The following is a 456705-nucleotide window of genomic DNA, read 5'->3' on the forward strand; positions in this document are numbered from 1 at the left end:
ATTGCTGGTGCCGGTGGCGCTGCTGTTCGACCCGCGCGACGCCGTCGAAGACTTGCAGGGCGCGTTGCGCAGCCGCGTCATGCTCTGGACGGGAGCGACCGGCGAATACTGGCGCAGCATCGACCCGGATCCGGCAACGGGAAGGCGGGTCATCTCCGTCGGGTTTTGGAGTGAGAGAGACACGTCAGGGCAGGTCCCCCATCGGCGCCGGCATCACAGCGCATGGCCGTCGTATGAAGTTCTCATTGAGCGCGCTGGACGGCACCCATGAAATCTGCCACGGAATTCGGCTCATTCTTCCCGCTCGACCCCGCCGTCCCCCTGGGCGGTGAGGCCTGGCTGCGCCCGGGCGACCTGCTGACCGGCACCGGCCGCGATGCGCTGCGCGCGATGGTGGCGCACGGGCGCTCGCACGGATGGCGGCGGCTCTATGCGCCCAGCTACTACTGCCATGCGGTGCTGGACGACATCGCCCGCGACATCGACGTGCGCATGTATCCGCATGCTCCGTTCGGCGGCCCGGCGCAGCTTGCGCTGGGCGACGACGAGGCCGCGATCGTTCCGGAATACTTTGGCCTGCAGGCCGAGGTGGAGGTGCAGGGCGGCAGCGTCCTGCTCGACCGCTCCCACGACCTGCTCGCCACCTGGTCCTACGCGCGGGCGCCGGACTATGTGTTTGCGTCGCTGCGCAAGACCCTGCCGGTGCCCGACGGGGGACTGGTGCGGCCGCCGCCCGGGCAGCCGTTTGCACGTTCGCTTGCGCCCACGCCGGCACATGTGCGCGCCGCCGCCAGCATGGCCGCAGCCATGGCGATGAAGGCGGCGTACCTGGCCGGCGCGCAGGTCGCCAAGGCGGCCTACCTGGCGCTGGCCGCCGAGGCCGAGGGCAATCTGCGCAGCGATGCCGAAATCTCCGGGCCATCGGCGCTGACGCGCGTGCTGGCGCCGGCCGTCGATCTTGGCTGGATGCGGCAGCGGCGGCAGGAGAACCTGGCGCTGCTGGCCCGCTGTTTCGCCGGCCCGCACGCCGCCCTGCCCGCCGGCATGCAATGGCGGGAAACGCCGGCCTTTGGCATCCTGCTGTGCGCCGATGCGCCGCAGCGCGAGCGCGTCCGGCAACGGCTGATCGGCGCGGATGTCTATCCGGCGGTGCTCTGGCCCATGACCTGGCCCGGCGTTCCCGAGGACAACCACCGCCTGTGCGGGCGCATACTGGTCCTTCATGCCGACTACCGCTACGGCCTGCACGACATCGGGCGCCTCGGCGAGATCATCTTGCAGATCGCCGCCAGCATTGCCGCAAATCCCGATACTTCCGACGAGGACCGACGATGATGAAGATCAATCTGCTGGAGACATCCAGCGCCGAGTGGCTCGACGTGCTGCAGCGTTGCCGGCACGACAGCCACCATATGCCGGGATGGCTGCGGGCGGCGCAACATGAAGGCAGTGGCAAGGCGTTTGCCATCCACGTCATGGATGACGGCCATGAACTGTTCGTGCCGCTGCTGAACCGCGACATCAACGGCAAGGACTGGGATGCAAGCTCGCCCTACGGGTTTGCCGGCCCGCTCGTCAGCGACGACGCGCCGGACGCGTTCATTGACACCGCCTTGTCCGAGGCCCTGGAACTGCTGCGCGGGCGCGGCTGTGTTTCATGCTTCATCCGGCTGAATCCGATTGTCAACGCGCCATGGCGCAGCGCCGTCGGCACGCTGATCGATCATGGCATGACGATCTCGATCGACCTCTCCAAGAGCGAGGCCGAGCATTGGCACGACACCTCGCACGGGCACAGGCTGGAGATCTCCAAGGCCATGCGCGCGGGGGTCACGGTGCGGCTGGACGAGACGCTGGAAACGCTGCCGCATTTCATCCGTCTCTACAACGCGTCGATGGACCGGCTGCGTGCTTCCGACTACTACTTCTTCGACGACGCTTACCACTACACCCTGGCCCGGGAGCTCGGCGACCGGCTGCGGCTGTTCGTGGCGGAGGAGGATGGCGTCATCATCGGCGGGGCGACCGTCACGGTGTCTGACGGCACCGGCATTCTGCAGGGCCACTTGATGGGTATCGACGCACGCTACCGGCACCGTCAGCCCAGCAAGATCATGCTGCACGCTATCCGGCAGTGGGGACGGGAGCAGGGCCACCGCTATTACCACCTCGGCGGTGGCCTCGGCGGCTCGGCCGAGGATTCGCTGTTCCGCTTCAAGCGCGGGTTTTCGCCGGACACCCATGTATTCCGCACGCAGCGGGTGGTAGTGGATCCCGGCAAGTACCTGGCGCTGTGCGACGGCACGCCCTCGGTGCTTGAGGATCTGAGCGGATACTTCCCTGCCTATCGACGGTAGGCCCGGCAGGGCCGGGGCACGGATGACGAACGACAGCCGCCCTTTGAGGCGGCTGTCGTGTCTGGCAAGCAGCGCTCGGGGGATGGCGAATCAGAGCTTGCCCGGGCTCGAGAGCGACACCGGCTTCGCTTCGCTGGCCAGCTCGGGCTGGCCCAGCGCGTGGGCCGCGACCCGGCGCAGCACGACCTGGCGCGGCACCCCGGCGTCGTCCGGCGTGTCCTGGATGGCCTGGCCGCTTTCGGCGGGCACGGCGGCAGGCACCGGCTTGCGGCTGGCGTCGTCGAGCGAGGTATACGGGGCGTATTCCGGCACGATCGCCTGCACCATCGTCTGGATCTTCAGTTCGTCGCGGGCGTCGCAGGCCGCGTAGAGCCGGGTCAGCATCTCCCGCAGCTCCGCCTCCTCCAGGCTTGGCTCCTGGGAGCACATGATGCGTTCGTGGTCGCTGGGCGTGACATTGCCGCCGATCAGCAGCTCCTCGTAGAGCTTCTCGCCCGGGCGCAGGCCGACGAACTTGACCTCGATGTCCCCGTTCGGGTTCTTGGGGGTGCGCTCCACCAGCCCGGCCATCTCGATCATGGTCCGGGCCAGATCCACGATCCGCACCGGCTGCCCCATGTCCAGCACGAACACCTCGCCGCCGCGGGCCATCGCGCCCGCCTGGATCACCAGCTGCGAGGCTTCGGGGATCAGCATGAAGAAGCGGATGACATCGGGGTGTGTGATCGTGATCGGCCCGCCCGCTTCAATCTGGCTGCGAAACAGGGGAACCACGGAGCCGGAAGACCCCAGCACATTGCCGAAGCGGACCATCGCGAAGACCGTGCGGGTGCCGGGCCGTGCCGCCGCGGCCTGGAAGATCAGCTCCGCGATGCGCTTGCTCGCGCCCATCACGTTGGTGGGGCGGACGGCCTTGTCGGTCGAGATCAGCACACAGGTCTGCACGCCGAAGCGGTCAGCCATGTTGGCGATGGTGAGCGAGCCCAGTACGTTGTTGCGAATGCCCTCGGGCATGTTGCTCTCGACCAGGGGCACGTGCTTGTAGGCCGCGGCGTGATAGATGGTATCGACCTGCTGGCCCTGCATGGCGGCGGCCACGGCATTGGCGTCGCACACCGAGCCGATGCGCGCCAGCAATGGCACCCCGGGGAAGTTCCGGCGCAGGTCCTGCTCCACCATGTACAGCGCCCATTCGGAATGGTCGAACAGGATCAGCTTGCGCGGCTGCTGCGTGGCAACCTGGCGGCACAGCTCGCTGCCGATGGAGCCGCCCGCGCCGGTCACCATGACGACCTTGCGGTGCGTGCACTTGGCGAACAGCGCCTCGCGCGGCGGCACGGCTGGCCGGCCAAGCAGGTCCTCGACCTTGACCTCGCGGATCGACTGCATGGTGATCTTGCGGTCCACCAGCTCGAGCAGCGTGGGCAGGGTGCGCACGCTCACGGCGTATCGATGCAGCTTGTCCAGGATGCGCTTGCGCCGGTCCGGCGACAGCGAAGGCACCGCCAGCACCACTTCGTCGATGCCCAGCCGCTGCAGCTGCTCCCGCATGCGCGAGGTATGGAACACCGGCAGGTCGGTGAAGGTGTGGTTGTCCAGCGAAAGGTCGTCGTCGAAGAAGCACACGGCCTCATGGTCGACGCTGGCGCGCATGGCGTTGGCGAGCTGGAAGCCGGCCTCGCCGGCGCCAAAGATGCCCACGCGCCGGGTCGGGCGCCCGCGGGCGCTGCGCCACAGCTCAGTGCGCCGCAGCATGGCGCGGATCAGGAAGCGCGAGATCACGACGTAGGCGAAGGCGATGAACCAGTAGATCAGCAGGCCGGCGCGCGGCAGCCGGCTGTCATTCATGAGAAAGGACACGGCGTAGGTCAGCCCGACCATGGCTGCCATGCTGATGCCGGCGGCCCACAGCACCTTGAGGTCGATGTAGCGCAGCACGGTCCGGTACAGGCCGCTGAACGAAAACACCGGGATCGTGCACGCCGCGATGAACAGCGGCGGCAGCAGGCCGTACTGGACGATCAGCTCCTGATTGCCGGAGCGCAGCAGCAGGGCCAGCGCGAAGCACAGGGGCAGGGCCAGCAGGTCGACCGTCATCATCAGCACGATCTTCTGGCGGCGCGAAAGGGATAGCAGGCGCAGGGAGCGCGGGGCTGTCATGCCCGGAACTCCTGCAACACCACCGCTGCCATTGTCACTGCTACCCGCATGGCCCACAGGCTCTGGCTGGCGGGAACCGCTCGATGCATCCATATCGGTGTGTCCATTGCACGGCTCTTCTGCCCGGAAGGCGCCGGCGTCAGCCTGCGACTGGCTGTGATGCCATGGGTCGCCGTGGGTTCACGCATCACCGTGTGCCGGCGTGAATCCGCTTTCCTGCAAAGCTATCGTTTCTGCGTGGTGTGGCGCAATCGGGCTACGTGCGCTGCCGAACGTGGAATGGCGATGGGCCAGGGCACGCAGAAACGGGTACGCATGCCATTGCCGCCAGCTGGTGTCGTCATCGATCGCGCCATGGCAGGCTGGCGCAGAGGGAGCACGGGGAAAGGGCGTTATTGCCGCGGCGCAGGCGCTGCAATGCGGGTACGTGCGTTGCAGCACAGGCGCTGGCGAGGGAGCGCAGAAATGGGTACGCTCCCCGGGCCTGCGTGGCGGTCAGTCGCGCGGCAGTGGCGCGCTGAGGCCGGTCCCTGACCCCTGGCGCCCGGCTGGTCGCGGGCCGCGTAGCAGCTGCCACAGGCAAGTCGCCGTGTCATAGAAGGTGCCGGCGCCGCGCAGGCCGGCTGCGCGCAGGTGGTGCGCAAGGTCGTGCGGCAGGGCCAACAGCAGGAACAATGCCGTCTTCAGCGGGTGCTCCGGGCCATGGTCATAGCGCCGGCAGGCCACATACAGCCGTGAGGCGTCGCTGGCGGGGCACGGCCGGTCGGCCGACACCGATGGCAGGCGCTGGTTGACTGCGCTCGGGACCATCTCAATGCGGTAGCCGAATTCCTGCACCGCGCGTGCGGCCAGTTCCAGGTCGTCGTAGCCGACGGCAAGGTGCTCGTCGAACGACAGGTTCTCGAACAGCTCGCGCGGGAACACCGCGCTGTGCAACAGCACCGAGCACAGGCGCTCGCCGCGGCGGTAGTCCAGTGTCGGGTAGCCCAGGAACGCCGGCTTGCGCGGAGCGCCGCGCCGCCCCTGGCAGACCTCGGTCCCGGTCAGGATGAGCGGCGTCGCGCAGCCGGCGGTGGCCCGCCGGAGATGGTCGTCGGCTACGGACTCGGTCATCTGCTGCAGGAAGGTTGCGCCCAGCAGGGTCTGGTCATCCAGGAACAGTACGTGCGAGCCGGTGGCCGCGCGCAGGGCGCGGTTGCGGTTGGCGGCCCTGGAGCGGCGCGGGCCTTCCAGGTAGGTGATGTCCGGATAGTCCCGGCGCATCATCTCGCGCGTGTCGTAGCCGCTGCTGTCGTCGGTGACGATGAGCTGGTGCGGCGGCATGGTGGAATCAGCGACCGATTGCAGCGTGTGCCGCAGCTGCTCGGGATGGTCGCACGTGGAGATGCACACCGAAACGGTGGGCAGGAAAGAGCTTGCCGGCATGGTGACCCCTCCAATGTTCGGCAGATGGCAGACGCCTGCGCCGGCCCGTCTGGTGCGGGCGCGGCGCAGGGTCCTGAATTACAGCACCGGGCTGGCGGCCTGGAACGCGGCGTCGCTGGTGCGGGATGCAACCACCGGGCGCGCGTTGCTGCCGCGCGTGAGGCGTTCATCGCCGCTGACCCACTCGAGCGTCGCGCCACGCTGCAGGGCGGCATAGACGGCCTCGCCCTTGTTGCGTACCTTCAGGCGCTGGTACAGCGTGCAGGCGTGGCTCTTGACCGTGGCCACCGAGATATTGAGCATGCGGCTGACGGTCTTGATCGGGTAGCCGCGTGCCAGCAGCACCAGCACCTCGTACTGGCGCGGCGTGATCTTCAGCATTTCGGCTTCGTCGTAGCTGGGCTCTTCCTCGACCAGCGGCGCTGGGCTGGTGGAAGCCGGGGCCGACAGCGGCTGCCCCGGCCGCAGGCAGGTGAGGTCGCGCACCGCCACGGTGGTGCGCGCGGCTCCGGGCGTGCCGGCGCATGCCACCAGCGACAGTTGCTCGCCTGTGAGCGCGTGCGCAGGGTTCAGCGGCAGCGGCGCGGCCGAGGCCAGCGACTGCACCGCCGGCATGGCCGAGCGCGACGCCGACGGCATGGAGCCGGTCTCGGCCGAGAACAGCAGCCCCTGCACGCCTGACACCGCCAGCCGGATGGCCGCCTCGATCACCGCAAGCGAAGCGGATTTCGGCAGGCAGCCGCATACGCCGCGTGCGCTGTCCGCGTTGGGCACATGCAATGGCAAGATGTCCGCCAGGATCAGGATGCGGTGCGGCGACAGGGCTTCGCGGGCCTGTTCGAGTTGCGGCCAGCCAGACCCCACATCGGCGGGCATGCCGAATACCAGCAGGTCGGCATTGTGGTGCCGGGAATCCAGCCTGGCGATGTCCGCAGGCGCAATGGCGGCAACCTGGGCGGACTCCTGGATGTTCTCGAGCATCTGCAGCAGCCCGAGCCGGAGCAGTGGATGCTCCTCGATCAGCAACGCATTCATTGTCTTCACTCCCCGTTACTCGGGAGCGGACTGCGGGGCGCTTTGCGTATGGAGGGGCATTGCAGGACAGCAGTCACCCGCGGCGACTGGCTGCTTGTCTGACCCCCATGCTTCCATGCTCCCGCAGTCCCGTTCTTCTGGATGGAACTTGTCGGCGGCTGGAAGGTTGACCCGAACCCGGACCCGAAAGATTCTCGCTCCTAAATCGGCTTAAATTCATCTTATGGGCTGGTTGAATGGAATGCAAGCAGGCCGGTCTGGGACGAGTAGGGGTGGGAATGAAAGGACATACATAATCCTTTCAAAAATCACCCAAATGCGCCGGTCCAGGTTCCGCAAACGCCGCGCTGGCGCGGGGTCCAGGAGGTTTCATGGATGTGACATCCGGATTTAATTTGGTTGCAGCACTGAAACAGATAGCATTATTGACACCCCTCGTAAGTAGTGTTCTTAACCCCATCGTGGGGTATCGGTAATATATCTGCGGCGGATTGCTCCAATCATGAAACGCCGCTTTCATATGTGTTTTCGAAATAGGCCTGCCTGATTTTCAGGCAGGTCGGGCGCATGGCCTAATGCTTCTGGATGAGAGACGTCTCCCACCTCGGGATGAGCCCTGCGGCGTCGGCTGCACCGGCCTGCACCGGGCTTGCCACCGCCTGCCGGGAGGGCAGGGCGGCGGGCCCGGGGCCGGCCGGCAGGTCCGCCCGCGGAGGCGTCAGCGGGCCCAGTGGCCGGGGCGCATGACCCAGCCGTGCGGGCCGCGCACCCAGCGCTCGGGCACATAGCGGTAGCCTGGACGCTGCGCCTGCCAGTAGCCGCCACGCCAGTCGTAGCGCCCGCCGGTGGCGGCCCAGTGGCCCGGCACCCAGACCTGGCCGCGGCGCGCGGCGGGGTGCGGTTCATAGCGCGGCGGCGGGGGCGGATGGCCATAGCCGTGGGCGACCACCACCGGCTGGGCCTCGGCGGGGGCGGTCAGTCCGAAGACGCCGCCCGTGGCGAGGACGGCTGCGGCAAGCAGGAGCTGGCGTTTCATGTGGATTCTCCTTGGGGCGGTTGGAAGTGGCTGGATCGATCAATAGCGGTCGTAATGGTGGTAGCGCGGCGGCGGCCCGCCGCGCGGTGGCACTACGATGCAGGCGGACAGCAGTGCGGCCGTGGTGGACAGCAGCACCACCAGCGAGAGGGCGCGTTTCATATGGACTCCTGGCGGGTTCGCGTTGGACACGGCTTCAATGTAGCGAGCCGGCCCCGCACTGCGCGCTTGCACTTGTAAGGCTGTCTCACATGGGCTTGTCCCGCTGGCGCAGGCCTGCGCCGAGCGCGCGGCATCCCGGAAGCCCTTGCGTATCAAGGCATTGCGCGCATGGCGGCAGGCCCATGGCGTGGTGTTCGCGTGCCGGGTCGGAGGTAATGTGACGTTACACCGGAAATAATTCTCGCAAGGCAATGGGCCCCGGCGCGGGCGTTGCACGCTTTGTGGGCGGCCTGGCTGGGCACGCAGAAACGGGTACGCCGCGATGGTGCGCGATGCCTCGGCATGGCCCGGTGAAGGGCGTACTGGTAGCGTCACGGCGCCATCGTGGTGCCGTCACGGGACTTCAGGCGCGCATTTCAGTGGGGCGGAAATGGCATGAAGCTTGCGCCATGGGCTATACCAGTCGGAAGTGGCCTCGTGTGCTTGAAGGAGGCGTCATGCCGGTCATGCTCATCGTGCTTGCCCTGCAATGGCTGCAGGGGTTGTCGCCGCCCGCCGCGGCGTTGTTCGCGCTGCCTCAGGAGATGGCGCCCGTGGACGCCGCGGCCATCATCGAACCCGCGCTGACACGCTGACATGGGCTGACGCCGGGGTGGTATGACCACCCTGCCGCCGTGGCAGTCCGAGTGGTTCCATCCAACCTACCACTGTCATGGAGTCAGCATGAACCGCAGCGACGTCACCGACCTCATCATCGAAGCCAAGGTCACCCGCGGCATTACCTGGGCGCAGGTGGCCGAGCGCGTCGGCCGCAGCAAGGAATGGACAACCGCGGCGTGCCTGGGCCAGATGGCATTCGACGCCGCCGGCGCGCGCGCGGTGATGGAGGCGTTCGGGCTGCCGCCCGAGGCCGAGCCCTGGCTGCGCGAGGTGCCGTACAAGGGCTCGCTGCCGACGCAGGTGCCGGCCGATCCGCTGATCTACCGCTTCTACGAACTCATCAGCGTGTACGGCACCACGTTCAAGGCGCTGATCCATGAAGAGTTTGGCGACGGCATCATGAGCGCGATCGACTTCCGCATGGACCTGCAGCGCGAGCCCGATCCCAACGGGGACCGGGTGCGCATCGAGATGTCGGGCAAGTTCCTGCCCTACAAGACTTACTGAGGGGCGACTGCGCGCACGGGCGGCAGCGCAAAGGACACGTCATAGCGCGCCGGGTCCAGGCGCATGGTCAGCACGCCCACCAGCGCGGCGCAGGCCAGGTGGTACCACCAGCCGGCGGCGAAGTCGCCGGTGCGTTCGTGCAGCATGGCGGTGATCCAGGGCGCCAGCGACGCCAGCAGGAAGCCGCCGCCCTGCATCAGGGCGCTCAGCGCGCCGGCGCTGTCGGGGTCCGGCAGGTGGTCCAGCGCCACCACCAGGTACAAGGCAAAGCAGCCGCCCAGGCCGGCGCCGCCGATCACGGCCCACGCGTGCGGCGCGGCGTCGGGCCACAGCGCCAGTCCGCCGAAGCCCGCCACCTGCATGGCCAGCGCCAGCGCCATCCAGGCGCGGCGGTCCAGGCTGCGTGCGGCCAGCACCGGCAGCAGCAGTGCCGCGGCGGCCTGCGCCACCGCCATCAGCGCCACCAGCGACCCGCTCGCCGAAGCGCTCCAGCCGTGGTCCTGGTAGAACGGCGCAAGCCACGCCACCAGCGACGCATAGCCGCCGTTCATGACGCCAAAGCAAGCCATCAGCAGCCAGGTGCGCGGACGCCGCAACAGCGCGCGAGTTGCCCCCGCCGGGCGGCTTGCCGGTACCCCGGGGCCGCGCGCCGCGGCGCGCGGCAGCGCCACCCAGGCCAGCGCCAAGGCTGCCAGCGCGGGCATGGCCCACAGCGCCAGCGCATCGCGCCAGCTGCCGGCCAGCGCCGTCACGTAGGGCGACAGCTGCGCGCCGAGCGCGCCGCCGCCCATCAGTGCGGCGGAGTACAGCCCCATCACCGGCGCCACGCGCCCCGGGAATTCCTGCTTGACCAGGCCCGGGCAGGCGGCCTGCACCACGGCCACGCCCAGCCCGCACAGCGCGGCCGAGGCGATCAGCCAGGTGCCGTCCGCCACGCCCAGCCGCAGCGCACAGCCGGCACCCAGCAAGGCCAGCGCGCCCAGCACCGCAGCGCGCGCACCCAGCCGTTCGCGGATGGCCGGCCCGAAGAAGGCGCCCACGCCCATCAGCAGCATCGGCAGCAAGGTCAGCCAGGCCATGCCCTGGTAGCTGAGGCCGGTGCCGGTGCGGATGGCCGGGGCCAGCGGCCCCACCGCGGTCAGGAACGGCCGCAGGTTCAGGCCGATGCCGGCGACCGCGGCCAGCACCAGCCAGCGCGGGGTGGTGCGGATGTTGCGGACCGCGCTGCCGTTGGCGCCGCGCGCGCCCTCAGCCACGGGGCGCGCGCGGGCCGTAGAGCTGCGCCGCAGAGAGATCGACCGGCACCCGCGTGAGCGGCAGTGGCGGCGAGTTCAGCGACAGGCGCAGCGCCTGGTAGGCGGCGTCGCTCGACATGCCGTAGGGCGCCGCATCTTGGTTGTCGAAGGCGTAGTAGACCGCCTGCACGCCGGCCATGGTCATCGCCGCCAGACACATCGGGCAGGGGTGGCCGCTGGCGTAGATCACGCTGCCGCGCAGGTCGGGACGGCCCAGCTTGCGTGCGGCGGCGCGCACCGCCTCCATCTCGGCATGGGTGGTGGGGTCGTGGCTGTGGACGATGTCGTTGACGCCGGTGGCGACGGCCTCGCCGTCGAGCACCAGCACCGCGCCGAAGGGGCGCGCGCCACGGTCACGGTTGGCCGCTGCAAGGCGAATCGCCTCGCGCATGAATTCCTGGTGAGTGGTCATGGTTGGCAAAGAAGTGAGTGCATGCTCTCGAACAGGGCGGCATGGGTCTTTGAGGGGCGTTCCCGGCGGCTGCAGGGCGCGGGCCGGGGCAGCGTGCCAACTGTACGCGGGGGCTTGGTAATTGGGAAATTAAATGATGAAATCGCCGGCAGTGGAAAAATCAATGGATAAACCGGCCATGCACGACCCTCGCCTCGATCCCGTGCTGCTGCAGAGCTTTGTCGCGGTGGCGGAAAGCGGCAGTTTTACCCGCGCCGCGCAGCGCGTGCACCTGACCCAGTCTACGGTCAGCCAGCAGGTGCGCCGGCTGGAAGACCAGCTCGGCTGCGTGCTGCTGGACCGCGGCGGCCGCTATGTCACCACCACGCCCGAGGGCGAGCGCCTGCTGGGCTACGCGCGCCGCCTCCAGCAGCTGATGGCCGAGGCGGTGGGGCAGCTGCGCCAGAGCGCTGGCCAGGGCGAGATCCGCATCGGCGTGCCCGAGGACTTTGCTGCGCGGCCGCTGACGCCGGTGCTGGCCGGGTTTGCCGATGACTGGCCGGGCATGCGGCTGGAGGTGACCAGCGGCATGAGCCATGAGCTGTGGCAGCGCTTCCAGGACCGGGAACTGGACTTGGTGCTGGTCAAGCAGCGGGTTGGGCAGGCGCCGGGGCTGGCCAGCTGGCCCGAGCCCCTGTGCTGGTTCGACAGCCGCGGCCGCCCGGCGGTGGCGCGCGACCCGGTACCGCTGGTGGCGTTTCCGGTGGGCGGGCTGTACCGCGGCGAGATGACGCACGCGCTCGACGCCGGCGGACGGCGCTGGCGCGTGGCTTTTGTCAGTGCCAGCCTGGCCAGCATCCTGGCCGCGGTGGCCGACGGCCTGGGCGTGACGCTGCTGCCGCGGCGCCTGGCCACGGCCCAGCACCAGGTGCTGGAGGACGACGGCTGGCCCGCCGCGGTGCCCGACGTCGAGCTCAGCCTGCACGCGCAGCCGGATCTGCCGGCCGCGGCGCGCGACATGGCCGCACGGCTGGCCGCGCTATGCGAGACCGTGATGGGACCGGGCGAGCCGCCCGCGGATCAGCCGAAGAACTCGTTGTAGTAGCGGGTGCAGGTGCCGGCCGGGCGGAAGGTGTAGGGCAGCTCGGCCATCGCCGCGGCTTCCAGCGAGCCGAACGGGATGTCGGGCGCGGCCAGGGGGCCGGCTTCGGGGGCGGATTGGTGGTCGGGGCGCGCAAGCTGGGCGCGGGGGTTGGATGGCGAAGTCATGTCAGGCTCATTCTCAAGGGCCGGGCACTGCACCCGGAAATTGCGGATCGGCGTTGTCAACGCGTGCAGCCATCCTAATGCTGCAGCGCGGCGCAGTCAGCCACCCCAGCCTGAACACACTGTTGCGCAATCGGGCCCAATCGGGGCGACTTGCCCGGCGTTGCCCGCGCCTGGGTGCCGCCGGCGACTTGTGCCAACGCCTTGCGCAGCAGGGTCTATATTTGGCTGAGGGTTGCCTGCGCCGCTTGCCTTGCGGCCAGCGCGGCCCGAGTGCCGCCGACCTTTCGGAGCGTGCCATGTCGATGCCACCATGCTTTGCCGATCGCCGCGAGGCTGGCCTGTACCTGGGCCGCCGCCTGGCTGAGCTGGGTTTCGGCGCCGCACAACTGGGCCAGCCCGCGCTGGTGCTGGCGCTGCCGCGCGGCGGGGTGCCGGTCGCGTTCGAGGTGGTGCGCGCGCTCGACGCGCAGCTGGATGTGCTGCTGGTGCGCAAGATCGGCGCTGCCGGCTATCCCGAGCTGGCGCTGGGCGCGGTGGTGGAGGGCGATGCCGGCGGCGGCGGCCCGCACACGGTGGTCAATAACGATCCCTGGGCGCGGCGCGCCGTGGAAAGCGGCAGCTTCGATGCCGAGCGCGGCCGCCAGCTCGACGAGATCGCGCGGCGCCAGCAGCGCTATCGCGGCGGTGCGCCGGTGCCGGCGCGCGCCGGGCGCACGGTGATCGTGGTCGATGACGGCGTGGCCACCGGCGCCACCATGCGCGCCGCGCTTGAAAGCGTGCGCATGGCCGGGGCGGCGCGCGTGGTGGCGGCCACGCCGGTGGGGTCGGGGGAGGGGCTGGCCAGCCTGTCGGCCGCGGCCGACGAGGTGATCTGCCTGAACACGCCACCCAGTTTCGGCGCGGTTGGCGCGTTCTACCTGGATTTCTCCCAGACCAGCGACGAAGAGGCGCTGGCCCTGCTGCGCGCGGCGGCGGCGCCGCCTGCGCGCTGAGGTTCGCTCAGCCCTGGTCCGCCTGGCCCTTGCCCAGGCGCGCCTTCAGGTGCGGCACCAGCCCGCCGGCGGCCAGGATCGCGCGCAGGAAGTCAGGGATGGGCTCGCACGCGACCAGGCTGCCGTCGTCCAGGCGCAGTTGTGCCGACGCCAACTCCAGCACCGCGTGCGCGCCGTCGGCCAGGCGGCTGGTGTCGGCGCAGACCAGCACCGGCAGGCCCAGGTTGATGGCATTGCGATAGAACAGCCCGCCGAAGGACTGCGCCACCACGGCGCCCACGCCCAGTTCGCGCAGTGCCTGGGGCGCCTGCTCGCGCGAGGAGCCGATGCCGAAGTTGGCACCCGCCACCAGCACGTCGCCGGCGCGCACGCTGCCGGGAAACTCCGGGCGCAGCGAGGCCAGGCAATGCCGGGCCAGCACCGGCAGTGGCGATTTCATCAGCACGGCGGGGGCCATGGCATCGGTGTCGATGTTGTCGCCGAAGCGCCAGAGGCGGCCAGCGGGGGCGGGGGCGATAGCAGAGGTCATGCAAGAAGTCTGTCCCGCCAGGCGGGCACGAAGTCAGGCCCGCAGCGTTACTCCAGCAGGGTGCGGGGATCGGTAATGCGGCCGGTGACGGCGCTGGCGGCCACGGTCATCGGCGAGCCCAGCCACACGGCGCTGCCGACGTCGCCCATGCGCCCGGAGAAATTGCGCGCCGTCGACGCAATCGCGCGGCTGCCCGCCGGGAAGCGCGCCGCGCCATAGCCGGCGCAGGCGCCGCAGGCGTTGGGAAGCAACGTGGCGCCGGCGTCAGTCAGGATGCCAAGCGTGCCCTCCTGCTCGGCCAGCAGCTGGTCGCGGCGCGAGGCCGGCGCCACCTGCAGGGTCACGCCCGCGGCCACGTGGCGCCCGCGCAGCACGCGCGCGGCCATGCGCAGGTCTTCCAGTTTGGCGCCGGTGCAGGCACCCAGGTAGGCGATCTGCACGGGCTCGCCGGCGGCCTGGCCTACCGGCGCGCTGTTGGCCGGGGAGTGCGGCGCCGCCACCTGCGGCACCAGTGCCGCGGCGTCGAAGCGGTGGGTGGCCAGCACCGGCGCGTCGGGGTCGGTGCGCCAGTGGGCCAGGTCGATCGCGGCCAGCGTCTGTGCCGGCACGCCGGCCTCGGCCAGCCAGCCGAGCGTGACCGCATCGGGCGCCACCAGGCCGGTCTGCGCGCCGAGCTCGGCGCTCATATTGGCCAGCGTCATGCGCTCCTGCATCGGCAGCGCGGCGACGGCGCTGCCGGTGTACTCCAGCGCCTCGTAGCGGCCGCCGCCCATGCCGAGCGTGGCGCACAGGAACAGCATCATGTCCTTGGCGCAGACGCCCGGTGCAAGCTGGCCGTCCCATTGCAGCCGGATGGTATGGGGCACGCGCAGCCAGATCTCGCCGCTGGCCAGCACGCCGGCCATCTCGGTCGCGCCCACGCCGAACATATAGGCGCCGAAGGCGCCGCCGGTGGGGCTGTGGCTGTCGCCGCCAACAATCAGGCGGCCCGGCAGCACATGGCCGCGCTCGGGCAGCACCACATGGCAGATGCCTTCGGCGTCGATGAAGTGGGCGCCGGACTGGCGCGTCCAGTCGCGCGTGAACCGCAGGATCGACTCGGCCTGGGCATCGCCGCCCGGCACGAAATGGTCGGTCACCACCACGTAGCGCGACGGGTCCCACACGCCGGTGCCAAGCTCCTGCAATAGCGGCGCCACGCGGCGCGGGCCGCTGGAGTCGTGCGACATCGCCAGGTCGACCCGGCAGATCACCACCGTGCCGATCTCTGCATGCGCCAGCCCGGCGGCGCGCGCCACCAGCTTCTGCGCCAGCGTGGCGGGGGTGTGGCTCATTCCGGCGAGGCTCCCGAGTACTTGACCACGGCGGCCCAGCGCTTGACGTCCTGCTTCACGAATGCGGCGAAGGCTTCGGGCGTCGTGCCCATCGGCTGCGCGCCGTCGTTCTCCAGGCGCTTGCGCACCGCAGGTGTTTCCAGCCCCTTGCGCGCGGCCTGGTACAGCGCCTGGGTGACGTCGTGCGGCATGCCGGCCGGACCGAACAGGCCGAACCATGCGCTCGACTCGAATCCCTTCACGGTGGCGCCGATCGGCGCCGCGCCCGGGAACTGCGGCAGCGGCGCGGGGCTGGTCACCCCCAGCACCTTGAGCTTGCCCGCGCGCACGTGCGGCAGCACGTTGATGGTGCTGGCGAACATCAGGTCGCACTGGCCCGCCAGCACGTCGGTGAGCGCGGGCGCGGTGCCCTTGTACGGAATATTGACGATGTAGGTGCCGGTCATCATCTTGAACATGTCGCCAGCCATGTGCAGCGACGAGCCCACCGAGCCGATGGCAAAGTTCAGCTTGCCCGGTTCGGAACGCGCCAGGCGGATCAGCTCGGGCACGTTGCTGGCCGCCAGCTTCGGCGTGGCCACCAGCACGCTCGGCACGGTGGCCACCAGCGTGATCGGGGTGAAGTCCTGCACCGGGTCGAACGGCAGCTTCTTGTACAGCGTGGCGTTGATGGTGTGGCTGGTGAAGCTCATCAGCAGTGTGCTGCCGTCCGGCGCGCTCTTGGCGACCAGGTCGGCGGCGATATTGCCGCCGGCGCCGGGGCGGTTCTCGACCACCACCGGCTGGCCCAGCTCCTGGGACATTTCCTGGGCGATGGTGCGCGCCAGCGTGTCGGTGGTGCCGCCGGCGGGCGCGCCCACCAGGATCCGGATCGGCTTGCCGCCTGCCACCTGAGGATGCCCCTGGGCGGCGGCGGACAGCGGCAGGGCCAGCGCGCACGCGGCCAGGCTGGCCATGGCCAGGCGCTGCACCGCGGCGCGGCGGGGGATCGAAGGCGAACGGGTCGGGCTGGACGGGACCAGGCGGAACACTGGCATGGCAACGGCTCCTCGCTTGATGTGATCAGAGATGCGCAGTATCGCCCATCCCTGGCAGCGCCGCCCGCGGGAAATCGGCGGCGGTCCGCGGGGTCAGTCGCGCAGGCCCGGGCGGGTTTCGCTTTCCACCCAGACGTTGGCGCTGTCCACGCCGGCCGGCGACAACTCCATCCGGTATTCATAGCGGTCCGGGCGGTACTGGCCGAGCAGCAGTTGCACCGGGCGCCCGGCCGCGTCCTTGACCACGCGGCGCACCGCCAGCAGCGCGCCGCCTACGGGCACGTCAAGCAGCGGCGCCACCACCACGTCGGCCAGGCGCGCTGACAGCACCTGGGTGGCACGGCCCAGCTTCACGCCGCCGGCCTCCAGCAGGCGCAGCACCGGCCGCTCTTCCAGGGACTGGCGCGTGATCGGCCGGCCCAGGTCGGCGGGCAGGTAGACCGTGATATGCGACAGCGGCCGGTTGCGGTAGTGGCGCACGCGCACGATCTTCACCACCGGATCGCCCGGCTCGATCTGCAGCGATTCGGCCACATCGGGCGTGGCATGGACTTCGTCGATCGAGATCACCTTCACCGACGTCTTCTGGCCCATGTCGATGATGTTGTCGAGCAGGCTGGTGCCGCGTTCCTCGCCGGCCGCCGCCGCCGGGCGTACCGGATGCGGATTGACGAAGGTGCCAAGCCCGCGGTGGCGGCGCACCAGTCCCTCCTGCACCAGGCGGTCGAACACGCGCCGCATGGTCACGCGCGAGGCGTGGAACTGCTTGGCCAGGTCGATCTCGCCCGGCAAGGGGCCCTGGCCGAAGCGGCCTTCCACGATCTGCTGGCGCAATACGACGTAAATCTGGTGATACAGGGGAACGACGGCTTCACTCATGGTTTCCCTTGCGGAGAGATGACAAGTCTGTAATGCCTCTAATGTACTTTAAATCAGACATAGAGCCTAGCATGGATAGCCGCAGTGGCGCTTGCGGAACAACGTCGCCGGCGCAGTGTTGCGGTGACGCATCCCGTCTCCGCCAAGGCCCCTTGGCTGATTGCGCCAGTGCGGGTGAAGTCGGTTCGGCGCTGCTGCATGCGTTGCTGGGCGGACCAGGCCGGCGCGGCGGACCGGGCTTGTGCCGGGCGGCGAGGACATGACATCGGGGCTGCTGCTGCAATGTGGGATGCCTGACACGGGCGGCGGTGACGGCACCCTCGGCGTCGTGTTTCAGTCCCGATACGTACGGTCGCGCCTCGGGCAAATCCTGACTGCCTGCATAAGGCACTGAAAAATAAGGCGTTTTCTGACCACTCCGGCCCCCCCTCAGGTGGGCTGGGAGTGGCCGTGTCACAGCAGTGTGACATGTCGTCTGCCGTGCACAGCGACGAGGGCGCTAGCGATCGCGCAAGTCAGCGGAAAGTTCCCGTTAGAGTGCCGGGCAGGCCTTGTAATACAAGGAGTTGGCGCCGCAGGCGGCGCGGCTGGCACCGATTATGCGCAGGGGGAGTCTGGTTTGGCAGGGTGCCGGACCTAACCTCCAGCCGTCGTTCGGCACGAGCGCCGGCCGGAGGCTGAGCCGCTGTACATCTTCCTGGGAGCTTCGTATGAATAAGACCTTACTGGCATCGGCGATTGCGCTGGCATTTGGCGCTGGCCAAGCCTTGGCGAACCCGACCAACAACGCCGACGATAGCGGGACCACTAATACCCAAAACGCGACCGCGACTTCCACGCAGAGCGGCAGTGGCGCCGCAGCCAACGAAAACTCGACTGCTGTGCAGGCCAATGACAGCAGCACCACCACGAAAACCAGTACCCGGACCTCAACCCGGACCAGCACAAATACCAACTCCAAGAACCGCACAGATCAGGATATGCGCGGTTATGGCAATGCGGCCGCAGCCAATGGCAGCACGGCTACCGCCAACTTCTCCAACGCGTTCAACACCAGCAAGGCGCTGGCGATCAGCAAGCTGGAGGGCTATGTATCCGGTAACACCATCGCAGCGATGGGCAACCGTGCCGGCAACTGGGGTGACGCCAATGGCGGCCTCGGTGGCAAGGGCGGCAGGGGCATTGGCGGCGTAGGCAACGGCGGCAACGGCGGCAACGGCGGCAACGGCGGCAACGGCGGTAGCGGCGGCAGCGCCACCAACGGCAGCGCCACCAACGGCGCAGCCACCAACTATGGCGCACGCGCGGGTAGCGGCGGCGACGGCGGCAAGGCGGTTGGCTGGGCTGGCGATGGCGGAAACGCCAAGTCGTATGGCGGCGACGCGCTCAGCGCGGCGGCCACCCGGGGCGGCAGCGGCGGCGACGCTATTGGCGCGGGCGGACGCGCACTGAGCGCTTCACTTGGCGCCGGCGGTCGCGGCGGCAGCGCACTCGGTGCCAGCCTTGGCCTGGGCGGCGCTGCGGGCTCGGCAGGTGGGTCCAGCGGCAACGGTGGCGCGGGTAACGACACGGTCGGCGCGGGCGGCGCAGCCGGTGCGGCGACTGCCGCCGGTTCTGCTGGCGCGGGCACGGGGACTGGCGGTGCGGGCGGCGCCGGAACGTCGTCGGCTAGCGCAACCGGCGGTGCCGGCTCCGGTACCGGCGGCGCGGGTGGCGCAGGCGGCACAGGGACCTCGACGGCCGCGGGTGGCGCATCCACCAGCACGGGCGGCGCTGGCGGCACGCAAGCGAGCGTTGGCGGTGCGGGCGGCGCAGGTGGTGCGGCCACGAACGGCAGCGCTTCGAGCTCGGCGACCAACGGTAGCGCCACGGCTGGCAATGGTGCGACGGGTGCTGTCGGTGCAACCGGTGGCGCTGGCGGCGTTGGCAACGGCGGCACCGGCAACGGTGCAGTCGGCGGCGCTGGCGGCGCAGGCGGAACTGTCGCGGTTTCTGCCGGCTCGTTCAGCCTGTCCAACGTGATGACCAGCGTCGGCCAGACCGCCGCGGGCATCATGGTCGCCAACCAGAATCTTGGTGCAGCTTCGCTGGTTCAACAGAGCGTCAACGTCCAGGCCAACCTGAGCGTCGGCCGCTAAGACGTGAGCCGGGCCGGCCGGCCAGCCATATCCAGCCTCTGGCGGATGGGCGGGCCGGTCGGTGCCGGTGCAAGTCTTCAAGCCGACGGGGGGCATCCCGGCGAGCGATTCGCGCTGGGATGCCTGCCTGGCACAACCTGTAAGTTCCGCTGCGACTGGCTGGATGGGGCTGGGCGCGGCGGGCATGGAGGAGACGCATCATGCAACCGATCCACACTGCTGTCACGGCGCTGACGGCAGCATTTCTGGCCTGGCCGTTCATGCAGGCTCAGGCAGGACCACTGGCGGGCGATGCCGCCGTGCCAGCGCCTGTCGCTGCGGTGGCCCCAGCGGCGAGCAATCCTTTTGGCACGGCCGCGGTAGCTGTCGCGAGCGACAAGCTTGATGACGTGCGCGGTGGTGCGGAAGTGGTTGTCAACGACATGCGGCTGCATGGCACGGTGGCGGACAACGCCGCGGTCCATACGCTGTCCGGCACCAACATGATCACGGAGGGCGCCTTCGCGAATGCTGCGGGCATCCCGACGGCCATCCAGAACTCGGGCAACAACGTGTTGATCCAGAACGCCACCATAGTCAACGTCCAGTTCAAGTGATGAAGATGCTTCAAAGACTGCTGCGGGCGCTGCCCTTTGTCCTGGCCCTGGGTGGTACCCCGCCGGCACTGGCTGACCGGATCAGCATCTACGGGCCTGTCGGCGAGTACTACAGCGTGCCGGTGACCAGCCTGCGCGAAGCACGCTTCAAGACAACGATCCGTCAGCAATACGATTTCAGCTGCGGCTCGGCCGCGGTGGCAACCCTGCTGACCTACCAGTACGGCCAACCGGTCAGCGAGGAACTGGTCTTTGCCAACATGTTCGTCAATGGCGACCAGGCCAAGATCCGGCAGGAGGGATTCTCCCTGCTGGATATGAAGCGCTATCTGGCGTCGCAGGGGTTCCTTGCCGACGGGTATGAACTGCCCCTGTCGAAGCTCGAGGAAACAAAGATACCCGCGATCGTGCTGATCGCCGAGAACGGCTACCACCATTTCGTGGTGGTGAAAGGGGTCCGCGGCGATCGCGTGCTGATCGGCGATCCGGCGCGCGGCACGCGCTCCATCTCGCGCGAACACTTCGAGAGCATCTGGGAAAGCCAGTTGCTGTTCGTGATCCATAACCGGACCGAGCAGGCCCGGTTCAACCTGGCGGCCGACTGGCGCGTAGCGCCATCGGGCCCTTACTGGATGGGAGTCAACCGGGACAGCCTGTTCTTCACCGTCATGCCAAAGCATGGCGCCAGCGATTTCTGAGGAACACATCATGTTCGAGACATCCGCCCCGAATACCACCGCTTGCCGCAGCAGGGGAGCCGGTACGGCGACTGCAGCGGTCCTGTTCGGCGCCGGCATGGCATGTGCCACCGCCGCGCAGGCGAGCGAGCAGCCGCTGTCGGACGCCCTTGACGCGGCCGCGGTTCCTGCACAGACTGTATTGGACACGCAAGAGAACAAGCAAGACCAAACACTGGCTGCCGCTACCCAGGGCAGCATGGCCGGCTGGAAACCGGTCTCGGAAGACAAGCTGGATGAAATGCGCGGCGGCTTCGACGCCGGCGGACTGCAGGTTTCGTTCGGAATCGAACGCGCGGTGTACGTCAATGGCGCCCTGGTGGTGGCCACCAGCATTAACATACCGGACATTGCGCGCATCACCAGCGACCAGGCCGCGAAGCTGGCTTCTGCGCTTGCGCCGGCCATTGTGAGCAATACGTATGCTGACGTGAACAGCGCGATGGCGGGCAACCCGGCCACGGCGGGCGTTCAGCTAGGCAGCAATGGCAGCAGCAGCGCAGGTGCCGCGGGAACGGCCACGGCGGTGGCATCGAACGGAGCATCGGCAAGCAGCGCCGGTGCGGCCGGCCTGCCGTCAACCGCGGTGACAACGCCAACCGGCCAGGTCGTTACCAACGGGCTGCTGGCGGTAATCCAGAACGGCGCGGGCAATTCCGCGGCGGTGGCCAATGGGACGTCGCCGATGACCGTAATCCAGAACACCTTGAACAATCAGAGTATCCGGAGCCTGATGACAATCGACACGAGTGTGAATACGCTCCAGGCATTCCGGTCACAGGTCGCCAACGCAACGCTGAACAACGTGCTGCTGCGAGCCGCCAGCATGAGGTAGGAGTAGCCGTAACCGTAGCTTTGATGCGCAGGAGGTAGCGCGCGCCTGCAAGGTCCAGTCTGCCGTCCCGGGGGAGGAAGACGTCATGAAGAAGCGGTCGATGCAGGGCATCCGCAGCGCGGGGTGCTCGACGTTGCTGTTGCTTGGAGGCCTGGCGCACGCCCAGACCACACTCGACGCGGGGCCACCCGCCGCCGGGCTGGAGTCCTTGCAGAACCAGCTGGCCGAGCAGGCCAGCCAGCTCGACGCCATGAAGCGCGCGCTCGCTGAGCAGGAAGCGTTGATCCGTGAGCTGCGCAGCGTGATCGGGCCGGAGGTGCTGTCCCGCAAGCGCGGCGGCGCCGGGCCCGGCGTCACGCCGATGGATAACGCCACCAACGCCGCGGCCGCCGCGGCCGGCGCCAGCGCAACGCAGGGCGTGCCCAACGCGGTCACGTCGCCGCAGGCGACCCAGGGTGACCAGCCGCCGCAGATGGTGGTGCAGCCGGGGCAGCCGCAGCAGGGCGAGTCGACGTACCAGCAGGTGGTCGCGGACGAGCCCGTGGGCAAGCCGCCCGAGCGCGATACGCGCCCGCCCGAAATCGCGCCGATCACGGAACAGCCGGGCGTGCTGACGGCGCAGGGCAAGCTCGTGATCGAGCCCGGCTTCCAGTACGGCTATTCGTCGAACAACCGCGTGGCGCTGGTCGGCTATTCGATCATCCCGGCCCTCCTCATCGGCCTGATCGATGTGCGTGAGGTCAAGACCTCGACTTACATCCCATCGGTTGCGTTCCGCTACGGCATCACCAAGCGGCTGGAGATCGAAGCCAAGGTACCCTATGTGCATAGCTCCGGTTCCACCGTCAGCCGCGAAGTGTTCACCGGTACCGCAGTCGACCGCGTGTTCAATGCCAGCGGCAGCGGCATTGGCGATGTCGAGGCGACGGTGCGCTACCAGCTCAACTATGGCAGCGAGAAGCTCCCCTACTTCATCGGCTGGCTGCGCTACAAGTCGAATACCGGCAAGGACCCGTTTGAAGTCGTCACCGACTGCGTGACGCGCTGCGTGGGCAATGCCACCGGCACCGGGTTGCCGCTGGGGCTGCCAACCGGCACCGGCTTCCAGGCGATCCAGCCCGGCGTCACCTGGCTGCTGCCGACCGATCCGGCCGTGTTCTTCGGCACCTTCAGCTATCTGCACAACTTCGCGCGCGACAACGTGAGCCGCACCGTGCTGAACGGCGAGAAGGAACCGCTGGGCAAGATCGCGCCGGGGGACATCTTCGAGTTCAGTTTCGGCATGGGCCTGGCGCTGAACGAGCGCGCCTCGTTCAGTATTGGCTATGACCAGAGCATCATCTGGCCCACCAAGCAGAACGGCCAGACCGTGCCGGGTTCGGTGCGCGTGACGCAGGGCACCCTGCTGGTGGGCTACTCGTACCGCTTCAGCAACCGCTACACTCTGAACCTTTCAGTGGGTGCGGGGCTGACGCGCGACACCCCCGACCTGCAGGTAAATGTGCGCCTGCCGATCACTTTCTGACGCGCTTCTCTGCGCATTTCCGCGCGACGTGACGCGTGCCCCGCATATGCGGGGCACGCGTGCGCATCACATCCGCGGCCAGGGTGCGCAGGTACGGAAACGCGCCTTGCGCTGGCCCCTTGAACGGCGTACAAAGAAATATCCCCGCGCCGCCAGCGGTACTTTCTTACCAGGTTCAAACTCACCGGTGGTGCGGCCTGAAAAAGGAGAGAGACATGCGCAAACGCATCTTCTGGTTGTTGCCCGACCTGGCGAGTGCCCGTCGCACCATGGACGACCTGCTACTTGCCCGCCTCGAGAACAGCCACATCCACTTCGTGGCGCGCGACGGCTCCGACATGACGGGCCTGCATGAAGCCAACCTGTTCCAGACCTCCGACATCGTGCATGCCGCCGAGATGGGCCTGATGGTGGGCGGCGGCGTGGGCGTCGTGGCCGGCGTGGTGGTGGCGATGTTCCCGATTGTCAGCGACACCCCGCAGTGGGGCCTCGTCGGCGTGCTGGCGGTGCTGGGCGCGGTATTTGGCGCATGGGCCTCGAGCATGATTGGCAGCTCGGCACCCAACAGCCGGCTGCGTGCATTCGAGAAGGACATCGAGGCCGGCAAGATCCTGCTGATGGTCGACGTTCCGCGCAGCCGTGTCGAGGAAATCGAAACCCTGCTCGCGAACGCGCATCCGGAAGCCAGCTTTGCGGGGTTGGACCCGGCTGTACCGGCTTTCCCCTGAGCCATCGGCTTATCGCCGCTGGTTGTTGTTCAGCGCTGTCGCATCTCTTTCCGCGCGCCCTTGTGGCGCGCCCTGACGCGCATCCTTTCGCGCGCCCCGGCTCACACCGGAACTGCCTGCGCGGTTCCGGTGTGATGCTGCTGCAACACTCCGATCTTTCCCGGTTTGCCCCCATGAGACGCATGCGGTAACTTGCGTGACGGCACACGGCCGTGCATGCCGTGCCGCAATAAAACGATGAAGTCAGCCGGACAGGCGCAGGGGGTCGAGACAATGAAAGCGAAATGGATCGCGTGCGGCATGCTGGCCGCCACGCTGGGATGGGCCGCGCAGACGGCCCTGGCGGAAACGGGCGTGACCCGCAATACCATCCGCATCGGCCAGTCGGCCGGCATCACCGGTCCGGTGGCCGGTTCGGTCAAGGAGCAGATCGCCGGCGCACAGGTGTACCTGCGCACCATCAACGCCAGCGGCGGCGTGGCCGGGCGGCGCATCGAGCTGGTGACCCACGATGACGGCTTCGATGCCAAGCGCACGCCCGACAATGTGCGCAAGCTGATCGACGAGGACAAGGTGTTCGCGCTCTTCATGGTGCGCGGCACGCCGCAGAACGAAAGCATCCTGCCCATCATCGCCGCGCAGAAGGTGCCGCTGGTGGCGCCGCTGACCGGCGCCATCACGCTGCACCGGCCGGTGAACCGCTACGTGTTCAACGTGCGCGCCAAGTACCAGGACGAGGTGGCGCGTGCGATCAACCACCTGGCCACATCGGGCATGAGCCGCATCGGCATCTTCTACGCCAACGACGGCTTTGGCCGGGACGTGCTGGAAGGCTACAGTGCCGCGCTGCAGGCGCGCGGCGTGCAGCCGGCGGCGACTGCAAGCTTTGCCCGGCCCATGGGCGATATCACCCAGAGCGTGGCCGCCATGAACAAGGCCAACCCGCAGGCGGTATTGGTGATCGGCTCGGGCTCGGAGGCGGCGCGCATCATCCGCGAGCTGCGCCGCGCCGGCAGCGAGGCACAGTTCGTCACGCTGTCCAACAACGCGGCCGATTCCTTTATCCGTGAACTGGGCGCCGATGCGCGCGGGCTGATCATCACGCAGGTGGTGCCGGGCACCAACTCCAGCCAGATGACGCTGGCCAGCGAATACCGCAGCCTGGCCAAGCAGCAGGGCGTGGAGCCGTCGAACGCCGGCATGGAGGGTTTCATGTCGGCCAAGGTGCTGGTCGAAGGGCTGCGCCGCGCCGGCCCCGACCTGACGCGCGAGCGCCTGGTCACGGCGCTGGAAGGCATGCGCGACTACGACCTTGGCGGCATCCTGATCAGCTACAGCGCCGAGCGCCATACCGGCTCGTCGTTCGTGGAAATGTCGATCGTCTCGTCCACCGGCAAGCTGATCCGCTGAATCCCGCAGGCAGGGGGCTGCGGTATAGTCCCCCGCATGGCTACTCCTACCCCCTCCCCCGATTCCCGTACCCCGTTCTCGCTGCACGGCCGCGTGGCGCTGGTGACCGGCGGCGCGCAGGGCCTGGGCCTGGCGATTGCCGCCGGGCTGGCCGATGCCGGTGCCCATGTGCTGGTGGTGGCGCGCAATGCGCAGCGCGTGCAAGCGGCCGTCGCGGCGCTGGCCGCGCGCGGCGGCAGCGCCGAGGCGCTGGTGCTCGATATCACCGATGAAGCCGCCGTGGCGGCCGCGTTCGACCGCATCGACGCCGCCCATGGCCGGCTCGACATCCTCGTCAACAACGCCGGCGCGCGCAACCGCAGCACCATGGCACAGCTCGATGCCGGCGACCTGCGCGCCATGCTCGAGACTAACCTGGTGGCGCCCTACACGCTGTGCCGGCTCGCCGCGCAGCGCATGCGCCGCGGCGACTACGGGCGCATCGTCAATGTGAGCTCGATCGCGGGCCAGGTCGCGCGCGCCGGCGACGTGCTCTACCCTGCCACCAAGGGCGCCCTGGACGCGCTCACGCGCGCCATGGCGGCCGACCTGGGGCGGCACGGCGTCACCGTCAACGCGATCGCCCCGGGCTACTTCGCCACCGAGCCCAACCAGGCCATGGTCGAGGACGAGGGCGTGGCCGAGTGGCTGCGCCAGCGCACCTCGCTGGGCCGCTGGGGCCAGCCAGAGGAAGTGGCGGGGGCGGTGGTATTCCTGGCGTCGCCGGCCGCATCCTATGTCACCGGGCAGGTGCTGGCCGTCGACGGCGGCTATCTCGGGCACTTCTGAGGGCGCCGCCGGCAGCAAAGCGTACCCAATTCTGCGTGCCGCTTTTGCCGGGTTTTCAGCGCCGCGCGGGCGGCTTGCCGCCGCGGTAGAACGCCTGCAGGCAGTCGATCATCGCGGCTGCCGCGGCCGAGTCGCCGCGGTCCTTGAGCCGCACCAGGCAAATATCGCGCACCAGCGACGGCAGCTGCAGCGGCCGGATCGCCAGCCCCTCGCGCCGGAACTGAAACAGCGCCAGTGACGGCACGGCGCTCACGCCCAGCCCCGCCTGCACCAGCGCCGCCACCGTCGCTAGGTGCTCCACCTCCATCACGCTGGTCAGGCGCAACGGATGCAGCGCGGCGTCCAGGTGCTGGCGCACGCTGGTCGTGCGCGACAGCTGGATAAACGGCAGGCCCGCCAGCATCTCCGGCGTGATGCGGCGCTTGCGTGCCAGTGGGTGGTCCGCCGGGCACACCAGGTGGAAGGTGTCGCGCACCAGTGGCTCCACGCGCAGGTCGTCGTCCTGGGCCGGCGCCGGGGCCAGCGCAAAGTCGGCGCGGCCCTGGCGGACCAGTTCGATGCAGCCGTCGGCGAGCTGGTCGAACAGTTCCAGCGCGATGCCCGGATACAGCGCGCGGAACTGCGCCAGCAGCGGCGGCAAGTCGCCGGCGGCCAGCGATGGCAGCGCCGCGATCGACACGCGCCCCTTGCGCCGCTCGGCGTGCGCGCGCAGGTCCTCGAACGCGGTTTCGAAATCGGCCAGCAGCCGGCGCGCGGTCTGCTCGAAGCGCACGCCGTCGCTGCTCAGCTCCACGTGCCGCGTGGTGCGTTCGAACAGCCGGCTGCCGGCCTGTTCCTCCAGCGTCTGCACCAGCGCGCTGAAGGCCGACTGCGACAGGTGGCAAGCACGCGCCGCGCGCGTGAAATTGCGGTAGGTGGCCAGCGCCACGAAGGCGCGCAGGTGCTTGACCGAGAGGTTCATGGGGCCCTGACGGATTTATCCAGCAAGTCGATAGATTAATCCAAATAATCCGTTTTTTGGCTGGACGTCCCCGCTCTAGAATGGGATCGAGTCCACCAACAACCTGCCCCCACCATGACTGCTCCCTTGCTGATCGGCTCCGGCGCCGGCTTCTCCGGCGACCGCACCGATGCCGCGCTGCCGGTGGTGCGCACGCTGATTGCCTGCGGCCAGCCGGCCGCGCTGATCTTCGAGACCCTGGCCGAACGCACGCTGGCGCTGGCGCAGCTGGCGCGGCGCAACGATCCCGCGCAGGGCTACGAGCCGCTGCTCGATGCGCTGCTGGTGCCGGTGCTGGGCCTGTGCCTGCAACACCGCATTCCCATCGTCGGCAATTTCGGAGCCGCCAACCCGCGCGCTGCGGCGCGGCGCGTGCTGCAGCTGGCGCAGGAACTGGGCCTGCCCGCGCCGCGCGTTGCAGTCGTTGAGGGCGATGACCTGTCCGACGATGCGGGGCGCGCGCGCTTGCACGGCATTCTTGGCGATGCCTTTGAGGCCGATCGCTTCGTCTGCGCCAATGCCTATATCGGCGCGCAAGGCATCGCCGAGGCGATCGCTGCCGGTGCCCAGGTGGTGGTGTGCGGGCGGGTGGCCGATCCGGCGCTGGCCGTGGGGCCGGCGATGGCGCACTTCGGCTGGTCGTGGGATGACTGGGACCGCCTGGCCGCCGCCACCATGGCCGGCCACCTGCTGGAATGCGGGGCGCAGGTCACCGGCGGCTACTTTGCCGATCCCGGCATGAAGGACGTACCCGATGTGCATGCACTGGGCTTCCCGATCGCGCAGCTCGATGCCGACGGCGGCATCGAGATCTTCAAGGCCGCCAATACCGGCGGCTGCGTGGACCTGCGCACGGTCAAGGAGCAGCTGCTGTATGAGGTCCACGACCCGGCCGCCTACCTGACGCCGGACGTGGTGGCCGACATAGGCGCCGTCACCGTGGCGCAGCTGGGTCCGGACCGGGTGGCGGTGCGCAATGTGCGCGGCCATCCCCGTCCGGCGCAGCTCAAGGCCAATGTGTTCAGCCACGGCGGCTGGCTGGCCGAGGGCGAGATCTCGTACGCCGGCCCCAATGCCGCCGCCCGCGCGCGGCTGGCCGCCGACATCCTGTGCCGGCGCATGCAGCTGCTGGGCCATGACGCGCCCATCCGCTTCGACCTGATCGGCGTGCTCAGCGTGCTGGCCGACGATGGCGGCGCGATGTTCGCCCAGCGCCAGCCTCATGAGCAAGCGGCGCAGGACGTGCGCCTGCGCGCTGCGCTGGCGCACGACGACCTGGCGGTGGCGCAGGCCCTGCAGCGCGAGGTCAATGCGCTCTATACCTGCGGCCCGGCCGGCGGCGGCGGCGTGCGCACCGCGCAGCGCGCGCGCCTGAATGCCGTGTCGTGCCTGGTGCCGCGCGAGGCCGTGACGGCCACGCATAGTTTCATCGCCTGAGGAGGTCCGACCATGACTGACACTGCTGCGCTCTACCAGTTCGCCCACGGCCGCACCGGCGACAAGGGCAACCGTTCCAACATCAGCGTGATCGCCTACGACGCGCGCAACTACGACCACCTGGTCACGCACGTGACCGAAGACGCCGTGCGCGCGCTGTTCCGCGAGCGCCGGCCCACGTCCGTCACGCGCTACCTGGTGCCATCGCTGCAGGCGATGAACTTCGTCCTCGACGGCGTGCTCGATGGCGGCGTCAACGACGCGCTCAACCTCGACACGCACGGCAAGGCACTGTCGTTCCGACTGCTGCAGCTTGAGATCCCTGTGCCGCCGCGGCTCGCGTCCGGGCGCCGCGGATAGCCACTGATCCATCGCTTCACACCGACAACAAGTTCTACAGGAGACCACGATGTACCCATTTCTCAAGCCACTGGCCGTTGCCGCGCTGGCGCTGATCCTGCCCGCGGGGCTGGCCTGGGCCGAGTTCCCGGACAAGCCGATCCGCTTCGTGGTGCCGTTCGCGGCCGGCAGCGCCACCGACCAGCTGGCGCGCGCCATCGGCCAGGCCATCACCGTGGACAGCAAGGCCACCGTGGTGGTCGACAACAAGCCGGGCGCCAACGGCTTCATCGCCGCATCGGACGTGGCCAAGGCCGCGCCGGACGGCTACACCGTGCTGATCAGCACCAACACCACGCATGCGGCCAACGAGCACCTGTTCAAGAAGCTGCCCTACGACCCGGTCAAGGACTACGCGCCGATCACCACGCTGGGCCGCGGCGGCCAGATCATGGTGGTCAACCCGCAGGTGCCGGCCAAGACCGTGGGCGAGTTCATCGCGCTGGCAAAACAGCAGCCGGGCAAGCTCAGCTTCGGCAGCGGCAGCTCGTCGTCGCGCATTGCCGGCGAGCTGTTCCAGCAGATGGCGCATGTGGAGTTGCTGCACGTGCCGTACAAGAGCAACCCGCTGGCCATCACCGACCTGCTCGGCAACCAGATCCAGATGATGATCACCGACACGGCCACCGGCCTGCCGCAGGTCAAGAGCGGCAAGCTGCGCGCGCTGGGGGTGTCGGGCAAGACGCGCTCGCCGCTGGCGCCGGACGTGCCGACCATCGACGAAGCCGGCGTCAAGGGCTATGAGATGAGCTACTGGTTCGCGGCCTATGCGCCCGCCGGCACGCCGCAGCCGGTGGTGGCGAAGCTCAATGCGATGATGGTCAAGGCCGCGCGCGGCGATACCGCGGCCGGTTTCTACAAGTCGACCGGCACGGAGGTGTTCACCAGCACGCCCGCGGAGCTGGCGAAGTTCCAGTTGCAGGAGTCCGGCAAGTGGGGGCGCATCATCAAGGCGGCGAATATCCAGCCAGAGTGAACGCAGGGCAGCGCAAGCTCCCATGCATGGAAAACGGGGCCAAACGGCCCCGTTTTTTACGCAGAAGTAGGTACGCTTTGGTGCTTGCGGCCTTGATGGACAAGGGCCGGCTAAGATATGCCTGGCAGCGCGGCCTTGCCGCTCCGGCCTACTCCTCGACAACACCAACCAGAACAGGAACAGGATATGAAGCAGCAGTCCGTGGTGTGCCATGCAACCTTACGTCCGGGCCGTCGCCCGGTGCTGCGCCAGGCCGTATTGCGTGCCGCCATCGCCGTCACCATCGGGGCCGCCGTGCTTCCCGCCATTGCCACTGCGCAGACCACCACGCCGCCGGCCCAGCAGAAGACCCAGGTGCCGGGCTACTACCGCATGATGGTCGGCCAGCTCGAGGTCACGGCGCTCTATGACGGCTACATCGACCTGGACCCGAAGATCCTCAAGTACACCAGCGCGCGCGAGGTGCAGAGCCTGCTGGCGCGGATGTTCGTCGAATCGACGCCGGGCATGCAGACCGCGGTCAACGCCTACCTGATCCATACCGGCAGCCACCTGGTGCTGGTCGATACGGGCGCGGCAGCCTGCTTCGGGCCCACCCTCGGGCGCATCGGCGAAAACCTGCGCGCGGCGGGCTACGCGCCGGAACAGATCGACACCGTGCTGCTGACCCACCTGCACGGCGACCACGCCTGCGGCCTGGCCACGGACGGCAAGGCGGCGTTCCCGAACGCAACCGTCTATGTCGACAAGGCCGATGCCGACTACTGGCTCAGCGAAGCCAATGCCGCCGCCGCGCCGAAGGAGGCGCAGGGCCTGTTCGCCATGGCGCGCGCCGCGGTCGCGCCGTACCAGGCGGCGCAGCGCTTCCGCCCCTTCAGCGGCGGCGCCGGTGTCGAGCCCGTTCCCGGTGTGCGCGCGGTGCCGGCCAATGGCCATACTCCGGGCCACAGTGGCTACCTGTTCACCTCGGGCAAGGACAGCCTGCTGCTGTGGGGCGACATCGTGCACAGCCATGCGGTGCAGTTCCGCCGCCCGCAGGTGGCGATCGAGTTTGACGTGGACAGCCACCAGGCCGTGATCACGCGCCAGCGCATCCTGGCCGATGCCGCCAAGGGCCGGCTGTGGGTGGGGGGCGCGCATATGCCCTTCCCGGGCCTTGGCCATGTGCGCCGCGATGTGGCCGGATATGCGTGGGTGCCGGCGGAATTCGGGCCGATCCGCAACGACCGCTAGCCGACCACGCCGGGCCGTCGCTTTTTCGCCTAGAGTCATCCCAGCGGCCCGTATGACGTACGGGACGGATGGTCGTGTCCACTGCGGAGGATTTGCGATGAACGCCAGGGCATCCCGCTTCGATCCTGCCCGCCGCCGCTGGCTTGGCGCCGGCGCCGCGGCCCTGGTGCTGGCCGCGCCCCTGCCACGCGCCGCGTGCGCCCAGCCTGGCCCGGCGGCCGGCCGCGAGGCTGCCGCGCAGCGCATCGGCGTGATCGGCTCGGGCCGCACCGGCGGCACCGTGGGCGGGCTGTGGGTCAAGGCCGGACACCCGGTCCTGTTCTCGTCGCGGCACCCGGAGGCACTCAAGCCGCTGGTCGAAGAATTGGGTACGCTGGCGCGCGCCGGCACCGTGGCCGAAGCCATTGCGTTCTCTAACGTGCTGTTCCTGGCCACGCCCTACGGCGCGCTGCCGCAGCTCAGCCGCGACCATGCCGAGGCCTGGCGGGGCAAGATCGTGCTTGATGCCACCAACGCCTACGAGCACCGCGACGGCCCGATCACCGAGGAGGCCAGGCGTGACGGCATCGGCATCACCACCGCGCGCTACCTGCGCGGCGCGCGCGTGGTGCGGGCCTTCAACTTCATGGGGGCGGCGCAGTTTGCCAGCGAGCATCACCGGGCGGGCGGCCTGGTGGCGGTGCCCATCGCCGGCGACGACAAGGCCGCGCTCGACGTGGCCGCGCAACTGGTGCGCGATGCGGGATTTGAACCGGTGGTGGTGGGGCCGCTGGCCAGCGCGGATCGCTTCGCACCGGGCGGGCCGCTGTTCCGGCAGGTGGGTACGGCCGAGGAGTTCCGGCGCAAGATGGGCGCACGCTGACGCTGCGCCCGGGGGTGCTGGCGGATCAGGGCCGGCGCCGCTCCATTGCCACCATCGACGGCGTGAAGCCGAGCTGGCCGAAGAATGCGGCTTCGGAGGAACGCGCCGCGCGCAGCATCCAGGTGATGTCGGGGTCGTTGCCCACGATGTGCCGCACCAGGGCGCGGCCGATGCCGCGCCGGCGGTGGCTGGGCGCGACGGCAACCATCGACAGGAAGCCGTCGCAGACGTCGTCGCACAGCGCGCGGGCAAAACCGACGATCTCGCCGTGCTCCACCGCCACGACCACGCGTTGGGAGTTGGCCACCAGCCGTGCGAATTTCTCCGGGCCGCCCACCCGGTGGGCCCAGCCGTTGGCGATCAGTAGTTGTCTGGCTGCCTCGATGTCGTCGGGCAACAGGTTACGGATTTCCATCGGCGGCTCTCCCAGTAAAGCGTGTACGGCCCCTCGCCGCCCCTTGCCACGAGGGGCGCCGCGAGTCGAGAACAGCACGGGAACCCGTGCCGCGCAATTGGCGGAGTGTAGCGAGCGGGCGCGGGCGCGTCAATTTGGCTTCCGGCGGGGTCGGGTGCTGCTCACGCCAGCGCGCCGGCGCGGTATCATGGCCTCCATGAACGCCCCCGTCTTTTCCTCCGCACATCCGGCCGACCAGCTTGCCGAGTTCACCGACGCGGATGCGGCGATCGCGCGCATCCGCGACATCTACGAAGCTTCGGTGGGCGCCGTGCGCGCGCGCTTCGACGCCTTCGCCAGCGGCAAGCCGCTGCCCTCGGCCGCGCATGCGTGCTATCCGTACCTGGGCATCTCGGTCAACATCGAGACCATGGTCACCGACAGCCGGCCGTCATGGGGCACCGTGGCCTACCCGGGGGTGTATGGCACCACCGTGACCCGCCCCGACCTGCTGGCGGACTACTACCGCGACCAGATCGAGCGGCTGATGCGCTATCACCGCGTGCCGGTGGTGGTAGGGCTGAGCCGGCGCCCGATCCCGCTGCCGTTCGTGATCGAGGCTTCGACCACCGACATCAGCTACACCCAGGCGCGCGAGCTGGAGGCATCGTTCGTGCTGCCCGAGCTGAGCCGCATCGACGACGGCATCGCCAACGGCACCTATGAGCCGATCCCGGGCGAGGCCTGGCCGCTGTCGCTGTTCCCGGCCGAGCGCGTGGACCTGGCCCTGCAGCGGCTGTACCACTACACCGGCACGGCACCGCAGCATTTCCAGCGCTTCGTGCTGTTCACCAACTACCAGCGCTATGTCGACGAGTTTGTCGAGCTGGGCCGGGGCCTGATGGCCAGCAGCGACGGCGGCGGCTACACCCGCTTTGTCGAGCCCGGCGACGTGATGCAGGAACTGGGCGGCGCGGAACCCGACGACGCCTCACGCCCGCGCGCGCTGCCGCAGATGCCGGCCTATCACCTGGTGCGCGAAGACAAGCTGGGGGTGACGCTGGTCAATATCGGCGTGGGCCCGTCCAACGCCAAGACCATGACCGACCACCTAGCCGTGCTGCGCCCGCATTGCTGGCTGATGGTGGGCCACTGCGGCGGCCTGCGCCGCTCGCAGCAGCTGGGCGACTACGTGTTGGCGCACGCCTATGTGCGCGACGACCACGTGCTCGACCACGACCTGCCGCCGTGGGTGCCGGTGCCGCCGATCGCCGAGATCCAGGTGGCCCTGCAGGAGGCCGTGGCGCGCGTGACCGGGCTGTCCGGCAACGAGATGAAGACCCGCATGCGTACCGGCACGGTGGTCTCGACCGATGACCGCAACTGGGAACTGAAGTCCAAGTCGCTGTATGCGCGCTTCAACCAGTCGCGCGCGATTGCCATCGATATGGAAAGCGCGGCGGTGGCGGCCAATGGCTTCCGGCTGCGCGTGCCCTATGGCACGTTGCTATGCGTGTCGGACAAGCCGCTGCATGGCGAGCTCAAGCTGCGCGGCATGGCCAACGCCTTCTATCGCCAGCGCGTCAGCCAGCATATGACCATCGGGCTGGAGGCGATCCGCATCCTGCGTGAGAACGGGGTGGAGCAGCTGCATTCGCGCAAGCTGCGCAGCTTTGATGAGCCGGCGTTCCGGTAGGTCCGCATCCTCGCTCATCCGGAAAAGCAAAAGGCCGGCGCCTGATTGGCGCCGGCCTTTTGCATGGCACTGCAGGATCAGAAGCGATACCCCACACCCATGCTGAACAGCCACGGATCCAGGTTCACCTTGGACACCTTGACATCGCCGGCCTTCACATCGCTCGACAGCCAGATCTTCTTGATGTCGGCGTTCAGGAACCAGTTCTTGGTCAGCTTGTAGTCCATGCCGATCTGCAGCGCGGGACCGACGCTCCAGCTATCGAGCTGCAGCGCGTTGTTGGCAATGTTCTCGCCCCAGATGCGGGTGAAGTTCAGGCCCGCGCCGATATACGGGCGGAAGGTGCCGTTGGGAATGAAGTGGTACTGCACCAGCAGCGTCGGCGGCAGATGCTTGAAGGTGCCGACCTTGTTGCCGTCCAGGTAGACGTTCTGCTTCTGCGGCACGGTCAGCACCAGTTCGGCGGCGATGTTCGGCGTGAAGAAGTAGGTGACGTCGAACTCGGGAATCCACTTGTTGTTGACCGTAATGCGGTCCGACGGGCCGACGCCGCCGACGGGGTCGGAGCTCTTGGCCATGTCGAGATAGGTGCCGCGCAGGCGCACCATCCAGTTGCCCTGGGCATCGTCCGCGGCGGCGGCAGGGGTGGCAAAGGCGCCCAGCATGGCGCAGGCGGCGATGGCGGAACAGGTGACCCGGGTGCGAAGAGAGAGTGTTTTCATGAGGTTCTGCTTGGTCTGGTATCAAATCCGGATCCAGTTTGGCCGAGCAGGCCGGGCTGGGCTTTGACCCAAAACAAGTAGCGGGGAACGGGGCTGGCTGGGTCGCGCAGGCGCTACAGCGAGGAAGGCGCCACGGTGCCCAGTTGCGCCGACGCTTCTAAACACATGCGGAATTATTCGTGGCGCGGTGCGATGCTGCCCCTTACGCTGTGCGAAAGATCCGAGCACGCCAGCAGCGTGTGCGGATCGGCACCGAGCATGTCGTGGGCGTCCGCAAGGGCGTCTTTCCGGGTGTGCCCCGTGGGGGCGGGGCACACCGGTTTTCTTGCGGCGGCTTGCGGTGTCAGGCCTCGGCGGCCTCTGCTGACTGCGAGGCTTGCGCCACGCCAAAGCCGGCCTGCAGGTGCCGGTTCACGCCCGAGATCACCGCGCGCAGCGAGGCCGTGACCAGATTGGCGTCGATGCCGGCGCCGAACCCTGTCGGCGAATCGCCCACGCGCACTTCCACATAGCAGGCCGCGCGCGCATCGGCGCCGGCGGTCATTGCATGCTCGTGGTAGTCCATCACGCGTACCGGCAAGTCCAGCGCATTGACGAAGGCATCGATGGGCCCGTTGCCGGTGCCGCGCACGCTGCGCTGCTTGCCGTCGCGCACCATCTGCACTTCGATCTCCGTGGCGCCGCCGCTGTCAGACACCAGCTGGTGCGATACATAGCGCAGGGGTGTCTGCTGCGCGAGGTACTCGCGTTGGAACAAACCATAAAGATCATCGGCACTTGCCTCAAGCCCGGTGTCGTCGGTCATGGCCTGCACTGCGCGGCTGAATTCGATCTGCAGGCGGCGCGGCATGTAGATGCCATGCACCTGCTCCAGCAGGTAGGCCATGCCGCCCTTGCCGGACTGGCTGTTGACGCGGATCACTGCGTCATAGCTGCGGCCGAGATCGGCCGGGTCGATCGGCAGGTAGGGCACTTCCCAGATGCTGTCCGGCTGCTGCTGCGCAAAGCCCTTGCGGATCGCATCCTGGTGCGAGCCCGAGAACGCGGTGAACACCAGGTCGCCCACATACGGGTGGCGCGGATGCACCGGCAGCTGGTTGCAGTGCTCCACGCACTGGCGCACCGCGTCGATATCGGAGAAGTCCAGTCCGGGCGCCACGCCCTGCGTATAGAGGTTGAGCGCCAGCGTCACCAGGTCGACATTGCCGGTGCGCTCGCCGTTGCCGAACAGGCAGCCTTCGACGCGGTCCGCGCCTGCCATCAGCGCCAGTTCCGCGGCGGCCACCGCGGTGCCACGGTCGTTGTGCGGGTGCACTGACAGCGCGATGTGTTCGCGCCGTGCCAGGCGGCGGTGCATCCATTCGATCTGGTCGGCGAACACGTTGGGCGTGCTGCATTCGACTGTGGTCGGCAGGTTCAGGATCATCGGCCGGCCCGGGCCGGCCTGCCAGGCGGCAGAGACGGCGTCGCTGACTTCCAGCGAGAAGTCGAGCTCGGCCAGGCTGAAAGTCTCGGGTGAATACTCATAGGTCCATGCCGTCCCGGGCATGGCATCGGTCAGCGCCTTGATCAGGCGCGTGCCCGAGACCGCGACTTCCTTGATCTCTTCACGCGAGGCATTGAAGACAATGCGCCGCCAGGCCGGTGCGATCGGGTTGTACAGGTGCACCGTGGCCCGCGCTGCGCCGCGCACGGACTGGACGGTGCGGCGGATCAGGTCTTCGCGCGATTGCGTCAGCACCACGATGTTGACGTCGTCGGGGATGCGCTGCTCTTCGATCAGCATGCGCACGAAGTCGAAATCGGTCTGCGAGGCGGCGGGGAATGCGACTTCGATTTCCTTCAGGCCGATCTTCACCAGTTGCTCGAAGAAGCGCAGCTTGCGCGCCGGGTTCATCGGCTCGATCAGGGCCTGGTTGCCGTCGCGCAGGTCGGTGCTCATCCAGCGCGGTGCGCGCGTGATGGTGCGGCCGGGCCAGGTGCGGTCAGGGATGTCGACGGTAGCGGCGGGCTGGTACTTGGGGGCGGGATTGCTGAGCATACGGGGTCTCCTTCCTCGCTAAGGGAAGCAAAAAAAAGAAAAACGGGAAAAGGGTGGCGAAAGGCTGCCGAACTGCCACGGGGCACTAGGCCCGGCAACCGATCGATAGGCTTAGCAGTAGCGAGGAAGCGCGCAGGGCGCGGCCCGATGCCTGGGCAGCCAGCACGCGAGCGCGGGCAGCGATGCGGGACGCATCGGCAGCCTGGCTGAGTGTGCTGGTGTAACGGTTCATCGTGCCTGGAGGAGGAGGGCGGGGAGCCGCTCGTGGTTGGTGCGCATCCGGCAGGCGCCGGATGGCCTGCAAAGGTTAGTCGACAAGGCCGGCCCCGGTCAAGCGTGGGAGCGCGCCGGGTGCGGGCGTGGCCCGATCGGGGGACTGCCATGCGCGGGTTGCGCCAAACGGCTGGGTCCGGCTTGCGGGCGGAACCCTGCCGGTCTTATTTGCCTCGCCCGAATGGCGGTGCCGCTGCGCTGAAAGGATGAACCACGCGCATGCTCTGTGCGCCGCACCTCAGTCCTCTGGCCGGTATTGCGCTGGCACCTTTGTGCCTAGGCTGGTAGCGCGGGAAAAAACACACGACTGGGGGGAACATCATGAGACTGAGAACGTGGGCATCCTGGCTGGCAGGCGCTGCCATGACCTTGCTGCTGGCAGCGTGCGGCGGTGGCGGCGGCGGTTCGGGCACGCCCACCACGCCAAACGCAGGCGGCACCACGCCGCTGACCTATACGGTGAAGATGAGCGTGACCTCCGGCGAGGTCGGCGTCGGCCGCACGATCACCATCAGCGCGCTGGCGGTGGACAGCAACGGCATCGACGTGTCCGGCAACACCACCTTCAACTGGACCAGTACCGACAGCGGCATTGCCACCGTGGAGCCGAGTGCCACCACGCCGGGCAGCGCCGTGGTCAAGGGCATTGCAACCGGGACGACCACCGTCCAGGTGGTGGCGAGCGTCAAGGGCGCCGACAACACCACGGTGCAGCTGCCCGCGCAATCCGCCACCATCACCGTGGTGCCGGCCTCGGCGCTGAGCTTCAGCCTGTCGATCCCGAACAGCAGCCTGTCGATGAGCGACGGGCAGACGCTGCCGGTCAAGGTATCGCTGGTCGACAGCAATGGCGCCGATGTGTCCGCCAGCGTCAACAGCTGGGCATGGTCCAGCAGCGGCACCGCGCTCCAGGTCACGGCCAGCCAGAACAGCGCCACGCTGAAGGCGAGCAACAGCTCACCCACCGCCGTGGCCACGGCCAGTGTCTCGGTGTCGGTGACCGCGCCGGACGGGCATGCCATTGCCGGGGTGATCGCGGTGACGGTGCAGAAGAACGGCGCTGCCGCCTATCGCGTGGTGACGACCAAGGGCGGCCGCGAGGTGAATGCGCTGCAGGTCTTCAGCAACCGTCCGGAAACCTTCACCTCGCGTGTGCTGCGCCACGATGGCCAGGACGTGACCGCGGACTTCGACGGCGCCTGGACCTACAATGCGACCTCCGCCACGCTGTCCGCATCGGAAGCGGCGGGTACGCATGACGCCACGGTGAGCACCAGCCTGGCCAGCGACAAGGGCCCGGTCCAGAGCAGCCTGACGGTGACCGCAGTCAGCACCAGGCTGGGCGAGCGCCGCAGCGCCACGCTGACGGTGACCGAGAACCCGGTCTGGGCGCTGGTTGGCGACAACCAGGATCCAATGACGCTGCTGCTGATGCCGCCGACGACGGTCGAGGTGACCGCACGCATGAAGCACCTGGGTGATGACGCGCAGTACACCGCGTGCAACAACTGGGCTTGGGACAAGACCGGTCCGGTGACACTGAGCCCAAGCATGGTCATGCTGCCGAACCAGGTGCGCGCCGCCGGCACCGCGGCTGGCGACTTCACCATTACCGCGACCTGCACTGCGGCCGCCGACAATACGCCGCTGAAGCTGGTCTTCTACGGTACGGTCAAGTAAGCAGCAGGTTCCCGCGCCTGACGAAACGCCCTCCATCCGGAGGGCGTTTCGTTTTGGGGCACACCAGCGGCCGTCGGGAGGGAAGCCGTCAAAGCGTACCCGTTTCTGCGTGACTGGCGCCGAGCGTTCCAGGCGCTGCCGGGGCCTGCCGACAAAGGCGTCCGGACAAGGCTGGGCCTGCCTTTGCGGGACGTGCCCGAGATGCGTGCCAGGCCAGCCAGTGCGCAAAGCGTACCCGTTTCTGCGTGCCCACGGCGCAAGCCTTTCCAGGCGGGTTCTCTCTCCGCCAGGCCGTCAACAGGCGAGCGCAAACCGCTGCTTCCGCGCCGGGCGGAAGCAGCGGGCGTACCCGTTTCTGCGTGGATATGTAGAGGGGGAAAGCGCGCCGCTCAGCGCTTGCGCACGAAGCGAACCACCTGTTCGGCAGTCTGGCCCTGCGCGCCGGAGGTGGTGTTGGCGGTGTTGGATCCGCAGGTATTGCAGCCGCCGTCGTCGCAGCCGCTGGCACAGCCCGCGGCGGCCTGCGGGGCCAGCCAGCGCGCCAGCCGGGCGCGCCAGCCGGCGGCGGCGCTGCCGCCCAGGCGCGCGGCGAGTGCCGCCTTGACGCGCTCGCGCGTGCGCGGCGCGTAGCGCGCGATCACCTGCACCGCGCACGCCAGCACGATCAGCGGGACCAGCAGCGTTTCGATGGCGTGGTAGAGGGACATGGCGGCGTGGTGCCTCAGCTGAACATCAGCGCGACGCGGTAGGTCACGAAGGCCGCCAGGTAAGCCAGCCCGGTCAGGTAGGCCGCCGACAGCGCCATTACCTTCCACGAGTCGGTCTCGCGCCGGATCACTGCCAGCGTGGAGATGCACTGCGGTGCGAACACGTACCAGGCCAGCAGCGACAGCGCGGTGGCCAGCGACCATTGCGCGGAGATCATCGGCGCCAGCTGCGTGGCCACGGCCTCTTCGCTGCCCGACAGCGCATAGACGGTTGCCAGCGCGCCCACGGCCACCTCGCGCGCGGCCAGGCCCGGCACGAGCGCGATGCAGATCTGCCAGTTGAAGCCCACCGGTGCGAACACCTTCTGCAGCGCATGGCCGATCATGCCGGCAAAGCTGTAGTCGATGGCCGGCGCGGTCGCGCCCACGGGCGCGGACGGGAAGGTCGACAGGAACCACAGCAGCACCGTCAGCGCCAGGATCACCTTGCCCACCCGCGACAGGAAGATGCGGGCACGCTCCCACAGGCCGATGGCCACGTCGCGCGGATTGGGGATGCGGTACGACGGCAGCTCCATCAGCAGCGGATGGTCGGTGCGGTCGCGGCGGAAGAACTTGAGCGCGTAGGCCACCACCAGCGCGCTGACGATGCCCGCCACGTACAGCGCGAACAGCACCAGCCCCTGCAGGTTGAACAGGCCCATCACGGTGCGTTCGGGGATGAAGGCGCCGATCAGCAGCGCATACACCGGCAGCCGTGCCGAGCAGGTCATCAGCGGCGCCACCAGGATGGTGGTGAGCCGGTCGCGCGGGTCCTGGATGGTGCGGGTGGCCATGATGCCGGGGATGGCGCAGGCAAAGCTGGACAGCAGCGGGATGAACGAGCGCCCCGACAGCCCCGCGCCCATCATCAGGCGGTCCAGCAGGAAGGCCGCGCGCGGCAGGTAGCCGGATTCCTCCAGCGTCAGGATGAACAGAAACAGGATCAGGATCTGCGGCAGGAACACCACTACGCTGCCCAGGCCAGCGATCAGGCCGTCGACCAGCAGGCTCTTGAGCATGCCGTCGGGCAGGTGGGCACCCAGCATCTCGCCGGCCCAGTGCACGCCGCCCTCGATGCCGTCCATCAATGGCTGGGCCCAGGAGAACACGGCCTGGAACATCAGGAACAGCAGCACCGCCAGCAGCAGCAGGCCGATCACCGGATGCAGCACGATGCGGTCGAGGCGGTCATCCAGCGCGGCGGTGCGCGCCGGCATGCTCACCGCGGCCGCCAGCAGGCGGTTGACCTCGGCATGCACGTCAATGTCGTTGGCGGGTTCCGGCGTGGCCGGCGGGGCCGGCGGCAGGGTGTCGTCGAGCAGGCTGACCAGCGCCGCGGCACCGTCGTGCTTCACCGCCACGGTGCTGACCACCGGTACGCCGAGCGCGGCCGACAGCTTGTCGCGGTCGATCCGGATGCCGCGCCGCGCGGCGGCGTCGCTCATATTGAGCACCACCACCATGGGCAGGCCCAGGCGGCGCAGTTCCAGCACGAAGCGCAGGTGCAGGCGCAGGTTGGTCGCATCGACCACCGACACCAGCAGGTCCGGGCGCTGCTCGCCGGCGCGCATGCCCAGGCAGACATCGCGCGTGATGGCTTCATCGAGGCTGGCTGCGTGCAGGCTGTAGGCGCCCGGCAGATCCAGGATGCGCACCTGGCGCCCGGCCGGCGACACGAAGTAGCCTTCCTTGCGCTCGACGGTCACGCCCGCATAGTTGGCCACCTTCTGGCGGCTGCCGGTCAGGCGGTTGAACAGTGCGGTCTTGCCGCAATTGGGATTGCCGACCAGCGCAATGCGCAGGGCAGAAGTGGAAGGAGCTGCAGACATAATCCGGGGGAAGGCTCAGGCAGTCCGTTTTGCGGACGGTTTGGCGGTCTGGTCGCCGCCCTGCGTGGCGGGGGCGATGCTGGTGACCGAGGCGCTGGCGACCTCTACGCCGATGCGCGACGCTTCCGAGCGGCGCAGCGCAAAGCGGGTGAAGCCTACCTGCGCCACCAGCGGGTCCATGCCGAAGGGGCCGTAGGCGATGATCTGCACGGCTTCACCGGGGACGAAGCCCAGTTCGCGCAGGCGGCGCGCGACCGGGTCTCCCGGGGTGGCGTCGTCCACCGATTGCACAACGGCGGGCGTGCGCCGTGGAAGTTCAGACAACCGCATCATGCTTCCAGTCCGTGGCGCGGTCTGCCGCCAAGCGGCCAGCGCGACTACGCCGGGGTGTGTAAATGAAAATCGTTTTCATTGTATCGCAAATTAGGCATGACGTTGCCCCCTCAAAGGGCGGGGCACGCCGGCCTGCTGCCGCGTCATTGCGCCGCAGGAGGCAAATGATAACCGCTCGGGATGGGGGTGACGGGGGGTGCGCGGGCGGGTAATGCTGCCCAGGTAACGTTTCTTTCGCCTACCGTCATCCCCGCGCGAGCGGGGCCGCGGGCGGCCCGGCTGAAGTGTAGAACGCCGCGCATGAATTCAACCCGATGCAGCGCAGTTCGGCTTTGCGAAGCCGAATGCAACCAGCTTCATGCAGCGCCGATCAATTACTACATTTGCGTTATTGGATGCCGTAAGCGGGCAGGGTTAAGCTCCAAGCACGCTGAACACCCCGTTCCACGCGTACTTCACAAGCCATCGGTCTATCGGCCGGTGGCTTTTTCTTTGTGGCTGCCCTGCGCGGCGGCTGTCATCTCCCGCACCATGCCGACAAAGTGATCGCGCGCAGGATGGTCCGGCGCCGTCTTCCACGCGCAGTAGACCTCCGAGCGCACCGCCGCGTCTGCCAGCGGCCGGAACGCGGCTCCGGCCATGCCGGAGCGCGCCAGCGCCGCGGGCACCACCGCCACGCCCATCCCCTGCGACACCAGCGACACCACCGACAGCCAGTGCCGGACTTCATGCCGGATCTGCGGATAGAAGCCCTGCGCCGCGCACATGTCGAAGATGCGGCTGTAGTAGTCCGGCGAGGCCTTGCGCGAGAACAGCACGAACGGCTCGCCGCGCAATGCCGCCAGCGGCAACTCCGGGAGCGCGGCCAGCGCATGGTCGGCCGGCAGGCAGCAGACAAAGGGTTCGCTGTGCACCAGCGTCGCCTGCAGCGTGTCCGGCACGCGGCCGGTGTGGATAAAGGCGGCGTCGAGCTCGTCGTGCAGCAGCGCGTCGATCTGCTCCTGTGAGTTGAGCTCGGTCAGCGCCACCTGAATGCCGGGATAGGCCGCCTGGAACCCGCGCAGCGTCTGCGGCAGCCCGCGATACAGCATCGAGCCGACAAAGCCCACCCGCAGCCGCCCGACTGCGCCCGCTTCGATCTCGCGTGCCAGCACCCGCGCCGCCTCGGCCTGCGCCAGCAGCGCCATGGCCGATTCGCGGAAGGCCCGCCCGGCCGCGGTCAGTCGCACCCCGCGGCTGTCGCGGTCGAACAGCCGGGCCCCGACCGAGGCCTCCAGCTGCTGGATATTGAGCGACAGCGGCGGCTGGGAAATGGCAAGCCGGCGCGCGGCCCGGCCGAAGTGCAGTTCCTCGGCCAGCACGAGGAAGTAACGCAGGTGGCGGAATTCCATGGCGATACAGAAATTATATGGATCAAGCCAATTTTAGAATTAGACGCGAATCTTTGGGGTTCCAATAATGGAGGCCAAAGGGGCCGCAAGCCGGCACCAGCCAATTCCAGGAGACCAGCCATGCCGTCCAGCGCCGTGCGCGACACCACACTTCAAGCCCACTCCACCGCACCGGCCGCTGCCCACCCGGTACCCGACCGCCAGGGCGGCAGCCTGTTTGCCGCCGACCCGGACCTGCGCGCGCTGCTGCCGCTCTACCTGCCGCCCGACCTGTTCAACCACCTGCTGCCGCACCTGGAGCGCATGGGTGCGCTGGCCGGCGGCGTGCTCGACGAACTGGCCGGCGTGGCCGACCGCCATCCCCCGGAACTCACCTACCGCACCCGCGCGGGCGTCGATGCGCAGCGCATCGACAAGCATCCGGCCTATGTGGAGATGGAGCGCGTGGCCTTTGCCGAATTTGGCCTCGCGGCGGCGTCGCACCGCGGCGGCGTGCTGGGCTGGGACAAGCCCATGCCGCCAGCAGCTAAGTACGCACTCACATATCTGTTTGTGCAAGCCGAGTTCGGCCTGTGCTGCCCGCTGTCGATGACCGATTCGCTGACGCGCACGCTGCGCAAGTTCGGCGACCCGGCGCTGGTCGAGCGCTTCCTGCCCAACCTGACCACCCAGGTCTTTGACGATCTCTACCAGGGCGCGATGTTCATGACCGAGCAGGGTGCCGGCTCCGACGTCGCCGCCACCGCCACCCGCGCGGTGCGCGACGCTTCGGCCGAGGGCGGCTGGCGCCTGCAGGGCGACAAGTGGTTCTGCTCCAACCCCGATGCCACGCTGGCGATGGTGCTGGCCCGCGTGGAGGATGAGGCCGGCAACGCCGTGCCGGGCCACAAGGGCGTGTCGCTGTTCCTGCTGCCGCGCAAGCTGGCCGATGGCAGCGACAACCACTACCGCATCATCCGCCTGAAGGACAAGCTGGGCACGCGCTCGATGGCCAGCGGCGAGATCCGGCTGGAAGGCGCGCATGCCTGGCTGGTCGGCGAACCCGGCCGCGGCTTCGTGCAGATGGCTGACATGATCAATAACTCGCGCCTGTCCAACGGCGTGCGCGCCGCCGGCCTGATGCGCCGCGCGCTGACCGAGGGCCTGTTCATCGCGCGCGAGCGCCAGGCCTTCGGCAAGCGCCTGCAGGACATGCCGCTGATGCGCCGCCAGCTGCTCAAGCTGACCCTGCCCACCGAGCAGGCGCGCACCATGGTGTTCCAGACCGCCGAAGCACTGCGCCGCGCCGATGCCGGCGAGGCCGACGCCTACCCGCTGATGCGCATCCTGACGCCGCTGATCAAGTTCCGCGCCTGCCGCGACGCGCGCAAGGTCACCGGCGACGCCATGGAGATCCGCGGCGGCTGCGGCTATATCGAGGAATGGAGCGATCCGCGCCTGGTGCGCGATGCCCATCTCGGCTCGATCTGGGAAGGCACCAGCAATATCGTCGCGCTTGACGTGCTGCGCGCGGTCCGCCGTGAAGGCGCGCTGCCGGTGCTGCAGGCACACCTGGCCGGCCTGCTGGCCGATACGCCGATGCATGCGGCGGCGCGTGCCGTGTTCGAAGGCGCCATCGCCGCAGCGGCGAAGCTGGCCGCGCAAGCCGCTGAGGCCGGCGCCGACGGCGAACTGCTGGCGCGCCAGGCGGCTTCGGCGCTGTACCACGTCACCAGCGCGGTGGCGATGGCCTGGGAGGCCGGGCGTATCGGCTCGGTGCGCCGCATGCGGCTGGCGCAGCTGGTGCTGCGCCATCGCGTGCTGCCGCAGGATCCGCTTGCAGCCCAGGCCGAGCCCGAGTGGCTGGCCGAGACCGTCGCGCCGGCTGACGGCACCGTGCATGCCGCTGGCGCGGTCGACCAGGTCAACGTGTTCTGACCGGATCCACGTCCGGCAACCATCCCCCGCAACACCATCCCGCCACCAGCGGGAGACGTCCTATACCCAGGAGACAACGCCATGAAACTCTGGCACCGCGTAGCGGCCATCGCCGCCTGCTCGCTCTGTATCGCCCCCGCCTTCGCGCAGAAGGACTTTCCGTCCAAGCCGATCATGATGGTCGTCACCTACCCGCCGGGCGGCCCTACCGATGCCATGGCGCGCACGCTTGCCGCCGCGCTCAAGACCAGCCTGGGCCAGCCGGTGGTGGTGGAGAACCGCGCCGGCGCCGGCGGCAATATCGGCGCCGAGGTGGTGGCGCGCGCCGAGCCCGACGGCTACACGCTGATGTTCGGCACCTCCGCGCCGCTGGCGATCAATGTGAGCCTGTACCGCAAGATCAACTACGACCCGGTCAAGAGCTTCGCGCCGGTGATCCAGATCGGCCAGCTGCCCAATGTGCTGGTGGTCAACCCGTCCGTGCCGGCGAAGAACGTCACGGAGCTGATCGCCTATGGCAAGGCGCACCCGGGCAAGCTGACCTATGCCTCGTCCGGCAACGGCGCGTCGTCGCACTTGGCCGGGGTGCTGTTCAACAACGTCACCGGCACCGACTTCCAGCACATCCCGTACAAGGGCACCGGCCCCGCACTGAACGACCTGCTGGGCGGGCAGGTCAGCATGACCTTCACCGACGTGCTCACCGCGATGCCCTTCATCAAGAGCGGCAAGGTGCGCGCGCTGGGCGTCACCACCAAGGCGCGCTCGCAGGCGCTGCCGGATGTGCCGACCGTGGCCGAGCAGGGCGTGCCAGGCTTCGATGTATCGGTGTTCTTCGGCGTGGTCGCACCCGCCGGCACGCCGCCCGAAGTGATCGGCAAGCTCAACCGTGCCTTTGCCGATGCGCTCAAGCAGCCCGAGGTGCGCAAGACCCTGCAGGCGCAGGGCCTGGAGTTCGCGCCGTCGACCACGCCCGAGCAGCTTGGCGGCTTCGTCAAGGCCGAGGTCGGCAAGTGGCGCGCCGTGGTGCAGAAGTCCGGCGCCCAGCTTGACTGAACCGCACAGGAAAACCAGCCATGACCCAAACCAGCCCCGGCGCGCTCGCCGGCATCCACGTGGTCGACCTGTCGCGCATCCTGGGCGGCCCATACTGCGGCCAGATCCTGGGCGACCACGGCGCCGACGTGCTCAAGATCGAACCGCCGCAAGGCGACGACACCCGCACCTGGGGGCCGCCGTTCAAGGACGGCGTGGCGTCTTACTACTTCGGCCTGAACCGCAACAAGCGCGTGATGCGGCTGGACCTGACCGCCGAAGCGGATCGTGAGGTCCTGCTTGTGCTGCTGGCCGAGGCTGACGTGCTGGTCGAGAACTTCAAGACCGGCACCATGGAGAAGTGGGGGCTGGGCTACGACACGTTGTCCGCGCGCTTCCCTCGGCTGGTCCATTGCCGCGTATCCGGCTTCGGCGCCGATGGCCCGCTGGGCGGCCTGCCCGGCTACGACGCCGCCATCCAGGCCATGTCCGGCATCATGAGCATCAACGGCGAGGCCGATGGCGATCCGCTGCGCGTGGGTTTGCCGGTGGTGGACATGGTGACCGGCCTGAACGCCGTGATCGGCGTGCTGCTGGCACTGCAGGAGCGCGCGCACAGCGGGCGCGGCCAGTTCGTCGAGGCCGCGCTCTATGACTCCGGCCTGTCGCTGCTGCATCCGCATGCGGCCAACTGGTTCATGAGCGGCAAGACGCCGCAGCGCACCGGCAATGCGCATCCCAACATCTACCCGTACGACACGGTGGCGACCGCCACGGACCCGATCTTCCTGGCGGTGGGCAACGACCGGCAGTTCCGCATCCTGTGCGAGCACCTGCGGCTGCCTGCGCTGGCCGATGACGAGCGCTATGGCACGGCGGGCGCGCGCTCGGTGAACCGCGTGGCGCTGAAGGCGGAGCTGGAAGCCAGGCTGCGCGAGTTCGATGGCAAGGTGCTGGCCGACGAACTGGTGGCAGCAGGCGTGCCCTGCGCGCCGGTGCTGTCCGTGGCCGATGCCTTGCAGCATCCGCATACGCAGCACCGCGAGATGGTGGTGGAGATGGAAGGTGGCTACCAGGGGCTGGGTGCGCCGGTCAAGCTGAGCCGGACGCCGGCGACATACAGGTATGCGCCGCTCACCGAAGGGGACGAGTTCCTGGATTAGACGCGACGTTGCCGCGCGGCAAACGAGAAAGGCGGCCATATGGCCGCCTTTCTTTATGGATTCCGGCTAGCCCATCACCCCGGAATCATCCCCGGCAACAGGTAAGCCTGCACCACCGTCATGATGCCGATGATCACGGCAAACAGCAGGCTGTGCCTGACCGTGAAGCGGAACAGCTCCGACTCCTTGCCCACCAGCCCGGTCGCCGCGCAGGCCACGGCGATCGATTGCGGCGAGATCATCTTGGCCGTGACGCCGCCGGTGGTGTTGGCGGCGACCAGCAGCGTGTCCGACACGCCGATCTGATGCGCCGTGGTGTTCTGCAGCGCGCAGAACAGCGCGTTGGACGAAGTGTCAGAACCAGTCAGGAACACCCCCAGCCAGCCCAGGAACGGCGAGAAGAACGGGAACGCCGCGCCGGTGCCGGCCAGCAGCAGCGCCAGTGTCGACGACATGCCGGAGTAGTTGGCGACAAAGGCGAACGCCAGCACCAGGCCGATTGACAGCACCGGGCGCGCCAGTTCCACCAGGGTCTCGGCAAAGGTAGCCAGCAGCATGCGCGGCTTCATGCGCAGCAGCACCGCCGAGATCAGCGCGGTCAGCAGGATGGCGGTGCCGACGGCGGAGAGCAGGTCGAGCTTCAGCACCGCGTCATAGGCCTTGGGCGTGGCCACGATCGGCGCGGCCTTGATTACCATCTGGTCCAGCCCCGGGATCTTGAACTTCAGCACCGTGCCCGCCAGCGCGCCGTTGGCTGCGAACAGCGCCTTGAACGGCTGCAGGCTCCACACGGTGACGATGGCGGTCAGGATGCCGAACGGCGCCCACGCGCGCAGCGTCTGCGCCAGGGTGTAGGGCGACGCCTTGCGCCCGGACATCGCGCCGCCGAAGCCGCCGCCGAAGCCGGCCAGCGCGACGGTGCCGCCGCTGACATTGCCACCGGCGCGCTGCGACGCGCCGCGCGGCTGCCATACCTTCAGGAACGCGGCCAGCGACACCAGGCTGACCAGCGCCGAAGTGATGTCCGGCAGTTCGGGCCCGATATGGTTGGACGTGAAGTACTGCGTCACGGCAAAGCTGCCGCCGCACACCAGCGCCGCCGGCCACGTTTCGCGCACGCCTTTGGCGCCGTCCATCATGAACACCAGCCAGAACGGCACCAGCAGCGACAACAGCGGCAGCTGGCGGCCGGCCATCGCGCCGATATGGAAGGGATCGATGCCCGTCACCTGCCCGGCCACGATGATGGGGATCCCCATCGCGCCAAACGCCACCGGCGCGGTATTGGCGATCAGGCACAGGCCCGCCGCATACAGCGGGTTGAAGCCCAGGCCCACCAGCAGCGCCGCGGTGATCGCCACCGGCGCGCCGAAGCCCGCGGCGCCTTCCAGGAAGGCGCCGAAGGCAAAGCCGATCAGCAGCATCTGCAGGCGCTGGTCGTCGGTGATCGACAGCACCGAGGCGCGGATCACGTCGAACTGGCCGGTCTTGACCACGATCTTGTAGAGGAACACCGCGGTCACGATGATCCATGCAATCGGCCACAGCCCATAGGCAAAGCCGAAGCCGGCCGAGGCCAGCGCCTGCTGCGCGGGCATGCCGTAGGCGAAGATCGCCACGGCCAGCGCCAATAGCAGCGTCACGGCCGCGGCGACATGGCCCTTCATGCGCCAGACGGCCAGCGCAATGAAGAAGAACAGGATGGGAATGGCTGCCGCCAGCGACGACAGCCACAGGCTGCCCAGCGGCGTATAGAGTTGGGTCCAGGGTTGCACGGTTAGTCTCCTGCTTTGGTGGTGTTTCGGGAAATCTTTGTTTTGTTTGCAAGCACTGCGTGAAGGCCTACTCCGGCTGTCCCTTCTCCTTCAGCAAATCCGCCAGGCTCTTCGCCGCCGGCTTCAGCGGCGTGCGGTGCTGCGTCCAGCCCATCTGCTTCGACGGCGTCAGCGCGCGCAGCCGCGTGGCGGCCCAGCGGAACAGCCGGTACGTCGCCGGGTGCGAATACGCGCCGCTCCAGAAGCGCCACACCAGGTGCTCGCCGCGGCTGTACTTCGCGCCCTGGCCGCGCAGCGGGTTGGCGACCTGCTCTTCCGGATCGCGGTTGGCCTCGGTGCGCAGGCGCACCAGCAGTTGCGGGATCGGGATGCGTACCGGGCATACCTCGCCGCAGGCGCCGCACAGGCTCGACGCGGTGGCCAGGTCGGCGGTGGCGTCCAGCCCCAGCAGGTGTGGCGAGATGATCTTGCCGATGGGGCCGGGATAGGTCGTGCCGTAGGCGTGGCCGCCGATGCGCGTGTAGACCGGGCAGTGGTTCATGCACGCGCCGCAGCGGATGCATTGCAGCGTGGCGCGCAGCTGCGTGTCGGCATAGGCCTGGGTGCGGCCGTTGTCGAGCAGCACCAGGTGGACCTCGCGCGGGCCATCGCGCTCGCCCGCGCGGCGCGGCCCTGAGATCAGGTTGAAGTAGGTGGTGATGGCCTGCCCGGTGGCCGAGCGCGTCAGCAGCGTGGACAGCGGCACGATGTGCTCCAGCCGGGCCACGACCTTCTCCATGCCCATGATGGCGATATGCACGTCGGGCACGGTGGTGGAAAGCCGGCCATTGCCCTCGTTCTCCACCAGCCACAGCGTGCCGGTGTCGGCGGCGGCGAAGTTCACGCCGGACAGGCCGATATCCGCTTCGACAAAGGCTTGGCGCAGCGCACGGCGGCCGGTCTGGATCAGCGCGTCGACATCCTCGGTATAGGGCGTGTCGGGGATATGCGCCTGGAATAGCTGCGCGATATCGCCCTTGGTCTTGTGGATCGCCGGCATCACGATATGCGAGGGCTTCTCGCCGGCCAGCTGGACGATGTACTCGCCCATGTCCGACTCGATGCAGTCCACGCCGCGCTCGGCCAGGTAATGGTTCAGCTCGATTTCCTCGCTGGCCATCGACTTGCCCTTGATCACGCGCTGCGCCTGCTTCGATGCCGCGATGCGGTGGATGATCGCGTTGGCTTCGTCGGCGTTCTCGGCCCAGTGCACCTGCACGCCGGCGGCGGTGAGCTTTGCCTCCAGCTGCACCAGCAGGTCCGGCAGGTTGGCCAGCGCGTGCTGGCGCACCGCCTCGCCCAGGTCGCGCAGGCGTTCCAGCTCATCCGCGTCGGGGAACTGCGCCAGGCGCTTGCCCTGCAGGAAGTCCATCGCGCCGCGGAAGCTCTGGCGCAGCTTGGGATCGTCCAGCGCCTCGCGGGCGCGTGCCTTGAAGTCCTGCGGCGGCACAAAATTGAGTGTGTGCTGGCTCATTGCCCGGCCTCCGCAGTGTCGGTCTCGATGATGACCCACAGCCGGCGCGGACCATGCGCGCCGTAGGCCAGCGTCTGCTGGATGTCGGAGGTCTTGGACGGGCCGGAGATCAGCACCAGGTTGGTCGGCATGCCGTCGGACCAGCGTTCGGTGCGCGCGGCCATATGCAGGTCGGTGTGCAGCGTCGAGGCGCGCACCAGCGCGACATGCAGCGGCGGCACCAGCGACACCGTGCGTGGCGAGCCCGCATCGGGCGCGACCACCAGCGTGCCGGTGGCGGCAATGCCGGAGCGCGCCACGGTGAAGCCGGCATCGATGGTGTCGAACAGCTCCGCCTTCCAGGCTTCGATCGGGCGGTCGTAGCCGATGGCTTCGATATGGGCCGGCAGGGCGGCCGCCAGCGCGGCACCGGCCTGGCTGGCGGGATCAAGCAGCAGGCGCTTCACGCCGGCATTGGCCAGCTCGGTGGCCAGCAATGCCGGCCAGGCCGCCTCGCTGGCGCACCAGACCTCGGCATGCAGGCCTTGCAGTGCCGCCAGCATCGCGCCGGTCAGTTCGCCAATGGCGGGCGCGCCGTGGCGGCGTGCCTCGAAATGGCCGTCGATGCGGCGGTCGAGTTCCGCGGTGCCTGGGGAAGGTGCAGGCGCGGCAGCGCGCAGCCGGCCGAGCATGCGTTCGCGGGCGCCGGGCGTGCTCATGCGGCACCTCCGGTACGGCGCCACAGGAAGGTGGCCAGGTGCTCCACCTGCAGCGGGGCGTGGTCATGCGCCGCGGTATGGCCGATATTGAGCAGGCAGCCGCAGTCGGCCGAGACCAGCCGGTCGCAGCCGGTGGCGCAGGCCGAGGCCACCTTGTCGCGCACCATGGCGCCGGAGATATCGGGATGCTTGAGCGAGAAGGTGCCGCCAAAGCCGCAGCATTCTGACTCGCGTTCATGCTCCACGCGGGTCACGCCCGGCAGCGCGTCGACCAGGGCCACGCCGTGCTGGCGCGTACCCATTTCTCGACGGGCGCCGCACGAGGTATGCAGCACGATGCGCTCCTGCGGCTGGCCCGCCGGTGCGGCATCGCCAAAATCCAGCTTCAGCACATGGAGCAGGAACTCGCCCAGTTCATAGATGCGTCCGGCCAGTTCCAGTGCCTTGGGGCCGGCCACCGGATCGTCGGCAAAGAGCTGCGGCCAGTGGTGGCGCATCATGCCCGCGCACGAGCCCGACGGCACGATCACCGGCCAGGGCTGGCTGAACAGGTCGAGCTGGGCGCGCGCCACCGCACGGGCCGCGTCGGGGTTGCCGCTGCTGTAGGCGGGCTGGCCGCAGCAACTCTGGCCGCGCGGGAAGTGCACGGTGAGCCCTTCGCGTTCAAGCAGCCGCACGGCGTCGAGGCCGGCCTGCGGCACGAACATGTCGACCAGGCAGGTGGCAAACAGGTAGGCCTGCGCGGGGGCAGGGCCGGTGGGGTACTGACGATCCTTCATGTCTCGCTCCGGACGTGCTGGGGTCGCACGTTTCGGCGCATAATTCCCGCTTCTGCGCGGCGGTACAAATTGGTTGGACCAATCTGCCCGGCGACCCGCGCAAGCTCAGGAGCGAGGACATACGGCATGACGGCAGCGGCAGCAAGGCACGGGCGCACCCGCGGACGCGTGGAGTCGGTCATGCGCCGGATCGAGACCGCGCTGCTCGACGGCACCTGGCCGCCCGGCACGCGGCTGCCGGCCGAGCGGGTGCTGGCCGGGCAATACGAGGTGGCGCGCAACACCGTGCGCGAGGCGATCCAGCGCCTGGCCGCGCGCGGCCTGCTGCAGAGCCGGCGCGGTGCTGGGGTCTACGCCACCGACCAGCTGCGCGCCGGCATTGCCTCGCCCTGGGGCCAGCTGGTGGCCGACCACCCCGCGCTGCGCGACGACATCCTGGAGTTCCGCCGCGTGCTGGAGGGCGCGACCGCGTATTTTGCGGCGCTGCGCGCGGATGCCGCTGACGTGAAACGGATCCGCGCCCTGATGGCCGAGCTGGAACGCGCGCGTGCCGCCGACGACAAGCAGGCAGAGGCCGATGCCGATGCGCAGTTGCATGACGCCATCGCCCAGGCCTCGCACAACACCATGTTCCTGCACCTGCATACCAGCGTGATCGGCATGCTGCGCGAGCACATCACCATCAACGGCACCGGCCTGCGCGAACAGGACGACGGCGCCTCAGACCTTCTGTTGCTGCAGCACCGCACGCTGTGCGATGCGATTTGCGCGCGCCGCCCGGAAGAGGCGCGCACCGCCATGCAGACCCATATCGACTTCGTGCGCAGCCGGGTGGAGCAGGACGGCGCCTGAATCAGGTATTGGTCCTACCAACGCTGCGGCATGCCGGCCGCGGCACTCAGATCAGCCCGGCGCCGGCAAGCTCCCGCTTCAGGTAGGCGTAGAAGATCGGTCCGGCGATCACGCCCGGGATGCCGAACAGCGTTTCCATCAGCAGCATCACCGTCAGCAGTTCCCACGCCGCGGCCTGGATGCGCGCACCGATGATGCGTGCGTTCAGGAAGTACTCCAGCTTGTGGATCACCACCAGGAACACCAGCGACGCCACCGCGATCGGCAACGACACCGACAGCGAGGCCACCACGATGGCGGTGTTGGAAATCAGGTTGCCCAGCACCGGCAGCAGCCCGGCCACGAAAGTGATCACCAGCAGCGTCTTGGTCAGCGGCAGGTGCACGCCAAAGAGCGGCAGCACCAGCAGCAGGTAGATCGCCGTCAGCACGGTGTTGATGGTCGAGATCTGGATCTGCGCGAAGATGAACTGCGAGAACGCCTGCTGCAGCGTGCGTGCGCGCGCCACCAGCGCCGCGGCCAGCGGCCGGCGGTTGGGCCGCACCACCGCGCGGTACAGCGCCACCATCGCGCCGATCACCAGCCCGATCAGGATATGCACCAGCGTGCGCAGCACCTCGGCACCCAGCTTCTGCGCCATCGCGGCATGCTCGCGCAGCGTCTCGATCAGCGTGTTGGCCAGCTCGTCCACGCCGTTGGGCAGCGCATCGCTGAGCCACGGCGGCATCTGCCCACGCGAGCGGTCGATGATGTCGGCCACATGGTTGAGCAGCCCGTCCAGGGTATTGCCCTCGCCACTGACAAAGCGCACCAGCAGCCAGCCCGCCAGCGTCAGCGCCAGCAGGATCAGCGCCGACAGGATGGCCACGGCCAGGGCGTCGTGGCGCTGGTTCAGGCGCTTCAGGCGCGGCGCCAGCACGTCCACCAGCGAGTACAGCAGCAGCCCGGACAGCAATGCCGCCACCAGGTTGGCGTGGAGCACGGTCCAGAGCGCCAGGGCGGTCAGCAGGTAAGCGACGGTGCCGACGCTGTACCACGCGGCCGGCAGCAGGCGCGGGGTGGTGGTCGGGTCGGGGTCTTTCATCGGGGTCTCCGGCATGCAATTTGCTCAAATTTATTCTGAATTCTCGCCGATCCAGATGTTGTTCCTGAGTCAGGCCATGTGCGCTGAGGCGATGTTGGCATCACGGCACACGCAAAGGCTGTCTATATTAGGGGGAATCGTGCCCGGCAAGGCGCCTGGCGCACCGCTGTCATCGTTTTCCCCAGAGCCCAGGAACGGAGCGCATGGCCTACACCCACACCATCGGCACCCACCGCCACGTCTTTGCCGACCTGCGCACGCTGCTGGCCCGGGCCAGCCCTGCGCGCTCCGGCGACGCGCTGGCGGGCGTTGCCGCGGCCAGCGAGCAGGAGCGGATGGCCGCGCGGCTGGCGCTGGCAGAGGTGCCGCTCAAGCAGTTCCTGACCGAGGCGCTGGTGCCGTATGAGGACGACGAGGTCACGCGCCTGATCCTGGACCGGCACGATGGCGCGGCCTTTGCCGCCATCGGCGCCACCACCGTGGGCGACCTGCGCAACTGGCTGCTGCTGCATGAGACCGACAGCGCCACGCTGGCGCGGGTGGCGCCGGGGATCACCCCGGAGATGGCCGCCGCGGTCAGCAAGCTGATGCGCAACCAGGACCTGGTGGCGGTGGCGCGCAAGTGCCAGGTGGTGACGCGATTTCGCAGCACGGTGGGGCTGCCGGGCCGGCTCTCGGTGCGGCTGCAGCCCAACCACCCGACTGACGATCCCAAGGGCATTGCCGCGTCGATCATCGACGGGCTGCTCTATGGCTGCGGCGATGCCACCATCGGCGTCAACCCGGCTTCGGACAACCTGGGTGCCATCGTCTCGCTGCTGCGCATGATCGATGAGCTGCGCAGCCGCTTCGACATCCCCACGCAATCCTGCGTGCTGACCCATGTCACCAACACGCTGCGCGCGATCGGGCAGGGCGCGCCGGTGGACCTGGTGTTCCAGTCGGTGGCCGGCAGCGAGCGCGCCAATGCGGCCTTTGGCATCAGCCTGTCGCTGCTGGCCGAGGCGCACGATGCCGCGCAGGCGCTCGCGCGCGGCACCGTTGGCGACAACCTGATGTACTTTGAGACCGGGCAGGGCAGCGCGCTGTCGGCCAATGCGCACCACGGCGTCGACCAGCAGACCATGGAGGCGCGCGCCTACGCGGTGGCGCGCGCGTTCTCGCCGCTGCTGGTCAATACGGTGGTGGGCTTTATCGGTCCCGAATACCTGTACGATGGCAAGCAGATCATCCGTGCCGGGCTGGAAGACCACTTCTGCGGCAAGTTGATGGGGGTGCCGATGGGCTGCGACGTCTGCTACACCAACCATGCCGAGGCCGACCAGGACGACATGGACACGCTGCTGACGCTGTTCGGCGTGGCCGGCATCAATTTCATCATGGGCGTGCCCGGCGCCGACGACATCATGCTGAACTACCAGAGCACCTCGTTCCACGATGCGCTGTACCTGCGCGAGGTGCTGGGGCTGCGCCCCGCGCCGGAGTTCGAGGCCTGGCTGCAGCGCATGGGCATTGCCGATGCCAGCGGCAGGCTGCTCGAGCCCGCCGCGCGCCAGCCGCTGCTGCAGATGGCCCACAGCCTGTAAGGTGCAGCCGATGACGGCCAGACGCCCGCCTCCCGCCGCTCCTGCCAACGCCGATGCCGATGCCGACCCGTGGCAACGCCTGCGCCAGTTCACGCGCGCGCGCGTAGCGCTGGGCCGTACCGGCCACAGCCAGACCACCGATGCGGTGCTGGCCTTCGGGCTGGCCCATGCGCAGGCGCGCGATGCGGTGCACCTGCCGCTGGACGTGGGCGCGGTCACCGCGGCGCTGGATGCGGCGGGGGTACAGAACCTCGCCGTGCACAGCGCGGCGCCGGACCGCGCGCACTACCTGCGGCGCCCCGACCTGGGCCGGCGCCTGGACGATGCCAGCCGCGCGCGGCTGGCCGCGGCACGGCCGGGCGACGCGCCCGATGTGGTGTTCGTGGTTGCCGACGGCCTGTCCGCGCTGGCCACGCAGACGCACGCGCTGCCGTTGCTCGATGCCACCCGCGCGCGCTTGCCGCAGACATGGCGCATCGGCCCGGTGGTGGTGGCCGAGCAGTCGCGCGTGGCGCTGGGCGACGAGATCGGCGAGCTGCTTGGCGCACGCCAGGTGGTGATGCTGATCGGCGAACGGCCCGGCCTGAGCTCGCCCGACAGCCTTGGCATCTACCTGACCCATGCGCCGCGCACGGGCCGCACCGATGCCGAGCGCAACTGCATCTCCAACGTGCGCCCCGAAGGCCTGCCGTATGCGCAGGCCGCCGACCGGCTCGCCTTCCTGCTGCGCGGCGCGGCGGCATTGGGCCGCTCGGGCGTGGACCTGAAGGACGACAGCGTGCCGGCGTTGCCTGAAGGCTGAAGCGTCTGCATCCCCCACCCGCCAGCATGCAAAACGGCCACCGCGCGGGTTCGCAACCCGCGTGGTGGCCGTTCAGTGGCCAATAAAAAGCGCCGCTTACATCATGCGGCGCGAAAACTGCCCGTGCCCAGCGTCCGACATCAGCCGCGAGAACTGTTCGCCGCTCATGTGCACCAGTTCCTGGTGGTCGCCGCCTTCGAAATACACGTCGGGCTGCGCCATCAGGCTGTCGTCCACATAGGTCTGCATGCCGTAGGCCATCGCCACCGGCGGGATCGCGCCGAGGTCGCAATCCTTGAAGATCTCGCGGATCTCGTCCTCATGCGCCAGTACCAGGTTGCGCCCGGTCTGTTCGCAGATGGCGGCCATGTGCAGATGGTGGCTTGAAGGAATCACGGCGGCGACATAGCCGCGGTCATCCTCCAGCAACAGCGTCTTGGCCAGCCGGTCCCCGGGAACATGCGCGGCCTCGGCAGTGGCCATGCTGCTGAGGGTGTAGGGGTGGCGGATGATGTCGTACTGGGTGTTCTTGCTGCTCAGGCAGCTTGCAAGCGTGCTAGCCAGGGCCATGGTAGCTCCTCAGGTGCGGATGCGCCGACGGTTATCCTTGTGCTCCTACTATAGTCCGTGGCGCCGCTGCCGAAGGCGACGCGCCCAGGGTCTGTTCCCCCATGGGAACAGACCCTAGCGGTGCAGGCGCGGCCACACTAGCGGTGCAGGCGCGGCCACACTGCCTGCAGCTCGGTCTTCAGGAAGTTCAGCAGATAGCGCGTGGCCAGCGTCTGGTAGCGGTTGGGCATGGTCAGCATATAGAGCTTGCTGCCGAACACGCTGATGCGGTAGTCACAGAGCAGCGGCACCAGCGCGCCGCTGTCCAGTTCGGCGCCGATCGCATAGATCGGGAGAATGCCGATCCCCAGGCCTGCCAGCACCGACTCCTTCAGGAAAGCAAAGTTTTCCGAGGTCAGCGTCGGTTCGAGCACCACCTGCTCGCGGGTTTCGTTCGCGTCATGGCCTTCATCGGCATCCAGCCGCGTGCCCGATGCCTTGAGTTTCTGGCCCACCGGCGACGCGCACACCATCGCATGTCCTTGCAGCCCGGTGAGTGTTTTCGGCGCAGGATGCGCGGCGAGATACCCCGGCGACGCGCACACGATCCAGTCGACTTCGCCAATCTCCGTGGCGACCACCGAATCGGGCGGGGTGGAGATAATGCGCAGCGCCACGTCCACGTCCTCGGACACCAGGTTGTGCACGCGGTTGTCGAACATGACGTCAAGCGTGATGTCGGGATAGCGCTGCTTGAACAGCACCAGCAGCGGCGACAGTAGCGTATGCCCCAGCCCTGTGGGCACCGAGAGCCGCACATGGCCCTGCAGGCTCTTGCCCATATTGCTGATCAGCGCATTGGCGGCCGCTACTTCGCCCAGGATGTTGCGGCCGTGCTCGTACAGGCCGGCGCCGACCGGGGTCGGCTCGACATGGCGCGTGGTCCGGCGCAGCAGCTGCACGCCCAGCTCTTCTTCGAGCGCCTTGAGCCGGTAGCTCACATTGGCGCGCGTCATCTTGAGCTTGCGCGCGGCCGCGCTCAGGTTGCCCGCATCGACGATGTCGACGAACAGGCGCAGGGCGTTCAGGTCCATGGGGTGATCAATGAAAGACGGGGGCAATTGCGGCCCCCGTATATTGCCATGCTCGTGGCGGCGTCCCGCGGCATTGCACCGCGGGGTGCGCATCAATGCTCGTGATGCAGGTATTTGGCCTGGCGCGGCAGGCGCAGGCTGACGAAGAAGGCAATCACCATCATCGCCGTCACATACCAGTAGAACGCGGTCTCGTGGCCGAGCGTCTTCATGCCCAGCGCCACGTATTCGGCGGAGCCGCCGAAGATCGCGTTGGCGATGGCATAGGCCAGGCCCACGCCCAGCGCGCGCACCTCGGGCGGGAACATCTCGGCCTTCACGATGCCGCTGATCGAGGTGTAGAAGCTGACGATGGCCAGCGCCACGGCGATCAGCACAAAGGCAAGCTCGGGGCTGCTGACCGTGCCCAGCGCGGTCAGGATCGGCACCGTGCAGAGCGCACCCAGCGCGCCGAACAGCAGCATGTTGGTGCGCCGGCCGATGCGGTCGGACAGCGCGCCGAACACCGGCTGCATGCACATGTACAGGAACAGGCATCCCGTCATCACATAGCTGGCGGTCTTGATCGACATGCCGGCGGTGTTGACCAGGTACTTCTGCATATACGTGGTGAAGGTGTAGAAGATCAGCGAGCCGCCCGCGGTATAGCCGAGCACCGTGAAGAAGGCGGCCTTGTGGTTGCGGAGCAGCGCGGCCACGCTGCCGGCTTCCTTGCTGCCGCGGGTGGCTGCCGACGAGGTCTCGTGCAGCGTGCGGCGCAGGAACAGCGCCACCACCGCGGTGACCGCGCCGACCACGAACGGGATGCGCCAGCCCCAGGCCTTCAGTTCGGCCTCGTCCAGCAGTTGCTGCAGGATCACCACCACCAGCACCGCCAGCAACTGGCCGCCGATCAGCGTCACATACTGGAACGACGAGAAGAAGCCGCGCCGGCCGCGCAGCGCCACCTCGCTCATATAGGTGGCGGTGGTGCCGTATTCGCCGCCGACCGACAGGCCCTGGATCAGGCGCGCGAGCAGCAGCAGCGCCGGCGCCCAGTTGCCGATGCTGGCATAGGTGGGCAGGCAGGCGATCAGCAGCGAGCCGGCGCACATCATGATCACCGAGATCAGCATCGAGTTCTTGCGGCCGTGGCGGTCGGCGATGGTGCCGAACAGCCAGCCGCCGATGGGCCGCATCAGGAAGCCGGCGGCAAACACGCCGGCGGTGTTCAGCAGTTGCGCGGTGGGATCGGACTTGGGGAAGAATGACGGCGCAAAGTAGATCGCGCAGAAGGCGTAGACGTAGAAGTCGAACCATTCGACCAGGTTGCCCGACGAGGCGGCGACGATGGCGTAGATGCGCTTGCGCACCTCTTCGCGGCTCGGGGCAGCCGTCTGGGCTAGGGTAGCGGGGAGATCGGTCATGTTGTTGTCTTGCAGTCAGGGCGGCGCAGGGCAGCCGCGGGTCAGGTCGCGCTGCGCAGTGCTGGCGGCAGATGCCGGAAACATGGCGGCCGCAGGCCACCGGAACGGTGGGCGGCAAGGGGGAACACGGGGAAGGCCGGGCGGGAGCCCGTCGGTCTGGGGCGTGAACTGGCGCGCACTGCGGCGCATTTGCCATCGAAGCGTAGCCCGATCCGCCGGACCTGCACACCCCTTGGGTGTGCTGCGGTGCAGCATAGGCCTGCCGGTCGACGCAGCCATCAGGGTTTGCGGGCGATTGTCCACGTGGCTGGACACTGAATCCGGCTGCGGCCCGTCTGGCGCCCGGCCGCAACAGGGTGTTGCGTGCGCTGCGGCTTGCACTGTGCGCGGGTCTGGGCAATGATGCGAGCCGGACCCTCAACTGGCCTACTGCGCCCCCCGTTTGCCATGCACCGCTCGTTGCGTCGATGGCTGTGCCTGCCGTTGCTCTTTGCCGCCGCCAGCGCCCCTGCCCAGGACCTGGTCGAATGCAAGCGGATCGAGCACGACCAACTGATCACAGCCTCGCAGGAAACGCTGCTGTTCCTGCGCTGCCGCGCGCGCCGGGTCGCGTATGAAGCGCCGCGCCTGAAGGGCGTTTCGCAGCGCGTAAAGGACGACCTGGTCTTCGCCTGCCTGGACCAGGCCGACGCCGTGGAGCACCAGCTGCGCGTGCGCCACGGCTACTCGCGCGAGGCGCTGGCGCGCCTGCGCTGCGAACTGTGAGGGCCGACGCCGGGGGGCTGAATTCCGGCCGGCGCGGACGGTCTGCTCAGGCAAAGCCGCCATTGACGCGCACCACCTGAGCATTGACCCACGCCCCATCCGGCCCGGCCAGGAACGACACCGCCGCGGCAATGTCCTCGGGCGTGCCCAGCCGCTCCAGTGGCGCCACTTTGGACAGCTGCGCCACCTGCGCTTCCGATTTGCCATCGAGGAACAGTTCGGTCGCGACCGGCCCCGGCGCTACCGCATTGACGGTGATGCCGCGCCCGCGCAGTTCGCTGGCCAGGACCCGCACCAGCCCTTCCACGCCTGCCTTGGCGGCGATATAGGGACCATATCCGGGGAAGGAGCGCGCGATCACGCTGGTCGACAGCGCAATGATGCGTCCGCCTTCGCCCAGCCGCGCGGCGGCTTCGCCCAGCACCAGGAAAGCGCCGCGCAGGTTGGTGGCGATGGTCTGGTCGAAGGCGTCCAGGCTGGCCGGCGCAACCGGCGCCATCTGCATGATGCCGGCGCTGTTGACGACCACGTCGAGCCGGCCGAACGCCTGCTGCGCGGCATCGAACAGCCGTGCCACGTCTGACGCCTGCGCCACATCGCCCTGGATAGCGATGGCATTCACGCCGCTCTCGCGCGCCGCCGCCACCGTCGCTTCGGCCCGGGCGGCGTTGCCGGCGTAGCCAATGGCTACGTCGAAGCCGTCGGCGGCCAGCCGCAACGCGATGGCGCGGCCGATGCCGCGGGAGGCGCCGGTGACGAGCGCGGCGCGGCGGGAGATGGCTGGGGTAGAGGTCATGGCAGTTTCCTTGGGAGCGAATGGAAGATGACCTCATGATGGATGTTGGCTGTCTTTGGATAAATTCGCGAAAAGTAGTTTGATTAGCCAGAATTTCTTAACAATATCGGGCGTGCCGCATGCGCCGCACCGCATTGCACATCCCGGAAATCCCGCGCTGGCGTTGCAGGCTCCGCCTGCGCCGCTCCCAGGCATGCGTTAAGATTCTTCCTTTCCAGCCGTCTTTGGCGCTGCATCCTGCCGCTGTATCCCGCGTTTCGCCATGAGCAACCTGAACCAGCAATCCATCCTCTCCGTCCATCACTGGACCGACACCCTTTTCAGCTTCACCTGCACGCGCGACCCTGGTTTTCGCTTTGAAAATGGCCAGTTCGCCATGGTCGGGCTGGAAGTGAACGGCCGCCCGCTGCTGCGCGCCTACAGCATCGCCAGCGCCAACTATGAGGAAACGCTGGAATTCTTCAGCATCAAGGTGCCCGATGGCCCGCTGACCTCGCGCCTGCAGCACCTGCGCGAGGGCGACCAGATCTTCGTCGGCAAGAAGCCGACCGGCACGCTGCTGGTGGACAACCTGCTGCCCGGCAAGACGCTGTGGCTGCTGGCCACCGGCACCGGCCTGGCGCCGTTCCTGTCGATCATCCGCGATCCGGAGGTCTACGAGCGCTACGACAAGGTCGTGCTGACCCACACCTGCCGCTTCGTTGAAGAGCTGGCCTATCGCGAGCTGATCCAGGAACACCTGCCGCAGCACGAGCACCTGGGCGATCTGGTGCGCGAAAAGCTGGTGTACTTCCCGACCGTGACGCGCGAAGAGTTCGACAACCGCGGCCGCATCACCGACCTGATCGCCTCGGGCGAGCTGTTCGAGCGACTGGGCGTGGAGCCGTTCTCGCTGGAGAACGACCGCATCATGCTGTGCGGCAGCCCGGACATGCTCAAGGACGTCCGCGGCATCCTGGAAGCGCGCGGATTCGCCGAAGGCAATATGAGCCATCCCGGCCATTTCGTGCTGGAAAAGGCCTTCGTCGGCTAAGGCCGGCCTGCCCCGGCGCGGCTCGTTCCGTGCCGGGGCGCACCCTTGCTGTACCCCCCGGCTATACCTCCCGCGTCATCCCCTTCAGGTCGATCCACTCGGCAAACTGCGCCTCGGTGACATGCCCCGACGCGATCGCCGCCTCGCGCAGCGACAGGTTGCGCTTGACCGCCAGCTTGGCGATCTCTGCGGCCTTGTCGTAGCCGATATGCGGATTGAGCGCCGTCACCGGCATCAGCGAACGCTCCAGCAGTTCGGCGATGCGCTCGCGGTCGGCCTCGACGCCTTCGACCATATGCTCGGCAAAGCTCGACGCGGCCCCCGCCAGCAGGCTCACCGACTGCAGCAGGCTGTAGATGATCACCGGCTTGTAGGCGTTCAGCTCCAGCGTGCCCAGCCCGTTGGCCAGCGTCACCGTGGTGTGGTTGCCGATCACGCGGCAGCACACCATCGCCAGCGCCTCGGCCTGGGTCGGGTTGACCTTGCCCGGCATGATCGATGAGCCCGGCTCGTTGGCCGGCAGCACCAGCTCGGCAAAGCCGGCACGCGGGCCTGAGCCCAGCAGCATGAAGTCGCGCGCGATCTTCAGGAACGACGAGGCCGTGGTGCTGAGCGCGCCGGACAGGTCGGCCAGCGCATCGTGCGAGGCCTGCAGCGCATAGCGGTTGGGCGCGGGCTCGAACGGCAGGCCGGTGTAGTCGGCCAGCGCCCGCGCGAAGGCCGCGGCGAAGCCGTGCGGGGCGTTCAGGCCGGTGCCCACCGCGGTGCCGCCCTGTGCCACCGGCATCGCGCGCAGCATGGCCTGCTGCAGGCGCGACTGCGCATCGGCCACTTGCGTCATGTAGCCCGAGAACTCCTGCCCCAGCGTCAGCGGCACAGCATCCTGCAGGTGGGTGCGGCCGACCTTGACGATATCGGCAAAGGCTTCCACCTTGCGCGCGAAGGTCTGCTGCAGCTGCTCCAGTGCCGGCAGCAGTTCCTGCTGGATCGCGCGCGTGGCGGCGATATGCATCGCGGTGGGGAAGCTGTCATTGGAAGACTGGCTGGCGTTGACGTGGTCGTTGGGGTGCACCGGCGTCTTGCTGCCGACCTTGCCGCCCAGCAACTGAATCGCGCGGTTCGCGATGACCTCGTTCAGGTTCATGTTGGTCTGCGTACCGGACCCGGTCTGCCAGACCGACAGCGGGAACTCATCGGGCCAGCGGCCTTCGATGACTTCGGTCGCGGCCTGTTCGATCGCGTGCGCCAGTTCGGGCTTGAGCACGCCAAGCTCGCCGTTGGCGCGCGCCGCGCAAAGTTTCAGGATGGCGAAGGCCTCGATCAGTGCCGGCGGCATCTTCTCGTTGCCGATGCGGAAGTTCTGGCGCGAGCGCTCGGTCTGCGCCCCCCACAGGTGATCGGCGGGCACGGGCACGTCGCCCAGGCTGTCTTTCTCGATGCGGGTGGCGGAGGTGGACGGGGCAGACATGGGCAGACTCCTATGCAAGGCAGCGGACGGTTGGGCCGGGTGGCCTGGTGCAGTCCATTAGAATACCGCTTCACCGCGGCCGGCGCCCAGGCGCCCGCCGCCTTGCCTTGCCCTTAGCGACATCCCTCGGCCGCATGCTCATCGCCCAGCTCAAGTCCTTCTTCATGGTGGCCCGCATCGGCAGCGTCACGCAGGCCGCCAAGCGCCTGGGCCTGTCGCAGCCCACCATCACCGCGCAGATCCGCGCGCTGGAAGAAGCCTACGGGGTCGAGCTGTTCCACCGCGGCGGGCGCCGCCTGGCGCTGTCAGACGCGGGGCTGGCATTGCTGCCGCGCGTCGAGGCGCTGGTGCAGCAGGAAACCGAGATCGATTTCTTCCTGCGCCATTCGGGCGACCTGCGCACCGGCAGCCTGCGCGTGGGTGCGACCGCGCCCTACTATGTGCTGGAGCTGATCCGCAGCTTCAGCGAGCGCTTTCCCGCCATCGATGTCAGCGTGGTGACCGGCAATTCGCAGGAAGTGCTGGAAGCGCTGCAGGAATACCGCGTCGATATCGCCACCTCGTCGCAGCGGGTGGACGATGCGCGCCTGTCGCGCGTGCTGCTGGGCGTGGATCCGCTGATGCTGGTGGTGCACCGCACCCATGCGCTGGCCGGGCACACCGAAGTGGCCGTCAGTGCGCTGGCAGGCTGCCGCCTGCTGATGCGCGAACTCGGGTCGACCACGCGCATCGCCACCGAAGACATGCTGGCGCAGGCGCGCGTGAGCCCCGCGGCGCAGATGGAGATCGGCAGCCGGGAGTCGATCCGCGAGGCGGTGATACGCAACCTGGGCGTATCGGTGATTGCCCGGCACGAGGTGCCGAGCCATCCGGACCTGCGCGTGCTGGGCTTCACCGATGCCTCGCCCTGCCTGCACGAGTATCTCTATTGCCTGCGCGAGCGGCGTGGCGCCAGGCTGATCGATGCCTTCGTCGCGCTGGCCGAACCGCCGCAGGGGCAGCAGGAATCGGGCTGGGACCGCTAAGCCGTCATCTTCAGGCACTGCTCCATGCAGGCTGCGCAGGCGCGGGCGCAATCCTGGCAGTGCTCGTTGTCATGGTGCTCGCATTCCTCCTTGCACCACTTGCAGACTTCGGCGCAGTCTTCACACACCAGCGGCGCGAACTCGCTGTTGCGCAGCATGTAGGACGCGGCCAGCTGGGCGATGCCGGCGCAATCCATGTCCAGCGCGATGCAGCGCGCCATCTTGCGCACGTCCTGTTCTTCCAGGCAGGCCGCGGCGCACTTGAGTGCGGCAGCGGCTGCGGCATTGCAGGCGGCAATGCAGTCGGCGTAGCGGGCGGCGTTTTCCTGCACGGTGGGTCGGATCATGGAACGTCCTCCTTCGGGGGTAGGTGGATGAGACCAGCATGCCCACGGTGCCGGAAGCGGCGCATCCGCACGCGCACGGGGCATCGTTATCCACAATAGCAGGCGCTGGCGGTTCCTGTCGGCCCGGTATTTGCTGCGTCGCGCTGGTTACAATGCCATCTGAGCGCAGCAGATCGGCGACGGCGCGCACGCAACGCGGCCGTCACCTGCGACAATGGCCGGGCACCACCAGCACGCATTGCGCATCTAACAGGCACGGTCCCGCCGCACTGGCGGGGCCGATGCAAACACACACCGGCAGCACGGGGAAGGAAGGCACATCATGGGCGAGGCAAAACGGCGGGGTACCCCCGAGGAGCGTGCGGCACAGGCACGCGCAAAGATTGAGGCCTTGCGCCCCGCCCAGCTGGTCTGCGGGCACTGCAAGACCGCGTTCGCGCAATTCGACGCGCTCGACGTGCCGGGCCTGCCCGGCATCGATGCCGTGTTCGGCGGCGAATGCCCCGGCTGCGGCAACGACGTGGTGGTGTTCAAGGGCGCGCCCGATGCGGTGGCCCAGGCCATGATCGCGTGGGAGAAGATGCTGGGCGCCGATGCGCAGCTGGGCTACCAGTCCAGCGACGGCCGCCACGTACCGTTCGAGCCCGAGGGGGCCGGCGGCGCGGCGTCGGACAAGCCCGGCGGCACCATCCACTGAGCCCTCGGCCGGGGCTGCCTACTGCGCGCTGAGCTCGCCCGCCAGTTCCGGCGGGCCGATCTCATAGCGCCCGCGGCCCGCGCCCTTGGCGCGGTATAGCAGCACGTCCGCCAGGCGCATCAGTTCGCGGTCCTGCGCCGGACCGCCGTTGTAGAGCGCCACGCCGATGCTGACGTCCACGTCGGCGGACACGCCCTCGAAGTCGAAGGGCTCGTCCATTGCCTGCAGGATGGCCTGCGCCACGCGGCGTGCCGCGGCGGGCCGGGTCATGTCTTCGAGCACCACCGCGAACTCGTCGCCACCCAGCCGGGCGACGGTGTCGCGCTCGCGCACGCAGCGGCGCACGCGCTGGGCAAAGGTCTGCAGCAGCTGGTCGCCGGCGGCGTGGCCGTGAATATCGTTGACGGCCTTGAAGCGGTCCATGTCCAGGTACAGCAGGGCCATCAGCGTGCCATGCTCGCGGCTGCGCACCATCGCCGCGTGCAGCTGGCCCTCGAAAGCGCTGCGGTTCATCAGCTGCGTCAGGTGGTCGGTGCGCGACATGCGCGCTAGGCGCTGCGTCTCCAGCTTGCGCTGCGTGATGTCCTGCACGTGGATATGCACGCCCACCACCTCGCTGCCGTCGGCGCTCCATTCCGGGCGCAGGCTGCTCTCCATGCAGTGGTATTCGGGGTCGCTGTCTTCGGTTTCGAAGGTCACCGCAGTGCCCGCCAGCGCGCGCTGCATGAATGGCTGCACGCGCGCGTAGCGGGCCTCGCCCAGGATCTCGCGCACGTGCCTGCCGCGCAGTTCCTCCGGCTTCAGGCCGAAGACACGCTCGTAGGCCTGGTTGTTGAACACATAGCGCTCATCGGTGTCGATAAAGGCCAGCAGCGATGGCAGCGTGTCGGTCACCGCGCGCAGGCGCCGTTCGCTGCGGTCCAGCGCCTGGCGGCGCTCGCGCACGTCGCGCATCAGCTTGATGAAGGCGCGCGTCACGTCGCCGATCTCGTCGCGCTGCTGCCGTGTCGGCAGCCGCTCGAACGCGGACAGGTCGTTGGCGCTGGCCTGCACCACCTTGTGCAGGCGCGCCAGCGGCGCCAGCTGGCGCCGCACAGCCAGCCAGATCAGCAGGGCCACCGCCGCCATGGCCACCCCGGCCATGCTCAGGAAGCGCTGCTGCATCTGGTGCAGCGGTGCGTAGGCCTCGCGCGCGGGCAGCAGCGCCACCAGTTCCCAGCCGGTGCTCGACATCAGGTAGCGTGCGATCACCGGCCGCGCCGGCGTGAGGAATTCCAGCGGCGCGGGGCTGTCATCCTCGCCGCAGGTATCGGCCACGGCCTGCGCCGGCTGGCGCGCCTGCGCGGGATCGGGATGGCGGATGTAGACCGGCTCGGGGCCGGCCGACACCAGGCAGTAGTAGCCGGTGGTGCCGAGGCGGTTGTGCAGGATCTCGACCAGGAAGTTGGCGCTGGACAGGTCCAGCCAGCCGCCCACCAGGCCGACGAAGGCCTGGTTCGGCGCCAGCACCGGCACCGCCACCATCACCCCCATCTGGCCGTTGGTGCGCGAGCGGATGGGCGGCGACACCACGGGCGCGAGCGAGCGGGCGGCCTCGCGGAAATAGCTGCGGTCGCCAATGTCCGCCCCGCTGCCGCGGTTACTGACGATGTTGCCCTGCATGTCGGCGACCAGCAGCGCGTTGAACGCGGCCGGCACCGGGATCGCTGCGGACAGCGCATCCAGCGCCCGCTCGCGCACCGCGGCGGCTTGCGCGCCATGCGCCTGCGCCAGCAGGCCGCTGAGTTGCGCAGCCTGGTGCGAGAGCAGCACGATGCGGTCGCTCATGGCGGTGTCGAGCTGGCTGGCGGTCAGCTTGACGACGGAGTCCTGCTGGACTTGCAGCGCATCGTGCAGGTCGCGGTGGGCATCGTACAGGGCGGTCAGTACGATGCCGGTGCCGAACACCGCGGCCAGCACGGTGGTGATGATCGCAATGCGCGCTTTCAGCGTGGGTGTGTAGACGGGCATGTAGGGCGCAGTTGGGGCGTTAGTGTCCTGTTCCGCAGATACCTTGCCATGAAATCGCCCAGTTGCCCGCCATGCGTCGTTGCTCGTCGTTGCCATAGCTACTGCTATGGCGCCTCCTCGCGCCTAGCCTGACAGTCAACTGGACGATTACATTTTGGCAAGTTATCTACGGAACAGGACACTAGTGGCGCGGACTGTCGCGTACTTGGAGGGGGCATCTCCGGTGGAACCCTACCATACCCCGCCGTGGTGGGGCATGCGGTCTTTCCCCCGAACGGGTTCATCCCCGGCGGGGGTGTGCGGGCTGCCTGTGCCACGGTATAGTCCCCCGTTAATGCGAAGGCAAGTCCACGCAGACGGCATGCCCCTGCTGCATGCCGGAACCGATCGACCATGAGACTGACTTCGCTTTCCCCTGCCTTGTTGTCATTGCTGGTCGCGGCCAGCGGCGCGCTGTTGACGGCAGGGGCATGGCTGCAGGCGGAGCGGCTCGAGCGCCGCGAGGCGCAGCAGCATTTCGACGCACTGCTGGGACAGGCCGGCAGCGTGCTGCGCGAGCGCATGCTGGAGAACGAACGCCTGCTGCGCGGCGTGGCCGCCGTGCTGAGCGCCAACTCGGACACCTCGCGCGCGCAGTGGCGCGACTATCTCTATACCGCCCAGCTCGACGACCTGCCCGCCGGCACCCAGTCGATCGGCTACGCGCCGCTCACGCCGTTGCAGCGGGTGCCGCGGCTGGTGCAGGCCGCCCGTGCCGACGGCCTTGCCGACTACGACATTCATCCCGGCGGCACGCGCGACCTGTACGCACCCATCTTCTATATCGAACCGCTGGACGGGCGCAACACGCGCGCCGCCGGCTTTGACATGCTGTCCGAGCCGACGCGCCGGGCGACGCTGGAAGCCGCCCGCGACAGCGGCGAACCGCGGCTCACGCCCGGCCTGGCACTGGTCCGCGAAGCCGAGGCGGCGCAGCGCCAGCACGGCGCGCTGATATTCCTGCCGGTCTACGCCGGGGAGGCGGCGGTCAGCACGGTGGCGCAGCGGCGCCACGCGGTGCTCGGCTATGTCTACGTGTCGCTGCGCCTGGGCGACCTGATGCGCGCGGTCGGAGCCCCGGCCGCGGCGGAACTGGAACTGTCGCTGTATGAGGGCTCCCCGGCCGCTCCCGGGCCGATGCTGTCCGGCGGGCCGACCGAGGGCGAGCGCCGTGAGGACGGCAGTGCCGCGCTGCTGCAGGGCGAGCGCCAGCTCCAGTATGGCGGCGTCACCTGGACGCTGCGCGGCGCCACGCGCCCCGCCTTCGAAGCCGCACATGGCCCGCGGCAGGCGTACCTGGTGCTGGCCGCGGGCACGCTGGCCACGCTGCTGCTGGCGTGGCTCACCCATGCACTGGCATGCCGGGGCCGCGCCGCGCGCCAGCGCGAAGCGCAGGCCGTCCATGCCTGGGAAGATGACAACGCCATGCTGCAGGCGTGCATGGCACAGTCGGCCGACGGCTTCCTGCTGGCCGATGCCCAGGGCGTGGTGGTGCGCGCGAGCGAGCGGGCGGGGCAACTGTTCGGCGCCGATCCGGCGGCACTGGCCGGGCGCAGCCTGGACACCCTGGTACCCGGCGCCACCGGCGTAGTCCCCAGCGGCGCTGCGGCCGGGGTCGAGGCCCACCGTGAACTGGCGGGCGTGCGCGCAGACGGCAGCCGCTTCGCGCTGCGCGCCGGCGCCGCGCGCCTGCCTGTGGCCGACGGCGGCACCGCGCACTGGCTGTGGGCGGTCACGGACCTGGAGCCGGAACGGCGCGCCCAGCAGGCCGCCGCGGTGCAGGCCGCGCGCTATGCCGGGCTGCTCGACCATGCCGCCTTCTGCGTGATCACCTTCGATGAGGACGGGCTGATCACCGGCATCAACGCGGCTGGCCAGCGCATGCTCTGGTACAACACCGCGGAGCTGGTCGGGCACATGCACATGACCGGCCTGCATATTGCCGACGAACTGGCCGACCATGCTCGCATGCTCAGTGGCGAACTGGGCGAGCCGGTGCCGCCGGGGCTGCCCGCCCTGGTGGCCAAGGCACGGCTTGGCCTGACCGACGAGCGCGAATGGACCTGGGTGCGCAAGGGCGGCTCGCGCATGCCGGTGCAACTGGCGGTGTTCGCCTTGCCGGCGCCCATCGAGGCTGCGGCCGCCGACGCCGCGCCAGCCGGTCCCGCCGATGGTGCCGAGCCCCGGTCCGCGCCGTCGCCTGGCTACCAGGCCATCGGCTACGATCTGACCGAGCGCCTGCGCGTCGACGAGTACATCCGCCACCTGGCGCTGCACGACCCGCTGACCGGCCTGCCCAACCGCGCCGAGCTGAGCGAGCGCGCGCAGGCGTTGCTGCTGCACGCGCGCAGCCACGGCGAGCGCGTGGCCCTGCTGCTCCTCGACCTGGACCATTTCAAGCACATCAACGACTCGCTCGGCCACCCGGTTGGCGACGACGTGCTGCGCACCATGGCCGACCGCCTCAAGGGCACGGTACGACAGGGCGACCTGGTGGCGCGCATGGGCGGCGATGAATTCGGCGTGGTGCTGGGCGGCCTGCGCCACGACAGCGAAGCCGAGCTGATTGCCGCCAAGATCCAGGTGCGCGTCAATGAAGAACTGCAGGCCGGCGGCCAGCGCCTGCGCGTGACGCCGTCAATCGGCATGGCGATCTTCCCGGACGATGGCGATAGCCTGACCGAGCTGCTCAAGGCCGCCGACTCGGCCGTCTACGCGGCCAAGCACGACGGCCGCGCGCAGTTGCGCCGCTTTGCCAGCGCCATGGCCGAGGCCTCGTTGGCGCGCTTCACCATCGAAGGGCTGCTGCGGCGCGCGCTCGCCCGCGATGAGTTCCGGCTGCGCTACCAGCCGATCGTCGATGCCGCGACGCTGGCCATCACCGGCGTCGAGGCGCTGATTACCTGGAACACCCCGGAACGCGGCGCCATGCAGCCGGCCGAGTTCATCCCCATCGCCGAGCAGAGCGGCCTGGTGGCGCCGCTGGGCGAATGGACCCTGGCCACCGCCTGCCGCGAAATCCAGGCGCTGCGCCAGGCGCTGGGCAGCGAGATCGAGGTCGCGGTCAATATCTCGCCGCTGCAGCTGCGCCAGGCCAACTTCCCCGATACCGTGGCGCACTGCCTGCAGCAGGCCGGCCTGCCGCCGCAGGGGCTGGTGATCGAGGTCACCGAAGGCATCCTGGTCGACGGCGGCGAGACCACCATCGAGACCTTCCGCCGGTTGCGCGAGCTGGGTGTGGGGCTGTCGATCGACGACTTCGGCACCGGCTACTCCGGGCTCAATTACCTGACCCGGCTGCCGATCAGCCGCCTCAAGATCGACAAGTCCTTTGTCGACGACGTGGCCACGCCCGGCCACGACCAGGCGGTGGCCGCGGCGATCATCGCACTGGGTCACCAGCTGCACCTCAAGGTGATTGCCGAAGGGGTGGAGACGGCGGCGCAGTTCGAGTTCCTGCGGGCGCAGGGGTGCGACGGGCTGCAGGGGTTCCTGTTCAGCCAGGCGGTACCGCACGAGGTGCTGCGGGAGATCCTGGAAAAGGGGATTCGGGCGCCGACCCCCACGTCTGCGGGCGCCACTGCGCTGCGCGAGTCATAATCGCCCAGGGGCACCATTCCTAACTTGCCGGCGGGCCCCCCGGTGCCGCTGCCCCATCTCAAATCCCCCGATACTTCCATCGAAATACTTTGCCGATCTGCCACACGGCTGGCATCTGCGCTGCCTATGATGGCGACCGATTCCATTGAGATTGCGGAGATTCGGTCATGCAGGCAGGCAAGTCCGGGGAGGGCCGGGCGTTCCTGGCGGTGGAGCAGGTCAGCAAGCGCTTTGGCAGCTTCATGGCGCTGGACGGCGTGTCGCTGTCGGTCGGGCAGGGCGAGCTGCTGTGCCTGCTGGGCCCGTCCGGCTGCGGCAAGACCACGCTGCTGCGCATCATCGCGGGACTTGAGCGCGAGGACGCAGGACGCATCCATGCCGGCGCGCGTGAACTGACCGGGTTGCCGCCGCAGGCACGCGACTACGGCATCCTGTTCCAGTCCTATGCGCTGTTTCCCAACCTGACCGTGGCGCAGAACGTGGCCTATGGCCTGCACGGGCGCGGCATGGGACGCACGCACCGCGACGCGCGCGTGGCCGAGATGCTCGGCCTGGTCGGCCTGGCCGGCAGCGAGCGCAAGTTTCCGGGCCAGCTCTCCGGTGGTCAGCAGCAGCGCGTGGCGATGGCCCGTGCGCTGGCGCCGGCGCCTTCGCTGCTGTTGCTGGATGAGCCGATGTCGGCGCTCGACGCGCGCGTGCGCGAACACCTGCGGCTGGAGCTGCGCCAGCTGCAGCGCCGCCTGAACATCACCACCGTGATGGTCACCCACGACCAGGAAGAGGCCATGACCATGGCCGACCGCATTGCCGTGATGGACGGCGGGCGCATCGTGCAGGCCGGCACCCCCGCCGAGATCTATGAGCAGCCGGCGTCGGCCTTTGTCGCCGGCTTTGTCGGGCAGGCCAACTGGCTGCCGGGGCGCAGCGCGCAGGCCGGGCGCTTCACCGTTGGCGAGGGCAGCCAGGCCGTCGATTTCCTGGTCAACACGCCGCAGCCTGCGGCATCCGCCGGCCGGCTGTGCTGCCGCCCGGAAGCGGTGCGGCTGGACCCGGATCCCGCCGAGTCCAACCGGCTGCTGGCGCGCGTGGTCGACCAGACCTACCTTGGCAACCGCTACCGGCTGGCGCTGGAAGCGGACCGACTGCCAGGGCTGACCCTGTTTGCCGACGTGGCGCGCGAGGCGCGGCACCGGCTGCCCGACGCCGGCGGCCACAAGTTCTGGATTGCGCTGCCCGCGCAGGCGTTGCGGGTGTTTGCATGATGCGCGCCGCAGCCACGGTCGAGTCGCACCCGGGCACGCAGGCCGCCTCCTCGCGCGGCACCGGCCTGGCCTCCCGGCTGGCGCACGGTGCCCCGGCCGCGATGAAGTGGATCTGGCTGGCCGGGCTGGCCGTCGGCTTGCTGCTGCCGTTGCTGGCGCTGTTCCGCCAGGCCTGGTTCGATGCGGCGGGCCAATGGGCGCTGGGCGCGCGCATGGCGGCGCTGGTGACCAGCCCCAACTTCCTGCCGATGCTCGGCCGCAGCGTGGCGGTGTCGCTGGCGGTGGTGGCGCTGGTGGTGCCGCTGGCATTTGGCTTTGCCTATGCGCTGCAGCGTTCCTGCATCGCACTGCGGCCGCTGTGGCGCGGCATTGCGCTGCTGCCGCTGTTTGCGCCGTCGCTGCTGCCGGCGATCGCGCTGGTCTACCTGTTCGGCAACCAGGGCATTTTTCGCGGCGCCTTCGGGCAGGGCGGCATCTATGGCTTCTGGGGCATCGTGCTGGGCGAGGCCTTCTACACCTTCCCGCATGCGCTGATGGTGCTGGTGGCGACGCTGTCGCTGGCCGATGCGCGCCTCTATGAAGCGGCGCGCGCGATGGGCGCCAGCCCGTGGCGCACCTTCTACACGGTCACGCTACCGGGCGCGCGCCAGGGCCTGTTCGCCGCCGCCTGCCTGGTGCTGACGCTCGTGATCACGGACTTTGGCGTACCCAAGGTGGTGGGCGGCGGTTACCCGGTGCTGGCGCTGGAAGCATACAAGTCCGTGGTCGGGCAGCAGCAGTTTGACCGTGGCGCGCTCATCGGCATGCTGCTGCTGGCGCCCGCGCTGCTGACCTTTGCGGTGGACATGGCAATGCAGCAGCGCCAGCGCACGCAGATGGGCAGCCGCGCGCAGGTGTATGTGCCGGCGCCCGAGCGCGGCCGCGAGGGCGCGTGCCTGCTGCTGGTGGCGCTGGTCAGTGCCGCGCTGCTGGCAGTGATCGCCACCGCGGTGGGCGCGTCGCTGGTCAAGCTGTGGCCGTACAACCTGGGCCTGACGCTGGCGCATTACGACTTCGACAACATGGACGGCGGCGGCTGGCTGGCCTACCGCAACAGCCTGAAGCTGTCGGCGCTGACCGCGCTGGCGGGCACGGCGGCGATCTTCCTGGGCGCCTGGCTGACGCTGCGCACGCGCGGCCCGGCCTGGCTGCACGGGGTGCTGCGCGCGAGTTTCCTGTTGCCGATGGCGGTGCCGGGGCTGGTGCTGGGCCTGGGCTATGTGTTCTTCTTCAACGCGCCCGGCAATCCGCTGCACGCGCTGTACGGCACCATGGCGCTGCTGGTGCTGTGCAACGTGGCGCACTGCTACACCACCGGCCACCTGACCGCGGCCGCGGCGCTGCGCCAGCTCGATAACGAGTTCGAGGCCGCGGCGCTGTCGCTCGGGGTGGCGCCGCTGGTGACATGCTGGCGCGTGACCGTGCCGGTGTGCCTGCCGGCACTGCTTGATATCTTCCGCTACCTCTTCGTGTCGTCGATGACCACGGTCTCGGCGGTGATCTTCCTGTACAGCCCCGACACCGTGCTGGCCGCGATCTCGGTGCTGAACATGGACGATGCCGGCGACACCGCGCCCGCTGCCGCGATGTCGACGCTGATCCTGCTGACCTCGGTGCTGGCGGCCTTGCTGCTGCACGCGGTCTCGGCCGGCTGGCTGCGCCGCGCGCAACGCTGGCGCGCCGGCTGACCCTTGCCCGATTCGCCGTACCCCTGCATTCCGGAACACTCACCGAACCCAAGGAGAAACCATGTCCCGCATCACCAACCTTGTCACGGCGCTTGCCGCCGCGGCCGCCCTGCCGATGCTGGCGGGCAACGCCAGCGCCGCCACCGTGCTGACGGTCTATACCGCGCTCGAAGCCGACCAGATCGCCGCCTACAAGGCCGCGTTCGAGAAGGTGCATCCCGATATCGAAATCAAGTGGGTGCGCGACTCCACCGGCATCGTCACCGCCAAGCTGCTCGCGGAAAAAGCCGCGCCGCGCGCCGACGCGGTGTGGGGCCTGGCCGGCTCCAGCCTGGCCATCCTGGACAAGGAAGGCATGCTCGACCCGTATGCGCCGAAGAACCTGGCCGCAATCGATGCCAAGTACCGCAGCCCGGCCAACCCGCCGGCATGGGTCGGCATGGACGTGTGGGGCGCGGCGATCTGCTTCAACACCGTGGAGGCGCAGAAGCAGGGCCTGCCCAAGCCGACCTCGTGGGCCGACCTGACCAAGCCGATCTACGCGGGCAAGGTGGTGATGCCGCACCCGGCCTCGTCGGGCACGGGCTTCCTCGATGTCAGCGCCTGGCTGCAGATGATGGGCGAGCAGAAGGGCTGGCAGTACATGGATGGCCTGCACAAGAACATCGGCCTGTACACGCACTCGGGCTCCAAGCCGTGCAAGATGGCCGCGCAGGGCGAGTTCCCGATCGGCATTGCGTTCGAGTACCGTGCCATGAAGTCGAAGAAGGAAGGCGCGCCGATCGATATCGTGCTGCCGAGCGAAGGCCTGGGCTGGGACATCGAGGCCACCGCCATCGTCAAGGGCAGCAAGAACCTGGACGCCGCGCGCAAGCTGGCTGACTTCTCGGCCTCGCGCGAAGCGATGGCGCTGTATGAGAAAAACTTTGCCGTGCTGGCCGTGCCCGGCATTGCCAAGCCCGACGCGCTGCTGCCCGCCGACTACGAGAAGCGCCTGATCAAGAACGACTTCCGCTGGGCGAGCGACAACCGCGACCGCATCCTGGCTGAATGGAGCAAGCGCTACGAAGGGAAGGCGGAGAAGAAGTAAGGCACAAGGCGCGCCTGGCGGCGAGGGGATGGCCCGCAGAAACGGGTACGCCCCCCGCGCCGCGGCGGCCGCCCTGGCCGGATCAGGCCAGGCGCGGCACTTCGTCGGTGGCCGGCTGGCCGGCGTGCAGGCGGCGGTAGAGATCGTCGATGCGCTTGCGGCTGGCCTGCAGTTCTTCGCGGCCGCGCTCGGTCAGCAGGTAGACCCGGCCGATGCCGTCGCGCAGCACGCTTTCCAGATAGCCTTCCATTTGCAGGGCGCGCAGCAACGGGCGCACTGAGCCGATATCGACCTGGAAGCCGTATTCCAGCAACATGTCGGCAAGCATGGCCACCGTAGCCGGGACTTCGAGCGCAAATTGCAGGACGTAGACGCGGGCCAGCAGGCCCAGGAACTGTCGTTTCATGTGGACTGGCAACGCGGCAGACGCCGCGCCGGTTGACGCAGGCGCCGTCCGGAACCCGGGGTTTGCAGGCGTTGTGACGCCGGCGGCGCGGCAGCCTGCCATTCTGTTGGACTGGCAGTGCGCGATGCGCCGGGCAAGGCGCATTTTACCCGTTCGGGCAAAAAAGAAGCCGCCAGGAGCCCTGGCGGCTTGTCGGGAATGCGTCGGAGGGGTCAATTAACTCTGGCGCAGACCAGAGTTTAATTTAATCGAAGGCGGCTTGTCACGCGTCGGTAACAGCGCCCCCTCCAGCGTGGGGTGATGATGAAAGGCTTTGATAAGAAAAGTGACGAGTTCGCGCGACATTGTGCCGAGAACGGCGCTCAAACATGTCGTAGATTCGTCAACATCACTTAAATTCCTAGGCAGAAAGCGGGTCGCCATCGTGGCAACGGCGGGCACAGGTCCGAATCCGGCTTGCGGTATGCGCTGCACAGGCGTCCAATCGCGGCAACCCTCAACCTGCGTCGGCTTGCACGGCGCCTCCTGGTTCCCCCGATGAAGCCCGCCGATCTCGCCCGCTTGCTTGCCCTGGCCGCCATCTGGGGCGCCAGTTTCCTGTTTATCCGCATCGGCGCGCCGGTGCTGGGACCGATGCCGACCGCCTTCGCCCGGGTGCTGATCGGCGCGCTCACGCTGGCGGCATGCCTGCCGCTGCTGAAGCTGCGCTGGGATATGCAGGGCAAATGGCCGGCGGTGCTGGCGCTGGGCGTGGTCAATTCCGGTATCCCGTTTGTCATGTACGCCGTCGCCGCGCTGTGGCTGCCGGCCGGCTATTCGGCCGTGTTCAATGCCATGACCCCGCTGATGGGCGTGCTGATCGGCGCGCTGGCGTTTTCCGAACGGCTCACGCGCGCCAAGGCCGCGGGCGTGCTGCTGGGCGTGGCGGGCGTCGCGGTGCTGACCCGCACCGGACCGGTGGCGTTCTCGGCGGACGTGCTGCTGGGCGCGCTGGCCTGCCTGCTGGCCACCGCCTGCTACGGCCTGTCCGGCTTTCTCGCGCGGCGCTGGATCACGCAGCGCGGCGGGCTGGACAGCCGGCTGGTCGCCGCCGGCAGCATGGTCGGCGCCACCGTGTTCCTGCTGCCCTTCTGCCTCGCCGCGCTGTGGCGCCACAATACGCTGCCCGCTGCCGGCACCGGCGTGTGGGCGGCCATGCTGGGGCTGGGCGTGTTGTGCACGGCGCTGGCCTACATCCTGTATTACCGCCTGATTGCCGACCTGGGCCCGGTGCGCTCGCTGAGCGTCACCTTCCTGATCCCGCCGTTCGGCATCATCTGGGGCGCGCTGTTCCTGGGCGAGGCACTATCGTGGGCGCACGCGGCGGGTGGCGCGCTGATCGGGGTGGCGGTGTGGCTGGTGTTGCGGCCGGTGGCGGGGGTGGAGACGCCCGTGCAGGCGCGGCCGGTGGCAGGACGTTGAGGTCGTAACGCTCCGAAACTTGGGCCCGGTAACGGTGCCCGTGGCGTATAGTCATCCTCGTCGGGATATAGTCGGGCCCATGAAGATCCAGACAATCTTCGGCGCGGATGGCCAACCTGCATTCGTCGTGATCCCTTACGCCGACTATCTCTCGCAACATGCGCGCGCAAGCGAGCTGATTCCATATCCGGTCGTGCGCCGCGTGCTGGCCGATGACGTGCCGCCACTGCGCGCCTGGCGCGAGCATCTTGGCCTGACCCAGGCAGACGTCGCAGTGCGCCTCGGCATTTCACAGCCCGCCTATGCGCAGCAGGAGAACAGCACCCGCCTGCGCAAGACCTCGCGTGAGCGCATTGCCGCCGCACTCGGCATCACTGCCGCGCAACTCGATATCTGAGCCAGGACGCCAGGCCGCGGGTTCAGGCCTGTGCCGTCGTGCCCGCCGCCACGTTGTACTGCTCGCGCACCATCACCACCACGCGGCGTGCCTGGCGCAGGTGACGCACGGCGTCGGCTTCGCTGCGTTCGGGGAAGTCGACTTCGGCGCTCCAGTTGCAGCCGGTGTGGTCGGGCCGGTGCACGCAGACCGCGCGCAGCTGGCAGTCGTGGCAGCCGGGCTCCTGCCGCAGGCACAGGTTGATCAGGCGTTTGAGTTCGGACAGGGGCTTCTTCAGGCGCTCCATGGATGGCTCCGTCAGGTGCGCGGCGCGCTTACGCCCGGGCGGGCAGCCCCGGCGTGGGTTCGGCCTCGGTGGCGCCGGCCCGGCATTGCGGGCAGACACCGTACAGCACCAGCATGTGCTCGCGCAAAACAAAGGCGTTGTCGGCGGCTACCTGGCGCTGGCGCTGCTCGATGCTTTCGTCGCGGAATTCCTCCACGCGGCCGCAGGCAACGCAGATCAGGTGGTCATGATGGCCGCCTTCGTTGAGTTCGAACACGGCGTGGTCGGACTCGAAGCTGTGCCGCAGCAGGATGTCGGCCTGCACCAGCTGGTTGAGCACGCGATACACCGTGGACAGTCCCGCGTCCTCGTCCTGCGTCAGCAGGATGCGGTAGACGTCTTCGGCGCTCAGGTGGCGCCGGGCGCTGGTGCGGAACACTTCAAGGATCCGCATGCGCGGCGACGTGGCCTTCAGGCCGGCGCGCTTGAGATGGATCGGCTTTCTGCTCTCGAATGACATGGCGGAAGGCATTGGCATGCGGCTGGCGCCCCGCGGGCAGGGCGGCGCCCGGCCCGGCGCCGCGCACGGGCGGCGTCGATGGCTTGGCGGGATTTCAGGCTGAAGCGCCAGGGACGGACCAGCGCTGGTGCTCCCGGCCCTGGCGGCGCGCCGTGCCTGCACGACGCGCGGAATAAAAAGGTGGCCTGGCTTGTCACCGGAAGACGCGATCGGGAAAGCGGGGTCTGGTTGCTTTCCCGATCTTCCGAAGACTGGCTACTGCCAAACGCTCCGCGTGACGGAGCGGTCCCCACAAAAGTCGGTGTCGAATGCCGCCGCAGCGGCATCCGGAAATCCTGTTCCTGCCAGCTTCGGTTGCTGCCGCGTGCCGCGGCGCGCCGGACCTGGCCGGTCTGCCTGTCGGGCGGTGCGCCGTGCGTCAGGCAGTGATCGAATGGTAAATGGGAATCGATCTCATTACAAGAGAATTTTACCGGGCAGCCTCTTTTTTTGAGGGTGGTCTGGTGGCTGCAGGGGGCGATCCGGCGGCGGTAGCTGGCTTCGACCTGATGACGCTGGCGCTGGCCTGGTCGCTCCATGTTGCTGCCGACGGCGGGCCACTGGGAACGGTGTCGTGGCTTGGCACGCTGACCGCCAGCGCGTTTGCCGTGGCGCTGGGCCGTTCCTATGCGCCACGCGCGGTGCAGCGCCTGCTGCCCGGCGTGGCGGGTATCGGCCTGGCCGCGCAGGTCGCGCGCTGGTTGCTCGCAACCTGGGTGTAGCCCCTGCGTAGCCTTACAGCGGCGGGGACACCCAGTACGGGTCGCGGCCGTAGTACTCGTGCAGCGACTTGCCCCACTGGGGATCGGCCATGCTCGGCCAGCTGTCCTTGTTGAAGCCCGGTGCGGATTTGAGCCGGTCTGCCGTCACGGCAATCCGGAAGCATTTCTCGTCGGTGTCCATGACCAGTGCATTCCATGGGATGGCGTGCAGTGTGTCGCCGATGCCGAGAAAGCCGCCGGTGGTCAGCACCGCGTAGGCGATGCGGCCGTGCGGTACATCCAGCATGATCTCGGAAATCTTGCCGACGTGTTCGCCGTCGGATGAATAGGCCTTGGTGCCGTCAAGGCTCGATGCCGCCATCACTTCAGGGCCCGGGCCTTCGCCCACGCCTGAACCGATGATGGCCGCGCCTTCACGGGTGGGAGGTTGGTTCGGCATGCTGTGCTCCTTGTCGCAAGACGTTGGAATGCATGGCCTGCGCAATGACCATGCCTGCGCCGTTTGTGGCGCCGTGCGCATGGAGCTGAAGTCGCCAGCTGCCGCCGTGGTAATTCTTTCGTGTGGCATGGAAAAAAGGCGCGTCAGCGTGGCGCTGCGCGCCTTCCTGCAGCGGTTCCCGGCGGAGCCTAGAAGCGATGCCGCATGCCAAGCATGACGCCCACGCGCGTGGTGCTGTCCACGCCCGCGGCGGGCGGCGCGCCCTGCTGGAACATCAGCCCGCCCCCCAGCGTGGTGCCGCGCGCCAGGCTGCCAGGCTGCTCGCCGGCGGTCTTCATGTAGACCACGCTGTTGTTAATCCGGTAGTCCTGGAAGAAGAAGTCACCGCCGATATACAGCGGCTCGGACCAGGCGCTGGTTTACCTGCATTGCGCAAACGCCCCCGGAAAGTGCGTCATCGACCGCAGCGAGGTGGCGCGATCAGTTGCCCGCAGCCGTGGCCGGCGCATCGCGCGACAGGCCCAGGATCCAGTTGCGGAAGGCCGCCAGCGCTTCGGATTCGGGCCGGCCCTCCGGATAGGCAAAGTAGTAGCCCTGCTGCTCGTCCAGCATGCCCGCCAGCGGGATCACCAGCTGGCCGGTCTGCAGCTCGCGCTCGATCAGCAGGCGCGGCGCCAGGCCGATGCCGAGCCCGGCCGCGGCGGCGGCCGTCATCATCGTGAACAGTTCATAGCGCGGCCCGCGCGAGGCGGCCAGGTCATAGGCCCAGCCCTGTGCCGCGTACCAGTCGCGCCAGGCGTTGGCGCGCGTGCTCAGGTGCAGGTGTCGGCAGCGCGCCAGGCTGGCGGCGCCGGTCACGGGGTGCCCGGCCAGGAAGGCGGGACTGCACACCGGCACCATGCCCCCTTCGCGGAAGATCACGCCGCCGCGCGTGCCGGGCCAGAACTGGTCGCCGAAGTAGATCGCCGCGTCATAGGCGCATTCCTGGAACGAAAACGGCTGCGAGCGCGCCGACAGGTTGACCGTCACATTGGGATGGCGCCGCGCAAAGTCCGGCAGGCGCGGGATCAGCCATTGGGTGGCAAAGGTGGGCACCACCGCCAGCTCCAGCGTGTAGCCCATGGCCCGGCCGGTGGTGATTTCCAGCGTGTCGCGCTGCAGGTGGTCCAGGTGCCGGCGGATGCGCGCGGCGTATTCGCGCCCGGTATCGGTCAGCTCCAGGCGCCGGCGCACGCGCGTGAACAGCGCCACGCCCAGGCGCTGCTCCAGCTGCGCCACCTGCCGCCCCACCGCGCTGTGCGTCAGCGCCAGCTCTGCCGCGGCGCGGGTAAAGCTGCCTAGCCGTGCCGAAGCCTCGAAGGCCTGCAGCGCGCCCAGGTTGGGGATGTCGTTTCTCATGGGACTGCGAGGGAAGGAAGGCTGACAGTATAAACAGCGGCGCCAGGCCGCACCGCTACCGCGGTCGTGCGCCGCACGCACAACGTTGTGCGCAATGCGCGCTTGTGCGCGCCATGGGGGCGCCCCTATCCTGCCTCGCGGATCGTCGCCAGCCCGGCTGCCATCCAGTGCTCACCTGTTTGCGCCCATGACCTCCAAACTCTCCACGCTCCTTACCGCCAACGTCGGCGCCGCCCGCGCCGCGCAACTGCTCGCGCTGGTCACCTTGCCCGCGGATCTGCCGCAGGCCCCGCAGGGCCGTGCCAGCCGCGCGGAAATTGCCCAGGCCCTGAACATGGTGCTGTTCGGCGGCATCCTCGAGCGCGTGCCGAGCGGCCGCGCCTACACCGACGATGTCGCCGCTGCCGGCGGCAAGGTCACCTTCGACCATGGCGCGCTGCGCACGGTCAAGTGGCGCGACAACGGCGCGCTGCCCGAAGGCGAGGCCGCCTTCACCCGCATCCTGCGCCCGCTCGGCTACGTGCTCAACGGCACCTATCCGCTGGACCGCATCGGCATGACCGGCCGCTCATACGCGCATGCCGACGCGCCCGAGGACATCGCCCAGTTCTTCCTCAGCGAATTCCATCCGGAACGCTTCAGCGAAGCCTTCCGCGCCGCCGTCAGCCGCGTCACCGGCACCTCCGCAGACCCGCTCACGCCGCGCGCGCAGACCCTGCTGTGGCAGCTGGAGCGCGACGGCGCGCTGGACCTGGCCGACGGCGCCGAGCTGGTCGGCCTGCTGGTGCCATGCTTCGAGCGCCAGCACGCCACGCCGAGCCTGGCCGACTATGAAACCCTGCTGAGTGAATCGGCGGAGATGGCCTGGGTCGCCACCGAAGGCAACGCCTTCAACCATGCCACCGACCGCGTCGACGACGTGTTCGCGCTGGCCGAGCAGCAGAAGCAGCTGGGCCGGCCGATGAAGGACAAGGTGGAAGTCTCGCGCAGCGGGCGCGTCAAACAGACCGCGTTCCGCGCGGATACGGTGCGCCGCAACTTCGTCGGCGCGCAGGGCGAGACGGTGGAGCGGGACGTGCCGGGGTCGTTCTACGAGTTCATCACGCGAGACCGCTTTGCCGAAGAAGCGGCCGCGCCGCAGCGTTATGACCTGGGGTTTGATGCGGGCAATGCGCAGGGGATCTTCAAGATGACGGCGGCGGCCTGCTGAGGTGATGAGGGGGGAGGGCGCGGGCGCGTGGATGCGCCGGCCCTCTCCCCCGGCCCCTCTCCCGCAAGCGGGCGAGGGGAGCACACCCTTGTTACCCCGCCCGCTTCGTCGAAATCACCGCCTCAGCCACATTGGCCGGCGCCTCGGCATAGTGCTTGAACTCCATCGTGTACGTCGCGCGTCCCTGCGTCAGCGAGCGCAGCGTGGTGGAGTAACCGAACATGGTTGCCAGAGGCACCTCGGCGCGCACGATCTTGCCGCCGCCACCGGCGATGTCTTCCATACCGTGCACCATGCCGCGGCGTGACGACAAATCGCCCATCACGTTGCCAGTGAATTCCTCAGGCGTTTCCACCTCGACGGCCATCATCGGCTCCAGCAGGATGGGCCTGGCCCGGCGCATGCCTTCCTTGAACGCCATCGAGCCGGCCATGCGGAATGCGTTCTCGTTCGAGTCGACGTCGTGGTAGGAGCCGAACACCAGCGTGGCCTTGATGTCGACTACCGGGTAGCCGGCCAGCACGCCTGACTGCAGGGTCTCGCGGATGCCCTTGTCCACCGCGGGGATGAACTCGCGCGGGACCACGCCGCCCTTGATGGCATCGACGAACTCATAGCCGCCGCCGTGCGGCATCGGCTCGAGGTTGAGCACCACGTGGCCGTACTGGCCGCGTCCGCCCGATTGCTTGATGAACTTGCCTTCCACGTCCTTGACCGGCTGGCGGATGGTCTCGCGGTAGGCCACCTGGGGCTTGCCGACCGAGGCCTCCACGCCGAACTCGCGCCGCATGCGGTCGACCAGGATTTCCAGGTGCAACTCGCCCATGCCGGAGATGATGGTCTGGCCGGATTCCTCGTCCGTAGTCACGCGGAAGGACGGGTCTTCCTGCGCAAGGCGGTTCAGCGCAATGCCCATCTTTTCCTGGTCGGCCTTGGTCCTCGGCTCGACGGCCTGCGAGATCACCGGTTCCGGGAAGCTCATGCGCTCCAGGATGATGACCTTGTCGGGGTCGCACAGGGTGTCGCCGGTGGTCGCTTCCTTCAGGCCGACGGCCGCGGCGATGTCGCCGGCGCGCACTTCCTTGATCTCCTGGCGCACGTTGGCGTGCATCTGCAGGATGCGGCCCAGGCGCTCGCGCTTGGCCTTGACCGGGTTGTAGACGGTGTCGCCGGATTTGACCACGCCGGAATAGACGCGGAAGAAGATCAGCTGGCCGACAAAGGGGTCGGTCATGATCTTGAACGCCAGCGCTGCAAACGGCTCGTCGTCGCTGGGATGGCGCTCGGCCTCGCGGTCGTCTTCGGTGTGGCCCAGGATGGCCGGCACGTCGGCGGGCGAGGGCAGGTAGTCGATGACGGCGTCCAGCATGCTCTGCACGCCCTTGTTCTTGAAGGCGCTGCCGCACAGCATCGGCACGATCTCGTTGGCGATGGTGCGCTTGCGCAGGCCGCGCTTGATCTGCTCCTCGGTCAGCGGCTCGCCCGACAGGTACTGGTGGAGCAGCGTCTCGTCGGCCTCGGCGGCGGCTTCGACCATCTTGTCGCGCCATTCCTGCGCGGTGGCCAGCAGGTCCGCCGGAATGTCCTGGTATTCGAAGCGCACGCCCTGGCTGGCATCGTCCCAGACGATGGCCTTCATCTTGACCAGGTCGACCACGCCCTGGAAATGGTCCTCGGCGCCCAGCGGGATCTGGATCGGCACGGCGCGGCCCTTGAGGCGGTCGGCGATCTGCGTCTGCACGCGGAAGAAGTCGGCACCGACGCGGTCCATCTTGTTGACGAAGGCAATGCGCGGCACCGCGTACTTGTTGGCCTGGCGCCAGACCGTCTCGGACTGCGGCTGCACGCCGCCGACAGCGTCATAGACCATGCAGGCGCCGTCGAGCACGCGCATGGAACGCTCGACTTCGATGGTGAAGTCGACGTGTCCCGGCGTATCGATGATGTTGATGCGGTGTTCGGGGTAGTTGCCGGCCATGCCCTTCCAGAAGGCAGTGGTGGCGGCCGACGTGATGGTGATGCCGCGCTCCTGCTCCTGCTCCATCCAGTCCATGGTGGCAGCGCCATCGTGCACTTCGCCCAGCTTGTGGTTGACGCCCGTGTAGAACAGGATCCGTTCGGTCGTCGTGGTCTTGCCGGCGTCGATATGCGCGCTGATGCCGATATTGCGGTAGCGCTCGATGGGGGTCTTGCGAGGCACAGTGTTCTCCATGGATGAAACACGCTGGAATAGAGTAGCACCACTGGCCGTTTGCCGTTGTCCCTGCCGTGCGCAGGGGCACACCGCCGCAGCCCGGTGCTCCGGCATGAGCGTGTGTCTGAGGCGGGCCTAGGATTCGGCTTCATGCGAAACCGATTTCTCCCATCCTGCCAGCGTCCGCGGCTCCCTATACTGGCGCAGCATCGCGCCCCGCGTGTTCATCGCCCTGCCATCCCATGGCCGGTCAGGATGCGCCCGGTTGCCGATGCATTCCCGGACTACGAAGCCACGCATGACAACCATCCTGATCGTTGACGACCATCCGGCGATGCGGCTGGTGCTCAGGCACCACCTGTTGCAGCTGCTTGGCGTAGACGAGGTGATCGAAGCAGACAACGGACAGTGCGCCATCGAGTTGGTGCGCGCGCGCATGCCGGACCTCGTGCTGCTCGACCTGGACATCCCGCGCTCCAGCGGGCTGGATGTGGCGCCACGCCTGCGCGCGATCCATCCGCAGGTGCGCATTCTGGTGGTGACGGCGCTGGACCCGGCGGTGTTCATCAGTCGGTCATGGCAGGCCGGTGCGCAGGGCTTCGTCAGCAAGACCCAGGACATCAAGGAAATCCTGCGTGCGGTCGAGGCGGTGCTGGCGGGCTATACCGTGTTCCCGGTGCTCAACCGCGGCGGCGCGCCGCGCCAGGCCATGTCGGCGGACGAGGAGATCCTGCGGCGCCTCTCCGACAAGGAACTGGTGGTGCTGCAGATGCTGGCGCGCGGCATGTCCTACAAGGCCATCAGCGCCAGCCTCTTCATCAGCAACAAGACCGTCAGCAGCTACAAGGCACGCATCATGGGCAAGCTGCAGGTCTCGTCCCTGGTGGAGCTGGTGGATTTTGCGCGGCGCTGCCGGCTGACGCCCTGAGCCCGGTCATTCTCATTAGACATCGTATGACTTGGCGGGGCGACACCCACCCAGGTGCGTGCGCGCCGGTCAGCCTTGGGCGGCGGCCGTCCCTGAGGCCTTGCGCAGCCGTTCGCGGCTGTTGGTCAGGTGCATGCGCATGGCGGCCTTGGCCCCGTCGGGGTCGCGGCGCTCGATCGCGTCGTAGATGTTCTCGTGCTCGATGCTGACGCGCTCCAGGTACTGCTCGCGCTCGGGCGTGCTGACCTGCAGGCGGCTGCGCGGGATCACCATGGTGCCCAGGTGGCCCATGATGTCCGTGAAGTAGCGGTTGCCGGTGGCGCGCGCGATCGCCAGGTGGAAGGCAAAGTCGCTCTCCACGGCGTCGTTGCCGGCGCCGGCGCTGCGCTTGAGCTCATCCAGCGCCTGGCGCATGGCGGCCAGCTGCGCGTCGGTGCGGCGCGATGCGGCCAGGCCCGCGGCCTCGGCTTCAAGGCTGACGCGGAATTCCAGCATCGCCATCACATCCATGGCCGTGCCCAGCGCGTCCGGCCCGATGCGGAAGGGCGAAGGCGCCTCGGCCGCGCGCGCCAGCACGAAGGTGCCGATGCCGTGGCGGGTCTCCACTAGGCCGCTGGCCTGCAGCCGCGACAGTGCCTCGCGCACCACGGTGCGGCTGACCCCCATCGACGCCATGATCTCCGACTCGGTCGGCAGCTTGTTGCCGGGCTTGAGCTGGCCCTGGCGGATCTCTTCGCCAAGGGCCTGCACCACTTCCTCGGCAAGCGTGCGGCCGCGGCGGCGCAGCGGCGCTTGCGGCGCAGGAACGGGCGGAACGGACTGGGCGGGGGTGGAGTTCGGCATGGTGGATACGGGCGGGGTTTCCCGGACTTGACCGGTTCGAGATGGCCTCATTATACTGGGTTATCAGTCATACGATGACAGATAACATACGCGACACGATGGTCGGGGTGAACGATACTGCGCCCGCCATCAGAAATGCCGGAGACAACCCAGAGATGACCCCAACCGCCGCCCCCATGGCGTCCGCCCACACCCCGGTCGTAACCGAACTGACCGTGGTGCCCGTGGCCGGGCATGACAGCATGCTGATGAACCTGTCCGGCGCCCATGGCCCGTACTTCACGCGCAATATCGTGATCGTGCGCGACAGCGCCGGCCAAACCGGCGTGGGCGAGGTCCCGGGCGGCGAGGGCATCCGCCAGACGCTGGAAGACGCGCGGCCGCTGCTGGTGGGCCAGCCCATCGGCCAGTACCAGGCCATCCTGAACCGCGTGCGCGCGGCATTCGCCAGCCGCGATGCCGGCGGCCGCGGCCTGCAGACCTTTGACCTGCGCATCACCATCCATGCGGTGACGGCACTGGAGGCGGCCCTGCTCGACCTGCTCGGCCAGCACCTGGAGGTGCCCGTGGCCGCGCTGCTCGGCGAAGGCCAGCAGCGCGACGCGGTGGAGATGCTGGGTTACCTCTTCTATATCGGCGACCGCCAGCGCACCACGCTGGACTACCGCACCGAGCCCGATGCCGACAACGCGTGGTTCCGCCTGCGCAATGAAGTGGCGATGACCCCCGCGGGCGTGGTGCGCCTGGCCGAAGCCGCTTATGAGCGCTACGGCTTCAACGACTTCAAGCTCAAGGGCGGCGTGCTGAGCGGCGACGAAGAGATGGAAGCGATCCTGGCGCTGGCCGAACGCTTCCCGAAGGCGCGCATCACGCTGGACCCAAACGGCGCCTGGTCGCTGGCAGAAGCCGTGCGCCTGTGCCGCGACAAGCGCGGCGTGCTGGCCTATGCCGAAGACCCGTGCGGTGCCGAAGACGGCTACTCCGGGCGCGAGATCATGGCCGAGTTCCGCACTGCCACCGGCCTGCCCACCGCCACCAACATGATCGCCACTGACTGGCGCCAGATGGGGCATGCGGTGCGGCTGCAGTCGGTCGACATCCCGCTGGCCGACCCGCACTTCTGGACCATGCAGGGCTCGGTGCGCGTGGCGCAGATGTGCGCGGAGTGGGGCCTGACCTGGGGCTCGCACTCGAACAACCACTTCGATATCTCGCTGGCGATGTTCACCCACGTGGCCGCCGCCGCACCGGGGCGCGTCACCGCCATCGACACGCACTGGATCTGGCAGGACGGCGAGAACCTGACCCGCAACCCGCTGCAGATCGAAGGCGGCCTGGTGCAGGTGCCCAAGACGCCGGGCCTGGGCGTGGAGCTCGACATGGATGCCCTGGCGCGCGCGCACGCGCTGTACCAGCGCAAGGGCCTGGGCGCACGCGACGATGCCGCGGCGATGCAGTTCCTGATCCCGGGCTGGAAGTTCAACAACAAGGCGCCCTGCATGGTGCGCTGACGCGGTACCGGCAATGACGCCAACCGGCCGTTGCCGTTATCGGGACGGCCGGGCTCATCTGATAAAGACACACTGCAGGAGACAACGATGTACACGTTCCAACGCCAGCCCGCCCTGCGCCTGCACCACTGGCTGCGCGCCTTTGCGCTCGGCTCTGTCGTCACGGTGGCGGCCCTGACCGTCAGCGCCGCCGCCTACGCCGCGCCACAGGACTGGCCGCAACGCCCGGTATCGGTCGTGGTGCCGTTCCCGCCGGGCGGCTCCAGCGACGCCATCGCGCGCATGCTGACCGTGCCGCTCAATGAAAAGCTGGGCCAGCCCTTCGTCATCGACAACCGCCCCGGCGCGACCGGCGCCATCGGCGCCACCTTCGTCAAGCGCGCGCCGGCGGACGGCTACACCATGATGGTGGCGTCGATCGGCGTGTATGCGGTGAACCCGTTCCTGCAGAAGAACCTGGCCTATGACCCGGCCAGGGATTTCGACCTGCTGACGGTGGCGGTGCGCGCGCCCAACGTGCTGGTGGCCAATCCGCAGTTCCCGGCCAACACGCTGCAGGAACTGGTGGCCTACATGAAGAAGAACCCGGGCAAGGTCAGCTTTGCCTCGTCCGGCGCGGGCTCGTCCGATCACCTGACCGCGGCGCTGTTCTGGCAGAAGAGCGCCACCGACGGCCTGCACGTGCCCTACAAGGGCGGCGGCCCGGCCATCTCCGACCTGCTTGCCGGCCAGGTCGACGTGTCGTTCCAGAACGTCAACGCCGTGCTGCAGCACATCCGCACCGGCAAGCTCAAGGCCATGGCGGTGACCTCCGACAAGCGCTCGCCGGTGCTGCCCAATGTGCCGACCATGGCCGAGGCCGGCGTGAAGGATGTGGAGGTGTACTCCTGGCAGGGCGTGGCCGCGCCGCGCGGCCTGCCGCCCGAGGTGAAGAGCCGCCTGCACGGCGCGCTGGTGTCGTCGCTGAACGACCCGAAGATGCGCCAGAAGCTGTCCGAGAACGGCTTCGAGGTGGTGGCCAACACGCCTGAGCAGTTCAGCCAGTTCGAGGCGCAGGAGCTGCAGCGCTGGAAGACCGTGATCGAGAAGGGCAAGATCGCGCTGGACTGAAGCCATCCCACTGAACCCGGACACTGCAGCACCGACCGCGCCGGCCATGCACGCATAGCGTGCCGCGCCGGCGCGCGCGTCATCGACAGGAGACAACAGCATGACCCAGGGACGCCGCACCTTCCTCAAGCAATCCTCCGCACTGGCCGCCGGCCTGGCCGCCGGCCCGCTCGCGGGCCTGTCATCGGCGGCGCACGCCGCGCAAGACTGGCCCACCCGCCCGATCCGCCTGGTGGTGCCATACACCGCCGGCGGCTCGTCGGACATCATCGCGCGCCTGATTAGCAAGCAGCTGGGCGAAGCGCTGGGCCAGTCAGTGGTGGTGGACAACCGCCCCGGCGCCAACGGCAACGTCGGCGCGGCACTGGTCGCGCAGGCCACCGACAACCACACGCTGATGCTGTGCGATATCGGCGCGCTGGCGATCAGCCCGTCGGTCTATACCAAGCTGACCTTCAATATCGCCAAGGACCTCAAGCCGGTGTCGATGCTGGCCTACTCGCCGCACCTGCTGGTGGTGCATCCGTCGGTGCAGGCGGCCAGCGTGAAGGAACTGGTGGCGCTGTCGCAGCGCAGCCAGCTCAACTTCGCCGTGACCGCCATCGGCAGCGCGCCGCACCTGGCCGGCGTGGCGGTGGAGCAGGCCACCGGCGCCAAGTGGCAATACGTACCCTACAAAGGCGGCTCGCAGGCCATTGCCGATACCGTGGGCGGCAGCGCCCAGGTGCTGATGAACGGCATGCTGGCCACGCTGCCGCACGTGCAGTCGGGCAAGCTAAAGCTGATCGCCCAGTCCAAGCGCACGCGCATGCCGCTGCTGCAGAACGTGCCGACCATCGCCGAGCAGGGCGTGCCGAATTTCGAATCCGGAACGTGGCAGGGGGTGATGGCCCCGGCCAGCATGTCCGATGCGATGGTGGCGCGCATCAGCGGCGAGTTGATCCGCATCATCCGCGCGCCGGATCTGCGCGCGCAGCTGGTGGCCCAGGGGGCGGAGGTGGTGACGATGACGCCGGGGGAGACTGGGAAGTTCTTTGTTGCCGAGCAGACGCGATGGGCGGGGGTGGTGAAGCAGGCGGGGATCAAGCTGGAGGCTTGAGTGGGAGCTAGCGGACCGCAGCAGGTTCTTCACAGATTTGCGGGTGTGGCTGGTTTTGGCTTGGTGCCATGCGCTCGGGTGTCGCTCTTGACTAGCGTGGGCTGTTTCGCCGGCGTAGCCGGCGAGTCACTTTTTGTCCGAGCGACAAAAAGTAACCAAAAAACGCGTCGCCTATGCGGCTGGCAATCAATTCCACGGCGTTGGTGGTTCGCACGGTGGTGCTTGCCGTTTGGGCGTGGTTGCTCGTTCGACCCTGCTACGCCATGTGAGTCAGGGATAGTGCCTGCGTTAGCCCACTATTGAACGATCCCCATGCGGGGCGTAGGCCGCCTGCTGCAAACGGCATCGCGGGGACGCCTACGGCTGCTGCGCGGGCTCAAAATGCGCTGACGGTCATCGGGCGCTTGCGCGAAGCGCAGCCCACGCGGGCCTGTCAGTTTTTTTGTGTGCAGGGCAGTTAAAGGCTCATCGTCATTTCGACCGGTGAGCCAGCATTATCTCAACGATGTGGATGGGTGAAGCGCTCCTCGTAGAGGATTGCAAACTGGTTCATGGCAGCCTTCCAGTCATGCGTTGAACTGCCCCACTTCCCGGTGATGTTGCGCAGGGCCAGCCACAGCAGCTTGGTCGCCGCTTCATCGCTGGGGAAGTGACCCCGCGTCTTGATGATCTTGCGCAGTTGGGCGTTGACGCTCTCGATCGCGTTGGTCGTGTAGATGATCTTGCGGATCGCCGGCGGGAACGTAAAGAACGGGATCACCTGGTCCCACGCGCGACGCCAGGACGCGGCGATCGGGGTGTACCGCTTGCCCCATTCCCCTTGCTCGAAGGCCGCCAGCTCGGCCAGCGCAGCCTCCACGGTGGGCGCGGTGTACACGGGCTTGAGCGCCGCAGCCACGGCCCGGCGCTCCTTCCAACTGGCGTACTCCAAACTGTTCCGGATCAGATGCACGATGCAGGTCTGCAGCGTGGTGTTCGGGAACACCGCGGCCAGGGCCTGTTCCATGCCCTTAAGACCATCGGTCACCGCGATCAGTATGTCCCGGGTGCCACGGGTCTTCAGGTCGTTGAACACCTTCATCCAGAACTTGGCACCTTCGGTGGTCTCGATCCACAGGCCCAGGATGTCGCGCGTGCCGTCCGGCAGCACGCCCAAGGCCAGGTAGACGGCCTTGTTGCGCACCACGCCGTCCTCACGCATCTTGACCCGCAGCGCGTCGAAGAACACGACCGGATACATCACCTCAAGCGGGCGGGCCTGCCAGGCAGTGACTTCGTCCATCACTGCATCGGTCACCGAGCTGATGAACTCGGGCGAGACCTCGGTGCCGTACTGTTCGGCCAGAAACGCCTGGATCTCGCGCACGGTCATGCCACGGGCGTACATGGCGATGATCTTGTCGTCGAACCCGGTGAAGCGCCGTTCGTGCTTGGGAATCAGGATCGGATCGAAGCTGCCATCGCGGTCGCGCGGGATGTCCACCCTCAGCGGGCCATCCTCGGTCAGGACGGTCTTGGCGCTCTTGCCGTTGCGCTGGTTGGCCGTGCCGGCCGGGCGCTCCGCGCCCGGCTGGTAGCCCAGGTGATGGCCGAGCTCGGCGCCCAAGGCGCGCTCGATCAGGGCCTTCTTGAACGCCATCGAGGCGTCCTGAACCGCCTCGGCGGTCATGGGGCCCTTCACGAAATGGGCGATCAGGTCCTCGGGAATGGCCGGCAGCTCACGGTCTGCGGCTTGGCTGGTTTTCGTCTTGCGTGGCATACATGCTCCTTATCGACATGTTATGCCCTAAACACAAAATTTCTGACAGGTCCGCCCACGCCCGCCAAGAACAACACCCGACCGCATGGCGGCCAATCCAAAGCAGCCCCGTTCGCCAAGGGCTCCCCTAATCTAGCGAAGTCCCCAATAAGAAAAGGCCCCGCGTACTGCGGGGCCTGCGGGATTAACCCTTCACCGCTTCCGGCAACAACGCCTGCGGCAAGTTCTGATAACAAACCGGCCGCAAGAACCGGTCAATCGCCGTCGCCCCCACTGAAGTCGAACGCGCATCCGAAGTCGCCGGGAACGGCCCGCCATGCACCATCGCATAGGCAACCTCAACCCCAGTCGGATAGCCATTGCACAGCACCCGCCCGGCTTTGCGTTCCAGCACCGGCAGCAGGCGCCGCGCGGCCGCCTGGTCGGCATCGTCGAGCTGCATCGTCGCCGTCAGCTGGCCCTCAAGCTGCCGCGCCACCGTCAGCATCTCGTCGAGATCGCGGCACACCACCAGCACCGTCGACGGCCCGAACACCTCGGCCTGCATCCGGTGATCCGCCATGAACTGCGCCGCGGTGGTCTCGAACATCACCGGCCGCGCCTGGTTGGCCCCGTTGCCGTCGACGCCGTCGCCAATGCGTTGCAGACCGTCGAGCGACGACAGCTGCGCCACGCCTTGCTCAAAGGCGGCATGGATGCCGGGCGTCAGCATGGTCGCTGCCGGCTTGCCTTGCAGCGCGCCGAGCGCCGCTGCGCGGAACTTGTCGAGCGCGGGGCCTTCAATGCCGATCACCAGCCCGGGGTTGGTACAGAACTGGCCGACGCCCATCACCAGCGAATCCACCAGCTGGCGGCCGATTTCCTCGCCGCGTGCATCGAGTGCCGCCGGCAGCAGGAACACCGGATTGATGCTGCTCATCTCCGCATACACCGGAATCGGCTGCGGGCGGCGCTGGGCAGCCTGCATCAGCGCCAGGCCGCCGGCGCGCGAGCCGGTGAAGCCCACCGCCTGGATTGCCGGATGCGAGACCAGTGCCGTGCCGATGGCATTGCCCGCCCCGACCAGCAGCGAGAACACGCCTTCGGGCAGGCCCGCGTCCTGCACGGCCTTCTGGATCACGCGTCCCACCAGTTCCGACGTGCCCAGGTGCGCCGGGTGTGCCTTGACCACGACCGGGCAGCCCGCGGCCAGTGCCGAGGCGGTGTCGCCGCCGGCCACGGAGAAGGCCAGCGGGAAGTTGCTGGCGCCGAACACCGCCACCGGGCCGATGGCGATGCACTGCATGCGCAGGTCCGGGCGCGGCGGGTTGCGCTCGGGCAGCGCGGCGTCGAAGGTGGCCTGCTGCCAGCGGCCTTCGCGCAGCACGGTGGCGAACAGGCGCAGCTGGCCGGCGGTGCGGCCGCGCTCGCCCTGCAGGCGCGCGATCGGCAGCGCGCTTTCCATATGGGCGCGTTCGGTCAGCGTGTCGCCCAGCGCTTCGATGCCGGTGGCGATGGCTTCGAGCAAGGCCGCGCGCTGCTCTGGCGTGGTGTTGCGGTAGGTGTCGAAAGCGGCTTCAGCCAGCGCACAGGCGCGCTCGACCTCGGCCTGGCCGCCGCCATGGAAGTCAGGGCCCAGGGCTTCGCCGGTGGTGGGATTGATGGCCTGCAGCAGGGCTTCGGTGCCGCGCACGGCTTGCGCGCCGATCAGCATGTCGCCGGTGATGTGCATGGAAGGATTCCTTGTCAGCGTTTGAATGGGAAAGCCGGCCGGAGGGCATATGCCCCGCGGCCGGCCTGTCGCTATGCAGTGCGAGGACGGGCTTACGTTGGCGATTACTGCGGGCCGAGCTTGTTGATCAGCGTGCCCAGCATCTCCATCTCCTCGCCGGTCAGGTCGGTCAGCGGCGCGCGTACCGGGCCGCCGTCGCGGCCGACCAGGCGGGCGCCGGCCTTGACGATGCTCACGGCATAGCCGGCCTTGCGGTTGCGGATGGCCAGGTAGGGCAGGAAGAAGTTGTCGAGCAGGCGGCCCACGGTGTCGTGGTCATCCGCGGCGATGGCGCGGTAGAAGTCCATCGCGGTCTTGGGGATGAAGTTGAACACGGCCGACGAATACACCGGCACGCCCAGCGCCTTGTAGGCCGCGGCATAGACCTCGGCCGTGGGCAGACCGCCGAGGTAAGAGAAGCGGTCGCCCAGCTTGCGGCGGATGCTGACCATGGCCTCGATGTCGCCCACGCCGTCCTTGAAGCCGACCAGGTTGGGGCAGCGCTCGGCCAGGCGTGCCAGCTGCGTCGCATCCAGCTTCGAGTTGGCGCGGTTGTAGACGATCACGCCGATGTCCACCGACTTGCAGACCTGCTCCACGTGCGCGGCAATGCCGTCCTGGCTGGCTTCAGTCAGGTAGTGCGGCAGCAGCAGCACGCCGGCCGCGCCCAGGCGCTGGGCTTCCTGCGCGTAGGCGATGGCGGTGCGGGTCGGGCCGCCGGCGCCGGCCAGGATCGGCACCATGCCGGCGCAGGTGCGCACAGCCGTGTCGACCACGGCCGAGTAGTCCTGCGGCGTCAGCGAGAAGAACTCGCCGGTGCCGCCCGCAGCGAACAGCGCGGTGGCGCCGTAAGGGGCCAGCCACTCCAGCCGCGCGGCGTAGGCGTGCGGCGCGAAGTCGCCCTGGGCGTCGAAGTCGGTGATGGGGAAGGACAGCAGGCCTTCAGAGACGATTTTCTTGAGTTCGTTGGGTGCGAGCATCGCGGCAATCCTGAGCGGGCCAGTGGCCCCGGGTGGCAGTGGCGGCTGACTGCGACGGCGCAGGTCATCCGAGTTATCAGTCATCGTACGACAAGGTTTTAGCGAAGGCAATAGAGCAGGCGATCATTCGGGGTTAACCGGGATGGGGCCGGCGTTTCCGCTGGAGAGCCTTGCGGGCGCCAAAAAAACGACAGGAACGCGCAGTCAGGGGCACTTCATGCCTGCGATGGCGGCGGTCGTACTGTGGTGAGGCCCGGTGAGGCTGGAATGTGATGTTGTAGGACAACGTAGGTCAGGCGGCTCCCTGCCGGCGCGCCGTCCACTCAGGAAATTTGAAACACCGATGCAAAGCTGCCGGTGCACGGGTCCCCGGCGACTGGCACACTGGCAACCTGGACTGACGGGGAGAACATGGTGGGAGAGTTACAGGCCTTGCTGGAGAATCACGGGCTGATGCTGGTGTTCCTGAACGTGCTGGTCGAGCAGGCCGGGCTGCCGGTGCCCGCGTACCCGATGCTGTTCGTCGCCGGCGCGCTGGGCGTGCAGGACACCGGGCCGTCGATCGGCGCGGTGCTGGCGGCGGTGATCTTTGCCTGCCTGATTGCCGATACCGGCTGGTACTTCGCCGGACGCCGGCTGGGGCAGCCGATGCTGCGCACGATCTGCCGGGTATCGATTTCGCAGGACTCGTGCATCCGCCAGACCCAATCGCTCTATCTGCGCGTGGGGCCGCGCTCGCTGGTGATTGCCAAGCTGCTGCCCGGTGCCGGGGCCTTGTCCACCGCGATGGCGGGCATGACGGGCACGCCGTTGCCGGTGTTCCTCTTCTATGACGCCATCGGCGCGCTGGTCTGGGCTGGCAGCGCCTTGCTGATCGGCGTGGTGTTCAGTGATTTCATCGATGCCATCCTGGAGGCGTTCAGCGCCTACGGGCATATGGCCGTGGTGGGGCTGTTGGTGGCGTTCGCGCTGTTCCTGGCGTGGCGCTGGTGGCGCCGCCTCCGGCTGCTGCGCCGCACGCGGCGCGTGCCGCGCATGACGGTGGATGAGCTGGAAGCGCGCCGGCTCGCCGGCAGCCTGCCGGTGGTGATCGACGTGCGCGCCCACGGCGACACGCCGATGGAGCGCATCCCCGGCTCGGTGGTGCTCGACATGCAGGGCGCGCTGGACAGCCTGGACGCGCTGGGCGTGCCGCACGCCGGGGCCGACATCGTGGTCTATTGCGCCTGCCCCAATGAACTGTCCGCCGCGCTGCTGGCCGAGCGCCTGCGCGTGGCCGGCTACCCGAAGACCTGGGCCCTGGCCGGCGGCTTCGACGAATGGAAGCGGCGCCACGGCGGCACCGCGCCGACCGAGGCGGCCAACCAGCCAGGGCCGGCCGAAGCCGCCTGAACCTGCCAGGCCGTCGGCGCTGCGCTCAGCGCTTGCCCGCGGTCTGGAAGACCGACAGGTCCGGGTAGACCGCGCGGATCTTATCCCACTCGGCGGCATTGAAGAACTGGCACTTGCCGGCGCCGAAGCGCTTGGACACCTCCACGCAGAAGCGCACGGCTTCAGCGATGTCGATTTCATGGTTGGCCGAGGTCGCGCTGCCCGACACCACCGACTGCGCCGTCACCGCCACGCCGACCACCGGCGCCTGGGTGGCCACGTGCGGCTGCATGATGCTGTTGAAGTGGTACAGGCCGTTGTGGTACGGCGTGATGTCCTGCTGCGAGATCGGGAAGGTCACCGCCGGGCAGCCGGTGGTGGACTCCATGGTCGCCACCAGGTCTGGCGCCACGCGCAGGATGTAGCCCTGCATCGCCGTCGGCGAAATCGCAAAGCCGCGGTGCTTGATGATGCTGTTGCCCTTGGAGGCATCGATCGACAGGATCGCGTCCATCTCGGGCAGCACCTGGTAGTCGTTCATGGTGTCGGACGAGACCGGCATGCCCATGAACGGCACCGGGTCGTGCGGCTGCATCGAGACATTGGTCGACAGGTGCGTGGTCACGATCACGTCGCCCACCAAGTGGTCGCCGCGCGCCTTCATCTGCGCCAGCTTGAGCGCCACCGCCAGGCAGCCGATCGGACCGTCGGCGTCAGACACCAGCCCCACCAGTTCCGGGCGCGCGCCGATCGCGCCGTTGCGGCCGATCACGCCCAGCGTCGGCGCACTGCCGCCGCTACGCTTGCCCGTGGCGCCGGGGATCACGATGGTGATGAAGTCGGTGGTGTTGGCAGTGTTCTCGGGCGGGGCGTTGTGGACCGTGGTCACTTCCACGCTCACGCCGGCGCCGGCATAGGGCACGAACAGTTCGCTGACGACCGCACCGTTGGCGTGCGGGCTGTCCAGGGCTTCATGAATGACCAGCGTCTGCTGCAGGGCCATGGCTTTCTCCAAATGATGTGCCCTGCCCGCGCGGCGCGGGCAGGGCGTCTACAAAAAGTCAGAACTGGTGGCGCAGGCCGACCATCATCGTGGTCTGGCTGTCGCGCCCGTCCAGCGGCTTGCCGCTGCCGCCGGTCCAGCTGGTGGTGTTGTTGCCGAACAGGCCCGACCAGTCACCGTGCACACGGTCGTAGGCCAGCGCCAGGTAGGCATCGGTGCGCTTGCTGAAGGCGTAGTCGGCGACTGCGTAGGCAGTGGTGCGGTTGCCGCTGAAGCCGTCGGCGCGGGTGCGGTTGTGCATCACGCTGCCGATCAGCGTGACGTTGCCGGTGACCGGGTAGCTCGCGCCCAGCGTGAAGAAGTCGTCGTGGCGGCTGCCGCCGAAGACCGAGCTGATGGCGGCGCGGTTGGTCGGCGTGGCGGCGGTGGACATGCTGGTGATCGTGGCCGTGTCGGTGCCGCCCTTGGAAGAATCGAAGCCCGCGTCGCGGTCGCTGTGGATGTAGTTGGCGAACAGGCTGGCGCGGCCCACCGCGGCCTTCAGGCCGGCCAGGTAGATGCTCGCGGCGCGGCTCTGGCTGTCGCGGGTCTGCTGGAAGTCGCCCACTGCGGCGATGGGGCCGGCGGCGTACCTCACGCCGAACGACATCGACGAGGTCGCGCGGGTGTTGCCCGCGGTTTCGCCCAGCGCGTATTCGGCGATCACCGAAACCGGGCCGAAGTTGCCGGTGTAGCTGACGGCGTTGTCGTAGCGCTGGCCGGTCAGGTAGACCATCCACGCATTGGACGGCGCCGCGCCCACGCCGAGCGGGTCGACGTAGTACAGCATGGTGTTGGCGGTGGTGTACTGCCGGCCCAGCGCCAGCTCGCCCCACTGGTTGCCGATCTTCACATACGCCTGGCGCCCGAACAGCTGCCCCTGCTGGTCCAGCTTGCCGGTGTCGGCCAGCAGGCCGTTTTCCAGCACGAAGCCGGCCTTCAGGCCGCCGCCCAGGTCTTCAATGCCGCGCAGGCCGAAGCGGCTGCCCGACAGGAAACCTTCGCCACCTTGCTGCAGCCCGATCTGGGCATCGCCCGCCGGGTTCGAATGGGACTGGTAGGTCAGCGCGGTGTCAATCACGCCGTACAGCGTCACCCCGGACTGGGCCATCGCGGCGGCCGGTAGGCCCAGCAGCAACGGCAGTGCCAGGCGGCCCGCGTGGCGAGTGGTGTGGCTCATCTTGTTTTCTCCTCCAGAAGGCAAAGGGGGGCCCGCGCGGGCGGCACGGCGCGGCCCGCGAGGCGGCTTTCTCTTTGTTGTGCCCGGGACCGGCCCGGGTCAGTGCGTCAGCGGATCAGGGCAGTGCCGCCGGCTCAGGCAGCAAAGCCCGGCCAGTCCGGCATCCCGGCCGGACCGGTGATCTGCGACAGCGGGAACGTCTCGCCTTCGCGAATCGTTTCGGCCTTGCCTTCGGCCGGGAACCACAGCGCATGGCGCTCGCCCAGCACAGTGCCGCGCGTGCCGTCCGAGAACAGTGCCGAACCCTCCGGCAGCGCAAACACCTGCTCCGGCGCGTTGATGTGCAGGAACTCGGCCAGGCGCTCTTCGCGGCTTTCGCCGTTGTGGCCGGCGGGCTTGCCGCTGATGAAGTGCGGGTTGATCTGGAACGGCACCAGCCCCAGCGCGCGCAGCGACGGCGGCTGCACGATGGGCATGTCGTTGGTGGTGCGGATGGTCGGGCAGGCGGCGTTGCTGCCGGCGCTCCAGCCGACGTACGGCATGCCCGCGCGCACCCTGGCGCGGATCGCGTCGACGATGCCGGCGTCGTACATGCGCTTGAGCAGCGCAAAGGTGTTGCCGCCGCCGACCGCGATGGCCTCGGCCTGCTCTACGGCGCGCAGCGGATCGGCGCTGTGGTGGATCGATTCCAGCGCGTAGCCCAGCGTCTCGAACACCGGCTTGACCATGCCTTCATAGGTGTCGAAGCTGAACGTCACGCCGGCGAACGGAACGAACAGCACCTTGCGCGGCTCGCGCCTGAGCAGCGTGTGGATCTGCTCGCCGGCGTGCTCGAGGTAGCCGTGGTTGTCCTTGCGCGAGCTGCTCATCAGAAGGATGCGTTGGGTCATGTCTTGGTTTCCGTCAGGAGAGTCTGGTGAATTTCAATGCGGGATCAGGCGATCGCGGCGCGGATCAGCGCGGCCACGCGGTCGATCTCTTCATGCGTGTTGAAGTAATGCAGCGAGACGCGGGCCATGGTGGACACGCCGTAGCGCGCCAGGATGGCGTCGGCCATGAAGTTGCCGGCTTCGATGATGCATTGCTGCGCTTCCAGCGCTGCGACGATGCGCGCCGGGTCCACGCCGCGCACATTGAACGGCACGATGCCGATGCGGTTGGCCAAGTCGGCCGGACCGTACAGGTCGAAGCCCGGGATCGACGCGAACTTTGCCACCGCATACCCGGTCAGGTCGCGCACGCGCGCTTCGATGGCGTCGATGCCGATGGCGGCGGCGTAGTCGATGGCGGTGCCCATGCCGAGGATCGCCGGCACGATCGGGCAGCCAGCCTCGAAGCGCCTGGCACCAGCCACCAGCGACAGCGCGCCGGTGGCGCGGTCATAGGCGCCGTTCCACCAGCCCACCAGGGCGGGCTCGACCTGCTCGATCAGCGCGCGGCGCACATACAGGAAGCCCGAGCCCTCGGTCGCGCGCAGCGCCTTGCGGCCGCAGCCAGCCAGGAAATCGCAGCCCAGCTCGGCCACATCCGAGCGCAGCATGCCCACGCTCTGCGCCGCATTGACCAGCGACAGCACGCCGTGGCGGCGCGCCACCGCGCAGATCTGCTTGGCCGGCTGCACCGCACCCGTCGAATTGGGCAGGTGCGAGAAGGTGAGCAGGCGCGTGCGCGGGGTCACGGCGCCCTCGAACGCCTCGGGCGAAAGCAGCCCTTCGGCATTGGCCGCGACGATCTTCACGACGATGCCGTGCGATTGCTCCAGCCGGCGCCAGGGCAGCAGGTTGCTCAGCATCTCGGTGTCGGCCACCAGCACTTCGTCACCGGCCTCCCAGGCGATGCCGCGCGCGACGATCGAGATGCTCTCCGTGGCGTTCTTGGTGAAGGCGACTTCGTCGGCGGCGCAGTTGAGCAGCCCGGCCAGCTTGCCGCGCACCGCTTCCACGCGCGTATAGGTCTCTTTGCGGAAGGCTGGCAGGTAGATGCCGACATGGCCGGTATCGAGCAGGTAGCTGCGCACGGTATCGAGCACCGCGTCGGGCGGCAACGAGGCCGCGGCGGTGTCGAGATAGATGGTGGAGGCCGTCAGCGGGGTGTCGGCGCGGATGGCCTGGATGGCTTGGATATCCATGGAACGTCTCGGGTAATGACAGGCGGGACGCGGCGGCCGCGCCCCGAGGTAAGACTCAGTTGCGCACTTACTTGCGCAGCTTGGTGACGGAGCCGAAGAAGCTGAACAGCGCGTCGCCGGCAATCACGCCGCCGGCGAAGGCGCTCATCTCGGCCACGTGCTTGTCGCCGCGCAGGCGCTGCAGCACGAAGCGGATCGCCAGGCCGGCCAGCACGGCCCAGCCGGCCAGCGGAGAGGCAATCAGCATGCCGGTGGAGAGCAGGATGCCAAGCTGGCGCCTGGAGCCGCCGATCAGCTGCAGCAGCGCGCCGGGGATGGCCCAGATCACCAGGTTGCGGGCAATTTCCGCCGACGAGCCCGCCTTGATCGAAGCCGCGTAGACGCGGTCCACCGGCGGGATCATGTTCTGCGCGAAGAAGGTGCGGTGGAACACCAGCACCACCACCGCGGCCACGGCAAAGCCGATCATCGCGGCCAGGAACTGCTGCTTGCGCCCGGCCAACTCGGCCTCCATGTCGCGGCCTTCGCCACGCAGCAGGTAGCCGGTCTTGAGGTCGTAGCCCATGTCGGCAAAGGCCGGGCCGGTGGCGGCGGAGAAGCCCACCAGCACCGCCAGCGCCGTCGGCGGGAAGCCGATCAGGATGCCGATGGTCAGCGTGATCAGCGCCACCGCGAAGGCCGGGAACCAGCCCGAATGCATTGCCGCGATGCCGACGATCAGCTCATGCGCATAGGCGGCAAAGGCGGCATACAGCACGAACACCACCAGCATGCCCAGCGACATGTCAGAGACATGGCCGGCCAGCACCGAGATCAGCAGCGCAATCGCCAGGTAGATCAGGAAGCCGCCCGACAGGATGCGGCTCGCGCGCGAGGCCGGGACTTCGATGGTGCGTGCGTCAGCGGTCGGGGCGTAGCGCGCGCGGCGGATTTCATTGGCGACCTGGAACAGCGCGACGATGCCGGCGCCGATCATCAGGCCGTGCGGGATATAGGCCTTGGCGATGTCGATGCCGGTCAGCGCCACCGAATAGCCACGCACCAGCAGGCCGATGCCGAACATGGTCAGTGCCGCCAGGTTGCCCAGGAAGGCCGCGCCGAACGCGGACATCGGCACGCCCAGCCAGGCGCCGCCCACACCCACGGCAATGCCCAGGCCCAGGAACGCGGCCTTGCGTCCGCCGCGGTCGCCGGCCCAGATGGCCTCTGCCGTGGCGATGCCGGCCGGCCAAGTGCCGGTGGCGGGGAAGATCCTGCTGCCGAACAGGAAGTACAGCATCGCGCCGTCGACGAACATGGCGATCACCGCGCCGATCAGCATCGGCGTGGCCAGCTCCGGCATGCCCATCGCGTATGGCACGCCGATCGGGATCATCAGCGAGTTGGCGGCGCCGAAGGTGGCCGACGAGATTGCCGTCTGCACCAGGTTCTGCCGCTCCAGCACGCGGAAGCGCCGCGTGATCTCCAGCGGGATGCGCGAGAACACGATCGCGATCAGCGCGCCGATGATCGAGGTGTTGGCCGAGATCCCCAGCGACACGATCAGCTGCATCCCGATCATGGCGCCGAATACCGACAGCCCCACGGAGACCAGCAGCAGCAAGGGCTCCATGAAGCGTGTCCGTGTTGCAGGCTGCGCCGCCATCGGCGCGTTCAGTTGTGTTGGCATGGTCATGTTGTCCACCGCTCCCCGTAGTGTTGTCTGGTTTTGTCTGTTGTGTGTGATGCCTTGCGTGCGCTCAGCGCATGAAACCCGCCACCGGTCCGATGGTGTTGCGCGTGGTGCGCAGCGCCTCCAGCAAGCGCGGCACCGCCTCAGGCGTCAGGCGCTGCAGCGGGCCGGCGATGGCCAGCGATCCCACCACCGCCTGGGTGTCGCGGTGGCGCAGCGGCAGCGCCAGCCCGGCCACCGTGGCGGCGGATTCCTCGCAGGTGTAGGCCCAGCCGTCGGCGCGGATCTGATCCAGCCGTGCTTCCAGTTCTGGCGCGTCGCCCGCTACCTGGCGCCGGAACGCTTCCGGCTGGAATGCCAGGATGGCCTTGGCGTGCGCGCCCGCGTCCAGCGCGAAGCGCTGGCCCACTTCGATCGAAAAGCGCAGCTGGTGCTGGCTCTGGGCGATATCCGTGCACAAGCCCTCGCCACCGTCCAGCCACGACAGGAACACGGTCTCGCCGCATTCGCGCGCCAGCGCTTCCAGCGCGGGCTGCACCACCTCGGCCGGCGAAAGTGTCTTGCGAATCACTTGTCCCAGCTCGAACCAGCGCAACCCTAGGCCGTAGCGGCCAAGCGCGTCCTGCACCAGGAAGCCATTGCCGGCAAAGGTCGCCAGCACGCGATGCACCACGGCGTGGTGCACGCCGCTGTGGCGCGCCAGTTCGCGCACGCCCCAGCTGGGCTGGCGGGCGGTGAAATGGGTCAACAGCGCCAGGGCGCCGTCCAGGGTCTTGAGCATGGTGAGTGGTTGCGTCAACTGCTTGTGTCTCTATATAAGAGACACCGTCTCTGATACAGAGAAATGCTAGGCTTCGGCCAGGCTCTCAACAATCAGGGTTAACGCGGGGCCGGCTGGCCGCGCCGGGCGAATGCCGGCGCCGGCAACGGCGGAGCGCCGCCGCCTATACTTGGCGCAGACCGACTGCTACCGGGAGGGCGCGCATGGCCGCGGAACACCACGGAACCGGCGGATCTGGCGACGAGGCCACCCGCATCGCCCAGCGCCGCCGCCAGCTCGGCATTGCGCCGCGCGCCGACGATGGCCAGCGCAACTGGGCCCTGGCGCTGTCCGGCGGCGGCATCCGCAGCGCCACCTTCTGCCTGGGCGTGATGCAGGCAATGGCGGGCACCGCGATGCCCGCCAAGGCGGCAGCGCCGGCCCCCGCGCCGGAGGCCGCGACGCCGGCGGCCGCCACCGCCGCCGCGGCGCAGACCGTGCCGGGCCTGGCCTCGCTGCTGGCGCAGTTCGACTACCTGTCCACCGTCAGCGGCGGCGGCTACCTCGGCGCCTTCTTCGTCAGCCTGTTCGTGCCCGGCCGCCTGCACCGCGGCGCAGGCCCGGTCCAGGCCGCCACCGACGCCTATCACACGCTGCAATGCGAGCCGCCGGGGCGCATCCATACCTCGGTGTCCTACGCCGCCGACCCCGGCCGCGGCGCGGTCGCATGGCTGCGCGAGAACGGCCGCTACCTGTCGCCCACCGGCGCCGGCGACAACCTCTATGCCGCCGCGCTGGTGGTGCGCAACTGGCTGGCCATGCATTTCGTGATCGGCAGCGCGCTGCTGATGCTGCTGGCTGCGCTGGCGCTCGGGCAACACATTGCGGTGGGGGTTTCCTACGGGTTGGGGCGCCATGAGATGGACCTGCTGCACGACGCGCGGCAGGCCTACAACCAGGGCGAATGCGCGATCTGGTGGAGCACGCTGCTGTGGCTGCCGCTGGCCACCGCGCTGGCTGGCGCGGTGCCGCCCGGGCTGGCCTACTGGCTGATCTACCCGCGCGCCAACGATCCGCAGGCGACGGCCCGCTTCCTGAGCCCCGCGCCGCTGCTTGCCACGCTGCTGGGCCTAATGCTGCTGGCCGCGGCGCGCTGGTCGGAATGGCTCGGTTCGGGGCTGGTCATCGGCAAGCTCTTTGCCGCGCTGGGCGTGCTGACGTTGCTGGGCGTGCTGTGGTGCCTGGCGCTGCTGCAGGGCGAGCCGCGCACCGTGGCCGCCTACCGCGTGCGTGCCACGCGCGCACTGCGTGGCGCGCTGACGCTGACCCTGTGGCTGGCGGCGCTGGGCATTGCCGACACCATCGCACGCACTGCTTACCTGTTTGCCCACCAGGCCCACCACCAGTGGGGCGCGGCGCTGCCCGCAACCGTGCTGGGCGTGCTGGTCTGGCTCGTGCGCTACGGTTCGCGCTGGCGCGATGCCGGCCGCCAGGGCAGCACCGACACGCCATGGCGCGCGCTGTGTGCCCGGCTGCCGGTATCGCTGCTGGCGGGCGCGGTGGCGGCCGTGCTGGCCCTGCTGTTGTTCGTGCTGTGGTCGTGGCTGGTGCTGTGGGTGCGCTGGGACGGGCGCGAGCCGGTCGACTGGCTGGTGTTCGGCAACGCCTATACCGGCCCGGCGCTGGCCATGCTGACCGTGGTGAGCCTGGCGCTGGCGCTGGTGGTGGGGCGCTTCGCGGGCTTCCTGAACCTGTCGACGCTGCAGCCGTTCTATGCGGCGCGGCTCACCCGCGCGTACCTGGGGGCGTCCAACGGTGAGCGCTTTGCGCCGCCCGATCCGACGACCGACCAGGACGGCAGCCAGGGCGCCCGCTTCAGCGTGGCCGAGCCCGTGCCCGGCGACCAGCTCAGCCTGAACACCTACTACGATCCGCGCGTGCTGGCGCCGCTGCACCTGATCAACGTCACGCTGAATCTCACCGTCGACCCGGCCGAGCAACTGGTGCAGCGCGACCGCAAGGGCAAGCCGCTGTGCCTGGCGCCCGGCCCCTGCGTGGCGCAGTCCGGCGTGGCGGCGGCGATCCCGCCGGACGCCTACGCGCGCTTTACCATCGACGGCCGGGGTTGCTGCCCCGACGTTTCATGGCCGTCGTCGGGCAAACTGGCCGAATCGCGCACGGTGGGAGATTGGATGGCGATCTCGGGCGCGGCCGTCTCCACCAGGCTGGGGCGCGCGACCACGCTGGGCACATCCATGCTGCTTGGCCTGGCGAACCTGCGGCTGGGCATATGGTGGCCGTCGTATCCGGCCAGCCACGCACGCGAAGGCGGGCGCCGGGGCCGCGCCAGGCGCCATCCGGAACGCGCCACGCATCCGTGGCTGGCCGCGGGCATCGCGCTGTTCCGCACGCAGTACTACCTGGGCTGCGAACTGAGCGCGCGCTTCCATGGCACGCGGCGCGGCTGGCAATTTCTGTCCGATGGCGGGCATTTCGACAACACCGGCGTGTACGAGTTGCTGCGCCCGGGCCGCGATGTCTCGCTGATCGTGCTGTGTGATTGCGGGGGCGACCCCGACTACCGCTTCGGCGACCTGGCCAACCTGATCCGGCTGGCGCGCATCGACCATGGGCTGGAGATCGTGGTCGATACCGAGGCTGCCACCACGCACCCGGTGCTGAGCCGGGTCTTCGGCGTACCGGATGATTTCATGCCGGGCGCGCCGACCGGCGACAAATGCGCGGTGCTGCTCAACGTCTTTCGCACCGGCCCGGAGTGCGGGGCGCCACGCGCACGCACCTGCCGCATCGTGCTGCTCAAGCCGCGGCTGGTGTCATGGGCGCCGGCCGACGTGCGCCACTACGGCGCGACCCATCCCGCGTTTCCGCAGGAGGCCACCGGCGACCAGTTCTTCGATGAGGCGCAATGGGAGAGCTATCGCGCGCTGGGCCATGCGATCGGCCAGCGCGTGCTGGGCGGGGCCGTGGGCAAGGCCCTGCTGGTGTGAGGAGACTGCGCGTCAGCGCACGAAGCCGATGACGTCTTCCAGCCGGCCGCTGGCATCGCGCAGCGCCTCCAGCAGGCGCGGTACCGCGGCTTCGTCCAGCCGCTGCTGCGGCCCGGCGATGGCGACCGAGCCCACCACCGCACTGCGGTCGCGCGACCACAGCGGCAACGCTAGGCCGGCCACGCTGGCGGCGGCTTCCTCGCGCGTATGGGCCCAGCCGCGCTCGCGCACCTCGGCCAGCTGCTGCTCGATGCGCTCGCGGTCCAGCGTCGTGTGGGGGGCCATGCGCGCCAGCCCCTGGCGGTAGACCTCATCGCGAAAGGCATCGTCCTGGAAGGCCAGCATGGCCTTGGCATGCGCGCCCGCATAGAGCGGGAAGCGCTCGCCCAGCTCGATCGAAAAGCGCAGCTGGTGCTGGCTCTGCACCAGTCCCACGCACAGGCCCTCATGGCCATCGAGCCAGGACAGGAACACGGTCTCGCCGCTTTGCGCGGCGAGCTTTTCCAGCACCGGGCGCACGATCTCGTCGGGCGAGAAGCTCTTGCGCACCACCTGTCCCAGCTCGAACAACCGCAGTCCCAGCGAATACTTGCCGGTGGCCGCGTCCTGCACCAGGAAGCCGTTGGCGGCAAACGTGGCCAGCACGCGGTGTACCACCGCGTAGTGCACGCCGCTGTGCTTGGCCAGCTCGCGCACGCCCCAGGTCGGCTGGCGCACGGTGAAGTGGGTCAGCAGCGCCAGCGCACCGTCCAGTGTCTTGAGTGTCATCGCTTGTTCCTTCGCATCGGGCTGCATGGTACGGGCAAGCGCGGCGCGACTCAATCTTTCGTGCCCCGACTATACCCACGCCGCCCGAAGGGCCGCGATCAGGCCCCCAGCACGATCGCGCCGGGGTCACTAAGATAGCGAGCCATATGCATTGCCCGCGTGCGGCACCAGCCGCCCGCCATCCACCACATGAATCACGACTCTATCCCCAACGGCGCAGGCGTCGCCTGGTCCGTGCTGGACCTGGCCCCCATCCCTGAAGGCAGCGATGCCGGCCAGGCCATGCGCAACTCGCTCGACCTGGCCCGCCATGCGGAGCAGTTGGGCTACCACCGCTACTGGCTGGCCGAGCATCACAATATGCCCGGCATTGCCAGTGCCGCCACCGCCGTGCTGATCGGCTATGTCGCCAACGGCACCAGGACCATCCGCGTGGGTTCGGGCGGCGTGATGCTGCCCAACCATTCGCCGCTGGTGATCGCCGAGCAGTTCGGCACGCTGGCCTCGCTCTACCCGGGCCGCATCGACCTGGGCCTGGGCCGCGCGCCCGGCACCGACCAGGCCACCGCGCGCGCCTTGCGCCGCCACCTGTCGGCCGACAGCGCCGATACCTTCCCGCAGGATGTGGAAGAACTGCAGGCCTATTTCGAAGACGTGCGCCCCGGCCAGCGCCTGCGCGCGGTGCCCGGCGCCGGGCTCAAGGTGCCGATCTGGTTGTTGGGTTCGAGCCTGTTCAGCGCGCAGCTGGCCGCGGCGATGGGCCTGCCGTTCGCCTTTGCCTCGCACTTTGCGCCGGGCTTCATGCGCCAGGCGGTGGACCTGTACCGACGCACCTTCCGGCCCTCCGAAGCGCTGGACCGGCCTTATGTGATGCTGGGCCTGAACGTGTTTGCGGCCGAGACCGGCGACCAGGCGCGCCGCCTGTTCAGCTCGCTGCAGCAGCAGTTCCTGGCGCTGGTGCGCGGCACTCCGGGGCAGCTGCGCGCGCCGGTGGATGATATCGAATCACTGTGGACCGAGAGCGAGGCCGACCATATCCGCCGCTCGCTGGCGTGCTCCGTGGTGGGCGATCCCGACGCCGTGCGTGCCGGCATGCAGCGTTTTGTCGATGACCTGCGCCCGGACGAGCTGATGCTGGCCGGGCAGATCCATGACCACCAGGCGCGCCTGCGCTCGTTCGCCATCGCCGCCGATGCGGCGCGCAGCCTGAAGACCTCATCAGCGCTCTGAGCGCCTGCGATGCTCCGGTATGGCGTGCGCCGCACTTGCGGCGTGCGCCCGTGAGCGCGTCTCCCCTAATCCTGTTTGCGCACCGCCGATCCGCTCGGATACATTAGAAGGTCCGAGACACAGAGAGGCACGGCTCCCGCAGCACGCGCCCGACAGTCCGCCCGGTCCACCACCCCATTCATCACCCATGGGGCCGACGGCAGCGACGACAGGAGACAACGATGGACCTGCGGCAACGCGAGCACATCGAGACGGTGGTCCAGGCCACCACATACCTTGCCCCGCCGGCCGTGCTTGCGGACCGGATCGCGCACGACGCCATCATCCAGAACTCATGGCGCCGCTGCGTGCACCAGTACGGCCTGGATCCGTCGCGCATGCAGGAGGCGCGCATCCTGCCGCAGCCGCGCCTGCGCGAACACCAGGAACGTATCGACGACTTCGCGCGCATCGCGCGCCACGGCCTGCAAAGCCTGTATGGGCAGGTGGCGGGCCTGGGCTATGTGGTGCTGCTGACCGATGCGCAGGGCGTGACCGTCGACTATATCGGCGAGGCCCGCAGCGATGCCGCGCTGCGCCACGCGGGCCTGTACCTGGGCGCCGAGTGGAGCGAGAGCGGCGCCGGCACCTGCGCGGTCGGCACCGCCCTGGCCACGGGCCAGGCGCTGACGGTGCACCAGGCCGACCATTTCGACGCCACCCATATCCCGCTGACCTGCACCGCCGCGCCGCTGTTCGACACGCACGGCAACCTGCATGCCATCCTCGACATCTCCGCGCTGACCTCGCCGCAGGCCAAGGACAGCCAGGGGCTGGCGCTGCAGATGGTGCGCATCTACGCCGCGCATATCGAGAACGCCAACTTCCTGCGCGCGCACCGCCGCGACTGGATCCTGAAGCTGAACGTGGCGCCGGAGTTCGTCGACGTCAATCCCGAATACCTGCTGGCGCTGGACGAGGCGGGCCGCATCGTCGGCCACAACCACCGCGCCAGGCTGATGCTGGAAGGCGAGCTGGGTGGTGCACCGGGCGCCACCGTGCTGGGCCAGCGGTTCGAGACGCTGTTCGACGCGCGCCTGGAAGACCTGGGCCATTACGTCTATTCGCGCCCGAGCGAGCAGCGCCTGGTGGCGCTGACCCGCAGCGGCGGCCTGCTGTACCTGAGCGTGCTGCCGCCCGCGCTGCGCTGGCAGGCGTCGCCCGCCGAAACGCAGGTGGAGATGCCGGATGCGCTGGCAGCACTGACCGGCGGCGATGCCGCGCTGCAGCAGCAGTTGCAGCGCGCGGCGCGCCTGGTCGATTCGCCCATCAACCTGCTGATCCACGGCGAGACCGGCAGCGGCAAGGAGTTCCTGGCCAAGGCGCTGCATCTTGCCAGCGCGCGCCGCGGCGGGCCGTTCGTAGCGGTGAACTGCGCGGCGATCCCTGAAACCTTGATTGAAAGCGAATTGTTCGGCCACCTGCCCAACAGCTTCTCCGGCGCAGGCCCGCGCGGCAAGCGCGGCCTGATCCAGGAGGCCGACGGCGGCACGCTGTTCCTGGACGAGATCGGCGACATGCCGCGCGAGCTGCAGTCGCGGCTGCTGCGCGTGCTGGCCGAGGGCGAAGTGCTGCCTGTCGGCGCCGCGCGGCCGGTGCCGGTGCGGCTGCGGGTCATCTCCGCCACGCACCACAGCCTGGAGCAACTGGTGGCCGACGGGCGCTTCCGCGAGGACCTGTACTACCGCCTCAACGGCGCGCGCTTTACGCTGCCGCCGCTGCGTGCGCGCACCGACCTGGACTGGCTGGTCCGCAAGCTGCTGCAGGAAGGGGGCGCAGAAGGCGGCGAGATCACGCTGTCGCCCGCAGCACGCGAGCGGCTGCACCGCCACCGCTGGCCCGGCAACCTGCGCGAACTGCGCAACGTGCTGGAGTACGCGCGCGCGGTCTGCGCCGACGGCTATATCGATGTGCCGGACCTGCCTGACAGCCTGGCGGGACCCGCTCCGTCCGCCGCCCTGCCGCAGCCAGGGCCCGCCCAGTCACCCGCTGCCGCGCCGTTCGATCCGCACCAGTTGCCGCCGGAAGGCATGCTGCTGATGCAATACCTGCGCGCCTCCGGCTGGAACCTGAGCGCGGTCGCGCGGCAGATCGGCGTCAGCCGCATGACGCTGTACCGCCGCATGGAGCGCTACGGCATCCAGTCGCCCAACCGGCGCGACGGCGGCCCAGAGCCCACCGACGCATAAGCCGGCAGGCAGCACGGCGCACGCGCGCCATCCCTGCGATACGGTTGTCCATCCCCTGTACACCTGCGCTGTGACACCTGTCACAGCGCAGCGTCGCTTTTGCCCTTCCGCCTCGGGGTAATCCCTCGGATCCGACCCCGCTGATACCCCTGTTTCCCCGGTTTTCACTGCCTGCGCGCACTGGCACGGCCATTGCAAATACGCTTGGCAAGACAACGACAACAGGAGACAGGCAATGGGGCACGCAGCAGGCGCCAGCGCGCAGATCGCGCCAGTGGTCGGCATCATCGCCAACCCGATTTCCGCGCGCGACATCCGCCGCGTGATCGCCAACGCCAACAGCCTGCAGCTGGCCGACCGCGTCAATATCGTGCTGCGCCTGCTGGCCGCGCTGGCGTCCTGCGGCGTGGAGCGCGTGCTGATGATGCCCGACCGCGAAGGCCTGCGCGTCATGCTGGCGCGGCACCTGGCACGCCGGCAGGGGCCGGACTCGGGGCTGCCCGCGGTCGACTACCTTGACATGCCGGTCACCGCGCGCGTTGACGACACCCTGCGCGCCGCGCGCTGCATGGCCGATGCGGGCGTGGCCGCCATCATCGTGCTGGGCGGCGACGGCACCCACCGCGCGGTGGTGCGCGAGTGCGGCGCGGTGCCGATCGCGGGCCTGTCGACCGGCACCAACAATGCCTACCCCGAAATGCGCGAACCCACCATCATCGGGCTGGCCACCGGCCTCTATGCCACGGGCCGCATTCCCCCTGCGCAGGCGCTGGCGTCGAACAAGCGGCTCGACATCGTCATCCGCGACGGCAACGGCGGCTTTCGCCGCGATATTGCGCTGGTGGATGCGGTGATCTCGCACGAGCACTTCATCGGCGCGCGCGCCTTGTGGAAGACCGACACGCTTGCCGCCGTCTACGTGTCCTTTGCCGACCCCGAGGCCATCGGCCTGTCATCCATCGCCGGGCTGCTGGAGCCGGTGGGCCGGCGCGAAGAGGGCGGCCTCGCGATCGAGCTGGCCGCCCCCGGCGAAGGCGAATTCGACCTGTGCGCGCCGATCGCACCCGGCCTGATGTGCACCGTGCCGGTGGCCGGCTGGCAGCGGCTCGAACACGGCCGGCCCCATCGCGTGCGCCAGCGCAGCGGCATTGTCGCGCTGGACGGCGAGCGCGAACTGGCCTTCGGGCCGGACGACGAAGTCACCGTCACCCTGCATGACCACGCCTTTCGCAGCATCGACGTCGCGGCCTGCATGCGCCATGCCGCGCGCCACCACCTGATGCGCCGCCTGCCGCGGCACGCCGCGGCGGGATGACGCGCGGGCACCGCGTCCGCCCGCTTTTCCCCTTTCTTGAAGTGCAACACCTGAAAACGAAGGAGACAGACATGACAGCCAGAGCTTCTCAAGATTCCGCCGCGCTGCCGCTCGATAAGGAGACGTTGCTGACGGTGTACCGGAAGATGCGCACCATCCGCGATTTTGAAGAACGCCTGCACGTGGACTTCGGGCGCGGCGACATCCCGGGCTTCGTCCACCTGTACGCGGGCGAGGAAGCCGCGGGCGTCGGCATCCTGCACCACCTGAACGATGGCGACCGCATCGCCAGCACGCACCGCGGCCACGGCCACTGCATCGCCAAGGGCGTCGATCCGGTGGCGATGATGAAGGAGATCTACGGCAAGAAGGGCGGCTCGTGCAATGGCAAGGGCGGCTCGATGCATATCGCCGACCTGTCCAAGGGCATGATGGGCGCCAACGGCATCCTGGGCGCGGGCGCGCCGCTGATCTGCGGCGCCGCGCTGGCTGCCAAGTTCCGCGGCAAGGGCGAGGTCGGCATCACCTTCTGCGGCGACGGCGCCTCCAACCAGGGCACCTTCCTGGAGAGCCTGAACCTGGCCGCGGTGTGGAACCTGCCGGTGATCTTCGTGATCGAGAACAACGGCTATGCCGAATCGACCTCGCGCGATTACGGCACCGCGGTGGACAGCTACGTGGACCGCGCCGCCGGCTTCGGCATCCCGGGCGTGACGGTGGACGGCACCGATTTCTTCGCCGTCCATGAAGCGGCCGGCGAAGTGATCCGGCGCGCGCGCGAAGGCGGTGGGCCGTCGCTGCTCGAATGCAAGATGGTCCGCTTCTACGGCCACTTCGAGGGCGATGCGCAAACCTACCGCGCCGCAGGCGAACTCGACGATATCCGCGCCAACAAGGATTGCCTGAAGCTGTTTGGCCGCGCCGTGACCCAGGCCGGCGTGGTCGCGCGCGAAGAACTCGACGCCATCGACCGCGAGGTCGCCGCGCTGATCGAGCATGCCGTGCAGGAGGCCAAGGCCGCACCGCAGCCCGGGCCCGAAGACCTGCTCACCGACGTCTACGTCAGCTACTGATCCGCCACGCGCTAACTCAATATCAGGAGACAAACCATGGCTCGCAAACTGAGCATCAAGCTGGCGATCAACGAGGCGATCGACCAGGAAATGACCCGCGACCCCAGCGTCATCATGCTGGGCGAAGACATTGTCGGCGGCGCCGGCGCGGACGGCGAGAAGGACGCCTGGGGCGGCGTGCTGGGCGTGACCAAGGGCCTGTACGCCAAGCACGGCGACCGGCTGCTGGACACGCCGCTGTCTGAATCCGCTTACGTGGGCGCCGCCATCGGCGCCGCGGCCTGCGGCATGCGCCCGATCGCCGAGCTGATGTTTATCGACTTCATGGGCGTTTGCTTCGACCAGATCTTCAACCAGGCGGCCAAGTTCCGCTACATGTTCGGCGGCAAGGCCGAGACCCCGGTGGTGATCCGCGCGATGGTCGGCGCGGGCTTTCGCGCGGCCGCGCAGCACAGCCAGATGCTGACGCCGCTGTTCACTCATATCCCCGGACTGAAGGTGGTGTGCCCGTCCACGCCGTACGACACCAAGGGCCTGCTGATCCAGGCGATCCGCGACAACGACCCGGTGATCTTCTGCGAGCACAAGAACCTATACGGCCTGGAGGGCGAGGTGCCCGAAGGCGCCTACGCGATTCCGTTCGGCGAGGCCAATATCGTGCGCGACGGCAAGGATGTGTCGATTGTCACCTACGGGATGATGGTGCATCGCTCGCTCGAAGCGGCCGCCACGCTGGCCAAGGAGGGCATCGAGGCGGAAGTGATCGACCTGCGCACGCTCTCGCCGCTGGACATGGACACCGTGCTGGAATCGGTCGAGAACACCGGCCGCCTGGTGGTCGTGGACGAGGCCAGCCCGCGCTGCAATATCGCCACCGATATCTCCGCGCAGGTCGCGCAGCAGGCCTTCGGCGCGCTCAAGGCCGGCATCGAGATGGTGTGCCCGCCGCATACGCCGGTGCCGTTCTCGCCGACGCTGGAGGACCTGTACATCCCCAGCGCCGCGCAGATCGTGGCCGCCGCGCGCAAGACCATGAAGGGAGGCAAGCACTGATGGCAACCGCAATTTCCCCCACGATTATCCCGATCGTGATGCCCAAGTGGGGCCTGTCGATGAAAGAAGGCACGGTCAATGCGTGGCTGGTCGACGAAGGCACCGAGATTACCGTGGGCCTGCCGATCCTCGACGTGGAAACCGACAAGATCGCCAATGCGGTGGAGGCGCCCGACGCGGGAACGCTGCGCCGCAAGGTGGCGCAGGCCGGCGACGTGCTGCCGGTGAAGGCGCTGCTGGGCGTGCTGGCACCTGCGGAGGTGAGCGATGCGCAAATCGATGACTATGTCGCGGCTTATGAAACGCCGGCGGACGATGCTGGCGAAGAAGAAGCCGCTGCCGCGTACCAGTTTGCCGACGTCGACGGCATCCGGGTCCGCTATGCCCGCAAGGGTGGCGGCGCCGAAACCGTGCTCTTCATCCACGGATTTGGCGGAGACCTGGACAACTGGCTGTTCAACCTCGATCCCCTGGCCGACGCGTACACCGTGGTGGCGCTCGACCTGCCCGGCCACGGACAGTCGTCGCCGCGGCTCGCGGGCACGACGCTGGCGCAGATGGCCGGCTTTGTAGCGCGCTTCATGGACGAGACCGGGATCGAGGCGGCGCATGTGGTCGGCCATTCGATGGGCGGCGGCGTGGCGGCGCAACTGGCTGTGGATGCACCGCAGCGGGTGCTGTCGGTGGCGCTGGTGTCGCCGGTGGGCTTTGGCGACGCCGTCAACAGCGGCTATACCGAAGGCTTCGTCAGTGCTCAGTCCCGGCGTGAGCTCAAGCCCGTGGTCGAGCTGCTGTTCGCCGACGCGGGGCTGGTCAGCCGCCAGATGCTGGACGACCTGTTGCGCTACAAGCGGCTGGACGGCGTCACCGAGGCGCTGACGGCGCTGGGGCAGGGGCTCTTCGGCGGCGGCCGCCAGAGCGAGCAGCCTGGCCAGCGGCTGGCCGGCAGCGGCAAGCGCGTGCTGGTGGTGTGGGGCGGTCAGGACCAGATCATCCCGGCCGCGCACGCTGAAGCCGCGCCGGCGGGAGCAACCGTCAAGGTCTTTGCCGATGCTGGCCACATGAGCCAGATGGAGAAGGCCAATGACTTCAACGCGCTGCTGAAAAAGCATCTGGCCGGCTGATGCCGCGCGCGGATGGCGCCGCCCCAGGGCGCCATCCGCTCGGCCAGTTCGCCTTGTTCGAATTCAAGACAGGACACCTCATGACCACAGACCTGAAGACCCGCCTGACCGAGATCAACAAGCAATTCGGTGCGCTCGGCCAGGCCCAGCCCGCCGCCATGAGCGCCTTCCAGGGCGTGATGAAGGCCGCCACGCAGGACGGCAGCCTGCCGGCCGCCGTCAAGGAACTGATTGCCGTCGCACTGGCGGTGCAGAAGGGCTGCGACGACTGCGTGCTGTTCCACACCAGTCAGGCGCTGCGCCATCGCGCCACGCGCGAGCAGCTGGCCGAAGTGCTGGCCATCAATATCGAGATGGGCGGCGGACCCGGCGCCATGTATGCGTCGAAGGCGCTGGCGTACTTCGATGCGCTCAACGTCTAGCCTTGCTAGACTCGGCACGTTGCCATCCGGAGGCTGGTGCCATCCCATGCCGTTTGAATTTGTCGATGCGGCCCATGCCGGGCAGGCGGGCAGCGACCCGCTGCAGGATGAGCTGGCCTTGCTGGATCTCGCGGCACAGGGCCGGCAGGTGGCGCAGCTGTGGGAGGCGCCGCTGTCGCTGGTGGTGCCGCGCACCTACCTGCGCCATGCCGCGCTGGAAACCGCGCGCGCCGACTTCGCGCAGCAAGGGTGCCCGGTGTTCCTGCGCATGTCGGGCGGCGGGCTGGTGCCGCAGGGCCCCGGCATCCTCAACCTGAGCCTGGCCTACGCAGTGGGACAGCCGCCGGGTGCGCGCAGCGACGCGGTCTACCTGCACTTGTGCGAGGTCATCGGCGATGCGCTGCAAGCGCTGGGCGTCGACACGCACTGGCAGGCCGTGGCCGGCTCCTTCTGCGACGGCCGCTTCAACCTGGCCTGGGGCCCGCCCGAAGCCGCGCGCAAGATCGCCGGCACGGCGCAGTACTGGCGGCGCGCACCCGCGGCCATGCAAGCGCCCGACGGGCAGCGCCACCTGGTGCTGGCCCATGCGGTGCTGCTGGTCAGCGCCGACCCTGTGCAGATCAACGCGCGCGCCAACGCGTTCGAAGCGGCCATCGACAGCGGCCGGCGCTATGACGCGGGCAAGGTCGTCAGCGTGCGCGAGGCATTGTTGGCCGGCGGCCGCGCGGTCGATGACGACGGCGCGCTGATGGCGCAGGTATCGGATGCGCTGCGGCGAAGCGTCGGGCAGACGCCGCCGCCGGCGTAGCCACTTGAAGCGGGAGACGCCAATTGGCGACCCCAAAAAAATCGCGGCCCACGCGGGGCCGCTAAAAATCGGGAATGCGAGGCGTGTCAGATGCCTCAGGAGACGTTATCGACACAGTGTGGACCACCGAGACCCCACTTCGGTGGGGTCTATCGAGTACAATCATGGAGGCGAGTGACCGCTTACGCGATCAGGTAGGCGGAGTGCGGGTCCGGCCGGATGGCAGTGCGCAGCTTGCGCACGCTGGCTTCCAGTTCGGCATGGGCGGCATCGAGCCAGGCGACGCGATGGCGCACCGGGTCCTTGGCCGACAGATCGCTGGCGGCGATCTCGCGCAGGAAGTAGCGCACCATGCTGCCGGCGCGCGCCGGCACTGGCATCATCCCCAGCAGTTGAGACTTCGCCAGCAGCCGGCGGCTGACTGCATGCCGCAGTCCTGCCCAGGCGGTACGGCCCAGCGCGATGTACAGCGCATCCGTGCGCATCTGCCGCACGGCGCCCAGGAACTGCGCTTCGAATACCTCGCGCAGCATCGGTGTCTCCAGCAGTTCTTCCAGTGGCCCGTCGAACGCCAGACCGCGCCGCGTGGTGGCATGCGGCAGCAAGGCAAGCGGTTGCAGGCGCTCGAACCCGTCATTCCACAATGCCGCGGCGTGCGGCAGGCCGACCAGTTCGGGCACCCGGAAGTGGTCGAGCATGCGGATCAGGTTGGGCCGCACCAGCTTGCCGCCCAGCTCGACGCGCCGCTTGTTCTCGCGCTGAATCACGCGGCCGGGTGCATGGGCGCGCATCAGTTCCTCGGTGACGGCGGCGGCCAGCCGCACATGGGCGTGGCCGGGCGTGGTGCTGACCAGCACCAGGGGTGCCTGGGTGTTCAGGTATTCGCAGGGCACGTAGTGCATGGCGTAGGTGCTGTCCTGTGCCACCACAACCGGTTTGGCGATCACGCCGACTGCGCCCGCAAGCCGAACCTGCGCGCAATACGCTTCGATGAAGTTGGTCAAGGAATCCCCCCGCTCGCTTCGATGTATCGGCGCTTTCTATTGGCGCCTTCTACTTGTTCTGCTTTCCGTTCATGGTAAGCCTGCGGTGCAGGGCAGATAAAGCGCGCGGCGCCGGTTTGACCGGAATCCGACGAAACCTTGGTGGGCCAGCCAACATACCGGAGCAGGATGCCCCTCGAACGGGTGGGGCACGCGCGTGGTTCACGGCAGGTACGGTATCGCACCGCGTGCGTCAGGACGATGACATCAGACGGGAGGGAATCAGCCGGAACGGGACGGCCGCGGGCGGCGGATCGCCGGAAAGAAAAGACCGGACACGTGCGTGTCCGGTGAACCCATTTGCTGACTCAGGTAGTGTCACAGCCCGAGAGCTACAAATGATAACGATTATCATTTGAGCTGACAATAGCAAAGGGCGCGATCTTGCCGGTGGGGTCAGGCAATCGAAGTCTGGATGGAAAACTGTCCCGACAAGGTTTTGTGCACCGGGCAGCGGTTCGCCACGCGGAGTAGGTCATCCAGGATCTGGGGCGTGAGCTCACCGCTGACCTTGACCTCGCGGTTCATGGTGTAGGTCCCGTTGGCCTCTTCATGAGCGACCGATACATGGACTCCGGTGATCGCGTAGCCCTTGCGTTTGGCGTACAGCTGCAAAGTCAGCGTGGTGCAGGCGGCCAGGGCCGAATCCAGCAGGTCATGCGGGTTCGGGTATTGGGTGTCGCCGCCGGCAGATGCATCCAGGTCGGCCCGCCACTCGGCAGTCCCGTTGGTCAGGTGGCAGATGCTGTTGCCCTGGCTTGGTTGCCAGGTCGCTTGGATAGTCATCAAACGTCCCCATCTATAAGAGAGCGGCCCGGTGGGCCGGAACAGCCATTCTATAAGCAGCGCCGGGCGAGGGCTGAAGTGGCTTGAAATGCCTTTTTTGGGCGAGTTGGCTTTTTTTCAAAGAACCTCTTGCCAACCCCGCTGCGGTCACTTAATATTCGCCCCCTCGCAACACAACGCAGCGCTGCAAAGCAGACGCAGCAAGGGTTTGCGGGGTCGACCGGGTAGGTTGGCGCAGCGAAGTTAGCGCGCCGGCCGCAGCGAAAAAAGTTGCTGAAACGGTTGACGAAACGAAGAAAGCTCTGCATAATCTCGTTTCTCTGCTGCAGACAACGCAGCAGCGCTGAACGGCAAAGCCGGCAGCGAAGTTCTTTAACAACCAAACAACCGATAAGTGTGGGCGCTGGGTAGCGGACGCCGCTGTCTTCGGACAGTGTTGCTTCACAAGTTATACAGTGCTCGCACAGCAAAACGTGACTGGGTCTTCGGATCTGGTCAGTCAGTTTTCTGAGAGTGAGCGACCGCTCGAAAGAGCGAGGGAGCCGCGAGGCTTCCACACAGAGATTGAACTGAAGAGTTTGATCCTGGCTCAGATTGAACGCTGGCGGCATGCCTTACACATGCAAGTCGAACGGCAGCACGGGCTTCGGCCTGGTGGCGAGTGGCGAACGGGTGAGTAATACATCGGAACGTGCCCTGTAGTGGGGGATAACTAGTCGAAAGATTAGCTAATACCGCATACGACCTGAGGGTGAAAGCGGGGGACCGCAAGGCCTCGCGCTACAGGAGCGGCCGATGTCTGATTAGCTAGTTGGTGGGGTAAAAGCCTACCAAGGCGACGATCAGTAGCTGGTCTGAGAGGACGATCAGCCACACTGGGACTGAGACACGGCCCAGACTCCTACGGGAGGCAGCAGTGGGGAATTTTGGACAATGGGGGCAACCCTGATCCAGCAATGCCGCGTGTGTGAAGAAGGCCTTCGGGTTGTAAAGCACTTTTGTCCGGAAAGAAATGGCTCTGGTTAATACCCGGGGTCGATGACGGTACCGGAAGAATAAGCACCGGCTAACTACGTGCCAGCAGCCGCGGTAATACGTAGGGTGCGAGCGTTAATCGGAATTACTGGGCGTAAAGCGTGCGCAGGCGGTTTTGTAAGACAGGCGTGAAATCCCCGAGCTCAACTTGGGAATGGCGCTTGTGACTGCAAGGCTAGAGTATGTCAGAGGGGGGTAGAATTCCACGTGTAGCAGTGAAATGCGTAGAGATGTGGAGGAATACCGATGGCGAAGGCAGCCCCCTGGGACGTCACTGACGCTCATGCACGAAAGCGTGGGGAGCAAACAGGATTAGATACCCTGGTAGTCCACGCCCTAAACGATGTCAACTAGTTGTTGGGGATTCATTTCTTCAGTAACGTAGCTAACGCGTGAAGTTGACCGCCTGGGGAGTACGGTCGCAAGATTAAAACTCAAAGGAATTGACGGGGACCCGCACAAGCGGTGGATGATGTGGATTAATTCGATGCAACGCGAAAAACCTTACCTACCCTTGACATGCCACTAACGAAGCAGAGATGCATTAGGTGCCCGAAAGGGAAAGTGGACACAGGTGCTGCATGGCTGTCGTCAGCTCGTGTCGTGAGATGTTGGGTTAAGTCCCGCAACGAGCGCAACCCTTGTCTCTAGTTGCTACGAAAGGGCACTCTAGAGAGACTGCCGGTGACAAACCGGAGGAAGGTGGGGATGACGTCAAGTCCTCATGGCCCTTATGGGTAGGGCTTCACACGTCATACAATGGTGCGTACAGAGGGTTGCCAACCCGCGAGGGGGAGCTAATCCCAGAAAACGCATCGTAGTCCGGATCGTAGTCTGCAACTCGACTACGTGAAGCTGGAATCGCTAGTAATCGCGGATCAGCATGCCGCGGTGAATACGTTCCCGGGTCTTGTACACACCGCCCGTCACACCATGGGAGTGGGTTTTGCCAGAAGTAGTTAGCCTAACCGCAAGGAGGGCGATTACCACGGCAGGGTTCATGACTGGGGTGAAGTCGTAACAAGGTAGCCGTATCGGAAGGTGCGGCTGGATCACCTCCTTTCTAGAGGCTTGTGTCTCAAGCCTAGCGTTCACACTTATCGGTTTGTTTGCTGTTACAGCCAAGGGTCTGTAGCTCAGGTGGTTAGAGCACCGTCTTGATAAGGCGGGGGTCGTAGGTTCAAGTCCTACCAGACCCACCAAGTTATCCGAAGGGGGATTAGCTCAGCTGGGAGAGCACCTGCTTTGCAAGCAGGGGGTCGTCGGTTCGATCCCGTCATCCTCCACCACTACCTGGTACCTTGGATTGGTTGTCAAATGAAAGCGCTTCGCGACGCTGAGTTGCGAGTGTTTCCATTTGGCATTGCCAAGCGATCGAATGATCGGCTGTTCTTTAAAAATATGGGATGTAGTAAAGGTGTCGCGAAGCGTTGATGAGACGCTGCAGTACAAAACGCGATACCGGGTTGTGATTGTATCAACCAAAATGTATTTAAGTGATCGAAAGATGACTTGGAATACGGCACAAATGCGAGAACTCATCCTGTAGCGACTGTTTCGAGCAATCGAGACACACTCGTTATAGGGTCAAGCGAACAAGTGCATGTGGTGGATGCCTTGGCGATCACAGGCGATGAAGGACGCGGTAGCCTGCGAAAAGCTTCGGGGAGCTGGCAAACAAGCTTTGATCCGGAGATGTCCGAATGGGGAAACCCGGCCCGTATGGGTCATCCCTGACTGAATACATAGGTCAGGGAAGCGAACGCGGCGAACTGAAACATCTAAGTAGCTGCAGGAACAGAAATCAACCGAGATTCCCAAAGTAGTGGCGAACGAAATGGGAAGAGCCTTGTACTCTTTAGCAGCATTGTTAGCAGAACGGGATGGAAAGCCCGGCCATAGCAGGTGATAGCCCTGTATGCGAAAACAGCGTTGTGGAACTAGGTGTACGACAAGTAGGGCGGGACACGTGAAATCCTGTCTGAAGATGGGGGGACCATCCTCCAAGGCTAAATACTCGTGATCGACCGATAGTGAACCAGTACCGTGAGGGAAAGGCGAAAAGAACCCCGGGAGGGGAGTGAAATAGATCCTGAAACCGCATGCATACAAACAGTCGGAGCCTCGTAAGGGGTGACGGCGTACCTTTTGTATAATGGGTCAGCGACTTACATTCAGTGGCAAGCTTAACCGATTAGGGAAGGCGTAGCGAAAGCGAGTCCGAACAGGGCGTTGAGTCGCTGGGTGTAGACCCGAAACCAGATGATCTATCCATGGCCAGGTTGAAGGTGCGGTAACACGTACTGGAGGACCGAACCCACTAACGTTGAAAAGTTAGGGGATGAGCTGTGGATAGGGGTGAAAGGCTAAACAAATCTGGAAATAGCTGGTTCTCTCCGAAAACTATTTAGGTAGTGCCTCGTGTCTCACCTTCGGGGGTAGAGCACTGTCATGGTTGGGGGGTCTATTGCTGATTACCCCGCCATAGCAAACTCCGAATACCGAAGAGTGCAATCACGGGAGACAGACATCGGGTGCTAACGTCCGGTGTCAAGAGGGAAACAACCCAGACCGCCAGCTAAGGTCCCCAAATATAGCTAAGTGGGAAACGAAGTGGGAAGGCTAAAACAGTCAGGAGGTTGGCTTAGAAGCAGCCACCCTTTAAAGAAAGCGTAATAGCTCACTGATCGAGTCGTCCTGCGCGGAAGATGTAACGGGGCTAAGCTATATACCGAAGCTGCGGACGCACAGTAATGTGCGTGGTAGGAGAGCGTTCCGTAAGCCTGTGAAGGTGTCTTGTAAAGGATGCTGGAGGTATCGGAAGTGCGAATGCTGACATGAGTAGCGATAAAGGGGGTGAAAGGCCCCCTCGCCGTAAGCCCAAGGTTTCCTACGCAACGTTCATCGGCGTAGGGTGAGTCGGCCCCTAAGGCGAGGCAGAGATGCGTAGCTGATGGGAAGCAGGTTAATATTCCTGCACCGTCGTATGATGCGATGGGGGGACGGATCGCGGAAGGTTGTCCGGGTGTTGGAAGTCCCGGTCCCTGCATTGGAGAAGGCGCTCAGGCAAATCCGGGCGCGGAATTCAAGGATGTGGGGCGAGCGGCCTAGTGCTGCGAAGCAATTGGAAGTGGTTCCAAGAAAAGCCTCTAAGCTTCAGTCATACGAGACCGTACCGCAAACCGACACAGGTGGGCGAGATGAGTATTCTAAGGCGCTTGAGAGAACTCGGGAGAAGGAACTCGGCAAATTGGTACCGTAACTTCGGGATAAGGTACGCCCTGGTAGCTTGACTGGCCTGCGCCAGAAGGGTGAAGGGGTTGCAATAAAATGGTGGCTGCGACTGTTTAATAAAAACACAGCACTCTGCAAACACGAAAGTGGACGTATAGGGTGTGACGCCTGCCCGGTGCCGGAAGATTAAATGATGGGGTGCAAGCTCTTGATTGAAGTCCCGGTAAACGGCGGCCGTAACTATAACGGTCCTAAGGTAGCGAAATTCCTTGTCGGGTAAGTTCCGACCTGCACGAATGGCGTAACGATGGCCACACTGTCTCCTCCCGAGACTCAGCGAAGTTGAAGTGTTTGTGATGATGCAATCTCCCCGCGGCTAGACGGAAAGACCCCATGAACCTTTACTGTAGCTTTGCATTGGACTTTGAACCGATCTGTGTAGGATAGGTGGGAGGCTTTGAAGCGTGGACGCTAGTTCACGTGGAGCCGTCCTTGAAATACCACCCTGGTTTGTTTGAGGTTCTAACCTTGACCCGTGAATCCGGGTCGGGGACAGTGCATGGTAGGCAGTTTGACTGGGGCGGTCTCCTCCCAAAGTGTAACGGAGGAGTTCGAAGGTACGCTTGGTACGGTCGGACATCGTACCTAAAGTGCAATGGCAAAAGCGTGCTTAACTGCGAGACCGACAAGTCGAGCAGGTGCGAAAGCAGGACATAGTGATCCGGTGGTTCTGAATGGAAGGGCCATCGCTCAACGGATAAAAGGTACTCTGGGGATAACAGGCTGATACCGCCCAAGAGTTCATATCGACGGCGGTGTTTGGCACCTCGATGTCGGCTCATCTCATCCTGGGGCTGTAGCCGGTCCCAAGGGTATGGCTGTTCGCCATTTAAAGAGGTACGTGAGCTGGGTTTAAAACGTCGTGAGACAGTTTGGTCCCTATCTGCCGTGGGCGTTGGAATCTTGACGGGGGCTGCTCCTAGTACGAGAGGACCGGAGTGGACGTACCGCTGGTGTACCTGTTGTCTCGCCAGAGGCATCGCAGGGTAGCTATGTACGGAAGAGATAACCGCTGAAAGCATCTAAGCGGGAAACTCGCCTGAAGATGAGGATTCCCTGGAGGCTTGACCTCCTTGAAGGGTCGTTCGAGACCAGGACGTTGATAGGCTGGGTGTGGAAGCGCAGTAATGCGTTAAGCTAACCAGTACTAATTGCCCGTAAGGCTTGATCCTATAACCAGTGTGTTTTGCCTGGTGTGTGATCGCGACTGTGCCGAAACAGTTGACACAAGACACACAACCCCAACTACATCCCTATTCGCAGCGTTGACCTCAACCTCAGCGCTGCAACCCCTTATGCCTGGTGACCATAGCGAGCTGGAACCACCCCTTCCCATCCCGAACAGGTCCGTGAAACAGCTCCGCGCCGATGATAGTGCGGATACCCGTGTGAAAGTAGGTCATCGCCAGGCTCTTATTCCGCAGAACCCCCAGCCCCAAAAGGCTGGGGGTTTTTGCTTTGGCGCGGCGAAAATGCAATGACTCGCCGCCGCCGCACCGGCGTAATACCATTACCGCTGAAATCCCTCGCTGAATCCCCCATTACCATCCATGTCGGCTGACAGCGCCTGGTATCTCTATCTGCTCGAATGCACCGGTGATTCCATCTACACCGGAATCACGACCGATGTTGCCCGCCGCTTCGCCGAGCATCTGTCCGGAAAAGGCGCCAAATACACGCGATCGCGCAAGCCCATACGCGTCCTGGGCCAGTTGCGCTTCGAGACGAAGTCCGAAGCGTTGAAGGCGGAAATCGAGATCAAGCGCTTGAGTTCGACGCAGAAGCGCGCATTTTGCGCCCAATTGCCGGCAGCCGAGCCGGCTCAGTAGACGGCAGGGCGATCAAACAAAAAGGCCGGTATCGCCTTCGCGATACCGGCCTTTTCCATGCCTGCAGGATCAGACCACAGTCAGCGTCACATCGATATTGCCGCGCGTTGCGTTCGAGTACGGGCACACCTGGTGCGCCTGTTCGACCAGCTTTTCGGCAGCCTCGCGCTCGAAGCCCGGCAGCGAGATCTTCAGTTCGACCTGGATGCCGAAGCCTTGCGGGATCGGGCCGATGCCGACGGCGCCCTCGATGGTGGCATCGGCGGGCACGGCGATCTTCTGCTGGCCGGCAACGTAGCGCATGGCGCCCAGGAAACAAGCCGAATAGCCGGCAGCAAAGAGCTGTTCCGGATTCAGGCCGTTACCGGCGCCACCCATTTCCTTGGGCACGGCCAGTTTGGCGTCGAGCTGGCCATCGGACGTGGTGGCACGGCCGTCACGGCCGCCGGTGGCGGTGGCATGGGCGGTATAAACGACTTTTTCGAGTTTCATCTAAGGCTCCGGTTTGTTGCCCGAGAGGGCGTATCAATGCTTGCCGTCAGTCCGGCAGGCTGGAATCGGTCCGCGCTTGTTCAAGCGACGACCGCAGTGCATGCAGGCGCTGCGTCAGGGCCTGGATCTCTTCGACCGGGCACTGCGTGGCGCACAACATCTGTTCAGGAATATGCTCGGCACGCTGGCGCAACGCACGGCCGGAGTCGGTCAGGCTGACCAGCACCCGCCGTTCGTCGGCTGCGTCACGTGTGCGCGTGACCAGCCGCGCCGTTTCCAGCCGCTTCAACAGCGGCGTCAGCGTCCCCGAGTCCAGTGCCAGCCGGGCGCCGAGTTCTGAGACCGTCAGCGTTTCCGTCTCCCACAACACCAGCATCACCAAATATTGCGGATAAGTAAGTCCAAGCTCACTTAAGAGCGGCTTGTACAACTTGGTCATGGCCAGTGAGCTCGAATACAGCGCAAAGCACAGTTGGCGATCCAGCAGCAGCCAGTTTGGGGAGGGGTCGTTGTCGCGTTCCATGGCGATATATTAAACACAATTAAATTGTGCGCAATGTAAATTTACACTTTTCCAAAATGTGCTCGATACGCCCGTGCATGGCCAGTGCTGAACCTTAAGTCTGTTTTAAGTCTGGGTCGCTAGCATGACCGTGTCGCGTCGCAAAGTGTCGACGCCTGATGCACAAGGAAAGGAACCACACATGATGCGCCAGACCATTGCTCGCACGGCCGTTGGTATCGCGGCCCTTGCCGCCCTTGGCGGCGGCTATGCCTATCTGCAGAAGGAAGTCATCACGCCGGGGTACGCGGCACCTGCGCCAGCCGTCGCGCCTGCGCAGCCGGCGGCCGCCGTGGCCACGCCGACGGATTTCTCCGGCATCGTGGCACAGTACGGGCCTGCCGTGGTCAATATCAGCGTCACCGCGCGCGCCCAGCGCACCGCGGCGCAGATGCCGCCGGGCATCGATCCGGACGATCCGCTGTTCCAGTTCTTCAAGCGTTTCGGGCCTCAGTTCCAGGGTCCGCAGGGCGGCCAGCAGCAACTGGTGCGCGGACTGGGCTCGGGCTTTATCGTGAGCCCGGACGGGCTGATCCTGACCAATGCGCACGTCGTCGACGGCGCGCAGGAGGTCACCGTCAAGCTGACCGACCGCCGCGAGTTCAAGGCCAAGGTGCTCGGCAGTGATCCGCAGACCGATGTGGCCGTGATCCGCATCGACGCCAGGAACCTGCCGACCGTGCGCCTGGGCGATCCTTCGCGGGTGCGCGTGGGCGAGCCGGTGCTGGCGATCGGTTCTCCATATGGCTTCGAGAATACCGTGACCGCGGGCATCGTCAGCGCCAAGTCGCGCTCGCTGCCGGACGATACCTATGTGCCGTTCATCCAGACCGATGTTGCCGTCAATCCCGGCAACTCGGGCGGGCCGCTGTTCAACCAGCGCGGCGAGGTGGTCGGCATCAACGCGCAGATCTACAGCCAGACCGGCGGTTACCAGGGCCTGTCGTTTGCGATCCCGATCGACGTGGCCACTAAGGTGCAGCAGCAGCTGGTGGCGCATGGCAAGGTCACGCGCGGGCGCCTCGGCATCAGCGTGCAGGAGGTGAACCAGGCGCTGGCGCAATCGTTCGGGCTGCCCAAGCCTACCGGTGCGCTGGTCAACTCGGTCGAGCCCGACAGCCCGGCCGCGCGCGCTGGCCTGAAGCCCGGCGACGTCATCGTGCAGCTGGACAATGACGTGATCGACCATTCGGGCGACCTGCCCGAGCACGTGGCCGATATCAAGCCGGGCACGCAGACCTCGCTGAAGATCATCCGCAAGGGCCAGCCGATGACGCTGTCGGTGACGGTGGGCACGGCCAAGGACCGGGCCGTCGCACAGAAGGGCGGCGGCAGCGAGGCCGGTGGCCGGCTGGGGCTGGCGGTGCGCCCGCTTACGCCCGCGGAGAAGCGTGACAGCGGCATCGACGGCGGCCTGGTGGTCGAGGACGTGGCCGGTCCCGCCGCGCGCGTCGGCATCCAGCCGGGCGACGTGATCCTGTCGCTCAACGGCACGCCCATCAGCTCGGCCGAGCAGCTCAGGTCGCTGGTATCGAAATCGGGCAAGCAGGTGGCACTGCTGGTGCAGCGCGACGATGCGCGCATCTTCATTCCGCTCGACCTGGGCTGATTGCCGCGGGCACGCCAGACTGCCCGCAAGCCGTTAACTGGCAAGGCTTTGCTGCCCGCGCGGGACGTATACCCCGACGTATACCGACACGTATACGAAGAGGGTATACGGCCCGCTAAGCCTTGCCGGAGGCGGGATTCAGCGCAACGAACTGCTTACAGAAAGCGCGCCAGCAGGTATTATCTCGACTGCGATGCACGAAGCATGCGGCGGCAGCCCCCGCCGACCCTGGTTCTGCTGAATCGACAAAGAGGAAGTCTATGCAGTTGGATTTCACCCGCGCCATCACGCCGGGTACCGATAGAGCGCGGCGACTGACGTCCACGACGTCCACCGCCGGCTCCGCGCCGAAGCCCCGGCGGCGCAAGAAGGTTGTCGCCCCCCACTGGGAGCGCGGCTACCGCTCACACTTCTACCGCAACGAACGCGGCGACAAGCTTGGCGAAGTGCGCCTGTCGGAGCGCGGCGACATCCCCGTGGTCTACCACTGGGCCGCCGGCAATTACTCTGGCGCAGAAGGCTCGCTGGCCCACGCCCGTGCGCGCGTGGAAGAGACCATCGGTTTCGGCATGCGCCAGCTGTCGCTGTTCTGAGCAGGTACTTCGCCGGTGCCGCATCCGCCGGCACTGCGACCCGTCCGCGCCATCGCCTCGTGCGCGGTGCCTTCGCTTCTCCCCGAATTCCGCGTCTGTCCCGCAGTAGTTCCAGTCGTCGCACGGCTTGCGCATAGCCGCTCGCGCGGGCTTCAGGCCAGCCGCCGCTGCAGCAGCATGTACGCCGCCGCACCCAGCGCCAGCACCGCAATCAGCCGATAGATATCCTCGCAGGCAATCAGCCTGGCCTGCTGCTCGATCAGCCCGTTTAGTTGTGCGAGCGCGCCCAGGTGGGCCTGCGCCGCATCGAAGCCGCGCGCGGCCAATGCTGCCTGCATGGCAGCCATCCAGTGTTCGGTCTCGGCGGGGCGCTGGCCCACCGCGTGCAGCAGGCTGTCGTGCACCGCGAACTGGCGGTTCTGCAGCAGCACCGCACCCAGCGCCGAGGCAAACGAGCTGGCGACCTGCCGCATCAGGTTCTTGCTGCGGTAGCCATGGGCGAATTCATCGGGACTCAGCGCCCGGAACGTCAGCCCGGCAATGGGGATGATCACCAGCACGCCGAACAGCCCCTTGCCGACCAGCCCCCATGCCAGCGCCGGCGGGCCGGCGTCGGGCGGCATCTGCGAGAACCACCATGCCGTGGCGGCTATCAGCACCAGGCCGGCGACCATCAGCGGCTTCTTGCGCGTCAGGCGCGGCGCCACCTGCAGGTAGACGAAGATGCCGGCCAGGCTGACCAGCGCGGCAAAGGTGTTGAGCCAGCCGGTTGTGGCCAGCGGGATCTTCAGTGCCTGCTCGGCGTAGATCGGGAACAGGTAGCCGCTCAGGTTGCTGATCATGTAGTACACGAAGTACATCGCCAAGCCGGTCAGGTACACCGGGTGGCGCAGTGCGCGCAGGTGCAGCACCGGATCGCGGTGGTGCCACTGGTGCCACAGGAACACGGCCAGCAGCGCCAGGCCCGCGGCAGCCACCAGCGCGAGCCGCAGCGGGTGCGAGAACACGTCGAAGCGCGCCTCGGTCAGCGCCGTCTGCAAGGTCACGATGGCGGCGCCGAACAGCAGCAGCGGCCCGAGCGCGGGGCCGCTGGTATCGGCGCGCGGCTCCGCATCCGGCAGCAGCAGCCAGGCACCCAGCGTGGCCAGCGCGGCGAACGGCAGCACGCCGTAGAACACGTCCTGCCATACGCCATGGTCGATCAGCTCGGCGGCGAAGGCCGGACCCAGCGCCGACGCCGAGAAGATGCCGATCATGAAAATGCGGGTGGCGCGCGGGCGTGCCGTCGGCCCGAACAGCACGTTGACCAGGATGCGGCAGCTGGTGAACAGCGCGCCGCCGCCCACGCCCTGGATAAAGCGCGCCACCACCATCTGCGGCAGCGCATGGCTGGTCGCGGCCACGACCGTGCCCGCCATGAACAGCAGCAGCGCCCCCGTCAGGTAGTAGCGGTAGCCGAACCGGCGCGACAGCCATTGCTGCTTCAGGATCATCAGCATGCTGCCCACCGCGTAGGCCGCCTGCACCAGCGCAAAGCTGCGCGGGTCGGCGTCGAGGCCGCCGACGATATGGCTGGAGGCAAACACGAACATGATGTTCTCGAGGAACTCCACGCCGGTGGCCAGCGCCAGCAGCATCATCAGCAGGATCTGGCGCTGCCGGTGGCTCAGCCAGCGCAGCCACCGCATGCTGACGCGCAATCGCCACAGCGGCTGCCAGGGTGAGCCGGGATTCATGGCTGGAGCCCCTCCAGGGTCTGGTGCAATTGGGTCAGTGCACGCGTGGCGCTGGCCAGGCCGCCTGCGCCGAGCGGCGCCCAGGCCTCGCCGTAGGCGGCATGCACCGCCGGCGCGGCGCGCTCCAGCAGCCGGCGGCCGGCCGGGGTCAGGGTCAGCTCCAGGCTGCGCCGGTCGCTGGCCGACGCCCGCCGGCGCAGCAGCCCGCGCGCTTCCAGGCCGTCCAGCAGCCGCGTCATCTGCGTGCGCGTGGCGTCCAGCGTGGTGCCCAGCTCGGACGGCATGCTGGGCTGGTTGTCGTCGACGGCAAGCATGCTCAGGAGCAGGTACTGGCTCATGTCCAGTTCGAACGGGGCCAGCGCCTGGTCGATATGGCCGCGCAGCAGGCGCGCGGTGCGCAGCAGCAGCCTGGAGGCCAGGATCAGGTCGCGCGGGGCCTCGGGATGGCTGGCGCAGAAGCGGTCGATGCGTTGTTCGAAAGACATGGCGGGAGGCGTTGCGATCCACGCGAGCGGCGGATCGGTTGCATTCGATATAGTTACAGATGAAATTATATCAAACGAAGCTAATTCTGTCGGGGCGTGCCGGCCGATCTGGCTGGCGGGGGCCTAATGCCGCAACGCCGCGGCGATCTGGCGAATGCCTGCCCGCATCGCTGCCAGCGCCTGCGCATGGCGCGCGGCCGGCAGGTTGCCGTAGCGCAAGCCGACATAGGCGGCGCTGACGGCAGCGATTGCGTCGGCCGCGCGCGGCAGCCGTGCGCTGGCGCGCGCGGCGAAGTCTTGCGGTCCTTCGGCCTGGGCGCGCTCGCAGCCGTGGCGGGCCAGCAGGGCACAGAAGCGGGCATAGGCCGCATCGACCGGGTCTGCCGGCCCGCGGCGCCGCCACAGCGGCACCAGTGCCAGCAGGCACAGTGCGCCCAGCACGCCGGCCAGCAACTGCCCGGCGCCCACGCCGGCGCCGAGTGCCAGCAGCAGCCGCTGCTGCTGCGCATGGTCGTACTGCAGCACCCAGCGCTGCCAGGTGTAGACGACGCCTTCATAGGCCCAGCGCAGGTCCTTCAGCCATGCCGGTTGCTGCGACGGCCGCCAGTCGGCGGCTTCGCTGCCCACCACCGCATCCAGTCCCTGCTCGATGCGGCTCGGCGCGACGGCGCCTGTCGGGTCCACGCGCACCCAGCCGCGGCCGTCCAGCCAGACCTCGGCCCAGGCATGCGCATCGGACTGGCGCACCACGTAGTGGTTGCCGATGGGGTTGTACTCGCCACCCTGATACCCCGTGACCACGCGCGCGGGCACGCCGGCAGCGCGCATCAGGAAGACGAAGCTGCTGGCGTAGTGCTCGCAGAAGCCGCGCCGGGTGTCGAGCAAAAAGCTGTCGACCTGTTCGCTGCCCAGCGGCGGCGGGCTCAGCGTATAGGCGAAGGGCGCCGCCGCGAACAGCCGCAGTGCGGCCTGCACGCGCGCGGCGGGATCGGCATGGCGGTCGGCCCATTGGGCGGCCAGCGCGCGGGCGCGCGGATTGCCGTCGGGCAGGCTCAGGGCCAGCCGGCGCGTGGCGGCTGTCAGCGCTTCGGGCGCGGGGGACAGCGTGGAATGCGTGCGGTAGCGGATGCGCTGGTCCACCGGCCCGCGCACCATGAATTCGCCGTCGGGCGTGGCGGCGGCGTCCACGCCGGCGGACAGGGCCTGGCCGCGGTCCAGCGCGAACAGCCAGCGCTGCTGGCTGGGCTCGAGCGTGATGCTGATGTCGATGCCTTCCGTGTTGCCGGCGGCGGGCGCGGGCGCCAGTTGCTGCCGGCGCTGTCGCGACGGGTGCCAGGTGGTGCCGTCGTATTCCCACAGCACCAGCGCACGCCAGTACAGCGCTGCGGAGGGCAGCGGCGGGCCGGCGACCTCGGCACGCAGGGCGACTTCCGGCGAGCGGATCAGCTGCCCGACGCTGCCCGGCCGCATGGTGTCGCTGATGCCGGTGGTGCCGCGCGGCGCCGATTGCGGCAGTTGCCACAGCGGGTGCTCCAGCCGGGGGAACAGCACGAACAGCGCCAGCGCCCAGGGCAGGCCCAGCAGCGCCATGCGTCCCAGCAGCGGCCAGATCGCCAGCCGGCTGCGCGCCTCGGGGTGGTGCAGCAGCAGCCAGTTGCGCAGCACCCAGGCGCCGATTGCCAGGCTGTACAGCGCCAGCCAGAACGGCTGGTCGGACAGGTACAGCGTCAGCAGCAGGTAGAACGACAACTGCGTGACCAGCGTCGCGTCCGACAGCGCGCGGCATTCCAGCAGCTTGAGGATGACAAAGGCGCCCAGCAGCGCCACCGCGAGCTCGCGCCCCATGCCGCCGCCGTCCTGCCACACCAGCGCGCTGGCCACCAGCAGCACCATGACCGCCGTGATGCCGAGCATCCAGCGCGAGGGCAGCGGCGCCCGCCTCCGCCACAGCAGCCAGCGCCAGCCCAGCAGCAGCACCAGCAGCAGGCTGACCGCCACCGGCAGCGTGCGCGCCTGCGGCGCCAGCACCAGCGCCAGCTGGCCCAGCAGCAGTCCATGGTCGTCATGCTGCAGCGGTCGCGCGACGGGTTTCACACCCGGTCTCCGGCACGGCAGGCCGCGGGCCGTTGCGGCCATAACGCCAGCGCTTCTAGGCAGGCGCGCCGGTGGCTGGCGCCGCGCGCCGGCGGCAGTTCAACGCCGGGCAGGCGCAGGCCGATCTCGGCATCGTCACCGGCGGCCAGCAGCCACGCGCACAGGCGCGACAGCCGCGCTTCCGCTTCCATGCCGGCCGGGAGTGCGTGCCAGTCCAGCCAGCGCGCCGGCTGCTGCGGCGGATCGCCGGCGCGACTGAGCCAGCGGCCGGTGCGCGCGCTGTGCTTCCAGGCGATGCGGTGCAGCGGGTCGCCGCTGCGGTAGCGGCGCAGCTGGTCGATGCCGTCGTCGCTGCTTGCCGCGCTGGCGGTGGTGTGCACGGCGTCGCCACCGTCGGGCCGATATGCGGCAGGCGGTGGCGGGGCATCGGGCTCCGGGGCAGGATAGACCAGCGTCGACATGTCCAGGTCCGCATAGCTCCAGACCCGGAACAGCCCGAACGGAAAGCGGCTGGCGATTGCCACGCGCGGCAGCACCAGCCGGCCCCGGCGCGCTGTTGGCACGTACAGGGCGAGCATGCCGCTGGCGCTGCCCTCGAGCATCAGCATGGCGATTGCCACGTTTGGCAGCGTCGGCACGTGCGCCTCGATGCCGATGCGCGCGTCGGCATCGCGGTTGTCGATGCGCAGCTGGAACACGGCATCCTGCCCGGCATAGGCCGGCGCCGCCGGGCCCGCGGCCACGGCGAGGTCGAGCAGGTTGCGGTAGGCCAGCCACATGCAGGCCATGCCGATGCCGGCCAGCAGGAAGGTCAGCGCAAAGCCCAGGCTGATGTTGTAGTTCAGCGAAGTCAGCAGCATCGCCGCCAGCACGACCGCAAAGCCGAGGCCGCCGCGGGTGGGCAGGATATAGAGGTGGCGGCGATCCAGCAGCAGCGTGCCGCCGGTTTCGCCGGCCGGGCGCCGGCCCGCCGTGCGGCGCTGAGCCATGGCCGGCGCGCCGCGGAGCACGCTCTTGCGCGCCGCCATGGCCTTCAGGGAATGGCCACGCCGGCCTGCAGCGCGGCCAGCTCGCCGGCAACGGCCGCATGGCCGCCCGCGCCGGCGGGCAGCAGCCGGTGCGTGGCCACTGCGGTGAAGACCGCCTGCACATCTTCCGGCAGCACCATGTTGCGCTGCGCCAGCAGGGCCCAGGCGCGCGCGCAGGCCAGCAGCGCCAGCCCCGCGCGCGGCGACAGCCCCGCGGCAAAGCCGCCGTGGCTGCGCGTGGCCTGCACCAGCGCCAGCACGTAGTCCACCAGCGCCGGGCTGGCGTACACCTGTGCGGCAGCCTCCTGCAGCGCCAGCACCTGGCTGCCATCCATCACCGGAGGCAGCTCCGGCGCGCTGGCGCCGCCCAGGTACAGCACGCGCTCGAAGACGGGGTCGGGGTAGCCGAGCGACAGCCGCATGGTGAAGCGGTCCAGCTGCGATTCGGGCAAGGCATGCGTGCCGATCTGCTCCAGCGGATTCTGCGTGGCGATCACGAAAAACGGCGACGGCAGCGCGTGCGTGGTGCCGTCATGGGTCACCTGCCCCTCGGCCATGGCCTCGAGCAGCGCGCTCTGGGTCTTGGGCGGCGCGCGGTTGATTTCGTCGGCCAGCACCACCTGCGCGAACACCGGGCCGCGATGGAAGCGGAACTCGCCAGCGTCGCGGACAAAGACGGAAACCCCGATCAGGTCGGCCGGCAGCAGGTCGCTGGTGAACTGCACGCGCTGGTATTGCAGCCCAAGCGTGCGCGCCAGCGCATGGGCCAGCGTGGTCTTGCCGACGCCGGGCACGTCTTCCAGCAGCAGGTGGCCGCGTGCCAGCATGCAGGCCAGCGCCAGCCGCACCTGTTGCGGCTTGCCAAGAACGATGCGGCCCAGCTGGGCCTGGGCCTCGGACAGCGAAGCGACGATGCGTGGGCGAGCTGTCACGTTGGACCTCGGCGCAAAAGGTGGAAAAAGCGGGTGGATGCGGGGAATATCGGGTGAAGACCAGCGCATTGTAGCGGCGCGGGCGGCACGCGGCACCGTCTGTTTCCGTACGGAGACAGACGATGCCCCGGCGCTGTCTGCATGGTTATGGTGCAGCGCCTGCGCCAGATCGCGCAGGTTCTGGCATCATGAGCCTGTCGGGCCACCGCGGCCCTTCCCATTCCTCTTTCCGCTGCCTGTGCCGCGCCTGCTGCAATGACCTCGCTGGACCCCTGCGCCGACCTGCCTTCCTCCGTCCTGTCTGCCGATCCCGGCGCGCTGCCGCGCCTGGTGCAGGCCTTCCACGCCAACGGTTTCGTGATCCTGCGCGGCTTTGCCGATGAGCCGGCGTGCGCGGCGCTGGAGGCGGTGACGCGTGAGCACCTGGCGGCGGCGGTGCCGCCGGTGGAGTTCGAGGCCGACCTGGGCTATCCCGGCGCGCCGGCCGCGCGCGATGCCGCTGGCGGCGGCACGGTCAGGCGGCTGCGCCAGGCCTACGGGCGCGACGAGGTCTTCCGCCGCTGGGCCAGCGACCCGCAGCTGGTGGCGGTGGTGCAGGCGCTGCTGGGCGAGCCCGCCCGCATCACGCTGGCGCACCACAACTGCGTGATGACCAAGCATCCGCACTACGGCAGCCAGACCGGCTGGCACCGCGATACGCGCTACTGGTCGTTTGCCCGGCCGGAACTGGTGACAGTGTGGCTGGCGCTGGGCGACGAGGACGAGCGCAACGGCGTGCTGCGCGTCATCCCGGGTTCGCACCAGGCGAAGCTGGAGCCGGGCCAGCTGGACCCGGCCGAATTCCTGATCGAGGCCCACCCGGCCAGCCAGCCCCTGCTGGATGCCGCGCAGCCGCTGGCGCTGCACCGCGGCGACGTGCTCTTCTTCGACAGCCGGCTGTTCCATGCGGCTGGCCGCAATGCGTCCAACGCGGTCAAGCTGTCAGTGGCGTTTGCGTATTTCGGGGCCAGCAACCGGCCGCTGGACGGCACGCGCTCGGCCGAATTCGGCAGCGTGGAGCTGCCCGCAGCAGTCTGATCCCGGCGGCCGCGCTCAGGTGCGCAGCCCGACCAGCCCGGAAATCTTCTCCGAAGCTTCCAGCAGCGGCGGCAGGAAACGCTCCAGCATCTCCTGCGCGCTGGTGCGGTTGGCCTGGCCGCTGATATTGATGGCGGCGATGGTGTGGCCGGCGCGGTTGCGGATCGGCGCGGCCAGCGACACCAGCCCTTCTTCCAGCTCCTGGTCGTTGAGCGCCCAGCCGCGCTTGCGGATGTCGGCGACGATGGCCTTGAGCGCATCCACGTCGGTGACGGTGCGGCCGGTGCGCGCGCGCATTTCGGTGGCGCGCAGCACGCTGTCGAGCTCGGGCTCGGCCAGGCCGGCCAGCAGCACCCGCCCCATCGACGAGCAATAGGCCGGCAGGCGGCTGCCGATCGACAGGTTGATGGTCATGATCTTGCGCGCCGGCACGCGCAGCACGTAGACGATCTCGGTGCCGTCCAGCACCGAGATCGAGCAGCTTTCATGCACCTGCTGCGACAGCGTCTCCATGATCGGCTCGGCCAGGTTCCAGAACGGCATCGAGGTCAGGTAGGCGAAGCCCAGGTCCAGGATCTTGGGCGTCAGCCGGAACAGGCGGCCGTCGGCCTGCACGTAGCCCAACCCCACCAGCGTCAGCAGGATGCGGCGCGCGCCGGCGCGCGTCAGGCCGCTAGCCTGGGCGATCTCGGTCAGCGTCTGGGCCGGGTGCTGCGCGTTGAAGGCCCGGATGACCGACAGCCCGCGTGCAAAGGACTGCACATAGCTGTCGCTCGGCTTTTCGGGCGTGGCGGCGGCGGTCTGCGGTGCTTGCGGCGGGTTCTGGCGGGAATCGGCGGGACTGGCCATTTACGTAGCCCGGCGCGGTTCGCCGGATTGGCACGGAAAGGCCGAAAGGGTAGAGGAAATGCCGGGATTGCGCCAGTACCGGCCCCGGGCGCGGCCTGGCGCCCGGGGCGTGGGTTCCTTACCGGAAGCTGCGCTGCGCCAGCACGAACACCGCTGCCACCACGCACAACACGGCAAAGCCGTGCAGCATGTCCATGCCGGCCAGCAGCGTGGCCTGCCGGTCGACTTCCAGCGAGATTTTGGCCAGACTCGTTGCCGAGAGCGCATCCGGCGCCTGCAGCACCGGGTTGTAGCGCGTGATGTGCTCCACCAGGTGGGTGCGGTGCTGCGCCAGGCCGTCCTGCATGAACACGCTGGCCAGGCCGGTGCCCATCGCCGAGGCGATCTGCTTGCACACGTTCTTGAACTGGTAGGCGTGCGAGAAATCCTCGACCGGCACTTCCAGGTAGGTCATCGATGCCACCTGCACCATCAGCAGCACCGGCGTCAGCCCTTCAAGCAGCACCACCGGCACCAGCGCGTAGTCCGGCGCGCCCGGCATCAACTGGTGCGACAGCAGCATCGCCGCGCAGGCGTAGACGACAAAGCCGATGGCGATCACGCGCCGCTTGCGGAACACCAGCGCCATGCCCAGCGTGATGACGACGGCGCCGATGGTCGACACCGTGCCGCTGGTCGACAGCAGCATGCAGGTAGTGCGGAAGGTCAGCCCCAGGCCGGTCTGCGTGAGCGACGGCAGCAGGAACGACCAGGCCGACGAGAGCAGGTAGTACAGCGTGTAGAAGCCCAGCCCGTACAGGTACTGGCGCCCGGCCAGGCGCGAGAAGTCGATCCACGGGTCGGGATGGCGATACAGCCGCCAGCCGCTGAAGGCGAACAATGCCAGCCCGCACAGCGCGGCCAGCGGCATTTCCAGCGAACTGAAGAAGCGCGTATAGCGCATCTCCTGCAGCGTGTGCAGGAACACCAGCGCGCCCAGCGCGGCGGCGATGGCGGCGGGCCAGTCCAGTGTCGATACCGGCGGATGCGGGTCGCGCGGCGCGCGGGTCGGGTAGGTCAGCGCCACCGACAGCAGCACCGGCAGGGCAATGCCGGCCTGGAACAGGAACACCGCGCGCCAGCCGATATCGTCCAGGAAGATGCTGGTCAGCCAGGGCGTGATGGCCAGCATCGAGAACGCGCCGCCGCCGAAGCGCAGCATCAGCGGGCCGCGCTCGGCCGGCGTCGACACCAGCTGCACCAGGATGCGCGAGGCCGCGAACAGGCCGCCGGCACCCAGCCCCTGCACCGCCTTGCCGGTGATCAGCCCGGTGGGGCTGGCAAACTCGGCGCAGATCAGCGAGCCCAGGACAAATACCAGCAGCGACCCCATGGTGAAGCGCTTGTAGGTGATGCGGCGCGCGACCTGGTCCAGCACCATGTTCATCAGCACCGCGGTGGCCGCGTAGGCCGAGATCGCGTACAGATAATCTTCCGGCGCGGCACCGACGCCGCCCTGGATATGCTGGCTGGCCACGCCCATCATCAGCGTGGAAGAGAAGTCGATGCCGGTCACCAGCCCGAGCGTCAGGCCGAACAATGAAAGACGCCAGTGACCCATTTCCGGGTGACTGGCGAGCTGCATGCGCGGGCGCTGGGGTGTGGGGGCGGCGGGGGCTAGGGCTGCTGGAACTGCGGGGGCTGAGGCGTCCGGTCCAGCTGGGACAGGCGTTTGTTGCATCGCTCAAGCATAATGTAGGCCTGCCGTCGGGAACTACAGCTTGTCAGGGAAACATTGTCCGGTGAACGAAACAATCCAATGGAATGATTGGGAGGCGTTCTGCTGCGTGGTCGAGCAGGGGACGTTCACGGCCGCGGCGGAGCAGCTGGACTGCCCCAAGTCGCGAGTCTCGGCCGCGGTGGCGCGGCTGGAAACCGCCATCGGCGCCAAGCTGCTGGAGCGCACCACGCGGCGCATGCGCCTCACGGATGCGGGCAAGGCGGTCTACCGCGATGTTGCCCCCTTGTTTGCGCGCCTGCGCGAGATTCGCCAGGAAACGCTGGCGCGTGAAGAGCGCGTACAGGGCGTGCTGCGCATCGCCACACCCTATGAGTTCGGCGCCCAGCAGCTGGGCGGCGTGATTTGCCGCACGCTGGCGGCGCACCCGGCGCTGGATGTGGCCGTGGAAATCACCCAGGGCCTGGTCGACCCGATCCGCGACGGGTTTGACGTGGCCTTTGTCGTCGTCGATACCGACCTGCCGGACTCGGGCACGGTGGCGCGCCGTATCTACCACGTCGAACGCGGCCTGTTTGCCGCGCCGGCGCTGGCGGACAGCCTGCCGGCGCAGCTGCGCCCGGAAGACCTGGCCAATATGCCGACGCTGACCACGCCCGGCGACACCGTCTGGGAATTCACCCGCGACGGCCAGACCGTGTCCGTGCCGATCCGTCCGCGCATGCAGACCCACAACGCCGAACTGCGCGTGCAGGGTGCGCTGGCGGGGCTTGGCATCGCCCGGCTGTCGGTCATTTATTGCGAGGCCGAGATTGCGCAAGGGCGGCTGGTGCGCGTGCTGCCGGACTACCCGCTGCCGCCGCTGCGCGTGTTCGCGCTGCTGCCGGACCGGCGGCTGCAGCCGCGCAAGGTGCGGGCCTTCATGGAAGCGATCGAATCGATGATGGTGTCCGAGCTGGAGCCCAACGCGGGCCTGGACGGGGGCATGGGGGCGGAAGCAGCCGCGAGCGGGCATGCTGAGGGAGAGGCCCACCCGGCGGGTTGAGGGCGCTGGCGGGCCGCCACGGCCGGGGCCGTGGCAAGGGAAGGGGCAGGGACTCAGGCGCCGTCGGTGAAGGCGTCGCGGCGGTCGGTGACATTGGCGCCGTCAGTGAACGGGTCAGGCTTGCCAACCCGCGCGCCATCGGTGTACGGATCGGGCTGGCCGATTTTGGCGCCGTCCAGGAACGGGTCGGCCTTGCCGACGTGGGCGATGCTGCCGTCCAGGCGGGCGATGTCGGAAACGGGTTCGGAGGCGTGGGCGGCGGCCGCGGAAAACGACAGGCTGACGGCGCACAGCAGGGAAAGCGCCAGGCTGCGGCGTTGGGTGATGGTCTTCATGATGTGTGGTCCTTCTAAGGCAGGGTACGTGGCGGAAGCGCCGCGGTGCCTGTAATGTAGGACTTCACACTGGGCAGAAAAAGGGGCAATTCTCGACACACTGTCCAGGACTCTGGACAATGTGCCGAGCCGCCGGTAGGTCAGTAGTGCATGCCGAAGATGCCGGCGCCCAGCCGCGCGATCACCATCAGCAGGATCTGCGCGATCACGAACAGCACGAGCGGCGAAACATCGAAGCCGCCCAGGCGCGGCACCACGCGCTGGATCGGGCGCAGCACCGGCGCGGTCAGGTGGTCGATGGCCGGGGTGACCGGCGAATGCGGGTTGACCCACGACAGGATCGCCATCAGCAGCGTGACCCACATCACCAGGCTGATCGCCCATTTCAGCACATAGAGCAGGGCGGTCAGCAGCATGGCCGGCAGGAAGCCCAGCAAGTCGATGCCGCTGATCAGCGCGACCAGCACCAGGAACACCACCGCGGTCAGCCAGGCGCCCACCACCGTGGCCCAGTCGATGCCGCCCAGCCCGGGGATGATCCGGCGCAGCGGGCGCACCAGCCAGTCGGTGATCTGGAACACTCCCTGGGAGACCGCATTGCGCGTAGGCAGCCGCGTGAGCTGCATCCACACGCGCAGCAACAGCGCCATGCCGAACAGGGTGAAGACGGTATCCAGCAGGAAGAGAGCGATTTCCGAGAACATCGGTGCGTTTTCCGGTGACGGGTGAAGGTGTCTGCAACCGCACAGATTCTGCCATAGCCGGACGCCGGCACCATGCAACTATGCGCCGGGCACGTGACCTGGCTGACAGGATTGTGCTGGCGGCGCGGTGCGCGGCCCCTATAATTGCGTGCGCCCCGGTTGCGGGACCGGCCGCGCGCCCGTGGTCTTGCGCGTTGTGCCTGCGCTTTCATCCTCCTTTGCGCTTTTTTCGCCACCTTATGCCCAGCAAGTCCGCCCCGTCCCGGAAATCCACATCGCTTACCAAGGCGGACTTCGAGGCGCTCTCGGATTTCCGCTACCAGTTGCGGCGCTTCCTGCGGTTTTCCGAAGATGCGGCGCGCGAGGAAGGGCTGACCGTGCAGCAATACCTGCTGCTGCTGCATATCCGCGGCTGTGCCGACAAGGACTGGGCCTCGATCGGCGAGCTGGCAGAACGGCTGCAGGCCAAGCAGCACGGCGTGGTGGCGCTGGTCAACCGTTGCGAGGCGGCGGGGCTGGTCAAGCGCCGGCTCAACCCCGAGGACCGCCGCGTCGTGCAGGTGCACCTGCTGGCCAAGGGCGAGCGCTACCTGAACCGCCTGGCGATGCTGCACCGGTCCGAGCTGGAATCGCTGCGCGGCGCTTTCCGCGTGGCCCGCATCACCCAGTTCAACGACGACGGCGCCGAGCGCGGTTGAGCCCCGGCAGGCCAGCACTGCCAGCCGGTTACAGGCAGTTACCAATCACAAGTTCCGGTGACACCCGCCGGCCGCCGGCGGCCCTAGACTCGCGCGCATTCCCCAATACGCGCAGCGCGCAGGAGTCCTGACATGTCGATCCCCTTTCGTTCGGTTGTGCTTGCGGTGCTTGGCGCCGGTGCGCTGGCCGGGTGTGCCTCGCCGTACGGTTACGACAACGGCTATGGCGGAGGGTACGGCGGCAGCTACGGTGGTGGCTATAACAGCAGCGGCTACGGCAGCAGCGGCTATGGCGGCAGCACCACCATCAGCGGCTACCCGGCGCAGCAGGGCTACCCGCAGGCATCGGGCTACCCGCAGGGGTATCCGCAGCAAGGGTATCCGCAACAGGGTTACCCGCAGCAAGGCTATCCCCAGCAGGAATACCCGCAGTCTTCCTACCCGCAGCAGCCGTATCCGCAGCAGTCATATCCGGACGGCAGCTATGGCAACAACCATGGCAACCAGGCCTATGGCGTGCGCTACGGCTGGGTCGAGGCGATCGAGGTGGTGCCCGGCCAGCCGCCTTCGACCAGCGGCGCGGGCGCCGTGGTCGGGGGCATCGTGGGCGGGCTGCTGGGCCACCAGGTCGGCGGCGGCCGCGGCAATACCGTGGCCACCATCGGTGGCGCCGTGGCCGGCGCGGTGGCCGGCAACGAGGTCGAGAAGCGCACCGGATCCTCGGCCGCGGCTTACCGCGTGCGCGTGCGCACCAGCGACAACGCCTACCTGACGCTGACGCAGTCCAATGCCTACCAGATGCGCATCGGCGACCGCGTCAAGGTCGAGAACGGCGTAGCCGTGCCGTACTAAGCCTGCGTGCCGAACAGCTGCGCGTAGTCCTCGCGCAGCTGGCGCTTGAGCAGCTTGCCCGCCGTGTTGCGCGGCAGGTCCGCGACGAACACGATGCGCTTGGGCACCTTGAACGGCGCCAGCGCCTGGCGGGCATGGGCGATCAGCTCCTCCTCGGCGGCGTCTTCATGGCCGCGCTTGCGCACCACGCAGGCGGCTACCGCCTCGACCCACTTCGGGTGCGGCAGCGCGAACACCGCTGCCTCGGCCACCGCGCCGTGGGTGTACAGGCACTCTTCCACCTCGCGGCTCGATACCAGCACGCCGCCCGAGTTGATCACATCCTTGATCCGGTCCACCACGTACAGGTAGCCCTCGGCATCCATATAGCCGAGGTCGCCGGAATGGAACCAGCCGCCGGTGAAGGCTTCGGCGGTCTGTTCGGGCTTGGCCCAGTATTCCGTCAGCAGTTGCGGCGAGCGATGCACGATCTCGCCCAGCTCGCCAGGCAGCACGTCCTGCATGGTCTCGTCGACGATGCGGGTCTCGACATTCAGCACCGGCCGGCCGGCGGACGCCGGGCGCCCCGCATGCTCGTCGGGCCCCAGCACCGTGGCCAGCGGCCCGATCTCGCTCTGGCCGTAGCAGTTGTAGAAACGCAGTGCCGGCAGCTTCTGCTGCAGCTCCAGCAGCACCGGCACCGGCATGATCGAGGCCCCGTAGTAGGCCTTGGTCAGCGACCCCAGCCGCGCCGGATCGAAGTCCGCATGGCGCAGCAGCGCGATCCACACCGTGGGCGGCGCGAAGAAGCTGGTGATGCCCTCGGCGTGGATGGTGCGCAGGCAATAGCCGGCCTCGGGGCTGTCGGCGATCAGCGTGGTGCCGCCGCACAGCAGCAGCGGCATCAGGAAGACATGCATCTGCGCCGAGTGGTACAGCGGCAGCGCGGCCAGCGAGTAATCCGACGCGCGGATATCGCAGGCGGCGATGGTGCTGCCGTATTCAGCGAGCAGCGCGCGGTGGGTCAGCACGGCGCCCTTGGGCGCGGAGGTGGTGCCCGAGGTGTACAGGATTTGCGCGGGCGTGTTGTCGGTCAGCGCTTCGGACACCGGTGAAACGGGGCCGTTGGCCGCCGCCACCAGGATATCGCGCACCTTGCCGCCATGCAGCGTGCCGCTGACCTTGCAGGGCAGGCCGTCGACGCGGTCGGCCAGCGCCGGATCGGCAAAGATTGCGCTGGCGCCCGATTGCGTGACGATGTACTCGGCCTCCGCGCGCGTCATCGAGAAATTGACCGGCACATGGATCAGGCCGCTGCGCAGGCAGGCCAGCCACAGCAGCACGTAGGCGTCGGAGTTCTTGCCGAAGGCGGCCACGCGGTCGCCGGGGCGCAGGCCCCATTGCGCCAGCGCGCCCGCCACGCGGGCCGCGGCCTCATCCAGCTGGCGGTAGGTCCAGGCCCGATCGCCGAAGCGGATCGCGGTCTTGCCCGGGCTGCGCCGCACGGCGCGGGCAATGGCGTCGGGGATGGTGTTGCGCAGGGCGCGCTGCTGCTCTGGCTGCATGGTGGTCTCCATTGTTATGGTTTGGGGTCCAGCAAGTCTTGAAGCCAAGCGCCGAGGATAAAGGCTGCCGCCCGGCCATGGCAAGGCGGCAGCGGCTCTCGGGGATGAGGGACTACAGCGCTTCCGACAGGAACACCAGCGCGCGCCCATGCGCCAGCGCGGCGCTGGGCTGGTGGTAGGAGCCGCGCGCCCAGCAGTTGAAGCCGTGGTCCGCGCCCTCATAGACGAAGATCTCGCTGCCGGGTTTGCCGGTCATGGCGTCGCGCACGCCTTGCACGGCCCCTGGCGGGATATGCGCGTCGAGCGCGCCGTAGTGGAACTGCACCGGCACGCGGATGTTTGCCGCCTCCTGCAGCTGGTTCTGGATGCCGCCGCCGTAGTAGGGCACCGCGGCATCCACCAGTCCGCGCGCCGCGCTCAGGTACGACAGCAGGCCGCCGAAGCAGTAGCCCACCGCGGCCACCTTGCCGGCACCGGTGTGCTGGCGCAGCACCTGCACCGTGGCGGCGATATCGTCCAGCGCGGCCGGCACATCCACCGCCTTGCGCAGCGCCATGGCGCGCGCCATGTCGTCGCCTTCGTAGCCCAGTTGCACGCGCGGCGCCTGGCGCCAGAACACGTCTGGCGCCAGCACCGCATAGCCGTCGGCGGCGTACTGGTCCGCCACGGCGCGGATATGCTCGTTCACGCCGAAGATCTCCTGCAGCAGCACGATGCCAGGCGCGCCGGGCTGCACGCCTGCCGGCGGCAGGCTCAGGTAGGCATCGAAGCTGCCCGCGGCGGTGTCAACGCGGATCCACTGGCTGTCGGGGATGGCTGTCATGGGGAAAGGCTCCGGAAGGCTCTGAACAGGAAACCTGCAAGTTTGCCACTGCGCGCCAATTCATGCAGGGCAGGGCGCCCCGACGCTGCTGCCGTCAGTACGCGCGCGACTGCTTGTAGCGCTTGTTCCAGTTGTCGGTGTAGGCCCTGACCACGGCGGCGTCGCCGCGGATCAGCATGCCGTTCTCGGCGTTGCGCTCTTGCGCCGACTTGGTGAAGTTGAACGATCCGGTGAAGACTGCCTGGTCGTCGAACACCATCACCTTGTTGTGCGCGATCGCGGGCTTGTTGTCGATCACCACCGGCACGCCGGCGTGCTTGAGGTAGGTGGCGCTGGTATAGCGCTCGGACTGCTGGCTCTTGTCCAGGATCACGCGCACGTCCACGCCGCGCCGGTGCGCCTGTGCCACGGCCTCGGCAATCGGTGCGCTGGTGAACGAATAGGCCTGGATCAGCAGGCGATGGCGCGTGCTGCGGATGGCATTGACCAGCAGCGCCTGGCAACTCGCGCCATCGGGCACGAAGCACAGCGTGTAGCCGCTGCCATCGGCAAAGGGCCTGGCCGGCACCGGCTTCGCGTCCGGCGGCTGCGCCGGCTGGGCCGGCTTGCCGGCGCGCGTGGGAAAGTGGTTGGCGACGGCCTCGTTGAAGGTCTCGCTAATGCTGTTGGCGATGGTGTCGGTCACCTGGTCGAAGGTGGAAGCCGAGCGGGCGTGCGCCAGCAGCGCGAAGGGACTGAACGAGGTGAAGGCCGACACGGCGGCGGCCAGGCCCAGGCCCAGCACGGCCCGGCGAATGAATCTGTAGGTCACGGCGGATCTTTGCGTCGGTGAATGACAGCATGCGCGCGCCGCGCGCCGCATGCTGTCGGGGCGGGTCCGCAGCGTAGCAGCCGCATACGCCACTGGCAAAGCGTGATTGTGTAACAGGATCTGTGGCCGGCTATGCGGTGCAGCATCGGTGCGCCGCCGCTGCCCTTGGGACTATCCGCACCCGCGCCTATGATGGATGGAACCCCCGCGGGCCGCCCGCCAAGGAGAGGGATATGAGCAACCATACCTACAAGCTGGTCGAGATCGTCGGATCTTCACCCGATGGCTGCGACCAGGCCATCCAGAGCGCCATTGAAAAGGCCGGTGAAACCATCAAGAACATCGACTGGTTCGAAGTGGTGGAAACGCGCGGCCACATCACCAACGGCAAGATCGCGCACTACCAGGTCACGCTGAAGGTCGGTTTCCGCGTGACTTGAGTGCGGCGCCGCGCTTGCGCGGCGGTATCGCGCGACGGCACAGGCTGCGCTGCTTGTGCGGGTTGGTGCGCGTGCTCGCTCCAGACGCAGCCATCGGGATAAAAAAACGGCCGACGCGAGACTGCCGTCGGCCGGGTACAGGGAAACCTGGTGTCGTCAGCCCAAACGCGACCAGCTCAATCGAACTGGTACGAATAGGTCATGTTGATCCGCGGCGACCGATGGCTCGCATTGGTCGGCTTGTCACCCACCGGTTGTGCCACCGACAGGTCCAGCGTGTAGTAGCGCCGGTCCGAGAAGCGCGCGCCGATGGCCACCGACGACAGGCTGCGGTGCGACAGCGACACGCTGTTGGAGAACACGCGCGCCACGTCGGCCGACACATATGGCTGGATCGTGCGCAGGTAGGCCATGTCGGGCAGGAACAGGCGGCTGATTTCGGCCGAGGCCCCCCAGCCCTTGTCGCCCGCCACTTCGCCGGCGGGATAGCCCAGCCCGAAGAAGCGTCCGCCGAAGCTGATCTGCTCGCCCGAGGCCAGGCGGTCGCCGCTGTACTGGCCCGCCGCGGCCACGGTGAGGCCGAAGCCCGCCGGCAGGTCTTTCGACTGCGACAGCAGCAGCCGCGTGCGGAAGAAGCTCAGGTCGTTGGTATTGTTCTGGCGGCTCGCACCCAGCGCATCAAAGCCCTTGTACAGGCCCAGCGTGGCGTTGCGGCTCACGCCTTCGCCGCGCTGCGCGTAGGTCAGCTCCGCGGTGCCCACGCGCACGTTGGTGCCCAGCGTCACGCGCGTGCCGGTGGCGGTGTGGGTGTAGCGCTCGAACTGGTCGGCGCCGTAGAAGCCGCCGGTCAGCGTGAGCGAGTGTGCGTTGGACAGCAGCAGCGGATAGCTGAGTGAGCCGCCGATGCGCTTGGTGTCGTTGACGTAGCGAGGGTTGAACCCGATCGCCTCCAGCGTGGCGTTCTGCGGCACGCCGCGGTAGTGCGAGGCATTGAGCCGCGCGATCATGCCCTCGGTGCCGAGCGGCTGCGCGTAGCTGGCAGCGTAGTACTCCTCGTTGTCGCGGCCTTTGGGGAACAGCGCCGACACCGAGATCTGCTCGCCCAGCGGCGTCAGGCTGTTGGTAGTCGCGGTTGCAATCGCGCGCAGGCCCGGCGACATGTATTCGATGCCGGTGCCGAAGGTGAACGGCTTGCGCTTGACGTCGAGCACCATCTCGCAGGCGCCGTCGGTGGTGGTCGGCGGCTGCACCGTGGCCGCCACCTGCAGTCCGGGCTGCAGGGCCAGTGCATTGACGTAGTGTTCGAAACGGTCCTGGCGCAGCGGGCGGTCCTGCTGCAGCTTCTCGGCAATGGCGCGCAGCCGGCCCTCTGCCGGGCCCGCCTTGCCAGTGACCGTCACCTTGGCCACATAGCCTTCGACCACGGTGATCAGCACATCGCCGTTGGCAAAATCCTGCGCCGGCACGAAGGCGAACGAGAGCGGATAGCCACGGTCCTTGTACATCTGCGTCACCGTGCTGGCCGCTTCCAGCAGCTGTGCCACCGTGATCTCGCGATTGGCCAGCGGCTTGAACTGCGCGGCCACTTCCTCGAAAGGCAGCGTCTTCGCGCCCTCGATGCGAAAGCGCCGCGGTGTCAGGCGTGTATTGAGCAGGTCCTGCATGGCCGCCTGCGGCCGTTCGACCTGCACGGTCACGCTGCTGTCCGGCCGGGCCGGAGCGATCTTCGGGAGCGTCTGGGTCGGGTCGCCCTGGACCGGGCTGCGCGGATCGGCCTGGACCAGGCCGTGATGGAACGCGCCGACGCTGACCAGCAGCGCGGCAACGCGATGACGTGCACGCATGGTAATACCCCTGTAAGGAAATACTGCGGCTATTGACGTCGCGTGCCACTGGCGCGGGGATTGCCGCTACCCCCGGGCGCCTGCTGTCCGATGCTGCCGGCTTAGCGCGTGGCCGCTACGTTGAACCTGGTGTGCTCCGCTGCCCGCGATCAGGCGATCGCCCGGGCAGCGGCTGAGACTGGATTACTTCTGGCCGAGCGCGCCGGTCAGGCCGCCCAGCAGGCCGCCCACCAGACCGCCGATCGGGCCGGTGGCGCCGGTGGTCGAACCCTTGCTTGTGGTGCTGCCCGCGGTGGAGGTGGCGCCGCCGGTCACGGCGGCGACAACATTGGTGACGGGGGCCAGCGGGCTGGTGGTGCCCGTGCCCGCCGCGGCGCCGGAGACGCCGCCAACCACGCCATTCACCACGCCGCTGACGGCGGTGGTGACCGGTGCCAGCGGCGAACCGGTGCTGCCGCCGGTGGCACTGCCAAGGCCGCCGGTGATGGTGCTGACCAGGCTGGTGACAGGCGCCAGCGGCGAACCCGTGCCGCCGGCGCCTGCACCGCCAGTCAGCCCCCCGGCCAGCGCAGTCACCGGTGCCAGTACCGGGCTCAGCGCGCCCAGGCCGCCGCCGCTGGCGGGCCCGTTCACTGCGCCGCCCAGCGATGCCACGGTCGTGCCGGTGGCGTTCACCACGCCGCCGATGCCCGAGACCACCGGCGTGTTGGTCTGTTGCAGCTTGGTGCCGGCCGTGGCCAGCGCACCGCCCACGGTCGCCAGCAGCCCGCCGGTCGGAGCGCCCAGGCCCGTGGCCGCGCCCAGCGTCTGGGTGGCGCCGGTCAGCTGCGAAGTGATCGGCACGATCAGCTTGCTGGTGGTAGTGGTCACTTGCTCGACCGCGCCGGTCGACAGCACCGTGGTCAGCGTGCCGCCGGTGCTGGTCACCGTGTCGCCCAGCTTGTCCACCACCGTGCCCAGCGGCGAAGTCAGCGGCGCCAGCGGCGCGAGCTGGCCGGTGCCCAGCCCGCTGACAGCGGTGCCGGCGCTGGACACTCCCTTGCCGAGTTCGGTGACCACATTGCCGGTGCTGGCGACCGTGGTGCCAACCGGGTTGGTCGAATTGGGGATGCTGCCCAGGCCCGCTTGCAGGCCCGCGGCCAGCGCGCCCACGGCATCGCCGGTGGAGGCCACCACGCCGCCCAGGCCGCTTTGCGTCTGCGTCGGCACCAGCGGCAGGTTGGCGCTGCCGAGCTGGTTGCCGAGGTCGGTGACGGTGCTGCCCGTATTGCCCAGCACCGTGCCGGCATTGTTGATGACCGTGGCGGTCGGGGTCAGCGAGGTGGGCGTTTCGCCGCCGCCAGTGTTGCCGCCGTTGCCACCCGTTCCACCGGTGCCGCCGGTACCACCCGTGCCGCCGCCCGTGCCACCGGTACCGCCGCCGGCCAGGTCGGTGCTGCCGCCGGAGCCACCCATGCCGCCAGTGCCATCGGTTCCCGTAGTCTTAGTGCCGCCATTGGTGCCCGCCGTATCGCTGGTGCCCATGGAGGTCGATCCGCTGCCGCTGGCGCAGCCACCCAGGGCCAGCAAGGTTGCGAGGAGTGCCGTTACGGCGAGTTGTTGTTTGCGCATGTTCTGTTCCCTCATTCCCGTCGTTTAAATCGCTCGGCCGCGCAACGCGTTCGCTTTCTGCGTGCGGCGGTGACGGATATGGCGCAATCGGTATGCCAGCGCCGCGACGCGTCCCGGAAGGGACCCTGCGGAATTCGGGTGTGGTGCCCGCAAAGCCTTGCCGGGCGCGGTTCCCAGGGGAGTGGCGGGAACCGCTTGCGGCGCCGCCGGGGACGGGGTGTCGGGGCGGCTGCGCGTTACGCGTTACGTAACGTGTGGCGTCTGCAGGGAACAAAACAGCCGGAACGGCGGGCCATGCGGCGATGGCGACCCAGCCAGGAAAGCGCGCCGTGCCGTGCGCTGCCACCGCCCTCCCGCCACGGTCATCCGCGCCGCCGTGTTCCCGTGTTCCAGGAACACGTTACGTAGCACGTAACACGTCAGGCCCGCGCCGCAACGGCGTTTGGGCCCAGCACGTGGCTACCCCGGACCCCGGCAATCCGCGCCAGGCAAGGCTTGCAGCGCCGCGGCCGGTTCCGTGCCGGCACCGCCGGCGCCGCTGGCACGGGCCTTGCCATTTGTTGTCCAGACGCGCCGACGATCCCGCGTTCCACTGTCTTGCCGTGCCGGTTCGGAGCGGTCCGCCAGAGGAACAAAGCGGGACTCCGGGGAGGCTCGTCGGCAATCCCATGCGGCGCACATAAGACAAGACGGCCGGCAGCACCGTGGCCAACAAGACAGGAGAAGGACAATGCAAACCAAGCATCCGTCGCAGCATTCCATGACCTCACTGGCCGCGGCCGGCGTGGCCGCTATTGCCTTGCTGATGGCAGGCTGTTCGTCGAGCGGTGGCGGCAGCGGCGCCAATCCGCGGCCGAACAGCAACATCGACACGCCGGTCACGCCGGGACCGTCCGCATCGGGCGAGACCACGCCCACCGCCAAGGTGACCGAAGGCGCGGGCAATACCGTGGTGGCCACGGGCAATGCCATCAGCGAGGTCGGCAAGAGCATCCAGGAAGCGCCGCTGCCGTTGCTGCCCACCAAGGCGCGCGAAGGCGCCGGCGACGTGGTGATCAATGCCGGCAGGGCCGTTGGCTCGCTCGGCGCGGGCGTGCGCGACGGGCTGGGGCAGATGGGTTCGGTCGACAACCCGGTTGGCGTGACGGTTGCCAGCACCAGCAATGTGGTCCACGACGTGGGCGAGACGCTGATCAGCGGCGGCGACCTGGTATACGGCCTGGGCACCGAGAAGCTGGCACCACTGGCGCCGGTGACCGAGCCGGTGGGCGGCCTGGTCAGGCACGTGGGCATCGCGGTGCACGATAGCAGCGGCAAGGTGCACAGCGTGCTGTCCGAAGGCCCGGTCGCGCAGGTCACGAATTCGGTCAGCAAGGTCATCGTGCCGCTGACCAGCAAGGTCACCGACGGCACGCAGACCCTGGGCGCGGTCACGCACCTGGGCGATCCGGCCAACGGCCTGCTCTACAAGGTCGGCAATACCGCGGCTGCCGGCGGCAGCATGATCAGCAACAGCCACGCGCCGGTGGTCTCGCCGCTGGGCGGCGTGGTGACTGAGGCCGGCAAGACGGTCGCGGCCGCTGGCGCGCTCCTCAACGGCAATGGTCAGGGCGGCGGCAACCCGCTTGGTGGCCTGCTGAACAACCTGCCGCTGGCAGGCGCGGGCGGCGGGTACGGCGGCGATGGCGGCCATGGCGGCAACCCGCTCGGCGGCGTGGTGAACAACCTGCCGCTGGCCAAGGTCGCCGGCGGAGGTGAGGGCGGCTCCGCGGGCGGCGCGCTCAGTCCCGTGACCGCGCTGCTGGCGCCGGTGACCGGGCTGGTCGGCGGGCTGAAGCAGGGCGCTCAAGACAGCCAGGGTGGCAGCGGCGACGTCAAGACGCTGCAATTGCCGCTGGTGGGTGGCCTGCTGCGCTGAAATGTCTCATACCGGCTAGGTGTTTTCACGGTGCGCTGTCGCTCATCACCCCGTCGCAGCGCATCTTTTTATTTTGGCTGGCATTGCGGCCGCAATGACCGCAATGCCAGCTTGCAGGCCGGTTCCCGGCCTGCAAGCCTGTTCTTTGACAACCTGTGACCCGGGCGTGCCGGGTCGTTTCAAACGCATGTCTTAACCCCTTTGGGTCATTGCTATCACCCATAGGAGGGGTATGGTTGAGACATTCCATATCTTAAAAAGAAAACGCAGCAAGCGTGAAATGTCGATAAAAGAGCGGGCCACAGAGCACCGTGATAATCGAACGGGGGAAGCGTGATCGCGGCTTCTTAGATCACTCGGGAGTGACAACATGAAACGACTCATTGCACGCTTTATTAAAGATGAGCGCGGGGCGACGGCTATCGAGTATGGCTTGATCGTCGGGCTCGTCGCTTTGGCCATCGCAGTCGGCGCCGGCCAACTCGGCACAGAACTCAACGCCAGCTTCACCCGGCTCTCAGTCAAGGTTTCGGGATGGTTCGTCAATTGAGCAGGCCGAAACCATAAGACCGGCGTGATTTCCGCGCTCCTCTGCGCGGCGACCCTCTACACAGATCTTGCCTACCGGCGCGTTCCCAACGCCTTGCTGGCGGCCGCCGTGCTAGTCCTCGGACTTGCACTGCTCGCCGGGCAGGCCACGGAACTGCCGCTGGCCGCGCGTCTGACCGGCGCGGGGCTGGGTCTTGCCGTCACGCTGCCGGCGTACGCCCTCGGGCGCATGGCCGCAGGGGACGTCAAGTTCCTGGCGGTGGTGGGCCTGTTCACCGGCCCGCAAGGACTGGTGGTGGCATGGGTCGTCGGCAGCCTGCTCGGGCTGGTGCACGCGCTGCTGGCGCTGGCACTGGACAGCAGCGTACTGGCCGCGCTTCGGCAGCGGGCCGCGGCACGCCTGCGCGTGGCAGCCAGCACGCCGGCTACGGAGCAAGCCTTGCATCACCAGGACAGACCCATTCCAACGGCGCAGTTTTCGCGGGCGCGCGGCATTCCATATGCCGCGTACCTGGCCGTGGGCGTGCTGGTCTGGATGGCCGCGGGCCAATAGCCGGACAGGCCACGGGCAAGCAGGCTGCGTCGCCGGTCGGCGCGAAAGAACACCAAAGGACCGGGGTTTCAGATGTTGCTGCACGCAAGGGCCAACAGGGGGATCAACCGACGCCGCCACGGCGCCGGCAGCGCTGCGATCGAGTTTGCGATCGTGGCGCCGGTGCTGCTCGCCATCGTGATCGGCATCATTTACTACGGCGTGATGCTGGCGCTGCAGCAGGTGCTGACGCTGGCCGCCGAGGAAGGCGCGCGCGCTGCGCTGCGCTATCCAGCGGGCGTTTCCGGCTCAGGCCTCGCGGCCACGCAGGGCGCGCGCGTCGATGCCGCGGCAGCGATGGCGCGGGGCACGCTTCCCACCTCCATCAGGAATCTGCTGCCCCCCGGCAACGTTGCGCAGGCGGTGCCCTGCGCGCCCGGTTCCACCGATGTCTGCGTGCAGGTCACGCTGAACCTTCCCACCACCAACATCCTCCCCGCCGTGCCGATGGTCCCGATCCCCGCGATGCTGTCGGGCTCGGCCATGGTCCAGCTTTCTCCTGATATCTGAGCCGCCATGCCGCGACGCCCCCACGCCATGCTCATCCCAAGGAATCCCGCATGACCAGCAAGCAGATCCGACTCCTGGCGGGGGTGCTGCTCGGCCTGGCCCTGCTGCTTGCGCTGCTGGCGTGGCAGGTGGGCCGCCAGCCGGCCCAGGTGCCCGCGGCGTCGAATGCGGCCAGGCCGCTGCATCCGGTGGTGGTGACCACGCGCGCGGCGGAAGCAGGCAAGCCGCTTGACGCCGATGCGCTCAAGGTAGAGATGCTGCCCATCGATCCCGCCGGCGCCTACAGCGAGGTGGCACGCGTGACCGGGCAGGTGCCGCTGCTGGCACTGGGTGCCAACGTGCCGGTGCTCGAAAGCCAGTTGCTGGCCGGCCTGGCCACGCAGGTGCGGGAGGGCGAACGCGCGGTGGCCGTGTCGGTCGATGAAGTCATCGGCGTCGGCAACCAGGTGCAGCCGGGCGACTATGTCGATGTCTTCCTGGTGCTGCGCCGCGACCAGCAGGAGATCCCGGAAAGCCAGGCGCGCATGCTGCTGTCGCGCCTGCGCGTGCTGGCCTATGGCGTCGCCTCGGTCAACCGGCCGCAGAACGCCAAGCCGGAGCAGATGATGGCGCGCCAGGAAGGCGCCAAGACCGCGGTGCTGTCGGTGCCGCTGGAGCAGGTCAGCTGGCTGGCGATGGCGCAGCAGTCCGGGCGCCTGCTGCTGGCGCTGCGCAATCCGCAGGATGAAGCCATGCCCAGCGACGGCATGTTTGCCGAACCCCAGCCCGCGCTGGCCGCGCGCGCCGGCGTTCCCGCCGACGCGCCGCGCGCCGCCCCCGACAAGGCCATGGCCGGCGTGGTGCTGTCCGGCCTGGCTGCTACCACCGGTGCCTCTGCCCCCCGCGCGCCGGTGGCAGCCCCGGTGCCGCGGCCGTTGCAGGTTGCCGCGCCGCCCGCGCCAGCCCTGGCAAGACAAAGCGCAGGCGTGGAAGTGATCCGCGCGGGCAAGCGCGAGATCGAATAAGAACGTGGGCGCCGACCTTATGCATATCCAGAAGAACCAGGCCCGGAAGTACCAGGCCCGGAAGTACCCCCATTCGGCGGCCCTGCGCCGCAGGCTGATGCAGCTCGCGCTGGCCGCGATGCTGGCCACTACCGCGTGGTGCGCACTGGCGCCGCGCGCACAGGCGCAGGAAGCCGTGAACGCACGCCAGTTGCGCCTGCTGGCCGGCGCGCAGAAGGAGATCCGCAGCGCGCAGCCGGTGGAGCGCGTGGCGGTGGGCAACCCGGCGGTGGCCGATGCGCTGGTGCTGCGCACACGCGGTGCCCCCAGCGTGCTGCTGGTGGCCAAGCAACCCGGTGTGACCGACGTGATGGTGTGGACGCGCGGCGGCGCCGAGCCTCTGACTTACAACGTGCAGGTCGATGCCATCGCGCCCGATGCCGATGCCGATGGCGCGAAGCTCGGCTATTCCGCGGCCGGTACCACCATCACCGGGCAGTCGCCCGATGCCTATGCCGCGGCGCGCGCGCAGGCCGCTGCGCGCGCGGCCACCAACGGCAAGAGCGATGGCAAGCCCGGCCTGGTGGTGGACCGCTCGACCGTGCCGCTCTCCGGCACCGTGCAGGTCGACGTCAAGGTGGTGGAGATCAGCAAGACCGTGCTCAAGGAAGTCGGCATCAACTTCTTCCGCAACAACTCCGGCTTTGCCTTCGGCACGTTCTCGCCATCGACGCTGAACAAGTTCACCTTTACGCCCGGCAGCGGCGGCGCGCCGGGCAGTTTCAGTGCCGACATCGCGTCGCCGATGAGCAATGCCTTCAACCTGGTGGCCGCGTCGCTGACGCACGGCATCTTCGCCAATATCAGCCTGCTGGAGGCCAACGGTCTGGTGCGCGTGCTGGCCGAGCCCAGCCTGGTGGCGCTGTCTGGCCAGAGCGCCAGCTTCCTGGCCGGCGGCGAGATCCCGATCCCGGTGCCGCAGGCGCTGGGCACGACCACGATCCAGTTCAAGCCGTTCGGCATCGGGCTGACGGTGTCGCCCACGGTGCTGTCGGCCGACCGCATCGCGCTGAAGGTGGCACCGGAGGCAAGCGACCTCGACCCCTCGCGCGGCATCTCGATCAATGGCGCGGTGGTGCCCGCCATCGTCACGCGGCGCGCCGACACCACGGTGGAGCTGGGTGACGGCGAGAGCTTCGTGATCGGCGGGCTGGTCAGCCGCAACACCGTCAGCAACGTCAACAAGGTGCCGGTGCTGGGCGACCTGCCGGTGATCGGCGCCTTCTTCAAGAACCTGAATTTCCACCAGGAAGACCGTGAGCTGATGATCGTCGTCACGCCGCGCCTGGTGAAGCCGCTGGCCAAGGGCGCGCCGGCGGCGCAAGCGGTTGGTGCCGACGGCCGCACTAGCGGCAACCCCAATGTATGGGGCTGGTATGTGCTGGGCGAATACGCGGACCCGACTTTGCCGGGTTTCTCAAAATAGCCGCCGGCCGTGCCGGCAGGCATGGCCAACGGCTTGAGGCAGAGAGATGGACTATTTTCTGTTGCATGCAACGCAGGGCGAAGTGAAGGACTGGCTGGGCAGGGTCCTGGGCGGGCTGGGCACGCTGGTGGCTGAAGGCGGCGCCCAGGAAGCCTTTCTCGAGCGCGCGGCCCAGCTGCGCCCGGGGCTGGTGTTCCTGCATTTCTCGACGGAACTGGCCGGCGCGTCGGCGCGGCTGGGCGAGCAGCTGCTGCGGCTCTTCCCAGGCCTGCCGCTGGTCGCGGTGGGCCACGCCGACGAGCCCGGCATCATGCTGGCGGCGCTGCGCGTGGGCGTGAAGGACTTTATCGACCTGCGCGACGCGCCGGCCGATGCCGAGGCCGTGGTCAAGCGCCTGGCCGTGCCGGGCGAGCAGGTGCGCCCGGCCCAGTCGGCGCGCCAGGGCAAGATCGTGGCGCTGCTGGGCGCACGCCCCGGCGTGGGCGTGACCAGCCTGGCCGTGAACCTGGCGGCGGCGGCACGCCGCCACCTGCCGCTGAACGAAAAGACCGATGCGCGCGCCGAAGTGCTGCTGCTGGACCTGGGCCTGCCGGCGCGCGACGGCGCGCTGTACCTGAACCTAAGTCCGGGCTTCCACTTTGTCGAGGCGGTGCGCAACCTGCGCCGCTTCGACCAGGTCTTCGTGCAGACCGCGCTTACGCGCCACGGCAACGGCGTGTGCGTGCTGCCCCTGCCCGCGGCGCTGGGCGAGCTGCGCGACATCTCCTACTCCGAAGCCAGCAGCCTGCTGGAGCGGCTGCGCGCGTTCTTCGACATGCAGATCATCGACCTGGGCGGCTTCGGCAATGCCGAATTCACCGCGCAAATCTTCAAGGCCGCCGACAGCGTGGTGCTGGTAGCCGACCAGAGCGTGGGCGCGATCGTCTCGGCCGCGGAGCTGGTGCATGAACTGCGCGCGCGCGAGGTGGAGCGCGACGACCTGCACCTGCTGGTGTCGCGCTTCGATGCGCGCCTGGGCGTGGATGCCGCGCAGATCGCGCAGCGCTTGGGCGTGCAGTCGGTGGGCACGCTGCCTGACAGCCGCGCGCCGCTAGTGCTGGCCATGAACCGCGGCGCGGTGCTGGCCGACGACGATCCGCACGACCCCTATGTGCGCGCGCTGGCCGACCTGCTGGCGCGACTGGGCTACCGCGCGGCGCAGGCCAGGGAAACCAGCCTGCTGGCGCGGATGAAGGACAAACTGCCTGAGGCGCTGCGCGCGGTGCGCGTGGCACGCACTGGAAGCTGACATGACGCAAGCGATTGAATTCTCCGACAATACCCCCGCACCGTTCCCGGTCTCGCAGGAATTCCAGAACATCAAGGAAGCGGCGCACGAGCACCTGCTGACCCGCATCGAAGAGCTTGGCGCGGAGTTCGGCCGCTGGTCGCGCACCGCGATCCAGCGCTTTGTCGACCTGGAGCTAGAGAGCTTTACCCGGTTGCGCCGCATCCCCATCAACGAGGCCGAGCTGCGCCAGATTGCCGAGGCGCTGACCAAGGAGCTGGCCGGCTTCGGGCCGATCGAAGACCTGCTCAACGACCCCGCGGTGGAAGACATCCTGGTCAACGGCCACCTTGACGTCTACGTGTCGCGCCACGGCGTGCTGGAGCGCATCCCGGTGCGCTTTACCGACAGCGGCCACCTGCTGCGCATCGTGCGCCGCATCCTGGCGCCGATCGGCAGGCGGCTGGATGAGTCCAACCCGATGGTCGATGCGCGCCTGCCCGACGGCGGCCGCATCAACGTGGTGATCCCGCCGCTGGCGCTGGAAGGCCCGGTGGTGTCGATCCGCAAGTTCCGCAAGGACCCGATGACGCCTGCTGACCTGCAGGCGCTGGGCACCATGAGCCCCGAGATCTGCGACCTGCTGCAGGCCGCGGTGCAGGCGCGCTGCAATATCCTGGTGAGCGGCGGCACCAGCTCGGGCAAGACTTCGCTGCTCAACGCGCTGGCCACCTTCGTGCCGACCACCGAGCGCGTCATCACCATCGAGGACACCGCCGAGCTGGCGCTGAACCACCCGCACGTGGTGCGGCTGGAAAGCCGTCCCGGCGGCTTCGAGGGCACCGGCGTGGTGTCGATCCGCGACCTGCTGCGCAACAGCCTGCGCATGCGTCCGGACCGCATCATCGTGGGTGAAGTGCGCGGCGGCGAGGTGCTGGAAATGCTGCAGGCGATGAGCACCGGCCACGACGGCTCGATGGGCACCATCCACGCCAGCAGCCCGCGCGAATGCCTGTACCGGCTGGAGATGCTGGCCGGTTTTGCCGGCTTCCAGGGCAGCGAGGCGAGCCTGCGCCGGCAGATCGCCAACGCCATCGACTTCATCGTGCAGATCGCGCGGCTTTCCAACGGCAAGCGCCGCATCGTCTCGATCACCGAGATCACCGGGCTGGGCGACAACATCATCTCCACCCAGGAGCTGTACCGCCACGAGCCCTTCATGAACCCGGACGGCACCGAGACCGACCGCTGGCTCTCGCTCGGCCTGCTGCCGCACTCGCCCAAGCTGGCGCGCATGCGCGGACAGGGCTTCATGCTGGACGATCGCTTCGATGTCTAGCGCCACGCTGCTGCTCGCCGCCATGGCCCTGGTCATCACCGGCCTGGGCCTGCTGCTGCTGGCCAGCGCGCAGGCGCGTGCACGCCGCGAGCAGCAGCAGGCCTTCCTGCAGGCGCAGACCGAGCAGGTGCGCCTGCGCTATGCGCAGGCGCCGGATCCGGCGCTGCAAGCGCCCGCGCGCGACCTGCGCCGCCGCTGGGACGACTTTCTGCGGCGTGCCGACCTGGCGCCGACGCGACGCACCGCCATCGTCTGGATCACGCCGGTGGTGCTGTGCACGCTGGCCGGCGCCGTGGCGGGGCAATGGCTGGGCGCGGTGTCGGCCCTCATCGTGGCGCTGGCCGTGGCGGCGTTCGCGGCATGGAACCGCGTGCGCCGCCTGCACAAGAAGCTGCTGTCGCAACTGCCCGGGTTCCTGGACGGCGTGGTGCGGCTGATGACGATCGGCAGCAGCGTGCCGGCGGCGTTCCAGAACTCCATCGCCAATACCGAGGCGCCGCTGCGCCAATGCCTGGTGCAGGCCATACACCTGCAGCGCGCGGGCAAGGAGCTGGACCAGGCGGTGCTGCAGGTCGGGCGCGTGTACAAGGTCGAGGAACTGGTGCTGGTGGCTTCCGTGCTGCGCCTATCAGTGCGCTACGGCGGCCGCGCCGATGTGGTGATGGAGCGCACCGCCGCCTTTATGCGCGACCGCGAACAGGCCCAGCGCGAGCTGATGGCGCTGTCGGCCGAGACCCGGCTGTCGGCGTGGATCCTGGGGCTGCTGCCGCTGGTGGTGGCCGGCGGCCTGTTCATGCTGAACGCGGGCTACATCATGATGATGTGGAAGGACCCCACCGGCAAATCGATGCTGCTGTCGGCCCTGGCGCTGGAAATTGCCGGGGCGTTCATGCTGTACCGGCTAGCCAAGTCGATCTGAGCGGCATGCCAGCACGCAGACAAGAGCCAACATGGACCGCCTGACACTGATTTCGCTCAGCCTGCTGGTCGCCGCTTGCGGCGTGGGCGTACTGACGCTGCCGCTGTTGCGCGACTGGCGCCAGCGCCGGCTGGCGGCGCGCACCATCGACGGCGCGCTGGCCCGGCAGCGCGCGGCAGAAGCTGCCCAGGCCGCGCACGCCGCGCAGGCCGCAGCCCCCGCTGCGCCTGGCGCCCAGGCTGCGGCAAAGGCCGGTGCCGCAGCGCCGCAGGGCAGGGGCGGGGCGGCCACAGCGATTGGGGTGCAACTGGGCGCGCGCGTGGGCGAGCGCATCAGCGCTCACTGGCTGGATTCGCGCCTTGGGCGCGCGGTGGTGACGCCGGAAGACCAGCAGTTGCTGGAGCAATGCGGCTGGTACGGGCCGCAGTCGCGCATGCTGTTCGGCGTGCTGCGGCTGGGGTTGCCGTTGGCGCTGGCGCTGGCTGCCATGCTCTGGCAGGTGGGCGCGGGCGCCTTCGCCATCGTTGCGTGGGGCTTCGGCACGTTTGCGCTGGCCTACCTGGCCCCCAAGTGGCACCTGCGCCGCCGTGCCGCGGCCCGCCTGCGCATGGTCGATGACGAGCTGCCGGTGCTGATCGACATGCTGCGCCTGCTGCAGGGCGTGGGCCTGTCGATCGACCAGAGCCTGCAGGTGATCGTGGCCGAGTTCGGCAGCATGCTGCGCGTGCTGGGGCCGGAGCTGGCACGCGCGAATCAGCAGTTTGCCTCGGGACGCTCGCGCGAACAGACGCTCTTGCGCATCGGCCGGCTGTTCGACAGTGAAGACCTGAAGAGCCTGATCACGCTGCTGACGCAGGTCGACAAGCACGGCGGCGCGGTGCAGGAGCCGCTGCGCCAGTTCGGCCTGCGCATGCAGGAGGCGCGCAAATCGCGCATGAAGGACGAGATCGGCCGGCTCACGGTCAAGATGACTGCGGTGATGGTGGTAAGCCTGCTGCCGGTGCTGCTGATCCTGACCGCGGGCCCCGGCTTTCTAGGGGTGATCCGCATGCTGGCACATATGGGAGGGACGCGATGACGCGCTCAGTCGGTCCGGCGCTGGGCCGGATCTCCAAAACGGCGGCATGCCTGCTGCTGGCGGCGCTGTCCGGCTGCGCCGCCAATCAGAACGGCGCCGCGGCCATGCATGAGCAGGCGGAGGCCCAGGTGGAACTGGCCAAGCTGCGCGACAAGACCGCGCGCGCCGAATACAGCGAGCAGGCGGTCTACCTGGGCCTGATCCGCAAGATGCAGCAGGACGGACTTTACTTCGCCTCGCTGGCGCATATCGAGGTCTACGTGAAGCGCTTCGGCGCCGGCCCGGAGATCCAGGCCATGCGCGCCGATGCGCTGCGTGAGACCGGGCAGGACAAGGCTGCCACCGATGCTTACCAGCAACTTGCAGCGACGTCGCAGGGCGAACAGGCCGCGCATGCGCACCACGGGCTCGGCCTGCTGGCGGGGCGCCAGGATGACTTTGCGCGCGCCGTCACCGAGCTGCGCCAGGCCGCCGCGCTCGACCCCGTCAATCCGCGCATCTCCGGCGACCTGGGCTACGCGCTGATGCGTGCCGGCGCGCTGCAGGACGCGCGCGTGCCGGTGATGCAGGCGCTGGAACTGGACGCGCACAATCCGCGTGTGATCAGCAACGCCGTGGTGTGGCTGATGGCCGACGGCAAGCGCGCGCAGGCCAACGCCATGATGCAGAAGGCCGCACTGCCCGAAGCCACGCGCAGCGCCATCCGCAAGGAAGCCGACCGCATCGCCCGCGCCACCGCGGCGCGCGACCGCGCAGCGGCCCGTCCTGCGCCGGCAGTGCGGGCGCCATCGAAACCCGCCACGACCGCACCGGCCACCTCGGTGGCGGCCGTGGCCGCAACAGCAGGGGTTACCCCATGACCGCCATGTTCCGCATTGCCATCCCTGCGCTCTGCCTGCTGATGCTGGCGCCCGCCGCGCAGGCGCAGACCGACCGTGCCACGACCGAAGCCGCCACCACCGGCATGCCGGCAGGCAGCCCCGCACAACGCGAGATCGGCGCCGACACGCGTGCCATCCTTGCCATCCAGCGCGAAGGCACGCAGGCCGGCCCCATGCTGCCGATGCACGGCGAGCAGGCGGCGCTGGGCTATGAGCGCTACATGAACAGCTTCCGCTTCGCGCTGCCGGAGTTCTACACGGGGCAGGCCAACGCCAGCACCGCGCGCTCCGGCTCCGCTGGCCAGATGCTGGGCGGCAAATGAGCTTGCGCCAGCCGCGGCTGCGCCGGGCACCTCGATCCGCGCGCGGCGCCATCAGTGTGATGGCGGCGCTGCTGATCGCCACCGTGGCGATCGCCGCGCTGGTGTCGATCGACGTGGGGCATGTGTTCATGCGCCAGCGGCAGTTGCAGAACATGGTGGACCTGGCCGCGATGTCGGCGGCGCAGCAGCTCAAGCGGGCGGATAGCGCGGCGAATCTCAACGCCGCTGTGCTGGGTACGGTCAGAAATATCGGTGCGAAGAACGGGTATCCGTCGGGCATTGCCATGGGTTGCGGCGATGCCACCGGTGGCAGCGCGGATGCCATGACTGCCTGCCTTGGCGTGTGGGATCCGGCGAGCGGCGGGCCCAGGCATTTCAGCGCTGCCTACAATCCGGCCCAGGTGTCGCCCAATGCCGTGCGCGTTCAGGCCACGCAGACTGTGCCGATCCTGTTCGTGATCAATGGGGGGGGCGGCCGGCAACTGTTTGCGGAATCGATTGCCAGTGGCAGTCCGCCGGTGGCGGCGTTTTCGCTGGCTACTGGGTTGCTGGACGTCTCCACTGCCAACAGCATGCTGAGTGTGTTGCTGGGCAATACGGTGAGCTTGTCGTTGGTGGACTGGCAGGGACTGGTCAATACCAACGTGACGCTGGACCAGTTGCGGCTCAAAGCGGATGTCGGCACGGTGGACCAGCTGCTGAATACTTCATTGAACCTGCGTGATTTCTACGCGCTGGTGCTTGGCGCCGCTGGCCGCGACGCGCTGCTGACGACGATGCTGGGCAGCCCGCCAACCGCGCTTGGGGCCAGCGGGGCGGCGGCTACGGTGTCACTGGCCAGGCTGCTTGATCTGGGTGTGATGGCGCCTGCGGCATCGTCGGCGGTGGAGGTGGGCCTGAACGTGGCGCAGTTGCTGCTGGCCTCCGCGCAGGTGGCGCGAGGGGATACGGCAGTTGCCCTGCCGCTGAACATACCCAAGCTCCCGCTTGGCCTGGGGGGCATCAGCGCCAACATGCGCGTCATCGAGCCGCCGGTGACGGCGGCGGGTCCGGCGCGACAGCTCTCCAGCAACCCTGACACCTGGCAGACGACCGCAAGCGCGTCCCAGGTAAAACTGACCCTGATGCTCCAGATCACCGCCAATATCCTGAAACCGGTACTGGACGCCAACTTGAACGTGCCGCTCTATCTCGATGTGGCCAACGCCACCGCCGACCTGACCAAGCTGCAATGCGCGGCAAATCCTGGGGACCGCCGTGCCACGATGCACGTCAAGAGCGGTCTCGTCACGGCGTGCCTCACCGATGGCTGCACAGGTAGCGATGTGGTGCTCGGCCAGGCTAAGCTGGGGCTGTTCGACATTGCGGACGTGATTGCCACGGACGTCCCACGCTATGGCAGCACGGCTGGCCAGGAGGTCACGCTGGCACCGGGCGGGCATGCGCAAGTTGGTACTGCCGATCCGTTTGGCGGGTTGTTCTCCCAAGTGCTGGCCCTGAAGGTGCGGACCAAGCTGCTGGGGATCCTTAGCGTGCCCATCGATCTCGGCCCGCTACTCGCGCCGGTCGGGGCAGCGCTCGACGCGCTGGTCCCGCCGCTGCTCAACAGCCTCGGCATCCAGCTAGGCACCGCCGACCTCTGGGTCCACAGCATCGACTGCAACAATGCCGAACTGGTGTACTGAGCCATGATCGCGCCAAACCGCCTGATGGCAGAAATCGAATGAAGACAGACCGCTGGGCCTACGAAAACCTTGAAGTCTACGTGTGGGAAGGCAAGTACGAGATTGCCGACCGCGTCACGCGTTTCCTGGCGCCGCTGGGCGTGGACGTGATCCGCGCCGGCGCGCTCGAAGCCTTGCCCGCCGAGCCGCGCCTGAAGCCCTGCATCGCGGTGATCAGCGTGTCGGTGATTGGCGCGGCGCGCTTCTCGCTGGACTGGGAGGCCGCGCACGGCATGCCGGTGATCTGGGTGGCCGGCCCGGGCCGCGAGGCCGATCCCGGACGCTTTCCGCCGGAGTACGCGCATATCCTTGCCGATGACTTCACCGGCGCCGACCTGCGCAGCCAGATCGGCAAGCTGCTGCCGCAACTGCTGGCCACGGACGCGCCGGGCGAGCGCGAGGCCGACCTCGTGGCCGGTTCTCCGGCGATGCGCCAGCTGCTGCAGCATGTGGAAACCTTTGCCGACTTCGGCAGCAACGTGATGCTGTATGGCGAAACCGGTGCGGGCAAGGAACGCATCGCGCGCCTGTTTCATGAGCGCAACGGCACCTACGGAAAGGGGCCGTTCGTCGCGGTCAACTGCGGCGCGATCCCTGACGGCTTGTTCGAGTCGCAGTTCTTCGGCCATGCCAAGGGCGCGTTCACCGGCGCCTCATTCGCGCACCGTGGCTATTTCGAGCAGGCCAACGGCGGCACGCTGTTTCTCGATGAAATCGGTGACCTGCCGCTGTTCCAGCAGGTCAAGCTGCTGCGCGTGCTCGAAGAGAACGTGATCACCCGGCTTGGCTCGACCCTGGCGGTCAAGCTGGATTTCCGGCTGGTGGCGGCAACCAACAAGGACCTGCGCGACGCGGTGCGGCAGGGGCGCTTCCGCGCCGACCTGTTCTTCCGCCTGGCGGTGATCGAGATGCGCATCCCCAGCCTGGAAGAGCGTGGCCAGGCCGACAAGGTGGCGCTGCTGCAGTCGTTCCTGCGCCATATGCTGGGGGAATCCGGCTTCGACGCATTGCCGCCGATGCCGGACTGGCTCAAGGGCGCGGTCGGCACCGCCTATTTCACCGGCAATGTGCGCGAGCTGCGCAACCTGGCCGAGCGTGTGGGCATCACCGTTCAGCAGACCGGGCACTGGGACGAAGAGCGCATCCGGCCGCTGTTCCGCTCGCTGCATCCGGGTGCGTTCGATGGCGGCGAGCGCAACGACCTGCGTGCCGATACGGAAGAACGCCGCCGCATCCTGGCCGCGCTCGATGCCAATGGCTGGCGGCGGCAGGACACGGCGGCAAGCCTGGGCATCAGCCGCAAGGTGCTGTGGGAAAAGATGCGCAAGTACCAGATCGCCGACAGCGAGGCCGAGCCGGTGTGAGCGCGCGCATTCGCCTCACTGCAGGCGGATCTCCTTCACGTCGAAGTGCGATTCGCCAATCAGCTCCTTGTCGTACTCGCCGACCAGTTCCACCGTGGTCTGCGCATCCACCGGCTTCTGTGCCGGCCAGAGCCTGGCCTTGATTTTCACCTTCATCTGGCCGGTGCCGTCCGAGAACAGGTAGTGCTCGTGGCCGACGTTGCTGACGATCTTGCCGCGCAGCATGGCATGCTGGTCGTCCTTGCCTTCCGCCTGCAGCGCCTTGACGGTCATCGCCGGGATGGCCGACGGGCCGGTGTACTGGGCGCTGGCGCCGGTGGCGGCCAGGCCTAGGGCGAGCGTCAGGGCAGTGGCGGTCAAAATGCGTTTCATGAGCGTTCTCCGTTAGCTTCAATCTGGGGGCGACTGCATGCATGATGCACGCGTCCGCCTGAACCATTGCTGAACGGGTGGTCAGGTCGCGACGCATTATGATGCGGGTTTCGCCCTTTTCATCCACCGGATCCCGGATTGCGTTTCCTTCACACCGCCGACTGGCATCTCGGCCGGCTCTTCCATGCGCGCAGCCTGCTGGAAGACCAGGCCCATATCCTCGACCAGTTTGTCGAACTGGTCCGCACCGAACGCCCCGACGCCGTGCTGATCGCCGGCGACGTCTACGACCGCGCCGTGCCGCCGCCCGAGGCGGTGGCATTGCTCGACGACGTGCTGGGCCGCATCGTCATCGACACCGGCGTGCCGGTGGTGATGATCGCGGGCAACCACGACAGCGCGCAGCGGCTGGAATTCGGCGCGCGGCTGATGCGGGCCCAGGGCCTGCACGTGGCCGGCCGCACGCTGGCCGAGGCTGCCTGCGTGACGCTGCACGATGCCCACGGCGAGGTGCGCATCTACGCGCTGCCGTATGCGGAGCCGGCGGTGGTGCGCGATGCCATGGGCACCGACCTGCCATCGCATGAAGCCGCGCTGCGCGCGCAGCTCGATGCCATCCGCGCGGTGCATCCGCCGGGCGTGCGTGCCGTGGTGGTGGGCCACGCCTTCGTGGTGGGCGGCGCGGCAAGCGAATCGGAACGGCCGCTGTCGGTGGGCGGCAGCGGCGCGGTGGCCGCGGACCTGTTCGCCGGCTTCGACCTGGTGGCATTGGGTCACCTGCACCGGCCGCAGACGCTGGGCGGCGGGCGCGTCCACTATGCGGGCTCGCTGCTGAAGTACTCGCTGTCAGAGTGCGCGCACGACAAATCAGTGTCGAGTATCGAGCTGGGCGCGGACGGTGCCGTCACCATCACGCCAGTGGCGCTGCAGGCGCTGCGCGACGTGCGCGTGGTGGAAGGCGAACTGGCGCAAGTGCTGGCAGCGGGGGCCGATGACCCGCAACGCGATGACTATATCCATGCGCGGCTCACCGATACCGGCGCACTGCTGGACCCGATGGCCAGGCTGCGGCAGGTCTATCCCAATGCGCTCGCGATCGAGCGGACTGTGCTGGCGCGCACCGGCACGGCCTCGGAGGCCGGACGCAAGCTGCGGCAGCTGGGAACCGGCGAGCTCTTTGCCAACTTCTTCCGCGAAGTGGCGGATGCCGAGCTGGAACCGGACCAGCGTGCCGTGCTCGACCAGGTGCTGACCGGGATCGCCGCCGCGGACAGGGAGTCGGCATGAGACCGCTGCATTTGACGCTGCAGGCCTTCGGCCCCTTTGCCGCGACCGAGCAGGTTGATTTCACGCGGCTGGGCGAGCAGGCCTTCGTGCTGATCCACGGCCCCACCGGTGCGGGCAAGACCACGCTGCTCGACGCGATCTGCTTTGCGCTGTACGGCGATACCTCCGGCGGCGAGCGCAGTGCGCAGGCCATGCGCAGCGCCAACGCCGCGCCGGCGCTGCGCACCGAGGTGACGCTGGAGTTCAGCCTGGGCGCGCAGCGCTGGCGCGTGGCGCGCTCGCCCGTGCAGGAGCGGCCCAAGCAGCGCGGCGAGGGCTGGGTGACCGAGCCGGCCAGGGCGCAGCTGGACCTGCATGACGGCAACGACTGGGTCAGCAAGGCCAGCCAGCCCGCCAGGGTCAGCGATGCGGTGCGCGACTTGCTGGGCTTCGACAGTGCGCAGTTCCGCCAGGTGATCGTGCTGCCGCAGGGGCGCTTCCGTGAATTGCTGACTGCCAGCTCGCAGGCGCGCCAGGCCATTCTTGAGCGCCTGTTCCGCACCGAGCTGTACCGGCGCGTGGAAGAGCTGCTGAAGGCCGAGGCCGCCGGCATCCGCCGCGATGCCGAGCGCATCGCCATCCAGCGCGACGAAGCGCTGCGCCAAGTTGGCGTGGAATCGGCGCAGGCGCTGGCCGAGGGAATCGAGGCATTGCAGGCCGAGTTGCAGGCGCTGCAAGGGCAGGAACAGGGCGCGCGCGCCACGCTGGCCACAGCGCAGGCGGCGTTGGGTGCCGGCGAGCAGGTGGCGGCGCGATTGCAGGAACGCCAGCTGGCGCAGGCCGCGCACGCGGCGCTGCTGGCGCGCCAGCCAGCCATGGAGGATGAGCGCGCGCGCCTGCACGCCGCCCAGCGCGCTGCGCGTGTCAGGCCGGCCCTACAGGCATGGCAAGCCGCGCAGCGCGACCAGGCCGCCAGCGCCGTTGCCTTGACGCGGGCCGGCGAGCAGGCGGCCCGCGCCGCGCAACAGGCCACGCAGGCGGCTGCCGCATTGCAGGCCGAAACGGCACGCGCCGAAGCGCGCCAGTCCGCGCAGCGGCGGGTTTCGCAGCTGGCAGACATGCTGCCGCGCGCACAGCAGCTGGGTGCGCAGCTGGCCGCGCTGCAGGCGGCCGAAGCCAGGCAGGTGGCAGCCGCCACCGCGCGCGAACGCGCCGCCGCACAGCTTGCCACGCGGCAAGCCGATGCCGTTGCCGCGGAGTCCGCGCTGGCGCAAGGCCAGATTGCCGCAGCGCAGGCACAGGCCACGGCGTTGCAGCTGGCCGCATTGCAGGAACGTGCGCGGCAGCTTGACCGTCATCAGCAAGCTGCCCGGGCGCTGGATGTCGCGAACGCACAGGCGGCCACTGCCGCCGCTGCCGAACAGCTGGCCCTGCGCCAGCGAGAGCAGTGCCGCGCCGCACTGGCCGAAGCGGAAGCCGCGTGGCGCGCCGGACAGGCCGCGCGGCTGGCTGCAACCCTGGCAGCGGGCGATGCCTGCCCGGTCTGCGGCAGCACTGCGCACCCGGCACCGGCGCAGCATGTGGCGGCGCCGCTGTCGGACCAGGCCCGCCACGCCGCGCTCGAGGCCGAATCCCATGCGGTGCGCAGCGCCGGCCAGCACCAGGCGGCACAAGCCGCCATTGCCCAGGCGCGCGAGCGGCTGGACGAACTGGCGCAGGCGCTGGGCGAGGTCGGCGACGAGTCCGCCCGCAAACTGAAGGCGGAGATCACTGCGCTGGAAGCGGCATTGGCCGAAGGCCGGCAAGCAGCGGCAAGCCTTGCGCAATGCGAAGTCGCCATTGTCAGTTGCCGAACGGCGCTCGCAGCGGCGGAAGCCGCCAGCCGCGATGCCGCCGCCGCCGCCGAGGCCGCTGCCCAGGCGCTGGCCCACTGCCGTGGCGAATGGCAGGCCGCCAGCGCGCAGGTCCCTGAGGATTCACGCGACCCCGTGGCGCTGGGCGAGGCCCTGCGCCAGGCGCAGGCCATGCTCGCCGCGCTGGAACAGGCGCTGGCCGCTGCGCAGGCGGCCGAGCGCCAGGCTGCGGCGGACGCAGCAGGGGCCCAGGCCGGACTGGTTTCGGCACAGCAGGCACAGGCGCAGGCGGCCCACCGCCTGGCCGAGGCCGAATCCGCGCTTGCGCAGGCGCTCGCGCAACAAGGCTTTGCCAATGAGCCGGCCCACGCCGCCGCCTGTCTTGGCGACGATGCCATGCAGGCGCTCGACGCGACGCTGCGCGCCTTCGATACCCAACTGGCCACAGCCGCCGACCGGCGCGAACGCGCCGAGGCCGCCGCGCAAACGCTGGACGCGCCGGACCTGGACGGCCTGCGCGCAACGCGGGATGCGTCGACAGCCGCGGTGGAAGCCCTGGTCCGGCAACAGGCCGAGCGCGGCCGTTCGCGCGACACGCTGCTGCAGTGCCAGCTGCGCCTGCAGCAGCTCGATGCGCAAGGGCGCGACATCGAGGCACGCTACGCGGTGCTGGGCCGGCTGGCCGAAGTCGCCAACGGCGATAACCCGCGCCGCATGACGTTCCAGCGCTTCGTGCTGGCCACGCTGCTCGATGAGGTGCTGGAAGCCGCGTCCGCGCGTTTGCTGGCGATGAGCCGCGGCCGTTATGTGCTGCAGCGCGTGCGCGAGCAGGCCGACCAGCGCAGTGCAGGCGGACTGGATATCGAAGTGTTCGACCACGATACCGGCGCGGCGCGGCCGGCCAATACGCTGTCAGGTGGCGAGGGCTTTCTCGCGTCGTTGTCGCTGGCGCTGGGCCTGGCCGACGTGGTGCAGTCGCGCGCGGGCGGCATCCAGCTCGATACGCTGTTTGTCGACGAAGGCTTTGGCACGCTCGATCCCGAGAGCCTGGACTTCGCCATCCGTACGCTGCTGGACCTGCAGCAGGCAGGGCGGCTGGTCGGTATCATTTCGCACGTCACCGAGCTGCGTGAGCGCATCGACGTGCGGTTGGAGGTGCGCCCTGGGGTTGGCGGCAGCCGGGTACTGTTGACGGGTGTGGCGACACCCGCGTAGTGCGGCGTGACTTCCCCGTCAGGCGACGAATACCTGGCGGCAACGAATCGCCATCACTTGCGCTTCAAACGCGCGGGCGGCTGCCCGCGCCAGGCGCGCACGGCGTGACAGCGGCGGCGGGCGGGATGGCATGTCGGTGCCTGCCGGGGCAGGCACGGGGGATTGCAGTCGATCCTTGCGGGGTTTCAGTCCCCACGCCTGCTGCGTGACATGCAGGATGCGCGCAAGCGCCGCTGCATGGGGCGTGGATGTAAACGGGACGTGGACGGTGGCCATGATCGGGCTCCTCGTTCTTGTTTGTTGCCAGGCTGCCCTGCTCAGCCGGGTGGTCCGGTGGCTGCTGTGCGGGTCTTGCCTTGCCTGATTCCACAATAGCCCGCGCGGCCCCCGGGCCATATCGAGTGCGAGCCGATTGTGATGTCGGCCCCTTCCTACATACGGGGCGTGCCCGTCACCCGCGCGCGCTTATCGCACAATCTGGTTGGCCGACCGCCCGGTCGGCTTGACCGTCGTCGACGCGCAGGTGTAACCTGTTCATTCTGCGAATTCAAGTTCGTATATCGAACAAATCGGTTAACGAACAACCGGTCCACACCACAAAGGCCACACGCAGACTGCTGGACTCGTTCAAATGGGTAGCGCCCCGCCGCCCGCCGCGACGAAACTCCTTCCGGCAGGATTACCGGAGACAGCCTTTCATGCGCCGCGTCTTGCGGCCCGCTCCGGTAGCCTGGCGGATCTTCCGACCTGGAACGCAAGTGATCAACAAGCTATACGACACGGTGGAAGCGGCAGTCGCCGGCATCCACGACGGCGCCACCATCCTGATTGGCGGCTTTGGCCTTGCAGGCATGCCTGCGGAACTGATCGACGCGCTGATCGAGCAGGGCGCGCGAGACCTCACCATCGTCAACAACAACGCCGGCAACGGCGACACCGGGCTGGCCGCGCTGCTCAAGACCAAGCGCGTGCGCAAGATCGTCTGCTCGTTCCCGCGCCAGGCGGATTCGTACGTCTTCGATTCGCTCTACCACGCGGGCGAGATCGAGCTGGAACTGGTGCCCCAGGGCAACCTGGCCGAACGCATCCGCGCCGCCGGTGCCGGCATCGGCGGCTTCTTCACGCGCACCGCGTACGGCACGCCGCTGGCCGAAGGCAAGGAAACGCGCATCATCGACGGCCAGGGCTATGTGTTCGAAACCCCGATCCACGCCGACTTCGCGCTGATCAAGGCTGACACGGCCGACCGCTGGGGCAACCTTACCTACCGCAAGACCGCGCGCAACTTCGGCCCGATCATGGCGATGGCCGCCAATTGCGCCATCGTGCAGGTCAGCCGCGTGGTCGAGCTGGGCGAGATGGACCCCGAACACATCGTGACGCCGGGCCTCTTCGTCAAGCGCGTCGTCAAGGTCGCCTGAGCGCGAACACAGGAGAAACAGCATGCAACGCCTGACCCGCGATCAGATGGCCGCCCGCGTGGCCAAAGACATTCCCGAAGGTGCCGTGGTCAACCTCGGCATCGGCCTGCCGACGCTTGTCGGCAACCACCTGCCCGCAGACAAGGAAATCCTGCTGCACAGCGAGAACGGCCTGCTCGGCATGGGCTCCGCGCCCGCGCCGGGTGAGGAAGACGGCGACCTGATCAACGCCGGCAAGCAGCCGGTGACGATCAAGCCGGGCGGTTCCTACTTCCACCACGCCGATTCGTTTGCGATGATGCGTGGCGGCCACCTCGACTTCTGCGTGCTGGGCGCGTTCCAGGTATCGGAGAAGGGCGACCTGGCCAACTGGCACACCGGCGCGCCCGGCGCCATCCCCGCCGTGGGCGGCGCGATGGACCTGGCCATTGGCGCCAAGCAAGTGTTCGTGATGATGGAGCACCAGACCAAGCAGGGCGAGAGCAAGATCGTGCCGCAGTGCACCTATCCGCTGACCGGCATCGGCTGCGTGACCCGCATCTACACTGACCTTGCGACCATCGACGTGACCGCCGACGGGCTGGTCGCGCGCGACCTGGTCGAAGGGCTGAGCTTCGATGAACTGCAGCGCATTACCGGCGTTCCCCTGAAGCTGGCCGCCTGAGCGCCGGCATCACCACACACCAAAACGAGAGAGACACACCATGACCGAAGCCTTTATCTGCGACGCCATCCGCACCCCCATCGGCCGCTACGGCGGCAGCCTGTCCGCGGTGCGCCCGGACGACCTCGGCGCGGTGCCGCTGAAGGCGCTGATGGCCCGTAATCCGAACCTGGACTGGAAGGCGATCGATGACGTGATCTACGGCAACGCCAACCAGGCCGGCGAAGACAACCGCAACGTGGCGCGCATGTCGGCGCTGCTGGCTGGCCTGCCGCAAGAGGTGCCGGGTGCGACCCTCAACCGCCTGTGCGGCTCCGGCATGGACGCCACCGGCACCGCCGCGCGCGCCATCAAGGCCGGCGAAGCCACCCTGATGATCGCCGGCGGCGTGGAAAGCATGAGCCGCGCCCCGTTCGTGATGGGCAAGGCCACCAGCGCCTTCTCGCGCGATGCGCAGATCTTCGACACCACCATCGGCTGGCGCTTTATCAACCCGGCCATGCGCGCGGCCTACGGCGTGGACTCGATGCCCGAGACCGCCGAGAACGTCGCCACCGACTACAAGATCAGCCGCGAAGACCAGGACCTGATGGCCCTGCGCAGCCAGGAAAAGGCCTCGCGCGCGCAGGCCGACGGCACGCTGGCGCAGGAAATCACCCCGGTCACCATCGCCCAGAAGAAGGGCGACCCGATCGTGGTCGAGCGCGACGAGCACCCGCGCGCCACCAGCATGGAAGCGCTGGCCAAGCTGCGCGGCGTGGTCCGTCCTGACGGCACCGTGACCGCTGGCAATGCCTCGGGCGTGAACGACGGCGCCTGTGCGCTGCTGCTGGCGAGTGAAGCCGGTATCAAGCAACACGGCCTGACCCCGCGCGCCCGCATCGTCGGCATGGCCACCGCCGGCGTGGCGCCGCGCGTGATGGGCATCGGCCCGGCACCGGCGTCGCAGAAGCTGCTCAAGCAGCTGGGCATGACCATGGACCAGATCGACGTGATCGAGCTGAACGAAGCGTTCGCCGCGCAAGGCCTGGCCGTGCTGCGTGAACTGGGCGTGGCCGACGACGACAAGCGCGTCAACCCGAACGGCGGCGCGATCGCGCTGGGCCACCCGCTGGGCATGAGCGGCGCGCGCCTGGTCACCACCGCGATGTACCAGCTGCACCGCACCGGCGGCCGCTTCGCGCTGTGCACGATGTGCATTGGCGTGGGCCAGGGTATTGCGATGGTGATCGAGCGGGTCTAAGTCAAGCCAGTTGGAAAGCTGAGGGTGTACTCCCTCTCCCGCAAGCGGGAGAGGGAGCGAGTTAGCGGTAGTTCTTGGAGTGAGCAAGAGATGTCCCTTCCCGTAGCCACGCTCGTGACCGGCGGCAGTTCCGGTATCGGCCGCGCCATCTGTGAAATGCTGCTGGCCGATGGCGTGACCCAGGTGGTCAATGTCGACTATGCCGAACCGGCCTGGTCGCACCCGAACATGACTTTCTTCCAGGCCGACCTGACCGATGCCGAGGCGACCCGCGCCGTGGCCGCGCAGGTGACCTCGCGCTTCACCGTCACGCGCCTGGTGAACAACGCCGGCGCCACGCGCCCCGGCACCGCCGACACCGCCACCGTTGCCGACCTGGACTACGTGACCGGCCTGCACCTGCAAGCCACGCTGCTGCTGACGCAGGCGTGCCTGCCCGCGATGCGCGCCGCCGGTTTTGGCCGCATCGTCAACATGGCCTCGCGCGCCGCGCTGGGCAAGGCCGAGCGCGTGGTGTACTCCGCTACCAAAGCCGGCCTGATCGGCATGACCCGCACGCTGGCGATGGAGCTGGGCGGCGACGGCGTCACCGTCAACGCCGTGGCTCCGGGCCCGATCGCCACCGAGCTGTTCCGCAAGAGCAACCCCGAAGGTGCTGAACAGACCAGGCGCATCCTGGCCAGCATCACCGTTAAGCGCATGGGCACGCCGGAAGACGTTGCGCGTGCCGCGCTGTTCTTCCTGTCGCCCGACAGCGGCTTCGTCACCGGTCAGGTGCTGTACGTGTGCGGCGGCACCACGCTGGGCGTTGCGCCGGTGTAAGCACCGCGCCTCGGCATCCAGCATTTAAGCATTCAACAAGAAGAGACGTTAACCAAGCGTCACGCATGGCGGCCCCTGGCCGGGCCGCCCACCGGATGCGCGCATGTGCGCGCCATCCGTTCGGGAACGGCAATCACGCCATTCAGCACAACCTCCCGCGGTACCCAATCACCGCCGGAACGATATAGCACCGGAGCATTACCGATGAGACAAGATTCCCAGACTTCCACCACGCGCCGCCGCCTGCTTGCCGCTGGCGTGGCGCTGGCCACCACCATCGCCGGCTTTGCCGGTGCGGCCCATGCGCAGGGCGGCTACCCGACCAAGCCGATCACCCTGATCGTGCCATTCTCGGCCGGCGGCACCACCGACATCCTGGCCCGCATCGTCGGCCTGCAGCTGGGCAAGGCGCTCGGCCAGCCGGTGGTGATCGACAACCGTCCGGGCGCAGGCGGCAACATCGGCGCCTCGCTGGCGGCCAAGGCCCCGGGCGACGGCTACACGCTGTTCATGGGCACCATCGGCACGCACGCGATCAACCAGTCGCTGTACTCCAAGCTGCCGTACGACCCGGTCAAGGACTTCGCGCCGATCACGCGCGTGGCCATGGTGCCGAACCTGGTGGTGGTGAATCCCAAGGTGCCGGTCAACAACGTCAAAGAACTGATCACCTACGTCAAGGCCAACCCGGACAAGCTGTCGTACGGTTCGTCGGGCAGCGGCTCGTCGATGCACCTGTCGGGCGAGCTGTTTAACTCGATGACCGGCCTGCATATCCAGCACATCCCGTATAAGGGCAGCGCCCCGGCCGTGAACGACCTGCTGGGCAACCAGATCGGCCTGATGTTCGACAACATGCCGTCGTCCTACCCGCACGTGAAGGCCGGCAAGCTGCGCGCCATCGCCGTGACCTCGGCCAAGCGATCGCCGGCGCTGCCCAACGTGCCGACCGTGGCCGAATCGGGCGTGCCGGGCTATGAAGCCACCTCGTGGTTTGCGCTGTACGCCACCGGTGGCACGCCGCAGCCCATCGTCGACCGCCTGAACGCCGAAGTGGTGAAGATCCTGGCCATGCCGGAAGTGAAGAAGCAGATGGCCGACCAGGGCGCCGAACCCAACCCGGAAAAGCCGGCCCAGCTGGCCGCGTTCATGAAGTCGGAAACGGCCAAGTGGGCGAAGGTGGTGAAGGCTTCGGGCGCTACGGTGGATTGATTCACATCCTGGCTGCGCCAAAGAAAAGCCGGTTCCCTGTCGGGGACCGGCTTTTTGTTTATGCGTGGGCGGGGACGGCTTGTGCGGGCATGGCTGCCACTCAGTCGCTGCCAAGCTGCAGCTTGTTCTTCTGCCGCTTCTCGATCGCGGCCTTGAGCAGCGCCGCACTGCGATAGATGCCGTGTGCGAACTTGCCATACGGCAGCGTCGCAAACAACGCCATCACCACGCCAAGGTGGACCGCCAGCAGCAGCGGCATCGCCGCCGTGCCGCGCCCGGCCAGCAACCCCAGCCCGGTGGCGCTGGTCAGCAGCAGCAGCACGATAAAGCCGCGGTCCATCGGCCGCTGCCGGGCATCCCCATGCATCGGGTGCCGGCGCAGGTTCAGCCACATCAAGCCGGCCGGGCCCACCAGCAGGCCCACGCCGCCGGCGGTGCCCAGCAGCACTGGCAGGCTCATGACCGGATAGGGCGCATGCCAGCCCAGCAGATAGTGGTAGCCGGTCGCCACCACTGTCGATGCAAAGCACAGCATGAAGCCGTAGAACGTGAAATGGTGGAAGCGCCGCCGCGCCAGCGTGAAGCGGTCGCTGGCCTCGTTGCAGCCATCGCCGTGGCCGCCATCGAGGTAGGTGAGCGCCAGCACGTTCCGGGCCGCCTCTGCCACGGCGGGTGCCGATGCCGTACCGGCCGACACATCGCGCCAGAATCGGCGCACGCCCAGGCCAAGCGCAAGCACGGTAAAGGCGAACACCCCGCCGAACAGCGCCGCCAGCGTGTTGTGCGGGAATACCGCATAGAAGTTGCCGCGCGCATGCGTCTGCCACAGCTCGCCGCCCAGCGTGGCGGCCAGCACCAGGAACAACGCCAGCCCGAAGGCCAGCGCCACCGACACCGTGAGCCCGTTGCGCTGGTACAGCTTGCCCAGCGGCGCGGGCCATGCATACTCGCTATAGGTTTCCAGCCGCACCTTTGCCATCGCCTGCGGCACATTGACGCCGAAATCATGCGGCGGCGCGTACTGGCAGGCGTGGTAGCAGGCGCCGCAGTTGTGGCACAGGTTGGCCAGGTAGTTGACGTCGGCCTTGCCGAACTCCAGCCGGCGGGTCATGGCCGGGAACACCGCGCAGAAGCCTTCGCAGTAGCGGCAGGCATTGCAGATCTGCATCTGCCGGGCGACTTCGGCCTCATTGTCGGTTAACGGCAGCACGCGGATGATGCGGGGTTGCGGCGCGGACGTGGCAGCGTCCTGCCCGGCCAGTTGCGCGGCCTCGCGTGCCAGGGCCTCAAGCTTCTGCATGGACGGCTCCCGTGTTGATGCCCGCCGCCAATGCAGCCTGCGTGCCCGCGATGCGCCCGAAGGCCGTGCCGATCGACATGCCGACACCGGCGGTGTATCCCTTGCCGAGCACGTTGCCGGCCATCATTTCTCCTGCCACGAACAGATTCCCGCTTGGCTTGCCGCCAAAGTGCACCTGGGCGCAGTCGTTGACCTTGAGCCCCAGGTAAGTGAAGGTGATGCCCGGCCGCAGCGCGTAGCCGTAGAACGGCGTCTGGTCGAGCGGCCTGGCCCAATGCGTCTTGGCCGGTGCCAGGCCTTCGGTGTGGCAGTCGTCCAGCGCGGTATGGTCGAAGGTGCCGACGCGGCACGCCGCGTTGTAGTCCTGCACCGTGCGCACGAACTGCGCTTCCGGCAGCCCCAGCTTGCGTGCGAGTTCGGGCAGCGTGTCGGCCTTCTCGCCGGGAAACACCGGCGGCATGAAGCGGCCGATGGCCTGGCTGTCGATGATCGAATAGCCGATCTGCCCGGGCTGCTGCGCCACCAGCCGGCCCCAGATGGCGTAGCGCTTGGGCCAGAAGTCCTCGCCCTCGTCGTAGAAGCGCACGGCGTCGCAATTGACCACGATGCCCAGCGACACGCAATCGATGCGCGTGCAGATGCCGCCGTCGTACAGCGGCGCGCGCGCGTCGATGGCAACGCAGTGCGATTGCGACGGGTCGCCGATGGTATCGGCGCCGGCGTCGATCATGTGCCGCAGCAGCACGCCCTGGTTGAAGCGCGTGCCGCGGATCAGGAAGTTGTCGGCGGGCCATTCGCCACGTTCGTTCTGGCCCCAGGCTTCGCGCAGCCATTCGCGGTTGGATTCGAAGCCGCCCGCGGCCAGCACGCAGGTGCGCGCCGTGAAGCGCTGGCTGCCGCTGCGCGCGGCGACGAAGCGGTCGCCGTCCAGCTCGATTGTATCCACCGGGGTTTCATAGCGGACCTGCACGCCCATCGCTTCGGCGCTGCGGTAGTACGCGTTGACCAGCGCCTTGCCGCCACCCATGAAGAAGGCGTTGGTGCGCGCCACGTGCAGCGCACCCGACAGCGGCGGCTGGAAGCGCACGCCGTGCCTGCGCATCCAAGGCCGGCACGTCGATGACGCGCGGATCACCAGCCGCGCCAGGTGTTCGTCGGTGATGCCGCCGGTGACCTTGAGCAGGTCCTGCCAGTACTCTTCCTCGGGATAGGCATCGACCAGCACGTCTTGCGGCGCGTCGTGCATGCAGCGCAGGTTGCGCGTGTGCTGGGAGTTGCCGCCGCGCCAGGCGCGCGGCGCGGATTCGAGCAGCAGCACCGAGGCCCCGGCTTCGCGCGCCATCAGCGCTGCGCACAGGGCCGCGTTGCCGCCGCCAATTACCAATACGTCGACCATAGGGATTGTCTCCTTGCAGGTGCCATCTTGGCGGGCAAGGCGGGCGGGCGCCAGCAGGGGCGCGGCAAGGGGGCTTCAGTTTTCGTGAAGCCCGGCCAGGGCGACGCGGGCTCAGCGTGGGCGCAACGTGGCGCCGGGCCAGCGCCCCTCGCGCACCAGCGTGGTGGCGACGTCGGCCAGCACCACGCGCGCGGCCAGGCCCGCCGGCGACAGTTCATCGTCGGACAGGCTGACCAGCAGGTTGGGCCGCGTGGCGCCGTCGTCGGTGACCAGTATGCTGCGGTAGGGCGTGCCATGGCTGCGCGCCAGCGCCGCACCCGGCTGGATGGTGGCGCCCAGGCCACCGCGCACGGCATCCATCAGGATCGCCAGCCCGTCGATCTCCGCCACCACCTGGGGCTCGCGCTTCGCCTGGCGAAAGCAGGCGGCGACCAGCGCGCGCAGTCCATGCGAGCCGCTGGGCAGGATCAGCGGCAGCTTGCCCAGTGCCGCCACCGAGGTCTGCTCGCCGCGCGGCATGCCGGCCAGCCCCTCGGCGCCGATCACGAACAGGCGCTCATCAAGCAGCGGCAGCACGCTCCAGCGCTGTGCGGGCTCCTCGCTGAACAGCACCGCCAGGTCGATCTGGCGCGCGCTCAGCATCGTGCCGAGGTAGCCGGACAGGCTCTCCACCATGCGCAGCCGCACGTCGGGGTAGCGCTCGCGCATGGCCTGCATGAAGGGCAGCGCCAGCACCGCGGCGGTGCTGGGCGGCAGGCCCACGCTGACATGGCCCGACAGGCGCGCCTGCCGCGCGGCCAGCGCGGCATCGTCGATATGGCGCAGCGCTAGCTGGGCCTGGCGCCAGAAGGCCAGCCCGGCATCGGTGGCGACCACGCCGGTGGAGGTGCGCTGCAGCAGCCGCGTCGACAGCTCGCTCTCCAGCCGGCTGATCTGCTGGCTCAGCGCGGACGTGACCACGCCCAGCTCCAGCGCCGCCTTGCCCATGCTGCCATGCTCGATCACGCTGACGAAGTAGCGCAGTTGCCTCAGTTCCATGTCGCGTCCCCGTTGCCGCAATTTGCCCGCATGGTAGCGGAAAACCTGCCGCAGTTCACGAATCCTGAAGACCCCTTAACGCCCGCCCGATGGCGCGCTTGCCAGCGGCTGCGTAGAGTCGCACCGGTCAGAAACGGGCGGAAGCAACGCTACGCAGCCGCCATTCCATAACAACATGACTTCCCGCAAAGGAGACTGCATGACAACCGTTTCGCGCATGCGCCGCGCCGTGGTGGCCGGCCTCGCCGGTACCGCTGTGCTGGGCGCGCCCGCCGCGTTCGCCGCGGACAACTGGCCAACCAAGCCGATCACCCTGGTAGTGCCCTTCGCCAGCGGCGGCACCACTGACATCCTCGCCCGCACCATCGGCCAGAAGCTGGGCGAGGCGCTGCAGCAGCCGGTGGTGGTGGACAACCGCCCCGGCGCCGGCGGCACCCTCGGCGCGGCCAACGTGGTGCGCGCGCCGGCCGACGGCTACACCTTCCTGCTGGCCACCGTCGCCCACACCATGGCGCCGGCCATCCACAAAAGCCTGCCCTACGAGTTCACGCGCGACCTCGATCCGGTGGGCCTGGTGGCGCTGACGCCCAATGTTCTGGTGGTCAATCCTGCGATCCCGGTGAAGTCCGTGTCCGACCTGATCGCCTATATCAAGGCGCATCCCGGCAAGGTCAACTACGGCTCGGCCGGCATCGGCAGCACCGAGCACCTGTCCGGCGAGCTGTTTCGCGCGCTGACCGGCACCGACATTGCGCATGTGCCGTATAAGGGCGGCGCGCCGATGATGACCGACCTGATCGCAGGCCAGATCCAAATGGCGATCGAGACCAGCCCGTCGGCGTCGCAACACGTGCGCAGCGGCAAAGTGCGGGCGCTGGCGGTCACCACCGCGAAGCGTTCCGCCGCCTATCCCGGCGTGCCGACGCTGGCGGAAAGCGGCGTCAGGGGCTACGAAGTCACCACGTGGTTCGCGCTGATGGCGCCGCGCGGCACGCCCGCGGCGATCGAGCAGCGTGTCTCGGCGGAGCTGGGCAAGCTGCTGAAGGCGCCGGAGGTGCAGAAGCGGTTTGACGAGCAGGGCGTGACCGCCGGCGACATGACGCCAACGCAGCTTGCTGCCTTTATCCGCGCCGAGACCGACAAGTGGGCCAAGGTCGCGCGGGATTCGGGGGCGAAAGCGGAATAACGGCCTCGCTCACAGGAGCGGCGCTGGCGTTACAGAAGGAGATTGTGCAGGAGCGGCTGCGGCAGCCGACCGGCCGCCAGAACAGGGGCTGAACACCCCTTGCCGGCCAGGGTCCAATGGATGTCGCCAGCCTGAATACGGAGGAACCCACCATGCATGACCTTTCCTTCGTTCACGCTGACGCGGCCCACGTCGAGTGGCAGGTCGCGCTGGCAGACTGCCAGCGCCAGCTGGACACGCAGGATTTCCTGCGCCAGGCGAAGGCAGACAACGCGCCGCCGCTCACGCTCGGCTGGTGCTACCTGAGCGACTACTACGCGCTGGCCGCCGAGGCCATCCTTGCCGCGCTGCAGCAGAACTGGCCCGGCGTGTCCTGGGTCGGCACGGTCGGCCTGGGCGTATCCGCCAGCGGCAAGGAGTATTTCGACGAGCCGGCCATGGTGCTGATGGCGGCGCCTTTTCCGCGCGATGCCTTCCAGTTGTTTTCGGGGCGCCAGCCCTTGCCGTCGGCGTCTTCCGGCTTCGTTCCCCATACCGCGCTGGTGCATGCCGAGGGCAGTACGCCGGATGTGCAGGACCTGTTGCATGAGCTGAGCGCACGCACGGCCACCGGTTACCTGTTCGGCGGCTTGTCGTCGGCCCGCAACCGTACCTTGCATATTGCCGATGGCGTGTTTTCCGGTGGGTTGTCGGGCGTGCTGTTCGGCCCCGAAATCGAACTGGTCTCCCGCGTCACGCAGGGCTGCCAGCCGATCGGGCCGGTGCGCGCCGTGACGCGCAGCGATCACAACCTCCTGTTCGAGCTGGACGGCAAGCCGGCCCTGGATTGCATCCTGCATGACCTGGGCGTCGAGCGCGACGCCCAGGTGGAGACCATGGCGGAGGCGCTGTCCGGAACGCTGGCCGGCTTGAATTCAGCCGCCGACGATGCTCCGGTGCTGCCCGGCAGGTTCGGCTCGGACACGCTGGTGCGCCACCTGATCGGCCTGGACGTGCAGCATCGCATGCTGGCGCTGGCCGACATGGTCGAGCCCGGCATGCGGCTGGCTTTCTGCATGCGCAATGCCGACGCGGCGCGCGCGGACCTGGTGCGCGTCGCCACCGAGATTCGCACAGAGATCGAACGCGGCGGCAGCCGCGCACGTGGCGCGCTCTACATCAGTTGCTCAGGCCGGGGCGGGCCGCATTTCGGCGCGCCGCATGCCGAGTTGCAAACCGTACGCCGCGCGCTTGGCGACCTGCCGCTGGCTGGTTTCTTTGCCGGCGGCGAGATCGCAAGGGATCACCTCTATGGCTATACGGGGGTGCTGACGGTATTCACCGGCCATTGAATCAGCGAATGACAGCATCGATGTTGCGCATCTGGCGCGCAAACCAGATGCGCAACAGGCTGTTCGACGGCACCATCGGCAGCGAACACGCAATGATCCGATATACCTTGCTGCGCTGCAGCCGGGATGTCTTTGCCGGGTCCAGCCAGTCGTCGTTGCGCACCAGGAGCAGCAGGGTCTCCATGCCGATAAGGACGGGCCACAGGCAAGCCAGCCGCAGCCGGATAAAGTGCGGGGGAATGGCAAGCGTGTAGGCCATCGCCTCGTGAAAGTGGTCCAGCGTGTCGTGCACGAGTTCGAGCATCAAGGCCCGCGCGCGCAGCGAGGCGTCCGGGAGCAGGAGATCCTGCGGGCTCAAGCCATGCTGGTGCAGCATCGTCGCCGGAAGATAGCAGCGCCCGATGCGCAGGTCCTTGCCGCAGTCCCGCAGGACATTGGTCATCTGCAAGGCCTTCCCGAAGCGGACCCCGCGGCGCAGCATGGCGTCGGGCACGCGGATTGCGCCGGGCACATGGGCGGCAGTCATGCTGGTCCAGAATTCGCCGACGCATCCGGCGACCAGGTACGTGTAACGGTCAAGCGCTTCCGGTTCGCCAAGCGCGACGATGCGGCCGGCGTGTTCGTCGGGGAACGTTCGCAGGTCGAATTCCATGCCCTCGGTCAGGGTCGACACGATCTGCCGTACCGCTTGCTGGTCGTCCGGCTCCAGCTGCGCCAGCAGCGCCAGCGCGGGGCCCAGTGACTGGAGCAGGATGCGCTCATCCGACTGTTCCTGCCGGCCTGCCACCTCGGTTGCGATGCTGTCGGCCAGCGCTGAGTCTGCTGTGGCACCGTTGACCTGGTCGCGCAACGACAACAGCAGCGTCAGCCGCCGTTGTGGCGGGATCAGCGAGGTATCGGCAATCGTGTCGGCGGCGCGCGCCAGCAGATAGGCCAGGCCGACCGGATCGCGCATATGGACAGGCAGCACGCGCAGCGTCAGATAGAACGAACGCGAGACGCCTTTGAGCAGCGGACCGAGGAGGAACGCCCGGCTGGGGTCGCGCATGGCTGGTGTCCTGTTCCCTGAGAGGTTTGCGAAAGTGACATTGCCCGGGTGGCCGTCAGGCCGGGCCCGGGCATTGTACCTTCGGCGCCAGGGGCAGGCTGCAGGCCCTGGTCAGGGCGAGTCTTTGCCGAGATAACGCTCGAACCACTGCGCCGCCAGGCGAGCGACCGATTCCAGTGCGCCGGGCTCCTCGAACAAATGGGAAGCGCCGGGCACGATCACCAGCTTCTTGGTGCATGTCAGCTGGGCATAGGCCGACTCATTGCGTTCCAGCACGCTCAGATCCAGCCCGCCGATGATCAGCATGGTGGGCGCAAGCAGCTTGGCAAGGGCGTCGGGGCCCGCCAGGTCGACCCGGCCCCCGCGCGAAACGACGGCGTGTATTGGGATGGGCGACTGGCACGCGGCACGGATCGACGCGGCGCCACCAACGCTGGCGCCGAAGTAGCCGAACCGCTGTGGCACGGCTTGCTGCCGCGCCACCCAGCTGGTCGCCTGCGCCAGCCGTGTCGCCAGGAGCTCGACGTCGAAGCGGATGGCCTGCACCTGGTCTTCCTCGGGCAGGAGCAGGTCCATCAGCAGCGTTGCCATGCCGCAGCGATTGAGCTCCGCGGCCACATATCGATTGCGCGGGCTAAGCCGGGAACTGCCCGTGCCGTGCGCAAACAATACCAATGCGACTGCGCCAGGTGGCAACGTGAGTATGCCTTGCAGGTCCACGCCGCCGGCGGGGATCACAACCTCGATGGCTTCTGAATTGCTCCGCATGGCGCAGTCCTCCGACAGGTGGTGCGTTGACGTGCATCGCGTTGCAATCGCGCCCATCCAAGTCCACTATAGGGCGGGCGTGGCGGCGAGGCCAGTCGCCGTGTGCAGGTCTCCTGACGCGCGCAATCGACATCATTCCTTTGGATCAGGAGGAAACATGAAGACCCTGTTTCTCGTCCGGCATGCCAAGTCAAGTAAAGATGATCCCTCCTTGCCCGACCGTGAGCGCCCCCTGAATGACCGGGGCCGGCAAGACGCCCCGGAAATGGGCAAGCGCCTGGCCGAGCGCAAGCTGAAGCCCGACCTGCTCCTGTCGAGTCCGGCCCTGCGTGCGCTGACGACAGCGCAACTGATCGCCGACGAGCTCGGCTATGCACGCAAGGACATCGCGCTCGATGACCAGCTGTACGCCACCAGCGCGGAGGAGTTGCTGGCCGTCGTTCGTGCGCTCGACAAGAAGCTCGATTGCGTGATGCTGTTCGGTCACAACCCCGAGTTCACCGACTTCGCGCATCGCTTGTCGGACGAGATTACCGACATGCCGACCTGCGCCGTCGCCAGATTCAGCTTCGACACAAAGGCGTGGGAGGATGTCGGCGAAATCACCCCCTCGAAAGTCACGCTGGAATCGCCGAAGGAGTAATCCGATGCCGGCCGCCGTCGGCGTGACAGTGATATATCCGGCTTGACCATACGAGGCGAAGCGATAAGAATTTGTGATCGCAGGCGAAAGCCTGCCCTCACGCGTCTCTACGCTTCGTCCCACCCATGATCCCACCCGTCAGCACCCTCCACGGCCGCCTGAAAATGCAGCACCTGCGCCTGCTGCTGGCGGTGGAGGAGCGCGGTTCGCTGCGCCAGGCCGCCGAGGCGCTGACGCTGACGCAGCCCGCGGTCAGCAAGATGCTGCAGGACATGGAAGACCTGCTCGGCGTGCCGCTGTTCGAGCGCCATGCGCGCGGGCTGCGGGCCACGCGCTTCGGGCTGGCGGCCACGCGCTATGCCCGGCTGGTGTTTGCCGACATGGGCGGGCTGCGCGATGAACTGGTGGCGCTGGAGTCCGGCAAGATCGGGCGCGTGCGGGTCGGGGCGGTGATGGCGCCCACGCCGGGGCTGCTTGCCGATGTGATCCGGCGGCTCAATCGCGATCATCCGCGGCTGGAAGTGGCGGTGCACGTGGAGACCAGCGATGTGCTGATGCCGCAGCTTGAGCGCGACCAGCTCGATATCGTGCTGGGGCGCGTGCCGGATGGCTGGGACAGCAGCGGGCTGGAATTCGAGCAGCTGGGCGACGAGGGCCTGGCCATCGTGGTCGGGCCGCAGCACCCGCTGGCGCGGCGCCGCAAGCTGTCGTTCGAGGAACTGACGGGCTACCCGTGGATCATGCAGCCGCGCCCCAGCCCGATGCGCGCGCTGATCGACCGCTCGTTCGAGGATGCCGGCGTGCCGGCGCCGCCGTCGACCATCGAGACGGCGGCGGTGCTGATGACCACGTCATTGCTGGCGGACAGCGAACTGATTGCGGTGCTGCCGGAGTCGGTCGCCGCCTACTACGGCCGGCTTGGCGCGCTGGCGGTACTGCCGCTGCCCCTGCCGCGCAAGCTCGGGCCCTATGGCATCGTCACGCGGCGGGGCCGCCCGCCGACGGCATCGATGAGCCTGCTGATCGATGCGTTGCGGGCGTTGTCGAGGTGAGCCTCAGCCGGGCATGCCTTGCAGCTTGCCGTCGAGGCGCCACGCGTGGCGTTGCGGGCTGTCCGGGCGCAGCGATGCGGGCAGCAGGCCGGGCGGCATGTCCTGGTAGCTGACCGGGCGCAGGAAGCGCGCGATGGCCAGGCTGCCGACCGAGGTGCTGCGGCCGTCGGACGTAGCCGGCCAGGGTCCGCCATGCACCATCGCATGCCCGACCTCCACGCCCGTGCCGAAGCCATTGACCAGGATGCGTCCCGCCAGGCGCTCCAGCGCTGGCAGCAAGGTGCGGGCGGCGTCGTGGTCGGCATCGTCGATATGGAGGGCGGCGGTCAGCTGCCCCTCCAGGGCGTCGATGACGCGCCGCATCTCGGTGAGGTCGCGGCAGCGCACCACCAGCGAGGCGGCGCCGAAGACTTCGTGGCGCAGCGCTTCGTCGGCCAGGAAGGCACCGGCGTCGGTGGCGAACAGCGCGGCCTGTCCCTGCGCAGCCGATCCCGCCGCGCCACGCGCAACGGTCTGCACTTGCGCATGGCTGGCGAGCGTATCGACGCCGGCGCAATAGGCTCGATGGATGCCGGGCGTCAGCATGGTCGCAGCCGGCAGCACACCCAGCCGCGCAGCCGCGGCATGCAGGAAGCGATCCAGGTCATCCCCCGCAACCGCCAGCACCAGGCCAGGGTTGGTGCAGAACTGCCCCGCGCCCAGCGTCAGGGAATCAGCGAACGCCGTGCCGATGGCTTCGGCGCGATTGGCCAGTGCGTGCGGGAACAGCAACACCGGGTTGATGCTGCTCATCTCGGCAAACACGGGGATCGGCTCGGACCGTGCGGCCGCGATCGCCATCAGCGCCATGCCGCCGGCGCGTGAGCCGGTGAAGCCGACGGCCTTGATGCGCGGGTCGGCCACTAGCCCTTGCCCGACCTTCAGCCCGGCATCGAACAGCAGCGAGAAAGTGCCTTCGGGCAGGTCCATGTCGTCAACGGCCTTGCGGATGGCGCGGCCGACCAGCTCCGATGTGCCGGGGTGCGCCGGATGTGCCTTGACGACGACCGGGCAACCCGCGGCCAGGGCCGAGGCGGTATCGCCGCCGGCCACCGAGAACGCCAGCGGGAAGTTGCTGGCGCCGAATACCGCCACCGGCCCCAGCGGGATATGGCGCAGGCGCAGGTCGACGCGCGGCAGCGGCTTGCGTTCAGGTTGCGCGGGGTCGACGCGCAGTTCAAGGAAGTCGCCCTGGCGCAGCAGGCTTGCGAACATGCGCAACTGCCCCACGGTGCGGCCGCGCTCGCCTTCGATGCGGGCGCGCGGCAGGCCGGATTCGCTGGTGCAGCGTTCGATCAGGGCATCGCCCAGCGCCAGGATATTGGCAGCGATGGCCTCGAGGAAATCGGCGCGCCGCTCGGGCGCGGTCTCACGGTAGGCGTCGAATGCCTGCCACGCCAGTGCGCAGGCCCGGTCGAGCTGCGCAGCCGTGGCGCCGCCGAATGCCGGTTCGAGGGTGGCACCGGTGGCCGCGTCGATGGCGCGGATGGTGCCGTTGCCGCCGCGTTCCGCGCGGCGGCCGATCAGGAGTTCGCCTGAGAGAGTCATGCCTTGTCCTTTCAATGAGATCAGCGGGCCCAGCGCAGCACCAGCGGATCGAGCCGGCGTGCAATCTTCAGCAGCCCTTCGCGGGTGGCCGGGTGCATCGGCTGCAGCGGATGGCGCACCGCGTCCGATGCGATCACGCCGCCTGCCTGCATCAGCACCTTGCTGGTGGCCAGCCAGCCTTGCCGGTTCTCGTAGTTGATCAGCGGCAGCCACTGCTGGTAGCGCTGCGCGGCCAGTTCGGCGTCGCCGGCCTGCCAGGCATCGAGGATCTGGCGGATGCCGTCGGGGAAACCCGCGCCGGTCATGGCGCCGGTGGCGCCCGCTTCCAGGTCGGCCATCAGCGTGATGGCCTCTTCGCCGTCCCAGGGGCCGACGATGGCGTCGCCACCCAGTTCGATCAGCTCGCGCAGCTTGGCCGCGGCCTGCGGCACTTCGATCTTGAAGTACGACACATTGCCGATCTCGCGCGCCATGCGCGCCAGGAACGGCGCGCTCAGGATGGTGCCGCTGACCGGCGCGTCCTGGATCATGATGGGAATGTCGATGGCATCCGAGACCGTGGCGAAGAACTCGTAAATGCTGCGCTCAGGCACGCGGATGGTGGCGCCGTGGTAGGGCGGCATCACCATCACCATGGCAGCGCCCGCGTCCTGCGCCGCGCGGCTGCGCTCGGCGCACAGGCGCGAGCTGAAATGCGTGGTGGTGACGATCACCGGCACGCGGCCGTCCACGTGTTCCAGCACGGTCTTCATCAGCACGTTGCGCTCGTCGTCGCTCAGCACGAACTGCTCGGAGAAGTTAGCCAGGATGCAGATGCCGTGCGAACCCGCATCGATCATGAAGTCGATGCAGCGGCGCTGGCCGTCGAGGTCGAGGCCGCCTTGGGCGTCGAAGATGGTGGGCGCTACCGGGAATACGCCGCGGTAGACGTTGGGGGATGGGGTGCGGGTCATGGTCTCCTCCGGCTGCTTATGAATTGGATCGGGCCAATATACGAGCCGACCCGCGGGCTGTATATTGAAACCTTTCCATCTGGTGATCGCTTTTGCGACTCACAGACCCTTCATGAAATCCACCCTCGACACCCTGACCGGCCGGTTGCGCATGAAACAGCTGCAACTGCTGATCGCGCTGGACGAGCATTCCTCCCTGCACCAGGCTGCCGCGGCGATGGCGATGACCCAGTCGGCGGCCAGCAAGTCGCTGCAGGAACTGGAAAGCATGCTGGAAGCGCCGCTGTTCGAGCGCTCCAAGCGCGGCATGCGTCCCAATGCCTTTGGCCATTGCGTGATTCGGCACGCACGCCAGCTGGTGGCCGACCTGGGCGCCATGTGCGAGGAGGTGGCGGGCATCCGCGCGGGCAGCGGCGGGCGCGTGGCCATCGGCGTGATCATGGGCGCGGTGCCGGAGGTGCTGGTGCCGGCGCTGGCGCAGTTGCGCGAGGCGCAGCCGGAGCTGGCGCTGGAGATCATCGAGGACACCAGCCTGCGCCTGCTGGGGCTGCTCGACGACGGCCACCTCGACCTGGTGATCGGCCGCTCGCTGGTCAGTGATGAGCCGGCCCGCTACCACTACCACCCGCTTGGCGACGAGCAGGTAGCGGTCGTGGCGGGCCATGCGCATCCGGCGCCGCGCGCGCGGGCGATGGGGTTTGCCGACCTCGCGGGTTATCGCTGGATCACCTATGCCGGCCATATGCCGATGCATGCGCTGCTGCAGCGCGAGCTGGACCTGGCCGGCATGAGCTTCCCCGCCAATGCGATCTCGACCTCGTCGGCGTTGGTCACCGTTGCCATGCTGCAGGGCGACCCCGGGCTGGTGTCGCTGCTGCCGACCGGCGTGGCTGCGATGTTCGAGCGCCAGAAGATGCTGCGCATCCTGCCCGTGCGGCTGCAGTCGCGGCAGCAGACTTTTGGCATCGTGACGCGGCGCGGCGGCACCTTGTCCGCGTCGGCGCGGCAGCTCGTCGCGATCCTGAAGGCATTGCCGCGCACCGCGCAGCAGGCGGCTGCCGAGGTATAACGCCAGGTGATCGCCAGTTCAAAAAACATCAGTAGTGGTGAATCACTGATGCTCCTATAGTCTGCTCATCCGTGCCGCAGAGCCGGACAGCAAAACGACGGAGACAGCAATGAAGACATGGATCGCCGGCGCACTCGCCGGCCTGGTCACGGTGGCGGCAGTAACGGGCAATGCCTGGGCGCAGGACACACGGCCGGTGCGGCTGATGGTGGGCGCCGCGCCCGGCGGCGGCACCGACGTGATGGCGCGCATCGTCTCCGACAAGCTCGCCGCGCAGCTGAAGCAGCCCGTCGTGGTGGACAACCGCCCCGGCGCGTCCAACACCATTGCCGCGGATTTGACCGCCAAGGCGGCGCCGGACGGCAACACGCTGCTGATGGGCGTGGTGACTTCGCAAGCGATTGCCCCGCACCTGCTCAAGCTGCAGTTCGATCCGCTCAAGGACCTGGCGCCGGTGGCGCTGGTGTCGTCGGTGCCCAATGTGCTGGTGGTCAACAACCAGGTGCAGGCGCGCGACGTCAAGGCGCTGGTGGCGCAGATCCAGGCCAATCCGGACAAGTTCCGCTACAGCTCGTCCGGGGTCGGCAGCACCCAGCACCTGGCCGGCGCGTCCTTCGCGCGGCAGATCAAGGGCAAGCTGCTGCACGTGCCATACAAGAGCAGCAGCAGCGCGCTGGTGGACCTGATGGGCGGGCAGGTGGACATGAGCTTCGAGACCATGCCGTCGGTCATCAGCCATATCAAGGCCGGCAAGCTGCGCGCGCTGGCGGTCACCGCGGACCAGCGCTCGGCGCTGCTGCCCAACGTGCCCACGCTGGCTGAAGCTGGCGTGCCCGGCATCCAGATGAGTGCGTGGTACGGTGTCTATGCGCCGGCCGGCACGCCGCCCGCGACGCTGCAGAAGCTGAGCAGCGCGCTGGCCACGGTGATCAAGGACCCTGACACCGTGCGCCGGCTGGCCGATGTGGGTGCGGTGCCCGGCGCGCTGACCGCGGCGCAGTTCGATGCCTTCTCGCGTGCCGAGTATGTGCGCTATGGCAAGCTGATCGCTGAACTGGGCGTCAAGCTCGACCAATAACTACCCGGAAGTCCAATGAATTCCCGTCCAAGAATCGCCATGGTGCTGGGCGACCCCGCCGGCATCGGCCCCGAATTGATCGCCAGGCTGCTGGCCGACCCCGCGACCGCCGCGCAGGCCGAGATCCTGCTGATTGCCGACCGCGACGAATGGCGCCACGGCATGAGGATCGCAGGCGTCGAGCTGGCGCTGGCCGAGACCGATGCGCCCGCCTTTGCCGATGATGGCAAGCCGCGCCTGTACCACTGGCAGCTGCCGGAGCGCCCGGCATTTGCGCGCGGCGAAGCCAGTGCCGAGGGCGGGCGCTACAGCCTGGGCACGCTGGCGCTGGCACTGCAGCTGGCGCAAGCGGGCCAGGCCGACGCGATCCTGTTCGGGCCGCTCAACAAGAGCTCGCTGCACGCCGCCGGCATGGCGCATAGCGATGAGCTGCACTGGTTTGCCGAGCAGCTTGGCTACCACGGCAACTTCTGCGAGTTCAATGTTCTGGACGGGCTGTGGACCTCGCGCGTGACCTCGCACGTGGCGCTCAAGGACGTGCCGGCGATGATCACGCAGGAACGCGTGGGCGGCGCCATCGACCTGATCGACCACGCCCTGCGCCGCGCCGGCATGGCGCGCCCGCGTATCGCGGTGTGCGGCCTGAACCCGCACAACGGCGACAACGGCGCCTTCGGCCGCGAAGAGATCGACGTGATCGCCCCGGCGGTGGCCGCGGCGCGTGAGCGCGGCGTGGCGGCCGACGGTCCGTTCCCGGCCGACACCATCTTCCTGAAGGTGCAGGGCGGGCCGTCGCAGCGGCAGTTCGATGCCATCGTCACCATGTACCACGACCAGGGCCAGATCGGCATCAAGCTGATGGGCTTCTCGCGCGGCGTGACGGTGCAGGGCGGGCTGCCGGTGCCGATCACCACGCCCGCGCACGGCACCGCGTTCGACATCACGCAGCAGGGCCGCGCCGATCCGGGCGCCACGCTGCAGGCATTCCAGATCGCCTGCCGCATGGGTGCGCAGCGGCGCGCCGCGCCCTAGCCACCACCTTCACCACACCAAATCCAGCAAGACCGCCCCCGGTGCGGCCGGGGAGCGTTCGCGCCAACACATCGCCATCAGGAGCTGAACATGAAGATCACCAACGTCCGCGCCCGCGTCTTTGAATGGAAGGGCAAGACCGTGCCGCCGCAGGCGCATTTCTGCACCAACGCCACCGACATCCTCTTTGAGCGAGGCGACGCCATGGGCTCGTTCCGCTTCCATGGCTGGCTGGTGGTGGAAGTGGAAACCGATACCGGCCTGGTCGGCATCGGCAACTGCGCGCTGGCGCCGCGCGTGGCCAAGGAGATCGTCGACCAGTACCTCGCACCGGTGGTGATCGGCCAGGACCCGTTCGACAACGAATACCTGTGGCAGAAGATGTACCGCCGCACCCATGCGTGGGGCCGCAAGGGCATCGGTATGGCGGCAATCTCCGCAGTCGATATCGCGCTGTGGGACCTGATGGGCAAGGCGGTCGGCAAGCCCGTATTCAAGCTGCTGGGCGGGCGCACCAAGGAGAAGATCTGGTGCTACGCCTCCAAGCTCTACAACAACGACGACCGCGACGCGTTTCTGGCCGAAGCGCAGGGCTACCTCGACCAGGGCTTCACCGCGATGAAGATGCGCTTCGGCTACGGCCCCAAGGACGGCCCCGCCGGCATGCAGAAGAACATCGAGCAGGTGCGCCTGCTGCGCGAGCTGGTCGGCGACGGCGTCGACATCATGCTGGAGTGCTACATGGGCTGGACCCTGGAGTACGCGCGCCGCATGCTGCCGCGCCTGGCCGAGTTCAACCCGCGCTGGCTGGAAGAGCCGGTGATCGCCGACGATATCGAAGGCTATGCCGAGCTGAAGAAGGCGAGCCCGTTCCCGATCTCCGGCGGTGAACATGAATTCACCTCTTACGGCTTCAAGGACCTGCTGGAGCGCCGCGCGGTAGACGTGATCCAGTACGACACCAACCGCGTCGGCGGCATCACTGCGGCGCAGAAGATCAACGCCATGGCCGAGGCCTGGTCGGTGCCGGTGATCCCGCACGCCGGGCAGATGCATAACTACCACCTGACCATGGCCTCGACCGCTTCGCCGATGTCGGAGTACTTCCCGGTGCACGACGTGGAGGTGGGCAATGAGTTGTTCTACTACATCTTCAAGGGCGATCCGGCGCCGGACAACGGCTACCTGCAGCTCGACGACAACCTGCCGGGGCTGGGCCTGGAGCTGAATGAGGAATACTTCAGCCAGTTCAACATCATCGGCTAAACGCACCAGCCTACGCGGCAGCGCGGAAGATACCGCGCGCCGCTTGTCCCACCGACACCGAGGACAGGAGACACCATGACGACATCCGTCACTCCCGAGGCCGCGGCCTCGCCGCCAGCGGCCATTGCAAGCGCCGAGGCACCGAGCCGGGTGCGCTGGCGCATCTTTGCCGTGGTGTTCGTGCTGGTGGTGATGAACCTGCTCGATCGCATTTCGCTGTCGATCGCCATGCCGACCATCGGCAAGGAGTTCGGCCTGTCGCCGACGATGCAGGGGCTGGTGCTGAGCAGCTTCTTCTGGTCGTATGCGCTGCTGCAGGTGCCGGGCGGCTGGCTGATCGACCGCTTCGGGCCGCGCAAGGTCATCACCGGTTCCACCGCGCTGTGGGGCGCGTTCCAGGCGCTGGCGGCGTTTGCCACCGGCGGCATCTCGCTGATGGCGACGCGCATGGCGCTGGGTGCGGCGGAGGCGCCGCTGTTCCCGGCCGGCGCCAAACTCAATGCGCTGTGGCTGTCCTCGGGCGAACGCAGCCGTGGTGCGGTGCTGGTCGACGCGGGAAGTCCGCTCGGTGCGGCCATCGGCGGCATCGTGATTTCCTACCTGATCGTCGCGTTCGGTTCGTGGCGGACTGCGTTCTTTATCGCGGGCGCGGTGACCGTGGTGATGAGCTGGGTGTCGTGGCGCTACCTGCGTGACCAACCTTCACAGCATCCGGGCGTCAATGATGGCGAGCTTGCGCATATCCGCGCCACCGCGGGCAATGCGGCCGCTGCGGCGCAAGACAGGCGCATCGCGCCACGCTCATGGTGCGGCCTTACCATCGGCCGCGCCTGCTGGGCGATGGTGTTCTTCGGCCTGCTGACGTGGGGCCCTAACTACCTGGCGCATGCGCGCGGCTTCGACCTGAAGCAGATCGGCATGGCCATGTTCTTCATCTTCTTGTCCGGTGCGGTGGGGTCGCTCGCCAGCGGCTTCGGCGCCGACGCGCTGATGCGCCGGCTGCCGCGCGCACTGGTGCTCAAGGGCATGCTGACCGTCTCAGGGTTGGTGATCTGCGCGGTGTTCCTGCTGTTGCCGCGCATCGACGATCCGGTCGAGGCCGTGGTGCTGCTGTGCCTGGCCGCGTTCATCACCATGTGGGGCAGCCTGTACTGGAGCCTGCCGGCAATCCTGGCGCCCGCCCACCGCGTCGGCATCGTCGGTGCCACCATGAACTTAGCTGGGAGCCTCGGCGGCATCGTGGTGCCGATTCTGGTCGGGCTGATCCTGCAGCATCTGGGCAGCTACCAGACCGTGCTGCACTTCTTTGCGGGCTGCGCGGTGGTGTTCGTTGCCTGCACGCTGCTGATCGATCTTGGCAGCGGCAAACTAAACAAGGAGCTGCGGTGAACGCATCCACGCGCTACGACGGCCCCATCGTCGACGCCCACCACCATTTCTGGGATCCGGTCACGAACTATCATCCGTGGCTGTCCGACCCCGGCCTGATCCCGTTCCGCTACGGCGATTACAGCGCGCTGAAGCGCCGCTACTACCCGGCGGACTACTTTGCCGATGCGGGCGGGCATGACGTGCGCAAGACCGTCTACGTCGAAACGGAATGGGATCCATGCGATCCGATCGGTGAGACCGCGTTCATCTCGCGCGTGGCCGCCGAACACGGCACGCCGCATGCGGTGGTGGCGCAGGCGTGGTTGCATCACGATGACGCGGCCGACGTGCTGGCGCGGCAGGCGGAATTTCCACTGGTTCGCAGCGTGCGGCACAAGCCGGGCGGCGCCCCCGATGCGCTGTCGGCAGCGCGCATGCCAAGCCTGATGGAAGACGAGCGCTGGCGCCGCGGCTTTGCCGAACTCGGGCGCCATGGGCTGCATTTCGACCTGCAGGTGCCGTGGTGGCATGCGCAGGAAGCGGTGCGGCTGGCGCGAGATTTCCCGGCGACGACGATCATCCTCAACCACGCGGGCCTGCCTGCGGATCGCAGCCCTGCAGCGCTTGCTGCATGGGAAGACGCGATGGCGATGCTGGCGGAATGCCCGAACGTCGTCATCAAGGTTTCGGGGCTGGGACAGGCCGGCCAGCCGTGGACGGCGGCGGCCAACGCGCCGATCGTGCTGGCCTGCATCCGACTGTTCTCACCCGCGCGCGTGATGTTCGCCAGCAATTTCCCGGTCGACGGCCTGTGCGCCAGCTTCGACCAGATCTTCAGCGGCTTCAAGGTGATCACCGCCGGTTTTACGCCGGCCGAGCAGCGCGCGATGTTCCACGACAACGCCTGCCGAATCTACAGCCTCGCAGCCGATACTGCAGTGCCTCAGGGCTGAGCGCCGTAGATTTGCTGCCCGCTCTCGCGCAGCGCGTCGGCCACCAGCAGCGCGCCCGGCGACATCAGCCGGTCGGTCGGCGTGATCAGGCCGAAATCGTCCATATGGCAGGGCATCTCCATCGGCAGGATCTCCACCATGCCGAACGCGGCGTAATACTGCGCCACATCGGCGGTCAGCACCGCGATCATGTCCGATTGCGTCACCATGCGCGTCAGGAACAGCAGCGCGGCGGTTTCCACCACGTTGACCGGCGGCGCCAGGCTGGCGCGCTGGAACATCAGCTCGAAGCGGTGGCGCAGCACCGTGCCCGCCGGCGGGATCAGCCACGCGGCCTCGGTGGTGTCGGCCAGCGACAGGCCCTGCGCCGACAGCATCGGGTGGCCCGGTCTGACCACCGCGCACACCGGCTCTTCCGACAGCGGCTCATAGCGCAGCCGCCCCTTGTCGTGCTCCGGAAAGAGCCGCGCCACTACCATGTGCAGCTTTTCCTGCCCCAGGCGGTCGAGCAGCACGTTGCTGTTGTCGATCTCCACCGACACGCGCAGGCCCGGGTAGCGCGCCTTGATCTGCGCGATCGCCGGCGGCAGCAGCCGCACGCCTGGCGACGTGATGGCGCCGATCGCCACATGGCCGAGCCGCCCCGCCTTCAATGCCAGCACCTCTTCACGCGCCTGGTTCAGGCTGCCGATCACCGCGCGCGCATGCCGGATCATCGCCCGTCCGTAGTCGGTCGGCGCCATGCCGCGCGGCAGGCGCTCGAACAGTGGCACCGACAACATCTCTTCCAGTTCCCGCAGTAGTTTCGACGCGGCCGGCTGCGTCATTGCCAGCCGCTCGGCGGCACGATGGATGCTGCCTTCGTCGGCGACCGCCAGCAGCAGCAACAATTGCCGGCTCTTGAGGCGGGTGTGGCTTTGCCAGAGCGGCGCGGCGTCGGGGGCAGGGGAATTGGCGGGGGCTTGCATAAGGACTAGGGTTAATACCAATGCCGGGATTGATATGGCAATGGCTGAACTCTTCATTAGTAGCATATCGGCAAGCTGCATACACTCCGTCCGACAAAAGAAAAACGACCGGAGACAGCGTGGCGCCGCGCCGCCATGACGCAACGCCGCTGGATCCGTCGTCCCTGCCATTCCGGCCGCCAGCCATGGCGGCCATCGCATCAGGAACAACATGTCGGATTCCAAGGACAAGCAACGCAAGCCGCTGCGCTCGACGGCGTGGTTCGGCAGCGCGGACAAGAACGGATTCATGTACCGCAGCTGGATGAAGAACCAGGGCATCCCCGACCACGCCTTCGACGGGCGCCCCGTGATCGGCATCTGCAATACGTGGTCGGAGCTGACCCCTTGCAACGCGCACTTCCGCAAGCTGGCCGAGCACGTCAAGCGCGGCGTGTATGAAGCCGGCGGCTTTCCGGTCGAATTTCCGGTTTTCTCCAATGGCGAGTCCAACCTGCGCCCGACTGCGATGCTGACGCGCAACCTGGCCGCGATGGATGTCGAGGAAGCCATCCGCGGCAACCCCATCGATGCGGTGGTGCTGCTGACCGGCTGCGACAAGACCACGCCCGCGCTGCTGATGGGCGCGGCCAGTTGCGATGTGCCGGCCATCGTCGTCACCGGCGGGCCGATGCTCAACGGCAAGCTCGACGGCAAGGACATCGGCTCGGGCACCGCGGTGTGGCAGCTGCATGAATCGCTCAAGGCGGGCGAGATCAACCTGCACCAGTTCCTGTCGGCAGAGGCCGGCATGTCGCGCTCAGCCGGCACCTGCAACACCATGGGCACGGCTTCGACCATGGCCTGCATGGCCGAGGCGCTGGGGACTTCGCTGCCGCACAATGCCGCGATTCCGGCGGTGGACTCGCGCCGCTACGTGCTGGCCCACATGTCCGGCATCCGCATCGTCGAGATGGCGCGCGAGGACCTGACGCTCTCCAGGATCCTGACGCGCCAGGCCTTCGAGAACGCGATCCGCGTCAATGCCGCGATCGGCGGCTCCACCAACGCTGTGATCCACCTGAAGGCCATCGCGGGCCGCATCGGTGTGCCGCTGGAGCTGGAAGACTGGAGCAAGGTGGGGCGCGACACGCCGACCATCGTCGACCTGATGCCGTCGGGCCGCTTCCTGATGGAAGAGTTCTATTACGCGGGCGGCCTGCCGGCGGTGCTGCGCCGCATGGGCGAGGCCGGCCTGCTGCCGCACCCCGGGGCGCTGACCGTGAACGGCAAGGCGATCTGGGACAACGTCAGGGACGCGCCCATCACCAACGACGAAGTCATCCGCCCGCTCGACCAGCCGCTGATCCGCGACGGCAGCATCCGCATCCTGCGCGGCAACCTGTCGCCGCGCGGCGCCGTGCTCAAGCCGTCGGCGGCAACGCCGAGGCTGCTGCGCCATCGCGGCCGCGCGGTGGTGTTCGAGAACCTGGAACACTACAAGGAACGCATCGTCGATGAAGCGCTCGACGTCGACGAGAATTCGGTGCTGGTGCTCAAGCGCTGCGGACCGCGCGGCTACCCTGGCATGGCCGAGGTGGGCAACATGGGCCTGCCGCCCAAGCTGCTGCGCCAGGGTGTCAAGGATATGGTGCGCATCTCCGATGCGCGCATGAGCGGCACCGCCTACGGCACCGTGGTGCTGCACGTGGCGCCCGAGGCCGCCGCCGGCGGCCCGCTGGCCATCGTGCGCGACGGCGACTGGATCGAACTCGACTGCGAGGCCGGGCGCCTGCACCTGGATATCGACGAGGCTGAGTTCGCGCGCCGCATGGCCGACGTGCAGCCGCTGGAAGCCCCGGCCGACGGCGGCTATCGCAAGCTCTATGTCAACCACGTACTGCAGGCGGACGAGGGCTGCGACCTCGACTTCCTGGTGGGCTGCCGCGGCCGCGAGGTGCCGCGCCACTCGCACTGAACCACGGCGCCGGCTGCCGCCGCGCAGCCGGCGCGATCCTGCCTGCCACAATAAGAGGAGACTTGCCATGCATGGCACCCAGACCGCGCCGATGGAGCGCGCCGCCCCGACACAGGGTGAAGATTCACAAGCGATAGAGGAAAGCCGCATCATCGGCATGCTGGTGCGGCGGCTTATTCCGTTCCTTGCCCTGATCTACGTGGTCGCGTATATCGACCGTTCGGTGGTGGGTTTCGCCAAGCTGCACATGAACGCGGCCATCGGCATCAGCGATGCGGCCTACGGCCTAGGCGCGGGCCTGTTCTTCATCGGCTACTTCCTGTGCGAAGTGCCGAGCAATCTGGCGCTGGAGCGCTTTGGCGCGCGCCGCTGGTTCGCGCGCATCCTGCTCACGTGGGGCGTCATTACCATGGCGATGGCGCTGACCAGCGGCCCCTACAGCTTCTATGCGCTGCGCTTCCTGCTGGGTGCGGCCGAAGCGGGCCTCTACCCGGGCATCCTTTACTTCCTCACCAAGTGGTTCCCGATGCGGCACCGCGCGCGCATCATCGGTCTGCTCGTGCTGGCGCAGCCGATCGCACTGATCATCACGGGTCCGCTGGCAGGGCTGGTGCTGTCCACGCATGGGCTGTTCGGCATGAACAACTGGCAGACGCTGTTCGTGCTGAGCGGCCTGCCCGCGGTACTACTGTGCCTGCCGACGCTGAAGCTGCTGCCGGAGTCGCCGGCCAGCGCCGTGTGGCTGGCGCCGGGCGACCGCGCCTGGATCGAGCGTGAGCTGGCTGCCGACCAGGCCGCCTATGCGCTGAAATCCCACGGCAATCCGCTGCAGGCGCTCAAGGACAAGCGCGTGCTGCTGCTGTCGCTGCTGTTCCTGCCATTCCCGCTGAGCATCTACGGACTGTCGCTGTGGCTGCCGACCATCATCAAGCAGTTCGGCGTCACCGATGTGATGACCGGGATGCTGTCGGCCGTGCCCTACCTGTTCGCCGTGGTCGGGCTTTACCTGGTGCCGCGCCATTCGGATCGCAAGCGCGAGCGCTACGGCCATATTGTGGTGGTGTCCGGCATGGCCGCGGTAACCATGGCGCTGAGCGCATGGGTGCAGTCGCCGGTGCTGCAGTTCCTGTTTATCTGCCTGACGGCGTTCTCGATCTATTCGATCCAGGCGGTGGTGTGGGCGCTGCCGGGCGAGTTCCTGACCGGCGCCAGCGCCGCGGTGGGCATCGCTACGATCAATTCGCTGGCCAATCTCGGTGGCTACTTCGGGCCGTATGGCATCGGCGTGATCAAGGACGCCACCGGCAGTCTCGCTGCCGGCCTGTACTTCCTGGCGGTGATGCTGCTGTTTGCGGTGCTGATGGCCTTCGTGGTGCGCGCCGCGCTGCGGCCTGCGGCCGCGCGGGCCTGAGGGGGCATGGCGGCCTGGGAATCCTCAGGGCCGCCTCTTCTTCCACTCGTAGTCGGGCGGCGGATCCGCCGCCCCGGCTCGTCCCACCGAGTTGGGATTCTCCGAGCACAGCGTGACAAAGCTCACCGGCTCGCCCGCGTGCTGGCGCTGGCGCAGCGCTTCGGTAAAACGAAGCGCTTCGCGCATGGCGTCGCTGGGGAATGACTGCGCGTGGGGACTGAGTCCGGTGCCGTCGCCTTCGGACCAGTAGACCATGTACATGGGGGCTTCCTCTTCATTGTGCCGGGTCACGTGCCGGGTGCTGCATCCTGCGTTCCCGGCATGCCAATTGCAATCCCTGCATCCGGATTTTGCAAGCCTGGGCTTGCCGCAGGCACAATGGGCACTTCCCGATGCCTCGCCGGGTGTGTGGCGAGCCCGGCCTTCAGATTCGTGCCGCCTATCATGTCCGATCTTGCGCTGATCCCCGCCACCGCTGCCGATGCCGAACGGCTTGCCGCCATGCACGCCGCCAGCTGGCAGCACACCTATCCCGGCATGCTGCCAGCCGCTTACTTGCGGGACCAGGCCTACCCGGAACGGCTGGCCGCCTGGCGCGCCCGCATGCACGACGGCGCCGACGGCCCCGTGGAAGTCACGCTGGCCATGGTCGACGGCGAAGCCGCTGGCTTTGCCTGCCTGCTGCCCGAGGCGGAGCCCCGGTTCGGCATCTATCTCGACAACCTTCACGTGCTGCCCGCCTTCCACGGTCAGGGCCTGGGCAAGCGCTTGCTGGCCCACTGCGCGCAGCGCGTGGCCGCGCGCTGGCCAGGGCGGCCGCTGTTCCTCTATGTGCTGGAAGCCAATACGCAGGCGCGCGAGTTCTACCAGCGGCTGGGCGGCGAGGAATCCGAGGCGTTCGAGGATGACTTCCACGGTCCGGACCTGCGGGTCATGGTCCGCCGCGTGACCTGGCCGGACGTGGCGGCGCTGGTCAGGCGCCTGGGCTGACCAGGGCAGCGCGTCCGGGTCCGTCGCCGGCAAAACATTCCCACAGGAGTCGCTTCCCCATGCTGCAAGCCATTGCTCTCGTTGTGCCAAGGAAACCATGCCGGGCTTTGGCCGGCGCCTCCATCGCCATGGCCGTGCTGGCCGGTTGCGCCAGCGCACCTGACACGCCTTCCGCCGCCAGGGCGATAGAGGCGGCGGCCACGCCGGCCCAGACGAAGCCGCACTGGCAGCGCGTGCACCTGGGCACGGGCGCGGGCTATGACTTCCCGGTCTACGCCAACCATCAGCTCGACGCAGACCTGTCGCGCATCCGCGAGGTGGTGTTCGTGCAGCACGGCCTGCAGCGCAACGGCGATGACTACTACGCCGCCGGTGCTGCACTGCTCAAGGCCAGCGGCCGCAATCCGGACGAGGTGCTGCTGGTCGCGCCCAACTTCCCCGGCACGCCTGACCACGGCAAGGGCTTCGACGGCATGCCGCAATGGTCGGTGCAGGGCTGGATGAGTGGCCAGAACGCGGTCAACTCGCCGTTCACGGTCAGTTCACTGCAGGTCCTCGATGACCTGATGGCCTTCGTCACCGACAAGGCGCGCCTGCCGCAGGTGGCCAGGGTGACCGTGGCCGGGCATTCGGGCGGTGCGCAGATCGTGCATCGCTATGCCGTGCTGAACAATGTCGACGAGCGCATCCGCGCGCGCGGCATCGACCTGCGCTATGTGGTGGCCAACCCCTCGTCCTACCTGTACTTCACGCCGGTGCGCCCGGCCGGCGCGGACGGCCGCTCGTTTGCGCCTTACGACAAGGCGGCGTGCCCGGATTACGACAAGTACCGCTATGGCATGCAGGACATCGTGCCCTACGCAAAGGGAGCCAATGGCCCGTCGCTGTACCAGCGCTACGCCGGGCGTCAGGTGACCTACCTGGCCGGCACGGAAGACAACGACCCCAACCACCGCGTACTCGACAAGGCGTGCGGCGCTGAGGCCGAAGGCCCCACGCGCCTGCAGCGGGCCCGCGGCTACCTGCGCTATGAGCGCTATCTGGCCAGCCCCGGGCTGGTGATCCGCCACCAGGCCTATGAAGTGGTGGGCGTTGGCCACGACCAGGCGCGTATGTTCGGCTCGCAATGCGGCGCCAGGGCGGTGTTCGGCATGGCGGAAACGGCCAACCCGGACGGCGCGGCCTGCCTGGCGCCGCAGCTCTGATTCGGCCGGCCAAGAAAAAACCCGCGAAATTCACGGGTTCAAGTCCCTGCCCGCAGGAACGGGCTCGGAGGAGACAACCACAGGGAAACGGTTACGTGCCTGGTCAGCCCAGGCTGAATTTGACAACCTGTTCTTCGACGCCGACAAAGCGCACCAGCTGGCGCAGCCCGCTGGCGTATTCCTTGATATGGTGCCCGTCCGGCGTATCGGGCAGGCGGTAGTAAATGGGCGCCTTGTCGCGCATGGGCGGCAGGATGCCGAACGGGAGCTCTCCGGCGTCGGCTTCCCAGGCCACGTCGCGCTCTTCGGCAAGCAAAATTCTTCCGGTCATGGACACACTCCAGGATTGCTGCAAGGTGCGGCCGGGGGCGGATATGCGCTCGCACTGGATTTCAATGTATGGAATGTATTGCATCAAGCGCAGAAATGCCATTCAGCGTTTTTTAATTCTGTCTGCCAGGAAATTTCGAAACTGACAAATTTAATGAATGTATGGCATCTGCTGGCGACGCCGATGACGACATCGCAGAGGGTGCTGCGCAAGGCCGGCATTGCGATACCATAGCGCCAGCCCGGCGAAGTGCGGCTACCGGCGCGTTCCGGTTCCGGGTCTGCCGCATCCGCTTCCAACCATTTTTCATCGCCCCCCGACGGGCCACTGCCCAGACGCATGTCGACCCAGCACGCCTTGTTGATTTCCCTGATCGAAAAACCGTCGTCCGGTTATGACCTGGCGCGGCGCTTTGACCGTTCCATCGGCTATTTCTGGCATGCCACGCACCAGCAGATTTATCGCGAGCTGGGACGGATGGCTGATAGTGGCTGGATTGCCGCGGATGAAGCCGAGGCGGCGGAAGGCGAGACCGGTACCGGCGATCGCAAGAACCGCAAGAAGGTCTACCGGGTGTTGCCGGCCGGCCGTGACGAACTGGCACGCTGGGTGCTGACCCCCGGCGCCAGCCTGGACCAGCGCGAGGAAATCCTGGTCAAGCTGCGCGCCGATGCGGTGATCGGGCCGCTTGGCCTGGGCGACGAGATGCGGCGGCTGATCGCGCTGCACCGGGCCCGGCTGGAGACTTACCTGGCGATCGAGCGGCGCGATTTTTCTGCGCCGGACATGGACCGCGCGCAACAGTTGCGCTATGCGCTGCTGCAGCGCGGCATCCGCTTCGAGCAGGACTGGGTGGCCTGGGGCGAGGAACTGCTGCCGCTGCTGTAGCCGCGCCCCGCACGGGCGGCGGCTACAGCCTGCCAGGCCAGCTGACTGGCAGCGTCAGGCCAGATCGACGGCACGCGTGCCGGCCTGCCTGGCCTCACCCAACCCCAGCCGGCGGCGTGCCAGCGCATATTCCTCGGCAAAGCGGCGCACCAGCTCGCCCGCGGGCACCACACGCTTGATCGCGCCCACGCCCTGGCCGGCGCCCCAGATGTCCTTCCACGCCTTGACGCTGGTGGAGCCGAAATTCATTTTCGACGGATCCGATTCGGGCAGCGCGTTCGGGTCCAGGCCGGCGCGCTCGATGCTGCCGCGCAGGTAGTTGCCGTGCACACCGGTGAACAGGTTGGAGTAGACGATGTCGTTGGCGTTGCTGTCGACGATCATCTGCTTGTAGCCGTCCTGCGCGTTGGCTTCCTGTGTGGCGATAAAGGCCGAGCCGATATAGGCCAGGTCGGCGCCGGCGGCCTGCGCGGCCAGGATCGCGTCGCCACTGGAGATCGAGCCGGACAGCAGCAGCGGGCCGTCGAACCATTCGCGGATCTCGTGCAGCAGCGCGAACGGCGACAGCGTGCCGGCATGGCCGCCGGCACCAGCGGCAACCGCGACCAGTCCGTCCGCACCCTTCTCGATGGCCTTGCGCGCGAAGGTGTTGTTGATCACGTCGTGCAGCACGATGCCGCCGTACGAGTGCACTGCGTCGTTGACTTCCTTGCGCGCGCCCAGCGAGGTGATCACGATCGGCACCTTGTAGCGCACGCACAGCTCCAGGTCATGTTCAAGCCGGTCGTTGGACTTGTGCACGATCTGGTTGACGGCGAACGGCGCCGACGGGCGGTCCGGGTGTTTGGCGTCGTGTTCGGCCAGCTCGGTGGTGATGCGGTCCAGCCATTCTTCCAGCTTGGGTGCCGGGCGCGCATTCAGCGCGGGGAACGAGCCCACCACGCCGGCCTTGCACTGGGCAATGACCAGGTCGGGGTTGGAGATGATGAACAGCGGCGAGCAGACCACCGGCAGCGACAGCCGGTTCTGGAGTTGGGCGGGAAGGGCCATGGGTGAAGTCTCCTGGGTAATCCGGTAAAACGAAAAAGCGGTGCTGCGAAACAGGGTTGCGTCAGGCCGTGCCGGTCAGCACGTCTCTCTGGCTGGCCAGGCGCGCGCCCATGGCGGCGGCCAGCGCCTCCAGGCCAGAGCGCGGGCGCACCATGACTTCGAACTCGGCAATGCGGCCGGCGTCGTCGAAGCGGATCATGTCGATGCCCTTGAGCGCCTTGCCGTCCACGGCCGCGCTGAATTCCAGCACCACGCTGTGGCCGTCCTCGCTGACAAAGCTGCGGTGATAGCGGAAGTCCTGGAACACCTGGTTCACCGTGGTCAGCACCAGCCCAATCGCGGCGCGGCCGGGGTAGGAGGTGTGCGCGACCGGAGAGCGGAACACCACCTCATCGGCCACGATGGCGTCGAGCCCGGCCATCGAACCGTTGGCCAGCATCTGGTGCCAGGCTTCAAGTGAGGCCTGAGCGGCGGGAATCAGGTTGGTGGTGGTCACGTCGGTCTCCTTGGCTGGCGTCGGTGCGCGGGCGTCTCGTTTGACGGGGTCTGGCTGCGGGGTTTATGCAACCAGTTGCATAGTGGATGGAAAGGTAGCATGCGCCGGGGCACTGTGCAAGCGATGCGGGGCCAACGGTGCCGGCGCCCCCGCCGCGCAGTGACGGGTTGTCTACAATAGGCGGGATCCCAACCCCGCACGCCGGCCCCCGGCAGGAGAGTCAGTGACCACTAAGCCCTCCGCTGCCCATCCTGAACAGGCGGCCTTGTTCGATGCCGACCTGGCCGCCTGGCGTGACCATCCGGAGCGCGCGTTCGACGGCTGGCTGGCACGGCATGGCTTCCGGCACGGCACCAGCGTGGTGTACCGCGCCATGTGGGGCAAGCTGCTGCGCTGGTCGGCCGAGCGCGGGCTGCCGCCGCTGAGCTGGTCGGCGGAGCAGATCGGTGAGTTCCTGGACGCGCAGCAGCTGCACAAATCGCACCGCTATCGCTATACGCGGCTGATCGAACGGGTGTTCCATCACCTGGCGCGGCTGCGCGAGGGCATGCACAACCCGGCCAGCCAGGCGGTGCGCGCCCATCTGGCCGATGGCGAGAACGATCCCACCGCCTTCCTGCTGCCGGGCGAGCGCGACCTGCTGGTGGCGCGGATACTCGGCCCGGCCGGCATGCTGGCCGGCGACACGCATACCGCGGCATCGCCCACCCAATGGAAGCGCGCCCGCGATGCGGCCCTGCTGGCGGTGCTGCTCGGCGGCGGCCTGAAGGTAGGCGAAGCCCGGGCGCTGCGGGTCGATGCTATCGAAGCTGGCGCACCCGGCCGGATGGCGCTGCGCATGGTCCGCGCGGACAACGGCCGGGGCTATACCGTGCCGCTGTTCAGCCTGGCCCATGCGCCGCTGCGGGCCTGGCTGGCATTGCGCGAAGCCTCCGGCACGCTTGGCGGCCTGGTGTTTCCCGCCATGCCGTCGGGGCGGCCGATGCATGCCGCCTCGGTCTACCGGCGCGTGGAGATCCTGCTGGACGAGGCCGGTGTGCTAGCCAGCCGCAGCGAACGCGCGTCGCCGCAGACGCTGCGCAATACCTGCGCCGCGATGCATTTCGAGGCCGGCACGGCGCCGGCCGAGGTGGCGCAATGCCTGGGCATGCGCGACCTGGAGTCCGGCTGGCGGCTGCGCGCCGCCTATGAAGCCTGGCAGGCGCGGGCAGGGCTGGTGGCGGAAGCGCCGGCAAGCCGGGCCTAGCATTGCCCGCGCTCTGCGCCGGCTACCGGCTAACCTGGGCGCAACGGCAGATCGTGGATAATAAGCTGCTTCGCCGGCTTACGCTGCTGAAAGTTGTGCTTGAGTAACTTTTTGAATCCGCCAGGCCTAGGCCCGGCCCTGAATCGAATTCCGACGCGTATTTTCCATGCCTGAAACCTTGCTCCTGACCGGTGCCACCGGCTATATCGCCTCGCATACCTGGGTTGCGCTGCTCAATGCCGGCTACCACGTGATCGGCCTGGATAATCTATGCAACAGCAGCCCGGTGGTGCTGGAGCGGCTCGCCACCATTACCGGCCAGACCCCGCATTTTGTGCAGGGCGACGTGCGCGACCGCGCGTTGCTGGACCGGCTCTTTGCCGAACACCGCATCAGCGGGGTGATTCATTTTGCCGCGCTCAAGGCAGTGGGCGAATCCGTGAGCCAGCCGCTGGAGTATTACAGCAACAACCTTGGTGGGCTGCTGACGGTATGCGCGGCAATGGGTGCGGCCGGGGTGAAACAGCTGGTGTTCAGTTCTTCGGCCACGGTTTATGGCAATCCGCATGCGGTGCCGATCCTGGAAGATTTCCCGCTGTCGGCCACCAATCCGTATGGCCAGACCAAGCTGATGGGCGAGCAAATCCTGCGCGACCTGGAAACATCGGATCCGGACTGGCGCATTGCCTACCTGCGTTATTTCAATCCGGTCGGCGCGCATGAAAGCGGGCTGATCGGCGAGGATCCGCGCGGTGTTCCAAACAACCTGATGCCTTATGTGGCACAGGTGGCCGGCGGGCGCCGTGAAAGGCTGATGGTATTCGGCGGCGACTACCCGACGCCGGACGGCACCGGCGTGCGCGACTATATCCACGTCTGCGACCTGGCCGACGGCCACCTAGCGGCGCTGGGTTACCTGCGCGCGCAGGGCAAGAGCATGACCGTGAACCTGGGCACGGGCTGTGGCTACAGCGTGCTGGAAGTGGTGCAGGCCTACCAGCGTGCCAGCGGCAAGCCGGTGCCGCATGACATCGTGGCGCGGCGCCCGGGCGACATCGCTTCGTGCTACGCCGATCCCGCGCTGGCCAACCAGCTACTGGGCTGGCGCGCGCGCCATGACATCGACCGCATGTGCGAGGACTCATGGCGCTGGCAGTCGATGAATCCGCAGGGGTTCGACGCCTGACGGCCGGGGCAGGCGGTGCCGCGGTGTTGCACGGGCGCCGCGGCAGGCCAGAAAACAAAAACGCCACGGATCAATTCCGTGGCGTTTTGCCATCTGCCGGATCGCGTGTTTCAGCGGATCAGAAAGTCTTCAACTGCCTTGCCCTGGGCCAGGGCCTGAGTCAGCCAGCCCGGGCGCTTGCCGCGGCCGGTCCAGGTATTGCCGGCGCTGTCGCGATAGCGTACCGGCACCTTGCGGTTGACCGCCTTCTTGCCGGCCGGCACCTTTGCGCCAAAACCCAGGTCTTCCGCGGTCAGGCCATATTGCTCGATTTTCTCGCGAATATCCGCGATCACCGTGGCTTGTTCGCGTGCCTTGATTTCCTCGGCCTGCTTCTGCAGTTCACTGATTTTCTGAACGATTTCCTGATAAGTCGCCATTGGGTCCTCGGTTTCCGGTGGAGTGGAATGCGGTGGGTGTGTGCGGGGGGTGAAAATGCTGAAAACAATTATAACGAGGTCGCCGCCCGCTGCAAATCCTGCCGTAGTAATCGGATGCTGTTTTTGCGAAAATTCTTGGTGCCGATAATTGTGTGAACTTTCGGTGTCGTGGTCTGTCACCGGGATTTCCGTCCTCGTCGGTGTTCCCCGGCCGCAGTTCGCGGCTCAGGCCCGCAAATGGTGCGGCCGTATGCAAACCGGCCCGGCGGCAGCCAGCCGCCGCCAAAATCAAATCGCGATAATCGGCGGCGGCAAATTCGCCAGGGCGTTCGTGGCGATCGCGCGGCAAGCCACGTGGCGTATATCCGACACGCCGGTTATGGCCGATTAATTGCGTCGCCACCGGCGCGGCGCCTCAAGTACCAGGAGGCGGCGCCGTTATCCGGGCAGGGCGGATCATCTGGGCGTCGATCCTGCCGGAACGGGGCCAGGGGTGTGCCCCGCGGGTTGCCACAGTCTTCTTTCATTCATGTCCTTCCACAACAATATCCAGATCAAGACCCTGCTGCGGGGCGCCATGGGAATGCTGTCGCTGCTGCTGTTGCTGGTCGGCGGTGCCGGCCTGCACGGTATTTCACAAAGCAATGATGCCCTCAGGGAGACTTATGCCAACCAGCTCGGCTCCACCGTCGCGCTCAGCGAGGCGATGCAGGCCACCACGCGCATGCGCCTGGCGCTGGACCGCAACGTGATGCAGGGCGAGCAGGACGATCCCAAGGTTCACGTGGACCGCTCCAGGGTGTTCGTTGAGGCTTCGGAGGCTGCCTGGAAGCGCTATATGAGCCTGCCGCAGAATCCTGAGGAAAAGGCGCTCGCCGCGGAACTGGGCAAGCAGCGCCAGGTGTTCATGGAGCAGGGCGTGCTGCCGCTGCAGGCGGCCTCGCTGGCGGGCAACCAGGAAGAGGCCCTGCGGCTGGCGAAGAAGGTGCTGCCTGACCTGCAGCGCAGCATGTCGGGCGTGCACGAGAAGCTGCAGAAGTTCCAGATGACTGCCGGGCAGGCCAACTTCGATGCCGCGCAGGCCAGCTTTGCGCGCATCCGCATGCTGTCGATCGTGCTGATCGTGCTGGGCCTGGCGGTCGCCGTGCTGTGCACGGTCACGCTGAACCGCGCCATCGTCACGCCGGTGCAAGAGGCGCTGGCTGTGTTCGAGCGCATCGCCCGCGGCGACCTGACCTCGCGCATCGCTAGCGTCTCGAAGAACGAGATCGGCCGCATGATGCAGGCGCTGGCCGCGATGCAGGCCAGCCTGTCGGGCATCGTTGCCGAAGTGCGCACCGGCGCCGATTCGATGGCATCGGCCACGCAGCAGATTTCCACCGGCAACCTGGACCTGTCGCAGCGCACCGAGGAACAGGCCTCGTCGCTGGAGCAGACCGCGGCCAGCATGGAAGAGCTGACCACGGTGGTGCGACAGAATGCCGACAACGCGCGCCAGGCTGGCGTGCTGGCCAACGAGGCCTCGCAGATCGCGCTCAAAGGCGGCGACGTGGTGGGCCGCGTGGTCGACACCATGAACGAGATCAACGGCGCCTCGCGCAAGGTGGTCGAGATCATCAGCGTGATCGAGGGCATTGCCTTCCAGACCAATATCCTGGCGCTCAATGCGGCGGTGGAAGCCGCGCGTGCCGGCGAGCAGGGCCGCGGCTTTGCTGTGGTGGCGGGCGAGGTGCGCAGCCTGGCGCAGCGCTCGGCCTCGGCCGCCAAGGAGATCGAGGCGCTGATCGGCGAGTCGGGCCAGCGCGTGGAGAGCGGCACCCGGCTGGTGGCCGAAGCCGGCCAGACCATGGGCGAGATCGTCCAGGCCGTGCGCCGCGTGACGGACATCATGAACGAGATCGGCGCCGCGTCGCAGGAACAGACCAGCGGCATCGAGCAGGTCAACCAGGCGGTGACCCAGATGGACGAGGTGACGCAGCAGAATGCCGCGCTGGTGGAAGAGGCCGCCGCCGCAGCCGGGGCGCTGGAAGAACAGGCGCAGAAGCTCAAGAACGTGGTCTCGGTGTTCAACCTTGGCACGGGTACGGGAGTGGGGGCAGGCGCGGCCGCGACGGCTGTCGCTGGCCGCACCGCACGCACCATGTCGGTGCGGCCGGCGGCGCTGCCGGCAGGCCGTCCGGCGGCGAGGCCCGCGCTGGCCGTTGCCGGGGCCGATGATGACTGGAGCGCGTTCTAGACTATTGTCCCCACCATTGCCTTGTTCACACGGCGACTGCAAGATGCCATGATGCGGGGTTTGCCCCGCGTCCTGACCTTCTTCGCGCATTCTCTTCATCATCGCGCAGCCCAATGATTGCCCTGAGTTCCGTCCTGTTGCTGCTGGCTGCCCTGCTGGGCGTGGCCGCCGCCCTTGGCGTTCGTGCCGGGCGTGCGGACCAGTCAGCCGGTGGCCGCTCGCTGCGCACGCTGACCTGGTCGGCGGCACTGTTGTCGCAGCTGAGCGTAAGCGTGCCCGTGCTGGTGGTGATGCTGTCGGGCAGCGTGCCGGCGGCCAACGACACGGCGCAGATGGCGGCCAGCTTCGCTGCCGCCGCGGCCGCCACCGCGGCTGCCAAGCTGCTGGTGCAGTGGCTGCGCCAGGGTACGCGGCTGTGGCGTGGTGCGGCGATCATGGCGGTCGTCGCTGGCGCCGGGCTGGTGGCGGCGGCTGGCACGCACCTGGGCCGCGCCTGTGGCGCGGGCTCGGCCTCGGCGCGCGCCTGCATCGATGCCGCCGGCCTGCCGCACCCCGCCTGGCTGGCGGGCGGACTGACCGCGCTGTGCGCGCTGATGTTCGCCGTCCACCGCGCGCAGTCGCGTGGCTTGCTGCCGGCGCACCACGAAGCCGGCCTGGCCGATGAACTGGCGGACGAGGCGCATGGCCTGCCGCGCGGGCACGAGCCCCGGCTGGCGCGGCGCGGCGCGCGCATTCCCGGCCGCCCCGGCCGTCTTACCGTGCGTGCCGCCGCGCGCGGGCAGGGCACGGTGGGCGAGTACAGCGTGGCAACGACGATGCCTGACCGCGTCGCCTTCGGCCGCTGGCTGGACCAGGCGATCGCGCAGGCGCGGCTGGCCGAGACCGGCTGCGCCGTGTTGCTGATCCATATTGCCGACTACCGCGAGGTCGACGAGGTCTTCGAGATCCGCGCCGACGATATCCTGGCCCAGGACGCCGGCGCGCTGGCGCAGGCGGTGCTGGAGCCGCACGACTTCCTGGCCCGGCTGGCGCGCGACGAGTTTGCCGTGGGCGTGCCCGAGCTGGTCCACCATGGCCGCGCGCAGGAACTGGGCTCGCGCATGCTCGGCTCGCTGGCCGAGTTCATCGCCGCGCGCGGCTTGCAGATGCAGATCGGCGTGAACATCGGCATTGCCATCTATCCGCGCGATGCGCAGACCTCAGAGGCGCTGATGCAGGCCGCGCGCGTCAGCCTGGCCGAGGCCCGCCAGAGCGGCTCGAACCAGGTGCGCCTGTTCAACAGCGCCGCCGGCGAACGCGCGCGCCGCACCCGCGTGATCCGGCGCGACCTGTGGCTGGCGATCCAGGACGACGCACTGTCGCTGCAGTTCCAGCCCAAGTACGATGCGCGCCGGCGCACGCTGGTGGGGGCGGAAGCGCTATGCCGATGGCGCCATCCCGCGCTGGGCCAGGTGAGCCCGGCCGAGTTCATCACCGTGGCCGAGCAGTCGGGCCAGATCGACAAGCTCGACGACTGGGTCCTGACCAGCGTCTGCCGCCAGGTGCGCCAGTGGCGGGACGCCGGCGTGCCCACCGTGCCGGTGGCGATCAATGTCTCGGGGCTGCGCTTTGCCAGCCGAAATTTCCCGCAATACCTGCTCGAGCAGATCCACCAGCACGACATCCCGCCCTCGGCGATCACGCTGGAGATCACCGAGACCGCGGCGATGAAGGATATCGGCAAGTCACTGGAAACGCTGGCTGAGCTGCAGTCGCTCGGCATCCAGGTGGCGCTGGACGATTTTGGCAGTGGCTATTCCAGCCTGGGCTATCTCAAACGCCTGCGCGTGGGCACGCTCAAGATCGACCGCACGCTGATCGGCGGGCTCGACACCGATGCGCAGGGCCGCGCCATCGTCGGCTCGATGGTGGCGCTGGCGCACGAACTGCGCATGAAGGTGGTGGCCGAGGGCGTTGAATCGGCATCGCAGTTGGAAATCCTCAATGAGATGGGGTGCGACGAGGTGCAGGGTTACCTGCTGTCGCTGCCGCTGGATGCTGCCGGTTTTGCCGATGCCTTGCGCGAGCAGGGCGGCGGCGCCTGACGGCTAAAGTTCGCCCGCAACGCGGCCGATAACCGGTCTGGCAGGCTGCCAGCGTTTGCGGCGCAGCCCTGCGCCGGCCCGTCCGTCGCCGGCTGCGCTGCCCGTGTGTCCATCCTGGCGGATCAATCGAGTCCTGCAAACCGGAGGCGCCCATGTCATCGCCCAGCATCCTCGTCGTCGACGATTCTCCTTCTCTACGCCGCATGATTGGCGCCTGCCTGCGCGCAGGAGGGTTTGACGTGACCGAGGCGGCTGACGGCGATCAGGCACATGCGCTCGCAGCCGGCGCCAGCTTCGGCATGCTGGTCACCGACCAGGTCATGCCCGGCATGGATGGCCTCACGCTGATCCGCAGCCTGCGCGCCACTGAGCGCTATGCGTGCATTCCCATCCTGATGCTGACCACCGAGCAGGACGGCAGCATCCGCGAGCAGGCCCGCGCCGCCGGCGCCTCGGGTTTCCTGCCCAAGCCCTTCGATCCTGACCAGCTGATGCAGGCCGTGACGGCGCTGCTGTCCACCGCGCCCCCTACCTCGGAAGGGTAAGGGAAGCCGGGCGTCGCCCTTCAGTCAGCCGGATTGCTGCCGTAAACACTGGTGGGCGAAGTCATGCCCCGGTGCCAGCCAGCGGCCTTGGCCGCAGCAGCGCCAGCAAACCAGCATGAGCCAATTTTGGGGGGCTAGACGATGAAGCACATCGACAAGGCAGACGGCGCGGGCGAGGAGTTCCTGGCCTTCACGCTGGGCCGGGAAGAATACGGCGTCGACATCCTGAAGGTCCAGGAGATCCGCGGCTACGAGTCGGTCACCCAGATTGCCAACGCACCGGACTACATCAAGGGCGTGATCAACCTGCGCGGCATCATCGTGCCGATCATCGACCTGCGCATCAAGTTCCGCCAGCAGAACGTCAGCTACGACCAGTACACGGTCGTCATCATCGTCGACCTCAACGACCGCACCACCGGCATCGTGGTGGATGGCGTGTCCGACGTGCTGACCCTTGCCGCCGAGCAGATCAAGCCCACGCCGCATTTCTCCGGCGAACTGGCGACCGACTACATCCGCGGGCTGGGCTCGGTCGAGCAACGCATGCTGATCCTGGTCGACATCGAGAAGCTGCTCAACACCGAAGAACTCGCCGCGCTCGACGCGGTGGCCTGATCCCGCGGCAGCGCCAACGTTGTCCGGCCGGCACCCGCCTGCCGGACGGAACCCGCCCAGGGTGCAGCACATTGCCGCGCCCGGGCCTGCAGTATTGTCATAGATGCGAAACAACCAACCCGTTACGCAGCGCGAATACAAGCTCTCCCCATCGGACTACCTGATCTCGCGCACGGACCTCAAGGGCCGGATCACCTTTGCCAACCGCACCTTTATCGAGGCGAGCGGCTTTGCGGCCGAAGAGCTGCTCGGTGCGGCGCACAACCTGGTGCGCCATCCCGACATGCCGCCCGAAGCGTTTGCCGACCTGTGGCAGGACCTGCAGGCCGGCCGCACCTGGATGGGCGTGGTCAAGAACCGCCGCAAGAACGGCGACTTCTACTGGGTCAACGCCACCGTGACGCCCACGCGCGTCGATGGCAGCGTGGTCGGCTACACCTCGGTGCGGTCGATGGCGACGCGCGAGCAGGTGGAAGCCGCCGGCGCCGCCTACGCACGCTTGCGCGCCGGCCGCGCGGAGGGGCTGGCGATCCGCCACGGCGCCGTGGTGCGCACCGGGCTGCGCGGCCTGGTGCAGGGCCTGCTGCGCCTGAACCTGAAGCGCCGCATCCTGTGGGCGCAGGCCGGCGGCATGGTGTGGTTCCTGGCCGCACTGGTTGCGGTGGAAGCCCTGGGCGGCGCAGGCGTGGCCGCGGTGCGCCCGTGGCTGTGGGGCGGCTTTGCGCTGGCGCTGGCGTCGTCGTTCGCGGCCGGCACCATGCTGCTGGCGCGCGTGCACCGTCCGGTGCGCCACATGCTGGACTTTGCGCTGCGCATGGGCGCGGGTGACCTGACCACCCGCTTCGAGCACCGCAGCGCGGATGAGATCGGCGCACTGGCGCAGGCCATGCAGACCATGCAGCGCAGCCTGCAGTCGGTGGTGCATGAGATCCAGGAGGGCATGGCCAGCATCTCCACGGCAACGCGCCAGGTGGCCGCGGGCAACAACGACCTGTCGCAACGCACCGAGCAGCAGGCGGCGGCGCTGGAGCAGACGGCGTCGAGCATGGAAGAGCTGACCAGCACGGTGCGCCAGAACGCGGACAACGCGCGCCAGGCCAGCGGGCTGGCGGCGAACGCGTCGGAGACGGCGCTGCGCGGCGGAGAAGTGGTGGGCCGGGTGGTGCAGACCATGGACGAGATCAACGATGCGTCGAAGAAGATCGTCGACATCATCGGCGTGATCGAAGGCATCGCCTTCCAGACCAACATCCTGGCGCTGAACGCGGCGGTGGAAGCGGCGCGCGCCGGCGAGCAGGGCCGGGGCTTCGCGGTGGTGGCGGGCGAGGTGCGCAGCCTGGCGCAGCGCAGCGCCAACGCGGCCAAGGAGATCAAGGGGCTGATAGGCGATACGGTGGAGCGCGTGGACAACGGCTCGGCGCTGGTGGGCCAGGCGGGCAAGACCATGGACGAGATTGTGCAGGCGGTCGAGCGCGTGACCGACATCATGGGCGAGATCAGCGCGGCGTCGGCCGAGCAGAGCGCGGGCATCGAGCAGGTCAACCAGGCCGTGGCGCAGATGGACGAGGGCACGCAGCAGAACGCGGCGCTGGTGGAAGAAGCTGCCGCCGCCGCGGGCTCGCTCGAAGAGCAAGCCATGCGCTTGCGCGACGCCATTGCCACGTTCCGCGTCAGCATGCAGGCCGAGGTGCGTCCGCAGCGCCTGCCGGCCCATGCGCGTGCCGACGCGGCCCAGTCACTGGCACAGGCCTAGTCCACGGAACCAGGCCAGTCCGAATCAAAGACGAGGCAGGCGCGGGAACACCGACCTGCATGCGTACAAAAAGGGTGCGGCACGCCGCGCCCGAGGCTTCAGTTACAAGGGGGAGTTGCTATGCATTGGTTCAATCAACTGCGCGTCACGACCAGGCTGGTTGCCGGATTTCTGGTCGTTGCCGTGATCGGCGCCGTGATGGGGCTGCTGGGTGTGGTCAACATGGGGCGCATGGCCGACTGGACCGGCAAGATCTACAACGGCGACCTGCAGGCGCTGAAGGCTGTGCAGGACGCCAATATCAACCTGGTCTATGCCAGCCGTGCGCAGATCGCGCTGCTGTCGGCATCGACCATGGGCGAGCGTTCGGCCGAGAAGGAGCAGATCGTGAAGTCGCTCGGCGCGATGGACGAACGCATCCGCCAGGTCGCGGGCGTTTTCGACAAGCCTGAGGGCAAGGCACTGGTCAAGCAGTACCAGGAGCTGTCGCCGGCTTTCCGCGCACGCATGGAGAAGTACGTCGAACTGGTCAGCAAGCAGCCGCTGGATACCTCGCAATTTGAAAGCCAGGTGTTCTCCGAGAGCGCCGACCTGCTCAAGGACAGCCATGCGCTGGAAGCGGTGATGTTCCAGATGGTCAAGCGCCGCGACGACCGCGCCCGCAACAACATGGAAGAAGCGCGCAGCGTCTACAACGCCTCCCGCCTGTGGATGCTGGGCCTGGTGCTGGGCGGCCTGGCTCTTTCGGTGCTGCTGGGCGTGCTGCTGGCGCGGGCGCTGTCGCGCCAGCTTGGCGGCGAGCCGGCCTATGCGGCCGCGATTGCCGCGCGCATTGCCGAAGGCGACTTCTCCTCGCCGGTGACCACGCGCGCAGGCGACAAGAGCAGCCTGGTCTATGCGATGCAGCAGATGCAGCAGCAGCTGTCGCGCATGGTGCGCGATTTCAAGGTGTCGGCGGAATCCATCGGCAGCGCCTCGCGTGAAATTGCCGCGGGCAACAACGACCTGTCGCAGCGCACCGAGCAGCAGGCGGCAGCGCTGGAGCAAACGGCGTCGAGCATGGAAGAACTGACCAGCACGGTGCGCCAGAACGCGGACAACGCGCGCCAGGCCAGCGGGCTGGCGGCGAATGCGTCGGAGACGGCGCTGCGCGGCGGCGAAGTGGTGGGCCGGGTGGTGCAGACCATGGACGAGATCAACGATGCGTCGAAGAAGATCGTCGACATCATCGGCGTGATCGAAGGCATCGCCTTCCAGACCAACATCCTGGCGCTGAATGCGGCGGTGGAAGCGGCGCGCGCCGGCGAGCAGGGCCGCGGCTTCGCGGTGGTGGCGGGCGAGGTGCGCAGCCTGGCGCAGCGCAGCGCCAACGCGGCCAAGGAGATCAAGGGGCTGATCGGCGATACGGTGGAGCGCGTGGATAACGGCTCGGCGCTGGTGGGCCAGGCTGGCAAGACCATGGACGAGATCGTGCAGGCGGTCAAGCGCGTGACCGACATCATGGGCGAGATCAGCGCGGCATCGGCGGAGCAGAGCGCGGGCATCGAGCAGGTCAACCAGGCCGTGGCGCAGATGGACCAGGGCACGCAGCAGAACGCGGCACTGGTGGAAGAAGCTGCCGCCGCTGCCGGCGCGCTGGAAGAGCAGGCCAGCCGGCTGCAGGCGGCCGTGGCGACGTTCCGCCTGGCGGCTGAGGATGCCCGCGCGGGTTCGTTCGCGGCCCAGCCCCTGCCTGCGGCGACGGCGCTGCCGGCCAGGGCGTCTCGTGCCGCCGGCGCGGTGCGTGCCATCCCTGCCGGCAAGCGGGTCGCCAAGGCCCTGCCTGCCAGCACGAAGGCCGCCGCTGTGCCTGCGGCGGACCATGCCGCCGCACCCGAGGCGGCTGATGCTGTCGCCGCGCAGCCGGCGCGGCTGGTGGCAGGCAGGACCGCGCGCCCCGCGCTGGCAGCAGCCGACAACGGCGACTGGAGCGCGTTCTGATCCCCACTGGCAACGGGCCGCGCGGCGGCCCGGATGGCAAGGCTATGACGACCGAGATCAACCTGGCCCTGCCGCATGACGATGCGGCCCGGCTGCGCAAGGAATTCGAGCAGTTCGTCGGGGTCTCGACCGGCCTGGACCGCGAGTTCCTGCCGCCCGATTTCCAGGAATTCCTGCGCGCGCGGCTGCTGCAGCATGACGGCCCGCTCACCGAGCGCGCGGTCTCGCGGCTGCTGTCCGGCGGTGAATACGGCTGGGCACGCCGCGTGTTCGACAAGCAGTTGCCCAATGCGCTGGCGGCGCTGATGCGCGATGCCCAGCGCTTTGGCTTCGGGCTGGCAGTGCAGCCCGACTGGACGCCGGACCAGCGCCTGGCGCATGCGCGCGAATGGGCCGCGCAGGTGCTGTCGGAATGCGGCGCCGATGCGGCCTTCACCGAGGCGCTCGCCACGCAGGTGGCGGCTTCGGCCGAAGACGTGCGCGTGCTGGAAGAGCGCATGCGCACGCCCGCATGGCGCCTGGCCGAAAGCCTGCGCCAGCGCGCCTATGACCTGATGTACGCGCTGCAGACCGAAGACCGCGAAGCCGCGGGCCGCGCCCGCGTGGGCGAGCTGCGCGGCATGCTGGGCCTGGCCCTGGAATACGGCTCGGTGCGGCCGGAAGAAGCCTCGCGCGTGCTGGAGCAGGTGGAGCGCATGCGCCCGGCGCTGTTCCGCGAAGCGCCCGACGATGTGTTCGCCCGGCTGGCGGCGTGGCTGCGGCGCATGTTTGGGCACTGAGGGCGCGGTTGGCATCCGGCGCGCTGCATCCGGCCACGAATCTCGTACTGGGATGACGGACAGTGCTTGCGTGCTAAGCGCAATAGGCGGCACTCGTCAATAGAGGATTCCAGCAGGCTACCGAGGGCGCTGGTCGCGCGTTTGCAGATATGACGTTTGCGAGACTGGCTTGCGCCAGATCAAGTGTCAGAGATGTGACATGTTACAAAATGTGCGCGCTCATGTATGTTTCATGCGACATTTGGTTCCCCCCCCGCGTAAGTAGGGATTGGCATTGCGGGTGGATTGCCGATATAAACGTAACAGTCTTGCTTACACTCTGTAACACTTGTAACGGAGTTGATTACAGTTGGACACGGGCGTAGTTCCTTAGTCGTACGTTGTACCCGCCCAGCCGCATACAAACGATCTGGTCGCCGGGCCCGCGAGGGCATCGGTAAGCGCCGGACAAGCGGCCACGGCGGGTTTTTGGTAGCGGGGATAAATTGGAAAGCAGTGAAGTTCTCCAGGAGATCAGGGAGGTTAATCTCGCCTATCTGCTGCTCGCGCAACGCCTGGTGCGCGAAAACCAGGTCGAAGCCATGTTCCGGCTCGGGGTCAGCAAGGAAATCGCGGATATTCTTGCCAAGCTGACTTCCGCGCAACTCGTCAAGCTGGCGGCATCCAACATGGTGCTGTGCAGGTTCCGCTTCGACGACCATGCGCTTCTGTCCACTCTCACCCACACGGCCAAGAGCCATGACATGCAGCAGATCCACGCCGCGATCCTGCTTGCACGCCAGCCTGTGGAGTCGCTCAATTGACCGCGCTCCTGCAGGCCGAGCCGACCCGGAGTTACACGGCCACCTCCGTTCCCAGCCGCAAGAGCGTGCTCCAGGATGCCAACCAGACCCAGCTTGCGATCGAGCTGATCGGCTTGGGTGCGCGCCTGCAGGTGCTTGAAGCCGAGACCACGCTGTCGCGTGACCGGCTCATCCGCCTGTACAAGGAGCTGCGCGGCGTCTCGCCCCCCAAGGGCATGCTTCCCTTCTCGACGGACTGGTTCACCACCTGGCTGCCGAATATCCATTCCTCGCTGTTCTTCTCTGCCTACCAGTTCATGGTGCAGGAGGGCGAGACCGTAGGCATTCGCGCGGTGGTGGCTGCCTACCGCCTGTACCTTGAGCATGTTTCGCTGCTCGGCGGCGAAATTGTCTTAAGTTTCACGCGTGCCTGGACGTTAGTACGGTTCTTCGAGAGCAACATGCTGCAGCTGTCCCGGTGCACGTGTTGCGGCGGGCAGTTTGTCACGCACGCGTATGAGCCGCACGCGAACTTTGTGTGCAGCCTGTGCCGTCCGCCGTCACGCGCAGGGAAAGTGAAGAAGCTCTCGAAAGACGCCGCCGCCGTGCAGACCAACACCTGATCCTGGTCAAGGTCCGCCGGCTGGCAAGCTTGCTGCGCTGGCGGACGGATTCTCTCCGTGCGCCCGTGCAACGGGCAAATGAGCGTGGCTGACGCGCGTTTTTAGACGGGGATCCGATCGTGCTAGTAGTTCTTGGCTATGTCGTCGTGGTTGTGGCGGTGCTTGGCGGTTACGCCATGACCGGCGGCCACATGGGCGCGCTATATCAACCGGCGGAATTTGTAATCATCGGGGGCGCCGCCTTCGGTGCCTTTATCGCCACCAATACAGCAAAGGCCATCAAGGCCACCGCCAGGGCGCTGCCGGGTCTGTTCAAGAGTTCCAAGTACAAGAAAGAGCTGTACCTGGACGTCATGTCGCTGCTGTACGTGCTGCTGTCCAAGGCACGGCGCGAGGGCATCCTGTTCCTGGAAAAGGAAATCGCGGACCCCGCCGCCAGCAGCGTCTTCAGCCAGTACCCGCGCATCCTGTCGGATCCGGTGGTGATGGAATTCCTCACCGACTACCTGCGCATGATGGTCAACGGCAACATGAATGCCTTCGAGATCGAGGCCCTGATGGACCACGAGATCGAGACCTTCCGCCACGAGGCCGAGATCCCCGCCCATGCGCTGTCGCGCGTCGGCGACGCGCTGCCCGCCTTCGGCATCGTTGCCGCGGTGATGGGCGTGGTGCATGCGCTGGGTTCGGCCGACCTGCCGCCGGCCGAGTTGGGCGCGCTGATCGCGCACGCCATGGTCGGCACCTTCCTGGGCATCCTGCTGGCCTATGGCTTTGTCTCGCCGCTGGCCGCGCGCATCGAGCTGCAGGTGTCCGAGAACGTCAAGGTCTACGAATGCATCAAGGTGGTGCTGCTGGCCTCGCTCAACGGCTACGCGCCGCTGGTGGCGGTGGAATTCGGCCGCAAGGTGCTGTACTCCACGGTGCGGCCGTCGTTCCTTGAGCTCGACGACCACGTGCGTGAAGTCAAGAGCCTGAATTAAGGCACGCAAGCAGCAAGGGGCACCGTCATGAGCAGCGCACACGATATGCGTCCGATCATCGTCCGCCGGGCGAAATCGCACGCCAAACCGCATGGCAACCACAGCTGGAAGATCGCCTACGCCGACTTCATGACCGCGATGATGGCGCTGTTCCTGGTGCTGTGGCTGCTCTCCAGCGCCAACAAGAAGACGCTGGAAGGCATTGCCGAGTACTTCCGCATGCCGCTCAAGGTGGCCGTCGTCGGCGGCGAGAGGAGCAGCCAGACGCCCAGCGTGATCCCGGGCGGCGGCCAGGACGCGCTGCGCAAGGACGGCGACACCATGCGCGCGCGCACCAACGAACCCAGCGACGAGCAGCGGCGCAACGAGCAGCAGGAAGCGCAGCGCCTGCGCGCGCTCAAGCAGCGCCTTGAGCAGATCATTGAGAACAACCCAGTGCTGCGCCAGTTCCGGCCGCAGCTGCTGCTGGACATCACCAGCGAGGGGCTGCGCATCCAGATCCTGGATACGCAGAACCGGCCCATGTTCCGCACCGGCAGCGCCACGGTCGAGACCTATATGCGCACCATCCTGCGCGAGATCGGGCCGGTGCTGAACGAGCTGCCCAACAAGGTCAGCCTGTCGGGCCATACCGATGCGGCCAACTATTCCAACGGCGAGCGCACCTACAGCAACTGGGAGCTGTCGGGCGACCGCGCCAACGCTTCGCGCCGCGAGCTGATCGCCGGCGGCATGCAGGAGGGCAAGGTGCTGCGCGTGCTGGGCCTGGCCGCAACCATGCCGCTGGACAAGGAAGACCTGCTGGCGCCGGTGAACCGGCGCATCAGCATCGTGGTGCTCAACCACAAGGCCCAGGCGCGCTTCGAGGCCGAGAACGCCAGCGCCGCAGAGGTCTCGGTGGCGGCGCAGGCCGGCAAGGCTGTGCAGGAGATGCAGGCGGGGCTGGCAGCGGCCTCCGCGCCCGCGCCTGCGCCCACGGGCAGCAAGCCATGACGCGCAGCCGCTGCGGCAGCGCCAGTGCAGTAACCAAGTGACTCAGGACGCCATGTCTGTCGATATCGATATCACACAGTTTTACCAGACCTTCTTCGAGGAAGCGGAAGAACTGCTCGTCGAAATGGAGCAGCTGCTGCTCGGCCTGGACATTGAGTCGCCCGATCCCGAGCATTTGAACGCGATCTTCCGGGCGGCGCACTCCATCAAGGGCGGGGCCGCCACCTTCGGCTTCGCGGCGCTGACCGAGACCACCCATATTTTCGAGAACCTGCTGGACCGCACGCGCCGGCAGGAACTGGCGTTGACCAGGACCATCATCGACACCTTTCTGGAAACCAAGGACGTGTTGCAAGACCAGCTCAACGCCTACCGCAACGGCACCGAACCCGATCCGGAAACGCTGGCGCGCATCTGCGCCGTGCTGCAACAGCTGGCGCAGGAAGCCGCTGGCGATGCCGGCGCAACTGCCGCCCCGGCCCCGGCGCCCGCTCCTGTTGCCGCAATGACCCCCGCTGCCGCTGCCACGGGCGGCGGGCTCAAGATCCGCCTGATCCGGGTTTCCGCCTCTGACCAGGCGCTGCTGCGCGAGGAACTGGCCAACCTGGGCGAGATCACCGGCCAGCAGGAGGTGAATGGCGAACTGGTGGTGTGGCTCAACACCCAGTGCAGCGCCGACGACATCATCGCGGTGTGCTGCTTCGTGATCGATCTGGACCAGATCGTGATCGAAGCCGAAGCCGAGGCACCTGCCGCCGCCCCAGCGGTGGTCGAGGCGCCGGTCCCGGCGCCCGTCCCGGTCGCGGCGGCCCCCGTAGCAGCGGCGGCAGCGCCCGCCGCCGCGCGCGAGAAGGCCAAGCCGCAGGCGAGCGCCGCGCACGGCGAAGGCTCGATCCGCGTGCCGACCGAAAAGGTCGACCAGATCATCAACCTGGTGGGCGAGCTGGTGATCACGCAGTCGATGCTGGCGCAGACCGCCTCTGCGCTGGACCCGGTGCTGTTCGACCGCCTGTTCTCCGGCATGGGCCAGCTCGAGCGCAACGCGCGCGACCTGCAGGAAGCGGTGATGTCGATCCGCATGATGCCGATGGACTACGTGTTCTCGCGCTTCCCGCGGCTGGTGCGCGACCTGGCCAGCAAGCTTGGCAAGCAGATCGACCTGGTCACCTTCGGCAAGGCCACCGAACTGGACAAGAGCCTGATCGAACGCATCATCGATCCGCTCACGCACCTGGTGCGCAACAGCCTGGACCACGGCATCGAAACCCCTGACAAGCGCGTGGCCGCCGGCAAGGACGCGACCGGCCAGCTGATCCTGTCCGCGCAGCACCATGGCGGCAATATCGTCATTGAAGTCAGCGACGACGGCGGCGGCCTGAACCGCGAGCGCATCCTGGCCAAGGCCATCCAGAACGGCCTGCCGGTGTCCGAGGCCATCACCGATGAAGAGGTCTGGCAGCTGATCTTCGCGCCGGGCTTTTCCACCGCCGAAGTCGTCACCGACGTGTCCGGCCGCGGCGTTGGCATGGACGTGGTCAAGCGCAATATCCAGGAGATGGGCGGCCACGTCCAGATCAGCTCGCGCCCGGGCCTGGGCACCACCATCCGCATCGTGCTGCCGCTGACGCTGGCGATCCTGGACGGCATGTCGGTCAAGGTGGGCGAAGAGACCTTCATCCTGCCGCTGAACTGCGTGATGGAGTCGCTGCAGCCCAAGGCCGAGGATGTCCACACCGCCGCCAACTCCGATCGCGTCATGCACGTGCGCGGCGAATACCTGCCGCTGCTGGAAATGCACCGCGTGTTCAACGTGGCCGGCGCGCTGCAGGAACCCACGCAGGGCATCGCTGTGATCCTGCAGGCCGAGGGGAAGCGCTTTGCGCTGCTGGTGGACCAGCTGATCGGCCAGCACCAGGTGGTGCTGAAGAACCTGGAAACCAACTACCGCAAGGTGCCATGCATCTCGGCGGCGACCATCCTTGGCGACGGCAGCGTGGCGCTGATCGTCGATGTCGGCGCGCTGCAGCGCACCGGCGTGCGCCGGCAGGAACCGGCGCTGGCGCAATAAGCGGCCAACACCCATCGTCCAAACACAGGAGAACGAGACATCATGGCCGGCATCGGACACATCGATACCCCCGGAAGCGACGCTTCGGGCCAGGAGTTCCTGGTCTTCACGCTGGGGTCGGAGGAATACGGCATCGACATCCTCAAGGTGCAGGAGATCCGCAGCTACGAGACCGTGACCCGCATCTCCAGCGCGCCGGACTTCATCAAGGGCGTGACCAACCTGCGCGGCGTGATCGTGCCGATCGTCGACCTGCGCCTGAAGTTCCGCCTGGGCAACGTGCGCTACGACCACCAGACCGTGGTCATCATCCTGAACGTGGCCGGCCGCGTGGTCGGCATCGTGGTGGATGGCGTGTCCGACGTGCTGACGCTGACGGGCGATGCGATCAAGCCCGCGCCGGAGTTCGGCGTGTCGATCTCAACCGAGCACCTGACCGGGCTGGGCACCATCGACGGCCGCATGCTGGTGCTGATCGATATCGAACGCCTGATGACCAGCGCGGAGATGGCGCTGGTCGAGGCCGAGCTGGCCTGACCCAGCGCACGCACCACTGAAGCACATCCCATGACGCCGTTCCGCACCGCCGCCAGCGTTCCCGGCCAGACCGGGTCGGTCCTTGCGCCGGGCGCCATCCTGCGGCGCGACGATGCACGCGACTTCCTGCTGACCGAACGCGACTTCGAGAAAATCCGCGCGCTGATCCACCGGCGCGCGGGCATCTCGCTGGGCAGCCATAAGCGCGAGATGGTCTACAGCCGGCTGGTGCGCCGGCTGCGCGCGCTGCAGCTGTCGGACTTCGCCTCGTACCTGGCGCTGCTGGACGCGGACGACCGCTCGTCGGAGTGGGAGTTCTTCACCAATGCGCTGACCACCAACTTGACCTCGTTCTTCCGCGAGGCCCATCACTTCCCGCTGCTGGCCGAGCATGCCAAGAAGACCGGGCGCCCCTACAGCGTCTGGTGCTCGGCCGCGTCCACCGGCGAGGAGCCGTACTCGATCGCCATCACGCTGGCCGAAGCGCTGGGCGACCGTGCCGGCACGGTGCTGGCCACTGACATCGACACCCAGGTGCTGGCCAAGGCCCGCGGCGGCGTGTATTCCGCGGAGCAGGTCGCGCGGCTGTCGCCGGAACGGCTCAAGCGCTTCTTCCTGAAGGGCACCGGGCCGCGCACCGGTTCGGTCAAGGTCAAGCCGGAGCTGGCCGCCACCATCGCGTTCGAGCCGCTGAACCTGCTCGCGCCCGACTGGGGCATGCGCGAGCAGTTCGACGCCATCTTCTGCCGCAACGTGATGATCTACTTCGACAAGCCGACCCAGGGACGCATCCTGGAGCGCTTCGTGCCGCTGCTCAAGCCGCACGGGCTGCTCTTTGCCGGCCACTCGGAGAACTTCTCTTATGTCACGCGCGCCTTCCAGCTGCGCGGGCAGACCGTTTATGAACTGGCGCCGGATGCGGCCAGGGCGGGAAGGCCGTGATGCGCACGCCCCATCTGCCCGAAGCCCTTGCCACGCGCACATATTTCGACCGCGAGTTCGGCAAGCAGGCCATCAAGCTGTTGCCCAACGAGTACTACGTGACCCGCGAGGACGTGGTGCTGACCACCGTGCTGGGCTCGTGCGTGGCGGCCTGCATCCGCGACGAGAGCGCCGGCGTGGGCGGCATGAACCACTTCATGCTGCCCGATGACGACGGCAGCGCCGACCGCATGCTGTCGGCGTCGATGCGCTACGGCAGCTATGCGCTGGAAGTGCTGATCAACGAACTGCTCAAGATGGGCGCGCGCCGCGAGCGGCTGGAGGCCAAGGTCTTCGGCGGCGGGGCGGTGCTGGCCAATATGACCACGCTGAATATCGGCGACCGCAACGCGGACTTCGTGCTGCGCTACCTGAAGACCGAGGAGATCCGCGTTGCGGCGCAGGACCTGCGCGGCCCGCATGCGCGCCGTGTCAGCTACTTCCCGGTCGGCGGGCTGGCGCTGGTACGCCGCCTGACGCGGCAGGACGACCAGGTTTCGGTGGCGCGCGACGAGCGCGCCCTGGCCCGCGCCATTGCCACCTCGGCCCGGGCGCCGGCGCAATCGCCTGAACTGTTTGCGCGGCAGTCCTTTGCGCGCCAGCTTCCCTGAAACCAAACCAAGCACGATCAATCATGACTGCCGCCAAGATCAAGGTGCTCTGCGTGGACGATTCCGCGCTGATCCGCAGCCTGATGACGGAGATCATCAACAGCCAGCCCGACATGGAAGTGGTCGGCACCGCGCCCGACCCGCTGGTGGCGCGCGACCTGATCAAGCGCCTGAACCCGGATGTGCTGACGTTGGACGTCGAAATGCCGCGCATGGACGGCCTGGACTTCCTGGAGCGCCTGATGCGGCTGCGGCCGATGCCGGTGCTGATGGTGTCGTCGCTGACCGAGCGCGGTTCCGAGATCACCATGCGCGCGCTGGAGCTGGGCGCGGTGGACTTTGTCACCAAGCCCAAGCTGGGCATCCGCGACGGGCTGCTGGAATACACCCACACCATCGCCGACAAGCTGCGCGCCGCGTCGCGCGCCCGCGTGCGCGCGGCCGCGCAGCCAGCCGCGCCGACAGCGGCCGGCGCCGAGCCCGTACCGATGCTGCGCAGCCCGCTGCTGTCGACCGAAAAGCTGATCATCCTGGGCGCCTCCACCGGCGGCACCGAGGCCATCAAGGAATTCCTGATGCCGCTGCCGCCCGACAGCCCCGCGGTGATGATCGTCCAGCATATGCCGGCCGGCTTCACGCGCTCGTTCGCGCAGCGGCTGGATGGCCTGTGCCGCATCACGGTCAAGGAAGCCGTGCACGGCGAGCGCGTGCTGCCCGGCCATGCGTACATCGCGCCGGGCGATTCGCACCTGCTGCTCGCGCGCAGCGGCGCCAACTATGTCGCGCACCTGTCGCAGGAAGCGCCGGTCAACCGCCACCGCCCGTCGGTCGACGTGCTGTTCGATTCGGCCGCGCAGCATGGCGGCAAGAACGTGATCGGCGTGATCCTGACCGGCATGGGCAAGGACGGCGCGCGCGGCATGCTGCGCATGCGCGAGGCCGGTGCCTACAACCTGGCCCAGGACGAGCACACATGCATTGTGTTTGGCATGCCGAAGGAGGCGATCGCCACCGGCGGCGTGCATGAAGTCGTGCCCTTGCCGGCGATGACCCAGCGCGTGATGGCACGCCTGGCCACATACGGCACGCGCGCGCAGCGGGTGTAAACGAAATCGGGCCGAGCGGGGCGCGCATGCCGGCGCGCAGCGCTCGTCCTGGCAACAAGCCAACACTGTATTTTCTGGAGCCCTCAAAGTGGACAAGAGCATCAAGATCCTGGTCGTGGATGATTTCCCGACCATGCGCCGGATCATCCGCAACCTGCTCAAAGAGCTGGGTTTCGTCAACGTCGAGGAAGCCGAGGACGGCGCCGCCGGCCTGGAGAAGGCCAAGGATGGCAGCTTTCAGTTCGTGATCTCGGACTGGAACATGCCCAATATGGACGGCCTGACCATGCTGCAGGCGATCCGCGCCGACGCCAATATCGGCAAGATCCCGGTGCTGATGGTGACCGCCGAAGCCAAGAAAGAGAACATCATCGCCGCGGCCCAGGCCGGTGCCAACGGCTACGTGGTCAAGCCGTTCACGGCCGCCACGTTGGACGAGAAGATCACCAAGATCTTCGAGAAGCTCGGCGGCTGAGGCGGAGGCGCGTTTCCATGACCCCGACCCTGAGCAATGATTCCGCCGAGCAACTGATCCTGCGCATCGGCAACCTGACGCGGATGCTGCGCGACAATATGCGCGAGCTCGGCCTGGACAAGGAGATCGAACGCGCCGCGCAGGCCATCCCCGATGCGCGCGACCGGCTGAACTACATCGCCGCCATGACCGAGCAGGCCGCCGAGCGCACGCTCAACGCGGTCGAGCTGGCGCAGCCGATCCAGTCCGGTATCGAGCAGCAGGCCGAAACCCTGGACAAGCGCTGGGACGCCTGGTTCGAGCAGCCGGTGGAGCTGGCCGACGCCCGTTCGCTGGTGCTAGACACCCGCGCCTTCCTGTCCGAGGTGCCCGCCCAGGCCCGCGCCACCAACAGCCATCTGCTCGACATCATGATGGCGCAGGACTTCCAGGACCTGACCGGCCAGGTCATCAAGAAGATGATGGACATGATCCGCGCGCTGGAGCAGGAGCTGCTGCAGGTGCTGATCGACAACGTGCCGTCCGAGCGCCGCGTGGAAGCGCCGGCCGCCACGCTGCTGAACGGGCCGCAGATCAGTCCGGAGGGCAAGCCGGACGTGGTTTCGGACCAGGCGCAGGTGGATGATCTGTTGGCCAGTCTGGGGTTCTGAGAGCCTGGTGAGCTGAGCTCTCCCGCCGGTTTGCTCCCCTCTCCCGCTTGCGGGATAGGGGCAGGGCGTGAGGGCAGGCGCGTGCCTCGCGGCAAGGCATTTCGTTTATCGGCGCCCCGCCCTCAGCGGGGCGCTGCCGTCAACCTCCACCTCCTGTCGGGCCGGCGCCCTGGGCGCCCAAGGAATGTGAACGATTGTGATGGCGTGTAGGTGGAGCTTCTCGCGTGCGCTAGGCTGAAGCCCTTTGCGGCGCCGGATTGCGGGTGCGCGACGGCCTAGGTCATGCTCGGACTGGCTGCCACATTGCCCCGACGAACTGCGGAAATGTCCGCCACCCGATTCGGAATCCTCCGATCCCGACGCCAGACTGGGCTGGGTACAGTGGCTAGCCTTGGCCTCCTCTGGCGGGCGCCGCCGAATCGTCTGCGCTCCCGCGCCGTCGAAGACTGACCAGCGAGGTGACGCCCGGCTGCCCGGTCACCCGCCCGAACGGGGCGGAGTATCGACTTGCTGCTGTGCCAGAGCATGAATGTAGTGTTGACCCAACTGAAGGAGAAGATCGCATGAACAAAGTGACGGCCATATCCCTGGTCGCCGCGGCCGGGCTACTCGCCATGCTCGGCGGCTGTGCCACCGAATCGTCCACGGCGCTGCCGGTGCAGAAGGTCGAGAGCGCCAGCCGTCCCTACGCCGGCGTCCGCACGCCGATTTCGGTCGGTAAATTCGACAACCGTTCGAGCTACATGCGCGGCGTGTTCTCCGACGGCGTCGACCGGCTGGGCGGCCAGGCCAAGACCGTGCTGATCACGCACCTGCAACAGACCAACCGCTTCAATGTGCTCGACCGCGACAACATGGACGAGATCAAGCGCGAGGCAGCCATCAAGAGCCAGGCTCAGCGCTTGAAGGGGGCCGACTACGTGATCACCGGCGACGTGACCGAGTTCGGCCGCAAGGAAACCGGCGACCAGCAACTGTTCGGCATCCTGGGCCGCGGCAAGTCGCAGGTGGCGTATGCCAAGGTCGCGCTCAACGTGGTCAATATTGCGACCTCGGAAGTCGTGTTCACCGCCCAGGGCGCGGGCGAGTACTCGCTGTCGAGCCGGGAGGTAGTCGGCTTTGGCGGCACGTCCAGCTATGACTCGACGCTCAACGGGAAGGTGCTCGACCTCGCCATGCGCGAAGCCGTGACCAATCTGGTCAGCGGCATCGAAAGCGGCGCCTGGAAGCCCGTCACCCCCTGATTCCAAAAACCCAGTCAAGGACAAATCGTGAAGACATTGTTCCAGCCGCAGCGCCTGGCGGTGCCTGCCCTGGTCGCAAGCGCATTGTTGACAGGCTGCGCGGCTCCCGCCAAGCCCCTGTATCAGTGGGAAGGCTACCAGCCGCAGGTCTACCAGTACTTCAAGGGCGAACCGAAGCAAGCCCAGATCGAGGTGCTGGAGCGCGACCTGCAGAAAATCATGGCGGCCGGCAATACCCCGCCGCCCGGCTACCACGCGCACCTCGGCATGCTGTATGTCGATATCGGCAAGGATGACGAAATGGTCCGCGAATTCCAGACCGAGAAGGCGCTGTTTCCCGAGTCGGGAGCCTATGTGGACTTCCTGCTGAAGAACGTCAAACGCAAGGGAGAGAAGAAATGAGCAAGCTGTTCCATCGCGTCCTGATGCTGCTGGGCGTCGCCATGCTGGCAGCCGGCTGTGCCGCGCCGACGAAGAACGTGGATTACGCCGCCTTCAAGGAAAGCCACCCCCGCTCGATTGTGGTGCTGCCGCCGCTGAACAACTCGCCGGACGTGAAGGCCACTTACGCCATGCTGTCGCAGGCCACACAGCCGCTGGCGGAATCCGGCTACTACGTGCTGCCGGTCGCGCTGGTTGACGAGACCTTTCGCCAGAACGGGCTGACGATACCGGGCGACATCCACGCGGTGGCGCCCGCGAAGCTGCGCGAAATCTTCGGCGCGGACACCGCGCTGTACATCACCGTGACCGACTATGGTTCGAAGTTCCAGGTCGTCAGCAGCACAACCGTTGTCGCCGCCGAAGCGAAGCTCCTGGACCTGAGGACGGGCAAGACGCTCTGGACCGGACAGGCGTCGGCTGCCAACAATCAGTCGGGTAACGCTGGCGGTGGGTTGATCGGAGCGCTGATCGGGACGGCCATTGCGCACGCGATCAGCAGCGTGTCGGATGCCGCCTATGGGGTGGCCGGCAGGACGAGCCAGCAACTGCTCTCGGCGGGTACGCCTGGCGGCATCCTGTATGGGCCGCGGTCGCCGAAGTACGGCACGGACTGACTATCATGGCTCTGGTTTTGTGAGGGGACCGGCCTGACGTAGTTCGCGCGGGCATCTCCCGATGCCCGCCTCCCCATCCACGCCTAAAGTCCTCCCAATCAGGCGCCGTTAACGCCACCAGGCCCCTGATTTCCCAAACAACACCCAATTCCCCCGCCTTTTCCCATGAATGGGAAGGCTGTCCCGCTTCGATAATCCCTGCTGACGAATAGCGGCCTGCCGCTTCGCACGGAGCATGGATGTCCGAAGAAAGCGACCTCGAGAAAACCGAACCCGCCTCACCCCGGCGCCTGGAAAAGGCGCGCGAGGAGGGGCAGGTGGTGCGTTCGCGCGAGCTCGCCACGTTCGTCATGCTGATTGCCGGCGTGACCGGCCTGTGGACGCTGGGCGGCCATCTGGGCCGCAGCCTGAACCAGGTGATGCAGGGGGCGCTGCGATTCGAGCCGGCAACGGCGTTCGATACCTCACGCATGCTGTCGCGCTTTTCCATGATGGTGTGGGACAGCCTGCTGGCCTTCCTGCCGCTGCTGTTCCTGTTCGGCGTTGCCGCGCTGGCGGCGCCGTTGCTGCTGGGGGGCTGGGTGTTCTCGGGCAAGTCCTTCGCGCCGCAGTTCTCGCGCCTGTCGCCGCTGGCGGGGCTGGGCCGGATGTTCTCCGCGCATTCGCTGGTGGAGCTGCTCAAGGCCGTGGCCAAGTCGCTGCTGGTGGGCAGCGTGGGCGCCTGGGTGCTGTGGCGGCGCCTGCCCGAGGCCATCGCGCTGATGAATGCGCCGGTGCAGGAAGCACTGCTGCACATGGTCGACCTGGTCATGAATTGCTGCCTGGTGGTGTCGCTGTCGCTGCTGGTGGTGGCGGCCATCGACGTGCCGTGGCAGTACTGGGAGTACTTCAAGAAGCTGCGCATGACCAAGGAAGAGGTCAAGCAGGAATTCAAGGAAAGCGAGGGCGACCCGCATATCAAGGGCCGCATCCGCCAGCAGCAGCGCGCCATGGCGCGCCGCCGCATGATGACCGAAGTGCCCAAGGCCGACGTGGTGGTGACCAACCCCACCCACTTTGCCGTGGCGCTGCGCTATGAGGAAGGGCGCATGGGCGCGCCGCGCGTGGTGGCCAAGGGCACCGGCGATATTGCCGCCCGCATCCGCGAGCTGGCCGCCGAGCACCGCGTGCCGCTGATGTCGGCCCCGCCGCTGGCGCGTGCGCTGCACCGCCACGTGGAGCTGGGCCAGGAAATCCCCGCCGGACTCTATACCGCCGTGGCCGAAGTGCTGGCCTGGGTCTATCAACTGAAGCACTGGCACTACTCGCAGGGCCCGCAGCCGCAGGCGCCCGCGGACCTGCCGGTGCCCGATGAACTCGCCGTACCGGAAATGCGCGAATGAACGCTCTGAGCAACCTGTTCAACCTGCCCGGCCTGCGCTCCGCCGGCCAGCTCAAGGCCATGACCGGTCCGCTGCTGATCATCATGATCCTGGGGATGATGATCCTGCCGCTGCCGGCCTTTGTGCTGGACCTCCTGTTCACCTTCAATATCGCGCTGGCGATCATGGTGCTGCTGGTCAGCATGTACACGCAGAAGCCGCTGGACTTTGCCGCCTTCCCGGCGGTGCTGCTGTTCACCACGCTGCTGCGCCTGTCGCTGAACGTGGCGTCCACGCGCGTGGTGCTGCTCGAAGGCCATACCGGCCCGGACGCTGCCGGCAAGGTGGTGGAGGCATTCGGCCACTTCCTGGTGGGCGGCAACTTCGCGGTCGGCATCGTGGTGTTCGCGATCCTGGTGGTGATCAACTTCATGGTGATCACCAAGGGTGCGGGCCGTATCGCCGAAGTGGGCGCGCGCTTTATGCTGGATTCGATGCCCGGCAAGCAGATGTCGATCGATGCCGACCTGAACGCCGGCCTGATCGACGAAGCCGCCGCCAAGAAGCGCCGCGCCGAAGTGGCGCAGGAGTCCGACTTCTACGGCGCCATGGACGGCGCCAGCAAATTCGTGCGCGGCGATGCCGTGGCGGGCCTGCTGATCATGTTCATCAACGTTGCCGCCGGCATGGTGGTGGGCATGGTGCAGCACGACCTGGACTTCGGCACCGCCGTGCACAACTACACGCTGCTGACCATCGGCGACGGCCTGGTGGCGCAGATCCCGGCGCTGGTGATCTCCACCGCCGCCGGCGTGATCGTGTCGCGCGTGTCGAACGAGCAGGACGTGGGCGAGCAGCTCACCGGCCAGCTTTTCGCCAACCCGCGCGTGCTGTACCTGACCGCGGGCATCATCGGCCTGATGGGCATCATCCCGGGCATGCCGCATTTTGCCTTCCTGCTGCTGGCGGGCGTGCTGGTGTGGATGGGCCGTTATATGTCGCGCCGCGCCGCCACGCAGGAGCAGGTCAAGCAGCGCGAGGAGCGCACCCCGGCGGTGGCGCAGGAATCCACTGAAGCCAGCTGGGACGACGTCACGCTAGTCGACCCGCTCGGCATGGAAGTGGGCTACCGCCTGATCACGCTGGTGGACCGCGCGCAGGACGGTGAGCTGCTGGGCCGCATCAAGAGCATCCGCAAAAAGGTGGCGCAGGAGATCGGTTTCCTGGTGCCGGTGGTGCATATCCGCGACAACCTGGAACTCAAGCCCAACGCCTACCGCATCACGCTCAAGGGCGTGGAGATCGGCCGCGGCGAAGCCATGCCGGGGCAGTGGATGGCGATCAACCCCGGGCAGGTCAGCGGCACGCTGCCGGGCGCGGCCACGCGCGACCCCGCCTTCGGCCTGCCGGCCGTCTGGATCGACGCGGGCATCAAGGAGCAGGCGCAGTCCTACGGCTATACCGTGGTCGATGCCAGCACGGTGGTGGCCACGCACCTGAACCACCTGATCCACATGCACGCCGCCGAGCTGCTGGGCCGCCAGGAAGTGCAGGCGCTGCTGGACCGCATCGCCAAGGACTCGCCCAAGCTGACCGAAGACCTGGTGCCGAAGGCCATTTCGCTGACCGCGCTGCAGAAGATCCTGCAGAACCTGCTGGACGAAGGCGTGCCCATCCGTGACATGCGCACCATCCTGGATGTGGTGGCCGAGCATGCGCCCAAGATCAGCGACCCGAACGAGCTGACCGCGATGGTGCGCGTGGCGCTGGGCCGCGCCATCACGCAGCAGCTGTTCCCGAACAACGCCGACCTGCAGGTGATCGGCCTGGATGCCGGCCTGGAGCGCGTGCTGTCGCAGGCTCTGACCAATGGTGGCGGGATCGAGCCGGGCCTGGCCGATGCGTTGCTGCAGCAGACCCAGGGCGCGGTCACGCGCCAGGAACAGATGGGCATGGACCCGGTGCTGCTGGTGCCGTCGCAGCTGCGCCCGCTGATGGCGCGCTTCCTGCGGCGCACCATGCCGCAGCTGAGGGTGCTGTCGCATGCCGAGGTGCCGGACAACCGCAATATCCGCATCACCGCCATGATCGGCGCGTGAGGAGTCATAGATGAGCGTAGCCAAGTTTGTCGCGGCCAACGGCCGCGAAGCCATGCGCCAGGTGCGCGAAGCCATGGGTCCGGACGCCGTGGTGCTGTCCAACCGCACCATCGAGGGCGGCGTGGAGATTGTCGCCATGCGCGATACGGATCTGGGCAGCGTGCAGGCCACGGCGCAGGTCTACGTGCCACCCGCGCCGGTGGTCGAGCCCGCCGCCATCAGCGACCTGCGCGGTGAGCTGCAATCGATGCGCGCGATGCTGGAGCGCCAGCTGGCCGGGATCAACCCTGCCCCAAGCACGGTTGCAAGCGCGGCAGCGCACGGCGTGGCCGCCAGCGACCCGCTGCGCGAATCCCTGTTTGAATGGATGGTCGGCGCCGGCTTCTCCGGGCAACTGGCGCGCACGCTGCTGGCGCGGCTGCCACTGGGCTACGACCGCCCCGCGGCCATGGGCTGGATCCGCACCGAACTGGCCAGCAAGCTGCCGGTGCTGGGCGACGAGGACAGCCTGTTCGCGCAAGGCGGCGTGCTGGCGCTGGTGGGCCCCACCGGCGTGGGCAAGACCACCACCACGGCCAAGCTGGCGGCGCGCTTCGTGCTGCGCCACGGTGCCGACAAGCTGGCGCTGCTGACCACCGACAGCTTCCGTATCGGCGCGCACGAACAGCTGCGCATCTACGGCGACATCCTCGGCGTGCCGGTGCATGCGGTGAAGGATGCCGCCGACCTGCGCTTCGCGCTGGCGGCGATGAAGGACAAGCACCTGGTGATCATCGACACCGTCGGCATGAGCCAGCGCGACCGCAGCCTGTCGGAACAGATCGCCATGCTGGCCGGCGTGCCCGCGCCGGTGCAGCGCGTGCTGCTGCTCAACGGCGCCAGCCACGGCGATACCCTCAATGAAGTGGTGCATGCCTACCGCCATGACGCCGTGCCCGATGGCGGCGGCATCGACGGCTGCATCATCAGCAAGCTGGACGAAGCCACCCACCTGGGCTCGGTGCTGGACGTGGTGATCCGCCATCGCCTGCCGGTGTTCTACGCCTCCACCGGCCAGCGCGTGCCCGAGCACCTTGAGCTGGCCAACAGCACCGCGCTGGTGGAGCGCGCCTTCCTGACGCCGCGCCGCGGTTCGGTATTTGCCGATGCGGACGCCGCACGCCGGCGCAGCGCCGGCACCGATGACGAGGTGCCCGCGCGTGGCGGCGCCGACGAGGTGCTGCGCTCGCTGAGCGACAGCGCGGACGCGCTGAGCCAGTGCGTGGCAGAACTCAATGGCGCGGGCCTGGGCCTCGACCTGGCCCGCTCGCTGTGGCAACAGCGCGGCGCCGACGCCCCGGCCCTGCGCGCCATGTCGCAGCAGGTGCGCGAAGCGGTCTGCCGCGACGTGACCCGCCAGTGCGAGCAATACGTGCTGGCCAGCGCCGCCACGCTGCAAGTGGCCGTGCCCGGCCGCCGCACGCCGCAGCCGATGCAGCACACGCTGTGGTTCGCCGACCGCGACGGCATGCCGCTGGCCGCCACCGTGACCTCGACCGGCCGTGCCGGCCAACCGCTGGGCGAAGCCGAGTCCGATGCCGCCAGCCTGCGCGCCGCCATGAGCGCCGCGCGCAAGGTGGTCAACCTGATTGATGCCATACCGTCCGCCGCCATGCTGGCACGCTGGCAGCAGGCCGGCGAGCGCTGGGTGGCCAGCGCGCGCAAGACCGCGCGCGTAGTCAGCGCCGGCGCCGCCTGGAAGCTCGATGCGCTGGCCGACACGCTGACCTTCCACGCCGTCGGCGAGGACACCGTGCGCGAGCGTGAAGCCGTGCGCTGGCTGGCCAGCGCCGAAGTGCGCGTACCGGACAGCCCGGTGCGCGGCAAGGGCACCCCCGAAGGCGGCATCGATGCCTGCCTGGTGGTGGCCCGCCTGGCCGACCGCGCCACCGGCGAACTGCTGGATACCCGTTACCTGCTGTGCGACCCGGCGCTGGCGCAGGAGGCCGCGCAGGTGGCGCGCTGGGCCTTGTGGACCGACGCAGCCGATGCGCGCCTGCGCACGCTGCGCCACGCCATCGACCACTTCGCCCAGGACGCCGAAAGCGGCCACGCCGCCGGCGCCGCGCTGGCCGCGCTGCAACTGGGCCTCTCGGTGCTGCGCCTGGAACACGCGCCGACCGCGGCCGCGCCCGCCTTCCTCGCGCGCCTGGCTGGCCGCACGGCGCGCCAGGGCGCGCCGGTGCCGGGCACGGTGCTCAATGAAGGCATGGGCCGCATGCTGGCATTGCTCGACGTGCTGGAAAACTATCCGGGCCGCGGCACCGCCGTGTCCGCTGAAGCCATGGAGGTCCTGCAGTGAGCGCCCTCGCCATGGACCAGGCCGAGAGCCTGCGCCGGATGCTGGCGCCGCGCACGACGCGCCGTATCGCCGTGGTCGCCAGCGAAGGCGGTGCCGGCGCGACCACCGTGGCCCTGGGCTTATCGCACGCGCTGGCCATGCAGGGCGAACGCGTGCTGCTGGTCGACGAAGACGCTGCCGCGGCGCGCGCCACGCGGCTGTCCGGCGCCAGGCCCGCCGGCACCCTGGCCGATGTCAGCGCAGGCCGCCTGCCGCTGGAAGCTGCTGCAGGCACCGGTCCCGGTGGCGTGCTGTCGGTACTGCCGGCTGGCCGGCCTGTGCCGGGCAGCGCCTTGTCGGCTGCTGCCGCGAGTGGCTTTCGCAGCGTGCTGGTGGATGCCGGCGTCGATGCCGACGGCGCGCTGTCGCCGCTCGCGGGCGGCGCGCACAATGTGCTGATCGTAATGCGGCCTGAGCTCGCGTCGATCACCGCCGCCTACGCCTGCATCAAGCGCCTGCATCACCTGTATGCCTGGCGCCAGTTCCACCTGATCGTCAACATGGCGGCGAGCGAGGCCACGGTGCAGGCAATCCTGCGCAATCTAGCGCGCACGGCCAGCCAGTACCTGGGCGTCGAGGCGTTGTGCGCGGGCTGGTTGCCATCCGACCCGCTAGTGGCGCGCGGCGTGCAACTGGGGCGCTGCGTGGTCGAGGCGTTTCCGGCGGCGCCGGCCACCACCGCGCTGCGCCGCACCGCCGGCAGCATCGGCGCCTGGCCGCTGCGCGCGGACGCGTCCGCCCCCGTGCCCGCAGCCGCAATGGCGTAAGCCTGCCAGTCATGCCATCTCACCGAACCAGACCCTGAGCCAGCCCCCGCCCACGTTGTGGCGGTCCAGCAATCCAGCATTCACGAGAATTGCACCATGTACACGATCCAGGGAAAGCTCGAACAGGCCGATGTGGTCAAGGCGCATGCACAGCTGGTGCGCCGCATCGCTCTGCAACTGGCCGCCAGGCTGCCTGCCAGCGTGCAGATCGACGACCTGATCCAGGCCGGCATGATCGGCCTGCTGGATGCCGCCAAGCGCTATGAAGACACCCACGGCGCTCGCTTTGAGACCTATGCCAGCCAGCGCATCCGCGGCGCCATGCTTGACGAGGTGCGCGCCAACGACTGGCAGTCGCGCAGCCTGCGCCAGTTCACCCGGCGCATCGAGCGCACGCAGCGAGGGCTGGAGCAGAAGCTCGGGCGCGCGCCGGTCGACTCCGAAGTGGCCGAGGCCATGGAGATGGCGCTGGACGAATACCAGTTGCTGCTCAATGAGGTCTATGGTTGCCAGCTACTGCACTACGAGGATTTCGAGCGCTCCGGCGAAGAAGACTTCCTGGACCGGCACCCTGGCGGCAGCGATGACGGCAACCCGCTGACCGTGCTGATGGAAAGCGGCATGCGCGAGGCGCTGATCCGCGCCATCGACCGGCTGCCCGAGCGCGAGAAGCTGGTGCTGTCGCTGTGCTACGACCAGGAGCTGAACCTGCGCGAGATCGGCGCGGTGCTCGATGTGACCGAGTCGCGCGTGTGCCAGATCCGCGGCCAGGCGATCACGCGGCTGCGCAACCAGTTGCGCGGCTTGCTGTGATGCAGAGGATGGGCCGCGCCGCGCGCGGCGCTTGCTGCCTGCTGGCTGCCGTATCGGCCTGCGCCTGGGCCGCCATCGAGGGCGGCACCCGCCATGCCTGGACCGGATCGGTCAACGGGCCGGCACTCTACGGCCGCGGACAGCGTGCTGTGTCGCCGCCGATCCTGCCCATCGGCGTCTTGCCGCAGTCAGAAGGGGTCATCACGTCGGTGCGCTGGCGCTACAGCTTCGCCAAAACCCCACCCCTGGAACTGCAAGCCTATCTCTGCAATGCCCAGCGCTGCGTGCTGCTGCCGCAGGCGGAAGGCAAGACCGATGCGTTCTTCGGGGATGATGCCACCAAGGGCTTTGTATTCGCGTTCCGGGTGCCGGGGCAGGGTAGCCTGGTGCCGGTGCTGCAGGGGCGCAGCAATGAGTTGGTGGTGGGGTTTCGGTAGGAAAGAACGGAACATCAGGCGATAGCTTCAACCCGCTGCCAGACTCACCCCACCCGCTCCAGCCGCAGCCTTCCCATCCTTCCCATACAACCCCGCATCCCCGCCACTATGCTGGCGCAGCGCCTGGATGGCTTCGCGGGTGAAGTCGAGGTGGGCGTTGACGACGGCGCCGTTCAGGGCGTTGCCGTCGCGCGCGGTGCGGGCGGCGAAGATCAGCTGGCGCCAGGCGTCGGCCACGGCCGGGTCGACCTGGCGGCCGAGCAGCTGGCCTTCGGGGCCGGCGCGCAGGCCCAGCGTGCCCATCTGGGCTTCGCGGGCCTTGAGCTGGCGGGACAGGGCCTGGCCCAGTTCAACCTTGCGCGTCAGCAGTCCGCTCAGGGACTGGAAGTCGCCCCGCTTGAGGGCGTCGCGCTCTTCGGCGAGGAGTTGGCCGAAGGCCTGGATGCCTTCGGTTTCGCGCTGCAGGGACTGGATCAGGCTCTGGTTCATTTGGGCTAGCGGGGTTCGGCCTGGCCAAGCTCGCGCAGGGTCGCGAGCAGGCCGTCGGCAATCTTGCCCGGGTCGATCCTGATCCGGCCCTCGGCGATGGCCTGGCGGATCTCTTCGACCTTGGCGGTGTCGATATCGTCGTCCGTGGGCTGCATCAGGCGGGCGCTGATGTCGCGTACCTGGGCGGCCAGCGGGCTGACGCTCAGGCCGGCGGACGGCGCCGCGGCGCTGGCCGGCGCGGCCTGGGGCCGGGCGGCGGCGTCGCCCGCGGGGGCGTCGGCGGGCCGGGACGAGGCGGTGTGGTTGATCTTCACGGGGCGTTCCTTGCTGGTTTCCTATGGCATTACGGTCGCGCCGGCGAATTCTTTAGGGCGCTCGCCCCAATTTCGCCGCGCAGCGGTTTCGGCGGCATTTTCGCATGCCGCTTGCCACGGGTTTCCAGTCTTTTGGCCACGATCAAGGCACTTACGGTGGGCTACTGCAGCACCACGGTGTCGCCGCTGCGTACCAGCCCGTTGACCACCTGGCCGCTGCGCAGGCGTACCTGCACGGTGTTGCCGGTGGCGGCATCGGCCAGCACCTTGCCTTCGCTGGTGATCTGGAAGGCATCGCCCTCCACGGCCACGGTGACGGTCTGGCCCTGGCGCACGGCGATGGCCTTGCGCAGCAGGTCGGCGCGTATCGGCGAGCCCGCGGCAATACGGTTGGCGGTGACCGCGCCGGCAAGCTGCGCCGGATCGGTGATCACCGCGCGTGGCAGCGTGCCCAGGTCGCCCTGGCGGACTTCGATATCGGCCTGGCTGACCGGCTCGCCCGGGCCCAGCGCGCGTGCGGCGACGTAGTAATCAGTCAGCACCGACACGCGCGCCTGCATGTAGCGCACCCACGGCCGCTCGCCGCCGCAGCGCACGCCGACGGAGACGCGGCCCCACGTCGACGTGCCGGCGGGCAGGAACGGGTCGGGCGCAAGGCAATCCGGCGCGCGGCCGCCCGAAGGCGGCGCCACCTGCACGCTGACCTTGCCCGGCAGGCCGGCGGTCTGCTGCAGCAGGAAGCGTTCGACGGCAACGCGCGCGGGGTCTTCGGCAAAGGGGCTGGCAGCGGGGTTGGCAGCGGGGTTGCCTGCATAAGCAGCCTGCTGCTGGCCGTGCGCGGCCGGCGCCTGCATGGCGACGGGCATGACCTGCGCCGGCGCGGCACCGGCGGCGGCCGGCCCAAGCAGGCAGGCCGCCAGCAGGGCTTGCGCGAGGCTGCGGGCGTTGCGGCGATTCTGTTTCATCTGGACTTCCCGGCAAGGACGGCACGGCATGGATGGCATGCCTGGCGCACCGCCCCGTGACTGGCCGCGCGCCCGTTTACATCTGTCATCGGGGTCCCATTGTAGGCAGCCCCTCGCGCGAGGGCAGGCCGAAATGCATGGATTTCCCGTCCTTATTCATCCGATTGGCGTGACAGGTCGCCGCCTAAGATGGCAACCCTGAAGAAGGTCGTTCGCTCCGTTCATGTGAGCAGGGAGATGCCAGATGATTGACAGACTCGACGCGGCACTACGTTTCCAGCAGGAAGCGCTGAGCCTGCGCAACCAGCGGCAGTCGGTGATTGCCTCCAACATCGCGCACGCGGACACGCCCGGCTACAAGGCGCGCGACTTTGATTTTTCCAGCACGCTGGCGCAGAGCGTCGAACGCGGCCACCGCAATGAAGGCATGTCGCTGTCCACCACCTCGATACGCCATCTGCCCGCGCAGGCCCCGGGGCGCGAGGAATTCGACCTGGCCTACCGCATCCCGCTGCAGTCCAGCGTCGACGGCAACACCGTGGAAATGGATACCGAGCGCGTGGCCTTTGCCGACAACGCCGTGCACTTCGAGTCCGGCCTGACGGTGATGAATTCGAAGATCAAGACCATGCTGGCCGCGATCCAGCAATAAATCGAGCAGTAAGGGAGAGAGCGCATGCCGGCAATGAACATCTTCGACGTCGCGGGCTCGGCCATGGCCGCGCAGTCGCAGCGCATGAACGTGACCGCCTCCAACCTGGCCAATGCCGACAGCGTGGTCAGCCCCGACGGCCAGGCCTATCGCGCCAAGCAGGTCGTGTTCGGCATGGCGCCCACGCCGGGGCAGACGGACATCGGCGGCGTGCAGGTGCGAGGCGTGTCGGAAGACCCGTCGCCGCCGCGCACGGTGCACAACCCTACGCACCCCATGGCCAATGCCCAGGGCTATGTGGTGATGCCCAACGTCAACCCGGTGGAAGAGATGGTCAACATGATCTCGGCCTCGCGCTCCTACCAGGCCAACGTGGAAGTGCTCAACACCGCCAAGAACATGATGCTCAAGACGCTGACGATCGGCCAGTGACAAGCCCCGGCCTGTATCGGCAACGCCTCCACCCGCACGCAGACAACGAACCGACATGACAACCACCTCCGCGGTAGGCAGCAACAGCAACACCCAGGGTATCAACGATGCCCTCAAGAGCGGCAGCGCCAGCGCGTCCGAGCTGCAGAACAACTTCCTGACCATGCTCGTCACGCAGATGAACAACCAGGACCCGCTCAACCCGATGGACAACGCGCAGCTGACCTCGCAGCTGGCGCAGATCAGCACGGTCAGCGGCATGCAGACCATGAACGCCACCCTGTCGCAGTTGCTGTCGCAGGTCAGCGCCAGCCGCGCCATGGACTCCGCGGCGCTGATCGGCCATACCGTGATGGTGCCGGGCAAGCAGGTGTCGGTGGCAGGCGGCGTACCGGGCAAGTTTGGCCTGGACCTGCCGTCGACCGCGGATGCGGTCACCGTCGACGTGCTCGACAAGGACGGCAACGTGGTGCGCACCATCGACATGAAGGGGCAGACCGCGGGCGTGCACAACGTCGCATGGGACGGCAAGAACAACGCCGGCGCGGCCGTGGCCGACGGCGACTACACCTTCAAGGTGACCGCCACCGCCAACGGCACCTCGGTGCAGCCGGTGGCGCTGGTCTACGGCAAGGTCCAGAGCATCAGCGGCGACGCCAGCGGCGTGCTGGTGGACCTGGGCGACGGACAGACCGCGAACGTCGACGACGTACGGCGCATTCTCTAAAACGCAGGTGCCGGCAGCGCACAGGCGCCGGCCGGCTTCAATGACAGCCTAGTCAAAAGGAAGCAATCATGGGTTTCGGTCAAGGGGTAAGCGGCCTGAACGCCGCCGCGTCCAATCTGGACGTGATTGGCAACAACATCGCCAATGCCAACACGGTTGGCTACAAGCAATCGGCCGCGCAGTTTGCCGACATCTACGCGGGCACCAAGATCGGCCTGGGCGTGCGCGTGAACTCGGTGGTGCAGTCCTTCAACCAGGGCAATATCGAAGCCTCCGGGCGTGCGCTGGACGTGGCCATCACCAACGGCAACGGCTTCTTCCGCCTGACCAGCCCGGAAGGCGCGGTCTACTACTCGCGCAACGGCCAGTTCCAGCGCCAGGAAGACGGCCGCATCACCAATATGCAGGGCCTGCAGGTGACCGGCTATCCCGCCGGCGTGGCCGGCGGTGCCGGTGTGCAGCCGCAGCCGCTGGTGGTCAGCAACGCGCAGATGGAGCCCAAGGCCACCAGCAACATCACGGCCAAGTTCCAGCTGGATTCGCGCAGCAAGGTGCCGGCCAACCCGTTCCCGACGGCAGCCGTGCCGCCGGCGACGACGCCCGCGCCCGACAGCAGCATGTTCAACTACAGCACGGCGATCAACGTCTATGACTCGCTGGGCAACAAGCAGCAGCTGATGGCGTACTTCGCCAAGTCAGGGGGCGCGCCCACTGTTGGCGGCGGCACTGACTGGAAGATGTATGTCACCGACGTCAACGGCAACCCGGTCGGCGGCGCACCGCTCACGCTCGCGTTCGACAACGCCGGCGCGCTGAAGTCGCCCGCGGCCAATGCCGTGACCCTGACCCAGCCGGCCGCCAACGGCGCGCAGGCCATGACGATGGCGCTGGACCTGACCGGCACCACCCAGTTCGGCGCCGACAACGACGTCAAGCAGCTCAGCCAGAACGGCTACACCTCGGGCAGCCTGCTGGGCTTCTCGGTCAATGGCGACGGCACCATCACCGGCAGCTATTCCAACGAGCAGACCAAGCCGCTCGGCCAGATCGTGATGGCCGCATTCGGCAACGTCGAAGGCCTGAAGCCGGAGGGCGACAACGTGTGGTCGGCCACCGGTGCCTCCGGCCAGGCGCTGGTCGGTACGGCCGGCGGCAGCATGGGCACGCTGCGCTCCAATGCGGTGGAAGCTTCCAACGTGGACCTGTCCGGCCAGCTGGTCAACCTGATCGTTGCGCAGCGCAACTACCAGGCCAATGCGCAGACCATCAAGGCGCAGGACACGGTCATGCAGACCCTGGTCAACCTGTGACCGCCACGCTGAGCTGAGCCGCCGCCATGGACCGCATGATCTACACTGCCCTGTCGGGCGCCAAGCAGATACTCGACCAGCAAGCAGCGGTATCGAACAACCTCGCCAACGTCTCCACGCCGGCCTTCCGCGCGCAGGTCAACCTGTACCGCGCGGTGCCGGTGGTGGGGCCGGAGGCGGGGACGCGCGCCTTTACGCTGGCCTCGACCCCCGGCGCCGACATGCGCGCCGGTCCGCTGACCTACACCGGCCGCACGCTGGATGTAGCGCTGCAGGGCAATGGCTGGCTGGTGGTGCAGGCACCGGACGGCACCGAGGCCTACACCCGTGCCGGCGCGCTGCAGGTGGCGCAGGACGGCCAGGTGCAGACCATCTCCGGCCTGCCGGTGATGGGCGACGGCGGTCCGCTGGCGGTGCCGCCAGGCTCGCAGGTAACCATCGGCACCGACGGCACCATCACCGCGCGCGGCCCCGGCGAAGCCTCCGCCGGCCTGGCGCCGGTGGGCCGGCTGCGCGTGGTCAACCCGCCCAACGACGCCATCGCGCGCGGCGATGACGGCCTGTTCCGCCTGCGCCCCGGCGCCCAGCCGCTGGAGGCCGATCCCACTGTGCGCGTGATCTCGGGCGCTCTGGAAGGCAGCAACGTCAACCCGACCGAAGCCATGGTCGAGATGATTGCCAATGCCCGCCGCTTCGAGATGCAGATGAAGATGATCCAGGGCGCCGACGGCAACGAGCAGCGCGCCAACCAGCTGCTCTCGACCAACTGACCTGAATGACTGACCGGCACGGCGCGCCGTGCCAGGACCAACGCAAGGACCACCATGATCCGCTCTCTCTGGATTGCCAAGACCGGCCTCGATGCGCAGCAGACGCAGATGGACGTGATCTCGAACAACCTGGCCAACGTGTCGACCAACGGCTTCAAGCGCGGCCGCGCGGTGTTCGAGGAACTGATGTACCAGACCATCCGCCAGCCCGGCGCGCTGTCGTCGGACCAGACCACGCTGCCTTCCGGCATGCAGCTGGGCACCGGCGTGCGCCCCGTGGCCACCGAGCGCATCCACACCCAGGGCAACCCGCAGCAGACCGGCAATGCCAAGGACGTGGCCATCCTGGGCCAGGGCTTCTTCCAGGTGGCGCTGCCCGACGGCACCACCGCATACACGCGCGACGGCTCGTTCCAGGTGGACCAGAACGGCCAGCTGGTGACCTCCAGCGGCTTCGTGATCCAGCCCGCCATCACCATTCCGGCCAATACGCTGTCGATGACCATCGCGCGCGACGGCACCGTGTCGGTGACGCAGCCGGGCTCCAGCGCCAACGTGCAGGTGGGGCAGCTGCAGCTGGCCACCTTCATGAACCCAGCCGGCCTGGAAAGCATGGGCGAGAACCTGTACGTGCAGACCGATGCCTCGGGCGCGCCCAACACCACCGTGCCGGGCCTGAACGGCGCTGGCGTGGTGCAGCAGAACTACGTGGAAGCGTCCAACGTGAACGTGGTGGAAGAACTGGTCAGCATGATCCAGACGCAGCGCGCGTATGAGATCAACAGCAAGGCCGTGCAGGCATCCGACCAGATGCTGCAGCGCCTGTCGCAACTGGGTTGATTGGTGTGAACATGGCCACCTTGCTTTCCCGCCTAGGCGCGCATGCGCTGGTTTGCCTGGCCGGCGTGGCAATGCTGGCCAGCGGCGGCTGCGCGCTGATGCCGCGCGAGCCGCTGGTGCAACTGCCCACCACCGCGCGCGCAGAGCCGCGGCCGATGGGCCCGGCTTCCGGCTCGATCTACCAGTCGTCCTACGCCGGCAACCCGCTGTTCGAGGACCGGCGTCCGCGCAATGTGGGCGACATCCTGACGATCCTGATCACGGAGAACGTCAACGCCAGCAAGAATTCCGGCACCAATGCCAGCCGCACCGGCAACACCGCGCTGGCGTTCGACGCCGTGCCGCGCGCGCTCAGCGGCCTGTTCAACAGCAGCAGCAACGCCAGCATCAACGGCGCCAACACCATGAAGGCCAGCGGCGGCGCCAGCGCGGCCAATACCTTCAACGGCACCATCACCGTGACCGTGCTGGAGGTGCTGACCAACGGCAACCTGGTGGTCTCCGGCGAAAAGCAGATGGCCATCAACCAGGGCGCCGAGTTCATCCGCTTCTCCGGCGTGGTCAATCCGCGCACGATCACCGGCGACAACGCCGTGCTGTCGACGCAGGTCGCCGATGCGCGCATCGAATACACCGCCAAGGGCGTGATCGACGAAGCGCAGAACATGGGCTGGCTGCAGCGCTTCTTCCTCAATGTTTCTCCGTTCTGACCGCGCCATGTCCGCTCCCATGCTCGCCCGTTTTCTGTCCCGCCTGCTGCGCCTGAGCGTGATCAGCCTGGCGCTGGGCGTGGCCTTCGGAGCCTTTGCCACCGTTGCCAAGGCCGAACGCCTGAAGAACCTGGCCACGTTCCAGGGCGTGCGCGAGAACCCGCTGGTGGGCTACGGCCTGGTGGTCGGCCTGGACAACACCGGCGACCAGACCATGCAGACGCCGTTCACCACGCAGAGCCTGACCAACATGCTCTCGCAGCTGGGGATCACGCTGCCGGCCGGCAAGAACATGCAGCTCAAGAACGTGGCGGCGGTGATGGTGACCGCCTCGCTGCCCGCGTTCGCGCAGCCCGGCAGCCAGCTGGACATCGTGGTGTCGTCGATGGGCAATGCCAAGAGCCTGCGCGGCGGCACGCTGCTGATGACCCCGCTCAAGGGCGCCGACGGCCAGGTCTATGCCATCGCCCAGGGCAATATGCTGGTGGGCGGCGCGGGGGCGTCGGCCAACGGCAGCAAGGTTCAGATCAACCAGCTGGCGGTGGGGCGCATCGCCAACGGCGCGATCGTGGAGCGCGCGGTGGCGCCGTTCCAGCCAGATGGCGGCGTGCTCAACCTGGAACTGAAGGATACCGATTTCGGCACCGCCGAGCGCGTGGTGGAAGCCATCAACCGCTCCATGGGCGGCGGCGTTGCCGCGGCGCTGGACGGGCGCGTGGTGCAGGTGCGTGCGCCGGCGTCGGCGGCCGCGCGCGTGGGCTTCCTGGCCCGCATAGAGAACATCGACGTGACCCCGGCCAAGGCCGCGGCCAAGGTGATCCTGAACGCCCGCACCGGCTCCATCGTGATGAACCAGGCCGTGACCGTGGAAGACTGTGCGGTCGCGCACGGCAACCTGTCGGTGGTGATCAACACGCAACCCGTGATCAGCCAGCCCGCGCCATTTAGCGAAGGGCGGACGGTGGTGGCGCCGGTGTCGCAGATCGACATGAAGCAGCAGGGCGGCTCGCTGCAGATCGTCAAGGCGGGCGCCTCGCTGGCCGCCGTGGTCAAGGGGCTGAACGCGCTGGGCGCAACTCCGGCCGACCTGCAGACCATCCTGGAAGCCATGCGCGCGGCCGGGGCGCTGCGTGCCGAGCTGGAAGTGATCTGACCATGAACACGGCACGACCCCCGCAGGCGGCGGAGCTGACGCAGCGCTTCGCGCTGGACACGCAGGGCTTCGAGGCGCTCAAGCACAGCGCGCGCGGCGGCGCCGACGCCAATACGCTGCAAGCCGTCGCCAAGCAGTTCGAGGCGGTGTTCACGCAGATGGTGCTCAAGAGCATGCGCGATGCCACGCCGCAGGACGGCCTCTTCGACAACGAGCAGAGCAAGCTCTATATGTCGATGATGGACCAGCAGCTTGCGCAGCAGATGTCGTCGCGCGGGATCGGCCTGGCCGATGTGATGGTGCGCCAGCTGGCGCGTGCCACGGGCACGGCGATGCCGGCCGGCATGAGCGCCATGAGCCCGGCCGAGTCAGGCAAGGCGGCCGATGCCGAGATGGCAAGGCTGCTCGACAGCCGCGGCGCCGGGGCGGTCCCGGCCGACGCCGGCGAGCAGGCCGACCTGCCGGCGCTCGGTACCATCGTGCCGGGGCAGAACTGGAATCCCACGGCCGGCCTGCGCCAGTACCAGCCGCAGTGGTACGCGGACCGCGGCCAGGGTGAGGACAAGCTGGGACGGCTGCCGGACGACGCGCCGGCCCACGTCAGCGCCTTTGTCGCCCGCATGGCCGGACCCGCGGAAGCCGCCGCGCGCGCCAGCGGCGTGCCGGCGCGGCTGATCGTAGGCCAGGCCGCGCTGGAATCCGGCTGGGGCCAGCGCGAGATCACGCACGCCGACGGCTCTACCACCTTCAATGTCTTCGGCATCAAGGCCGGCGCCAGCTGGAAGGGGCGCGTGGCGGAGATCACCACCACGGAATATGTCGACGGGCAGCCGCAGAAGGTGCGGGCGAAGTTCCGTGCCTATGGCTCGTATGACGAGGCCTGTGCCGACTATGCCCGCCTGCTGACGAACAACCCGCGTTACGCGGGCGTGGTCAGCGCGGCGTCTGCTGAAGAGGCGGCGCATGGCCTGCAGCGCGCGGGCTATGCCACCGATCCGGCGTACGGGCACAAGCTGGTGAAGATCATGAAGAAGGTGGCGGCCTGAGGGCAGGGGTGTTGCCCTAGCGCCGGCCGTAGCTGACACCGTATGGTCGCGGCACCCCTCTCCCGCCTGGCGGGAGAGGGGTGGGGGAGAGGGCAGGAGCGTCCCTTGCAAGAGAGGATATCGCGAGGCACAGGCCTACCCTCTCCCCCGGCCCCTCTCCCGCAAGCGGGAGAGATGGTATGAACACCGCCGCCCTTCGGGGCTAGCGTAGGCACTCGGCCGGAAATGCAAAGGGGCTCTCGCTTGACCGACGGCATCGATGTGCCAAGGTGAAAGTTCGACCAATCACTTGAGGTAAGGAGAGCCCGAATGAATGCTACGACATACGGACTGGATATTGCAAAGTCGGTTTTCCAGATGTATTGGGTAGACCCCTCCACTGGCCAGATCCATAACCAACGCTTCTCCCAGCCCCGGCTGATTCAGTTTCTGTCCAACTGTCCGGCCGGTCACTTTGCCCTGGAAGCTTGCGGCGGCTCACACTGGTGGGCGCGCAAGATCCAAAGTTTGGGGATCAAGCCACCATGCTCAATCCGCGCTATGTCCGCTCGTTCGTACGCACCAACAAGACTGATGCTGCCGATGCGCGTGCCATATGGACGGCTGCACTCCAACCGGGGATGCCCAGCGTGCCGGTAAAGACTGAGGCCCAGCAGGCTCTGCTGGGCTTGCACCGGATTCGCTCCGAGCTGGTCGACACGCGTACACGGCGAGTCAATCAGCTTCGCGGATTGCTGGGCGAATTCGGGCTGCACTTCACCGCAGGTCGCCACGCCGGGTTGGCCGAAATACGCGCCCGTCGGGAAGAAATTGAGAACGCCGTGCCGCCTGTGCTGTGGTCGGCCTTGGCCCGGCAACTGGATGAAATCCGGCGTGAGGATGAGCAAATCCTGGAAATAGAGCGCGAGATCGCCAACTGGCTGCGCAGCCATCCCGCGGGGCAGACCGTCGAAGAGATTCCGGGCATTGGTCCGATTACCGCCTCGGCCCTGGTGGCGACCATGGGCTCTGCCCAAGCCTTCCGCTCAGGCAGAGCCTTCGCGGCAAGCTTGGGTCTGGTGCCAAGACAGTCGGGCTCTGGCGGCAAAGTACAGTTGGGCGGGATCAGCAAACGGGGCGACCCATACCTGCGGCGCCTGCTCATCCATGGGGCTCGCATCGTGCTGACCCGATCCAGAAAACGGCCGGCCTGGGCTGAAGCCCTGCTGGCACGTCGCCCCACCCCATTGGGCCACCAAGCCCGCCATGAGAGATTAGGACGTTCCTAGCTACTTCCATCGAGGCCGCGGTCATATCACCGCACAAGGCCGGATATAAGACCGCAGCCGATACCTAACACGTCAAAACACTTAACCCAAACCTTGGCATCCGGGCGGTGTTCATATAAGGGGAGCAAACCTGCAGGATCTGGAGAACGCCACTTCCACACCTAAAGTCCCGCCCCCAACCAGCCGATAACTTCCACATCCACCACCGCCGGCCCTCGCCGCGGCAGTCCCATCCATCCGGGGTCAGAGCACAATGTCTCTCTTCAGTATTGGTCTTTCCGGCCTGAACACCGCGCAGAACGCGCTGACGACGACCGGCCACAACTTTGCCAATTCGGCGACCGAAGGCTATTCGCGCCAGAACACCATCGTGGCCTCGGCCGGCGGCCAGTACACCAGCCAGGGTTTCTATGGCTTCGGCTCCAACACCACCACGGTGATCCGCGTCTATGACGAGTTCCTGACCGGCCAGCTGCGCGGCGCCACCTCGGCCAGCGCATCGCTGGCGGCGTACTCGGACCAGATCGCCCAGATCGACAACCTGCTCGCCGACCAGAAGGGCGGCCTGGCGCCGCTGATGCAGAAGTTCTTCGCGGCGGTGCAGGCCGTGGCCGACACCCCCGCCGATCCGGCAGCGCGCCAGGGCATGCTATCGGCCGGACAGGCGCTGGTGGGGCAGGTGCGCTCGGCCAGCAACTACTTCAAGCAGCTGCAAGCGGGCGTCAATGAGCAGGTCGGCACCGCCGTCACGCAGGTCAACGCGTATACCAAGCAGATTGCCAACCTGAACCAGGAAATCACCCGCCTGAAGGCTGCCTCCGGCGGCCAGCCGCCCAACGATCTGCTGGACCAGCGCGACCAGGCCGTGGCGGAGCTGACCAAGCTGGTCGGCGCCAAGGTGGTGGTGCAGGACAGCGGCACCTACAACGTCTTCGTCGGTAACGGCCAGCCGCTGGTGATGGGCAATGACGCGTACGCGCTGAAGGCGGTTGCCTCGGCGGCCGATCCCAACCGTACCGTGGTGGCCTATACCCTGCCCAACGGCAATGTGTTCGAGAGCGAGCCGGGCGCGATCACCGGCGGCTCGCTGGGCGGCCTGCTGCAGTTCCGCACCGAATCCCTGGACGCGGCGCAGAGCGCCATCGGCCGGCTGTCGCTGGCGATCGGCCAGAGCTTCAATGCGCAGCACGAGCTGGGCATTGACCTGAACGGCGCCATTGGCACCGACATGTTTGCACTGGGTGGTGCCACCGCCATCCCCAACGCCAACAACACCGTGAAAACCACGGTGGCAACGGCCAAGATCGCCAATGCCTCGGCCCTGACCACCAGCGACTACAAGCTGCAGTTCGACGGCACCAACTACACGCTGACGCGCCTCTCCGACAACCAGCAAGTGGTCGCGCCGGTGCCCGCCGGCGGCGCCAGCTATCCGCTGCAGTTCAGCGCCGACGGCTTCACCGTCGAGATCAATGCGGCGATGGGCACCAACGATTCGTTCACGATCCAGCCCACGCGCAATGCCGCCACCGGCTTCGACATGGCGATCAGCGACCCGGCCAGGATCGCCGCGGCATCGCCGGCACACGTCGAAGCGGGAGCCTTGAACAAGGGCAGCGGCACGGCAAGCCTGAGCAACGTCGCGCCCGGCTTTACACTGCCGGCCGCCAATATCACTGCCGAGTTCGACGGCAGCCTCAACAAGTACGTCTTCAAGGTTGGCGGCACCGTGATGGCGCCACAGCCGGTGGGCGTAGCCAACGGCAGCAATACCGACTTCACCCTCAACGGCCTGACCTTCAGCTTCGGCGGCACGCCCAAGGCCGGCGACACCTTCACGCTGGTCAGCAACGCTGGCGCGGTCAAGGACAACGGCAACATGCTGGCGCTGGCCAAGCTGCAGAACGCCAAGACTATCGGCGGCGTGTCCAGCTTCAGCGAAGGCTACGCGCAGCTGGTCAACGACGTCGGCACGCGCGCCAAGTCGGTCAAGATCGCCTCGGCCTCGCAGGACAGCATCACCACGCAGATCAAGACCGCGCAGCAATCGGTGTCCGGCGTCAACATGGACGAGGAGACTGTGTCGATGCTGCGCTTCCAGCAGCTGTACCAGGCCAATGCCAGGGTGATCCAGACGGCCGGCACGCTGTTCGACACCATCATCGGCATCGGCAGGTAAGCGGCGGCACCCAAAAGCGTCAGCAGAGTCAGAAGAGGTAACCAATATGCGCGTTGCAAGCTCCACCCTGTACCAGCAAGGCCTGGCTTCGATGAACTACCAGCAGGGCTCGCTGCTGCATATCCAGCAGCAGCTCGGCACCGGCCGCAGCATCCTGACGCCGTCCGACGATCCCGTCGGCGCCACCCGCGCGCTGGGCGTGAGCCAGGCACAGGCCGTCAACGGCCAGTACGCAACCTCGCGCAAGCAGGCCAATATCGCGCTGGCCGCGGAAGAGAACGCGCTGCAGTCCGTGACCACCGTCACGCAGAACATCCAGACGCTGCTGGTCCAGGCCGGCAACGGCACCATGAGCGATGCCGACCGCGGCTCGCTGGCCACGGCGCTGGAAGGCCTGTATAACCAGTTGGCGGGACTGGCCAACTCCGACGACGGCAACGGCCAGTACCTGTTCGGCGGCACCCGCTCCGGCAGCGCGCCGTTCACGCAGAGCACGGGCCCCGGCACCTACATCGGCGACAACGGCCAGCAACTGCTGCAGGTCGATGTGGCGCGCCAGATGCCCGCCGGCAACACCGGGCGGGAAGTGTTCATGAGCGTGACCGGCGGCGCCGGCTATGTTGTCAAGGGCAATGCCAACAACACCGGCAGCGCCACGTTCGGCACGGTGTCGACCACGAACCCCAGCGATCCCAACTATGGGCTCTCGATGGAGGTCAAGTTTGCGACCAATGCCAGCGGCCAGATGGAATACACCATCACCGACCTGTCGGCAGGCACGACCCCCGCACCGGTCGTGAAGGGCCCCGTTGCCTACACGTCGCCAGCCCATATCGACGTCGCCGGCGTCAGCTTCAACGTGACCGGCGACCCCAAGGACGGCGACACCATGACCATGGATCCCGCCAGCAAGGCCGGCACCGACATGTTCGCCAACCTGCAGACGGTGATCGACACGCTGCGCCAGCCCACCCCCAACAACAGCGATCGGGCCCATCTTGGCAACGTCATCTCCACCGCCACGCGCCAGTTCTCCAACTCGCTCGACAACGTTCTGACCGTGCGCGCATCGGTGGGCTCGCGCATGAATGAACTGGATGCGCTGGACGACGTGGGGTCCAATCGCGACCTGACCTATGCGCAGACGCTGTCGGGGCTGCAGGATCTGGATTACGCGAAGGCGATCACCGAGTATTACCAGCGGCAGACAGCGCTGCAGGGGGCGCAGCAGTCGTTTATGCAGATTCAGGGAATGAATTTGTTTAAGTATTTGTAAGGCGGGTGGGGCGCCCGATATTGAGGAAGTGGCAATGAAAAATACATAACTGCGAAAACCACAAATAAATAGGTGCTCAGCACATCCCAATCAGGCTGTATTCCTTGTCCAGTAAGGCTGGCAGCTATATTTTTGCGATGATGCGCACTAGACGTTCCGGAGCATCACCCGCGGCTCCGCAGCGCTCAATGTAGATTCCTATTTCTTCATCGCAGTGAGTGCTTGCAAACTGTTATGTGGCCCTTCGTCGATATTATGATGTGAAATTAATCCGACTTATATCAGAGTTAAGAGTGGCAATGTGCGTTGAAGAACATTGATGACTCAGTCGGGTGAAAGAATTTATCTCCACTAGGACATACTGTCTAGAAGAGCGAGCCTTTAGCACGACGCGCTTTCGGGGGACTTTTATTGTGGTTTGCAGGACCGCCTTTTGATGAAGAGGCAGAAAATGTGACAGTATATTCCTCAGTCATTGACGTATGACACTGGCCGATATAGCAAATCGGGAAGACGCGCGGATGCACGGCGCACCTTTGTGAGGTGATACGCTCAATCGGTCGTACGCACGTCGGGAGGCCAGGATAAAAAGAATGATAAAAGACATGCGAATCCGGGCAGCCGTCCCTGCAGATATGCAGGCCGTCTCGCAGGTGCTCCACTCCTGCGGTTTGCCCATCAGCGATATGGACCACTTGTCCCGCCTCTTCAGTCTGGCGGTCCTAGGGGAAAAGGTAATCGGTTGCGCCTGCGGTGAAATATATGGCGAGACGGTCATCATCCAATCCGTTGCGGTTCTAGCGGAGTGTCGGGGCCACCAGGTTGCCACTCATCTTGTCGGGGCTGTCTTGATGCGTGCCCGCGCCCATGGCTGCACCAAGGCTGCGGTGCTCACGTCTGAATATCCCGCATTCTTTGCCCGCTTTGGGTTCACACTCACCGCCGTCGGCGAGATGCCGCAAGAAATGCAGCTATCGAAGGAGTTCGTTCGACGCTTCGGCGCGAGAACGCATTGCATGTGCCGGCGACTCGATTGACGAATTCATTGGTAGAGCTTGCATCAAGCTCAATCAGCCTGGCAAAAAGAAGGCCCGTGAGGCGCGAACCTCAGCGGGCACTATCAATCGGTCTTTCGACCACGCAGAGAAGGAGATTGCAGCTGTTGCGGAGATACCCAACCAAGCTGTTTAAGAGTAAGGCAAGCCGAAGCAAATTGCTAGGCATGCGGACCGTTCAATCTTGAAACGCAGCCCAAACTTCGCCATGACGCTCGCAGCAATATGGTTCTGAGGAACGTTTAGATGCAGCCACGACTGAAAGTCGACTTACATTTCCGCTGTCGTCTTATACAACCGCCGAGTGAACAGGCCGTCAAACGAGATAGTTGAGAGTTGCCGGGAACAATTCCCGAACGTGCGCCGCTGGTTCTGCGAAATCAGGACCTGATTGGCCTCATTGCTTGCGTGCCCTAACAACGAGTTGATTTGAATGGAGCGACCGAGGTTGTCGGGTTCATGCGACATCTCAGTGGACATTTTAGATTCCCCCGCCCCCCTCGTTAGTGGGACCCATTTTCGGGCATTGTCGATTGCTGCTCACGCCGCAGCGGCCTATGATGGATTGCAAATATTGCACCACACAGGTATCTGGTCATGGCTACTGTCGCCTTGGTCGCATATGGAGGTGGCGCTCGGGTATCGGGGGTCAAATGGACGACGAGGGTTACAAGCCTTGGCGGCGTCGCTGGTTGCGCTTGCATTCGCGGTCGCTGCTAGCTAACTCGCTGGCATTGGCGGCGGAGGTCGAGCTGGAGGCGTATCTAAGAGAAATGCGCACCGCCTACCGCAACTATGGCGACTTCACTGAGAATGAGATTGACTTCATTTTTCGGCGAGTTCGTCGAGGCATCCAACGGATGCCGACGCCTCACAGCGCACCGCAGTGCGCGCGGCGAGCGCGTGGACGAATCCGGGCACTTGGCCAGCGTTTAATGACGGAGGCTGCATGGCTCAATGCACGTGTGCCGTAGTACTCGAGCGGCCCAACCACGAACTTTATTTTTCGGCAAATCCAGTCGCCAGGGCGCATTGCCCTAGCTCCTTCTCCGCGCCAACTGGCCGGAGGCCTGAAGAACAGAGAACCCCAAAACCGGTCGCAAAGATGGACCTTGTTTCCTAGCAGCCTTGGCATATTGGGCACCTGGCGTATCCGTTCAGCCTGAGGGGGCAGGTTTTGTCCTCATTACCGACGATGCCAAAGGAGGTCTAACCGATGTCAATGACAGCCGGCCTGTCGTACTGTCTGGCGTGAATGCCGCAGCATGGGTAGACCCAGAGTTAACGCCTCGGGGAGCGTCAGTGTTGATGCACCAGCATTGCCTCCCCGCCGAAGCCTTCCAGTGGTGGGAAGTAGGCGTGGCAATCGGCAACGTGCTGAATCAGGGCAAGGAACTGATACGGAGCGTTGCCGCAGTTTGAGCAGTCCCTGGGGACAGATACGACTGATTTTTCCTCTCGGCCATGGCATTTGCGGTAGAGGACGCGCTTTACTACTTGCTGGTCTTCTTCACTTTCTCCTTTGGCAAAGCAGATGGGGCTTCGGGTTCGGAAACGAAGGAAGTCGGGGCCACCGTACCAGGCGTTGCTGTTGCGCTTGTCTTGTCGGTGGCCTGGACCTGGGTTGCTTGACCGCTACAAGACTGAAACAAACAGCGCGGCGACTGTTCGACCGCCGCCGGGTCCTGCGGCGAGCGGAGCAGCATTCGTGTCAATACACCGGTTCCGTGCAGCAACAGCATTGGCCTCAGTCAGGAATTGGAGCAGGTCTCCAGCACCGTTCCGTCAAGCAGTTGTGCGCAACGCAAGATTCAATTGGTCCACGGCCTGTGCCCAGTCTGCATCCTCGTCAAATTCGTCGCGCAGCAAGGCTGCCTGGGCCGGCGTCCAGAATGGTGCTTCCCAAAGATTGATGTCTTGCGGTAACGGCGAATGCTTTGCAATGAACGCAAGGATGTCCGCTTTGCTGGATGGCAAGCCGAGCTGGGCGAACAGGTCAGAAAACTGGTGAAATGGGGTGTCCATGGGAAACGTCCGGGAAGCAGGGTTTTGGGGGATGAAATGAAAGTGTGGCCGTAGGACTGCGCTTTTCTTACCAGGGAGCGGCGCTCGCGTTAAAGGGCTGTTCTGCCCAGCTATGCATGGCCCGCGCAATCAGCGCGCAAACGGCGAGGGTGCCTGAGAGAACGCCCAGTGACGAAGACGTGTGGGCGTGTGCATTAAAGCCGGTAAGGAATGCAAACGCCGCCATTTCCCACTTTGTGGCGATCTTCTTGTCGTGTGTCATTTTTCAGTGAGCCGTGGCGGCGTTGCAGCCGAAGGTTGTATGGCGCCGAAAACTACAGAAAGCTTTCGGCGCAGACTGGAGTTGTTTAGTTCTCAATCACTGGCGCATGCACGGGCGCGATCGACTCGTGCGTGGTTGCAGTACGTTGCGCGGCCTTGTGGACCATCGTGTAGGCATAGTCCACGCCCATGCCGTAGGCGCCAGAGTGTTCCTTGACGAGCTTCATCACGGCGTCATAGGTATCGCGGTGTGCCCAGTCACGCTGCCATTCGAGCAGCACCTGCTGCCAAGTCACCGGTACCACGCCGGCCTGGATCATGCGCTGCATCGCGTAGTCGTGGGCTTCTTTGGTCGTGCCGCCCGAGGCATCGGCCACCATGTAGATTTCATAGTCGCCTTCGAGCATCGCACTCAGGGCGAAGGTGGTATTGCAGACTTCGGTCCACAGGCCTGCCACGACGATCTTCTTGCGGCCATCAGCGGCCAGCGCGTCGCGCACCTTCTGGTCATCCCAGGAATTCATCGAGGTGCGCTCCAGCGTTTCCTTGCCGGGGAACACGTCCAGGATCTCTGGGTAGGTATAGCCGGAGAACGACTCGCTCTCCACCGTGGTGATGGTGGTCGGCACGTCGAAGATCTTGGCCGCCTTGGCCAGGCCCACGACGTTGTTCTTCATGGTCTGGCGGTCCATCGACTGCACGCCAAAGGCCATCTGGGGCTGATGGTCGATGATGATCAGTTGGCTGTTGTGCGGGGTCAGGACTTCCAGCTTGGCGTTCGACATGATTTCTCTCCAAAAAATTTGATTCAACGATTTGAGTTTTGGTTGCCGGCGCGAATTCGCAACACTGCGTTGTTGCGCTGTCCATGTGCAGAACTATACCGATCGACACATCCCAGAGAGCGGCCTATCTCCGCAATAGTTATTCAAAAAAATTGAATTCCGTTCGTCGAGACGCGAGAGAACCCTGTCCTGGTGGGTCCATCGCCCTTGGAAGAAGCGCAACATGAGTTCCGCGGCGTCGAGCGTCATCGTCTTGCAAGTGCGTACCTTGTTAAGGTCGCTGGGTGACCAGCCGTTTGTTGAAAATCGCCGCGCGAGCGATATAGCGCGACAAATAGAGAGCAGGTTCCTACGAATGGACGACCGGCGTAGACCGCCCAATCACATGTGCGTATGCAAGGCACTGGGTGAAGCCGGATGGCCAGAGTGGCCGCCGAAGAAGTGCAACCGGCCACCGGCGATACGCCACGTCGAGAGCTTCGAAGTAGCGGCGGCAGCCGTAAAGTACTGCCTCGTTGTACTAGGCGATGGCCTTAATGGGTGCCGGCAGCGGCAAGAGCGCCAATTGTCGACCCTGTGAGCCGCAGCGCGTACATCGTCACCGGCTCGTCTACAAGGCTTTCAGTGCGCGGCAAAGGAAGTGAGCGGCGCGAACCGCCAGGTCGAAGGACGGGTCACGCGCCAGTTCGCGACCGGCCACGCAAATGATCCAGTCTCCCCTTTTGCGTTCGCAGCTCATCATCTGGTCTTCCATCTGATCTGAGAACCAGCGCCACAACGTCGCGTCTTGTTCATTGGCATGGGCCGCTGCCTGGAGCTGGGCCGTCTTTAAGCAGATGTTGCCATTCATGGAATCTCCGTGTTTGCTCATCCCGTGTCTGTCTCAAGTGCCGGGCTAGCGCGGCCAAATGTTGACTTGGGGCTTGTGCACTTTATTCGGATGAGCCCACAGTTTCCATCGTCTTCTGGTATGACTGGCCTACACGCTTGGCGCGTCTGTAACGTATTCGGCATCCAGGCCGGCAAGCATGTCGCGATCTGCTTGAAGATCGGGGGGCGATATCAGCAGCCTTAATTCCTTCGGAGTTGGCGATGATAGTATGTTCTCCAGGCAGTCGTCTGACTGCAGGAAGGCGGGCGCTTTTCGAGCTGCCAGCGTCAATGGTATTTTCAGTAACGCAAGGTCGCCCGGTCGTGTCTGGCTTGGCGCGACGATCATGACTACCTGGCCATGCGACTCTCCACATCTACTCACGAATCTGCCAAGCCGGCCATTCAGCGCGACTCATTGGGGTGCTTGTCGGAGGCATTGCGATACGATCAGGCGCTTGCCGCCGGCGATCTCAATTTCTACCGCAAGAGTTCCGTGATTGAGCGGATGAGTCAGGTAGTGACCCCAGCTTCAGCACGAGGGTTTCTGGTTGGCGTCTCTCTGATGGAAGGCCATCGTCGACGCATTTTTCGTCCGAATCAGGCGAACATGCATGCATTCGAGGCAGGTTCCATCTATCTGCGGAACTTCCAGGATGACTACAAGGCGGACATGTATGGGACGTTTGATTTCGTACTCATCGAACTGCCGCGCCCCTTCATGGAGCGTACAGCCCTGGAACTTGGCTGCCCCGCAGGTCTTGAACTGCGGCATGCCGCGGCGCAGACGGACGCCGTGCTGGCCCATCTCGCCCAGGCACTCTTACCCGCGCTCGCGCGGCCTGAAGGCGCGAGCAGGTTGTTTATCGATCAACTCGGACACGTGATCGGCACATACCTGGTCGAACACTATGGAGGTGTCAATCGGGGACGCATTCCCTCCATTGGCCGACTTTCGCCTCGCATACTTGCGCGGGCGCAGGAGTTCCTCGCGGCGCGGCTGGACGACGGAAACGTGTCCATTGCCGAGGTTGCGGATGCGTGTCAATTGTCCCGAAGTCATTTTTCCCGGGCATTTCGGCAGAGTACCGGCAAAACACCGCATGAATGGCTGCTGGAGCGTCGCCTCGAGCGCGCGGCGGCACTGCTGCGCACCACGGACTTGCCGATAGCTGGGATTGCCGCGTCGTGCGGCTTTGCGGATCAGAGCCATCTCACACGCAGCTTCTCTAAGAAGCTTGGCCTCACGCCGGGTGACTGGCGGAGCGGTCGGCAGGACTAGGCACGCCTGGTGCCAGCACTTGCCAGCCATTATCTGGCCCGCGCTGAGCACAAAAAGACAATGGAGCGCACACGCGTTCAAGCCAAAGGGCTGGCGTAACACTACATTGCTGTCGGGTGCGTCGTATCTCCCCACATGGAGTCATGGGGTGATCGCGCCTCTGATGTCGATGCTACGTGGAGGGCCCTACCGTGACTGCTGTATTACCGATGCGCGCCGAATCAGCGCCGCAGGACGACGCGGTGGTCCTTGTTGTCGATGATGACTTGCAGGTCCGAAACGCGCTGGGAAGCCTATTTCGTTCAGTCGGCATCCACGCCGTGCTGCTCGGATCGGCGGCCGAGCTTTTTGCCTTCGGCTTCCCAGATGCGCCTTGTTGCCTGGTTCTCGATGTGCGCCTGAAGGGGCAAAGTGGCTTGGATGTGCAAGCCCGCATGGCAGAGCTCGGCATTCATATTCCCATCATCTTCATGACCGGCTACGGGGACATTCCGATGACGGTTGCTGCCATGAAGGCGGGGGCAGAACACTTTCTTTCCAAGCCGTTCCGTGAACAGGAACTGCTCGATGCCGTCACGGAGGCACTACAGAAGGAGGGCTCGCGGCGTGAGCGCTTGTGCCGATTGGCTGCAGTGCGCGACTGCTTCCGTTCCCTGACGCCGCGGGAGAGTGAGGTCATGGCGCATGCCGCATCAGGTTTGACAAACAAGGAGATTGCCGCCGCCATGTGCATCAGCGTGGTGACTGTCAAAGTTCATCGATGCCAGGCAATGCGAAAAATGAGAGCTCGGAGTTTCGCCGATCTGGTGCTTCTTGCGCAAACTCTCGGTCTCGTGCTGCTTCCCTCTGAGTCCGAAGCTGATGAGCAGCCTGCCATCCGGCTGCAGCCTAGACAGCTTGGAACCGCAACCATAGCGTAGGGACGGCGTCGGGCAGCGTGCAGAGGATGAAGGTGATGTAAGGACGTCTCATCGATCCACTGCACGACACACTCACGATGGAGGAGAGTCCGTCTTGCGAGGACGAATTGCTTTTTCAATGCATCGGATCATGTCCGTGTCCTGAAATGGCTTGTAAAGAACGCACGTCGCACCCATTGCCTTGGCACGCTGATCGAATCCCTCATGCGCAAATGCTGTCATGAAAATGACAGGCATATCGAGATTGCGTGCGCGCAAGGCCTCTATCAAAGCGAAGCCGTCCATGCCGGGCATTTGCGCGTCCGTGATCACGCAGGACATGCAAGGCAGCGAAGTGCACCGCAGTAGCTCTTGGCCGCCTCCGAACAACTGCACGCCAAAATCGAGCGAACGCAGCAGCCCCCCCATGGCATTTCGGACGGCGACATCGTCGTCAACTATTGCGATCGTGGGGCGAGCTATCACACTGACTCCTTGAACACGCGCTGAGCGCCGGCATTGCTCTGCTGGAAGAGTAACGCCGAACCTGTGCACACCCTATCATACGATGGTATCGCCGATTCCTCGGGTGCACGTCCCACGCTACGTTGCGATGAAGTCACGCTGGCCAGGAAAATCAGTCCCCCCGCGATAGTGAGGCAGCCAGCTATTCTGTCCGTGTCATACCAAGGTATTACATGCATAGCTGCGTCGAAATGGCGCCGCTCTGGGAGTTCTGATTGTCGGTGACCGGTGCGCCCGCAGCCGTGGTGAGAGTGTCTCTGTTCATCGTGATTCTTCTTGTTGGTGAAGGAGATTGGGGGGCTTCGTGCCGGCGATCAGTACACGGATGCGAAACCAGAGGGGGCAGCCGATGAGTCACCCTTCCCCGCGCAGGATGCGCAGGACTGTCCGTCGCACAGTGCACTGATCCGGCTACACAGGACCTGGCTATGGCCGACCACTTGTTTGGGGGCGAACTCCGGACCCGTACAGCAAGGTGACCGGACAGGCTTCCAAACGCCGATTGAGGTCAATGTCAGTTGCAGCGTGTCGTGATCCTGCAAAGCCAGGAGAGATTAATTGGCGATGCAGGATGTGGCCATTGTCTGTTCGTATTAGTCAGTATGACTCCCCTGGGGGCAAGAGGGCTGGCCCGCCGCGAGGAATCAAACGCGGGTTAGCATCACTGCCAGAGCCGCATGGTGTGGACAGTGCCACACCCGGCGATTTCCAGCGCGGAGGCCAGCATGGAACACGATAGCACTTTGTATGTAGGTCTTGACGTCCATAAGGACTCGATCACGGTCGCCTATGCAATCGGCATGGGTGAGGTCGAGCTGCTTAGCAAGATCGGTACTTCAAAGGCCGATATCGATCGCCTGTGCAAGCGCCTGCAGTCCAAAGCGCGCCGGATCCGCATCGTCTACGAGGCGGGCCCATGCGGATATGGCCTTTACCGGCAGCTTGCAGGGAAGGGATTCGAGTGCATGGTGTGCGCGCCGTCGCTGATCCCGAAGAAGCCCGGCGAGCGCGTCAAGACCGATCGTCGCGATGCGGTCAAGCTCGTGCGATCGCTGCGCGCCGGTGACCTCTCGGCCGTGTACGTGCCCAGCGTCGAAGACGAAGCATTCCGGGATCTGTCACGCGCCTGGGTCAGCGCCAAGGACGATCTGAAGCGGGCCCAACAAAGGCTGAAAGCTTTTCTGCTCTCGCACGGTGTTCGCTACACCGGCAGAGCCGACTGGGGACCGGCGCACCGGCGCTGGATCAGTGCCTTTGCGTTCGACGCCGTGTGGCAACAACTTGCCTTTGACGAATATCGACGGACCATCGAGGATCGGCTCGCCCAATGCAACCGTCTCGAAGCGGCCTTGCGCGAAGCCGTGGTCAACTGGCACTTCTATCCGGCCGTACTGGGGCTGCAGGCCATGCGCGGTGTGCAGTTCACCACGGCGATAGGCATCCTCGCCGAGTTGGGCGATCTCTCGCGCTTTGTCCATCCGCGCCAACTGATGGCCTGGCTCGGGGTGACACCCGCTGAACACTCATCGGGAGAAAAACGACGGCGGGGCAGCATCACCAAGAACGGCAATAGCTATGCAAGAAAGCTACTGATCGAAGCCGCTTGGAGTTACTGGCACCCCGCACGCGTGAGCCCCGAGATTCAGCGCCGGCACGAAGGCATCCCTAAGGCCATCGTTGACCGGTCCTGGGACGCCCAGACTCGACTGTGCCGGCGCTATCGGAAACTTGCCACACGCGGCAAGAACCCGAACATTGCGGTGGTCGCGGTGGCCCGCGAACTGAGCGGGTTCATCTGGGACATCAGCCGGCTTGCGATGTCGCTTGCCGAACCGAACGAGGCAACGTAACCCAGCACCTAGCAACATCTCAGTTTCCTGAAGGCGGCGTAGCCCGGCACCACGAGCAACCCGCGCTCCAGCTAGGCAACGGACTTCATCCGACTTGCGGCATTAGATAGCGGCAGGCTCATTGGGCGGACCTCTGTAATGCGGTAGCCAACCCGCGGATATCAGCCTGATCCACCGTCGAGACTTACTGCTACGTCGCCCTCAGGAAATTGGGCCCCCTCAATATGGAACTGTGAAACTGAACCAAACCAATCTCGATTGACACCGGGAGTCATATCAGCTGGCTGGGTCTTCGGCCTGGTCGCGGACTTTGGAATGCTGTTTGCTCAGTTCGGCACTGGTAGCGGCGATGTGAGAGCGGTGAACCGAGGAAGGCGAGGGCGTCTCGAATTCACACGTCTGCCAATTCACTTCTGCAGGCTGTTCGCGCCATTGCGCCAAGTCAGGAAACTGAGCGCCGTCAGCAATACGGCTGGCAGCATTACACACCAGAGCGAAAGCATCGAATAGCCAAGGGCGCCGAGAGCGGCGCCCGATGCGAAACCCGCGAGCGCCGGTACCATCTTTTTGAGCCGACCGCGTATGGCTTTGTCTTCCGCCTCAGATGCGGATGGCAGGTCCACCAGGTCGATGATAATTTGCGTCGTATTTCCGGTCATGATCGTGGTGGGGCCGAGGTCTGACAAGGACGTCCGGGACAGTGAGTTCTGAATACCCATGGCCACTACGGCAAGCATGCCGGCGCCGACGGCTGCAGGCGTACTTGGATCGGAAATGGGAGAGGCGTGGAACCCTGCAACTATGAAGAGAACCAGCGCCAAGGCCTCGGCAAACAGCAACAGCGAGGGTGCCGATTGTTTGTCCCGTACGATGCGTGACTCGGTCAGCCTGGCGGCGGCAACCGCCAAGGCAAAAGTCGGAAGCGCAAGCAGTTTTGCGAGCAGGCCCGCAGAATCACCGGCGATGTCGACGCCGATCATCACGAAGTTTCCTGTCACGTGCGCAGTAAACAGGCCGAATAGTGAAATGAACCCGACCACGTCTACATAGCCGGCGACGAAGGCCAGGATGCAGCCGAACGCCGGTCCTGAAAGATCCGCGCGGCGACCGGCGTCAGGAAGCTGTGTGGGTGTCAATGCGGTCTCTCACGTTGGTTGGTCAGCGGACGGTCAGAAGCTGTGCCGCATCGCAATGGCGAACGTCTGCGGGTCTGCGCCAGCCTTGATACCGAGGTTGTTGATGGCGAAGTCATAGTTCGCATTGCTGCGGTTGTTGATGCGGCTGTAGTAGGCGTATAGCGCGGTTCGCTTGGAAAGGGGGTAGTCATAGCCGACGGTCACCTGAAATGCGCCGGTATCCGAACCACTTCGGACGGATCCAATCGTTTCCATAGCTGTGCCGGTGCCATCGCCGACAAAGGCGAAGCCGGCGCGTATGCTGCCGGGGCCAAACTCCTGTATCAGCGAGACATAGTAGCCATTGCGCGTAAGGTCTCCGGTGGCGGTACGATAGTGCAGGCGTTCATACAGGGCACTGATGCGCGTCGATGGGAACTGGTAGGAAACTCCTGCCTTGATTGCGTCGTCGTTGCGTCCGCTGGTCTGATAGTGCTGGTGGATTTCATAGGCAAGCGTCAGGTTCAGGTTGCCGTGACCATAGGCCGTGGCAAAGGAATACAACGCTGGATTGCGCGGCACCGTGGTCTTTTCCTCCGGCAATCCCCAGGCAATGGCGCCGCTCAAGCCGTGCCACGTCGGCGACTGGTAGTGCAGCGAGTTCTTCTGCCGTCGATCAAATGAGCTGGTGTTCTGGACATTGTCGCTGGTAGACGCAGCGCCATTGCCTATCAGCGCCATGTAACCCGCAGTGGTGGCGTAATACGGGTCGTAGCTCTTGGTTGCACTTGTGTATGGCGTGTCCCAGTTGCCCATGAAGAGGGTGCCGTACGGGCTCTGAAGGCCGAGCCGGGTATCCCGCGCGGCGATTTGCCCAGCGCCGTTGTCAACCGACAGGGCGCTTTCGATTTGCCAGATCGCCTTGATCCCATTGGCCAACTGTTCCTCGCCCCGCATGCCGAACACAGAGCGGTTATTCGTGAGGCGCGCCGTATTGCCCAATCTGGTGCCGTCGGTTGCGGTGGTCACGGTCACATACTCGATTGCCGTGTTCAGCCGACCATAGATCGCGACGTTGTTGTCCGCCACGGCAGGTGCCGCGGCCGCGGACAAAGACGCTGCCAGGGCGACGTGAATGCGCCGGGGCGCGATTGCGTTAGTACGGCTGGCAAGTGCTTCGGGCTGCTTTCGGGAGCGACTCATGCTGTTATTGGTTCCCTTCCTTGCTACGCGCGGGGAGGGATGCCGACGGTTCAACGGCCGTGTCCGCATTGGGCGGTGTACCCGTAATCTTCGGGACGCATTCGCCGCGGAACCATGCAATGGTGACTGGCTCGCCGGCCAGCATGCGCTTGACCGGCGGCACAACCTGCTCGCCAATCAGCATGCCCAGCAGCCCGATCAAAGCAATTGCGGGCGGCGCAGGCGAGCGGACCTGCATCAGTGCATAGATAATGCCGACCAGGATGCCGGCGCCAAGGGAGATGAGATAGAGCTTCATATGTGACAAGGTTGGAGAGGGGGAAATCGGTGCGACGTCACGCCGGCGGCAAGCCCAGGCCGAGCAGGTGTCTTACGTGGGGCGGCTCGGCGCCCACGTGGAAGCTGGCTACGTCGCGCTGCACATCGGCATCGGCATGCGGTACGCGCTGGTGCTGGCGCAGGTGCTCGGCCCACGACTCGACCAGGAACCATTCGGTCAGCAGTTCGGGATTGGCCGGATCTTCCATCACGCCCCAGCTGAACGCACCGTCACGCAAACGCTCTTCCGACAGCTTGTGGACCGCATGCAGGAACGCATCGCGGTTGGCGGGCGGGATGCAGTATTCGATCAGGATCATCACCGGACCACGGTCCTGCGCGATCTCGCCGGCCATCTCCGGTTCGGGCCAGTGACGTGCGGGACCGAGGTCTTCATCGCCGCCCGGCAGCCGCATGCGGTGCAGGATCAGCGCGGTAACGACCAGCCCCGCCGCGGCGATCAGCAGCGCGTGCGGTGTGCCCAGTGCCTGCGCCACAAAGCCCCAGACCAGGCTGCCACCGGCCAGCGCGCCGTTGAACACCATCTGGTAGACCGCCAGCGCGCGGCCGCGAACCCAGTTCGGCAGGATCGCCTGCGCCGCGCCGCCGAGCGTGGTCAGCGCCATGATCCATGCCGCGCCAAGCAGCAATAGCAGCGGCAATGCCAGCCATATGGGTGGTGCGCTCGACAGCGCCGCCATGACGACCGCCGTGACGATCGCGGACAACAGCACCATGCCATCTGCATCGAGCCGCTGCTGCAGTCTGGACATCGTCAGCGCGCCAAGGATCGCGCCAGCGCCCACTGCGCCCAGTAACACACCATAGAGGCCGGCGCCGCCATGCAACAGCTGACGGGCCACCAGCGGCAACAACGCCCATACGCCGCTGCCGAAGGCAAAATGCACGGCGGCGCGCGCCAATACTACGTGCAGCTTGCTGTGCGCGCGCGTGAAGCGTAAGCCTGCTCTGAAAGCGCTGAAGAAGTGTTCGCGCAGTGGATCGCTTGGCTTTTCGGGACGCTTCCACCAGATCAGCGCAGCGATGACGAACACATAGCTGAGCAGGTCTGCGCTATACGTGGCAGCCGCGCCGAATGCCGCGAGCAGCAGACCCCCGGTAGCCGGTCCAATCGCACGGGCGACGTTCACGCCCAGCGAGTTCAGCGCCACGGCCTGTCGCAGCGTGCTCGGCGGCACGAGCTCGGGCACGATCGACTGCCACGTGGGCCCCATCATCGCCGCACCCACACCGCCGACGAACGCCAGCGCAATCAGGATTTCGATCGTCAGCGCCTGGCGCCACGCCAGCAGCATCAGCGTGCCGCTGACCATGGCCAGTCCGATCTGGATCACGATCAGGAAGCGGCGCCGGTCGAGGATGTCGGAGAGCACACCGGCCGGAATCGCTAGCAGGAAGACGGGCAGCGTGGCAGCCGCCTGGATCGTGGCGACCGCTGCCGGTGAAGTGGAAAGATCGGTTGCCAGCCATGCGCTGGCCACATCCCGCATGAAGCTGCCGATGTTACCGAGGATCGTGGCCACCCACAGTACCGCAAACGTGCGCTGGGCCAGCGGGGCAAACGTGCCTCCCGATGCAGGCTTGGCCGCCGAGATGGCAGATTGCGTCATGGTTGTCTCCGCGTGCGAAGGTCATCCCACGCCACGAGCAGGAACCCACCCACCAGGCCCAGATGTTCGAAGAACGCGTTAGCCATCATGAACTGCGCCTCGGGCGGTGCGCTCCAAAACCGGTTGGCCAGGAACGTGGCCATCAGCGTGAACGCCGCCAGCGCCAGTGCGCCTAGCCAGCGCCAGAAGCCGGTCAGGATCATTGCCGACGCACCAAGCTCCAGCGCAATCGTCGCCGCAGCCAGCGGCACGGCGGGCGACAGGCCGAAGTGCTGCATCTCTGTCACTGCGCTGGAGAAGTCGAACAGCTTGACCAATCCGCCCTGCAGGTAGGCTGCGCACAGCAAAAGCAGGGCGATCCAGCGCAGCCAGCGGGGCAGCCGGTGCGTGTTGTTGCCGGCCGTGGCTAGCGGGGGCGTCGAGATGGTCATGGCCGCTCTCCGATGTGGTCAACGTAGATCAGAATGCCCAGCACGAGCAGCCCAGCGCGCCCCAGAACGTGCTTTCGTCCGACGTCGGCACGCTCGAGGTCCACGCATTGGCATGTGCATGGCCATGCACGCCGCACGAACTGGCGCAGCCGCACGCGGTGTTCAGCGCCAGTGCGCGCGCCTGGGCCTGCGGGCGCGGCTGGTACTGGCTGCCATGGCGGGCCGGTGACCAGTCGGGCATCGCGGGCGGGATTTCGGGCGAATGCTTGCCGAATTCGCTGTCGCCATAGACCACCTTGCCGCCGAGCACGGTCAGCACCGACGTGATGTCCTGGATGTCGTCGCCGGGCACCGAGTAGTAGTCGGCCGACAACACGGCCAGGTCGGCCAGCTGGCCCACCTTGATCTGGCCCTTCTTGCCCACTTCGGATGAGAACCACGTGTTGGCCTCGGTCCACAGGCGCAGCGCCGTTTCGCGATCGAGCAGGTTGGCCTGTGGATACATCGACATGCCGCCGACGGTCTTGCCCGTGGTCAGCCAGTACAGCGAGACCCACGGGTTGTACGAGGCCACGCGCGTGGCATCGGTGCCGGCGCCGACCTTGACGCCCTTCTCCAGCATCTTCTTGATCGGCGGCGTGGCTTCGGCGGCCTTGGCACCGTAGCGCTCGACAAAGTACTCGCCCTGGTACGCCATGCGGTGCTGCACGGCGATACCGCCACCGAGCGCGGCGATGCGGTCGATATTGCGGTCGGAAATCGTCTCGGCGTGGTCGAAGAACCAGTTCAGGCCGTTGAACGGGATGTCCTTGGCGACCTTCTCGTAGACGTCGAGCGCGCGCGTGATGGTCTGGTCATAGGTCGCATGCAGGCGCCACGGCCAGCGCTTTTCGGCCAGCAGGCGGATAACCGGCTCCAGATCGGCTTCCATCGACGGCGCCATGTCGGGGCGCTCGACACGGAAGTCCTCGAAGTCGGCCGCCGTGTAGACCAGCATTTCGCCGGCGCCATTGTGGCGATAGAGGTCATCGCCCTGGCCTGGCTTCACGGTCGACGTCCAGGTCTTGAAGTCGCTCAGCTCTTCCTTGGGCTTCTGCGTGAACAGGTTGTAGGCCAGGCGCACCGTGAGGTGGCCTTCCTTGTGCAGTTCCTCGATGATGCTGTAGTCCTCGGGATAGTTCTGGTAGCCGCCGCCCGCATCGATCACGCCGGTCACGCCCAGGCGATTCACCTCGCGCATGAAGTGGCGCGTCGAGTTCTTCTGGTACTCGGGCGGTAGCTTCGGGCCCTTGGCCAGCGTGGCGTAGAGGATCGTCGCGTTGGGCTTGGCCAGCAGCAGGCCGGTGGGATTGCCGCGTGCATCGCGCACGATCTCGCCGCCCGGAGGGTTCGGCGTGTCCTTGGTGTAGCCAACGGCACGCAGTGCGGCGCCATTCAGAATGGCGCGGTCGTAGAGGTGCAGGATGAACAGGGGAGTGTCGGGCGCCACGGCGTTCAGTTCGTCGATGGTCGGCAGGCGCTTTTCCACGAACTGGTGCTCAGTGAAGCCGCCCACCACGCGCACCCATTGCGGTGCGGGGGTGCGTGCCACTTGATCCTTGAGCATGCGCATCGCATCGGCCAGCGAACGCACACCGTCCCAGCGCAACTCCATGTTGTAGTTCAGGCCGCCGCGGATGATGTGCATGTGGCTGTCAATCAGCCCGGGAATGGCCCGCCGGCCGTTCAGGTCGATCACCCTGGTCTGCGTTCCTGCCAGCTTCATGATGTCCTGGCGCGTACCCACCCCGACGAAGCGGCCGTCCTGGATGGCCACGGCGTCGGCCTGCGGATTGGCACGGTCGAGCGTGGCGAACTTGCCGTTTACGAGAATGAGGTCGGGAGTCGGGTTCGGTGACATGGCGAATAGTTCCGAAGAGGCTGCCGCACCGAGGGCGGCAGCCGAGGCGATGAAGTGCCGGCGGGTAATGGACATCTCGGCTTATGCGTTCAGGAAGGCCAGCAGGTCGGCATTGACCTGGTCGGCGTTGATCACGCACATGCCATGCGATGCACCTGGATATACCTTGAGCGTGGCGTTCTTGACGATCTTGGCCGACAGGCGGGCCGAATTGTCGATGGGCACGATCTGGTCGTCGTCACCATGCAGGATCAGCGTCGGCACGGTGATCTTCTTCAGGTCCCCGGTGTAGTCCACTTCCGAGAATTCCTTGATGCAGGCGTACTGGCCCAGGAGGCCACCGGTCATGCCCTGTGCCCAGAACGCATCGATGGTGCCTTGCGAAACCTTGGCGCCGGGCCGGTTGAAGCCGAAGAACGGCGTGGTCAGGTCCTTGTAGAATTGCGAGCGGTTTTCCGCCACGCCCTTGCGGATGCCGTCGAACACTTCCATCGGCAGGCCGTTCGGATTGGCCGCGGTCTTGAGCATGATAGGCGGCACCGCGCCGATCAGCACCGCCTTGGCCACGCGCTTCGTGCCATGACGGCCGATGTAGTGCGCCACTTCGCCGCCGCCGGTGGAGTGGCCGACCAGCGTGGCGCCCTTGATGTCGAGGGCGTCCAGCAGCGCGGCCAGGTCGTCGGCGTAGGTGTCCATGTTGTTGCCCTGCGCGGGCTGGTCCGAACGGCCATGGCCGCGACGGTCATGGGCGATCACCCGGAATCCCTTCTGGACCAGAAAGAGCATCTGGGCGTCCCAGGCGTCGGCATTGAGCGGCCAGCCGTGCGAGAACACCACCGGGCTGCCCGTGCCCCAGTCCTTGTAGAAGATGCGCGTGCCGTCTTTGGTCGTGACGTAGTGGCCCTGATTCGTGGCGCGGCTGCTGGCCGGCGCGGCTTCCGCGGCCGTGGGCGTCAGTGCGGCAAGCGACGCCACCGATGCGGCCGCGGCGCCAACAGTGCTGCCTACCAGCAGTTGCCGGCGCGATGCATCGATGTTGTGACCTTGTTCCTGGGTGTGTTCTATTTGCATGGTTAGGGCTAGCTGAAAGTTGGCTCGAAATCCTGGATGAATGAGATCGCTGGTTGCATCGGCCTATGCACGGAAATCGTGCGTAGGCCGATGACTATCTTCTTCCTGATCAGCTGTTTAGCGTGCGGGCACCGGGGCGATGGATTCGTGCCCCGTAGCCGTGCGCTGGGCGGCCTTGTGGACCATCGTGTAGGCGTAGTCGACACCCATGCCATAGGCGCCGGAGTGTTCCTTCACCAGCTTCATCACGGCGTCATACGTGTCGCGGTGGGCCCAGTCGCGTTGCCATTCCAGCAGCACCTGCTGCCAGGTCACCGGCACGGCGCCGGCCTGCACCATGCGTTGCATGGCGTAGTCGTGGGCTTCCTTGCTGGTGCCGCCCGAAGCGTCGGCCACCATGTAGATCTCATAGTTGCCTTCGAGCATGGCGCACAGCGCGAAGGTGGTGTTGCAGACCTCGGTCCACAGGCCGGCCACGATCACCTTGTTGCGGCCGTTGGCCTTGAGCGCATCGCGCACCTTCTGGTCGTCCCACGAGTTCATCGAGGTGCGCTCCAGCGTCTTCTGGTCCGGGAACACGTCGAGCAGTTCCGGATAGGTGAAGCCAGAGAACGACTCGCTCTCGACGGTGGTGATCGTCGTCGGGATATTGAAGATCTTTGCCGCCTTGGCCAGGCCGACGACGTTGTTCTTCATCGCCTGGCGGTCCATCGACTGGACGCCGAACGCCATCTGCGGTTGGTGGTCGATGAAGATCAGCTGGCTGTTTTGCGGGGTGAGGACTTCAAGCTTGGGGTTCGACATTGCGTTGCTCCTGTTTGGGGGGGCGAGAGTAAGGCTGCCGTGGCATCACCGCCAGGGCAGAGCCGCGTCGGGGCGGCTTGGCACAAGGGCCGCGACCGGCGTTTGTGTCCGGAACGCAACCTGAGGGAAGAATAGTCGGCGCTGTCGGCCGTCGCTATTGTCGATTCGTATTAGCCGTCCGCTGCCTTGGTTTCATCGCGAAGCCGCCAGGCTGTGCTACAGCAAATAGGGAGTGGCTTCGCCAACCCTTTGGGGCGTAGGAAGGCATTGGGGCTGCGTGCGGGTTCGTTAGCCTGCAAACTGGCCGGCCGCCGGGGCAGCCGCCTACAGTCACACTGAACTAACCCCATGGTATAAGTAGTCCATGATCCCGGTTATGTGATGTAATGGAGAGTTTTGCGGGGTCAGGTCATGGTGGCGAGAGTGGGCCTGCCCAGACCCCGCGCACCGATGAGTGCACTGGAGATAGACTTTGACAATCAACAGCTTCGTAACCGCGGACACCAGTGCGAGGGATGAAGCGATGGTGCTGATCGTTGATGACGACGCGATGCTTCGCGGCGCGTTGGAGAACCTCTTCCGATCAGTCGGGATGCGCGTCGCACTGTTCGCATCCGCTGCCGAACTGCTAGCATTCGCGTTCCCGGACGCGCCCACTTGCCTTCTGCTCGACGTCAGGCTCCGCGGGCAGAGTGGCCTGGACCTGCAGGCCCGGCTGTCCCAAATGGGCATCCAGGTCCCAATCATTTTTATGACTGGTTACGGCGACATCCCCATGACCGTTGCCGCTATGAAGGCTGGTGCTGAGGATTTTCTGGCGAAGCCATTCCGCGAGCAGGACCTGCTCGATGCCGTGGCCGCCGCCTTGCAAAAGGATCAGCATCGCCGCCATGGCATGCGTAAGCTGGATGAACTGCGAGCCAGCTACCAGAGCCTGACGCCGCGTGAGGCCGAGGTCATGCGCATGGTGGTGGCCGGTCTGCTGAATAAGCAGATCGCCAGCGAGCTAAGTATCAGCGAGGTCACAGTGAAAATTCATCGCGGCCAGGCCATGCGCAAGATGAAGGCGCGCACCTTTGCCGAGCTTGTATTGATGGCACAGCAACTCGGCATTTGCGAGGCGCCGCATTGAGCCCCTGTAGCCTCCCGCGGTCTAGTCTTGAGGCGGCAGGGTGAACTGAAACACGGCCCCGCAAGGCACATTGGGGCTCGCCCACAGCCGCCCTCTGTGTGCCTCGACGATCAACCGGCAGATCGCCAGGCCCATGCCCAGACCCTCCGCCTTGGTAGTGAAGAAGGTCTGGAAAACCCGCTCCAGATCTTGCGGCTCCAGCCCGATGCCAGCATCCTGAACGGCAACCAGCACAGCCCCCGATGCGTCGAGGCGCGACCGAATCAGCAGTTCCCGCGGCCGCTCTGCCACCTCTTTCATTGCCTCGATGCTATTCATCATCAGGTTCAGGAGCACCTGCTGCAACTGCACCCGGTCACCCACAACCGGCGGCAGGTCAGGCGCCAGCTCCGTCCGGAGCAGGACTTGATGGCGGCCTACCTCTCCCTGGATGAGGGCAATCGTGTCTTCGATAAGGGTGTTCATGTCAAGGCGCGCCGTGACGGCGGCCGTCTTCTTAAGCAGCGCACGCATGCCTCCAATCACTGCGCCAGCCCGATGGCCATCCTGAACGATGCGCCCCAACGTCTCTCGCACCTCGGCGAGATCGGGCGGCTGGCGAGCGAGCCAGCGCAGGGCCGCATTGGCGTTGGTGACGATGGCGGCCAGTGGCTGGTTGACCTCGTGCGCGATCGACGCGGTCAGCGCGTTCAACGTCGTCACGCGGGTAACGTGTGCCAGTTCGGCCTGTGCCTGGTGCAGCGCCTCCTCGGCGCGCTTGCGCTCGGTTAGATCAAGTATGTAGGAGACACCTTGGTCCCCACCCTCTTCGAATGTCGCGCACCCTAGCAGGACGAGCACGCGGCTTCCATCCTTGCGGAAGAACTCTTTTTCGAACGGCGGCAAGGTCCCGCTGATCCGAAGGTCCTGGAGCAACCGTGCGTCACGCTCGCGCCAATCCGGGGGCGTCAGGTCCGTCCAGCGCAAGGGGGCCGAGGCGAGGTCCTCGCGATCGTAGCCCAGCATGCGGAGGAACGCGTCATTGGCCTCGAGGATTCGGCCGTCCAGGTGCCAGATGCAGATCCCGATGATGTTGGCCTCAACCAGGCGCTGGATCTTCGCTTCGCGTTGTGCGAGATCCCGATACAAACAAGTAATCTCCAGGGCGATCGCGGCCTGCGAGGCGAGCATCTTCAGTACGGCGGTTCGGCTCGGCGCGAAGACGCGTGGCGAGAGGTTGTTCTCGAGGTAGAGCACCCCGATGAGCTTGGCCTGTGTGAGCAATGGCAGGCAAAGAATCGATCGGGCATGATGCTGCAGAATGTATGGATCGGCGGAAAACGGGTTCTGTGTCGCGGCATTGTCGAGAATGATGTTCTCGCGGGTGCGCAAGACATAGTGGAGCATCGATACCGGCAGCGCAGTCGCAGTCACGCTCTCGTCGCGCAGCTGCACCGTGACAATATCGCCACTGGTCGTAGCCTCTGCTGCGATGCGCTGCTCGGCCCCTCGGGGCAGGATCAGCAGTCCCCGTACCGCGCCGGCCTGTTCAATCGCGGTGCGCATGAGTGTGTCGAGTAATTTGTCCAGGACGATCTCGCCGGACACGGCTTGCGACACGGCAATCACGGTGGCGAGATCCAGGTGTTCGACCGGCGCCCCGATCGTCGTCGGTGCGGGTGCTCGCTCTTCCCCCCGGAGGTGCGGATACAATGCATCGAGTTGCCGCACCTTGCCGCCGGCGCCCCAGCGGAGATAGCCATGGCGGGCATCCTCCAAATAGACGCGGGCAATTTTCTCGAAGCCACGCGCAGCATAGAATCGCGCGGCCAGCTCGTTGGCGAGTGCCTGGTTATGGATGAAATCATTGTCCTGCGCGGAGCGGATGGCCTGCTCGTAGAGGCGCATTGCATCAACTTCGCGCCCATCGAGGCGGGCGATTTCCGCGCCAACCAATGCGGCTCTGTTCTCGAAATTCTCCGGACAATGCTCGGACCAGACAAGGAGCTGGCGATGATGGGCGGCCAATGCCTCCAGGTGCCGGGTCCGTTCTGGCGCGGCGGCCGTGCCGCAACATGCGGCCCGCGCCAACGCTGCGTAGAAGTGGTATTCCGCCTGCTCGAAGAACGATGGCGATGTCCAGAGGAGACGTTCCGCCTTGTCCGCCGCCGCTATGGCGGCTGCGTGGTCGTCGGCGAGGAAGCGTGCCTGCAGTTTTCGGATCCAGTACCAGCAGGTGGCGAGGGCGGGGCCCGGAGCCTCATCGAGATACCGCTCAAACTGCTCCTCGTTGAAATCATCATCATCGAAGACGCCGAACACCGGGGTCAGTCCGCGCAGAGTTCGCGCTAGCTGGAGCTGGGGGGTGACCCGGTCGACGGCGAGACCGAAGCTCGCGCGGCGTGCGAAGCCGATCGTGGCCTCAGCTTCATTCTGCACCTCGGCAAGCGGATCGCCGCAGGCGAGCAACTGCGTAATGAGGTTGTTGCGTGCGAAGGACGCGTAGGTAAGGTCACCAAGCTTGCTGGCCACGTCGAAAGCGCGCCGCACCAGGCTGCGCGCGGCACGGATGGGTTGCGTCCATTGCATCACGTGGCCGCCGAAAGCCTGGTAGACGCGGGCCCTGAAGCGGTCCAGCCCGCGCTGCTCGACCAGGTTCAGGCCGAGCTGGCCGAAGCGGAATGCCGCCTTGTAGTCGCCGGACCGAGGCCCCAGGAGCATGCCGAGCCAGGTATAGGCGAGGCACGACGCGTCGCTGTTGCCATGCTCGAGGCTGAGGTTTGCCATCCGCCCGATGATGAGGGAGCCCAGGTTCACGTCGGTGTACCAGGCCGGCAGCATCAGCGCGGTCAGGACATCCATGGTCTCGCACGCGACCGCATTGGTCATCATCGGCAGGTCGAGCAGCGCCTCGATCGGGCGGTCGCCAAGTTGCCGCCACATCCGGTCGTATTCCTGCAGAACCTCCTCATCTGTCGGGTGTGCCGAACACTGGACGCCGGCGCGGTACAGGTAGTCGAGGCCCACCTCGACGGCGCGCTCGCGCTGGCCGAGGGCCAGAAACAGCTCCAGCCGCAGCTGGGTGACGGAGGCCAGATCGGGGAGGCTGGCGGCACGGCACGCAAGCTCGGCCAGGCGCGCGTCCGCCGCGGCCGGCGCGCCGGTCAGAAATTCGCATTCGGCGAGGTGGAACTCGAGCGCGAAAGCAAACTTGGGCCGGCGCTTCCAGGCGTCCTCCTGCATGAGCGCTGCACCGGCGGTGAGATAGGTCAGCGCCGAGGCGTAGGCCGTGGACGCCTTGGCGCGCTGGCCGGCGAGCAGATTCAGCTCGGCCACTTGCTCTCGCTCCTCGGCCGCGGTGATAAGGTCGGCGCCACGGTTGAGCTGGCCGACGATCTCGAAGACACGCTCTGCTATTGCCTCAGGCGGCGTGCCCGCAGCGAGCCGTCTGCCAATAGCGAGGTGCGCTGCCGGCCGCGCGTCTTCAGGAATCAGCGCGTAGGCCGCCTCCTGGATACGATCGTGCAGGAATCGGTAGGTATTTCCCAAACGCAACACAAGTCCGGCGCGTACTGCCGGCCACAGAGCCGCGTCCAGCACCGCCTCGCTGGCATCCTGGACCATGGCCAGGGTAGCGATCGCCGCGTCATTACCGAGACACGCCAACTGCTTCAGGGCGCTACGGGTCGCCGCTGGAAGGCGCCTCAGCTTGGCGAGCATGAGATCGACCACATTGTCGGTGAAGCCCTTGGACCGAATCTGCTCAAGGTCCCAAGACCAGCGCGCGCCACGATGATCGAAAACAAGCAGCCCCTCTTCGGTCAGGGCGGTAAGGAACTGGATGGCGAAAAATGGGTTACCGCCAGTCTTCTCCTGCACCAGGCGGGCCAGAGGTGCGGCGTCCCCAGGTGCGCAATGCAAGGCATCGACGATGAGTCTGCTTACATCTTCGAACCCAAGGGGGGAAAGTGCGATGTCATTTACCCGCCCCCCGGCCTGGCGGATTGCCGACAATCGCAGTAGCAACGGATGTCCGGGCTTGACGTCGTCATTCCGATAGGCTCCGATCAGCAGCACGTGGCGTACCTCCGGCTGGGTCGCCAGATACTCGAGCAGATCGAGTGTTGCCGCGTCCAGCCACTGCAGGTCGTCGAGAAAGAGTGCCAGCGGATGCGCGGGTTGGGCAAAGACGGCAAGCAGGCGCTGGAAAACCATCTGGAATCGGTGCTGCTCGTCGCGCGGCGGCAGCTCCGGAACCGGCGCCTGCGGCCCCAGAATCAGCCCGAGCTCGGGTATGAGCGGCACCATGAGGCCGCCATTCGGGCCCAGCGCCTGCGCCAGTGCGGCGCGCCAGGGCGCCAAGTCGGCCTCGCTCTTGCCCAGCAGTGGGCGGATCAGATTCTGGAAAGCCTGTGCCAACGTCGCATACGGGATGTCGCGCTTGTACTGATCGAACTTGCCCGAGGCAAAGAGGCCATTCCTGAGAGCCAGTGCGCTGCGCAACGCAAGCACGACCGAGGTCTTCCCGATACCGGCGTAGCCGGAGACCAGCACAATCTCCGGCGTGCCCTGGGTTACTACCCTGTCGAAGGCAGCGAGCAAGGTCTCAATCTCGCGCTCCCGTCCGTAGAGCCGTTCCGGAATCAACGGCCGATCAGGCAGGTCATGCTCGCCAAGCGGGAAGGTGTCAACGCGTCCCAGGCTTTCCCATGCGGTCAGGCTGCGCCGTAGATCGGCCTCCAGTCCGGCTGCCGCCTGGTAGCGTTCCTCCGCCGTCTTGGCGAGCAGCTTCATCACGATGGCGGAGAGCAAGGCCGGGATCGACGGTACCCGCTCCGCCGGCGGTACTGGCCGCCGGGCGAGATGGCTATGCAGCAGATCCATCGGGTCGTCGGCGGCAAAGGGCAGCGCGCCCGTGAGCATTTGGTAGAGCGTGACGCCGAGCGAATACAGGTCGCTGCGCGCGTCGATTGGCCGGTTCATGCGTCCGGTCTGCTCGGGGGCCATGTAGGCCAGCGTGCCGGCGATCTCTTCCGGTGGCGCCAGTCCCTGGCGCTCGCGCGACAGGCGCGTGGCAATGCCGAAGCCTGTCAGCCGCGCCTCGCCAAGGGCATCATTCACCAGGATATGGGCCGGCTTGAGGTCCTTGTGAATAAGACCTCGCTGGTGGAGCTGGTCCAGGGCCGCGGCGATGCTGATCGCCTGGCGCAAAAAACGACCTATCTCCATGGGGGCGCCCAGTAGCCCGGCAAGTGGCTCGCCGCCGGGGTCCTCAAGCAGCAAAACAGTCCGACCATGTTCCCGCACAAGCGCTAGCGGCCGCACCGCCCAACTGCCGTCCAGCTCACCCTTCAAGCCGTATTCGTGTGCGAGGCGAGCGAGGGTAGAGGGGGGCGGGTGCTCGGCTGCGGGCCACACAGCCAGCATAGCCTTCGGCTCGCCTTCCGGACCGAGGAGCCAGCCTCGACCGACAACGCGATCGCCGTCCTCCCATGCGACCTGGAAGCCGACGCCCGTCTCAGTGCCGAAGGAAAACAATGAGTTCATCTGCCGTGTTCCGCTCTCAAGTCGATAACTGCCGGTGTTTCCGGACCGGATGCATCGAACCAATGTCTCCGCAACTGTCGTACCAGTGAGCTGGTCACGGCGGCCGAGTGAAGCAATTTTGCCACGTGGACGCCTTAACGGTTCGCGTGTCTGCCTTGCGCCACATGTCTTCCACCAGGCACGCCACGAAGCCAGATTCACAAAGAGTGCGAGCTGCTGCACCTTCTGCCGCAATGGCAGGCGGAGCCTTTGCCAATGTACTTGATCTATCCCTATGCCCGCTTCTCCCAGCAAGACTTCGGCTCTTTGTCGACGCAGTGCGCCAGGGAATATCCGGCATGGGCGTTGTCGACCTGCCGAGCGCGAGGCGTCACGGCGGCGGGCGGACTCGCCGGCCGGGGCAGTAGCTGAAAGATACCCGGTAGCGCGCGTTCCCTGCGTGGGCAGGCATCCCACGCAGGCCTGGCTCAGGTAGCACTCGGATAGTCGATGTAGCCACTGGCCCCGCCGCCAAAGAAGGAAGCGGTGTCGGGCGTATTCAGCGGCAAGCCGTTCCGGAAGCGCGCTGGCAAGTCAGGGTTGGCAATGAACGGACGGCCAAAGGCGATGATGTCCGCACGTCCGTCGGCAAGCGCCTGTTCCGCGCTGTCGCGGTCGTAGCCGCCAGCGAGCATCAGCACGCCGCGGTATTCCGTGCGCAGTTGCCGAATGATCGCGTCCCAGCGCGGATCGGTGTCATCGTCCTTGTCGGTTCCGACCATGGCCGGCTCGACCAGATGCAAGTAGGCCATGCGCCGCTCGCTCAGCGCGCGCACAATGTGGCCGAAGGTGGCCTCTGGGGTGTCATCGCCCATGCCCATGAAGCGGCCCATTGGCGTCAGCCGCACGGCAACCCGCGAAGCCCCGATTTCCGCAATGACGGCGTCGACGACTTCGAGCAGCAGACGAGACCGGTTCTCGATGCTGCCGCCATAGGCGTCAGTACGCGTGTTGCTGTTGGAGTTGATGAACTGGTCGAGGAGGTAACCGTTGCCGGCGTGGATCTCGACCCCGTCCATGCCTGCCCTGATGGCGTTGCGGGCGGAACGCCGGTAGTCCTCCACGATGTCGCGAATGCCCGAGGTGGTCAACGGCTGGGGAACCGGTACGTCGCCCCAGACACCGTTGCCGCTTTCGTCCAGAATGAACGTCTTTCCAGGCACAGGCAGCGCACTGGGTGCCACGGGCAGCGCACCATCAGGCTGGAAGACCGGGTGAGATACGCGACCGACGTGCCAGAGTTGCAGAAAGATGGTGCCGCCGCCCTCATGCACGGCATCACTGATGGCACGCCAGCCCTGCACCTGTTCTTCGGAGTGGATCCCCGGCGTCCAGGCGTAGCCCTGGCCTTGCTGTGAGATTTGCGTTGCTTCCGTGACGATCAGTGCTGCGCTGGCGCGTTGGCGGTAATACTCGACATTCATCGCGGTTGGAACGTTGCCCGGTTGGCCTGCCCGGGAGCGCGTCAACGGCGCCATCGCGACGCGGTGCGAGAGCGTATGGTTACCAATGCGAACGGGGGTCATCAGATGCTTGGTCACGGTGAATCTCCATCAAGTCGGTACGATCAGTGCGGGGCGGCAGGGCGATGCCTGGCGTGCCCTGATCTCGGAAGAGATGGTTCACAGAGTAGGGGCCGGTGCATCCGGGGAGAATCGGTCTGCCGCGCAAAGAAGCATTGCGTGGGCGGCAAGGTGAGGTTGCGTTGGTTGGTACCCCGGCTGCCGGATGAGTGCTTGACGGCGCACGATGGTTCAGGCGCCGGGTACGGGTACCATCACAGGATTCCGTGCCACCATGGCCAGTGTTTCGCACTGGCAGTGGCGGGGGACTACCGTGCGGTATTGCCCCGATAAGTCGGCCCGGGAATCTCGCCAAGAAAGTCGAGAAACGCGCCAATACGCCTTGACCCGCGCTGGTTGGGCAGGAAGAGTGCTGAGATGGCGGAAGTGGCGCGGTTCGGGTTGACGGACCAGTCATCGAAGAGCGACGTCAGGTTTCCGCGTTGGATGTCTTCTGCGACAAGCCAGTCCGGCAACAGCGCGATACCTGCTTCGGACATCACTAGCTCGCGCAGTACCTCGGAATTGTTGCTTCTGAAGTTGCCACGAACGGGGACTTGCATCTCTTCGCCGTCACGGACAAAGGTCCAGACTTGCTGCCCCACGTCATAGCTGAACCGCAAGCACTCGTGCCCCGCCAGGTCCAGTGGTGCTGCGGGCAGGCTGTGGCGCAGGAGATAGCCCGGGCTGGCTACTACCTTGCGGCGGAACGTGCCGATCTGGCGCGCAACCACATCATCCAACGATGCCGCACTGCCAAGCCGGATGGACAAGTCAATACGCTCGCTAAGCAAGTCCACGATCTCGTCCGTCAGCGTCACTTCCAGCTCGAGCTTGGGATAACGTGCCAGCAGACCGCCCAGAAAAGGCGCGATGCAACGCCGCCCGAACGCAACCGGCAGCGAGACGCGCAGTTGGCCGACTGGCGTGTCGCCGCGGTCGGCGATCTGGGCGTCCGCTTCCGCAACGGCATCCAGGATCTTTCGCGCGCGCTGGTAGTAGGCGGCACCGGCTGCGGATACCGTGACCTGCCGGGTCGACCGGTTCAATAGGACCGCACCGAGATCTTCCTCGAGACTGTCCATCATGCGCGTCACGGACGAGGTGGCAAGGCTCAACCGTCTGGCCGCAGAAGAGAAGCCCTTGGCGTCGACAGTCTCGACAAAAACTCTCAATGCCAGCAGCTTGTCCATGTCAGAGCACTCCGGGTGGCAGGGATCGGCGTGGACCCTCAGGAAAGCGTATCACGCCGCCTGTCGCCGTTGACAAGATCCTGCCTCCCGTCTCGTTGATGGTGGGCTGCACGAAGCGTTGGTCTGACGGGAGGGCGTTCAGGCGGTTCAGACATCCGCACTGGCAATGCGCTTACGCTATGCGGCATGCGACGGCATCAGGCGACCGGACGCCGAAGGCTCAGCATGACGGCGGGCGCGCCCTGCAGAAAAATATCGACCTTCTGGCGCACAACGCCGCCCAGGTCAGCCGGGACCTTGAGCCCGTAGACCCATTTGCGCACGCCCAGATAGAAGATGGCGGCGTGCAGACTCCAGATCATCTCGACCTCGGCATCAAGCTCGGCGGCGCTGCGCGGTTCCGGGATACCGTACTCTGCCCGGACTTCGGCCAGCACGGGCAGGAAGACCTTGCTGCGAAGCTTGCTGAGGTATTTGTTGTTGATGCCTTCGCGCGTCAGGCCGGCGAAAATGAAGATCCTGATCCACTCCTCGCGCAAGATCACTGACGCATAGTCGAGGTAGAAGGCGTAGAGCCGCTGCGCCAGCGGAGTAGACCGGTCGGCGATTTGCCGCTCCCAATCTGGCCGCCATTGGAAGACCTCATTGTAGACGCGCTCAATCAGGGCATCTTTGCTCTCGAAATAGCGGTAAAGCAGCGGCTGCGTAACGCCGATCTGCTTCGCCAGCTCCCTGGTGCTGCCGGAGAAACCATTCCGGGTGAAATGCTCGATGGCCTTCTGGACAATCTGCTGTTCCCGCTCTTCCGGGAGCAGCCGTTTGCCGGGCTTGGCCGGTATGCCGTGCTTGGCTGTGGTGGCGCCTCGTTCCATTTGTTCACCTGTGCAGAGCCCCGGATGGGGGTTGCCGCTTCCATTGTACCAATCAAGTGATAAATTGGAATATGCCGAATCAGCCCGGGCGTGCACGGCTAGCCCTCCGCCGCGGTGATGGGAGTCCGGCGGAACTGGCGCCGGACACTCCGCCGCAGCCCCCGCTTATTGACGCTTGATCAAGCCCAGCTCGCAATCCACCAGCTGATTGCGGAAGGCACCGCGCTCCCGCGCGCCGCGAGCGGATTTGTCAGTCACAGAGAAGACGTAAATTCCCGCAAACGCGACCAGCATCGAGAACAGCGCCGGATATTCGTAGGGATAGATCGCCTTCGCGTGTCCCAGCACCTGGACCCAGACCGTCGGGCTCAGCACCGTCAGCAGCACCGCAGTCAACAAGCCGAGCGAGCCGCCGACGACGGCACCCCGCGTGGTCAGCCCGCGCCAGTAAATGGAGAGCAGCAGCACGGGAAAGTTAGAACTGGCGGCGATGGAGAACGTCAGGCTGACGATGAAAGCGATGGTCTGCTTCTCAAAAAGGATGCCCAGCAGGATCGACAACACCCCGAGCACCAGTGTCGTCATGCGCGACACCCGCATTTCGTCCTTGTCCGTCGCCGTGCCCTGGCGCAGCACCTTGGCATAAAGGTCATGGGAGATGGCCGATGAGCCAGCCAGCGTCAGGCCCGCAACCACCGCCAGGATGGTAGAGAATGCCACCGCGCAGATGAAGCCAAGGAAGACGTTGCCACCTACGGCATGCGCCAGATGCACGGCGACCATGTTGACGCCGCCGATTACCGCGCCCGAGGCGTTGTGATACAGCGGGTCGTTGGCAACGAGCGCAATCGTGCCGAAGCCGATGATGATGATCAGCGCGTAGCCACTCCCGACGATGCCGGTCGCATACAGGATGCTCTTGCGCGCCGCCTTGACGTCAGCGACCGTAAAGAAGCGCATCAGGATATGCGGTAGTCCCGCTGTGCCGAAGATTAGCGCGAGCCCGAGGGAGACGGCCGAGACCGGATCGGAGACAAGGCCTCCCGGACTCATGATCGCGGCGTGCTTGCCGTGGGCCGCGATAGCCTCGGCGAACAAGGTATTGAGGCTGAAGCCAAAGCGGCCCAGCACCATGAACGCCATGAATCCCGCGCCTGCCAGCAGGAGGACAGCCTTGATGATCTGGATCCACGTCGTCGCCAGCATGCCGCCGAAAAAGACATAGATGACCATCAGCACACCGACCAGCACTACTGCCGCCGTGTAGTTGAAGCCGAACAGCAGCTCCACCAGCTTGCCCGCGCCCACCATTTGCGAAACCAGGTAAAGCAGCACGATGACGATCGAGCTCGACGCCGAGAACGCGCGGATCGGGCGTTGCTGCAAGCGGTAGGAGACCACGTCGGCCAGGGTAAACCGGCCCAGGTTGCGCAGTGGCTCTGCAATCAGGAACAGGATAATGGGCCAGCTTGCCAGAAAGCCGATCGAATAGATCAGACCATCATAGCCGCTGGTGAAGACAAGTGCGGAGATGCCGAGCAGGGACGCGGCGGACATATAGTCGCCGGCGATGGCCCAGCCGTTTTGCATGGCGGTGATCTTGCCCCCCGCGGCGTAGTGATCTGCAACGCTGTGGGTGTTCCTGGCGGCCCAGCGCGTAATCAGCAGCGTTGAGGCGACGAAGACCAGAAACATCACGATGGCGATGACGTTCAGCCCCTGGCCGACCGTCGGTGTGGCGGCGATGGCTGGCAAGGTGGCCGAAAACAATGCAATGAACAGTGAGAGTCGCTTCATTTTTCCGCCCCTTCGCGAATCGCGTGAATCATCGCGTCATGCACGGTGTTGGCACGATGGACATACAGGGCGACGAGGAAGAAGGTGATCGCGAACATGCCGAATCCGATCGGAATGCCGATGGACATTGGCTGTCCCGGCGTCAATGGACGTCCGAGCAGCGCCGGGTTGAAGGCGAGCGTGAGGATGTACCCGAAGTACACCGCCAGCATGAGAGTCGTAAGCGTATACGCGAAGCTGCGGCGCGCGCGGACCAGCGCCTGGAATGCCGGGTTGCTGAGCACCGGATTGGGTGGGGGAAGCGGCGTCGATGTTGCCTCATCACCGCTTGGCGGATACGTTGCGGCAAGGTGTTCCATGCTTGTCTCCATTTGGACGGATCTTCTCTATTGTTGGCGGCAGCGTAACTGGCTGGCAGAGCACCGCCGCCGGGGATAGCGGTATGCGGTAATGCGATCAGAATCGCGTCGACACCGCCGTCTCGCGCATGACTGCTTCCGGCGTGCGATAGCGCTCGGCCATCTGGCGATCGGTCTCGTCCTTGAGCTGGGCCTGCATGTAGGCGCCGAGGTGGCGGGCGTGCTGGACGATCGCCGCCCCCACCTGAACGCGCTCAGCGCTGTAGCCTTCGAGCGCCGCCGGCACGGTGTCGTGAGCCCGCAGCGCCTTCACCAGTGCCATGGCATCGCCTGCAGCCTTGGTCACACCCATACCGCAGTGGGGTCGCGCCACGAAGGCGGCATCGCCCAACAGCGCGACGCGATCGAACGCCATGCGCGGGACTTCAAGATCAAAGATTGGCTGGAACAGCGGTTGCGCGGCCTTTGTCACGACTTCGCCAAACTGGGGCGCGAGCAGGGTCAGCGCCGCTTCTTCCATGTCCGCGAGCACCTCGGGGCGGATCAGCGTAGGGGGAATACCACCCGACCAGCGCTTGCCGCTGGCGTCGGTCAGCAGATTGGGCAGATCGATGTCCTCGCTGGTGGCGCGATACCACACGAAGTTATAGCGTCGCTCGCCGGGCTGGGTGCTGTTGTCTTGGCCGGCCACCGGGTAGCCGAGAATCTGCTCGTGCGGTGGGAGGCAAAACGCGAACTTTTCGAACAGCGCATCCCGCGTGGACTCGCTGAGCGCCATTTCGTCCACCAGGCCGCGCCACGCAATGTAGCCCGCGTACTGGAGCTGGACATGAGGCAGCAGACGCTCGCGCAGCGCGGAGCGAAAACCGTCGGCGGCAATGACAAGATCGGCAGAATGCGCGGAGCCATCATCGAGGGTCACGACGGCACGACCCGGCTCGCTCTCGACGGAAACCACGTTTCCCCCCGGTCGATAGCAACCCAATTGGAAGGCTGCGCGCAGCACCTGATACATCTTGCCCCACGCCGTCAGCGTCTGAGGCATTTCTCGCTGCGAGAGCACTGAACCGTCCTGTGACAGCGTCAGGCGCGACTGCACGCGCACACCGATCGAATCGTCGACCTGGACACCTGCCGCGGCCAGCGCTTCGAACAACTCGGGGTGCGTGACAATGCCGGCACCGCGGCCTGCGAGCGCTTCAGGAACACGCTCGAAGACTTCGACGTCCCAGCCGTCGCGAGACAGAAGATTGGCCGCAAAGAGCCCGCCCAGCGAGCCACCCACTACGATCGCCTTGGGCTGCCTGGAAAACATTGTCATGATCATTCTCCTGTCACTGCCATGCTGTGCGCAGTCGCGCTGCCACCTGGGATATCAAGGCCCGCGACTTCTGCGGCGGGGTAATTCAGCTCGATGGTGACGCCAGACGGGTCTTCGATGAACACCTGGTGCAGGCCGAGGCTCGGCACCGTGCGGTCGCGCCAGGCCATGCCTTCGGCTTTCAGCTTCGCCCACATTTCCTGAACACCGGTGGCAAGGAAGGCGATGTGGTCGACGGTGCCGGTGCCGGAAACCGGGAGATGACGGTCACCCAGATAGGCACTCAGGCCGCCGAGGTTGTCTGGATCGACGCCGATGATGTGCACCACGCCGAACTCGCTTTCGTCATCTCCCAGGTACAGCCAGGTGCCGGGGAAATCGAACGGCGGGCGATATCCCTGACGGAAACCAAGAATGCGTTGATAGAAGGCGCACGACCGGTCGAGGTCCGTGGTGCGGATCGAGTAGTGCGCTAGTTTCGTAATTGCCATGGTTGCCTCTGCTATTTATCGATCGATAAGTGATCGGTAGATAAATTGTAGGCGAGCTGGTTCGGAGGGCCAAGCGTGATGCGTGTGAGGATTTACCCTAGGTGCTATCGGCTGGTGTGCGACCAAGAGAGCGTAGCTGGACTCTTATCGGGCCGCGTCCTGGCGCCGATCCCCGCCGCCGGCGCACATCGAGCCGCGACAATAGGGTAATCCCCGATCTTTCTGCGCTTTCTGATTGGAGCCCACCGTCCTACACTGCCACGCAAATAATCATTCGATAAATTGACTGGCGTTGTACTCCGCGTATGCATGGTCAGCGCCCTCCAAGTCGCGCTGGCCACACGCCGGAATAGGCCGGATGAAGGCAAGTGGTGCTTGAAACTTCAACAATAAAAGGAGACAGAGACATGGATTGTCCTTGCTGCGTATCGCCCAACCGGCGTCGACTGCTTGGTTCGGTGAGTGCAATCGCCGCGGGCATGATGGCAGGATTGCCAGCGTTGGCTTCGCAGCCGTCCACGGCCGCTGCGAGCACCGGCAAACCGCTTTCGATCGACATACACGCGCACTATTATTCCGAAAGCTTCCTGGGGCTTCTGGGTGGTGAAGGGAAGCAGTTCGGCGGCCACTTTTTCCGCAACGACGACTCCTTCACGTTCCAGACGCCTGCCGGCGGACTGGGGCCCCTGCCCATGAAATTTATCGACGTGGAGCAACGCGTCCGGGACATGGACAATTCAGGGGTCGACGTCCAGGCCATCTCCCTGAGTGTGCCAATGGTCTACTGGGCCGATCGCACACTCAATGCAAAGCTCGCCAGAGCATGGAACACCGCGGCCTCCGATGTCCACCGGAAGCATCCCACCAGGTTTGTCGTACTGGCAACGCTGCCGATGCTGAATGCGAACGACGCGATCGATGAACTTGAATTTGCGGCGGGATTACCGGGCGTGCGCGGCATCTACATGGGAACGAACATCAACAATCGTGACCTCGATGCCCCGTTGTTTTCGCCGATATTCAAGCGCATCGAGCAGCTGAATCTGCCGATCTTTCTTCATCCCCAGCAAACAGTCGGCGGCGCGCGACTGGCCGACTTCTATTTGAGCAACTTGCTCGGCAATCCGTTTGATACCGCGATCGCTGCGTCCCATCTGATTCTGGGCGGGGTGTTGGACAAGTATCCCGCGTTGCACTTCTCTCTGCCTCACGCGGGTGGCGCTCTGCCAATCCTTGTCGGGCGGATAGATGCGGGCTGGTCGATGCGTTCGGAAACGAAGCGCCTGGCACAGAAGCCCAGCAGCTACCTGCGCCGGTTTAGCTACGATACGATCTCGCACTCCGGCCCAACCCTTGACTTTCTCATTCGGAACATTGGGGCGGACCGCCTCGTGCTGGGCAGCGACTATTGCTTCGACATGGGCTATGAGCAACCCGTGCGCTTCCTGGATCGTCTCGCTCTGCCTGATGACCAGAAGCGCATGGTCGTTGGGGGCAACGCGGCACGTCTGCTGAACCTTTGAGTTCTCAGGCATAGCCACTGGCTGAATGTAGTCCATGCTGGCGGCACGCTCACGCGGTCGCCGGATTGCACCAATGACGAGCCGTTGCATGGTGGTAGGCTCAGGCTAAGCGCCCCGTCTACTGGCCATCGTGTGGCCCGCTACCTGCTACAACCCCATGATCGTGCTGCCCAACGACATGCCCCATTGGGCCATGCGCTTGCCCTCTGCCCACTGGCTTTGCTGCCAAGTCGCGAGGCCTATATCTATGTCCGTTCCTGTATCACGCAGCGCCTTGCCGAGTGCCAGGGCATTGGCGGCTGCCTTGCCCGCACCGGCCCCGGTATGGGGCCGGGCGACGAAGGCTGCGTCGCCAAGCAGGATCGCGCGTCCAAAGACCATCTTTGGAGCCTGATAATCCTGGATGACCTGCATGAAGGGCTCCTTTGTCGACAGCAGCAGTCGCTGGAAGACGGGCGCCAGACTCAGGCTTGCTGCCTTCCTCAACGCGTCGCCATGGAGATATTTCAGCGCGCCCGGCGGGATGGAGTGGGAGCGCCGACGGCCGTCCCGGTCCGTCAGGGCCGCATCCAGCATCGCCCTGCGGCCAGGTTGCGGTACCACACCCAGTTCAGGCGCCGCTCGCCCGGGCGTATGGAGCCGTCTTCGCCTGGAATGAGGTAGGTCAGCATTTGATGATCCGGGCCTTGCTGAAATGCAAACGCATTGGTAAGGCGTGCTGTAACCTCCCGATCGAGGCTTCCCTCAGGCAGCAGCCCGCGCCACGCGACATAGCCCGCATAGGCCGGCGCATCGCCCCGTGACAACCATTGCCGTACGGTGGAACGGGGCCCGTCGGCACCTACCAGGAGGTCAGCACGCTCCACCCGGCCACTCGCAAAGGTTGCCAGCATCTCATCTCCAAGCTGCTCGAGACGGACAAGTGCCTCGCCAGCATGAACCAGGCCGGGATGCAGCGATTCCTTGAGAAGACTGTACAGGATGCTCCATGCAGTCTGCGTTTGCGGCATAAGCAGCCGCTCGACAATCTCGCCATGAGGGTCCAGGAAGATTCGATACTTCGACCGAACTCCCATTTCCGGCGGCCTCCGGACGCCGCCAAATCGAAACGCTTCCAGTACGTCCGGTTGCAGGACCAATCCGCCGCCCCGGCTTTCCAGCTGCCCGGGAGAGCGCTCGAATACGGCCACTTCCCACCCGATCGCCTGCAGCACAGATGCAGTGAACAGTCCCCCCAGCGAGCCGCCGATCACAATGGCCCGTCGACGCTTGTGCGAAGTCATAGCACGGACCTCACCGCGCCGGCACTGAAGCGAAAGCCAGCGCGTATGCGAGTCAAGCTCGCGAGCGCGCCTGGGGGCCATGGGCATATCAGATCGTCGGTCATGTCAAATCTCATCCAGAAAGTCGGCTGCCCCTGACAAGGGAGTGTGGGGGCAAGCATAGGCATGGTCATGACAGATCGGAAGAGGGTGCCCGCGCAACCGAGCTTTGCGTGCCAAGCAATGCTTTGCAGCCGCGGTGCGCTACTAGAATGGCTGAAAGCTCGCTCGGGAGGCGCGCCCAGGGTTGTGTCAGGCGAGCGGGTGTCTGAGGCGCCCGTCCTCCCTTTGAGCGACAGCGCGTATCGTTGCTGGCCCATGGCGGGCACATCGGGGGTGCTGCCGGCAAATTGACATCGAGTGAAGTGTTGATCTCCAATGGTGCAGCGATGAGAAAGAGGAATCTGCTAATAGCTGCACTGAGCGCCACGGTGGTGGCCTGCAGTGCTGCAGCAGTAAACATGTGGGAGCCGACCCTTGCCAGCGTGCCTGCACCGCCGGTCAGTTCATGGGACAGTCAGACGAGGATTTATGGCGCTCGGGTCGTCGCACTTGGTGATTGCTTCGTTTGCCATACCGCCAAGGGCGGGAAACCGTTTGCTGGTGGCTTGCCGCTGGAGACGCCCTTTGGCACGATCTATTCGACCAACATCACCCCTGACGCCGCCACGGGCATTGGCTCGTGGTCCCTGGAGGCATTTACGCGAGCGATGCGTCGTGGCATAGCGCGCGATGGTCATCAACTTTATCCGGCATTCCCATACACTCACTTCACCAGGATGTCGGACGGCGACATTGCCGCAGCCTATGCCTACCTGATGAGCCTGGATCCGGTTGAAGCAAAAGCTCCGGACAATGATCTGATCTTTCCCCTTAACTTTCGGCCGTTTGTGGCCTTCTGGAACGTCCTGTTCCTGAAACCAGGGGAACAAAAGCCCGAGCCATCCGAGAGCGCAGAGTGGAACCGGGGGCGCATGCTGGTCGACGGCACCGGACATTGCGCGGCGTGCCATTCGCCCCTCAACCTGATTGGTGGCGAGAAGTCCGGAAAGGCCTTCGGGGGAGGGCTGGTCGACGGTTGGGAGGCACCGGCGCTGGATGCGCTGGGCAGTGCGGTAGTCCCCTGGACCAAGGCGCAGCTCGTGACTTACCTTCGCACCGGCCGCGCCAGCGAGCATGGTGCCGCAGCAGGTCCAATGCTCCCGGTGACGCAGGAGCTCGCCACTGTGCCCGTGAGCGATGTCGAAGCAATCGCGACCTACATCCTTTCTATTCAAAAGCCCGGCACTGTGGCCGCCATGCAGCCAGTCTCCAATGTGGGAAGGCCGCCGGAAGGCGATAGCGTGCGTCGCGGCGAAGCGCTCTTCAATGCTGCATGCGCCGCCTGTCATGGCAATGGCGCACCGATGCAGGCGATTGGCGGACGTCCAGGGCTTGCCTCCAGCACGGCCGTGAATGCGCGAAGCCCACGCAATGTCATTCAGATGTTGATGAACGGCGTCCCTTGGCAAGGCGCGGGGTCAATCCATTTCATGCCCCCGTTCTCTGAGTCCTTGCGTGATGACCAGCTTGCTGATCTTGCGGGCTATCTGCGTGCCGCCTATTCTCAGGAGCCGGCATGGACGGAAGTCGCGAAAACGGTGTCCGAGATCAGAATGGAGAACAATTCGAGATGATTAATATCACCGTAAACGGGGTTCGGCACGATCTCGACATCGATCCGTCCACGCCGCTGCTCTACGCCCTGCGTAATGAACTGCAACTCCATGGTGCGAAGTTCGGCTGTGGCCTTGGCCAATGCGGCGCATGCACTGTGATCGTGGGCGACCGTCCGGTCTTTTCCTGCCTGATGCCCGTTTCCGCCATTGGCAGCCGGCCGGTGCGAACCATTGAAAGCCTCGGCACCAAAGAGAAGCCCGGGCCGTTGCAAAAGGCCTTTATTGATCATCAGGCAGCGCAGTGCGGCTACTGTATCGCGGGCATGATCATGCGCGCACAGGCACTGCTCGAGCAGAACCCCAGGCCGACGGAAGCGGAGTTGCGGGCGCATATGGAACCGAACCTTTGTCGTTGCGGCACGCATATGCGGATTCTGGCGGCGATCCGAGCCGCTGTGAACACGCAGGGGAAGGGGCGTCACGGCAAGGTGGGAGGCGCGTGATGAGTACCGACGACAACGATTTCGATCAAAGTCGGCGGAGCTTCCTGATCTCGGGGTCGCTGGTTGTCGGCTTCAGTCTCCTGCCGGGCGCTAATTCCAGGGCTCAGAAAGTCATTGCCGACGAAGGCGCGGCGGTGTACGTATCCAGAGAACTGGAGACGCTGGCCGGGAGCCTGAAGACCAATCCGTTCCTCGATGCGTGGATCAAGATCGCGCCGGACAACAAGGTGACCGTATACACAGGAAAGGTCGAGCTTGGTACCGGGGTGCGCACGGCACTGCTTCAGGTCGCCGCGGAAGAGCTGAATATGGCGCCATCCTTGATCACCTTCCTGACGGCAGACACTGGCGCCTCCCCAGACGAGGGACTGACAGCTGGCAGCCATACGATGGCCGACAGTGGCAGCGCGCTGCTGAATGCCGCGGCCCAGGTGCGGGGACTGCTTGTCGAGGCTGCATCCAGGCGGCTTCGCGTGGACCGGGCCAGGTTGACCGTGGCGGATGCCAGGGTCAGCGCCCCGGACGGACGCTCACTCACTTTCGGTGAACTCGTGCAGACCGTGAACCTGCACCGGAAGGCCACCAGGACATCGCCGCTAAGGGACCCTTCGACGTTTCGGGTGATAGGCACGTCCGTGCAACGACTGGATATCCCCGGTAAGGTCACCGGGGCTGCCAGTTACGTCCAGGATATGCAAATGGACAACATGATCCATGCCCGTGCCGTGCTGCCGCCTTCCTATGGATCCAGATTGCTCGGGATAAACGAAGACGAGGTAATGCGCCTGCCTGGTGTGCTCAAAATCGTCAGGGACGGCGATCTGCTGGCGGTGGTGGCAAAAGGCGAATGGCAGGCCGTGGAGGCGCAGCGGAAGCTGTCTGCGGGCAGCCGTTGGAGTCCCGGTCGGAAGCTTCCCGACCCTTCCACCGTGCATCAAGAGCTCAAGTCAATTGCAACCGAAAGGATAGAGGTCGCCAACACAAAGTCGCCATCTCCCCCGACGGCAAAAACCCTTAGCGCCAGGTTTGCCAAGCGTTACCTGATGCATGGCTCGATCGGGCCGTCCTGCTCCATTGCGCGCTTCGAGAACGGTCGTATGACCGTATGGACGCACTCGCAAGGCGTCTATCCGTTGCGCGACGCGCTAGCCGAGATGCTTTCCATGCCGAAGGACAAAGTGCGCTGCATCCATGTGGAGGGATCCGGCTGCTATGGGCACAATGGCGCCGATGATGCGGCGGCGCATGCCGCGCTGCTCGCCCGCGAATTGCCCGGCAGGGCGGTGCGTCTCCAGTGGATGAGAGACCAGGAGCATATGTGGGACCACTTCACACCGGCGATGGTCAGTGAGTTAAGCGCATCGATTGACGCCAGTGGTGCGATCGTAAACTGGACGTATGCGCTTTGGAGCAGTTCCCACAACGAGCGTATAGTGAATGCCGGACGTCTGGTCCCGGCGCGGTTGCTTGCCAGGCCTTTTGTCTCGGCGCCTTCCGTGCCGATGCGTCAGCCGGAAGGGGGAGGGGACAGAAATGCGATACCCCTTTACAAGCTCCCGAACATTCAGGTAGTCAACAATTTCTCGCCGACCATGCCCCTCAACACGTCGGCGATGCGATCACTCGGGGCGCATACCAACGTGTTCGCCATCGAAAGCTTCATGGATGAGCTTGCCTCAGCGGCGCACATCGATCCGGTGGCATTTCGCCTGAAGCATCTCGACGATTCACGGGCACAGGATGTCATTCGTCTCGCGGCAGCAAAGTTCGGATGGCCTCGCCCACCACGCAAGCCTGGATACGGGGTTGGATTCGGCTTTGCGAAGTACAAGAATCTGATGGGCTATGTCGCGATTGCTGTCGAAGTCTACGTTGAGAAGGCCACCGGCGATGTGCGACTCGAGCGTGCGGAGGTGGCGGTCGATTGCGGCCAGATCGTCAATCCGGACGGCATCCACAACCAGATCGAGGGCGGTATTATTCAGTCCGCCAGCTGGACGCTCTATGAGGAGCTGAAATACGATCAGGAAAAAATCAGAAGCTTTGACTGGAGCAGCTACCCGATCATGCGCTTCTCGGCCGTGCCCGCGAGCATTAACACTCATCTGATCGACCGGTCGGGTAGTCCGTTCCTGGGCGTCGCCGAGGCGGCAATGGGGCCGACCAGCGGTGCCATCGCCAATGCGATTTTTGATGCGACGGGCAAGCGGCTTCACGAAATGCCACTGGCCGGAGAGAGTCTGCGCAGGTTAATTTTGGATTCAGACCACTGAATCAATGCGGCACGGCTATTCTCGCACCGGTTTGGCTCGAACGTTCCTGCCTGACGCATGAACTTCTACCTGTCAGCGCGCCACGGCGGTGCGGGTGCGCAGAACCTCTTCTTCCTGTCGTTGTTCTTCCTGTCCGCCAGCAGGTTATTCCTCTCGGTGGGCGCAGCCGGCCTGCGTATCGGAAACCTGATGTACTTTGCTATCGCAGCAATCGGGGTTCTGCTTGGCGCTCGCTTGGAAAGATAGGGCGGACGGCTTTTTCCAACGGATTGCGCAAGGGAGTCTCGGGCCCCCTTACTCTGGCGAGCGGCGTGTCGGTTCTTTTACATGGATGAAGGAGGCACGCGCGGCGATGCGGGCGCCCCGGCATCAGGCCATCCTAGCGATCACCCCCCGCCTGCGACAGCACCCACAGCATTGCCCCAACGGCTTCCGCTTGGGATCGCGTGTTTGTCTTGTCGAAAATCGCCCGCAACTGCGTACGCACGGTGGCGAGCGAGACCCTGGCGCTGGCGGCGTACTCGTCAGGGGTCTTGCCGCAAATCAACGCTTCAGCCACAGCCGCCTCGGCCGCTGACAGCCTGAAGGCCCCCTGCAACTGTCTTGCGGTTACCAGCGGCGCCGTGCCGCGCCGCCTGGCTGTAACCAGGAGGGTTGCATCGCCAAACGCCGCGCGCGTGTCCTGGCCGGGAACGCATGCGATGTTGAGGAATATTTCGGGAGAGGCTCCCGATGCGGCCCGCAACGCCGGGCTTTCGCCCTTGCGCGTCTTTCCCACGCGCGCCATGGCCGCCTGCAGGCCATCATTCTCGGCGGCTGTGGCCGCGGCCAGGCGCCCATGCTCCAGTTTCAAACAGGCGCTTGCGCGCAGCATCGTTTCGGCAGCCTGGTTGGCAAAGACCAGCCGAAAACGCCTGTCCAGCGTGAACACCGCAAGGCCCAGCTGCTCCATCAGTTCATTGCCAAGCGCGGCGTCGCGATGCAGGATCCTGGCGTCCTGCCAGAGGTTGATGGAGCGCTGCAGGTGCCCGACCAGGCCCGCCGCCGCGGCGCGCTCTTCCAGTGTGTATGGCGGCCTGTCTTTCGCTCGCAGCAAGCCCAGCAGAATGTCATCACTGCCGGCGCGAGCCAGGCGTACGCCCTGCAGATAGCGCAACCCTGACGGAAGCTGGTAGTCCTGGAAAAACTCGCTGCGCGCAACGTCTTGCTCGGTAAGGCGGTCCTGGCAGCAGACAAATTCGCCTAGGGCCGCGGATTCGACAAAGCTGCGCCGTGGATCCAATGCGCCGTAGTACTGATCGTAACTCTCGACGATGGCATCCCAGTCCCTGTCGGGCGTGTAGATGGACAGACGCGGGGCGTTGCGCAGTGCATCCCAGCTGAACATATGGAATACATTGGCGCCCAATGATTCGGCGACTGTCTGAAACACCTCCAGAAAGCCGTCCTCCCGGACTGCGGCCTCATAGAGGTCCCCGATGAGATGATCCCTTGGCAATTCCCCTTCTCCCCAAAGCTCTCTAATTCAGCGATTGCCTGATTGTCGCGACGCTGACGGTCTCTTACGGACCCGCCTAGCTTGCCCAAGCTGTCAGGGGATTTATGCCCCTCTCATTGGGGGTATCTGCAGATTTTCATCTGAATGAATGATGCGCGTCGCTCTGCGTTCTTCGCAGAATCGCCCCCGGGTGGTTTCGATCGCCCACAGGGAACGGGTGAGGCAACGAGCTTGCATTCATTCATACGACAGGGGGAAATCAAAACCATGAAAATCAGACTTCTAATATCCGCTATTGCAGCGGCAGCACTGACCGCGTGCGGAGGCGGGTCCTCGGACACCCAGTCGTCGGCGCCATCGACGCCGTCGACGCCTGGCACACCGGCCACCACCATCGCGGGAACGGCCGCCGTGGGTTCCGCGTTGCCCAATGCCACGGTCCAGGCCAAGTGCGCCAACGGCAGTGGTACCGCCACCACAGCCGCCGACGGGACGTTTACCATCAGCATTCCCGACGCCACGCGTCCGTGCGTGCTCAGCGTAACGACCCCCGACGGCACGATCCTTCACTCCGTCGTGGAAGCTGGAACCGGCACGACTGCCGCCGCCAATATCACGCCTCTCACCGAACTGATCACTGCGTCGATCGCAGGCGGCAGCACCCAGGACTTCTTCAACAGCTTTGACGCTCAGGCACAGGCGAAGCTGACCACGGACGGTGTAGCCACTGCGGTGGAGTCCGTCAAACTGATCCTTTCCGGGACGGTCGATCTCGCTGGCGTGGACCCGCTCAAGGGCACGCTGGTCGCCGCGCACGGCGACACGCCGGGCAATGCGCTTGACCAGAAGCTCGATACGCTCGGCGCCGCGCTCGAGTCGTCGCAAACCTCCCTTTCCCAGCTGTCTGCTGCTGTCGCGTCCAATAGCGGCTCGGCAGCCGGCGTGCAAACCATTCTCCAGCCCGCGTCGGCAACCTGCGCGACGTTCCGCAGCGGCAAGTACCAGAAGGTTGGCCTCACTGCCAACAGCGTGCAGAGGTTCACAATCGATGCGGTCAAGCTGACGCAGACGAACGATACGACCGGGGCGGTCGAACAATTCCAGGCGAACGACACGCAGGCCTGCCGCTTCGGCAACACCGACGCCAGGCTGCTGGTCTCCAAGTCCGGTATCGGCCTTGAGCGCCGCAACGGCCCATCCAGCCTGGTGATTCCTGACCAGACCATTCCGCTGAGCGAAATCACCGGAGACTGGATCGCCATGGGCTTCGAACGGCCCGAGGGCGGCGGCACGCTCGCGCCGGGGCTGATCAAGTTCACCGTGGACAGCACTGGAAAGTTCGCCAGCGGTGCCGACTGCGGGTTGAGCGGCTGCTCGCCCTGGCCTGCGGAAGACCTTCCGGTCGTGTCAGTCAACGCGGATGGCGGATTCAATGTCACGGATTCGACAGGAACGGCCCGAGCGTTCGCCTTCAAGGGCGTCGATGGCGGCGTCGCGGTTGTGATCGTGCACCAGGGCGGCTTCATGATCGCAAAGCGGCCGACGCCGCGTGGTCTGCCGGCCGTGGGGGCCGTCAACGCCTACTGGGATGCTGTGATCAATATCAACGGGGGGACCGAAATCTCGGAGTATTCGAACACGGTGACGTCCGTCGACACGGCAGCAAATACCTATACTCGTCAACGTAACGACGGTCGCGTCGATCTTTGGCATACCAACATGCCGTCGGATGGGCTGCGTTATCGCCCTGCCGCACCAAATGCCGCTGAGGTTATCGGCATGAACGTGGCAAACACAGGCCTGACCGTGGCGATCAGCGTCAATCCGGCCAATAGTTTCTACGATATTTCGGTTGACCGGCCGTAAGGCGACTTGCCTGCAGTTCCGTCTGGCCCCACGTAACCCGTGGGGCCTTTTTATTTCTCCGGAGCGCAAGAGTTTTCGTGCTGGGTTCGCCGCAGCTCTATAAGTAGTGCGCGGCCGTTGCAGGCAGTCCGTGGCCGCATGAACGGCTTACGCGAGCACGTGGAACGGGCGTTGGAAGGCTACGGACCCGGCGTCTTGCCCGGGCGGGGCTTCCGCAGCGGACGGAAGCTCCAGTAGCGCGCGCACGTCCCGTTCGACCGTTGCGAGCGAAGCGGACCTGGATAGGGAGCGGGCAAATCGGTCGTCGAGGCCTGGCGGCAGACGCAGCCACATATTATCCGAGACCAGCAGCAGGCGCCTTGGCTTCAGCACCAGGCTGGCCAGGCGCAGCAGGTGCCAGCCGTCGGCAAGATCCGGCGGCATGCCGAACACGAGCAATGCCGGAGCCGGCAGGCGCGCATTGCGTGCCGCCAGCGCATCCGTCTCCACGAGTTCGACCCGGCCAATGCCCGGCATTTCCCCGAGCAGCCGCATGACTCCGTGCCGGTACACCGGCATGTCATCGATCACCACGGCATGTGCCTCGCGGCTGCGCCCCAGGACTTGCTCCCAGGCGGCCGCTCCACGGTTCGTCCAGCTCATCCTTGTCTCCTCCGGTTTGCCGGCGTTGGCTTCGTGGCCAGCGCCCTGCACCAGAACCAGCAAGGGCAATGCCAACTCTGGCAAGGCAGCCTCGTGCCATCGCGCGCAAGCGCGGGAGCCAGGCCCGCTGCGGGTTTCCGGGAGGCTGACGCAGACCTGCCGGCCTTTGCGGGCGACTGGCAGCCGCGGGGGAGGCGTTACGTGTAACGTAACGTGTTACGCGACCGACCCCGGCCGGAAGTTGGCGGCCGTCGAAACCCTCGTGCCGCGCAGAGCACGACGCCAATGAGCGAAAGCTGGTGCTCAATTGCGATTGGTCTCAATTCGCTTTAACCTGTCACGAAGCCCCAACCTGGAGCCGCGTGATGCAAGCACATCCCTTACGCCTCTCTCCCGGCGGCGATCTGCGTGCCGCACTCGAAGACGTGCTGAGTCAGCTCAAGCTGCATGCGGCCTTCGTCATCCAGGGCATCGGGAGCCTCAGCGTTGCCCAATTGCGATTTGCCGGGGCGGAAGGCCCTACCGAACTGCGTGGCAATCTGGAAGTCCTGACGCTCGCCGGATCCCTGTCATCGGATGGAGCGCACCTGCATATGTCGGTTGCGGACTCGCGCGGGCGAGTGTTCGGTGGTCATGTGGCACGCGGTTGCACGGTCCGTACAACCGCGGAGATATTGCTGGCGCTGCTTCCCGAACATCGTTTTGCCCGGGAGTACGACCAGAACTCAGGGTTCATGGAACTGGTGGTACGGACTGAACAGCCCATGGAGTAGCCTCGAAACAACACCCGGGCAGCGTAGATGAATGAGGTCGTTCGACCCGTTTCAGCCAGTCGGTGCGAGTGTCCGGGCGATCGCCTTACGCATAAGGCCTATGCCCTGGCTCACTTGATGACCGTGTAGAGCGTGCGAGTGGTGATGTCCTTTCCGAACGAGCGTTCGAGCAGGCGCATGAACACCGGGCCTTTCTTCGGGTCGGGCACGTAGGCGCTGAAGACCTCCGTGGCACCGGCCTTGACGATGCTTGCGCCGTCGCGCTCGATGGGCAGCTTCACGTCTGGCGGCACCGGGCTGCGGAGAAAGGTGCCAATCCGCTTGGCCGAAGGCGCAAGGCTGAGCTCGGCGAAAGGGTCCGAGTCGATGAGGTCCTGGAGATAGCGGGCCGGCCGGACGAAGGTGTCGAAGCTGTGGCCCAGTTCAGACTGAATCGCCTTCTCGGCGCGTCGCTCCAGGCTGGCCAGTGACCACGATCGCGCGTCGAACACGACGTTGCCGCTGGAGAGCAAGGTTTTCACTTCGGAGAAGCCCGCGGCCTCGAGCAGCGCTTGAGTTCGGGCATCCGGGCGTTCATCGGGCTGACGCCGCGAAGAAAGGCAACGTATCGGGGCATGGCTATCTCGTAATTGCTGGCGAACCGCTACACGGCTTGCGGTCAACGGTAAATGCAGGGTGATGTTGATAGTAAGGCGTTCGCTGGCCAATTGGCCAGCGCAGCGGCTCGTCAATGGAGCTATGTCCGCAGTAGTTACGAGGTCCCCGCTGCCCATCAATCCTGCAGGCCGCGGCGGCAAGGCTTACCTGGACCGGGGCGTCACCCAAGACGCCGTCGGCACCGTCAGTGGTTTGCGGCCTGTGCGGCCCGTGGGACGATCAGTCAAGCAACTGACCCGATTCGTCAAATGGATGTGTGGGCCAATTGATACAATCGCGAGCCCTATGCAGGCTGGTCCCCCGGCTGGTCGCGCCACCCCGATTCATTCATTGTGCCGCTGAGCGAGCGAAGGCATTTCTCGCCTCAAGGCCGGACCATCCATTGCAGGCTGTAGTAGCAGATACCCTCCCGGAGCCGATCCGGGGTGTGGAGAATTAACGCGCATGCCACCACGTACCATCTCCGCCGTGATCGCGGACGATCACCCGGTGATTCAACTCGCCGTCAAGACCACCCTGAGCGAGATCCCGAATGTCCAGGTTTCTGCGATGTGCGCTTCCGGCAGGGAGCTTTTCGCTGCGCTGGAGGCGCACCGGCCCGATCTCATTGTTACGGATTTCACAATGGGACGTTCCGAAGAGAGCGATGACGGACTTCGCCTGATCCGGCGACTCAAGCAGTCCAGCCCCGACACGCCGATCGTCGTCTTTACGATGCTGACCAACGGCGGTCTGCTCACGCGCATCCAGGAGACCGGTATCGCCGGCATCGTGGGCAAGAACGAGGACCCAGGCATCCTGCGGCAGATCTGCATTGATGCGATCGGCGGCCAGGGCCTGCGTTTGTCGCCGGGGATATCGGCCAGGATGTCGAGCGCCGGCGCGCTGGCAGGCGCAAGCGCCAGCGCGCTGTCTCCGAAGGAGATCGAAGTCGTGCGGATGTTCGCCGCGGGAAGCACCGTCACCGCAATCGCCGGATACCTCCACCGCACGCTGGCAACCGTGGCGACACAGAAGCGCTCGGCCATGCGCAAGCTGAACATCACCAGCAACGCGGACCTCGTCGCGTACGCGCGCGACAACGGTCTGACCTGATGCAGGGCACGTTCGAGCCGTCGCCCGACCTCCGCGCGGTTGAGCGGAATCTGCAGCGGGAACGCCGGGTCTTCTCGCTGGTGATTGTGTTGCTGGGGCTGCTTGCCGTGGCAATCGCCTCCACGGGCGTGTTCGTTCAGCTAAATGGCTCGCTGCGCGCCCAGGAGCAGGTGGCCCGCCTGTATGAGCAGGGTGTCGTCGATGCCGTCCTCGAACGCCGGAGTACACTGGCCGCGAGCAACCTGATCCTGGAACTGCGTGCCAATGGCACGCTTGCGCTCTCACCGGGCAGTCAGGGCGGCCTCTGCACGCAGGTTTTTCCGTCCGCGCCGGCCGACGACGTGCTGCAGCAGAGCTGCGACCAGTCGGTCGGCACGCTGATTGCCGCCAGCCAGAGGCCGTCGATCGAAATGATCTCGATCGCCAGCGGTGCGACGTATCGTTATGGATCGCCCGATGCATCGGGATCGGCGGCGCGGTCGATACCGCCGCCGATGCCGCCGGCACTCATCACCAGGACGATCCTCGATCGCTTCCGGAGCCGCGATATCGATGTTCTGCAGGCCGCGAGGGAAAAACGCGTCGAATGGCTGGGCGTCCCGGCCAGTGCGGCAGGCACCGATCCGGAGATGGTTGGCGCATCGCTGGTCGCGAAGGGAGACACGCTTTACGCGGTCGTGCTGACACGCATCCCGCTGCACGAGCTACTGCGGCCTGCCGGGCCCAACCTGTCGATCCCCGAACCGATCGTGTTCGACAGCCTTGGCACTCCGCTGGTCGCGGCCGGCGCACGGGCCAACGCGCAACACCTGAATGCCAGGCTGGAAGCGCGGCCGGACGGATTATTCCACTGGGTCCCGGACTATGGCTGGGCAGTGCGCCGCCCGCCACTCGTGGCAGATTTCGGGCACCTGATCTTCGCGCTCCCGATCGGGCATCAGATTCGGGGGATGACGGAGGAACTGATTGTCATCGGCGCAATCACAGCCGTGCTGATTGCATTGCTGTTCGCGATGTACCGCTACTGGAACTATCGCTTCCTGACCGGCACTTATGCGGAAGCGGCACGTGCACAGCGGCTCCTGCATGAAGCCCGGCTCGCGACCGAAGCGGCCGCCAGGGCCAGGGTGGCCTTCTTCGCGTCGATGAGCCACGAGATTCGCACGCCGCTTGCCTCGCTGCTGGGTAACATGGAACTCGTCGCAATGGGGCCTCTGGGGCCGGAGCAGCGGATGAGGGTGGGCGCGATGCAGGTGTCGGCGGAGGGACTGCTGCAGATCGTCAACGACGTGCTCGATTTCTCGAAGATCGACGTGGGCGCATTGAGCATCGAGGTACAGCCCGTATCCGTCACGGAGCTTCTCGGCCGCATCGCGATCGCCCATGCCCCGCTTGCCGCGCAGCGCGGACTGAGCTTCCTGGCGGTGTACAGCAGCCGCATTCCCTCGCAGCTCGATCTCGATCCCGTGCGCCTGACCCAGATCGTCAACAACCTGCTTGGCAACGCGTTCAAGTTCACCCAGGCGGGCAAGATCGTCCTGCGCGCGCAATGGCTGGAATGGAATCTGGAGATCGTCATCGCCGATACCGGCATCGGCATACCGGATGAGTACCAGGACCGGCTCTTCCAGCCGTTCTCCCAGGTCGCCGACAATCGGATCGCCCAGGCGCGGGGAACCGGGCTGGGCCTGTCGATCTGCATGCGGCTGGTGGAACGGATGGGTGGCCGCATCATGCTGGACAGCACCCTGGGCGTGGGAACGCGCGTCACGGTTCGTCTGCCGCTGGGCGTGTCCGACGCGGTGCCGCCCCCGGTGCGCCCAGGCTTGCCGCCGAACCGGACGCTGGTGCTGTCCCGCGAACCCGAGTGCATCGAGGGATTGTTGAACCACTTCGACTGGGGCGCGTGCCAGCCGTCGGCGCGCTCAAACCTGGATGAGCCCGTGGATGCAGACAGCTATGACTGCCTGCTGGTGACCGAGGCATTTGATCCTGGGCACGTCATGGCCTGGTGGCCGAAGCCGGCCTCGGTCGTCTGGCTGAAGCAGTTGGGGCCGCTGGTTGCGACGACACGGCCGGATGGCGGCCGCGAGGTTTCCAGCTATAGCCTCGCAGGCATCCATGCAGCAGCGCTGGCGGTCATCACCGGAGCACAGCCACCGAAGCGGAGCGAGGAAGGCCTTGTCGGGCGCCCCACATCGCCGCTTGTGGGCCACGCCGTGCTGATCGCGGAAGACAACTTGCTGAACCGGAATCTGCTGCGCGACCAGCTTCGCGCGCTGGGCGCGAGAGTCATCGTCGCGGGCAATGGCATCGAGGCCATGGCGGCACTGAGGGGGAATCGCATGAACGCGGTCCTGACCGATATCGACATGCCCGTCATGAACGGCTTCGACCTGCTTCGGGAAATGAGGCACGCCGGCATCGACATCCCCGTCTATGCCGTGAGCGCAAGCGCACGGCCCGAGGATGTCGCCGAAGGGCGGGCGAGGGGATTCACTGGCTATCTGACCAAGCCGATGTCTCTCGCCGCGCTGGCGTCGGTTCTTGCACGCGGTGACGATGGCGTCGGCCATGAGGACGTGGAGCAGACAGCCGCATCGCCCGGTGACGATGCTCTCCCCGAGTTGCCACGGATTCCTGCCGGATATGTCGAAGCATTCCTCGCCCAGACCGGAGCGGATCTCGACAAGTACGACGCGATTCGGGCCGGACGGGACATGACTGGGCTGGCGCAACTGCTGCACCGTATCGCGGGCGGCCTGGCGGTCGTCGGGCCGTCAGAACTGGCCGAGCTGTGCGAAGACCTGCGCGACTACGCCGCGGATGCGGACGGCTGGGACGACGAGATCGAGCTTCAGTCCGCGTATATCGCACAAAGCCTCAGGCAGTTGTGCCAGTGCCTGTGCGCTGGCTAGCAGCATTGCCGGCACGCCGGCCCGCCTCTTTCTAATTCCTGTGATTGCGAACGCACCCCTGCGCAGTCAGCATTGAGGGGACGGGTACTGACCGTCTTGCAGGCACCCGTCTTGGGTATTTCCCCAGGCAAGACCTCGCAGTTTGCCCGCCTCCCCGGCGGGCATTTCTTCCTTGGCCAGGGACAAGCGGCGCAGCGTCGGCTGCCACCGCCGGATGCCGTCACGCCTGGGCGTGCGCCGGTATCACCGGGGCATGACGGACCGACGCCCGTGGGTGCCCCGGACCTGGCACCTCATCAGGAGAGCTTATGAGCAATCGTCCAGACTTTGCGCTTGCCGCGTGTACGGCATTCGTTCTGATGTCGGGCGCGGTACCCGGCACGGCCGCAACGGCGCGGGCTCAGACCATGCTGCAGAAGCCCTACGCCTATCCGGCGCGAGGGCAATCGGCGTATCAGCAGACCAATGACGATGGCGCCTGCTACGGCTGGGCCAGACAGCAGACCGGCATCAATCCGTACCGGGTGGCAAGCACGCCGGTTCCGGTCATCGTGCCCGGTGGTGAGCGTATACGCGGCGCGGCGGGCGGGGCTGCTGCTGGCGCCGTGGCGGGCGCGATCGGCGGCGACGCAGGCAAGGGCGCCGCGGCGGGCGCGGCAGTCGGAACCATCGCGGGTGGCGTGGCGCATCGCCAGCAACGCCGCCAGGCCGTTGCCGCCAGTGCACAGGTGCAAGCCAGCAATGACTGGGCCATGACGTCGTACTGGCAAGCCTGGCGGGCCTGCATGACGGGCCGCGGCTACTCGGTGCAGTAAGCGCTGTTGTCAGGTGGACCGTGCTGAAATGGCCGGTCCACGGTGGCTCAGTGCGCCAGCCTGTGGAGCCCTGCAATCCTGCAATCGCGATCCGCTACAGAACAGCGCAGGCTTGCGCGCTGGCGGTGACGGTCAGGCTCACTCGCGCATCATTGCGCAACAGCACGCACAGGTAGCCGCCTGTCAAGTCCTCGGGGCGGGGATCTTCTGGCCACAGGGGCGGAAGCGGCACCGTGGAGGCGTGTTGCGCACCGGCGCCGGCATCGTTCCAGGTGATTGCAATGGGCCGCTCGGGCTTCTTGCCGAGGAAGCAGAACGAAGGCGCGGATTGCGATTGCCGCAACGAGGGCCCGGTCTCGCAATGGCCGGCGCGCACCGCCAGCACATCGTGATCGGTCCGATTGACGGCGACGAGCTTCGTCCATGGCCACGGCTCCTGGAACGGGCTCAAGGTCTCGGCGGTTGGGATTGCGCACCCGGACAGGGCGCTGGCGGCTGCGACGGCGACGAGGCCCGCAACGATAGGGGAAACAGCATTCATTGGGCTCTGCGGGTCGGGCGAGCCTGGACTACACCCGAGCGATGTACGACGGGGAACAGGGTAGGTCGGTCACGCCGTGGGGGCTATCAAAGGAATTCGAAAAGCGCCGCCGTACCGAAAGCGGATCCATGCCGCGCACCCGGACTTTCGAAGTTCTTTGATAGCCGCGACCGGCCCGCTGCCATAAGGTGTGGGCCTCATCGAGACGTGACCGGCTGCGCCGGTGCACGTCGTCGGCATCCGAATCCAATCGAAGGAACCTGCAGACATGATCAACAACTGCCGCCCGGCCGTCCGGGCCTTTGGCATTGCGCTGCTGATCGCGGGCGCCGGGCAAGCGTATGCGCAGCTCCCGCGCGGACTGGAGTCAAAGGGTCTGCGAGATCAGCCCGATGCGTGCGCGCAAGCCGGACTTGCCTCGAAGCCCGCGGTCTGCCGCGCTGCCGGCGAGCCCGCCAGCAGCAAGTACAACCTTCTGTACGCCGACGCTGCGTCAGCGGACGAAGGCGAGGACGAATCACCATCCCACCGGCACGCGGGACACGCGCGCGATGACGCCTACCGGGGCGGCCCGCGCAACGAGGCAACCGGCTCTTGACCGGCCCGTGCATTGTGCAACCGAGCGCCAACGCTCCATCTCAAAAAAATTCGATGAAACTGCGCCCCTATCTACTGGCGGGCATCGGCCTGCTGGCATCGAGCGAACCTGCTTTCGCATCCGTACTCAGTGGCAAGGCCCTGGAGACCGCGGCCAATGCCATCTCCTGGGTGGTTCTGTTCTTCGTGCCGGTGGCAGGGGTCTACCTGTTCTGGATGCTGCATATCTGGCCCGAGAAGATCGCACATCGCAAGCGCCATCCGCAAAAGGAGGCCATCCATTCGCTATGCCTGCTGTCGCTCTTCTTTGGGGGCTTGCTGTGGCCACTGGCCTGGCTCTGGGCGCACACGAAACCCGTGTTCTACCGGGCCGCGTACGGCACCGACAAGGCACCGGAAGACGATGACGCGCCAGGCCATGACAAGGTGCCGTCGACGCAGGTAGCTGGGCATGGAGTCTCTTACGGGCCGAGGAACATCGTCACCTTGCGGGCATCCACGGCGATGGACATCGCCAGCGGCAAGCACGCCGGAAAGGAGCAGATCTGAATGGATGCGCTGCTGCTTGGTGTCTACGCGCTCGCCGTCTGGCTGATTTTCTTCAAGTTCAGATGGCTGCCTTGGAACACGACGTCGATGGTCATCGTGTTTACGATTCCCGTGGTTGCGATGACGATGCTGGTCCTTACGCTCAACGTGGTGGCCCCGTCTTCCCATGACGTGCGGGTGGTGGGCAAGGTCCTGCAGGTGGTGCCACAGGTCCGCGGCCGCATCGTCGAACTGCCGGCCGAAGGCAACCGGCGCTACAAGAAGGGCGATGTCCTGCTGCGGATCGATCCGACTCCCTATCAGGCCTCGGTCAGGCAGCTCGAAGGCAGGCTGATGGCCGACGATGCCGCGCTGGCTGAAGCCGAGGCATCGGCGCGCCAGCTCAGCGAATCGGTGCGCGGCGCGGCTGGACGGGTCAGCACTGTGCAGGCCAGGCTGTCGCTCGCCCGCCAGCGGGCCAAGGAGCATGACGCGCTGCTTGCGGCGGGGGCCGGGTCAAAGTTCGACCGGGAAGATGCACTGACCCGCCAGCGTGAACTGGAAGGCGAGCTGGTCAGCGCGCAGGCCACCGAGGATGAGGCCCGGCAGAAGCTGTCGGCCAGAAGCCAGGGGGAGTTTGCCGCCATTGCAACGGCACGCGCGAAGCGGGCGGAAACCGAAGTCATGCTCGAGAACGCCCGATGGGAGCTTGAGCAGACCTTCTACCGGGCGCCCTCCGATGGCAAGGTCGTGAACCTGCAGGTGCGCGTGGGCACCATGCTCGTGCCGTTCCCGTTCTCGCCGGCGTTCAGTTTTGTCGAGGATTCGCAGGAGGTTGTTGCCTTCTACAACCAGAACGAGCTTTACAACGTCAAGGAGGGCGATCGCGCCGAGATCTATCTGCCGACGAATCCGGGCGAGATCATCAAGGCGAAAGTCAATTCGATCGTCTGGGCACAATCGCAAGGCCAGATTGCGCAGGGCGGCATGATCCCGAACACCGGGGCCACCGAGGTGGTGCCGAACCGGTTCGCGGTCAAGCTCGATCTGCGCGACCAATCTAGCGGGCTGATGCTTCCGGTTGGGGCAGTCGGAGCGGGCGCAATCTATACGGAGCATATGGAGATGTTTCACATTATCCGCATGGTCTTCCTGCGCGTCAGTTCCAAGCTGAACTACCTGGTGTTCAAGCTTCACTAGGCTCACTCGATTCGATTTGCCAGAGATTTGGAAGAGGGAAGTCCGTGTCGTCGTTTCAACTGAAGAAGACCTTGCTGCTGGCGCTTCCGGTCGCCATGCTTTGCGGCTGCGCCCTGCAGACACCGCCCGAGGGCGCGGCCCTTCGACGCCAGGCCGTGCCGGCGCTCGAAGGACAGGCCACGTGGGCGAACGCGGCAACGGCCGGCGCCGCCGCAAATGGCTGGCTCGCGACCTTCGACGATGCCGAGCTGCAGCGGCTGGTGCGGGAGGCCATTGCGTACAACGGCGATCTCCGGCTGGCCGCGGTGCGCGTGCATCAGGCGCAGGCGCTGGTCGCCATCCAGCGCAGCGGTATGCTCCCGAGCGCAGGCGTGAAGGGCAGGGCGGGCAATTCGGAAACGCAGATCCTATCGATCGGCGCGAGCTGGGAGATCGACCTCTGGGGACGCATCCGCGCCCAGTCGCGCGCTGCGGAATCGCAATATGCGGCCACGAGGGACGATTATCTCTGGGCCCAGCGCGTGGTCGCGGCGACCACTGCCAGGGCATGGTTCACGCTGATCCAGAACGCGACGCTGGAGGATCGACTGCGGCAGATCGCCGCCATTCAGGATGAACTGGTGCGGATCACCGGCCAGCGCGTCGAGATCGGGATAGCACCGGAGACCGAGCTGCTGGAAGCGCGGAATGCGCTCCGCGCGCAACGCGACGCAATCGGGAAAGCCGAACTGGCCAGAAGCCAGGCCGCGCAAGCGCTGGAACTGCTGCTGGGCCGCTATCCCGCCGGAGAAATCGCGACCGGGCCGGAACTGCCGGCCATGCCCCCGGCCCCGGCTGCGGGCTTGCCGGCGAACCTGGTCGAGCGTCGGCCCGACCTGACGGCGTCGGCGCACCGTGTTGCGGCGGCCTTCGATATGCGGCAGTCGGCGGAGGCAGCGCGCCTGCCGGGCATTTCCATCAGCGCAGCCATCACCGGCATCCGGAGCGACGTGTTCCTGCTCAACCAGGCCGGCAGCCCGATCAAGGGACTCAGTGGTTCGTTCTTCGCACCGATCTTCACGGGTGGAGAGCTCAAGGCCAGGGCGGACTACTACAGCGCCGAAGAGAAAGCCGCCCTGATCGCCTATGGCAACACCGCGCTGCAGGCACTGAGCGAGGTGGAGGCGGGACTGCAGGCCGAATCCGGTTATGACGAGCGCACCAGGCAACTGCGGGAGCGGGTGGATGAAAGCCGTGGACTGGTGCTGCGAGAGGAGGCGCGCGCGGGTATCGGCGCCTCGGATACGCGGAGCGTGCTGAAGCAGCGGCAGGCACTCGTGGCCGCCGAGATGGATCTTATCAACGTGCAGGCCAACCATCTTAACCAGCGCATTGCGCTATTGTTGGCGTTGGGTGGTGATTGGAAGGACGAGGCGGGTGCCGGTGCATGAAGGGCTTGTGCTTGCCTCCAGACGAAAATTCTTGCACCAGAGGATGGGCCGGGGCCTGGCTGTAGCCGAACGAAGTCGGCCGCGATATTTTCCCAAGCGCTTGCCGAAGCCATGACTGCGGTGAAGAGAAATCGTTGAGCAAATTTCAACGCCACGGACATTCGCACCTCGCATTCCGAGGCGATGGCGCGCACGCACTGACGGACGTCTCTACGATCGGGCTTGCCCACGTCGGGGTGCTGGCCATCAGCCCCCATCTCTACACGAGTGTTGGCTACGATTCGCTCAACGACTTTGCACCGGGTCGCGCAGATCAGTGAGTACGAGAAAATCCTGTTGATCAACACCGCCCCATACGTGGACAAGTAGAGTCGGCAGTGGCTACGCCTTGATGGCCTCGCTTGCAGCCTCGTCGATCAAGGCCGCGACTTCTGCTGCCTTGGACGCCAGCGAAGCATGGCTTGCCGCCAGAGTCACGACTTTCCTGGCATTGAGCCGGGCCGCCATCTTCTGCTGGTTCTCCGGGGCGATCATCCGGTCTTCGCTGGAGACCTGGTACCAGGACGGCTTTTTCTTCCACGCCGGCGCAGTGATGGTATCGCCAAAGGTGCTGGCAAGCGGCGCCTTCTGCGTCACCGCCATCACCAGGGCTTCGTCGGGCGACAGATCCCGGCAGAAGCTCTCGTGGAACTTGTCGGGGTTGAGCCACAGGTAGCCATCGCTGTCGGGCACCAGGTTCGGCGCTGCGGCAGGAAGATGCTGCTGCGTGATTGCGCCGGGGCTCTCTCCCGCGTCGGGAGCAAAGGCGGCGATATAGACAAGCCCGATCACATTCGGCTGGTCACCCACCTGGGTAATCACGGCGCCGCCGTATGAATGCCCCACCAGCAGGACAGGGCCTGCCTGCTGGGCAATCATCTTGCGGGTACGCTCGGCATCGTCAGCCAGCGAGGTCAACGGGAGCTCCACGGCGCGCAGGGACGTATAGCCCTTGCGTGCCAGCTCAATGATGACGTTGCGCCAATGCGCGGCGCCGCCCCAGAACCCGTGCACCAACACAACCGTAGGCTTGTTGCTCATGACCTGGACTCCTGTTCGTGGATGAATACGGCTCGCCGATCATGGCGGCACGCCGTGGGTCTTTCGGCGGCGCGGCCCGTGCTTCAACCGATGCCACGAAGGCTCGGCCTGGCGCCCCATACGACTATAGAAACAATGGCGCAGCGGAGCGAGCCATGATCGCGAGCGTTGACGTATGCGGAATACGGCGCCCCTGGCAGGGGGTAGCTCATGATGGCCTGTCAGGCGGCAGCGATTGCCGTGGGCTGGGTCTCCCGTACCGCGGCCAGTGTCTGGCGGATACCCTCGACATATGGTGTCTTGCGAATTGGCCCGACCAGCCGCTGCAGCGCGGAGTCGTCCATGACCAGCGGGTCCGTCATCAGGTAATGCATCTCGACCAGCTCGCGCATGAACGGGTTGAACAGGCCCAGCAGGCGCAGCATCGTCTTGCCGGCGACGCGCAGCTTCAGCGTGCGCCCGGTCTGCCGTTCCATTTCCGAGACCAGCTCGCGCTGCGTCGTGACACCGGCGCCCGCCAGGTGCCAGATCTTGCCGAAGGCCGCCGGCGTGTCGATCAGCCGCGCCACCACTGGCCCCACGTCGGGCACATAGACGAATTCGTGCGGCTGGTCGAGCGGCCCGATCATGTCAGCCGTGCCACCATTCACGGCCGCCTGCGCGGCGCGGTGCAGCAGGCTGGCTTGCACGCCCGGGCCATAGAAGTCAGGCAGCCGCAGCACCGTGGCGCGGATCCGCCCGCTGGCATCGGCCTGCATCAGCAGATCCTCCTGGGCCTTGCGCATGCGGCCTTTGAACGTGTGCGGCTCGGGCGGATGGTCTTCGCGGACCGGGTTGCCGGTCTGGACCCGGCCGTAGGGATAGACGGTGCCGATCAGGATGAAGTACTTGACGCCAGCGGCCACGGCGCCATCCAGGGTCTTGCGCATCAGCTCGGGGTGCAGCTGGAACTGCCAGTAGTTGACGCCGACCATGTAGATCAGCGTCTCGATGCCGCTGGCGGCGGCTTGCACCGACTCGGGCGAATCGGGATTCCAGGTGACGACCTCGGCGAGCGGGTCCGTCCCGAAGGCTGTGCGCAGGCTGCCCGCGCTGCGGCCGACCACGCGATAGGGCCGGCCCTTGCTGCGCAGCGCGGCGGCCACGCTTTGCCCGATCGCGCCGGCTGCGCCGAAAAGAGCGACTTTGGACATGACGAATCTCCTTTTGAGTTGGCACCAGTGCTGAAAGCGGCTTCAGTCTGCAAGCTCGTGGGCTAAAAGGAAATTGCCTATAATCGGCTATAAATAAATGCATAGCCATGCCCAAGCGCGAACCAGACTGGGAGTGGTACCGGGCCTTCCTTCATGTGCTGGAAACCGGCTCGCTGTCCGCAGCCGGGCGGGCAATGGGCCTGACGCAGCCGACCGTCGGCCGGCATATAGACAGTCTCGAAGCCGCCCTCGGGCTGAAGCTGTTCACCCGCTCATTCGACGGATTCGCGCCGACCGACGCGGCGCATGAGCTGAAGCCCTATGCCGCCGGCATTGCCGCGATGGCCGCGGCGATGCGGCGGGTCGCCAGCGGCCACGGCGCGGGCGTGCGTGGCACGGTGCGCCTGTCGGCAAGCGAAGTCATCGGCGTCGAAGTGTTGCCGCCGATACTGGCGGCGCTGCACAACGAGCATCCGGAACTGGAAATCGAACTGGTGCTGTCGAACCAGGCCGACGACCTGCTGCGCCGCGACGCGGATATCGCGGTCCGGATGTTCCGGCCCGAGCAGGCAGCGCTGGTGGCCACGCGCGTCGGCGGGATCGAACTGGGTCTGCATGCCCACGAAAGTTATCTGGCATCCCATGGCGTGCCGAAGTCGCTGGCGGATCTGTCCCGTTTTGCGGCGATCGGCTTCGATCAGGAGAACGCCTTTATCCGCCGCTTGCAGGCCAGGTTCAAGGCCTTCTCGCGCGACGCCCTGGCTTTCCGTGCCGATAGCGACCTGGCCCAGCTGGGCGCGATACGCGCGGGATTTGGCATCGGCGTGTGCCAGTCAGCGCTGGCGGCGCGGGACCCGCGGCTGGTCAGGGTTCTGCCCAACCAGTTCTCGATGACCATGGATACCTGGGTGGCGATGCACGAGGACCTGCGCGAGAGCGCGCGATGCGCGGTGACGTTTGCCGCGCTGGCTGCGGGGCTGCGCGCCTACGCCGAAGGGGCGTAGGCGCATCGGCAAGCTCAGCCCGCAGCGTTCTCCTGCGCCGCGTCGTATTGCCCCAGGCAGGCCATGGCATTCAGCCGTGAGCGCTGCAGCAGCGCCCGTTGCGCTTGCGCCGCGTTGGCGGCATCGCCACGCCAGGCCAGCAGGGGCGGTTCCTGTAAGGCGCGCCCGTAGGAGAAGGACAGCCGCCAGGGCAGCGGGGCAAGCCGGTTCATGGCGTCCAGATTGACGGTGGCCTCGGTGGGAGTCTGTCCGCCGGACAGGAAGAAGATGCCCGGCACCGCTGCCGGCACCGTGCGCTTGAGCACCTGGACGGTCTGCATGGCGACCTCGGCCGGCGGCGCGTGCCCGGCGTCCTTGCCGGGCAGCACCATGCTTGGCTTCAGCAGCATGTGTTCCAGCACCACCGCATGCCGGTGCAAGGCATGAAAGACTGCATGCAGCACGGCCTCGGTGACCTCGGCACAACGGGCCATGGAGTGCGCGCCATCCATCAGCACCTCGGGCTCGACGATGGGTACCACGCCCGCTTCCTGGCAGATCGCGGCATAGCGCGCCAGTGCTTCCGCATTGGCCTGCACGGCAGCCCACCCCGGCAACTTGTCCGACACGTTGTAGACCGCACGCCACTTGGCAAAGCGCGCGCCCTGCTGGCGATAGCCGGCAAGCCGCTTGGCCAGCCCGTCGAGACCTTCGGTGACCTCGTCCCCGGGTGCCAGGGCCAGCGCGATCTTGCCCTTGTCCACCTTGATGCCGGGCACGATGCCCTGGCGCGCCGCCAGTTCCGGCAGCGGCGTGCCATCGTCGGCTCGCTGGCCCAGGGTTTCCTCGTACAGGATCACGCCGCTGATGAACTCGCCAAGACCCGGGGTCGACAAGAGCAGGTTGCGCCACGCGCGGCGGTTTTCCTCGCTCGACTCCACCCCGATGCGTTCGAACCGCTTGGCGATGGTCGGGCCGCTCTCGTCGGCTGCCAGCAACCCTCTGCCCGCTTGTGCCAGGGCGTCCACGGTGGCTTGCAGTTCGCTTTTTCTGTCCATGATCAGGCTCCGTGCAGGTGACATAGGAACAAGCATTGGCGCGAAAATGCCGTCGCGCAAGCAAGGCGGGGCGCGCAGTGCCCGCTCAAGGTGGCCGCCCGAACGCTTCGCGCAGCTTGCCCTTGGCCTTTTCCAGCGTGGCGCGACGCGCCTTTGGCAGATGACGGCCGGCGCGATTGATGTAGAAATTGAGCATCGACATTGCCGACTGGAACGCCGTGCCCTTGCGGCGCCGGCTGCTCACGGCGGAACGCTTGAGCGAAGCGGCAATTTCCTCGGGATTGTCCGAAGCGAAGAGGTGCGGTTCGAGGTCCAGCGCGTCGCTGTGCTCGGTTACCTGCTGTGACCAGCGCCGTCCCTTGCTGGTGCCAGCTTTGGCGCGGCCCTTTGCCGGCCGGCGGGTGGATTTCGTGGCAGCCATGTCCGGTCCTCCCACAGCGTTATCGGGATCCGTCTAGCCTAGGCAACTTCTCGCCGTCAGTGGGGGCTCAGGCGGGACAGGTGCGTGGTGGCAAGACAGCCCCGGCGGTGTGGGATAATTGCCCCTTTGCCCAGGGCGCAGCTCAAGAGGTTGTTCGCACGGGCGCGCAAGGGCCCTTATTCCCGTGGCCCGCTTCCTTTCTGCGATATTTCTTCAGCAATAAAATGCCCACATACCGTTCCAAAACCTCCACCGCCGGCCGCAACATGGCGGGGGCGCGCTCCCTGTGGCGCGCCACCGGCATGAAAGACGAAGATTTCTCCAAGCCCATCGTTGCGGTGGTCAATTCCTTCACCCAGTTCGTGCCCGGGCACGTGCACCTGAAGGACCTGGGCCAGCTGGTCGCGCGCGAGATCGAAGCCGCGGGCGGCGTGGCCAAGGAGTTCAACACCATCGCGGTCGATGACGGCATCGCCATGGGCCACGATGGCATGCTGTATTCGCTGCCCAGCCGCGACATCATCGCGGACTCGGTGGAATACATGGTCAACGCGCACTGCGCCGACGCCATGGTGTGCATCTCCAACTGCGACAAGATCACCCCCGGCATGCTGATGGCCGCCATGCGGCTCAACATCCCGGTGATCTTCGTCTCCGGCGGCCCGATGGAAGCCGGCAAGACGCGCCTGGCCAACCCCGTCACCAAGGCCATGGAGTTCAAGAAGCTCGACCTGGTGGACGCCATGGTGATCGCCGCCGACAGCGCCTATTCCGACGCTGATGTGGCCGAGGTGGAGCGCTCCGCCTGCCCCACCTGCGGTTCGTGCTCGGGCATGTTCACCGCCAACTCCATGAACTGCCTGACCGAGGCGCTGGGCCTGTCGCTGCCCGGCAACGGCACGGTGGTGGCCACCCACGCGGACCGCGAGCAGCTGTTCAAGCGCGCTGGCAGCCGCATCGTGGAACTGGCCCGCCAGTACTACGAGCAGGAAGACGCGCGCGTCCTGCCGCGCTCGGTAGGCTTCAAGGCGTTCGAGAACGCCATGACGCTGGACATCGCCATGGGCGGCTCCACCAACACCATCCTGCACCTGCTGGCGATCGCGAGCGAGGCGGGCATCGACTTCAGCATGACCGATATCGACCGTCTCTCGCGCGTCGTGCCGCAACTGTGCAAGGTGGCGCCCAACACCAACAAGTACCACATCGAAGACGTGCACCGCGCGGGCGGCATCATGGCCATCCTGGGCGAGCTGGAGCGCGCCGGCAAGCTGCACACCGACGTGCCCACGGTGCATGCCCCCACGCTCAAGGACGCGCTGGAGCAGTGGGACATCAGCCGCACCCAGGACGAAGCCGTCAGGAACTTCTACCTGGCCGGCCCGGCGGGCATTCCCACCCAGGTGGCGTTCAGCCAGAACACGCGCTGGCCCAGCCTGGACCTGGATCGCGCCGAGGGCTGCATCCGCTCCTACGAGCACGCCTTCTCCAAGGAAGGCGGCCTGGCGGTGCTGACGGGCAATATCGCGCTCGACGGCTGCGTGGTGAAGACCGCCGGCGTGGACGAGAGCATCCTCGTGTTCGAAGGCACGGCCCACGTCACCGAATCGCAGGACGAGGCGGTGGAGAACATCCTCAACGACAAGGTCAAGGCCGGCGACGTGGTGATCGTGCGCTACGAAGGCCCCAAGGGCGGCCCCGGCATGCAGGAAATGCTCTACCCCACCAGCTACATCAAGTCCAAGGGCCTGGGCAAGGCCTGCGCGCTGCTGACTGACGGCCGCTTCTCCGGCGGCACCTCGGGTTTGTCCATCGGCCACTGCTCGCCCGAAGCTGCGGCCGGCGGCGCCATCGGCCTGGTGCGCGATGGGGACAAGATCCGCATCGACATTCCCAATCGCACCATCAACGTGCTGCTGCCCGACGAGGAACTGGCGAGCCGCCGCGAGGCGCAGAACGCCAAGGGGTGGAAGCCGGCCAAGCAGCGTCCGCGCAAGGTGTCTGCTGCGCTGAAGGCCTACGCCAAGCTGGTGATGTCGGCGGACAAGGGTGCGGTGCGGGACTTGTCGTTGCTGGATGACTGATCCCGGGGTGAAGCGCTAGTCCGTTTGCCGAGAAGGCCGCTCTTAGGAGCGGCTTTTTTTTGTTCTTCGCCGATCTGCGCGGTGGGATCTGGCAATTTTTCCAGGCGCGAGCGGCATGGATTCCTGGACGCAGGAAGTAACCGCAAGCGTCGCCGGCGCTCTTCACGAATGCCAGCCAGCCCTCATGATCGCGCTGGCTGTGTCGACCACGGCCGCCAGGGCAAGCATGGCGATGATCACCGTGCAAGCCTGGGGCAGATGGAACAGGGACAGCTCGAAATACAGCATCTGCCCAAGCCCGCCGGCGCCGACAAAGCCAAGGATTGCCGCCACGCGGATATTCGTTTCCCAGCGGTACAGGATGTAGGCCAGGAACTGGGGCCATACGCAGGGCAGCGTCCCATACATGAAGACCAGCACGGCAGGAGTGCCCCCTTCCGTCAGCGCGCGCGCGGGTGCGCGCGGCGCATTCTCCAGCGCCTCGGCGAACAGGCGACCGAGCACGCCCGCGGTATGCAGTGCCAGGGCGAGGGTGCCGGCAAACGGTCCAAGGCCGACGGCGAGCACGGTCAGGGCTGCCCATACCAGCTCGGGAATCGAGCGCAACACGTTCAGTAGCAAGCGCGACAACGTGCGCAGCGCATCGCCGTAGAGCCCGGAAGCCGGTAGTGCCAGGCCAAAACCCAGCACCGCCGCACACAGCGTGCCCACGGCGGAAACCGCGAGCGTTTCGAGCATGCCGCCAGCGGTTCTGGCCAAAAAAGCGGATGACAGCTCCGGCGGGAAGAACGTCAGCAGGAAACGCCCCATCTCGGCTGCAGCGTCCGCGGAAAAGAGCTGGCTCAGGTCGAGCGACAGATACGCGAAGCTGCCCGAAACCGCGGCGGCCAACGCGATCAGGGTGAGCAGGCAGCGCATGCAGAATTGAGCGGCCTTGACCTTGTGCGCCATGATTCAGTCGATCAGCTTGCGCAGGCGCGCGCTGAGCGCGTCCGCCAGCAGAACCAGCAGCAGGAACACCAGCAGGATGGTCGCGGCTTCCCCGCCGTTGAGCAGTTTCACGGCCTGGTCCATCAACTGCCCAAGCCCGCCGGCGCCAACGAAACCCATAACCACGGAAGCCCGGATGGCACATTCCCAGCGGTAGACGGTGTACGAGACCAGCTCCTGCGCGGCATGGGGAAGCAGCCCATAGAACAGTGCCGCCAGGCGCCCGCTTCCGCTGCCAAACAGGGCATCCACGGCGCGTTTGTCGCTGGATTCTAGGATTTCCGCATAGACCTTTGCCAGCATGCCGCCATAGGTGATGGCCAGAGCGAGCACGCCCGCCGCCGCCCCCAGGCCGAGAGCACGCACGAAGACCAGCGCCCACACCAGTTCCGGCACCCCGCGCAGCAGCAGCACCAGGGTGCGCACGCCAGCGCGAACCGCCATGCGCGGCTTGCGTCCCCGGCCGGGGCCGATGCGCGACACCGACAGGCTGCCCGTCATGGCCACGGCCAGAGGTGTTGCGATCACAAAGGCGAGCGCAATGCCCGCGGTGGCGATCGCCAGCGTTTCCAGCGTGGCGTTGACCACAAGCCCGAGGAATCCGGGCGAAACCTCGGGCGGAAGGAAGTTGCGCACGAAGGCGCCCATCACCTTGAGGTTTTCGGTGTCGAACAAGGCTGAAGGGCTGAACCGGGACAGCCGCAACAATGGCCACAGCAGAAGCAGCGCGAGCACCAGGCCGCTTGCGCGCTGCAGCGCCTGAGGATCGCGCGGGTGGGTGGTCATCGGCACGCCGGCCTGGATGGGGTATCGCCATCGATGGCGGCGCTCGCACCTGCCGCGATGCTCATCAGGGCCTGGCTGCCTTGTACCGGGGGTGACGCGCTTTCGGAGGCATAGAGTTCGCGCAGCAGCGTGTCGGTCACGCGCTCGGCCGGCAGGTCGAAGGCGATCTCGCCCGCCTTCAAGCCGACGATGCGGGGAAACCAGCGCAGCGCCAGATCCACTGCGTGCAGGCTGGCGACCAGGGGCACCGCGCGTGTATCCGCTTCCCTGCGCAGCTCGCCCAGGGTAAGGTTGGCCAGCACCGGGTCCATTGCCGAGACCGGTTCGTCCGCCAGGATCAATTCCGGGCGCTGGTAAAGCACGCGGGCGACGCCCACGCGCTGCAGTTGGCCGCCCGAGAGCTGGTCGCACCGGTCGAACAGGCGGTCGGCCAGCTCAAGGCGGGCGAGCTGTTCACCGGCACCATCGATGTCTGCCGGATAGACCAGCGACAGCAAGGATTTCCAGCCGGGCCAGACGCCCAGGCGGCCGGCAAGGATGGCGGTGATCACCCGCTGGCGCGGCGGCATCGGCGGCGCCTGGTGCACCATGCCGATGCGGCAGCGCAATTGCCGCAGGCGTGCGGCGGACACCGCCCAGGGGCTTTGCTCCAGCACCTCCACACGGCCCTCGCTTGGCCGCAGCGACGTTGCCAGCAAGCGCAGCAAGGAGCTCTTGCCGGCTCCCGACGGACCGATGACGGCGATGGGCTCGCCGCGGCTGGCCGCCAGTGTGATCTGGCTGAGCGCACGCTGTCCGTTGGCGTAGCTGACGCTGGCGGCGTCCAGGCGGAAGCTCATCAGACCGGCATCATTGGATAAGGCCCGCGGCGCGGGCTGCGGCCTCGATGCCGGCGTAGTTTTCCGGTCGGGTGGGGATGTACCTGGCGGTTCGCTGCAATGCCATGATTTCCCGCTGCTCGGGATTGGCCGGGTCAAGTCGCAGGAACGCTTCGGTCAGCTTCTTGCGCAAGGCCGGATCGAGCCCGCCGCGCACGGTCCAGTTGTAGTCGTAGTAGGGCGGTGTGACGGCAAATACCCTGACCTTGGCGGGATCCACCTTATGCTGCTCAACCAGCTTGTCCCACACCGAGGCATTGAGCACGCCGGCGTCGGCCCTGCCGGCCTGCACGAAAGCCACCGTCGCATCGTGGGCGCCCGAATAGGCGACCGTCTTGAAGTCCTTGTCCGGGTCGATGCCGGCCTGCAGCAGGAAGTGCCGTGGCATCAGGTGGCCGGAGGTAGAGGACGGCGCGCCGAAGACGAAGGTGTGGCCTTTGAGGTCGGCCAGCGACTTGATCGCGCTGTTGGCGGTGATGAACTTGCTGGTGAACGCGGCATCTTCTTGGCGCTGGACGATGGGGATGGTGGCTCCCTTCGTCCGGATCTTGCTCTGCACATAGGTAAAGCCGCCCAGCCACGCCATGTCGATCTTGCCGGTGGCCAGCGATTCGACCACCGCAGCGTAGTCCGTGACGGGCACGAACTTCACCTTCATGCCGGTTTCCTTCTCCAGGTAGTTGCCGAGCGGCGCGAACTTGCGCTGCAGCTCGGTGGGGGACTCGTCGGGAATGGCCGAGACCTTCAGGACAGCCTGGGCACCGGCGAGGCCGGCAAAGCCCAGCAGGGTCAGCGCGGCAAGGCGCTTAAGCAACGGCAACACGGGCGGCTCCTTGCGTCATTTCACCGATCACCGCAGCGTCTGCGAAGCCGTCCCGGCGAAAGATCTCCAGGATCTCGTCCACGGCTTCCGGTGCGCACGACACCAGCAAGCCGCCGCTGGTCTGGGGATCGGTCAGTAGTGCCTTCTGGCTTGGCGTGACCGACGTGGACAGGTCCACCTCGCTGCCGTAGCTGACCCAGTTGCGCCCCGATGCGCCGGTCACCAGCCCTTCGGCGGCCATGCGCTCAACCCGCGGCAGCAGCGGAATCCGCCCCATGTCCAGCCGGGCGCCGACGCCCGCGCCACGACACAGTTCCAGCAGGTGGCCGAGCAGGCCGAAGCCGGTCACGTCGGTCAGCGCGTGGACACCCGGCACTTCGGCCAGCAGTCGGCCGGGCGTGTTGAGTTTGGTGGTGCAGGCAATCAGGTCTTGATAGCCGGCCGCGTCGAGCTTGTCCTTCTTCACCGCGGCGGACAACACGCCCACGCCCAACGGCTTGCCGAGGATCAGCTTGTCGCCCGCCTCGGCGCCGCTGTTCTTCTTGACCCGATTCGGGTGCACCAGACCAAGGACCACCAGCCCGTAGATCGGCTCAAGGGAATCGATGGTGTGGCCGCCCGCGACCGGGATGCCCGCCTGGGCGCAGATCGATTCCCCGCCTTCGAGGATCTTGCCGATGACCTCAGGCGGCAGCTTCTCGATAGGCATGCCGACCAGCGCCAGCGCCATGATCGGGGTTCCGCCCATGGCGTAGACGTCGGAGATGGCGTTGGTGGCGGCGATACGCCCGAAATCGTACGGATCGTCCACCACCGGCATGAAGAAGTCCGTGGTGGCGATCAGGGCCTGGCTGTCATTGAGCTGGTAGACCGCCGCGTCGTCGCTGGTTTCCTTGCCGACCAGCAGTGCTGCCGGAGCAGGGAAGCCGACCGAATTCCTGAGGATTTCGGAAAGCACACCGGGGGCGATCTTGCACCCACACCCGCCGCCGTGGGAGAAGGCGGTGAGCTTGATCTTTGCGTTGTTTGGCTGGTCCACTGCGGGGCTCCGGGTCATTCTGGTTTCAAGGCGTCGGCGACAAGTTTACTCACTTCCGCCCGTTCCCGCGCCGGCGCAAACAGCGGTGCGCGAAGTGCGCATTGCTGCCGCAGGCGGTTCAGGAACCCGGCGTCCCGGCTGGTGCGTTCCAGCACCAGCGCCAATTGCGCGGCGTCACCCAACGGAAAATAGCCTTCGTAGTCACGGCCCAGCATGCCGAAGTTGCCCGGGATGCGGCTGGCCAGCACCGGCACGCCGCTGGCGACGGCCTCGGTGATCACGTTGGCGCCGCCTTCCATGGCGCTGGAGATCACCATGGCCTGTGCTTGTCGGATGTGCTGCCGGGTTTGGTCATGGGGCAGGTTTCTGAGCCAGACATAGCGCCGCACGCCGGGCCAGGCTTGTGCTTCCAGCGCCAGGGCCGCCTGCTGATATGCGTCATCCAGCGCGCCACCGATATGGATCAGGCGCACGCGCGAATCGTGGGGAAGCAGCGAAAGGGCGCGCATGGGCGTCAGCGGGTCTTTTTCCGCCCGCATGTGGCCGACCAGCACGACGTCGAAGTGATCCTGGCTGGGCGCCGCGGGTGCGCATGCCGGGGCAGACTGGTAGATCACCCGGCACCGGGCGCGATGCGCGGCCGCCAGTTCGGCGAGCCCTTCGTCCTGCAGCACCACCAGATGGGTGGCGAGTGCGAGCGAGCGCTGGGCTGATGCATCGGTGCGGATGTCGCGGTACAGATCGGTGCCGGTCAGCACGACGATTAGCGGACGATCCGGACAAGCCTCGGCGAACCTGGCGATGGACTCGGCCGAGCGTCGGGCGTGCAGGGCGATCAGGCAGTCGGGCAGGGCGCCGCCCTGGCTGGCCGTCGACCATTCAGCGGCCAGTGTGACATCGTAGTCCCCCTGCAGGAACCGGGCCCAGCGATTGGCGGTTTGCCAGTTGCCATTGTTGGCTTTGCGCAGCGCCGGACTGATAATTGCGACGGTGGCCTTGGGAGGACGCATGACGATAGGTTCTGAGGGGGCAGCAGCAAGAAGGATAAACAAGTTCGAGCTGGATGCGGCGTTTGCCGAGGCGCACCGGCGCACGTGGGGCCTGCTTCAGGAGCTATCGCCGTCCCAATGGCAGGTTCCTTACGATGCAGGAATCAATCCGCCCTTGTGGGAGTATGCCCATATCGCCTGGTTCACGGAGCTATGGGTGCTGCGGGAGCCGCGTGCCGGTCAGGACGGCCGCTGGGTGGCCAGCCTCCCGTCCATGCTGGCGGACGCCGACCGCCTCTTCGATTCCATGCGCGTCGCCCACCGGGATCGATGGCATCTTGCGCTGCCCCGGCTCCCCGAGATTCGCGACTACGCAGCCGCCGTGCTGGAGCACGTTCGCGCCAGGCTCGCCACGTCGGACGATACCGACGCTGCGCTCTATTTTTTCCGGCTCGCCTTGTTCCACGAAGACATGCATGCGGAGGCGCTGACCTATATGCGCCAGACGCTCGATTATCCGCTGCATGCCCCGCTCGGCATGCCTTCCATTGCGCCAGGCGCCGGCTCGGCAGCCGCAGGCGGCGACACGTTCCAGATGGGGTCACCCATCGGAGGCGACGGGTTCGTCTTCGACAATGAGAAGTGGTCCCACCCGGTCCACATCGCCCCGTTCCGCATCGATCGCACTTGCGAAAGCAATGCCGCATTTGCGGAATTCGTGGCCGCAGGCGGCTACCGCGACCGTCAATGGTGGTCCGACGACGGACGCGCATGGCTGCAACAGAGCGGGCTGGCGCATCCGCTGCGCTGGCGCCGGACAGCCGGCGGCATCGCGGGGCAATGGGCGTTGCGCTGGTTCGGGCAGTGGGTGCCGCTGCCGCCCGAACAGCCGGTGTGTCATATCAATGCCTACGAGGCGGAAGCCTATTGCCGCTGGGCCGGCAAGCGCTTGCCCACGGAAGCCGAATGGGAGTATGCGGCAACGCATGACCTGATCCGCTGGGGTAGCGCCGTGTGGGAATGGACGGCTGATCCTTTCGTGCCCTATGCAGGGTTCTCGCCCGACCCCTACCAGGAATATTCCGCCCCCTGGTTTCACACGCATCGCTCCGTTCGCGGCGGATCGTTCGCCACCCATGCCCGCATGCAGCATCCTCGCTACCGGAACTTCTACCTGCCGCACCGCGGCGACCTCTTTGTCGGATTCCGCTGCTGCGGTTGAGGAGGGAGGGCGTCTCCACGGTGATATCAATGCTTGCGCTGAGCGCTACGGTCTCACGTTGCGTCGCCAATTCCGTTCGGTTTCGTACATACCATGAAGGCTTTGGCGAAAAGACTCTCCGCAATTGACGGCTTCGCCGCTGCCAGGCCGACGCAGGGACCAAGACATGCATCACGTTAGCGAATCGCTGTATATGAAAGTCCGCTGGGACTAGATGGGATACCCATCTCCGAAAATCCGAAATAATTTCGAGGAGACGTCATGCACTACAAGCATTTGGCCATGTTCGGCGCCGTGGCATTGATGGCAGCTAGCGCGCTGGCGCAGAGTTCGGGCCTGACCCGCACCTTGGTCGGACGGGCCGACGTATCCGTGCCAGGTCGCGAAGCCGTGGTCGCGCGCGTGGAGGTGGCGCCAGGCGCCTATGCCGGGCGTCATACGCATCCCGGAGACGAGATCAGCTACGTTATGGAAGGCGAGGCGCAACTCCTGATCGACGGCCAGTCGCCACGCACGGTGAAGGCCGGTGAATCGTTCGTAGTGCCTGCCGGCGTGGTGCATGACGCCCACAACAGCGGTAGCACGGCGACGCGGGTGCTTGGCGTGTACGTGGTCGAGAAGGGGAAGCCGCTGGCATCGCCGGCGCCGTGAGTCAGATGTCGGTGGATTCGATGTTGAGCCCGCGCACCGGCCCGGGCCGGACATTCTGGTTCAGACGAAAGAAGTTGGCCGGGTCGTATTTGTTCTTGATCTCGACGAGCCTTTGGTAGTTTTCCCCATAGGCGGCCCGTACCCTGTCCTCTCCCTCCCCGCCCAGATTATTCGCATGAACCGCGCCCGTCGAGAACGGCCGGATAGCGTCCCACGTTTCGCGCGCCCACCGTACATTCGCTTCATCGTCTGCCGGATCGTCCCAGATCGAGATGGGGAAGCAGTCGTAGAGCGCATCGCGGTTTACGTAGGGTGTCTCCGTCCTCGGGACCCGGGCGATCGCCCCGCCAACCTGCTTCAAAACCAGCAGTGGCATGCCGCCAGGCGCGTTCGCGTAGGCATAACAGGTCCGCGTTCTCGGTGGCACTGGCTCTGAGCATGCGGCCATCGGCCAGCACGATCTCGGCCGCGATCAGGTTATCGCATGCCAGGCCATGCTTGCGGCCTAGCCTGCCGAAGCCGCCGCCAAGCGTCAGCCCGGCGATACCAGTATCGCTGTTGACCCCCATCGTCGTCGCCAGCCCGTGCGACTGGGTTGCGCGGTCGAATTCGCCCAGGCTCAGGCCTGCACCCGCACGCGCAATGCGGTGTACCGGATCGATTTCGATCCGTTTCAGGCGCGCCAGATCGATCACGATGCCGTCGTCGCAGACGGGCAAGCCGGCGACGTTATGGCCTCCGCTGCACACCGCCACCAGATAGCCGCCAGACCGGGCAAACGTCACGGCACGGCTGACATCGGCGGCATCGGCGCAATAGACGATCATCGCCGGCCCCACTACTGCGTTGCTATGGCTAGCAAGTCTCAGGCGACGGCACCTGGCGGCGCATGGCGTGCCAGGAAGCGGTCCAATTGGCCAGCGAACGCCTTGCTATCCTGCGGAGCGTACGGTGCCGGTCCGCCGGTATCCACGCCCGAGCTGCGGAGTTGTTCCATCACCTCGCGCATCGTCAGGCGCTCCTGGATATTCTCACGGCTAAACCAGCTCCCTCGCGGGTCGAGCACATAGGCGCCCTTGTCAAGGGCGGCGGCGGCAAGAACGATGTCCGCGGTGATCACGAGGTCCCCGCTGCTCACCAGTTCGACGATACGGTCATCGGCGACGTCGAAGCCCGCAGGCACTTGCAGTGCCTTGATAAAGCGCGAAGGCGGCGTGCGCATGTACTGGTTGGCAACCAGCGTGACGCACACTTCGACACGTTGTGCGGCCCGATACAACATTTCCTTGACGACAACCGGGCAGGCGTCTGCGTCAACCAGTACTTGCATCACGGTACTTCCAATGGAGGGAGGGAACGCTCATATTACTGCCTGCGCGCGTCTCGATGGGAAGGAACGTCGGCCTTGATTGCGGCCAGCATTATTTCTCTTCTCGCATCGATGGGGTAAAGGTGATCCCTACCAATAACCCTTCCGGCCCGATGAAACGACTGACGGTCTGGCCCCACGGCTCTTTCTTGTTCCTGACCAGCATTCGGTACCCTCGTGATTCAAGCTCTGCCGTAGCCCTTTCGACGTTATCAACGTCAAACTCAATCCAGGCTTGCGGGATAGGAACGTCACCAGGCCACGAATCGCTGCCATAGCAGGACTGAGCTGCCTCAGAAAGCGGCCACAGGGCGAAGCTGTTCGCTCCTTGCAGAGCCTCCGTATGAAGGTAACCGCCTTTCTCCTCATTGAAGGGGATGCCGAAGGTCTGGCTGTACAGCTTGCGGCTTGCCTCCGCTTCACGAACAATCGGGCCAAAGCCTGCGATGAACAAGACTGTGGTATTTGCGATCTCTTCCATGGCTTCTCCTTTGCCCTGGGAATGAGCGGTTTGGCTCGGAAGCAATGGCCACAAGTACGGGATGCGAGCGGGTGGGTGACCGCAATGGCCGACTACCTGACGAGCATGACTGTCCACGCCGATCGAGCTTTGGCCTGGCATAGAGGCCGGTTCATGGGGGGACTGGTCCTGGATAAGTGTAAGGCCTGTTTCGGTTGACTTGTAGCCGCTACTCCCGCGCGGCGACCGGCGGTCAGGCGGATTCAGGAGCGCTCGCGGCATCGCATGCATGTCGTTTCACTGTGGCCTGGCAGCCGGCTGTCGCCCGCCGCGCTCCCTTCGACGCTAGCGGCGGGCCGACCCGCCAACGCGAAGTGCGTTCACCACCAGCGAAAAGGCTGGCGATGCCTGGCGGCGGCGGGGGTAGTACAGGTGGTAGCCCCCAAACGGAGGGCACCAGTCTTCCAGCACGCGTCCCAGCCGCCCTGCCTCGACGTGGGGTGCGAATTCCTCTTCCGGGAGGAAGGCGACGCCCAGCCCCTCAAGCGCGGCCATCACGATATGCGGCGTGGTGTTGAAAACGACCTGGCAGTCGACGCGCACCTTCAATTGACGGCCACGGCGCTCGAAGTCCCAGACGGACAAGCCTCCGTGCGTTGGAAACCGGAGATTGATGCAGCGGTGCGCTGGCAGATCACGTGGTGTCTTGCGAGCCGGATTCCCGGCGAAGTAAGACGGCGCGGCCACCACGGCCACGCGCAGCCTGGGGCCGATGGGCACGGCGATCATGTCCTTGTCGATGGTGTCGCCCAGCCGCACCCCTGCGTTGAAGCGATCCGCCACGATATCCCTGCCTGCCTTCAATGCAGGCTGAATCGCGCGCAGCCGCCTCTGGCAACGTCCTCAGGCTGTTCAAGAGCCGCGGTGCGGCTCTCGGCATGACTGCCTGCGGCGCCTTCTTCATGGGGCAGTTCGCGTTGTTCACGTATGTGCGGCCGTTCCTTGAAGGCGTGACGCATGTCAGCATGTCCGCGTTGTCGCTCGTTCTGCTGACCATCGGTGTTGCAGGCTTCATCGGCACCACGCTCATTGGTCATGTTCCTGAAGCGGGGGGGTGTACCGCACCCTGATCTCCATCCCACTGTTGATGGCGGTTATCGCCTTGGCGCTGATCCCCTTTGGCGGCTGGTCGCAGCCGTCGCGGCGCTGTTGGGTCTTTGGGGGCTGGCGGCTACTGCGGCTCCGGTTGGCTGGTGGAGCTGGATCGCCCGGACCATGCCGAAGAACGCCGAAGCCGTCGGCGGGTCGATGGTGGCCGTGATTCAGCTGGCCATCGCACTGGGCTCCACCCTTGGCGGCCTGCTGTTCGACATCAGCGGCTACCAGACCACGTTCGTGGCGAGCGCCGCGCTGTTGCTCGTCGCAGCCTTCCTGACTTTCCTTGCCTCGCGCTCGGGCATGGCACAGGCCGCCTGAGTCAGAAGCCGGAGCAGTACTGGACGTCCCTGGCGACGGATGCGCTGTTTCCCGATGAAGTGCTGGCCGGGGGAAGCTTGCGGATCCGGCCACCATAGCTGATCCAGGCGCCCGCATGTATCGCCGATGCCACGCGCATGAAGTACCTTTTACAAAGGCGAGGCGCGCCTGCCGCTGGAAGCCCGGCCGGACTTGTGCCAGGGCCGTGGACCGGTTCTTGCATGGCAGGCTGTGCCTGAGCCGTGACAGGAGCGCGCCATGTCCGAAGCACTTCGATATTCGCTTTGCCGATTCTTCATCGCCTGCTACCTGGGTCTCGCGGCCTGCGGAGGGGGCGGGGACGGCGGGGGTAGTGACAGCGCCACGGGCACCGGCACCGGCACGCTGACGCTCTCCATCTCCGGCCTGCCGTCCGGGACGTCGGCGGCCATCACGGTATCGGGGCCTGGCCAATTCCGCCAGACCGTGACCCAGTCGACTACGCTGTCCAACCTGGCTGCTGGCAGCTACACCATCAGTGCCGCCAGCGTGCTGACGGGCAGCACGCTCCTCAAGCCCCAGCCGCCTTCGCAGACCGTGGCGGTGACCGCGGGCGGCCGTGCTTCGGCAAGCGTGGCCTACGGCTCGCCGGAAACCGTGCAGTTGTCGCTGACGCAGGTTGCCGGCGGGTTATCAGCGCCTATCTTCCTGACCGCGCCCCACGGCGATTCGCGCCTGTTCGTGGTCGAGCGGGCCGGCCGCATCCGGATCGTGCGCAACGGCACATTGGTCGCTACACCGTTTCTCGATATCGCAGCGCTGACGACGACCGACGGCGAGCGCGGGCTGCTGTCGATGGCGTTCGATCCCAACTATGGGACCAACGGCCGCTTCTACGTCTATTACACCGACGCCAATGGCGCCATCACCATCGCCCGCTACAGCGTGTCGGCCGCGAATCCGGATATCGCCAATGCATCCGGCACCGTGCTGCTGTCGATCCCGCACGGCACTTTCTCCAACCACAACGGCGGCCAGCTCGCGTTCGGCCCGGAGGGCATGCTCTATATCGGCACGGGCGACGGCGGCGGCAGTGGCGATCCTTCGGGCAACGCCCAGAACCCGGGAACGCTGCTCGGCAAGATGCTGCGCATCGACGTCAGCGGCGCGTCCGGCTACGGCTTGCCTGCCGGCAATCCGTTCGTCGGCCAGTCCGGCAGCCGCGGCGAAATCTGGGCTCTCGGCCTGCGCAACCCGTGGCGGTTCTCGTTCGACGCCGGCTTGTTGTATATCGCCGATGTCGGCGAGGACCAGCGCGAGGAAGTCGACGTGGCGCCGGCCACCAGCGCGGGCCTGAACTACGGCTGGAACCGGACCGAGGGCACCGCCTGCGTGGGTGCGGCCGGGTGCGACAAGACCGGGCTGACTATGCCGGTCTTCGAATACGGCCATGACGCGGGCGCTTGTGCCATCGTCGGCGGCTATGTGTACCGGGGCAGTGCCAGTCCGGCGCTGCAGGGGCGGTACTTCTATACCGACCTTTGCACGGGCAAGCTGCTGAGCTTCATGTATCGCGACGGCGTTGTCGTCGAACAGGTCGACTGGAAGGTCACTGTCCCAGGCAGTGTGTTCTCCTTTGGCGTGGATGACGGGCAGGCGCTGTACGTGCTGGCCGATCCGGGCACGTCGACGACGAGCGGGCGGGTGTATCGGGTCGATGTGTCGGGCGGCACGCCGTAACGGCGGGGCTTAGGGGAGTACTGCGACTTCGGGCAGCGGTCACGCCGCTGGTTTCCGCCTCGTCGCCCATGAACGCGATAATCGAGCTCGCGCTGAGGCAAGCGCTTGCGCAAGCCACTGGAGCAGTCGAGCTCCAGCACTTATGCATGGGGAACATCCAGGGATGGAATCAATGCACGACCACAAGCCCCAACAGCAGGCATCCTCCCTCAGTCATCCGGATGCCTGCATGGGTGCGAGAGTCAATGCCCCGCCCCCCGGATCGAATCGGGCGAGAAATACGCTTCACTGAACTGCGGACTGCTGTTCAGGCGTACCGGCTTGCCTTCATTGGTCAGCCGGTCCGCCAGATAGGCGCCAGCGGTGAGGTCGTGATAGAACGCCACCGCCGGGTAATAGCGCCGTGCATCGTAGGCGAAAAGCGACGATTGCAGATTGGTCCGCCACAACTGGCCGCGGGCATCGTAGTTGTCGCAAGCACGGCCATCCAGGTGTCCTCGTCCAGGTACAGCACGCGCTTCGCGTATTGATGCCGGAAGCCTGGCTTCAATTTGGCTTCGAGCACCCAGACGCGGTGCAGTTCGTAGCGGACAAGGTCGGGGGCCGCGTGGTTGGCGCCCAGCAGCTCGGCGTACTTGACGGCGGGATCGGCCAGCTTGTAGTTGTGGTAGGGGATATAGATCTCCCGCTTGCCGACAATCTTCCAGTCGTAGCGCTCACCTAGCCATTGAACAGGCGATCGTCGTCCACGGTGCGGAAGCCGCCCGGACCGAGCGGCTGGTCGAAGCCGAACTCGGGTGCCTGCCGGACCCGGCGCGTGCCGGGATTGTATTGCCAGGTCCTGGCCGTATCCGAACCTTCGCGATCCCAGAAATTGTGGGAGACGATGATATTGCCGCGTTCGCGTAAGGGCAGTTCGGTTTCAACGCGGGCGAAAGTCCGGTTGATCAGGGGCGAGCCTTTTTCGAATGCGGTGCCGTTGACCGGCGACCAGATGTCGTATTTCCACTTGCCCCACGCGATCTTGCCGTCGCGATACACGACTGCCTGGTCATAGACGGCGGCCTCTTCGGCAATGGCGGAAGAGAAGCGAAGGTTCCACATCAGCTCCAGGCCATTCTTGGGAACGGGAAAAGGCGCGGTGGGCGGATAGTCCTTGAGGCCGTTCGCGTCGCTCGTCAGCTGCGTGCCGGGGGCGTGGTGCTGGATCGCCTTGTAGACGGCATCGCCATAGCGAAAGTCGCGATGGCTGGGATAGATCGCCATCTTGAAGGTTGCCGGGTACAGCCTGAACATGGCGAGCTGCCCGTCGCTCAGGCGGGCACGGTACTGCTCCAGGTTCTGGGCCGTGATCGTTGCCAGCGGTTGTTCCGACGCGTAGGGGTCGGGATATGCATCGCCCGGCCGGAACGCCAGGCCTGCGGGCGTGGCCTGCCACTTGCCGCTCCACGCGGGGATGCTGCCATCCTTGTTGGCGGACCGTTCCGCGCCCATGGGCGTGAGGGGACCGTCTAGGCGCTTGACTTCGTCAGGCGTCATCGCGGCCAGGGAAGGTGCGTTGATCTGTGAAACGGCTAGCACCGCACCGGCAAGCGTGCATAGCAGGAGAGCTTTGCTCTTCATTGTCTTTACTCCGTTCGATGGTGTCATGGTCATGCGCCAGCATTGGCTGGCTCGGCGATACGCAGCACCAGCTTGCTTGCCGCCTTGCCCGACTGGACCAGATCGAGTGCGCGCCCGGCCTGCTCCAGTGGCAGGCATTCGATGCGGGGCGGTCGCAGGCGCCCGCTGCCGAGCAGCGCTGCGATCTCGCGCAGCCGCGCGCCGCTGGGCATCTTGCTGAACGCCACGGCGGTGCGGACGCCGCGCTGCGCGGCTGCGGCAGGATCCGGGCCGTTGTCGCCACTGACCAGCGTCAGGATGGCGACAAGGATGCCGCCGGGCCTGAGCAGGTCCATGCCGTTCGGCAGGGTGCCGCAGCCAACCGCGTCCAATACCAGGTCGACGCCAGCCGGCGCCCATGCCCGCATGGCGGCAGCGATGTCGTCGCCCCGGTAGTCGATTGCCAGGTCGCACCCGAGCGCCATTAGTTCGTCGCGGCGTGCCGCGCTGCAGGTGGCTGCGACGGTTGCCCCGGCCGCCTTTGCCAGTTGCACGGCAAACGTGCCGACCGCGCCGGCACCGCCATGGACTAGCACCGTCTGGCCTGGCTTGAGTCCGCCTTCGTCGAAGAGTCCCGTCCAGGCGGCCAGCGCCGGGGTGGGGACGGCCGCGGCTTCGGCAAATCCCAGGTTGTCGGGAATCGGCACCACGCAATCCTGGCTGACCGCAACGTACTCGGCATAGGAACCCCACTTGCCTGCGCCGACCGCGGTCTGCGCGAACACGCGTTGTCCCGGGACAAAGTCCTTGACGCCGCTTCCCACCGCTGCCACGACGCCGCTGGCATCGAAGCCGATCACGAACGGGAAGCTGTACTGCATGAAGTGGCTCAGATAGCCTTCGCGGCATTTCCAGTCAGCGGGATTCACGCCGGCACAGGCCACGCGGACCAGGACTTCGCCGGCAGCGGGTTCCGGCCTCGGGAGGTCTCCAAGCCTGAGTACGTCGGGCCCGCCGGTACGATCAATGACGACAGCGCGCATGCTCTTCTCCATGGCCTCACCTTGCGGACAGTTCGTGGTTCAAACCAGGATGTGCCCAGGACGGAATCACGGGCGGCGGCAGCATGCCCTGGCCATCAAGCGTACGGACGTTCAGCCCGTGCGCCAGGGGGAAGTGCAGGCTATGGGCGATGTGGCCGGTGCGCAGCCGGGCCGGCACGCTGCAGAGTGCAAGCGCCGTTTCCACCAGGTACTCCACTGGCTCGGTGGGATAGCCGTCCGGGATATAGCGCTCGCTGCCTGGCGTGCGGATCGCCGTGCTCGGCGCTACGGAATTGACCGCGATATTGTCGGCCTCCAGTTCCGCTGCCAGGCCCTCGGTGAACCGGTTGATGGCGGCCTTGACCGCGGCGTAGGCCGTGACCCCGCCAGCCCGGTCAAAGTCCTGATATGGGCGAGCAGGCGACAGGGCGGTGACGGAGCCCAGGTTCAGGATCCACCCCGCGCCGCGCGTGCGCATCAGCGGGATCGCTGCACGGCTGAGCACGAAGGGGATGCGCAGGTAGTGCTTGACCGTCCTGTCGAAGATTTCCAGCGGCATCGATTCGATGCGGCTGTATTCCGCCATGCCGGCATTGTTGACCAGGATGTCGAGACCGCCCGCAGCACTTGCCGCCTGCGCCACCAGGTCGTCGCGTTGCGCGGGATCCTCGAGATCCGCCGCCAGCGCGATGGCACTGCCCCCTTGCCGCCGGATCTGGCCAACCGTCTCAGCCAGCGTGCCAGGTTCGTCTTCGGACTCGCCTGCGCGCCGTGCCGTGGCAACCACCAGCGCGCCCTCCGCCGCGAAGCGCTGCGCGATGGCACGACCGATGCCGCGGCTGGCGCCGGTTACCAGCGCAATCTTTCCTGTCAGTTTTCTGTGTGCGGTCATGGCGCGTATTCCTCGGTGCGGTTGTGGTTGGCAATCAGGCTTGTCGCGAGCGGGCAGAAGGCATGGGAGATCGCCTGGACTGTCCATTCGGGAAACTCGGGGTCGAACCATCGGTCGACATGGCCCCAATGAAAGGGGTGCATCAGGTATTCGCCCAGCAGGTCGTCTGTGCTGGCGAACTCCTGCTGCCAGACATGGGTCCAGGTGCCGGGCGACAGGACGCGGGCAAGCCGCCAGTTGAGGATGCCGGGCATGTACTCGGGCATCCGCAGCAGGTCTTGCTCAAGTGCGCGGACCTGCCAGTCCGGCGCTTCAGGCCGGAGCCGGAACATCAGCGTGCGCCAGATCCCGTGGCACAGTGGAGGGGCGCGCAGTCCGTCCGAGATCGGGCGATAGGCGACGCTATCCACCTCTGCCATGCCGTCCAGCGCGGCAACCAGGCCGATGTCGTGACCGGGCGAGCCGGATGCAGTCGGGTCGAATAGAAGGTCGAGCGTGTAGTCGCCAGCGCCCCAGCTTCCCGCCAGGTTCCTGCCAATCGCCACATGGCTCAGGCCCGGCAGCGTTTCAATGCGGGCAAGCAGGGCTTGCTCCTGTGTGCACGTCCCGGAGCAGAAGCCGGCGAGCAATCGCACCTGTGCTGTCTCAAGCCGCATCGCAATGCTCCTTGCGCTGGGGCAGCGTAGCTGTCGCATCGGCCATCACATGGCGGCGGCGCGCTTCACACAGCGTGTCGACTGTCGACCAGAAGGCGAGCACCGGGGCATCGATGCTGGCGCGCATGGCGTAGTAAGCCGGCGCATCCGCCACTTACCACAGCAGCCACAACGTATTGGGTGCATCTTCCAGCGCCACGGGCGGCGACACGCAGCGCTGCAGCAGCGCCAGGCCCCTGGCGGCGCTGCCGGGCAGGTACTGGCTTTCCAGCAGGCTCAGCACAGTGGGCAGGTGCCCGGGCGCGAGCACGATTTCATCGAGGATGTGGATCATGGTGTGTCTCAAGCGGCGCAGGCAGGGCAGCAGGGCTGCGATGCCGGAGCCGGGGGTTTGCGGGAGAGAAGCGCGGTCATGGGTTGTCCCGTATAGGCATGGTGTTCAGGGCATGGCAACCTCCATCGCCCAGGCCGTGCGCAAGCTGTCGCGCGGGTGGAAGTGCCGGGATGATTATGGGAGGCCAGGCCGCACCGAGTCCCCACCCGAACGATCAACCATCGCTACCGAAGCAATCAGAACCAGCGACCATGAATGCCCACATACCGGGGAATCCCGTACCTGTTCCGCACGGCATGGTGCAGCGCCTGCTGGACGAACTGAAGCGGCAGGGCGTCGAGGTTCCACCTGCCGCCGGCGCATCCGGGCATGCGCCGGCGGCCCGGTTCACCGCGCTCTATCGCGCCGCGATCGAGCGGCTGGAAGCCCTGGTCGCCAAAGGCAACGGCCACCCCCCGATGCGCAAGCAGGAAGTGGACTTGTTGTGCCGTTGCGTATTGAGCAGCCAGACGCTGAGGGAGGCGATCCGCTGCGCGGCCGACTTCTGCGCGATGCTGTATCCGCGCGCCGGGGCGCTCAGCCTCGGGCAAAGCGCAGGGCAGGCGGTGTTCCGCATGGATTCGCTGCGGCGTGCGAACTCCTCCGCGGCTTGCCTGGTGGACCTGACCGGGCTCTTCTTCTATATGCTGCTGTTCGGCTGGCTGGTCGGCCAGCCGCTGCGCCCGACCCACGTCTACCTGGCGCATCCCCGGCGCGAGGACGCCATGCCTTTCCTGGGCTTGTTCCATGCCGCGGTGACGTCTGGCGCCCAGACCTACGGCTTCGAATTCGATGAGGCCTTGCTCGACCGGCCGGTCGTGCGCCAGGCCGCGGAGCTCGACGCCTTCCTGGAAGATTTTCCTTACCGCCTGATCGGCGCGCCGGTCGAGGTCGTATCAGTGAGCCAGCAGGTGCACGGCATCCTGCACGCAGCGCTGGTGCATGGCGCGCGGCTGCCGACGCTGGCTGAGCTGGCCATGCGCTTTGATGTGAGCGAGCCGACCCTGCGCCGCCGTCTCGCTGCCGACGGCAGCAGCTACCGGGTACTGCGCGAACACAGCCTGCAAGAGTACGCGGAACAATGCCTGTGCACGACCAACTGGTCGGTAGGAAGAATCGCGGAGCAGCTTGGCTTTGCCAGCGAGGAAGCGTTTCGGCGGGCGTTCCAGCGCTGGACCGGGCATGCGCCGACGCGCTTCAGGCGGGAAAGCAGGGGTGAGGCGGTGAACGGGAGTTGGTGATGCGGTCAATCCAGCTGTCGGCAATAGAGAACAGGCTGCCCGCGCCCGTTACGTGCGACGCGGCAGACGCACGTCAAACGTGGTCCCTGTCTGGTCGGAGCGCGCCTCGATCGATCCCTGATGGGCCTTGGTAATCTCGCTCACTATGTACAGCCCGAGTCCGAGGCCGTCCGCATTTTTGTTCTCCTGATCCGGGCCTCTCCTCAACGGATCAAAAAGGCGCTCCAGCGACAGCGGGTCAATGGCGGGACCACTGTTCCTGACCTCGAGACTGACTTCCGCGTCATGGCCGGTGACTGCAACGCAGACCGGCTCGTCCGGCGCGCCGTACCTTATCGCGTTAAGCACCAGATTGGAAAGCAGTTGCTGCAGGCGCAGGCCGTCCCAAATACCCTGCACGTTGCCCTTCACCTCAAGCTCGATGCGGCGGGTCGGATGAGCTGCACGCAACTGGTCCACGGTATCGGCGACCAATTCAGCCAGATCGACGTCGTAAGGCGTGATGTTGATGCCCAAGCCGAGTTTCGTTCGGTTGAAATCGCACAGATCATCCAGAAGAGAATTCATGCGGGAACCACTTCGAATCAGTCGGGCTGCAGCTTCCGATACCTTCTCCCCAGCGTTCAGCGCCGCCAGATATGAGGCGGTCGTCTGGATGGTCTGCAGTGGGCTGCGCATATCGTGCCCAACCATGCCGAGCAACAGGTCGCGAGCCTGCTCTACCTGCGAATGGAAAAATGCCACGGATTCCGCGACTGCCTGATCGATAGCCTCGTTGAACCGCATCACGTCGTCCAGATAAGGGGCGGCCGGCTGACATTCGTCAATCCACAAACGCAGCACGCTGGCGCGCAGCGCCAGGTACTCAGCGACCAGTTGATTGATGTTGAAGCCACCGCGCGCCCGCAGGAGGGCGTGCGTTTGTGCAGCGGTCTCCGGCGCACCGAGTAGCTTGGGAGCCTGTCCCATGGATTTTTCGCGTTGAGCTTCCCTCGTTTGCGGGGTCAACAAATCCTTCGCCACGGCTTGCAAGATCTGCGGTGCGTGGTCACGCAGCGCGAGGGAGTCCATGTTTCTTGCGGCTGGCAGCAGGGTGGTCGCAAACTCCTCCCACGCCGCCACAATGCGGCCTGTATCCCGCAAGATGAAGTCAGCTAGTCGCATGTCTTCTCCTGGAGAGAGCGAGCCCCGGAAATGCACGCTTGAGAATTTATCTTACGCTAGTAATCGGCGGTTCCAGCAGCGTTGGGAACGGACTTGCATGACCGATTCGGCACAAACGTCGGTTGACCGGCCATGGGGCGAAAGTGGTCTCCCGCAGACCCCTGGCGGCCCCGTTCAGCGCCGCTGCAGGCCGCCCGACTTGTGCTTCCTGACCGCACGCAGCACCAGGCCCGCCAGCACCGCGACGACCGCCAGGATGCCGACGGCGATAAGAAAAGGTAAGGGCCGATCGATTGCCAGGCTTTCCCCGGCGACGACGATACCAAATGCATAGCCCGCTTCGGCAATCGCCATCGCGGCCAGGAATTTGCGGAAGGGGTAATGCATGGAGCCGAACAGATAACCGGGAATTTCCGACGGAACCGCGATACAGAACAGCAGCACCGCCCAGAACTTCATGCGCTGCGACACGTAGTCCCGGTACTTCGCCAGCTTGTCCGCGTAACCACTACCGGGCCAAAGTTTCAAGGTGAGTCTGCAACGCCGGCTGTCCGGCTTCGACGACCACGTAATCAGCATGTATGCACGCGGGATGAGCGTGCGTGAGATTCAGGGCCATTTGCAGGAACTGTATGGGCTGCAGGTCTCGCCTGACCTGATTTCCACCATCACCGACGAAGTGCTGGCCGAGGTCGACCAATGGCAGCAGCGTCCGCTGGAGGCGATGTATCCCATCGTCTACTTCGACGCGCTGCGCCTGAAGATCCGCGACGAAGGCACCGTCAGGAACAAGGCCGTCTACCTGGCCTTGGGTATCCGCGCCGACGGGCGCAAGGAGGTGCTCGGGCTGTGGATCGAGCAAACCGAGGGCGCCAAGTTCTGGCTCAAGGTCTTCAACGAGTTGAAGAACCGCGGCCTGGACGACATCCTGGTCGCCGTCGTCGACGGCCTGCGTGGCTTCCCCGAAGCGATCGAGGCCGTCTACCCGGGCGCGCAAATCCAGACCTGTATCGTCCACCTGATCCGCAACTCGCTGAACCTGGCGAGCTGGAAGGACCGCAAGGGCCTGGCGGCCGCGCTCAAGCCGATTTACCAGGCTGCCACGGCCGACGCCGCCGCCGGCGCGCTGCAGGCGTTCGCCGCCAGCGATTGGGGCCGGAAATTCCCCACGGTGGCCGACATGTGGCGCCGCCAATGGGAACAGGTCATCCCGTTCTTCGTCTACCCGCCCGAAGTACGCAGGATCATCTACACGACCAACGCCATTGAAAGCATGCACATGCAGTTGCGCAAGATCGTATAAGGATGTCAAAAAGGTCGTACCGCGCTTCATCAAGCGTTCATGTGCAGGCAGGCCATAGCCCTTGGGCAACTCGCCAGGTCGGAAGTAGCGTTCCTGGTCAACAAGGATAAACAGAATGTTGTACGGTCCCGATGCCGGGCTCCCGGTGGCCTGGGCCGCGTCGCTTGCCCCGGCAGGGGCATCCTTGGCATCCGCGCCTGCGCCAAGACCCAATGCCATGGTGCCAACCCCGGCAGTCTGGAGGAAATCGCGCCGCGTCAATGTGCCGCCAGGCTTGTTGTCGTTGCTCATTGGCTTCTCCCTGCCTGTTTGCGCGGCCCATGGCGGGTGGACGCTGCGCTGCTGCAGGCCCGCCCAGGCATGCGTAAGGCAGTCTAGCAAGCATGTTTTCTGCCGCCAAGGCTGGGTGCGGCGCCGGCAGGAGGCGATGGTTGGCAACCACACACATTCGCGGTTCAGGCAGTCGAACTACGTTTCGCAGATGATCGGAGTGCGGACAAGATTCCCCACACCCTGGGACTGCGCTTGCCGCTTCACAACATATCCTCGATGGGATCTCGTTGCGAGCGAATCTCCTCCGGACTGAGGACGATATAGCCCAGCGACTTCAGCAACTGCACCGCCTCCAGCTCCGCGTCCAGGTACACCGGCCGTTCCGGGCGGCGCGGGCGCGGCGCGGCCGGCAGCCATGCGGCGCTGGCCTGCGCGGCGGGCGCTGGCTGGCCGTCAGACCATCGCGCGGTCAGGATGCGGCAATGCTCCAGGTTGGGCTTCCAGGCAACGTCCACGGCGGCATTGAACCTGGCGGTGCAAAGCCGCAAGCGCTTCAGCGCCTTCAGCCAGTTGATGAAGGCATCGCGCTCCGGTGGCTGGTAGCCCTTCAGCAAGGTAGCCAGGCTGTCTTGCGCAGTGGCGCTGTCGGCTGCCTGGTCGTCTTCTAGCAGGGCAAGCTCAAGCGCCACGTGCTGGCGGCCGTCATGGTCATAGATCGCGCAGTCGGCGTCCAGCACGCCTTCGCGCAGCAGCTCGCACAGCAGTACCCAGGCCCTTGGATTCTTGTCGAGCCGGCCTTCGAGCGTCGGGTCGATCTGGCTGAGAATGTCCGGGATGGGGCGCGCCTCGTCTGACTGGATGGCCAGGGCGAATGCCATCGTGTTGTCGGACGGCCTGGCTCCGCTTGCCAGCATCTGCAATGACGCTTCCCAGAGTTCGCGGATTTCTGCCGCGGTATCCACAGCATGCATCCATGCATAGTCCTCCAGCGCCGCGCACAGCCTGCGCGCGGGCCTGGCCAGCTGGCCGGCCAGCGTCTTGATAAAACCCGTGCAATGCGCGCAGCGGCATTCCAGGCGGCCCGCATGCAGGAAACCGGCGTACAGCCGTTCCTGGTGTCCGCAGTGTGCGCATTCGATTGAGAAGCCGCCCTGCCGTGCCGGCCGCTGCGAGGCGAGCAGCCCGTCGACCTGATAGTGCGCCGGTCCGTCGCAGCACGGGCAGATCCATTGCAGCTTGTGCGCGCCGTCCCGAGGTCGCGCCGCCCGGTCGAACTGGCGCTCGATGGCGCTGCGCGGAATGCCCTGCGCGCGCCCGACCACGTCTGCGCTGTAGCGCCAATAGCAGTACGAGTGGGCGGCAGCGGCGATCTCCGGAGAGAGCCGCTGCAGATCCGGCATCAGGCGGGGGCTGTGCCGGATCTCGTCGGCCATGGCATCGATCTGCGCTGGCCCGCCCGGCATCACCGCCTCAAGGGCAGCGCGGCTCTGTTCCAGGAAATCGGGCACGTAGACCCGGCGGATGTAGTCCTCGTTCTCGAGCCAGAGCAAGTGGCCGGGGAGGGCTTCCAGTACATCAACCCCTTCCCTGACTTCCGACATGCCGGCGCAGGCGAGAAACGTGAACGGCTTACTAAACAGGAAGGCGTCTGTCATGTTGTCGTCAACGGAGTATCCCGCCCACGAGCTGGCAACATGCCTCGTGTGCGATGGGTCACCACCCCGTGACTCGGCCAAGCAAGCGCACGGAAAGCGCAATCCTGATGGCGCCTTCCGTTCCGGGGACTTCCCCCTTCTTGTTTTCAGATCCATGGGACCTGTGCGGATTTTGCATCTGCCGCATTGGACAGCATAGGCGAACCTGACGCCTCGTTACAGAGGAATTCCTTTTCTTGACGTCCTCGTCCTACGACCTGGGAGACCCGCCGGGGCACCACCGTTGCCATCCTGATTCATTCGCTCCAGGACCCGCCTGGCCTTGCCCTCGCAATCTTCGCCTTCCCTGGTGCCGTTGATCTCGTCGATCAGTGCGACGAGGCGGTGCTTGCTCTGCGCCAGACGCTGCTCCAGCAACTCGATCTCATCGACCTTGCGCCGCAGGGCTTGGAGGAGTTGGTCATGTGGCCACTTGTCCAGGTCTGGTGGCAGGATGGCTCGAATCTCTTCCAGGGAGAAGCCCGAGCCTTGCGCACACATGATGATCTCCAGCCTGGTCAACGTTTCCGGCGCGTATTCGCGATAGCCGTTGGCTTGCCGCTGCGCGGGCTCGAGCAGGCCGCTCGCTTCATAAAACCGGATGCGTGAGGCGGCAATGCCACTCAGTCGAGCCAGTTCTCCGATTTTCATCCGCATTCTCCAGAGGCCTTGACCTTAAAGTTGACTTTAAGCTTAAAGTCGGGCTCTGGTCAAATCAGGATGCCTCCCATGAAGCTGTTCACACCCCTTGCCCTGCCCAACGGCGCTGTGATTCCCAACCGTCTCGCCAAAGCGGCCATGGAAGAGAATATGGCGGATGCGGACCACGCCCCATCGGATGCGCTGCTGCGCTTGTACGACGCCTGGGCCAACGGCATGGCAGGCCTGATCCTGACCGGCAACGTCATGGTGGATCACCGTGCTATGACCGGGCCCAACGGTGTGGTCCTGGAAGACGACACCCGCCTGGACCGCTTCCGGCGTTGGGCCCGCACCGCACGGGCCGGCGGCGCCCATGTCTGGATGCAAATCAACCACCCCGGGCGCCAGATGCCTGCGGCACTCGGCCAGACCACCTTGGCGCCGTCGGCCGTTCCGCTGGACCTCGGGGCGCTGTCCAAGCAGTTTCCCGTGCCCAGGGAAATGACCGGCCGGGACATCGCCGACGTACAGCAGCGCTTTACACGATCCGCCCAACTGGCGGAACGAAGCGGCTTTACCGGGGTGCAGATTCATGCGGCCCATGGCTACCTGTTGAGCCAGTTCCTGTCACCGATCGCCAACAAGCGGCAGGACCAGTGGGGCGGCAGTATCGAGAACCGTGCGCGCCTGCTGCTCGGCATCGTCCGGTCCGTACGAAGCGCGGTATCGCCCCGGTTCGCGGTCTCGGTCAAGCTGAATTCGGCTGACTTCCAGCGCGGCGGCTTCAGCGCCGATGACGCGAGGCGGGTGGTCGAGATGCTCAACCCGCTCAACGTCGACCTGATCGAGCTGTCGGGCGGAAGCTATGAGGCGCCGGCAATGCAGGGGCAAGCCCGTGATGGCCGCACGCTGGCCCGGGAAGCCTACTTCCTGGAGTTTGCGCGCGACATCGCGTCCGTCGCGCGCATGCCCTTGATGGTCACCGGAGGCATCCGCCGCCGCGCCGTGGCCGAACAGGTGATCGACAGTGGCATCGCCATGGCGGGCATCGCCACAGCGCTGTCCATCGACCCGAACCTGCCGCGCAACTGGCATGCAGGAAAGAACAATGCGCCCGCGCTGCGATCGATCACCTGGAAGAACAAGACGCTGGGCTCCCTGGCCAATATGGCCGTCGTCAAGTTCCAGCTCAAACGGCTCAGTGAGGGACGTGTCACGGACCCACGCATCTCGCCCGTCAGGGCGCTAGTGTTGCAGCAGCTGTCCACTTCGTGCCAGACGCGGCGGTATCGCCGATGGACGACGCAGCGGGCCGGTGCCCGTTAGTGGTGGTTGTGCGGGGCCACCGGGAATCGCGTGCGCCAAGGCGGGCGGCGTGACGTCAACCGCCGGGCAGGCGATCGCGACACAATTAGTTCACAACGTGACAGAGTTTTCTATACTCCTTATTTTTCGACTCGAACAATAGGATGTGACGCCATGAAACTTGCAAATTTCGCCTTGGCTGCGGCCATATTGTTTTCGGCAGGCACGACGTTTGCCCAGGATGCTGTCAACGACGCGCAGATCGCCTCGATCGTGGTCACAGCAAATCAGGTCGATATCGACGCCGGGAAATTGGCAAAAAGGAAGGCATCTGGCAAGGACGTGAAGGCGTTCGCGCGACAGATGATCACGGATCACACCGGTGTCAACAAGTCGGCCACCGCCCTGGTAAAGAAGCTGAAGGTGAAGCCAGAGGGCAATCCGACCAGCACAAGCCTCAAGTCGGATGGCGACAAGAATCTCAGCAAGCTCAAAGGCCTCAAGGGTGCGGAGTTCGATAGCGCCTATATCGACAATGAGGTGACTTATCACCAGGCCGTGATCGACGCGATGGACAAGACGTTGATTCCCGGCGCCAAGAACGAAGAGCTGAAGGCGTTGCTGGTGAAGGTTCGTCCGGCCTTCGTGGCGCATCTTGAGCATGCCAAGCAAATCCAGGGTTCGCTGGGCAAGAAGTGACAGAGCGCGTGGATCGCACCGGGAGCCGGCATCGGCTTGCTGCCTGGATTCCGCTGCTTATGGTGGCGGGGAGTTGTGCCAGTTGGCCGGCGCTTGGCCGGCCGGCTACCCATACCGTGCTGATGGACGGTACTGCATACGTACCGCGGACACTCGCCGTACGGCGCGGTGACGTTGTGGTGTGGGTCAATAAGGACCCGTTTCCGCATACCGTGACCGCGTCGGGCGGCGGCTTTGATTCCAAGGCCATCGCCCCGGGTAAGTCGTGGACGTACACGGCAAGGAAGACCGGCGTGTTCCCGTACACCTGTACCTTGCATCCGACCATGACAGGCACGCTCAGCGTGGGGTCGAATGCAAAGGCCAGTGGCGAATGACGCCAGCCGCGCGGATGCCCCGTCAGGTGATCGCGCCAAGCTGCCAGGGAACGAACTCGTTCTGGCCGTAACCGTGCAATTCGCTCTTTGAGCGCTGTCCCGACGCTGCCGCCAGCATGAGGCGGAAAATCTCTTCCCCAAGCGCGTCGATCGTCTGCGTGCCGTCGATCACGGTGCCGCAGTTGATGTCGATATCCTCCTGCTGGCGCTGCCACAAGGCGGTATTGGTGCCGAGCTTCAGGGACGGGGACGGTGCACAGCCATAGGCGGAGCCGCGCCCGGTGGTAAAGCAGATCAGGTTGGCGCCGCCGGCCACCTGTCCGGTCGCCGAGACCGGATCGTAGCCAGGGGTGTCCATGAAGACCAGGCCAGCCGCCTCCACCGGCTCTGCGTAGCGGTATACGTCGACCAGGTTGGTGGTGCCGCCCTTGGCCACGGCACCGAGCGATTTCTCCAGGATGGTGGTGAGTCCGCCCGCCTTGTTGCCGGCGGACGGGTTGTTGTCCAGGCTGGCGTTCATGCGCGCGCAGTAGGCTTCCCACCAGCGGATGCGGTCGAGCAGCTTGTGCCCGACTTCCGGCGAGACGGCACGGCGCGTCAGCAAATGCTCGGCGCCATAGATCTCCGGCGTCTCCGACAGGATGGCGGTACCCCCGTGCGCCACCAGCCGGTCGACGGCTGCGCCGAGCGCGGGATTGGCGCTGATGCCGGAATAGCCGTCGGAGCCGCCGCATTGCAGTCCGACCACCAGGTGGCTGGCATCGACGGGCTCGCGTCGCACCCGGTTGGCGTCGGGCAGCATCGCCTTGATCTGCTCGATGCCTGCCGCCACCGTACGGGCCGTGCCGCCGGTGGCCTGGATGGTCATGGTTTTCAGCGCGGCGCCGCGCGCCAGTCCCTCGCTGTCGAGCAGGCCGTCGATCTGGTTGGTTTCGCAGCCCAGCCCGACGATCAGCACGGCGGCAAAGTTGGGGTGGCGCGCATAGCCCGCCAACGTGCGTCGCAGCAGCGCCAGGCCTTCGCCTTCGCCATCCACCGCGCAGCCTTGCCCGTGCGTCAGCGCCACCACGCCATCCACGTTCGGGTAGTCTGCCAGCGCCTGCGGATTGAGCTCGCGCCGGAAATGCTCGGCGATGGCGCGTGCCGCGGTGGCAGAGCAATTGACGGAGGTAAGGATGCCGATGTAGTTGCGCGTGCCGACCCGCCCATCGGCGCGGACGATGCCCATGAACTGCGCGCGCTGCGGCGCCACGGCGGCAGGGCGCGTCGCGGTACCAAACGCGTAGTCGCGCTCGAACTCGCCGATGGCCAGGTTGTGGGTGTGGACGTGCTCGCCCGGTGCGACCGGACGCGTAGCGAAGCCGATGATCTGCCCGTAGCGCCGCACCGGCGCGCCGGCTTCAAGGGCGCGCACTGCCAGCTTGTGCCCTGCGGGCACCAGGCCGCGCACCACCAGGCCTGCGCCGAGGCGCGCGCCTGCCACCAGTTGCGCACGCGCGATGACGACATCGTCATCCGGATGCAGCCGTATGACGAGTTCGGCCGCGGTTGCTGCTTCCTGTTCCAGGACGACGCTCATGCTGCGGCCTCCAGATCGTGCGCGCCTTGCAGCGCGGCGCGTGTCGGCACGCCGTCGACCAGGCGCGGCAGCTGCCACGGGTTACGGTCGCGCAAGGCCGGTGGGAGCACGGAATCGGGATAGTTCTGGTAGCACACCGGGCGCAGGAAGCGCTCGATGGCAGCGCTGCCGACGGAGGTGCCGCGCGCATCGGTGGTAGCCGGGTAGGGGCCGCCGTGGACGATGGCGTCGCTGACTTCCACGCCGGTCGGGTAACCGTTGAAGAGCAAACGGCCGACCTTGCTTTCCAATAGCGCGATCAGCGCGGCGTGGTGATGGAGGTCACCGTCATCGGCCATCAGCGTGGCCGTAAGCTGGCCGCGCATCCGTTCGGCAAAGGCCAGGAAGTCATCTTCGGAATCCAGCGCGACGATCACCGTCGACGGGCCGAATACCTCCTCCTCCAGCGGACGATTTTCCGCAAACAGCACGCTGCGATCGGCCTTCAGCAGATGTCCGCCGATGCGGCCGTCCGCTTGCTTTGACACCAGGACTTCCACGCCGGGGACTTCGCGCAAGCCGGCCAGCCCGCGCTGGAAATTGTCCCGGATGCCGGCGCCCAGCATGGGCTGCGGCTCGGCCAGCGCCAGTGCCGTGCCGAGTTCGGCGACGAACGCATCGAATGCCGGCGAGCGGATGCCAAGCACCAACCCCGGGTTGGTGCAAAGCTGGCCGCAGCCGAAGGTCACCGAGGCTGCCAGTTCGCGCGCAATCTGCGCGCCGCGAGCGGACAGTGCCGAGGGCATCAGAAACACCGGGTTCACGCTCGACATCTCCGCAAACACCGGAATCGGATCCGGCCTCGATTGCGCCAGATCGAACAACGCCCGGCCCGCAGCCAGTGACCCGGTAAAGCCTACGGCCTTGATGTGCGGCGCCCATACCAGTGCCGCGCCGGCGGCTGCGGTGCCGAACACCATGTTGAAGACGCCCGCCGGCGCACCGCTGCGCGCGATCGCGCGTTCGATTGCATTGGCCACGTATGCAGACGTGACCATGTGGCCCGGATGCGCCTTCACCACCACCGGGCAGCCCGCTGCCAGCGCCGAAGCCGTGTCGCCGCCGGCCACCGAGAATGCAAGTGGGAAATTGCCGGCGCCGAAGACCGCCACCGGACCCACGCCGACGCGGTACTGCCGCAGGTCGAGCCGCGGCAGCGGCTGGCGCGCAGGCTGCGCGCGGTCGATGCGGACATCGAGGAAGTCACCGCGCCATACCGTGGCCGCGAACATGCGCAGCTGATTGCTGGTGCGCTTGCGCTCGCCTTCCAGCCGCGCCGGCGGCAGGGCGGTCTCGCGGCTGGCCGCCGCGATGAACGCCTGGTCCAGCGCATCGATTTCATCGGCGATGGTTTCCAGCAGCGCGGCGCGTTCGGCCGGGCTGCTGGCGCGGAATGCGGGGAAGGCCTGGTGCGCGGCCAGCGCGGCTGCTGCAACTTCGGCTCCGGTGGCTTCGTGGAAGCTGACCGGGTATCGCTCGCCGGTCACGGCGTCAACGCTGTACAGCGGGGTGCCGGCGGCACGGCGTTCGCCGCCGATGTAGTGAAGTCCGAGGATGGTCATGTCAGGTGTTTGGATGCAGGGAATACGGGACGCGGTCAGGCCGCCTCGGAGGAGCCAAGCCGCAACGTCGAATCGCGGCGGGCCCGTGCGCCGATGCTCATCAGCAGCAGCACGCCGACCACGCCTGCGATGGCCAGGGCCAGCATGCCCGCTTGCTGGCTATGGAATGCGGATTCGACAGCGGTCTTCAGCGTCGGCGCGATAAAGCCACCGAGATTGCCCAGCGCCCCGATCAGGGCGATGCCGCTGGCCGCAGCGGTGCCACTCAGGTACGCGGTGGGCAGCGTCCAGAACAGCGGCTGGACCACGACAAAGCCGACGGTAGCCAGGCAGAACGCCATCAGCACGGGCACCAGTTCGTGCCCCAGCGTCGACAGTGCGATGCCGGTGGCCGCCATCGCGAGCATGGCCATGGCGAATTCCCGTTGCTTGCCCCTGGCGTCCGCGATGCCGGTGATCAGACGCAGGGAAACCAGCGCGCACAGCCACGGAATCGCGGTGAGCAGGCCGACCTTGGCACCAATCGCCGTGCCGGTCAGCTCGGAAATACGCGTCGGCAGGTAGAAGATGACGCCGTAGACGCTGACCTGGATGGCGAAGTAGATGGCGACGAAACGCAGCACTTGCCAGTTGCCCAGCGCGCTCAGTGCGGTTGCCGGGCCATGCGCGGTCTTCTGGTTGTCTTCCGCGGTGATAGCGGCTTCGAGCGCAGTCTTCTCGTCGGCGTTCAGCCACTTGGCATCGCGCGGCTTGCTGACTAGGTAGAAGAAGGCGATCACGCCCACCACCGACGCCGCCAGGCCTTCGATGATGAACATCCATTGCCAGTTGCGCAGGGCCAGCTGGCCACCCATCACATCGAGCAGCAGCCCCGAGACCGGCCCGCCCAGCACCAGTGCCACCGGCAAGCCGAAGTAGTAGACGCCGAGCGCCTTGCCGCGCTGGCTGGCCGGGAACCAGTAGGTCGAGTACAGGATCACGCCCGGCGAGAAGCCCGCTTCGGCGACGCCAAGGATAAAGCGCAGCACGTAGAACGAGGTCTCGTCATGCGCGAACATCATGGCCGCCGAGGCCAGCCCCCAGGTGACCATGATGCGGCTGAGCCAGACCCTGGCGCCGACCCGGTGCAGAATCAGGTTGCTGGGGATTTCGAAGACGGCATAGCCGATGAAGAAAATGCCGGCGCCAAGCGCATAGGCCGCGTTGCCGATATTGGAATCGACCATCAGGGCTTGCTTGACGAAGCCGACGTTGGAGCGGTCGAGCATTGACAGCGCGAACATCAGTGCAAGGAAAGGCGCGAGGCGCAGGCGGGCCTTGCTTACCGCGCTTGCGAGCGGATCGCGGTTGGCAGCTTGAGTCTGCATGGGTTTGTCTCCGGTACGAAGCCGCGCGTCGCGGCCTCATGTCATGGATTGCGGCATCCCCGTCTTTTGCTTGCGCGAGGGTTGCTGCGGTGTTCAGGGCGGGGCGCCGTGGCGCCCGTTCAGAAATCGCCGTTCAGAAAGTGGTGTGGCCACGTGCGGCCAGGTTGGCCATCAGGGCGCGTACGCCGAACGTCCACGGAGCGATACGGTCGCTGCGGCCCACGCGGTTGACCAGGCTGCCGAGCTGGCGGCTGGAGATGGTGACAAGATCACCACCCTTGTGGGTGAAGCCGCCGCCCGCGGTGTCGCGGTCTTCCACCGGCGCGAACAGCGTGCCGAGGAACAGCATGGCGCCATCGGGATACTGGTGGGTCGCCCCCATTGCCTGCTCGGCCAGCTCCAGCGGGTCGCGTGTGATCTGGTCCATCGAGCTGGTGCCGGACAACACGAAGCCGTCCAGGCCATCGACACGCAGAACCACCGTCGCCCGCCGCACGTCGTCGAGCGAGAAACTCTGGTCGAACAGGCGCAGGAATGGACCGATCGCGCAGGAGCCGTTATTGTCCTTGGCCTTGCCCAGCAGCAACGCACTGCGGCCCTCGAAGTCGCGCAGGTTGACGTCATTACCCAGCGTGGCGCCGAGCACATCACCGCGGCTGTTGATGGCCAGCACGATCTCGGGTTCCGGATTGTTCCATGCCGAGCCGGGATGCAGTCCGATTTCCGTACCGGTGCCAAGCGCCGAAAGCAGCGGTGCCTTGGTGAAGATCTCGGCGTCCGGGCCGATGCCCACCTCAAGGTATTGCGACCACATGCCATGCTCGATCAGCAAGGCCTTGAGTTCGCCCGCCTCGCGGGAACCCGGCCGGATCCGGGACAGGCGCTCGCTCACCAGCGCCTGGATCCGGTTGCGGACCTCGGCGGCGCCTTGCGGGTCGCCCTTGGTCTGCTCTTCGATGACACGCTCGACCAAGCTGCCGGCAAAGGTCACGCCTGCCGCCTTGATCACCTGCAGGTCGCATGGCGCCAGCAGGCGGGCCACGCCGTCGCTGCCGTGCGGATCGGCCGTGTTGGCCAGCAGGTCGTCCAGCTTGCCGATCCAGCGCCCGGGCGCATTGTGCACCACCGTGAGCGGGTCGTCCTGTTCGAGCAGGGTGCTCATGGTCGGGGCGACATCGGAAATGTCGAATACACCATCCGGCCGCAAGACCACGACAGCCGGGCCGGCCGGAACGCCGTCACCGGCCGGGATCCATGCGCGGCCGACCAGCGTCCCCGCCAGCCCGTCGGCAGGAAGCGTTTGCGTAGCGCTGAGCGTGAGCGGCAATGCCATCGATTGTCTCCACTGATGTAGTTGTCATGAGCGCCGCGACCACCGCAGCGTTGGGTGGAACTCTATGTGGCAGTCCGATAAACATCCAATCGATTATTGGGTAGAATCGATTCCGTTTAGTTATTGATTCAGCCGGGTTTACCCCCTTCATGGCCAGACAAACTGCTTCCGCCCCTTCCGCCGTGCTAGCCAAGCTGCGCTTCCGGCACCTGCAGCTGCTGGATGTGCTGGGACGCAGCCGCAACCTGCGCATCGCGGCCGAGCAGCTGCATATCACCCAGCCGGCTGCCACGAAGATACTGAGCGACATTGAAGACACTCTGCAGGCCAGGTTGTTCGATCGCTTGCCAAGGGATATGCGCCCGACCGAATTGGGCGAGTTCGCGCTGCGCTACGCATCGACGGCGCTGGCCGAACTCGGCAAGTTTGTGAGCGAACTGGAAGCGCTGCGGGCCGGCGGGCACGGCCACCTCACGGTTGGCGCGATTTCGGCGTCGGCCGCGCAGGTGGTGACCACGGCGATCCGCGAGATCCTGCAGCAGCGCCCGCGGCTGGTCGTCAAGCTGATCGAGCAGAGCAGTGACCAGCTCGCCGTCTGGCTGGAAGACCGGAAGCTGGACATCATGGTCGGGCGCCTGACCGAGCCACGGCACCAGGCGATCTTCGATTTCGAGGCACTGTCGCCAGAGCCGGTATGGGTCGTCTGCCGGCCGGGACATCCCTTGCTGGACAGGCCCAGGCTGGAAATTGCCGACATCGGCGCATGGCCGTGGATCCTTTACCCGCAGCTCACCGCCATCCGGCAACTGTTCGATGAAACCATTGCGGCAGCAGGCATCCAGGGCCTGGTCGGCATGGTGGAAACACCGTCAATCTTTTCCACGCTGGAACTGCTGCAGGCGACGGATATGCTTTCGCTGCAGCCGCGCGCCGTGGTCGAGCGCTTCGTCGCGGAACGCATGCTGTCACACGTGCCGGTGCCCATCCGGCGCGCCATGTCGAGCTACGGCATTGTCACCCGCAAGAATGAGCTGCCGTCGGAGGCCATGTTGCAGTTCATGGCGGCGCTACGGGCGGCGGCCCGGTGAGACGGCACGGGGATCGGAGATAGCAGGCGGGTCCGATGAGCTGGCCGGTTCGCCGTCCCCGGCAGATGGCTTGCGTTGATCCGGCGCCGCCGGTTTCCTTCCGGTCACCATGGACAGGATCAGGTTCTCCCTGTGCAGCCGGCTCATCAGAATCGCGGCGACAACATGCACGCTCACGCATTGACTCATCAGAATTGCAACTCGCGCTGACCTGTTGCCTCACGTAGTTTGCTACCCGTCGGATTGTCCGGCGGGAGCGGCACGAGGTGACGAGGCAAATCAGCATGACGACACGCAAGGAGTTGGTCGCAGCATTGCAATTGCGGTATGGCAGCGCGACGTTCGGTGACCGGGTCAGGATCCTCGACGAGTTCGTGGCTTTGACCGGGTATCACCGCAAACACGCCATCCGGTTGTTACGACAAAAGCCCGGCGCGGCAAAGGGGACGAGCGAGCGCAACCGGCTATATGACGAAGCGGTACGCCAGGCACTGACAGTGTTGTGGGAAGCTGCCGACCGGGTCTGCGGCAAGCGACTACAAGCGCTGATACCGAAGCTGGTTGATGCCATGGAGCGGCACGGCCATCTCGACCTGAATCCAGTCGTCAAGGCCAAACTCCTGCAGATCAGCGCGGCGACCATCGATCGCATGCTAGCCAATGCGCGTGCGCACATCGATGGGCAGCGCAAACGGCGTACGGGAGTGGGCTCGGGCATCCGGCGCAGCATTCCAGTGCGTACCTTCGCCGACTGGCGCGATCCACCACCTGGCTTCTTCGAGATCGACATGGTCGAACACTGCGGCGGATCGAAGATAGACGGTGAATTTGTCCACACCCTCACGCTGACTGATATCGCCAGCGGCTGGACAGAATGTGTGGCCATGCGAGTACGTAACCAGATGCTGGTGATTGAAGGATTTGAGAAGGCGGCTGCCGATCTGCCATTCGCGATGCTTGGAGTTGACTCGGATAATGACAGTGCGTTCATGAACCAGAGCGTCCTCGACTACTGCAAGGGCCGTGGCCTTGTGCAGACGCGCTCGAGGGCCTACAAGAAGAACGACCAGGCCTGGGTGGAGCAGAAGAACGGCGCCGTCGTGCGGAGGCTTGCCGGCTATGGCCGGCTGAGCGGTGTCGATGCCACGAACGCGCTGGTGCAGCTGTACGCTTCATCGCGGCTATACATTAACTTCTTCCAGCCTTCGTTCAAGCTGAAGTCCAAGACGCGTGACGGCGCGCGCGTACACAAGGTCTATTTAGCGCCGGCGACGCCGTGCGATCGGCTTCTGGCACACGACAGCGTCGCCCCCGCTATCAAGGAGAAGCTGAAGGCACAGTTCAAAGGCCTCGATCCTGTGCGGCTGCTGCAGGAGATGCGAATGGCTCAGCAAACATTGAGCGAGTTCGCAGCTCACGGTGTGTGTGCTGAAGCAGCGCCAGCCGGTGAGTCAGACGTTGCGGTCTTCCTCGCCGGCCTTTCTTCGGCATGGAAGGAAGGTGAGGCACGTCCAACACACCGGAAGCATCCGAAGGCAAAGCACTGGTGGCGAAGTCGGGTGGATCCGTTCGCCGACGCGTGGCCGCTAATCGAAGGATGGCTGATTGCAGAGCCCTCAGTGCCGGCCAACGTATTGATGGATCGGTTGGCCTCGATGTTTCCAGAAGCGTACGCGAGTAAGGCACAACTACGAACGCTGCAGCGCCGGGTCAAGGCGTGGCGAGCAGAGCGCGTGAAAGAACTAATTCTGGGTGACCTGCGAAAGTCCGCTGACGCGTCAGCCGAAGTGTGAGTTACGGAAAAGTTAAAAGTCGCCGGGGGCCGGGCGCTCCGCGCCCGGCAAACCACGAAAGAAGAGAAGAAAGAAAGCGAAACGACAACAATTCGTCAGGTAACATTCCTTCGTGAGGCAACACGGCCGGACAAAATGATTGTCGCCGCCCAGACATTCATTCTTGACGCTGTTTCCGATCAACCCCTCAATGCTCGCAAAGTACCGCGAGGCGTTCAAACCGAGCCGAGCCAAGGACGATCCCACCGATGCAGAGTTGGCACTTGACCTTTTGCTTCGTCATCCTGATCGGTTCAGTGCACTTAATCCGCAGAGCGCTGATATGCGCTCTTTGCTGAGCTTGATTGAGCAGCGTCGCGAACTGGTCGGCGATAAGATTCGATTCACCAACCGACTGACCCATGCTCTGAAGCAGTACTATCCTCAAGCCTTGGAATGGTTTGAGGACATTGACACCATACAGTTCTGTGATTTCCTCACTCGCTGGCCCACGCTGCCAGCAGCCAAACGCGCGCGGAGGACGACCCTCGAAGACTTCTTCCATGCGCACAACTGTCGACGGGCCCAACTAATCGAGAGGCGTTTGGCGTCTATCCGGGGTGCTATGCCTATGACGGACGATCCCGGCGTTGTCGCACCCAATCGCTTGCTCGCGTTGATGTTGGTAGCTCAGCTACGGAAAGTGCTCGCAGCGATCGACGTGTTCGACAAGGAGATTGCGAGGATCGCACGCACACTGCCTGACTTCGACCTATTTGATAGTTTGCCTGGCGCCGGGCCGCATTTGACGCCGCGGCTGCTAGCCGCGTTTGGTGAGCAACGTGATCGCTACAACGGGGCGGAGGAACTGCAGAAGTACTCCGGCATTGCGCCAGTCACTGAGCGCAGCGGTAAGAAGCGCTGGGTGCATTGGCGCTGGCAATGCCCGACTTTCCTGCGGCAGACATTCGTCGAATGGGCGGGACAGACCATCAACAAATCGTCCTGGGCTGGGGCCTACTACCGCCAACAGCGGGCCAAGGGCAGTTCGTACCAAGCGGCCGTCCGCGCACTAGCATTCAAATGGATACGTATCCTGTACCGCTGCTGGCAGACAGGAACCAGGTACGACGAAGACCTGTACCTCAACGCCTTGAAGAGGCGTGGTTCGCCACTCATTGGGCAATGCGGCCCACGATCTTGAGCGAATGGGCTTCGATGGCCGGCACCGGTGGCTCTTCGCCCACGTGCAGGAACAGGTCCAGCACCGAGGCGCCCAGCGCCGTGCCCGCGGGCGGCAGGACCCAGTCCATGGTGGCGAGCTCGTGCCAGTCCAGCGCGCGCTTGCCCAGATGCCGAACATCCGTCACTCCACACCACAGGAGCCCCCTTGATGCCTGTCATCGATGTTCACACCCACATCTTCACAAAACCTTGGCTGGAGCTGCTCAAGCGCAAGGGCGGCCTCTACAACATCCAGCAGCGCCCCGACGGCCAGCACGAGGTATTCCGTGGCGACACGTCATCCCACAGAAGGGGCACTTCGACTACGATCTACGCATCCAGCACATGGACGCGGCCGGCATCGACATCTCAGTCATGTCGCTGACTTGCCCCAATGTGTTCTGGGGCGACGAGGAAACCAGCTGCGAAGCGGCGCGTGAATCCAACGATTCGCTGGCGCAGGCGCAGGCGGCTCACCCGAGCCGGCTGCGCTGGTTCACCTCGCTGCCGTGGGAATACCCGCAGCGCGCGCTCGACGAGCTCAAGCGCACCTGCGACAACGGTGCGAGCGGCGTCATGGTGCTAGCCAACATCGCCGGCCGCAGCCTGACCGACCCGGCCTTCGCACCCATCTGGGCCGAAATCGACCGTCGCGCGCTGCCGGTGCTGGTGCACCCCACCGATCCGCCGGGCGCCGACCTGATGGACATGACCAAGTTCGACCTGAGCTGGTCCGTGGGCTTCATGTTCGACACCACGCTCGCCATCACGCGCATGATCTTCGAGGGCTTCTTCGACCAATACCCCAACCTCAAGATCATCGCCTCGCATGCGGGTGGCGCGTTGCCCTACCTGGCCGGCCGTTTCGGGAAGGGCCACGAGGTCGAGATCCCCCAGCGGCGCAAGATGCAGCGCACGCCCATCGACTACCTGCGCCACATCCACTACGACTGCATCTCGTACAGTCCGGCTTCGCTGGAGTTCCTGATCTCCGTCGTCGGCGCCGACCGCGTGATGTTCGGCACAGACTGGCCGCACCAGGTTCACGACACGCGCGGGTCCTTCGCCAATACCGAGCGGCTGTCCGCCGCGCAGCGCGACGCCGTGCGTTCGGGCAATGCCAAGCGAGTATTCGGCTTCTGATCGACTTCGGCTGACCAAGGAGACTCATCACCATGATGAAGCGACGCGTTTTCAATCGGGTTGCAACCATGGCGCTGGCCGCCGTGCTGCCCATGGGCGCCCTCGCCCAGGACAAGCCGCCCCTCAAGCTGCTGGTCGGCTTCGCGCCCGGCGGCTCGGTCGATGTCGTGGCGCGGCTGCTGGCCGAGCGCCTGCGCCTGCCGCTCGGCCAGCAGGTGGTCGTCGAGAACAAGCCCGGAGCTGGCGGTCGGCTGGTGCTTGGGGAAGTAAAGCGCGCGCCGGCCGACGGCAACACGCTGGTAATTTCGCCCAGCGGCGCGTTGGTGATTTCGCCATGGCTCTATAACCTCAACTACGACCCGGTGAAGGACTTCACGCCCATCGCGCGTGTGGTGACCTTCGACTTTGCGGTGACGGCGGGTCCGGTGGCGCCGTCCGGTGACATCCGCGCGGTGCTGAACTGGCTCAAGGCCAACCCGGCCCGCGCCAACTACGGCACTTCGGGCGCGGGTACCGTGCCCCACTTTGCGGGCGTGCTGCTGTCGCAGGCCTCAGGCGTGCCGCTCACGCACGTGGCCTACAAGGGCGGCGCGCCGGCGGTGTCCGATCTGCTGGGCGGACAGATTCCTATCATGGTGGACACGATATCGGAGACCATCGAGCATCACCGCGCGGGCCGCCTGCGCATCCTCGCGGTCACGGGTAACGCGCGATCGCCGGCGCTGCCCGACGTGCCCACGCTCAAGGAGTCCGGAATCGATGCCACAGCGGAGGCCTTCGTCGGCCTGTTCGCCCCGGCAGGCCTGCCGGCCGATAAGGTCAAGCGCCTGTCCGACGCGATCGCCGAAGTGCTCAAGGCGCCCGATCTCCAGGCGCGCGTCCGCGAGATCGGCCCGAATGCGAACTACGCCGGCCCGCAGCAACTCGGCGAGACCCAGGTCGCCGAGCTCAGGCGCTGGGAACGGCCCATCAAAGCATCGGGCTACAAGGCCGAGTGACGTTGCCGTCGACGCGGTGCTGCAGTTGTGCGAGCGCGAGGAAGAGGGCCGCCAGGCGCGAGTACCGCTCGGCGCTGACGAGAGACATGCCAGAGGAAATTCGCTCGGTGCTACTGCGTCAGTACGAGGGCATGCAGAATTATCACGAACGCATCCACGCCATGCGTGGCATGCAGATTCACTGACGCGCCGAATCACGCCTGATTGACCCGATCGCACCAGGCGGGCCGGAAGCCGGGAAGCTGCCGGCCCGCTTCTTATTTCGACGCTGGGTAGTGCCTCAGGCGGCCCGGCGAACCTCCGCCGCCACCCCGGCCAGCATGAGGTCGAGGTTCTGCACTGCCGCCCCCGAAGCACCCTTGCCGAGGTTGTCGAACACCGCTGCCAACAGCACCTGCCCGTGCTCGCGGTTGGCGAACACGCCCAGGCGCAGGGCGTTGGTGCCGTTCAGTGCCTGCGGGTCGAGGTGAGTGGCGGCGGCCGATTCGGCTAGCGGCATCACCTCGACATGGCGGGCGCCGGCGTAGTGGTCGAGCAGGCAGGCGTGCAGCCTGCCGACGTCCGTGCCGGATGCCAGCAGGTCCAACTCCAGCGCCACCGTCAGTACGATACCTTGCCGGAAGGCGCCGTAGGCCGGCACGAAGGCGGGGCGCCGTGCCAGGCCCGCGTGCTGCTGGATTTCAGGCGTGTGCTTGTGCGCCAGGCCCAGGCCATAGACCTGGAAGGGCAGGGCCCGGGTGGCCTGCGGTCCCTCGTAGGTATCGACGGCGGTGCGGCCGCCACCCGAATAGCCCGACACCGCGTGGATGGCGAGGGGGTAGTCGTGCGGCAGCAGGCCGGCCTCCACCAAGGGGCGCAGCAGGCCGATCGCCCCGGTGGGATAGCAGCCCGGATTGCTGACGCGCAGCGCGCCCGCGATGCGCTGCGCCTGGCCGGCGGCCATCTCCGGAAAGCCGTAGGTCCAGCCGGGCTGCGTGCGGTGTGCCGAACTGGAGTCGATCACACGCACTGCAGGGTTGACGATGGACGTCACCGCCTCGCGTGCGGCGGAGTCCGGCAGGCACAGGATGGCGATGTCGCAGCCGTTGATGGCGTCGGCGCGCGCGCGCGCATCCTTGCGCTGGCCGGCGGGCAGTGTCAGCAGGCGCAGATCGTCGCGTCCGCGGAGGCGTTCGTGGATCTGCAGGCCGGTGGTGCCCTGGTCGCCGTCGATGAAAACAAGAGGGTAGCGCATGGGATGGATCCTTGGACGTGGCGTGAAAGTGGCGGCCCCGGCCGGTGCAGCATCAGCTCTGCGTTGGTGCGGCCGGTTACAGGAAGCGCCATCTTGCGCCACCGGATAGAATCGAAGAAGTTGAATTTCATGACGATGAAATTCATGTTTCCTGAACGATATCCTCGTCAGCAGATACGCCCTTAACCGGAGTTCCGCCCCATGCGCGAGATCAGCCTGGACCGCCTGCGTACCCTCGTCGCCATCGCCGATCTGGGTTCCTTCGCCGAAGCTGCGCGCGCGTTGCACTTGGCTCCGCCCACCGTCAGCCTTCACATTGCCGAGCTGGAAGCCCGCGTCGGTGCGGTACTGCTGACGCGTAGGCGCGGCGAGGTGCGTCCGTCGTCCATTGGCGAGACACTGGTCGATCGCGCCCGCCGCCTGCTGGCCGATGCCGACCTTGCGCTGGACGACGTGCAGCGTCAGGTGCAGGGGTTGACCGGCCGCGTGCGCCTCGGCGCCTCGACCGGGGCCATCGCCCACCTGCTGCCGCAGGCGCTGGCCATGCTGGCGGAGCGGCATCCCGATATCGACGTGCAGGTGGCCGTGCTTACCTCGCAGGAGACGCTGGCGCGGCTGGCCGCCGGCACGCTGGAGGTCGGTCTGGTGGCACTACCACAGGCGCGCGTGGCGGGGCTGACCATCCGCCCTTGGCGGCGCGATCCGGTACGGGCTTTCCTGCCAGCGAGTTGGCCCTGCCCGGCGCGCATCACGCCGGCCTGGCTGGCAACGCGCCCGCTGATCCTGAATGACGGCACCACGCGCCTGTCGCGCCTGACCGCCGAGTGGTTCGCCAGCGGTGGCCACAGGCCGGCGCCGCGTATTCAGCTCAACTACAACGACGCCATCAAGAGCCTGGTGGCGGCCGGCTATGGCGCGGCCCTGCTGCCACACGAGGTCACCACGCCGGCGCCGGATGCGCGCGTAGTGATGCGGCCGCTGCGGCCGGCGTTGTGGCGGCGACTGGGGTTGGCGCACAGCGGGGAACGGGTAGAACGTGCCACGGAATACGTACTGGAGGCCCTGTGGGCGCTGCGGGCGGGGTAGCGCCATTGGCCTGCGCTATCGGTGCTGCGGCGCCGAGGGTAGGCGTGCAGCCAGCCTGGGCTGCTAGCGACGGGCGGCATAAGCGCCGTGCCGTTTCGGACTAGAATCCTCTGAGGAGGTGTCAGTCATGTCCGCTATCAAGCGCATCGATCCGGGCCATTCCGCCTATCAGGCCGCGCCGCACAGGACGACCCGCTACCCTGCGGAGCACGTCACGTTGACGGCTGACTCCAGGAAGAGGCTGCGCCCCAGTGTGCCGCATCGAAAGGTCGGGCGCGGCAAGGTCGGCGTCGGCGGCAAGTAGGCACCTGCAACCGTCGCTGAAAGCGAACAGGATGTCGTCGATGGCGGCATCGCCGTTGCCGTGGTGATCTGCCCGGGAGCCGATCCAATAGGGCGTGACAAGCCATCACACCGGACGCAACGCCTGCAGCATGATGTCGGCCAGGCGTTGTGATACCTCGGACGCGGGCCCCGGCGCGCGCAGCAGCATCAGGGGCATCTTGCCGAGCGGCGGCAATCCTTCGGCAGCCCCAAGCTGCCGCAGCGATGCCGGCAAGCCGTAGGGCGTGCGGACTACCAACCCAAGTCCGGCTGCCGCTGCGGCCCACAGGCCGCCAAGGTTGGGGCTGGTGAACGAGACGCGCCAGGGAATTCCGGCGCGGTCCAATGCCGCCGTGGCGGCATCGTGGAAATGGCAGGGCCGGTCGAACGCCGCCAGTGGTATCGGCTCGCCAGGTACGATGTGCCACGGCAGCGCAGCCGGTCCGACCCAGCACATCGGTGGTTCGCCGACCACGGCGATATCGGCGCCGGGTTCTCTTGCCGTCCGAGCGCCATCCGCGCTACCCCAGACCAGCGCGAGATCCAGCGTCCGCGCCTGGATGCGGGCGAACAAATCGTGATTGCGCGCCACCATGGCTTCGACCCGGACCTTCGGATGTGCTCGCGCAAACCGCCCCAACACCTCTGGCAACATTGCCTCGCCGAACTCTTCCTGCAGTCCCAATCGCACGCCGCCGGACAGGTCCACCCCTCGCACGGCCGCGGCAGCTTCGTCGTTCAGGGCAACCATTCTGCGCGCGTAACCAAGCAGCAGACTCCCCGCCTCAGTGAGTTCCAGGGTCCTGCCGGCCTTGCGAAACAGCGGCGTGCCGGCCATGTCCTCGAGCTTGTGAATCTGCGCACTGACGGCCGAAGTGGAGCGGCCGACCTGCTCTGCAGCGCGCGCGAAGCTGCCGAGGTCGATGCCGGCGATCAAGCTGCGCAGCGCGGCAATATCAAGATTCGACGCCATGGCAATCGTGCGGAAAAACGAAACAATTGGTCCAAAACTTTCTGATTTTCAAGACGAATATTGGTTGCAATACTGACGCTCTGTCAACTGCCTTATCGGAGGGCCGTCGTGGCCGAGTCCGTCTGTTTTCCCCGCCCTGGTGGTAATTCCCTCGCCGCCTCCGCCGCTTCGCATCGCTGGAAAGTGTTGGGCGTCGGCGTTGCCGCGAACGCCAGCTTCATCGCTGCAGCCAACGGTTTGCCCGCCACCGCGGTGTGGCTGCGCAGCGCCTATCAGATCGACAACGGGGGGCTTGGCCTGCTGCTTGGTGCGTTGGGCATCGGCGCCGCGTTGTCCGAACTGCCATGGGGCGCAGCGGCCGACCGGTGGGGCGACCGTCGCGTCCTGCTGTACGGGCTCGGCGCGACCGCTGTCATACTGGCCGTGATGGCACTGTTTCTGGCCCCAAGGCCGGATCGCGTGCCGCCCTTGCCGGTGGCGATGGCCTGCATGGCGCTGCTGGGACTGGCGGGCGGCAGCGTCAACGGGGCCAGCGGGCGGGCGGTGATGCGATGGTTCGCCGAAGGCGAGCGCGGCCTGGCGATGAGTATCCGCCAGACGGCGGTGCCCCTGGGCGGCGCGCTAGGAGCGCTCGTGTTGCCGTGGCTGGCTTTTGCCATGGGCTTTCGCTGGGTGTACGCAGTCCTGGCCGCGCTCTGCTTTGCCTCTGCCTGGCTGACTTGGCGATGGCTGCACGAACCCACGCATCTCGCTTCCCCCACGTCGGCACAACGCCATGCGCACGACAATGCCAGCCCGTTGCGCAGCCTGCGGGTCTGGTGCATTGCCGTGGCCATCGGCATCCTGTGCGCACCCCAATTCGCGGTTTTGAGCTTCGCCTCGGTGTTCCTGCACGATGCGGCCCATGTGGGTGTGTCGGGCATCGCCGCCACCCTTTGCGCTGTGCAGCTTGGCGCGATGGCGATGCGGATCTGGAGCGGCCGCCATACCGATCGGCGTGGCAACCGCCGTGTATGGCTGCGCCATTGCACGCTGATCGCCGCGCTGATGTTCGTGCCGCTGGCCCTCTGCGCGGCGGTCGGGCAGAGTGTTCCTGCGACGCTGACCATGGTCGCGGTCGTGCTGGCTGGCATCGCGGTTTCGGCCTGGCATGGGGTTGCCTACACCGAACTGGCGACGCAGGCGGGCGCGGAGCGGGCGGGTACGGCCCTCGGCCTGGCCAATACGCTGGTCTTTGCCGCGTACTTCGCTGCCCCTGCGGCGATTCCGCTACTGCTCGATCGCGGCGGCTGGGCCGGCGTCTGGCTCCTGGCGGGGGCCTGCGCGGCGACGGCGTGGCCGCTTTTTCCCCGGGCTGGCGATCGTCCCAGCAACTGACCGACGTTTCCAGTCACTGCTTCAACCGGCGAGCAGCTTCCCATTTATAAGCATGTGCAGGGTTCTGACAAGGAGAACCACGATCGCGATGCTCAGCATGGCGAGGAGGAGGATCGCAATCACCGTCACGGGCCAGGCCTGGGCGAACATCGAGTATTTCAGCGCGGCACTCGCGAGGGCCGCCATCGGAAAGCTGATGGCCCACCAACCGGAAGCGAACGGAATTCCCTTGCGAAAGACTTTAGGCGCCAGCGTAAGGAATATGAAGAGGCCGAAGTAGAACAGCAAGCCGGAGAAAGTGTCGACGCGTTGCGTAAAGTTGGTGTAGGCGAGAAAGCCCACTTCGAAGGGTGCCATCAGGATCAACAGGGAAGGAACCATGCCGGCGGGCAGGGGCTCGTGATGAATCATTCGCGACATGATCATCGTAAAGAACAAGAGGGCAATCATTGTCCCAACGGCCAGTGCGAACATGTTGACTTCATGGGCCCACGGCATTGGCATGCTTCCACCTGCAACCGCGATATCCAAAGTGGCGACCCCGGGGATAAACCAGGCAGGAACCGCGTGTGCAGCGTCAATCTTGCCCTGCAGCAGCCGGCTCGCAATCGTGAAACAGAGCGCGATCGTCGCAATTGTGCCCACTATCCAGATGACTTCGGCGAGCGGCTGGCTAAGTTGAGCAACGACCGAGGAGAGCAGCAGGATAGCGATCGTGATCGTGCCGAAGAAGTTGCCAGCGACGGGATGTCGGAACTCGCCGCGGACCGCGTCCGGATGTTGGATTGCCTTGACGAGATACCCCGCGCTCAGCGCCAGGAACACGACGATAGCGAGGATCCCGGCTGCCGCGGATATCAGTGGCGTTACCCCAAATTCCTGGCTGGCCTGGCGCCACGCGATCGAGAGCCCGGCAATGCCCATCACGGACGCAAACAGGTTGACGGGCAAGTTTTTGATGGAAGCGTTCCGTTGCAAAGCCTGCGGTTGGGTACTCGATAGTGTTGACACAGCACATTCTCCAGACTCTCGACGCGTTCGCCGAGGAATGCCTGGATAGTAGGCGCTTCCACCCAGAAAGATAATCTGCCATCATCAAGAATCACCCTCCCAAAAAATGAGAACGTGGCCGATCGTTTCGAATCCATGTCGATTCTGGTGGCCGTGGTCGACGCAGGCAGTTTTTCTGCAGCTGCCCGGCAGCTCGAGATTCCGCTTGCAACGGTCAGCCGCAAGGTCGCAGAACTGGAGTCACACCTGAAAACCCGACTCCTGCATCGCTCCACCCGGCAACTTGCGCTCACAGAAGCCGGACAGTCCTATGTCGCCGCGTGCCGGCGCATTCTCGATGAAGTTGGAGAAGCAGAGCGTGCCGCATCGGGGGAATACGCGGCGCCTAAAGGTGAACTTGTCATGACGGCGCCCATTGTCTTCGGACGCTTGCACTTGTTGCCGGTGGTCGCGGAATTCCTCAAGACTTACCCGGACATCGATGTGCGGATGGTGCTGACCGACCGTGTGATGCATCTTCTTGAAGAGCAAGTCGACGTCGCAGTGCGGATCGCTGAACTACCCGACAGCAGTTTCATAGCGACGCGGATTGGCACAACGCGTCGGGTGGTATGCGCGAGCCCAGCCTACTTCGATGAACATGGCACGCCGACGAACCCCCTTGAGCTAACCGGCCATGCATGCATCACCATGGATCAGATTGCATCCAGGCAAGTCTGGACTTTCCTGTCGGGCAAGGCGGAGGTGGAGGTGCCCATCCGCTCGCGGCTTGTCGTGAGCACTGCCGAAGCCGCAATCGACGCGGCGGTGGCCGGGGTCGGCCTCACTCGCGTGCTGTCCTACCAGATGGCGGACGCGATCCGTGCCGGTGCGGTCAAGACCACGCTCGAAGCGTTCGAGCCAGCGCCGTGGCCCATCAGCCTGGTTCACCCTGGACAGGGGATTCTGCCGCTGAAGTTGCGCGCATTTCTTGATTTCGCCGGGCCACGATTGAAGGCTCGGTTGAAGGAACTAGGCGTCTAATGGGCTTATGCTTTGCTCGGGGCCCGCAGATATCCAGGTCACCGCCTCGGGCGTACCGAGCCGGGCACGCCAGGGCATGGACGGCGAGTTGTCACGAGCGACCGGTAGATCCACCGACTACTATTAGACGTCGACAACTTGGTAACGAAGACGAACGTCCGATTGGTGCTTCAGGAGACGACCGCTGAGCCGGCACGCCCGTATCTACCGGTAGCCTAGTGTGAGGCTCGCATGGATGAGGCAGGACGCATGCAAGGTTCGATCGAACTGTATGGAGCATTGACTGGCAACTGTATCCGTGCCGCGATCGCGCTTGACGAGGCGGACATCCCCTATACGGTCACGCGGGTCAATCTGGCTGCGGGTGAACAGCGCAGCGAGCAACATCGTGTCCTGAATGCTTTCGGCAAGGTTCCGGTACTTGTCGAGTACCGGAACGGCGGCAATTTCGTGTTGACGCAGTCGAATGCCATCATGCTGTTTGCGGCCGAGCGCTCCAGGAACAAGCTCCTGCCCGCCGATCCGGTGGCACGCGCCAAGGTCTATGAGCGTTTTTTCTATTTTCTGACTGACGTGATCGCGGTAAGTCACTGTGCGTTCCGGCTTGAGCAGATCGGCGCAGGCGCTCACGCCTCGCACATCCATGAACTGGCAAGAGCCTCACTCATCGAAGCGGAGCAATTCCTGACGTCGACAGAGTTCATGGCTGGCGATACGTTTTCGCTTGCCGACATTGCGGCATTCACCATCGCAAGTACCTTCAGCGGCAATATTCAGTGGTCGGATCACCCGGCCCTTATGCGGTGGTTTCAGACAGCCGCACAACGTCCCGCCGTAGTGAAGGGACTGAAGGCATTCGAATAAGGATTCACTTGCGGCCCTATCTTCCTGCCCGCGGCGCAGCAGAAGCGCCGCAGGGGTAACTTTTTTCTGCCGAAAAGTCCACCGGCACCCCGCAATTCTCTTCCTTGACTTCCATTTAGATGTTACATACCATCTAAATAAGATGGTTGGCGACCACACACAAAGGTACGGAGAAAGGTGATGCGGAAATCAAAGGTTGAAACAGCGGATACCCGCCGACGCATTGTGGAGGTCGCGGCGCGAGAGTTCCGGATCCATGGCATCCAGGCGACGGGATTGAACAACGTGATGTCGCCGTTAGGCCTCACGCAGGGCGGTTTTTATCGGCATTTCTCTTCGAAGGATCAACTGATCGCAGAAGCGTGTTCCCAGGCGATGACCGAGGTCATCGACGGGCTGGAAGCCGCCGCGCGAGATAGCGATGCGGACAACGGATTTGCCGCCGTCGTCAATGCCTATGTGTCTGAGCACCACCGCGACACACGGACAGGCGGATGTCCGCTGGCGGCTATGGGGAGCGAACTCGCCAGGGCTGATGCGCAGACGCGGGCGGCAGCCACGCAAGGTTTTGAAGAGCTGGTCGATGTACTGGCGAAGCGAATGGACGGCAAGTCGCCAAAGGCGGCAAGGTCCTCGGCTGTGTTCGCAGCGGCGGCCATGATTGGGGCCGTAACGATGTCAAGAGTCGTTGAAGATTCCGACGCTTCAGCGGCGATTCTGGAGGATGTGAAGCAGCACCTCGGGGCGATGTAAACCTGTCGGACACATTCACAGATTGGGGCAATACATGGAACGGCGCAAATATCTCATCACTGGCGCCACCGGCAAGACCGGGATCTACACCACCCGATTTCTGCTCAACGCTGGGCACGCGGTTCGCGCGTTCGTACACCAGGAAGATGAGCGCAGCGCTGCGCTGCGCAATGAAGGCGCCGAGATCTTCGTGGGTGACCTTCTCGAGCATGACGACGTGATTCGCGCCATGGAAGGCGTTGCGGGAGCGTATCTCTGCTATCCGGTTCGCCCGGGCTACATTCAGGCCACCTCATACTTTGCCGATGCCGCAAAGCGCGCCGGCGTAGACGTCGTCATCGAGATGTCGCAAATCTCGGCGCGGGACGATTCGGAGAGCCATGCCGCCCGCGACCACTGGATCGCCGAGCGCGTGCTCGACTGGTCCGGTGTGCCGGCCGTCCATATTCGCCCGACCTACTTCTCCGAATGGCTGACTTTTCCGTGGGTACTCGACCCTCTCGTGCAGGAAGGAAAGATCACGTTGCCCTATGGTGCCGGTCGTCATGCACCGATTGCCGCCGAGGACCAAGCCCGTCTGATCGCAAATATCCTTGCTGAGCCTTCGAATCATATCGGCAAGACCTACTCCCTCTTTGGTCCTGTCGAGCTGAACCAGCAAGAAATCGCCGATGAGATTGGCAAGGTGCTGGGACGCAAGATCACCTATGCGCCGTCGACCCTTGAGCAATATCGTGAGCATCTGGAGAAGTACAACCTGCCGGAATTCGTGATCCAGCATTTCCTGGCTACCGCGGTCGACTATCAGAACGGCATCTTCTCCGGTACTGACGGCGTCATCAAGGAGATCACGGGCAAGGCGCCGCAGACGGTCGCTGAATTTGTAGAGGCCAATCGCGAGGTCTTCGAAGCATAAACTCGACCCGGAGCTGGAGCCCACACAATCCATTCATTGTGTGGGCGCCTGCTCGCGCATGCGACGGGCTTCATCGCGCAGGAACTGCTGGTAATCGTCCAGATCGCCGTCGAAGGGCTCGACGCCGCCCTTGGTGACCAGCCAGAACTCGTCACATACGGCGCGCAGCAGGGCCCGGTCGTGACTGACCAGCATCACTGTGCCTTCGAATTCGTTGAGCGCCATGCCTAGCGCTTCGCGGGTGGCCAGGTCGAGGTGGTTGGTAGGCTCGTCGAGCAGCAGCAGGTTAGGACGCTGCCACACGATCATGCACAACACGAGCCGCGCCTTCTCGCCGCCGCTCATCGTGCTAACCGCCTGATGGACCATGTCGCCACTGAAGTTGAAGGTGCCGAGGAAGGTGCGAAGCGATTGTTCGGTGCCACTCTGGCCGGGAGCGCGCATGTGCGCCGGCGTGTCCTTGGCAAGGCGGATCATGTGTTCCATCGGCGTGTCGAGCGGGCGCAGCACGTCGAGTTCCTGCTGTGCGAAGTAGCCGATATTCAGGCCTTTGCCTTCGCTGATTTCGCCGGCAATCGGCGCCAGCGCGTGCGCCACCGTCTTCACCAGCGTGGACTTGCCTTGGCCGTTGGCACCGAGAATGCCGATGCGCTGCCCGGCCAGCACGGAACGGTTGATGCCCCGCACGATGACCGTGGGCGGCGTGCCCGGCAGCGCGCCGGTCGGCGCCGGGTAGCCGAAGCTCGCGTCCAGCATCGACAACAGCGGGTTCGGAACGTTGAGCGGCTCCTTGAACTCGAAGTTGAACTCTGCGTCGGCAAGTACCGGTGCGATCTTCTCCATGCGTTCGAGCGCCTTGACCCGGCTCTGCGCCTGCTTCGCCTTCGAGGCCTTGGCCTTGAAACGGTCGATGAATTTCTGCAGGTGGGCGATCTTGTCCGCCTGCTTGGCCATCGCGGCCTGCTGCAGTACGAGTTGCTCAGCGCGCATGTCTTCGAACTTGCTGTAGTTGCCGCCATAACGCACGAGCTTGGCGTTGTCGACGTGCACCGTCACCTGCGTCACCGCGTCGAGGAATTCGCGGTCGTGGCTGATCACTACCAGGGTTCCTTGATAGCGCTTGAGCCAGGCTTCCAGCCAGACCAGCGCGTCGAGGTCGAGGTGATTGGTCGGCTCGTCGAGCAGCAGCAGGTTCGACGGGCACATGAGCGCGCGTGCCAGTTGCAGTCGCATGCGCCAGCCGCCAGAGAAACTGTTGACCGGCTGACTAAGCTGCGCAGCACTGAAGCCAAGGCCGAGGATCAGCGCTTGGGCACGTGCGGGGGCATCGTGCGCACCGGCGTCGTGCAGGTCCATGTAGGCGTGCGCCATGCGCATACCGTCGTCGCTGACCTCGGCGGCGGCTACTTCGGCCTGCGCGGCCAACAGCACGGTATCCCCCTCGACTACGAAGTCGGTCGCGCTCTGCTCGGTCTCCGGCATCTCCTGCGCGACCTGGCCCATCTTCCATGCAGCGGGAATCGAGAACTCGCCGCTGTCTTCGTGCAGCGTGCCGTTGAGAAGGCCGAAGAAGGATGACTTGCCGGCGCCATTTCGGCCGACAAGGCCAATCTTTTCGCCGGGGTTGAAGGTGACGGACGCGCGGTCGAGTACGACATTGACGCCGCGACGCAGCGTGACATTACGGACGGAAATCATAGGGAGCTACTTCAGAGAGGATTCGCATGATAGCCGACCGGACGTGCAGGGCTGTCTCTTTTTTTGGCCGCGCGCGTGAAGAGCCGTTTGCGCTTTGCGGCGCACACCGGCCACAAGGCGAGGCAGTCCCTGGCGCACCCGGCGTTCCGGCCGAGTACGGTGAAATCTGGCGGGTTCTGCGTGCGAAGTTCCCCCCGGCTATCGCCAGCCACAGTGCCGTTCAGGATTTCTACTTTGGGCCTGATTTCCTGCTGCGCCGCCACGACTATGAGCTAGAAGTGTCTGGTGGCTTGGCGGCGGCCCAGTATGTGCATGACTTCGTCGCAAGTGGATTTCCGGCCAGCAAAGAGCGGGTTGAGCGGCTCATGCGCGACAACGGCATCCGGGCCCGGCACAAACGGCGCTACAAGGTGACGACGGACTCGAAGCACAAGCTGCCCGTTGCAGAGAATCTACTGGCACGCAGCTTCACGCCGACGGCGCCGAACCAGGTGCTGGCGGAATATGGCATGCGCTGCTCGATGAGCCGCAAAGGAAATTGTCAGGACAACGCCCCTACGGAGAGCTTCTTCAATAGCCTGAAGAACGAGCGAGTACACGCCACGCGCTACCGAACGCACCAGGAAGCAATGGCGGACTTGTTCGAATACATCGAAGTGTTCTACAAGTATGTTTCATACTGCCCCACCTCGCTATGTGGTTGATAAATCTAGAGAACCTTGCCGCGTCGTTGGTATTGTGGGGTGGCCACGCCGTGCCTGGGCACGCGCCACGAGGTCGGCAACGCGATCGGCAGCGAGGGAATGACGATTGAAGATCCACGGTCCATTGGGCAAGGGGTGCTCTGCGGCGACTTCGCCGCGTTCGACCGCAAGCCTGAGGGTCTTGGGACTAATACCAATGAAGGCCGCAGCCTCGGTCAGATTCATCCATCCTTCGGCGGTCCGCTGCTCGCTTGAATAGACGGCAATCCGATGGTGGCTTCGCAGCGCAGTGACACGTTCCTGTGTCCAGTAATTGCCGCGTCCGGTTCGAAGGTCATTGCGATTGAGTATGCTGGCGATCAGCAAATCGGGACAGATCCGGGCAAGTGAGCGTACGGCATCAATTGCTTCGGGGGAAGTATGAGAGGCGTTCTGTCCGCGGCGCCGTCGTGGCACCCGAACCTCGGTATGTACGCCGCCTTTCCAGTGGATCACAAGCACGATTTCGTTCGTTGCATTGTCCACATCGACGACCACTTCATGGATCAACGTTCGTACAATACGCTTCCTCAGGCGGGCGTCGGCCTCTGGCCATATGGACTCCAGCGCCGTAGCAAGGTCGGCAAACTCCTCTGGCATTGCTGAGGGGATCTGGCCGGATGCGCCTACCTGTTGCTCGATGCGCGATTGCAGTTCCTTGACCCTCAACAGGGCATCATTCCAGCGCCGCTCCAACTCGTCGGCGACCAGTCGATTCTCGGGGTCGGCAGCGTCATACTGCTTCTGCGCCCGCTGCGCGGCATAGCGGGCCGCCTGCAGATCTCGCTGCAGCGCTGCCAGCACCTCATCTTGTTTCCGCGTCTCTTCTTCGCGAGCCACGATAGCTGCCTCGATTGCTGCAGGTTGAACGACCTGAAGGACCGCCTGTGCAATGGCCGCGTCGATGCGTGTGCCACCGAATGCGATACAACGGGGCTGCCCTTTGTCCAGCCAGGCGCGATGACAGGAGTAGCGCAAGGCGTCATGCTGCTGGCCCGTGTAGTGTAGCGTGAGCTTGCTCGCGCAGCGACGGCACCGCAGCAGCCCCGCCAACAAAGCCTCCCCGCTCTTCGGCGCACCAGCATGTCCGGCCATCCGCACGTTGGCACTGATCGCGCGCTGGATTCGTTCGAACTCGTCCCAGGCAACGTACCCATCATGGGCTTCGGGAATCAGCGACAGCCATTGATCTCGCGGCTTGCGGCGATCACGCTTACGTGGTTCGCCGTCTTCATAGTGAATCGTGCATTCCGTCTTGCCATAGGCATATGCGCCGCCGTAAATCGGATTGGTCAGGATCTGGTAGACCGTGCCGTAGCTGGGTCGCTTCCAGTGGATTTCTCCGCGCGGTGTGCACGCCGGAAGCTGCAGCCCGTGCTCGAGGAACCATAGCAGTGTCTGGCGTACCGAACCGATCGCGCCGAACTGGCGGAACACCGACCGGATGGCCTCCTGCACACGCAAATCCGGATCCTTCTCCAGGCGCTGGTCTTCGGTCTTACGGTAGCCAACCGGCGCTGCTACGATGAGCTCGCCTCGCTTGGCCTTCTCCCGCCGTGCTTCCAGCGACCGCTGACGCAGCAGGTCCAACTCGTATTCGTTGAGGCTGCCCTTCAGCCCGAGCAGCAAGCGATCATTGCTCTGTCGTGGGGCGTAAACAGTTTCCTGATCGACCAGCACAGTGTCGACGACTCGGCAGACTTCGACCAGTTGCTGCCACTCGCGACTGTTGCGTGCGAATCGCGACACCTCGCGCGCGGCAACAGCGCCGACGCGGCCAAGGCAAACCTCTGCCACCATGCGCTCGAATCCCGTACGCGTCTGAGTTCCGGCCGCAGAGCGACCAAGATCCTCATCAATAACCTCGACCTCATGCCAGCCTAACTGGTGCAGCCGATCCTGCATCGCATACTGCAGTTTCTGGCTTTCCAGGTTGTGGTTGACCTGGTACGCCGACGACTGACGGACGTACAGCACGGCTTTGCGTGCCAGATGCTGCGCTCTGATCTTGTCACTCATCATCGGCCTCCCGTTCGTGCACGGTGGCGAGCAGCCCCCGTCGGTGTTGCCGCAGCAGTTGCGCGAGCAAGCGGATCGTCTGCTGTCGTACCTCCGGCGGCAGGGTTGTCCATTGGGGCGTCTTTGGACAAGGATGGAACAGGTCGAGTTGATTGCCCGGTAGCGGGCTCGTCACGCGTCGCATCAGCACCTCCTGTATGGGACAAAGGATGGTGCTGCGCTTGTACCATACTGGCTTGGACGGCAAGCGACCTATCGGCCAGCAAGCGTCTCAACTCTCGGAGCGCTTCACAGTTGACTACGGGGGACGCTGCAGAGGTGAGGTGACAACAAACTATCGGATCGAACATCCACTGGGGCACCTCCAGCACGCGCGCCGACTCGCGCGAGTCCAGCGCACAGCGCAGAACGATCTCCCCATTCTTCGTGACTGTGTTGAAGATCCACACCCTGCGACCATACCAAGGGTGCCAGCGATACAGAACTTCCCTTGAGTCGGTAATGTGGGCGTTGTGTTGACGGCTTGTATAGCCGCAGTCGCCGTCATTCATCGCTGGGCTTTGTATCACCGGTTCAGTTCCTGCAAAACTGGCTCAAGGCTCAACAGACCGAGGATGCGGCTGCATAACCGGCGGCCTCTGGAAGGCCAAAAACAGAGGGAAGCTCAGTTCAACTTGAAGCCTGCCGGCAGGAATACCGACGAATGGTGTATTGCTATGTATCAGGAATGGCAAGCGATACCTTCCCATACAACATCACCACAACGGTCGACCGGCGTGTGATGAAATGTGGAGACTGTCCTCAAACTGCGCGCGATCGCTCTGCATGGCCCGCGCATCGAGGCAACCCATCTGCGAAAAAGGATATGTCATGCGCTCCAACCTGAAATACCTTTCGACGGCCGCGATTGCGGCGACACTCTGCATTGGCGCATCCGCGCAAACAGCACAGGATGCCGTGCGGCCACCTGCCATTCTTCCGCTCAGCGGCGAGCCAGCGCCCAAGCTGATAGCGTACCCGGCACTTGCCGAGCCGCTTGCGCGCGGCGTAGTCATCGTCCAATTCCGGACGGAGAATTTCCGCGTCATGCCGGTATTTGGCAAGCCAGCAGTCGATATCTCGCCACGCATCGGGCATTTGCACGTAACAGTGGACGACGTTCGTGGCACTTGGGCACATACCAGTGAAGACCCGATCATCGTCGTCGGGCTCACGCCGGGGCCGCACAAGCTTCGGCTAGAGTTGGCTGATCCGAGCCACAAGATCCTGGCTACCGAGGTGGTCGCCGTCACGGTCCCAGATCTGAGAGTTTCGAAACCGCATGAGCATTGATGTATTGCGCGCCCGCCTCTCTCAGGCGGGCGCGCGGACTGCTTCAATGACGAATCTGCTTTAATTCACCTAACGTAAACTCTCAGCCGCGAGCTCCATCTCCATTGTTCTGATGGCGCTCAGGCCGAAACCGCCCCAGCGCCCTTGCAACGAAGATGCTTACGGGTTGCCAAGCCATGCATCGCGCTTTAGAGCCCGAGTCAGCGAGCACGCCAAGCGCACATGCGCGACCCATGGAATCCTGATGGGTGTTGACGGCGCCGCCGCATGCACTGCTGTGATTCCGCCACTTGGTGCCAGGATAGCGGCTGCTACTGTTTCGACGTCTTGTTGACGATTGATCCTGCCCATACCGGTGGCCGCCGTTCGCGCCAAGGACATGCCGCTTCCAATTGTGCGGCCAGACGGAACAGCGTGTCCTCCCGCCCGAAGCCAGACATAAAATGCGAGCCGATTGGCAGATCCGCTTGAGGGTCGATGGAAAGCGGCACTGACATTGCTGGCGTTCCCGTCACGTTCGATAACGCGGTAAACGGTGACTGGCTAAAAACGTGCGCGATCCAGCCAAGCCCATCGACCGATGTTTCCACCCGGTTGTATTCACCAATCCGAGGCGGAAGTCCGGGTAACGTCGGTGTCAGCAGAATGTCGTAGTCGCCGAAGAACCGACCCAGCGCCCGTGTGACCGTATTTCTGACCTGCAATGCCGACAGGAGCTCTACGGCGCCAATCTCAATGCCGTATCGATAGAGCGCGAGCGTTGCAGGTTCAAGGTGTTTTTCATCCACAGTTCGTCCGGTGGCTGCGGCAATGCCGTTGATCCGGAGCGCTGCGTTGGCAGCCCAGATTTTCGCGTTGCATTGCACAAAGGCGTCCCAGCTCACACCCAAGTCTGGCGCTACTTCATGGACATGATGACCCAAGGACTCGAGTGTCCTGGCCACCTTGCTCAAGGCATCAGCAACCCCCGTGTCAGCACGCGCGGCACTGAATGGATTCATCATGAACCCGATCTTCAGGTTTCCCGGCTGCTGCCGGATCTCCGACAGATAGCTGTCTTTGGGTGGGGCAATGTAGTAGGGCTCGCCCACGCCGCCGCCGTGGATGCCATCAAGCAGCGCTGCACTGTCGCGCACAGTTCGACTCACGGCAAAATGCACGCCCAGACCATTCCATACTTCGTCCACGTGGGGCCCGTTCGACACGCGTCCCCTGGTCGGCTTCAGACCGAACAGCCCGTTGCAGGAGGCCGGCACCCGTATCGATCCGCCTCCGTCCGTCGCATGCGCAATCGGAACGATACCGGCGGCCACCGCCGCTCCTGCACCGCCGCTCGATCCGCCCGCGCCATGCTGCAGACTCCAGGGATTTCTCGTCGGGCCGTACAGCACGGGTTCCGTCGTCGTGCTAACTGCCAGTTCCGGCATGGCAGTTCGCCCGAGCGTAATCAGGCCTGCCTGACGGAAGCTCGTCATCACGTACGAGTCTTCCTTTGCGACGGTTCCCATCGCCAGGCGACTGCACATTTCGCTCCTGCGTCCCTGCATGGTGACGCCGAGATCCTTGAGGAGAAACGGCACGCCGCCGAGCGGTCTCGGATCGGCGCTCACGATGCCAGCTGACTGTATCTCCACCTCTTCGGGCCAGTAATCGAGCACAGCATTTACCTGGGGATTGACGGCCTCGATGGCAGCCAATGCGGCTTGCGCCACTTCCATTGCGGTCACTTCTCGCGTGGCGATGAGATGATGCAGCCCCATGCCGTCAAGGGCGGTGTATTCGGCGAGCTTCATGTGGACGTTCTCATTCAGGGACATCGGGAGGGCGCGCATCGCAAGGGCTGCGCACCTGTCTGGTCTGACCGCAGGCAACGAAAGACGTTTGTCCCGCATGGCCCCCCGGGGACTTCATAGTCGAGTGCCTACAGGCATGTGTGATCAATGGCCAGAGGAGCTTACTTAGCTTGACCCACACTGGCCGGCAATGACTCGTGGCGAAGCGCAGTATCGCCCCCGGGCTTCAGCCGCAGGAACAGGATGATGAATGCACACATCAGCAACATCGCTGCCATCAGCAGGAACCCGGGGTAGATGCTGCCGGTCACGGATTTCGACCAGCCGATGATGCTTGGGCCGAAGAAGCCGCCAGACAGGCCAATCGTATTGATCAGGGCAATGGCTCCCGCTCGTGCGTTGCCCTTGATGTACGCGGGCGGGACGGCCCAGAAGACGATGTTGGCCATCCACATCAGGCCGGTGGCGACGCTAACGCATACCAGTGTCACTGCGAGATTGCCGTCGGCGAGGTACCAGCCAATGAAGCAAAGACTGCTTATGGCAGCCGGCAGGGCGATGTGGATTCGACGCTCCTGACGCCTGTCGGAGCTGCGGCCGCCGAAGAAGATGGCAAACGCCGCTGCCACATAAGGAATGGCCGCATACCAACCGAGGGTCTGTGTGCTGGTGACACCGGCGGATTTGATGATTGTCGGCAGCCAGAAGCTCAAGGCGTAGATCGGCGCGATGATGCACAGATAGGCTACCGCCAGGACATACACCTTGGGATCACGCAGTACCATGAGAAACGATTCGTGCCGCCGGTCTGCAGCCGTGTTCGTTTCCGCAGCCAGCGCGCGTTTCTCCGTGTCGTTGAGCCATTTCGCATTGGATGGATCATCGACCAGCAGAAAGTAGGCCGCGACGCCAAGCACGAGGGTGGGGGCGCCTTCAATGAGAAACATCCATTGCCAACCGGCGAGGCTGGCCGTACCGGCGAAAGCCGTCATGATCCACGCCGACAGCGGACCTCCAACAATTCCGCTGAAAGGACCCGCAAGCCAAACTATCGAAATTGCGCCGGCGATGCGGCTCGAACCATACCAGCGCGACAGGTAGAAGAGGACGCCCGGCGCGAAGCCGGCTTCGAAGACGCCCAGCAGAAAGCGCAGGGCGTAGAACACCGGAACGCTATTGACGAACACCATGCACATCGAGGTGATACCCCAGAGCACCATGATGCGGCTGAAGGTAAGCCGGGCGCCAACCCTGGGCAGCAAGAGATTGCTTGGCACCTCGAACAAGACATAGCCCACGAAAAATATTCCTGCCCCGATGCCGTAGGCGGCGTCGGAGAAGCCGAGGTCGCTCTGCATCTGAAGCTTCGCAAAGCCTACATTGACTCTGTCCAGATAAGCGAACATGAAGCCAATGAACAGCAGCGGCAGCAGGCGTATATCTACCTTTCGATAGAGGGACGCACCGTCCCTCCTGCTCCCTGAAATTTGGTCCTTCTGAGACACAGACCTCTCCTTTGGTTGGTGTGCATAGCGTCGCCACGGTGCGCGTCGGCGCCGGCATCCGTGGTCGAAATGGTTTTGGCGTTACTGCATGGCAACTTCGCTTTGTGTCGACCGACACTTCGCGGTGGTCGCGCGTCCGATGGCTGCCCGTGTGCCGTCAGTCCGAAATCGATGTGGGCAGTTGGAACTGCTTATAGTGGTTCGGACATGATCGCAAGCATGGCGTCGCAGAGGACCTGCGCCCCAGCCGCGACATCGACTTCGCGCGCGTTCTCGGCCTCGTTGTGGCTGATGCCCTTCTCGCAAGGCACGAAAATCATTCCGGTGGGAATATGTTGTGCGGTGTACTTGGCGTCGTGGGTCGCGCCGGAAACGATGTTCAGGAATTTCATGGCCCGACCACCAGCAGCTTTGCGCACGGTTGCCACCACGCGATCGTCGAACGTTATCGGTGTGGACCTCAACAGAACCTTCGCTGACACCGGGCAGCCTTCAATCTCGCCGGAGCAAAGCTGAAGGATCGTCTCGCCGGCACGCAGGAGGGAATCGGGGTCGGGATGCCGCAGATCGATATTGAATGTCACCCTGCCTGGCACGGTGTTGGGCGATCCCGGATAAACCTCCAGCCTTCCGACGGTGAAGCGCAGGATATCCTCGGGGTCGTCTATCGCGGCGCGAAGGCATCCGATGAGCGTGGTGGCGGCCACCAACGCGTCTTTGCGATGCCGCAGCGGCGTCGTGCCCGCGTGGGCCTCGGCGCCTAGCAGTTGGATCTCGTAGGCATGAAGCCCTTGAATGCCCGTGACAATGCCCACATCGCATGCCTGGTTCTCGAGCACGGGGCCCTGCTCGATGTGGGCTTCGATATAGGCAAAGCCGCTCATGCCAAGCGGGCGCTTCTCCAGAACCGGCAGCTCGGCGACCTGGGCCGTCAATGCGCTTTCCACATCGATCCCGTTGACGTCCTTGATTGCCAATGCATCGGTCAGCGGCAGCGCGCCGGCCGCAACGGCGGAGCCCATCGTGGGGGGTGGGAACCTTGAGCCCTCCTCGTTCATCCACACAACGAGCTCGATCGGGCGTTCGGTCTCCATGCCGTGATCGTCAAGTGTCTCGAGTACCTCGAAACCTGCAAGCACGCCGTAGACACCGTCGAACCTGCCTCCGGTCGGTTGGGAGTCAAGATGAGAACCCGTCAATACCGGGCTGAGGCCCGGATTCCTTCCGGGGCGGCGGATGAACAGATTGCCGATCGGGTCGATCGAGGTCTGATAGCCACGCCTGGATGCCCACTGGAGCAATAACATCTTGCCCTGGGTGTCTTCTGCGGTGAGCGCCTGGCGGTTGACGCCGCCTTTGGCCGTGGCGCCGATCCTTGCCATGGCGTTGACATGCTCCCAGAGCCGCGGGCTGTTGATGCGGGGACCGACGGGGGTAAGAGAGGAGGAAGGAGTGGGGGCGTTCATCTGGCTACTTGCCTTGTTGCGTCGCTTCGCATGAGCAACGGGTTGCCGCGTTGAAAGTTGTCGCGCGGATATTAAGAGTTCATCTGCGTGCACTGTTTGGTTCGATCTGATGCCTCAGTCCAGTTCGACGCAGACTTCGATCTCCACGCAGGCCCCCAGCGGAATCTGTGCGACACCGAATGCCGACCGCGCATGCTTACCGGCATCGCCGAACACGTCGACGAACAGCTCCGATGCGCCGTTGGTGACCAGATGCTGCCCGGTGAAGTCGGGCGTTGAATTGACCAGGCTCAAGACCTTGACGATGCGTTTGACGCGATTCAGATCGCCGGTGTGGGCCTGAAGCGTCGACAGCAGATCGATCGCGACCGCACGGGCCGCGGCGCGTCCCTCGTCCGTCGACATCGTGGCGCCGAGCTTGCCAACCCACACGTTGCCGTTCTTCTTCGCAATGTGGCCGGAGAGGTAGACAAGGTTGCCGCTCTGCGCACTCATTACGTATGCGGCAGCCGGCGCGCCTGCAGGGGACAGCTCGATGTCGAGTGCTTTCAGTCTTTGGTGGATATCGTGTGATTGCATGATGTTTGTCGATGGAGGGCAATATGGCTGGCGCCACGGGGAGTCATCGCGAGTCATGTGGCGCCAGCAGACCGGTTTCAGTCCGGCATCGGCTCGCGGCCGAAGGCTTCGAGTTCGCGCGCCAGGGACTGCGCGGCCAGTTCGACCAGTGCGCGGCCTTTCTCGCGCGTTGCCAGGCCTGGATCGGAACCGATGCGTCCGTCCGGGAAGCGGGCACGGAAGTCGAGGGCTTCGCGGATCGGGCCGGTCGGGGCAATGGGCGGCGCATAGTCGGCCGACTTGATCGAATCGGGGAAGGCGTACTGCGTGATAGCAATTTCCGAAGGCGTAGCATGCGCGCCGTGGCCGGTCGGGAACTGGTCTCGTGCCAGTTCGCCCACCCCTGCGAGATCCCACCAGTTGCAGAGCTTCAGTGCGAAGCCGGCACGACGACGCGCAAAGCTTGCTTCGGCGTACAACTCGGAGAACGCGGCATCGATCGACGAGACATTGCCGCCATGGCCGTTCAGGAACAGGATTTTTTCGAAACCATGTACCACCAGCGAGCGGGTCCAGTCGCCGATCGCGGCGATGAATGTGGACGGGCGCAGCGAGATGGTGCCGGGAAAGCCGAGGTGATGCTGCGCCATGCCGATGTTAAACGTGGGGGCCACGAGGATATCGGCGGATTTTTCCGCTTCACGCGCAATGATTTCGGGACAGAGCCAGTCCGTGCCCAGCAGCCCTGTGGGACCGTGCTGTTCGTTGGAGCCTATCGGCACGACGATCGTGCGGCTGCGCTTGAGGAACTGCTCGATTTCGGACCAGGTGGAGAGATGTAGAAGCATGACGACTCCTTGTTACCGCTTCGCGGGAAGCTTGTTGGCGAGGATGATCAGTGCGGCGATGATTGGCAGCGCGGCCAGGATCAGCACACCGAGGTGAAGGTTGCCGGTGGCGGTCTTGGCCCACCCGATGATGGCCGGGCCCCAGAAGCCGCCCGATAGCCCGATCGTGTTGATCAGTGCGATGCCGCCTGCAGCCGCCGGGCCCTTGATGTATTCGGAGGGCATGGCCCAGAACACCGTGTAGGCCATCCACAGCGCGCAGGTACCGAGCGTGAGCAACACTAGCGATGCCGCAAGATTGCCGTCGACGAGGATGGACGCAGCGAGCAGCAATCCGCCGACGGTTGCGGGCACGGCACTGTGGAAACGGCGCTCCCCGACCCGGTCCGAGCGGCGGCCCATGTAGTACATGCCGAAGGCCGCGGCGACATAGGGCAGGGCCGAGTACCAGCCGAGTTGCACGGTGTCGTTCACGCCCTGGGCCTTGATGAAGGTCGGCAGCCAGAAGCTGATCGCATAGATCGCGGCGATGATGCAGAAGTACGCCAGGGCCAGCACATAGACCCGGACATCGCGAGCCACGGCCAGGAAGGAATGATTGTGCGCCGCGCTGGATCCGATTTCGTTGGCGAGCTGGCGTTTTTCCTGCTCGGTCAGCCAGGCGGCGTCGGCGGGACGGTTTGGCACGAAATACAGGGCGAGCGCGCCGAGCACGATGCAGGGCAGGCCTTCGACCAGGAACATCCATTGCCAGCCGGCCAGGCCACCGGTGCCTGACAGCGCGGTGATCAGCCATGCCGAGACCGGGCCGCCGACAATGCCGCCGAGCGGGCCGGCAAGGAACACGATCGCAATGGCGCGCGCCATGCGCTGAGGCCCGTACCAGCAGGACAGGTAGTAGATCATGCCCGGGGCAAAGCCTGCTTCGAAGATGCCGAGCAGGAAACGCATGGCGTAGAACATCGGCACGTTGCGCACGAACAGCATGCAGGCCGAGGTGATGCCCCAGAGCACGAGGATGCGGCTGAAGGTCTTGCGTGCGCCGATGCGCGGCAGCATCAGGTTGCTCGGTATCTCGAACAGCACGTAGCCGATAAAGAAGATCCCCGCGCCCACGCCATATGCGGCATCGGAGAAGCCGAGGTCGCCTTGCATCTGAAGCTTCGCAAAGCCGATGTTGACGCGATCGAGGTAGGCGAACAGGTAGCAGATCAGCAGGAAGGGCAGAAGTCGCCAGTTGATCTTGTTGTAGAGGGTTGAGGCGCCGTCTACTGCGCTTTCGCTCGGGATCACCAGCATGCCTGTCTCCAATGTCTTTTATGTGGGTACCGCGTGGATGGATCGGATAGTGGCAGCGGCAAGGGCAATCACCAACAGCAACCATGTCCACACTTCGTTGTCTTCCGGGCAACGCATCGGGTATGGTGTGAGTCTGTCATTGGCCAAGTGGATGATTCGACATGCGTGAAATCAATCAGCAGCGGCTGCGCTACTTCCGCGAAGTGCTTGAGCAAGGCACCATTCGCGGGGCTGCGGAGAGTCTCAACACATCGCCATCGGTGATCACCCGGCAGATCCGGTTGCTCGAGGACGAACTTGGCACGACGCTGTTCGAGCGACAGGCGCGTGGCGTCAGGCCGACCGAGGCCGCCGCGCATCTGCTTGAGTTCTGGCGCGGCTACCGATCGCATCAGGAAAAGCTCGAGGACCAGCTCCATGCACTGAAGGGCCTGCAGCAGGGGCAGGTCCAGCTGGTCCTGAGCGAGGGGTACGTGGATGGGCTGGTCAATGAAGTGCTGGCGCCGTTCTGTGCGCAGTACCCGCAGCTCGACATCGGCATGGAGATCCTCGGCGTGGATCAGGTGCTCGACGCCGTGGCCGAAAGTCGTGCGCACATCGGACTTGCCTTCAATCCGCCGCCACATCCGCGCATCGAGTATCTGGCGAGCTCGTCGCAGCCGGTCGGGCTGCTGGTGCGGCCCGACCATCCCTTGGCATTGCGTGGCGGCGCGGCCAGCGTCAAGGACATCTTGTCCTGGCCGCTGGCCATGATGCCGGCGTCCTTCGGCGTCGGGCACGCCGCCAAGATGCTCGAATTCGCGGAGAACATCAGGATCCGGGCGACGCTGGTCACCAATTCACTGACGGCGCTCAAGCAGTTTGTAGCCTACGAAAACTACATGACGCTGATCGGCGGCGAGTTCGCCGCGTATCGCGAAATCGCTGCCGGCACGCTCACGGTAGTGCCGATCGATCATCCGCTGTTCAGGGGCACCCAGGCGCGCTTGCTGGCCAAGGCCGGACGGCCGCTACCGGCGGCGGCGCTCAAGTTGCTCGAACATATCCTGCGGGACATGCCGATGTTTGCGCAGGGCGGCCATAGATTGCTGTCAGCACACGGGAAATCTGACGGGTACGGGTAAGCAGGCAGCTCCGCAGGATTTCACTGCCTGCGCTGTCCTTTTTTGCGGTGCTGGAGTCAGAAGTCTTCATGGTGATTGAGTTGCATATGCAGCCATTCTGGCGGTCAACATAGCTAATTGCATCAAAACCCATTTAAGACAGGGCTTGTGTCCCGTCTGTATTGCGGTCTGTCCTGATTTGTCACGGAACGTGTCAGCGCCGGACAAATCGCCTCAATGCCCGAGATGGATCCTGAGGCCTTCAGCTGCGTACTATGAGGCCGACCACTTCGCGTGCAACTTGACGATGGGCATTTGCATTTGAGCAGACGTAGAACTGCACACTGAGGGATTTTTGTATGCCAACGTATCGATGGCAGCGGCAGGTACGAACAAATACGTTGGCCCCGGCGATTCACTACAGTAGGAATACAAATCCATTCTTCAATGCTGCATATGCAACAGAAACCCGCCGCGTCGGTTTGGGTGCTTGCAGGTCAAGCAAAATGGTGAAAGACATGACGATGAAAACCACGGTTCGCAGCGCGCTTCGGTTCACAGGTGCCGCCGGTCCTGCAGCCGCCCTGGTTGCCACATTGCTCATTGGCAACGCACACGCGGCAACGCCGAACACGACGCCCGAGATCGGGTTCGTGCAAGTCAATCCCGATATCAAGCTAAGGCGTCTGGTTGTGCACAATGCGCGCGCTAAAGGCACGGTCTTGTTTCTGCACGGATTTCCTGAAACGCTCTACGCGTGGAAAGACGTGGCGTCTTCCCTGGGCCAGGACTATGAGGTTCACGCTTTCGACTGGCCCGGCTATGGCGAATCGTCTCGTCCCGGCGTGGACAAGTTTTCCTATGCGCCCAGGGACTATGCCAAGGTGCTGGTGGATTACATCTCCACGACCGGAATCGATAAGCAGCGGCTGGTGATCTACGCGACCGATATCGGGGCGCTGCCCGCCCTGATGGCTGCCGTCAATGAGCCAGCCATCGCCAGACGGATCATTGTTGGCGACTTTGCACCGTTCAACCGTCCGCAGTTCATGCAGGAGCGACTGCAGGGGCTCAAGGATCCCGCCACCGCGGATGCTGTGCATGCGGCGTTCAACCGGACCCGCGACGAGATCCTGCAGAACGCATTCACGCGTGGGCTTCCCGAGTCCTCACACTATGAAGTCTCGCCGGAGTTCAAGGCAGACATGGCCCGTGGATGGCAGAACGGTGAACTGACCTCTGCTGACGCGTTCTATCAGTACTACACCCGGTTCACACGCGACCAGGACGATTTCGAAGCGAACCTGGCCAAGTTGAAAACGCACGTCATGGTGATCTGGGGCGAGAAGGACATCTACATTCGCAAGGAGATGGGCGAGGAGCTGGCAAGCCGCGCGCATCTGAATCTGAAGCTGTTGCCCGGCATCGGCCATTACCCGCATCTCCAGGACAAGGCCGCGACAATTTCAGAGGTGCGCGCCGCATTCGACGCGGAGTAGGCGAGGCCGCTCCAGCATCTCTCACACGCGATGAATCGTTGCGGATGCAGCCAGCCGGCCCCGCACGAATCGCTTGCTCGCTTCGAAAGACAATCAAGGAAAGTGAAATGAATATCGTCCGAATCACGATGGGTGCCCTGGTCGTCGCCAGCCTTGCCGCGCATCTCCACAGCGCGCAGGCACAGACGCCTGAAGTCCATCGAACCGATCTGGCCAGCCACGACCTTAGCGTCCCGGGTCGGGAAGGCATTCAGGTCCGCGTGGATTTCGACCGCGGCGCGTTCGCACCGAAACACTCGCACCCCGGCGAAGAGATCGCCCACGTGCTGCAGGGGACACTTGAGTACCAGCTTGCCGACCAACAGCCGGTCAGGCTCAACGCGGGCGAGTCGTTATTCATTCCCGCAGGCACGCCACATTCAGCTAGGAACGTCGGCACAGGGCAGGCGTCAGAACTCGCGACCTATATCGTCACGAAGGGCGCCCCACTCGTCGTGCCTGGCAAGTAGGGGGAGGGCAGCGGGCGCGCGAAGTACCACAACCCCGGACCGCATGGCGAAACGCGCCGCTGGTGTGCGGCGGCCGCCGGGCCCGCGCGACGCGGAGGCCTTGCCAAGATGTGAGTGACTGGATGATTATTTGCCGAGTATGGCCTTATTGCGGGCGTCGATGATCTCGGCCGTTTGCGCCGTCGCACCCTCGCCGGCTTCCAGACGCACGTCGCGCAAGCCAAGCGTGCGCGGACCCACGCGCAGGCTGACCGGTTCGACCGGCTTGCCGGTGCTGTCCTCGACGAGGCGGATGGGCTTTCGCGAGCTGCACCATTCGTCGCCCCATTGCATTAGCCCCACGATGATCGGATAAAGGGCCTCTCCCTTTTCCGTCAGTCGGTACTCGGTGCGCCGTTCGCTGCCCTCCGCCACCACCTTCACCAGCACTCCATGCTCGAGCAGCGTGTTCAGTCGCGTGGTCAGCACGTTTCGCGCGATCCCGAGGCGTTGCTGGAAGTCGTCAAAACGAGTCGTCCCCAACGTGCACTCACGCACGATGAGCAGGCTCCACCATTCGCCGATTTGCTCGAGGGCGCCTGCCACGGAGCAGTTCATTCCTGTGAAAGTTTTACGGTGCATAAGCGCAATCATAGATGATTAAGTTGCATCATGCAACTTAATGCGCTATCGTAAGTTTCATCAAGAAACTTACGCGGGCTGTGGTCCTGCAATTCCCTCAATAGGCGGCCGGGTGTGCCGCGAAGGACTCTCACATGGATAGACGTCTTATCGTCCTCGCCAGCGGCATGTTCGCGATTGGCACGGACAGCTTCGTTGTTGCCGGCGTTCTGTCGCAGGTCTCGGCCTCGCTCGGCGTATCCGTGGCGCTGGCCGGGCAGATGGTCACGCTGTATGCGATGAGCTATGCGCTGCTGTCGCCCGTGATCGCCGCGGCGGCAGCCCACTGGCCGCGCAAGCGGTTGCTGCTCGCCGGGCTCGCCGTGTTCGTGGTGGGCAATGTGGTGACCGCCCTGGCGCCGAACATCGAATTGGTGCTGGCCAGCCGGCTGATCGCGGGCCTCGGCGCGGCGATGTTCAGTCCGACCGCCACCGCCACAGGGGCGTCGTTGGTGCCGCCAGAGCAGCGTGGACGGGCGCTTGCCATCGTGATCGGTGGGCTGTCCAGCGCGACGGCTTTAGGCGCGCCGCTGGGCACCTTCATCGGCGGTGCGCTGGACTGGCGGGCGACGATGTGGTTCGTGGCCGCCGTCGGCACGTTGGCCGGGCTGGGCGTGGCCTGGCGCCTGCCGGAGATCCCGACGCCGCCGGCCATCAGTCTGTCGCGCCGGCTCGCACCGCTGGCGGACACTCGCGTGCTGCTGACGCTGCTGACGCTGCTGACCACCTGGATGGTCTATGCGGGCCTCTTCCTCGTCTACACCTACATCGCCCTGAGCTTCGACCGCGCCACTGGTGGCGACTCACGCGTGCTGGCGGCCTTATTGCTGCTGTGGGGTGTGGCGGCGACCGCCGGCAATCTCGCCGCCGGCCGCCTGACCGATCGCTACGGCAGCCGCCGCATCATCAACGTTGCCATCGCCGCCCTGGTCATCGACTTCGCGCTGTTGCCCCTGACGTCGGCATCTCTGGCGAGCGCCGTTCCCGCACTCATTGTTTGGGGCGTGTGCGGCTGGGGTGTGCTGGTCCCGCAGCAGCACCGGCTCATCAGTATCACGCCAGCTGCCGCGCCGCTGTTGTTGGGGCTGAATTCGGCGGCAATCTACATCGGCGTATCGATGTCAGGCGTCATCGGCGGCGCGGCTATCGCCTGGTTCGACCGTCATGCCCTCGGCCTCGTGGGTGCGGTCTTTCTGGTAGTGGCGCTGTTTGTCGCCGAATGGGCGCGACAGCGGATCGCCCGGCCGGAAGTGCGACCGACCGGCGTGGGCGGCGCCACGTCCGGTTCGGCGCGCTGAAGCTGAGGAGCGAACCCCGACAGGCGCGCGGCGCGTGAGTGGATCGAATCACGGATGAATCAATCGATGGATTGGGCAGCAGAGCATGGCAGACAGAAAAGCCGGGCCGCTAGGCGGCGGTGGCTATTGGCAGGTGCGGTACTGGTCGTGACGACTGGCACGCTGGTCGCAACGATGGCATTGAAGGACACGCGTGCGGCAACAGCCCCGGCGGCGTCCGCGCCCGAGGTCTTGGTGAAGACACTGGCGCCCGAGAACGTGCGCGTCTGGGCCAACTTCTCTGGCCGCCTCAATGCGGTGGACGAAGCGCTGGTCCGGCCCGAAGTGGGCGGAAAAATCGTGGAAGTCCGCGTGCGCGACGGGAAAACGGTGAAGGCGGGCGATGTGATGTTCGTCATTGACCCGCGTCCCTACGAGGCCGCCGTGGCCCGTGCCCGCGCCGAACTGGCGTCGACCCGAGCGCGTGCCGAATTCGCAGCCGCCGAGCGTGAGCGTGCCAAGGGCTTGATCGACGCCGAGGCGATCCCGCTGAGCCTGCACGACCAGCGCACCAACGAAGACCGCATGGCCAAGGCGGCCGTCCTGGCGGCCGAAGCCGCGTTGCGCCAGGCCGAGATCAATCTCGACTATGCCTACGTCAAGGCGCCAATTGCCGGCCGCATCAGCCGGGCGGAAGTCACCCTCGGCAACCTGGTCCAGCCCGGCGCGAATGCGCCCGTGCTGACCCGCATCGTGTCGAATGACGGCATCTATGCCGACTTCGACGTCGACGAACAGGCCTACGTCCAGTCTATCCGCCGCCATGCCGAGACCCAGAATAAGGAGTAGCACATCCCGGTGGAAATGCGCGTGCAGGGCGATACGGAGCGCATCTACCAGGGCGTGATCTACACGTTCGACAACAAGATCGACACCCGCAGCGGCACGATCCGCGCGCGGGCGAAGTTCGAGAACCGCGACCGGGCGCTCGTCCCGGGCATGTTCGTCTCGATCGGGCTGGCCGGCAGTGGCGACACGTCGGCCCTGGTGGTGCCGGACGTGGCCGTCGGCAGCGACCAGAGCAAGAAGTTCGTGTACGTGGTTGGCCAGGACAACAAGGTGGCCTATCGGGAAGTCGCGCTCGGCGCGGGGCTCGACGGCAGGCATGTGGTCGCGAGCGGCCTCAAGCCAGGCGAGCGCGTGATCGCGCGCGGGCTGCAGTTCGCGAAGCCCGATGCGACAGTTACGCCGAAGGAACTGGCTGAAGACGAAGTGAAGACCGCCGCGTCGACGGCACCACGCGGGGCGGAGTAGTCGCATGAATTTGTCTAAGTTCTTTGTCGACCGGCCCAACTTCGCGGCGGTCATCTCAATCCTTATCTTCCTTGCCGGTGTGCTGGCCATTCCGAAGCTGCCGATTTCCGAATACCCGGAAGTCGTGCCGCCGTCGGTGGTCGTGCGCGCGCAGTTCCCCGGCGCAAATCCCAAGGTCATCGCCGAAACCGTGGCCACGCCGCTGGAGGAGCAGATCAACGGCGTCGAGAACATGCTGTACATGTCCTCGCAGGCTGCCAGCGACGGCGTGCTGACGCTGACGGTCACGCCGTACAAGGACAACGTCGAGATCCAGTTGCCCGTGAACGTGCAGGGCCGCCTGGCCGACCTGGACCAGTTCGAGAACATCATCGTCAAGCGCAAGGGGGGCGTGGTCACTTACCTCAGGGACGTAGCGCGCGTGGAGATGGGCGCGAGCGAGTACGCCCTGCGCGCGCTCCTCGGCAACCAGCAGGCGCTGGCGCTGGTGATCTTCCAGACCCCGGGCGCGAACGCTATCGACATCTCGAACAACGTCCGCGCCAAGATGGCCGAACTGAACAAGCACTTCCCCGATGGCCTGGAGTACCGCATTGCCTATGGCCCGACGACGTTCGTACACGATTCGATCAAGGCGGTTATCCATACGCTGCTCGAAGCCATCGTGCTGGTGGTGATTGTCTTCCTGCAGACCTGGCGCGCGGGGCACCCGCCTACTCCACCGGACAGGCGCAGGCGGCAATCACGCGCATCCTGAATGACACGCTGCCGGGCGACATGGCCTTTGAATGGACCGAGTTGGCCTACCAGCAGATCCTGGCCGGCAACACTGTGCTGATCGTGTTCCCCATCTGCATTCTGCTGGTGTTCCTTGTGCTGACCGCGCAGTACGAAAGCCCGTTCGTGCCGCTGGCCATCATCCTGATCGTCCCGATGTGCCTGTTCTCGGCCATCGCGGGGGTCTGGCTGACCGGCGGGGAGAACAACCTCTTCACGCAGATAGGGTGCTTTGTGCTGATAGGACTGGCCTGCAAGAACGCGATCCTGATATGCGAGTTTGCCCGAGAACTGGAAATGCAGGGCAAGGACACGCTTGCGGCAGCCATCGAGGCTGCGCACCTGCGCCTGCGGCCGATCCTGATGACGTCGATCGCCTTCATCATGGGGGTGCTGCCGCTGGTGCTGTCACATGGTGCCGGCGCCGAGATGCGCCACGCCATGGGAGTGGCCGTGTTCTTCGGCATGATCGGCGTCACGTTCTTTGGCTTGTTCTTGACGCCGGTCTTCTATGTCCTGATCCGGAACCTGGAAAAGCGCATCACGCGGAAGGAAATGGTGCAGAAGCATGTTGAAGCTTGAGCGATTGGCTGCCTCGGTCCTTGCTGCCGCTGCGGCTGTCGTAGCCGGTTGCACGAGCCCGGTAGGGCCGCAAAGCTCCGGTGTCGACGTCGCGCCGCGCTGGCAGACACTGGCGCCCGCGCAGGCGGACGCCGACCTAGTCGTCAGCCACGACGATGCACAGGTCGACCAGCAATGGTGGTCGCATTTCCACGACGCCGCGCTGGAGGCGCTGATCCGTGAGGCGATTGCCGGAAACAAGTCGCTGGGAATTGCGCGGGCACGGGTAGAAGAGGCGCGGGCAGCGCGGCTGCAGGCGCAATCTGCGCTGGCCCCGGAGGTAACCGCCGTGGCGAGCAGCGAGCGCGGAAATCGCGGGCTGCTGACCAACGACAAGTCGGTCACGGTGAACCAGGTGGCCCTATCGGCGGCATGGGAACTGGACCTGTTTGGCCGCAACCAGGCCCGCACGGCACAAGCGACAGCGATCCTCCAATCGACCGAAGCCAGCGAGCAGGCCGTGCGCGTGGCGCTGCTGGCGGAGGTGGCGCGCACCTACTTCGAGTTGCGCAACCTGGACCGGCAGATCGAACTGACGACCAGCAACCTGGAGACGCAGCGCAGGACGCTGAAGCTGGTGGAAGCCCAGCTGCGCGGCGCGCTGGTGAGCAACTTGGACGTGCAGCGCGCGGCCGCGCAGACTTCGACGACCGAGTCACGCGTGCCGTCGCTCCGGGCTGCGCGGGACGCCGCGGCTAACCGGCTGTCCGCGCTACTCGGTCGGACGCCGGGCAACCTGAAGGAGGTGGCCGCAGCGCCGCAGCCGCCGCTCGACGGGCGTATCGTGGTTTCGGCCCCGGCCTCAGTGATCGCCACGCGGCCGGATGTGCGGGTGGCGGAGCGACGCTTCGCCGCTTCGATCTCCGCACGAAAGGCGGCGGTCGCAGAACTGTTCCCGAAGATTTCGCTAAGCGCGCTGTTCGGCGTGCAGGACGCCACGCCGTTCTCGTCAACGCCGTGGGGGATCGGCATCGGGCTGGTGCAGCCGGTGCTGAATTTCGGTCGCATCCGCTCACAGATTGACGCTGCCGATGCGCGGCAGACGCAAGCCTTCCTGGCATACCAGCAGGCAGTGCTCGATGCACTGGAGGACATGGAAAGCGCGATGTCGGCCTACCTGAACGAGCAGTCGAGAAACACGTTGCTCGCAGCGGGCGTGGCCCAGAATCGGCGCGCGGCCGAACTGGCGCGAGCGCAGTACCGTTTCGGTTATGTGGGCTTGCTGGACGTGTTGGTGGCCGAACGTGATCTTCTCGACGCAGAGTCGCGACGGGCTACGTCCGATGCGAGCCTGCGGACGAACCTCGTGCGAATTTTCGCTGCTGCGGGCGGTGGTTGGGAGGTTGAAGAAGATACCCACTAAACTCGTTGCGCCAGCGGTCACCGTTCCGTGCTGGGTAGAAACGGCGCTCTATTGGAATTCGGTTAGTGGCATCTAAGCCAACCCATAGAGCTCGGATGAAGTCGCCGACTTAGAATTTGCTAGCTCACTTGGACATGTCGCAGACATCGACATTCTTCAGCGTCAGGGTCAGCTTGCTTCCCTTGGTTACAGAAATGGTCTGTCCATAGCTGACTGTCGGCATGAACTGAATGTCAGGTGCCACAGCCACCGGCGGGTCCTTCGCGCCATCGATGGTCAGGTCGAGCTCCACGGTGACCGAGTCAAAGGAGCCCTGCTTTCTTGCCTCAGCATCTTTCTTGAATGCGCACAGTCCGGCGGCGACTTGTTGCAGGGCGGTGGGGATATCAACCGGTTTGCCTGGCGGAATTGGCGCCGTGTTACACCCGGCAACGATCAGCGCGGCGAAAGCTGGAAGCAAAGGGAGGTGGGTGCACATCAGGATTCCCCAGCGGCACAGTAGGGAGATAAGTCTGCATCGGCCTCTCGCCCGCTTCCGTTCACTTTCGAACCGACATCCATGGATGCGCCCGTGTCAGGACCGCGCCTGCGATTCCAGCGGGGCTGAACCGCGGCCCGAAGGCAAAGGAGCAGCGGCTTTGCCTCCCGCGCGAGATCAGCGGCGTCCGTTCCGCGTCGTCGTTCCTGGTCAACCTGAATATCGGATTGCGCGTGGGGAAGGGCGTGCTGCTCTTTGCCGTGGTGCTAGCGAGCTAGCCCAAGGCCGTACTCGACCCGTTGCTGCCGTTAAGCTTCGAACTTCCGACGGCAGCAATGCCGCGATTGCGGACGTTAAAACGAAGAAGTCCCTCGCGCGATAGCGTTATTTCGTCTGCTTGGTTTAATTGACGCGCTGCAAAAGGGCGGGTAACTTCGACGTGTACAACCGTACGAAATACGTTCCGTACAAACCGAAGCTGGTAGTGCGAGCTTACGGCACGATACGGATCGATTGGTAACGTACAAAAAGGGACCCAGCATGTCCGCTCGCTCAGCATCGTTAAGCATTGTTTTTGTCCTCAGCACAGTACTGTCGGCTTGTGCAACGACCACAACTGATGACAATGTCGCAAAAGAGCAGGTTGCCGCGGCGACGCGCGCCTGGATCGACGCGATGAGCAGCCACAATCAGGAACAAGTTCTCGCACTGTACGACCCCGAGGCCGTGCTGTGGGGCACCACGTCTCCTACGATTCGTGACAATCCTGAGAGCGTTCGCGAGTATTTCAATTTCCTGCGTACGGCGCCTCCCTATTACAAGGGAATCCTTGGTGAGCAACGTATCCGTGTGCATGATGACATGGCCATCAACACCGGCACATATACCTTCGTTGGACCGGCCGTCGACGCGGCTGGTAAGCCGGTGAGTCGTCCTGCGCGATTCAGTTTTGTCTATCGGTATCGCAACGGGCGATGGCTGATTGTGGATCATCACTCGTCCGCAGTACCAGCACCTGCTGCGCCAACAAAGTAAACCGCCTAGCCACTTTGACAAATGGCGGCGAGCGGCTTCTTCCCGTGTATTGCTGCCGCTGGCAGCGCGAACATCACCGGCAGCAACTGGCCGGGAAGAGCCCGATTGTCGCGGCGATCCTACAAGCTGGCGCCAGTCAGTATGTGGGATATGCCTTCCCGAGATCCCAGCGTGATTGCCAATGCTCGATGTACTGGCGTGAAACTTCCGGCATGTCTCGAATGACGACCACATTCTCGGAGTTGGCGGTCTCGGCGGACGGCGCGAAATTGAAGGAGCCCGTTTCGACCGTGTTGCCGTCGACGATAGTCGTCTTGTCGTGATGGATGTGGAAATCGTCGTTGGTCCGCAGTTCCACACCGTTACGGGTCACGAAGCCCATGGCTGCTTTGTGTTCCAGATGTGCCAACGGAGCGTGGCATGCTCCGTATTCTGGTGCCCGTACATCTGGCTCAATCCTGAGCCCCATACCGTCAGAGTTCATGGGTATTGCTACCGAGCAGATATTTTTCAATGCGAGAATCGGGAAAAAACCATATACCAGCCATCAAGGTCAGTATGAAAAACGAAGCTACGCTGCTGAAAAAACTGGCCAGGATCGCTAATGCGTAGATAGGGATGGAGAGCTTCCCTTTGAGGTCGTTTCCGATGGCTTGCCCAAGTGCGGAATGTTCGCCGTCATACTTGATGATGAGTCTCGTGAGCAGTGAGTAAGAGACGGCGCACATGAACAGGACAAATGCATACATTGCCGTCGGTGTCTGCGCGAAGGCAGACTTTCCGGTCCAGGTGGTGGTGAATGGAATCATGCTTAGCCAAAACAGCAAGTGGAGGTTCGCCCACATAATTTTGCCGTTAATTCCACGGGCAACTTTAAACAGGTGATGATGGTTGTTCCAGTATATTCCGACGTAAACAAAACTTAGTACATAGCCGAAAAAATTAGAGGAATTATTAAGGATGTCTTTAAGCGAAAAGCCTTCCGGAACCTGTAGTTGAAACAACATGAGTGTCAAGCTTACGGAAATGACACCATCGCTGAATGATTCAAGCCTGTTTGTGCTGATGCTCATGATGTCATTCACTCATCTGAATTGGTTGCGAAATGCCATGCGCGCCATATATGCGACGGGAAGTATAAATGGAAGGACACTCCAGAATCCGATCGTCACATAGAGGGATGCACCCAGGAAAGCCCCGATCACAAAGCCGATCACAACACTTGCGCTTTTGAGAAGATCCTGGAAATTGGTGCGTGTCCTGGCACGCAGGTAATTCGACAGATCGATACCCAACTGGGTGGTGTTCCCGGTCATCATGGTGCTGGGGCTGATGTACTTGATCAGTGTCTTGCTGGCAGTATTTCGGACGGCAAGCGCGACAAGGCCGAGGCCTCCAGTCAAAGCAAGGCCCGCGCCATCCGGATTATCGAACGGTTCGAGATACAGGCCGGCGACCATGAAACCCAGCAAGAAGGTCGCTTCAGCAATAAACAGCCAACCTAAGGTCTGGTGGGTCTGGTGGGTCCGCTGGTTGCGGTCAATCAGCATTTTGCTGATGATGACAGTGACAATGAAGAGTGGTATGGCGCCGAGCTTAATCCATAAGCCGGCCCCACCTTTGACGAATGCCGCTCCCGCGAGCACGAGGTTTCCGGTGACGTGTGCGGTGAAGAAGCCCAGCAGCGCAATAAAGCCAATCGTGTCGATGGCGCCGCCCACAATAGTAAGAAGGATTGGTGCTTTGCATATTTCCCAGAGACTGGGGTTTTCGTTTGTTTCTGTATTGTCTGATGCGTTGACGTTTGCGCTCATGGTTGAGATCCATCCTGTAGCAGGGGCATGCCCGCGGGGGAAGGCCCCCGCGGAGGGGGCGATCATGCGATCAGTGCGTTGGCGACGATCGCTGCCGCCGCTACTCTGGACGTGCTGATGGCCAGCCAGCATCCCAGCAGGAGGGCGCCGTTGGCTACGCTTCGACCTGGAATCATCTTGTGCGCTCCGAGGGATGACTGGTGGCAGACATGCATCAGCGCTCGACGACCGGCGCGTGCACGGGAGCCAGCGATTCGTGCGTGGTTGCCGTGCGTGGCGCGGCCTTGTGGACCATCGTATAGGCATAGTCGACCCCCATGCCATAGGCGCCCGAGTGTTCCTTGGCCACGGCCATCACATCGTCGTACGTTTCGCGGTTCTTCCAGTCGCGTTGCCATTCCAGCATGACCTGTTGCCAGGTCACGGGCACCACGCCTGCCTGGACCATGCGCTGCATGGCGTAGTCATGGGCTTCCTTGGTCGTGCCGCCCGATGCGTCGGCCACCATATAGATCTCGTAGTCGCCCTCAAGCATCGCGCACAACGCGAAGGTAGTGTTGCAGACCTCGGTCCACAGGCCGGCCACGACGATCTTCTTGCGGCCATTGGCGGCCAGCGCGTCGCGCACCTTCTGGTCGTCCCAGGAGTTCATCGAGGTGCGTTCGAGCGTTTTCTTGCCGGGGAAGACGTCGAGCAGTTCGGGGTAGGTATAGCCGGAGAATGAATCGCTTTCGACCGTGGTAATGGTGGTCGGCACATCGAAGATCTTCGCTGCCTTGGCCAGGCCCACGACGTTGTTCTTCATGGTCTGGCGGTCCATCGACTGCACACCAAAAGCCATCTGGGGTTGGTGGTCGATGATGATCAGTTGGCTGTTGCGCGGGGTCAGGACTTCCAGTTTGGCGTTCGACATGGTGCTCTCTCAGATGAAATTTATTCAATGATTCTGGGTTCTTTGCGTGGCGACGCTTTGTCCGCTCTGTTGCGTTGTCGCGCCATCAATGTGAAGAACTATAACGAAGGAAAGTGCGGAAACAGCCAGCCTGAATTGTAAATATAGTTCAAAAAATTTGATGATCTGTGGAGTGAGATCCTGGCTCCGGTGAGCGGTTTGATTCCTGGAACTCGCGAGCGTGGCGGCTCCGATAACTTGGAGTCGATTGAAGATGACCGCTAGCGGCGTGGCACCAAACGAACCAATCAAAGTCGGTCAAGTTAGCATTCGGTACCGGATTGATCTTCGCCCGCCCTCCAACCTTCTTCCGAAGCTACTCAGGCGCCATCTGCGGGTCGTGCGGCCCCCATGGAGATGCCGTAATATTCCGAGGGACCCGGACACACTGGGTCCTGGCGGCAACGAAACTCGACCTTCCCTTCCTGCGGGCCGCCACCACGCCGAACCCGTTCCTGACCTAGTCCAATGTGCAAGTTTCGACATGACCACACTCTTCGCCGCAAGAGCGGCCTGCCTTGGCGAGTGGGGGGGGCAGGGAGAGAGCGACACGCCTGCGGCAGGGCCTACCGCACTCTGATGCTGCTTCTACTTGCGGGACTCAGTGCCTGCGGGTCGCTTCCTCACAATGCTCCGCGCAATCTGCCTCAGGCCGCGGCTGGCAGCGCATCCGCGGCCTTGCGCGAACCCACCGACATCGCCGGCCAGACAACCGTCGCCATGTCGTTCTCTGGCGGTGGCACGCGAGCCGCAGCCTTCGCCTTCGGCGCTCTGCAGGGGCTCGACGCCATGAGAAGTCCTGGGGGCGCGTCCCTGCTCGACGACATCGCGTTCATCAGCAGCGTGTCCGGAGGCTCCATCACCGCGGCGTACTACGGTCTGCACGGCAAGGACAGCCTGGCGACCTTTCGATCAGTGCTCTTGAAGGACGGAGAGGCGGGACTTCGCTTCAGTCTGCTGAATCCGGTCAACCTTGCGCGCCTCTTCGCGGGGGGCCTCAACGATCGGGAAGATCTCCGGACATGGCTCGACGAAGACGTGTTCAAGGGCGCGACGTACGCCGACATGTTCCGCCGCGGCAAGCCAATCGTTTGGATCAACGCCACAAACGTCTACTACCGGGTCGCGTTCCCGTTCAGCCAGCTGGCATTCGATGCGCTATGCAGTGATCTCGCGAGCTTTCCCGTTTCCGAGGCCGTCGCCGCATCCATGGCGGTCCCGCTCTTCTTCGCACCGATCGTCCTTCAAAAATATCCCGAGGCTTGTAGTGCACCGCTGCCGAGCCTTGACCACGTCCAGAGGCCTGGGCAATCGCTGCTGCTTGGCGCGTTGGCAACCGCCGTTCGCGGTCACCGGGACACTTCAAAGGGAAAGTACATCAAGCTGGTCGACGGCGGGGTGACCGACAACTACGGCCTGGCCACCATTTTGCAAACGCGTCTGCTGCTGGGCACGGCTTACGGTCCCATGAGCGAGAACGACGCGATCAATGTGCGGCGGCTGCTTTTCATCGTTGTTGACGCCGGTCAGGGCCCGCGCGGCGATTGGAACCGAAGCCAGGGTGGCCCATCCGGAATCGAAGTCGCCAGCGCGGCCATCGACGCGGCAATGGCGACCAACGTTCGAATGAGCTATGACGCCTTCGTTCCCATGATGCGGCAGTGGCGCGACGACCTCGTGGCGTATCGGTGTGGGATGCCGCATTCCCGGCAGCAGGAGATCGCTGCACGCCGCCCAGGCTGGCGGTGCGATGAAGTCGAATTCTTCGTCACGCGGATCTCGTTTGAGGCCCTCGACAAGGAGCGTGCTGCAAGTCTGAACGATCTGCCGACCAGACTTCGTCTGCCCGAGAAGGACGTCGATCGCCTGATCGAGGCGGGAAGGGATGCCATCCTTGGCAACCCGGTGATCCGTGAGTTCGAGCGCGAATCGACCGAGGCGCGATAGTCCCGCGGCACGCGGCGTGGGTGAGGCCGCGTTCTTGCTGCTCGGCCGCGGCGCTCTGGCGGAGGTGTCCGGCATGGCGAGAACGCCCGATATTCCGTTCATGCCAGCCGTCCTCCGTGCACCGGTGCACCGCCCACCGACATGTCGGCGCACAGAATCGTCCCGGTGGTCGACTCGGTCATGAATAGCGTGGTGCCCTCGGTGCCGCCAAAGCACAGATTGGTCAGCGATGTGCCGCCGGGGCTACGAATCACCTCCACAGGCTCGGCGCGATGGTTGAGCACCCAGACATAACCAAGTCCAGGATTCGCCACCAGCAGATGGCCATCCGATCTCATTGCCAGACCGTCGGGGCCGCTCGGGCCGTAAGAGGTAAAGAACTGCCCGACCTTGCTGACCGAACCGTCGGCCTGCAACGGCACGCGCCATACGCTGTTCCCGCGGGTCATCGCGACGAACAGCACCTTCTCGTCAGGCGAGAGGACGACACCGTTCGGGCTCGGTGCGTTGTCCAGCAGGACGTCCAGCTTGCCGTCGGGCGTCAGCCGATAGACGCGGCCGGTCGGATCGTGCAAGCCGGTCTGGCCCTGGTCAGTGAAGTAGAGATTGCCCTGCGAATCGAAGGTCAGGTCGTTGACGCCTCGGAAGCGTTCCGAATTCCTACGCTCAAGAAACGGGGTTACGGTTCCCGACTTTGCATACAGACGCACCAGGCCGTTGCGATAGTCAGTGATCAGGAAATCACCGCTGACCAGGCGCTTCATGCCATTCGGTTCACCGTCGTACTCGGCAACAAGCTCCCAGTCGCCCTGCATCGAAACACGGAAAATGCGACCGTAGGGGATGTCCGTCACCCAGAGATTGCCATCGGCCCAGACCGGCCCCTCCAGGAATGAGTCGATCGTCGCCCCGCCGCGATTGGCATGCGCCCACGCGTTGTCGGGGTCGTGCCGACGGAACGACTCCGGAAGCCGCGTGAGCACCTGTGCATCGCGTACGGCCGGTTGCTGAAGTAGGAACATCGCCGCTCCTGGTTATTGCTTCTCAATATGCGCCTTTTGCGCAACCGTTGCCCATTGTGCGGTTTCGCGCTGAATCAACTGCGCGAACGCGGGGCTGTCCAGGTTGCCTGGCTGCGACCCCATCTGCGCAAGGAACGTCTTCATGTCGGGCGCCTGGAGCGCCTTCTGGATTTCCGTTTGCAGGCGCGTAATGACATCGTTCGGCGTGCCCTTTGGCGCGGCAAGGCCTGACCAGTTGAACAGGCTGAAGTTGGGTACACCAGCTTCAGCGAACGTAGGGACGCTCGGGAACACATCCACCCTGGTCTTTCCACTGATGCCCAGCAGACGCATCTGATTACCCTTGACCGGCGCCAGCGCGGTCGGGGTCGACACGACCAGCAGATCCACGCTACCGGACAGCAGCCCGACCATGGCCTCACCAGCCCCCTTGTACGGCACATGCATCAGCTTGATACCTGCGGCCTGTTGGAACGCCTCGGCAGCAAAATGCGGCGAACTACCGGGGCCGCCGGTGCCAAACGTCACCTCTCCCGGATGCGCCTTGGCATAGCTGACGAGGGAAGCCAGGTCCTTGAAGCGCGAATCGGCCTTGACGCCAAGCACCACCGGCGAAAATGCGAACGGCGCGATAGGGACCAGAGCTGTTTGATGGTCCCAGTTCAGCTTCTTGAAGACATAGGGGAGCGTGGTATAGGAGTTGTCGTTCGCCAGAAGCGTGTAGCCATCGGCGGGTGCGTTGACAACCTGGGACGTGCCGATCGTGCCGGACGCGCCCGGCTTGTTCTCCACGACGAAGCTCTGCCCCGTCTGCACGGTGAGCTTCTGTGCGACCTTGCGCGTCACGACGTCGACGGCGCCGCCGGGAGGATTCGGCACGATGATGCGGACCGGTTTGTCCGGGTACGCCGCCACGGCGGACAGGCTGACAAGCAGCGTCGTTGCTGCCACCAGGCAGCCAATTGTTCGAGAAAACACCTTTGTCTCCTTGTGCTGCGGGAGAGACCTAACTGTCCGTCGGGTCCTCCCGCGACACTTCTGTTCTAGTTGATGACGCAGCCGTGCGTCGGTCAGGCCGGCGTAGCCACGCCTTGCAGCACCGCCAGGACGTTCTTTGCTGCCCCAACGCCCATGTTCACGTACGCCGCGTTGCTGACGCCGCCGATGTGCGGCGACAGGATCAGGTTGGGAATGTCGCGGAACGGATGCGGCACGGGCATCGGTTCCACGGCAAAGCTGTCCAGGCCAGCGGCATACAGTTTGCCGCTCTGCAGGGCTTCGGCCAGTGCAGGCTCGTCGATGAGTCCGCCTCGTGCCGTATTGACGAGGATCGCGCCGTCCTTGAACGTCGCCAGTGTTTCACGGTTCAGCATGCCACGGTTCTCTTCCGTCAATGGGCAGTGCAGCGACACCACGTCCGATTCCCTGAACAGCCGAGGCAGGTCGACAAGCGTTACGCCTTCCGGGACCGTCGTCGCATAAGGATCGAAAGCGGTGACATGCATGCCCATCGCCACACCAATCACGGCGGCGCGGCGGCCGATCTCTCCGAGCCCCACGATACCGAGCGTGCAACCGTTCAGTTCGACGGCCTTGTAAGTTGCTTTGTCCCAATGACATTGGCGCATGCGATCGTTGAGATGTGGAACAGCTTTGGCGCACGCAAGGATCAGCGCCCAGGCATGTTCAGCCACGGCGGCGGCATTGGCCCCGGCCGCGGCGGCCACCTTGATGCCGCGCGCCTGCGCGGCGGCTTTATCGATGGTGTCAGTTCCAGTGCCGTGTTTCGAAATCACTTTCAAGGCTGGTGCGGCGTCCATGACTTCAGCGGTTATCCTGCCGTAGCGCACGATAATGCCGACCGGGTTGTGCTCCTTTGCCAGTGCTGCAATATCGGCGGTCTGGGGCGTTTTCCCCGCGAATACGATCTCATGGTCATCCAACAGCGCGAGGGCTTCCGGCGCGAGGTCGGCACCCGTGACGATAATGACTTGCTTGTTCGTCACAGTGCTTCTCCCTGCTTCAGGACGCCCGCCGTCACCAGCGATGCCAGCAGCCAGGGCGCGGTGGTATTGCCTTCCTTGATCTGGGCAATGCGCTGGGCTTCCGCGTCTTCCTTCTTTGCCGCGGCATCGAGCAAGGCTTCAATCTTCTCGCGCTCCACCACTACCAGGCCATCGGCATCGCCGCAGATGTAGTCGCCGGGGTTCACCGTGACGCCACCAACAGAAATGGGGTGTCCAATGCGCCCGCCAACTTCCTTGGTGGGGCCGTTAGGGTTCGTGCCCACCGAAAAGACCGGGAACTGCATTTCCTCCAGCTCGAGGCTGTCGCGGACCGCGCCGTCGATGACGACACCAGCAAGGCCGCGCTGGCGAGCGGCATGCATCATGATCGTTCCCATCAGCGCAGAGGTCTGGTCACCTTTGCCGTCGACGACCAGAACATCGCCCGGCTGCGCCAGCGCCAGCGCTGCGTGGATCATCAGATTATCACCGGGGCGAACCTCGACAGTGAAGGCGGGCCCGGCGACTTTCATGCTCGGGCGCAAGGCCCTGATCCGGCCATGCAACGCACCGCGGCGTCCGCCGACATCGGAGAGGATCGCCGGTTGGAACTTGGCAGCCCGCGCCACGATCTCGGCAGGCACGCGCTCAAACGATTTGATGATGTTGGGCAAGGTCATGATGGACTCCAGGCAATATGAAATAGATGGGTAGATAAGGGCGTCAATCCAGCTTCGTGCCGGAGGCCTTGATGACCGATGCCCAGCGTCCGATGTCCTGCTTGATCAGCGCACTGAACGCCTCAGGCGTGCCAGTCAGCACCGATGCACCTTGCTCGTCCAGCTTGGTGGCAAGCGCCGGAGACTTGAGCGCCTTGTTGAACTCGGTATTCAGGCGCACCACGATGTCCTTCGGTGTCGCGGCAGGCGCGACGAAGCCGAACCAAGTCGCGGTATCAAAGCCGGGATAGCCCAACTCGGCCACGGTCGGCACCTGAGGCAGGTCCTGCAAACGCTTGGGAGACGTCACCGCGAGCGGCCGCATCCGGTTGTTCTTGATATGCCCGAGCAACGTAGGCACCGAGGCCATGTAGAGATCGACTTGTCCGCCCATCAGGTCGTTGACCGCCTGCGCTGCGCCCTTGTAAGGGACATGGGTGAACTTCACCTTTGCGGTCGTTTGAAGCAGCTCACCGCCAAGGTGCGCCACCGTTCCGTTGCCCGGAGAGGCGAAGTTGATGGCGCCGGGCTTTGCCTTGCCCGCCTGGATCACGTCCTTCAGCGTCTTGTAAGGCGAATTGACATGGGTCACCAGCACGAGCGGCGCGGATGCCACCAGGCTGATGGGTGTCAGATCCTTCAGTGGGTCATATGGCAACCGTTCATACAGCGAGGGATTGATGGCAAGGTTGCTGGTCTGCCCCATGACGATGGTGTAGCCATCGGCCGGCGCCTTGGCTGCCGCGTCCACCCCGAGGTTGCCACCGGACCCTGGCTTGTTCTCCACCACAAAGACCCAGCCGGTCGACTTGGCAACCGTATTGGTGACTTCTCGCGAAATGATGTCCGTGCCCCCGCCGGCGGGAAAAGGCACGATGACCCGGATGGGCTTGGTGGGGTACTGCGGCGCGGCTTGGGTCGTGGCGGACGCCAGAACCAGACCTGTTGCAAGCACGAATATGCAGCGACGGGAAATTGCCTTCATTACTGTCTCCGAATCTCGGTTTCGTTGTGATTCCGATTGTGATCGACCGTTTCACGGCATACAATGGCGTTTCATACTGTGCACCCCGTTTCGTTCTATGAATGCGAATAGTGACCCAAAGGGCGCTTCAAGGAGCGACGATGGCGCTGGGGGCGTCATTGCGGTCACCCGCGCCCTGCGCGTACTCGAAGCGTTCGGGGTGAACGACCCCCAGCTCTCACTTGCCGAACTGAGCCGGCGGACCGGCATCCACAAGACCACCGTGCTGCGGCTGGCGCGCACGCTGGCGGCGGACAACTATCTGGTGCAGAAGGAAGACGGCAACTGGCGGCTCGGCCGCGCAGCAGGGTGGCTGGGCGCGTGCTACCAGGCAACCTTCAACGTTCAGGAAGTGGTGGAGCCGGTGCTGCGGGAGCTGACGATCAAGACCGGCGAAAGCGCTTCGTTCTACGTCCGGGAGGGACAACAGCGAACCTGCCTCGTCCGGGTCGAAGGACCGCAGGCCATCCGGCATCACGTCAGGATCGGGGCGGCACTGCCGCTGGACAGCGGTTCGCCAGGCCGCGTCATCCTGGCGTTCTCAGGCGAGCCGGGCGAGCTTTATGAAATGATCCGCCGCCGTGGATTTCATCTGTCGCTTGGCGAGCGCGAGGCCGAAGTCTCGAGTGTGTCTGCACCGGTGTTCGGATTGCACTGGCGGCAGCTTGGCTCCATGTGTATTTCAGGACCGACTTCCCGGCTAAGCGAAGAGCGTTTGCTGGAGCTGGCACAGACAGTCGTCGACGCGGCGAACAAGCTTTCGTATGCCATGGCAGGCAGTCAACGGCCTGCGATGCAAATTGAAAGGCCGTCGACCTGGCACCCTTGATATTGCAGATGTGGGGCATGAAGAGCCGATAGAAATCGTAGATGACCTCTGTCAGTCGCGAGCCGGTCGTCGCTTTTCGACCCGTTGCCGCCGCTCAGGCCTCCGTGACGGCAAAGTCCGCTTTCATAGCCTAGCCGCCGTTCAAGCGGGGACGCGTTAGTCGATGCGGCGGAACTCTGCTCTTACCCTGTTCGGCTGCCACATACTGGTGAACAGCGACCAATTGCCCAAGTGGTCCTCGTCCATGACGGTCTGGCATCGGGGCGTCGATCAGCAGCCCCATCTTCGTCCACGACTCGTCATTTCAGATTCACGCCCTGTCCGGGTATTTGGTGCGAAAGCGCGCCAGCAGGCTGGGCAGGTGCGTGCTGGTAGAAATGGTCTCGGCGGCTGCGGCGAAGTAGCGGAACTGCAGCAGCGTAGTCTCGTCGGCGATCCTTTCCGGTGCCTCGCGAGACCTGGCCATGTCCATCCCTCCGCTATATGTTTTGTGGATATCAGGTTTTGGAATTTTTGATTTTACGATGGCGCGGGCGCTTCCTACACTCCTCCGGACAAAAGAAGCATGCGGAGACAGACATCGTGAATACCCCACTATCGCCAACCTGCGCGAATCCCTGGCCGCGGCCAGCCTGGACGACAAGGACACCCTCAAAAGAGGCCGCGTCTACTTGAGCGGCACCCAGGCGCTGGGGCGACTGCCACTGCGGCAATAGGCCCGCGACCGGGCCGCGGGATTGAATACCGCCGGCTTTATTCCGGGTACCGGAGCTCGCCGCTGGGCGGGCTCCATGACGGCCGTCTGGCGCGGCTGAAGGGCTTGCGCGACACCGCCTTCGGTATATTCGGCAGGCCTACCGAACGGCGCGCAGAGCGGCAACTGATTGCCGAGTATCTCGCCACGGTGGAGGAGCTTGCGCAGTCCCTGAGCGACGGCAAACTTGACACTGCTGTCGCAATGGCTTCACTACCAGACGATATTCGCAGTTTCGGCCATGTGAAGGAGGTCAATATGCAGAAGACGGCGCAGCGGCGGACGGCGTTGCTGGGCCAATTTCGCAGTGGCGCGTTGAGTGCTGCTGCCTGACTCCGGCCGCAGCAGAACAGTTTCCTGTGGCAGGATCGAGCGCGTCCGGCTTGGCGGTGGTGGGGCTTGCGAAGGCGCGCCGCTCTTTGGCAAGTAGCACTCCACCCTTGTAAGGCACCCGCCCCGGCGACACTACCGCGGCGGCCAGGGCCGTATGGCCCAACATCCTCGGAACACTGAAAAATGAGTACGGAAAATCAACTACAGTTCGTTGTAGAGCCTCATCCCGGGCCCACCCCCGCCGATGAGATCGCTGCCAAGTTGGCAAATCCGACGTTCGGACGCATTTTCACAGATCACATGGTCACGATCCGTTGGACCGACGGTCGCGGCTGGCATGACGCCAAGGTCGAAGCACGCCGTCCTTTCCAAATCGATCCCGCCTGCGCAGTACTGCACTACGCGCAGGAAATCTTCGAGGGCATGAAGGCATACCGTGGCGAGGACGGCAAGATCTCGCTGTTCCGACCACAGGAGAACGCAAGGCGTTTTCGCGCCTCTGCTGCCCGCATGTCGATGGCCGACCTGCCCGAGGCCACATTTCTGCAAGCCGTGGAAGCGCTCGTCGATATTGACCGCGCCTGGATTCCAGGTGGCGATGGAAGCCTCTACCTGCGTCCATTCATGTTCGCCTCGGAGAATTTTCTCGGCGTGCGCGCGTCGGCCGAATTTGTATTTTGCGTGATTGCTTGCCCGGTCGGCCCGTATTTCAAGGCCGGCAAGTCGGCGGTGACCGTATGGGTTTCGGATCGCTACACCCGAGCGGCCCCAGGCGGCACCGGCGCGGCCAAGTGCGGCGGCAACTACGCAGCCAGCCTGATCGCGCAGACCGAGGGCTCGGCCAATGGCTGCGACCAGGTCGTGTTCCTTGACGCTGCGGAGCACCGCTGGATCGAGGAGCTCGGGGGCATGAATGTTTTTTTCGTGATGGATGACGGCTCTCTGCGCACGCCCCCATTAACAGGGACAATCCTGCCGGGCATTACGCGCGCTTCGATCATCGAACTGGCCAGGCACGAGGGTATTCCGGTCAATGAAACAGCATACGACTTCGAGACGTGGCGCACAGATGCAGCCAGTGGCAGGGTTAAGGAAACTTTTGCCTGTGGCACGGCCGCGGTCGTCACCGCCATCGGGCAGGTACGTCACGCTGGTGGGGAGTTCACGATCGGCAATGGTGGGGAAGGCGAAGTTACGCAACGCCTCCGTTCGTTGTTGACCGGCATCCAGCGCGGCAAGATCGCCGACCCGTTCGGATGGGTTCATCACGTCGATTGAGACCGGCGTGTTTGACATCAGCGGCGTGCAAGGAATCGGAGGGCCGTGCGCGCCGCGTTGATTCGGTTTGACGTCTGTCCCCGTGGCCTGGGCGGTCCGGGTAATTCCAACAAATACCGGGACCGGGGCGCGACCTGCGTGCCGGCAAGCCGTGCCGTCGACCCCGGCAGCACGCTGCCCGGATGCCTTCGCGCCCGCATGACTCGTCGCCATCTCCGGCGCGGGCCCGTGCGATCGCTCGGCAGCACATGCAGGAGACACCTATATGAGCTTGTTCCGAACCAAAGACATTGACGCCATGCTGGTGGACAGACGCGTTTGCAGCCTGAAGAAGGTGCTGGGTCCGGTGGACCTCGTGCTGATGGGCATCGGTGCCATCATCGGCACCGGCATCTTCGTGCTGACCGGCACCGGCGCTTTGACCGCCGGCCCGGCGCTGACCGTGTCTTTCGTCATCGCGGCCATGGCCTGCGGCTTCGCCGCGCTGTGCTATGCCGAGTTCGCCTCCGCCATCCCGGTGTCGGGATCGATCTATACCTATAGCTACGCGACTCTGGGCGAGATCATTGCCTGGATGATCGGCTGGGACCTTCTGCTCGAATACGGCCTGGCTACCTCGGCGGTGTCGGTGGGCTGGTCGGGATACTTCCAGTCGCTGGCGGCGGGTTTCGGTCTGCATTTGCCGGCGGCGCTGACGGCGGCTCCGGGGGCTGTGCCGGGCGTGCACACCTTGTTCAACCTGCCGGCCTTCCTAATCATGCTGATCACCACTTGGGTGGTGTCGTGCGGCGTGCGCGAGTCGGTCCGTCTCAACAACCTGATGGTGGCAATCAAGATTTCGGTGGTGGTGCTGTTCATCGCGGTCGGCGTCTGGCATGTCAAGCCGGCCAACTGGCAGCCATTCGCGCCGTTCGGGGTATCCGGCATCTTCAATGCGGCGGCGCTGGTGTTCTTCGCCTTTATCGGCTTCGATGCGGTGACCTCAGCCGCCGAGGAAGTGCGCAATCCGCACCGCGACCTGCCGGTCGGCATCATCGGCTCGCTGACGGTCTGCACAGTGCTATACGTGATAGTCGCGGCCATCATGACTGGCGTCGTTCCCTTCGCCAAGTTCGCCGGCATCGACCATCCCGTGTCGCTGGTGTTGCAGTACGCGGGACAGAACTGGGTGGCTGGCTTTGTCGACCTGGGCGCCATTCTCGGCATGACCACGGTGATCCTGGTAATGACCTTTGGCCAGACTCGCGTCATCTTTGCCATGTCTCGCGACGGCCTGCTGCCCGCCAAGCTGTCGTCGGTCCACCCGGTGCACGCCACCCCATTCTTTGCCACCTGGACCGTCGGCATCGTGTTCGCGATGATCGCCGCATTCGTGCCGCTCAATGTGCTGGCCGAGTTGATCAATATCGGCACGCTCTCCGCCTTCACGCTGATCTCGATCGCGGTGCTGGTGCTGCGCCGGACCCGTCCCGAGCTGCCGAGAGCTTTCCGCTGTCCCGGCGTGCCGGTGGTTCCGCTGCTATCGGTGGGCTTCTGCCTGTTCCTGATGGCGCACCTTCAAGCGCTGACCTGGATCGCTTTCCTCATTTGGCTGGGGATCGGCCTGTCGATCTACTTCCTGTACGCGCGCCGCAACGCGGTGCTGCACGGTGGCACCAGGTAGCACGCGGTGCTGGCCGTAAGAGTCCCGAGACACGGTAAGCGGATGTGGAAGCCGACCTTGGAGTAAGCGAAAACCCCAGCCCCGCCCGCACCGAGAAACTGGGTAAGATGCCAACCCGGCGCCGGCGCGACAAGATCGCCCGCAGCCGAACGGGATTGGGGCTCCCCGCCCCATCAACGCCGCACCGCACTGTAACCCAGGCGGTGTGTCAAGGAAGGCAGAGCTACAGCTTTGCATTCCCCACGTCATGGAGAAGAAGTTGAACGACCGTACCCACGCGGCGGCCGCTGTCCGCCTTTTCGGCACCTGCGAAGGCCTGTCCCACGAGCGCGTGACGCTCGCGACTGATCCGGAATCCGGCCTGCAGGCCATCATCGCCATCTACAACACCAGACTGGGCCCCGCCTTCGGCGGCTGCCGGTACTGGGCCTATCCCGCCGAAGTCGACGCGCTGTCCGATGCGCTGCGCCTGTCACAGGGCATGGCCTACAAGAACGCCCTCGCCGGGCTGCCGTTCGGTGGCGGCAAGGCGGTGATCCTGCGTTCCCCGGCGCAGACCGACCGCCAGCAACTCTTCCGCGCCTTCGGCCGCATGGTCGAGTCGCTGCAAGGCAGCTATATTACGGCCGAGGACGTCGGCACGACGGTGGACGACATGCGTGCCGTCCAGGCCGAGACCCGCTACGTCAGCGGCATGCCGCGCGACGGCGGCTTCGGCGGCAATCCCTCGCCGTGGACGGCATACGGCGTGTTCGTCGGCATCGAGGCGGCGGCGCTGTATCGCCTGGACCGCAAGTCGCTCGCCGGCTTGTCCGTGGCCGTCCAGGGACTGGGTTCGGTGGGCTGGGAGCTTTGCCGCCGTCTCCATGAAGCGGGCGCCACCCTGACCGTGGCCGATATCGACGCCGGCCGCACGACGCAGGCGCAACAGCAGTTTGGCGCCCGCGTCGTATCGCCGGAAGCCATCACAGCCGTCGACGCCGATGTATTCGCGCCTTGCGCGCTGGGTGCCGTCATCACCCCGGCCGTGGCCGAAAGCTGCCGCTTCCGGGTCGTCGCCGGCGGGGCAAACAATCAACTCGCTTCGCTCGCCGAAGGCGACACCCTGCACCAGCGCGGGATCTTCTATGCCCCCGACTTCCTCATCAATGCCGGCGGCATCGTGAGTTGCGCCCGGGAATACCTCGGCGGTGTCGACGAATCGGCCCTGCGCGACGAAGTGGCAGGCATCCGCGAACGGGTGCTCAGGCTGGCGCAACGCGTGGAGTCGACCGGCCAGGCGCCGGCGCGCGCGGCGGTGACATGGGCGCACGAGGTGTTGTCGCGTGGCATCGGGCCGAACTGAGCGTCACGTCGACCAGGAGGAAGCCGATGAACGAATTCCCGAAGCCCCACAGTTCGACCAGCGCCAGCGACAAGCTCGTCATCCTTGATACCACCCTGCGCGATGGCGAACAGTCGCCTGGCGCGGCAATGACCGTCAGGCAGAAGATCGCGGTCGCGGAATATCTCGATGCCCTGAACGTCGATGTCATCGAAGCTGGCTTTGCAGCCAGCTCGGATGGGGACCATGACGCCATCCGGGAGATTTCCGGGCAAGTGAAGGGCAGCGTGATTTGCTCGCTCGCCCGTGCCAATGAGCGCGATATCGAGCGAGCCGCCAATGCGTTGAGGAGCGCGAGAAGATCCCGCATCCACACCTTTATCGCCACGTCGGCGTTGCACATGGAGAAGAAGCTGCGCATGACCCCGGAGGAGGTGTATCTGCGGGCGTGCACTGCCGTCCGCTTCGCGCGCCAGTTTACGGACGACGTGGAATTCAGCCCCGAGGATGGGAGTCGATCGGACCCCGATTTCCTCTGTCGCGTGATCGAAGGGGTCATCAAGGAAGGGGCGACCACGATCAACGTCCCCGATACCGTTGGCTATGCCATGCCCGTCGAATTTGCCGAGGGACTGCGGAAGCTTCGCGAGCGCATTCCCAACTCCGACAAGGCCATATGGTCGGTGCATTGCCACAATGACCTCGGCCTGGCGGTTGCCAATTCGCTGGCGGCCGTCAAGTACGGTGGCGCCCGGCAGATCGAGTGCACCATCAACGGGCTTGGCGAACGCGCAGGCAACGCGTCCCTGGAAGAGGTCGTCATGGCGGTAAAGACCAGGCGTGACCTGTTCGGACTTGACGTTGGCGTGAACACCACGCATCTGGTCGCTGCCTCCAGGGCCGTTGCCGAGGCCACGGGGTTCATCGTTCCGGCGAACAAGGCGGTGGTCGGTGCCAATGCCTTCGCACATGCGTCAGGCATCCACCAGGATGGCATCCTGAAAGCCCGTGAGACCTATGAAATCATGCGGCCGGAAGATGTTGGATGGGACAAGGGCGCGCTCGTGCTCGGCAAGCTTTCCGGCCGGAATGCTTTCAAGCACAGGGTTCAGGAACTCGGGCTGCATTTTCCCGACGACGAAGGGCTGTCCGCTGCCTTCGCCCGCTTCAAGGGACTGGCGGATACGAAGGCCGCGATTACCGATGACGATCTGAGGCACATTGCCCTCGGCGTGGCGGAATCCAGTACGGTCGGCGCTTCATAAGCGCTCCCGGCCACGCCGCCGGGAGCTACCGCAGGCGGCGCTCAAGACAGCGCCGTCTGCTTCCCGAACGTCGGGACAAGCCGACGCCAAAGCTCCGGTAGCCGCGCGAGGCGCGCAGCATGATTGACCACCAGCAGCGCCGTCGCCACCGTCTTGCCCGGATTGGTGATGGCATGGGCGACGTCCGCGCCATAGCGGGCGGTCTACCCATGTTTCAGCCTCTCTTCTTCCCCGCCTGAGCGCACCGTCATTGACCCTGACTGGACCGACAGGTGCTCGGGTTACCCCAGGGGGTCCCATGCCCGCTTCCGACATCGCCCTCCACGACCCGCTATCGGCATGCCGCGCCCGGGTGATCGGGCAGGCCAATGAAGGGAGGCGCTTCTAACAATCGGATGACCGGTTACGGGGCGGAGCCGACGCGTGAACGTCCGAATGACGACGCATGTGAATGGCGGCTTGTGGCCTTGAACGGACCGATGCCCGCCGCTAGAAGCTTGTCACGTCCGGGCCAAAGGCGACCGGCCTTCGGCCGACCTGGATGCTGAGGTCCATATAAACGCTGCTAGACTTCGGACGAAGCCCCTCGCTCAGAATTCAACCGTCCGGTATAGTGACATGACTGAATTCCCTCTAACGTTTATCAGCCAGATCGAATGGGAAAGCTGGTTGGCGCAAAACGGCGGCACTTCGACCGGAGCATGGCTGCGCCTGGCGAAGAAAGGAGCCGAACAGCCAACCGTAACGTACGAACAGGCGTTAGAAGGCGCTCTATGTTATGGCTGGATTGATGGTAAAAAACAGGCCGAGAGCGAGAAATACTGGTTGCAACGCTTCACGCCACGCTCGGCAAAAAGCATCTGGTCAAAGCTAAACAAAGACAGGGCTGAAGCGCTGATCGCCGCAGGGAGGATGCGCCCGCCTGGCATGACGCAGATCGAGAGAGCTAAGAAGGACGGCCGCTGGGAGGCAGCTTACGCGTCAGCAAGTAAGTCGATAGTGCCGGACGACTTACAGGTAGCGTTGGACGCAAATCCGAGAGCCAAGAAGTTCTTTGCAACATTGGATAGCCGCAACCGCTATGCCATCCTGTTTCGCGTACAGAATGCCAAAAAGCCAGAAACCCGGGCGCGCAAAATCGAAGAGTTCGTCAACATGCTGTATCGCGGTGAGGCCTTCTATCCCTAGAGCCTTTCACTTCTGGCGGAATTTTCGCCACATGGGCATGTCACCTCTACTGACCGTTTTGGCCGATGGCCGCCGCGTGCAGCGCGTACGGGTAAGCGACAGAGACTGGCCGAGCCCGGAAGCTTGAAGCCGGGTGCCGGCCATGCTGGCGATCCCACGGCCAGCTTCCGTATTCGACCCGTCACGGTCATTCGCGGACCCATCTGCGAACGACCGAAGTTCGATGCAGATCATCCCAACTGATTACGCTGGACCGGCCTTCTCGCGCATCGGCCTCGCGGGCGCAAGCGGCAAACCATCGATGGTCACCTGCAGGCCGTCCTGCCAGCCGGGAACCGGTGAGCGCAGCGTAAGGACCGAACCCGCGCCGCGGACAATCGCTTCGACGATCGCCAGGCCAAGCCCGCTGCCTTTGGCTGTAGTCGCGCCGCGCTCGAACGGTTTCGTCAGGCGCTCAAGTTCATCGTCCGGCAGCACTGGTCCTTGATTCCTTACACTGAGCGTACCGGTGACCGACAGCACAATCCCCACCGGTCTCCCGGGCGCACCGTGCTTGAGCGCATTTTCAACCAGATTGCGCACGACTATGGCGAATGCGTCCGGGTCGATCCACGACGGCACGGGCTGGTCGGGCAGGTCGAGCTGGATCGGCCTTCGCAGATGCAACGCGCCGAAAATCCTCGACGACAAGCTCCAGTACCGGGCGCAGATCCTGCGGCGCGTCCCCGGGCACGCGTCCATTTTCGGCCTTCGCGAGTTGCATGAGCCTTTCGCTGACCCGCGACAGGGCGTGCAGGGCTCTCTTGACATTCTGCACGCGTTCCCGCATGGCGGCGGAAGGCATTTCGGCCATGAGGCGCTGCGTCTGCGCGAGGGCTGCGGCAATCGGGGTGCGCAACTCGTGTGCGCTATTGGCAGTGAAGCTACGCTCCGCAGCCAGCGCGCGCTCCAGGCGAGCCATCAGGTCATTGACCGCGTCGGCAACCGGAGCGACCTCCGTCGGCAGTTCCTTCTTTTCGAGCGGTGTCAGGTCGTTCTGGCCGCGTGCAGCGATGCTGCCGCAGAAACGCCGGATTGGCCGTAGCCCGGTGCGGACAATCAGCCAGATGCCACACAGGCCCACCGGCAGAAACAGGATGAGGACCCTGGCGACCGCGAGCGCGGCTTCAATCACTGCATGCCGGCGCGTGGCGAGCGGCTCGGCGATGATCAGGGAGATCGTGCCCTGCAAGCCCGGTTCGGCGTAAATCCGGTGCGACGCCGTAGAAGTGAAGCCCGCTTTCAGGTCAGGCGGGAAGATGGCGATATCGGCGTCGTGCGATCGCAGCAGAAGCCTGCCCCTGTCATCGCGAACCGCGTAGGTCAGCAATTCGTCGTGCGGGCGAACGGCTGCGATACGGCGGCTGCCATCGTCATCGCCATCCGCATCGCGCCCGACGATATCCATGATAGCGAGCGGCAACAGGCGCTGCGCCGTTTCTTGCAACGCACTGTCCGACATCCGATCGACTTCGTGGCGCAGCACGTAGAATGAAGCGGCCGCGGCCGCGAGCGACAGCACAGCGAGCCCTCATGGTGTTGCAAGTGGCGATGGCCATCGACAGGAAGCGGTATACGCCCGAAGATCACCGCCAGCCCTTCCACCGGCAGCATCCCGGTGGACGTCACCGTGGCCGCAAACACCACGAACGACCCGGCACCCCGTAAGCATGCGAGATGAACATCACGCCCATCGCCATGAAGATCGAGGTGCCGTCGAGGTTGAACGCATAGCCGGTCGGCAGCACCAGGCCGACGGTCTGCTTGGCGCAGCCCAGGCGCTGGAGCTTGATCAGCAGGCGCGGCAGCGCGCTTTCCGACGACGCTGTGCCCAGCACGATCAGGATCTCGTCCTTGATGTAGCGCAGGAAGCGCCACAGGCTGAAGCCCGCCACCTTCGCGACGATGCCGAGTACCACGGCGATGAACAGCACCACCACCGCATAGAAGCTCACCACGAACTGCGCCAGCGCGACCAGCACGGCGGCGCCGTTGCTGCCCACCGAGTACGCCACCGCGCCGAAGGTGCCGATCGGCGCCAGCTTCATCACCAGGTTGATGAATGAAAAGAGAACTTCCGAGATGGAGGCGAGGCCGTCGTTGATCTTCGCGCGGCGTGCCTCGGGAATGGCGAGGATGCCGATGCCCACCATCACCTCGAGCACCACCACCTGCAGCAGTTCGCCCTTGGCGAAGGCGCCGACGAAGTTGTCGGGCACGATGTGCATCATGAACTCGAGGAAACCCTGCGGTGCGGCGGTCTTGGCCGTGACCGGCGTGGCGGCGTGCCGGCGACGTGCGACATGCCCGTGCCGATCTCCAGCAGGTTGCCGGCGAACATGCCGACCACCAGCGCAATGGTGGAGATCACCTCGAAGTACAGGATTGACCGCCAGCCTACGCGCCCGGCGCTCTTCACGTCGCCCGCCGAGGCGATGCCGTGGACGATGGTAAGGAACACCAGCGGCGCCACGCCGGCCTTGATCAGCGACAGGAACATGTCACCCAGCAGCTTGAGCTGCGAGGCGAACTTCGGAAACGCGAAGCCGACGGCGATGCCGAGGATCAGTGAGACGAGCACCTGCATGCCGAGCTTGCGGTACCAGGGTAGTCGCGGGGCCACAGGCGGTGCGGGCGGAACAGCGGGAGTCTGGATGGTTTCGTTGTGCATGATGTCTTCCTCCACCGTGGGCCTGTGTCAGGCTACCTTGCGGGACAATTCGAGGGCGCGGTCGACCATTTGCGGCGCGAGACCGAGATAGTTCGCCGGGTCGGTCATGCGCTCGATGGCGGCGCGGTCGAAGTGCTTCGTGACTTCCGGCAGCGCGGCGAGCGCGTCGGCCAGCCTGCCGCCGCTCTCGTTGACGGCGCGGCAGGCGTCGTAGACCACATCGTGGGCCTGCTGACGGCCGATGTACGGGGCCATGCCCATCATCACGGCCTCGGCCACGATCAGGCCGCGCGAGATGCCGAGGTTGTGCTGCATGCGGGCTTCGTCGACGATCAGCCCGCCCAGCGCGAACTTCGCCTGGTGCAGCGCGCCCGAGGTGAGGATGAAGCTCTCCGGAATGGCGATCCATTCGGCGTGCCAGGGACCGGTGGCACGCTCGAAGTCCTGCACCATCGCGTCGACCATCAGGCCCGCGTGCTGGCGCACCGCCTTCGAGGCTGCGAGCATCAGTTCGCTCGAGATCGGGTTGCGCTTCTGCGGCATGGTGCTGCTCGCGCCGCGGCCCTTGACGAAGGGCTCGTAGACTTCGGCGAATTCCGTCGAGGCCATGATCATGATGTCGAGCGCGATCTTGCCCAGCGAGCCGGTGACCAGCGCCAGCAGGTTGACCGCCTCGGCGAAGCCATCGCGCGCCACGTGCCAGGTGGTGGCGGGCACCCCCAGGCCCAGCTCGACAGCCAGCGCCTCTTGCACCGCGAAGCCCTTGTTGTCGCCTTGTCCGCCCAGCGACGCCAGCGTGCCGGCCGCGCCGGCGAACTCCACCACCGCCACGCGCGGGCGCAGTTCGGCGATACGCTGCTGATGGCGGTCGAACATGGCCAGCCAGATGGCGGTCTTGTAGCCGAACGTCACCGGCAGCGCCTGCTGCAGGTGGGTGCGGCAGGCCATCGGCGTGTTGCGGTGCCTGGCCGAGAGATCGGCGAGAATGGCGCGCAGCTCGCGGATGTCGGCGTCGATGCTGTCGAGCGCGTCGCGCACCTGGAGTGCCACGGCGGTGTCCATGATGTCCTGCGTGGTGGCGCCCCAGTGCACGTAGCGTCCGGCCTCCCCGCACATTGCCACGAGCTGGTGCACGAGCGGCAGGATCGGGTAGCCGACGATGTCGGTTTCCTCGCGCATGTGGTCGAAGTCGATGCGCTCGATGCGCTCGATGCGCGATTCGCGGGCAATGGCCTCGGCCGCCTCCGCCGGGATCACGCCTGCCCGGGCCTCGGCCTTGGCCAGCGCGACCTCGACGTCGATATAGCGCTGCACCAGCGCACCGTCGGAGAAGATCTGGCGCATCTTCTTCGTGCCAAAGGCATCGCGGATGAGGGCGGAGTCGACAACGGTGCTGGCGGCGGGAATCGCAGGAATGGAGTGTCTCGAGCGTGCGCCTGAACGATGGTCGCGATGGCCGCGCCGATATGCCGATAGCCTGGACAGATGTCTATATCGATCCTGCCTACACGGACATTGGCGACATGGTGCGCGCGTCGCCGGACACACTTGTCAGCACGCTGATCGAGTCGCGCTACGGGCGGCAGATCGCCGAGATCGAGCAGGACGTAAGCGCGTCGACCCTCGCCGACGAAACCGTGGCGAAGGCGCTGAGGCTCGAACCGGGTGCGTCGGTATTGAAAATCGTCCGGCGCTATCTGGACGCCGACGGGCAGACCTTCGAGGTTACGGCGACGGTGCATCCGGCGGACAGCTTTTCAGTGTTGATGCGATTGAAGCGTTCCACTTCGTAGGCGAATGCTGCTTTGGGCGGGGAGCGGCCTTTGCATCTTCGGTTTGGGTGGCGCTTCCCCACTGCAGATTCAACCGGTCGATGCAACAGCTTGATGGAATCGTTCAGCCGGTGTAGCGAAGTTTAGTGTCTTGCGCTAGCGATTCTTCAGTTCAGCCAGGAGCGTCTGCGCGGTGCGCACATCGGTGAGGTCACTTCCTTCCCTAATGCTGTCGCAGGCGGGCTGTAGCACGGCGCATGCATGCTGAATGTCGCCCGCTGCTGCCAACTGACGGGCAAGGCTGATCGCCGCCCGAAGCCCGGGAAGACCCGCGCCCTGTCTTTGTGCAACGGCGATTGCCTCGTGAAGGGTCGCTAGTGCTTCGTTTCGTTGCATGGGGTGCCGAGTCGCAAGCAATTCGCCTTTCAGGCGCAGCATTTCCGATAGCTGGAAGCGTCCGCCGTGACGATTGACAGCGGCGAGCGCCCGATCGATCTCGACGAGCCCTGCCTCTGGTTTGCCCGCGCAGCCAAGCGCCTCGCCAAGCAGCGCATTGAAGTATGGCAGCCCCATTTCCGCACCGGTTGCGCTGATTGCTGAAATTCCCTCCCGCATCCTTTCTATGCCTTCGTCGAGATCGCCCATTTGCGCCAGCGACCAACCCAGCTGAAACTTACCTTGCGACAGCAGCAAGGGCAGCATGTACTCATCGCAAACTGCAATTTCCCGTGCAGCCCACTGCTTCGCCAGTTCAGGCTCGCCCCGCAAGATATGCGCGAAGCTGCATGCCCAATAGGTCAAAGCGGTCGTCAGTGGATGACGGAGTTCTTGCGCGAGCCCCAGCGCCTCGTCGCAGATCGCCAGTGATTTGTCCGGGTATCCACGCAGGCACTGAACCAGCGCGGTGAAGCACCGGCAGCACACACCAGGATCATGTCCAGAGTATTTGAATGTCAGCGGGTGGTCTCGCTCTCGCTCGTAAAGGACCATTCCGCTTCTGCTATGAAACTCTGAAGCAGCATATTCCCCCATGAAAAAGCTGTTCGTCCAGAAAAGATGATGCGTCTCGATTTGCATCCCGGGATCATGCGAGCCCGCGGTCAGAGCTGCGCACCGGTTACCAAGTTCGCGGGCGATTTCTGACTCACCACGGATCATCCGATACTGTCCTTCTCCCCGCAGTACGGTGAACAGTTCGCTCTCGTCTCCAAGCTCCTCGCAGAGCGCCCTTGCTCGCGTATACGCGTCAAGGACTTCTTTTGCCGCCCAACCCTTCGCTGCCATCATGGTCACGCCAAGGACCTTTTGATACTCGAGCTCTTGCCTGAGCAGCGCAGGAGAACGAGGCAACATCCGGATGATCTCGAGCCCTCTGTTCAGGTGATCAACGGCCTGCTGATACGCGAACCGCTGCAGCGCCTTGCCCGCGGATTGGTACAGATAGTGAACAGCCTTGTCCCAAAGTTCGCCAGCAAGCGCGTGATGCGCGAGGAGTTCGACATGCTCGTCAAGACGTTGCGTGTAAAGTTGCTCGATGACGCCCACAAGCTGCACGTGAATAGGGCGTCTTCGCTCCTTGAGTACGCTTGCATATGCGACTCGATGCGTGAGCGCATGCTTGAAGGTATATTGCTGATGCGGCAACAAGCGGGTCTGATAGAGGAATTCAGCCGCTTGCAGATCGGCGAGCAGATCGAGTAGCCGCTCGCGATCGAGATTGGCTATCGGCTCAAGAAGATCGACGGGAAATTCATGGCCGATCACGGCCGCCATCTGCAGAAGGGCCTTCTGCTGCGCGGACAGGCGATCGATCCGCGAAGCGAGAACTGCATGCACGGTTGATGGAATATCGAACGTGTCTATCGTTCGCGCCATCTGGTATGCGCCTTTTTGGCCAACCAGTGCGCCCGAATCTGCGAGCGCACGAACGGATTCTTCCAGGAAAAACGGTGTGCATCCCGTGCGCTCGATCAGGTGACGCCTAAGGGCGGAAAGCTCGCTGCCGTCGCCGAGCAGCGACTGCAGCAGCTGCTTCGCGCCTTCGGTGCCGAGACTGTCCACGTGCAGCTGGGCAAAATAGCTCTTGCCAGACCATGTGTGCCGATACTCGGGTCGATGGGTCACGAGAAGCATCACGCGTGACGCACCGATGAAGTCGACGAGATGATCGAGCACGGCCTGCGTGCCGTCATCGATCCAGTGCAGATCCTCGACAACGAGGATCGATGGGCGGTGCTCACTCGCTCGGATCATGAGAGAGGCAATCGCTTCGAGTGTGCGCTTGCGCCTTTGCGGCGGAGTCGCCATGTCCCACTGCGGATCATCCGGCGGTAGGTCCAGCATTGCAGCCAGCGCAGGACACGTCCAGGCGAGCGCCGGGTCGACCGCGTCGACGCCGCGACGAAGCTTCTCGGCGGCCCCATCCAGTGTGTCATGCGTCCCGATGCCGAACCACGTCCGGAGCAGATTGGCCAGGGGAAGATAGATCGCGCTCGTGTCGCGCGATGTCGCGCCCGTTTCGAATTTTGTCCACCCGGCCGCCTGTTCCGAGTTGACAAACTCATGCACGAGGCGAGACTTTCCCACGCCCGGTTCCCCGACGACGGCGCATACCTGGCCAGCGCTGTGTCCGGCACGCGCAAGCATCCCCTGCAAACTGGCCATCTCTGTGTCGCGACCGACAAAATGCGTGAGGCCGCGTACGGTACGAGCGTTCCAGCGAAGACGCAACTCGGACTTTGTCCCCAGCGTGAAGATCTCGAGGGGGGGCGTCGCACCAGGAAGCGATCTCGCGCGAAGATCCGAAAGTTCGATGAACCCTTCGGCACATCTCGCCGTGTCCGCGCTCACGCCGATCTCTCCGGCCGCGAGCGCGACATCGATCTGATTCGCGATCTGCGGTACGGAGCCGAGCGCGTCATAGTGCTGCGACCCCTCGTCGCCAATCGTCCGGACGACAGCCTCGCCGGAATGTACGCCAATTCGCACATCCAGGGATCGCTCAATGAGTGCCGAAATGCGTGCGCGCATCGCGAGCGCTGCATAACAGGCTTCCACCGCATGCTCTTCGTGTGCGACGGGCGCTCCAAATAGTGCTGTGACACCATCGCTTCTGAGTTGGGTGACGAGGCCGCCGAATCGCTGAACGGAGTCGACCATTGCCTTCAATACAGCGTCGACGCGCTCAAGTGCCGTCTCCTGATCGATGACGCTGATGGGTTCGCGCACGCGGGCGCAGAGCACACTCAGGTGCTTGCGCTCCGCCGGGAATGCCGTTGCGCTATCCGCTGCGTAGCCAGCGCGCGACGCAATCCCGGACTGCTTAGCCGGTTCCCCGACAGCCACGGCCGGACCTGCAGGCTCTCTAGCTCCGCCTGAATCCTGCTGGATTTGAGCAGCCAGACGTTGAGTGCTCTCGGCCGGGGCAATGCCGAGTTCGGTATTGAGCACTCGGACGCATTCCTGGTACTGGCGGACAGCAGCGTTCCGGCGTCCCGTCCTCGCATACAGCCTCATAAGCAGCGCATGGGCCCATTCGAGTGACGGGTCCAAGGCCAATACTCTGCTTGCCGTCGCAATTGCACGATCAAATTCGCCAGATTGTTCGTAATGGCCGACGAGTTCGGTGAACACTTCCACGGCGCGTTCATGAAACCAGCGACGCTCGATGATCATCCACTGCTCGAACGGTTCTTCACGAAGGCTGAAACCATCGAGTAGGGCGCCCCGATAGAGTGCAACAGCTTTCGACAGGGAGTCAGGAGATCGTTCAGTCGCGAGGCTCGTGAATTGCAGCGCGTCGACTTCCACGAACTGTCCGTCAAGCCATATGGCATCCGGCTCCGCGTTCAAGATTGGGGGCGCGTTCGGCAGGACCCGGCGCAAGCTCGACAGAGTCTGCCGCAAACTGGCCCTTGCCTGCTCTTCCGCACTGCGCTCCCAAAGCACGCTTGCCAGTTGCTCTCGCGACCGCAGCATCCCCGGCGACAGGGCAAGGTAGGCCAGGATGGCCTTGCTTTTCCTGGTGGGAAAAGCGAGCGATCCATGCTGTCCGGCAAGCCGGACTTGCAAGCCTCCGAGGACTTCTATCTTGAGCCGGGCCATGTCGTGCGTGAGGTGAAGCGTCGCTCTCAAAAAGTCTAGTCCGCCCGGCGCGACTTTCACGCATCAATGAAGACTGCCCTCCCACCGGTCTTTTGCAGGTCACTTCTTCAGGTTCACCTCGTCCTGAAATGGGTCGGGGTAGGCATAGGCTTGGTTGCCGACTCGAATCCGGCCTCATGTGCAGGCTACCCGGCAAGATGCGGCCGCTTTCATGAGAATTTTTTTTACGGCGTTTTTACGCGACCCCGCCCGCAGTTCACGGATTGATGACGTCAGGCAACGATAGTTGGAATCGTGATGTTGCCGTACTCCAAACGTGGCTTACCCGTTCGAAAGGATGGGAAATCCGGGCGGCACCAACACGTATGCCAGGCGGCAGATCACGTACCCAGTGCCTCAAACCGCCGCCCGGCGTTCGAACCGTGCAAGGTGGAAGGATAGTCGTCGCTCGCGGCGGCCACGGGACGTGTGACGTATTGAAGGAGCGTTTCAATGGAAATCATGACTGATGGGCATAGGGTGACTACTACCAACCGCTACGCCAAGTGCATCGCTGCATCCAAGCGCGTCCGCTGGGACATCGACCGCGACGTAATTCGCGGCCGAAGCTTCGATTTCACGAAGAAGTTTTTGCCAGACGCTCTATCAAAGGTCGATTCTCTCGCCTTTCTCGGTCACGACGAGCAGCGTCTGCTCAGCCAGATTCAGGGCCGTACGTACGCGAACATGTTCGGTCTCGTCGAACGCTTCATCGCGGCGAAGGTACTGGAGATGAGCGGCCCATACCGACTCGGCGATCAGAGCGCGCTTGAAGCACTTGTCCGGTTCAGTGATGAGGAAATCAAGCATCAGGAGCTATTTCGCCGCATCGAGCGCATGTGCGCCGAAGGCATGCCAGCTGGTTATTCGTTCTTGCCGGACGCAAATAGTGTGGCCTCGTTCGTCCTCGCAAAGTCCACCTGGGCAGTGCTCGCTCTAACCTGTCACATCGAACTCTTCGTGCTCGCGCACTATCGAGGCAGCATCGACGGCGACATGAATTCCTCTGAACTATGGAAAGACGTCTTTCTCTATCACTGGCGCGAGGAATCACAGCACGCGATTCTCGATGAAATCGAATGGCAACGCGAAGATGCGAGGCTTTCGCCTGAAGAACGTGACGCAGCTGTCAACGATCTGATCGAATTGGTCGCCGCCGTGGACGGCATTCTGCAAACTCAGGCTAATGCGGACGCAGACTACTTTGCGATGATCTGCCCACGATCGCTGTCGATGGCTGACAAAGATTCCGTGCGCATCGGCCTGCTTGCCGCTTACAGGTGGCAATACATCATTTCCGGAGTGCAGGAGCCCCGCTTCAGTCAGGCTCTCGGTAGCATGATCACCGGGAGCCAGCTATTCAGAATCGAAACTGCGATGGCACCGATCATGAGCTAGCGTGCGCGATATTAGCGGCTGCGAACTACACGTTCGCAGCCGCTAAGCATCGTGAGCTTCGCGACGAAAAGGCGGAGCCAGAATCGCTGGAAACAGCGTTAGCAGCACCGTGCCCCCGGTCAAGGCTTCCTGCTGGAAACGCGCCATGTCGGGAAAAGCTGCCACGCCCACGCTTGCCGGCAATGGCCCGTTCGATTCAGAAAGGCACCTTCGTGGGGTGGTATAGACTCAACTCACGCTTCCGCCGTACCCTGGCGGTCGATTTCGACGCGAGGTGCATCATGATCCGATTCCTGGCTGCCGCAATACTCTGCGGATTAACGCTAAGCATGTTCGGTTGCGCCGGCCCGCAGATGGGTGCCGACAATACGCATCGTTTCAACAGCGATCCCTACAACTACGAGTTCAGTCGAAACCTGTAGCGCGTTTCCGGCGCGGCGTCCCAGCCGCCAGCCGGCCGCGACACTTGCCAGGACGGTTGGCGCCCGCTGGGGGAGGGCGATTTCATGCGAGGCCGGGTTCAGCCCGGCCAGCCTACTGCGTTCCTACCACCTTCCCGCTGCGCCTCTCCATCGGCTTGCCGAATCCGCCAGCGCTCCCCGCGGACTTCCAGGCCTGTCCCCCCCGCACCCTGCGCGTGAACCTGCCCTCCTGACCCGCCCCGGTTCCGCATTCCGGACACCTTTCCAATTGGCGGGACGATTGGGTTAGCGCTTTCCCAGCGCGAACCCATACCCTTGCTGCGCCGGTGCAAGACCGTGCAAGAACCATATCGTCAAACAGGACGGAACAGCGAGGAGAAACGCATGAAAAGAATGGGAGCGCTCTTGGTAGTGGCGGTGGCAGCGGTGCCGGGCATAGCGGCGGCACAATCGGGGGTGACCATTTTTGGCGTAGCCGATCTCTACACCGAGTATGTCAAGTCCGGGGCAAATCATGTCGCGCGGGTCGAGGACGGCGGGCTGTATCAATCGCGCTGGGGCTTGCGGGGCAAGGAGGAACTGGCGCCGGGACTGTCCACGGTATTTACACTGGAGACCGGCCTTGCACTGGACAGCGGCACCGCCCAGCAGGGAGGACGCCTGTTTGGCCGCCAGGCCTGGGTCGGCCTGAGCAGCAAGGACTGGGGTGCGCTGACGCTTGGCCGGCAGAACACGCCGATCTACTACATCGAAGGGCAGGCGTCGGCCTTCGGCTTCTCGCCGTATGGCCCGCTCGGTCGCCTGCAGAACGGCGGCCCCGCAGGCAGCAGCCTGACCGCGCGCGCAGACAATTCCATCAGGTACGAAAGTCCCGAACTTGCCGGGCTGCAGGGCAGCGTAATCTATTCATTCGGCGCCGAGCGGACCAGCGCGCCACGCGACGCCGACCGGCTGGCGGCCGGCGGGCTAACTTATGCTCGCGGTCCGCTGTGGCTGGGCCTTGCCTACGAACGCACCTACAGCATCGGCGCGGTAACGGATGCCGACCGCGACGAGCGCGCGATCGGCGCCACCTACGAATTCCCTTGGGTGAAGTTGTTCGCCAACGTACGCCAGGCCACGCGATGGGTGCCAGGGCAGGCGACTCTTAAGGACCGCGGTTTCCACGTCGGCACGACCATTCCCGTGGGAGGCGCTGGACTGGTACTGCTGGCATACGGCATGCAGCAATCGGTCGGCACGCCGAACCGCGGCCAGCAGGCTTCGATCGGCTACCAGTACTCGATGTCCAAGCGCACAACGCTCTATGCCAACGCCAGCAAGATCTGGAACACGAACAAGGCCAACTACACATTCTCGAACATCCCCAATGAGGTCACGGCAAGCAGCGTGTCCGACCCGCGCGGGGTCATGATGGGCATGCGCCATCTCTTCTGATGTGCGCACGGACGTGCGCACCGGCCGGTCGCCGTTGCCGGCCAGGTGCCGGCGCGCCGCGATCCCGTCAAGCATAGGAGAATCCATGAAGCGCTTTACTCTCGCCGTGGCCTTCGGGCTGCATCTGTTCTGCGCGCCGATCGCATCTGCGGCAGGCGTAACCCAGCTGCAGACCCTGGGCGCGGACGCCGCGGTCCGGCTTACTGATGCCGCCAAACGGTTTGCCGAGGACCGAAAACTTGCCGTCAGCATCGTCGTGGTCGACGTCTCCGGCCACTTTCTCAGCGGCGTGAGAATGGATGGCGCCCCGTTTGCGACCTTTGACGTCGCGCGCGGCAAAGCCATCGCCTCGGCGGCAACGGGAGGCGCCTCCGGCGCCGAGCTCGTGAAGCGCTATCAGGCCAATCCCATCGTCTTCGGCCAGATGAGTTCGCTGGTCTATGGCGGGCCGGTCTTTCCGTCGCAAGGTTCCCTGGGCATCTACGTCGGTGGCCGGCTGGTCGGGGCCGTCGGCGTCAGCGGGGGGCCATCGGACGTGGACGAGGAGATCGGGCGCCGCGGCGTGGCCGCGATCGGTGCGACTGAGGCACCCTGAGTGGTGCATGCGCCTGGGCGCATCGTTCATGCTTGCGTCATGGTCGCGCCTGCCGGCGTATGACACCGGCAGGCGCGCTGTGGGGGCACGCCAGGGCGTCAGGGCTCACTACGGCTCTGGATGTCCGACAGGAAGCGCTCGATCCGCGTGGCGAGGTCCACCGGCGTCTCGTCCATCGGATAGTGTCCTGCGTTGCGGATAACGTCGATGGCCAGATCGAGGAATGCTTTGCCGTACGTCTGCTCCATGATGTCAGCAGTCAGCGACGGGTCGTGCTCACCGACCAGCAGCAGCGTGGGAACGCTGGTGCCGGCAACTTCAGCAGAGAAGTCGGTGTCGGCCCATGCCCGGAAGTAGGCGGCAAACGCGTCGGCATCGGCATGCTGCGTCGAGGCCCGGACCATCTTTTCCACCCAATGCCGGCTCAGGCGTTTGCCCGTCGAATTGTCGAGGACCGCGATTCTTGCCGCGAGCTCGCCGGCGGCACGTTCGAACAGAGCGCGTGCTGGCTTGTCGAACGGCACAGGCGTAGGCGGTACTGGTGTGACGCCGACCATGGCCGTGACGCGTGCAGGGGCCAGCATGGCGACGGCCTGCATGGCCTTGCCTCCCATGGAGTGCCCGATCAGCGAGAAGCGCTGCCATCCCAGTTCGTCACCAAGCGCCAGCACGTCGGCGGCGATCTCCCGCATGTCGAATCTGCCCTGGATCCCTCGCCGGGAACCATAGCCTCGATAGTCGATGAAGGCGTAGGTGAAGCGGTCGCCGTCGAGCACGTCCACAAAGGGCCCCCATCCGCGTGCATGGCCGAACCAGCCGTGCAAGGCGATGACATGGTTCGGGCCGTTGCCGATGGTGACCACGGCGCCGTCTTGGTTGTAATGCATTGCGTTTCCTCCGGTCGTCGATGTGGCGCTCCATATTGCATGAGGAGCTGCGGCGCGAGCGGAGTGCCTGTCAAGTTCTTGGACAATCCGGTAAGCAGGCGCCGTGCGGCGTCTGCGATCGTCGGCCAGCGTACCGCAATACCGCAGAACGGAGGACGTTTTGGTAAACGGCTCCCCAAATGGGGAAGCGCCTTGTGTCCGAATCAGTAGAGTATGAGCCCGGGCTGACCCTGTCGCCCACGCATCGCGATTCACAAGGAGACAAGAGTCAATGCAAAGCCGGAAGCCTCCGTCATTCCTGACCGCCCCTCGGCGCGTGGCCACGCTTGCCGCCATCACTGCGGCCATCACCGCCACACTCGCCGTGGCTGTCGCAGGCCTGCGGCCCGTCGCCGCCAACGCAGCGGCAGCGGACACGAATATACAGGCCAGCTGGAAGCCTTCGAAGCCTATCGTCTTCATCGTGCCGTTTCCGCCGGCAGGCATCAACGACGTGCTGGCCAGGGCCTTGGCGCAGCGCCTGTCGAACGCGCTGGGACAACCAGTCGTGGTGGAGAACCGGCCGGGCGCCAGCGGCAATATTGGCGCGGAGGCGCTCGTGCGCGCGGCGCCGGACGGTCACACGATCGGCATCCTGAACAGCATCCACGCGGTCAACGCTGCCTTCTACCGCAAGCTGCCCTACGATGTGACGCGCGACCTGGTACCTGTGGCGCCGCTGGGCGAGTCACCGCTGGTGCTGGTTACGAACCCGCACACGCCATACAAGTCCGTCCCCGAACTGATCGCCTATGCCAAGGCGAATCCCGGCAAGATCAACTATGGCGGCCCGACCAGCTATCCGCTCGAAATGATCAAGACGATGGCCGGTGTCGACATCACCAATATTCCTTACAAGGGCAGCGGCCCGACGATCAACGACATGATCGCCGGCCACATCGACCTGGCGACGGGACCGCTGCTGGAGTACATGCCTCATGTGAACTCCGGCAAGCTGAAGCTACTGGCCGTCGGCACCGCGAGCCGGCTCAAGGCTCTGCCCAACGTGCCCACTGTGGCCGAGAGTATTCCCGGCTACGACACTACCGTCTGGTATGGCGTGTTTGCCCCCAAGGGCACGCCGGCGCCCGTGGTCGAGCGGCTGCGCGGCGAGATCCACGCCATCATGAGCGATGCCGGGATCCGCGCCAAGCTGACCGGCCTGAGTGTTGACACCGCCTTCAGCCAGACCGGCGTGACCGGCCTGAGCACCCGTCTGACCAGCGAAACGCAGCGCGCGCGCCAGATCGTCGCCAAGACCGGTGGCTACCTGAACTAGGTCGGGCAATGCCTTGTTGTGAGAATTCCGACGTGAAACATCCCATGGAGCGCCGCCGGCTGTCTGCCTGCATGCTCGCGTTGTGCGCGCTGGCCGTGCCTTCGCTGGCGCAACCGGCACCGGAGGCAGGCGAATCACGGCCCGCGCGGCTGATGGTGGAGCAGGTCTGCGCGGCATGCCACGGCAACACTGGCCAGAGCACGCAGAAGGAATATCCCAGCCTGGCGGGCCAGAACGCAGACTACCTGTTCAAGCAACTGCGGCAGTTCAAGGCCGGTGCCGGCGAGCCAGCACTGCGCCAGGACGCCAGGATGGCCGCCGTGGTGCAGAGCATGAGCGAGACGGAGATGCGCGAGGTGGCGCGCTACTTTAGTCGCCAGCCACCCGCGCGCGGACAGGCCGCCTTGCCGCACCTGGTCGAGGCGGGCAAGGCCATCTACTGGAAGGGCAATCCGTCCAATCGGCTGCCGGCCTGTATTTCATGCCATCGGCCGAAAGGGGAAGGCATCGCGCCCGACTTTCCGCGCATTGCCGGCCAGCAGCCGGAATACGTGGTCAGGCAACTCCACGCGTGGAGATCCGGCACGCGTGGCGGTCCCGGCAAGTTGATGAGCCTTCTGGTGCCGTTGATGACAGACGAGGAGATCGTCGCAGTTGCGCAGTATGTGGCGCAACTGCACTGAACTGATGTGCTGCATTTCGCCCTCCAGCGGGGTGGTGCCGCGGACGGCCCAATCGAAAGGAACCAAAACGATGATGATCGACAGGAGACATTGGCTGAAGGCTGCCGGCGCCCTCGGCCTGGGAGCCGCGTCGCTGAAGGCGGCGGCGCAGGTGACGGCGGGGCGGAACACGCCGCTTGCTGCATCGGACGCCGCTTCGCTCCCCATAGTCAAACCGGGCAAGATCCACCGGATCGAGTCCGCCACCGAGACCGTGCGCGTCGGCATTCTCGACCCCAAGGCGGCGCCGGTCGCCAGCATCGAGTCGGGCGACCTAGTGATGTATCCCAATACCTGGGTCAACTGGGCCAACGGCGCCTCGTACGGCATGAGCTACGAGGATCGCGAACCCGTGCGCAAGCGATTTCCGCAAGGGCCGTACTCGAACGTCGGGCCAGTGGAACTGCGCGGGTCGATGCCCGGCGACGTGGTGGAGTGCCGCATGGTCAAGCTGCGCCCGATCGGCTGGGGATGGAACTCGGCACCAAAAGGGGTCGGTGCACTGCCGAACGACTTTGCGAAGCCGTACCTGCGCTATTTCAAGTTTGACGAGAGCCGGCAGTACACCGAGTTCGCGCCGGGTATCCGCATCAAGCTGGCGCCATTCCAGGGCGTGATGGCGGTGCAGCCCGCCGGCGACGAACCGGTCAGTGGCATCCTCAGCGGTCCGTATGGCGGCAATCTCGTGTTGCGCGAGCTGGTTGAGGGTACGTCACTGTTCCTACCGGTGCAGCGGCCGGGCGCGATGATCTGGACCGGCGACTCGCATGCCGCCCAAGGCGACGGCGTGGTCAATCAGACCGCCATCGAAACCGCGATGGAGGACATGCAGATCCAGTATTTCCTGCACAAGCAGCGGCCCTTGGCCCTGCCGATGGCGGAGACGCCCAGCCACTGGATCATTCTCGGCTTCGGCAAGAATCTCGACGAGGCGCTGGTCGCCTGCCTGCGGCAGATGCTCAACTGGGTGAGCGCGGCGACCGGCATGGATCCGCATGACGTGTACTCGCTCGCTAGTATCACCTCGGACTTCCGCATCACGCAGTACTCCAACCAGACGGCTAGCAACTACACGTCGATTCCGGCCAAGACCGTGCACGGCATGCTGCCCAAGGCGGTATTCGACGCGGTCATCCAGGACAAGCTGTCGCGCTCGCTGCGCGGCTGACCGGCAGCGGATGCCGGGCGGCGTGGGGCGCCTCAGTCGCCGTGCGCGCCGCCCGGCATGCCGGTGCGGCGGAACTCCGACGGGCTAAGCCCCAGGTGCTGGACGAAAAAGCGCGTGAAGTGTCCTTGCGCGCTGAATCCGAGTTGGTGTGCCACGTCCCCGATGCTGGCATGCCGTTCCGCCAGCAGGCGTGTGGCGATGCCGATTCGGATCCAGTCGAGGTATTGCTGCGGCGAGATGCCCATGCAGGCCTTGAACTGGTGGAAGAGCCGGCTGCGGGACATGCCCACCGCGCTGGCGACCGTTTTAACGTTGGGGTTTTCCCCGGCGTGGCTGCGTATGTACTCGGTCGCGCGCTTGATCCGGTAGTCCAGCGGCCTGGTGTTTGCCAGCACTTCGGTCATCGACCGCCGCTGAAGATGGCAGGCCGACACCCTGCGCGCCAGATTCGCGACGGCGGCCTCGCAATCTGCCGAGCCAATTGCCGAATCGTCGGCCAGATCCCGAGCCAGGCAGGTACCCAGCGCCGTCAGCGATGTGACGGTATCCGCATCCATGCGCACCAGCGCTTTACTGAAGTGCAGGCCGCCGGCAGGATTGTCGACGCCGAGCGTGCGCCCGAGCCATTCCGGCTCCAGCAGCAAGGCGAGCAGCAGCGAAGGCGAGCCCTCCTTAGCGCTCTTCGCATGCGTCGACCAGGGATTGATCAGCAGCGCGCAGCCGTCGGTCAGTGTCGCCGGTTGGCCGTCGATCTTGAATGTCGCATCTGTGCCGCCGATCTTGAAGATCAGATGGAACTCCGCATGCGCATGCGCGACGAGCGGCCCCGATATCCGATGGAGGGTGGCACGGCCGAAGCTGCCGTGGACGATGCGTATCTGGCGGTCCTTTGCCATGCAAGTTGTCTCCTCAAGCAAGCCAAGGGGGAATCGTGCCGATGCGCTGCAGGTGGCGGAGCGCGATTTCACTCTCAGTCAACCGGCGCCCGACCAATCGATGCCGAAGAAGTCGTACAGGAGACAGAGGACCCGTCAGTTCCACACGCTTCGGCGAATCACTCGATAACCCCCAAAAAAGTGCAAACGTTTGCATTCGGTCAGGATTATGTCATGTGTGTGGCAGCCGTCAAGGGAAAGACAGTGCAGTCCCGTCGATTCGGCCGAACGTGAAACAAGGTCCACACGGGAAGGGGAACGGGCAGGGCGTTGCTAACGATTCCTCGGCGCGCCTGCAGGTGACTTTCCGGCCACGCTACGCCCAGGGGGCGCGGATGCCAGCCTGGCTGGCAAGTGCCTCCAGCGCGTCAGCAGTCACAGGCGCCAAGGCAATCCCGTTCGCGCCGCGCTCCCGGGCTTCGGCGTAGCCGCGTTCTCCCGGCAGCCGCGGAGGACCTTCGACAGAGGCCGGCAGGTTGTGGATGGCCCCAGCGAGCTCGGCCAACTGCGCTTGAAACAGGGAAGGGTCCACCACCTGGGCGATATCGATCACGAGCAACCACGCGTTCTGCGTGTGGCGATGACCGGCAGCGGGGGCCAGCAGCGTGGGTGCCAGGATCGGATGGTTGGTCAGCAGGCTGCAGGCGATCTCGGCCATCAGCGCGAGGCCCGACCCTTTCGGGCCGCCCAGTGGCAGCGGCGTTGTCGCCTGGCGCGCGTCCGTGGTGGGATTACCCATGGCATCGATGGCCCAGCCCGGCTCGAGCGGCCGGCCGGTGGCCCGAGCCTGCATCAGCTTGCCGAAGGCAACGGCTCCCGAAGCCATGTCGAACACGATCGGCTCGCCTAGCCCCGGGCAGGCCATGGACAGCGGAGCAGTTGAGACGCCCGCCACCGAGGCGCCATGGTAGGCCATCAGCGGTGACGAAGCGGCCATTGCCATGGCAAACATTCCTGCACTGGCCACATGCGCGGTGTGAAAGCCGAGCGCGCCGGTATGCGTTGTCTCCCGCAAGAGCACCAGGCTCGCCCCGGCCTGGCGCGCCCCGGCGATAGCTTGCCCGGCGGCAATGCGCATGCCCAGCGCACCGGCGCAGCGATCGCCCTCGACCACGGTCAGGGCTGGCAGGCTTAGCCCCGGGCGCGGTTGTGCCTGGCCATTCATGTCGCCCGAGGCCAGCCACGCAGTGTACTGCGGGATGCGCGAAACCCCATGTCCGGGCGAACCGCGCAGGTCAGCCCATACCAGGCTCTCCGCCACCAGTGAGGCGCCAGGTTCGTGCAGCCCGGCCGATGCAAGTAGTGCCTGTGCGAAGGCTTGCAGCCCGGCTGCGCTGATCATGGTCGAGGGGCGCGCAGTCATGCGGCCCCCAAAGACGCCTGGCGGGCCGGGAAGAACTTGTGCAGCCAGTCCGTGACCAGGTTCAGGACGGCCCGGTTGTCATCGGAGAAGATGAAATGATCGATCTCCGAGAACAGATGCAGTTCGGCCGGCATCCTGGCGTTGCGGAACAGCCCGATCGACTGGTCTGTAGGGGTGACCGAGTCGTCCGCCGGATGCAGCAGCAGGAGCGGACGCGGGGCAATGTTGCCGACCACTGCGTTCGGCCGAAAGCGCAGCATGCTTTCGACCACCTCGAACGGGAACTCCATGAAGCTTCCCGCAGGCAGACTGCTGCGCATCTCGGGGGGAATGGGCACGATGTCAAAGCGCGAGACCTGCATCGACTGGCCCGTGGCCAACCGGGCACGGCCTTCTTCCACCATTGCCTCGAAGCGCTGCCAGGCGGCCGAACCGGCATGCTGCTGACGCAGCTTTACTTCCCCATCGCCCCATCCGGCCGATGAGATGCAGGCCACGATGCGAGGGTCAACGCCAGCCGCATAGACCGCCACGGCCGCACCGAAGCTGTGACCCATCACAGCAATCTTCGCGGGCTCCACTTCGGGCAGGCTCTGCAAGTAGCTGACCGCGTTGCGGGTGTCGCTCACCTGGTCCTCGCATAGTACCTTGCCGCGCGCACCTTCGCTGTTACCGCAGCCCCGCATGTCGAAGCGCAGGACCACATAGCCCAGCGACGAAAACAGGCGCGTTGCCAACTGCACCATGCCGTCGTCCTTGTTGCTGCCGAACCCATGGAGCACGGCGATAGCGGGACGTCGCTCGCCTGCGGCAAGATCGGGGGGTAAATGCAGGGCTCCGGCCAGGCGAAGCCCGTCGGAGTCAAATTTCACAACCGTGTGCACGCTCATTTCTCCAAGTTTCGTGGCACACGATGTTGTACGAAATCCGCCTTCCGATGGCTGCCCAAGCATCCACTGACTTACCCGATCGTCCGCTTACTTGAGAGGGAGAAAAAGATGGAATGAACGCGCCCCCGCCCCCACGAAGCGGGAGCGGTTCCATTCAGATCTGGGAAGCGAGGCAGATAGGCGTGCCCCCTCATCATGAAACGGCATCGCTGTGCCAGAGTGGGGAGTGCCTTTCCTTACAACCAGCAGGCCACCGCCAGCGGGAAGTATTAAACCGGCACGGTATCTGCCAGCGTCACCTTGGCTATTCCAGGAAGACGTAGTCCGCCCGATACGGCATGCGATTCTCCAGTCCCTCCTGTGTGCAGGCCTGAGGGAGGGCTTGTCCGCCTAGCGTATTCAGCCGTTGCACGTAACGCGTCCTCGCAAGCAGGCCAGTTCCGCCGGTGCTCGTTGCCTGCAATAGCAAGAGTGGAATACTGTCCGGCTCCTGAGCATTGGGCGTCTGTCGTAATACCTTGCCGGTCACCTTGCTGCCGTCAGGCGCTTCCCAGGTTGGCCCAGCGTAGTGTTTGACGACGAGTTGTCCGGTGTCATCCTTCAGGGTTGCTTCCGGGGCCAAAAAGCTCCATAACAACCGGCCGTCGTTCGCACGCTTGCACTGATAAATCTGTACACCGGATGCGTGCAGCACCGCGATCGTTCCACGCGCGTCGGTGGGTTGGAGTTCGGGCGGAGCCGATATCCTCGGTGTGGTACACGAAACGAGCACGCCTGCCATGCAGAGTACAGTAAGATTCGCTTTGCGAAAATGCCGAGAACCTTGCGACATTTGGCCTCCTTACCTTAGCCCATGGGAGGATAGTACTTCCCGAGCCACGTTGCCAGTTGCGTCCGCGCGGGTCCGGACGGTGCCGGCCCGCGGGTGGAGACCATCGGCGAACGAGTCCCGGCGCCCACATGCAAGCATCCGGCGGCTTGCTCTTCGGTAGCGGCGGTGGTGAGAGCGCCGGCACGGGCGCTTCTGGCCCAAGAAGGGGCCTTGGCCTGGGCTATAGGGGCGTCTCTTCCCGACCGAGGCCGGTGGAAACGTCTCTCGAATCGCACCAATGCGCGTCCCCTCCGGGGCGTAGCCTGTCTTAGCGAATTTTCGGCTAATCCGGTCGTGGGCGGCGTCGGAACGGGTGCGAACAGCGCTAATGGGCCCCTGAGCGTGGTCGTCAGCCCCATTTTTTGGGCGCAATTGGGTGCTTACGCACCCACCAGGCGCATGGCCTTCATTGTTTTCGAGAACCCGAGAATTCGAAGGACGCGCTTCAGGTTGTACGCCAGAACATGCAGGCTCATTTCAGTTCCTACATTCGGTAGCGTGCGCGTCAAGAAGTGCGTGTAGCCCATCCAATGCTTGAAGGTTCCGAAGACATGCTCGACGGTTCGCCTGCGAACCTTCATTGCATCCGGCGTCTTGTCGAGCCGGCGGCTGGACGGCCTCCAGCACTGCCTCATGCTCCCATCTGGAGATGCGCCGGTACGGACTCGGCGTGCATTGAGACCGCATGGTGCACTGAGGACAAGCACTACTCCAATAGCGGCGTAACTGCAGTCCATGCTCTTCTCTGGTGAAGCGGTATATCGCACGTTCGCCGGCGGGACATTGATATTCGTCGTCTCGGGCAATGTAGATGAAGTCCGCCCTATCAAATCGACCTCCCGCCTTCGCGCTGGACGTCGTTGGCTTGGGCAAGATGGCAGCAATGCCCGTATCCGCGCACGCCCTGATCTCCTGCGCACTGAAGTAGCCACGATCAGCTATGGCTTTAAGCCTGGTCTTACCCATCGCATCGCGAGCGGCTCGAGCCATCGAGCTGAGTTGCGCCCGATCATTGCCAATATTGGTGACCTCATGAGCGACGATCAGATGGTGCTTTGCATCTACGGCCATCTGTACGTTGTAGCCGACCATTCCAGAGCCCTTGCCACTTGTCGCCATCGAGCGCGCATCCTGGATCGGTCATCGAGATCTGACCATCTGGCAGCGTCTTGAGCTCTTGCTTTATCTGGTCAAGGCTATGCACCTGCTGACGCAGTTGCGCAATCTTCTCGCGCAGTCGAGTTGTCTTGAGTTCTATCTCCGCCGGCTGCGTGCGATCCGCAGTCTCCAGCGCGCTCAGATACCGCTGGATGCTTTCCTCGATTTGCTGCTGGCGCTTGTCGACCTTGCCAGCAGTGAAATTGCGGTCCCGAGTATTGACTGCCTTGAACTTGCTACCGTCGATGGCGACCAAGGCCTGCGAGAACAGCTTTAAATCGCCGCACAGAACTACGAAACGACGGCAGACATTGCGAATGCCCGTGCTGTTATCCCTGCGGAAGTCTGCAATCGTCTTGAAGTCCGGCGCCAGTCGGCCGGTCAGCCACATCAGCTCTATATTGCGTTGGCATTCGCGTTCTAGACGGCGGCTGGACTGGACCCGGTTGAGGTAGCCATAAATGTATATCTTCAACAGGACGGCAGGATGATATGAGGGGCGACCTGTAATCGAAGGATTGGCACCTTCGAACCCGAGCGACTCGAGATCCAACTCTTCAACAAACGCGTCGATGATCCTAGCGGGGTTATCCTCGGCGATGAAATCATCGAGGCATTCTGGAAGCAGCGTAGCTTGCTTGCGGCCTTCTCCCTCTATGAATCGCTTCATCCGGTCCCCCAATCTGAATGCGTTGATCCAGTCTAGTGTCCCGAGTCAGAAATTCGTAGACAAAATCGCTTGATGCTGGCGAGGATGTCATCGGCGGACTTTGTCCACACGAAAGGCGTGGGGTTGGCGTTGTTCAGGTCAAGGTATTGGCGGATAGCTTGCTCAAGTTGTCGGGTTGAGCGATGCGTGCCGCGGCGGATGTATTGTTCGGTGATGGTTGCAAACCAGCGCTCCACCTGATTGATCCACGAGGCGGAGGTCGGTGTGAAATGAACATGGAAGCGTGGATGGCGAGCGAACCAAGCCTTGATCGACGCCGTCTTGTGCGTGCCGTAGTTGTCCATGACGAGATGCACATCGAGCTTGGGTGGCACGTTGGCTTCGATCGTGCGTAGAAACTGCAGGAACTCACTGCTGCGATGTCTGCGATGCAATTCACCGATAACTTTTCCTGTGGCGATGTCCAGCGCGGCGAACAACGTTGTCGTGCCATGGCGCATGTAGTCATGCGTGCGTCGCTCGGGGATGCCTGGCGCCATCGGCAAAATCGGCTGCGTGCGGTCCAGCGCCTGAATCTGGCTCTTCTCGTCAACGCACAACACCATGGCCTTGAGCGGTGGGTCGAGGTACAACCCCACGATATCTCGCACCTTCTCCACGAACAATGGGTCGCTGGACAGCTTGAAGGTCTCCTGTCGATGCGGCTGCAGCCCAAAGGCGCGCCAGATACGCGTCACGGTCGACTGCGACAGATCTGCCGCGCGAGCCATGCTGCGCGTGCTCCAGTGAGTAGCCCCGGCTGGCACGGATTCGAGCGTCTTGGCAATAATCGCATCGACCTGTGCGTCAGCGATGGTCCTCGGCGCCCCTGGGCGCGGAGCATCCAGCAGCCCATCCAGGCGATCCGCGACGAATCGCGAGCGCCACTTGGAAACCGTATGCACGTCGACACGCTGCTTTGCGGCAACGGTCTTGTTGTCCAGGCCTTCAGCACTGGCCAGCACAATGCGCGCGCGCAAGGCCAACGCCTGTGCCGTCTTGCGCCGCATCGTCAGCGCCTTGAGCTGCTCGCGTTCAGCCTCACTCAAGATCAGTTCCGCCTTTGGCCTTCCCCTCATCGCTTACCTCGCCCTGTGCGTGCCTTCAATGCAGAGTACAACGCGAGCCAAATAATGCAATGAATTTCAGACTCATGACACTAGGTGATCGAGACGTTTTCACACACCCTCGACCCAATGTTGCCACTGGGCCGTGCGCATCGCCAACGGCAGCTTCCCAGATACAACAGTCATCCGCTCGGCCACTTCGGTAATCGAGGATCTGGAGGCAATAGACTCAGAATTGCCGGGAAGCGACGGTTGCCTCGGAGATCCATAGAGCACTCATCGGCCTTCACGAACGGAACGGACTGGAAGGCGCAATCGACCTGAGCGATCGCGAAACGCCCCGCATAATGACGCGGGGTGCCCCTTGTCTGTCGATAATCAGAGAAAGGTCGCTTTCGAATGGAAGCTTGAAATTGTGAGAGCTCTAAAGAGTGGGCGGACAATTCCACTATTTACAAGGAAGCTACTGCGCAGTAGGGTTCCTTGGGCGTAAGAGCGATGGCGAGCCCGGCGCCAAGACGATCTGGATCGGCATGCAGCGAACCATGGACGCCGCGCTCACCATTCAAGCGCTACGGGAAGAGCGTGATTTCTGCATAAGGAAATACCTTAAAGGCCCTCAAGCGTCTGGGCCGTGAGTAGCCATGCGACCAAGCGGTACTGTTCGACGAGGAAACCCTCGTTCGTGAACCATTCCGCGTAGGGCATCAGACGAACACCCTTCGTTCCAGGATCCTTAATCTGACTTGCCCCGGCTAGAAACAGTTGCTTGCCATCCGATACCCGCACCATCTCGGTACCGACGCTCATTGCTATCCCTCTGACATCGTTGGCGCCGACAGGGACGCTCAACGCATGACGCACTGTGATCTTCAGCTTGGCCGTGGCATGCGAGGCATCATCCGTTAGGCGATATCCCCTGATAGCCAGGTCTTGCTTTGCCTGACGTTCAATCAACTGAGAAAGGTTGGCTTGCGTGTCCAGTACGTGCTGGATACGGGAGATGGCCTCCGACGCCGTTGCGGGCACCTTTCCAGAAACTGTATCCACCTCGCGTGCATTTGGGCCGAAGACCGTAGCCTTGGATAGCTGAACAGGTTCCACGTAGACGGAGCCGATCGAGGCCTTCGTCTGTGGATCAATGGAGGACGCGGCGCAAGCGGCAAGAGCGGCTGCGGCAAGGGCAACAAAACTGCGGCGAAGCAATTTGACCTCCAAAGTTTAGAGTCGGCTAGGAATGCTGCACGCTACATTAGCATGAATCTGTGCGCGTCATTAGGCCATCAAAGTGATCAAGTGTGGGGACCTGCGGCTGCTGCGACGAGGAATACTTCTACCTGAAGGTCAAGGTTACCTTCCCTGGAGTTCCTCGTCGAACCGAAAGAAAGACCACGTCGCGGGCCTGTCAGTTTTTTTGTGTGCAGGGCAGTTAAAGGCTCATCGTCATTTCGACCGGTGAGCCAGCATTATCTCAACGATGTGGATGGGTGAAGCGCTCCTCGTAGAGGATTGCAAACTGGTTCATGGCAGCCTTCCAGTCATGCGTTGAACTGCCCCACTTCCCGGTGATGTTGCGCAGGGCCAGCCACAGCAGCTTGGTCGCCGCTTCATCGCTGGGGAAGTGACCCCGCGTCTTGATGATCTTGCGCAGTTGGGCGTTGACGCTCTCGATCGCGTTGGTCGTGTAGATGATCTTGCGGATCGCCGGCGGGAACGTAAAGAACGGGATCACCTGGTCCCACGCGCGACGCCAGGACGCGGCGATCGGGGTGTACCGCTTGCCCCATTCCCCTTGCTCGAAGGCCGCCAGCTCGGCCAGCGCAGCCTCCACGGTGGGCGCGGTGTACACGGGCTTGAGCGCCGCAGCCACGGCCCGGCGCTCCTTCCAACTGGCGTACTCCAAACTGTTCCGGATCAGATGCACGATGCAGGTCTGCAGCGTGGTGTTCGGGAACACCGCGGCCAGGGCCTGTTCCATGCCCTTAAGACCATCGGTCACCGCGATCAGTATGTCCCGGGTGCCACGGGTCTTCAGGTCGTTGAACACCTTCATCCAGAACTTGGCACCTTCGGTGGTCTCGATCCACAGGCCCAGGATGTCGCGCGTGCCGTCCGGCAGCACGCCCAAGGCCAGGTAGACGGCCTTGTTGCGCACCACGCCGTCCTCACGCATCTTGACCCGCAGCGCGTCGAAGAACACGACCGGATACATCACCTCAAGCGGGCGGGCCTGCCAGGCAGTGACTTCGTCCATCACTGCATCGGTCACCGAGCTGATGAACTCGGGCGAGACCTCGGTGCCGTACTGTTCGGCCAGAAACGCCTGGATCTCGCGCACGGTCATGCCACGGGCGTACATGGCGATGATCTTGTCGTCGAACCCGGTGAAGCGCCGTTCGTGCTTGGGAATCAGGATCGGATCGAAGCTGCCATCGCGGTCGCGCGGGATGTCCACCCTCAGCGGGCCATCCTCGGTCAGGACGGTCTTGGCGCTCTTGCCGTTGCGCTGGTTGGCCGTGCCGGCCGGGCGCTCCGCGCCCGGCTGGTAGCCCAGGTGATGGCCGAGCTCGGCGCCCAAGGCGCGCTCGATCAGGGCCTTCTTGAACGCCATCGAGGCGTCCTGAACCGCCTCGGCGGTCATGGGGCCCTTCACGAAATGGGCGATCAGGTCCTCGGGAATGGCCGGCAGCTCACGGTCTGCGGCTTGGCTGGTTTTCGTCTTGCGTGGCATACATGCTCCTTATCGACATGTTATGCCCTAAACACAAAATTTCTGACAGGTCCCACGTCGCGCAGTGATGCGACGTGGCCGGAATTGCTATTTCCCAGAGGAGGAACGCTCGCGCAGAGCAGCAAAATGCTGGCATAAAAGTGAATCAAAAAGTGGTCGGCAAATTTGGAATCTATTGCGTAAAACACCCTACGATATTTTGATCTTTGAATCCATTCTTTGCCGCGCGTTCCTGCACCGAAGAACGTCGACATCTGCCAGGGCTCGATTTTCTCCGTCCAAATGCCCACAAAGCGGGTCTGGCGATCATAGAGTTGCTGCTCGATACCGTTGCCGCCCAAGGTAAGCCCTCTTCGCCGTACCCAACGATACGAACGAGCGCATCCTTGAGCCAGAAACCTTGCGCATATGCGTCGGTGCCCCACACTCGCGGTTACACTCGAATCCGAGGCCGCTGGCCATCGAATGTCCGTTAGCGTGGCGAATGCCGACGTTTGAGCGCCCGAGTAATCGCGCGGGCCAACGACGCTTCATGGCCGATATGCGTCAGCCCACGGGACAGACCAACCAACTCTGTACCAGCCCCAAAAAAATAACCGCAGCCGAAGCTGCGGTTATCCCACCCCACCGGAGCAACACCCCCGGCCACATCAGCTTCCCCACTCATTCCACCGGACAAATCTCCGCCGCCGTTCGATCAAACTTCGCCTTGATCATCTCCACCAGGCACCGGATACCAAAGCAAGCATCCGAACATTCGCTTTCCACTTCCAACAGCGCCAGCACCCTGTCCAATCCAGCACTGATGCAATCCATGGATTCCCGAAATTCTTCCGGAATAGCGGCCAACACGGTTTGTTGTTTCGACGCAGTTTGTTCCTGCATTGCGAGCTCCTATCACAGTTGGAAGACCCGCCTGATACCTGCATTAAAAGGGTGGCGGGCCTGACAGCGGGGGTACCAATACCGGCTCATTCACAGAGTAGTCCGGCCAGCCTTGCGGCTGCCCCGCCCGGCCCGCCATTAACTGAGGGATGTGGGCGTACGACTGTGGCCGCTTGAGACGGCCATCTGGAATGAGATCCGGGTTGGTACACCCGATCACCGTTGTTTCGGTGATGGCTCTAGTGTTCCCATCTCTGTCGTCTGTGGCGATCAGACGATTCGCAATCTTCCGGCGCTTCGTTGTTAGGCAGTTACCTAGCGAATCCTGTCGAACCCACCAGCGGCCCAGCGCTCGGCGCTGTCGCGCGTCAGCCGAAAGTCGGGCCGCACCTTCACAGTCGCCAGCACATCGCCGAAGGAATCCTCAGCCGTGAGCGTGCCGAAGGGCTCGAATTCATCCGGCGTAATGACGAGCTTCACCATCACAGTGCCGGATTCAGACTCGATACTGACCTGCTTGTTGAGCTGCGCATGCAATTGCTGCTCATGCCGCCGGATAACCTCTGAAGCGGTCTTGACCAGCGTCTGGTGGGCGGTGGCATCCAGCGGCTTGGGATCGACCTTGTTTCGCCCCATGGTCCAGGGCCCGACCAGCGCGGGCTCGGCGCTGCCGTCGCGGATCATTTCTACTGCCCAGCCGTCGCCGTCTTCGTTCTTGATGACGCGGGCGGTCCAGCCCTTGTCGCGCCAGAGGCGGGGTTCGTGGATGGCGGTGAATTCGTGCTCCGGCAGAGCGTCGTCGGTGTGGTGCATCAATCTCGTGGTACGGGTCGGGGAACCCGCGAGGATACTATAGGGGCCGGAGGAGAGGGCAGGCGGTGGCATACCGACACGCGTCAATTCCTCGATGCTCCGGCCCTCACCCCAGCCCTACCCAGGAACCATCGCTAACCCATTGTTTTTGCTGGCACCAGATCAAGGCCAGGTTTCTGCGCGAGCTTGCGTAGCACGCGTTGCTCGGACTGCGCGGTACGGGTCTGGTAGTAGCGCAGACCGTGTTCGACGTAGTCCGAGCCTTTGACCATAGTCTGCCAGAACAAGGCAGCGAGCTTGCGCGCGAGCGCTTTGTTGGCGATGAGGCCGCCGCGGCGGGCCTTGAGGCGGCGATAGAAGCCGCCCAGGGCCTTGTCAACGCTGTTGGCCAGGCTACGGGCCATGGTGCAGAACAGTTGGCCGGTACGGTTGCGGTGGCGCGATTGCTGGGAGCGGCGCTTGCCGCTCTGGTGGGAGCCCGGCGCGAGCCCGGTCCAGGCGGTGAAGTGCTTGGCGGTGGGCCACCGGCTCAGATCGGTGCCGACCTCACCGATCACGAGCAGCAGCGAGTAGTCGGCGAGCCCCGGCAGTTGGGTGGGATCATTGCCGCCACACAGCTGCAGCAGCATGCGGTGCAGGCCGTCGATCTTGGGCGTATGCGTGCCGCCCGGCTTGGCCGGCGAGGCCGGGTCGTCGTCGCGGGGTGGACCGCTTAGTGCGCGTAGCACCTGTTCGATGGCGCGATCGCATTCGCTGATCTGGCTTTGGTAGTGCTGCCAGCTGTGTAAGGCCTGGCGCAGGGCAAACAGGTGTTCGTCCTTCCACATGCCGCGTAGCGATTCCTTGACCCGATCGCCCTTGTGCTTGCGGATTTGTGCGTCGCATAGCGTCAGCAGGTCAGCGGGGTCGCGCCGGCCAGCCAGGATGGCGTCGATGACCTTGAGCCCGCTGACGCCGGTGAGGTCGCTGATGACCGCATGGAACTTGACGTTCATGCGCTCGAGCGCCTTTTGCATGTGCTGCACGTGGCTGGCCGCCAGCGTGATGTGATCTTGGCGCAAGCGCAGATAGTCCTGCAGTTGCCGGATTTCGGCCGGGGGCACGAAGCCGGAGTGCAGCAGGCCGTGCGCATGCAGTGTGGCCAGCCACTGGCAGTCGGCCATATCGGTCTTGCGTCCGGGCAGGTTGCGCACCTGCCGGCCATTGACCACCAGGACCGTGATGCCGGCGGCCTCCAGCGCACCGTACAGGCACAGCCAGTACACGCCGGTCGCCTCCATGGCAACTGAGCGCACGCCTTGGTCCCGCAGCCAGTCGATCAGCGTCGACACGTCTTGGGTCATGGTGCCAAAGACCCGCGGCGTGTCACCCGCGATGGACACGTGCAACTTCTCGCTGCCCACGTCGATGCCGGTGGCCCGGTCATCCAATACCGGTAGCGTTTTCATCTGCGGCCTCCTCTTCTTGGGAAGGATCGGCGCCAACGTGCCCGGCAGACACAAAAATGGAAACAAACCTACCCAGCGGGAAGCTAACGACGCTCACCAATCAAGCCCAATGCTGTCTGCCGGAGCCAGTCTCTCCCACGGGCAACAAGAAGTGCACCAGAGGGGACGCGGCCACACTGCGCGTCAAGGCCGAGTATCAACCACTATACGACCGGTTCCTGGGGCAAGCCGGCATGGGCCGCATGCGGGGGACTCTCCCGCAAGCGGGAGAGGGAGCGCGCCATTGGTTTGTCTGGAGTCTGTAGCACTTGCCAGCCGTTGGCGAATGGTGGACAGGTTTAGCCGCGGCCTGCTAGCGCCGGGTGAACATCGACTTCCTGATAATGGCGTGCACGCCCCAGTTGCCATTGACCACCTGCGTGATACCAAAATCCACCGCAACGGAGATCAGCGCGACCGCCTCGTCTTCACTCAGCCCCTTGACCGACATAAGGAAGCGGCGTGTCTTGCGGAAGGCGTCGCGCATGGCGTCGTCTAGGGTGGACTTCAGGTAGATGTGGCTCTGCGCCATCTGGCCCAGTTCAGCCAGGTGGTTCGGCGAGCTGAAGCCATGCAGAATCCATTCGTCGGCGGTTTCCACCAGCGGGTAGCTCAGGTCGGCGAAGGGAGCGTCGCGGTCGATCATGGTGCTCTTGTGCAGGATGAGCTGGAAGTCACCGGTGAGTGAGCATTCGATGGCCGTGCCGCACAGCTCGGAGTCTCCCTGGGAGGCATGGGGATCGCCAATCGACAGCAGGGCGCCCGGCACGGCTACCCTGAGATAGACGCTGGCGCCCCGGGTGACGCGCCAGTTGTCCAGGTTGCCGGCGAAGCTGGAGGGCGGGATGGAGTCGATCAGGCCGTCCTGCGCCGGCGCCACGGCGATGACGCCGAAGTGGGGGCGGACCGGTATCTCGATATCACGCAGCACGTCGTAGTTCTTGACGATGGTGTCGTGGTCGACTGGCACGCCGGGATAGTCGATGGTCGGGTGCAGCACGCCGAACGGATCGCGCTGCGGCGTCCAGCGGAAGTTGTAGACCGCGCGCGCACGGCTGTCGGCACGTTCGCAATCGATCTCGAAGACGGTGACCACTTCGCGCTCGCGCGGCTCGGTCAGCATGTCGCGATAGTGAAAGCCCCACCAGGTCGCGGCGTTGCTGCCGAAGGCCCTGCCGGCAAAGCGCGGGTTGCAGCACGGACGCGGGCGCACGTCGAGGATGCGCACCTCCAGCACATCGCCGGGCATGGCGCCGCGCACCGCGACCGGGCCGGTGCAGATATGCACGCCAAAGCCTTCGCCGGCGCCGCGGCCATAGACCGAGGCGTCGATGGGGCCCGCGCCGCGCCGGTTGACGTTCTTCTGCTCTGCGGTCCAGTGAAAGACGCTTTCTGCGCCGGCGTCGCCTTCGATCATGCGTTCCCGGTCGTCAGAGGCGTGCTGCGTCAGTGTTTCGATGGTGACGGTGTCGCCGGGCATGACCTCGAGCACGGGGGGCAGGTCGTGGCTGAGATAGCCCCAGTGCACGGTCTTGTCCGTGGCCTGCAGCCAGTGGTGTCGGCCTTCCGGGCGGGCGGCATGCGAGCGCGCCTGGGTGATGGGGACGATGGTAGGCGCCGGTTGCAGGCGCGCAGCAGGGACATCGTTCGCGGGCGCGCCAGGACTGGCGGGAGCACGTTTCGCATGGGCCGGAAGCCCGCGGGAGACATTCTGCGGTGGGCGATGCTCGGGCGTGTTCGCCGTCTGCTCACGGTAGGCGCGGGGCGAGAGCCCGAACTGTTCGCGAAACGCGTGGCTGAAGTGCGAAGGGTCGTTGAAGCCCCAGCGATAACAGATGTCGGAGACCGAGAGCTTGTCGTACTGGTGATTCGCCAGGTCGGCCCGGCATCGCTCAAGCCGGCTGGTGCGCAGGTAGGCGGAAAAGCTGCTGCCGGATTTCTCGAAGAGCTTCTGCAGGTAGCGGGCCGACATGCGCTCGTCCGCGGCGATGGCGGCGAGGCTGAGTTCCGGCTCGGCAAGGCGTGCGTCGATGCGGCTGCAGACGCGCGCAAAGACGGCCGCGCGCGAGGGCGTCATGTCCGGCGGTGCGATGGGCTGGCTGTCGGCCAGCGCGGCGTCAAGGCAGGCGGTGATGGTGTTGTCGAAGGGCTGGATGGCCTTGGCGTTTGCGGACACGATGGTGTCGAAGCTGGCCGCCATGGACTGGAGCAGGCGGGCAAACAGTTCCGCCGAGTCGCCGCTCAGTACCAGCGCGGAGCGAGGCAAGGGGGCCGTGATGCGTGCGCTGAGCAATGCCTGGCCGATATGCACGATCAGCATCCGGAAGCTGGTAGCAAGGGCCAGCATGCGGGCGGCGTGTGCCGGCACGCAGACCACCTGCCCCGGCCGCAGCGGTTCACGCAGTTCCGGCGCAGCGAGGTGCGCTTCGCCTTCGGTCAGCATCACCAGCATCAGGCCGCGGCCATCGCCGCTGGTGATGGCCAGCGTCTGGGGGACCGACGCAATGCAGGTCAGCTCGATGCCCGCGGGGGTGGTCCGGGACTGGATCGTGCCGTGCAGGGTGTGATCGGCGCACAGGCTTTCGCAATGCAGGCGTGCGGCGCGGAGTTCGTCACGCCAGGCTGCGCCGCGTCGGTTGCGTGGATAGGCTTCGGTGGAAAAACGCAAAAGGTGCAATTGAACCTCCCTGGCATCACGCTGCAACAGCGAAAACGGGCGGACATTGCTGTCCGCCGCGCATCCAAAGCACTACTTGCGAAGTCCAGGCCATCCGCTAGCCGAACAGCAACTGCCCCCGCATCGCGGCCACCAGTACGAACCCCGCAAACGTGCCAAAGATGGCGAAGATCCCGCCGAGCACGTTCGGGGCCGGTATCGGCGCACGTACCGCAGTGTAGATAACGCCAGTCACCAAGCCAACGGCTGCGGCCTGCAGCTCGGTGCTGCCCAATGCAATTTCGAGCATGTCATTCCCCAATCTCATGAATTGCGCGTGATTCAGCGGCTTTCCGGCGGTCGTCCGAAGGCGATGGTCCTGCGCCACGCGTGCACGATCAGATAGCCGATGTAGGTGAAGAGGATGGCGCAGATCCCGCCGGTGACGTTTGGCGCGGGGATCGGCAGGTTCAGCCAGGAATACAGGGTGCCGGTGACCAGGCCGACGATCAGTGCAACCAGCTCGTTGCGTCCTATGTAGACGTATTGCATGTGGTTCTCTCCCTTGGTGTTGCGTTGATGGCTCAGCCCTTGTCCTTGGGCGGAAAGATCGAACGCGGCATGGTGCAATGGATGCCCTGGGTGCCATCGACGACCTGCGTCACGCCGAAGTCAGCCGAGACGCTCATGAGCGAATAGGCATCGTCGCGCGAGAGTCCCTGTTGCTCGGTCAGCAGGTGGATCATGTCGCGGGCCGCGTTCTTGCCGGCTTCATCCAGGTCCTCGTGGAAGCCATGGACGACCCAGCAATCCGGCGTTTCCAGCAGCGGCGACGGGAAGTGGAAATCCTTGCGCAGGACCACCTGGAACAGGACGTTCAATGAGGCCTCGATGGCGGTGCCGCTGACTTCGCCGTCGCCTTGCGAGATATGCGGGTCGCCGATCGAGAACAGCGCGCCGTCGACCTGGACCGGGTAGTACATGGTGGCGCCCGCGCCGATGCGCCAGTTGTCGATATTGCCGCCATGCAGGCCGGGCTCGACGGTGGTGACGCGACCGCGCGCGTCGGGCGCGACGCCAGCGGTGCCCAGGTGCGGGCGCACGGGAACGCGTACGCCGGCCAGCGCGGGCTGCCGGCAGCATTCCCGGTCATCCACGAGCTTGCCGGGGATGGTCATCTTGCCGGGGTAGTCGAAGGCGTACAGGGCATGCGCGGTGTTGGAGCGCTGGTCCAGCTCATAGATGGTGACCCGCTCCTTCTCGAACTCTTTGTACAGCTGGCCCCAGTGGGCCGCGGCATTCGCCCCGAAACGGAAGCGCGGAATCATCTGCAGGTAGCGCACCTCCAGCACGTCGCCGGGCTTGGCGTCTTCGACATAGATGGGGCCGGTCATGATGTGCACGCCGGGGTTGCGGTCGTCGTGGGGAATCGCCCGGAAGATCTCGCGAATGGCGTCATCCATCATCAGGTCGGGGGCATCGCCGGCATGGTGGGTCACCGCTTCGGCGCGAATGAGGTCGCCGCTTTTCACGGTCAGGGCGGGCGCCTTGGCGGCATCGAAGTAGCCCCAGTGGACGGTCTCGGGGCGGGCGGGCAGGTCGTGCAGCATGTTGTCTCCATTGTTTTTTGCAGCCGTATCCGCAGCCGTTCACCCGGTGAGCGGCTGGATTGATTGAGGTAATCAGGGACACTGGCTATGCGTGATGCTCATGAACCGCCGCGATTGAGAACGGCGGTTCGTGGCCAGGCAGGGTATGCCTGGTACCGCACGGCAGTCCTTCACGCGCCGCGCGGTGAGTCAATACTAGGAAGAGGGCGTTGCGGGGGAGTAGGGCGATTCACCCCAAACTCTTGTGTTGCTGCGTACTAAGGTAAACCCTCTCAGGCGACAGCCTCAGTTCATTGCGCCTCGGGCCATTTCCCCTTGCGGGGAAAGCGCATATCGAACTCGGTGAACACGTGTTCCTCGGAGCGGCAGCTGATGCTTGCCCCCCAGCTGTTCAGCACCTTCTGGCAAAACGCCAGTCCGATGCCGGTGCCGCGATGCGCCGGGTAAGAGAAGAAGGGCTGGAACATCCGGGCCAGCACTTGCGGCGGCACGCCCGTGGCGGTGTCGCGGAACACCACATGGACGGCGTCGGGCCGGACCTCGCAGCGGATATGGATGGTGCCCTTGCCGGCCCGCTTGGTCGCTTCCAGCGCGTTCTTCAGCAAGTTGGTCGTGACCAGCCCGAACAACTGGGCGTTGCCCATCACATAAGCGGGGCCAGGCAGGTCGACGGTGACCAGTTCCAGGTCGCTCTGCTCGAACGGAAACCGGCCGACAGCGTCGCGGATCACACCGCCCAGTTCGAACAGCTCCTGCGTGGCGTTGTCCGGGTTCTTGGAGTTGGCGACCAGCAGTTCAATGCTGTTGCTGATATGGGCCAGGTCTGACTCCATCCGGGCCACGGCCTGCATCAGACCGTCGCGCAGCGGCGTGTCCTGGTCCAGGGCGGCCGGCAGCCGTGCCTTGAGGCCCCTGGCAGTCATGGCCAGGCTGGTCAGCGGCGTGCGCAGTTCGTGCGCGACGGTGGCCAGCGCGGCGGCCATCCCGCGCCGTTTCTGTTCGGCCAGCAGCTGGCGGTCCATCTTGATCACCACCAGCACCGCGATGACAAAGCCGATCACCGGCAACTGCAGCAGTACCGGCTCCCACGGGATTCCGCCCATGGAGTTGCCCGCCAGCACGAACAGCGCGATGGCTGCGGCGGCCCCTGAGAACAAGGCAATGGTCGCGAACGCGGTGTTGAAGTGATACAGGATCACCACCGCGATGATGACCGATTCGGCCCACACCATGGAGCCGCCATTCTCCAGGTAGAAGAAGATGAAGGCGAACGGCAGGCCTACGGTAATGGCAAAGAGCGCATAGGGTGGCAGCCAGCGCCGGTCCGAGAAGGCGGAGGCGAACAGCAGCGGCACGAACAGCGCGGTGCAGACCAGGCGCAGCCAGAGGTTTTCATAGGGCTGCGGGAAGATGTAGGACCAGATCACGTAGTACAGCGGGTGACCGATCACGCCCAGCGCGCCCACCATCTGGATCCGGCGTAGCCGGATGACGCTCTCCTCGTCCAGCAGGGTGGCCCGCGCGGCGGTCTCGAACACGGTCTGCCACGCATGGCGGGCGACGCCGGCAAGTGAGGTGCGGCCGTCTTCCGCTTGCGCTACCTTTGCATCCATCTCCAGGACTACTCCTCGCGGGAACCTGCCAGCGGCCCGCTTGTGGGATTTTGAGACTTGCGCCGGGCCCGGCGCGTCGAGGACCACTCATCCAGCCGGACTTCGTCGCGGATGCTGGCGAGCACGCTGACCAGGCGGTCGATTTCATTGGCGGCAAGTTTCGCATGCAGCGTAAGTCGCATCAATGCCCGATTCTTCGGTGTTGCTGGCGCACAGAATACCGCGCCGAAGATCCCGCGGCTCTGCAACGCATCGCGCAGCACCTTGACTTGCGGCTCGGTTCCCGCCTCCAGGCCGATGATCTGCTCGGAGCCTTCGCCGATGTTGTAGCCCAGTTCGGCAATCGCAGCCCGGGTGTCGCGGGTGATGGCGTGCAGGCGCGCACGGCGCTCATCCGCCGTGGCGACGAAATCCGTCACGGCATCGAACCACGCAACCTCATGGCGCAGCAGCCCGGAACTGAAAATGGCCGGCCGGGACTCAACCGCGAAGAAGTTCTTGAAATCGGTCGAACACGCAACATAGCCGGCGCGGCCGGCGAACGCCTTGGCCAGCGAGGCCGTGCGGAAGTGTACGCGCTCAGACAGCCCGAGCGCGCGCACCAGGCCGCCGCCAGACGGCCCATGGGTGCCGAGCGAGTGCGACTCGTCCACCACCAGCACGCAGCCCGACGCCTCTGCCAGTTCCACATAGTCCTCCAGCGGCGCCACGCTGCCCGTGGTGCTGTAGACCGAGTCCACCATGATCACTCCCGGCCCGAAGCGCTCAAGCTGGCGGCGCACGTGCTCGCAATCGTTGTGGCGCACCGGCACGGCCTGCGCGCCCGCGGCGATGATGCCCTCCCACAAGGAGGCATGCCCGTTCATGTCGATATAGACCGGAATGCCGGGGCCGGCAATGCACTGCACCAGGCCGACGTTGGCGGCCCAGCCGGACTGGGCGATCAGCCCGTCCTCGGCCTGCATCAGGTCTGCGATCTTGCGCTCGACCCGCCGCTGAGGGGTGTCGCCGTGCTGGAACACGGACGACATCAGCAACTCCGGCTCTTCATTGAGGAAGGCCCGCGCCTGCGCCTGTACCAGCGAGGATTCGCCAAGCAGGCAGAGATAGTCGTTGCTGCTCAGGTGCAACGCATCGGGCCCGGGCGTGCGTCCGTGAAGCAAATGATCGCCGCCCCAGAGCTTGCCCATCCGCTCGTCGAAATGTTGTGCCATCCGCGCCGTGATCCATGGCGGCAGCGTGGGGGCTTTGGCGCGGGAGGCGTGGCGCATCGAGTGCGGAGGCTCGGCTTCGGAGAACATCGGCTTTCCTTCTACAGGTCGGGTAATAGTGAGATCGGTGGCAAGGCTCTGCATGGCGGGGGCGGCAACAGATGCCGTCCGCGCGCGAGGCGGCCGCACCCAGTCCTTCCGGCGAGGTGCCATTGCTGACAAGTCGGGAGAGTCCTGTTGACGTAGCGACCACTGTGCCAGCCTTAATCAGCGATTGTGACCGGACTTCCACCAATCCAACGTCTGTTTGGAGTGGGGGTGCCGGGTTGAGACAGCCGCGTCGTGGCCACATCCTTCGCTAGTCGATTGGCCGATTTCTCACTAAAAAATGCCTTTACCATCACTTATGTGATGCTTGCGCTACCTGTTGCGCCGATCCTTGAGCCCCGGACCGGGCGTGGCTTGCGCTTGGCGGGACCTAGTCAGGCCCGGGACTGCCGAATGCTCATCATCAGTCTTGGTGAAGAACGCCCTTTTTGCACGCCCTGTTTCCAGGCAGGCGGCTGCGGCAGCGCGCCATAGCCAGGAATCGGGGCAACATGGGATTTGGCACCGAGGGCGGGAAACAAGGGGCTGCCTGGTACGCAGGTTGCGGCCGGCGGCGCTCGCCGCCAGCGTGGGGTGTCTGGCGGCGTGTGGGGGAGGGGGTGGCGGTGGCTTTGGAGAGGGGGGCGCTGCCCATGGCGCTTCCAGGCTGGTGCCTTTGGCGTTCAGGTACAGGGCAGCAGCGTGCTGCGCGTGTTCACCTACGCGCCGGGCCTGCCGGTGCCGGCGCGCTCGGCGGCGCTTGTGTCGGGGGCGTCTTACGCCTGGCCTGCTTTGTCGGTCTGGTACTCGGACTTCTCATAGTCGAAGGTGCCTTTGCGCGAGGCGCCATGCGCTAGCGCATGGCACCCATGCTATCGGCATGAACTCAAGCCGCGCTACCACCAACCAGCGCCGCCCCCCGCGCCTCCATCGTCCTGCGCGCAATATTGAGCTGGTGGATCTGCGTCGTGCCCTCATACAGCCGGAACAGCCGCACATCGCGATAGAAGCGCTCGGCCACGGTGCGCGCCATATACCCGCTGCCGCCGAATACCTGCACCGCGCGGTCGGCCACGCGGCCGGCCATCTCAGAGGCGAACAGCTTGCACATCGACGCCTCCATGGTCACGTCCTCGCCGGCGTCGCGCTTGCGCGCGGTGTCGAGCACCAGCGCGCGGGCGGCGTGCAGTTCCGTATTGCTGTCGGCAATCATCTGCTGCACCAGCTGGTAGTCCGCGATCGGCTTGCCGAACTGCCGGCGCTGCGCCGCGTAGCGGACCATCTCGTCGACCAGCCGGATGGCGGGCCCCACGCACAAACCGGCCAGGTTGATGCGCTGCTTGTTCAGCGCCTTCATCGCTGTCTTGAAGCCGACATTGGGTTTGCCGCCGACGATGGCGCTGGCCGTTACGCGGCAGTCCTTCAGGTAGACATCGCCGACCGGCGAGCCGTGCTGTCCCATCTTGCGTTCCGGTTCGCTGGTGCTGAGGCCGGGGGTGCCGCGCTCGATCAGGAAGGCGCTGATGCCATGGGCGCCCGGCGTATCGGGATCGGTGCGGGCGAACACGGTGAACAGGTCCGCGATCGGGGCATTGGTGATAAAGCACTTGCTGCCGTTCAGCACGTAGTGATCGCCGTCCTGGCGTGCGGTGGTTTGCAGCGACGTCGCATCGGAGCCGGCTTCGGGCTCGGTCAGCGCAAAGCAGCCGGTCACCTTGCCGGAGGCCAGTTGCGGCAGATAGCGCTGTCGCTGTGCTTCGGTGCCGTCGGCCACCAGCGATTCGGAGGCGATGCCGGTATTGCCGCCGAAGCGGGCACGGAACACGGTGGCGGCCTGCGAGACCTCGATGTTCACCAGCGCCAGTTCCTCGGTGGTCAGCCCTGCGCCGCCGTACGCTTCGGGGATGCTGTGGCCGAACAGGCCGAGGCGGCGCATCTGCTCGACCACGGGCTCGGGTATCACGTCGGTGCGATCGATCTCCGCCTCGAGGGGAATGCAGGTTTCGAGCACGAAGCGGCGGATATCGGCCAGCAGCGCTTGCTGGCGGGCGGAGTCGCGGATCATGGAAGGTTTCCGGTTGATTGAGTGAGCGTGGGCGTGTGCGGCTACTGTGCCGTGATGCCGGCGGTCTTCAGCACGCCGGTCCACTTTTTGGTTTCGGTATCCAGGAAGCGGTCGAACACGGCGGTGGATTGCGGTGCCAGGTCCATGCCGAGTTCGACCAGGCGGCGTGCAGTGGCGGGGTCGGACGTTGCCTGCGCGGCGGCCTCGGCCAGCTTGCGCACCACCGCGTCCGGCGTGCCCTGCGGCGCGACCAGGCCGAACCACCCGCCCACTTCATAGCCGGGCAGGCGCGCGGCCTCGGCCACGGTTGGCACGTCGGGCATCACGGCTGAGCGCTTTGCCGAGGTCACCGCCAGCGCGCGCAGCTTGCCGCTTTGCACCTGCTGGCGGGCAATGGCCGAGGTCAGCGCCATCATCGAGACGCGCGCGCCCAGCAGGTCGCTCATGGCCTCGGGCTGGCCCTTGTAGGGCACATGGGTGAGCTTCACGTGCGTCATCTGCGCCAGCAGTTCCGCCGAGAGATGGTTCGAGGTGCCGACGCCCGCGCTGGCGTAGGTCAGCGTGCCGGGCTGGCTGCGCGCGGCGTCGAGCAATTCAGGCAGCGTGCGCAGCGGCGACGCGGCCGGCACCACGATCACGTTGGGTACGGCACCAATGCCCGCCACCGCGCGGAAGTCTTTGCCACCCTTGCCCTGGATCGACGGGTTCAGCAGCGGCCCGACCACATAGCTGGGGCTGACCGCCAGCAGCGTATAGCCGTCGGCAGGCGACCGGGCGACGAAGTCCGCGCCGATGGCGCCGCCGGCGCCGGTCTTGTTCTCGACGATGACGGGCTGCTTCAGCACCCGCGCCATGTTCTCCGCGGTGATGCGGGTGACGGAGTCGACCACGCCGCCCGCCGAGAACGGCACGATGATCCGTATCGGGCGGTCCGGGAAGCGCGCCGCATTGTCAGGGGCGGCCAGCGCTGGCAGCGGCATCAGCGCGGCGCAGGCCAGCATGCCGGCAGCGAGCCGGCGCAATGGTTGGATGGCATCCATCTTGTCTCCTTGGGTTGCCTGCGCCGGGGGATTTCCCGCGGCGCGTTTTCATGCGGGCCTCTGGCGGGCCGCTTGTCATTGCCGGCGACATCACCGGCAGACTGCATTGCTGCGTCCTGTCGGCTAGCGCGCGCAGCTCAGTTCGATCTGCCGCACCGCCTCGCGCAGCCTCGGCGCCACCTCGCGCTCCAGCATGTTGTCGCGATTGCGCGATGCGGCGATGGTGCAGTTCAGCGCGAACGGGTCTTCGTGCAGCGACTGGCGCACGGGTGCCGCGATCGCGTGGATCTCTGGCCGCCACTCGCCGCGGCTCAGGCAGTAGCCGTGGGCGCGGAAGTGCTTCTGGTCGTCCGCCCACATCTGGCGCTCAACGTTGAAGCGCTCCGGATCGTCCACGCGCAGCCGGTTCAGCAGTGCCGTGCGCTCGTCTGCGCTGCAGGCCAGCAAGACCGCGCGGCCGATCGCGCTGGCCAGCAGCGGCCGGGTGCTGCCGATGTCCGGCTGGTAGAGGTTGCCCGGATCCAGCCGGCAACTGTCCACGTACACCACCGACAGCCGCTCGCGCATGCCCAGGTTCACCGTGCAGCCGGTTTCCCGCGCAATGGCCTCCATATAAGGCCGCGCCACCTGGCGGATCGCCAGCCCGGCCAGCATCGGGTAGGCCAGCGCCAGCACCCCGGCGCCCAGCCGGTACTTCTGGTTGCCGGGCACGCGGCTCAGGAAGCCGAGCAGCCCCAGCGTGTAGGTCAGCCGCGACACCGTCGCCTTGGGCAGCCCCGTGCGCGCCACGATGTCCTGGTTGCCCAGCACCGGGCTGGACGGCGTGAAGGCGCGCAGGACCTCCAGCCCGCGCGCCAGGTTGGTGGCGAACTGGCGGTCGGTGGCCAGTGCGTCCTCGCTGGCCAGGCCTGGCAGGGGCAGGTGTTCCGGGTTGCGGTCCATGCTGTGCGGTGGTTGCTTGGGTTCCATGCTGGGATCCGGGGATGGGGGCGTCAATGTTGTAGCACGACCGTTCCGCACAGCGAAACCGTACTTGCATCCGAGCCAGCCGCCTGCCACCTTGCAGCAGACGCCAATGCCGCCGGAGGCCCGCCATGCAAGACCAGGAACACGCTGTATCGCCAGACGCACACTGCACGGGCCCGCTGGGCGGACTGCGCATCCTCGACATGGCCACCGTGGTGGCCGGCCCGTTTTCCGCCACGCTGTGTGCCGACATGGGCGCGGACGTGGTCAAGCTGGAGCTGCCCGACGGCAGCGATCCGCTGCGCGGGCTGGAGCCGGTTACCGAGGACCACGCCCTGTACTGGAAGGTGACCAACCGCGGCAAGCGCGGCATCTCGCTAGACGTGCGCACGCCGCGCGGCCGCGAGATCTTCCTGCGCTTGCTGCCTCAGTTCGATGTGCTGGTCGAGAACTTCCGCACCGGTACGCTGGCGCGGTGGGGGCTGGATCTCGACACCCTGCATGCGGCCAACCCGAAGCTGATCGTGCTGCGGCTGACCGGCTTCGGCCAGACCGGGCCCGATGCGGCGCGGCCGGGTTTTGCCCGCATCTTTGAAGCCAGGAGCGGCCTTACCAACCTGGCGGGCACCGCGCAGAGCGGGCCGATGCATATGAACTACCCGGTGGGGGACATGATCGCCGGCCTGTTCGGCGCCTTTGCGATTGCCACTGCGGCGGCAGAGCAGCGCGCCAGGCCCGGCCAGCGCGGCCGCGAGATCGACCTGGCCGCCACCGAGGCGCTGTTCCGCCTGCTGGACCCGCTGGCCATCGAGTATGAACAGCTGGGACATGTGCGCCAGCGCGCCGGCAACCGCACCACCTATGCTGCGCCGTCCAACATGTACCGCACCGCGGACGAGATCTGGGTCACGGTAGTGGCCTCCTCCGACGCCACCTTCCGCCGGCTGGCCGAGGCCATCGGCGCGCCGCAACTGGCGCAGGCGCCGGAATATGCCACCAACGCCGGCCGCGTGCGCAATATCGAAGCGCTGGACGGCAGCATTGCCGAGTGGTTTGCCGCGCAGCCCTATGCCGCCGTGGCGGCCCGGCTGGAGCAGTGCCAGGTGCCATTCAGCAAGGTATTCAGCATCGCCGATATCGTCGACGACCCGCAGATGGCGGCGCGCCAGGCCATCGTGCGGCTGCCCGATCCGGACCTGGGCTCGGTGCCGGCGCCATGCGTGGTGCCGCGCTTCTCGGGCTATGCGCCGCCGTCACCGCGTACCGGGCCGGATGTGGGTGAACACAATGCCGAGGTCTATGGGCAGCTTGGGATCGGGGATGAAGAGTTGGCCCGGCTGCGGGCAGAGGGCGTGGTCTGACACACCGGGCGCGGGGCTACGCTGTCCGCGCTAGCCCCGGCGCCTATATCGGCATCGGCGCCGGCGAGAGCGCGGACGATCCGCCGCTGCACAATCCCTACTACGACTTCAACGACCGGATCTTGCCGCTGGGCGCGGCGTATTGGGTGGCGCTGGTCGCGCAGCAATTGCCGGCCAGATGACCCGCGCCCGTCAGGGCATGCGGGCCGCTTGCGCGAACACATTCAGGAACCCCAGCGCGGGTTGCGCGCTGGCTTGCGCTTCGATGCTGGCAGCAAGCACCGGCGCCGGCAGCCAGGGATAGGGCAGTGCCGCCTGCAAGGCCGCCAGCGTGACCGCGCCGGGATCGGCGATCGTGTCGATCCGTTCGATATGGATATGCAGGCTGGCGATACGGTACGTGCCGTCATCGCCGGCGGCAAAGCCCCAGCGGTAATAGCCCTTGCCGACGCGCAAGGCGCTGGCCGCGGTTTCCCGCATCACCACCAGCCAGGGGATCGTCATGGCGTTGCCGTCCAGCGCCGCGCCAACGTCGCCGATGTAGTAGGTCCGGCAGCGGTCGAACGTCTTGGCAAACTCGCTGACCAGCGTCGCAGCAATGGCATCCGCGCCTTCTGCCCTCGGCGGAAAGCTGATGGAGTCGGTATCGATCGAGAAGGTCAGCGACGCATCCGGAGCGAAGGCTTCGTGGATCAGCGTCGGACGATTGTTGTCCTTGGCCTCGACGTATTGGGCCAGCCGGGCTTTGGCGGTGGCGAGCGGGATTGTGTTCATGCTGGACTCAAGGGTATGGGTTGAAAGGCGGGGGGGGCGCTGAGGTGTTGCGGCGAGTTTGTTAGAATTTGGCACAAAGCTTGTATCAAAAGCTAAGTGGACATACCGCCGATGGCAACGACTCCTGCAAACAAGAACCTGACCGTAACGCATCCGGCGTGCCTGGTCGACGGCTCGGACCGTGAGTTCCGGCACCTGGTGAATGGCCTGCTGCCATTTGCCGCGCGCCTGCTGTCCGTGCGCGACGGCTTTGGCGGCCTGATCGGCCTGACAGGGGTCCAGTACTCGCTGATCCGCTCGATCCTGCACCTGTCGCAGCAAGGCGAGGTGACGGTCAACCAGCTCGCCGACCATCTGCACCTGAGCGGCCCGTTCATCACCATCGAGACCGGCAAGCTCAAGAAGCTGGGGCTGATCGACAAGAAGGCCCATCCCGAAGACAAGCGCAAGATGCGACTCACCATCACCGCCGCCGGGACGCGTCTGCTCAATGAACTGCTGCCCGTGCAGCAGCAGATCAACGACGTATTGTTCGACGGCGTTTCCCGCACCGAATTCAAGGTGCTGTGCTCGGTGGTCGACCGGCTGGTCGCCAACGGCGATCGCGCCGCGCTGGATCTCGAACACCTGCAGGCGCGCCGGCAGAAAGTCTAGTGCGCGGCCCACTGCACCGTGCCGACATCGATGCCTTCCTGGTGCATCTCCCATAGCGGGCTCAGTTCACGCAGGCGGGTAACGGTCTCGCTGACCTGCCGGATGACTTCGTCCACCTCTGCCTCGGTGGTGTAGCGCCCCAGCGTAAAGCGGATCGAGCTATGCGCCAGCTCGTCGCTGCGGCCCAGCGCCCGCAGCACGAACGAGGGCTCCAGCGAGGCCGAGGTGCAGGCCGAGCCCGACGACACCGCCACGTCCTTGATGCCCATGATCAGCGATTCGCCTTCGACATAGTTGAAGCTGATGTTCAGGTTGTGCGGGATACGGTGCGCCAGGCTGCCGTTGACGTAGACCTCGTCCAGCCGCGACAGCCCCGCCAGCAGCCGGTCGCGCAACGCGCCCACGCGGCGCGCTTCCTCCGCAAGTTCCAGCTTTGCCAGCCTGAAGGCCTCGCCCATGCCCACGATCTGGTGCGTCGGCAGGGTGCCTGAGCGCATGCCGCGCTCATGCCCGCCGCCGTGGATCTGCGCCTCGATGCGGATGCGCGGCTTGCGCCGCACGTAGAGCGCGCCGACGCCCTTGGGGCCATAGACCTTGTGCGCCGTCACGGTGAGCAGGTCGATCTTCAGCGCTTCCAGGTCGATGGCGATCTTGCCGGCGGCCTGCACCGCATCGCAATGGAACACCACGCCCGCAGCGCGGCAGAGCTCGCCGATCTGCGCGACTGGCTGGATCACGCCGATCTCATTGTTGACCATCATCACCGACACCAGGATGGTGTCCGGCCGCATGGCCGCGCGCAGCGCGTCAAGGTCGACCAGGCCGTCGGTGCCGACGTCGAGATAGGTCACCTCGAAGCCCTGCCGTTCCAGCTCGCGGCAGGTATCGAGCACGGCCTTGTGCTCGGTTTTGACGGTGATGATGTGGTTGCCCTTGCCGCGATAGAAATGCGCCGCGCCCTTGATCGCCAGGTTGTTGCCCTCGGTGGCGCCGGAGGTCCAGATGATCTCGCGCGGGTCCGCATTCAGCAGCGCCGCCACATGCGCGCGCGCGGCCTCGACCGCCTCTTCCGCCTGCCAGCCGTAGTAATGGCTGCGCGATGCGGGGTTGCCGAACTGCTGGTGCAGGTAGGGAACCATCTTCTCGACGACCTGGGGGGCGACCGGTGTCGTCGCGCTGTAGTCCATGTAGATCGGAAGGGTCTTCGGCTCGGATTGCATAGCGCTCATTCCTGGAGGCGGATGTGGGGACGACCGTGGGCAAAGCGTACCCGGTGGTCAAGGAAAGTGGGGCCGAGTCTAGCACCGGGTAGCGGCCGTTCGCGGCGGTGCCATGCTGCCGGTAGGGTTGCTTGACGCGCGGACAGCTGCAATTCCGGCCGCGTGGCGATACCTGTCCGCTAGCCGGAAAACCTTGTCCGGCAACGGTTTCCGGACTTCATTGAGTCTCCTCGGGAGGCTGTCCGGCTCCGCACTCTAGGGTTTCCACCAACTTGAATGGCGTTGTTTTATAGCATTCAATAAAACCTAAGTTACAAAGGTAAATAAACAAAATAACCGGTTGGATGAGAACACTTGTGTAGGAGTCGTGATGGCTGAGTCATCTGTTGGTCAGGGCGTCAAAGCGGACGCCGAAGCGGACGCAGAAGCGCACCGCCGCTTCAGGAATGCGTTGGCGATGTTTGCAACAGGCGTTGCCGTGATTACCGCGCCGCGCGAAGAAGGGCTGCCGGTCGGCATCACGGTGGCGTCGTTCAACTCGGTATCGCTGGACCCGCCGCTGGTGCTGTTCTCGGTGGACCGCCGCTGCCTGAGCCTGGGCGACCTGCGCAGCGCGCGGCGCTATGCCGTCAACGTGCTGGCCGAGGCGCAGCAGGATATCTCGAACCGCTTCGCCAGGGCCAATTCCGGCAAGTGGGAAGGCATCGGTTTCAGCAAGCGCAACGAGGACAGCCACGTGCTGCTGCCGGACGCGCTGGCCACCTTCGAGTGCGAGCCCTATGCCATGCACGACGGCGGCGACCACGTGATCTTTATCGGGCGGGTGGTCCGTCACCAGGCCCGCCAGGACGGCCGGCCCCTCATCTTCTTTGGCGGCAAGTACCGGGCACTGGAAGACAGCCCGGCCGCCGCCTGAATCCACAAGAACAGACAGTCAGCACAGGAGAACGACATGATCAAGACCGGTAATCAGCACATTGTCATGCTGCGCGATGGGCGTGAGGTGTACCTGGACGGCAAGCGGGTGACGGATGTCACCAGCCACCCGGCCTTCCGCAACTCGATCCGCAGCTACGCCAACCTCTACGACTTCCAGGCGCAGCCCGGCAATGTCGACAAGATGACCTTCCAGCCAGCGGGCACCGACCGGCGCGTCAGCCGGATCTGGGAGCTGCCGACCAGCTACAACGAGCTGGTCGAACGCCGCCAGATGCTGGAAGCCTGGACCGAGCTGCACTACGGCTTCATGGGCCGCTCGCCCGACCACGTGGCCTCTTGCATCTCGGGCATGTACATGGGCATCGATGTCTTCGAGCAGGCCGATCCGGCACGTGCCGGCGCGCTGCGCGACTACTACCGCTATGCCCGCGACAATGACCTGTTCCTCACCTATGTGATCGTCAACCCGCAGGCCAACCAGTCCAAGTCCGCGCACGAGCAGGAAGACAAGTACCTGGCCGTGGGCATCGTCGACCAGGACGCGGAAGGCATCACCGTGCGCGGCGCCAAGATGCTGGCCACCAGCGGCATCATGGCCAACGAGGTCTTCTGCAGCTGCATCCAGCCGCTGCGCGAGGGCGACGAGATGTATGCGCTGTCCTTCGCGGTGCCGATGAACACCAAGGGGCTGAAGGTGATGTCGCGCAAGTCGTATGAAGCTAATGCCACCTCGGTGTTCGACAACCCGCTGGCCAGCCGCTTTGACGAGAACGACGCGGTGCTCTATTTCGACGACGTCAAGGTGCCGTGGGAGCGCATCTTCGTCGCGGGCGACGTGGGCTTGTGCGCCAGGCAATTCCACGCCACGCCGGCGCACGTCTACCAGAACTACCAGTGCCAGGTGCGGCTGATGGTGAAGCTGCGCTTCCTGGTGGGCCTGGCGCACCGCATCACCGAGATCAACGGCACCAGCAGCTTCCCGCAGGTCAGGGAAATGCTGGGCCAGCTGGCCGCAGAGGCGGGCATGGTCGAGGCCTGGGTCTACGGGATGGAAGCCAAGGGCCAGGTCGGCAAGCACGGCTACTTCGTGCCGGACCGCAGCATGCTGTACGGCTCGCAGGTGGTGACCCAGCAGCTCTACGGCAAGGTGCTGGCCACGCTGCGCGAGCTGGCCGGCGGCGGCATGATCATGCTGCCGTCGAGCATCGAGGATTTCGCCAATCCGTCCCTCGCCGGGATCATCGCCAAGACGCAGAAGTCGCCGGTGTGCAGCCCGGAAGAGCGCGTCAAGTTCTTCAAACTCGCCTGGGACGCGGTCGGCTCCGAGTTTGCGTCGCGCCACAACCAGTACGAGATGTTCTATGCCGGCGCCACCTTCGTCACCAAGGGCCATGCCTATCGCACCTACGACTGGCAGAACGCATCCGGCCTGGTCGACAACATGCTCGGCAGCTATTCCCTCGAAAGCGAACTGGCCAAGCTGCCGCAGGCCGCCTGACTTCCCGCACCTTTCCCAATTCCCGCATCGAACACGGAGATCGACATGGCAATCACCAAACTTCACGACGAGTTCCACACCCTGGACCTGGAGTCCGGCTGGGAGGTCCCCCACGGCTATCCGTCGGGCATCCAGCAGAAGATCCTGTCCGGCTCGCTGGACGAGAACGGCCGCAGCGGCAGCCGTACGCGCCTGCTGCGCTTCCAGCCCGGCGTGTTCACCACCTCGCCCTTCGTGCATGAGTACTGGGAAGAGGTCTACCTGCTCAGCGGCGACCTGACTGTCGGCAACGACGCCAATGGCAAGGGCGGCGAAGCCTTCGTCCCCAACACCTACGCCTGCCGCCCGCCCGGCGCCTTCCACGGCCCGTTCAAGTCCGACGGCGGCTGCATGCTGCTGGAGATCCACTACTACGACCCGGCCTGATCATGGAAGCGACCATCGCAACCGCGCAGCGCCAGCTTGCCGCGGGCAGTGCCAACGCGCTGTCCTTGCTGGCGTCATGCGTCGAACGTATCTGCAATCCCGGCAGCGAAGGCGCTCGCGTATTCCCGCATGGCGTGAGCATGGCGGCGCGCAAGCAGGCCCAGGCCAGCGACATGCTGCGCGAGCAAGGCGTGGTCGGGCCGCTGGCGGGCGTGCCGGTATCCGTCAAGGACCTGTTCGACGTGCAGGGCGACGTGACCCGCGCCGGCGCACGTGTGCTGCCGGAGCGTGCGGCCAGTGCCGACGCGCCGGCCATCGCGCGCTTGCGTGCGGCGGGGGCGGTGTTTGTCGGACGCACCAATATGACCGAGTTCGCCTACTCGGGCGTCGGCATCAATCCGCACTACGGCACCCCACGCAATCCCTACGACCGGCAAGCCGGCCGCATTCCGGGCGGCTCGTCGTCAGGCGCTGCGGTGTCGGTGACCGACGGCATGGCCCTGGCGGCGATCGGCTCGGACACCGGCGGTTCGTGCCGGATCCCGGCGGCATTGTGCGGCATCGCTGGCTTCAAGCCCACGGCGCGGCGCGTGCCGCTGCAGGGCACGGTGCCGCTGTCGCCCAGCTATGACTCGGTGGGCTGCCTGGCCAACACCGTGGCGTGCTGCGCCGCCATTGATGCCGTGATGGCAGGCGAGGCGCCGCCCGCGGGGCCGGCGCCGCTGGCCGGGCTGCGCCTGGCGGTGCCCAGCGGGCTGGTGCTGGAAGGCATGTCGGACGAGGTGGCCGAGGTCTTCAGCCGCACGCTGCGCCGGCTGTCCGCGGCGGGCGCGCTGCTGCAGGACGTGAGCTTCGACAGCTGGGACCAGCTGGCCGGCATCGGCGCGAACGGCGGCCTGGTCGCAGCGGAAGCCAGTGCCTGGCACGGCAGCTTGCTGGCTGAGCAGGCCGATCGCTATGACCCGCGCGTGCTGTCGCGCATCCGGCTGGCTGACGGGCAGCGTGCCGCCGACTACCTGCGCATGCTGCAGCGCAGGGGCGAGCTGTGCCGGCAGGCCGATGCCGAGCTGGCGGGCTTCGACGCCGTGGTCCTGCCCACCGTGCCGGTCGTGGCGCCGCGCATCGCGAACCTGGACGACGACGAAGCCTTCTTCAGCACCAACCGGCTGCTGCTGCGCAACCCGGCCATCGCCAACATGCTCGACCTGTGCGCGCTGTCGGTCCCGTGCCATCGCCTGGGCGACGCACCGGTGGGACTGATGCTGTTCGGGCGCCACCTGTCCGACCGCAGGCTGCTGGCCATCGGCATGGGCATCGAGGCGGCATTGAGGCACGAGCGGGGCTGAGCCCCCGCAGCACTACAGAAGTACCCATAACTACAGTGGAGACAACAATGCCTGATATCCGTACCGGCGCCGCCGTACTGGCCTGCGCCACCCTGTTCGCGGCGACTGCTTCCGCAGTCGACCCGGCCCCCATCAGCGACGGCGTGGTCAAGATCGGTGTGCTGACCGACATGTCGTCGATCTTCTCCGACATCGGCGGCAAGGGCTCGGTGGTGGCCGCGCAGATGGCCGTGGACGATTTCGGCGGCAAGGTGCTGGGCGCCCCCATCCAGGTGGTCAGCGCCGACCATCAGAACAAGACCGACGTCGCCGCCACGCTGGCGCGCGGCTGGCTCGACAACCAGAAGGTCGACGTGATCCAGGACGCGCTGCCGTCCTCGGTCGCGCTGGCCGTGTCCAACCTGGGAAAGCTCAAGCACAAGATCGTCATCGCCAGCGGTGCCGGCACCACGCGCCTGAGCAATGAAGACTGCTCGCCCTACACCATCCAGTATTCGTACGATACGTACGCCTTTGCCGCCAACACGGTCAAGACGCTGGCCCGGCGCGGCGACAACAGCTGGTACTTCCTGACGGTCGACTACGCCCTGGGCGCGTCGCTGGAGAAGGACGGCACCGAGGCGCTGTCCAGTGTCGGCGGCACCCTGAAGGGCAAGGCCAGGCATCCGATCAACTCCGCCGACCTGTCGTCCTACCTGCTGCAGGGACAGTCCTCGGGCGCAAAGGTGATCGGGCTGGCCAACGCAGGCGCCGACACGGTCAATGCGATCAAGACCGCTGCCGACTTCGGCATCAACACCGCGGGCAAGCAGAAACTGGCCGGGCTGCACATGTTTATCAGCGACATCCACAGCCTGGGGCTGCAAGCCGCGCAGGGCATGACGCTGACGACATCGTTCTACTGGGATCGCGACGACGCCACGCGCGCCTGGTCGCAGCGCTTCTTCGAGAAGACCGGACGCATGCCAACGCTTGTGCATGCCGGCGTGTACTCGTCGACCACTCACTATCTGAAAGCGATCCAGGCCGCGCGCACCGACGACAGCGATGCCGTGCTGGCGCGCATGCGAGAGACCCCGGTCAATGACTTCTTCGCGAAGAACGGCACGATCCGCGCCGATGGCCTGATGGTGCACGACATGTACCTGGTCGAAGTGAAGCGGCCGCAGGAGTCGAAGCGGCCGTGGGACTACTACAAGATCAAGACCGTGATCCCCGCGAGCGAGGCGTTCCGCCCGCTCAGCGCCAGCGCCTGCCCGCTGGTCAGGAAGTAAGCCCATATCCCTCACCGAGGTCGGCATTCCAGCCGGCGCTCCACCCCATTGCAGAGAGCAACCGATCATGAAGACCCTTACCTTTGAACTCGACAGCCGCCAGGGCAAGTCGCAACGCACCGTCACCATCCACCAGCTCATCGTGGCGGGCTGGACCGGCCGCGACGTCGAAGCCATGGAAGCCCACATCCGGGAACTGGAAGAACTGGGCGTCAAGCGCCCGCCCTATACCCCGGTGTTCTACCGTGTGGCTGCGCAACGCCTGGGGCCGGCCCCGGAGATCCAGGTCAGCGGCGAGGCCAGCAGCGGCGAAGCCGAGTTCCTGCTGGTCCGGGACGGCGATGACATCCTGGTGGGCATTGCCTCGGACCATACCGACCGCGAAGCCGAGACCTACGGCATCACCGTGTCCAAGCAGATGTGCGAGAAGCCCTGTGCATCGGCCTTGTGGCGCCTTTCCGAGGTGGAAGGCCACTGGGACCAACTGGTGCTGCGCTCCTACGCCACCATCGACGGCGAGCGCGTGCTGTACCAGGAAGGCCCGGTGACCGCCATGCGCTCCCCGGCGGACCTGCTGCAGCGCTTCTGCGGCCATGGCGGCGAGTTCGGGGAAGGCTCTGCGATGCTGTGCGGAACACTGCCCGCGATCGGCGGCATCCGCCCGGCCGAGCGCTTCGAGATCGAGCTGGAAGACCCGGCGCTGGGGCGCACGCTGCGCCACGCCTACGCGGTCGCTGCGCTGCCCGTGGCGGGCTGAGCATGCCGCGCCATCCCCACTGCCACGGCAGCGCCACGGAGTCACGGCCATGCACCACGACCTGATACTAGAGACCCGCAACCTCGGCAAGGCCTTCCGCGGCTTTACCGCGGTGAGCGACGTCAACCTGCGGGTACGCCGCGGGTCGATCCATGCCTTGATCGGGCCCAACGGCGCCGGCAAGACGACTTGCTTCAACCTGCTCACCAAGTTCCTGGAGCCGACCACCGGCACCATCCTTTTCAACGGCATCGACATCACCCGTGAAAAGCCCGCGCAGATCGCGCGGCGCGGCGTGATCCGTTCGTTCCAGATCTCGGCGGTATTTCCGCACCTGACGGTGATGGAGAACGTGCGCATCGGGCTGCAGCGGCAGCTCGGCACGGCGTACCAGTTCTGGCGCAGCGAGCGCTCGCTGGACGTGCTCAATGACCGCGCCATGGAGCTGCTCGAACAGGTCGGCCTGACCGAGTTCGCGCAGACGCTGACGGTGAACCTTCCATACGGCCGCAAGCGCGCGCTGGAGATTGCCACCACGCTGGCAATGGAGCCCGAGCTGATGCTGCTCGACGAACCCACGCAGGGCATGGGCCACGAAGACGTGGACCGCGTCACGCAGCTGATCAAGAAGGTTTCGGCGGGCCGCACCATCCTGATGGTGGAGCACAACATGAGCGTGGTCTCGTCGATCGCCGACAAGATCACCGTGCTGCAGCGTGGCGCGATCCTGGCCGAAGGGCCGTATGCGGAAGTCTCGAAGGATCCGCGCGTGACGGAGGCCTACATGGGCACCGTCGACGCGGACCTGCAGGGCGCGCACTGAGACGGGAGACCAATGAGATGACGACATCCAACACACCCGCGCTCGAGATCAGGGACCTGCACGCCTGGTACGGCGAATCGCACATCCTGCATGGCGTTGACCTCACCGTGAACCGCGGCGAAGTGGTCACGCTGCTGGGCCGCAACGGCGCTGGCCGCACCACCACGCTGCGCGCGATCATGGGACTGACCGGCACGCGCAAGGGCTCGATCAAGGTCAATGGCCACGAGACCATCAGCCTGCCCACGCACAAGATCGCGCACTACGGCATTGGCTATTGCCCCGAAGAACGGGCGATCTTCTCCAGCCTCTCATGCGAAGAGAACCTGATGCTGCCGCCGGTGCTGAAGGGCGCCGACACCAGCAAGGGCATGAGCGAGACCGATATCTACGAGATGTTCCCGAACCTGAAGGAGCGCCGCCAGAGCCAGGGCACGCGTCTTTCCGGCGGCGAGCAGCAGATGCTGGCGGTCGGGCGCATCCTGCGCACCGGCGCCAACCTGCTGCTGCTCGATGAAATCTCGGAAGGATTGGCACCGGTGATCGTGCAGGCGCTTGCGCGCATGATCCTGATGCTCAAGCAGAAGGGGTACACGGTGGTGATGGTGGAGCAGAATTTCCGCTTTGCCGCGCCGCTGGCGGACCGCTTCTACGTGATGGAGCACGGCAGCATCGTCGAGCGCTTCGCGGCCAATGAGCTGCAGGCCAAGATGCCGGTGCTGCACGAACTGCTGGGCGTATAAGGAGCGACTCATGAATCTGTTTGAAATCCCGCTCCCGGCGCTGCTGTCGCAGCTGTTGCTCGGGCTCGTCAACGGCGCCTTCTACGCCATGCTGAGCCTGGGCCTGGCGGTGATCTTCGGGCTGCTGAGCGTCATCAACTTCGCGCACGGTGCGCTCTTCATGCTGGGCGCGGTGCTGGCGTGGGCCGGCATGACCTATGCGGGGCTCAGCTACTGGGCGATGCTGCTGCTGTCGCCGCTGGTGGTGGCCGCGCTGGGCGTGGTGATCGAGAAGACCATGCTGCGCTGGATCTACAAGCTCGACCATATCTACGGCCTGCTGCTGACGCTGGGCATTACGCTGGTGGTCGAAGGCATCTTCCGCTCGGTTTATGGCGTGTCCGGGCTGCCCTATGGACCGCCCGAGGCGCTGCAGGGCGCCTCCGACCTCGGCTTCATGCGCTTGCCCAATTACCGCGTGTGGGTGGTTGGGGCATCGCTGGCGGTCTGCCTGTCGACGTGGTACGTGATCGAGAAGACCAGGCTGGGCGCCTACCTGCGCGCTGGCACCGAGAACGCCAAGGTGGTCGAGGCGTTCGGCGTCAACGTGCCGCGGATGGTGACGCTGACCTATGGCTTCGGCGTGGCGCTGGCCGCGTTTGCCGGGGTGCTGGCCGCGCCGGTCATGCAGGTATCGCCGCTGATGGGCCAGAACCTAATCATCGTCGTGTTCGCGGTGGTGGTGATCGGCGGCATGGGCTCGATCATGGGTGCGATCCTGACCGGCTTGGGGCTGGGCGTGATCGAAGGGCTGGCCAAGGTGTTGTACCCGGAAGCATCTTCCACCGTTGTCTTCGTCATCATGGTGGTGGTGCTGTTGTTGCGCCCGGCAGGGCTGTTCGGAAAGGAGAAGTGATGAGCGGACAATCTATCGCCGCAATCGGCGTACGGCAGCAGCAGGTGGCGGGGCGCCTGCCAAAGCAGGTGATATACGGCGTGGTGCTGGCGTGCCTGCTGGCCGCGCCACTGGCCGGTGCGTATCCGGTGTTCGTGCTCAAGGTGCTGTGCTTCGCGCTGTTTGCGTGCGCCTTCAACCTGCTGATCGGCTATACCGGGCTGCTGTCGTTCGGCCATGCGGCCTTCTTCGGCGGCGCTGGCTATGCCGCCGGCCATGCCTTGAAGGTCTGGGGCGTGACCCCGGAAATCGGCCTGATCCTGGGCACCGCTGCGGGCGCGCTGATCGGCTACGTGGTGGGCTCGCTGGCCATCCGCCGGCAGGGCATCTACTTCTCGATGATCACGCTGGCGCTGGCGCAGATGCTGTTCTTTATCTGCCTGCAAGCGCCGTTCACCGGCGGCGAGGACGGCCTGCAGGGCATCCCGCGCGGCAAGCTGTTCGGGGTGCTGCCGCTGTCGGACGACCTGACGCTGTACTACGTGGCGCTGGCGATCATCGTGGCCGCCTTTGCGCTGATCGTGCGCACGGTGCATTCGCCGTTCGGGCAGATCCTGAAGGCGATCAAGGAGAACGAGCCGCGCGCGGTGTCGCTTGGCTATGACGTCGACCACTTCAAGCTGACCGCCTTCGTGCTGTCGGCGGCGCTGTCGGGGCTGGCCGGCTCGGTCAAGGCACTGGTGCTGGGCTTCGAGACGCTCAGCGACGTGCACTGGTCGATGTCCGGCATGGTGATCTTGATGACGCTGCTGGGGGGCCTCGGCACGCTCACCGGGCCGATTATCGGCGCGTTTGTTGTGATCGCGCTGGAGAACAAGCTTGGCGAACTGGGCGGCTACCTTGCGGCGGTGACGGGCATCGACTGGTTCAACGGGTTCGGTGAATCGGTGTCGATGGTGACGGGCATCATCTTCATCGTGTGCGTGCTGACTTTCCGCAAGGGGATTGTGGGGAGTTTGGGGCGCGGACCCGAATGAGGCGAAACCCGTCCATGCCCCTAGTTCTCTCCCCTCTCCCCTAAATGGGAGAGGGGGGAAAACATCTGCAAGTTCAGGCTCAGGCCTTGGCCAATGCCAGCGACGCACCCGGCGCGACTGCCAGCTTCGCGCCGAGATGCTGGTAGACAATCCCCGCCACCATATCCGCAGTCACCGCCGACAAGGTCCACCCCAGGTGCCCGTGCCCGGTGTTGTAGAAGATGCATGCCGTCCGCCCGCGCCCCACACGCGGCAGCATATCCGGCATCATCGGCCGCAGCCCGGCCCAAGGCACCACGCTGCGCGTGCTGACGCCGGGGAAGCACTGCTGCACCCATTCCACCAGCGGGCGGATGCGGTCGGCGCGGATATCGCGGTTGTAGCCATTGAACTCGGCAGTGCCGGCCACGCGGAAGCGGTCGTCGCCCAGGCGGCTGGTGACCAGCTTGGTTTCGTCGTCGAGCAGGCTCACCACCGGTGCCGCGGCGCGGCTGGCTTCATCGGTCAGGTTGACCGTGATCGAATAGCCCTTGACCGGATAGATGTTGACGCGGTCGCCCAGCCCCGCAGCCAGTGCGCGGCTGGCGGTGCCGGCGCAGATCACGGCGCCGTCGAAGGTGGAGCTGGCCGTGTCGGCGCCGTCCTGAACGGTCACGGTGGCGCGCCTGCCGTCGGTCTTCACCGCCCGCACGTCCTGGCCGTACAGGCAGCGCACGCCTAGCCGATCGATGGCCGCGGCCAGGCCGCTGGTGAACTTGTGGATGTCGCCGGTGGAATCGCTCTCGGTGAAATAGCCGCCATAGTAGGACCCGGCCAGCGTCGGCTCGATCGCGCGCATCTCCTCGGGCGTCACGGCGCGGCGCTCCAGCCCGCCCTGCGCCAGCAGCGCTGAGACCCGGCCGGCATGGTCGAAGCCGGCCTTGTCGCGGTAGATATGGAGGATGCCTTCCTTCTTCAGGTCGAAATCGATGCCTTCCTGCGCCGCCCAGTCGAACAGGTGCTCACGCGCGGCGATGGCCAGGCGCGCGGTCTCGATGGTGTTACGGCGGTAGTGGGGGATCGCGGCGATGAACTCGGCGAACCAGGACAGCTTGTGCCAGCTGGGCCGGGGATTGAGTAGCAGCGGGGCGTCGTTGCGCAGCATCCATTTCATGCCCTTGACGATGGTCGACCAGTGGGTCCAGACCTCGGCGTTGGAGGCCGACAACTGGCCGCCGTTGGCGAACGAGGTCTCCATGGCGGCATAGCGGTGCCGCTCGAACAGCGTGACGGAGAATCCGCGCCGGGCCAGCGCGTAGGCCGTGGTGACACCCGTGATGCCACCGCCGATGACAGCGATTGATTTCATGATCTGCAGGTTCCAGGAACGTCGATGGTGGGAGCCCGGACGCAATATGCGTGGCGGACGCCCCCTCTGTTCTGGACCTGAGAGATTCACGACACCCGGCCGCCAGGGCGGGGTACGCTTGCTCCTTCGGTATGCCGGCGGACGATAGCGTCCGGCATTCTTCAGAGTGCACTGACTGGTGATGCCGGTCCTTTTGCCTGAGAGTTTCCGGGGCGGTTGCTCCTTCGGCGCTGTGCGCGGCGGGCGCCGCGATAGTCTCTCCCTGCATCACATTGGCTTGACGCCAATCGGGGCAATGTAGTGACAAGGTCCGACGTTGGATATGCGGGTTAACACTTAGGCGGCCTGCCGCCCGCGTCGCTATGTCGCATCGGCCTGCGTCCCCATGCCCCATAAAATGTCAGCGCTCGCTCTCGGGGAGAAGCGCCGTATGCTGCGCTCAGGTGGAGTGAGCCAAAAAAAAAGACGACAACAAGGCTTTCCAGTGAAGAAAAATCGCATTGCACTGGCCGTTTCGGCGGTACTGATGGGCCCCGCCGTCGCCGCCGCCCAGGTGGTGGACGCGCTCGAGCCGCTGCAGGAGGTGGTGGTCTCGGCCAAGTCGGAGCGCGGCGAGACGCCGGCCATACCGCCCAACACGCCCTCGCCGGCCTACGGCATCAGCAGCCGCCGCATGGCCGACTTCAATGTGGTGAACACGGAAGACGCCCTCAAATACGCGCCCAACCTCGCCGTACGCAAGCGCTTCATCGGCGATATGAACTCGATCATCTCGGTGCGCAGCACCAGTTCGCGCCAGTCGGCGCGGGGGCTGGTCTATGCGGACGGCCTGCTGCTGTCCAACCTGCTGGGATCGGACTTCAGCTTCCCGCCGCGCTGGTCGCTGGTCAACAGCGCTGAGATCGAGCGCATGGGTGTGCTGTACGGCCCGTATTCGGCGCTGTATCCCGGCAACTCGCTGGGTGCGACGGTGCTGATCACCACGCGCACGCCGGAGAAGTTCGAGGGCGATGCCAGCGTGCAGCTGTTCACGCAGCGCTTCAGCCTGTACGGCACGCACGACAACTTCAACGGGGTCCACGCCAACGCCTATGTGGGCGACCGCGTCGGCCCGTTCTCGTGGCTGGTCAGCGTGGACCGGCAGGACAGCAAGAGCCAGCCGCTGAGCTTCTATACCGCGGCGCGCTCCACGGCCCGTGCCACTTCCGCCGACAAGCCGGTCACCGGCGCCCACTTCGACCAGGACCAGACCGGCCGCGACCGCGTGGTGATGGGCGTGAACAGCGAGGGCGTCACGCATACCGTGCAGGACCAGCTCAAGCTCAAGCTTGGCTACGACATCACCAATACCCTGCAGGCGCAGTTCACTGCCGCCTACTGGCAACAGGACCGCTCCAGCGCCACGGGCAGCTACCTGCGCGATGCCAGTGGCAACGTGGTGTCGAACGGTCCAGTGAATATCGGCGGCTACGAGTATGTGATTCCCGCCAACGCCTTTGCCCCGAGCAATGGCGAGGACGCGCGCTGGCTCTATGGCCTGTCGCTGCGCACGCGCAACGAGACCGGCTGGAATTTCTCGGGCGTGGCGTCGCTGTTCGACGTCAGCAAGGACATCAGCCGCAGCGCCAACACCGTTGGCAGCGGGCCGGGCACGGTGACCTATGGCGACGGCACCGGCTGGCGCACGCTCGACCTGAAGGCCGACTACCGCCCGCAGCAGCTGCAGGGCGGGCACTGGGTCACGTTCGGCTATCACTACGACAACTACCGGCTGAGCAACACCACCTACAACACCTCGGACTGGCAGGCGGCCACCATCACCGCCTTCAACAACGCCTTTGCCGGCAAGACCGAGACCCAGGCGCTGTATGCGCAGGACGCCTGGTACTTTGCCGAGGACTGGAAGCTGATCCCCGGCTTGCGCTACGAACACTGGCGTGCCTATGACGGCAGCCGCAGCCAGCCCGGCGCGGATATCGGCTACCCGGTGCGCAGCGAATCCAACTGGTCGCCCAAGCTGGCGCTGGAGAAGGCCTTCGGGCAGGACTGGCTGGGCCGGTTGTCGCTGGGCCAGGCCTATCGCTACCCGACTGTCAGCGAGCTGTTCCAGGGCCGCATCACCGGGACCGCGCTGATCAACATCGATCCCAACCTGCGGCCAGAGCGGTCGTTCTCGAAGGACTTGACCTTCGAGCGCACGTTGGATTCGTCGTACTTCCGGGTCTCGGTGTATGAGGACGATATCCGCGATGCCCTGGTCAGCCAGACCAACACCACGGTATTCCCGACTGTCACCAGTTTCCAGAACGTCGACCGCGTGCGCACCCGCGGCATCGAGCTGGCCTATGACGCGCGCGATGTGTTCGTCAGCGGCTTTGACCTGTCGGCCAGCGGGGCCTACAACCATTCGAAGACGCTTGAGAACGCCAACAACCCGGCCTCGGTGGGCAAGTACTTCTACCGCATCCCCAAGTGGCGGGCCAACCTGATGGGAACCTATCGCATCACGCCGGCCTGGGCCGGCACGCTGGCCATGACCTATTCGGGGCGGCAGTACAATACGCTCGACAATTCCGACGTCAATCCCGACACCTTCGGCGGCACCAGCAGCTTCCTGACCTTTGACGTCAAGGTGACGTACAGGCCCGCGAAGAACGTGCGCCTCGGGCTTGGCATCGACAACCTCACCGACCAGCGCTACTACGTCTACCACCCGTATCCGGGCCGGACGTTCTACGCCGAGGCGAAACTTTCCTTCTGAGCACGTGAACAGGCTGACCACACCCATGCAAGGCGTTTGCCCCAGTTTCCGTCTGATCGTTGCCGGGCTGATGGCCGGCGCCGCGCTGGCCGCGACCGCGCAAACGCACGGCGATCACGCCGGCCACGGCAGCCAGGCCAAGACCGCGAAGATGAGCGAGCTGGGCACCGGCGCGGCCTTCGATCGCGAGGGCAAGCTGTGGGTCGCCTACAAGGACGGCCCTTACGTCGCGGTACGTGCATCGACCGACTACGGCCGCAGCTTCGGGCCGGCGCAGCATGTCAACAGCGTGCCGGAGCAGGTTGCCGCCGATCACGAAAGCCGGCCCAAGGTGGCCGCGGGGCGCGACGGCGAGATCTACGTCACCTGGACCCAGCCGCTGCCCAAGCCGTGGACCGGCTTTATCCGCTTTGCGCGCTCCACCGATGGCGGC

General features: G+C 65.8%; 401 protein-coding genes, 2 tRNA genes, 3 rRNA genes, 19 pseudogenes and 2 riboswitches (2 of these 427 running past the window's edge). Of the genes and pseudogenes, 229 read left to right on the forward strand and 196 right to left on the reverse strand.

What is annotated here, in order from left to right:
- The 3 genes in view from KB879_RS17935 to KB879_RS17945 are tightly spaced (each overlapping or abutting the next) and all read left to right on the forward strand, a layout consistent with a single transcriptional unit that may run on beyond the window.
- On the forward strand, window positions 1–271 hold the 3' end of the coding sequence (locus tag KB879_RS17935; protein ID WP_153954319.1) for a phosphatase. 482 nt of this gene lie to the left of the window's left edge; only the last 271 of its 753 coding nucleotides appear in the window; its start codon lies beyond the left edge, outside the window; its stop codon occupies window positions 269–271.
- Window positions 268–1335, forward strand: a complete 1068-nt coding sequence (locus KB879_RS17940) for a hypothetical protein (RefSeq protein ID WP_153954320.1) — start codon at window positions 268–270, stop codon at window positions 1333–1335. Before KB879_RS17935 ends, KB879_RS17940 begins: the two co-directional genes overlap by 4 nt.
- Window positions 1332–2357: a GNAT family N-acetyltransferase gene (locus KB879_RS17945; RefSeq protein WP_013951756.1), complete on the forward strand. Its 1026-nt coding sequence runs from the start codon at window positions 1332–1334 to the stop codon at window positions 2355–2357. The genes KB879_RS17940 and KB879_RS17945 overlap by 4 nt, the downstream gene beginning before the upstream one ends.
- Window positions 2358–2447: 90 nt before the next feature.
- Here the strand turns inward: KB879_RS17945 and KB879_RS17950 are convergent, their stop codons facing one another.
- The 5 genes from KB879_RS17950 to KB879_RS40215 form a co-directional block, all read right to left on the reverse strand.
- Window positions 2448–4517, reverse strand: a complete 2070-nt coding sequence (locus KB879_RS17950) for a nucleoside-diphosphate sugar epimerase/dehydratase (RefSeq protein WP_153954322.1) — start codon at window positions 4515–4517, stop codon at window positions 2448–2450.
- Between the two features lie 495 nt (window positions 4518–5012).
- The gene (locus KB879_RS17955) at window positions 5013–5942 is read right to left on the reverse strand and encodes a glycosyltransferase family 2 protein (RefSeq protein WP_013951758.1); all 930 of its coding nucleotides are present in this window, start codon (window positions 5940–5942) and stop codon (window positions 5013–5015) included.
- 78 nt (window positions 5943–6020) lie between these two features.
- A complete protein-coding gene (locus KB879_RS17960; RefSeq protein WP_013951759.1) occupies window positions 6021–6977 on the reverse strand; it encodes a LuxR C-terminal-related transcriptional regulator in 957 nt (318 codons plus the stop codon).
- 718 nt (window positions 6978–7695) lie between these two features.
- Complete coding sequence (locus tag KB879_RS17965) at window positions 7696–8013, reverse strand: YXWGXW repeat-containing protein (protein ID WP_153954323.1); 318 nt, start codon at window positions 8011–8013, stop codon at window positions 7696–7698.
- A gap of 39 nt (window positions 8014–8052) precedes the next feature.
- A complete protein-coding gene (locus tag KB879_RS40215) occupies window positions 8053–8175 on the reverse strand; it encodes a hypothetical protein (protein WP_013951761.1) in 123 nt (40 codons plus the stop codon).
- A 497-nt stretch (window positions 8176–8672) separates the two neighbouring features.
- On the opposite strand from KB879_RS40215, the gene KB879_RS17970 reads away from it, so the two are divergent.
- Window positions 8673–8810 carry a hypothetical protein gene (locus tag KB879_RS17970; RefSeq protein WP_013951762.1) on the forward strand — a complete coding sequence of 46 codons (138 nt, stop codon included), beginning with the start codon at window positions 8673–8675 and terminating at the stop codon, window positions 8808–8810.
- Window positions 8811–8898: 88 nt separating this feature from the next.
- The gene (gene cynS / locus KB879_RS17975; protein WP_041228499.1) at window positions 8899–9342 is read left to right on the forward strand and encodes a cyanase; all 444 of its coding nucleotides are present in this window, start codon (window positions 8899–8901) and stop codon (window positions 9340–9342) included.
- On the opposite strand, the gene KB879_RS17980 is transcribed toward cynS, so the two are convergent.
- Together KB879_RS17980 and KB879_RS17985 are read right to left on the reverse strand one after the other, a co-directional pair.
- Window positions 9336–10598, reverse strand: coding sequence for a cyanate transporter (locus tag KB879_RS17980; RefSeq protein WP_013951764.1), 1263 nt, complete (start codon window positions 10596–10598; stop codon window positions 9336–9338). The two genes, cynS and KB879_RS17980, sit on opposite strands and share 7 nt — an antisense overlap.
- On the reverse strand, window positions 10591–11049 hold the full coding sequence (locus KB879_RS17985) for a nucleoside deaminase (protein ID WP_080569576.1): 459 nt from the start codon (window positions 11047–11049) through the stop codon (window positions 10591–10593). Before KB879_RS17985 ends, KB879_RS17980 begins: the two co-directional genes overlap by 8 nt.
- 178 nt (window positions 11050–11227) lie before the next feature.
- Between KB879_RS17985 and KB879_RS17990 the strand changes: the two genes are divergently transcribed.
- Window positions 11228–12130 carry a LysR family transcriptional regulator gene (locus KB879_RS17990; protein ID WP_041228764.1) on the forward strand — a complete coding sequence of 301 codons (903 nt, stop codon included), beginning with the start codon at window positions 11228–11230 and terminating at the stop codon, window positions 12128–12130.
- Here the strand turns inward: KB879_RS17990 and KB879_RS17995 are convergent.
- A complete protein-coding gene (locus KB879_RS17995; RefSeq protein WP_041228500.1) occupies window positions 12109–12297 on the reverse strand; it encodes a hypothetical protein in 189 nt (62 codons plus the stop codon). The genes KB879_RS17990 and KB879_RS17995 overlap by 22 nt on opposite strands.
- 296 nt (window positions 12298–12593) lie before the next feature.
- On the opposite strand from KB879_RS17995, the gene KB879_RS18000 reads away from it, so the two are divergent.
- Window positions 12594–13289 (forward strand): phosphoribosyltransferase, encoded by a 696-nt coding sequence (locus KB879_RS18000; RefSeq protein ID WP_013951768.1) that lies wholly within the window; start codon window positions 12594–12596, stop codon window positions 13287–13289.
- A gap of 7 nt (window positions 13290–13296) precedes the next feature.
- On the opposite strand, the gene KB879_RS18005 is transcribed toward KB879_RS18000, so the two are convergent.
- From KB879_RS18005 to KB879_RS18020, 4 genes are all read right to left on the reverse strand, one after another.
- Entirely contained in the window at window positions 13297–13818 is a 522-nt protein-coding gene (locus KB879_RS18005) for a 3-isopropylmalate dehydratase (RefSeq protein WP_211979521.1), read from the reverse strand.
- Between the two features lie 47 nt (window positions 13819–13865).
- The gene (locus tag KB879_RS18010) at window positions 13866–15152 is read right to left on the reverse strand and encodes a 3-isopropylmalate dehydratase large subunit (RefSeq protein WP_153954324.1); all 1287 of its coding nucleotides are present in this window, start codon (window positions 15150–15152) and stop codon (window positions 13866–13868) included.
- Entirely contained in the window at window positions 15149–16189 is a 1041-nt protein-coding gene (locus tag KB879_RS18015; RefSeq protein WP_013951771.1) for a tripartite tricarboxylate transporter substrate binding protein, read from the reverse strand. The genes KB879_RS18010 and KB879_RS18015 overlap by 4 nt, the downstream gene beginning before the upstream one ends.
- A 93-nt stretch (window positions 16190–16282) precedes the next feature.
- Window positions 16283–17068, reverse strand: a complete 786-nt coding sequence (locus KB879_RS18020) for a GntR family transcriptional regulator (protein ID WP_013951772.1) — start codon at window positions 17066–17068, stop codon at window positions 16283–16285.
- Between the two features lie 710 nt (window positions 17069–17778).
- Here KB879_RS18020 and KB879_RS18025 point away from each other — a divergent pair.
- The 8 genes from KB879_RS18025 to KB879_RS18060 all read left to right on the forward strand — a co-directional run bounded on the left by KB879_RS18025 (window position 17779) and on the right by KB879_RS18060 (window position 25865).
- Complete coding sequence (locus KB879_RS18025; protein WP_013951773.1) at window positions 17779–19206, forward strand: hypothetical protein; 1428 nt, start codon at window positions 17779–17781, stop codon at window positions 19204–19206.
- Window positions 19207–19406: 200 nt separating this feature from the next.
- Window positions 19407–19802: a hypothetical protein gene (locus KB879_RS18030; RefSeq protein WP_013951774.1), complete on the forward strand. Its 396-nt coding sequence runs from the start codon at window positions 19407–19409 to the stop codon at window positions 19800–19802.
- Window positions 19802–20500 (forward strand): C39 family peptidase, encoded by a 699-nt coding sequence (locus tag KB879_RS18035; RefSeq protein WP_041228501.1) that lies wholly within the window; start codon window positions 19802–19804, stop codon window positions 20498–20500. Before KB879_RS18030 ends, KB879_RS18035 begins: the two co-directional genes overlap by 1 nt.
- Window positions 20501–20510: 10 nt before the next feature.
- The gene (locus KB879_RS18040) at window positions 20511–21374 is read left to right on the forward strand and encodes a flagellin (protein ID WP_153954326.1); all 864 of its coding nucleotides are present in this window, start codon (window positions 20511–20513) and stop codon (window positions 21372–21374) included.
- 85 nt (window positions 21375–21459) lie between these two features.
- Window positions 21460–22899: an acetate kinase gene (locus KB879_RS18045; RefSeq protein ID WP_013951777.1), complete on the forward strand. Its 1440-nt coding sequence runs from the start codon at window positions 21460–21462 to the stop codon at window positions 22897–22899.
- A 215-nt stretch (window positions 22900–23114) separates the two neighbouring features.
- Window positions 23115–23627: a hypothetical protein gene (locus tag KB879_RS18050; protein ID WP_013951778.1), complete on the forward strand. Its 513-nt coding sequence runs from the start codon at window positions 23115–23117 to the stop codon at window positions 23625–23627.
- Window positions 23628–23900: 273 nt separating this feature from the next.
- Entirely contained in the window at window positions 23901–25037 is a 1137-nt protein-coding gene (locus KB879_RS18055) for an ABC transporter substrate-binding protein (RefSeq protein ID WP_013951779.1), read from the forward strand.
- 36 nt (window positions 25038–25073) lie between these two features.
- Complete coding sequence (locus tag KB879_RS18060) at window positions 25074–25865, forward strand: SDR family oxidoreductase (protein ID WP_013951780.1); 792 nt, start codon at window positions 25074–25076, stop codon at window positions 25863–25865.
- A gap of 55 nt (window positions 25866–25920) precedes the next feature.
- Here the strand turns inward: KB879_RS18060 and KB879_RS18065 are convergent, their stop codons facing one another.
- The gene (locus KB879_RS18065) at window positions 25921–26826 is read right to left on the reverse strand and encodes a LysR family transcriptional regulator (protein ID WP_013951781.1); all 906 of its coding nucleotides are present in this window, start codon (window positions 26824–26826) and stop codon (window positions 25921–25923) included.
- A gap of 114 nt (window positions 26827–26940) precedes the next feature.
- On the opposite strand from KB879_RS18065, the gene KB879_RS18070 reads away from it, so the two are divergent.
- The 5 genes from KB879_RS18070 to KB879_RS18090 all read left to right on the forward strand — a co-directional run bounded on the left by KB879_RS18070 (window position 26941) and on the right by KB879_RS18090 (window position 31772).
- Complete coding sequence (locus KB879_RS18070) at window positions 26941–28302, forward strand: acyclic terpene utilization AtuA family protein (RefSeq protein ID WP_211979522.1); 1362 nt, start codon at window positions 26941–26943, stop codon at window positions 28300–28302.
- A 12-nt stretch (window positions 28303–28314) separates the two neighbouring features.
- A complete protein-coding gene (locus tag KB879_RS18075) occupies window positions 28315–28662 on the forward strand; it encodes a hypothetical protein (RefSeq protein ID WP_153954328.1) in 348 nt (115 codons plus the stop codon).
- Window positions 28663–28711: 49 nt separating this feature from the next.
- Window positions 28712–29677, forward strand: coding sequence for a tripartite tricarboxylate transporter substrate binding protein (locus KB879_RS18080; protein ID WP_153954329.1), 966 nt, complete (start codon window positions 28712–28714; stop codon window positions 29675–29677).
- A 186-nt stretch (window positions 29678–29863) separates the two neighbouring features.
- Window positions 29864–30910 carry an MBL fold metallo-hydrolase gene (locus KB879_RS18085; RefSeq protein WP_041228502.1) on the forward strand — a complete coding sequence of 349 codons (1047 nt, stop codon included), beginning with the start codon at window positions 29864–29866 and terminating at the stop codon, window positions 30908–30910.
- A 97-nt stretch (window positions 30911–31007) separates the two neighbouring features.
- Window positions 31008–31772, forward strand: coding sequence for an NADPH-dependent F420 reductase (locus tag KB879_RS18090; protein ID WP_153954330.1), 765 nt, complete (start codon window positions 31008–31010; stop codon window positions 31770–31772).
- Window positions 31773–31797: 25 nt separating this feature from the next.
- Here the strand turns inward: KB879_RS18090 and KB879_RS18095 are convergent, their stop codons facing one another.
- The gene (locus KB879_RS18095; RefSeq protein WP_010814084.1) at window positions 31798–32187 is read right to left on the reverse strand and encodes a GNAT family N-acetyltransferase; all 390 of its coding nucleotides are present in this window, start codon (window positions 32185–32187) and stop codon (window positions 31798–31800) included.
- Between the two features lie 187 nt (window positions 32188–32374).
- On the opposite strand from KB879_RS18095, the gene KB879_RS18100 reads away from it, so the two are divergent.
- The gene (locus KB879_RS18100; protein ID WP_011616336.1) at window positions 32375–33862 is read left to right on the forward strand and encodes an AMP nucleosidase; all 1488 of its coding nucleotides are present in this window, start codon (window positions 32375–32377) and stop codon (window positions 33860–33862) included.
- A 77-nt stretch (window positions 33863–33939) separates the two neighbouring features.
- Here KB879_RS18100 and KB879_RS18105 read toward each other — a convergent pair whose 3' ends face one another.
- Window positions 33940–34584, reverse strand: coding sequence for an OmpW family protein (locus tag KB879_RS18105; RefSeq protein WP_153954331.1), 645 nt, complete (start codon window positions 34582–34584; stop codon window positions 33940–33942).
- Window positions 34585–34927: 343 nt separating this feature from the next.
- Entirely contained in the window at window positions 34928–36625 is a 1698-nt protein-coding gene (gene leuA, locus KB879_RS18110) for a 2-isopropylmalate synthase (protein WP_211979523.1), read from the reverse strand.
- A gap of 594 nt (window positions 36626–37219) precedes the next feature.
- Between leuA and KB879_RS18115 the strand changes: the two genes are divergently transcribed.
- Entirely contained in the window at window positions 37220–38578 is a 1359-nt protein-coding gene (locus tag KB879_RS18115) for a hypothetical protein (protein ID WP_249221146.1), read from the forward strand.
- Between the two features lie 389 nt (window positions 38579–38967).
- Here KB879_RS18115 and KB879_RS18120 read toward each other — a convergent pair whose 3' ends face one another.
- From KB879_RS18120 to KB879_RS18135, 4 genes are all read right to left on the reverse strand, one after another.
- Window positions 38968–39285: a DUF6587 family protein gene (locus KB879_RS18120; protein WP_013951790.1), complete on the reverse strand. Its 318-nt coding sequence runs from the start codon at window positions 39283–39285 to the stop codon at window positions 38968–38970.
- A 14-nt stretch (window positions 39286–39299) separates the two neighbouring features.
- Window positions 39300–41156, reverse strand: coding sequence for a ferrous iron transport protein B (gene feoB / locus KB879_RS18125; RefSeq protein WP_013951791.1), 1857 nt, complete (start codon window positions 41154–41156; stop codon window positions 39300–39302).
- A 15-nt stretch (window positions 41157–41171) separates the two neighbouring features.
- Complete coding sequence (locus tag KB879_RS18130) at window positions 41172–41486, reverse strand: FeoA family protein (protein ID WP_041228503.1); 315 nt, start codon at window positions 41484–41486, stop codon at window positions 41172–41174.
- Window positions 41487–41959: 473 nt separating this feature from the next.
- On the reverse strand, window positions 41960–42880 hold the full coding sequence (locus KB879_RS18135; RefSeq protein WP_013951793.1) for a LysR substrate-binding domain-containing protein: 921 nt from the start codon (window positions 42878–42880) through the stop codon (window positions 41960–41962).
- Between the two features lie 120 nt (window positions 42881–43000).
- Here KB879_RS18135 and KB879_RS18140 point away from each other — a divergent pair, with 120 nt between their 5' ends.
- From KB879_RS18140 to KB879_RS18150, 3 genes are all read left to right on the forward strand, one after another.
- The gene (locus KB879_RS18140; protein WP_153954333.1) at window positions 43001–44797 is read left to right on the forward strand and encodes an acyl-CoA dehydrogenase family protein; all 1797 of its coding nucleotides are present in this window, start codon (window positions 43001–43003) and stop codon (window positions 44795–44797) included.
- Between the two features lie 81 nt (window positions 44798–44878).
- Window positions 44879–45853: a tripartite tricarboxylate transporter substrate binding protein gene (locus KB879_RS18145; protein ID WP_013951795.1), complete on the forward strand. Its 975-nt coding sequence runs from the start codon at window positions 44879–44881 to the stop codon at window positions 45851–45853.
- Between the two features lie 20 nt (window positions 45854–45873).
- A complete protein-coding gene (locus KB879_RS18150; protein WP_211979524.1) occupies window positions 45874–46995 on the forward strand; it encodes a CaiB/BaiF CoA-transferase family protein in 1122 nt (373 codons plus the stop codon).
- A gap of 74 nt (window positions 46996–47069) precedes the next feature.
- On the opposite strand, the gene KB879_RS18155 is transcribed toward KB879_RS18150, so the two are convergent.
- The 4 genes from KB879_RS18155 to KB879_RS18170 all read right to left on the reverse strand — a co-directional run bounded on the left by KB879_RS18155 (window position 47070) and on the right by KB879_RS18170 (window position 51760).
- A complete protein-coding gene (locus KB879_RS18155) occupies window positions 47070–48770 on the reverse strand; it encodes a lactate permease LctP family transporter (RefSeq protein ID WP_211979525.1) in 1701 nt (566 codons plus the stop codon).
- Window positions 48771–48837: 67 nt separating this feature from the next.
- Entirely contained in the window at window positions 48838–50283 is a 1446-nt protein-coding gene (locus KB879_RS18160) for a LutB/LldF family L-lactate oxidation iron-sulfur protein (protein ID WP_013951798.1), read from the reverse strand.
- The gene (locus KB879_RS18165) at window positions 50280–50981 is read right to left on the reverse strand and encodes an LUD domain-containing protein (protein WP_153954335.1); all 702 of its coding nucleotides are present in this window, start codon (window positions 50979–50981) and stop codon (window positions 50280–50282) included. Before KB879_RS18165 ends, KB879_RS18160 begins: the two co-directional genes overlap by 4 nt.
- Complete coding sequence (locus tag KB879_RS18170; RefSeq protein WP_153954336.1) at window positions 50978–51760, reverse strand: (Fe-S)-binding protein; 783 nt, start codon at window positions 51758–51760, stop codon at window positions 50978–50980. The genes KB879_RS18165 and KB879_RS18170 overlap by 4 nt, the downstream gene beginning before the upstream one ends.
- A gap of 180 nt (window positions 51761–51940) precedes the next feature.
- Between KB879_RS18170 and KB879_RS18175 the strand changes: the two genes are divergently transcribed.
- Window positions 51941–52612 carry a FadR/GntR family transcriptional regulator gene (locus KB879_RS18175; protein WP_010814059.1) on the forward strand — a complete coding sequence of 224 codons (672 nt, stop codon included), beginning with the start codon at window positions 51941–51943 and terminating at the stop codon, window positions 52610–52612.
- Window positions 52613–52658: 46 nt separating this feature from the next.
- Here the strand turns inward: KB879_RS18175 and KB879_RS18180 are convergent, their stop codons facing one another.
- The gene (locus tag KB879_RS18180; RefSeq protein ID WP_013951802.1) at window positions 52659–53696 is read right to left on the reverse strand and encodes an AI-2E family transporter; all 1038 of its coding nucleotides are present in this window, start codon (window positions 53694–53696) and stop codon (window positions 52659–52661) included.
- Window positions 53697–53899: 203 nt separating this feature from the next.
- On the opposite strand from KB879_RS18180, the gene KB879_RS18185 reads away from it, so the two are divergent.
- Window positions 53900–55282: an ethanolamine ammonia-lyase subunit EutB gene (locus KB879_RS18185; RefSeq protein ID WP_013951803.1), complete on the forward strand. Its 1383-nt coding sequence runs from the start codon at window positions 53900–53902 to the stop codon at window positions 55280–55282.
- A gap of 10 nt (window positions 55283–55292) precedes the next feature.
- Window positions 55293–56084, forward strand: coding sequence for an ethanolamine ammonia-lyase subunit EutC (gene eutC, locus KB879_RS18190; RefSeq protein ID WP_153954338.1), 792 nt, complete (start codon window positions 55293–55295; stop codon window positions 56082–56084).
- 96 nt (window positions 56085–56180) lie between these two features.
- On the opposite strand, the gene KB879_RS18195 is transcribed toward eutC, so the two are convergent.
- From KB879_RS18195 to KB879_RS18205, 3 genes are all read right to left on the reverse strand, one after another.
- Entirely contained in the window at window positions 56181–56654 is a 474-nt protein-coding gene (locus tag KB879_RS18195) for an aminoacyl-tRNA deacylase (RefSeq protein ID WP_013951805.1), read from the reverse strand.
- 137 nt (window positions 56655–56791) lie between these two features.
- Window positions 56792–57727 carry a LysR family transcriptional regulator gene (locus tag KB879_RS18200; RefSeq protein ID WP_013951807.1) on the reverse strand — a complete coding sequence of 312 codons (936 nt, stop codon included), beginning with the start codon at window positions 57725–57727 and terminating at the stop codon, window positions 56792–56794.
- Between the two features lie 92 nt (window positions 57728–57819).
- The gene (locus KB879_RS18205) at window positions 57820–59133 is read right to left on the reverse strand and encodes an MFS family transporter (protein ID WP_153956638.1); all 1314 of its coding nucleotides are present in this window, start codon (window positions 59131–59133) and stop codon (window positions 57820–57822) included.
- Between the two features lie 447 nt (window positions 59134–59580).
- Here KB879_RS18205 and KB879_RS18210 point away from each other — a divergent pair, with 447 nt between their 5' ends.
- Entirely contained in the window at window positions 59581–59898 is a 318-nt protein-coding gene (locus KB879_RS18210; RefSeq protein ID WP_228772747.1) for a hypothetical protein, read from the forward strand.
- Between the two features lie 46 nt (window positions 59899–59944).
- On the opposite strand, the gene KB879_RS18215 is transcribed toward KB879_RS18210, so the two are convergent.
- On the reverse strand, window positions 59945–60694 hold the full coding sequence (locus KB879_RS18215) for an SDR family oxidoreductase (protein ID WP_013951810.1): 750 nt from the start codon (window positions 60692–60694) through the stop codon (window positions 59945–59947).
- A 262-nt stretch (window positions 60695–60956) separates the two neighbouring features.
- On the opposite strand from KB879_RS18215, the gene KB879_RS18220 reads away from it, so the two are divergent.
- Window positions 60957–61727, forward strand: a complete 771-nt coding sequence (locus KB879_RS18220; protein WP_013951811.1) for a ferredoxin--NADP reductase — start codon at window positions 60957–60959, stop codon at window positions 61725–61727.
- A 61-nt stretch (window positions 61728–61788) separates the two neighbouring features.
- Here KB879_RS18220 and fumC read toward each other — a convergent pair whose 3' ends face one another.
- Window positions 61789–63195, reverse strand: a complete 1407-nt coding sequence (gene fumC, locus KB879_RS18225) for a class II fumarate hydratase (protein ID WP_013951812.1) — start codon at window positions 63193–63195, stop codon at window positions 61789–61791.
- 134 nt (window positions 63196–63329) lie between these two features.
- On the opposite strand from fumC, the gene KB879_RS18230 reads away from it, so the two are divergent.
- Window positions 63330–64220 carry a LysR family transcriptional regulator gene (locus tag KB879_RS18230; RefSeq protein ID WP_041228504.1) on the forward strand — a complete coding sequence of 297 codons (891 nt, stop codon included), beginning with the start codon at window positions 63330–63332 and terminating at the stop codon, window positions 64218–64220.
- On the opposite strand, the gene KB879_RS18235 is transcribed toward KB879_RS18230, so the two are convergent.
- Window positions 64217–64567, reverse strand: a complete 351-nt coding sequence (locus tag KB879_RS18235; protein WP_013951814.1) for a four-helix bundle copper-binding protein — start codon at window positions 64565–64567, stop codon at window positions 64217–64219. The genes KB879_RS18230 and KB879_RS18235 overlap by 4 nt on opposite strands.
- Before the next feature lie 322 nt (window positions 64568–64889).
- Here KB879_RS18235 and KB879_RS18240 point away from each other — a divergent pair, with 322 nt between their 5' ends.
- Entirely contained in the window at window positions 64890–65264 is a 375-nt protein-coding gene (locus KB879_RS18240) for a hypothetical protein (protein WP_010814047.1), read from the forward strand.
- Window positions 65265–65282: 18 nt separating this feature from the next.
- Here the strand turns inward: KB879_RS18240 and KB879_RS18245 are convergent, their stop codons facing one another.
- Window positions 65283–67274 (reverse strand): diguanylate cyclase domain-containing protein, encoded by a 1992-nt coding sequence (locus KB879_RS18245; RefSeq protein WP_153956637.1) that lies wholly within the window; start codon window positions 67272–67274, stop codon window positions 65283–65285.
- A gap of 393 nt (window positions 67275–67667) precedes the next feature.
- On the opposite strand from KB879_RS18245, the gene KB879_RS18250 reads away from it, so the two are divergent.
- The 4 genes from KB879_RS18250 to KB879_RS18265 all read left to right on the forward strand — a co-directional run bounded on the left by KB879_RS18250 (window position 67668) and on the right by KB879_RS18265 (window position 74992).
- Window positions 67668–70913 carry an EAL domain-containing protein gene (locus KB879_RS18250; RefSeq protein WP_211979526.1) on the forward strand — a complete coding sequence of 1082 codons (3246 nt, stop codon included), beginning with the start codon at window positions 67668–67670 and terminating at the stop codon, window positions 70911–70913.
- Window positions 70914–71080: 167 nt separating this feature from the next.
- Complete coding sequence (locus KB879_RS18255; protein WP_153956636.1) at window positions 71081–72175, forward strand: putative 2-aminoethylphosphonate ABC transporter ATP-binding protein; 1095 nt, start codon at window positions 71081–71083, stop codon at window positions 72173–72175.
- Window positions 72172–73902, forward strand: coding sequence for a putative 2-aminoethylphosphonate ABC transporter permease subunit (locus KB879_RS18260; protein WP_153956635.1), 1731 nt, complete (start codon window positions 72172–72174; stop codon window positions 73900–73902). Before KB879_RS18255 ends, KB879_RS18260 begins: the two co-directional genes overlap by 4 nt.
- Window positions 73903–73963: 61 nt before the next feature.
- On the forward strand, window positions 73964–74992 hold the full coding sequence (locus KB879_RS18265; RefSeq protein ID WP_013951819.1) for a putative 2-aminoethylphosphonate ABC transporter substrate-binding protein: 1029 nt from the start codon (window positions 73964–73966) through the stop codon (window positions 74990–74992).
- 82 nt (window positions 74993–75074) lie between these two features.
- On the opposite strand, the gene KB879_RS18270 is transcribed toward KB879_RS18265, so the two are convergent.
- The gene (locus KB879_RS18270) at window positions 75075–75398 is read right to left on the reverse strand and encodes a PadR family transcriptional regulator (protein ID WP_041228506.1); all 324 of its coding nucleotides are present in this window, start codon (window positions 75396–75398) and stop codon (window positions 75075–75077) included.
- A 537-nt stretch (window positions 75399–75935) separates the two neighbouring features.
- Between KB879_RS18270 and KB879_RS18275 the strand changes: the two genes are divergently transcribed.
- Window positions 75936–76859 carry a DMT family transporter gene (locus KB879_RS18275; RefSeq protein WP_013951821.1) on the forward strand — a complete coding sequence of 308 codons (924 nt, stop codon included), beginning with the start codon at window positions 75936–75938 and terminating at the stop codon, window positions 76857–76859.
- A 79-nt stretch (window positions 76860–76938) separates the two neighbouring features.
- Complete coding sequence (locus tag KB879_RS18280) at window positions 76939–77256, forward strand: helix-turn-helix domain-containing protein (RefSeq protein ID WP_013951822.1); 318 nt, start codon at window positions 76939–76941, stop codon at window positions 77254–77256.
- Between the two features lie 22 nt (window positions 77257–77278).
- On the opposite strand, the gene KB879_RS18285 is transcribed toward KB879_RS18280, so the two are convergent.
- On the reverse strand, window positions 77279–77542 hold the full coding sequence (locus KB879_RS18285; RefSeq protein WP_153956634.1) for a hypothetical protein: 264 nt from the start codon (window positions 77540–77542) through the stop codon (window positions 77279–77281).
- 28 nt (window positions 77543–77570) lie between these two features.
- On the reverse strand, window positions 77571–78059 hold the full coding sequence (gene fur / locus KB879_RS18290; RefSeq protein WP_013951823.1) for a ferric iron uptake transcriptional regulator: 489 nt from the start codon (window positions 78057–78059) through the stop codon (window positions 77571–77573).
- Window positions 78060–78544: 485 nt separating this feature from the next.
- Between fur and KB879_RS18295 the strand changes: the two genes are divergently transcribed.
- Window positions 78545–78802, forward strand: coding sequence for a DUF3325 family protein (locus KB879_RS18295; RefSeq protein WP_249221147.1), 258 nt, complete (start codon window positions 78545–78547; stop codon window positions 78800–78802).
- Between the two features lie 13 nt (window positions 78803–78815).
- Here the strand turns inward: KB879_RS18295 and KB879_RS18300 are convergent, their stop codons facing one another.
- From KB879_RS18300 to KB879_RS18310, 3 genes are all read right to left on the reverse strand, one after another.
- A complete protein-coding gene (locus KB879_RS18300; RefSeq protein ID WP_013951825.1) occupies window positions 78816–79241 on the reverse strand; it encodes a PRC-barrel domain-containing protein in 426 nt (141 codons plus the stop codon).
- 188 nt (window positions 79242–79429) lie between these two features.
- Complete coding sequence (locus KB879_RS39415) at window positions 79430–79588, reverse strand: hypothetical protein (protein ID WP_228772745.1); 159 nt, start codon at window positions 79586–79588, stop codon at window positions 79430–79432.
- 133 nt (window positions 79589–79721) lie between these two features.
- Complete coding sequence (locus tag KB879_RS18310; RefSeq protein ID WP_013951827.1) at window positions 79722–80639, reverse strand: LysR substrate-binding domain-containing protein; 918 nt, start codon at window positions 80637–80639, stop codon at window positions 79722–79724.
- A 187-nt stretch (window positions 80640–80826) separates the two neighbouring features.
- On the opposite strand from KB879_RS18310, the gene KB879_RS18315 reads away from it, so the two are divergent.
- The gene (locus KB879_RS18315; protein ID WP_041228507.1) at window positions 80827–81849 is read left to right on the forward strand and encodes a DUF1338 domain-containing protein; all 1023 of its coding nucleotides are present in this window, start codon (window positions 80827–80829) and stop codon (window positions 81847–81849) included.
- A 91-nt stretch (window positions 81850–81940) separates the two neighbouring features.
- Here KB879_RS18315 and fusA read toward each other — a convergent pair whose 3' ends face one another.
- A complete protein-coding gene (gene fusA, locus KB879_RS18320; protein ID WP_041228508.1) occupies window positions 81941–84049 on the reverse strand; it encodes an elongation factor G in 2109 nt (702 codons plus the stop codon).
- A 292-nt stretch (window positions 84050–84341) separates the two neighbouring features.
- On the opposite strand from fusA, the gene KB879_RS18325 reads away from it, so the two are divergent.
- Window positions 84342–84971, forward strand: a complete 630-nt coding sequence (locus tag KB879_RS18325) for a response regulator transcription factor (RefSeq protein ID WP_211979527.1) — start codon at window positions 84342–84344, stop codon at window positions 84969–84971.
- A gap of 69 nt (window positions 84972–85040) precedes the next feature.
- On the opposite strand, the gene KB879_RS18330 is transcribed toward KB879_RS18325, so the two are convergent.
- A complete protein-coding gene (locus KB879_RS18330; RefSeq protein WP_041228510.1) occupies window positions 85041–85814 on the reverse strand; it encodes a FadR/GntR family transcriptional regulator in 774 nt (257 codons plus the stop codon).
- Window positions 85815–85969: 155 nt separating this feature from the next.
- On the opposite strand from KB879_RS18330, the gene gudD reads away from it, so the two are divergent.
- From gudD to KB879_RS18345, 3 genes are all read left to right on the forward strand, one after another.
- On the forward strand, window positions 85970–87325 hold the full coding sequence (gene gudD / locus KB879_RS18335; RefSeq protein WP_211979528.1) for a glucarate dehydratase: 1356 nt from the start codon (window positions 85970–85972) through the stop codon (window positions 87323–87325).
- 87 nt (window positions 87326–87412) lie between these two features.
- Window positions 87413–88435: a tripartite tricarboxylate transporter substrate binding protein gene (locus tag KB879_RS18340; protein ID WP_013951833.1), complete on the forward strand. Its 1023-nt coding sequence runs from the start codon at window positions 87413–87415 to the stop codon at window positions 88433–88435.
- Between the two features lie 100 nt (window positions 88436–88535).
- On the forward strand, window positions 88536–89534 hold the full coding sequence (locus KB879_RS18345; RefSeq protein WP_153956455.1) for a tripartite tricarboxylate transporter substrate binding protein: 999 nt from the start codon (window positions 88536–88538) through the stop codon (window positions 89532–89534).
- Between the two features lie 499 nt (window positions 89535–90033).
- Here KB879_RS18345 and KB879_RS18350 read toward each other — a convergent pair whose 3' ends face one another.
- The 3 genes from KB879_RS18350 to kdgD form a co-directional block, all read right to left on the reverse strand.
- Complete coding sequence (locus KB879_RS18350; RefSeq protein ID WP_211979453.1) at window positions 90034–91293, reverse strand: IS256 family transposase; 1260 nt, start codon at window positions 91291–91293, stop codon at window positions 90034–90036.
- Between the two features lie 184 nt (window positions 91294–91477).
- Entirely contained in the window at window positions 91478–93004 is a 1527-nt protein-coding gene (locus tag KB879_RS18355; RefSeq protein ID WP_211979529.1) for an aldehyde dehydrogenase (NADP(+)), read from the reverse strand.
- A gap of 104 nt (window positions 93005–93108) precedes the next feature.
- Entirely contained in the window at window positions 93109–94023 is a 915-nt protein-coding gene (gene kdgD / locus KB879_RS18360; protein WP_041228511.1) for a 5-dehydro-4-deoxyglucarate dehydratase, read from the reverse strand.
- A gap of 411 nt (window positions 94024–94434) precedes the next feature.
- Between kdgD and KB879_RS18365 the strand changes: the two genes are divergently transcribed.
- Window positions 94435–95415: a DedA family protein/thiosulfate sulfurtransferase GlpE gene (locus KB879_RS18365; RefSeq protein WP_013951837.1), complete on the forward strand. Its 981-nt coding sequence runs from the start codon at window positions 94435–94437 to the stop codon at window positions 95413–95415.
- A 25-nt stretch (window positions 95416–95440) separates the two neighbouring features.
- Here KB879_RS18365 and KB879_RS18370 read toward each other — a convergent pair whose 3' ends face one another.
- From KB879_RS18370 to KB879_RS18395, 6 genes are all read right to left on the reverse strand, one after another.
- Window positions 95441–96397, reverse strand: coding sequence for a DUF1177 domain-containing protein (locus KB879_RS18370; RefSeq protein WP_211979530.1), 957 nt, complete (start codon window positions 96395–96397; stop codon window positions 95441–95443).
- A 58-nt stretch (window positions 96398–96455) separates the two neighbouring features.
- On the reverse strand, window positions 96456–97616 hold the full coding sequence (locus KB879_RS18375; RefSeq protein WP_153956452.1) for a porin: 1161 nt from the start codon (window positions 97614–97616) through the stop codon (window positions 96456–96458).
- Window positions 97617–97750: 134 nt separating this feature from the next.
- On the reverse strand, window positions 97751–98506 hold the full coding sequence (gene pepE, locus KB879_RS18380; RefSeq protein ID WP_013951840.1) for a dipeptidase PepE: 756 nt from the start codon (window positions 98504–98506) through the stop codon (window positions 97751–97753).
- A gap of 44 nt (window positions 98507–98550) precedes the next feature.
- Window positions 98551–99744, reverse strand: a complete 1194-nt coding sequence (locus KB879_RS18385; protein ID WP_211979531.1) for an aminotransferase class V-fold PLP-dependent enzyme — start codon at window positions 99742–99744, stop codon at window positions 98551–98553.
- A 67-nt stretch (window positions 99745–99811) separates the two neighbouring features.
- Complete coding sequence (locus KB879_RS18390) at window positions 99812–101419, reverse strand: OPT/YSL family transporter (protein ID WP_211979532.1); 1608 nt, start codon at window positions 101417–101419, stop codon at window positions 99812–99814.
- Between the two features lie 64 nt (window positions 101420–101483).
- Window positions 101484–102197: an IclR family transcriptional regulator gene (locus KB879_RS18395; protein ID WP_211982233.1), complete on the reverse strand. Its 714-nt coding sequence runs from the start codon at window positions 102195–102197 to the stop codon at window positions 101484–101486.
- 203 nt (window positions 102198–102400) lie between these two features.
- Between KB879_RS18395 and KB879_RS18400 the strand changes: the two genes are divergently transcribed.
- Entirely contained in the window at window positions 102401–105184 is a 2784-nt protein-coding gene (locus tag KB879_RS18400) for a hypothetical protein (RefSeq protein WP_211979533.1), read from the forward strand.
- A gap of 12 nt (window positions 105185–105196) precedes the next feature.
- Here the strand turns inward: KB879_RS18400 and KB879_RS18405 are convergent, their stop codons facing one another.
- Complete coding sequence (locus KB879_RS18405; RefSeq protein ID WP_211979534.1) at window positions 105197–105952, reverse strand: IclR family transcriptional regulator; 756 nt, start codon at window positions 105950–105952, stop codon at window positions 105197–105199.
- Between the two features lie 189 nt (window positions 105953–106141).
- On the opposite strand from KB879_RS18405, the gene KB879_RS18410 reads away from it, so the two are divergent.
- From KB879_RS18410 to KB879_RS18445, 8 genes are all read left to right on the forward strand, one after another.
- On the forward strand, window positions 106142–107182 hold the full coding sequence (locus KB879_RS18410) for an LLM class flavin-dependent oxidoreductase (protein ID WP_013951846.1): 1041 nt from the start codon (window positions 106142–106144) through the stop codon (window positions 107180–107182).
- Between the two features lie 221 nt (window positions 107183–107403).
- Complete coding sequence (locus KB879_RS18415; protein ID WP_211979535.1) at window positions 107404–109410, forward strand: sigma-54-dependent Fis family transcriptional regulator; 2007 nt, start codon at window positions 107404–107406, stop codon at window positions 109408–109410.
- A 235-nt stretch (window positions 109411–109645) separates the two neighbouring features.
- A complete protein-coding gene (locus tag KB879_RS18420) occupies window positions 109646–110725 on the forward strand; it encodes an ATP-NAD kinase family protein (protein ID WP_013951848.1) in 1080 nt (359 codons plus the stop codon).
- A 71-nt stretch (window positions 110726–110796) separates the two neighbouring features.
- Entirely contained in the window at window positions 110797–111798 is a 1002-nt protein-coding gene (locus KB879_RS18425) for a thiamine pyrophosphate-dependent dehydrogenase E1 component subunit alpha (protein ID WP_035824681.1), read from the forward strand.
- Window positions 111799–111834: 36 nt separating this feature from the next.
- The gene (locus KB879_RS18430) at window positions 111835–112851 is read left to right on the forward strand and encodes an alpha-ketoacid dehydrogenase subunit beta (RefSeq protein ID WP_013951850.1); all 1017 of its coding nucleotides are present in this window, start codon (window positions 111835–111837) and stop codon (window positions 112849–112851) included.
- On the forward strand, window positions 112851–113975 hold the full coding sequence (locus tag KB879_RS18435; RefSeq protein ID WP_013951851.1) for an acetoin dehydrogenase dihydrolipoyllysine-residue acetyltransferase subunit: 1125 nt from the start codon (window positions 112851–112853) through the stop codon (window positions 113973–113975). Before KB879_RS18430 ends, KB879_RS18435 begins: the two co-directional genes overlap by 1 nt.
- A gap of 80 nt (window positions 113976–114055) precedes the next feature.
- The gene (locus tag KB879_RS18440) at window positions 114056–114397 is read left to right on the forward strand and encodes a carboxymuconolactone decarboxylase family protein (RefSeq protein WP_013951852.1); all 342 of its coding nucleotides are present in this window, start codon (window positions 114056–114058) and stop codon (window positions 114395–114397) included.
- Window positions 114398–114443: 46 nt separating this feature from the next.
- The gene (locus KB879_RS18445) at window positions 114444–115205 is read left to right on the forward strand and encodes a hypothetical protein (RefSeq protein WP_013951853.1); all 762 of its coding nucleotides are present in this window, start codon (window positions 114444–114446) and stop codon (window positions 115203–115205) included.
- A gap of 182 nt (window positions 115206–115387) precedes the next feature.
- Here KB879_RS18445 and KB879_RS18450 read toward each other — a convergent pair whose 3' ends face one another.
- Together KB879_RS18450 and KB879_RS18455 are read right to left on the reverse strand one after the other, a co-directional pair.
- Entirely contained in the window at window positions 115388–116209 is an 822-nt protein-coding gene (locus KB879_RS18450; RefSeq protein WP_211979536.1) for a hypothetical protein, read from the reverse strand.
- Window positions 116210–116644: 435 nt separating this feature from the next.
- Window positions 116645–117034 carry an OsmC family protein gene (locus tag KB879_RS18455; RefSeq protein ID WP_211979537.1) on the reverse strand — a complete coding sequence of 130 codons (390 nt, stop codon included), beginning with the start codon at window positions 117032–117034 and terminating at the stop codon, window positions 116645–116647.
- 566 nt (window positions 117035–117600) lie between these two features.
- On the opposite strand from KB879_RS18455, the gene KB879_RS18460 reads away from it, so the two are divergent.
- The 6 genes from KB879_RS18460 to KB879_RS18485 all read left to right on the forward strand — a co-directional run bounded on the left by KB879_RS18460 (window position 117601) and on the right by KB879_RS18485 (window position 123192).
- Window positions 117601–119132, forward strand: a 16S ribosomal RNA gene (locus KB879_RS18460).
- Window positions 119133–119194: 62 nt separating this feature from the next.
- Window positions 119195–119271, forward strand: a tRNA-Ile gene (locus KB879_RS18465).
- Between the two features lie 11 nt (window positions 119272–119282).
- Window positions 119283–119358: transfer RNA gene (locus tag KB879_RS18470), tRNA-Ala, on the forward strand.
- Between the two features lie 296 nt (window positions 119359–119654).
- Window positions 119655–122535, forward strand: a 23S ribosomal RNA gene (locus KB879_RS18475).
- A 126-nt stretch (window positions 122536–122661) separates the two neighbouring features.
- Window positions 122662–122774: ribosomal RNA gene (gene rrf / locus KB879_RS18480) — 5S ribosomal RNA — on the forward strand.
- The 16S, 23S and 5S rRNA genes sit together here with 2 tRNA genes alongside, the layout of an rRNA operon.
- A 139-nt stretch (window positions 122775–122913) precedes the next feature.
- Window positions 122914–123192 carry a GIY-YIG nuclease family protein gene (locus tag KB879_RS18485; RefSeq protein WP_013951856.1) on the forward strand — a complete coding sequence of 93 codons (279 nt, stop codon included), beginning with the start codon at window positions 122914–122916 and terminating at the stop codon, window positions 123190–123192.
- Window positions 123193–123261: 69 nt separating this feature from the next.
- Here the strand turns inward: KB879_RS18485 and KB879_RS18490 are convergent, their stop codons facing one another.
- Both KB879_RS18490 and KB879_RS18495 read right to left on the reverse strand, forming a co-directional pair.
- Window positions 123262–123684, reverse strand: coding sequence for an organic hydroperoxide resistance protein (locus tag KB879_RS18490; RefSeq protein ID WP_013951857.1), 423 nt, complete (start codon window positions 123682–123684; stop codon window positions 123262–123264).
- Between the two features lie 46 nt (window positions 123685–123730).
- The gene (locus KB879_RS18495) at window positions 123731–124207 is read right to left on the reverse strand and encodes a MarR family winged helix-turn-helix transcriptional regulator (protein WP_013951858.1); all 477 of its coding nucleotides are present in this window, start codon (window positions 124205–124207) and stop codon (window positions 123731–123733) included.
- Between the two features lie 181 nt (window positions 124208–124388).
- Between KB879_RS18495 and KB879_RS18500 the strand changes: the two genes are divergently transcribed.
- Both KB879_RS18500 and KB879_RS18505 read left to right on the forward strand, forming a co-directional pair.
- Complete coding sequence (locus KB879_RS18500) at window positions 124389–125855, forward strand: DegQ family serine endoprotease (protein WP_211979538.1); 1467 nt, start codon at window positions 124389–124391, stop codon at window positions 125853–125855.
- Between the two features lie 260 nt (window positions 125856–126115).
- Window positions 126116–126448, forward strand: coding sequence for a hypothetical protein (locus tag KB879_RS18505; RefSeq protein ID WP_010809792.1), 333 nt, complete (start codon window positions 126116–126118; stop codon window positions 126446–126448).
- A gap of 152 nt (window positions 126449–126600) precedes the next feature.
- Here KB879_RS18505 and KB879_RS18510 read toward each other — a convergent pair whose 3' ends face one another.
- The 5 genes from KB879_RS18510 to KB879_RS18530 all read right to left on the reverse strand — a co-directional run bounded on the left by KB879_RS18510 (window position 126601) and on the right by KB879_RS18530 (window position 132723).
- The gene (locus tag KB879_RS18510; protein ID WP_211979539.1) at window positions 126601–128184 is read right to left on the reverse strand and encodes an MFS transporter; all 1584 of its coding nucleotides are present in this window, start codon (window positions 128182–128184) and stop codon (window positions 126601–126603) included.
- Complete coding sequence (locus KB879_RS18515; protein WP_013951861.1) at window positions 128181–128669, reverse strand: MarR family winged helix-turn-helix transcriptional regulator; 489 nt, start codon at window positions 128667–128669, stop codon at window positions 128181–128183. The genes KB879_RS18510 and KB879_RS18515 overlap by 4 nt, the downstream gene beginning before the upstream one ends.
- A gap of 123 nt (window positions 128670–128792) precedes the next feature.
- On the reverse strand, window positions 128793–130763 hold the full coding sequence (locus KB879_RS18520) for a DUF3488 and DUF4129 domain-containing transglutaminase family protein (RefSeq protein WP_211979540.1): 1971 nt from the start codon (window positions 130761–130763) through the stop codon (window positions 128793–128795).
- Complete coding sequence (locus KB879_RS18525) at window positions 130760–131791, reverse strand: DUF58 domain-containing protein (RefSeq protein ID WP_211979541.1); 1032 nt, start codon at window positions 131789–131791, stop codon at window positions 130760–130762. Before KB879_RS18525 ends, KB879_RS18520 begins: the two co-directional genes overlap by 4 nt.
- 5 nt (window positions 131792–131796) lie before the next feature.
- Complete coding sequence (locus KB879_RS18530; protein ID WP_013951864.1) at window positions 131797–132723, reverse strand: MoxR family ATPase; 927 nt, start codon at window positions 132721–132723, stop codon at window positions 131797–131799.
- Window positions 132724–132978: 255 nt separating this feature from the next.
- On the opposite strand from KB879_RS18530, the gene KB879_RS18535 reads away from it, so the two are divergent.
- The gene (locus tag KB879_RS18535) at window positions 132979–133800 is read left to right on the forward strand and encodes a phytanoyl-CoA dioxygenase family protein (RefSeq protein ID WP_211979542.1); all 822 of its coding nucleotides are present in this window, start codon (window positions 132979–132981) and stop codon (window positions 133798–133800) included.
- Between the two features lie 15 nt (window positions 133801–133815).
- Here KB879_RS18535 and KB879_RS18540 read toward each other — a convergent pair whose 3' ends face one another.
- Together KB879_RS18540 and KB879_RS18545 are read right to left on the reverse strand one after the other, a co-directional pair.
- On the reverse strand, window positions 133816–134649 hold the full coding sequence (locus KB879_RS18540; RefSeq protein WP_211979543.1) for an IclR family transcriptional regulator: 834 nt from the start codon (window positions 134647–134649) through the stop codon (window positions 133816–133818).
- 118 nt (window positions 134650–134767) lie between these two features.
- Window positions 134768–136369, reverse strand: coding sequence for an MFS transporter (locus KB879_RS18545; protein WP_013951867.1), 1602 nt, complete (start codon window positions 136367–136369; stop codon window positions 134768–134770).
- Between the two features lie 61 nt (window positions 136370–136430).
- Between KB879_RS18545 and KB879_RS18550 the strand changes: the two genes are divergently transcribed.
- On the forward strand, window positions 136431–137411 hold the full coding sequence (locus KB879_RS18550; RefSeq protein ID WP_013951868.1) for a LysR family transcriptional regulator: 981 nt from the start codon (window positions 136431–136433) through the stop codon (window positions 137409–137411).
- A 53-nt stretch (window positions 137412–137464) separates the two neighbouring features.
- On the opposite strand, the gene KB879_RS18555 is transcribed toward KB879_RS18550, so the two are convergent.
- The gene (locus KB879_RS18555; RefSeq protein WP_211979544.1) at window positions 137465–137746 is read right to left on the reverse strand and encodes a hypothetical protein; all 282 of its coding nucleotides are present in this window, start codon (window positions 137744–137746) and stop codon (window positions 137465–137467) included.
- Between the two features lie 140 nt (window positions 137747–137886).
- Window positions 137887–138450, reverse strand: coding sequence for a YggT family protein (locus KB879_RS18560; protein ID WP_041228513.1), 564 nt, complete (start codon window positions 138448–138450; stop codon window positions 137887–137889).
- A gap of 239 nt (window positions 138451–138689) precedes the next feature.
- Here KB879_RS18560 and KB879_RS18565 point away from each other — a divergent pair, with 239 nt between their 5' ends.
- Window positions 138690–139148, forward strand: coding sequence for a MarR family winged helix-turn-helix transcriptional regulator (locus KB879_RS18565; RefSeq protein WP_013951870.1), 459 nt, complete (start codon window positions 138690–138692; stop codon window positions 139146–139148).
- A 132-nt stretch (window positions 139149–139280) separates the two neighbouring features.
- On the forward strand, window positions 139281–140000 hold the full coding sequence (locus KB879_RS18570; RefSeq protein WP_013951872.1) for a glycine zipper 2TM domain-containing protein: 720 nt from the start codon (window positions 139281–139283) through the stop codon (window positions 139998–140000).
- Here the strand turns inward: KB879_RS18570 and KB879_RS18575 are convergent.
- From KB879_RS18575 to KB879_RS18585, 3 genes are all read right to left on the reverse strand, one after another.
- Entirely contained in the window at window positions 139997–141544 is a 1548-nt protein-coding gene (locus KB879_RS18575; RefSeq protein WP_211979545.1) for an acyl-CoA synthetase, read from the reverse strand. The genes KB879_RS18570 and KB879_RS18575 overlap by 4 nt on opposite strands.
- A 112-nt stretch (window positions 141545–141656) precedes the next feature.
- On the reverse strand, window positions 141657–142367 hold the full coding sequence (locus KB879_RS18580; RefSeq protein WP_153954553.1) for a dienelactone hydrolase family protein: 711 nt from the start codon (window positions 142365–142367) through the stop codon (window positions 141657–141659).
- A 94-nt stretch (window positions 142368–142461) separates the two neighbouring features.
- Entirely contained in the window at window positions 142462–143178 is a 717-nt protein-coding gene (locus tag KB879_RS18585; protein ID WP_238553110.1) for a phospholipase D family protein, read from the reverse strand.
- Window positions 143179–143411: 233 nt separating this feature from the next.
- Between KB879_RS18585 and KB879_RS18590 the strand changes: the two genes are divergently transcribed.
- The gene (locus KB879_RS18590; RefSeq protein WP_013951876.1) at window positions 143412–143618 is read left to right on the forward strand and encodes a dodecin; all 207 of its coding nucleotides are present in this window, start codon (window positions 143412–143414) and stop codon (window positions 143616–143618) included.
- Between the two features lie 176 nt (window positions 143619–143794).
- Here the strand turns inward: KB879_RS18590 and KB879_RS18595 are convergent, their stop codons facing one another.
- Window positions 143795–145462 carry a ShlB/FhaC/HecB family hemolysin secretion/activation protein gene (locus KB879_RS18595; RefSeq protein WP_013951877.1) on the reverse strand — a complete coding sequence of 556 codons (1668 nt, stop codon included), beginning with the start codon at window positions 145460–145462 and terminating at the stop codon, window positions 143795–143797.
- Window positions 145463–145645: 183 nt separating this feature from the next.
- Window positions 145646–147073 carry a collagen-like triple helix repeat-containing protein gene (locus tag KB879_RS18600; protein ID WP_211979546.1) on the reverse strand — a complete coding sequence of 476 codons (1428 nt, stop codon included), beginning with the start codon at window positions 147071–147073 and terminating at the stop codon, window positions 145646–145648.
- Between the two features lie 730 nt (window positions 147074–147803).
- On the opposite strand from KB879_RS18600, the gene KB879_RS18605 reads away from it, so the two are divergent.
- From KB879_RS18605 to KB879_RS18670, 14 genes are all read left to right on the forward strand, one after another.
- Window positions 147804–148991 carry a collagen-like triple helix repeat-containing protein gene (locus KB879_RS18605; RefSeq protein ID WP_211979547.1) on the forward strand — a complete coding sequence of 396 codons (1188 nt, stop codon included), beginning with the start codon at window positions 147804–147806 and terminating at the stop codon, window positions 148989–148991.
- A 370-nt stretch (window positions 148992–149361) separates the two neighbouring features.
- Window positions 149362–149541: a Flp family type IVb pilin gene (locus KB879_RS18610; RefSeq protein WP_013951880.1), complete on the forward strand. Its 180-nt coding sequence runs from the start codon at window positions 149362–149364 to the stop codon at window positions 149539–149541.
- A 24-nt stretch (window positions 149542–149565) separates the two neighbouring features.
- The gene (locus KB879_RS18615; protein ID WP_211979548.1) at window positions 149566–150093 is read left to right on the forward strand and encodes a prepilin peptidase; all 528 of its coding nucleotides are present in this window, start codon (window positions 149566–149568) and stop codon (window positions 150091–150093) included.
- Window positions 150094–150165: 72 nt separating this feature from the next.
- Window positions 150166–150642, forward strand: coding sequence for a TadE/TadG family type IV pilus assembly protein (locus KB879_RS18620; RefSeq protein ID WP_013951882.1), 477 nt, complete (start codon window positions 150166–150168; stop codon window positions 150640–150642).
- Between the two features lie 50 nt (window positions 150643–150692).
- Complete coding sequence (gene cpaB, locus KB879_RS18625; RefSeq protein WP_211979549.1) at window positions 150693–151646, forward strand: Flp pilus assembly protein CpaB; 954 nt, start codon at window positions 150693–150695, stop codon at window positions 151644–151646.
- A 19-nt stretch (window positions 151647–151665) separates the two neighbouring features.
- Window positions 151666–153111, forward strand: coding sequence for a type II and III secretion system protein family protein (locus KB879_RS18630; protein WP_211982235.1), 1446 nt, complete (start codon window positions 151666–151668; stop codon window positions 153109–153111).
- Between the two features lie 46 nt (window positions 153112–153157).
- Window positions 153158–154399, forward strand: a complete 1242-nt coding sequence (locus tag KB879_RS18635) for a pilus assembly protein (RefSeq protein ID WP_153954556.1) — start codon at window positions 153158–153160, stop codon at window positions 154397–154399.
- 1 nt (window position 154400) lies between these two features.
- The gene (locus KB879_RS18640) at window positions 154401–155717 is read left to right on the forward strand and encodes a CpaF family protein (RefSeq protein ID WP_153954557.1); all 1317 of its coding nucleotides are present in this window, start codon (window positions 154401–154403) and stop codon (window positions 155715–155717) included.
- Window positions 155710–156636: a type II secretion system F family protein gene (locus KB879_RS18645; RefSeq protein WP_013951887.1), complete on the forward strand. Its 927-nt coding sequence runs from the start codon at window positions 155710–155712 to the stop codon at window positions 156634–156636. The genes KB879_RS18640 and KB879_RS18645 overlap by 8 nt, the downstream gene beginning before the upstream one ends.
- A gap of 31 nt (window positions 156637–156667) precedes the next feature.
- Window positions 156668–157714, forward strand: coding sequence for a type II secretion system F family protein (locus KB879_RS18650; RefSeq protein ID WP_013951888.1), 1047 nt, complete (start codon window positions 156668–156670; stop codon window positions 157712–157714).
- The gene (locus KB879_RS18655; RefSeq protein WP_211979550.1) at window positions 157711–158574 is read left to right on the forward strand and encodes a tetratricopeptide repeat protein; all 864 of its coding nucleotides are present in this window, start codon (window positions 157711–157713) and stop codon (window positions 158572–158574) included. Before KB879_RS18650 ends, KB879_RS18655 begins: the two co-directional genes overlap by 4 nt.
- Window positions 158571–158918 carry a DUF3613 domain-containing protein gene (locus KB879_RS18660; RefSeq protein ID WP_211979551.1) on the forward strand — a complete coding sequence of 116 codons (348 nt, stop codon included), beginning with the start codon at window positions 158571–158573 and terminating at the stop codon, window positions 158916–158918. The genes KB879_RS18655 and KB879_RS18660 overlap by 4 nt, the downstream gene beginning before the upstream one ends.
- Complete coding sequence (locus KB879_RS18665; RefSeq protein ID WP_211979552.1) at window positions 158915–160603, forward strand: TadG family pilus assembly protein; 1689 nt, start codon at window positions 158915–158917, stop codon at window positions 160601–160603. Before KB879_RS18660 ends, KB879_RS18665 begins: the two co-directional genes overlap by 4 nt.
- Window positions 160604–160641: 38 nt before the next feature.
- The gene (locus tag KB879_RS18670; RefSeq protein WP_011616405.1) at window positions 160642–162006 is read left to right on the forward strand and encodes a sigma 54-interacting transcriptional regulator; all 1365 of its coding nucleotides are present in this window, start codon (window positions 160642–160644) and stop codon (window positions 162004–162006) included.
- A gap of 15 nt (window positions 162007–162021) precedes the next feature.
- On the opposite strand, the gene KB879_RS18675 is transcribed toward KB879_RS18670, so the two are convergent.
- Window positions 162022–162378 carry a YgiW/YdeI family stress tolerance OB fold protein gene (locus KB879_RS18675; RefSeq protein ID WP_211979553.1) on the reverse strand — a complete coding sequence of 119 codons (357 nt, stop codon included), beginning with the start codon at window positions 162376–162378 and terminating at the stop codon, window positions 162022–162024.
- Between the two features lie 138 nt (window positions 162379–162516).
- On the opposite strand from KB879_RS18675, the gene KB879_RS18680 reads away from it, so the two are divergent.
- Entirely contained in the window at window positions 162517–163665 is a 1149-nt protein-coding gene (locus tag KB879_RS18680) for an exonuclease SbcCD subunit D (RefSeq protein ID WP_013951893.1), read from the forward strand.
- Window positions 163662–166712, forward strand: coding sequence for an AAA family ATPase (locus KB879_RS18685; protein ID WP_211979554.1), 3051 nt, complete (start codon window positions 163662–163664; stop codon window positions 166710–166712). Before KB879_RS18680 ends, KB879_RS18685 begins: the two co-directional genes overlap by 4 nt.
- An 18-nt stretch (window positions 166713–166730) precedes the next feature.
- Here KB879_RS18685 and KB879_RS18690 read toward each other — a convergent pair whose 3' ends face one another.
- A complete protein-coding gene (locus tag KB879_RS18690) occupies window positions 166731–166988 on the reverse strand; it encodes a hypothetical protein (RefSeq protein WP_013951895.1) in 258 nt (85 codons plus the stop codon).
- 482 nt (window positions 166989–167470) lie between these two features.
- Between KB879_RS18690 and KB879_RS18695 the strand changes: the two genes are divergently transcribed.
- The 5 genes from KB879_RS18695 to KB879_RS18715 all read left to right on the forward strand — a co-directional run bounded on the left by KB879_RS18695 (window position 167471) and on the right by KB879_RS18715 (window position 172074).
- Complete coding sequence (locus tag KB879_RS18695; protein ID WP_041228515.1) at window positions 167471–168133, forward strand: 3-oxoacid CoA-transferase subunit A; 663 nt, start codon at window positions 167471–167473, stop codon at window positions 168131–168133.
- Window positions 168134–168155: 22 nt separating this feature from the next.
- Window positions 168156–168797, forward strand: a complete 642-nt coding sequence (locus KB879_RS18700; RefSeq protein ID WP_013951897.1) for a 3-oxoacid CoA-transferase subunit B — start codon at window positions 168156–168158, stop codon at window positions 168795–168797.
- 40 nt (window positions 168798–168837) lie between these two features.
- Window positions 168838–170040 (forward strand): 3-oxoadipyl-CoA thiolase, encoded by a 1203-nt coding sequence (pcaF, locus tag KB879_RS18705; protein WP_013951898.1) that lies wholly within the window; start codon window positions 168838–168840, stop codon window positions 170038–170040.
- Between the two features lie 90 nt (window positions 170041–170130).
- Complete coding sequence (locus KB879_RS18710) at window positions 170131–170862, forward strand: SDR family NAD(P)-dependent oxidoreductase (RefSeq protein WP_211979555.1); 732 nt, start codon at window positions 170131–170133, stop codon at window positions 170860–170862.
- Window positions 170863–171066: 204 nt separating this feature from the next.
- Window positions 171067–172074 (forward strand): tripartite tricarboxylate transporter substrate binding protein, encoded by a 1008-nt coding sequence (locus KB879_RS18715; protein WP_013951900.1) that lies wholly within the window; start codon window positions 171067–171069, stop codon window positions 172072–172074.
- A 100-nt stretch (window positions 172075–172174) separates the two neighbouring features.
- On the opposite strand, the gene tcuB is transcribed toward KB879_RS18715, so the two are convergent.
- From tcuB to KB879_RS18730, 3 genes are all read right to left on the reverse strand, one after another.
- Window positions 172175–173374, reverse strand: coding sequence for a tricarballylate utilization 4Fe-4S protein TcuB (gene tcuB, locus KB879_RS18720; protein ID WP_211979556.1), 1200 nt, complete (start codon window positions 173372–173374; stop codon window positions 172175–172177).
- Window positions 173361–174770 (reverse strand): FAD-dependent tricarballylate dehydrogenase TcuA, encoded by a 1410-nt coding sequence (gene tcuA / locus KB879_RS18725; protein ID WP_211979557.1) that lies wholly within the window; start codon window positions 174768–174770, stop codon window positions 173361–173363. Before tcuA ends, tcuB begins: the two co-directional genes overlap by 14 nt.
- Window positions 174771–174881: 111 nt before the next feature.
- The gene (locus tag KB879_RS18730; protein WP_013951903.1) at window positions 174882–175808 is read right to left on the reverse strand and encodes a LysR family transcriptional regulator; all 927 of its coding nucleotides are present in this window, start codon (window positions 175806–175808) and stop codon (window positions 174882–174884) included.
- Window positions 175809–176007: 199 nt separating this feature from the next.
- Here KB879_RS18730 and KB879_RS18735 point away from each other — a divergent pair, with 199 nt between their 5' ends.
- A complete protein-coding gene (locus KB879_RS18735) occupies window positions 176008–176994 on the forward strand; it encodes a tripartite tricarboxylate transporter substrate binding protein (RefSeq protein WP_211979558.1) in 987 nt (328 codons plus the stop codon).
- A gap of 152 nt (window positions 176995–177146) precedes the next feature.
- A complete protein-coding gene (locus KB879_RS18740) occupies window positions 177147–178325 on the forward strand; it encodes an FIST N-terminal domain-containing protein (RefSeq protein ID WP_041228516.1) in 1179 nt (392 codons plus the stop codon).
- A gap of 1 nt (window position 178326) precedes the next feature.
- On the opposite strand, the gene KB879_RS18745 is transcribed toward KB879_RS18740, so the two are convergent.
- Together KB879_RS18745 and KB879_RS18750 are read right to left on the reverse strand one after the other, a co-directional pair.
- Window positions 178327–179373, reverse strand: a complete 1047-nt coding sequence (locus KB879_RS18745) for a phytoene/squalene synthase family protein (protein ID WP_013951906.1) — start codon at window positions 179371–179373, stop codon at window positions 178327–178329.
- 111 nt (window positions 179374–179484) lie between these two features.
- A complete protein-coding gene (locus tag KB879_RS18750; RefSeq protein ID WP_013951907.1) occupies window positions 179485–180141 on the reverse strand; it encodes a dienelactone hydrolase family protein in 657 nt (218 codons plus the stop codon).
- Between the two features lie 157 nt (window positions 180142–180298).
- Here KB879_RS18750 and KB879_RS18755 point away from each other — a divergent pair, with 157 nt between their 5' ends.
- Together KB879_RS18755 and KB879_RS18760 are read left to right on the forward strand one after the other, a co-directional pair.
- Entirely contained in the window at window positions 180299–180784 is a 486-nt protein-coding gene (locus tag KB879_RS18755) for a histidine phosphatase family protein (protein WP_013951908.1), read from the forward strand.
- Window positions 180785–180909: 125 nt separating this feature from the next.
- Window positions 180910–181836 carry a LysR family transcriptional regulator gene (locus tag KB879_RS18760; RefSeq protein WP_013951909.1) on the forward strand — a complete coding sequence of 309 codons (927 nt, stop codon included), beginning with the start codon at window positions 180910–180912 and terminating at the stop codon, window positions 181834–181836.
- A gap of 3 nt (window positions 181837–181839) precedes the next feature.
- Here KB879_RS18760 and KB879_RS18765 read toward each other — a convergent pair whose 3' ends face one another.
- Window positions 181840–183423 (reverse strand): aldehyde dehydrogenase (NADP(+)), encoded by a 1584-nt coding sequence (locus KB879_RS18765; RefSeq protein ID WP_013951910.1) that lies wholly within the window; start codon window positions 183421–183423, stop codon window positions 181840–181842.
- Between the two features lie 20 nt (window positions 183424–183443).
- Complete coding sequence (locus KB879_RS18770) at window positions 183444–184376, reverse strand: dihydrodipicolinate synthase family protein (RefSeq protein WP_013951911.1); 933 nt, start codon at window positions 184374–184376, stop codon at window positions 183444–183446.
- 112 nt (window positions 184377–184488) lie between these two features.
- On the opposite strand from KB879_RS18770, the gene KB879_RS18775 reads away from it, so the two are divergent.
- The 6 genes from KB879_RS18775 to KB879_RS18800 all read left to right on the forward strand — a co-directional run bounded on the left by KB879_RS18775 (window position 184489) and on the right by KB879_RS18800 (window position 191145).
- Window positions 184489–185445 carry a LysR substrate-binding domain-containing protein gene (locus KB879_RS18775; protein ID WP_013951912.1) on the forward strand — a complete coding sequence of 319 codons (957 nt, stop codon included), beginning with the start codon at window positions 184489–184491 and terminating at the stop codon, window positions 185443–185445.
- A gap of 109 nt (window positions 185446–185554) precedes the next feature.
- Window positions 185555–186523 carry a tripartite tricarboxylate transporter substrate binding protein gene (locus tag KB879_RS18780; protein ID WP_153954566.1) on the forward strand — a complete coding sequence of 323 codons (969 nt, stop codon included), beginning with the start codon at window positions 185555–185557 and terminating at the stop codon, window positions 186521–186523.
- Window positions 186524–186538: 15 nt separating this feature from the next.
- Window positions 186539–187555, forward strand: a complete 1017-nt coding sequence (locus KB879_RS18785; RefSeq protein WP_211979559.1) for a 4-hydroxythreonine-4-phosphate dehydrogenase PdxA — start codon at window positions 186539–186541, stop codon at window positions 187553–187555.
- Between the two features lie 90 nt (window positions 187556–187645).
- Complete coding sequence (locus tag KB879_RS18790; protein WP_013951915.1) at window positions 187646–188821, forward strand: L-rhamnonate dehydratase; 1176 nt, start codon at window positions 187646–187648, stop codon at window positions 188819–188821.
- A 75-nt stretch (window positions 188822–188896) separates the two neighbouring features.
- Entirely contained in the window at window positions 188897–190210 is a 1314-nt protein-coding gene (locus KB879_RS18795; protein WP_013951916.1) for an MFS transporter, read from the forward strand.
- A complete protein-coding gene (locus tag KB879_RS18800; protein WP_211979560.1) occupies window positions 190207–191145 on the forward strand; it encodes an amidohydrolase in 939 nt (312 codons plus the stop codon). The genes KB879_RS18795 and KB879_RS18800 overlap by 4 nt, the downstream gene beginning before the upstream one ends.
- On the opposite strand, the gene KB879_RS18805 is transcribed toward KB879_RS18800, so the two are convergent.
- The gene (locus KB879_RS18805; RefSeq protein WP_153954570.1) at window positions 191136–192113 is read right to left on the reverse strand and encodes a LysR substrate-binding domain-containing protein; all 978 of its coding nucleotides are present in this window, start codon (window positions 192111–192113) and stop codon (window positions 191136–191138) included. The two genes, KB879_RS18800 and KB879_RS18805, sit on opposite strands and share 10 nt — an antisense overlap.
- A gap of 211 nt (window positions 192114–192324) precedes the next feature.
- On the opposite strand from KB879_RS18805, the gene KB879_RS18810 reads away from it, so the two are divergent.
- Complete coding sequence (locus KB879_RS18810; RefSeq protein WP_153954571.1) at window positions 192325–194070, forward strand: IlvD/Edd family dehydratase; 1746 nt, start codon at window positions 192325–192327, stop codon at window positions 194068–194070.
- Window positions 194071–194137: 67 nt separating this feature from the next.
- The gene (locus KB879_RS18815; RefSeq protein ID WP_371827364.1) at window positions 194138–195481 is read left to right on the forward strand and encodes an MFS transporter; all 1344 of its coding nucleotides are present in this window, start codon (window positions 194138–194140) and stop codon (window positions 195479–195481) included.
- 24 nt (window positions 195482–195505) lie between these two features.
- On the opposite strand, the gene KB879_RS18820 is transcribed toward KB879_RS18815, so the two are convergent.
- A complete protein-coding gene (locus KB879_RS18820) occupies window positions 195506–195742 on the reverse strand; it encodes a hypothetical protein (RefSeq protein ID WP_013951921.1) in 237 nt (78 codons plus the stop codon).
- Between the two features lie 183 nt (window positions 195743–195925).
- Between KB879_RS18820 and KB879_RS18825 the strand changes: the two genes are divergently transcribed.
- Together KB879_RS18825 and KB879_RS18830 are read left to right on the forward strand one after the other, a co-directional pair.
- Window positions 195926–196471 carry a GNAT family N-acetyltransferase gene (locus KB879_RS18825; protein ID WP_013951922.1) on the forward strand — a complete coding sequence of 182 codons (546 nt, stop codon included), beginning with the start codon at window positions 195926–195928 and terminating at the stop codon, window positions 196469–196471.
- Window positions 196472–196530: 59 nt separating this feature from the next.
- Window positions 196531–197676 carry a hypothetical protein gene (locus KB879_RS18830; protein ID WP_013951923.1) on the forward strand — a complete coding sequence of 382 codons (1146 nt, stop codon included), beginning with the start codon at window positions 196531–196533 and terminating at the stop codon, window positions 197674–197676.
- Window positions 197677–197779: 103 nt separating this feature from the next.
- Here the strand turns inward: KB879_RS18830 and KB879_RS18835 are convergent, their stop codons facing one another.
- Together KB879_RS18835 and KB879_RS18840 are read right to left on the reverse strand one after the other, a co-directional pair.
- The gene (locus KB879_RS18835; RefSeq protein ID WP_013951924.1) at window positions 197780–198007 is read right to left on the reverse strand and encodes a hypothetical protein; all 228 of its coding nucleotides are present in this window, start codon (window positions 198005–198007) and stop codon (window positions 197780–197782) included.
- A gap of 83 nt (window positions 198008–198090) precedes the next feature.
- On the reverse strand, window positions 198091–198348 hold the full coding sequence (locus tag KB879_RS18840) for a hypothetical protein (protein ID WP_148271640.1): 258 nt from the start codon (window positions 198346–198348) through the stop codon (window positions 198091–198093).
- Between KB879_RS18840 and KB879_RS18845 the strand changes: the two genes are divergently transcribed.
- Window positions 198347–198895 carry a PadR family transcriptional regulator gene (locus KB879_RS18845; RefSeq protein WP_211979561.1) on the forward strand — a complete coding sequence of 183 codons (549 nt, stop codon included), beginning with the start codon at window positions 198347–198349 and terminating at the stop codon, window positions 198893–198895. The genes KB879_RS18840 and KB879_RS18845 overlap by 2 nt on opposite strands.
- Window positions 198896–198949: 54 nt before the next feature.
- On the opposite strand, the gene KB879_RS18850 is transcribed toward KB879_RS18845, so the two are convergent.
- Both KB879_RS18850 and KB879_RS18855 read right to left on the reverse strand, forming a co-directional pair.
- Entirely contained in the window at window positions 198950–199945 is a 996-nt protein-coding gene (locus KB879_RS18850) for a nitronate monooxygenase family protein (protein WP_013951926.1), read from the reverse strand.
- A gap of 61 nt (window positions 199946–200006) precedes the next feature.
- Window positions 200007–200441 carry a nuclear transport factor 2 family protein gene (locus KB879_RS18855; RefSeq protein WP_211979562.1) on the reverse strand — a complete coding sequence of 145 codons (435 nt, stop codon included), beginning with the start codon at window positions 200439–200441 and terminating at the stop codon, window positions 200007–200009.
- Between the two features lie 223 nt (window positions 200442–200664).
- On the opposite strand from KB879_RS18855, the gene KB879_RS18860 reads away from it, so the two are divergent.
- Entirely contained in the window at window positions 200665–201687 is a 1023-nt protein-coding gene (locus KB879_RS18860; RefSeq protein WP_211979563.1) for a tyrosine-type recombinase/integrase, read from the forward strand.
- Between the two features lie 166 nt (window positions 201688–201853).
- Window positions 201854–202873 (forward strand): UDP-glucose 4-epimerase GalE, encoded by a 1020-nt coding sequence (gene galE, locus KB879_RS18865; RefSeq protein WP_211979564.1) that lies wholly within the window; start codon window positions 201854–201856, stop codon window positions 202871–202873.
- A gap of 110 nt (window positions 202874–202983) precedes the next feature.
- Here galE and KB879_RS18870 read toward each other — a convergent pair whose 3' ends face one another.
- Window positions 202984–203292: an H-NS family nucleoid-associated regulatory protein gene (locus KB879_RS18870; protein WP_010809859.1), complete on the reverse strand. Its 309-nt coding sequence runs from the start codon at window positions 203290–203292 to the stop codon at window positions 202984–202986.
- Between the two features lie 529 nt (window positions 203293–203821).
- On the opposite strand from KB879_RS18870, the gene KB879_RS18875 reads away from it, so the two are divergent.
- From KB879_RS18875 to KB879_RS19005, 27 genes are all read left to right on the forward strand, one after another.
- Window positions 203822–205528 (forward strand): methyl-accepting chemotaxis protein, encoded by a 1707-nt coding sequence (locus KB879_RS18875; protein ID WP_211979565.1) that lies wholly within the window; start codon window positions 203822–203824, stop codon window positions 205526–205528.
- A 113-nt stretch (window positions 205529–205641) separates the two neighbouring features.
- Window positions 205642–207612, forward strand: coding sequence for a bifunctional diguanylate cyclase/phosphodiesterase (locus KB879_RS18880; protein ID WP_013951931.1), 1971 nt, complete (start codon window positions 205642–205644; stop codon window positions 207610–207612).
- A gap of 152 nt (window positions 207613–207764) precedes the next feature.
- The gene (locus tag KB879_RS18885; RefSeq protein WP_013951932.1) at window positions 207765–208157 is read left to right on the forward strand and encodes a response regulator; all 393 of its coding nucleotides are present in this window, start codon (window positions 207765–207767) and stop codon (window positions 208155–208157) included.
- Window positions 208158–208298: 141 nt separating this feature from the next.
- Window positions 208299–208775: a chemotaxis protein CheW gene (locus KB879_RS18890; protein ID WP_013951933.1), complete on the forward strand. Its 477-nt coding sequence runs from the start codon at window positions 208299–208301 to the stop codon at window positions 208773–208775.
- A 103-nt stretch (window positions 208776–208878) separates the two neighbouring features.
- Window positions 208879–210528: a methyl-accepting chemotaxis protein gene (locus KB879_RS18895; protein ID WP_153954574.1), complete on the forward strand. Its 1650-nt coding sequence runs from the start codon at window positions 208879–208881 to the stop codon at window positions 210526–210528.
- 120 nt (window positions 210529–210648) lie between these two features.
- On the forward strand, window positions 210649–212508 hold the full coding sequence (locus KB879_RS18900) for a methyl-accepting chemotaxis protein (protein ID WP_211979566.1): 1860 nt from the start codon (window positions 210649–210651) through the stop codon (window positions 212506–212508).
- 44 nt (window positions 212509–212552) lie between these two features.
- On the forward strand, window positions 212553–213287 hold the full coding sequence (locus tag KB879_RS18905) for a DUF4088 domain-containing protein (protein ID WP_211979567.1): 735 nt from the start codon (window positions 212553–212555) through the stop codon (window positions 213285–213287).
- A 485-nt stretch (window positions 213288–213772) separates the two neighbouring features.
- Window positions 213773–214090 carry a flagellar transcriptional regulator FlhD gene (gene flhD / locus KB879_RS18910; protein ID WP_010812713.1) on the forward strand — a complete coding sequence of 106 codons (318 nt, stop codon included), beginning with the start codon at window positions 213773–213775 and terminating at the stop codon, window positions 214088–214090.
- Window positions 214087–214692: a flagellar transcriptional regulator FlhC gene (gene flhC, locus KB879_RS18915; RefSeq protein ID WP_013951937.1), complete on the forward strand. Its 606-nt coding sequence runs from the start codon at window positions 214087–214089 to the stop codon at window positions 214690–214692. The genes flhD and flhC overlap by 4 nt, the downstream gene beginning before the upstream one ends.
- A 119-nt stretch (window positions 214693–214811) precedes the next feature.
- Entirely contained in the window at window positions 214812–215675 is an 864-nt protein-coding gene (gene motA / locus KB879_RS18920) for a flagellar motor stator protein MotA (protein ID WP_013951938.1), read from the forward strand.
- A 27-nt stretch (window positions 215676–215702) separates the two neighbouring features.
- Window positions 215703–216668: a flagellar motor protein MotB gene (gene motB / locus KB879_RS18925; protein ID WP_211979568.1), complete on the forward strand. Its 966-nt coding sequence runs from the start codon at window positions 215703–215705 to the stop codon at window positions 216666–216668.
- A gap of 52 nt (window positions 216669–216720) precedes the next feature.
- Window positions 216721–218736, forward strand: coding sequence for a chemotaxis protein CheA (cheA, locus tag KB879_RS18930; protein ID WP_013951940.1), 2016 nt, complete (start codon window positions 216721–216723; stop codon window positions 218734–218736).
- Window positions 218737–218778: 42 nt separating this feature from the next.
- Complete coding sequence (locus KB879_RS18935; protein WP_010812708.1) at window positions 218779–219273, forward strand: chemotaxis protein CheW; 495 nt, start codon at window positions 218779–218781, stop codon at window positions 219271–219273.
- Window positions 219274–219303: 30 nt separating this feature from the next.
- The gene (locus tag KB879_RS18940) at window positions 219304–220215 is read left to right on the forward strand and encodes a CheR family methyltransferase (RefSeq protein WP_013951941.1); all 912 of its coding nucleotides are present in this window, start codon (window positions 219304–219306) and stop codon (window positions 220213–220215) included.
- Window positions 220215–220865 (forward strand): chemoreceptor glutamine deamidase CheD, encoded by a 651-nt coding sequence (gene cheD, locus KB879_RS18945; protein ID WP_013951942.1) that lies wholly within the window; start codon window positions 220215–220217, stop codon window positions 220863–220865. The genes KB879_RS18940 and cheD overlap by 1 nt, the downstream gene beginning before the upstream one ends.
- 23 nt (window positions 220866–220888) lie before the next feature.
- Window positions 220889–221971 (forward strand): chemotaxis response regulator protein-glutamate methylesterase, encoded by a 1083-nt coding sequence (locus tag KB879_RS18950; RefSeq protein WP_013951943.1) that lies wholly within the window; start codon window positions 220889–220891, stop codon window positions 221969–221971.
- Window positions 221972–222059: 88 nt separating this feature from the next.
- On the forward strand, window positions 222060–222446 hold the full coding sequence (cheY, locus tag KB879_RS18955; protein WP_011616433.1) for a chemotaxis response regulator CheY: 387 nt from the start codon (window positions 222060–222062) through the stop codon (window positions 222444–222446).
- A gap of 17 nt (window positions 222447–222463) precedes the next feature.
- Window positions 222464–223096, forward strand: a complete 633-nt coding sequence (gene cheZ / locus KB879_RS18960) for a protein phosphatase CheZ (RefSeq protein ID WP_013951944.1) — start codon at window positions 222464–222466, stop codon at window positions 223094–223096.
- 563 nt (window positions 223097–223659) lie between these two features.
- Window positions 223660–224340, forward strand: a complete 681-nt coding sequence (locus KB879_RS18965; RefSeq protein ID WP_211979569.1) for a CsgG/HfaB family protein — start codon at window positions 223660–223662, stop codon at window positions 224338–224340.
- 27 nt (window positions 224341–224367) lie between these two features.
- Window positions 224368–224742: a DUF4810 domain-containing protein gene (locus tag KB879_RS18970; RefSeq protein WP_211979570.1), complete on the forward strand. Its 375-nt coding sequence runs from the start codon at window positions 224368–224370 to the stop codon at window positions 224740–224742.
- The gene (locus tag KB879_RS18975; RefSeq protein WP_211979571.1) at window positions 224739–225398 is read left to right on the forward strand and encodes a DUF799 domain-containing protein; all 660 of its coding nucleotides are present in this window, start codon (window positions 224739–224741) and stop codon (window positions 225396–225398) included. The genes KB879_RS18970 and KB879_RS18975 overlap by 4 nt, the downstream gene beginning before the upstream one ends.
- 239 nt (window positions 225399–225637) lie before the next feature.
- Window positions 225638–226780 carry a flagellar biosynthesis protein FlhB gene (gene flhB, locus KB879_RS18980; RefSeq protein ID WP_013951948.1) on the forward strand — a complete coding sequence of 381 codons (1143 nt, stop codon included), beginning with the start codon at window positions 225638–225640 and terminating at the stop codon, window positions 226778–226780.
- Window positions 226777–228858 (forward strand): flagellar biosynthesis protein FlhA, encoded by a 2082-nt coding sequence (flhA, locus tag KB879_RS18985; RefSeq protein ID WP_013951949.1) that lies wholly within the window; start codon window positions 226777–226779, stop codon window positions 228856–228858. The genes flhB and flhA overlap by 4 nt, the downstream gene beginning before the upstream one ends.
- Window positions 228859–228868: 10 nt before the next feature.
- Complete coding sequence (gene flhF / locus KB879_RS18990) at window positions 228869–231199, forward strand: flagellar biosynthesis protein FlhF (RefSeq protein ID WP_211979572.1); 2331 nt, start codon at window positions 228869–228871, stop codon at window positions 231197–231199.
- An 11-nt stretch (window positions 231200–231210) separates the two neighbouring features.
- Window positions 231211–232005 carry an AAA family ATPase gene (locus KB879_RS18995; RefSeq protein WP_013951951.1) on the forward strand — a complete coding sequence of 265 codons (795 nt, stop codon included), beginning with the start codon at window positions 231211–231213 and terminating at the stop codon, window positions 232003–232005.
- Between the two features lie 96 nt (window positions 232006–232101).
- Window positions 232102–232818, forward strand: coding sequence for an RNA polymerase sigma factor FliA (locus KB879_RS19000; RefSeq protein WP_211979573.1), 717 nt, complete (start codon window positions 232102–232104; stop codon window positions 232816–232818).
- Complete coding sequence (locus KB879_RS19005; protein ID WP_041228771.1) at window positions 232818–233255, forward strand: flagellar protein FlhE; 438 nt, start codon at window positions 232818–232820, stop codon at window positions 233253–233255. Before KB879_RS19000 ends, KB879_RS19005 begins: the two co-directional genes overlap by 1 nt.
- Window positions 233256–233282: 27 nt before the next feature.
- Here the strand turns inward: KB879_RS19005 and KB879_RS19010 are convergent, their stop codons facing one another.
- The 3 genes from KB879_RS19010 to flgA all read right to left on the reverse strand — a co-directional run bounded on the left by KB879_RS19010 (window position 233283) and on the right by flgA (window position 235023).
- Window positions 233283–233744: a flagellar protein FlgN gene (locus tag KB879_RS19010; RefSeq protein WP_013951954.1), complete on the reverse strand. Its 462-nt coding sequence runs from the start codon at window positions 233742–233744 to the stop codon at window positions 233283–233285.
- Window positions 233745–233749: 5 nt separating this feature from the next.
- Window positions 233750–234058: a flagellar biosynthesis anti-sigma factor FlgM gene (flgM, locus tag KB879_RS19015; protein ID WP_013951955.1), complete on the reverse strand. Its 309-nt coding sequence runs from the start codon at window positions 234056–234058 to the stop codon at window positions 233750–233752.
- Between the two features lie 161 nt (window positions 234059–234219).
- Window positions 234220–235023 carry a flagellar basal body P-ring formation chaperone FlgA gene (gene flgA / locus KB879_RS19020; RefSeq protein ID WP_211979574.1) on the reverse strand — a complete coding sequence of 268 codons (804 nt, stop codon included), beginning with the start codon at window positions 235021–235023 and terminating at the stop codon, window positions 234220–234222.
- Between the two features lie 244 nt (window positions 235024–235267).
- On the opposite strand from flgA, the gene flgB reads away from it, so the two are divergent.
- From flgB to KB879_RS40410, 14 genes and pseudogenes are all read left to right on the forward strand, one after another.
- Complete coding sequence (gene flgB / locus KB879_RS19025) at window positions 235268–235675, forward strand: flagellar basal body rod protein FlgB (RefSeq protein WP_013951957.1); 408 nt, start codon at window positions 235268–235270, stop codon at window positions 235673–235675.
- 24 nt (window positions 235676–235699) lie between these two features.
- A complete protein-coding gene (flgC, locus tag KB879_RS19030) occupies window positions 235700–236107 on the forward strand; it encodes a flagellar basal body rod protein FlgC (RefSeq protein WP_211979575.1) in 408 nt (135 codons plus the stop codon).
- Window positions 236108–236162: 55 nt separating this feature from the next.
- Complete coding sequence (flgD, locus tag KB879_RS19035) at window positions 236163–236834, forward strand: flagellar hook assembly protein FlgD (RefSeq protein ID WP_013951958.1); 672 nt, start codon at window positions 236163–236165, stop codon at window positions 236832–236834.
- Window positions 236835–236902: 68 nt separating this feature from the next.
- Complete coding sequence (gene flgE / locus KB879_RS19040; protein WP_013951959.1) at window positions 236903–238144, forward strand: flagellar hook protein FlgE; 1242 nt, start codon at window positions 236903–236905, stop codon at window positions 238142–238144.
- A 26-nt stretch (window positions 238145–238170) separates the two neighbouring features.
- Window positions 238171–238914, forward strand: a complete 744-nt coding sequence (locus KB879_RS19045) for a flagellar basal body rod protein FlgF (RefSeq protein WP_013951960.1) — start codon at window positions 238171–238173, stop codon at window positions 238912–238914.
- 54 nt (window positions 238915–238968) lie between these two features.
- Complete coding sequence (gene flgG / locus KB879_RS19050; RefSeq protein WP_010812663.1) at window positions 238969–239754, forward strand: flagellar basal-body rod protein FlgG; 786 nt, start codon at window positions 238969–238971, stop codon at window positions 239752–239754.
- Between the two features lie 11 nt (window positions 239755–239765).
- A complete protein-coding gene (gene flgH / locus KB879_RS19055) occupies window positions 239766–240464 on the forward strand; it encodes a flagellar basal body L-ring protein FlgH (RefSeq protein WP_153954580.1) in 699 nt (232 codons plus the stop codon).
- The gene (locus KB879_RS19060; protein ID WP_013951962.1) at window positions 240448–241617 is read left to right on the forward strand and encodes a flagellar basal body P-ring protein FlgI; all 1170 of its coding nucleotides are present in this window, start codon (window positions 240448–240450) and stop codon (window positions 241615–241617) included. The genes flgH and KB879_RS19060 overlap by 17 nt, the downstream gene beginning before the upstream one ends.
- Window positions 241618–241619: 2 nt before the next feature.
- Window positions 241620–242663, forward strand: a complete 1044-nt coding sequence (gene flgJ / locus KB879_RS19065) for a flagellar assembly peptidoglycan hydrolase FlgJ (RefSeq protein WP_211979576.1) — start codon at window positions 241620–241622, stop codon at window positions 242661–242663.
- A gap of 524 nt (window positions 242664–243187) precedes the next feature.
- Window positions 243188–243931 carry an IS110 family transposase gene (locus KB879_RS19070; RefSeq protein WP_249221149.1) on the forward strand — a complete coding sequence of 248 codons (744 nt, stop codon included), beginning with the start codon at window positions 243188–243190 and terminating at the stop codon, window positions 243929–243931.
- 253 nt (window positions 243932–244184) lie between these two features.
- Window positions 244185–246110, forward strand: a complete 1926-nt coding sequence (gene flgK / locus KB879_RS19075) for a flagellar hook-associated protein FlgK (RefSeq protein ID WP_211979577.1) — start codon at window positions 244185–244187, stop codon at window positions 246108–246110.
- A gap of 46 nt (window positions 246111–246156) precedes the next feature.
- Complete coding sequence (gene flgL / locus KB879_RS19080) at window positions 246157–247386, forward strand: flagellar hook-associated protein FlgL (protein WP_013951966.1); 1230 nt, start codon at window positions 246157–246159, stop codon at window positions 247384–247386.
- 593 nt (window positions 247387–247979) lie between these two features.
- A complete protein-coding gene (locus KB879_RS19085) occupies window positions 247980–248423 on the forward strand; it encodes a GNAT family N-acetyltransferase (protein WP_041228519.1) in 444 nt (147 codons plus the stop codon).
- A gap of 1134 nt (window positions 248424–249557) precedes the next feature.
- Window positions 249558–249863, forward strand: a pseudogene (locus KB879_RS40410) (DUF159 family protein); the annotation flags it as partial.
- A gap of 363 nt (window positions 249864–250226) precedes the next feature.
- Here the strand turns inward: KB879_RS40410 and KB879_RS19090 are convergent.
- The 3 genes from KB879_RS19090 to KB879_RS19100 all read right to left on the reverse strand — a co-directional run bounded on the left by KB879_RS19090 (window position 250227) and on the right by KB879_RS19100 (window position 252362).
- Complete coding sequence (locus KB879_RS19090; protein ID WP_013951971.1) at window positions 250227–250466, reverse strand: DUF2789 domain-containing protein; 240 nt, start codon at window positions 250464–250466, stop codon at window positions 250227–250229.
- A 347-nt stretch (window positions 250467–250813) separates the two neighbouring features.
- Complete coding sequence (locus tag KB879_RS19095) at window positions 250814–251512, reverse strand: hydrolase (protein ID WP_013951972.1); 699 nt, start codon at window positions 251510–251512, stop codon at window positions 250814–250816.
- Between the two features lie 610 nt (window positions 251513–252122).
- Window positions 252123–252362 (reverse strand): hypothetical protein, encoded by a 240-nt coding sequence (locus tag KB879_RS19100; RefSeq protein ID WP_013951973.1) that lies wholly within the window; start codon window positions 252360–252362, stop codon window positions 252123–252125.
- 381 nt (window positions 252363–252743) lie between these two features.
- On the opposite strand from KB879_RS19100, the gene KB879_RS19105 reads away from it, so the two are divergent.
- Both KB879_RS19105 and KB879_RS19110 read left to right on the forward strand, forming a co-directional pair.
- Window positions 252744–253664, forward strand: coding sequence for a helix-turn-helix transcriptional regulator (locus KB879_RS19105; protein WP_041228522.1), 921 nt, complete (start codon window positions 252744–252746; stop codon window positions 253662–253664).
- A gap of 209 nt (window positions 253665–253873) precedes the next feature.
- Window positions 253874–254584, forward strand: a complete 711-nt coding sequence (locus KB879_RS19110) for a response regulator transcription factor (protein WP_211982237.1) — start codon at window positions 253874–253876, stop codon at window positions 254582–254584.
- A gap of 72 nt (window positions 254585–254656) precedes the next feature.
- On the opposite strand, the gene KB879_RS19115 is transcribed toward KB879_RS19110, so the two are convergent.
- Window positions 254657–255049: a response regulator transcription factor gene (locus tag KB879_RS19115; RefSeq protein WP_041228523.1), complete on the reverse strand. Its 393-nt coding sequence runs from the start codon at window positions 255047–255049 to the stop codon at window positions 254657–254659.
- A gap of 764 nt (window positions 255050–255813) precedes the next feature.
- Between KB879_RS19115 and KB879_RS19120 the strand changes: the two genes are divergently transcribed.
- Window positions 255814–256938 carry an IS110 family transposase gene (locus KB879_RS19120; protein ID WP_211979578.1) on the forward strand — a complete coding sequence of 375 codons (1125 nt, stop codon included), beginning with the start codon at window positions 255814–255816 and terminating at the stop codon, window positions 256936–256938.
- Window positions 256939–257345: 407 nt separating this feature from the next.
- Here the strand turns inward: KB879_RS19120 and KB879_RS19125 are convergent, their stop codons facing one another.
- The 8 genes from KB879_RS19125 to KB879_RS19160 form a co-directional block, all read right to left on the reverse strand.
- Complete coding sequence (locus KB879_RS19125; protein WP_211979579.1) at window positions 257346–258074, reverse strand: YoaK family protein; 729 nt, start codon at window positions 258072–258074, stop codon at window positions 257346–257348.
- Between the two features lie 33 nt (window positions 258075–258107).
- Entirely contained in the window at window positions 258108–259256 is a 1149-nt protein-coding gene (locus tag KB879_RS19130; RefSeq protein WP_013951978.1) for a porin, read from the reverse strand.
- A 4-nt stretch (window positions 259257–259260) separates the two neighbouring features.
- Window positions 259261–259554: a XapX domain-containing protein gene (locus KB879_RS19135; protein ID WP_013951979.1), complete on the reverse strand. Its 294-nt coding sequence runs from the start codon at window positions 259552–259554 to the stop codon at window positions 259261–259263.
- Between the two features lie 37 nt (window positions 259555–259591).
- Window positions 259592–261205, reverse strand: a complete 1614-nt coding sequence (locus KB879_RS19140; protein ID WP_211979580.1) for an MFS transporter — start codon at window positions 261203–261205, stop codon at window positions 259592–259594.
- On the reverse strand, window positions 261202–261636 hold the full coding sequence (locus tag KB879_RS19145; protein WP_013951981.1) for a DoxX family protein: 435 nt from the start codon (window positions 261634–261636) through the stop codon (window positions 261202–261204). Before KB879_RS19145 ends, KB879_RS19140 begins: the two co-directional genes overlap by 4 nt.
- Window positions 261637–261664: 28 nt before the next feature.
- Complete coding sequence (locus KB879_RS19150; RefSeq protein ID WP_371827365.1) at window positions 261665–263611, reverse strand: amidohydrolase; 1947 nt, start codon at window positions 263609–263611, stop codon at window positions 261665–261667.
- A gap of 6 nt (window positions 263612–263617) precedes the next feature.
- Entirely contained in the window at window positions 263618–264607 is a 990-nt protein-coding gene (locus KB879_RS19155) for an alpha/beta fold hydrolase (protein WP_013951983.1), read from the reverse strand.
- A 117-nt stretch (window positions 264608–264724) separates the two neighbouring features.
- A complete protein-coding gene (locus KB879_RS19160) occupies window positions 264725–265411 on the reverse strand; it encodes a hydrolase (protein WP_013951984.1) in 687 nt (228 codons plus the stop codon).
- A gap of 523 nt (window positions 265412–265934) precedes the next feature.
- On the opposite strand from KB879_RS19160, the gene KB879_RS19165 reads away from it, so the two are divergent.
- Entirely contained in the window at window positions 265935–266543 is a 609-nt protein-coding gene (locus KB879_RS19165; protein WP_211982239.1) for a response regulator transcription factor, read from the forward strand.
- A 21-nt stretch (window positions 266544–266564) separates the two neighbouring features.
- Here the strand turns inward: KB879_RS19165 and KB879_RS19170 are convergent, their stop codons facing one another.
- From KB879_RS19170 to KB879_RS19205, 8 genes are all read right to left on the reverse strand, one after another.
- A complete protein-coding gene (locus tag KB879_RS19170; protein WP_211979582.1) occupies window positions 266565–272069 on the reverse strand; it encodes an ATP-binding sensor histidine kinase in 5505 nt (1834 codons plus the stop codon).
- A gap of 467 nt (window positions 272070–272536) precedes the next feature.
- Window positions 272537–273649 (reverse strand): alkene reductase, encoded by a 1113-nt coding sequence (locus tag KB879_RS19175; RefSeq protein ID WP_211979583.1) that lies wholly within the window; start codon window positions 273647–273649, stop codon window positions 272537–272539.
- Window positions 273650–273939: 290 nt separating this feature from the next.
- Complete coding sequence (locus tag KB879_RS19180; protein ID WP_211979584.1) at window positions 273940–274863, reverse strand: LysR family transcriptional regulator; 924 nt, start codon at window positions 274861–274863, stop codon at window positions 273940–273942.
- A 197-nt stretch (window positions 274864–275060) separates the two neighbouring features.
- Window positions 275061–275735 carry a TetR/AcrR family transcriptional regulator gene (locus tag KB879_RS19185; protein WP_211979585.1) on the reverse strand — a complete coding sequence of 225 codons (675 nt, stop codon included), beginning with the start codon at window positions 275733–275735 and terminating at the stop codon, window positions 275061–275063.
- Between the two features lie 165 nt (window positions 275736–275900).
- A complete protein-coding gene (locus KB879_RS19190; RefSeq protein WP_211979586.1) occupies window positions 275901–277532 on the reverse strand; it encodes a cation acetate symporter in 1632 nt (543 codons plus the stop codon).
- On the reverse strand, window positions 277529–277891 hold the full coding sequence (locus KB879_RS19195; RefSeq protein ID WP_211979587.1) for a DUF485 domain-containing protein: 363 nt from the start codon (window positions 277889–277891) through the stop codon (window positions 277529–277531). The genes KB879_RS19190 and KB879_RS19195 overlap by 4 nt, the downstream gene beginning before the upstream one ends.
- Before the next feature lie 97 nt (window positions 277892–277988).
- Entirely contained in the window at window positions 277989–279212 is a 1224-nt protein-coding gene (locus tag KB879_RS19200; RefSeq protein ID WP_211979588.1) for an FAD binding domain-containing protein, read from the reverse strand.
- A gap of 2 nt (window positions 279213–279214) precedes the next feature.
- Window positions 279215–279703, reverse strand: coding sequence for a VOC family protein (locus tag KB879_RS19205; protein ID WP_211979589.1), 489 nt, complete (start codon window positions 279701–279703; stop codon window positions 279215–279217).
- A 407-nt stretch (window positions 279704–280110) separates the two neighbouring features.
- Between KB879_RS19205 and KB879_RS19210 the strand changes: the two genes are divergently transcribed.
- On the forward strand, window positions 280111–281226 hold the full coding sequence (locus tag KB879_RS19210) for an amidohydrolase family protein (protein WP_211979590.1): 1116 nt from the start codon (window positions 280111–280113) through the stop codon (window positions 281224–281226).
- A gap of 147 nt (window positions 281227–281373) precedes the next feature.
- Here KB879_RS19210 and KB879_RS19215 read toward each other — a convergent pair.
- Window positions 281374–282509: pseudogene (locus tag KB879_RS19215) on the reverse strand (FAD binding domain-containing protein).
- Window positions 282510–282937: 428 nt separating this feature from the next.
- Here KB879_RS19215 and KB879_RS19220 point away from each other — a divergent pair.
- Genes KB879_RS19220 through KB879_RS19235 form a run of 4 tightly spaced genes read left to right on the forward strand, consistent with a single transcriptional unit; the run spans window position 282938 to window position 287228 of the window.
- Window positions 282938–284224 carry a c-type cytochrome gene (locus KB879_RS19220; RefSeq protein WP_211982241.1) on the forward strand — a complete coding sequence of 429 codons (1287 nt, stop codon included), beginning with the start codon at window positions 282938–282940 and terminating at the stop codon, window positions 284222–284224.
- The gene (locus KB879_RS19225) at window positions 284221–284709 is read left to right on the forward strand and encodes a (2Fe-2S)-binding protein (RefSeq protein WP_211979591.1); all 489 of its coding nucleotides are present in this window, start codon (window positions 284221–284223) and stop codon (window positions 284707–284709) included. Before KB879_RS19220 ends, KB879_RS19225 begins: the two co-directional genes overlap by 4 nt.
- Complete coding sequence (locus tag KB879_RS19230) at window positions 284709–286982, forward strand: molybdopterin cofactor-binding domain-containing protein (protein WP_211979592.1); 2274 nt, start codon at window positions 284709–284711, stop codon at window positions 286980–286982. The genes KB879_RS19225 and KB879_RS19230 overlap by 1 nt, the downstream gene beginning before the upstream one ends.
- 57 nt (window positions 286983–287039) lie before the next feature.
- Window positions 287040–287228 (forward strand): hypothetical protein, encoded by a 189-nt coding sequence (locus tag KB879_RS19235; RefSeq protein WP_211979593.1) that lies wholly within the window; start codon window positions 287040–287042, stop codon window positions 287226–287228.
- Window positions 287229–287361: 133 nt separating this feature from the next.
- Here the strand turns inward: KB879_RS19235 and KB879_RS19240 are convergent, their stop codons facing one another.
- Entirely contained in the window at window positions 287362–288480 is a 1119-nt protein-coding gene (locus KB879_RS19240) for a helix-turn-helix transcriptional regulator (RefSeq protein WP_211979594.1), read from the reverse strand.
- A gap of 267 nt (window positions 288481–288747) precedes the next feature.
- Between KB879_RS19240 and KB879_RS19245 the strand changes: the two genes are divergently transcribed.
- Complete coding sequence (locus tag KB879_RS19245; protein ID WP_211979595.1) at window positions 288748–290346, forward strand: hypothetical protein; 1599 nt, start codon at window positions 288748–288750, stop codon at window positions 290344–290346.
- 147 nt (window positions 290347–290493) lie between these two features.
- Here the strand turns inward: KB879_RS19245 and KB879_RS19250 are convergent, their stop codons facing one another.
- A complete protein-coding gene (locus KB879_RS19250; protein WP_249221151.1) occupies window positions 290494–291072 on the reverse strand; it encodes a DNA-binding response regulator in 579 nt (192 codons plus the stop codon).
- A 281-nt stretch (window positions 291073–291353) separates the two neighbouring features.
- Between KB879_RS19250 and KB879_RS19255 the strand changes: the two genes are divergently transcribed.
- Window positions 291354–291761, forward strand: coding sequence for a PPC domain-containing DNA-binding protein (locus tag KB879_RS19255; protein WP_211979596.1), 408 nt, complete (start codon window positions 291354–291356; stop codon window positions 291759–291761).
- Window positions 291762–291871: 110 nt separating this feature from the next.
- On the opposite strand, the pseudogene KB879_RS19260 reads toward KB879_RS19255, so the two are convergent.
- Window positions 291872–292338 (reverse strand): annotated as a pseudogene (locus KB879_RS19260) (DUF1697 domain-containing protein).
- 524 nt (window positions 292339–292862) lie between these two features.
- Between KB879_RS19260 and KB879_RS19265 the strand changes: the two are divergent.
- The 3 genes from KB879_RS19265 (at window position 292863) to KB879_RS19275 (ending at window position 297246) form a co-directional block, all read left to right on the forward strand.
- Window positions 292863–293513, forward strand: a complete 651-nt coding sequence (locus tag KB879_RS19265) for a response regulator transcription factor (RefSeq protein WP_211979597.1) — start codon at window positions 292863–292865, stop codon at window positions 293511–293513.
- The gene (locus KB879_RS19270; protein ID WP_249221152.1) at window positions 293513–296431 is read left to right on the forward strand and encodes a hybrid sensor histidine kinase/response regulator; all 2919 of its coding nucleotides are present in this window, start codon (window positions 293513–293515) and stop codon (window positions 296429–296431) included. Before KB879_RS19265 ends, KB879_RS19270 begins: the two co-directional genes overlap by 1 nt.
- Before the next feature lie 308 nt (window positions 296432–296739).
- Window positions 296740–297246 carry a glycine zipper family protein gene (locus KB879_RS19275; RefSeq protein WP_211979598.1) on the forward strand — a complete coding sequence of 169 codons (507 nt, stop codon included), beginning with the start codon at window positions 296740–296742 and terminating at the stop codon, window positions 297244–297246.
- 94 nt (window positions 297247–297340) lie between these two features.
- Here KB879_RS19275 and KB879_RS19280 read toward each other — a convergent pair whose 3' ends face one another.
- On the reverse strand, window positions 297341–297787 hold the full coding sequence (locus tag KB879_RS19280) for a hypothetical protein (protein ID WP_211979599.1): 447 nt from the start codon (window positions 297785–297787) through the stop codon (window positions 297341–297343).
- A gap of 268 nt (window positions 297788–298055) precedes the next feature.
- Here KB879_RS19280 and KB879_RS19285 point away from each other — a divergent pair, with 268 nt between their 5' ends.
- The 4 genes from KB879_RS19285 to KB879_RS19300 are packed head-to-tail and all read left to right on the forward strand — an operon-like array spanning window position 298056 to window position 301542.
- Entirely contained in the window at window positions 298056–298385 is a 330-nt protein-coding gene (locus KB879_RS19285) for a hypothetical protein (protein ID WP_041228524.1), read from the forward strand.
- Window positions 298386–298438: 53 nt separating this feature from the next.
- Window positions 298439–298933: a DUF3302 domain-containing protein gene (locus tag KB879_RS19290; RefSeq protein ID WP_013952006.1), complete on the forward strand. Its 495-nt coding sequence runs from the start codon at window positions 298439–298441 to the stop codon at window positions 298931–298933.
- Window positions 298934–300112, forward strand: a complete 1179-nt coding sequence (locus KB879_RS19295) for an HlyD family secretion protein (protein ID WP_211979600.1) — start codon at window positions 298934–298936, stop codon at window positions 300110–300112.
- Window positions 300113–300156: 44 nt separating this feature from the next.
- Window positions 300157–301542, forward strand: coding sequence for an efflux transporter outer membrane subunit (locus KB879_RS19300; protein WP_013952008.1), 1386 nt, complete (start codon window positions 300157–300159; stop codon window positions 301540–301542).
- 381 nt (window positions 301543–301923) lie between these two features.
- Here KB879_RS19300 and KB879_RS19305 read toward each other — a convergent pair whose 3' ends face one another.
- A complete protein-coding gene (locus tag KB879_RS19305) occupies window positions 301924–302622 on the reverse strand; it encodes an alpha/beta hydrolase (protein ID WP_153955751.1) in 699 nt (232 codons plus the stop codon).
- 221 nt (window positions 302623–302843) lie between these two features.
- Window positions 302844–303815, reverse strand: coding sequence for an NAD-dependent epimerase/dehydratase family protein (locus KB879_RS19310; protein ID WP_211979601.1), 972 nt, complete (start codon window positions 303813–303815; stop codon window positions 302844–302846).
- Between the two features lie 107 nt (window positions 303816–303922).
- On the opposite strand from KB879_RS19310, the gene KB879_RS19315 reads away from it, so the two are divergent.
- Window positions 303923–304819 (forward strand): LysR family transcriptional regulator, encoded by an 897-nt coding sequence (locus KB879_RS19315; RefSeq protein WP_211979602.1) that lies wholly within the window; start codon window positions 303923–303925, stop codon window positions 304817–304819.
- A gap of 14 nt (window positions 304820–304833) precedes the next feature.
- Here KB879_RS19315 and KB879_RS19320 read toward each other — a convergent pair whose 3' ends face one another.
- Window positions 304834–305856 (reverse strand): class I fructose-bisphosphate aldolase, encoded by a 1023-nt coding sequence (locus KB879_RS19320; protein ID WP_211979603.1) that lies wholly within the window; start codon window positions 305854–305856, stop codon window positions 304834–304836.
- A gap of 85 nt (window positions 305857–305941) precedes the next feature.
- On the reverse strand, window positions 305942–306277 hold the full coding sequence (locus tag KB879_RS19325; protein ID WP_013952013.1) for a DUF3175 domain-containing protein: 336 nt from the start codon (window positions 306275–306277) through the stop codon (window positions 305942–305944).
- Window positions 306278–306501: 224 nt separating this feature from the next.
- Between KB879_RS19325 and ilvD the strand changes: the two genes are divergently transcribed.
- Window positions 306502–308361 carry a dihydroxy-acid dehydratase gene (ilvD, locus tag KB879_RS19330; RefSeq protein WP_211979604.1) on the forward strand — a complete coding sequence of 620 codons (1860 nt, stop codon included), beginning with the start codon at window positions 306502–306504 and terminating at the stop codon, window positions 308359–308361.
- Window positions 308362–308523: 162 nt separating this feature from the next.
- Here the strand turns inward: ilvD and phnE are convergent, their stop codons facing one another.
- Genes phnE through senB form a run of 6 tightly spaced genes read right to left on the reverse strand, consistent with a single transcriptional unit; the run spans window position 308524 to window position 313887 of the window.
- Window positions 308524–309312: a phosphonate ABC transporter, permease protein PhnE gene (gene phnE, locus KB879_RS39425; protein ID WP_249221153.1), complete on the reverse strand. Its 789-nt coding sequence runs from the start codon at window positions 309310–309312 to the stop codon at window positions 308524–308526.
- Window positions 309313–309315: 3 nt separating this feature from the next.
- Window positions 309316–310137 (reverse strand): ABC transporter permease, encoded by an 822-nt coding sequence (locus tag KB879_RS39430; RefSeq protein ID WP_249221154.1) that lies wholly within the window; start codon window positions 310135–310137, stop codon window positions 309316–309318.
- Window positions 310134–310976, reverse strand: coding sequence for a phosphonate ABC transporter ATP-binding protein (locus KB879_RS19340; RefSeq protein WP_211979605.1), 843 nt, complete (start codon window positions 310974–310976; stop codon window positions 310134–310136). The genes KB879_RS39430 and KB879_RS19340 overlap by 4 nt, the downstream gene beginning before the upstream one ends.
- A 10-nt stretch (window positions 310977–310986) precedes the next feature.
- Window positions 310987–311838, reverse strand: a complete 852-nt coding sequence (locus KB879_RS19345) for a putative selenate ABC transporter substrate-binding protein (protein ID WP_013952018.1) — start codon at window positions 311836–311838, stop codon at window positions 310987–310989.
- Window positions 311822–312895: a selenide, water dikinase SelD gene (gene selD / locus KB879_RS19350; RefSeq protein WP_013952019.1), complete on the reverse strand. Its 1074-nt coding sequence runs from the start codon at window positions 312893–312895 to the stop codon at window positions 311822–311824. The genes KB879_RS19345 and selD overlap by 17 nt, the downstream gene beginning before the upstream one ends.
- A complete protein-coding gene (gene senB, locus KB879_RS19355) occupies window positions 312892–313887 on the reverse strand; it encodes a selenoneine biosynthesis selenosugar synthase SenB (RefSeq protein ID WP_013952021.1) in 996 nt (331 codons plus the stop codon). The genes selD and senB overlap by 4 nt, the downstream gene beginning before the upstream one ends.
- Between senB and senA the strand changes: the two genes are divergently transcribed.
- Both senA and KB879_RS19365 read left to right on the forward strand, forming a co-directional pair.
- Window positions 313874–315088, forward strand: coding sequence for a selenoneine synthase SenA (gene senA, locus KB879_RS19360; protein WP_249221155.1), 1215 nt, complete (start codon window positions 313874–313876; stop codon window positions 315086–315088). The genes senB and senA overlap by 14 nt on opposite strands.
- Window positions 315089–315349: 261 nt before the next feature.
- A complete protein-coding gene (locus KB879_RS19365) occupies window positions 315350–315739 on the forward strand; it encodes a cupin domain-containing protein (protein ID WP_211979606.1) in 390 nt (129 codons plus the stop codon).
- Window position 315740: 1 nt separating this feature from the next.
- Here KB879_RS19365 and KB879_RS40415 read toward each other — a convergent pair whose 3' ends face one another.
- From KB879_RS40415 to KB879_RS19385, 5 genes and pseudogenes are all read right to left on the reverse strand, one after another.
- Window positions 315741–316100: a BBE domain-containing protein gene (locus tag KB879_RS40415; RefSeq protein WP_371827418.1), complete on the reverse strand. Its 360-nt coding sequence runs from the start codon at window positions 316098–316100 to the stop codon at window positions 315741–315743.
- Window positions 315982–316566: an FAD-dependent oxidoreductase gene (locus tag KB879_RS19370; RefSeq protein WP_249221156.1), complete on the reverse strand. Its 585-nt coding sequence runs from the start codon at window positions 316564–316566 to the stop codon at window positions 315982–315984. Before KB879_RS19370 ends, KB879_RS40415 begins: the two co-directional genes overlap by 119 nt.
- A gap of 38 nt (window positions 316567–316604) precedes the next feature.
- The gene (locus KB879_RS19375; RefSeq protein WP_041228526.1) at window positions 316605–317069 is read right to left on the reverse strand and encodes a YaiI/YqxD family protein; all 465 of its coding nucleotides are present in this window, start codon (window positions 317067–317069) and stop codon (window positions 316605–316607) included.
- Between the two features lie 91 nt (window positions 317070–317160).
- Window positions 317161–317589, reverse strand: a complete 429-nt coding sequence (locus tag KB879_RS19380) for a VOC family protein (RefSeq protein ID WP_013952025.1) — start codon at window positions 317587–317589, stop codon at window positions 317161–317163.
- Window positions 317590–317913: 324 nt separating this feature from the next.
- A pseudogene (locus KB879_RS19385) lies at window positions 317914–318420 on the reverse strand (LysR substrate-binding domain-containing protein); the annotation flags it as partial.
- A 2-nt stretch (window positions 318421–318422) separates the two neighbouring features.
- Here KB879_RS19385 and KB879_RS19390 point away from each other — a divergent pair.
- Window positions 318423–319044: pseudogene (locus tag KB879_RS19390) on the forward strand (MFS transporter); the annotation flags it as partial.
- 258 nt (window positions 319045–319302) lie between these two features.
- A complete protein-coding gene (locus KB879_RS19395) occupies window positions 319303–320763 on the forward strand; it encodes a sorbosone dehydrogenase family protein (protein WP_211979608.1) in 1461 nt (486 codons plus the stop codon).
- A 242-nt stretch (window positions 320764–321005) separates the two neighbouring features.
- Here KB879_RS19395 and KB879_RS19400 read toward each other — a convergent pair.
- The 5 genes and pseudogenes from KB879_RS19400 to KB879_RS19420 all read right to left on the reverse strand — a co-directional run bounded on the left by KB879_RS19400 (window position 321006) and on the right by KB879_RS19420 (window position 325290).
- Window positions 321006–322386: pseudogene (locus KB879_RS19400) on the reverse strand (DUF1329 domain-containing protein).
- A 29-nt stretch (window positions 322387–322415) separates the two neighbouring features.
- Window positions 322416–323408: an NADP-dependent oxidoreductase gene (locus KB879_RS19405; protein ID WP_041228527.1), complete on the reverse strand. Its 993-nt coding sequence runs from the start codon at window positions 323406–323408 to the stop codon at window positions 322416–322418.
- Between the two features lie 16 nt (window positions 323409–323424).
- A complete protein-coding gene (locus KB879_RS19410; protein WP_013952031.1) occupies window positions 323425–324300 on the reverse strand; it encodes an SDR family NAD(P)-dependent oxidoreductase in 876 nt (291 codons plus the stop codon).
- Window positions 324297–324956: a Dabb family protein gene (locus KB879_RS19415; RefSeq protein WP_211979609.1), complete on the reverse strand. Its 660-nt coding sequence runs from the start codon at window positions 324954–324956 to the stop codon at window positions 324297–324299. Before KB879_RS19415 ends, KB879_RS19410 begins: the two co-directional genes overlap by 4 nt.
- Window positions 324946–325290: pseudogene (locus tag KB879_RS19420) on the reverse strand (hypothetical protein). Before KB879_RS19420 ends, KB879_RS19415 begins: the two are co-directional and overlap by 11 nt.
- A 251-nt stretch (window positions 325291–325541) precedes the next feature.
- On the opposite strand from KB879_RS19420, the gene KB879_RS19425 reads away from it, so the two are divergent.
- Complete coding sequence (locus KB879_RS19425) at window positions 325542–326570, forward strand: AraC family transcriptional regulator (protein WP_249221157.1); 1029 nt, start codon at window positions 325542–325544, stop codon at window positions 326568–326570.
- A 48-nt stretch (window positions 326571–326618) separates the two neighbouring features.
- On the opposite strand, the gene KB879_RS19430 is transcribed toward KB879_RS19425, so the two are convergent.
- Both KB879_RS19430 and KB879_RS19435 read right to left on the reverse strand, forming a co-directional pair.
- Window positions 326619–327734: a sensor histidine kinase KdpD gene (locus KB879_RS19430; RefSeq protein WP_013952035.1), complete on the reverse strand. Its 1116-nt coding sequence runs from the start codon at window positions 327732–327734 to the stop codon at window positions 326619–326621.
- Window positions 327735–327908: 174 nt separating this feature from the next.
- Window positions 327909–328262 carry a hypothetical protein gene (locus tag KB879_RS19435; protein WP_228772622.1) on the reverse strand — a complete coding sequence of 118 codons (354 nt, stop codon included), beginning with the start codon at window positions 328260–328262 and terminating at the stop codon, window positions 327909–327911.
- A gap of 10 nt (window positions 328263–328272) precedes the next feature.
- On the opposite strand from KB879_RS19435, the pseudogene KB879_RS19440 reads away from it, so the two are divergent.
- Window positions 328273–329034, forward strand: a pseudogene (locus KB879_RS19440) (IS256 family transposase); the annotation flags it as partial.
- Window positions 329035–329235: 201 nt separating this feature from the next.
- Here the strand turns inward: KB879_RS19440 and KB879_RS39435 are convergent.
- The 3 genes and pseudogenes from KB879_RS39435 to KB879_RS19455 form a co-directional block, all read right to left on the reverse strand.
- A pseudogene (locus tag KB879_RS39435) lies at window positions 329236–329328 on the reverse strand (twin-arginine translocation signal domain-containing protein); the annotation flags it as partial.
- 242 nt (window positions 329329–329570) lie between these two features.
- Window positions 329571–330965 (reverse strand): hypothetical protein, encoded by a 1395-nt coding sequence (locus KB879_RS19450; RefSeq protein ID WP_041228529.1) that lies wholly within the window; start codon window positions 330963–330965, stop codon window positions 329571–329573.
- Between the two features lie 216 nt (window positions 330966–331181).
- Entirely contained in the window at window positions 331182–331655 is a 474-nt protein-coding gene (locus KB879_RS19455) for a MerR family transcriptional regulator (RefSeq protein ID WP_013952041.1), read from the reverse strand.
- A gap of 78 nt (window positions 331656–331733) precedes the next feature.
- Here KB879_RS19455 and KB879_RS19460 point away from each other — a divergent pair, with 78 nt between their 5' ends.
- The 3 genes from KB879_RS19460 to KB879_RS19470 all read left to right on the forward strand — a co-directional run bounded on the left by KB879_RS19460 (window position 331734) and on the right by KB879_RS19470 (window position 334027).
- Window positions 331734–332972: an NADH:flavin oxidoreductase/NADH oxidase family protein gene (locus KB879_RS19460; protein WP_211982248.1), complete on the forward strand. Its 1239-nt coding sequence runs from the start codon at window positions 331734–331736 to the stop codon at window positions 332970–332972.
- 153 nt (window positions 332973–333125) lie between these two features.
- Complete coding sequence (locus KB879_RS19465; RefSeq protein ID WP_211979610.1) at window positions 333126–333650, forward strand: DUF4142 domain-containing protein; 525 nt, start codon at window positions 333126–333128, stop codon at window positions 333648–333650.
- Between the two features lie 59 nt (window positions 333651–333709).
- Window positions 333710–334027 carry a cupredoxin family copper-binding protein gene (locus KB879_RS19470; protein ID WP_080569577.1) on the forward strand — a complete coding sequence of 106 codons (318 nt, stop codon included), beginning with the start codon at window positions 333710–333712 and terminating at the stop codon, window positions 334025–334027.
- A gap of 22 nt (window positions 334028–334049) precedes the next feature.
- Here KB879_RS19470 and KB879_RS19475 read toward each other — a convergent pair whose 3' ends face one another.
- The 4 genes from KB879_RS19475 to KB879_RS19490 all read right to left on the reverse strand — a co-directional run bounded on the left by KB879_RS19475 (window position 334050) and on the right by KB879_RS19490 (window position 339907).
- Window positions 334050–335606 (reverse strand): UxaA family hydrolase, encoded by a 1557-nt coding sequence (locus tag KB879_RS19475; RefSeq protein WP_211979611.1) that lies wholly within the window; start codon window positions 335604–335606, stop codon window positions 334050–334052.
- Window positions 335603–337207, reverse strand: a complete 1605-nt coding sequence (locus KB879_RS19480; protein ID WP_211979612.1) for an aldehyde dehydrogenase (NADP(+)) — start codon at window positions 337205–337207, stop codon at window positions 335603–335605. The genes KB879_RS19475 and KB879_RS19480 overlap by 4 nt, the downstream gene beginning before the upstream one ends.
- 35 nt (window positions 337208–337242) lie before the next feature.
- Entirely contained in the window at window positions 337243–338574 is a 1332-nt protein-coding gene (locus tag KB879_RS19485; protein WP_211979613.1) for an MFS transporter, read from the reverse strand.
- Window positions 338575–338707: 133 nt separating this feature from the next.
- On the reverse strand, window positions 338708–339907 hold the full coding sequence (locus KB879_RS19490; RefSeq protein WP_211979614.1) for a fumarylacetoacetate hydrolase family protein: 1200 nt from the start codon (window positions 339905–339907) through the stop codon (window positions 338708–338710).
- A 149-nt stretch (window positions 339908–340056) separates the two neighbouring features.
- Here KB879_RS19490 and KB879_RS19495 point away from each other — a divergent pair, with 149 nt between their 5' ends.
- The 3 genes from KB879_RS19495 to KB879_RS19505 all read left to right on the forward strand — a co-directional run bounded on the left by KB879_RS19495 (window position 340057) and on the right by KB879_RS19505 (window position 343971).
- A complete protein-coding gene (locus KB879_RS19495) occupies window positions 340057–340995 on the forward strand; it encodes a LysR substrate-binding domain-containing protein (protein ID WP_013952049.1) in 939 nt (312 codons plus the stop codon).
- A 284-nt stretch (window positions 340996–341279) separates the two neighbouring features.
- Entirely contained in the window at window positions 341280–342788 is a 1509-nt protein-coding gene (locus KB879_RS19500) for a DDE-type integrase/transposase/recombinase (protein ID WP_211979615.1), read from the forward strand.
- A 163-nt stretch (window positions 342789–342951) separates the two neighbouring features.
- The gene (locus KB879_RS19505) at window positions 342952–343971 is read left to right on the forward strand and encodes a transposase (protein ID WP_249221158.1); all 1020 of its coding nucleotides are present in this window, start codon (window positions 342952–342954) and stop codon (window positions 343969–343971) included.
- On the opposite strand, the gene KB879_RS19510 is transcribed toward KB879_RS19505, so the two are convergent.
- On the reverse strand, window positions 343943–344137 hold the full coding sequence (locus tag KB879_RS19510; RefSeq protein WP_249221159.1) for a hypothetical protein: 195 nt from the start codon (window positions 344135–344137) through the stop codon (window positions 343943–343945). The two genes, KB879_RS19505 and KB879_RS19510, sit on opposite strands and share 29 nt — an antisense overlap.
- A 199-nt stretch (window positions 344138–344336) precedes the next feature.
- Between KB879_RS19510 and KB879_RS19515 the strand changes: the two genes are divergently transcribed.
- Both KB879_RS19515 and KB879_RS19520 read left to right on the forward strand, forming a co-directional pair.
- Entirely contained in the window at window positions 344337–345134 is a 798-nt protein-coding gene (locus KB879_RS19515) for an amidohydrolase family protein (protein WP_249221160.1), read from the forward strand.
- Window positions 345135–345166: 32 nt separating this feature from the next.
- Window positions 345167–346132, forward strand: a complete 966-nt coding sequence (locus KB879_RS19520) for a Bug family tripartite tricarboxylate transporter substrate binding protein (protein ID WP_211979616.1) — start codon at window positions 345167–345169, stop codon at window positions 346130–346132.
- 280 nt (window positions 346133–346412) lie between these two features.
- Here KB879_RS19520 and argC read toward each other — a convergent pair whose 3' ends face one another.
- Window positions 346413–347366: an N-acetyl-gamma-glutamyl-phosphate reductase gene (gene argC / locus KB879_RS19525; RefSeq protein ID WP_211979617.1), complete on the reverse strand. Its 954-nt coding sequence runs from the start codon at window positions 347364–347366 to the stop codon at window positions 346413–346415.
- Between the two features lie 201 nt (window positions 347367–347567).
- Between argC and KB879_RS19530 the strand changes: the two genes are divergently transcribed.
- On the forward strand, window positions 347568–348452 hold the full coding sequence (locus tag KB879_RS19530; protein WP_013952059.1) for a LysR family transcriptional regulator: 885 nt from the start codon (window positions 347568–347570) through the stop codon (window positions 348450–348452).
- Window positions 348453–348579: 127 nt separating this feature from the next.
- Window positions 348580–348756 carry a hypothetical protein gene (locus tag KB879_RS19535; protein WP_211979618.1) on the forward strand — a complete coding sequence of 59 codons (177 nt, stop codon included), beginning with the start codon at window positions 348580–348582 and terminating at the stop codon, window positions 348754–348756.
- 105 nt (window positions 348757–348861) lie between these two features.
- Here KB879_RS19535 and KB879_RS19540 read toward each other — a convergent pair whose 3' ends face one another.
- On the reverse strand, window positions 348862–349749 hold the full coding sequence (locus KB879_RS19540; protein WP_211979619.1) for a LysR substrate-binding domain-containing protein: 888 nt from the start codon (window positions 349747–349749) through the stop codon (window positions 348862–348864).
- A gap of 108 nt (window positions 349750–349857) precedes the next feature.
- Here KB879_RS19540 and KB879_RS19545 point away from each other — a divergent pair, with 108 nt between their 5' ends.
- Window positions 349858–351126 carry an MFS transporter gene (locus KB879_RS19545; RefSeq protein WP_211979620.1) on the forward strand — a complete coding sequence of 423 codons (1269 nt, stop codon included), beginning with the start codon at window positions 349858–349860 and terminating at the stop codon, window positions 351124–351126.
- A gap of 21 nt (window positions 351127–351147) precedes the next feature.
- On the opposite strand, the gene KB879_RS19550 is transcribed toward KB879_RS19545, so the two are convergent.
- A complete protein-coding gene (locus KB879_RS19550; RefSeq protein WP_013952064.1) occupies window positions 351148–352137 on the reverse strand; it encodes an SLAC1 anion channel family protein in 990 nt (329 codons plus the stop codon).
- Between the two features lie 135 nt (window positions 352138–352272).
- Between KB879_RS19550 and KB879_RS19555 the strand changes: the two genes are divergently transcribed.
- From KB879_RS19555 to KB879_RS19570, 4 genes are all read left to right on the forward strand, one after another.
- Complete coding sequence (locus KB879_RS19555; RefSeq protein ID WP_041228532.1) at window positions 352273–353160, forward strand: LysR substrate-binding domain-containing protein; 888 nt, start codon at window positions 352273–352275, stop codon at window positions 353158–353160.
- Between the two features lie 249 nt (window positions 353161–353409).
- Window positions 353410–354024 carry a glutathione S-transferase family protein gene (locus KB879_RS19560; protein WP_249221161.1) on the forward strand — a complete coding sequence of 205 codons (615 nt, stop codon included), beginning with the start codon at window positions 353410–353412 and terminating at the stop codon, window positions 354022–354024.
- A gap of 180 nt (window positions 354025–354204) precedes the next feature.
- Window positions 354205–354777, forward strand: coding sequence for a TetR/AcrR family transcriptional regulator (locus KB879_RS19565; RefSeq protein ID WP_041228534.1), 573 nt, complete (start codon window positions 354205–354207; stop codon window positions 354775–354777).
- 34 nt (window positions 354778–354811) lie between these two features.
- Window positions 354812–355693, forward strand: coding sequence for an NmrA family NAD(P)-binding protein (locus KB879_RS19570; protein WP_211979622.1), 882 nt, complete (start codon window positions 354812–354814; stop codon window positions 355691–355693).
- A 33-nt stretch (window positions 355694–355726) separates the two neighbouring features.
- On the opposite strand, the gene KB879_RS19575 is transcribed toward KB879_RS19570, so the two are convergent.
- A complete protein-coding gene (locus tag KB879_RS19575) occupies window positions 355727–357391 on the reverse strand; it encodes an ABC-F family ATP-binding cassette domain-containing protein (protein WP_013952069.1) in 1665 nt (554 codons plus the stop codon).
- Between the two features lie 275 nt (window positions 357392–357666).
- On the opposite strand from KB879_RS19575, the pseudogene KB879_RS19580 reads away from it, so the two are divergent.
- Window positions 357667–358056, forward strand: a pseudogene (locus tag KB879_RS19580) (IS3 family transposase); the annotation flags it as partial.
- Between the two features lie 27 nt (window positions 358057–358083).
- Here KB879_RS19580 and KB879_RS19585 read toward each other — a convergent pair.
- Window positions 358084–360153 carry a recombinase family protein gene (locus KB879_RS19585; RefSeq protein ID WP_211979623.1) on the reverse strand — a complete coding sequence of 690 codons (2070 nt, stop codon included), beginning with the start codon at window positions 360151–360153 and terminating at the stop codon, window positions 358084–358086.
- Window positions 360146–360337, reverse strand: a complete 192-nt coding sequence (locus tag KB879_RS19590) for a hypothetical protein (RefSeq protein WP_153956569.1) — start codon at window positions 360335–360337, stop codon at window positions 360146–360148. Before KB879_RS19590 ends, KB879_RS19585 begins: the two co-directional genes overlap by 8 nt.
- 686 nt (window positions 360338–361023) lie before the next feature.
- Here KB879_RS19590 and KB879_RS19595 point away from each other — a divergent pair.
- A complete protein-coding gene (locus KB879_RS19595; protein ID WP_153954757.1) occupies window positions 361024–361485 on the forward strand; it encodes a DUF6130 family protein in 462 nt (153 codons plus the stop codon).
- A 311-nt stretch (window positions 361486–361796) separates the two neighbouring features.
- Here KB879_RS19595 and KB879_RS19600 read toward each other — a convergent pair whose 3' ends face one another.
- From KB879_RS19600 to KB879_RS19625, 6 genes are all read right to left on the reverse strand, one after another.
- Window positions 361797–363278, reverse strand: coding sequence for an amidase (locus KB879_RS19600; RefSeq protein WP_041228786.1), 1482 nt, complete (start codon window positions 363276–363278; stop codon window positions 361797–361799).
- A gap of 161 nt (window positions 363279–363439) precedes the next feature.
- Window positions 363440–364783 carry an MFS transporter gene (locus tag KB879_RS19605; RefSeq protein WP_013952073.1) on the reverse strand — a complete coding sequence of 448 codons (1344 nt, stop codon included), beginning with the start codon at window positions 364781–364783 and terminating at the stop codon, window positions 363440–363442.
- A 191-nt stretch (window positions 364784–364974) separates the two neighbouring features.
- Window positions 364975–366249: a M20 family metallo-hydrolase gene (locus KB879_RS19610; protein ID WP_211979624.1), complete on the reverse strand. Its 1275-nt coding sequence runs from the start codon at window positions 366247–366249 to the stop codon at window positions 364975–364977.
- Window positions 366250–366363: 114 nt separating this feature from the next.
- Window positions 366364–366828: a RidA family protein gene (locus tag KB879_RS19615; protein ID WP_211979625.1), complete on the reverse strand. Its 465-nt coding sequence runs from the start codon at window positions 366826–366828 to the stop codon at window positions 366364–366366.
- 77 nt (window positions 366829–366905) lie between these two features.
- Window positions 366906–367655 carry a creatininase family protein gene (locus KB879_RS19620; protein ID WP_013952076.1) on the reverse strand — a complete coding sequence of 250 codons (750 nt, stop codon included), beginning with the start codon at window positions 367653–367655 and terminating at the stop codon, window positions 366906–366908.
- Between the two features lie 12 nt (window positions 367656–367667).
- Complete coding sequence (locus tag KB879_RS19625) at window positions 367668–368954, reverse strand: MFS transporter (protein ID WP_211979626.1); 1287 nt, start codon at window positions 368952–368954, stop codon at window positions 367668–367670.
- 161 nt (window positions 368955–369115) lie between these two features.
- On the opposite strand from KB879_RS19625, the gene KB879_RS19630 reads away from it, so the two are divergent.
- The 3 genes from KB879_RS19630 to KB879_RS19640 all read left to right on the forward strand — a co-directional run bounded on the left by KB879_RS19630 (window position 369116) and on the right by KB879_RS19640 (window position 372065).
- Window positions 369116–370078, forward strand: a complete 963-nt coding sequence (locus KB879_RS19630; protein WP_211979627.1) for a LysR family transcriptional regulator — start codon at window positions 369116–369118, stop codon at window positions 370076–370078.
- A gap of 497 nt (window positions 370079–370575) precedes the next feature.
- Window positions 370576–371556, forward strand: coding sequence for an alpha/beta fold hydrolase (locus KB879_RS19635; RefSeq protein ID WP_249221162.1), 981 nt, complete (start codon window positions 370576–370578; stop codon window positions 371554–371556).
- A gap of 107 nt (window positions 371557–371663) precedes the next feature.
- Complete coding sequence (locus tag KB879_RS19640) at window positions 371664–372065, forward strand: cupin domain-containing protein (RefSeq protein WP_211979629.1); 402 nt, start codon at window positions 371664–371666, stop codon at window positions 372063–372065.
- A 126-nt stretch (window positions 372066–372191) separates the two neighbouring features.
- Here the strand turns inward: KB879_RS19640 and KB879_RS19645 are convergent, their stop codons facing one another.
- Window positions 372192–372650 carry a helix-turn-helix domain-containing protein gene (locus KB879_RS19645; RefSeq protein WP_238553114.1) on the reverse strand — a complete coding sequence of 153 codons (459 nt, stop codon included), beginning with the start codon at window positions 372648–372650 and terminating at the stop codon, window positions 372192–372194.
- Between the two features lie 170 nt (window positions 372651–372820).
- On the opposite strand from KB879_RS19645, the gene KB879_RS19650 reads away from it, so the two are divergent.
- The 5 genes and pseudogenes from KB879_RS19650 to KB879_RS19665 all read left to right on the forward strand — a co-directional run bounded on the left by KB879_RS19650 (window position 372821) and on the right by KB879_RS19665 (window position 378077).
- Entirely contained in the window at window positions 372821–374023 is a 1203-nt protein-coding gene (locus KB879_RS19650; protein WP_211979630.1) for an MFS transporter, read from the forward strand.
- Between the two features lie 174 nt (window positions 374024–374197).
- Window positions 374198–375316: pseudogene (locus KB879_RS19655) on the forward strand (efflux RND transporter periplasmic adaptor subunit).
- Window positions 375317–375320: 4 nt separating this feature from the next.
- Window positions 375321–376073, forward strand: coding sequence for an efflux RND transporter permease subunit (locus KB879_RS40420; RefSeq protein WP_371827366.1), 753 nt, complete (start codon window positions 375321–375323; stop codon window positions 376071–376073).
- Window positions 376034–376675: pseudogene (locus KB879_RS40425) on the forward strand (efflux RND transporter permease subunit); the annotation flags it as partial. The gene KB879_RS40420 and the pseudogene KB879_RS40425, both read left to right, overlap by 40 nt.
- The gene (locus tag KB879_RS19665) at window positions 376662–378077 is read left to right on the forward strand and encodes an efflux transporter outer membrane subunit (RefSeq protein ID WP_211979631.1); all 1416 of its coding nucleotides are present in this window, start codon (window positions 376662–376664) and stop codon (window positions 378075–378077) included. The pseudogene KB879_RS40425 and the gene KB879_RS19665, both read left to right, overlap by 14 nt.
- A 124-nt stretch (window positions 378078–378201) precedes the next feature.
- On the opposite strand, the gene KB879_RS19670 is transcribed toward KB879_RS19665, so the two are convergent.
- Complete coding sequence (locus KB879_RS19670; RefSeq protein WP_211979632.1) at window positions 378202–378555, reverse strand: hypothetical protein; 354 nt, start codon at window positions 378553–378555, stop codon at window positions 378202–378204.
- 540 nt (window positions 378556–379095) lie between these two features.
- On the opposite strand from KB879_RS19670, the gene KB879_RS19675 reads away from it, so the two are divergent.
- Window positions 379096–379590, forward strand: a complete 495-nt coding sequence (locus tag KB879_RS19675) for an SgcJ/EcaC family oxidoreductase (RefSeq protein ID WP_013952089.1) — start codon at window positions 379096–379098, stop codon at window positions 379588–379590.
- A 136-nt stretch (window positions 379591–379726) separates the two neighbouring features.
- On the opposite strand, the gene KB879_RS19680 is transcribed toward KB879_RS19675, so the two are convergent.
- The 4 genes from KB879_RS19680 to KB879_RS19695 all read right to left on the reverse strand — a co-directional run bounded on the left by KB879_RS19680 (window position 379727) and on the right by KB879_RS19695 (window position 382317).
- Window positions 379727–380074 carry a phospholipase D-like domain-containing protein gene (locus tag KB879_RS19680; protein WP_249221163.1) on the reverse strand — a complete coding sequence of 116 codons (348 nt, stop codon included), beginning with the start codon at window positions 380072–380074 and terminating at the stop codon, window positions 379727–379729.
- The gene (locus KB879_RS19685; protein WP_013952091.1) at window positions 380064–380663 is read right to left on the reverse strand and encodes a TMEM175 family protein; all 600 of its coding nucleotides are present in this window, start codon (window positions 380661–380663) and stop codon (window positions 380064–380066) included. The genes KB879_RS19680 and KB879_RS19685 overlap by 11 nt, the downstream gene beginning before the upstream one ends.
- A gap of 12 nt (window positions 380664–380675) precedes the next feature.
- Window positions 380676–381404, reverse strand: a complete 729-nt coding sequence (locus tag KB879_RS19690; RefSeq protein WP_013952092.1) for a YoaK family protein — start codon at window positions 381402–381404, stop codon at window positions 380676–380678.
- Window positions 381405–381618: 214 nt separating this feature from the next.
- On the reverse strand, window positions 381619–382317 hold the full coding sequence (locus tag KB879_RS19695) for a hydrolase (protein ID WP_013952093.1): 699 nt from the start codon (window positions 382315–382317) through the stop codon (window positions 381619–381621).
- Between the two features lie 717 nt (window positions 382318–383034).
- Between KB879_RS19695 and KB879_RS19700 the strand changes: the two genes are divergently transcribed.
- Window positions 383035–384303, forward strand: coding sequence for a patatin-like phospholipase family protein (locus KB879_RS19700; protein ID WP_049800632.1), 1269 nt, complete (start codon window positions 383035–383037; stop codon window positions 384301–384303).
- Between the two features lie 98 nt (window positions 384304–384401).
- Here KB879_RS19700 and KB879_RS19705 read toward each other — a convergent pair whose 3' ends face one another.
- The 5 genes from KB879_RS19705 to KB879_RS19725 all read right to left on the reverse strand — a co-directional run bounded on the left by KB879_RS19705 (window position 384402) and on the right by KB879_RS19725 (window position 389035).
- Window positions 384402–385325, reverse strand: coding sequence for an SMP-30/gluconolactonase/LRE family protein (locus KB879_RS19705; RefSeq protein ID WP_013952095.1), 924 nt, complete (start codon window positions 385323–385325; stop codon window positions 384402–384404).
- A gap of 12 nt (window positions 385326–385337) precedes the next feature.
- On the reverse strand, window positions 385338–386303 hold the full coding sequence (locus KB879_RS19710) for a tripartite tricarboxylate transporter substrate binding protein (RefSeq protein ID WP_211979633.1): 966 nt from the start codon (window positions 386301–386303) through the stop codon (window positions 385338–385340).
- Between the two features lie 92 nt (window positions 386304–386395).
- Window positions 386396–387331 carry a hydroxyacid dehydrogenase gene (locus tag KB879_RS19715; RefSeq protein ID WP_211979634.1) on the reverse strand — a complete coding sequence of 312 codons (936 nt, stop codon included), beginning with the start codon at window positions 387329–387331 and terminating at the stop codon, window positions 386396–386398.
- Window positions 387328–388011: an RraA family protein gene (locus KB879_RS19720; protein WP_013952098.1), complete on the reverse strand. Its 684-nt coding sequence runs from the start codon at window positions 388009–388011 to the stop codon at window positions 387328–387330. Before KB879_RS19720 ends, KB879_RS19715 begins: the two co-directional genes overlap by 4 nt.
- Before the next feature lie 43 nt (window positions 388012–388054).
- The gene (locus tag KB879_RS19725; protein WP_211979635.1) at window positions 388055–389035 is read right to left on the reverse strand and encodes a tripartite tricarboxylate transporter substrate binding protein; all 981 of its coding nucleotides are present in this window, start codon (window positions 389033–389035) and stop codon (window positions 388055–388057) included.
- A 97-nt stretch (window positions 389036–389132) separates the two neighbouring features.
- Here KB879_RS19725 and KB879_RS19730 point away from each other — a divergent pair, with 97 nt between their 5' ends.
- On the forward strand, window positions 389133–389903 hold the full coding sequence (locus KB879_RS19730; RefSeq protein WP_211979636.1) for an IclR family transcriptional regulator: 771 nt from the start codon (window positions 389133–389135) through the stop codon (window positions 389901–389903).
- Between the two features lie 310 nt (window positions 389904–390213).
- Here KB879_RS19730 and KB879_RS19735 read toward each other — a convergent pair whose 3' ends face one another.
- Window positions 390214–390369, reverse strand: a complete 156-nt coding sequence (locus KB879_RS19735) for a hypothetical protein (RefSeq protein WP_211979637.1) — start codon at window positions 390367–390369, stop codon at window positions 390214–390216.
- A 116-nt stretch (window positions 390370–390485) separates the two neighbouring features.
- Between KB879_RS19735 and KB879_RS40430 the strand changes: the two are divergent.
- The 6 genes and pseudogenes from KB879_RS40430 to KB879_RS19765 form a co-directional block, all read left to right on the forward strand.
- Window positions 390486–390693: pseudogene (locus tag KB879_RS40430) on the forward strand (hypothetical protein); the annotation flags it as partial.
- 30 nt (window positions 390694–390723) lie between these two features.
- Window positions 390724–390990 (forward strand): DUF6537 domain-containing protein, encoded by a 267-nt coding sequence (locus tag KB879_RS19745; RefSeq protein ID WP_013952103.1) that lies wholly within the window; start codon window positions 390724–390726, stop codon window positions 390988–390990.
- Between the two features lie 183 nt (window positions 390991–391173).
- Window positions 391174–392268, forward strand: a complete 1095-nt coding sequence (locus tag KB879_RS19750) for a branched-chain amino acid aminotransferase (protein ID WP_211979638.1) — start codon at window positions 391174–391176, stop codon at window positions 392266–392268.
- Window positions 392269–392533: 265 nt separating this feature from the next.
- Window positions 392534–393931 (forward strand): amino acid permease, encoded by a 1398-nt coding sequence (locus tag KB879_RS19755; RefSeq protein ID WP_211979639.1) that lies wholly within the window; start codon window positions 392534–392536, stop codon window positions 393929–393931.
- Window positions 393932–394178: 247 nt separating this feature from the next.
- Window positions 394179–395276 (forward strand): amino acid dehydrogenase, encoded by a 1098-nt coding sequence (locus tag KB879_RS19760; protein WP_013952106.1) that lies wholly within the window; start codon window positions 394179–394181, stop codon window positions 395274–395276.
- Window positions 395277–395302: 26 nt separating this feature from the next.
- Window positions 395303–396505, forward strand: a pseudogene (locus KB879_RS19765) (2-isopropylmalate synthase); the annotation flags it as partial.
- Between the two features lie 134 nt (window positions 396506–396639).
- Here KB879_RS19765 and KB879_RS39440 read toward each other — a convergent pair.
- Window positions 396640–396798, reverse strand: a pseudogene (locus KB879_RS39440) (cupin domain-containing protein); the annotation flags it as partial.
- Window positions 396799–397138: 340 nt separating this feature from the next.
- On the opposite strand from KB879_RS39440, the gene KB879_RS19770 reads away from it, so the two are divergent.
- Window positions 397139–397708 (forward strand): YdeI family protein, encoded by a 570-nt coding sequence (locus tag KB879_RS19770; protein ID WP_211979640.1) that lies wholly within the window; start codon window positions 397139–397141, stop codon window positions 397706–397708.
- Between the two features lie 243 nt (window positions 397709–397951).
- Here the strand turns inward: KB879_RS19770 and KB879_RS19775 are convergent.
- The 3 genes and pseudogenes from KB879_RS19775 to KB879_RS19785 all read right to left on the reverse strand — a co-directional run bounded on the left by KB879_RS19775 (window position 397952) and on the right by KB879_RS19785 (window position 401762).
- A pseudogene (locus tag KB879_RS19775) lies at window positions 397952–399269 on the reverse strand (sensor histidine kinase).
- Window positions 399226–400418: pseudogene (locus tag KB879_RS19780) on the reverse strand (cation:dicarboxylate symporter family transporter); the annotation flags it as partial. The pseudogenes KB879_RS19775 and KB879_RS19780, both read right to left, overlap by 44 nt.
- 27 nt (window positions 400419–400445) lie before the next feature.
- Window positions 400446–401762 (reverse strand): adenylosuccinate lyase family protein, encoded by a 1317-nt coding sequence (locus KB879_RS19785; RefSeq protein ID WP_249221164.1) that lies wholly within the window; start codon window positions 401760–401762, stop codon window positions 400446–400448.
- An 86-nt stretch (window positions 401763–401848) separates the two neighbouring features.
- Here KB879_RS19785 and KB879_RS19790 point away from each other — a divergent pair, with 86 nt between their 5' ends.
- A complete protein-coding gene (locus KB879_RS19790) occupies window positions 401849–402211 on the forward strand; it encodes a UTRA domain-containing protein (RefSeq protein ID WP_249221165.1) in 363 nt (120 codons plus the stop codon).
- 135 nt (window positions 402212–402346) lie between these two features.
- Here the strand turns inward: KB879_RS19790 and KB879_RS19795 are convergent, their stop codons facing one another.
- A complete protein-coding gene (locus KB879_RS19795) occupies window positions 402347–406354 on the reverse strand; it encodes a BTAD domain-containing putative transcriptional regulator (protein WP_249221166.1) in 4008 nt (1335 codons plus the stop codon).
- Window positions 406355–406786: 432 nt separating this feature from the next.
- On the opposite strand from KB879_RS19795, the gene KB879_RS19800 reads away from it, so the two are divergent.
- The 3 genes from KB879_RS19800 to KB879_RS19810 all read left to right on the forward strand — a co-directional run bounded on the left by KB879_RS19800 (window position 406787) and on the right by KB879_RS19810 (window position 410185).
- A complete protein-coding gene (locus KB879_RS19800; protein WP_211979642.1) occupies window positions 406787–407731 on the forward strand; it encodes a hypothetical protein in 945 nt (314 codons plus the stop codon).
- 806 nt (window positions 407732–408537) lie between these two features.
- Window positions 408538–409590 carry a porin gene (locus KB879_RS19805; protein ID WP_042883042.1) on the forward strand — a complete coding sequence of 351 codons (1053 nt, stop codon included), beginning with the start codon at window positions 408538–408540 and terminating at the stop codon, window positions 409588–409590.
- Between the two features lie 85 nt (window positions 409591–409675).
- The gene (locus KB879_RS19810; protein WP_211979643.1) at window positions 409676–410185 is read left to right on the forward strand and encodes a heme-binding protein; all 510 of its coding nucleotides are present in this window, start codon (window positions 409676–409678) and stop codon (window positions 410183–410185) included.
- Between the two features lie 98 nt (window positions 410186–410283).
- Here KB879_RS19810 and KB879_RS19815 read toward each other — a convergent pair whose 3' ends face one another.
- Entirely contained in the window at window positions 410284–411072 is a 789-nt protein-coding gene (locus tag KB879_RS19815; RefSeq protein ID WP_211979644.1) for an alpha/beta fold hydrolase, read from the reverse strand.
- Window positions 411073–411343: 271 nt separating this feature from the next.
- Between KB879_RS19815 and KB879_RS19820 the strand changes: the two genes are divergently transcribed.
- From KB879_RS19820 to KB879_RS19830, 3 genes are all read left to right on the forward strand, one after another.
- Window positions 411344–412390 (forward strand): tripartite tricarboxylate transporter substrate binding protein, encoded by a 1047-nt coding sequence (locus KB879_RS19820; protein ID WP_211979645.1) that lies wholly within the window; start codon window positions 411344–411346, stop codon window positions 412388–412390.
- Window positions 412391–412422: 32 nt separating this feature from the next.
- Window positions 412423–413073, forward strand: a complete 651-nt coding sequence (locus tag KB879_RS19825; RefSeq protein WP_249221167.1) for a cytochrome c — start codon at window positions 412423–412425, stop codon at window positions 413071–413073.
- A gap of 70 nt (window positions 413074–413143) precedes the next feature.
- Complete coding sequence (locus KB879_RS19830; RefSeq protein WP_013952120.1) at window positions 413144–414280, forward strand: acetamidase/formamidase family protein; 1137 nt, start codon at window positions 413144–413146, stop codon at window positions 414278–414280.
- A gap of 32 nt (window positions 414281–414312) precedes the next feature.
- Here the strand turns inward: KB879_RS19830 and KB879_RS19835 are convergent, their stop codons facing one another.
- The 6 genes and pseudogenes from KB879_RS19835 to KB879_RS19860 form a co-directional block, all read right to left on the reverse strand.
- Entirely contained in the window at window positions 414313–415176 is an 864-nt protein-coding gene (locus tag KB879_RS19835; protein WP_211979647.1) for an AraC family transcriptional regulator, read from the reverse strand.
- Between the two features lie 355 nt (window positions 415177–415531).
- Window positions 415532–416578: an Ldh family oxidoreductase gene (locus KB879_RS19840; RefSeq protein ID WP_013952122.1), complete on the reverse strand. Its 1047-nt coding sequence runs from the start codon at window positions 416576–416578 to the stop codon at window positions 415532–415534.
- A complete protein-coding gene (locus KB879_RS19845) occupies window positions 416575–417468 on the reverse strand; it encodes an alpha/beta hydrolase (RefSeq protein WP_041228544.1) in 894 nt (297 codons plus the stop codon). Before KB879_RS19845 ends, KB879_RS19840 begins: the two co-directional genes overlap by 4 nt.
- Before the next feature lie 304 nt (window positions 417469–417772).
- On the reverse strand, window positions 417773–418300 hold the full coding sequence (locus KB879_RS19850; protein ID WP_041228545.1) for a DUF3455 domain-containing protein: 528 nt from the start codon (window positions 418298–418300) through the stop codon (window positions 417773–417775).
- 419 nt (window positions 418301–418719) lie between these two features.
- Window positions 418720–420167: pseudogene (locus KB879_RS19855) on the reverse strand (IS1182 family transposase).
- A 32-nt stretch (window positions 420168–420199) separates the two neighbouring features.
- Entirely contained in the window at window positions 420200–421285 is a 1086-nt protein-coding gene (locus KB879_RS19860; protein ID WP_013958932.1) for an IS630 family transposase, read from the reverse strand.
- Window positions 421286–421749: 464 nt separating this feature from the next.
- Between KB879_RS19860 and KB879_RS39445 the strand changes: the two are divergent.
- Window positions 421750–421911, forward strand: a pseudogene (locus tag KB879_RS39445) (IS4 family transposase); the annotation flags it as partial.
- Here KB879_RS39445 and KB879_RS19865 read toward each other — a convergent pair.
- The 15 genes from KB879_RS19865 to KB879_RS19935 all read right to left on the reverse strand — a co-directional run bounded on the left by KB879_RS19865 (window position 421883) and on the right by KB879_RS19935 (window position 438440).
- Entirely contained in the window at window positions 421883–422491 is a 609-nt protein-coding gene (locus KB879_RS19865) for a hypothetical protein (protein ID WP_041228546.1), read from the reverse strand. The pseudogene KB879_RS39445 and the gene KB879_RS19865 sit on opposite strands and share 29 nt — an antisense overlap.
- Window positions 422492–422744: 253 nt before the next feature.
- Complete coding sequence (locus KB879_RS19870) at window positions 422745–424004, reverse strand: IS256 family transposase (protein ID WP_211979453.1); 1260 nt, start codon at window positions 424002–424004, stop codon at window positions 422745–422747.
- Window positions 424005–424024: 20 nt separating this feature from the next.
- Window positions 424025–424345 carry a hypothetical protein gene (locus tag KB879_RS19875; RefSeq protein WP_211979648.1) on the reverse strand — a complete coding sequence of 107 codons (321 nt, stop codon included), beginning with the start codon at window positions 424343–424345 and terminating at the stop codon, window positions 424025–424027.
- Between the two features lie 322 nt (window positions 424346–424667).
- Window positions 424668–424889, reverse strand: coding sequence for a DUF1484 family protein (locus KB879_RS19880; protein ID WP_211979649.1), 222 nt, complete (start codon window positions 424887–424889; stop codon window positions 424668–424670).
- Window positions 424890–425204: 315 nt separating this feature from the next.
- A complete protein-coding gene (locus KB879_RS19885) occupies window positions 425205–425702 on the reverse strand; it encodes a hypothetical protein (protein WP_013952132.1) in 498 nt (165 codons plus the stop codon).
- A 134-nt stretch (window positions 425703–425836) separates the two neighbouring features.
- Window positions 425837–427150: an IS110 family transposase gene (locus KB879_RS19890; RefSeq protein WP_211979650.1), complete on the reverse strand. Its 1314-nt coding sequence runs from the start codon at window positions 427148–427150 to the stop codon at window positions 425837–425839.
- 352 nt (window positions 427151–427502) lie between these two features.
- Entirely contained in the window at window positions 427503–429866 is a 2364-nt protein-coding gene (locus KB879_RS19895; protein ID WP_211979651.1) for an acetamidase/formamidase family protein, read from the reverse strand.
- 97 nt (window positions 429867–429963) lie between these two features.
- Window positions 429964–430155: a DUF1427 family protein gene (locus KB879_RS19900; protein WP_013952134.1), complete on the reverse strand. Its 192-nt coding sequence runs from the start codon at window positions 430153–430155 to the stop codon at window positions 429964–429966.
- Between the two features lie 32 nt (window positions 430156–430187).
- Window positions 430188–430397 carry a XapX domain-containing protein gene (locus KB879_RS19905; RefSeq protein ID WP_010812532.1) on the reverse strand — a complete coding sequence of 70 codons (210 nt, stop codon included), beginning with the start codon at window positions 430395–430397 and terminating at the stop codon, window positions 430188–430190.
- A gap of 32 nt (window positions 430398–430429) precedes the next feature.
- Entirely contained in the window at window positions 430430–431455 is a 1026-nt protein-coding gene (locus KB879_RS19910) for an acetamidase/formamidase family protein (RefSeq protein WP_013952135.1), read from the reverse strand.
- Window positions 431456–431745: 290 nt separating this feature from the next.
- On the reverse strand, window positions 431746–433068 hold the full coding sequence (locus KB879_RS19915; protein ID WP_013952136.1) for a HAMP domain-containing sensor histidine kinase: 1323 nt from the start codon (window positions 433066–433068) through the stop codon (window positions 431746–431748).
- 8 nt (window positions 433069–433076) lie between these two features.
- Window positions 433077–434369, reverse strand: coding sequence for an alpha-hydroxyketone-type quorum-sensing autoinducer synthase (gene cqsA / locus KB879_RS19920; RefSeq protein WP_211979652.1), 1293 nt, complete (start codon window positions 434367–434369; stop codon window positions 433077–433079).
- 883 nt (window positions 434370–435252) lie between these two features.
- The gene (locus KB879_RS19925; RefSeq protein WP_153954769.1) at window positions 435253–436431 is read right to left on the reverse strand and encodes an acyl-CoA dehydrogenase family protein; all 1179 of its coding nucleotides are present in this window, start codon (window positions 436429–436431) and stop codon (window positions 435253–435255) included.
- A 41-nt stretch (window positions 436432–436472) separates the two neighbouring features.
- Window positions 436473–437471, reverse strand: coding sequence for a tripartite tricarboxylate transporter substrate binding protein (locus tag KB879_RS19930; protein ID WP_211979653.1), 999 nt, complete (start codon window positions 437469–437471; stop codon window positions 436473–436475).
- Between the two features lie 123 nt (window positions 437472–437594).
- A complete protein-coding gene (locus KB879_RS19935) occupies window positions 437595–438440 on the reverse strand; it encodes an IclR family transcriptional regulator (RefSeq protein WP_013952140.1) in 846 nt (281 codons plus the stop codon).
- 125 nt (window positions 438441–438565) lie between these two features.
- Here KB879_RS19935 and KB879_RS19940 point away from each other — a divergent pair, with 125 nt between their 5' ends.
- Window positions 438566–439798, forward strand: coding sequence for a CaiB/BaiF CoA-transferase family protein (locus tag KB879_RS19940; RefSeq protein WP_013952141.1), 1233 nt, complete (start codon window positions 438566–438568; stop codon window positions 439796–439798).
- Between the two features lie 192 nt (window positions 439799–439990).
- Here KB879_RS19940 and KB879_RS19945 read toward each other — a convergent pair whose 3' ends face one another.
- Entirely contained in the window at window positions 439991–440572 is a 582-nt protein-coding gene (locus KB879_RS19945; RefSeq protein WP_211979654.1) for a nuclear transport factor 2 family protein, read from the reverse strand.
- 111 nt (window positions 440573–440683) lie between these two features.
- Here KB879_RS19945 and KB879_RS19950 point away from each other — a divergent pair, with 111 nt between their 5' ends.
- Window positions 440684–441226, forward strand: a complete 543-nt coding sequence (locus tag KB879_RS19950) for a MarR family winged helix-turn-helix transcriptional regulator (RefSeq protein WP_211979655.1) — start codon at window positions 440684–440686, stop codon at window positions 441224–441226.
- Here the strand turns inward: KB879_RS19950 and KB879_RS19955 are convergent.
- Entirely contained in the window at window positions 441223–442446 is a 1224-nt protein-coding gene (locus tag KB879_RS19955; RefSeq protein ID WP_013952144.1) for an IscS subfamily cysteine desulfurase, read from the reverse strand. The genes KB879_RS19950 and KB879_RS19955 overlap by 4 nt on opposite strands.
- A gap of 370 nt (window positions 442447–442816) precedes the next feature.
- Here KB879_RS19955 and KB879_RS19960 point away from each other — a divergent pair, with 370 nt between their 5' ends.
- The 10 genes from KB879_RS19960 to KB879_RS20005 all read left to right on the forward strand — a co-directional run bounded on the left by KB879_RS19960 (window position 442817) and on the right by KB879_RS20005 (window position 452163).
- Window positions 442817–443362, forward strand: coding sequence for a flavin reductase family protein (locus KB879_RS19960; RefSeq protein ID WP_013952145.1), 546 nt, complete (start codon window positions 442817–442819; stop codon window positions 443360–443362).
- A gap of 36 nt (window positions 443363–443398) precedes the next feature.
- Window positions 443399–444883, forward strand: coding sequence for a 4-hydroxyphenylacetate 3-hydroxylase family protein (locus KB879_RS19965; protein WP_013952146.1), 1485 nt, complete (start codon window positions 443399–443401; stop codon window positions 444881–444883).
- A 45-nt stretch (window positions 444884–444928) separates the two neighbouring features.
- Entirely contained in the window at window positions 444929–445309 is a 381-nt protein-coding gene (locus KB879_RS19970; protein ID WP_010812510.1) for a cupin domain-containing protein, read from the forward strand.
- 2 nt (window positions 445310–445311) lie between these two features.
- Entirely contained in the window at window positions 445312–446655 is a 1344-nt protein-coding gene (locus KB879_RS19975) for an amidase (protein ID WP_211979656.1), read from the forward strand.
- Window positions 446656–446702: 47 nt separating this feature from the next.
- Entirely contained in the window at window positions 446703–447929 is a 1227-nt protein-coding gene (locus KB879_RS19980; protein WP_211979657.1) for an ABC transporter substrate-binding protein, read from the forward strand.
- Window positions 447930–447996: 67 nt separating this feature from the next.
- On the forward strand, window positions 447997–448686 hold the full coding sequence (locus tag KB879_RS19985) for a DUF2848 domain-containing protein (protein ID WP_211979658.1): 690 nt from the start codon (window positions 447997–447999) through the stop codon (window positions 448684–448686).
- 49 nt (window positions 448687–448735) lie between these two features.
- Window positions 448736–449509, forward strand: coding sequence for an ABC transporter ATP-binding protein (locus KB879_RS19990; protein ID WP_211979659.1), 774 nt, complete (start codon window positions 448736–448738; stop codon window positions 449507–449509).
- Between the two features lie 17 nt (window positions 449510–449526).
- The gene (locus tag KB879_RS19995; RefSeq protein ID WP_013952151.1) at window positions 449527–450252 is read left to right on the forward strand and encodes an ABC transporter ATP-binding protein; all 726 of its coding nucleotides are present in this window, start codon (window positions 449527–449529) and stop codon (window positions 450250–450252) included.
- A gap of 10 nt (window positions 450253–450262) precedes the next feature.
- The gene (locus KB879_RS20000) at window positions 450263–451147 is read left to right on the forward strand and encodes a branched-chain amino acid ABC transporter permease (protein ID WP_013952152.1); all 885 of its coding nucleotides are present in this window, start codon (window positions 450263–450265) and stop codon (window positions 451145–451147) included.
- Window positions 451147–452163 carry a branched-chain amino acid ABC transporter permease gene (locus KB879_RS20005; protein WP_211979660.1) on the forward strand — a complete coding sequence of 339 codons (1017 nt, stop codon included), beginning with the start codon at window positions 451147–451149 and terminating at the stop codon, window positions 452161–452163. Before KB879_RS20000 ends, KB879_RS20005 begins: the two co-directional genes overlap by 1 nt.
- Window positions 452164–452242: 79 nt before the next feature.
- Here KB879_RS20005 and KB879_RS20010 read toward each other — a convergent pair whose 3' ends face one another.
- Entirely contained in the window at window positions 452243–453556 is a 1314-nt protein-coding gene (locus KB879_RS20010; protein WP_330995911.1) for a D-amino acid dehydrogenase, read from the reverse strand.
- 11 nt (window positions 453557–453567) lie between these two features.
- A riboswitch (glycine riboswitch) is annotated at window positions 453568–453686 on the reverse strand.
- A riboswitch (glycine riboswitch) is annotated at window positions 453687–453785 on the reverse strand.
- Between the two features lie 156 nt (window positions 453786–453941).
- Between KB879_RS20010 and KB879_RS20015 the strand changes: the two genes are divergently transcribed.
- Both KB879_RS20015 and KB879_RS20020 read left to right on the forward strand, forming a co-directional pair.
- Window positions 453942–456272: a TonB-dependent receptor gene (locus tag KB879_RS20015; RefSeq protein WP_211979661.1), complete on the forward strand. Its 2331-nt coding sequence runs from the start codon at window positions 453942–453944 to the stop codon at window positions 456270–456272.
- A gap of 25 nt (window positions 456273–456297) precedes the next feature.
- Window positions 456298–456705: the beginning of a sialidase family protein gene (locus KB879_RS20020; protein ID WP_211979662.1), read on the forward strand. Its footprint extends 813 nt past the window's final position; only the first 408 of its 1221 coding nucleotides appear in the window; its start codon is at window positions 456298–456300; its stop codon lies beyond the right edge, outside the window.

It is taken from the genome of Cupriavidus sp. KK10 (genome assembly GCF_018223725.1).
Lineage (GTDB): Bacteria > Pseudomonadota > Gammaproteobacteria > Burkholderiales > Burkholderiaceae > Cupriavidus > Cupriavidus necator.

Bases quoted from the DNA above. Each gene is read 5' to 3' on its own strand.
- KB879_RS18890 (WP_013951933.1), top strand. From the start codon at position 208,299: ATGAAGCACATCGACAAGGCAGACGGCGCGGGCGAGGAGTTCCTGGCC.
- KB879_RS18090 (WP_153954330.1), top strand. From the start codon at position 31,008: ATGAACGCCAGGGCATCCCGCTTCGATCCTGCCCGCCGCCGCTGGCTT.
- KB879_RS19970 (WP_010812510.1), top strand. From the start codon at position 444,929: ATGGCAATCACCAAACTTCACGACGAGTTCCACACCCTGGACCTGGAG.
- KB879_RS18555 (WP_211979544.1), bottom strand. From the start codon at position 137,746: ATGAAGACCATCACCCAACGCCGCAGCCTGGCGCTTTCCCTGCTGTGC.
- KB879_RS19160 (WP_013951984.1), bottom strand. From the start codon at position 265,411: ATGTCGAACCCCAAGCTTGAAGTCCTCACCCCGCAAAACAGCCAGCTG.
- KB879_RS19995 (WP_013952151.1), top strand. From the start codon at position 449,527: ATGACGACATCCAACACACCCGCGCTCGAGATCAGGGACCTGCACGCC.
- KB879_RS19805 (WP_042883042.1), top strand. From the start codon at position 408,538: ATGAAAAGAATGGGAGCGCTCTTGGTAGTGGCGGTGGCAGCGGTGCCG.
- KB879_RS19285 (WP_041228524.1), top strand. From the start codon at position 298,056: ATGATCAACAACTGCCGCCCGGCCGTCCGGGCCTTTGGCATTGCGCTG.
- KB879_RS18790 (WP_013951915.1), top strand. From the start codon at position 187,646: ATGAAGATCACCAACGTCCGCGCCCGCGTCTTTGAATGGAAGGGCAAG.
- KB879_RS18485 (WP_013951856.1), top strand. From the start codon at position 122,914: ATGTCGGCTGACAGCGCCTGGTATCTCTATCTGCTCGAATGCACCGGT.
- KB879_RS18650 (WP_013951888.1), top strand. From the start codon at position 156,668: ATGGACCGCCTGACACTGATTTCGCTCAGCCTGCTGGTCGCCGCTTGC.
- KB879_RS18870 (WP_010809859.1), bottom strand. From the start codon at position 203,292: ATGGCGACTTATCAGGAAATCGTTCAGAAAATCAGTGAACTGCAGAAG.
- KB879_RS18025 (WP_013951773.1), top strand. From the start codon at position 17,779: ATGAATAAGACCTTACTGGCATCGGCGATTGCGCTGGCATTTGGCGCT.
- KB879_RS19195 (WP_211979587.1), bottom strand. From the start codon at position 277,891: ATGGAACACCTTGCCGCAACGTATCCGCCAAGCGGTGATGAGGCAACA.
- KB879_RS18540 (WP_211979543.1), bottom strand. From the start codon at position 134,649: ATGGCCAGTCCCGCCGATTCCCGCCAGAACCCGCCGCAAGCACCGCAG.
- KB879_RS19595 (WP_153954757.1), top strand. From the start codon at position 361,024: ATGCGCTCCAACCTGAAATACCTTTCGACGGCCGCGATTGCGGCGACA.
- KB879_RS18020 (WP_013951772.1), bottom strand. From the start codon at position 17,068: ATGAGTGAAGCCGTCGTTCCCCTGTATCACCAGATTTACGTCGTATTG.
- flhF (WP_211979572.1), top strand. From the start codon at position 228,869: ATGAGCGTAGCCAAGTTTGTCGCGGCCAACGGCCGCGAAGCCATGCGC.
- KB879_RS18760 (WP_013951909.1), top strand. From the start codon at position 180,910: ATGATCCCACCCGTCAGCACCCTCCACGGCCGCCTGAAAATGCAGCAC.
- KB879_RS19770 (WP_211979640.1), top strand. From the start codon at position 397,139: ATGACTGAATTCCCTCTAACGTTTATCAGCCAGATCGAATGGGAAAGC.
- KB879_RS18180 (WP_013951802.1), bottom strand. From the start codon at position 53,696: ATGAAAGACCCCGACCCGACCACCACCCCGCGCCTGCTGCCGGCCGCG.
- KB879_RS40215 (WP_013951761.1), bottom strand. From the start codon at position 8,175: ATGAAACGCGCCCTCTCGCTGGTGGTGCTGCTGTCCACCACGGCCGCA.
- KB879_RS19615 (WP_211979625.1), bottom strand. From the start codon at position 366,828: ATGCAATCACACGATATCCACCAAAGACTGAAAGCACTCGACATCGAG.
- KB879_RS19255 (WP_211979596.1), top strand. From the start codon at position 291,354: ATGCAAGCACATCCCTTACGCCTCTCTCCCGGCGGCGATCTGCGTGCC.
- KB879_RS19375 (WP_041228526.1), bottom strand. From the start codon at position 317,069: ATGCAAGTACTGGTTGACGCAGACGCCTGCCCGGTTGTCGTCAAGGAA.
- KB879_RS18825 (WP_013951922.1), top strand. From the start codon at position 195,926: ATGTCCGATCTTGCGCTGATCCCCGCCACCGCTGCCGATGCCGAACGG.
- KB879_RS18315 (WP_041228507.1), top strand. From the start codon at position 80,827: ATGACCTCCAAACTCTCCACGCTCCTTACCGCCAACGTCGGCGCCGCC.
- KB879_RS19095 (WP_013951972.1), bottom strand. From the start codon at position 251,512: ATGTCGAACGCCAAGCTGGAAGTCCTGACCCCGCACAACAGCCAACTG.
- KB879_RS19965 (WP_013952146.1), top strand. From the start codon at position 443,399: ATGATCAAGACCGGTAATCAGCACATTGTCATGCTGCGCGATGGGCGT.
- KB879_RS18210 (WP_228772747.1), top strand. From the start codon at position 59,581: ATGCACCGCTCGTTGCGTCGATGGCTGTGCCTGCCGTTGCTCTTTGCC.
- cheA (WP_013951940.1), top strand. From the start codon at position 216,721: ATGTCTGTCGATATCGATATCACACAGTTTTACCAGACCTTCTTCGAG.
- KB879_RS18675 (WP_211979553.1), bottom strand. From the start codon at position 162,378: ATGAAACGCATTTTGACCGCCACTGCCCTGACGCTCGCCCTAGGCCTG.
- KB879_RS19820 (WP_211979645.1), top strand. From the start codon at position 411,344: ATGCAAAGCCGGAAGCCTCCGTCATTCCTGACCGCCCCTCGGCGCGTG.
- flhB (WP_013951948.1), top strand. From the start codon at position 225,638: ATGTCCGAAGAAAGCGACCTCGAGAAAACCGAACCCGCCTCACCCCGG.
- KB879_RS19365 (WP_211979606.1), top strand. From the start codon at position 315,350: ATGCACTACAAGCATTTGGCCATGTTCGGCGCCGTGGCATTGATGGCA.
- KB879_RS19135 (WP_013951979.1), bottom strand. From the start codon at position 259,554: ATGAAGCTCTATCTCATCTCCCTTGGCGCCGGCATCCTGGTCGGCATT.
- KB879_RS19650 (WP_211979630.1), top strand. From the start codon at position 372,821: ATGGATAGACGTCTTATCGTCCTCGCCAGCGGCATGTTCGCGATTGGC.
- KB879_RS18105 (WP_153954331.1), bottom strand. From the start codon at position 34,584: ATGAAAACACTCTCTCTTCGCACCCGGGTCACCTGTTCCGCCATCGCC.
- KB879_RS18350 (WP_211979453.1), bottom strand. From the start codon at position 91,293: ATGCCACGCAAGACGAAAACCAGCCAAGCCGCAGACCGTGAGCTGCCG.
- KB879_RS19060 (WP_013951962.1), top strand. From the start codon at position 240,448: ATGTTTCTCCGTTCTGACCGCGCCATGTCCGCTCCCATGCTCGCCCGT.
- KB879_RS17940 (WP_153954320.1), top strand. From the start codon at position 268: ATGAAATCTGCCACGGAATTCGGCTCATTCTTCCCGCTCGACCCCGCC.
- KB879_RS18135 (WP_013951793.1), bottom strand. From the start codon at position 42,880: ATGGAATTCCGCCACCTGCGTTACTTCCTCGTGCTGGCCGAGGAACTG.
- flgC (WP_211979575.1), top strand. From the start codon at position 235,700: ATGCCGGCAATGAACATCTTCGACGTCGCGGGCTCGGCCATGGCCGCG.
- KB879_RS18505 (WP_010809792.1), top strand. From the start codon at position 126,116: ATGCAGTTGGATTTCACCCGCGCCATCACGCCGGGTACCGATAGAGCG.
- KB879_RS19760 (WP_013952106.1), top strand. From the start codon at position 394,179: ATGGAGAAGAAGTTGAACGACCGTACCCACGCGGCGGCCGCTGTCCGC.
- KB879_RS18735 (WP_211979558.1), top strand. From the start codon at position 176,008: ATGACAACCGTTTCGCGCATGCGCCGCGCCGTGGTGGCCGGCCTCGCC.
- KB879_RS19640 (WP_211979629.1), top strand. From the start codon at position 371,664: ATGAATATCGTCCGAATCACGATGGGTGCCCTGGTCGTCGCCAGCCTT.
- KB879_RS18270 (WP_041228506.1), bottom strand. From the start codon at position 75,398: ATGAAACGACAGTTCCTGGGCCTGCTGGCCCGCGTCTACGTCCTGCAA.
- KB879_RS18085 (WP_041228502.1), top strand. From the start codon at position 29,864: ATGAAGCAGCAGTCCGTGGTGTGCCATGCAACCTTACGTCCGGGCCGT.
- pcaF (WP_013951898.1), top strand. From the start codon at position 168,838: ATGACCGAAGCCTTTATCTGCGACGCCATCCGCACCCCCATCGGCCGC.
- KB879_RS18440 (WP_013951852.1), top strand. From the start codon at position 114,056: ATGACCACAGACCTGAAGACCCGCCTGACCGAGATCAACAAGCAATTC.
- KB879_RS18015 (WP_013951771.1), bottom strand. From the start codon at position 16,189: ATGCCAGTGTTCCGCCTGGTCCCGTCCAGCCCGACCCGTTCGCCTTCG.
- cynS (WP_041228499.1), top strand. From the start codon at position 8,899: ATGAACCGCAGCGACGTCACCGACCTCATCATCGAAGCCAAGGTCACC.
- KB879_RS18200 (WP_013951807.1), bottom strand. From the start codon at position 57,727: ATGGACCTGAACGCCCTGCGCCTGTTCGTCGACATCGTCGATGCGGGC.
- motB (WP_211979568.1), top strand. From the start codon at position 215,703: ATGAGCAGCGCACACGATATGCGTCCGATCATCGTCCGCCGGGCGAAA.
- KB879_RS18745 (WP_013951906.1), bottom strand. From the start codon at position 179,373: ATGCGCGACCCCAGCCGGGCGTTCCTCCTCGGTCCGCTGCTCAAAGGC.
- KB879_RS19815 (WP_211979644.1), bottom strand. From the start codon at position 411,072: ATGCATTACAACCAAGACGGCGCCGTGGTCACCATCGGCAACGGCCCG.
- KB879_RS18235 (WP_013951814.1), bottom strand. From the start codon at position 64,567: ATGATCCGACCCACCGTGCAGGAAAACGCCGCCCGCTACGCCGACTGC.
- KB879_RS18240 (WP_010814047.1), top strand. From the start codon at position 64,890: ATGGGCGAGGCAAAACGGCGGGGTACCCCCGAGGAGCGTGCGGCACAG.
- KB879_RS18490 (WP_013951857.1), bottom strand. From the start codon at position 123,684: ATGAAACTCGAAAAAGTCGTTTATACCGCCCATGCCACCGCCACCGGC.
- KB879_RS19235 (WP_211979593.1), top strand. From the start codon at position 287,040: ATGAACTTCTACCTGTCAGCGCGCCACGGCGGTGCGGGTGCGCAGAAC.
- KB879_RS18810 (WP_153954571.1), top strand. From the start codon at position 192,325: ATGTCGGATTCCAAGGACAAGCAACGCAAGCCGCTGCGCTCGACGGCG.
- KB879_RS18065 (WP_013951781.1), bottom strand. From the start codon at position 26,826: ATGAACCTCTCGGTCAAGCACCTGCGCGCCTTCGTGGCGCTGGCCACC.
- phnE (WP_249221153.1), bottom strand. From the start codon at position 309,312: ATGGCGCACAAGGTCAAGGCCGCTCAATTCTGCATGCGCTGCCTGCTC.
- KB879_RS18400 (WP_211979533.1), top strand. From the start codon at position 102,401: ATGGCCGCGGAACACCACGGAACCGGCGGATCTGGCGACGAGGCCACC.
- KB879_RS19945 (WP_211979654.1), bottom strand. From the start codon at position 440,572: ATGAACACAATCCCGCTCGCCACCGCCAAAGCCCGGCTGGCCCAATAC.
- ilvD (WP_211979604.1), top strand. From the start codon at position 306,502: ATGCCCACATACCGTTCCAAAACCTCCACCGCCGGCCGCAACATGGCG.
- KB879_RS18095 (WP_010814084.1), bottom strand. From the start codon at position 32,187: ATGGAAATCCGTAACCTGTTGCCCGACGACATCGAGGCAGCCAGACAA.
- KB879_RS19870 (WP_211979453.1), bottom strand. From the start codon at position 424,004: ATGCCACGCAAGACGAAAACCAGCCAAGCCGCAGACCGTGAGCTGCCG.
- KB879_RS18390 (WP_211979532.1), bottom strand. From the start codon at position 101,419: ATGACCATGCCAACACAACTGAACGCGCCGATGGCGGCGCAGCCTGCA.
- KB879_RS18255 (WP_153956636.1), top strand. From the start codon at position 71,081: ATGCAGGCAGGCAAGTCCGGGGAGGGCCGGGCGTTCCTGGCGGTGGAG.
- KB879_RS18765 (WP_013951910.1), bottom strand. From the start codon at position 183,423: ATGACTCTCTCAGGCGAACTCCTGATCGGCCGCCGCGCGGAACGCGGC.
- KB879_RS19880 (WP_211979649.1), bottom strand. From the start codon at position 424,889: ATGCAGGAACAAACTGCGTCGAAACAACAAACCGTGTTGGCCGCTATT.
- KB879_RS18345 (WP_153956455.1), top strand. From the start codon at position 88,536: ATGACCCAGGGACGCCGCACCTTCCTCAAGCAATCCTCCGCACTGGCC.
- KB879_RS19725 (WP_211979635.1), bottom strand. From the start codon at position 389,035: ATGAAGGCAATTTCCCGTCGCTGCATATTCGTGCTTGCAACAGGTCTG.
- KB879_RS19515 (WP_249221160.1), top strand. From the start codon at position 344,337: ATGGACGCGGCCGGCATCGACATCTCAGTCATGTCGCTGACTTGCCCC.
- KB879_RS19910 (WP_013952135.1), bottom strand. From the start codon at position 431,455: ATGCTGCACGACCTGCCCGCCCGCCCCGAGACCGTCCACTGGGGCTAC.
- KB879_RS18665 (WP_211979552.1), top strand. From the start codon at position 158,915: ATGAGCTTGCGCCAGCCGCGGCTGCGCCGGGCACCTCGATCCGCGCGC.
- KB879_RS18580 (WP_153954553.1), bottom strand. From the start codon at position 142,367: ATGACAGCCATCCCCGACAGCCAGTGGATCCGCGTTGACACCGCCGCG.
- flhA (WP_013951949.1), top strand. From the start codon at position 226,777: ATGAACGCTCTGAGCAACCTGTTCAACCTGCCCGGCCTGCGCTCCGCC.
- KB879_RS19960 (WP_013952145.1), top strand. From the start codon at position 442,817: ATGGCTGAGTCATCTGTTGGTCAGGGCGTCAAAGCGGACGCCGAAGCG.
- KB879_RS18715 (WP_013951900.1), top strand. From the start codon at position 171,067: ATGAGACAAGATTCCCAGACTTCCACCACGCGCCGCCGCCTGCTTGCC.
- KB879_RS19565 (WP_041228534.1), top strand. From the start codon at position 354,205: ATGCGGAAATCAAAGGTTGAAACAGCGGATACCCGCCGACGCATTGTG.
- KB879_RS18080 (WP_153954329.1), top strand. From the start codon at position 28,712: ATGTACCCATTTCTCAAGCCACTGGCCGTTGCCGCGCTGGCGCTGATC.
- KB879_RS18425 (WP_035824681.1), top strand. From the start codon at position 110,797: ATGACAGCCAGAGCTTCTCAAGATTCCGCCGCGCTGCCGCTCGATAAG.
- KB879_RS19630 (WP_211979627.1), top strand. From the start codon at position 369,116: ATGCGTGAAATCAATCAGCAGCGGCTGCGCTACTTCCGCGAAGTGCTT.
- KB879_RS19840 (WP_013952122.1), bottom strand. From the start codon at position 416,578: ATGACTGCGCGCCCCTCGACCATGATCAGCGCAGCCGGGCTGCAAGCC.
- KB879_RS19575 (WP_013952069.1), bottom strand. From the start codon at position 357,391: ATGATTTCCGTCCGTAATGTCACGCTGCGTCGCGGCGTCAATGTCGTA.
- KB879_RS18545 (WP_013951867.1), bottom strand. From the start codon at position 136,369: ATGCAACAAACGCCTGTCCCAGCTGGACCGGACGCCTCAGCCCCCGCA.
- KB879_RS18280 (WP_013951822.1), top strand. From the start codon at position 76,939: ATGAAGATCCAGACAATCTTCGGCGCGGATGGCCAACCTGCATTCGTC.
- KB879_RS19940 (WP_013952141.1), top strand. From the start codon at position 438,566: ATGCAAGACCAGGAACACGCTGTATCGCCAGACGCACACTGCACGGGC.
- KB879_RS19290 (WP_013952006.1), top strand. From the start codon at position 298,439: ATGAAACTGCGCCCCTATCTACTGGCGGGCATCGGCCTGCTGGCATCG.
- KB879_RS18565 (WP_013951870.1), top strand. From the start codon at position 138,690: ATGCCCAGCAAGTCCGCCCCGTCCCGGAAATCCACATCGCTTACCAAG.
- KB879_RS17970 (WP_013951762.1), top strand. From the start codon at position 8,673: ATGCCGGTCATGCTCATCGTGCTTGCCCTGCAATGGCTGCAGGGGTTG.
- KB879_RS18935 (WP_010812708.1), top strand. From the start codon at position 218,779: ATGGCCGGCATCGGACACATCGATACCCCCGGAAGCGACGCTTCGGGC.
- KB879_RS18420 (WP_013951848.1), top strand. From the start codon at position 109,646: ATGGGGCACGCAGCAGGCGCCAGCGCGCAGATCGCGCCAGTGGTCGGC.
- KB879_RS18265 (WP_013951819.1), top strand. From the start codon at position 73,964: ATGTCCCGCATCACCAACCTTGTCACGGCGCTTGCCGCCGCGGCCGCC.
- KB879_RS18710 (WP_211979555.1), top strand. From the start codon at position 170,131: ATGTCCCTTCCCGTAGCCACGCTCGTGACCGGCGGCAGTTCCGGTATC.
- KB879_RS18370 (WP_211979530.1), bottom strand. From the start codon at position 96,397: ATGGCCCTGCAGCAGACGCTGGTCATTCATGAAGCCCTGGACAGCCCG.
- KB879_RS18885 (WP_013951932.1), top strand. From the start codon at position 207,765: ATGTCATCGCCCAGCATCCTCGTCGTCGACGATTCTCCTTCTCTACGC.
- KB879_RS18600 (WP_211979546.1), bottom strand. From the start codon at position 147,073: ATGCGCAAACAACAACTCGCCGTAACGGCACTCCTCGCAACCTTGCTG.
- flgE (WP_013951959.1), top strand. From the start codon at position 236,903: ATGGGTTTCGGTCAAGGGGTAAGCGGCCTGAACGCCGCCGCGTCCAAT.
- KB879_RS18215 (WP_013951810.1), bottom strand. From the start codon at position 60,694: ATGACCTCTACCCCAGCCATCTCCCGCCGCGCCGCGCTCGTCACCGGC.
- KB879_RS19670 (WP_211979632.1), bottom strand. From the start codon at position 378,555: ATGTGCACCCACCTCCCTTTGCTTCCAGCTTTCGCCGCGCTGATCGTT.
- cpaB (WP_211979549.1), top strand. From the start codon at position 150,693: ATGACCAGCAAGCAGATCCGACTCCTGGCGGGGGTGCTGCTCGGCCTG.
- KB879_RS18355 (WP_211979529.1), bottom strand. From the start codon at position 93,004: ATGCACATCACCGGCGACATGCTGATCGGCGCGCAAGCCGTGCGCGGC.
- KB879_RS19810 (WP_211979643.1), top strand. From the start codon at position 409,676: ATGAAGCGCTTTACTCTCGCCGTGGCCTTCGGGCTGCATCTGTTCTGC.
- KB879_RS18525 (WP_211979541.1), bottom strand. From the start codon at position 131,791: ATGGCGGCGCGCAAGAGCGTGCTCCGCGGCGCGCCGGCCATGGCTCAG.
- KB879_RS18455 (WP_211979537.1), bottom strand. From the start codon at position 117,034: ATGACTATCCAAGCGACCTGGCAACCAAGCCAGGGCAACAGCATCTGC.
- KB879_RS19905 (WP_010812532.1), bottom strand. From the start codon at position 430,397: ATGCAATACGTCTACATAGGACGCAACGAGCTGGTTGCACTGATCGTC.
- KB879_RS17950 (WP_153954322.1), bottom strand. From the start codon at position 4,517: ATGACAGCCCCGCGCTCCCTGCGCCTGCTATCCCTTTCGCGCCGCCAG.
- KB879_RS18795 (WP_013951916.1), top strand. From the start codon at position 188,897: ATGACGACATCCGTCACTCCCGAGGCCGCGGCCTCGCCGCCAGCGGCC.
- KB879_RS19675 (WP_013952089.1), top strand. From the start codon at position 379,096: ATGTCCGCTCGCTCAGCATCGTTAAGCATTGTTTTTGTCCTCAGCACA.
- KB879_RS19475 (WP_211979611.1), bottom strand. From the start codon at position 335,606: ATGAGCGTCGTCCTGGAACAGGAAGCAGCAACCGCGGCCGAACTCGTC.
- KB879_RS19590 (WP_153956569.1), bottom strand. From the start codon at position 360,337: ATGCGACGCGTGACGAGCCCGCTACCGGGCAATCAACTCGACCTGTTC.
- KB879_RS19570 (WP_211979622.1), top strand. From the start codon at position 354,812: ATGGAACGGCGCAAATATCTCATCACTGGCGCCACCGGCAAGACCGGG.
- KB879_RS18645 (WP_013951887.1), top strand. From the start codon at position 155,710: ATGTCTAGCGCCACGCTGCTGCTCGCCGCCATGGCCCTGGTCATCACC.
- KB879_RS19120 (WP_211979578.1), top strand. From the start codon at position 255,814: ATGGAACACGATAGCACTTTGTATGTAGGTCTTGACGTCCATAAGGAC.
- KB879_RS18445 (WP_013951853.1), top strand. From the start codon at position 114,444: ATGCCGTTTGAATTTGTCGATGCGGCCCATGCCGGGCAGGCGGGCAGC.
- KB879_RS19530 (WP_013952059.1), top strand. From the start codon at position 347,568: ATGCGCGAGATCAGCCTGGACCGCCTGCGTACCCTCGTCGCCATCGCC.
- KB879_RS19560 (WP_249221161.1), top strand. From the start codon at position 353,410: ATGCAAGGTTCGATCGAACTGTATGGAGCATTGACTGGCAACTGTATC.
- KB879_RS18635 (WP_153954556.1), top strand. From the start codon at position 153,158: ATGGACTATTTTCTGTTGCATGCAACGCAGGGCGAAGTGAAGGACTGG.
- KB879_RS19455 (WP_013952041.1), bottom strand. From the start codon at position 331,655: ATGAAAATCGGAGAACTGGCTCGACTGAGTGGCATTGCCGCCTCACGC.
- KB879_RS18515 (WP_013951861.1), bottom strand. From the start codon at position 128,669: ATGTCTTTCGAACAACGCATCGACCGCTTCTGCGCCAGCCATCCCGAG.
- KB879_RS19145 (WP_013951981.1), bottom strand. From the start codon at position 261,636: ATGACCATCTCGACGCCCCCGCTAGCCACGGCCGGCAACAACACGCAC.
- KB879_RS17990 (WP_041228764.1), top strand. From the start codon at position 11,228: ATGCACGACCCTCGCCTCGATCCCGTGCTGCTGCAGAGCTTTGTCGCG.
- KB879_RS18060 (WP_013951780.1), top strand. From the start codon at position 25,074: ATGGCTACTCCTACCCCCTCCCCCGATTCCCGTACCCCGTTCTCGCTG.
- KB879_RS19370 (WP_249221156.1), bottom strand. From the start codon at position 316,566: ATGATCGTCTATTGCGCCGATGCCGCCGATGTCAGCCGTGCCGTGACG.
- KB879_RS19585 (WP_211979623.1), bottom strand. From the start codon at position 360,153: ATGAGTGACAAGATCAGAGCGCAGCATCTGGCACGCAAAGCCGTGCTG.
- KB879_RS18495 (WP_013951858.1), bottom strand. From the start codon at position 124,207: ATGGAACGCGACAACGACCCCTCCCCAAACTGGCTGCTGCTGGATCGC.
- KB879_RS18030 (WP_013951774.1), top strand. From the start codon at position 19,407: ATGCAACCGATCCACACTGCTGTCACGGCGCTGACGGCAGCATTTCTG.
- KB879_RS19955 (WP_013952144.1), bottom strand. From the start codon at position 442,446: ATGCAATCCGAGCCGAAGACCCTTCCGATCTACATGGACTACAGCGCG.
- KB879_RS18730 (WP_013951903.1), bottom strand. From the start codon at position 175,808: ATGGAACTGAGGCAACTGCGCTACTTCGTCAGCGTGATCGAGCATGGC.
- KB879_RS19720 (WP_013952098.1), bottom strand. From the start codon at position 388,011: ATGACCTTGCCCAACATCATCAAATCGTTTGAGCGCGTGCCTGCCGAG.
- KB879_RS19190 (WP_211979586.1), bottom strand. From the start codon at position 277,532: ATGAAGCGACTCTCACTGTTCATTGCATTGTTTTCGGCCACCTTGCCA.
- KB879_RS18965 (WP_211979569.1), top strand. From the start codon at position 223,660: ATGAACAAAGTGACGGCCATATCCCTGGTCGCCGCGGCCGGGCTACTC.
- KB879_RS19410 (WP_013952031.1), bottom strand. From the start codon at position 324,300: ATGACCGCACACAGAAAACTGACAGGAAAGATTGCGCTGGTAACCGGC.
- KB879_RS19155 (WP_013951983.1), bottom strand. From the start codon at position 264,607: ATGCAAATAGAACACACCCAGGAACAAGGTCACAACATCGATGCATCG.
- KB879_RS19165 (WP_211982239.1), top strand. From the start codon at position 265,935: ATGGTGCTGATCGTTGATGACGACGCGATGCTTCGCGGCGCGTTGGAG.
- KB879_RS19665 (WP_211979631.1), top strand. From the start codon at position 376,662: ATGTTGAAGCTTGAGCGATTGGCTGCCTCGGTCCTTGCTGCCGCTGCG.
- KB879_RS18375 (WP_153956452.1), bottom strand. From the start codon at position 97,616: ATGAGCCACACCACTCGCCACGCGGGCCGCCTGGCACTGCCGTTGCTG.
- KB879_RS18575 (WP_211979545.1), bottom strand. From the start codon at position 141,544: ATGCAGCCAGAGCAGCAGCGCGCCCTGCGCAACACCATCCCCGACGCC.
- KB879_RS19845 (WP_041228544.1), bottom strand. From the start codon at position 417,468: ATGAGCGTGCACACGGTTGTGAAATTTGACTCCGACGGGCTTCGCCTG.
- KB879_RS19230 (WP_211979592.1), top strand. From the start codon at position 284,709: ATGAGTACCGACGACAACGATTTCGATCAAAGTCGGCGGAGCTTCCTG.
- KB879_RS19325 (WP_013952013.1), bottom strand. From the start codon at position 306,277: ATGGCTGCCACGAAATCCACCCGCCGGCCGGCAAAGGGCCGCGCCAAA.
- KB879_RS18205 (WP_153956638.1), bottom strand. From the start codon at position 59,133: ATGACCGATCTCCCCGCTACCCTAGCCCAGACGGCTGCCCCGAGCCGC.
- KB879_RS19210 (WP_211979590.1), top strand. From the start codon at position 280,111: ATGGATTGTCCTTGCTGCGTATCGCCCAACCGGCGTCGACTGCTTGGT.
- eutC (WP_153954338.1), top strand. From the start codon at position 55,293: ATGACGGCCAGACGCCCGCCTCCCGCCGCTCCTGCCAACGCCGATGCC.
- KB879_RS18055 (WP_013951779.1), top strand. From the start codon at position 23,901: ATGAAAGCGAAATGGATCGCGTGCGGCATGCTGGCCGCCACGCTGGGA.
- KB879_RS19830 (WP_013952120.1), top strand. From the start codon at position 413,144: ATGATGATCGACAGGAGACATTGGCTGAAGGCTGCCGGCGCCCTCGGC.
- KB879_RS19000 (WP_211979573.1), top strand. From the start codon at position 232,102: ATGTACACGATCCAGGGAAAGCTCGAACAGGCCGATGTGGTCAAGGCG.
- KB879_RS19540 (WP_211979619.1), bottom strand. From the start codon at position 349,749: ATGGCGTCGAATCTTGATATTGCCGCGCTGCGCAGCTTGATCGCCGGC.
- KB879_RS18035 (WP_041228501.1), top strand. From the start codon at position 19,802: ATGAAGATGCTTCAAAGACTGCTGCGGGCGCTGCCCTTTGTCCTGGCC.
- feoB (WP_013951791.1), bottom strand. From the start codon at position 41,156: ATGTCTGCAGCTCCTTCCACTTCTGCCCTGCGCATTGCGCTGGTCGGC.
- KB879_RS18895 (WP_153954574.1), top strand. From the start codon at position 208,879: ATGCGAAACAACCAACCCGTTACGCAGCGCGAATACAAGCTCTCCCCA.
- KB879_RS18150 (WP_211979524.1), top strand. From the start codon at position 45,874: ATGACCCAAACCAGCCCCGGCGCGCTCGCCGGCATCCACGTGGTCGAC.
- KB879_RS18685 (WP_211979554.1), top strand. From the start codon at position 163,662: ATGAGACCGCTGCATTTGACGCTGCAGGCCTTCGGCCCCTTTGCCGCG.
- KB879_RS19705 (WP_013952095.1), bottom strand. From the start codon at position 385,325: ATGTTCCTACTTCAGCAACCGGCCGTACGCGATGCACAGGTGCTCACG.
- KB879_RS18160 (WP_013951798.1), bottom strand. From the start codon at position 50,283: ATGAGCCAGCACACACTCAATTTTGTGCCGCCGCAGGACTTCAAGGCA.
- KB879_RS18940 (WP_013951941.1), top strand. From the start codon at position 219,304: ATGACGCCGTTCCGCACCGCCGCCAGCGTTCCCGGCCAGACCGGGTCG.
- KB879_RS18750 (WP_013951907.1), bottom strand. From the start codon at position 180,141: ATGCGGAGCAATTCAGAAGCCATCGAGGTTGTGATCCCCGCCGGCGGC.
- KB879_RS19985 (WP_211979658.1), top strand. From the start codon at position 447,997: ATGAAGACCCTTACCTTTGAACTCGACAGCCGCCAGGGCAAGTCGCAA.
- KB879_RS39430 (WP_249221154.1), bottom strand. From the start codon at position 310,137: ATGACCACCCACCCGCGCGATCCTCAGGCGCTGCAGCGCGCAAGCGGC.
- KB879_RS19730 (WP_211979636.1), top strand. From the start codon at position 389,133: ATGAATGCGAATAGTGACCCAAAGGGCGCTTCAAGGAGCGACGATGGC.
- KB879_RS17985 (WP_080569576.1), bottom strand. From the start codon at position 11,049: ATGACCACTCACCAGGAATTCATGCGCGAGGCGATTCGCCTTGCAGCG.
- KB879_RS19275 (WP_211979598.1), top strand. From the start codon at position 296,740: ATGAGCAATCGTCCAGACTTTGCGCTTGCCGCGTGTACGGCATTCGTT.
- pepE (WP_013951840.1), bottom strand. From the start codon at position 98,506: ATGACCCAACGCATCCTTCTGATGAGCAGCTCGCGCAAGGACAACCAC.
- KB879_RS19280 (WP_211979599.1), bottom strand. From the start codon at position 297,787: ATGAATGCTGTTTCCCCTATCGTTGCGGGCCTCGTCGCCGTCGCAGCC.
- KB879_RS18535 (WP_211979542.1), top strand. From the start codon at position 132,979: ATGACCTCGCTGGACCCCTGCGCCGACCTGCCTTCCTCCGTCCTGTCT.
- KB879_RS18120 (WP_013951790.1), bottom strand. From the start codon at position 39,285: ATGTCCCTCTACCACGCCATCGAAACGCTGCTGGTCCCGCTGATCGTG.
- galE (WP_211979564.1), top strand. From the start codon at position 201,854: ATGCCTGAAACCTTGCTCCTGACCGGTGCCACCGGCTATATCGCCTCG.
- KB879_RS18325 (WP_211979527.1), top strand. From the start codon at position 84,342: ATGACAACCATCCTGATCGTTGACGACCATCCGGCGATGCGGCTGGTG.
- KB879_RS19310 (WP_211979601.1), bottom strand. From the start codon at position 303,815: ATGTCCAAAGTCGCTCTTTTCGGCGCAGCCGGCGCGATCGGGCAAAGC.
- KB879_RS18755 (WP_013951908.1), top strand. From the start codon at position 180,299: ATGAAGACCCTGTTTCTCGTCCGGCATGCCAAGTCAAGTAAAGATGAT.
- KB879_RS19950 (WP_211979655.1), top strand. From the start codon at position 440,684: ATGGCAACGACTCCTGCAAACAAGAACCTGACCGTAACGCATCCGGCG.
- KB879_RS18230 (WP_041228504.1), top strand. From the start codon at position 63,330: ATGCTCATCGCCCAGCTCAAGTCCTTCTTCATGGTGGCCCGCATCGGC.
- KB879_RS17995 (WP_041228500.1), bottom strand. From the start codon at position 12,297: ATGACTTCGCCATCCAACCCCCGCGCCCAGCTTGCGCGCCCCGACCAC.
- KB879_RS18115 (WP_249221146.1), top strand. From the start codon at position 37,220: ATGAGACTGAGAACGTGGGCATCCTGGCTGGCAGGCGCTGCCATGACC.
- KB879_RS18075 (WP_153954328.1), top strand. From the start codon at position 28,315: ATGACTGACACTGCTGCGCTCTACCAGTTCGCCCACGGCCGCACCGGC.
- KB879_RS19500 (WP_211979615.1), top strand. From the start codon at position 341,280: ATGACGACACGCAAGGAGTTGGTCGCAGCATTGCAATTGCGGTATGGC.
- KB879_RS19180 (WP_211979584.1), bottom strand. From the start codon at position 274,863: ATGGACAAGCTGCTGGCATTGAGAGTTTTTGTCGAGACTGTCGACGCC.
- KB879_RS19860 (WP_013958932.1), bottom strand. From the start codon at position 421,285: ATGAGGGGAAGGCCAAAGGCGGAACTGATCTTGAGTGAGGCTGAACGC.
- KB879_RS18130 (WP_041228503.1), bottom strand. From the start codon at position 41,486: ATGCGGTTGTCTGAACTTCCACGGCGCACGCCCGCCGTTGTGCAATCG.
- KB879_RS18740 (WP_041228516.1), top strand. From the start codon at position 177,147: ATGCATGACCTTTCCTTCGTTCACGCTGACGCGGCCCACGTCGAGTGG.
- KB879_RS19680 (WP_249221163.1), bottom strand. From the start codon at position 380,074: ATGAACTCTGACGGTATGGGGCTCAGGATTGAGCCAGATGTACGGGCA.
- KB879_RS20015 (WP_211979661.1), top strand. From the start codon at position 453,942: ATGCTGCGCTCAGGTGGAGTGAGCCAAAAAAAAAGACGACAACAAGGC.
- KB879_RS18620 (WP_013951882.1), top strand. From the start codon at position 150,166: ATGTTGCTGCACGCAAGGGCCAACAGGGGGATCAACCGACGCCGCCAC.
- KB879_RS18300 (WP_013951825.1), bottom strand. From the start codon at position 79,241: ATGCCGAACCAACCTCCCACCCGTGAAGGCGCGGCCATCATCGGTTCA.
- flgK (WP_211979577.1), top strand. From the start codon at position 244,185: ATGTCTCTCTTCAGTATTGGTCTTTCCGGCCTGAACACCGCGCAGAAC.
- KB879_RS18365 (WP_013951837.1), top strand. From the start codon at position 94,435: ATGGTGGGAGAGTTACAGGCCTTGCTGGAGAATCACGGGCTGATGCTG.
- KB879_RS18185 (WP_013951803.1), top strand. From the start codon at position 53,900: ATGGCCTACACCCACACCATCGGCACCCACCGCCACGTCTTTGCCGAC.
- KB879_RS18975 (WP_211979571.1), top strand. From the start codon at position 224,739: ATGAGCAAGCTGTTCCATCGCGTCCTGATGCTGCTGGGCGTCGCCATG.
- KB879_RS19450 (WP_041228529.1), bottom strand. From the start codon at position 330,965: ATGACAGACGCCTTCCTGTTTAGTAAGCCGTTCACGTTTCTCGCCTGC.
- KB879_RS19485 (WP_211979613.1), bottom strand. From the start codon at position 338,574: ATGCAGACTCAAGCTGCCAACCGCGATCCGCTCGCAAGCGCGGTAAGC.
- KB879_RS18905 (WP_211979567.1), top strand. From the start codon at position 212,553: ATGACGACCGAGATCAACCTGGCCCTGCCGCATGACGATGCGGCCCGG.
- KB879_RS18850 (WP_013951926.1), bottom strand. From the start codon at position 199,945: ATGGCCCTTCCCGCCCAACTCCAGAACCGGCTGTCGCTGCCGGTGGTC.
- KB879_RS19005 (WP_041228771.1), top strand. From the start codon at position 232,818: ATGCAGAGGATGGGCCGCGCCGCGCGCGGCGCTTGCTGCCTGCTGGCT.
- KB879_RS18605 (WP_211979547.1), top strand. From the start codon at position 147,804: ATGCAAACCAAGCATCCGTCGCAGCATTCCATGACCTCACTGGCCGCG.
- KB879_RS18330 (WP_041228510.1), bottom strand. From the start codon at position 85,814: ATGCCGAACTCCACCCCCGCCCAGTCCGTTCCGCCCGTTCCTGCGCCG.
- KB879_RS18500 (WP_211979538.1), top strand. From the start codon at position 124,389: ATGATGCGCCAGACCATTGCTCGCACGGCCGTTGGTATCGCGGCCCTT.
- KB879_RS18005 (WP_211979521.1), bottom strand. From the start codon at position 13,818: ATGACCTCTGCTATCGCCCCCGCCCCCGCTGGCCGCCTCTGGCGCTTC.
- KB879_RS19885 (WP_013952132.1), bottom strand. From the start codon at position 425,702: ATGCACCACACCGACGACGCTCTGCCGGAGCACGAATTCACCGCCATC.
- KB879_RS19975 (WP_211979656.1), top strand. From the start codon at position 445,312: ATGGAAGCGACCATCGCAACCGCGCAGCGCCAGCTTGCCGCGGGCAGT.
- KB879_RS19185 (WP_211979585.1), bottom strand. From the start codon at position 275,735: ATGGAACGAGGCGCCACCACAGCCAAGCACGGCATACCGGCCAAGCCC.
- KB879_RS19460 (WP_211982248.1), top strand. From the start codon at position 331,734: ATGAAGCTGTTCACACCCCTTGCCCTGCCCAACGGCGCTGTGATTCCC.
- gudD (WP_211979528.1), top strand. From the start codon at position 85,970: ATGACCCCAACCGCCGCCCCCATGGCGTCCGCCCACACCCCGGTCGTA.
- flgD (WP_013951958.1), top strand. From the start codon at position 236,163: ATGACAACCACCTCCGCGGTAGGCAGCAACAGCAACACCCAGGGTATC.
- KB879_RS19395 (WP_211979608.1), top strand. From the start codon at position 319,303: ATGTCCGAAGCACTTCGATATTCGCTTTGCCGATTCTTCATCGCCTGC.
- fumC (WP_013951812.1), bottom strand. From the start codon at position 63,195: ATGTCTGCCCCGTCCACCTCCGCCACCCGCATCGAGAAAGACAGCCTG.
- KB879_RS18775 (WP_013951912.1), top strand. From the start codon at position 184,489: ATGAAATCCACCCTCGACACCCTGACCGGCCGGTTGCGCATGAAACAG.
- KB879_RS19490 (WP_211979614.1), bottom strand. From the start codon at position 339,907: ATGGCATTGCCGCTCACGCTCAGCGCTACGCAAACGCTTCCTGCCGAC.
- KB879_RS18700 (WP_013951897.1), top strand. From the start codon at position 168,156: ATGCAACGCCTGACCCGCGATCAGATGGCCGCCCGCGTGGCCAAAGAC.
- KB879_RS18835 (WP_013951924.1), bottom strand. From the start codon at position 198,007: ATGACCGGAAGAATTTTGCTTGCCGAAGAGCGCGACGTGGCCTGGGAA.
- KB879_RS19925 (WP_153954769.1), bottom strand. From the start codon at position 436,431: ATGATCCGCGACTCCGCCCGCCAGCAAGCGCTGCTGGCCGATATCCGC.
- KB879_RS18410 (WP_013951846.1), top strand. From the start codon at position 106,142: ATGAATCACGACTCTATCCCCAACGGCGCAGGCGTCGCCTGGTCCGTG.
- KB879_RS18395 (WP_211982233.1), bottom strand. From the start codon at position 102,197: ATGCTCAAGACCCTGGACGGCGCCCTGGCGCTGTTGACCCATTTCACC.
- KB879_RS19555 (WP_041228532.1), top strand. From the start codon at position 352,273: ATGTCGATTCTGGTGGCCGTGGTCGACGCAGGCAGTTTTTCTGCAGCT.
- KB879_RS18510 (WP_211979539.1), bottom strand. From the start codon at position 128,184: ATGAATCCCGGCTCACCCTGGCAGCCGCTGTGGCGATTGCGCGTCAGC.
- KB879_RS19405 (WP_041228527.1), bottom strand. From the start codon at position 323,408: ATGCGCGCTGTCGTCATTGATCGTACCGGCGGGCCCGACGTACTCAGG.
- cqsA (WP_211979652.1), bottom strand. From the start codon at position 434,369: ATGTTCTCCGAAGCCGAGCCTCCGCACTCGATGCGCCACGCCTCCCGC.
- KB879_RS18820 (WP_013951921.1), bottom strand. From the start codon at position 195,742: ATGTACATGGTCTACTGGTCCGAAGGCGACGGCACCGGACTCAGTCCC.
- KB879_RS19140 (WP_211979580.1), bottom strand. From the start codon at position 261,205: ATGACGCAATCTGCCATCTCGGCGGCCAAGCCTGCATCGGGAGGCACG.
- KB879_RS19470 (WP_080569577.1), top strand. From the start codon at position 333,710: ATGGTGGCGGGGAGTTGTGCCAGTTGGCCGGCGCTTGGCCGGCCGGCT.
- KB879_RS18435 (WP_013951851.1), top strand. From the start codon at position 112,851: ATGGCAACCGCAATTTCCCCCACGATTATCCCGATCGTGATGCCCAAG.
- KB879_RS19225 (WP_211979591.1), top strand. From the start codon at position 284,221: ATGATTAATATCACCGTAAACGGGGTTCGGCACGATCTCGACATCGAT.
- KB879_RS18040 (WP_153954326.1), top strand. From the start codon at position 20,511: ATGTTCGAGACATCCGCCCCGAATACCACCGCTTGCCGCAGCAGGGGA.
- KB879_RS18840 (WP_148271640.1), bottom strand. From the start codon at position 198,348: ATGCGTCTGGGCAGTGGCCCGTCGGGGGGCGATGAAAAATGGTTGGAA.
- KB879_RS19785 (WP_249221164.1), bottom strand. From the start codon at position 401,762: ATGCGCCAGATCTTCTCCGACGGTGCGCTGGTGCAGCGCTATATCGAC.
- KB879_RS19935 (WP_013952140.1), bottom strand. From the start codon at position 438,440: ATGGAACCCAAGCAACCACCGCACAGCATGGACCGCAACCCGGAACAC.
- KB879_RS18140 (WP_153954333.1), top strand. From the start codon at position 43,001: ATGCCGTCCAGCGCCGTGCGCGACACCACACTTCAAGCCCACTCCACC.
- KB879_RS18785 (WP_211979559.1), top strand. From the start codon at position 186,539: ATGAATTCCCGTCCAAGAATCGCCATGGTGCTGGGCGACCCCGCCGGC.
- cheD (WP_013951942.1), top strand. From the start codon at position 220,215: ATGCGCACGCCCCATCTGCCCGAAGCCCTTGCCACGCGCACATATTTC.
- KB879_RS18145 (WP_013951795.1), top strand. From the start codon at position 44,879: ATGAAACTCTGGCACCGCGTAGCGGCCATCGCCGCCTGCTCGCTCTGT.
- KB879_RS19890 (WP_211979650.1), bottom strand. From the start codon at position 427,150: ATGAAAACGCTACCGGTATTGGATGACCGGGCCACCGGCATCGACGTG.
- KB879_RS18285 (WP_153956634.1), bottom strand. From the start codon at position 77,542: ATGGAGCGCCTGAAGAAGCCCCTGTCCGAACTCAAACGCCTGATCAAC.
- KB879_RS19380 (WP_013952025.1), bottom strand. From the start codon at position 317,589: ATGGAAGAGATCGCAAATACCACAGTCTTGTTCATCGCAGGCTTTGGC.
- KB879_RS19480 (WP_211979612.1), bottom strand. From the start codon at position 337,207: ATGACCATCCTCGGACTTCACTACATCGGCGGCGAACGCCGTGCCGCC.
- KB879_RS18000 (WP_013951768.1), top strand. From the start codon at position 12,594: ATGTCGATGCCACCATGCTTTGCCGATCGCCGCGAGGCTGGCCTGTAC.
- kdgD (WP_041228511.1), bottom strand. From the start codon at position 94,023: ATGCTCGCACCCAACGAACTCAAGAAAATCGTCTCTGAAGGCCTGCTG.
- KB879_RS18630 (WP_211982235.1), top strand. From the start codon at position 151,666: ATGCATATCCAGAAGAACCAGGCCCGGAAGTACCAGGCCCGGAAGTAC.
- KB879_RS17945 (WP_013951756.1), top strand. From the start codon at position 1,332: ATGATGAAGATCAATCTGCTGGAGACATCCAGCGCCGAGTGGCTCGAC.
- KB879_RS19990 (WP_211979659.1), top strand. From the start codon at position 448,736: ATGCACCACGACCTGATACTAGAGACCCGCAACCTCGGCAAGGCCTTC.
- KB879_RS18900 (WP_211979566.1), top strand. From the start codon at position 210,649: ATGCATTGGTTCAATCAACTGCGCGTCACGACCAGGCTGGTTGCCGGA.
- selD (WP_013952019.1), bottom strand. From the start codon at position 312,895: ATGACCCGGAGCCCCGCAGTGGACCAGCCAAACAACGCAAAGATCAAG.
- KB879_RS19835 (WP_211979647.1), bottom strand. From the start codon at position 415,176: ATGGCAAAGGACCGCCAGATACGCATCGTCCACGGCAGCTTCGGCCGT.
- KB879_RS18660 (WP_211979551.1), top strand. From the start codon at position 158,571: ATGACCGCCATGTTCCGCATTGCCATCCCTGCGCTCTGCCTGCTGATG.
- KB879_RS19850 (WP_041228545.1), bottom strand. From the start codon at position 418,300: ATGTCGCAAGGTTCTCGGCATTTTCGCAAAGCGAATCTTACTGTACTC.
- KB879_RS18165 (WP_153954335.1), bottom strand. From the start codon at position 50,981: ATGAGCACGCCCGGCGCCCGCGAACGCATGCTCGGCCGGCTGCGCGCT.
- KB879_RS19800 (WP_211979642.1), top strand. From the start codon at position 406,787: ATGGAAATCATGACTGATGGGCATAGGGTGACTACTACCAACCGCTAC.
- KB879_RS18250 (WP_211979526.1), top strand. From the start codon at position 67,668: ATGAGACTGACTTCGCTTTCCCCTGCCTTGTTGTCATTGCTGGTCGCG.
- flgL (WP_013951966.1), top strand. From the start codon at position 246,157: ATGCGCGTTGCAAGCTCCACCCTGTACCAGCAAGGCCTGGCTTCGATG.
- KB879_RS18690 (WP_013951895.1), bottom strand. From the start codon at position 166,988: ATGGCCACCGTCCACGTCCCGTTTACATCCACGCCCCATGCAGCGGCG.
- senB (WP_013952021.1), bottom strand. From the start codon at position 313,887: ATGCGTCCTCCCAAGGCCACCGTCGCAATTATCAGTCCGGCGCTGCGC.
- KB879_RS18245 (WP_153956637.1), bottom strand. From the start codon at position 67,274: ATGCCCGTCTACACACCCACGCTGAAAGCGCGCATTGCGATCATCACC.
- KB879_RS18070 (WP_211979522.1), top strand. From the start codon at position 26,941: ATGACTGCTCCCTTGCTGATCGGCTCCGGCGCCGGCTTCTCCGGCGAC.
- argC (WP_211979617.1), bottom strand. From the start codon at position 347,366: ATGCGCTACCCTCTTGTTTTCATCGACGGCGACCAGGGCACCACCGGC.
- KB879_RS19610 (WP_211979624.1), bottom strand. From the start codon at position 366,249: ATGAACGCCCCCACTCCTTCCTCCTCTCTTACCCCCGTCGGTCCCCGC.
- KB879_RS18875 (WP_211979565.1), top strand. From the start codon at position 203,822: ATGTCCTTCCACAACAATATCCAGATCAAGACCCTGCTGCGGGGCGCC.
- KB879_RS19085 (WP_041228519.1), top strand. From the start codon at position 247,980: ATGATAAAAGACATGCGAATCCGGGCAGCCGTCCCTGCAGATATGCAG.
- KB879_RS17955 (WP_013951758.1), bottom strand. From the start codon at position 5,942: ATGCCGGCAAGCTCTTTCCTGCCCACCGTTTCGGTGTGCATCTCCACG.
- KB879_RS19520 (WP_211979616.1), top strand. From the start codon at position 345,167: ATGATGAAGCGACGCGTTTTCAATCGGGTTGCAACCATGGCGCTGGCC.
- KB879_RS18780 (WP_153954566.1), top strand. From the start codon at position 185,555: ATGAAGACATGGATCGCCGGCGCACTCGCCGGCCTGGTCACGGTGGCG.
- KB879_RS18830 (WP_013951923.1), top strand. From the start codon at position 196,531: ATGCTGCAAGCCATTGCTCTCGTTGTGCCAAGGAAACCATGCCGGGCT.
- KB879_RS19930 (WP_211979653.1), bottom strand. From the start codon at position 437,471: ATGGATGCCATCCAACCATTGCGCCGGCTCGCTGCCGGCATGCTGGCC.
- KB879_RS17965 (WP_153954323.1), bottom strand. From the start codon at position 8,013: ATGAAACGCCAGCTCCTGCTTGCCGCAGCCGTCCTCGCCACGGGCGGC.
- tcuB (WP_211979556.1), bottom strand. From the start codon at position 173,374: ATGCAGAAGCTTGAGGCCCTGGCACGCGAGGCCGCGCAACTGGCCGGG.
- KB879_RS19535 (WP_211979618.1), top strand. From the start codon at position 348,580: ATGTCCGCTATCAAGCGCATCGATCCGGGCCATTCCGCCTATCAGGCC.
- KB879_RS19090 (WP_013951971.1), bottom strand. From the start codon at position 250,466: ATGGACACCCCATTTCACCAGTTTTCTGACCTGTTCGCCCAGCTCGGC.
- KB879_RS19315 (WP_211979602.1), top strand. From the start codon at position 303,923: ATGCCCAAGCGCGAACCAGACTGGGAGTGGTACCGGGCCTTCCTTCAT.
- KB879_RS18415 (WP_211979535.1), top strand. From the start codon at position 107,404: ATGGACCTGCGGCAACGCGAGCACATCGAGACGGTGGTCCAGGCCACC.
- KB879_RS18640 (WP_153954557.1), top strand. From the start codon at position 154,401: ATGACGCAAGCGATTGAATTCTCCGACAATACCCCCGCACCGTTCCCG.
- KB879_RS19170 (WP_211979582.1), bottom strand. From the start codon at position 272,069: ATGAACTCATTGTTTTCCTTCGGCACTGAGACGGGCGTCGGCTTCCAG.
- flgH (WP_153954580.1), top strand. From the start codon at position 239,766: ATGGCCACCTTGCTTTCCCGCCTAGGCGCGCATGCGCTGGTTTGCCTG.
- KB879_RS19295 (WP_211979600.1), top strand. From the start codon at position 298,934: ATGGATGCGCTGCTGCTTGGTGTCTACGCGCTCGCCGTCTGGCTGATT.
- KB879_RS18175 (WP_010814059.1), top strand. From the start codon at position 51,941: ATGCGCCGGATCGAGACCGCGCTGCTCGACGGCACCTGGCCGCCCGGC.
- KB879_RS18995 (WP_013951951.1), top strand. From the start codon at position 231,211: ATGGACCAGGCCGAGAGCCTGCGCCGGATGCTGGCGCCGCGCACGACG.
- KB879_RS19685 (WP_013952091.1), bottom strand. From the start codon at position 380,663: ATGAGCATCAGCACAAACAGGCTTGAATCATTCAGCGATGGTGTCATT.
- KB879_RS18670 (WP_011616405.1), top strand. From the start codon at position 160,642: ATGAAGACAGACCGCTGGGCCTACGAAAACCTTGAAGTCTACGTGTGG.
- KB879_RS18260 (WP_153956635.1), top strand. From the start codon at position 72,172: ATGATGCGCGCCGCAGCCACGGTCGAGTCGCACCCGGGCACGCAGGCC.
- KB879_RS19100 (WP_013951973.1), bottom strand. From the start codon at position 252,362: ATGAATGGCAACATCTGCTTAAAGACGGCCCAGCTCCAGGCAGCGGCC.
- KB879_RS20005 (WP_211979660.1), top strand. From the start codon at position 451,147: ATGAGCGGACAATCTATCGCCGCAATCGGCGTACGGCAGCAGCAGGTG.
- KB879_RS18310 (WP_013951827.1), bottom strand. From the start codon at position 80,639: ATGAGAAACGACATCCCCAACCTGGGCGCGCTGCAGGCCTTCGAGGCT.
- KB879_RS18405 (WP_211979534.1), bottom strand. From the start codon at position 105,952: ATGACACTCAAGACACTGGACGGTGCGCTGGCGCTGCTGACCCACTTC.
- KB879_RS18045 (WP_013951777.1), top strand. From the start codon at position 21,460: ATGAAGAAGCGGTCGATGCAGGGCATCCGCAGCGCGGGGTGCTCGACG.
- KB879_RS18340 (WP_013951833.1), top strand. From the start codon at position 87,413: ATGTACACGTTCCAACGCCAGCCCGCCCTGCGCCTGCACCACTGGCTG.
- KB879_RS19010 (WP_013951954.1), bottom strand. From the start codon at position 233,744: ATGAACCAGAGCCTGATCCAGTCCCTGCAGCGCGAAACCGAAGGCATC.
- KB879_RS19430 (WP_013952035.1), bottom strand. From the start codon at position 327,734: ATGCGACTAGCTGACTTCATCTTGCGGGATACAGGCCGCATTGTGGCG.
- flgJ (WP_211979576.1), top strand. From the start codon at position 241,620: ATGAACACGGCACGACCCCCGCAGGCGGCGGAGCTGACGCAGCGCTTC.
- KB879_RS19915 (WP_013952136.1), bottom strand. From the start codon at position 433,068: ATGGATGCAAAGGTAGCGCAAGCGGAAGACGGCCGCACCTCACTTGCC.
- KB879_RS19130 (WP_013951978.1), bottom strand. From the start codon at position 259,256: ATGAGTCGCTCCCGAAAGCAGCCCGAAGCACTTGCCAGCCGTACTAAC.
- KB879_RS18950 (WP_013951943.1), top strand. From the start codon at position 220,889: ATGACTGCCGCCAAGATCAAGGTGCTCTGCGTGGACGATTCCGCGCTG.
- KB879_RS18880 (WP_013951931.1), top strand. From the start codon at position 205,642: ATGATTGCCCTGAGTTCCGTCCTGTTGCTGCTGGCTGCCCTGCTGGGC.
- KB879_RS18275 (WP_013951821.1), top strand. From the start codon at position 75,936: ATGAAGCCCGCCGATCTCGCCCGCTTGCTTGCCCTGGCCGCCATCTGG.
- KB879_RS19980 (WP_211979657.1), top strand. From the start codon at position 446,703: ATGCCTGATATCCGTACCGGCGCCGCCGTACTGGCCTGCGCCACCCTG.
- KB879_RS18845 (WP_211979561.1), top strand. From the start codon at position 198,347: ATGTCGACCCAGCACGCCTTGTTGATTTCCCTGATCGAAAAACCGTCG.
- KB879_RS19070 (WP_249221149.1), top strand. From the start codon at position 243,188: ATGCTCAATCCGCGCTATGTCCGCTCGTTCGTACGCACCAACAAGACT.
- KB879_RS19205 (WP_211979589.1), bottom strand. From the start codon at position 279,703: ATGGCAATTACGAAACTAGCGCACTACTCGATCCGCACCACGGACCTC.
- KB879_RS18570 (WP_013951872.1), top strand. From the start codon at position 139,281: ATGTCGATCCCCTTTCGTTCGGTTGTGCTTGCGGTGCTTGGCGCCGGT.
- KB879_RS18560 (WP_041228513.1), bottom strand. From the start codon at position 138,450: ATGTTCTCGGAAATCGCTCTCTTCCTGCTGGATACCGTCTTCACCCTG.
- KB879_RS19340 (WP_211979605.1), bottom strand. From the start codon at position 310,976: ATGAGCTTCCGCCTGGACGCCGCCAGCGTCAGCTACGCCAACGGACAG.
- flgA (WP_211979574.1), bottom strand. From the start codon at position 235,023: ATGAAACAGAATCGCCGCAACGCCCGCAGCCTCGCGCAAGCCCTGCTG.
- KB879_RS19200 (WP_211979588.1), bottom strand. From the start codon at position 279,212: ATGACAATGTTTTCCAGGCAGCCCAAGGCGATCGTAGTGGGTGGCTCG.
- KB879_RS19635 (WP_249221162.1), top strand. From the start codon at position 370,576: ATGACGATGAAAACCACGGTTCGCAGCGCGCTTCGGTTCACAGGTGCC.
- KB879_RS19105 (WP_041228522.1), top strand. From the start codon at position 252,744: ATGCGACTCTCCACATCTACTCACGAATCTGCCAAGCCGGCCATTCAG.
- KB879_RS19755 (WP_211979639.1), top strand. From the start codon at position 392,534: ATGAGCTTGTTCCGAACCAAAGACATTGACGCCATGCTGGTGGACAGA.
- KB879_RS19320 (WP_211979603.1), bottom strand. From the start codon at position 305,856: ATGGACAGAAAAAGCGAACTGCAAGCCACCGTGGACGCCCTGGCACAA.
- leuA (WP_211979523.1), bottom strand. From the start codon at position 36,625: ATGCTCAGCAATCCCGCCCCCAAGTACCAGCCCGCCGCTACCGTCGAC.
- KB879_RS18430 (WP_013951850.1), top strand. From the start codon at position 111,835: ATGGCTCGCAAACTGAGCATCAAGCTGGCGATCAACGAGGCGATCGAC.
- KB879_RS18010 (WP_153954324.1), bottom strand. From the start codon at position 15,152: ATGAGCCACACCCCCGCCACGCTGGCGCAGAAGCTGGTGGCGCGCGCC.
- KB879_RS19900 (WP_013952134.1), bottom strand. From the start codon at position 430,155: ATGCTCGAAATTGCATTGGGCAGCACCGAGCTGCAGGCCGCAGCCGTT.
- KB879_RS19245 (WP_211979595.1), top strand. From the start codon at position 288,748: ATGAAAATCAGACTTCTAATATCCGCTATTGCAGCGGCAGCACTGACC.
- KB879_RS18050 (WP_013951778.1), top strand. From the start codon at position 23,115: ATGCGCAAACGCATCTTCTGGTTGTTGCCCGACCTGGCGAGTGCCCGT.
- KB879_RS19465 (WP_211979610.1), top strand. From the start codon at position 333,126: ATGAAACTTGCAAATTTCGCCTTGGCTGCGGCCATATTGTTTTCGGCA.
- KB879_RS18100 (WP_011616336.1), top strand. From the start codon at position 32,375: ATGGCCTCCATGAACGCCCCCGTCTTTTCCTCCGCACATCCGGCCGAC.
- KB879_RS19220 (WP_211982241.1), top strand. From the start codon at position 282,938: ATGAGAAAGAGGAATCTGCTAATAGCTGCACTGAGCGCCACGGTGGTG.
- KB879_RS19305 (WP_153955751.1), bottom strand. From the start codon at position 302,622: ATGAGCAACAAGCCTACGGTTGTGTTGGTGCACGGGTTCTGGGGCGGC.
- KB879_RS19495 (WP_013952049.1), top strand. From the start codon at position 340,057: ATGGCCAGACAAACTGCTTCCGCCCCTTCCGCCGTGCTAGCCAAGCTG.
- KB879_RS19265 (WP_211979597.1), top strand. From the start codon at position 292,863: ATGCCACCACGTACCATCTCCGCCGTGATCGCGGACGATCACCCGGTG.
- KB879_RS18590 (WP_013951876.1), top strand. From the start codon at position 143,412: ATGAGCAACCATACCTACAAGCTGGTCGAGATCGTCGGATCTTCACCC.
- KB879_RS19600 (WP_041228786.1), bottom strand. From the start codon at position 363,278: ATGAAGCTCGCCGAATACACCGCCCTTGACGGCATGGGGCTGCATCAT.
- flgG (WP_010812663.1), top strand. From the start codon at position 238,969: ATGATCCGCTCTCTCTGGATTGCCAAGACCGGCCTCGATGCGCAGCAG.
- flgB (WP_013951957.1), top strand. From the start codon at position 235,268: ATGATTGACAGACTCGACGCGGCACTACGTTTCCAGCAGGAAGCGCTG.
- KB879_RS19110 (WP_211982237.1), top strand. From the start codon at position 253,874: ATGCGCGCCGAATCAGCGCCGCAGGACGACGCGGTGGTCCTTGTTGTC.
- KB879_RS40420 (WP_371827366.1), top strand. From the start codon at position 375,321: ATGAATTTGTCTAAGTTCTTTGTCGACCGGCCCAACTTCGCGGCGGTC.
- KB879_RS18610 (WP_013951880.1), top strand. From the start codon at position 149,362: ATGAAACGACTCATTGCACGCTTTATTAAAGATGAGCGCGGGGCGACG.
- KB879_RS19735 (WP_211979637.1), bottom strand. From the start codon at position 390,369: ATGGCCAGGTCTCGCGAGGCACCGGAAAGGATCGCCGACGAGACTACG.
- KB879_RS19270 (WP_249221152.1), top strand. From the start codon at position 293,513: ATGCAGGGCACGTTCGAGCCGTCGCCCGACCTCCGCGCGGTTGAGCGG.
- KB879_RS19695 (WP_013952093.1), bottom strand. From the start codon at position 382,317: ATGTCGAACGCCAAACTGGAAGTCCTGACCCCGCGCAACAGCCAACTG.
- KB879_RS20000 (WP_013952152.1), top strand. From the start codon at position 450,263: ATGAATCTGTTTGAAATCCCGCTCCCGGCGCTGCTGTCGCAGCTGTTG.
- KB879_RS19750 (WP_211979638.1), top strand. From the start codon at position 391,174: ATGAGTACGGAAAATCAACTACAGTTCGTTGTAGAGCCTCATCCCGGG.
- KB879_RS17960 (WP_013951759.1), bottom strand. From the start codon at position 6,977: ATGAATGCGTTGCTGATCGAGGAGCATCCACTGCTCCGGCTCGGGCTG.
- KB879_RS18385 (WP_211979531.1), bottom strand. From the start codon at position 99,744: ATGGATATCCAAGCCATCCAGGCCATCCGCGCCGACACCCCGCTGACG.
- KB879_RS19425 (WP_249221157.1), top strand. From the start codon at position 325,542: ATGAATGCCCACATACCGGGGAATCCCGTACCTGTTCCGCACGGCATG.
- KB879_RS18195 (WP_013951805.1), bottom strand. From the start codon at position 56,654: ATGGCCCTGGCTAGCACGCTTGCAAGCTGCCTGAGCAGCAAGAACACC.
- KB879_RS18595 (WP_013951877.1), bottom strand. From the start codon at position 145,462: ATGCGTGCACGTCATCGCGTTGCCGCGCTGCTGGTCAGCGTCGGCGCG.
- KB879_RS19415 (WP_211979609.1), bottom strand. From the start codon at position 324,956: ATGCGGCTTGAGACAGCACAGGTGCGATTGCTCGCCGGCTTCTGCTCC.
- KB879_RS18655 (WP_211979550.1), top strand. From the start codon at position 157,711: ATGACGCGCTCAGTCGGTCCGGCGCTGGGCCGGATCTCCAAAACGGCG.
- cheZ (WP_013951944.1), top strand. From the start codon at position 222,464: ATGACCCCGACCCTGAGCAATGATTCCGCCGAGCAACTGATCCTGCGC.
- KB879_RS18170 (WP_153954336.1), bottom strand. From the start codon at position 51,760: ATGAAGGATCGTCAGTACCCCACCGGCCCTGCCCCCGCGCAGGCCTAC.
- KB879_RS19690 (WP_013952092.1), bottom strand. From the start codon at position 381,404: ATGAGCGCAAACGTCAACGCATCAGACAATACAGAAACAAACGAAAAC.
- KB879_RS19620 (WP_013952076.1), bottom strand. From the start codon at position 367,655: ATGCTTCTACATCTCTCCACCTGGTCCGAAATCGAGCAGTTCCTCAAG.
- KB879_RS18220 (WP_013951811.1), top strand. From the start codon at position 60,957: ATGAGCAACCTGAACCAGCAATCCATCCTCTCCGTCCATCACTGGACC.
- KB879_RS18805 (WP_153954570.1), bottom strand. From the start codon at position 192,113: ATGCAAGCCCCCGCCAATTCCCCTGCCCCCGACGCCGCGCCGCTCTGG.
- fur (WP_013951823.1), bottom strand. From the start codon at position 78,059: ATGCCAATGCCTTCCGCCATGTCATTCGAGAGCAGAAAGCCGATCCAT.
- tcuA (WP_211979557.1), bottom strand. From the start codon at position 174,770: ATGGTCGACGTATTGGTAATTGGCGGCGGCAACGCGGCCCTGTGCGCA.
- KB879_RS19625 (WP_211979626.1), bottom strand. From the start codon at position 368,954: ATGCTGGTGATCCCGAGCGAAAGCGCAGTAGACGGCGCCTCAACCCTC.
- KB879_RS18815 (WP_371827364.1), top strand. From the start codon at position 194,138: ATGCATGGCACCCAGACCGCGCCGATGGAGCGCGCCGCCCCGACACAG.
- KB879_RS19150 (WP_371827365.1), bottom strand. From the start codon at position 263,611: ATGTCCATTACCCGCCGGCACTTCATCGCCTCGGCTGCCGCCCTCGGT.
- KB879_RS18770 (WP_013951911.1), bottom strand. From the start codon at position 184,376: ATGACCCGCACCCCATCCCCCAACGTCTACCGCGGCGTATTCCCGGTA.
- KB879_RS19045 (WP_013951960.1), top strand. From the start codon at position 238,171: ATGGACCGCATGATCTACACTGCCCTGTCGGGCGCCAAGCAGATACTC.